A 461,373-nucleotide genomic window follows, 5' to 3' on the forward strand; every position below is an offset into this window, starting at 1 on the left:
AGGCTCCCCTCTCTTACACGTTCGGTGCGGGAGAGGGGCGGGGGTGAGGGGGCAAATTCACGCTCGGGCGAGCGTAGCGATAACTTTCAAACCCTACAGGCTTACCGTCTGGCCTGAGCGGGCACTCTCGTAAATCGCACAGATCACTTCGACGCTGCGGCGGCCTTCGATACCGTTGATCAATGGCTCGCGGTCGGCTTCGATCGCCTCCAAAAAATCGTTGAAGACTTCGGTGTGGCCGTGATGGCCAATCGAGGCGGGGTCAGCGGCACCGCCTCCCGTTTGCGTTTGGCCCACCATGGATTCCCGGATCGTGACGTCTGCGGCGGTCTCCTCAGCGAACGTCCACTGCTTGATGTCTTCTTCCTCGAGCACGGCGCTGCCCTTGCTACCGGTGATTTCAACCCGCTTCAGGGCCCCGGGAAACGCGGTCGTTGTCGCTTCGATGACTCCCAAGGCTCCGCTTTGGAACTGCAGGTTGGCGACGACAATATCTTCGACTTCGATACGTTCGTGCGTCATCGTGCCCATCATCGCCGAAACGCACTTGACCGGTCCCATCAGCCACAACAGTAAATCGACGCTATGAATCGCCTGATTCATCAGCGCCCCACCACCATCGAGGGCCCATGTGCCACGCCATGCTCCACTGTCGTAGTACTCCTGGCTGCGGAACCATTTGACGTAGGTGTCACCCAAGGTGATTTTGCCAAAGCGTCCCTCGTCAACGGCAGCCTTCATCAACTGCGACGAGCGGTGGAAACGGCTCTGGAATGTGACGGCCAATTTCACGTTGGCCTGCTGGCATGCCGCGATGATCTGGTCACATTTTTCGGGAGTCACCTCCAGTGGTTTTTCAACAATCACGTGTTTGCCCGCCTTGGCCGCCGCCAGAGCCGGTTCCAAATGCGCGCCGCTGGGAGTACAGATCGCGACCGCACCGATCTCGGGATTCGCCAGCATCTCGTCGAGCGAGCCGTAGGCGGTACAGTGATGTTCTTCCGCGAACTGTTGCGCTCGCTCGCTGCTGCGGTTATAGCAACCGACGAGTTTGCCATTGGCTGAGTCAGCGATCGCTTTGGCATGAAAGTTGGAGATCATGCCCACGCCGACAATGCCGATTCCGATAGTCATGTCATTTCTATTGGGATAAGGGAGGTAAAAAGCTGAACTAGCCGAATTTTGTCGATCAGGATACGTTTTCAACTAGCCCACCGCCACCGCCGCTTCTCACCCCAGACTGCCTGCCGTGCCTCCCGCCGCCAAAACACCGTCGAAATCGACACGGAAAGCGAAAAAAACATCGCTCAAGACAGCGAAAATCCAGCTTCGGTCGCTACATGATGTACCCGCCGTCCTCGACGCGGCCGCTGGCATCGGTCCCGCAGTCGGGCTTTCACGCCGTGACACACCGCTGGCGTTTTCAGGGGTTTGGGGCGGCATCCGTGGGCTGCTCGCGGCCACCCTGACACGGCACACCCCGCATGTGTTGGTATTGCTGCCCCAAGCGGTCGATGCCGACATCGTCGCTGGGGATGTGCGCGCATTTGGCGTCAAAGACGTCGTGGCACTGCCGCTCTCGGCCGGAGACGGCACCGGATCGTCGATCCGGGATGCTGACTATGCCGCCCGATTGCAAGTCCTGCAGGCCTTGCGGGCACGCGACAACGATTCCCCCGAACCACTCGTTGTGACCGCCTACATCGGTGCGGCGATCCAACGCGTGCCATCGGTCGATCGACTCACCCGCGCGACGCGAAAACTCAGCGTGGGCGACGAAGTCGATCCAGCCGAAATTCGCCGTTGGCTCGCTGAAGCCGGTTTCGCAGCGACCACGGCCGTCCACTTACCCGGCGAGTTTGCGAGTCGCGGCGGACTCCTCGATATCCACTCTCCTGACCAGACCACGCCGATTCGGATCGAATGGTTTGGCGACGAGATCGAGTCCATCCGCCGCTTCGACGCCGCGACACAGCGGAGCAACGAAACACTCGATAGCGTCGAACTCGCTGCGATCGGTGCCGATGGTGTCTCGGCGGGCGAGATTATCGAGGATTTGTTCGAAGCGGAGTTCGACGAGGATGCGGAAGTCGAGCAATCGCAGCAAACCGGCGGGGAGGCTGACTTTCCCGAACGCGATGACACCGTCGGCGCCGAAGCGACCGTGGTCGATTATCTGCCCAGCGACACCGTGGTACTGGTCGTCGATCCCGCCGAATGTCGCGTGACGAGTGAAGCATTGTTGGCGCGGGTTGCCCGCACGGATCGCTTTGTCAACATGGAGGAATTGCTGAGCGAACTTCATGGTCACCGCGTGGTGATCGGGAGCCAATTTGTCGAAGGCGCCGTCGATGATCAAATCGATCTCCAGACCGCGGGCGCGGATAGTTTTGCGGCTTCGCTCGACGAAACCAAATCCCGCGTCGACAGCGTCGCGGCGGGGCACGAGGTCGTCGTCGTCGGCGACACGCCCGCCGATGGGCAGCGGTTGACCGAACTGCTCGCCGATACCGATGCGGCGAGGTCCGGGCGATTGCACATGACCGTCGCACCCCTCAGCGGTGGGTTTCGCTTGGTGTCCGCAGAGGTCTTGGTGCTGACCGGAGCGGAACTGTTTCACCGCAGTCCCGTGCGGCGGGTCAGTTCCCGCGTTCGCGGCAAACCAATCGATAGTTTCCTGCAACTGACCCCTGGCGATCTCGTCATCCATCTCTCTCATGGCATCGGTCTGTATCGTGGCCTGAACTCCATCGAGAAGAACGGTCAACACCAAGAACACCTCACCATCGAGTTTGACGGGGGCACGAAAATCCATGTGCCGGCGACCCGGATTCAGCTCATTCAGCGGTACGTAGGTGGCACGAAACATCGCCCGCGACTGGCGAAGGTCGGTGGGGTTTCGTGGACCAACCAACGCCGCGCCGCCGAGTCGGCCGTCACCGACATGGCCGACGAACTGCTCGAACTGCAAGCCCGGCGGGCCACCCGGCGGGGGATCGCATTCGACTCTGATAACGAATGGCAGCGTCAATTTGATGCGAGTTTCCCGTACCTCGAAACGCCTGATCAACTCACCGCGATTGAAGCCATCAAAACGGATATGGAATCGCATCAGCCCATGGATCGCCTGATCTGCGGTGACGTGGGTTTTGGCAAAACCGAAGTTGCGATGCGGGCAGCATTCAAAGCAGTCACGTCGGGCTATCAAGTTGCCGTGCTCGTTCCGACGACCGTGCTCGCTGAGCAACACTTTCATTCCTTCTGCGACCGGATGGCCGAGTTCCCCGTCGAAATTCGCAAGCTTTCACGTTTCTGCACCGCTGCCGATCAGCGGCAATCGATCAAAGATATCCGTCGAGGCAAGGTGGATATTGTCATCGGCACCCACCGCGTCGCCAGCAAAGACGTCGAATTCAATAACCTCGGCCTCGTGGTTGTCGACGAGGAACAGCGGTTCGGTGTCGCGGTCAAAGAGCGACTGAAAACTCGCCACACCAATGTCGATGTGCTCACCCTCTCGGCAACGCCCATCCCCCGCACTCTCCACATGGCCTTGGTCGGTGCACGCGACATCAGCAATCTGGAGACTCCGCCAGCCGAACGCATGCCCGTCGAAACTAAAGTCACCCGTTGGGATCCCAAACAAATGCGATCGGCGATCGTGAGGGAGCTGAACCGGGGTGGGCAAATGTACTTTGTCCACAACCGGATCGGTGATATGCACGAACTCGCTTCCAAAATCAACGAGGTCGTCCCCGAAATTCGTATTGGGATCGGACACGGACAAATGGGCGAAGGTGAGCTCGAACAGATCATGATCGATTTCATTGATCACAAATTCGACATGCTGCTCGCGACAACGATCATCGAAAGTGGTCTGGATATTCCCAACGCCAACACCATGTTCATTGACGAAGGCAATCGATACGGGCTCAGTGACCTGCACCAACTCCGCGGCCGCGTCGGACGCTACAAGCATCAAGCCTATTGCTATCTGCTCGTCTCGCCGACAAAACATCTCACCCCCGAAGCGAGCAAACGACTTCGCGCCATTGAGGAGTACTCGCAAATGGGGGCGGGGTTCGCGATCTCCATGCGAGATTTGGAAATCCGCGGGGCCGGGAATCTGCTCGGTAGTCAACAGAGCGGCCACATCGCGGCAGTGGGATACGAATTGTATTGCCAACTGCTCGAAGACGCCGTTCGGCAAGCCAAAAAACTGCCACCCAAACTATCCGCCGACGTCGACATTGACTTGCCCATCGAAGCCTACTTGCCCGATGACTATGTCCCGGACCTGCGGCATAAGATCGACTTGTATCGCCGGATGACACGCATCAATCACGCTGCCGAAATCGCTCAGTTCCGCGAGGAGTTGATCGATCGTTTTGGACCGATTCCCGATGCCGCGTCGCGGATGACCCAGCTCTGCGAACTGCGGCTCGATGCAGCCGCCTGGGGGATCCAATCGATTTCCCAAAACGACCGCTTCATCGTGCTGCAATATGCCAACAAACGGCGGGTCGAAGAGCTCGTGGCCAATGCCTCGGTTCCGGTGCGAATCGTTGACTCCAGCAAGGCCTACATCCCCACAAAAGGCTTTGACATGAGCCACCCCACCGGCGAAGCTTGGCTGCAGCTCGCCCGTGCGGCACTGTGGATCGGCTGAAGTTTTCCGATCGGGGGATTGTCTGGTCCGAAATGGATTGCCCCCCATTGGAACGCTCGGGACAATGGTCCCAAACGACGCTCGTTCACCAGGGCAATCGACAGACGCCCCACTGGCCGCAATTCTCATCGACCCCCACTTCGATCGCTGACAGGGCGTCGCCGAATTTCTCCTTCGTATGTTTGCGGACCCGCTCGGCAATCACGCGTGCAATCTCTTCGGCAGTTGTGTTCACGACCGGCAAAATAATGGCGTCTTCGTTAGGGAACACCCAACGCCGATCGCGAAACCGCACCGTCGTTTCCTTGTCATCCTCCGTCACGAGGATCTCACGATGGTCCCGAGGCAGAATCACATGGTGATCCAGAGCCTGGGTCTCTTTCAAAACCGCATCGCGTAGAGCGATGAAATCGACCACATAACGGTTCTCGTCGAGAGGTCCCTCAACGATCACGCGAACGGCATAGTTATGGCCATGGATGCGTTCGCAGATATCACCCGCAAACGTGATGAAATGCGCCGCTGAAAAAACGAACTGCTCTTTGGTCAAATCGACGCGAAAGCAAGGGTCGGACATGGAAATCGATCTGCAAGAGGAGGAAAGGGATCGCGAATGGTTGCTGCGCGACGAACTGTGACGCCAAAATCGGTTTCGTTCCAAGCCTTCAGTCGCGGAGTGATGCTAGGAGGTCGCCCGGGACGCCCGTCCAGCGATGACGCAAACCAACCGGTGCGCAGTCGCGAATCGACGGCAGCACACATGAACATTGTACCGACAACTCCGCGGTGACAAGGTCGGTGCGATCGTCTTCTGATTGCCGTTCATCTTGGAGTCACGAACCCGTCGACGTTCCGTCAATAGCGGACTCGATCTCTCGGAGGCGCTGCTTGGGCTGGGATCATCCCGCCGATAAGGCGCCCGTGGTGCGGTCAATACGCGCGGTTCCTTTTCGGTGCCAGCACATCGCCGCCACCATTTCTCGCTATACTGGACAGTCCCGCCTACTTTATCCCACCAGAGCCGAATGACCGATTCATGATGCTCCGTCGCCATTACATCTTCGTCGTGGCCTGCGGCATTGCGTTCTACGCGTCGATTGCCCGTGCCGAAGATGGAGCGACCACCGCTGCGTTTCTGCAGAGCTATTGCCTGGAATGCCATGCTGCCGAACAACGCAGCGGCGATGTTCGGCTGGATCAGCTCGCTTGGCCGGTAACGAGTGAGAATCAGGATCTGTGGGAGGAGGTGATCCACAACCTCCAGCGTGGTGACATGCCGCCCGAGGATGCCGAGCAGCCGACCGCGAACGAGCGACAGGCGTTACTCGCAAAGGTCATTGCGGATTTCGAACAGCTTGCTGCTCAATCCAACGCCACTTCGGATCCGCTGCTGCGTCTGACGAACAATCAAATCGCACACAGTCTTCAGGATGTACTCCAAACGCACGAGCATCTTGCGGATCAACTGATCGGCGACCCGGTCGATAAGCATGGCTTTTCCCGCCAGAGCGAACTCGATCTTTCGGGGGCCTACCTGCAGCTTTATGCCAATGCGCTCGAACCGATTATCGCGCGGGCGATGCCCGACATCACGCCGACCCGGCCGGATGTGTTTCGGATCACTGACAACGACTGGGAAAAGTGCCACTGGGCGGGCGACAACTATCTGTATAAGGGGCTGCGGAAGTTATACGAAGGGCCGAACTGGATCGGGGATGATTTCGAGATCCCGATACCACCCAAACACGAATTTCGCATGTTCCTGCGAGAAAATCGAGGCAAGGGGAGATTCCGGATCAAGGTAACGTTACGCAATGAACCGCCCGGAAACGGCCAGCCACGCACGCCGCAGGAGATCGGTGTGTACGTCGATCAGTCGGGGGCACACAACTACAAACTGGTCGAGCCGATTGTGGTACCGGCCCGAGCAGGCGTTCAGCAGTTTGAAGTGTTCGGCACGCTCGAAGATCATCTCGGCATGAATCCAGACCCCATCGTGCCTGATGATCGAAGCCCGAGCTACTGGTTGAAATTCCGCACACTCACGATTGTGAATCACAACGAGTTGGAAGGCTTTCCATTGCCCGCCCGGCTCGGATGGACCGAACCGATTTATCTGGTGCGACCCGATGAACAGTGGATGAAGGCGTTTGGTGAAATTCCCGGTCTCATCCCGTCGGCTAACGGCAACAACGGCACGCACGGCAACGAAGCCACGGGCCCGGCCATTTATGCGGAGGCGATGAAAACCCATGGGCATGTGGTGATCGAAAAGGTGGAGTTTGAAACTCCGTATACCGAAAGCTGGCCTCCTCCCGCCGTTCAGCGTTTCCTCACCGAGGGACAGCTGGCGCGGCGAGAGATACCCAGCAAATTGAAGCGTTTCGCGGCACAGGCTTGGCGTGGGCCGCTGTCCGATGCCGACGCAACCTATGTCGACAAGGTGTGGGCGGCCGAGCTTGCCGCCGCCCGCACTGATCTCGAAGCCTTGCGAAGCTCCGTGCTGACGATCCTGTGCGATCCACGGTTTCTGTACCTGCGTCAAACGAATCACTACGACCTGACCGCCCGCTTGTCTTACTTTTTGTGGAATGGTCCACCGGATGCGCAGTTGACCGAGTTGGCCGGCGAACTTGACGAACTTGATGACGCCACGCTTGAGCATCAGGTCGACCGGCTGCTCGCTGATGAACGCGCCCGACGTTTCATCGAAGATTTTGTGGCGCAGTGGATCGACTTCACGCGGTTCGATCAGATTGCGGTCGATCCGAATTATTACCCGTCATTCAAAGATCGTGGCCTGCGAATTAGGGAGTACATGAAGCAGGAATCCGTTGAATTCTTCGCTCACGTTCTCCATCAGGATTTGAGTTGTCTGAGTTTTCTCGAATCGGATTTCGTGATGGTGAATGAAACGCTGGCCGAGCATTACGGGATCGCGGATGTCTTCACACAACGTTTTGTGCCTGTTGACGCGCCCGATGACCGAGGCGGTGGCGTGTTGGCTCAGGCGGCTGTCTTGCTGGCCCAGTCCAATGGACAGGATGCCCATTCGGTCAACCGTGGTGTGTGGATACGTGCACGGTTGCTGGGGGATCCGCCGTCTGATCCGCCGCCTGATATCCCTTTGCTACCGGAACCATCGAGCGATCCCGCCGATGGCCCCGTGTCGGTCAAGCAGAGATTGGATTTGCACCTCGCCACCGGCACCACCTGTTACGACTGCCACAAAGATATCGACCCATGGGGCATTGCCGCCGAAGGCTTTGATGTGGTGGGCTTGCCGCGAACGACCATTCAGAATGCTGGCCCCGTGGTCAAAAAAGTGGTGATTGACCAGCACGAAATTGACGGTCTGCTGCCCTTGAAGGCATTCCTGCTCGAGCACCGCCACGAGCAATTTGCCGATGGTTTGACACGACATCTGCTTTCCTATGCCCTCGGCAGACCGCTGACGTTTCGTGATCAGCAGTCGGTACTGGAGCTGCAGGCAGAGTTCAGAGACAGCGGATACAACATGCGGCACCTGATCAAAGCGATCGTCACCTCTAATGCTTTTAGACAAAGTTCATAGCTCATGGCTAACAGAATTGATATGCATCGGCGCAACTTTCTACGCGGCGCCGGTGGCGTGGCACTGAGTTTGCCGATGTTCGAATGCACGGCACACGCGGCCGAATCCGAGATACCCAAACGATTTCTGGCGTTGTACGTCGGCCACGGCTTTGCATTGCACGGGGATTGGGGGTGGTACCCGACTCTGATCGAGGGCCAAATGCACTTTGGCAAGTCGATGCAGGCGTTCAATGCGTTTGCCGAGCGTTCAACCGTCCTCCAGGGACTCGAGCATCCTCAGTGCGTGAGTGCCGGCGGCCACAGCACAGCCGATTCGTTCCTGACGGGCAGCAACCCTGCCGCGGCGGTGAAAAGCCCCTCGCTTGATCAAATCGCCGCGATGAAACACGGGCACAAAACGCGTTACCCCAGCCTGGTGCTGGGCAACGAAGGCGGCTTGGGCGGCGAAGGGAAGTCGAACACGCTTTCGTACAATCAGTTCGGCCGCGGGATTCCGTCCACAAACAACCTGCGCGGGTTGTACGACGCAATGTTCAACTCCGATCCGAACCTGCAACAAACCCAGCACCAACGATTGAGCAAAGATCAACGCCGGGTTGATCGTGTTTTGGAATCGTACCGGGAACTTAAGCAACGACTCGGCAGCCAGGATTCACAAAAACTAAGCACATCTGGGTAAGTATTTCGGTATAACTGGCAAGCTTTTTGCACCCATGTTGAGTTGGGAATCCTTTCTGATTTGCTAGCAAATGCTCGATGGTCGAGATTATGCGAAGCATCATGTTTCTCCCTGTTTCACGAACCGGGAGATTCAAATGGCACGCCCCTCTACAAAATTCGCACAAATTGGCTCAGTCGAGCAAAAACAGCAACTGACGGAAATGTGGAAAAGTCATCATTGCCACTATACGCGAGTTCGTGCGCACGCAATCTTACTCAGCGACCAACAGTACGAAATAAGTTCCCTTGTCGATATCTTTGGCGTGGATCGAGATTCGGTATCCAGTTGGATTGACAGATTTTCAGAAGGCGGCCCCGACGCACTTGAAGACTCCGAGCATCCCGGTGCGCCGCCGATACTCAACGCCTCAGAGCAGCAAACTCTCCGGCGACTACTTCGAAAATACCCGAATCGACCAGCCAAGGTGCTGAAAGAGCTGAAAGAAAAAACCGGCAAGGAAATCAAGCGACCCACTCTGCGAGAATACGCGAGGCGGTTTCGGCTGAGTTGGAAACGTTATCGTCGAAGTTTGCGGCAAAAACGGGATGAAAAGAAATTTCAATTGGCCAAGGAAGAGCTAGCCGAGTTTCTCGAAGAACCGGATTTGAACGTTGTTTACTTTGACGAGGCGGGTTTCTCGCTCAAAGGAGTTGTTCCCTACGGATGGCAACCGATCGGTCGACGCTACGAAATACCCGTAACCGGGGCACACGGCAGCAACGTTCAAGCGATTGGGTTTCAGGGTCAAGACGGTGAAACCCACACCTATCTCCACAAAGGCTACGTGAACAGCGAAATGGTGATTGCAATTTTCGATGATTATTGCCAAACAATCGACGGTCCAACTGTTGTGGTCCTTGACAATGCCTCAGTCCACACGAGCGGAGCATTTCAAACTCGCATGGAAGACTGGGCAGAGAAAGGACTCTACATCTACCATCTGCCGCCATACAGTCCAGAGCTGAATGCAATTGAAATGCTTTGGAAAAAACTCAAGTACCAACTGCTCCCCGCTGGCGCCTGGGAGCGCTTCAGTACACTGCTAAACACACTTACGAAAACACTCAATGAGTTTGGAGAAGTGTCGTATATGCCTACGCTTTTTAATTATGCCGAATAAATTCACCCGACGTGCTTAGAACACTACATGCACGCGTTGCGGGATGTGGAAAAAGATATCCAACGCCTGGAGCTTTGGATGCACAAGCCCAAACCACAGGTGGCAACCGATGAGCTCACGCTCGACGCAACCGTGCAGGATCCGGAGACGTTTATCCGCACCATGTACAGTCTGATCTACCTAGCCTTTAAAACCGATTCGACGCGGTTTGCTAGCTACATGCTGCAAAGCATGAACAGCAGCGCGTGGGATAATGTCCCGATCCAAATGGGCCTCGGCGGCACCCACCATATCCTCGCCCACAATGCGGCAGGCGGTGCAGAGCAATCCATACCGCTGGGGAAATACGATAAATTCCAGGGCGATCTGTTGGCCGAATTTGTCCAGAAACTGGCCGATACTGCCGAACCCGGTGGCAGCATGCTCGACAACACAATCGTGATGTACGGCACCAGCAACAGTCAAACCCACGTCAATAGCGACTATCCCATGTTGTTAGTCGGTGGCGAGAATCTCGGCCTTCGCCACGGAACCTTTCACCAGCTCGGCGGTACCACACCGCCTCTATCCAACCTGTATCTAACGCTCCTCAATGCCCTGGACGTGCCTGTCACACAATTCTCCGACAGCAGCGGAACGCTAGCAGAAATCTTGGCTTAAGATCCTGGCTGTCGATTGAAAGACGTTGGCTCTTCTCGGACTGAACTGGCACGCAGCCGATTGCCCCAACCGCTCGAAGAAACGCTGTGTCCCTCGTACCGTATTGAAGAATTCAACGCAGAGTCGGTGAGCCGCAAGGACGCAGAGAAAACCCATCACGCCCGCTCCCTCCTCCCTCTTCTCTGCGTCTCCCCGCCTCTCGCGTCTCTGCGTCAAGTTTCTTCACCAACACCACTCAACGCACTCCCCATCGAGATTCCGCCCAGCCAGCGACGAGAGACGCGCGATTCCAACCGCTCGAAGAAACGCTGTGCCCCTCGGTAACGCTGATCGGTGCTGTGTTTTTTTCAGCTGGATGAGCCGCGTTAGTCGTTGTCGCTCGATGAAGGTGGCGAAGCATGAAACACGGCTTGGTACTCACGCAGATGTTCATCGACGTCTCGCGAGAGCATTCGGCCGTTAAAATGGCCTCCAAGGACGCTGGCGTAGTAGATCGGCAGCGACATGGGTGGGATAAAACCGCCCAATGAGCTTCCCAAATAGGTTCCGTAGGCCGGGTACAAAATCCGATTGGCTTCGATAATCGCGGCCCGGTCGCCGCGCGAGTACAGGTAATCCATCACGTCTCGAGAAGCGACGGTTTCGTGAAAAATCGGCATCCACAGATAAATGATGCCGTACGTTCCCGGGTACGTTCGTCTGGAAAAATCCTTGGCGTGGGCGAGTTCGTGCAAGGCGATTGCGGGCACGTCGCTGTATAGGTGAACGGTCTGGGTGAAGGGGTTGTAGTGATCGCCGCCGAACACCCGTCCTGGTATGACCGCTTCCCCGCCCACCGATAACAGGCCAAGCGTGTAGCGGTACGGCCACGCAACGGACGTGTTTTTGCGCAGTCGCGTGAAATCTTTGTGCGGCGCGTATTGATTCAAACGGACTTGGACGTGTGCCAATTCGTTGGCTTGCATGTAGTCCGTAGCCGCTTCGATGGTGGGTTCGGAGATCCGATGTTGATCGATCCGGCGGTCCCACAGCAGCAGTTTGCTGGGGATGCCGATCACCCATCCCACGCCGTCGAGCAATCGGTGCGGACGCCCGATCTCAAGGGGACTCTCGTCCGTTTGGAATAGTTCGGCGGGAATATCACGCGGTTGAATCGGGATTGGCCGCGGGGATAGGAGGTGACAACCGGTTGACCAGGGCAAGCCGAGCAGGATCACGATCAAAAAGGGCAAGTGGCGATTCATCACGATTAGAAATCCTTCCAGAGACCGAATGTCATTCCGGCCAGCCACATCGAATCGACGTCACCAGGATGTCCCCACGTATCGCGGGCCTGGGCCACACCCGTGGCCACGATCCCGCGCGCACCGACTTGCAAATATGTGCGCTCGAAGATCGGCCATAACACGTCCGCGTTGACTTCCGAGACGGTTGCCAACTTAAAGGATTGTTGGGAAAACTGGGCTGAGGATCCGTCCACGCGGTACCCCTGTTGGTCGACGTGATTGCCGCCGAAACCACCGGCGAGTCCCGCGGAAAAGATGAGTCGGCGCCATTCCCACCAACCCGTCGTCGAGAGGTCCAACGTGATGATGTCATTTTGGGCGGCGGCGATTGTGTCGGTCGACGCATGGTCGATCTGGTCGGCCAAACGACTGTATCGGACACCGATCGTGGAGTAACTCCGGCCACTTAACAGGACCTCGTTCACGCCGAGACCGAATCGCGAAGTGAGAAAGTTTCCTTCGTTCGAATAGACCTCGCCCGGGCGAAATTCTGTTTTCCCCTCACCACTCACGCTGAGGACCGAGAAATCGAAGACCTTGCCTTCTTGCGTCCCCGCCCCATGAATTTGGCGAGTCAGGGCGATTCGGAATCCTGAATTGAGGTCCGACTCGACGGTCGAAACTCGCTGAGTCCCGGAGTCGTTCCAGTGAAGGTCAATGGCGTCATCACGAGTAATCAGTACGGTCTGCAACACGCCTGTCCAAGTCGGACTGATGGACGTGGGCTCCCCAGCATCGCGCTGCTGCCAATTTTCCAGCACGTCTTGGTCGTCGAAGTCGAACGATTCGATCATGCCTTCGATCTCGTCCTCGGCGATTAATGTCGGGAGCGTTGCGTCGCTCACTCCCGCGGCCAAGAGTAGCAGTGCAACGGACAACCCGATCCGCGTGATTCCGCGAAAAATAGATGCGATCAAAACGAGAAACCGATCCAATCTTTAAACGCAGCGGCGGCGAAGGGCGATCGTGTGTGGTTGCGAAGACATTTGCTCGATTCCCACCTCGCACCCGGACCAACCGAGTCCTAACAAAATGAACGCGACCAGGAATAGAGTGAAAACCGCAACCCCGCCGAACGGGTGCATGACAGGGTTTGCGGCTGGGATTGGGGTCGGCTTGAATTTGGATATGAATTACACTTTGCGGCGTGCAGCCGGGAAGGCTGGGAGCTTTAGAGAACACTTTTCGAGGGAATCGCCATGGAATCGGCATCAGCCACACCCACCGCCCAACAAATCGCTGACCTCGTCATGCAGCGGCTCATCGATGGTGGCGGGATTCCCGATCTCGCCAACGCCAACTTGATGACGATCGAGCAACGGACCATCGAGGAAGTCGACCGGGTCACGCAAATCGTCATGAGCGAACTGCTCGCCAAGCAGTCTCGAGAGGCCGATCCGGTGACCGCCTGTCCCAAATGCGGTATGGAAATGACACCGAAAAAGGCTCAGCATCGCTCGCTGCAAAGTAGACGAGGCCAAGTGAAATTCAAAACCGACGTATCTCATTGCGAGGCTTGCCGCCTCGATTTTTTTCCCTCAGATGAGAACATTGCAGTGTGACATCGACATCGAGCAAACGCCCGCAGTCCTACAGAAAGTTACCATCGCCGCAGCGAGAGACCGTTCCTATGCGGTGGCCAGTCGCAACCTGCGAGACCTCGCTGAACTGACCATCTCTTCCAAGCAATGTCAGCGGATCGCCATTCGCATCGGCAACGAACGACTCGGCGAACAGCAACAAAGCATTGATCGCTACACCGCCGCGAGCATCCCCGAGCAACAGCACGGCCAAAGCCACGATGCACCAGCAAATGATTGGAGCGGACGTGCCGCAGTGATACAGGGTGACGGCGGTCGTGCTCAGATTCGCGATTCGCTTTGGGGGCAGGACAAACCGAGCGACAAAAAGCACCGTTGGTGGCGAGAGACTCAGGCCGGCGTGCTGCAAACGTATCAGTCCAGGCCATCGGACGTGGACCCTCACCCCGAGGTCCCAGAATGTTTGAAAGATCCGCTGTGGATTATTCCCAAAGTGAATGAAATCCATCGCAGCAGCGGTTCATCAAGTGATTCAGGCGAACCTGAGAGTGAGCCATCGCGTGACAGCCAGCCGTCATCAAAGCAATCAGCTTCGGCAGAACCAGCCAGCCAAAACAGCAAGTCGTCACGCAAGGATCACAAGCGTTGGAGCGGCGGTGATCCGTTGGTACAAACGATCGTTGCGACCCGACTGGGATATGATCATCTCGGGTTGGCGTTGGCGGCCGAGGCGTATCGGCGTGGTTTTAACAAAGCCAAAATCAAAGCCTTCATGGGCGACGGCTTGAAAGTGAACTGGTCGCTGTGGTCGAGTCACTTCTCGCACTACACGCCGATCGTCGACATCATGCACGCCTTGGCTTACGTCTACGGCGGTGCGATCGCATCCTGCGGGCGGATCGAAGATGGCTGGCAGTTGTATATCCAGTGGCTCGAGTGGACGTGGAGCGGTGATGTCGATCGAGTCATCACGGCGATGCAACAGCAAGCTGCCGGTCACGAAGATGTTCCCGAAGACCTGCGTCGGGCCATCACCTACCTGAGCAACAACGCGTCGCGGATGCAGTATGCTCGTTATCGGCGTGCGGGACTTCCAGTGACCACCTCGCCCGTGGAATCGGCTCAGAAGCAAATCAACGAGCGGATCAAAGGGACGGAAAAGTTTTGGCGAGACGATTCGCTTGAGCCACTACTGCAGCTCAAAGCGGACGACCTGAGCGAAACGCACGACCGAGACGCCTTCTGGCATCGTCGAGGCCAGCGAAACGACGGCTTCCGCCATCGCAAGACCAAAACCAAAGTTACCTAACAAACCCTGTCATGCACCCCGCCGAACGGGGTGCATGACCGGGTTTGCAGCTTGGATTGGGGGCGGCTTGAAACCTTGGATGATTTACACTTTGAGCATGCAACCGGGAGGTCTGGGAGCTTTGGGTGACACATTAAAGGGAAATTGCCATGGAATCGGCACCGAATCGACCGACCGCTGAAGAAATCGCCGACATGGTCGTACAGCGTCTTGTTGAGGGTGGCGGGATCCCCGATCTCGCCAATGCCAACATGATGACGATCGAAGAGCAGACGATCAAGGAAGTTGACCGGGTCACTCAAATCGTCATGAGCGAACTGCTGGCCCAGCAATCTCAAGAGGCTGAGCCGGTGACCGCCTGCCCCAAATGCGGCAAGGCAATGACGCCCAAAAAGGCCCAGCATCGCTCGCTGCAAAGCAGACGAGGCCAAGTGAAATTCAAAACCGATGTATCTCACTGCGAGGCTTGCCGCCTCGATTTTTTTCCCTCAGATGAAAACGTTGCAGTGTGACATCGACATCGAGCAAACGCCTGCGGTTCTGCAAAAGGTCACCATCGCCGCAGCGAGAGACCGATCCTATGCCGTGGCCAGTCGCAACCTACAGGACCTCGCCGCACTGACGATCTCTGCCAAGCAATGTCAGCGGATCGCCATTCGCATCGGCAACGAACGACTCGACGAACAACAACAAGCCATCGACCGCTACACCGCCGCGAGCATCCCCGAGCAACAACACGGCCAAAGCGACGATGCACCGGCGAACGGTTGGAGCGGACGTGCCGCGGTGATTCAGGGCGACGGCGGTCGCGCTCAGATTCGCGATTCGTTTTGGGGAGAGGAAAAGCCGAGTGACAAAAAGCACCGTTGGTGGCGAGAGACTCAGGCCGGTGTGTTGCAAACCTATCAGTCCAAACCATCAGAAGTTGATCCTCACCCCGAAGTGCCCGAGTGTTTGAAAGACCCGCTGTGGATCATCCCAAAAGTCAATGAAATCCACCGAAGTAGCGGTTCATCGAGTGACACCGATCGTGAAGCGTCACCGAGCAACCAGACATCGCAGAGGCAATCAACTTCGACAGATTCACACCTCCCCAACAGCAAGTCGTCCCGCAAAGATCACCGGCGTTGGAGCGGCGGTGATCCGCTGGTGCAAACGATCGTTGCGACCCGGCAGGGCTACGACCGTCTTGGCTTGGCGCTTGCCGCCGAAGCCCATCGGCGTGGCTTCAACAAAGCGAAAGTCAAAGCGTTCATGGGCGACGGTTTGAAAGTGAACTGGTCGTTGTGGGCGACTCACTTCTCGCACTACACGCCGATCGTCGACATCATGCACGCGTTGGCTTACGTCTACGGCGGGGCGATTGCATCGTGCGGCCGGATCGAAGACGGCTGGCAGTTGTATGTCCAGTGGCTGCAGTGGACATGGAGCGGTGACGTCGCTCGGGTGATCACCGCGATGAAGGAGCATGCAGCGGATCACGAAGAGGTTCCCGAAGACTTGCGTCGGGCGATCACGTACCTGAGCAACAATGCCTCGCGGATGAAGTATGCGGAGTATCGGCGTGCCGGACTTCCAGTAACCACGTCGCCGGTGGAATCGGCTCAGAAACAAATCAACGAGCGGATCAAGGGCACCGAAAAGTTCTGGCGAGATGAGTCACTCGAGCCGCTGCTGCAGCTCAAGGCGGATGACCTGAGCGAAACGCACGACCGAGACGCCTTCTGGCATCGTCGAGGCCAGCGAAACGATGGCTTCCGCCATCGCCGCAGCAAGACCAAAACCAAACTTACCTAACAAACCCTGTCATGCACCCCGCCGAACGCCGAACGCCGAACTTTCAATTTCGCAAAGGCCACACGAAATCACTTCGCGGCACGAAAGCGGCCACCCAGATTTCGTCCGAGCGGCACCCCAAAAGATGGGGATGCGAGTGAGGCGATTGTGACACTTCGAATGAGCGGACACCCTGAGCGTTCTCGGAGTGACGACCGCCGCGAAGCAGCTCGCCTTGAACATGGATTTGAGGTCAGGCTCGAAGCGAGCTGACCCCAAATCCTAAATAGTTGTGCAGCCGTCAGGGAGCGGTGATAGGCCGACCAGCGCGAGACATCGCGAACATCGCACCGGCAATCATTCCCAAAGCCGCAGGAAGGTAGAGCGCCGATCTAAGTTCAGCCTCGGTAATCGCCCAGTCGTGCCACAATAGAATCGCAATCATGCACACCGCGTTCAAGGCAAGAGCTACGCCAAACGCAGCAACCCAAAGGAGCGCGATCCACGCCGGCCCAGATCGACCAACGCGTCGAGCCCGTCGAAAGATTGCGACGCTGAGAAAGAGCAGAACGAACAAACCAATGGGCATAGGCCGCACAACGGAAGGTTTTGCCGACGCCGTTCTCAACCGAAGAGAACGACATTGATCAACGAAAGATTCTACCAACACGAACGCCCGTCGCCAAACAGCGAAGGCGATCGCGGGCTGGCAGCTGAGGGAAGATGACCAAAGCGAATAACCGTTGCCCACCGAAAGATTCTCCAACGACGACAGCTGCGATCTTGCGTAAACACCATGTTAGCCGCCCCGTGCAGTGCCGAAGAGTCGGGATTCAAGGTGGGGAGGAAGTTGCTGGCGTTGCCATTGCCGTTCCGCGTCAACGTTTTCAACGGCTTTCAGCGCATAGGCGGCGGCGTGTTTGGCGTGGTCGGCCACATGAGCAGTTGCGGCAGCGTGGCCCGCCGCGCGTGCTGCGAATGTTGCGGCTTGATTCGCAGTGTCCCTTGCAGCCGCATGAGCGGAGAAGGCAGCAGTTCTCGCGTCGGTCATGCGAAGGTCGCCTCGTACCCAATCGCGTGCAGCGGCAATTGCAGCGACAGGGCGAAAATCGTCAGGTTCCGATGCGGAGAAGACGTTGAGGATGTGTTCAGCGCAGTCGGCAGCCCAGAGAGCGAGAAGTTGGTGGTCGGAAAGATTGTCGCGGCTCATTCGACTAGGGGCGGCTAACGGAAGGTGTTTACGACACCGTTCGTGACCGGAGCGAGAAGACGTGGCAAACCGAGAGATTGTACCATTGCGGCCCTGGTTCGCCAATAATCGAAGGCGTGCCCGAAGGGCCTCAGCGGCAACACCATGCTGGCGGTCGCGGTCCATCAGGAAAACGCCTTGGAGGATCGACCAAATGTCAACCGTTCCCGTTGAATTACCAGATCATTTGAAGTCGTATGTGGATCAAAATGCTGAACAAGGCGGTTTCGCCAGTGCAGGCGAATACATTGTGGCGCTGGTTGCAGCAGCGAGCGAAAAGCACGGCGAAATTGAGCAGGCCTTGATGGCCGGGATCGCAAGCGGCCCGGCAGAGCCTTGGACAGAGGACGAATGGCAAGCGATCAAGAACCGAGTTGATTCAAAAGCATCGAGTAAGTGAGCGACGTAAAGCCGATCATCCGGCGTCTGAAGGCAGCGGAGGACGTCGAGCACCACGCGATGTACATACGAGAGGGACGCCCAGATGTTTTTCGGAGAGGCACCCGGATTGATTGCATCGCAGAGAGTTCAAATTTTCGCTAAGGAACGAGCGTAAAATTACTGTCTGAAATTGTGGTCGAACGCTCCGCGGTCGATGATTCCGACCGCGGAGCGTTCGGCCACTTATTTTCCGTTCGTTCCAAAGCATCACGTGAACAACAAGTGGCGAATTCTCCCGCAGCTAGTGCCGCCAGACGGTGGGATCCCACGCTCTGGCGAGCGTAGCTACGTCCGTTTTTCTTCACGCGATGCTAAGTGCTCTTTCAGTTGACGCCGCACAAGCGTCGGCACGGCGAATGAAACCCTACCTCCTCCGCCGTCCGAAGGGCTACCGATAGTCAAAGTAGGGTGTTGTGTCATTCGGGCGATTGCCGTACCAATGCCATTGAGCAAAGTCCAAGATCGAATTCCAATCTTCCTGGAGGAGATCATGGTCGCCGGCACGGAAGCAGAGCGAATTGCGGTCTTTCGCGCCTAGCAGGTCGAAGGCTGGCTGAGCGGCCTTGCTCGTGGCACGATTTCCGTCGGGGTTCGCCCACTGGTCATCGATTGCTTCGGTGCAAATGAGTGCTCGTGGAGCAACGAGAGCTTTTAGGAAATGTTGATCGAAGGGCAGCCGTGATTCGTGACCAGCGAATTGACGCAGCCGGGGGTGAAACCAATAGCCGAATCGATCTGGACGAGTGATCAATTCCAGGGTCTCGACATGCTTTCCCTGAATTCGAAAGCATCCCGCGCCACCGGCGCCAGAGCCGTTGGCTGCCACGAGGCTAAATCGCTCATCGAGCGCACCGGCCAACAGTGCCATTTTACCTCCTCGAGAATGGCCAACGATGCCGATGCGCGTCAAGTCAACATCATCGCGTGATTCGAGATAGTCCACGACACGCATGGCCCCCCAGGACCAAACGGCAAGGGTCGCCCAGTCGTATCCGGGGTAGGCCGCCTGTGCAGGACCGACCACGCTGGCTTCGTCCGGATCGAGATCTTCTCGTGCGAATTCCACAAACATGAACTCGCGTCCCACGACCAGCGGAACCTCTTCGGTATGTCCGAGTGCATGCTCTTCGCGAATGATCACAGGGAGTGGTTTATCCGTGTCGGGGCGATAGACAGCAATCCGAAACCGCACTTCCTCATGCTCCATCACCGAAAGAGTAATGCGTTCCTCGGTAATGTTGCTCTGCGGGATGGTCGAAATGCTGGTCGTCTCGGCAATCATGCCAGCAGGCCGTGGGGGCGAATGACCGTATGCATAGTACTCAAGCATCGCTTGCAGCTCGGTGCGCCGCCGCTGCCAATCTTGCTTCGTTGTCACAGGTTGTCCGTCCGCGAATTTCAGCAATTCAGGCAGCGATTCAACGATCGGAAGCCCCGGGAATAAACCCGGTTCCGCGTGGGGTTCCTCCGCACGCAGAGGAACGGACATCGCCAGTAGCGAGATCCATGACACAACGAGGGGGAGCAGAAAAGTTCGAGAGTTCATGCAATATACTTTTGATATTCAATCACAACGGGATGCTGCGGGACAGCGGGATACTGAGAGACAGAGTACTGCAACGAGGGAGACATTCGCGAACACTCACAGCTCCCCCAAACGATGCATCCTCTGCACGAATCGTATTCATCGCAGCTAGGCAATTACGAGTGGAAAATGCAGTGTGTCCCTCTACCATTTCTCTCAACGCCGAGAAGGACCACCATATTTCGCAGTGCATGAATGACAAATCAGTCTTCAAGCGTTGCATTTGCGAGTGCCTTCCCTGTCTGTTGAAAGACGAGGACGACGTCAGCGTCACGAAGCTGTCGCCCCAGCTGATTTACCGACTCCAAATACTTCTCCGCCGTCTCGGTATCTCCATTTTTCTGAGACTCGGTTGCTTTGTCGACGACCACCCACGCAAGCCCTTTGATATCTTCGACGCGGGCGATGAACAGCGTTTGAAGGCGTAATTTCTCGGAACGATTCAGTTCCTGAAATTCGGCTTCCGATAGTTGGAATTCTTCCAGCGAAGTCGATTCGATCCAATTGGCGGGAGCTTTGTGGACGAAGGTCTGAACTGCGGCTTCTGTATCGCCGGCCTCTGCAAGGACAAGAACGTCCCCCAATGGGCCAGCGCCGGCCGGATCGGCTTCAGCAGCGGTGGTTGCTGGGGATTGCGATTGCTCGCACCCTGAGCATACGGCGATTCCCATAAAGCTCACTAGCATGAGCAGGGCGGCGGATGTCCGGGGCGATGACTTAAGTAGAGACATTTTCGGTACTCCAAAACGAGTGATTGTGGGCGGCAAAGGGTGCTCTCTACATCGATGGCAGATAAACGGCGAGGCGTGGGCGCGCATCTTTTTGTCCATCCGGGGCCGATCGTGGGTATGTCCAGCAAAATGGATTTTGGAGGCATGGCGGTGGCTGCCGACATCAGCGATGTCGTCGCAGAACAAGGGCTGACCGCGGATGTCGCCAGCCCAAGGCATCTTTCGGCTTATCTGCGACCGGGACAGTCCTCGGCAAATTGCTTTCCTGCAGGGCTTGCGTCCGCTGCCCCCTCGGCGCAACGATCCAACCGCTGCGACATCCGCATCATAAAGATTTCGGCCGCCACCGCCATGCCTTGAAAATCCCATGCCCCTCGCTCACCAATACGAAACCCAGAGAAAAAACCCGAGATGTGCTCTGTCCCTCAGTCATCTGTCCCCGTCGCGATTTCGCCCAGCCAGCGACGAGCGACACGCTATTTAAACCGCTCGAAGAAGTGCTGTGTCCCTCGTACCGTCTTGTGCTGGCCATGCGATAGGACGGGCTCGTTTTCAGTTGGCTGGGGGGCCAGGGTTATTGCAAGGACGATGTAGCCGGAGAATCCCGCGATGCCAAAAAGAATCGGCAGCACGACAAAGGCAAATGGCGCAAATGCGGAAAGACGAGATTCGGCAGGTATCGACGGGGCGCTCTCGAGCGTGAGGTCGTCAGGTGGTCGATACGGATCGGGTTCAGGCATGATCTTCAGTCGAGGAACGTTCGACATGATCCCGGGCGCGAACGCGTCGCCACTTGCAAGCGGCGACGCCGCATCCCCCGGCCCGTGTCATTGATCGCTGCTTGGGTGCTGGTCGATGACTGGCTCAAGGACGCTGACAACGGGTGCATTGTCGACGCGGGACGCACCCCAAGCCATTGGTTCAATACTCCGCGCCGTCCAGAGGAAACCGGTGAAGCCCATGCTAAGCAATACAGCATGTGAATAAACGGACGTCCAGCGGCTACGGCTGCGAGCGAGACGAAAGACGACGAAAACATCCAAGGCAATGATCAGCAATACAAGAGGCGTGTACGCGGCAATGTAATTCGACATCAACGCAATCCGGTGAAACTCGGGTGTGAGCTTGGCTCCCACGGTCTTATAGAAGTCTTGGAACGAGAAATTTAACTGCACGAGTATCAGGTAAAGCATGCCAAAGGCGAGCAAGTGAACGATGGAGAGCGAACCTGCGCCAAGCAAACTTCCGTTGCGCTTCGTTCTGACGTCGGGCTGGTCATGCATGTCATTCATCCAAATACGAAGTGCGGGTGAGAACGGAGATTAGATCAGGTCGGGCAACGAGGGCGATGTGCGACTCGCAAACAATCGAAAAAACGGCCACCGCCGCGCCATCACCTTCGCATGGGCTATCCGCGACATTTGCGAACAACGGACATCAGATGGCATGCCCACAGACTCAGCACACCGCCAGCGAAAGCGAAAGGGTCATTGAAAAACGGTAATGATCCAAAACGGTCAGCCACGGCACCCGTTGAATCAACAACATTGAGCAGATGCGGTAAACAAAGTAGGCCTAGACCTGCGATCAGCATCGAAACCAGATGTCGAACAAGTAGCGCTCGATTGAATTCCACGGTGGAACTCTCCGTGCTGTTGCTTCTCGCTGGGTGATAGGGATTCAGGTCTACATCCTCATTCGAATAACGTTGGCCATCGACAAACCGCGACGAGCGACCCAGCCCTCGCCCAAACGCAGGATGCCATGTGCAGTGCGCCCCCCATGGACACGACCTTGTGGGGTGAGAGTTCCCTGTCCTTTGTTTCGGTTTCTTCCACGCGGCAGTATACCAAATGCAATCCAACAGACAGTCCGTTCGAGTTGGGGGCAACTGCGGCGAGGTGGCAGGCCGTGGAGAAGAAACCGGTGGAGATGATCGTTAAAACAGCAGTAACCACGTCGCTGGACGTCCTTTCGCCAACACTTCCCCGCTTACGAACCGAAACCTCATGCTGGTAGTAGGGCCAGAGCAGCCTGTCAAGCAAACCGCTGCCAGCAGTAAGATCCGCTCATCGGATCCGATGGTGAAGTCAAACCGCTCGAAGAAGTGCTGTGTCCCTCGTGCCGCGCGAAGAAGTGCTGTGTCCCTCGTACCGTAGCTCGAAGAAGTGCTGTGTCCCTCGTGCCGTATTGAAGAATTCAACGCAGAGTCGGTGAGCCGCAAGGACGCAGAGAAAACCCATCACGTCCGCTCCCCCTCCCTCTTCTCTGCGTCTCCCCGTCTCTCGCGTCTCTGCGTCAAGTTTCTTCACCAACCCCTCCCCATCGAGATTCCGCCCAGCCAGCGACGAGCGACGCGCGATTTGAACCGCTCGAAGAAGTGCTATGTCCCTCGTTAGGTCTCTCCGTAGGTCTGTTCGCTGGCACGGTCATCGAGCCCCAGGTGACTTGGGTGTTCACTGCGGACGATGTCGTTGCGTTGCTCCGCGACCACCTGCGGCGCAAGACGCCAGTTTGGCACCGGCTCATGGCCGATGGGGGCTCATGGCCGATGGGTGGCCCTCTTTTCGGCTTTGTATTGTGTACGTTAATATGCAGATTCTGTCAGGATCTTGAGACACACCATACTTACCGAGGAGCCAACCCATGAAGGCTGATTGGAATCCCAGAACGGAACTCGCCGCGCGTGACCAGGTATCGGTCTATGATGAGATGCGGCAGCGATGCCCGGTAGCGCACAGCGACCTGCTGGGTTGGTCGGTCTTTCGGCATGCTGATATCAAACGCATCCTGAACGACCACGAATCCTTCAGCAACGTGGTGTCGCAACATTTAACGGTTCCCGATGGGATGGACCCGCCGGAGCATCGCGTGTATCGCGATGCCATCGAGCCCTACTTTGCACCGGAGCGCGTCGAGCGATTTGGGCCGGTCTGTCGTCGCATCGCAGACGAGTTGATCGACCGTGCGTTCGTTGATGGTCGTGAAGTCGAAGTCGTTGACGAATTGGCAGCCTTATTCGCGGCCCGTGTCCAGTGTGCGTTTCTGGGATGGCCCGAAGGTCTATCGCCCCGTCTCATCGAATGGGTTGAGAACAATCAGCACGCCATCGGTGAATCCAATCGAACCGCGATGTCGCAACTGGCTCGCCAGTTCGAAGCCATTGTCGACGAACAGGTCGACCAACGAGTCCTGTCTGGTTCGGATGCCCATTCGGACGTCACGACATTGTTGATGAATGAGCGCGTCTTCGGACGCAAACTCAGCAGCGAAGAGCTGGCGAGTATCCTGCGGAACTGGACCGTTGGCGAGATTGGCACGATCTCCGCTTCCATTGGAATCCTGTTGCACCATCTCGCTCAAGATCCAAAGCTACAGGCCCAGCTGCGTAGCGACGTTGCGTTATTGCCAGCCGGCATTGATGATATCTTGCGGATCCACAATCCACTCGTTTCCAATCGCCGCGTCACGAAATGCCCAGTGCGAATCGGCGACCGCGATCTCGACACGGGCGAGAGGCTCACCCTGCACTGGATCTCGGCGAACCGCGATGAAGAGGCGTTCGATCATGCCAACGAAATCCACATCGATCGGGATCCAGCGAACAACCTACTCTACGGCGACGGCATTCACGCTTGCCCCGGTGCTGGTTTAGCGAGCCTGGAATTGCGTGTGTTCTTGGAATCTCTCTTTGAAAAGACCACGTGGATCGCGGCCCAGGCGGACTCGCCCGCTGTCCCCGCGTCCTATCCCGCCAGCGGATTCTCGTCACTGGTGATACGGCAAGTTCCGCAACCCCATCCTTCGTGAGCGGTCGATGCGTTTGGCAACCGATCGACGAAACAGCTATGGACATGCAATCCGCATAGGGGCGTATGGTCTGGCAGCCGGATACGTCTCATCTTGGATCCGCGTGGACCCTATCTGGATGCTATCGCAGTCCGTCGAACAGGCTCGAACCGATACGAACCATGGTTGCGCCTTCGGCAATCGCGGCGGTATAGTCACCGCTCATGCCCATCGAAAGTTCAGGTAGAGCAAGATTCGTCTGGTCGACCAGGGAATCGCGGAGTTCACGTAATCGCGAGAATTGAGGTCGGGCTTGTTGTGGGTCCGTGCCCCAGCCCGCCATGGCCATCAAGCCCACGATGCGCACGCCGTGGGGCTGTGACGAGTCATCTCTGGCGGCTAAGAAACGTGTTACTAGACCGAGCAACTCCGATGGTGGTAATCCTGTTTTGGCGGTGTCACCGCTGACGTTGACTTCCATCAATACATCAATATTCGCGGACTGCCGCTGTGCTTCGGCACTGACTTCGTCGAGCAATCGTTCGCTGTCGATCGAGTGCACCAGCGGCTTCACGGTGAGCAGACGGCGTACTTTGTTGCGTTGCAGATGGCCGATTTGGTGCCAGCGAATGTCCGCGGCGACGTCGGGCCGATGCTCAGCAAACCATCTGTTTTTTTGATCGAGTGCTTGCGGGCGGTTCTCGCCCAGATCGCGGCAGCCGGCGTCGACGAGCCAACTGGTAATCTCGGCATCCACGTATTTGGCGACACCCACGATGCGAACCTCGCTGGCACTGCGTCGAGCGGCTTCGGCAGCCTCGGCCACCTCTCGGCAGACGCGGTGCCAGTTATCCGCAATGCGCTGTTGCGCGTCCGTTGATGGGCAGGGTAGTTGCGTCGTGTCGATGGGATCCGTCATAGCCAATTATTCTCCTTCATCGACAGTCACGAGTTCTTCCATCCCACCGTCACCGGGATGGAAGCGCGCGGCGAAGAAATCAGCGATCAAATGTTTGCCTAAAATTGAGCGTGGTCCTCGACCGGACATGGAACGGTACAAGAACCAGTGCTCGCTGCCAACCTGGACGCGGAACGCGGCAGCGATCTGGCGTGGGATGATGGCGAGGTCCTCTGCGACGGTGAGTTGTCGCCAGGTGCGTTTCCGGCGGAAGCGACGACATTGGAAGTCCAACCACAGGGGAGAGTAAACGGCACCCGTGCCCGTGGTCGTGACGACCAGATGTTGATCTTCGGAAAGAAAAACATGGCAGTCAGACGGTCCGACTTTCCACTCGCTCGACGCCAGCGGCATCACCAGCGCGCGAGCTTTCTTGCCATCGCTTAAAACCAACTCGCGGGTTTCGGAATCCTCGACCACGTCGATCCCCGCCGCCAGGGGCAAGCGGCTGACACAGCGAATCTCGCGCCCGTCAATAACACGGCGTTTGCCGCCGTGCTGGTCGGCTCGCGCCGACGGCAGGACCGCATCGGACACCATCACGCAGCGGTCGTCGCGGACCAGCATCCATTGACGCTGCAGGACCACGCCGCCGCTGTAGGCTTGTTCCAGTTCAATCAGGTGCACATCGTCATCGGAGTATTCACAGGTGCACTCCCAACTGCCCGTGGGTTGTTGGAGTTCGCCCTCAACGTGGATCATCGTTTGATGGGTGCCCTTGAGCAGCGACCGGCGCCCGGCGGTGACTTCCACCTCGATATCCGCGCCCGAATAGTTGAGGAAGGTTCGTCCGCGCCGGACGTCCCATTCTGGCAACATGGCAACGACACCACTGGTTTCGCTGTGCCACATCGCTTCGGGCAGTGACACCTCCCACGCCAAACGGCCGCCAGAGTGACTCTGGCCGAGCGCGGCCGCCATCGCCGGTGCGAGCGTTTCGGGATCAAAGTCGCTCGCCGCCCGCATCAATCCATGCAGGTCCGGCGGCAACGCTTTTTCCTTCGCCGGGGATGACACGGACCTACGACCGTGAGCCTGTGAATCACACCGGCACGCGGCGGCATCAGCAACCGAAAAGGCCTGGGTCCCATCGTGTCGCGCCAGCACCGCCATCCAGGTCGCGAACTCAGCGGCAATCTCCCGTTCTCGTTTCGTCAATTTCCGGTTGGATGGTTTCCCGACCACGCCAATCATCCGCTGACAACGGACGAGGGAGGCCACGATCAGCCGCAGCTCGTGGGGGCGGACCAGCGACCGATCGATCGATTCGCCCTCGCCCTGCAGGAATGCTGATACGGCCTCGCGAGCGGCTAATGCGATCGCGGCGCAGGACGGCAGTGGAGCAAGTCGCCACGCCAGCGTCAGGCCAAGTTCACCGGCGAGCAGCAGGTGCAGCGGTGAGGTGGCATCGGATCGCAGGGATGCGTCGGCGCGGAGTTGCAGCAATTGCTCGCCGCACTGCCACCATGTTTCTGCGGGCAGGATCTCAGTGAGGGCCGGCATGGCTGCGGCCCACAACACCGCTTCGCTGGCCTCGATGCCGGTCATGGTGTCGCTGAAAACAGTGTCGATGAGTTGCCCAGCCCCGTCGGCGAGCCGTTCTCGCTCGGCGTCCGTCATTTTGCCGGTTGAGCTACCCGGATCGAGTGCCGCCAGTCGCGCAAGTTGCCGTTGCAGGTCCGTGGCTGGTCCCTGCATCGCGGTCGCTATCGCCCAGCGATAGATCGCAGCGCCACGAGTCTCGTCACCGAAGACACTCGCGGCCGATTGACTCGATAATGCGTCGCTGGTCAGCCCCCGCTTTAACGCGTCCCAGTGGGAAATGTCCAACGGCACGCCGAAATCGGGTTTGCTGGCGCCGTGTTTCGGGGCCGCAGGGGCTGATTTTTGCGTCTGTTTGCGTTTCTTGGGCGACGTGGGAGTCAATGTCATGGACCGATGGGCGGACAACAGGGATACTAGGGTGGTCAAGCAGTTTAACCGCCCGCCGATGGGAACCGAAGATGCAGAATTCAGATTTCACCAGACCTTCAATGTCTCGCCGCACTCCGATCGGTTCTCTCGTGATCTACACATGCATGTTGGTCGCGGCGGGGTGTCAGCAGCAGCCGAGTTCGCCCACGACGACGCCTGAGCCGAAACCGGCAGCGGTGGCGCGGGAGCAAAACGCCGACTCACCGGCAACCGAGACAGCGGCATCGGAGACAGCGGCATCGGAGACAGCGGCGAGTGACGCGACCCATGCGCCCGCCACGGCGACCGATTCGATTGACGGTAACAACACCGTACCACAGGAAAAACTGCGTCTAAAACCACCGCCAGCGACCGCGGAAAACGCAGGAACCCCGCCGCTTGCCCCCGTTGACGGCGGTTCTGAAACCGCAGGGCAAGCCACCGCGTCGCCGGATGAGGCCGAGGCGATGAGCGATGACGGCGTCGACGATTACGAGATCGATCCAGAGATTCTCGCTCATATCCAGGCTCAAGAGCGTGCGATACGGAAAATCGCGGACACCTATGCGGCACCTCCCGGCGCCAAACAGCTCGGTAAGCAGGCCGATCTGTGGATCGACATGAAAGCCAAACGAGTCTATATCGATGGCTATGTTGCGATGCGGCGGGGACCGCTCGAGATGTTTGCCTGTCCGGTTGGAACCAAAGAACACGAATCCGTGGTCGCCGTCTTCGCCAAGAGCAGCGAAGTCCACGCGGCGTTGCTGGCGATCGGTGCCCAGAGTGGCACGCCCGTACGATGGAACCCAGACTTCCTCCCTCCGACGGGGCAAACCATCACCGTGTGGGCGACGTGGCGCAGCCCCGAGCGGTCGACAGCACCGGAACCGGCCGACGACTCCGATCCCTCATCCGCCGCGGCAGAGTCGTCATCCGAGGCGGCAGAGTCCTCGTCCGAGCCGGCAGAGTCCTCGTCCGAGGCGACGGAATTCGTACCGGGTGACGAGTTCCATGTCGTTGACGCACGCAAGTGGGTTCGCAACATGAAAACCAAAGCCGAGCTGGCTGAACCGTGGGTCTTCGCCGGCAGCACGTTTTGGTCGGATCCCGAGGACAACATCGAGCACTATTCGGCGGATGCCGGTGACATGATCTGTGTCTCCAACTTCAGCTCGGCGATGCTCGACGTGCCTTTCAATAGCAGCGCCGACGCTGGCAATCTGTTGTTCGAACCCTTCAGTGAGAACATTCCCGAGCGTGGCACGCCGGTGCGATTGGTGCTCGTGCCGCAACCGATCCCGAGCGACACGCCGGCGCCGCCACTGCCTGTCGATCCAACAACGCCTCCTGATCAAGGCATGTTACCGATCGCCGGGAACGCTCAGGGCGACGCTTCGGATACCAACGAATGAGCGACACGGACCCGCAAACAAAGACGCCCGTGGATTACCGTGTCTTGCTCGTGGGGGCGGGTGTGGTCGGTCGTGCGATCGCCGTCGATCACCTGCGTGCGGGCGTGCCCGTGTGGCTTGCCGATCGCGAAGAGGAGGTGCTGCGTGAAAGCTGTGATCGTGTGCTGCAGCAGTGCGACAGCGTCGCGGATTCCGCCTCGCCCTGGGGAGTCCGCTTGCCCTTGCCCGTGGTGCATCTGAGCCCGTCGAATTTGAGCGACGGTCCAGCAAATACCCGACTTTCGGCAGCGGTACCGCGCTGGCTATTGATCGAGTCGATCGCCGAGCGGTTGGATGTCAAACAAGCCTTCTTTGCCGATGCGGAGAACTGGTTCGAGCGTGCGGCCGTGATGACGACGAATACCTCGACGCTCTCGATTGCATCGATCGCGGCCCAAATGCGTTGCCCGGAGCGTTTGTGCGGTTTGCACTTTTTCATGCCGGTCGTTGATCGCCCGGCCGCGGAGGTGATCCCGCACATGGCCAGCGTCCCTCTAGGGACAGATCCCGGGGGCAGCTCTGCGGACGTGATCGACGCCTGCCGCAGTCACGCTTTGGCGCTCAACAAAACACCCCTGCTGGTACGCGATGCTCCGGGCTTTGTCGTCAATCGTCTGCTGGCTCCCTACCTCAACCTGGCAATGGATCTGCTCTGTGGCGGTGTGTCTGCGGAGACCATTGAGCGGGCGGCACGGCAGTATGGGATGCCTCTTTCGCCGCTCGAGCTCGTTGATCTGATCGGTCCACGGACCGCGTTCGACGGCGGACGCGTCGTTTGGAGTGCGTTTCCAACTCGCATGGATCCCTCGCCTTTGCTGCCGGCGATGATCAAGTCCAAATTGTCCGGAGTTGCCGCTGGCGAAGGGTTCTATCAGTACGACGCAGGCGGAAATCGCCTTACAGAAAATCTGGCCGCTGGCGCGATGGACCTGGCGAGAAAATATCAACACGACGACTTTGCGAGTTTCCCCACCTCTCCGGAGCAGCAGACGAGTCTCGTCGCCGATCTGTTTGCCGCGGTGTTGCGACTCGAAGCGATCGCGATCGAGCGCGACGGTGTGGCCGATTCAGCAACGATTACGGCGGCCATGCGAGGTGGTTTACGATGGCAGGGCGACGATGTGGCCGCCGGGCCAACAACCTGCTTGAGCGTCGAGCGGGCCATCCAACTGGCAGACCAGTTTCCGAAAATCAAATCGATTCAACCTGAGAGCTAGTTCATGCAAGAATTTTGTACGAAGTTCATCGTCCACTGCCTGCTCGGTATCGCGGTCGCGATGTGGACAGCACCGATTCACGCCGCCGACGGCCGTGAACACGACGCGGCCGCCGAGGGGACGACGGCGAAGACAGGATCGGTGATGGAGTTACCTCTGGATGGTTGCGATGGTCGTGAGCTCTCGGTGCGCCGTTTCGACCCCGTGCCACAACTGAAGGTCAAGTCAACGCTGCTGACGCAGGCGAAGTTCCCGGTCGTGGATGTTCATACGCATCTTTTCTACCGGCTGCGTCAAAGCGAGCAGGCCCTCGAGGACTTCGTGGGCGAAATGGATCGCAATCACATTGCCGTCTGTGTTTCACTCGACGGCAAACTCGGCAGCCAACTCGACGAGCATTTAAAACAGCTTTGGAAACACCACCGTGATCGTTTTGTCGTCTTCGCCAACGTTGACTGGCAGGGCGACGGGGATGCCGATGCCCCCGCCACCTGGGCGTGTCAACGCCCCGGATTTGCCGAGCGAACCGCCGACCAACTCCGCGCCGCGGTGGCACAAGGCGTGTCGGGATTGAAACTGTTCAAACGCTTCGGACTGGGCTATCGCAACCCGGACGGATCACTGATTGAGATCGACGATGCCCGCTGGGATCCGATCTGGGCCGCCTGCGGGGAACTGGGCATCCCAATTATCATTCACACCAGCGATCCGGCGGCGTTTTTCGAGCCCATCGATGCAGCCAATGAACGCTGGGAAGAACTGTCGCGGCATCCGGACTGGAGCTTTTACGGTGATGAGTATCCCTCACGCGAAGAGCTTCTCAACGCTCGCAACCGCATCATCGCCCGGCATCCCAAGACACAGTTCATCGGTGCTCATATCGCCAACAACGCCGAGGACTTGGCCACCGTATCAAAATGGCTGGACGAATATCCGAATCTGTGGATTGAGCCCGCCTCACGGATCAGCGAATTGGGCCGGCAACCCTACACCTCGCGAGACTTCTTCATCCGCTACGCCGATCGTATTTTGTTCGGTACCGATGGGCCGTGGCCAGCAGAGCGACTGCATTACTACTGGCGTTTCTTGGAGACGCGAGACGAGTATTTTCCGTACAGCGAGAAATCGCCGCCGCCTCAAGGGCTGTGGCAGATCTACGGGATCGATTTACCCGACGAGGTCTTGAAAAAAGTCTATCACGAAAACGCCGCCCGCCTGATTCCAGGTGTCGCCGAGCGGGTGGAGAAGTGGCATCCGGCTCAACGGTGAGGGCACACGTTTCGCTGTTGACCAGCGGCCTCCCTCCCCGAACGGTGGAGCAGCCGTCGCATCACGGCAGGGGCGTCAGATCCAGGTTTGGGAACCAAGTCAAATGTCGTCGCCAATCCGCAGGCAATTCGCTGTCGTCAGGCCGCCGCAACGATCGCTCCGCGACGATCGGAGTCCGGTGCTCCGCAACGTTCCTTAGTCACGGTTGTCGTAGCTTTCTTGCTTGACATGCATCAGCAGCCCGATCTGGTACTTCAGTGCCGGCCGGACGCGATCGTTGACGCTGACCCGCTGCGACTGATCGGCGGGGCCGACGACGCCATGATTCAATTCCAAATCGATCTGGGCGATCGGAAACCGTTGCAGCGTCGGGTCGGAGAATTCCAGACGGACGCACTCGACGTCGTCAGTGGCTTTGCAAAACGCTTCCACTCCGCTGCTCGTTTCGGTTGACCAGTCGTAGTGCCGCGAGTCGAGGAGTGCCTTGCGCAGGTGCCCCAGCCCAGGAAACGCGGTCAGCTCGACGGGCTCGAAGTCGCTGCCCTCGCGGGGCAACAGCATCACATGGTCGCCGAGTTGGAGCGCCTTGATGGTCGGTGCTCCCCAAAAACGAGTGGTTTCGCCCAGTCGCGTTCGCCGCGCGTGGATGCTGGCAAAGGTAAAGATCGTCGCTCCGATTAAAATCGCGACCACCGCCACCCAGGCTCTCCGACCAAAATGAGCCCGCGGATCGTTGTACTTGTCCGCATGTGGATCGGGCTGGGATGGGTCGGGCGGAGACAAGGCATCCGCGGGCGTGGACGTCGTGGCGGGCGAGGGGGATGTCTCGGACAAGTTGGCTTCCGGCTGAGGAGAGGTTGGGGGCGACGGGATCGACCAGTTCGAGGCAGGTCGCTCGATCGGTAGGATCGAGGTTAGGATATGCGAAGATTCACTTCGTTCCTCTCGTTTTAGCATACTCGCCGTGTCTATCCCTCCCCGCTCTGAATCCGCTCATCCCGAAACACGCCCATCCGGCAGCACCTCCACGGACGCCGCCACCGAGATCACCGTCGAATTGGGACAGCGGAGCTATCCGATTTCGATCCAAAGTGGGGCGACATCCCGGCCGGACGAAACCGGTTTTGCCCTTCGCCTGCAGAAAGCACTGGGCGACTGCACCCACGTGATTTTGATCCAGGACGCGTCGATTGCCGCATCGGCGGGTCAATCGATCGCTCAGTCGCTGCCGATCAGCGGCATGCGGCTGAGCATCATCGAAGTGGCATCGGGTGAGACCAGCAAATCGACCGACCGACTCGCGGAACTTTGGGGCGAGTTGCTCGCCTGTGGGGCGGATCGTCGCAGCGTCGTGATTGCGGTCGGCGGCGGTGTGATCGGTGACTTGGCCGGCTTCGCCGCCGCCACATTCACCCGCGGGCTGCGCTTCGTCCAAGTTCCCACGACTCTGTTAGCAATGGTCGACAGCAGCGTGGGCGGCAAAACCGGGATCAACTTGCCCGGCGGTAAAAACATGGTCGGTGCGTTTTGGCAGCCGCATCTGGTGTGGATCGATACCGATTTCCTCAGCACGCTGCCGGCGCGCGAGTACGTCAGCGGGTTGGCCGAGGTGATCAAGTACGGAGTGATCGAAGACGCTGAGTTCTTCGAGTTTTTGGAATCCAACATCACTGCGATCGTCCAGCGCGATCCCGAGCCGACGCGGCATGCGATCGCGAGCAGCTGTCAATCGAAAGCGCGGGTGGTCGCCGATGATGAGCGTGAAACGACGGGGCGGCGGGCGATCTTGAACTACGGCCATACCTTCGCTCATGCGATCGAAGCGACCGCGGGCTACGGGGCGATGTTGCACGGGGAAGCGGTGGCCATTGGGATGCAGATGGCCGCGAGTCTCAGTATCGATCTCGGTCTCTGTGACCGCGAACTACTGACCCGGCAAACCGCACTGCTGGAGGCGGCTGAACTGCCGCGAAGTTGGCCTGACGCCGATCCGGCAAAGATGATTCCGGTCATGGCTCACGACAAAAAAGTCGCCCACGGCAAACTACGCTTCGTACTGCCCAAATCGATCGGCAGTGTCCAGCTCGTCGGTGACGTGCCACAGGATAAAGTCGTCGCTGCGATTGAGGCTTGGAACTGACCGATTTGCTTCGTTCTCTGAACTCACTACCGCGTGAACTTGGAGTATAGTAATGCTCCTTGGAGACGACGATCAATAAACACATTACGAGCCATCTGAATGACCCACAGACTCCACCGGCGATCAAGCCTACTCGCGATTGGATGCACGACCTGCCTGCTGTTTTCCGGCTGCTCGGAGAACCCGGCTGACGCCCTCCGTTCGGATGCCCCAGCGGCGGCCGCCAATCCCGATAGAGCCCCTCTTGTCGAACAAATTTTAACGGCAGCCGAACGCGATGAACTGACGCCGGACGATGTTCTGCAAACGTTAAAGGAGGGCAATCAACGATTTGTCGAGGGAACGCTGACCAGCCGAGATCACTCCCAACAGGTGCGTCAAGCAGCGCTCGGCCAATTCCCCAAGGCTGTCATCCTCTCCTGCCTCGATTCTCGCATTCCCGTTGAGGATGCGTTCGACCGCGGAATTGGCGACGTGTTCGTGGCACGGGTCGCTGGCAACTTCGAGAACACCGATATTCTCGGCAGCATGGAGTTTGGATGTAAGGTGTCCGGCTCCAAGCTCATCTTGGTCCTCGGCCATGAACATTGCGGGGCCATCAAAGGCGCGATCGATAACGTCGAACTCGGTAACATCACATCAATGCTCAAGAACATCTCGCCCGCGGTTGACCACTTTGCAGACTATGAAGGCGAGAAAACGAGCGAGAACGACGAGTTCGTACACATGGTTGCCGAGCAGAATGTGCTCATGACGATCGCGGGCATTCGAGAAAAGAGCCCCATCTTGGCTGAGATGGAATCCAACGGTGAAATCAAGATTGTGGGCGGAATCTACAACATGGACACCGGAACGGTCACGTTCATGGACGAGTGAGATGGACCGCCGGATGAGCCTGTATTTCTCTGTGGTGCAAATCGTCGGATTACAATGATCGCTCGGTCACGCCTCGATTTGTATCCTGAGGGGGTGCAAGCGGTTGGTCGATGCACCGCTGAGAGTCCCCTCCTTTCCTCTCCTTTCCCACAGCATGAGCTGCAATCATGAGACTTGCGAACGTTCTTTCAACCGGTTTATTAGTGACCCTCTTGCTGGCGGTCGGCGCCCGCTCGGCAATGGCGCAGGACACCGCGGTGACTCCCGCAATCGATCCCACCAAGGTGCCCGCTGGGATCAATGCGACGTTTCAGGACCCCGACCTGGACGTCGACGCGTGGCTGGCACGTTTCGAAGTTGAGAGCCGTGAAGTGTACGGTGCCCGCAAAGAAGTGCTGGCCGCGTGCGGCGTCAAACCGGGGGAGCGGATTGCCGACATCGGCGCAGGAACTGGCTTCTACAGCAGCTTGTTCGCTCGCACCACCGGTTGGGACGGCTGGGTGTATAGCGTCGACGTGGCGCCCAAGTTCCTGCAGCACATCGCCGCTCGGGCGACCGCCGATGGCGTCGAGAATCTGACACCGGTATTGGGAACGGACGTTTCGATCCGCCTGCCACCGGCGTCAGTCGACCTCGTATTCATCTGCGACACCTATCACCACTTCGAGCACTATGGCGAAATGTTGGCATCGATCAAGCGTGCCCTCAAACCGGGCGGGCGATTGGTCCTGATCGATTTCCATCGCATCCCCGGTGTGTCCCGTGAATTCCTGCTCGGCCACGTGCGTGCCGGCCAAGACGTCTTCCGCAGTGAAGTCGAAGCGGCCGGGCTGCAATTCATCGACGAAGTCAAAATCGACTCGTTCGAAGAGAACTACCTGCTGAGGTTTCGCAAACCCGAGTAACGCGAGTTAGTTGGCTTGCAATTTCTTGAGTTCGTCGAGTAGGCGGCCGGGGCTGCCCATGGCGTTGTAACCGCCATCGACGTGAAGGACTTCGCCGGTGATACCGGTGCTGTCATCGCTGAGTAGAAACGCACCCGTTCGCCCGACTTCTTCATGGGTCACGTTGCGGCCCAAGGGCGCCATGTGCTCGTACATTTTCAGCATATCTTCCACGCCTGCGGCGCGACCGGCGAGTGTCCGAATCGGGCCTGCCGAGAGGGCGTTGACGCGGACGTTGCGGGCGCCCATGTCGAAGGCGAGGTAGCGCATCGAGGCTTCCAGGGCGGCCTTGCAGACACCCATGACGTTGTACCCGGGGACACACTTTTCGCCACCGTAGTAGGTCATCGTCAGCACGGATCCACCGGGGGCGAGAATCGGCTCGGCCGCTGCGGTGACGGCCATCAGCGAGAACACGCTGGCTTCCATCGCGATCTTGAAACCATTGCGGGACGTGTGCAGCGTTTCCCGGCCCAGATCGTCGCGGTCGGCGAACGCGATCGAGTGCAGCAAGAAGTCAATCTTGCCAAATTTTTCCTTGGTGTGTTCCATGACGCTGCGGATATCGTCATCATTGTTGGCGTCCATCGGCAACAGGAACTCCGCACCTTCGTATTGGTCGGTGAGCTTGGCAACGCGGCGTCGATTTTTTTTCTTTTCGTCGTCTGGGCGGTCGGGCAAATGCGTGAATCCACACTTTCCGCCGCCCGCGAGAATTTGTTGAGCGATGGCCCAGGCGATCGAGTGATCGTTAGCGACACCGACAATAAGTCCTTTTTTTCCTTCAAATTGCATTTCCATCACCTTTTTGCGGCTAGATTGGGTCGAATTTTGCTGTGGGGGTGAACCATCATCGCCGGATGCGTGCGTACTCACAAGGCATCCTTGACTCTCCAACATGGAAAACGATGTGATCGGCGGCTCAACTCCACGCTCGACAGCTCATGGGGGCAGTTTGATACCCGAATCAACGCAGATGGAGAATCCGCGAGGAGTGGCTCCGACGTCTCACTCTGGGCCCACGGATCGATCGCCAGCTCGCCCGCTATCGGACCAGGCGATTGTTCACGAAATCATGCAGGAACTGCTCGGGTGGGTCCGGATGCCCTCTGCTTCTGCCCGCGGTGTCGGTGATCGCGTGGGGGCACGACCCGGCGGGGGACGAATGGATGGTCCACCAATGAGCGGTCCACCAATGAGCGGTCCACCAATGAGCGGGCCACCAATGGATGGGCTCAGTCGCACGGGCCCCGCTGCGGCGATTCGCTGCGGCGTCGTCTCGCAAAATGGTGGCGATTGGGTCACCGATTTCTGGATCGGCCAGGAGTGGCCATCGGCGCAGACGCTCGCCAGCGAGGCGATCGATCGCGGCGAGATGGTGGTCGATCGCGAGTTCTCAGCGGTTGCTCTGAACGGGCATTCATGGGGCCACGGGCATTCATGGGGCCACGACGACGTGTCGCTGGAGATGCCGAATATGGCATTGCTATTGTCGATTGGAACCGAGCCGGTGCCCGCAAAATGGCTCGCTGATTTAGCGCGAGTTTTCGGCCAGTGGTTCGTGCTGCGCCGCGACCGCCGCGACCATACGCGTCGATTGTGGCAATTGAGCAAAATGCTGCAAGCGGCGGCACTGTGGCAACAGGTCGATGACGATATGGCGTTGCTGGAATCGATCGCTCGCTGTGCCTGCGAAGTGCTCCTGTGCGAGCGGGCCACGATCTTCCTATGGGACAAAGCACAGCGTCGATTGATCGGTCGACCCGCGATCGGGATCGAGGGCGGGGTGCTCGAGGTCGATGACAGTGCGGGCATCGTTGGCGAGGTATTGCAATCGGGCAGTCCGCGTTGGTGGGCGGCCGGCGGCGACGACGAAGGGCGAGTGAATCGGCGCGTGGACCACGCTCAGAGCTTCCAGACGCGTTCCTTGGTGGCGGTGCCCATGTTCAATTCGCGAGATCAGATCGTGGGCGTGTTCGAGGGGATCAATGCGAGTCTCGATGGGGATCGCGGCTCAGCTTTTGACGTCGCGGACGCGAACACACTGTCAGAATTGGCGCGGCATGCGGTCGTTGCCATTGACTCGCAGCGAACGCGTGTCGAGCTGACCCGCACCCGGGACCGTTTGGTCACGCAGGCCGCCGAGTCAAATCCATTGATTGGCAATCATGAGTTGATCGTTGAGCTGCGAAAGCAAGTGGCGAAGGTGGCTGCGACCGAGTTGAGCGTCATGGTATTGGGGCAAAACGGCACCGGCAAAGAAGTGCTGGCGCAGCAGATCCACTATCAGAGTGAGCGGCGAAACGGCCCTTTTGTCGCGGTGAACTGTGCGGCACTCGTCGAATCATTGCTCGAAAGTGAACTGTTTGGTCACGAAAAGGGGGCCTACACCGATGCGTCGGGGACGCGGCAGGGCAAGTTTGAACTGGCTCACGGAGGCACGCTGTTCTTGGACGAGATCGGCGACATGAGCTTGGGCGGGCAAGCGAAGCTATTGCGCGTGCTCGAAGACCGCGTGGTGGTCCGTGTGGGTGGCTCGCAAGCGATACCCGTCGATACTCGCGTGATCGCGGCGACCAATCAACCGCTGCAGGAATTAATCGCGGCGAAGCGGTTTCGCGAAGACCTATTTTTCCGGCTCAGTGTCGTCTCCTTGACGCTGCCGCCGCTGGCGGGGCGGGGACCTGATGTGATTTTGCTGGCGGAACATTTTCTGACCCATTTTTGTCGCAAAATTGGACGGGCAGTTCCGACGCTCGATGACTCCGCATGCCGTACCCTGCTGGCTCACCCATGGCCGGGCAATGTCCGAGAACTGCGCAACACGATCGAACGGGTGTGTTACCTGAGCTCCGGTGACACGGTGGGCGAAGCGGATCTGATGCTGCGCGCAATCGCAGGGCCGCGTGGGAACGATGTCCCGACGCCAGGAGGCAACGCCGTCGTGGATTTGAACGAGGCCACCCGTGAGTTTCAGATCGCTCATATTGAATCGCTCATTGCCGATTGCGACGGCAACATGACGAAAGCAGCGCGGCGAATGGGGCTGCATCGCTCGAATCTCTATCGCAAAATGCGGCAGCTGGGAATGTCGACGTCGGAGTAAAAACGGCTCATCCGACGGCAGGGGGCGCGGCAGTACGGTGGACGTTTTTTGAAGGCATCGCTCGGGTATCCAATCTGTTTTCAACGAAGCGTCCGTGCCGAAGGAAGGTTCGGCAGCGACTGGCAACACCATTGGGGTATCATCGACCGGGATATCCCTTGCCCAGCCCGCACCTCTGCAGAGCTTCGCTCCGTTTTTCCTGGCAGGCCCCATCTAATTTCCCGGCAAGCCCCGACTAATTTCCTGGCAGGCCCCATCTAATCCTGTCAATCCAATCCCACCAATAAATCATTGGACACTTGAGGCGATCCTCCAAAACCTCCGGCGCACGCTTCCGTCGGATGATCCGTAAAAAATGAGGCGCCGAGCCTCCCCGAGGCTCGGGAAAGTGCTGTGGGTTCGCCTTTCCGAGCGGCCCGGGCGAGTGGGAGGCTGCCTGAATTGCTCTCTAGCGTATCTGGCAAGGGACACCGGGTTTCGCGTAACCTAGTGGCATGAACAAACCTAACCATTCGGCCGACGGATATGCCGCTCGGCCTCGCATCGAAACCATTGGCTCGCTCCGCTGTCTCGTCATCGACGGATCGGAGGAACCTCGCATTCCCGTGATCCTATGCCACGGCTATGGTGCTCCCGGTGATGACCTCGCCTCGTTGACGCCGCACTTAATTGAGTGGATCGGGCGAGATTCCGCCAAGCTGCAATTTGTCTATCCCGAGGCCCCCCACGATTTATCCGATGTGGGGATGCCGGAGGGCCGTGCCTGGTGGCAGCTCAACATGGGCATGCTGCAGGAGTTATTGCAAACAGACCGATTCGCCGAGTTGCACGACGAAGTGCCGCCGGGGCTCGACGAGGCTCGCGAAACCTTGCAGGCAACGGTCTCGGAGGTGTTGAGCCATTTCCCCGAGGGGACGCCGTATGTGCTCGGCGGGTTTTCGCAGGGGGCGATGCTGACGATGGATCTGGCGCTGCGCGGCGAAGTACGGCCTCCCAGCATCCTCGTTCAGTTCTCGGGAACGTTGATTTGTGAATCGCTGTGGAAGGCCAATTTATCGCGTTTGGCGGAGACACACGTCCTGCAATCACATGGGCGGATCGACCCGATTTTGCCATTCTCCAGTGCCGAGGCGCTGCGGGATCTGCTGCGTGGCGGTGAGGTGTCGGTTGAGTTCATGGCGTTCCAGGGACCGCACACCATCGAGACCGATACGCTGTTCCGGTTGGTCGAACGCCTCCGATTGTTGGCGGTATCGATCGAGTAATGGGTTTTCTCAGCGCGACATTGCTGTTGGGGACGTTGGCGGCGGGGGTTCCCGTCGCCTTGCATTTGTTGGTCCGTCAACCGCCCCGCCGCGTCGTTTTCCCGGCGGTCTCGTTTCTAAGGCAACGCCTGACGACCCAGAGCAGTCGGCTGCGTGTTCGTCGTTGGTGGTTGTTGGCGCTGCGGGTGCTCGCGCTGGTGGCGTTTGCGATTGTGTTGGCGCGGCCGCACATCAACGCGGCGACGTCATCGCAATGGCTCACGATCGGAATGCTATTTCTGGCTGCCGTTGGGTTGCTGGTGATGGCGTCGGGAGCGCTTTCACGCGGGCTGGCCCGATCGTTCGCCTGGACGCTCCTCGTCGCAGCCATTTTGCTGGGGTGCATCGGCGGGATCGTGGCAATTCGCGCCATCGCAAGCGGCGCGGGGCCACGGATCGAAGGCAGTGGTCCGATGGCGATCGCGATCGTGATCGACAATTCGCCTTCGTCGGCATGGCGAACGGGTGACGAGTTCGCCAATCCGGACGAACGCGGCGACGGGACCGATTTGGACGCAACCGATTTGGACGCGACGGATTCGGGCTTGAGTGAGGAGCTCCGCGAGCAGCAGGGGTTGGACCTTGCCGGCACAAGATTAGCCGTCGCCTTGATTCGTGCGGGTGAATTAATTGAAAGCCTGCCAGGGGGCAGCCGCGTCGCGATCGTCGACCGATCCGCCTCACCGGCGGGGTTCTCGCTCGACCCCAGGGCTGCCCTCGCACGGCTCGATCGCATCACGCCGCACGCGGTGCCCGAACCGATCGCCGAGCGGATTGCCGCGGCGGTCGAGCTCGTTCGCACCAGTGACCTACCGCATCGACAGGTCGTCGTGGTCTCCGATATGTCCGCAGCGAGTTGGGACGAGAACGTGCCCACGTCCACTGAGCGTTCGCCCGTGGCGGCCGACCAGCACGACGATGTGCCGATCAGCATCCTGAATGTTCACGAGCGGACAGCGTTTGATCGTCGCGGCGACCCGGCCAGCGGTGCGGCCGCGACCGCATCCTCGGCGAGTACGGCATCATCGATCAACCCCTGGATCTCTCCACCGCAAGTTGCCGAGGTCGCTCCCTCGCCCGGCTCCGCGATCCCCATTCGCTTCGATGTCGGCGTTTGGGCTGCCGGGGAAACGGCGGCGTCAGGCGACGCAGCCGGTTCCGGTGCAGCTTCTGGTGCACCGTCCGGTTTCGCCGCAACGGTGCAACTCAGTCTCTACGAGCGAGATCCGTCACTGCCGGTTGTCCGAGATGGTCGAATCGTGCTGCCGATGCTGCGAACGGTTGACCGGGCATCGGTCGAACTGGGCAATGCGACAGGCAAGGAGGTCTCACTGACACTACCGCCGTTGCCTCGCGGCACGCATCACGCGGTCGTCGAGCTGATCGGGCGTGATCGTTTCGAGTGGGACAACTTGCGTTTCGTGACCATCGAACTGCCCGCACCCCCGCATGTGCTGATGGTGGGCGATAATCGCGACGAAACATCGGTCGTGGCCGCCGCCATGACCGCCCCGCATGCGCCCAGCGATCCATCGGCGAGCTACCGCATTGAAACCGTGAACTATCGAGATCTCGTCGCTGTCGATTGGAAGCGATTCGACTTGATCGTGTTGATCGACCCACCGTTGCGTTTCAATGCGCCGGAGCAAACGATCGTCGGGGCCGCGGGCGGGATCACCACGGCAATGTGGAACGATATCGCCGGAGTGGTATCGCGGGGCGGTGGGTTGGTCGTCAGTCTCGGGCCCGCAACCGAGGTGCTCGGCGTGGGCAGCCGCAGCGATGACCTCCGCGCGGAAGTGTCGCCTACCGATGCACTGATCCCTCCCATCGTGCGTTCATGGCGAGTGCCGTCGCCGGGAACCTTTTGGCAGGTGACGGCGACTTCCCATCCAGTTTTTTCCTCGTTAATGCGACCGACCTCCCTACCGAATTGGAGTGATTTTCGTATTCGCCGGTACTGGCAGGTGAATGACGACGCCGCTGGCAAGACGGCTGCGGGCGGATCGGCGGCGTCTGTCGCGATGCCCGCGTGGGAGGTGATCGCGAGGTACGCGGGCAGTCCCGGCGCCGCAGCTGGCGGACATCCTGCCGTGCTCACACGACGTTTCGAGAATGGCCGGATCGCACTGACCACAACGCCGTTGCCAGCCCTGGGGCCCAACACGCGATCCTGGAACGATTTGTTTGGTGCGGCCGATGCATGGCCCGCGTTCATGACCGTACGCGGCATCGCCGCTTGGGCGGCGGGACTTGACCACGGCGAGACCACCATCCTCGCGGGACAAACCGCTCTGCTGCACGTGGACCAGAGCGTTGATGTTGACGTCGCTTCGACGAGCGGGGCAGCGATAAACGGCACGGCCGAGGACGCTCCGATGGTCGAGCTCTACGTACCGGGACAATCGAGCGGGCGGGCGATCGCGATTGAAGACTCGAGCGTGTTGATCGATGAGACCTCGATGCCCGGCACCTATTTTTTGCGGGGACCAGAACTGTGGAGCGGGCTGTCCGTGAATTTGCCGACGATTTGGTCCCAAGACGAAACCACGAAACTGAGTATCCTGCAACAGTGGTTCGGAGATGAGGGCTGGTCGATTGCCAACGATCTCAACGAGCTCTCTCTCCAAGCCGGTGGCCGGGCCGGAGCGGCTGTGTCGTTGCATGGGCCGCTGATGTTGTTGGCCGTGTTGGTCTTTTTGGCCGAACAGGTACTGAGCAATCGTTTTTATGGTTCGTTGCACGCTCCGGAGGCCGGGTGATGCATCTGAGCTATGACCCGATTTACGATTCAGGCGTCACGGGGCTGGTACTAACGGTGCTCGTCATCTCGCTGCTATTCTGGATCATGCCGACGGGGGTGCCACGACGCAAGCGGCGTGTGCTGATCGCCCTCCGTGCCGTCGCCGCGGCAACGTTGGTGCTGGTGATGCTGCGGCCATCGTGGGTCCGAACGGACAATCGCCCGGACGTCGCAACATTGGCAATTGCGATCGATGCGTCTCGCAGCATGACACTCGCGTCGGGGGATCAATCAGCCGGGAACCCGAGTGCCGCTCTGAATGCGCCCGGCGGGATCGGAGGTGCCGAGAATCGTTGGCAGCAACAACGTCGTGCACTCGATGAATTGGCCAGCGGGCTTTCGTCGCTCGATGACAACCTCAATGTGGCACTCTATCGCTTCGATACCGGGAGTGAACGGATCGGTAGCGGACCGGTTGGTCAAATGTCGGGGGTACTGGATTCACTGCGGGGCATCCAACCGGACGGTAGACTGACGAATTTGTCGTCGCCGTTGGAGTCGGCCGTTGCGACATCGCGATCGACACCCCTGGCGGGGATTGTTTTGGTCAGCGACGGCACCCACACAATACGGGGCGAAAGCGGTCAGATGATCGATCCCATGTTATCAGCGAAATGGGTCGCTGCGATCGGGGTCCCGTTGTGGACCGTGGCGTTGGGGCCACCCTCGGTGAGTAACCGGAGCCGAGATGTGGCTGTCAGCTCCCTGCCGGATACGTATCGCATGTTCACGGGCAACGAAACCGAGATCACATTCGACCTTCAAACGCGTGGCTACGAGGGCACACCGATCGAATTGACGGTGGTGTGGGTTAGCGACTCAGGCGCCCAGTCGACTGCGGCGACACGAACGATCACTCCCGATCAGGATATGTACCGCGAGCCGGTCAAGGTGCCCGTCATTGCACCGGAGCCAGGACAATATCGGTTGATTGTCGGCGTCCGATCGCCTGCCGGCGAGACCGATACAACGAACGATCAACAGCTCTCGTTTGTGGACGTGCGCGCCGGTGGCGGTCGGGTGTTGTATTTGGAAGGCACACCACGTTTAGAGCAACGGTATCTGCGTCGGGCGCTGCGGCGGTTCCCAGATTTGGAGCTCACCTATCGCTGGATTCCACGGGACACGTCATCGCGTTGGCCAATCGATTTGAATGATGATTGGCAGCCCGGCCAATTTGATGTGATCATTCTCGGTGATCTGCACTCGGCCGCGTTGGGCGACAAACAACTCGACCGTCTCGCCGATCTGGTGGCCGAGGGGACGGCACTGCTCACGCTCGGAGGCGAACGGGCATACGGCCCCGGCGGATACGCTGGCACTTCGCTGGCGAAGGTATTGCCCGTGCAAATGGACGAGGGATCGTCTCAGCCGCCCGGGGGGACACTTCGCGAGCCCGCTCGAGCACTGAGTCCTCGCGGTGAAGAGGTGTTGCTGCCCGGCCAATTGGCGGGCCCGGTGCCCCTTCAAATCGCGACCCCGCATCCGATCACCAGCATCAACGCGGACGCATCGAAAACGGACAGCGAGGAATGGGCAAACCTGCCCGCTATGCCTGGTGCGAACCAGTTCGCGGGCGTGAAGGTGGCCCCCGGTGTGCAGGTTTTACTCGACAACGGTACAGCCGTGCCGATGATGGTCGTCGGTGAATACGGGCAGGGACGAGTCGCCTCGCTGGCATTTGACTCCACATGGATTTGGTGGACGAGCGGGGCCAGTGAGTTCCATCGTCGGTTCTGGCGTCAACTCGTGCTGTGGTTGCTCTCACGGGAGGAGTCGACTGAGGGTGAGCTCGAATTGGCGATGACGCGGCGGCGAATGAGCACGTCGGAGAACAGCATTTTTACGGCCGCGCGTGTCGGCGGCGATGCCGCGACGGCGGAGTCGGCAACCTGGACCGCCGAAGTTATTTCAGACTCGGGAGAGGCCCGCCCCATCAATGTTTCCGTCACGAAGAGAAGCCTGGGGGAAGGGACACGCACCGAGGTGACCGGTGAAATCAAGGGGATTGCCTCGAACGCCCGCGGCGAGGACCACGCCGACGGATTGTCGCCGGGGATCTACCGGCTGCGCGTGCAGCTGAACGATGCAGGTGGCGAGGCAACGACGGCTGAGCTGCCGTTTCAGGTGATTGACGATACTCGAGAGCTGGCCGCTCGGAACACCGATCACGCGTTGCTGGACCGGTTGGCGTCGATGACCGAGGCATCGGGGGGCGCGTCGTTCCGCGCCGATCAAATGGAGGAATTGGTCGAGCGAATCGCGACTCAGCGGCGCCGCGCCGAACGAGTCGTTATCCAAAAGTGGCGGCTCGGCGACAGCACGCTCAGCGGTTGGATCGTGTTTATCGTGTTTGCGGGTTGTCTCTGCGGTGAATGGACATTGCGGCGGCGGTGGGGGCTGGCGTAGCGGCGTGTTGAACAAATGAGCCGAGTCGCGTGAGCGGCCGGGTAACACGCGGCACCCGATGCCAAACGGCATTCGGCTCAGATCAACACGCCGATTCGCGATCGATTCAATGGTATCTTTCGTGCCGCAGGCCGAAGAACAAATGAGCCGAGTCGCGTAAGCGGCCGGGTACCACGCGGCACCCGATGCCTTACGGCATTCGTCTGATATCAACACGCCGATTCGCGATCGATTCAATGTTATCGTTCGTGCTGCAGGCCGAAGAACGAATGAGCCGAGTCGCGTAAGCGGCCGGGTAACACGCGGCACCCGATGCCTTACGGCATTCGTCTGATATCAACACACCGGTTCGCGACCGATTCAATGGTATCTTGCGTGCCGCAGGCCGAAGAACGAATGAGCCGAGTCGCGTAAGCGGCCGGGTAACACGCGGCACCCGATGCCAAACGGCATTCGTCTGATATCGACACACCGGTTCGCGACCGATTCAATGTTATCGTTCGTGCCGCAGGCCAAAGAACGAATGAGCCGAGTCGCGTGAGCGGCCGGGTAACACGCGGCACCCGATGCCTTACGGCATTCGTCTGATATCAACACGCCGATTCGCGACCGATTCAATGGTATCGTTCGTGCCGCAGGCCGAAGAACGAATGAGCCGAGTCGCGTAAGCGGCCGGGTAACACGCGGCACCCGATGCCAAACGGCATTCGTCTGATATCGACACACCGGTTCGCGACCGATTCAATGTTATCGTTCGTGCCGCAGGCCAAAGAACGAATGAGCCGAGTCGCGTGAGCGGCCGGGTAACACGCGGCACCCGATGCCTTACGGCATTCGGCTCAGATCGACACGCCGGTTCGCGATCGATTCAATGGTATCTTTCGTGCTGCAGGCCGAAGAACGAATGAGCCGAGTCGCGTGAGCGGCCGGGTAACACGCGGCACCCGATGCCTTACGGCATTCGGCTCAGATCAACGTGCCGGTTCGCGACCGATTCAATGGTATCGTTCGTGCCGCAGGCCAAAGAACGAATGAGCCGAGTCGCGTGAGCGGCCGGGTAACACGCGGCACCCGATGCCTGACGGCATTCGTCTGATATCGACACGCCGGTTCGCGCTCGATTCAATGTTATCGTTCGTGCTGCACGCCGAAGAACAAATGAGCCGAGTCGCGTAAGCGGCCGGGTACCACGCGGCACCCGATGCCTGACGGCATTCGTCTGATATCGACACGCCGGTTCGCGATCGATTCAATGTTATCGTTCGTGCCGCAGGCCGAAGAACAAATGAGCCGAGTCGCGTAAGCGGCCGGGTAACACGCGGCACCCGATGCCTGACGGCATTCGGCTCAAATCAACACGCCGGTTCGCGATCCATTCAATGGTATCGTTCGTGCTGCAGGCCGAAGAACGAATGAGCCGAGTCGCGTGAGCGGCCGGGTAACACGCGGCACCCGATGCCTTACGGCATTCGGCTCAGTATCGCCGGTCGACCGGCGACTCGATCGACAGCCCGCAAACGGCCTATTCTCTGAGCGATGACACCGTCCCTGATCATCAACGTCGGTGTGGCCGACCCGAGCGGGGCACGCGATCGAGGCTCGGGAGTAAAGTGGCGATTCGAGTCCTGGTTAAGCCGAAAACGGCTACACTGTAGGCATTCTCCTGCTTCATGCTCCTGACGGTTAGTTAATGGACGCGAACCGACCGGCCTCCTCGATGTCCGATCAGGCGTCGACGCAACCCCTGATCGTCGGCATTGGAGGAGGCCCCGATTGCTGGCAGTTAGCCGCTCAACTCGCTGACGATCTCGCGGCAGAAGTGTCCTATGCCGGTTCGCCTGCTGAGGCCCCCGCGATTGTGTTCGCGATGAATCGTGACCGCACGTGCTCTTTGAAATGCGATACCGATCCCGCCGCGTCGATGCCTCTGCAACACATCAACCCGCCGGACTGCACCCTGGTGAAGTGGCGGGAGCTATCGGGTGGTGAGGAGATAACCATCGAAGCTGGGCACGTTTATGTGCCGGCAACCGGCTTTGCGCTGGAGATACGTCAGGGCAGGCTCGCGGCGATCGAACTTGCCGCCGTTGGGCGGGCGGCTCCCATCGACCATCTCTTGACGAGTTTGGCAACGTCGCAAAACCAGCATGCCATCGCGGTTGTCCTGGCGGGAACCGGGGCCGAGGGCACCGTCGGGCTGCGTGCCGTTCGTGACGCTGGAGGCATGACCATTGCTCAGAGTGCCCACACCATCGACGAGCGTGCGATGCCCCGCTCGGCCGCCGCGCTCGGGTGCGTCGATCATGTCTTGCCACCGGAGGAAATCGCAGCCGAAATCTGGAACCACGTGCTCCATCTGCTCGAGCAGCACGAAACCGAAACCGCCGCTCGCCGCTACCAACAAGACCTGTTTCGTTCAATTCACATCAAACAGCGACTTTACCAACAGCGGGCGACGGCCTTGGACCGCTCACGCCGCGGTGTGCAAACTTCGGCGGCCCAGGTAATTGAACAATTGGAATCCGAGCTGCAACGCACCCGCGCGGCTCTCGAACGCACCGTTGAAAAACTCGAAACGTCCAACGAGGAATTGAAGTCGTCCAATGACGAACTGCTCTCGATGAACGTGGAAATGCAGTCTGCCAATAGGGAACTCGAAACGTCCAAAGAGGAATTACGAACCAGCAACGAGATGCTCGTACGTAGTCACAACGACATTCAGTACCTGCAGAGAAGCACGCATATCGCGACGATCTTTCTCGATAACGAACTGCGCATCCGCAGCTTCACGCCCGCGGTAACGGCAATTTATGATTTGAACGATTCCGATATCGGACGACCGCTCTCCATTTTTGCGTCTGAAATCGACCCGCTGCCCGCCTTGTCGCTGCCCGACGATCTTGCCGATGATGCGGTGATCGAAGACACCCTCACGTCCACGTCGGGGCAGGTCTACATTCGCAGCATCATTCCCTATCACTCGCCGAGTGGTGACCATGATGGGATCGTGGTGACGTTCGTCAACGTGACCGCTCTGGCGGACGCTAAGTCTCGGTTGGAGCTCGCCCTGAGTGCCGGCGGCATGGCCGCGTGGGAGTGGACCCCTCATGCCACCTTCTGGACCTCGGAAGTCTATGAGTTGCTGGGGATCAGCAGCGACTCTCGTCCCGACGTCGATCTGTTTTTCGCATGCGTGCATCGCGACGACATCGAAAAAGTGAAGACGACGTGGCAGCAGGCAATCCATGAATCAAACGAATACGATTGCGAGTTTCGCGTCGTTCGTCCAGACGGCGAAATTCGCTGGCTGAAGGGGGTCGGTGAAGTGGTCCGAGACGGCGCGGGGAAGCTCATTCGCATGCACGGCCTGAATTGGGATTCTACGGAAGAACAGTTGCAAGCCATCGGACTTCGTGAAAGTGAGCGTCTGGCGACAGAAGCGAGTAAATCCAAGAGTGAATTTCTGGCGAATATGAGCCACGAAATTCGTACACCGATGACGGCGATCTTGGGCTATGCCGATCTGTTGCAGGAATTCATGGACAATGATGAAGCCAAGCAGTATCTGCAGACGATCCGTCGCAATGGTGCTTACCTGCTCGATATCGTCAACGATATTCTCGATCTGTCAAAGATCGAAGCTGGAAAACTGGACATCGAATCCGAACGATTTGACCCCTGCCAGGTTATCGAGGATGTCCGAGGGATCATGGAGGTCCGCGCTGCCGAACGGGGCCTCGAACTGTCCGTCGAGTACGACGGCAAACTCCCCACCACGATTACTTCGGACGCGATACGACTCAAGCAAATTCTGATTAACCTGGTCGGCAATGCCGTTAAATTTACCAGCGAAGGGCGCGTGAAAATTCGCGTGCGTCTCGATGCGTGTCAGCCCGTGTTGCATGTGGAAGTCGACGACACGGGGATCGGCATGACGCTGCACCAACAGAGGTGCCTGTTCCAACCCTTCTCGCAGGGTGACGCGACCGTCAGTCGCACGTTCGGTGGCACCGGCTTGGGGCTGGCCATTAGTCAACGTTTGGCCGCCATGCTCGGCGGCGAAATCCGCGTCAGCAGCACGGTGGGCGTGGGCAGTACCTTCTTTGTCAGTATCGCAACGGGCGACCTCGCCAATGTCCAACAGACGGAATACCCCCGCGAAACGCCGGCTCAATCGCTTGCTGAGCCTGCAGACGCGGGCGAACCAACACGATTGAACGGTCTCGTTCTCGTCGTCGACGACCGGCGCGACATTCGATTTCTCAGCAAACGACTGCTCACCGCAGCAGGTGCGAGCGTCGACGAATGTGAGGATGGTCAAATCGCGGTCAATTACTTCCGTGACTGCTTGCGAAGCGGCAAACATCCCGATTTGATTTTGCTCGACATGCAAATGCCCAACCTCGACGGCTACGAAACCGCGCGGCAAATCCGGAAACTCGGCTACCTCGGCCCCATTATCGCACTCACCGCCGATGCGATGCAGGGCGATATGAACGAGTGCCTCGAAGCCGGCTGCAACGATTACCTCAGCAAACCCATCGACGCGACGAGATTGCTAGAAATGGTCAAACGCTTCCAATGACCCGTCACCAAGCGATTTCAAATCATCCGTCTCCGGACACATTCCAATCACTCGTCGCTAACACTTCCAATCACTCGTCACCAACCGTAGCCACCGTCGCCAGACGGTGGAATCCACGTTCTGGCGAACGTGGTTACGGTCGATCTTTCGACTACTTAACGGGCAGGTCGAAGTCGCCTGTCAAGTCACGGTAGATGCAGTGAATGTGATTCGCAGGGTTGCCAGAGGGGTCCGACTGCGTGTTGTTAAACTCGATTAAAAATCGTTTACCGGTGATGCGGTACGCGTGGCCGATCCCAGGTTTCGTCGCTCCTGCCCATGCAAATCGCACTTGATCCCAACCATCGGATTGGATTTGGTCACGTCGTGCCGCGGCGACTTCCTCGGCGACCACGTTCACATGGGTCAACACGAGGTCGCGCATGACTGCTTGCTGGGCAGGCTCCAACTTTCCGAATTCGATACCCTGAGCAGGCCCCGGTGTGGGTTGGGCTTCGCCTGCAAATCGGATATCCGCGGGCGCGTCTTCCGCGAACATGGCGACTTCTTTCTGCTCATCGCTGAGAGACTGGATCAATTTGAAGCCCAGTTGCTCCTCGCGACTCAGTACCGCCGTGCCCTTGCCCAATGTCACGTTGGTTTTAGCCATGATGACCGCTGGGTTGGCTCCCAGAAACTGGGGGGTGCTGTCGAGCATCTGGCTACCGCGGCAAACAAAATTGAGCGACAGGTGGTGCCCTTCAAAACTCAACCCCCAGCGATTGGCTTCACTGTCGTCACCGGACGCGTCCGCCTTGCCTGGGGTCCCAAACAGCGTGACGAAATATTTCTGTGGATTGCGTTCGTTGCCACCCTTGCCCTTCTCGAGTTCGTTGAGCACTTCTTCGAGCAACATGATTTCGTTGGCCTTGCGATATCCAGCTTCGCTGAGCGCCGCTCGTACCAACCTCAGTGCGGCGGTGCGCTGCGCGTCGTTCATGTTCTCCAGCTTCAAGCCCTTGCGGGTATCCTTGGGGATAAAGTGCCAGCCGACTCGCGTGGGCGAGTCAAATTCCTGCATGGTTGCTTGTCGTTGAGCTGGATCGAGCGTTTCGAGGTAGGCGTTGGCGTAGGTCTGCATCTGCTTCGCAGGCGACTGGCCAAGGTCCAGCCCCGTGGCGGCCAGGGCGAGCAATCCCACGGTAGCGAGACCGGCGCGACGCGAGTGCGACACCAATGTTTTTGAAAGGCGGGGCGAATTCATAGGGCGGGGCTTCTTTGCAAGGAAGGGGGGGGGAATGGGGATGGAACGCGACAGTATAGCGTCACGCACTTCGCGCCGCCAACTGTTGCAATCCTTGGCGGTCAGTCGAGTCCGGAGACCGTCGCGGAGCTCTCGTCTTTTTCTGCTTGCATCGCTGCTCCCGGCCCGAGGTGATCTTCGACGATTGGTTCGCGGCCCTTCCGCGGGCTACCGGTAACCTCATTGAGCCACTGCCAAACTTGGTCGCGGTCTTTGCTGGGTTTGAGGAGCCAGCGATCGGTGTGAGCAGACTTGGCGGTTTCGTTTGGGAAACGGCCTAGGATCTCTTGGGTGTCGATATTGGCAAACCGGAATTGGCGTGAGTCTGAAAGAACAGACCGAACGAACTGCTCTGTCGTTGGATCATTGCCGTTTTGACTGACCCAGTAGGGACGGTTGCCCAATCTCGCCATGCGTTGCTCGGCGTGGTGCCGGTAGGTGTCCAGCGGCGACCCCCACGGGGTTCTCCATTCCTTCACTCCGTCGAAATGATCATGCGTGATAAAGGCAGTCCACAGTGAGGCGATTTCATCATCGTGCAGTCCCAGATAGTTGACGCCGATCGCACCTCGCGAGAATCCGCAGAGCAGGACAGCATCGGGCTGGGCACCAAATTGTTTGATGATTCGGGGGACATTCTGCTTCGCGTACTCAACGGTTGCTTTCTCGTCGCCCCACCACGTCACCTCGTTCGCTGTACCCGTGGAATTGATGTAGGGCAGCGAGACCCAGATGTACTGTCCGCCGGATAGGCCGTACCCCAATGCGGCATCCTCCGGCCTACCCGTTGAACCACTCTTTGGGAAATAATTGCCCGTGTACTCAAAGATGATGGGGCACGTGCTGTCGGGTTTCCAGTGCGGCGGAAGGAAAACCGTGTGCCTCACGTCGGTCCCAACGTACTCTGGGGCCGTCATTGCCACCCGCTTGCCCGCCGCCGGTGGACCTTCCGAGAGAGCCGGTATGGTCAACGCCTCCAACGAGGACGCCCGTTTCGAAAAATCCTCAGCCATCACGAGCCAGGACGTTCCGACGAGGAGTGCGAACGTCGCGGTCGCTAGGGAACGAGGGATCAGGGGTGTCGAAGACATGGGAAATCCAGGGGATAGAACACGTTCATTTTGGCTCATCCGACGGCAGGGTGCGCGGGAGTCCAGTGGACGGTTTTTTGAAGGCATCGCTCCAGTATCCAATCTGTTTTCAAAGATACCATTGGGGTGCCATCGACCGGGATATCCCTTGCCCAGCCCGCACCTCTGCAGAGCTTCGCTCCGTTTTTCCCGGCAGGCCCCATCTCATTTCCCGGCAGGCCCCGTCTCATTATCCCAGCAGGCCCAGTCTAACGCTGTCAATCCAATCCCACCAATGAATCATTGGACACTTGAGGCGATCCTCCAAAACCTCCGGCGCACGCTTCCGTCGGATGATCCTTCCTTTTGATTGGCAGTTTTTCTCGCTGTCGTCGAGCACCTTGCCAGTTCCGGTGCGGTGGACCTCGAGCAAAAGGAGGGCCATTTCTTCGACGAAGCACCCGCGTTCCCGTCATCGAGCAAAACGTCGCGGGACCGCGCCCCCATCGGGCCGCGAGATCGGCGGTAACCCCATGGGGCGATGCCCGCGTGGGGCGGTGCCCGCATGCATGGTTGAGCAAAAAATCTAACTCGCCGGTGACTGGGGGACATGCCAGGGTGCGATGTTGGTTAAGATGAATCGCTCAAAAATGCCGCCCGTTTCCTGCGACGCCGTTTCGACGGCCGCGGCACGCGAATGCAGCGGATGAAAATCCAATTCCAAAACCTAAACAGATAGAAAAACGATAATGGATCGTCGCAAATTTGTCATCTTGGCATCGGGGCTCACTGCGACTGCCTTGGCGGCTCAGCCGGATGCAGACCAACGTCCACTGACCGTTGCGGTCATTGGCAGCACGGGGCGCGGCGATTATGGCCATGGTTTGGACACCGTGTGGCAACGGCTACCTGGGACATCGATTGTCGCGGTCGCCGATGACAACGAGGCTGGCAGAACGAAAGAACTAGCGAAGCTGAAACTGCCAGCAGCAGCGGGATACGCCGACTATCGCGAGATGCTGCGAAAGGTCCAACCCGATATCGTCGCGGTGTGTCCGCGACACGCGGATCAACACCGAGACATGATCTTGGCCGCCGTCGAGTCTGGCGTGAAAGGGATCTACGTTGAAAAGCCGTTCGTCCGAACTCCTGCCGAAGCCGATGAGGTGATTGCTGCCTGTCGGACTCATCATACGCGAATCGCGGTCGCCCACCGCAATCGATACCATCCCACCTTGGAGGTCGTTGCGGGGCTATTGCGTGACGGTCGTATTGGCCGGTTGCTTGAAATTCGTGGACGGGGAAAAGGAGACGGCCGCGGCGGTTGTGAAGATCTTTGGGTTCTCGGCTCACACGTGTTGAACATGATCACCATGCTTGCCGGTCCACCCCGCTCATGTTCGGCGGTGCTGCTTCAAGACGGCCGGCCAGTGACCAGCGCAGACATTCGCCCCGGTGGTGAGGGGCTGGGGCCGATGGTGGGAAATGAACTGCACGCGAGGTATCTGCTCGACAGCGGAGTGGTCGCGTTTTTTGATTCGGTCGCCAATGATGGAACACAGAATCAAGGATTCGGCCTGCGCCTGATCGGGAGTGAAGGCACGATCGCCATCTATGCCGATCGCAATCCGCTGGCATTTTTGCTGCCGGGCAATCCCTTTGCCTCGATCGATCCGCCGCTTGGCTGGCTGCCGATCACCAGTGGCGGCGTTGGTGTCAGCGAGCCTGACCCCGCGGGGATCCGTCGAGTGGAACATCACGACGTCGCCGCGGAAGATTTGGTCGACGCGGTCAGGAACAATCGGGAGCCCTTGTGTAACGCCGCCGAGGCGTCACTGACCGTGGAGATGATTTGTGCCGTGTTTGAATCGCATCGTCAGGGCGGCCAGGCAGTCGCGTTTCCTCTCGTTCGCCGCCAGCACCCCTTGCTGAACGAGTAGTTCGCGGAACCCACGCGATCCGATGTCGCCCATACGCGAGTCATAGCCGGCCCTCCGGATTCACGACCTCCACTTCAACCGCAGAAAACAGACGTAGCCACACTCGCCAGAGCGTGGGGGGCCACTGTTTGGAGATAGTGGCGAGGCGACAGTGGCGAGGCGACAGTGGCGAGGCGACAGTGGCGAGGCGACAATGACGACGGGGAAATTCGGGCTCATCCGACGGCAGGGTGCGCGGGAGTACCGTGGAAGGTTTTTGTAAGGCATCGCTCGGGTATCCAATCTGTTTTCAAAGACACCGTTGGCGAACCATCGACCGGGATATCCCTTGCCCAGCCCGCACCTCTGCAGAGCTTCGCTCCGTTTTTCCTGGCAGGCCCCAGTCTAGTTTCCCGGCAGGCCCAGTTTAATTTCCTGGCAGGCCCAGTCGAACGCTGGCAATTCAATCCCACCAATCAATCATTGGACACTTGAGGCGATCCTCCAAAACCTCCGGCGCACGCTTCCGTCGGATGATCCAGTATTTCTTGCCTGTCCCTATTCTACCGATAAGCCTAGTTATTTTTTGGCGAGGTATTGCTCAAACCACGCGACCATCGCTTGAGTCGCCTGCTCTGCGTCGTTGCCTGCGAATCCGTGACCCGCTTCGGGAAACTCGATTATTTTGGTCGATACTTTCGCTTTCTCGAACGCGGAATGGATGTTGCGGCTGTGGAAAATGGGTACCAAGTCATCCTTTACTCCGGCAAGTAGAAGCGTCGGAGCATCGTCGGACGTGACGTGCAGGAGGGGAGAATCTTTCGCGGCATCGTCACGATTGATGACCAGTGCCGGAAATCGGTCGTAGGCGGCCAACCGGTCCGGCGCGTCGGTCGCCATCACTCGCAGGTCTGTCGGAGCGACATAAGCCACAACCGCTTGGACTCGATCGCTGGTTCGCGCCACGGGGTCTTTCGCGTCGGCGTCGCCTTCGTCCGAAGCTGTTCCCAGCATCAACGATAAATGTCCACCGGCACTCATACCAAACACTCCGATACGATTTGGGTCGATGTGAAAACGATCGGCGTTCGCGCGGATGAACCGCACGCTTCGCTGAACATCCGCGACCGCTTCCGCAATCGAAAACTTGGGGCTGCTGCCGTGGCGAACAGCGAATACAGTGAACCCTTTGTCGGTTAGCGGGCGAAGCATGTGTTGCGTTTGCTCCGGCGGCGTCCAGTTGGAAAACCAACCGCCACTGACCATGAACAATACCGCCGCGCCGTTGGATTCGGCTGTCGGCGTGAACACGTCAAAAGTTGTCGCCAATCCGAACTTGTGCCCGTAAACGACATCGGGCGTGATGGTCACGTCCTCCGCGGTGACAACGTTGCACAGCGAGAGCGAACAGGCTACAGAAAGAATGAAATGACGCATTGATCGATGGATTCTGATAGGAGGGGTGAAATTTTCCAGTGACGGCCGACCGCTGTATTGTAGCAGTCGCCCGAAACGCATTGGCTGTACCTCCTCGCTTCTAAACCTCGGAATCCGCGTCACGAAAAACAACGACCTTGCCGCGATCCACGCCCGCCTCGATTCGTCGGTGAGCTTCGGCGAGATCGCACAGTGGATAGCGACGGTCGATCGTCACTCGGAGTTGGCCGGCCTGATGCAACCGAATCAGTTCCCGCAACAGGAAAAGAAGAAGAAAAGAGGAAAAGAGAGCCACCCACTTTGAAAAGAGGGCCACTCACTTTTAAGCTCGTTCAGTTTCGCCGCCGTGGGCACGGCGGGGGTGCCGTCAGGGTTGCGACGTGCGGGGAACAGTCGCAGCCAACGCTGGGCGACCTCCTCGTCCGACCACGCCGCGACGACGTCCGGGCGACTTCTTAAGACGAGGTGCAGGTGATTACTCATGATCGAAAACGTCAGGCAATCGATACCGAACGCCGATGCGAGGAGCTCCATTCGGTCGCGAATCCAGCCCCTGCGGTGCTCGAAACACTCTCCCGCAACGGGATCGGTCCCACAGGGCCACGCCTTGCGGACGCATCTCTCGATACAGTGGAGGATCTGAATCTCATTGGGATCGATCACTTCCCCCGCGAGCTTGCCTGGGCATCTTCATCACCTCCGTCAGCGTCACGGTTTTGAGCAGCGAAACCATCGGCAATGGTACGCAAGCCGCGATCGAAGGCAACTATTCCTTGCCTGTCCCTCTTCTCTCCTAATCTCTTCCTCTTCTCTTCCCGACGCGTTGAAGCTTGCACAATGGCGGTCTCTGAGACCCCTTGGTCATTTGGTGGGTGCGACAACCGTACCGGATCCACCCCCGATCGCGCTGCCCCAAATCCTGGAAATCAAACGTGAAAATGACTCGCCACGCCACGCTATTTCGGATTGCTTTGGCATGGGTGCTCGGTTCTTCCATGCTAAACGGCTCGTTGCTGGCGGCCAGCGACGTGACTTGGCCCGGCTTTCTCGGCCCGCAACGCGACGGTTGGGTCGATCACTTTCAGCCGCCCGCTGAGTGGCCGAAATCGCTAACCAAGCTGTGGCAGGTGGATGTTGGCACGGGATACGGGTCTCCGTTGGTGACCGATGATCGCGTATATCAGCACACTCGCCAGGGAAATGACGAAGTATTGCAGTGCCTGGAACTGGCCACGGGGAAGGAGATTTGGAAGCAGACTCATGCGGTTCCTTTCCAAGCCTCGTCGGGTGGCGAGCGGCATGGGGATGGCCCGAAGTCATCGGCCATCATCGCCGACGGCCGAATCTTCACCCTGAGCAGCCTTGGTGAGATTTCCGCCTGGGACGCGGAGTCGGGCGACCTGCTGTGGCGTCGTGACTACCGGCAACGCTTCCCCAAGAATCACCCTAACTGGGGCGCCTCCACTTCGCCCATTATTGACGGTGATCGCGTGGTCGCTCACTTTGGCAATGACGACAAAGGAGCGTTGATTGCGTTGGACGTGAAAACGGGCGACGAAATTTGGAGCCAGGGCAACGATGGCGCTTCCTATTCGTCGCCGTTGGTTGTCGAAATTCATGGGGTCCGCCAGATCGTTGATTGGAACCATCGTGCCCTCGTGGGCGTGGACTGTGAATCGGGCGTGGCGCTGTGGGAGTTCCCCCTTCCGCAATACACCAGCAACCAAAACATGCCGACGCCCACGTTGCACAACGGGCGGATTCTATTGGGCGGCGAGAATCGAGGCATCTATGGCCTGGAACCAGAGCTAAAGGACGGCAAGTGGTCGGTGAAGGAACGCTGGTTCCAAAAGGACGTCGCCTTGGACATGAGCACCGCCGTGATCAACGGAGACCTGCTGTTTGGGTTCTCGCACTACAAGAAGGGGCAACTGTTCTGCCTGGACACCGCGACCGGTGAAGTGCTATGGCTGGGGCCGGGACGAACTGGAGATAACGTGGCGTTCCTGTCGATCCCGGACCACGTTGTCGCCTTGCTGGACAATGGGCAACTGCAGGTGATCAAGGCCACCGAGGAAGCTCTTGAAGAAGTCGCCAGCTACCAGGTCGGCGATAGCCCCACATGGGCACCGCCAGTGCTGTTGAAGAACGGTCTCCTGATCAAGGATCAGACAAGCTTAACGCTGTGGTCGTTCGAGTAGCACAGCCCTTCGGGAGAAAAGAAAGTCACCCACTTTTCGACCCGGGCTGCAGCTTGTTTTGGGCCGATTTGGCTTCCATCCGATCTTCGCTGAGTGCCACCACCGATCATCCGGGCTGATTCGGATCCGATTCTCCAGTATCGGCGCAGCAACGACCCCGGATGGAATCAAAGTGAGATGTTTTCCGAGCGGGTCAGGCCGAAGATATCCCGAGTGGGTTGTCACCGGCACAACTCCAACCTTGACCGCGACGGCCGGCTTCCTCGGCGAGGTGTGCGGGGCTACCCGCTGCTCGCTCGGGCACCCGACCAAATCAGTGCACGACGTCGCACCAGGCATGGGCATCCAAGCCCATGCGTGTGAGGATTGGTTGCAAGTGCGAGGGGATCGCATCTTTATCAACTACATCAGCGTCACGGTTTTGAGCAGCGGAACGATCGGTAATGGTACGCAAGCCACGACCGAAGGCAACTGTGTATTGCCTGTCCCTAATCTAGCTACGCTCGCAGATCCTCGGCGAAAACTGAACGCCTCATGAGGCCCGGCATTGCCATACCGCTGATGATCCCGCTGGACAGACGGATGAACTTACGTCGAATGAGTGAACTGCTCTCGCTTGGTGAGTTCATGCTTGACCTCTTGGTTTGAAAACGACGTGCATCTCTCCCGGCAATCATACCATGCACGCTGCGAAGTTTCCCCAACGGACAACATCTACGTTTAACGATTCTGTTGTCGAAAGTGACCCGGTGGCATGCCTTCCAACTTGCGAAAGAACACGCACATGTATTCGTCGTGATCGAAGCCGGTCCGCCTCGCTATTTCGGACAACGAGAGATCTGTTTCACTCAACAACTCTTTGATTCGTTCGAGCTTCAGGCGAGTCAGTTCTTCGTGCGGTGACCGGCCAAGGATCTTCGTGAATCGACTTTCCAAAACTCGTCGCGACAACGGCACGCGCCGGACGACATCCGCCACATTGATTCCCTCCAGCGCGTGTTCGCGAATGAATCGCAAGGCGACAACGATGTCCGGATCGTCGATGGCCAGAATATCGGTGGAATGCCGGGTTTGAATTCCCAGCGGGGCAACGAGGATGGGGGCAGAATCAATCTGTTCGCCATTCATCATGCGGTCCAGCAATGCCGCTGCCTCGAAGCCCGTCCGTTGCGTATTGCAAATGACACTGGATAAGGGCGGATCGGCAAGTTCACAAAGAAGCTGGTCGTTGTCGACTCCCAGCACCGCGATTTCTTCCGGCACTGCGATACCCAGTTCCCGGCAGACTTCAAGCACCTTCTGGGCTTGAATATCGTAACAGGCGAAGATCCCGATCGGGCGCGGCAGCCCTATTAGCCACTTTGCCAAGCCTCGTTTCTCACGGTTCCACGAATACTTCGGATCATTGCGAGAAAGGGAATCATAAACGTTGGCAGCGGCTCCGGCCGACTCAATGAGCAATCGGAACTTGTCTCGCCGCCAGTTCGACCAGTTGAATCCCGGATCGCCACAATAGGCCAGGTTCCGAAAGCCTCGATCGAGCAGATGCTTGACACCGAGTTCGGCAATGGCATCGTCGTCGGTTTCCACCCACGGAATATCCGGCAGGTGCCGAGCCGCACTCACATCAACGACCGGCAACTTCGTCTTTCGCAACGCGGCAGCAATTTCGTCAGTTTCGATTCTCGCGATGATGCCGTCACCTTTCCACCTTCCAAGCCATTGAGGTGGCCTGCCGCCTCGTTCCTGTTCGGGCAAAAAGATGGACCATCGCTCATGATGACGAACGTACCGCGTGATTCCCTCCAGCACACCGCGAGAGTACGAATTCGAGGTTTCAATCAGCAGAGCTACGCTTCGTCGTGGCATCGGGGAAAATACTCAGTCATTGAATCTTTCGCAGCAAACAGTATCGCAATGCAGCGGCATCGTTGCTTAGGAAAGGTCGTGAAATATCTCAATTATTGTGCGCAAAATGTCATAGCGGAACAACTGCGAGATGAGACAATAGCCAAAATCGGAGTGTTCTCCGCCCCGAGTCCGCGCGGTCGATTTTGGCCGCGCTCTCGAATCTGTTCCCCAGCGTGTTGCGAGCCAGTGTGTTTCAAGCGCCCACGCGAATGAAAGGAAGAATGCTGTGAGTCGTACTGTCAATGCCGCCATGATTGGTTTGGGCTTCGGCTCAGAGTTTATTCCGATCTACAAATCGCATCCCAACGCAGATGTCACCGCGATCTGTCGTCGCAACGAAGCGGAACTGAACAAGTCCGGCGACCAGTTTGGCATCGAGAAGCGATACACCGAATACGATCAGGTGCTGGCGGATCCCGACATCGATTTCGTCCACATCAACAGTCCCATTCCGGATCACGCGTGGATGTCACTGAAGGCACTGGATGCGGGTAAGCACGTGATGTGTACGGTCCCCATGGCAACGACGATCGACGACTGCCGCCAGATCGTCCAGAAAGTCAAAGAAACCGGTCTGAAGTACATGATGGCGGAGACGGTTGTCTACAGCCGCGAATATCTGTTTATCAAAGATATGTATGAGAAAGGTGAACTTGGGAAGATCCAGCACTTGGCAGCGTCTCATCCGCAGGACATGGACGGTTGGCCCAGCTACTGGGAAGAAATGATCCCGATGCATTATGCGACGCACGTCGTGAGCCCCTGTCTGGGGCTGGTGGATGGTTTGGCGGAATACGTGAGCTGTTTCGGATCGGGCCAGGTTCGCGACGATATTGCGAAGAAGTCCGGCAATACGTTCGCGCTTCAGTCAGCTCACATCAAGATTAAGGACTCTGATTTGACGGCACACATCTGGCGGTGCTTGTACGACGTCGCGCGGCAGTACCGCGAGAGTTTCGATGTCTATGGCACGAAGAAGAGTTTTGAATGGACGCTGGTGGAAAACGAACCACACGTGATGCACACGGCGAAGAAGCCGGAACCTGAGATTGCGGAGAAGATTGACGTTCCGGATTTCGCTCACCTGCTGCCCCAGGAGATTCAGAGATTCACATTGCCTGCCGAAATACACGATGCGGAGCACCTGTCGTTTCTGCAAGGTGGTGGTCACGGTGGTTCGCACCCGCACTTGGTCCATGAATTCATTTCCGCTTTGCTGGAAGATCGCGATCCGCGGCCCAATGCCGTCACCAGTGCAAACTGGACGTGCGTCGGAATTTGCGCACACGAGTCTGCCACCAAGGGAGGCGAGATCGTTCGTCTGCCGGACTTCACTCTTGGCTAATCTTTTGATCTACAGCGCCAACGATAACAAATACAATCCAACACGTGAGAATAATAATGAAACCCACTCCCCCGCTCAGCTCAAGTCTCCGGCTCATCTGCCTGTTCCTAATGTGTCTTTCAGTATCGGCTGCTTCGACAGAGGCCGCCGACCTGAACCTGCTGTTCATCGGCGACAATGGGCCTCATCAACCTGCACGTCGGTTTCAGGAACTCGCACCTGCGTTAGAGCAACGTGGGATCGAAATGAAATACACCGACCGGATGGATGACGTTAATCCGGAGACGCTTGCCAAGTTCGACGGAGTGGTGCTTTACGCCAACATCGACCGCATCGATGAAGCACCGGCCAAAGCGTTGCTTGACTACGTTGCTGGAGGCAAGGGGTTTGTTCCGTTGCACTGCGCGACATTCTGTTGGCGAAACAACAAAGACATCGTTGCCTTGATGGGCGGACAGTTTCAGCGACACGGCGGCCAGGTGTTTACAACCGAAATTGCTGCCGAGGATCATCCGATCATGAAGGGCTACGGCAGCTTTACCAGTTGGGATGAAACCTACATCCATCACCTGCACAACGAAAAAGACCGAAAGGTGTTGGAGTATCGAGTCGAAGGCGAGCAGGCTGACGGCAACGAACGGGAGCCATGGACATGGGTGCGGACGCATGGCAAAGGGCGCGTGTTCTACACGGCTTGGGGGCACGATCAGCGAACCTTTAACCAGCCCGGTTTTCATAACCTCGTCGAACGTGGCATTCGCTGGGCCTGCGGCGACGATCCGGGCAACGTGACAGCATTCCGTGAATCGCAGGCGTTTGTGACACCCAAGATGACGCCCCTTCGCACCGACGTTGCCGAGTTTGAATATACCGATGTCGGCCCCAAGATTCCGAACTACACACCGAGTCGACAGTGGGGCACGCAGGGCGCGCCGAAAACGTTGATGCAGAACCCACTGTCGCCAGAAGAATCGATGAAGCATTTCGTCACTCCCGAAGGCATGACCGTTCAGCGATATGCGGACGAACGCGATTTTAAGTCCAAACCGATTGCGATGAACTGGGACGAACGTGGGCGATTGTGGATATGCGAGACAGTCGACTATCCAAACGAGCTTGGCAAGGACCGCGACCGCATCCGGATTTGCGAAGACACTGATGGCGACCATGTTGCCGACAAGTTCACCGTCTTTGCCGAAGGACTGAGTATCCCGACCGCCATTGTGATCGTTCGTGGCGGTGCGGTGGTTCAGAATGCGACCGAGACGCTGTATCTGAAAGACACTGACGGCGACGACGTAGCTGACCAGAGGACCACGCTAATCACCGGCTGGGCCGCCGGAGACACGCATGGCGGAGTCAGCAACTTTCGTTACGGACTGGACAACTGGATCTGGGGCATGCAGGGCTATAACAACAGTGCTCCCGAATTTGGCGGCAAACAGTCACAGCGTTTTCGACAGGGCTTCTTTCGTTTTAAGCTCTCGCAAAGCGATCCGCCGACAGTCACCGATCTGGAGTTCGTCCGATCCAGCAACAACAACACATGGGGACTGGGAATCAGCGAAGAAGGGCTGATCTTCGGATCGACGGCGAACGGCAACCCGAGCATGTTCGTTCCCATCCCAAATCGATACTACGAGAGTGTTCGAGGTTGGTCACCGTCCACGCTGGGCAGCATCGCTGACTCGGCAAGGTTTGAGCCAATCACCGAGAACGTTCGCCAGGTGGATCATCACGGTGCCTACACGGCCGGTGCCGGGCACGCGTTGTACACGGCTCGTACGTTTCCTCAGCAATGGTGGAACAGGACGGCGTTCGTATGCGGGCCAACGGGACACCTTGTGGGAACGTTTGTGCTGAGTCGCGATGGAGCGGACTACAAATCAATCAGTCCGCTCAATCTACTGGCCAGCGATGACCAGTGGAGTGCTCCGGTGATGGCCGAAGTTGGACCGGACGGAGCCGTTTGGGTGATCGACTGGTACAACTACATTGTCCAACACAATCCAACACCCAATGGATTTGAAACGGGAAAAGGTGCTGCGTACGAAAGTGATTTGCGTGACAAAACGCACGGTCGCATCTACCGAGTGGTTCCGACCGATGATGGAACCGCCAAGCTTCACGACTTCGCAAGTCTGGCTGACGCGTCGAATCAACAACTTGTGAAGCAACTGACGCATCCTTCATTGGTGTGGCGATTGCAGTCGCAACGATTGCTGATCGAACGCGGTGCGGACGACGTGTTGGAGGGTCTGCTGGCGTTGGTGGCTGATGAATCGGTGGATGAGATCGGGCTCAACGCTGGCGCGATCCATGCGCTTCACACGATGGACGGCTTGGGATATCTCAAGCTGGATGTGAAATACAAAGCAGCGGGTTATGTCACTGGTGGTCTCCAAACGGCGTTGACACACACATCGCCCGGAGTGCGTCGAAATGCGATCGCTGTGTTGCCGCATAACGAAGCCGGGTTGGCATTGTTGATGCAGCATCGCGGGTTGTTCCGCGACAGCGATGCTCAGGTAAAATTGCAAGCGATTTTGACGCTGGCCGACATGCCAGCCTCGGCCGAGGCTGGTGGGTTGGTTGCTGAATTGGCTTCGGCAGAGACCGACAAGGTTTTGGTCGACGCGTTGACATCGGCAGCGGCCAGCCATGCCGTTTCTTACCTGCAGCAGGTTACTTCGAAACAGGGCAAACCCTCCGACGCAGTGCTTCGCATCACTCGTCAAGTTACCGAACACCTCGCCCGAGCCAAACCGGACGCAGACAGTTTGCAGAGGATCATCTCCAATTTGGCTGGTGCAAACCCCGAACTGTCGACGCCCATTCTGGACGGATTGACCGGTGGCTTGCCATCGGACTATGGGAAGGAATCGACCGCGTCGCTTGACGCGGCGTTTGTCAAAACATTTGAAAACGGCGACAGCACACTCAAGGGTAAATTGCTGCGGCTCGCATCGCGCGTAGGCACAGACGCTCTGAGCAAGTACGCCGATGAGATTGTGGAATCGTTGGTTGCGATCATCGAAAATCCCGATGCGAGCGCCGATCAGCGTGGCTCGGCAGCCCGGGACCTTGTCGGGTTCCGTGCGACCGACGAGGACGCCGTCGCAACGATCATCGATCAATTGACTCCGCAGACGCCGCCGGGCGTTGCGGAAATGATGCTGGAGGCGTTGCCATTGAGCGAGTCCGGTTCCGCTGGCGAAGTGATTGTTGAAGCTCTGCCCACGATGACACCCAATATAAAGTCGGCCGCGATCAGTGTCATGCTGGGCAAGCCGGCTTGGGCCAAGTCGCTACTCGCTGCGGTCGAAGAAAAACAGTTTGACTTGAACGAGTTGTCTCTGGAACAGAAACAATCACTGCGATCATTTCCTGATCGATCCTTGCGGGCTCAGGCCGAGAAACTGTTGGCGAGGGGAGGCGGATTGCCTGACGCCGATCGCGAAAAAGTACTTCAGTCTCTGATGCACGTGACGGAGAGGACGGGTGACGTCGACGCAGGACGGGAAGTTTTCAAGAAGGTCTGCGCGGCCTGTCATAAGCACGGCGAGATGGGGCATAAAATCGGCCCCGATCTGACGGGCATGGCCGTCCATCCAAAACAGGAATTGTTGACACACATCATCGATCCGTCTCGCAACGTCGAAGGCAACTTTCGTCTCTACAACGTGCTGACACTCGACGGAATGGTCATCAACGGAATGTTGGCTGGCGAGACTCGCACTTCGATCACGATTGTCGATTCGCAGGCAAAAGAAATCAATGTTGCTCGTGAGGACATCGACGAGCTGATCGCTTCTCGAAAGTCGGTGATGCCCGAGGGATTTGAAAAGCAGATTAACGAACAGCAACTGACAGACCTGCTGGAATTCCTGACTTCAGGCGGCCAGTACATCCCGCTGCCGCTCGAGAAGATAGCCACTGCGATCAGCACCAAAGGGTTGTTCCACGAAGGAGACGATGGTCCGGACCGCATGATGTTCCCTGACTGGGGACCGAAGCTCTTCAACGGTATTCCATTCGTACTGACCGATCCGCAAGGAAAATCCCAGCCGAACATCATCCTTTTGCACGGACCAAACGGTTCGCTGCCTCCACAGATGCCCAAGTCGGTTTCAATGCCGTGTGGCACGTCTGCGGCGGCCATTCATTTGCTCAGTGGGGTGGGTGGCTGGAGCCATCCGTTCAATAGCGACAAGTCCGTTTCGATGATCGTTCGCCTGACGTACGACGACGGAAAAACGGAAGATCATGAATTGCTCAATGCGGTTCACTTCGCAGACTACATTCGCCGAGTCGACGTGCCGATGAGCGAGTTCGCCTACATGCTGGGCCAACAACAGATTCGATATTTGAACGTCAAGCCAAAGCGTGCGGACAAGATTCAGACCATCGAGTTCGTCAAAGGGGACGACAATAGTGCTCCAATGGTGATGGCCGTGACTGTCGAAAGACTCGCCGGTGACAAGTCAGCGGCACACGACGCAAGTGATGATTCCGTTTCAAATGAGGCAAGTCCCAGCCAGCCACCGCAGCGACGTCGTGGCGGTTTTGGCGGGCTAATCGAACTCGGTCCGGACGATGTCGCAATTTTCGGCGTACCACCGGAAGGATTCAAATCGGAACGTGATGTGCCTCACGGTAAACTCGAAATGGTCGAGTATGAATCGAAAACCGTTGGCACAACACGCAAGATGAATGTCTACACTCCGCCGGGATACACAGCGGACAAGAAGTATCCGGTGCTCTATCTCCTGCATGGGATCGGTGGCGACGAAACGGAGTGGCAACGATTCGCGTCGCCGAACTTGATTCTTGATAATTTGATCGCTGATGGCAAAGCCGTACCGATGATCGTCGTGATGCCCAACGGTCGAGCACAAAAGAACGATCGGGCGGAAGGCAATGTCATGGCAAGTGCGCCGGCATTCGCGGTCTTCGAGAAGGACTTGCTTAACGACGTAATCCCCGCGATCGAATCGAAGTACTCGGTCGACGCCAACCGTGAAAAGCGTGCCATCGCCGGACTCTCGATGGGCGGCGGCCAATCGTTCAACTTCGGACTCGGGAATCTCGACACATTCGCTTGGGTCGGTCCATTCTCTGCCGCACCCAACACCAAGCCGGCGGACCAGTTAATCCCCGACGTCAACGCGGCGAAGGCGAAACTGAAGCTGCTATGGATTTCCTGCGGTAACAAGGACGGACTGATCCGCATCAGCCAGAACGTCCGTCAGTTTTTGAAGAAGAATGAGATCGAACACGTCTGGCACGTCGACGGGCACGGTCACGATCCGCAGCATTGGAGCAGTAGCTTGTACTGGTTCGCGCAAAGCGTTTTTCAGGAGGGTGCTAAGAGACAGGGGAACGCCAAGGAAGCAACAAACGCGTCAAGCGACAAGCAATCCGGCGCTGCTCCGGCAGACATCATTGACGACTTCCAACCGGCGACAACCAACCAGTCGGGCAAGCAATTCCCGCAAGTGAATTCGCAAGGCCGCGTCAAGTTCCGAATCGTCGCGCCGGATGCTAAAAGCGTTGGTGTGACGTTCCGAGACAGCAGTGAATTCATCAAGGACGAGGACGGTGCGTGGGTTGGTTACACTCGACCACTAGACGAAGGATTCCACTACTACGAGCTGATCATCGACGGCGCGAAGGTTCCAGACCCCAACAGCAAATACTTTTTTGGTGCGATGCGATGGGGCAGCGGCGTGGAAGTGCCGGCCAAGGACAAGGATTTTTACGCGGTCAAGAAAGTCCCGCACGGCCAACTGCGAGAGGTCCTCTTCTACTCTGAAAGCACCAACACGGAGCGCCATGCATTCGTCTACACTCCGCCGGGATACGACAGCGATCAGGCAAAACGCTATCCCGTCCTTTATCTGCAGCACGGCTGGGGCGAGAACGAGTACGGCTGGAGTGTCCAAGGACACGCCGGTCTGATCATGGACAACCTGCTTGCCGACGGTAAGGCCAAGCCGTTCATCATCGTGATGACTTATGGCATGACCAATGATGTACGGCCGGGCGGAATCGGAGGCTTCGACATCAAACATTTTGAAACGGTGCTGGTCGACGAACTGATCCCGTACGTCGATTCCAGCTTCCGTACAGTGACCGACCAACCCAACCGAGCCATGGCCGGTCTTTCCATGGGCGGCATGGAAACCAAAGCAATTACGCTCCAAAATCTCGACAAGTTTTCGCACATCGGTCTGTTCAGTGGCGGTTCGATCTCCATGGACGACGTCAACGACACGGATGGCTTCAAGAAAAACGTCAAGCTGGTCTTTGTAAGCTACGGCAGCAAGGAAGTCGGCGGCGGACGGCGGCCCAGACGCGGCGGCGATCCCGAAGCGAACGCAAAAGCACTCAAGGAAGCAGGCATCAACAGCCACTACTATCTTTCACCCGAGACGGCACATGAATGGCAAACCTGGCGTCGCAGTTTGCACGAGATGGCACCGCTGTTGTTTGCATCCGACGATACTGCTGAGTGATCCAGAAACCATCCAACCAGAAATGTGCTCATGAGAAATCTCGCAAAGCTGTCCATATGCAGCGTGGTTGCAGTGTTGACGTTTGTATTGCCCGCGTCGGGGAAAAAAAGAGGGCCACCCATGAATGGCACAGTCATATACGCAACTACTTCGTCTCAAAGGAGTTGTCTCCGTTGGCAAGTCGGGCTTTGAGCTCTCCTCGCGGTTGCATCATGAGATTGTAGTTCTTTTGTCGCTTCTTCAGGACTCGGGGTTCAAACCTTCCAGGACGATTGCCAACTAGGCAATTTGAAATCTGTTTCAATCGGCTCAAGCAGTAGCCAAGTACTTTTTCGATCGCCATCAGTCCACTGGCCATCATGTCCCACGCTGAAAGTACGAACTGGCAAGTGCTCACGAAACTGATGCGTCTTGGATTGACGTTATTCAATGCAGCACTACAAGCGGCGGTCGTTCGGATAGCGTTGTACGCCAGGATCGTCGTCCAGAATTCGCGACGAACCATTTCTGGTGATTTGCAACGCAAGTGATGTAAGTTCAGATGCGTTTTGATACTGCGAATATCGAGCTCCGAGTTCCAGCGATAACCGAACAGTTCGGCAATGTCATCGATCGTCACCTCCTGCTTAACTTGTTCGCAGTTATACAGAGTTGTGACAATCACGAACGGGTCTTGTTTTCGACCGGGTTCGTCAATGATATAGCGAATCTCTCGAAGGACGATTTCCAGTGGCATCGTGTCATACATCTCTGGGCTCATCCAAGCAGGCCGTTTCGGGCGCGTCCATGTGACAAGATGGTCATTTTTCCCCAATCGCTTGCCAGTTCGAAAGTCAGTGCGTCTGGCTTGATGCTTGCGGAAGCAGACGTCGACTCCACGGGCTATCAACAACGCGATCATCCAATAGTTGCCGTAGAATCTGTCGGCAACGGCGATATCTCTACATTCGAAGCAGTCAAGTAGTTGGCGTAGAAGCGCAGTCTCACCGGTTGCCTTGCCCTTGTATTTTCCGATGGCAACATCAATGACACAGGCGGGTGCCAATGAGAGGACAACGACGATGCGAGCGATCGGAAATCCAATCCCTGGTTTCTGCGCTGTGTTCTGGGAATATGCAATTTGATTTTTTATCGTGTCGGGCATCATGAACGTGGAGCCGTCAATCAGCTTGGCATGACGTCCCTTGAAAAGATGCTTTGAATCGACTTGCACCTCCGCTTCGATGGCGACGTCAGAAGCCAACTCATGGAGTGCAGTTTCAGGAAGCTTGGCTCGTGCTCGACAGTAATCGCGGGTATCGGGATCAGCCTCATCGTCCCCAGCGATTTGCAGAAAGCTGAGGATCCGAGATACGGCGGACTGGCATGCGGCCTCTTTTCCATCTCGTAGAACTTGGCCCATGAACGCCCATAATACGATGGCCGTGGTGTAGGTGCGTCCAAAGGTTCCGCCGTGCCGAGCAAAGACTCGTGCGATCCGGTCCTGCGTGAGGATTTGCGAAAACGGAAGTTCGGGCTGTAAAAGAAACCCAGCAACAGCGTTGCCCAAGTTGAAGCTGCGACGAGGTGCGCTGTTCGGTATAACGGACATAGAAAACCCTCCCTGGTCTCGCGTAGCAGCATTGACCAGAGAGGGCATTCACATCATCGAGGCCGAGAGCGCATCGAAGCAAGATCAACGCCCAGGCGACCTGTAAAATTTACGAAAAAACGCAGATTGCCAATAGACGAACTGCGCAAGTTCACTGCACAAAATTCAAATGACTGTGCCATTCGGGCCACCCACTTTTCAGTCCGGGCTGCGGCTTGTTTTTTGGCCGATTTAGCTACGATCAGGTCCCCGCAGAGTGCCACCACCGAGCATCGGGCTGATTCTGATCCGATTCTCCAATATCGGCGCAGCAGCGACCCCGGAGGGAATCAAAGTGGAAGGTTTTCCGAAGACGGTCAGGCCGAAGATATCCCGAGTGGGTTGTCACGGGCGCAGAGCCAACCTTGACCGCGACGGCTGGCTTCCTCGGCGAGGTGTTCTGGGCTACCCGCTGCTCGCTTGAACACTCGCCCAAATCGGCTCACAACGTCGCACCAAGCATGGGTATCCAAGCCCATACGTGTGAGGATCGGCTGCAAGTGCGAGGGGATCGCACCGACCTTGTCACTGCGGAGCTGACGGCCCGTCCAGTCCAGCAATTCCAGATAGCTCGCCAACGAGACACTTAGGAAACCTTTCAGGCTGCCTCGTCTGCCCGAATCATCCAGGTGCGGCCCGACGGGATCGCTCTGCTCGTCAATCTCGATCGGACTCATCCAGCCACTGTGCTGGCGACCGCGGCTTCGCTCCCAGTCGTGGGTGCTTTCGCGGGTCCGATCGGAACATTGAGTCAAGTCGTCAATCCGATCCTTGGCTCCAGTGTACTTGCTCGATTCAGGCGTTTCCGCCATGGCGGCGCGAATCGGGTTGAGGTCCACGTAGGCCGCACACGCCAATAAACTCGTTTCATCGAGGAGCACCTGTGCCCGAAAACGCCCTTCCCAGAACCATCCCTCGCAACGCGATGGAAATCGGGATTGGCCGATCTGACCAAATCGGGATAATTGACTTTTCCGCACTCAAATCGCTCGTTTGCTGGCTGGAGCGGTACCACCGCAAACAAATCACGGAAGGTCTCCCATGCGCCCCGACGGAAAACCCGCCGCTGTCCCCCCCCCGCGCCTATCGTTGCCATCGATAGTGAAAGCGGTTCCTCTCGATCGCGTGTGGGAGCATGCGATCGACCCGCAGACCAAACATCGAATTCTGCAACTTCTGTCGCAAGCAGCGGCCAAGTCATCACTGAAGTCGCCCCGCGGCGAGGAGGACAGTGATGAATAATTTTGCAATTAGCGCGAAGGCAGTTCTCGAAGCGAGCCCAAGGAACTTCCTTCATCCGAAAGTGACGGCGGAGCATCTCGAGCTTGATGCGGCCGTGTATGTCAGACAGTCCACCTGTGCCCAAAACTACGAGATCATCAGGAATCAACCGCACGTCAGTACGCGATGAAAGATCGTGTCATTGCACTGGGCTGGGAGCCCGACAAAGTGATGGTCATTGATGACGATCTTGGTCTCAGCGGAAGCGGCAGCGCCCAGCGAGAAGGTTTTCGCCGACTGCTCGAATTAATCACCGATCAAAAAGTCGGTCTTGTCGCGGGACTCGAAATGAGCCGCTTGGCTCGCAACTCAAAGGACTGGAGCGATCTGTTTGAAGTATGTGCGATTTTCAATACGTTGATTGCAGATGAAGATGGTGTCTTTGACCCCCATGATCCGAACGATCGACTTGTCCTGGGCCTCAAGGGAATCATCAGTGAGATGGAACTGCACACCATGAAGGTCCGACTGGAAAGAGGGCGTTTGAGCAAAGCTCAGCGCGGGGAGTTGTTTCACGATGTTCCGGTTGGCTATGTCCTCGACGCGCGTGGAATGCCACAACTCGATCCTGACGAATCCGCACGTCACGTGATGAAAATTTTCTTTGAACAATTTCAAGTGATTGGTGGGTGCATTCCCCTAAAAAGGACGCTGAGGACAAGCGATTTACGGGATTAGGTCGCCAAGGCAGGAGAGTCTTCAATTTTGATGCTCATGTTTTTCGGTTCCCAGTCCCAGCTGTCATGGGCTTCGGTGCGACGGAACTCCGATAGGTCCGACATTGCTTGATCCCATTGATCAGGAACCACTTGGCTGCGTACTTGAAGCATCGACTCGGCATGTTCACTCTTCCAGAACATCGCATTGCTCTTGAGCCGTAGATTGATCACTCGACGGATACCGCTCTCGATCGCACCGCTTCCGCAAGGAAGACCAAGTTGTTTGAAGCGTACATACTTCAAACGCCCCGCTTCGCCGTGACGATGAAGATAAGAAATCTCAGTCGCAAGTGCTACGTTCGGTTTGTCGGTGTCTTGTAGTTCATTTAAGTCGTCAACGACCTGTTGCCATTGGCCGTTTCGAAGCTGGCTGCGGAGGTGACGATACAACGGGTTTCGTTCCTCGACGCTTAGGCCCAATGAAGCCAGTGCCTGCGAAATGTGATGCACTGCATGGCAGCAATCCAAGACTTCATAGGTCGGGACATCCTTCAGTCCGGCAAGCTGGATGATGCGGTCGATACGATCCCAGATCCAGGGAGCACCATCGGCGACGAACGTCACACTGAGGGCTTCCGCCGCACCAAGCCGATGAAGATGCATTGCCACCACCTCGGCGATCGCATCAGGACCAAGCAGCGTCCCGTCGATGGTCGCTTTGGTTTTCTTGACCATCTTGCCGTGCTCGTCATGGATGAAGATCGTCATCAGCTTCGGCTCACGCCAATCCGCCGAAAACGTTCGACGTGGCGTGCTCTTGGACCGTCCCGGTGCGTTGCCAGTCAGCAAGCCGTCTTCATCGGTTGGTTCAATGACAGCGGATTTTGGCTTCATTTCGCCACGAATTTTTATTCTCCCGCCGTCGATTTGCACTGACACGCGTTTGCCCGATAGCTCGCTGGACGCTTTGAGTTGCTTGCTCCGCAACTGTGCAATGCGGTGTCGTCGCAATGCCAACAATCCTGCACCGCACTGATAGGTGATTCGCTTGACTGTCTTGATGTCGATATCAATTCCCTCGCGAGTTAGCTCCTTGTGAGCAAACGCGATCGAAGGACACAACGCCATTTGACGGGCCACCTTGCTTTGCAACCCCGGCGAGACGCCTTTGCCAAATCCGAACTGCGATAAAGTAATGTCTAGCCCGACCCGCGGCGCGTCGTCTTTACGAAAGCGTTTCTTCTTGGGAGCGCAGTACAAGGTGACCGCCCAAACGACCATGCCCCCGAGTAGTTGAACGGCGACGGAGCGCTCGCGACCCTTCTGAAGCGGACGAGAAAATTCTCTCCTGGTTTGTTCAGCCGCCTCCAAAACCTTGCCTTCTTTGATAGTCGCCGCCATCAAACCAGCAACCAGCAAGTCGGCTCCGTGAGCGTACGCCCGATGCACCCTGCGTTCGATGGATTCCAGGTCGCCTGGGCAGTTGATCAGTTGCTGTGTCCATTGAACTGCGTCGACACTGATCTGAGAAGTAAAGCGAAGAATCATTTCTTGATTTGATTCGATCAATTTGCCATGCGATCCATCCACGGTCATTCCCTCCATTAGGTCACCAGCATCCTTGCCACGAGTTAGAATTGATCCATCAAAGCAATCAATTCTAACCTCGGGAAGTCAGGCGAAAACGGGGCAAAGACCAATTCGATTTGCTAGCAAACATGTCCGTAGAATGGGAATGCACCCGTGATTGGTAGCTGTCACGCCTTATTTCATTATTTGTCCGAGCATCACATTCGACTTCCGTTTCGCAACCGACAAGCAGGGGGCACGAACGAGATCGACTGGCGTTTGGCGGCCAAGACGACCGTTTACGAGATGCTCAAACACCCGCTCTACGCTGGCGCGTATGGCTATGGACGTAAAAAAAAGTACGGTCTTAAATCACCACAAAAAACGTCAAAAAAACATCTTCCGCCCGAACAGTGGAAGGTGCTACTGCTTGATCGACATCCTGCTTACATTACATGGCAGCAGTACTGTGATAACCAACAACGTCTGGCCGAAAACGATAGTCGTCCCGACCGCAGTGGTCCGGTTCGCGGTGGCACAGCGTTGTTAGGTGGAATCATCAAGTGCGGCCATTGTGGTCGTCGCTTGTCGGCCAACTATCCGAAGAATTCTCATTCAATGTATGGCTGCTTTCGCCACCGAACGGTCGCCGCTGCCACGCCATGTCACAGCTCGATTCGTTGTGAGATATTGGATAGCTTCGTTGAAAGTAAAATCCTTGAAGCTCTCTCGCCAGCAGGCGTCGAACTGAGCCTGCAAGTGATCGAGAATGAAGAGACGCGGAGGCAACAAATGGAGAAACTGTTTGTTGATCGCGTCGAGCAAGCACGTTATGCAGTTGAGGTTGCTGAGCGAGGCTATCGTCATGTTGATCCGGCCAATCGTTTGGTAGCGGCACAGTTGGAAAACAATTGGGAGCAGTCGCTCATTGAACTGCAAGCCACTGAGCAGGAATTGAACGAGCTACGAGGCCAAGTTTCAACAAAACTCGCACAGGCTCAACGCGATGTGATCCTTCAGTGTTCTCGCGATGTGCATTCACTTTGGAACGAATCGTTAAGCATTGTCGATCGTAAAGAGATCATTCGACTGCTACTACAACAAGTGATCGTAGCGGTCCAGAACAACACTCAGCGTGTCGACGTTCGATTGCAGTGGCGAGGTGGATATGAGAGCGTTTACGAGATGACACGAACGGTCACACTGTATCCGCAGATGGACAACTATCGTGAACTCATGACACGTATGCTTGAGTTGGTTTTGGAAGGGCGTCGAACTCCTGAGGTGGCCAAGATACTTGAGCAAGAAGGCTATCGTTCGCCGCGGCACACCAAGCCGATTTCAGCGTCGATGATCGGTAAGCTGCTAGCGGACGATCCAACAAGTCGTCAGCAACTGACTGCCCCCGAGCCACTTGATGACCAATGGCTTGGTAGCGATCTCGCATCCGCGATTGGAGTCGCTGAGAAAAAATTGAAAGACTGGGTGACGCGTGGTTGGGCGATTGCCGACCAACGACCGTTCGGACGCGTCTGGTTGTTCTGGGCAGACGAGAACGAGGTACAGCGATTGCGTCGGTTATCTGAGCACCAAAGCGGTCAAGGTCGCCCTGCACCACCAGAATCACTTCGGACCCCGCAACGTACTGTCCGAAAGACAAGCTAGAAACTCACGCAGCTACTGCGTAAGCACACGACAAATTCAACTTCTTCCAATTGAGAGTTTCGACGCATGGCACCGCACGTTTCCAAAAGTGGCCGCGAGCCTTGTCCTCGGCGTTGCTGCGGCGAGCAATATGCTCGGCGAGACAGCGCATATACCAACTCACGTCCGACAATCGCTGACGCCGCGAGGCTAGAACCGCCGGCTGATTCAGGATCATGTTCAGTTCCGGTCTCGTCGGCACGGCGGGGCTGCCGTCAGGGATACGACGTTCGGGGAACAGCCGCAGCCAACGCTGGGCGACCTCCTCGTCCGACCACGCCGCGACGACGTCCGGGCGACTTCTTAAAACCAGGTGTAGGTGGTTGCTCATGATCGAAAACGTCAGGCAATCGATCCCGAACGCCGATGCAAGGAATTCCATTCGGTCGCGGATCCAGCCCCTGCGGTGTTCAAAACACTCTCCAGTAACGGGATCGGTTCCACAGAGCCACGCCTTGCGGACGCACCTCTCGATACAGTGGAGGATCTGAACCTCATTCGGATCGATCACTTCCCCACGAGCTTGCCTGGGCATCTTCATCACCTCCGTCAGCGTCACCGTTTTGAGCAGCGGAACCATCGGCAATGGGACGCAAGCCGCGATCGAAGGCAACTATTCATTGCCTGTCCCTATTTGCTTCTCTTTGCTTCTGAGCAACGAGAACTGGATCAAAACCAACCCCGCCTCGGACATCGAACTGCCCCAATCCGAGCAGCGCCTGCCCGCCTCGCACCTGAGCGAAAGCGAAGCGGAATCGCTGATCAACGCCGCCGACGTGGCAACCCCGATCGGCCTGCGCGACCGCAGTATCATGGAAACGTTCTACTCAACCGGAATGCGGCGATCTGAACTCGTGAAGCTGAACTTGGACGACATCGACACGGAGATGCGACTGATCAAGATCCGCCAAGGCAAAGGCCGCAAGGACCGGGGCGTCCCGATCGGCGTCCGCGCCATGCAGTGGCTACAAAAGTACATCGCCGACGTCCGGCCGACGCTGGTGAGCGATTCCAGCGGTGACACGGTGTACCTGACCAGTCGTGGCAACCGGTTCCACAAAGTGACTCTCTCGCAGCTCGTCCGCAACTACATGACAGACATCGGGATCACGCGCAAAGGCAGTTGCCACGCGTTACGTCACGCCACCGCCACGGCGATGCTGGAGCACGGCGCGGACCTCCGCAGCATTCAAACACTGCTGGGTCACGCCAACCTCAACACGACTCAAATCTACACTCACGTGAGCATCCAGCGATTACGAGAAGTCCACGACAAAACCCACCCAGCGAAACCGGACGAAAAACCGTCGCCCAATGGCGATGGGTCCACCGATCCGCCGCAGCAACCAGGGCAAGACTCGGACGCCAAAGATTGACACTTGACCGTTCCGATCGGCTAAAATAGGGCGATGCCAGCCACCGTCTCAAACTATCGTGCTTCTCGCGCACGCCCGCGCGCGGGAGATAAAAACCTCGCCCGGCGATCGAATCGAAAGATTCGTTCGCCTCGCGTCGTTTCAACACACTGCCAACGCAGTAAAACGCGGCATGAAACGCGTCAGCGTTTATGCCAAGGCTCAACAGAGTACGACCGCGGCCAACAATACTCAGTCATCGCTCTGACAAGCGGCGGAGGAACCATCACCGAAAGATACGCCTATGATGCGTATGGGACACCTACGATCACCGATGCCAGCGGCACTGCACGTACGACAAGTGCGGACAACAACCGGTATACGTACACGGGTCGCGAGTTTGACTCGGAGCTTGGTCTCTATCACTTCCGTGCCCGTATGTACGACTCGGTGGCTGGTCGGTTCGTGAGCAATGACCCTATCGGTTTCAATGCGGGTGATGCGAACTTGTATCGGTACGTGGGAAATCGCGTACTGACCCATACTGATCCTACCGGAGAAGAAGGTCGGTGGACGTTCGGCACGTTCTTCGACTGGTTGAGAGGGACCGGGAGCTACGCCGTTCCGGGCACTGAATTCACCAGCGCTGCTGAATGTGCACCTGGGATTGCAGTGATTGCTATAGGAATTGGTCCCGAAAAAGAGTATCGCCAAGCACTGATGTCCGGCGATTCAGCAAGAATTGACAGAGCATACAAGAAATTAATAGAAACCAGACGAAAGCTAAATAACTCGTACGACGGTAATCGGTAGACATTCACCTCGAGCGTACGAAAGCGGCGCGATGGGTTCCCGTAATCCCGGCAATTGTCATATAGATCTATCCGCCCAGGGAAAAAGGCGTAAAACTCCAGGCGTTTCCAGCAAACTGAGGGCACTAAAAAACGTAAGTCGTTGACACAAAACGACTTGCGGCTTGGTGAGGGGGGCAAAACATCGCGCGACGCTAGATAAGTTTGGACCCGTAAAACACAGCGTTTTCTGCTTCACCGGGAATCGCTGGGTAAACGCAAAGATTTATCGCATTTTGTATTCATCGATAAAGGAGCTTCACTATTAACATAAACGAAGATGATTCTAGCGAAGAACAAAAACGGAGACCTCGAAATTTGTCGTGGATTCTGATCAGTTTGGCATCGTTCGTTTTAGGTATCGGTACCGCTCGTTGGTTGGCTTATACTGTCAAGAAAAACGATCTGACAGATGCGAGAATAAGTATTATGATTCCCGCAAAGCTTAAACATTTAGTACCGGAATGGGTTGATTCAGCAGACTCTACTGTAGTCGGCGATATGGTCATTCTCTCAGCCGCCAAGAAGTACGGATGCAATGCATTTTTCTACCCTCGACTCGGTGAGAATTTTCCTCTCGTCTGCGTCCTAGACGAAGATGCAAATGGCTCGCCGGATTCCGTTTCTGTTTATGGACTCAATGGACGTCATGTCGTGGTGAACGATTTGGATGGAAATGGAACGTTGGATTCTTCTGTCTATGTAACTGGTCCAGATGTCGATGCAACGCATTATATGGACGGTAACATGGATGGAGAATACGATCAGCGATTTGGTCCTGGAAAAAGGTTTTCAGTCCGAATCGATGGCAATTGGCGCGACGTCGTTATAGAAAACGGGAAACAATTCGTGAACATAGGAGAGAAATTGACGGAAATCGAAAAGGTGCAGGGTATTTGGGGCAAAAAAAACTCATCAGATTAAAAAAAGTGCCATTCGGAAAATGCCATTCGGAAAATGCCATTCGGGCCAAGCCATTCGGGCCACCCACTTTTCAGCCACCCACTTTTCAGCCAGGCCTGCGGCTTGTATTTCGGCCGATTTAACTACGATCCGGTCCTCGCAGAATGCTGCCACCGAGCATCTGGCTGATTCTGATCCGATTCTCCGATATCGGCGCAGCAGCGACCCCGGAGGGAATCAAAGTGGAAGGTTTTCCGAAGACGGTCAGGCCGAAGATATCCCGAGTGGGGTATTACGGGCGCAGAGCCAACCTTGACCGCGACGGCCGGCTTCCTCGGCGAGGTGTGCGGGGCTACCCGCTGCTCGCTTGAACACCCGCCCAAATCGGCTCACGACGTCGCGCCAGGCATGGGTACCCAAGCTCCATACGTGTGAGGATTGGTTGCAAGTGCGAGGGGATCGCATCTTTATCAACTACATCAGCGTCACGGTTTTGAGCAGCGAAACCATCGGTAATGGTACGCAAGCCACGACCGAAGGCAACTATTTATTGCCTGTCCCTAATCTCCTGATCTCTCTTTTTCCTTATCTTCCGGCTAGACAAGCTGGCCAGATGAGCATTCGGTTCGATTGCGACGATGCCAATTTCAAAACGAGCGTTCTTGACGGACAAGCCGGGCAGGGAGGCTTCTTTGAAAACAGTTTGGATACTGGAGCGATGCCTTCAAAAGACTTCCACTGGACTCCCGCGCACCCTGCCGTCGGATGAGGCTGGAACTCTGGAGCGGCATGGTGACCGTTACTGGCGCTACTGCCAGCGGCTACAATGGGCAGGAAATTCCATCCCCACACAGTGTTCAACATGACACGTTTCCTCTCGTTTTGCTTGGTCCTGAGTTTATCGGTTGTCAGTGCCGTCCATTCATCGGCGGCGGATTCCTCCACCCAAATTCCACTCTGGGTGGATGGTGCCCCAGGGTCCGTCGAGCGTATGGATGAACCGGAAAAGTGGGAGGGTACCAACCTGACCAATGTGCATCATCCATCGATCACGCCTTACTTTCCCGCCGATGGACAGTCCACGGGCACAGCCGTTTTGATCGCCCCTGGTGGCGGCCATCAAAAGCTCTGTCTGGGGCACGAAGGAGATTCGCTGGGGCAGTGGTTTGCGGACCATGGCATTGCCGCTTTCGTACTGCGGTATCGACTCTGCCGCGAACCTGGTTCGCCTTACACGTTGGAAGGTGATGCGATGGATGACACGCGGCGTGCCCTTCGCATGGTGCGGGCCCATGCCAAGGCTTGGAAGATCGATCCGGCTCGAATTGGCATCGTGGGCTTCTCCGCCGGTGGCGAGCTGGCTGCGTATTCAGCCATGAATCCAGAAGACGGAGACCCACAGAGCGACGATCCGATCGAACGGGTCAGCAGTCGACCGGACTTCCAGGGGCTAATCTACCCTGGCAAATCGAGCACGTTCACGGTACAGCCTGGCATGCCGCCGGCGTTCATCGCGTTTGGCTTTCACGACCGTGACGACATCTCGATTGGGATGGCCCAGGTGTACTTGCAGTACAAAGCCGCCAACGTGCCATGCGAAATGCATGTCTACAGCAATGCCCGCCACGGTTTCGGGTTCCACGCCGACTCGACCACCGCGGCGGGTGATTGGCCACAACGCATGTGCGATTGGTTGGTCGACACCAAGTTGCTCGACGAGCAAGCGAAGCGATAGGACGACTTCCCCAGTGACCTCAACGGAAATCAAGGCGAGCTTGCCCGCTCGCCAGACCTCACCCGCTCACCGTGATCGAAAGATCTCGCTCGTCAGGACTTCGGTCACCATTGTTTGCAGTCCGTAGTCATCGGCTTTGACTCGTTCCAGAATGCTGTCGATCTCTTTCTGATCGAGCGGGTCCATGTGTCGTCCGGTCGTGTACGTGAGGAGCTTCTCGATCAAACTGCGAGCGAACACGTCACGACGGCTTTCTAAAAGCACGGCTTTGAAGTCCGGGAAGTCGTGAAACGTTTCGCCGGAGGGGAGACTGCCTGAGGGATCGACCGGGGGCGCTACGTTTTTGAATTTCGGTTTGGGGTATTTCGTCCGCCAGCGACCGATGGGATCAAACGTTTCGAGTGCGAAACCGAGTGGGTCAATGTTCCGGTGACAAACGGCGCATGTTTTGTCCTCACGGTGCTTTTCTAATTTTTCTCGGATCGTCTTGGCGCCGCTCACGTTACTGTCCAGGGCGGGTACCTCGTCAGGCGGCGGGGGAGGAGTGATTCCGAGAATGTTCTCCAGCACCCACACACCACGCGTTACCGGTGACGTATCGACGCCATTGGCGCTGACGGTCAACACACCGGCCATGCCCAGTAGCCCGCCACGTTGGTCGTTTCCAGCCAGGCTGACCCGTTGGAACCCATCGGCCAAACGCAGGCTGTCTTGCTCGGGCAAGCGATAGAGCTTGGCCAATTTCTTATCGACGTAGGTGTAGTCGGCGTCTAAAAAGTTCGTCACCGATCCGTCTTCTTCAAGCAGATTCCGAAAGAACAGACGTGCTTCCTCCTTCATCGACTCCGGCAAATTTTCGGCATAGTACTCCGACGCCGCTTTCCGGGGCGGCGGCAAATTGCCAATGTCTCGCAGGTTCAGCCAGCTATCGAGGAAGCCGTTGACGAATTCGCTCGAGCGATCATCGGCGAGTAGCCGACCAATCTGCGTCATCAATTCGTCCGGGTCGGTCAAGCGACCGGACTCGGCAGCGTCGAACAGGATCTCGTCCGGTGGCGCCGCCCACAGGGCATACGACAGTCGCGACGCAAGATCGAAGGGTGAGAGCTCGCGTTCATCTTCGGGCGTGATCTCGCTCAAGTAAAGGAACGAAGGAGAGCACAGCATCATTTTCAGCGCATCCAAGGCGGCCTGGCGCGGCGTGGCTTTTTCGGATAATCGCGTTTGATAGATCGCCGCGATCCGTGCGCGATCGGAGTCATCGAGGGGGCGCCGGAAAGCTCTTTGGCCAAAGGAATAAAGCTGCTCGAGTGCACGATCCGCCTGAAAACCCTCGGCGCCAAAAACGGCAACTTCCTCTTGGCCTCCGTTGGGTTCGACCAAGGGACCGCGAACTTTTATTTCTCCGATCTTGATATAGGGCAGTGACCCTTCGCGAAGCAGCGAAGTACGGCTGACGCCGACCTTGGGGTTCTCGAATTCATCTTTGTATTTCTTGTTGGTCTCGATCACCGAAGCCCGCGACTCGTAGGGACCGTTGGGGAAAATGAATCGAGGTGTCTGGCCAACCTCCAACCACACGCGGAAGCTCAGCCATTCGGGCTGGTCATCGGGGACGATGACGCTCCCTAGGATGGGTTCGATCGCTTGCGGGTAGTGGATGTGCCCCTTGGTCGCGTCGCCGGGAACGACGGCAAGCTGAAAGGGCTCGGAAAAATCAATGCGAAAGATCTTCGGGTCGTAATGCGTGTCGCGGTTCATCGCTTGGGCATGGACTTCAATATCGTAGAGTCCCGATTCCGGCACGCCCTCCAGAAAATCCTCAATGTGTCCGTAACCGCCTTGCCGCGTATCCGTGTTGGGTTGCTCGTAGAGACAGAGAAACTTAAATTTAAAGACTGTTCTGTGAGCGCCCGTCAATTCTTCGTACTGCTGGAAATTGTCGGTGAAATGCCATGATTTTGGCTCCATCGCAGGTTTCCCCAGACGCGCCTCGACCAGCCGCGAGGCCGCTTGGAAGTATTGGTCCAGCAGGAAGCCCGAGGTCACCAGGGACTCACCGATCGTGTCCATGTGATGGCTGGTGTTGTCCTTGGGGAAATCCGCCGTCAGCCCCAGCGTATCGACGCGGCGGCCGAAGAGGGTGGCCAGGGTATTTTCATATTCGCGGTTGGACAGCCGCCGCATCACCGTGCGGCCACCCGAACTCTCCAACGCGTCGCTGGCCAGTTCGATCTGGTTTCGTAGCTCGCTGACGAACGCCACACGCTCGTCGCCGGTCGGCTGATCGGCATCCTCCGGCGGCATCAGTTTGAGCGTCACCTGGTCGATCATTTCATCGGCCGTGATGAGCTGTTGCTCCGCTGCAATGGGCAGTGAAAACGATTCGAACTCGCGCTCGCCTTCGGCCGTGTCCGTGCTATGGCACTCGATGCAATACTTTCCGACGAAGTCAGGGACCATTGATTCTTGCTGAGGATCAACGTCCGCCGCGGCGACCGTCGACGCTGCCCACAGGCAAATGCCAAAAAACCAAGCGGTGAGCGGGACGGCACCGGTGGGACTCATCGCGTGGAAATTCGAATTGCCCCTCGATCGAATTCTTGGGTTGATCGTCGTGGGCGCGGCCACGATTTCGAAGCGTTCCAACGCGTTGAGGGGACACGTCACCGCGTCCACTGCGCGAAAACCGAGTCCAACTAGAAACGCTTTCAAAGGGGAGGTCCTACAGGGAGGCGTGGTGATCGTGGCTATGAGAACGTACCGGTACTGGTTCCGAATGAATCCTTCTCGACGCCCATCCGTTGAGCGATGTCCACGAACAGGTTGCATAGTGGGACGCTGCCGGAGGCTTTCGAAGCGACGTTCTTGAACTCACCGCGACCGTAACCGCCACCGCCCACGATGATGGGCAAGTCACTGTTGGTGTGCGAGCTACCGTTGCCCATGCCGCTGCCAAAGAGCACGGTGCTGGAGTCGAGTAGCGTTTGCTCGCCATCTTGGATCCCGGCAAGACGTGTTAGGAAATTTCCAAAATGTTCCAACTGATACGACTCGAGAGTAATCAGATTCGCGACGACCTCCTCATCATTTCCGTGATGCGAGAGGCTGTGATAGGACTTGTCAATTCCGAGGTTCTGGGGCAAGAAGCTACCGCCGATTTCGAGGGTGGCGACCCTCGTCGAATCCGTTTGCAATGCCAGAGCGATCAACTCATAGAGCATCGGCAGGTCATCGACCGTGTTGGTGTTGGCAGGTTTTTCGAAAGGTGGTTCCGGTTTGGGTTGATGGGCCCATCGCTGGCGGACCTGAAGCCGTTTTTCCACATCACGAATCGAGCTGAAATACTCGTCTAATTTGGCTTCGTCTTCGCGATTGACGCGTTTGGCAAGCGAACCGGCTTCCTCCAGCATCGAATCAAGAACCGAAGCTTGCAGAGAGTTGTCCTTGACCTGTTGGGCTTGGCGTTCGACCGACTCGGTTACAAAGAGTCGGTCGAACAATTCTGCGGGACCCGTGATGGGCGGTACGCGGACGCCCGACTTGGTCCACGACATTTGGCAGCCTCCATGGATGCCTCCTTCGGAGCCCACGGTCAGCGATGGGAACCGCGTTTGATTGCCGACTTCATCGGCGATGAACTGGTCGATGGTGACGTTGCCGTCGCGTCGGTTTTTCGATTCGTGGTGCAGGACACCCGAGAGGAACGTGTGCACGGCGAAGTGCCCGCCTCGCAGTCCATGGTCGAGTCCACGATAGATCGTGACCTGGTCGCGGTTGGCCGCAAGCGGCTTCAGCAGTGTGGTCTCTTCAAATTCTCGCCCCGTGGTTTCCGGGAAGAAATGCTTCTGCTGAAAGCCGAGCAGGTTGCCGATCGCGACGAAACGCCGCGCACCGACGCCTGCGCCGCGAGTGGCCTGAACAGCCGAGTGACCACCGACCGAATTGGCCATCAGGGAGGGCAACCATGGCAGGGCGAGGGACCCGGCAACGGACTGAATGACGAAACGACGCCGATCAAGATTCATTGGATTTGACATGCCGCTATTCTATCATCTGAGAGGTGGTCAGGTAAAACGCAAAGCCCAGCATTTGACGCTGCAAAGAACGAAATTCCTCGCAAGCACTTATGCGGCTGCCCATTTTTACGGTTAAATCCCTCGTCGATCCACCGATTCTGCGGGCGAGGCAACTTTTTTGCCCCGGTATGGGACACCGACGGGGCGATGGTTGCGACACCGTTGGCGCATCGATCCGAGGGCGCAGTCACTCGCCCTCGTTCATGATGTCACACGGCCGCTTCACGTGCACAGGGCTGCGACAGCTGCGGCCCCGTTCGGCTGGCGAATCCAACCGGCAACATCCGCGTTGGTATCGGCAAAGTCGGGGTCAGCTGCGAGATTATCGAATTCGTCGGGGTGGCTGAGTCCGCCATCGAGTAAATCCGCTTACAATCTGAATCCTTAGATAATCTTCACGCCCCCGCGATGGCGGCACTCGACGCAGCAGTGCAGGTTGACGGCGCCCGACGTGCCGTCGCTGAGCATTGCGAGATCGGTCACTCCCAGGAAAGTTCAAATGAAATTTGTCGTCGTCCTCTTTTCCCTATGTCTAGGCTGCGCTGTCCAGGCTGCCACGATCGAAACAATTGCCGGCACCGGCGTGAAGGGGTTTTCCGGAGACGGTGGTCCTGCGAACCAAGCTCAGCTGAACAATGTGTTTGCGGTGGCGCGGGGGCCTGATCAATTGATCTATCTCTGCGACGTTGACAATCATCGCATCCGGCGGATCCTTGCCGACGGCACGATCGAAACCTTCGCGGGACAACATCAAGGATACGACGGCGATGGCGGTGCGGCCACGCAGGCGTCGCTGAACCAGCCCTACGAATTGGCGTGGGACCGAGCGGGAAACCTGTTTACCGTGGAGCTGGGAAACCACTGTGTCCGCCGCATCGATGCCGCAACAGGCGTCATCACGACCATCGCCGGCGACGGTTCGAGCGGCTTTCGGGGCGATGGAGGGCCGGCCACCGAAGCCCGGTTCAACCGGCCTCATAGCCTGGCCTTTGATGCCCACGGTGATCTCTATGTCTGCGATATCGGGAATCACCGTATTCGACGGATCGATATGTCGACGGGATTGATCCACACGTGGTCCGGCGACGGCCGGAAAGAGACGTCGGTCGATGGGACGTCGATCAAGGGTGCTTCCCTCAACGGACCACGAGCGATGACCTTTGGCCGCGATGGCAAGTGCTACTTAGCACTTCGTGAAGGCAATGCCGTTCTGATGCTCGATCCCAAAGCGAACACGCTCGAGCGAATTGCCGGCACGGGCAAGTCGGGATTCACGGGCAACGGCGGACCCGCGCTCGACGCCACCCTATCAGGCCCCAAGTGCATTAGTCTGGATTCGGCTGGCAACATCTATCTGGCGGATACCGAGTCCCACTCGATTCGAATGATCAACATCACAACAGGCAACATCGACCTGTTGGTCGGGGACGGTGTTCGGGGAGACGGCCCCGAAGGAGCGAACCCGCTGCGATGTCGTCTGGCCCGACCGCACGGAGTGTTTGTCGACAGCGATGGTTCCCTGCTGATCGGTGACAGCGAAACACACCGCGTCCGCCGGTTGTCGGCGATCCCCAATTCCCCCCAATGACCAATTTCTCCCAATGACCAGTCTTCCCCCAATGAACCCATGGCGGGCGGGCTGTTGATGGGATCGAGTTTCAGTCGGCGATGGTGACCGAATGCCGGGAGGCCTCGGGTACCGCGTGGCACCCGACCGGTTGTGCGTCATGGCTCACTCAATCAACAGCCCGCTAGGGCCGAAGCAACTTGCTCAACCACTCGGTTCTTACGCGCCCCCCCCTTTCCTCACTTCTCCCCTGCAACGATCTGATTGCGACTCAGAAAATATGACTCCTACTGAAAATCTCAAAAACTATCGGCACATCGTGTTACTGACGGACGGACACTCGACTCCGTTTCTTGCCAAGACGGCAATCAGCCTGTTGCGTTACCGTGGCAAGGACGTCGCCGCCGTGCTGGACGTGGAACTCGCCGGCCAGGACGCTAGCGAAGTGTTTGGGACGGGCGAGGGAATTCCGATCGTCGACTCCATCGTTCCTGAGGCGGACTCGATTTTCATCGGGATCGCGCCGCCCGGTGGAAAGCTCCCCAAGACTTGGCGTCCCCTACTCAAGCAAGCGATCGAGCGTGGGATCGATGTTGTCTCTGGATTGCACGATTTTCTGGGCGACGACCCGGAGCTTGTCGCGCTCGCCGCCGCATCGGGTAGCCAGTTGATTGATGTTAGGCGAAATACGGAGAAGGCCACGGCGACTGCGGCTCCGTTTCGCGAGGGCTGCTTGCGAATTCACACCGTCGGCCAAGATTGCAGCGTAGGAAAAATGGTGACGACGCTGGAAATTCAACGGGAGTTGATTCGGCGAGATCGCGATGCGCAATTTCTGGCGACCGGACAAACGGGCATCATGATCTCAGGCGAAGGTGTGCCGATCGACTGCGTTGTCGCAGACTTCATTAGCGGTTCGGCTGAAGCATTGGTGCGTCGAAACGAACAGCATGATGTATTACTGATCGAGGGTCAGGGCTGCATTTCGCACCCGAGTTTTTCCGCCGTCACGTTGGGTCTGCTGCATGGGTCGGCTCCGCACGGTCTGATCTACTGCTACGAAGCTGCCCGCGAAGAGGTCAAGGGGCTCGAGAATGTACCGCTGCTGTCGACGAAGCGATTGATTGAGGCCTATGAAATGGCCGGATCGCTGCGTCACCCCTGTAAAGTCATCGGGATCGCGATGAATGGACGCAAGTTGTCGGCCGATGAAGCTGCGGACGAACGGGACCGAGTCTCAGCAGAGTTCGGGCTCCCGGTTTGCGACGTCTATCGCGACGGAGCTGCGCCCTTGGCCGATGCCGTCGAACGCTTGGGCAGGGAGCTGTTCTCATGAAATTGCGATTGCACCGATACCAGCTGCCGCTGGAATTCGAGTTCACAATCTCGCGCGGGTCCATTTGCACGCAGCCATCACTGGTCGTTGAATTGGAACATGAGGGCCAGCGTGGTTTTGGTGAAGTGACGGCCAATTCCTATTACGGTCACACTCTGGATACCATGTCGGCATCCATCATGGCGTGCCGCGACGCCGTCGAAACATTCCGTTTCGGCACGCCAGAACAGTTGTGGCATCTGTTGCAACCGGCGCTGCAAACCGATTTCTTCGCGTTATCGGCCATCGACTTGGCCGCCTACGATCTCTTCGGCAAACTCAACGGGCAGCGAACGCACGAAACGCTGGGACTGGATTGGAATGAAGTCCCCGACTCGAGCTACACGATCGGCATCGACTCGCCCGAGAAGATGATCGCCAAGCTGGAGTCTCGACCCAACTGGCGGATTTACAAAATCAAACTCGGTTCCAAGCACGATGTCGAAATCATTCGTGCATTGAGGGAAACGACAACCGCGATCTTGCGTGTGGATGCCAATTGTGGCTGGACAGTGGACGAAACCATTTCCAACTCGCATATTTTGAAGGACCTCGGAGTTGAGTTCATTGAACAACCTCTCCCAGCGGAGTCACCGGAGTCGCAACATCGGCGGGTATTTCAGGAATCGGCACTCCCGATCATCGCCGACGAAAATTGCCTGGTCGAGACGGACGTCGCCAAGTGTGCGGGACTGTTCCACGGCGTCAACGTCAAACTCTGCAAGTGCGGTGGTTTGACCCCAGGGCTCCGAATGCTGCGCAAGTCCCGTGAGCTGGGCATGCAGACAATGGTTGGCTGCATGGTGGAAAGCTCCGTCGGCATCTCCGGCGCGGCACAGTTACTGCCTTTGCTCGATTATGCGGATCTCGACGGGGCCGCGCTCCTGGCCGAAGACATCGCAACGGGAGTCGTCGTTGATGATACCGGCCAGATCACATTGTCGCAGATCTTCGGCAGCGGCGTCGAGCTGAACGAAAACACGGCCGGGTGAAATCACACTCAGCCTGGCGGGCCGTTTGGATCGTCCCAGGAGAGGAGGCTGGGCACGCTTGAGCGTGTCTTCGTCGCCTGGCCAGCGTGAAGTGTTAGCGTCCTGCGAGCGAGTTCAATTGCTCAACCAAGGGACCTCCCGACAGCTGTGGGTCTTGGGAGTCCTCCCCGTATTTCAGCATCGCTTTAGCAAGCCTCGCGACCACGGCGAGGTTCTCGCTGGATTCGCAGTGGTTTTTCAGTTCGTCTGGATCCGTTTGCAAATCAAACAGCCATGGCACGTCGGCCACTGAGACGACCAGTTTGTATCGGTCGGTGACTGCCGCCACCCAGCCCCGCGAGTTCGACGCTGAACGCAGAAACGTGACGTCGTCCCACTCCGAACTGGGCTTCCCCGTCAGCAGGCCCGATGCATCGCGGCCCTCGACCTCCTCGGGCGCCGTCTTGCCGAGCAGCGAGAGGATCGTCGGTGTGAAGTCGACGGTACCAAGTGCCTGATCGACCTGAGTTCCCGCGGGGATGATCCCGGGCGCGGCAATGATCATCGGAACTTTGGCACTGCCCTCGAACGCGTTTCCTTTGTTCAGCCGTCCATGCTCGTAACACAAATCGCCATGGTCCGAGGTGAACACGATAATCGTGCGATCGATTAGGTTGAGCTCGGTCAGGGTCGCTAGGATTTCTGCAACATTGTCATCGATCAGGCGAACCATGCCGAAGTATCGTGCCATGCTGCCGACATTATTGTTGCCACTGGCAGCGGCCCATTTTGGATTCTGTTTCGACATCGAGAATGTCATCGGCGCACGGATCGCTCGATCCATATACATCTCGTCGTAGGGTGCACGAACCGTGTTGGGTCCGTGAGGGTCAGGCAGGCTCAGGTGGTAGCAAAACGGTTCATCGGCGTGTTCGCGAATGAAGTCCATCGCCCGGTCGGCCAACCAATCGGTTGAAAACGTTTTCTCGTCCGCACCATCCAAGTTGTAGTTGGGTTGTCCTTTTAGATTCGTTGCAGCAACACGAGGGCCATCCGCAGTCAACTCAAACTTCTTCCAATGCCCGCGATTGAACATGTATCGATTATCCGAAAACCCAAATTGGCGTTGGGGTGCCCATTGCGGTTTGCCGGGCCCGTCCAAGTGCCACTTGCCTGCATAGCCGGTTGCGTATCCATCGCGGCGGAGCACCTCTGCAAACGTCACCACGTCATTGTTGAGCGGTCGATCATTCTGATAGCTGCCCGTGTTCTGAGGATAGCGACCGGAAAAAAAGGCGGCCCGTGAGGGCGTGCAGACGGGGCTGGTGGCGTAAAATGAGGTGCAGATGACGCCGCGTGCCGCAATGGAGTCGATCGCGGGCGTCTCGACAATTGCATCCTCACCCCAAATCAATGCTTGGTCCTTGGGCAAGGTTTCTCGATAGCATCCGAGCGTGCGGAAATTGTGCTCGTCGGTTTGAATGATCAGCAGATTGGGAGACGCCGCGTGGGCGGCGACCGAACCGACGACAAAGAGGAGCATTAAGATGCGAGTCATGACTCATCCCAAAAGAAGCATTGGTATCAACCTCAACGGTGCGCCGGGCATGAGCACACGGTTAGCGGCACGGGATCAATAACTGGCGTAGTGGATCTTGTTAAGACGCAACCGACATTAGGTAGCTTTGCTGCGGGCGACTTTTTTTGGTGGTGCAAAAGTTTTTAGCCGGGGGTCTCTGGAGGCCCTGGTTTGACTGTCGAGGAGTCGCAGGCTCTACATGAACCGTCGTCCTAGTCGCCTATTGCCCCTGTTTTTCCTAGTTAATGGCCAATTGGAGCGAATTCTTTCGCTGGCGGCGCATTGCCACCGCTCGAAGCAGATTCCAACCGGCCAGCTTCAGTAGGATCGAAAGCTTCACCGCATTGTGGCCGCGAACGCGGAGCCGACCCAAGCCCATCATTCGCTTGAGGCAACCGTTGGTCCCTTCGATACCCGACCGCCAACGGTACCTATCGCGGAACTCGTCGCTCTGCTCGTGGCGACGACGCGCGTCGGCTCGAACCGCACTGCCGGTAAATTGAATGCGGCCGGTCGGCTGCTCGGTGTCCCGATTGCGTTGAACGCGGCAGTGTGCAAGCAGCGGGCAGTGCTGGCACTTCTCGGGATCCATCTGTGCGAAAGTGTAGTCGCCTTTGGCGTTGTAGTTGGTCGACTCGGGAGCGTGACCAGCCGGGCAAGACTCCAGTTCACCGGCGCAGTTGAGCTTGAATTGGTCGTAGCCGATTTCATCAGCATCGTACTTCTTCGAGCCTGGCACCGGAGCGACCAATTCGACGCCTTCTTGCTTAGCCGACTCGACGTTGGCGTCGCCACCGTAAGCGGTATCAGCCAGCAGTTCGTCTGGCATGGCGTCCCGCTTTTTCAAGTCCTCCAACACCGGCGAGACCGCATCGGCGTCGTTGTCCGCAGCGGTTTCGACTTTGGCCGAAGTAATCAAGTTCGGCTCGCCGTCTTCGTTGAACGTCTCGGCGATTTGAACCTGGTATCCGGCTCCTTTGTGACCGCTGTAGGTCGCGTCGGGATCCGACGGATTGACGATCACATGGCCGCCGGTTTTCTTGCGAACTTCGACGAATTCTTCCCGAAGTTCGCACTGCTGGTTAAAGATCGTTTGCAGTTGTTTGAAGGAGTCCCAGTCGCAGATCGGCTTGGTTTCGGTTAATTCATTGAGGATTAAGCAGAGGTCTTCGGCGGCTTGCTGCAACGCAATTTTCCGCTGTTCGGTAGTGCGTGCGTCGCCAAAGATTCGGCTGTCGGATTGCTTGCGGTAGCGGGCCAAAAGCTCGTCGTCAAATCGGTCGATCAGCCTAGCCGAACCAGACTGAGCGTCGTGCTTTTCGACTTTCTTGAAGAACCGCCGCAGGGCCACGCCGATCATTTGGGCGCGTCCCAGGGTAGCCATGTCGCTGAGCACATGGGTGGAATCGAGACGCTGCTTTTTGACTTTGACTTCCATGCTTTGCAGCAGGGTGTCGGTAACGCCTGCGAAGATCTCCTCACTGATCTTCTCGTTGCTTTGCATTCGAGCGATGTAGCGTTCAATGGTTCGCTGAGTGACTTCGGTGCTTGGCTCCAAGTTCAGTGCGTACTGGATGTCGGTTCGGAACAGCAGTGCTTCGTGGGCCTGGGGGACAGTCCAACCTTGAAAGTCACGGATCCAAAGGAGCGCGATGATCGCGTGCAACTCAAAGGTTGGTCGTCCTTGATCGTCACTGAGATGCTCACCGACGAGGCCGATGGGCATCTGCTCCAAGAGCACGTCGCGAAGGAGGCCCTGCCATCCGTTGTCAATCATCTTTCGCCCCATGGGGCCGATGACGCCCTCGAACGGGTCGAAAAGTCTTTGCTGCGTAGGTAGTTCGATGGTTTTCACTGACTAACCGACCACTCGAAGAAAAAAGCTAAATCCATACAGCAAAAGGTAACGCATCTCGCCCACGAAAGAAGCCGGTAGCATGAGACTTTTGTCGGGCGCGTCTGTTAAAGATCCATCCAGAACAGGATCTTTAACAAGATCCACTACGGTAAACCCGTCACTTATTGTTCCTGGTGTCCTTACCGTGTCGTCTAACAACACGAACACACGACTTCGACATGATAGCCGATGCAACGAAACTTCGCTGAGCGGTTGGCTGTTGGGCGATAGGTGCAGGCCGAACAGCCGCGATAAAATACGGATCATCCGACGGAAGCATGCGTCGGAGGTTTGGGAGTACTGTCTCAAGTATCCCATGATTGATTGGTGGGATTGGATGGACAGCGTTCGACGGGGCCCGCTGGGGAATTTGACGGGGCCCGCTGGGAAAAACGGAGCGAAGCTCTGCAGAGGTGCGGGCTTGGCAAGGGATGTCCCGGTCGATGGTACGCCAATGGTGTTGCCGGTCCCTGCCGAACATTCGTTCGGCAGGGACGCTTCGTTGATGACAGATTGGATACTGCAGCGATCCTTAAAAAAACTTCCACTGTACTCCCACGCACCCTTGCGTCGGATGAGCCGGAAATAGGCTGGCCGAGCACGTGGCTGCGTTCCTCGCGTATACTGATGGCCGCGGAGTGGCTAACGCGTTGGCCGCGTGTTACGCTTGAAAAATGCGTCCCCGCACGCTTGAGTTTACCGTGGCCGCTTGCCAAGGAGCACTTATGATTTCCAGACGCCAATTGATGGGAACGACTGCGATAGTCGCTGCCGGAGGACTGATTGCCATGGCAGAAGAGAACCAAACGATGAATCGTCCCGTTGTGATCTCCACGTGGCGGCATGGCCTCGCGGCCAATGAAGCCGCCTGGGAGATTCTTTCGAAAGGCGGCCGAGCCCTCGACGCTGTCGAAGCCGGGGTTCGCGAGAGCGAGTCGGACCCGAACGTGTCGAGCGTTGGCTTCGGTGGCCTTCCCGATGCATCGGGCGAAGTCACTCTTGACGCGTGCATCATGGATGAGAACGGCGACTGTGGATCGGTCGCGTATCTGAAAGATATCGAGAACCCGATTTCGGTCGCTCGCATGGTGATGGAAAAGACACCCCACGTCATGATGGTCGGTGAAGGGGCGAAGGCATTCGCACTGGCCAATGGGATGAAGGAAAAGGAACTCCTCACCGCCGAAGCCGCGGCCGAGTGGGAAAAATGGAAAGCCAAGCATCCCGAGGCTATCAAGCACTGGGAAATCAATGTCGAAAATCACGACACGATCGGAATGGTTGCGATTGACGCAGCCGGGAACTTGTCCGGTGCCTGCACTACCAGCGGTCTGGCGTGGAAGCTACCGGGGCGCGTCGGTGATTCACCGATCATTGGTGCAGGGCTCTATGTGGACAACGAGGTCGGCGCCGCGAGTGCGACCGGTGTCGGCGAAGCGGTCATTCGAGCGGTCGGTAGCTTCTTAGTCGTCGAGCTCATGCGGCAAGGTCACTCGCCGCAAGAAGCCTGTCGGCTGGCGACCGAGCGTGTCATCGAGAAGAATCCGAAGTGGCAAGAACTCCAGGTCGGCTTTATCGCGATCGATAAACTTGGCCGAGTCGGTGGCTACTGCATTCAGCCCGGATTCGACTATGCCGTCTACGACCAGCAAACCGGAAATCACATGGTGACGGCGCCGAGCCGCGTTCCCGCGAAATAGATTCTGTTGAATGAATGAGCCGAATGCCGTAAGGCATCGGGTAGCACGCGGCACCCGATGCCTTACGGCATTCGGCTCAGTCAACGTGCCGATTCGCGATCGATTCAATGGGATCGTTCGTGCTGCAGGCCGAAGAACGAATGAGCCGAGTCGCGTGAGCGGCCGGGTAACACGTGGCACCCGATGCCTTACGGCATTCGGGTCAGATCGACACACCGGTTCGTGATCGATTCAATGGGATCTTTCGAGCTGCAGGTGGAAGAATGAATGAGCCGAGTCGCGTAAGCGGCCGGGTAACACGCGGCACCCGATGCCTTACGGCATTCGGCTCAGATCGACACGTCGATTCGCGATCGATTCAATGGGATCTTTCGTGTTGCAGGCCGAAGAACAAATGAGCCGAGTCGCATAAGCGGCCGGGTGGCGCGTGTTACCCGATGCCTTACGGCATTCGGCTCAGATCGACACGCCGGTTCGCGATCGATTCAATGGTATCTTTCGTGCTGCAGGCCGAAGAACGAATGAGCCGAGTCGCGTGAGCGGCCGGGTAACACGCGGCACCCGATGCCTTACGGCATTCGGCTCAGATCGACACGCCGGTTCGCGATCGATTCAATGGTATCGTTCGTGCTGCAGGCCGAAGAATGAATGAGCCGAGTCGCGTGAGCGGCCGGGTGGCGCGTGGCACCCGATGCCTTACGGGATTCGGCTCAGGGCGACACGCCGGTTCGTGATCGATTCAATGGAATCTTTCGAGCCGCAGGCCGAAGAATGAATGAGCCGAGTCGCGTGAGCGGCCGGGTGGCGCGTGGCACCCGATGCCTTACGGCATTCGGCTCAGGGCGACACGCCGGTTCGTGATCGATTCAATGGAATCTTTCGAGCCGCAGGCCGAAGAATGAATGAGCCGAGTCGCGTGAGCGGCCGGGTGGCGCGTGGCACCCGATGCCTTACGGCATTCGGCTCAGGGCGACACGCCGGTTCGTGATCGATTCAATGGTATCTTTCGTGTTGCAGGCCGAAGAATGAATGAGCCGAGTCGCGTGAGCGGCCGGGTGGCGCGTGGCACCCGATGCCTTACGGCATTCGGCTCAGATCGACGTGTCGGTTCGCGATCGATTCAATGGGATCTTTCGTGCTGCAGGCCGAAGAATGAATGAGCCGAGTCGCGTGAGCGGCCGGGTAACACGCGGCACCCGATGCCTTACGGCATTCGTCTGATATCAACACGCCGATTCGCGATCGATTCAATGTTATCGTTCGTGCTGCAGGCCGAAGAACGAATGAGCCGAGTCGCGTAAGCGGCCGGGTAACACGCGGCACCCGATGCCTTACGGCATTCGGCTCAGGGCGACACGCCGGTTCGTGATCGATTCAATGGTATCTTTCGTGTTGCAGGCCGAAGAACAAATGAGCCGAGTCGCGTGAGCGGCCGGGTAACACGCGGCACCCGATGCCTTACGGCATTCGGCGCAGATCAACACGCCGGTTCGTGATCGATTCAATGGTATCGTTCGTGTTGCAGGCCGAAGAATGAATGAGCCGAGTCGCGTGAGCGGCCGGGTGGCGCGTGTTACCCGATGCCTTACGGCATTCGGCTCAGATCGACACGCCGGTTCGCGATCGATTCAATGGGATCGTTCGTGTCGCAGGTCGAAGAACGAATGAGCCGAGTCGTGTAAGCGGCCGGGTAACACGCGGCACCCGATGCCTTACGGCATTCGGGTCAGATCGACACGTCGATTCGCGATCGATTCAATGGTATCTTGCGTGTCGCAGGTCGAAGAACGAATGAGCCGAGTCGCGTGAGCGGCCGGGTGGCGCGTGTTACCCGATGCCTTACGGCATTCGGCTCAGGGCGACACGCCCGTTCGTGATCGATTCAATGGTATCTTTCGTGCTGCAGGCTGAAGAATGAATGAGCCGAGTCGCGTGAGCGGCCGGGTGGCGCGTGTTACCCGATGCCTTACGGCATTCGGCTCAGGGCGACACGCCCGTTCGTGATCGATTCAATGGTATCTTTCGTGCCGCAGGTCGAAGAACGAATGAGCCGAGTCGCGTAAGCGGCCGGGTAACACGCGGCACCCGATGCCTTACGGGATTCGGCTCAGGGCGACACGCCGGTTCGTGATCGATTCAATGGTATCTTTCGTGTTGCAGGCCGAAGAATGAATGAGCCGAGTCGCGTGAGCGGCCGGGTGGCGCGTGTTACCCGATGCCTTACGGGATTCGGCTCAGGGCGACACGCCGGTTCGTGATCGATTCAATGGGATCGTTCGTGTCGCAGGTCGAAGAACGAATGAGCCGAGTCGCGTGAGCGGCCGGGTAACACGCGGCACCCGATGCCTTACGGCATTCGGGTAAAATCGACACGCCGGTTCGTGATCGATTCAACGGTATCGTTCGTGTTGCAGGCCGAAGAACGAATGAGCCGAGTCGCGTGAGCGGCCGGGTAACACGCGGCACCCGATGCCTGACGGCATTCGGGTAAAATCGACACGCCGGTTCGTGATCGATTCAATGGTATCTTTCGTGCTGCAGGCCGAAGAATGAATGAGCCGAGTCGCGTGAGCGGCCGGGTGGCGCGTGGCACCCGATGCCTTACGGCATTCGGCTCAGATCGACACGCTGATTCAACCGCATCACACTTCCATCCCATCGCCATGTCCGTTCTCCTTGAAATCTGTATCGATTCCTACGCCTCTGCGGCGGCTGCGAAGCTTGGCGGAGCAGATCGTCTGGAAGTCTGCAGCTCGCTGGCCGCCGGTGGAACGACCCCGAGTTTTGGCTTGGTCGAACAATGTGTCGCCGGACTGGAACTGCCTGTCATGATGATGGTGCGACCACACGATGGTGGATTTGTGTATGACGACGATCACATCGACACCATGCTTCGGGACATCGAAGTCGCTAAATCGATCGGCGTCCAGGGCGTTGTCTTCGGAGCATTGACGGCCCAACGCACACTCGATCATGAAACCTGTCGTCGATTGATTGACGCCGCCGAATCCTTAGAAACAACCTATCATCGAGCGTTCGACCTCGTGCCGGACCCGCTCGCAGTATTGCGCGACCTCGAAGATCTTGGATTCACGCGAGTGCTCACGTCGGGACAAAAGACAACGGCCTTGGCGGGAGCCGGGTTGATCCGTGAGCTAACCGAGCACGCGGTTTCGCTCAAAGTGCTGGCAGGAGCAGGTATCAATGCGGACAATGCGCGGCAGGTGGTCGAGCTGACGGGTGTGCGGGAAATTCATGCCAGCGCCAGCGTTCAGGGCAAGGACGAGCAAGCCCACGGAGAGATCTCCTTTGGATCGCAGCGCCGAATCACCAGCGTAGACAACGTCCGCGCTATCAAAGAGGCGATTGCGAAGGATGAAGCCGCTGTACTGGGAAACTCGGAAACGATACGACGACACTGACGACGGAGTGTGGACCAACAATGAGGACTCATCGGTTTAGCCTCGAAGCCGACATGACGCCTCCGAGCCGGCGGTAGCCACTCGTGCTGGTAAGGAATCAGCACCGGTCTCATCGAAACGGGCAAATGGATTGAGCAGCAACGCCGGTAGCAGGATGAGATCACCGACCAGGGCGGCTGATAACAATGCGACCATCATCCAGGCGAACCGTGCCGTCGGCATGAAGCTGCTGAAGGCGAAGATCGCGAGGCCGGCTCCGCAAATTAAGGTGGTTTGGATCATCGCTCGGCCACAATGTTGATAGGCCGCGAGGACGGCTTGCTCGCGAGTGTCGCCTGCATCGATCCGACGGCTGTAGTCATTCAGAAAGTGAAGCGTGTCGTCGACGGCGATCCCCATCGCGACACTGGCGGTCATGATCGAGCCGATGTCGATCGGAAAGTCCATCCAACCCAAGATGCCAAACAACGCGAGCGAAGGAAAAACGTTCGGTACCATTGCGACGACACCGCGCACGAATCCGACTTGCACGATGGTCATCACGATGGCAATCAGCCCAAACGCGGACAGGAAACTGGCAAACAAATCGTGCAACAACTGTCGCTGAATTTCGTGAACAAGCGACATCAGGCCAGAGAGTTCGATCGTTGCTCGATGTGCATGGGCTGACCGCGCGACTTCGGCTTCCACCACCCTGCGTAACTCGGCGAGAATCTTTCCGTAGTCGTGATCTCCCAGGGCACTCATGTGTGCGGTCATTCGCCAACGTTGAATGCGGCCCGATTCCTGGAGATAGCCAGCCTCAGCAACGGCGTCTTTCACCGAGGCAAGATACTGCTCGGCGAAGTCACCTTCGAGCGGAAACGGTGATGGCGGCATCAAGTCGCGGCACGACGTGACGGCCTCAACCTCGGCATCGGCAACCAAACTCGACTTGACCCGATCGAGCATCCCCAGCCGGTCCATCGCAGAAGACTCATCCAAATCGTCGAACTGAACGATCACCTCGATGGGCACCAACGGGCCGACGTTTTCTTCCATCCAAGAATAGTCCCCGATCAGACGTGACTCCTTTCCGAAAAGTGTTTCGATACGAACCGACGCCTGCAACTTCGCGACACCCAGACCCAGGGCGATCATGGTCGCGACGCCAACGACACAAATCAATCCGGCGTGTCGTTGCTCAATCGCGAGCAGCGTTTTCCAGACACGGGAGGGTTCGCGTCTGTGGGACGACGGTTTTTTGATCGGTTTCCAACGGATGATGCCCGGTATCAATGTCAGCAGGACGCCGAGCGTCGCAACGACTCCGAACGCTGCAAAAATCCCGAATTCGCGGACCGCCGCCAGACCACTGACGGCTAGCGATCCGAGCCCGATCGCGGTCGTTGCACTCGACAGAACGCAGGGCAACCAACCGATTCGCAGTGCGTTTCGGATCGCGTTGTCCGATGACTCATCGGCACTGTCGAAATAGTAGTTGATCAGGTGAATACCCCCTGCGATCGCGAGCACTTGGATGAGCGGAGGCAACACAATCAACAATGCGGTCATGGTGCCACCGCAGTAGTGCATCACTGCCAAAGCGATTGCTTGGCAAACGCACGAGACGCCGAAAACGAGCAACGCTGCGTAGAGCGAATCGAGGCACAGCAAGCACACACAGAAAACGATGATTGATGACAGCGGCGCAAAACGGCTCATCGTCGTCTGACTTGCCAGGTCGACTTCATGTCCATCGATGATCGGTCCGGCGAGGTGCTGGGCAGCATAGTCTGCACCCGCGTACTTCCACGCGGCCGCACGTATCAATGGCACCAATCGTCCGCGTTGTCGCAGGCCCCGTTCATGGAAGCCGATCACGACGGCAGTGGTGTGACCGTCCGGGCCGAGAAGTGCGCGACTGATTTTGCGGGTGGCCTCGGAAACCGACAGCGACATCGGTGGCGATGTCATTTGCCGGAGCACTTCACGCCCGGACGTCACGCGATGGAACAGCCAATCGTCGCCGTCAAAGAAGCTCGGTGAATGCCTAAGCGAGTGCGTGAATGTGTCCAGACGGGGATCGTCCACTCGGCAACCCGGCCAACTAATCACGACCACATCCCCGCCACCAAAATCCTCCACAAACCGATCGTAGTCCCGGCGTGGTGCAAAATCGGTATCGACCCAATCGAGTGGCGAGTTCGCAGAGCTTTCCAACGCCGATATTGCACCCCACGCGATCCACGGTGAAAGCAACAGAAGGTAGATACAGATCAGGCGGAAGCGACGTCGAGAGTGCCGATCCGGGGCGACGGTGCCGATCACGCTGCGACCCGTGTGCCCGGGGTGGATTCACAGGGCACCGTCTTCTTCCCCAGCGGTCCGTGCGCGATCAGTGGATAACCTGCAACCTGACTTTCGTATTGCTTGTACGGCTCGCCGATAAACCGTTCGAGACGACGATCTTTTAGGAAGCTGCCATAGAAAATATAGGCCGTCCAGATCGCCGTCAGCACAGCGTGATCGAGCGTCATTCGCGGAGTGAACCAGACCAAGCCGAGGAAACTCAAATAGACAGGATGACGAATGAGTTTGTAGGCGCCACGCGGTCGAAACTCACGACGCGGTGCCTTTTGCCGGCGAAGCCAGTAGTAGAACGGCGTCCATCCATTTTGATAGCCGAGACCGGTTAGCGCCAGCGAGTAGAACAACGCGCCCCAGGAGAGATAGAAACAAGCTCGGATGATCGCTGCGGTCGTTCCGGTTGTGACCCAGAGAACCGTCTCGCTACTTCGCCATCCGAAGAACAGCATCAGCAGGCTGACGCACGTGACGATGCAAAACGTGCTGTCATAAAACGCCTGGGGGATCCATGTCGTCAAGGTTTTACGTGTTTTCGGAACCAGCATCAGGCTATGCGAAATCGCAAACAAGATCGCGAGGCCGCAGTCTCGTAGTACCCATTGGCTGTGCGATTGACTGATCGCTCCATCACGCATGAACCAGAACAGGTACCACACCGTGATCACGAACAGAATCTGGTTGCCGAATCCATAGGCGATGCCCGCGACGCGGGGGAAACGCGACTCGCAGGTATTGGGCTCGGCCGCCTTGACGTTGACAGCTGGCAGTTTGAACGACGCATCCATACGACGGTTTCTCAATCTAAGGAACGAGCGGGAAATGACTGTCTGATCTGGTGGCCGAACGCTCCGCGGTCGACCATTCCGACCGCGGAGCGTTCGGCCACTTATTTTTCGCTCGTTTTTAAGTAGTGGTGAGCGGTTTTTCGGCGACGATCGCTCCGTACTGCATCGCGCCGCTGCGGTAGGCGTTCAACAGCGCATCGAAACCGTCGATAAAATCAACTTGTTCCCGATCGAGTCGTTTGGCGATGTGCCGAACCCCGGTTCGCTGAACGCGTTGTTTGCAAATCTCCCAGGTCTTCGCGACTCGGTCGGTCCAGTCGACATTGTGTCGAATCGTCAAGCCTTGGTCGGTCATCCAACCAGCGTAGTCGTCGCGTGTCGCCAACGAGGGGCACACAAATCGCTCGCAAACTTCCTCACACTGGGCGCGATGGTCCGACCGACTGGTATCTTCGCCCTCGAACCAAACGCAAATCGCCATGCGTCCGCCAGGCCGAAGCCACTCCGTGGCACGCTGAAAAAACTTGGGTTTGTCAAAGAGGTGTTCGGTGCACTCGACGCTCCAAACGATGTCAAACGATTCGGCATCGAACTCGACCGTTTCCGCGTCGTGTGTCATGAATCGAGTCTGCGAGCTGACTCGATTCAGAAGAGACGACATCGATGCCCATCGAGCCTGCACGGGACTGAGTGTCACGCCCGTCGCCTGGACACCACGCAGTTTGGCGAGCCGAATCGATGAGCCACCCATCCCACAGCCAATGTCAACCAATTGTTGCCCCGACCTAATTTCCGCAAGGTCTGCGAGCGTGTCGGTCAACTGACGCTGAGCTACCGACGCCGATTCGTCACCACTCCACAGCCCGTGGTGGATGTGTGGTCCCCACAGCAAGCGATAGAACAGCGTGCCGAGTTGGTAGTGACTGCGAATCGAGCTTTTTTCAACTCCGTCGACTGTGATCATGATAGGGGGACTCGATGCGTGCGTGAGATGTGTTGATGGTTACTGGCGAGTTGGGATGTCACTCAAGGCGACGTTTGGGGTCGGAGCAACAAACAAATTGCCATAGATTTTCAGTTCGTCGGCAACACCGATCGCCCCGAATGCTTTCGAGTATGGCGTGATGCCGAAGCTGGTTTGCTTGATCGTGAAGTTGCCACGAACATGTAACCATCCCCGATCCTGTTCCACTTCCACCCGAACCGTCAGTGGACGCGTCGTTCCATGGAGCGTGAATTGCCCATCGAGTTGGTAGACGGGTAACCCCTTGCTGCTGCTCTGGCCCGTGGCTTTCGCGGACGCCACTTCAAAGGTCGCGGTTGGATACTGGTCGACGTTCAAGACCGCTGAGCCTTTCATGTTCGCGTTGACTGCCGAGCGAGTGTCCGCGGCCGTCGTGCCAGTCAAACCGACAAACTTGCGAGCGTTCGGCGTATCGGCGTCGAACGATTTCATGTCGAAGACGAGTCGACCGGCGTCCTCGGTCGCCCCCAGCACGAGGGTGCTCGCGGACAGTTTCGCCTCCACGCCATGTTGATGTCCGAGGCCGGTCTTTTCGACAAAGACGAAAACGCGACTGGCCTCCGTTTGAACGTCCCCTGGCTGAAACGAGTGATCATTCGCCGTGGTTTGCTGAGCGAAACCAGGGAGTGGCGCATTGACGCACACGACGGCGAGAGATGCGAAAAGAATCGTGAAACGACGCATGCCAGAGTCCGTTCGGATTGGTTGGATCGGGTTGGGAACAACACGGTCATCACTCTGTATCAGAATCAAATAACATCGTCTACGGTAGTTTTCGTAGTTCGTGACTGCACCGCCCGGTACTGCCCGATCGGATGCCGTCTTTACGGAACGGGGCGAGGCATCATCATGCGCAATTCTGAGCCTGATTTCGGCGTCGTCAGACACCTGCTTTCGCAAGTGGTATGATGGTTGGCGGAAACCCACTCACGCGAGCGACTGCCGCTAACGAATCTAGGAAAGTAACTGAAATGCCAAAGATCCCTCGTCGTCATGGTGACACCCCGTCACTGTTTTTATTCGCCTGGTTGTCGGTATTCATGTGGCAGGGAAGCACGGCCTGCGCCGAGCGGATTTTGAGCGTTTCCCCAGCCGGACCGCTGCATTCGATCGCCGAGGCACGCGACGAGATTCGCAAAGGCCCGGGTGATGAAGCCGTCCGGGTGGTGGTCGCCGAGGGCGTTTATCCAATCACCACGGCGATCGTCTTTACGCCCGAAGATTCTGGAACGGCGGCAGCACCGGTGATCTACGAAGCGGCGACGGGCGCACGTCCGGTCATCTCAGGTGGGAAAGTGATCGACGGCTTCGAAGTGCAGCCGGATGGAACCTGGACCGCGAATGTGGACCCGCAGTGGCAGTTCGAACAGCTGTGGGTGAACGGTCGCCGAGCCATTCGAGCCCGCGAGCCGGATGCGTTTTTCTACTACCTGCGCAGGTCACGGGAAACGATGGAAAAAACGGACGGGCCCAAACGCGGGCCCGTCGCTCGTCAGACGCTCTACGCTGCCCCCGATGATCTCTCGACACTGCGTGACCTGCCCGCCGCCGAACGCAAAAGTGCCCAGATCCTGTTGTTTCACAAGTGGGACAACACCAGGAAGTTCCTCGATGATATCGATGTCGAGGCCGGCAAACTCTTCATCTCAGGGAGGCAGATGAAAACGTGGAACCCGCTGACCCGAAACACCGCTTACGTGCTCGAGAATTATCGCACGGCGATGGACGAACCGGGCGAATGGTTCCTCGACGAGGGCGGCGTACTGCACTACCTCCCGCGACCCGGTGAGCGGCCTGAAACGACAATCGTGACCGCACCGGTCGCCGACAGACTGATCGAAATCGCCGGTGATCCCGCGGCCGGGAAACTGGTTGAGCACCTGACGTTTCGCGGCTTCGCATTTGAGCATACCGGTTGGCAAACACCGCCGGAAGGTTTTGAACCCACGCAAGCGGCGGCTTCGATTGAGGCTGCGGTGCAGGTCGACGGCGCCCGCGACATCACTTTTGACGATTGCGAAATCGGCCATGTTGCTTCTTATGGCGTGTGGTTTCGAAAAGGCTGCCGCGATTGCGAGGTCACCCATTGCGATCTTCATGATCTCGGGGCGGGGGGGATCCGCGTCGGCGAAATGGGGATCGCCGCCCAAGAAAATGAGCGAACGAGCCACGTCACGATCGACAATAACTTCATCCGGCACGGTGGTCGTATTTTTCCGTGCGCCGTGGGCGTTTGGATCGGACACTCCGGTGACAATGTCGTGACCCACAACGAGATCGCCGATCTCTACTACACCGGCGTCTCGGTCGGCTGGCGGTGGGGGTATGCGGAGAGTCTCGCGGCCCGAAACCGTATCGAGTTCAACCACATCCACCATCTCGGCTTGGGATGGCTCAGCGACATGGGCGGCGTCTACACGCTCGGGCCGTCCGCCGGCACCAGCGTCAGTCACAACGTGATTCACGATATCTTGGCATGGGGCTACGGCGGATGGGGACTCTACAACGATGAAGGCAGCACTGGCATCGTGATGGAAAACAATCTTGTCTACCGCACCAAGTCCGGCGGATATCACCAGCATTACGGTCGCGAAAATATCATTCGCAATAACATCCTGGCCTATTCCCGTGAGTACCAAATCAGACGGACCCGTGTCGAAGACCATCTGTCATTCACGCTGGAGAGAAACATCGTCGTGTGGGATACCGGCGAGCTCTTCCACGGCTCGTGGGCGGACGACAACGTGAAGCTCGATCACAACCTCTATTGGCATCGCAACGGAGAACCGATTGACTTCGGCGGAATGACCTTCGCGGAGTGGCAGGCGACTGGCAAAGACGCGGGGTCGATTGTGGCCGATCCGCTGTTCGTCGACGCGGCGCACGATGACTTTCGACTCCAGAAAGACTCGCCTGCCTGGAAGATCGGCTTCGTGCCCTTCGATTCCTCGAAAGCGGGCGTGTATGGCGATCGGCAATGGGTCGCAAAAGCCGAGCGGCTGAAGTTTCCCGAAATGAAACAGCCTCCACCGACGCCCGTGCTGGCCTTTCTCGAGGACTTCGAAGCCGGTGAGATGCCCGTCGCCAGTTCGATCAGTCAGGACGCGGACCGACCCGGCATCGAGGTTGTGGAAACGGACGACGCACGCTCGGGCAAGTATGCGTTGCGGATGACCGATGCGTCGGACTTGTCACGTTCCTATTTCCCGATGTTCGTCGTTTCTCCCGCGCATGCGGAAGGCGTTAGCCGCTGTACCTTCGCGATCAAATTCGGAGCCGGGGCTGTGTTTCAACACGAGTGGCGAGACCGTTCGCAGCCGTATCGTGTGGGGCCGTCACTGTGGATCGAAAATGGTAGACTGCGCGCGGCCAATCGTGAGCTACTCACCCTGCCAGAAGACCAATGGATTGAGATCGAAGTCACGGCCCCGCTCGGCGACGCCGCCGGAGCATGGGACCTCGTCGTGACACTCCCTGAGGCCGAACCGCAGCGGTTTGCGAACCTGCCCAACGGAAGCCCCGAATGGCGTACGCTCGACTGGCTCGGTTTTGTCAGTCAGGCGGATGCCGACTCGGTCGTCTGGATTGATGATCTCGATCTGCACACGAACACGCCAACGTCCCTCGCCCACCCATGAACGTTGTCCCCACACCTCTTGAACTTCACCCGTGAAATCACCCTTGATGCGATCCGATTTGTTGAGTCTCAGCAGCCCAACGGCGCTTGTCCTGTTACCGTTGTTGGCAATCACATTCCTCGGCGTTGCCAGGGATAAGCAGTGCGTTGCTGATGAATACGTACCGGGGCACTGGGATCCAGCATTGGCGGGCGATGAAGTGCTCGAGCGGTTAGTCAACGTCACAGCCCCACAGGTAAAAGGGGCGCATGATGCGGAGTTGGTCATTGTCGATCGGCACGCATACATTGTGGCCGAAGTGAATGACGTCAAATCCGGTGAGAGCGCCGGTCGGCCAGAGATCTACAGTGCGATGTCCATCGTCAATCTCGATACGCTGGCAGTGGAGGCGGTCATCCCGCTGGCTCGTAGCGGGCAAGTCTTCGAGAATCACACGCTGCCTGCTGGCGCGTGTTTTGTACCGCGTATTCTGCAAAAAGATCCGACAACGCTGCGGTGCTATTTCGCCAGCGAGCATCCGGGGGCACGGCAGTCACAGACCTGGTTCCGCGACTTTGACCTGACGACACGTGAATTCGCTCCGATGATTCACAAAGCGAAGCTGAAAACGGCAGCGGGTACCTTCGACATGCAACCGCAGTACTTTCACGCCGATGCCGTCGCGCAGGGGTTTGCGAAACCGGCCAGAGACTTCGGTCTCTATCTTTTCGATTCGTTCAAAGAGTTTGATGGACAGACGTATGTCGCGATCAATAACTTTCCGGGCAAGCAGAACGCGTTGGCGTTGGTACACGATGACCTCGCGACCTTCGAAATCATGGGCCACTACAACGATCCCCCATCAGCCCAATTGAGTGAGTCGGCGGTGAACCGACTACCCGATGGCACGTGGATGGCAATCTGCCGCAATGACGCCGGTAATTATCACTTCACCACCAGCGAAGATGGAAAGCATTGGAGCAGCGGTGCCGAGCTCCCGGTGGTTACCAAGGGCGGGAACTCGAAGCCGACATTCGACAAGTTCGGTGATGTTTACTATCTGGGCTGGCAAGAAGCCACACGCATCCATGGCGTGAGCCGCAGCGTCTTCAACATCGACGTTTCGCGTGATGGCAAAACGTGGCAGCGGAAATATCGCTTTGAGACGCCGCATTCGTTTCAGTATCCCGCCTTCTGCGAACACGACGGTGAAATCTGGTTGTGTGTGACGCAGGGCGACACATCGCCCACGCGAAAGGAACGCATCACGTTCGGGAAATTGGAAGCCGTTGGTGAGTTCGCCTCGCAAGCGGGCCGGGAACGTAAACCGATCCCTGTGCCGATCGAACCACCGGCCGTGCTGAAACCGGGCGTGAAACTGTTCACGGACCGAGAGTACACGCTCACCGAAGCTCCCGACTTCTTGATCGGTCGCGACTTCCTGCGAACCAGCATCGAAGGCTATGAAGTGGAATGCACGAAGGCGGGCGAAGTATTCGTCATGTCTCTCAGCACCGCCATCCCGGCCAATCAAAGCGACTCATTGCGGCAACATGGCTTCGAGAAAGTCGACACGCCTGAGTTTCAGCTCTTTCCCGGCGAGATCAACCGCGTTCTCACCTGGCGAAAACACCTTCAAAAAGGTGAGCGACTTCGATTTCGGAAGCTGGCGTTTTTAGTTTCCGCCGCAGGAACACAGGTTAAAATCGCGAGTCCCTAGCCCGCGTCAGCGGACGGAACAGGGCCCCGCATCCCTTGATTCGACGATGAAGCACCCGTTGCTCGTTTTGACATTCGCCGGCTCGTCTCAGGGCGACTGCTGCCGATCAAGCGTGGCGAAACGATCGGCCTGCGACGGGAACCGCTCCACCGACGGCGAAGAAACGTGGTGGGGCAAAATCAAAGCTCAAGGTACTGATTAGCCGACCGCTGGCTCACGCACAAAGGAGTGCCCTAGATTGAGACTGCCTTTGCCCCCCGTTGGAGTGGATCTTGGTATCATGGACAAATCAAATGTCCGACGCACGCACTCTCATTGAGGACAGCAAGATGCCAGTGATTGGAACTCAGCAGTCTCCGATTCGAATTGATACTTGGCAGTCAAATCGAGTCCGCCATCCCAAGCGGATCTTAAAGATTTGTTATCAGTCCTGCCAGAATGCACGGGGGCATTTTGACAATCCAGGTACGGGGCACGGCAATTTAGTCCTGCACGCTCCGTATCCGGAGATCAAGTTTGGTGGAGTTCCGTATTGCCTTCGTAAGGTGCATATTCATTTGGGTTCTGAGCACCGACTCGATTCGGACGCCCCGAGTGATTTCGAGGTTCACTTGCTCCATCTGCCCAAGGGCAGTGATGACGATACCGATGCCAAAGTAGTCATTGGAATTCTGTACAAGCACGATCCTGACAGCCCGACGAAGGGCCTCGAGCGGCTCATCCATGAGCTGTCGAGTTTTGAAGTGACGAGGAGTTCACCGAAACAGGGTGACGGCGACGGCAGCGTTGCGACGCCCGATGGGGTTCAGATCCCGCTCTTGGAATTGTTTCCTGAATTGTGCGAGGGAGATGTGGACGTTCAAAACTGGTTTCACTACCAAGGTTCGTTGACGAGCGAGCCCTTCTCAGAAGATGTTGCCTGGTTCGTGATGAAATCGGAAAGCAAGATCAACAAGACCAAGATCGGTGAAGTCGAAAAATTTGCAGAGCAGCACGCACGCCCTGTTTTTCCTCTCAATCGTCGGTTCATCTTGCGTAGCTTTGATTAGGAAAAAGAGTCCCCACGCACGAAAAAAGCACGCTTCAATCGGATGAGCCTTAATAGTCGTAGGCGTCCAGTTCGCCTTGATCTCGGGTGCCCAGGGCTCCCCACAAACCGAACGGGCTGGGGCTGCCGGGGGCGAGTTCATCTTGACCCTTTTCGGTGACCGTGGCTTCGCGATAGCCACATTCGATGGAGTCGGTCATGAACTTGATTGCTCCATCGCCCATCGCGACGTGGCATCCGCCCTGGTGCCGACTGCTGAAGGTCAGCGTGCCGATGGTTGTGGAATCGCCACCGAAGCAGAGTTCACCGTTGGGGGGAAGCGTCGTGTTGCAGCCGGTCATGAGGGCTTGCGAGTCGGCCCAGCGATACCCACGACCTTGGTAGCTATGAGGTGACAGATGAGTATTCTGAATACCCTGCCAAAACATCGGCCGCGCCCGATCCGTTTGGTCACGGCACACCTCGACATCATCAAGCACGCCGGGCGACCAGCCATTGTTGATCGAGGGCGTTGTGCGTTTGTCTTTGTCGCCCAAATCGGTGCTGATTTCACCGAGCATGATCGTGCTGGATAGGCCGTCGGTGACGTCGCTGAATGAGGTCACCGCCCGGGGCACAAACATGCCCCGGCCGGTCGCTCGCATGAGTGTCTCACCACTGGGCGTCCACTTCGCTGCTTCGTATCGCCACAATCCTTCATCCAAGCCTTCGATCGCGTCACCGAGGCACGCGGCATAGTTGGTGCGGCCCAAGGCTGGCATCCCTAGGCCTGGATCTGAGGGACAACGGTAGGTTACGACCTCGTTCGCCCACGGTTCATACAGGGCCAGTGAGGGTGCCGGCCCCATGGGCGGATAGACGTGAGTCGGCTCTTCGCTAGCATCACTTCCGGAGGTCGCGTACTCGTCAACGCCATACATCGCATCGGGATCAGCCCCACTGCCGATGCCCGGTGGCTGCCCCACGTAATCGTTGCTGATCGCTTCCCACATCGGCGTCAGCCCCATGTACGGTGTGATCGACACCAGAAAGCTCAGGCGGAATTGGTTGGTGTTGGTCGGGTCGTTGGCGTTGCTGAATGTGCCCGTGCCATGTAGCGGTAGGTTTCCGAACGCATCATGGTACTGGGCCACACCTAGCGAGATCTGCTTGAAATTATTGCTGCAGCTCATCCGCCGCGCCGCTTCACGCGCCGCTTGGACGGCGGGCAACAGCAACGCTACCAAAATTCCGATGATGCCCATGACAACGAGCAACTCCAGCAGCGTGAATCCGTTATGATGTCGAAGTCGTTGCATGATGTTTCTGTGATTCAGGTGGTTGTCTGTGACGTAGCTTGAGACCATTGTCCCGAGCGCGCAATCCAGTCATGTCGAGTAGGTCGAAGCAGCCTACGACTCGTCCTTGAGCACCGGCAGGATGCCGATGGCTACGATTCAGTTTAACGCTCCCCAGCGTCGAGCGGGCCGATGACGCAAACTTTTCGGAAAGAGTCATGCCGGTTTCACTTTCTCCCAACCGACCGTCGCCCACCGATGTGACCTATGCGTCGACAATGGTGAAAGATTGCTTGACGGTGGCGATCCGGTGCGGCGCCAGCGACGTGCATCTGCAACCCAGACGGCTGAATTGGGATGTCTCGTTTCGCATCAATGGCGTTTTGCAGCACGTCGATTCGTTCCCACGCAGTGACCAGAGCGATCCGGTGTCGCGGCTGATGGCATTGGCGGGATTGCCGTCCTATCGTGGTGGTGTGCCGCAGGAGGGGCCGCTGAGGTGGCAATGCGATGATGGTGAAACACGGGAAATGCGTTTGGGCATTTTTCCGACCGTGCATGGGAACCGCGCAGCGATCCGAATCATGGACGATCGCCAGTCCATCCGTCAGCTCGATCAACTCGGCTTCGATGCCGAAACGCAATCGCAACTGCAATCTGTTTGTGATTCGCGGGATGGTTGGTTGTTGGTGGCGGGGCCGGCGGGCAGCGGCAAGACCACGACCTTGTACGCCTGCCTTTCGCAAATCGCCGCGGGCGAGTTTTGCCGCAGTGTGTTAACGATCGAAGATCCGATTGAATCGGTGATCGATTCGATCAGTCAAAGTCAATTGGAACCCGCCAGTGGTTTGACGTTGGCGGCGGCGATGCGGGCAGCGGTACGTCAGGATGCGGAGGTGTTGTTGGTCAGCGAGATCCGCGATATCGAGACCGCCGAGGCCGTCTTGGCGGCGTCGATGACCGGGCATCTCTGTTTTTCATCAATCCATGCGGGATCTCTCGGCGCGACGCTGCGTCGGTTGGTGCAAATGCAGCTGCCGACGTTCGCCATTCAGAGCGGGTTGCGTGGTATCCTGTGTCAACGTTTGTTGCGGCGAACGTGCGGCGCCTGTGCCGGATCATCGCAAACACACCGTGAGACTCCATGCGATACCTGTCACGGCACCGGCTATGATGGACGAATTCCAATCGCTCAGATGGTCACGTTCGACGGTTCGGCGGCCGGTGCGGCGGTTCTCGATGCATTGGTTCACTCACTTCCCGCTGCGGAGATTGATAGAATCGCTTCCCAATCAGGCGTCGCATCTCTGCCGGATCAGGCACAACGACTGGTCGCAGCAGGGCAAACCGATGCGGCCGAGGTGTTTCGCGTGCTGAGAGGATCTTCATGAACTCGTTGAACACAACCACTGCGGCGATGGATGACGAATCGTTGGCGATGCTGCTCGATGAAGTCTCAGCGATCGCCGCGTCGGGACGCTCATTGACGCTTGGGTTGGCGGATCTCGATGATGCGGCGTTGGGCAAGATCAGCCGTGCCGCACGCGTCGTCCGGGAGCGTATGGAACAGGGGCAACCCGCCAGCGTGGCGATTGCCTCGCTGTCGCAAACGTACCAGGCACCGATTCGCGGCGCGATGCAATTGATGGCCCGCACCGGATCGACGCGACCTCTGCGCGAGACGGTTCGATTGATCCGCGAAGCGAACGAACGACGCCAACAAATCGGGCTGGCGGTGATCAATCCACTGCTGAGCATCGTGGTCGCGGCCACGGTCGTGTTCCTGGTCATCCCGTGGGTATTGGTGTCGCTCGCCGAAGCCGAGCTGATCAAGACGGCGTTTTCGCCCACGGCGATTGAGATCTCGCAATCATTCGTACAACATTTTTTGCTGGCCACGGCAATCACGATCGCGGTCGTCGGAATCATGGCCGCCTTGCTATACGGGTGGCAGCGACGGTTGGACCGCCGCGGCGACACCGCTGGCGACCAAGCCATCTTTTGTCGCTGGTTAGCGATGCAGATTAGTGATCTCGGAAACTCTCAAGCGGAATCCGGCCAGGCGATTGAGGCGGCTGCCGAAGTCGTGGGACCTCGATTCGCAGAGGCCTGGGCACCTGCCATCGCAAACATTCGCGGCGGCGCCCAAACCGACGGGGCGATGTCATTGCCTGAGTCGGTGACGGAACCGGTTCGCCGGTGTCTTGTCGATCTGGTGGCGGCTCGACGTGATCGCCAATCCCTTGCCGATGACCTGCAACAATTGAGCGAACTGTATGCGAGCGAGTCGCGTGGCCGCCGTGCATGGTGGATCGAAACCATTCCGAAATGGGGAGCCGCAATGGTGATGTTCACGGTGATCCTGATCTTAATCCAAGCCATCCTGGCGCCACTGTTCGATGTGATCCGTGAGGTGGGGACATGAGTCAAGGTGATGCAGACGTCGACGACGATCGTCGGGGCCGGGCTTCCGGGCTGGATGCCGAGACCGTGAACGGGCCATGGAGCATCGGACAATCGGCAGAGTTTCAGCTCTGGCAGCGAGGTCGCGACGCCACTCGTCGCCGACTCAGCGGAGCGGTCACATCCGGGTTCCTATACTTGATCGCGGCGCTCGCGGTCGGAGCGCTCTTGATCATGGCGGTTGCCGCCGTGGCAGGCGGGGCCATTGTGATGGATAGCTGGTGGAGCTCCGACGAAATCGACCTGAGTTGGATGACCCACCTCGTGTGGGGCTATGGTGGCCTCGCCGTGGCCGCGATGATTGTCTATCCGCTGATACTGTTGCTGATCCATGGCAAGCTGCCGCCCCTAGGGGCTCGACTGATGCGAACGCTACCGGGCGTCGGAGCGACCATGTGCACGGTTGAGATGGGCGAGTTTTGCCAGGCGATGTATCAGTCGGTGGCTCAATCGCAACCTTTCGAGCAAGCGTTTCGACACGCGTCGCAAAACGTTCGGGACGCGGATCTGCGGCGCTGGACGGCCCGTTCGGCGGATCGCGTCGCGGCGGGGCAATCACTCGCCAACGTATTGCGGTCCTCACCGATTCGCGACCAACCGTTGCCTGCGATTATTGCGTTCGTGCAGAGCGACATTTCGCAAGCGGATGCCCTGCGCGTCTGGCATCACGCGGCGGAGGAATGCCATCTGCAAGCCCAGCGGCGGGTGAAACGAACAACGCAGGCGATCTCGGTGTCCTGCATGCTGGCCGCCGTCTTCTTGGCGGCATTCGGAATGCTGTTGGCAGCCACGATCACCAATATGGTGTTGCAGGGTTGGACGACCATGCTCTCCCCGCGAAACTCTGTGTTGCAGTGGGTATCCGACTTGGGGGCATCTGAGTTAGTTTTCATCCCGATTACCGTCGGCATTCTGTTGCTGGCGGGGACTCTGCATGCGATCGTGGGAAACTCACTCGAATACGCGGTGAGACCATCGCGGCGGGTGTTCATCGTGATTCTGAGGGCCATCGAATGGTCGCTATGGATAGCGGGTCTGCTCGCGTTGGTCATCGGGTTGCCGCATCCGATCACCGTCGTCCTGGCGGTGATGATCATCGGGCCACTGATGATTGCCGGTAGGTGGCGATATCGCGAAGAGGTCGAATCACTCAATTCTTGGTTGCGACTGGCGGTGGGGACGACGGTGTCGATCCCGGCGCTCGTTGAAGCCATGGCGGGCGGATTTCGAGGGCGATTGTCTGGGCAAATGCGAGCGTTCACCGCTCGTATGAATCGCGGTGAATCGATCGTCGATGCGGCCCGTCGCGCGCACCTACCCGTGGACGCCGATGCGCTCGCAGCGATCACGGCAGCCGCTGCCAGTGAGCGTGAGGCGGATCAGCGGCCCCGTGATTTATCGAGACACTCGCTCGCCCATGATGGGGCAAGGTCTCGCGGCGAGAACACCTCCGAATCATCGGCGCTCGTGTCGGAGCAGTTTGTTTACGTCGTCGCCACGGTCTTGTTAGCGTGGTTGATCAGCAAGGCGGTTCGTTCGTTCACGTTGCCGCTGTTCACTAAAATACTAGACGAGTTTTCATCGACCAGCCGTTTGGTGGGCTGGGGGCTGGACGTCACCGTCACGATCGGCAATGTCGTGGTGGTCGTGTTGGTGATCTGGTTGCTGGCGGCATTTCTTATTCGGCGGTTGCCGTTGTGGACGGTGCGCTGGGTGCCCTGGTTCGGCAATCTCGCAATCGATCGCTGGCGGTGTGGCGTTCTGCAAACAATCGCCCATGGCGTGCGCAGCCAACAATCGGCCAGCGATATTCTGCAGTTCGCGCCCGCGACGACGCGTGTGCGTTGGATTCGGCGGCGCTGTGCGATCGCGAAAGAATCGATCGACAATGGCACGTCCCTCGCGGCATCGTTGCGGCGCGCCAAACTCGTCTCTGCTCGTGAGCAAGCCTGGCTGAGCAGTGCCGAAAAGAATGGCGTGTTGGCCGAGACGATCGAGCAAATCGTCGACAACATCCGCCGCCGCCAAACGTTATTATGGAACGTCCGCAAGGCGTGGCTCGTGCCGCTCGCGACGGTGGGCGTTGGCGTCTATGTGCTCGTTCACGGTGTCGTGGTCTTCCGATTCTTAAGCATATTGACTGGTTACATGTCGTGAGAATTCGAAATCATCACCGACACCGTCGAGCCTTCACGTTGGTCGAAACGCTCATCGCGTTTGCGTTCCTTGCCGTTGCGACGGGAATCTCGCTGGAGATGCATCAGTCGCGGTTGAGTTTCGACCGCACCGCAATGCAGCGTTTGACCGACCAACTCGCGATCGAGAATATCGCCGAGCAACTCGCCGCCGTCGAAAATTCGGAACTCACCGACACGGCCAATCGGCTCGGGCAGGAGTCCGGCGCTGACGTCAGCGTCGACCCCTTCGAGTCGGGATCGACAACGGGATGGCATGTGGAAATTTCAATGGCGTCTAAAAGTGGAACGGTGGTCCATCACCTGTGGCGACTGGACGCTGACTCATGAAACGTTATCGTCGTTATCGAGCCTGCAGGCCGTGGATCGTGGGAACCGTGAAAGCCGTGGGGCGTTATACGGTCCGCTGCGCAGCCAGACACTCGCCGGTGAGAAACGGGGCGGCAAGACACTCTTTGGCAGGACACTGTTCTGGTCGCGGAGCGATCAGCGACAATCGCCGCTGCGGGTTCACCTTGATCGAGTTGCTGTTGGTGCTTTCGATGGTGGGTTCACTGCTCGGCGGCACGATCGGGTTGCTGTCGCTGACGCAGACGAGTAACCAGCAGGGCCAAGAAAACCTTTTGCATCGGCAAGAGATACGTCGCTTCGCCGACGATGTTCGCCGCGATATGCGCGCATCCACCCATGCTGAAATCAAGGAGAGGCAGCTTGTCCTGACGGTCGAGTCCCCGGAGTCGGAGATCGTCTATCGAGCGGAAGATGGATCGCTCATCCGGCGCAAGACCACACCCACAGACCCGTCCGCCCCGTCGCAGGACCAATACCGAATTGATACCGACGCGACGATTGCAATCGAGTGGCTAGCGGAAGACTCGCAAGTCCAATGGACGATCACGTCGGCCGACCGTCCAAAAAGTCCCGTCCGAATCATTGCATCGATGAGGCCGTCGCGATGAATCCCAAGTCACATAAGCAGCTTGCCTGCAATCATTCCAATCAGCGATGGCGACTTCATCGCAAACAGCGATGTCGACTTCATCGCAAACAGCGATGTCGACTTCATCGCAAACAGGTGCACGCCGGTTCGGTGTCGTTGATACTCGTGTTGGTCCTGGCGATGGTGGTTGGCACCTTCGCGGTATCGCTGAGTGGCCGGGCGGCGCAGCAGCGTCGCGCGATGCAACACCATCAATCGATCGTCGTTCTCGAGTCCGCTATCCATGCGGCGGAGCAAGCGGATTTCTCCGGTGACGCGAAACTGAGGCTGCCACTCGACGCCGCCGCCCAGCAGTGGATCGTGGTCGAGCGTGTCTCGCAAGCAAATGGCGAACCGCACCAGTACCAAGCAACCCATTACAAGAATGATGAACCCGGCCTATCGATACGACGTGTTGGCCGCATCCATGACGAACTGCCTTAAGCATCGCGTGAACAACAAGTGACGAATTCTCCCACTCTCACACTCTCAACTGCCATGTCCACTCATCGACACGCCTTCACGCTCGTTGAACTCTTGGTCGTGATCGCGATCATTGGGGTGCTCGTCGGAATGGCGGCTCCTGCGGTGCAATCGATGCGGGAATCGTCCCGCCGCGCGATGTGCCAGTCACGACTTAGTGCGATCGGGTTGGCGATTCAGGGCTACGACGATCGCTGGCAGCACTTTCCCGTCGGTACCATGGATGAGACGGGCCCCATCGAGAGCGTTGCCAAAGGAAATCACAACAATTGGCTCGGGCGTTTGCTCGATCTGATGGACCAACCCGTGATCGCCTCCCACATCGATCGAAATGTGAGCGTTTACGACAAGGTCAACGCACCGGCATTGACCTTGCGGTATCCGGGCGTGCAATGTCCCTCAGCGACTCAGGAGCCCGACAACGCCAGTAGTTACGTGGGGCTGCATCATCCCACTGAAAAACAGATCGCTGAGACGGATCTGGGCGTGTTTATTTTGAACAAGCCGATCAGTCGCGACGACATCACCGATGGTTTGTCCAATACGGCGTTCGTTTCGGAGAAAATGTCTTGGCCGGATGATCTCGGTTGGCTCAGCGGCACGCGTGCAACGTTGCGTAACGTCGGTGGCGGGATTCGCAGTTCGGTCGACGCCTTCCACTCACCCGGACCAGCGGTGGTCGGCTCGATCGGCAGTCGTCATCCCGGCGGAGTGCACGTCCTATTTGGTTCAGGTGAAATTCGGTTTCAAACCGTTCAAACCGATGAGCGTATCTTGAAACAGATTGTCAACCGTCAAGACGGCCAGTTGCCGTTGGAGTTTCAATCGCTTGAGTCGCTGCGTCGCATGAGCGTCGAGTAATGACTTCATCGTTTGATCGCGACCATGTCGACGCACGCCTATTGGCGTGGCTCGCGGTGTGGTCGCTCACGCTGAGCGTAGCCGTGGCGGCGATGTTAAGTGGGGCTTCCAGTATGCCCGACGAAGCGCAGGTGCCCTTGGGGATTGCGATGGGCGGTTTGGTGGCTACGTGGATCTCGATTGGAACCTGGGCCGTGCTCATCGACCTACCTGCGCAGCCTGAATTGGAAAATACAGATCTCGTTCATCAGCAGAATCGGGGGCTACGCATCGCAGTGTTGTTGGCGTGGGTCGCCAACATGATCGTTTTTGGAATCATCACACGGCAAGAATTCGGGGTCGTCGCCCACCTGCTGTTGGTCGTTGCGATTGGGGTGATGGGCCCGTTGATCACATGGCAGTGGACGCGTCAGAGGATTCACCGCGCGCACGCGTCGCCGAACATACGCCGTAGCATTGGCCATCTGCTGGGGATCGCGGTGACGATTGCCCTGGGCAGCGCGGCATTGAAATTCGGCGATCGATTCGGTGGATTCACGAGTTTAGCGATCGTCGTGACCCTTTCGATCGCGTTTTTGTGGCTCGTGATGCTGGCCATCATGCTGAGTCGATGGTGGGGGTTGATGCTCGTCACGCTCCCGATTTTCGCGATTGAGTTGCTCGCCGTCGGGATGATGGTTCGCGTTCCCAGTCGGGTTGCGCAGGCCGAATCCACTCGTTTGTTCGCTCTGATGTGCGGTTTCTACTTCTTCGCACTCTTGTTCCTGCTGCTAATGCGATCGAGCGGCCATCGCTGGCTCGCTGCGCGGCGTTAAGGTTCAATCCTGCTTCGAAAAAAGAAAAGTGAAATGAGGGCCGCCAACTTCCTCGGCGAGGCGTTCGGGGCTGCACGCTTGAACACCTGCCTCGATCGGATGACGATGTCGCACCCGGGGATGGGGACCCCAGTCGGTGCGTGTCAGGATCGGCGGCACAAGCGAGGGGATCGCTCTGCACGTCCATTTCGGTCGGTGTCAACTGATCGCAAATGTAGGAATCATTGGGAAGCCTATCCCACTTCGGCTCGCGGCGCTACAATGGGGCATTTTCACGTGTCAGGCAGCCAGCGATGCCGATTATCGAAGTCAACGATCTGACGAAGCATTACCGTGTCTACCAGAAACAGGAAGGGCTTGGCGGTAGCATCCGAGGATTATTTCACCGTGAATATCGGGACGTCCACGCCGTCAAGGGAATCGATCTTACCGTTGAGCAGGGTGAGTTTGTCGCTTTTCTCGGCCCTAATGGAGCTGGGAAAACGACGACGCTGAAACTGCTCTCTGGGGTGATCCAGCCCACCAGCGGCACCGCGACGGTGATGGGATACGTTCCTTGGCTGCGGCAAAACGAATATCGTCGCCGATTTGCGCTCGTCATGGGTCAGAAGAATCAACTTTGGTGGGACCTGCCGGCACGCGAGTCCTACCGACTGCACCAACACATCTACGGCGTCGACCCCACTGAATTCTCGAGCCGATTGGATGAACTGAGCGATCTACTCGATGTCACACGCTTGCTCGATCAACCCGTGCGGGAGCTATCCCTCGGGGAACGCATGAAGATGGAATTGATCGCCGCGTTGCTGCACAACCCGGAAGTCTTGTTTCTCGACGAGCCCACGATCGGACTCGATGTCATCGCCCAGCACAACATTCAAAAATTCCTGCGGTACTACCAAGAAAAACGTCAGATCACGATCCTGCTGACGAGCCATTACATGAAAGACATCGCGGCGCTCTGCCGCCGCGTCGTCGTGATCGCACGGGGAACGATCCAGTACGACGGGTCGCTCTCGGGAATCGTTGATAAATTCAGCGGGGACAAGCTCGTGACGCTGCAGTTCGCCGCTTCGGAATCACTCACCTTACCGAAGACGCTCGGCAGCATCGTCAACGAGAATTGGCCCAAAATCCAGTACCGGGTACCTCGCGGCGACGTGCCGCGATTGCTCGCTGAAACGCTACGCGATCACGCGATCGAAGATATCGTTGTCGAAGACCCGCCGCTCGAAGATGTCATCGCGGATCTGTTTCGCGAATCGATGCAGCGTGAAGAAACCGAATCCAATACGAAAACCAAAACCACCTCCACTAGCTCTGTATGATCACACTCGAAAATATCTCGATCGGATTTCGCGGCCCACAATTGCTCGATGACGTCACCGTGCGAATCGGGCGCGGCGATCGAATTGGTTTGCTCGGCCGCAACGGTGCGGGCAAAACCACCCTGTTGAAAATTCTCGCCGGCGACATCACGCCCGATCACGGCAACGTCGTCGCGGACGCGGGCGTCAGTTTGCGTGTGGCGCGTTTGACGCAGGACGTGCCCGCAGACATTCAGGGCAGCGTGCAGGAACTGATGTTCGCCAAGGCCGAAGACATTCCCGGTCTCGCTGGTTCCCTCGGCCCCGCTGACAAAACCACGAGAGACGACTGGGAGATCGAGCAACTCATTGAGGAAACCCTGTCACGGATGGCCTTGTCCGGGGACGCGCTTTTTGAGTCGCTCTCCAGCGGTATGAAACGACGCGTTCTGCTCGCCCGTACCATCGCCGCGAAGCCGGATTTGTTGCTGCTGGACGAACCGACCAACCACCTTGATATCCATTCGATCTTGTGGTTAGAGAAGTTTCTAGGCAGCTGGCCTGGAACGCTGATGTTCATCACTCACGATCGTTCGTTTCTGCAATCGCTGGCCAGCCGGATCTGGGAAGTCGATCGAGGCCGACTGTTTGATTGGACCTGCGATTACCCCACGTTTCTCAAACGCAAAGCCGATGCGCTCGATGCCGAAGAGAAACAAAATGCTCTGTTTGACAAACGCCTCGCTGAGGAAGAAGTGTGGATTCGGCAAGGCATCAAAGCACGGCGTACCCGAAACGAGGGACGTGTCCGTGCGCTCAAGGCGATGCGAGAGCAGCGTGGTGAGCGTCGCTCCACCGAAGCGACCGCGAAACTGAACTTGCAAAGCGCCTCACGCGGGGGGGCACTCGTTGCCAAGCTCGAGAACGTGTCATTCGCATATGGTGAGGCTCCGATCGTGAACGATTTCAGCACGCTGGTGATGCGTGGTGACAAGATCGGGATCATCGGTCCCAACGGGGCTGGCAAGACGACGCTACTGAAATTGATTCTCGGCGGACTCGAACCGACCGAGGGCGACATCAAACTCGGCACGAATCTCAAAATCGCGTACTTCGACCAACTCCGTGATACGCTCGATCCGGAACTAACCGTGACGGAGAATGTCGGTGGCGGCAGCGACAAAGTCGTCGTGGGCGATAAAACCAAACACATCGTCGGCTACCTGCAAGACTATTTGTTCACTCCCGAGCGTGCTCGCACACCGGTAAAGTATCTGTCGGGCGGTGAACGCAACCGGGCCTTGCTCGCCAAGCTGATGACTCAGCCCGCCAACGTCATCGTGCTCGACGAACCGACCAACGACCTCGATGCCGAGACGTTGGAAATGCTCGAAGAACAGCTGGCGGCTTTCGATGGCACTTTATTGATGGTCAGCCACGACCGTACATTTCTCAACAACGTTGTGACCAGCACCATTGTGTTTGAACACGACGAAGCACCGGGGACGGTTCGAGAGTACAACGGTGGCTACGACGAGTGGGAAGCTGCCAAGTCGAATCGCGAGCGGGAGACGCCGGCGCGGGTGTCGAAAGCCAAGATCAAGTCACCGTCCGGTGGCGGTGGGAAGACCGCTGCGGACGCAAAGGCATCGAGTCCGGCGCCCCAGCGATTGAACTACAACGAGCAACGCGAACTGAAATCGCTACCGGCGAAGATCGAGGCGCTCGAAACCAAGATTGAACAATTGCACAGTGAAATGGCGGAGCCCGCTTTTTATCAATCCGGCGGAGAAAAAATTGCCGCGACCTCGAAGGTGCTCCACCAGGCCGAAGCCGAACTGGAGGCCGCATTCGCGCGTTGGGAAGCATTCGAAGCTCGTGCGGCGGCGACTTCATGACGACCCGTACGACCAAGAACGCGACGTCGACCTCGTGGTATGACCATCCGCAATACTTCGACATGGTGTTTCGAGACGAGACCGCGGACGAGGTTGCCTTCTTCCAGGAAGTGTTTGAAAAGTACCTGAAGCGTCCTGCCAAACGGCTCTATGAACCGGGGTGCGGTAGCGGCCGATTGGTTGCTGCGATGGCGGCGAAGGGCTTCGACGTCACTGCGGTGGACAACAATGCGGCCATGCTCGCATACCTGCGGCGGCGATTGTCGCGACGCAATCTCGATGCCGAGTTGGTACTCGGTGACATGACAACGCACGTTTGTCGGCCGCTCGTCGATGCTGCGTTTTGTACGTTCAATACGTTTCGACACCTGACAGATGCAAGTTCCGCCGAGCGGCATCTGCGAAGTGTTGCGGCATCGCTACGACGAGGTGGTGTCTATATCCTTGGTTTTCATTGCATCCCGATGGACGCAGATCCCGACTGCACCGAGCGATGGAAAGCCGCCCACGCGGGGGCCCAAGTCAGTGTGACCCTCCGCGTGATCGACTTCCAACGTCGGCGCCGGCTCGAAACGCTGCGGGTTTCGATCAAAGCAACCAAGCCGAGCGGAACTGTCGAGCGAATTCGCAGTGAGTTCGCGCTGCGACTGTACACCCCAACGCAAGCCCGGACGTTGCTCGCGAGTGTTGCCGATGTATTTGAAGTGGCAGGTATTTACGATTTTGATTGTGACATCGATCAAGAACGAACGATCGACGAAGACCTCACGGACGCCGTGTTTGTGCTGAAAAAAAAATGACCGTCACTGCTTGAGTGGTTCCTGCAGTTCCCTTCGAACGTGTTGGCCACACCAGGGCATAATCGTTTATCATTTAAGACACCCCTCGCTACTTTTCTCCTTTTTGAAACCGAGTTCAAACGATGGATCGCTCGATGAAAAAACTTTTTCTCGCCGCCTCTTTGCCATTGGCATTGTCGCTCGTCGTTGGCTGTGGCGGTAGCGCTCCGTCCGAGACGCCGCCTGCGGAAAATCCTGAGTCGCAGGGTCTCGACGAAGTTGCACCGGCAGGGCAAGCGACACCGCCCCATGAGGAGATGCCTGACGAGCCGGTCAACCCAGGCATGATGTTGCCTGATGACGTGCCGCTGCCCGACCCTGCGCAGCTCAATGAGCCCAGCAAGACGAATGGTGACAAACCGAAGGGAATGGAGTTGCCCGATGATCTACAGCCCACCCCGACGAGCTCCACGGGTGTGCGAGACCGCTCCGTGATGTTGGTGGGCACGGAATCGAAAAAAGAGAAATCGCCAGAGGCCAAACCGGATATTCACTTAGCACCGTGGACTGAAATTGATGCTGTGACTAAGAAAACGGGAAGCGTGACCGTGGTCGATTTCTGGTCGTTGGCCTGCGTGCCCTGCCTGAAGGAGTATCCGCATCTCGTCGCACTGCAAAAGAAGTATCCTGATCGCGTGCGTGCCATCGGCGTGAATGTTGATTTCTATGGGGGGAAAAAGTATCCGGCAAAGTCGTACCAACCGCGAGTAACGATGTTCTTGCAGGCCGTTGGCGCAACCTTTCCCAACTATATTTCTCAAACACCAAGCGAAGAGGTGTTCCAGAGTGTTAAAATCAACGCACTCCCCGCCGTTTTGGTGTTTGATGAGCAGGGTTCGATCGTCGAGCGATTTACCGATGCAAGCCACTCAGGCGGATTCACCTACGAAGACGACATCGTCCCCGCCGTCGAGAAGTTGCTCGCTCAATAGCCTGCCGGCGGCACCGGAGTGCCACGGCAACCTGATACGCCCCCCTTTTGAATCTACCCGACCACATCCTTTGACGAGATATTTCATGAGCGTCGAAATGCAGCTCGCTCGGATCATTATCTCCGAGCTCACCGATAACCAAGTCATCTATTTGAAGGAGGTCGACGGAGACCGCCAGTTCCCTATCATGATCGGCATCTTCGAGGCCACCAATATCCAACGACGTGTCAAGCAGGAGTACATTCCCCCACGCCCGTTGACCCACGATCTGATCGTTGCCGTTGCCGAATCGCTCGATGCGGTGATCGAAAGCATCGTCATCAGCGACCTGAGCGAGCACACCTATTTCGCACAGCTCAATCTGCGCACCTCGTCAGGCGAGATCATCGAAGTGGACGCACGGCCGAGCGATGCGATCGCCGTTGCGGTGACCTATGATCCCCCGCTACCGATTTATGTTGCCGAAGAAGTGCTCGCGAGCGCCACCGGTACCGCCGCGGGAGGCGATGTCGAGGAACCTCCCGAGTTCTAAAAACCCTGCCCAAAACCGCGAGCGAACGCAGCCCTCCCGCTGCGATTTCTCAGCCCAGACCGATGGAACGGTCTGGCGACAATACTCACCCTCTGCCCCTTTTGAACTCCTTTTGAATTCCTTTTCTGACATACCGTCGATGCGGACGTGGTGCCGCGACCGTTGCTCTGACTCGCAAACCATCGGTTTTGTGCCGACCATGGGTGCGCTGCATGAGGGGCATCTTTCCTTGGTGCGGCAGGCCAGAGACCAATGCGATGTTTGTGTCGTGAGCATCTTTGTCAATCCAACCCAGTTTGGAGCCAACGAGGATCTCAGCCGCTATCCGCGACCGCTCGAGCATGACCTCGAACTGCTTGCCGGTGTAGGCGCTGACGCGGTATTCCTGCCAACGAACGCCTGCATGTATCCGGTTGGCTTCGGCAGCTTTGTGATGCCGCCGCCGGTCGGTTTGCCGCTCGAGGGACAATCGCGGCCGGAACACTTTCGCGGCGTCACAACCGTGGTCCTGAAACTGCTGCAAATTATTCCAGCGGATGCAGCGTTTTTTGGACAGAAGGACTATCAGCAACTGCGGGTCATCCAAGACATGGTACGTGACCTGAATGTCCCGACCGAAATTGTGTCGTGTCCTATCGTTCGCGATGATGATGGGCTGGCACTGAGCAGCCGCAATCGATACCTCAGCGATGAGCAACGGGAGATCGCATTGTCGCTGCCAAGGGCACTCGACCGCGCCGCCGATGTGGTGGCATCGGGCGAGACCAACGTTGCGACGATCGAGCAGATGATGTTGGACGCTTTGGCGGATTGTGACAGCATTGAATACGCCGTCGTGGCCGATACGGAGTCCTTGCAACCCATGAGAACACTGGAAGAACCGGCCGTGGCGTTAGTCGCCGCCCGAGTGGGCAACACGCGTTTGATTGACAACCGAATTCTATGAAACAGCGATCCTTCTACGACCGTCTCTACGCAGGCTCCGTGTTCTATCCCACGCTTGCCTGGAACGTGATGCTGGGACGCGTGTTGAAGACGCGTAACTGGTGGGATTTTATCGACGATCATGTGATTGTCGGTGCTCGTCCATTCACCCGTGACGTCGAATCGCTCGCATCTCTTGGCGTCCGGGCCGTCGTCAATACCTGCGAAGAGTACACCGGGCCGATTGAGGAGTATGGCCGATTGGGGATCGTTCAGCTGCACATCCCCACCATCGATTTCACGCATCCGACGATCGAGAACGTGCGCCGCGCCGTCGACTTCATCGACGAGCATGTGCAGTTAGGTGAGGTGGTTTATATCCACTGTAAAGCGGGCCGCGCGCGGAGTGCGACCGTTGCGATCTGTTGGTTGATCGAACACCGCCAGATGACTCCCGCCGACGCACAGGCACTCCTGTTGAGCAAGCGTCCGCACATCAACCCACGATTGACCGAGCGTGCGGTCGTCAACGAGTTTGTCGCCAGCCTGGCCACCGAGTCTGGCCACCGAGTCTGAACATTGCCGCGACGTGCAGAAATAATCCAGAGGGTATGTTAGGGGAATGGATCTTGTGAAAGATCCTGCTGCCTGAGGGTTTGACGAGGCCGTCGATGGAACCAACTTTGCTGACACCGGCGTACGCCGAGTGCCGCAGGGGATTCGGCGCGCCGTGGCCGGTCGAGCTTCGACTCAATCCACAGCCTGTCACGCGTCTCAATACCGTCGACTCGGATTTCCAGCCAACCCCCACGCTCTGGCGAGCATCGCGAAAACTTCTGAGGGGCGGCTATCTCGGGGCTGTGCAATGGTAACGGGTGTGGCGTAAAACCAGATCATTTTCGGAGAGTATTTTGAGTGGATTGCCGATTGATGAGGTGTTGCCGCGGGTGCTTGCAGCGGTCTCGCATGGCAATCCGGTTGTCTTGAAAGCACCGCCGGGAGCTGGCAAAACAACGGGGGTACCGCTGGCCCTTCTCGCTGCTGGCTTACTCGATGAGCAACAGATCTGGGTCGTCCAGCCCCGGCGATTGGCGGCCCGTAGCGTGGCCGAGTTTCTATCACGATCACTTAGCGAGCCGGTCGGGAAAACGATCGGGTATCACGTCCGGCTGGACCGGAAGGAATCTGCCGCGACCCGGGTGCTGCTCCTGACAACCGGCATGTTCCTCAGGCGGATGCAGTCCGATCCGCTGCTCGAGCAAGCCGGCTGTGTGATTCTCGATGAGTTCCATGAACGCAGTATCGATCTTGATTTGTCGCTCGCGTTAACGCAGCGATTGCGAACCGAGTTACGGGACGACTTGCGGTTGATCGTGATGTCAGCCACCCTCGATCCGCAACCCATCGCGGACTACCTCGGCGCTGACGCGGTGTCGGTGTCATGCCTGGGGCGCAGCTATCCCGTGGCCATTACGCACCATGACGCGATCTCCCATCAGCGACTCGAGAACGTCGTTGCGCCGGTGGTCGCCCAAGCGGTCGAGCAAACCGATGGGCACGTGCTGGTGTTCCTTCCGGGTTTGGCGGATATCCACCGGGTCCGTAGCGCGTTGGCGTCCTTCCCGCTCGGCGATGACGTATCCGTTGTGACACTACATGGGTCCTTGTCGCCCAAGCAGCAGGACGAGGCCATTCGTGGTGGCGACAAGCGATTTCGCAAGATCATTCTCTCGACGAACATCGCGGAAACGTCTGTCACCGTCGACGGTGTGACCGCCGTTGTCGATTCAGGTTTGGCGAAGATACCGATACTCGATTCGAGATTGGGGCTGACCCGATTGCAGACCGAGCCGATCTCCAATGCGTCGGCCGATCAACGTGCTGGTCGAGCAGGGAGGACGGGACCAGGGATTGCCCACCGGATGTGGTCGGCGGTCGCTCATCGCACGCGGGAGGCCTACGATCGCCCTGAGATCCTGCGTGGCGATTTGTGTGCGACTGCGCTGACACTGGCGAGCCTCGGTGAGCAGGCAGACGATTCCATTGATTGGTTGACACCGCCCCCGGAGCATTCATTGCAGGCGGCCAAGCAGCGGTTGCAATTGCTCGGCGCCATCGACCGGGAGGGACGCGTCACCGCGTTGGGGCAGAGGATCGCCGCTCTGCCTCTTGACCCACGGATTGCCCGCTTTGCACTTAGTGCACAACAGCATCTTCCATCATCCCAGGTCGCGGTGGCCGCTGCGCTGTTGAGCGAACCGAATCCAATGGATCGAGAATCGCCCGCGTTCGATAAACTTTCTCTTGCCGAGAAAACACTCTGGATCACGAATCGTCCGAAATCCGTTCGCGGTACATTTCGCAGAGTTACCCAACAGATCGAACGAGCCATGGGGACGCAACGGCAGCATTCCAGCGACCAGCAACTGGCCCTCGATCCAGCGATCTCACGTGCCCTGTTGGCCGCATACCCTGACCGGGTTGTCATGCGCCGCGGCAACGATCCCGATCGCGGTGTCATGGTCGGACGCCGCGGCGTGATAGGATTGTTAGCAGTCACCCATCTGGATCGTTCCGCCGAATTTCTGCTTGGCTATGACGTCGACGGGGGTTCGACGCAGTCGCGGGTGCGTGGGGCGGTCGCGATCGAGCCGTCGTGGCTGTCGCCCGAACATCTCGAACGAGGCGTTGAGGTGGATTTTGATGCCACCCGTGAAGCTGTTATTTGCCGCGAAGTGCGGCGGTACGTCGATCTCGTTTTGAGTGAAACGCCGATCGCATGCAAGGATAGCGAAGCGACTGCGAAGCGTCTCTATGAAGAGGCCTGTCAGCATCCTGAGCGTGTCGTTCCAGGCACCGCCTCGGCAGACGAAAACAATTTCGCTGCATGCCTGAACCGCATCGAACTGACCTTTGCACATGAACGAGAAAGTGAATCAAGTGATGCCCTGGCACGCGAGACGCTTTGGAAGCACGTCTGCCGAGAACTTTGTCACGGCCGCCGCTCATTTGCTGAGCTGAGGCGGGCGCCCTGGAAGGATTACTTGATTGGGCAGATCGGCTATGATCGCTGGCAGCGAGTGCAGTCGGACGCGCCGACTCACCTGATGCTTCCGAGCGGCAATCGGGTGAAGATCGGCTATGCCGAAGGACGCCCCCCCTGGATCGAAGCCAAAATCCAAGAGTGTTTTGGATGGCAGAGCACGCCCCGTATCCTTGGTGGACGTGTCGCCGTCCAGATGCACTTGCTCGGCCCCAATCGCCGGCCCCAGCAGATCACGGAAGATTTGGCGAGTTTTTGGAGGAATACCTACGGTGAGATCCGCAAAGAGTTGCGGCGGCGTTACCCGAAACACCATTGGCCTGAAGACCCCACTACCGCCCAAGCGACCCACAATGGATTGAAGCCACGCAAGTAGTCGGCATCTCTCCGAGATGCTGTGAATCCGTTCATCTCTCGTCGATCACGTGTTTTCTGTTCGTGCGATCGGGACGCCCGCATCCATGATCCGCACGATGAAATGGTTCCCCGCGTTGCCCTTTGGGGACTCAAGCATGGCCCATACAATCATCCGTAATCAAATCGACGTCCCGAGACTCGGCTACTCATTCACTCGACGCCCATCGCCCAATCATTACTCCGCCCAATCATTCCCATGCCCAATCAACTTGCTCATTCGCTCAGCCCCTACTTGATCCAACACCAAGACAATCCGGTTGACTGGATGCAGTGGGGTGAGGAAGCGTTCGCGGTCGCGCGGGATCGCGACGTGCCCATCTTCCTGTCGGTCGGCTATGCGGCATGTCATTGGTGTCACGTGATGGCACATGAGAGTTTTGAACACGAGGAGGTGGGGGCGTATTTGAACCAACACTTCGTCTGCATCAAAGTCGACCGGGAAGAACGCCCGGACATCGACCAGATTTACATGAATGCGGTGCAGTTGATGACCGGTCGAGGAGGTTGGCCGATGAGCGTGTTTCTCGACCATGATGGACGACCTTTTTACGCGGGCACCTACTGGCCGTTGACGCCTCGTGGAGGAATGCCAGGGTTTCCGCAAGTGCTCGATGCCTTGGTGGATGCGTGGACGCATCGTCGCGACAGCATCGCCTCCCATGCCGAAGAGATCACTGCGGCGCTGCAACAACTCGCGATCGGCACGGGAGCGACTGCGGACCAGGTTCCCGGCAGTGACCGGATTGGCGTGGCCGTCGAGCAGTTGCTCAAAACCGTTGATCAGACCTGGGGCGGATTCGGCAGCGCACCCAAATTTCCTCATGCAACCGATTTGGAGCTGATGTTGCGGGTTGGATTGCGGACCGGCGACACACGGCTGATCGAAGCGGTCGAACTCACGCTCGACAAAATGGCGGCCGGTGGCATCCGTGATCATATCGGCGGCGGCTTCTCACGATACAGCGTCGACGGTCATTGGCTGGTCCCCCATTTTGAAAAGATGCTCTACGACAATGCCCTCCTCGCGATCGTTTATACACGCGCGATGCAGGTCACCGGGCAGACGCGGCACGGCGAAGTGGCCGCCGAAATTTTGAACTACATTCAACGAGACATGATTGATCCCGCGGGTGGGGTTCACTGCAGCGAGGATGCCGATAGCGAAGGCGTCGAAGGCAAGTTCTACGTGTGGGATCCGGCTGAGGTGATCGAGGTGCTCGGGGAGGAGCCTGGCAAGCGGTTTTGCCAGGTGTACGACATTACCGAGCGTGGCAATTTCGAGGGGCACTCGATTGCGAATCTGCCGCGATCGATTTCGGACTGGGCTGACGAGGGTTCCATCCCGCTCGAACAGCTTCAGAGTGAACTCAAGGAGAGTCGCGAAAAACTGCGAATCCATCGCGAACAACGCGTCAAACCGCAGCGTGATGACAAAATCGTTGTCGCGTGGAACGCATTGGCGATTCGAGCTTTCGCGATTGCGAGTGTTGTGATGGGCCGCGACGATTACTTGGAAACGGCCACGCGAGCGGCGAGTTTTATTCTCGATTCGATGCGAAATGACGCAGGGAAACTGCTGCACGTGTATCGCGGTGGCATCGCCCACGGAGCCGCCTTCGTCGACGATCACGCCCTCCTCGCTGAAGCGTTCATCGATCTGTATGAAGCGACGGCCGATGACAGTTGGCTGCACCAGGCGGTGGGGCTGGCCGATGAGTTGGTCGAGCGATTCATGGACGCCGATGATGGCGGTTGCTACTACACCGCGAGCGACGTGGGCGAATTGATCACTCGCAACAAGGACTGGCACGATGGATCGCTCGTCAGCGGCAACGCGGCGGCGGCGATGGTGTGGTTGAAACTGTCTCGACTGACCGGACGTACCCTCTTTCGCGATGCGGCGAACGATGTCCTCCGCGCCGGTGAAACGGTGATCCGTACCCAGTCGCGAGCCTGTGCGGCGTTGATCAGCGTGCTCGATGAATGGCATCACGATCAAGGGGAATTGGTGATCGCCCCCAATCAAGTCGCAAACGTCACGAGCATCGCTCGGCAACAGATGACCATGTACCAACCCGGCCTGAGTATCGCCTGGGCTCTGCCCGGCGTCTCAACGGCAGCGTCGCCGCTGACGGACGAATTGCTTGCCGGCAAGGTCCCGATGGGCGATTCCTGTACACTGTATCGGTGCCGCAATTTTCATTGTGAGTCACCCTTGATTGACCCGTGACTCACGTCCAACTCGATTTTTTAAAGACTGGAAACTGCTATGATCCCGAAAAGCTATGAGAAGATGCACGCTGAATTTCCTGAATTCATGCAGGCATATGAAGCGATGGGGAAAGCCGCCCGTGAAGCAGGTCCGCTCTCCGATCGAGAGGTGGCCCTGGTGAAACTCGCGATCTCGATCACTGCGGGGCTCGAGGGTGGCGCGCACTCGCACACCCGCAAGGCGCTCAAGGCTGGATGCAGTGGCGATGATCTGCGGCACGTCGCGTTGCTAACCGCGCCGACGATCGGATTTCCCACCATGATGCGTGCCAAGAGCTGGGTCGAAGACGTCGTGCAGAAGTAAACCGGACGTGACAAGTAGGCGTCCCGCCCGGTGCCAATAAATCATTGGATACTTGGGACATGCCTCCAAATCCTCCGCCGCACGCTTCCGTCGGATGATCCGTGTTTTTTCGGTTGACTGAGGTGGGGCGATGCCCACTCGGTTTCACTGAAAAACTCACGCTTCGGTGCTGCTCACGTAACGAGGGGGGCACCTCGCCCGTTGGCATCAACTTTCGATCGGTTCATCGACGGGGTCTTCCAAGACCTGGTCGATGATGGGTTCTTCTTCCCCGGGTGGCAAATCGACTTCTTCGACATCGTTGGAATCCTCGCTTTGCTCAAGGGATGTCATGATTGGTCTTGTGAGGTATGGCGAAGGCCAGCCACCCCCGAGGGATCGATAGATTGCCACAACGCTTTGGGCAACGTCGCCTTTGGCCGCTGCGGCGGCGACTTCCTGCTGGGTCTTGGTATTCTGGACACTAAACACGCGGTTGAAGTCAATTTCCTCGCCTTCGAGAAACTGCATGTTGATCAGTTCGTTGGTTTTGTCCGCCGCTTCAGCAGCCTCCAGTTGTAATCGGAATCGCTCTTGGTTCTTTAGGAACTGCACGATGGCGTTCTCGGCTTCGAGGTTGGCGTTGAGAGCCGTTTGTCGATAGGCCGCCAGGAGTTCTTGGAATCGAGCATCCTGGAACTCGATCCTTCCGAGAAGGCGCCCGTAGTTCAGGACATTCCAGTCGAAATTCGGCCCGACTGATCCAAAGCCCGAACCACCGCTGAACAGGTCCTGGAACTGATTCGAGCTCCTGCCAACCGTTCCCGTAAGGGTGATATGCGGATAGAGGTCGGACTCAGCCACACCGATCAATGCACTCTGTGATGCGAGCAACCGCTCTGCGCGACGGACGTCGGGTCGTTGCAGTAACGTTGCGGCCGGAATGCCCAATGCCATCTCGGACTTCACGTCGGGGATACTGCCTTCGCCTAGCATGTCCAAGATATCTTCGGGGGGCATGCCAAGAAGAATACACAACAGGTTCTGCGATTGTCGGAGCGAAGTCTCGACCTGCGGGACGAGGGCCTCCGTTTGAACGAGGCTCGATTTCGCCTGCTGTACATCGACTTCGCTCGACTCGCCGTTTTCAAAGCGAATCGCCGTTAGCTCATACGTCTTCCGCTGATTTTCGACGTTCAGCTTGATGAGTTTCAATCGTGTCTGCAGAGTGCGGATATCGATATAGGTTGCCGCGACGTCGGCCACCAGCGTGACGACCACGTCCCCGTAGTCAAAAACGGCTGCATCGAGGTCAGCATCCGCCGATTCGATCGCACGACGGTACCGTCCCCAGAAGTCAATCTCCCATGCCAACCCGAACGACCCTCTCCAGAGGCTGAAATGTCGATCACTGCCCGCGCCCGTGCGAAGATTGTGCGAGTAGTCGGCCGACAGCGATTGCTGTTGCGGGAAAAAACCGCCCACGACAATCTGGCGCAGTGCCCTCGCTTGCGTGATTCTCGCCCCGGCTTGCCGAACCGTCAGGTTCTGCGTGTAGCCCTCGGTGACCAGTTGGTTCAAAACCGGGTCGTTGAAAGAGGTCGCCCACCATGCAATCGCATCGACAGGGTCACTGATCACCCGTTTGTCGTTGGCATCGATCCAGTCTCGCGCTACCGGAGCAAATGGTTTGTGATAATTGGGCCCCACCTTGAAGCCATTGGCGACCCAGTCTCGCGGACTGGTGCATCCCGAGCCAACCACGGCGATACACGCCAGCACCAGCGCCAGGCTTAGCCGGTATTGACGGATTGCGATGATCGCAAAGGGTCTCGGTGTACGTCGCATCATAGTTCTCGGAAATCAGGAGAAGGCCTCGCCTCCCCTACCGTCGGTAGATCCAATGGATTTGGTACAATCAATCCCTCCCTCCCTGAACAGCTTAACCCCAGCCCGCCGACGGCGGCGTCAAAGTCGCCTCAATCGAAACAACCGTTTCGTTCGGACAAGCAACCAGTCGTTAAACCCCACCTGACTGCGGGCGATCGTCCACTGAGGACGTAAAAAGTTGCAAAGTAGACTGCCATCGTTCAACGCCGATTGGTTCTACGAAGCGATCAACGATCAATTTAGGGATGCATTTCTCCCCGATTCGATCCCCTACCAATGACGAAGTAACGCGGTTTCCAAATATGACAACGCCCTCAACGAGTCCTTTCTTTCTGGCCGGAGTCTTGCTGCGATTGGCCATCCCGTGCGGCATTCTTGCCGCCGGCTGGATCGGCTTCCAACTCCTCGCTGATCAAGTTGAGCGGCCCACCCGGCCCGAACCGAAGAAGGTCTTGCTTCGCTCTCGGATTGAAGAAATGCCTGTGGTTGACTACCCGGTAGTGGTCAAGACGAACGCTGTCGTGCAGGCACACAACCGAATCACGTTGACGGCGCAGGTTGCAGGCAGGGTGACCCATACCAGTACTTCATTTGAAGTTGGAGCGTATTTCGAGGCCGGAGAGGTGCTCGTCGAGATCGATCCAAGCGACTATCAAACGGCGCTTGCCATCGCCGAGTCGGAACTCGCTGCTGCCAAATCAACACTTAAACTCGCGATCATTGTCGAGGAACGTAAGCTGAGGCTGGTCGAATCGAATGCTGTTCCTCAGGGAGAAGTCGAAACGGCTTCGGCGAGCAGAGAGCAGGCCGAGGCCAACGTTGCCTTGGGCGAGACAAGGGTCGAACAAGCGAAGCTAAATCTTCGGAGAACCAAGTTTGTGGCCCCCTTCGATGGCCGCGTCGTGTCAAAACAGATTGGCGTCGGGCAATTGGCAGGGCAGAATGCTCCGTTGGGGGAGGTCTTTGCCATCGACTACGTCGAAGTCCGACTGCCCCTCTCCGGTGAGCAGCGGGACTTTCTGGATTTGCCCGAGTTCGCCAATGATCCCCCTCTCGCAGTGCAGCTCCAAGATGGCATTCAGCAATCCAACGATTTTGTCTGGATGGGCAAAATTATTCGGACCGAAGGCGTGCTCGATGCGAACTCTCGCGATCTGTTTGCGATTGCCCGAGTCGATGATCCCTTTGGCCGAAAATCAGGCCAACCACCGCTGCGGATCGGTCAACCTGTCATCGCCTCGATCGAAGGCAAGGTACTTCGCGATGTCATCGCTTTGCCACGAGGAGCGGTCCGCGAATTGGATCAGGTGGTTTTGGTCGACCGAGTGGAGCAAACGCTGTTACCCCTCCAGGTCAAGACGCTCTGGTCCGACGCCGAGAGAGTGATCGTCCCCTCGTCAGCGATCCCCGAGGGGATGTGGTTGGCAACGACTCCCATGCCCTTCACCCCCAAGGGGGCCAAGATCGAAATCATTCCACCCGCAAATGCGGCAATGACGATAGCCGATTCCACAACCATCGAGTCTGACAATAATGCCACCAATTGACGATTACCTATGATTCGCTGGTTTACTACAAATGGGATCGCCGCAAACTTTTTGATGCTTGCGATACTGATCGCAGGCATCTACACGGCCTTCTATAAAATTCCGCTGGAGGTCTCCCCGGAACGGACCATGGAGTCCGTGCGCATCGAGATGACGTACCGCGGAGGAACCGCCAAGGACGTCGAGCAAGCGATCCTGATCCCAATCGAAGAATCGCTAGAGGGGGTCGAGGGAGTTCGCGATATTGTTTCCGAAGGCCGTCAGGGCAGCGGCCGGATTTCGGTCGAAGCCGAACCGGGGACAGACCTCCGTACGCTAATGGACGATGTTTCGGCGCGTATCGACACGATCACAACCTTTCCCGATGAAACGGAACGGCCCCAGATCTCGATTCCCGATTCGTCGAATTGGTGGGAAGTGCTGAGTATCGCTGTTACCGGGCATCTGAGCCCGCACGAGTTGCGCGAGCTTGCACGCACGGTTCAGGAAGATGTTATCGCTCTACCCGGCGTCAGCCGCGCGCAAGTGCAGGGCGACCGTGAGTACGAAATCAGCGTGGAAGTGGATACCACCAAGCTCTTAGCGTATGACTTGAGCTTGCAGGATCTGACGGATGCCATTCAACAGTTTTCGATCGATCTGCCGGCCGGTTCGATCAATAGCGACAGTGGCACCTTTATTATTCGGACTCGTGGTCAGGCATACTCTGAACAAGAGTTCAAAAATGTCCCTATCCACGCCGCCAATGGCTCCGAGGTGACCTTGGGGGAAGTGGCAACGGTTACGGATGGATTCGAAGAAGGGGAGAAGATTGTTGAGTTCAACGGTAGGCCAGCCTTGTTCGTCGAGGTCATGCGTACGGGAAATGAAAACGCGATCGATATTTCGGACAAAGTCCATGAGTACGTGCGCAATGTGCGAAGCCGATTTCCCGAGGGAATCGAACTGTTCATCTGGGACGACGAGTCGGTCGAAATCCGAGGTCGTCTGACCACCCTCATTGAATCGATGTTCCAGGGCAGTCTGCTGGTGATGTTGCTGCTGGGGCTCTTCCTCCGCCCCGGCCTTGCATTCTGGATCGTTGCTGGAATCCCCGTCGGTTTTGCCGGTGGCGTGATGCTGATGCCCTGGTTTGGAGTCACTGCCAACGTCATGAGCCTGTTCGGGTTCATCATCGTGGTCGGGATCGTTGTCGACGATGCGATTGTCACCGGCGAGAATGTCTATTTGAAAATGAAGGAGGGACTGCCGCCTCTCGAAGCGGCAATCCAAGGAACCCAAGAGGTGGCGATTCCGGTCACATTCGGCGCTTTAACGACGATGGTTGCGTTCATCCCGTTAATGTTCTTTGAAGGAAGTTGGGGGGATTTCGCGTCTCAGGTGCCGCCGATTGTGGCACCCGTCCTTGTCTTCTCTCTGATTGAATCGAAGTTCATTCTTCCAGCCCATCTCAAGCACTTGCGATTGGTTCCTCATAACAATCCCATCTCACGGGTTCAAACGTCGATCGCCAACGGTTTGGAGTGGTTCATCGAACGGGTCTATCAGCCCTGCCTCGCGTTTTCGGTACGCCATCGTGCGTCGGTGTTGGCAATGTTTGCCTCAGCGATGCTGTTGATGGTTGGTTATTGCCTGAGCGGTCGGATCGAGTTTATCGCTTATCCCTCAGTCGAGCAGCAGCGAATCAGCGCAGAGCTCGATATGCCGAACGATACCTCGCTTGAAACAACCGCTCAGTATATTGATAAGATCGAAGCGGCATTGCAGCAAGTTCGTAAAGAGTTCATCGATCCAGGAACCGGTGAGTCGCTCGTGCGGAATATCTCCAAACTCGTCGGCGCCAGCCGAATTCACCGAGATTTTGACAAGTCGCGGGGCGCGATTACTTTCGAGGTCTTAGCTCCGTCTCTTCGCAGCGCTGCAGGCCCACGCAATAGTGACATTGCCGCGAGATGGAACGAACTGATTGGACCGATTCCCGAGGCAACCGAGTTCCGCATTCGTTCCGAATCGAGCATTAACCGAGATCGAAATACTGACAACGGAAATTTGAACATCGAGCTACGTGGTCCGATCTCACCTGAGAAGGCCAAGGTCGCACGTCAGATCAAGACGCTCTTAGAAGAGTACAAAGAGTTCAGCTCCGCATGGGCGAATATCAACTATGGGCAAGACGAATTGGAGCTGCGACTCAAGCCCATCGCGGCCGAAGTCGATCTGACGCAGCAACTCCTCGCGCAGCAGGTTCGCCAGTCCTTCTTCGGGGAGGAGGCTCAGCGATTGCAGCGCGGAATTGATAGCATCCGCGTCATGGTCAGGCTGCCTCTCGAGCAACGCGAGACACTGCACACTCTCGAGCGAATGCGAGTTCGTACGCCTCGCGGAGCGGACGTTCCTCTTTCAACGGTTGCCGAAATCGCCTTCACCAAGGCCCCTTCATCCGTCGAACGGAAGAACGGCGCCGAAATCCTTCGCTGTGGCGCTCAACCGGTTGACCAAACCGTCGACCTGTTGAGTATTTCCAGGGAGCTCTCACCGAAAATTAAAGAGTTGTGCCAGCAGAATGATCTCAGCTTCGAGTACATTGGTTACGTTGCCGAGGCGGAAGATGCCAAGCGAAAGACCATCATTAGCTCGTGCCTCTTGGCGTTTGTCCTCTATGGATTGCTCGCAATCGCCCTGAAGTCATTGGGGCAGCCATTCTTCGTCTTGTTGGCAGTCCCGTTCGCTATTATCGGCGCTCTGCTGGGTCATATCGCGATGGACATTACTCCATCCTATCTTTCGATATTTGGAATGCTGGCCCTCGCGGGCGTCGCGGTCAACGACACGCTCGTCATGGTCGACTATGTCAATCATCGCATCGCCGAAGGGGCCACCCTCCGCGAAGCGGCGTTTCAGGCCGGTGTCAGGCGTTTTCGCCCGATCATGCTGACGTCAGTCACCACGTTTGTGGGCCTGGTGCCCTTGCTAACAGACAAGTCGTTACAGGCTCAATTCTTGATTCCGATGGCGGCGTCGCTCGCCTTTGGTGTGATGTTCGCCACGCTTGTGACCTTGTTCTTAATTCCTTGTGCTCTGCTTGCCGCCGATGACGTCGGAAGGGCGCTGGCAGCGATCAAACGTTGGTATTGCCGGCCATTCCTCGCTGGCAATCGTACGGTTGAGGACGATTCCCAGTAGAGCCGGTCCGACACCGATTGACCGTCGCATCAAAACCTATTTGAGAATCGCCCCGCACGAGTTCGCAAAACGCGGCGTGCCAGCATGCGGCCCGCTGGCACGGGTGATACGGGTGATACGGGTGACGGTCGAGCGAGCTCCCTGCATGTGCTGATGGCATGAAAACACCCGGTTCAGTGGCAGGCTGAACCGGGTGACGATGCGTGAATTCCAAGCCGCGAGCGGGTCGCTACGCGGCCTCAGTCCGTAGCAGGCTTCTTGGCAAACCGCCTCAGAACCACGTAGAACACTGGGGTTAAGAACAAGCCAAAGATCGTCACGCCCAGCATGCCGGCGAATACAGCGGTACCGAGAACACGACGCATCTCGAAACCGGCACCCGTGGCAATCAGCAGTGGGACCACCCCAAGGATGAACGAGAACGCCGTCATCAAAATGGGGCGTAAACGCATCCGACAGGCATCGACCGCAGCGGTAAAGCGATCTTTGCCTTTGTCTTCTTCCGCTTTGGCGAACTCGACAATCAGAATCGCGTTCTTGCACGCCAGCCCGATCAGGACGATGAATCCAATCTGCGTCAGAATGTTGTTGTCCATTCCTCGGAACCAAATTCCGACAATCGCAAACAGCAGGCACAAGGGGACGATAAGCACGATTGCCAGTGGTAGCAACCAGCTCTCGTATTGGGCCGCCAGAGCGAGGAACACAAACAGAACCGCGAGCGGGAACAGGTACACGATCGTGTTCCCGGCCTGTCGCTCTTGGTACGCCAGCTCCGTCCATTCGTACCCGAACCCGGGTGGCAGCGTCGTCGCCGCGAGATTTTCCATCGTCGTCAGTGACTGGCCCGTACTGAATCCGGGCGTTGTACTACCATTGATGTCAGCGGCTGGATAGAGATTGAACCGTACCAATCGATCGGGACCCGCGATCCGATCCACCTCGACAACCGAACCCAGTGAAACCGTGGCTCCATTCGCACTGCGGGTGCGCAGCTTCAGAATGTCGCTCGGCTCGTCACGGAACTCGGGCTCTGCCTGGGCGACGACCCGGTAGGTCCGGCCGAGCAGGTTGAAATCATTGACGTAGACCGACCCCAGGTAGACCTGCAACGCTTCGAAGACGTTGCTGACCGGCACATCGAGCATTTCAGCCTTGGTGCGATCAACCTCCGCGTAGACTTGCGGGACGCTCATGCGAAAGTTGGTGAAAACCTGGGCGACTCCCGGTTCTTGATTGCCCTTGGCGACCATGTCCTCGGCAACTTGATTGAGTACCGCCGGTCCTGCGCCACTGCGGTCCTGAACATACATCTTGAAACCGCCACCGCGGCCGATTCCCCGCACCGGCGGTGGCGGAATGATGAACACTTCCGCCTCGTTGATCGAGGACACCTCTCGTCGCATGTCGGCGACGATGTTGGCAACACCGCGGTCGCGAGCGGCACGTTCTTTTGCGTCTTGGAGTGGCAAAAATGCAACAGCCGCGTTGGGGCTGATCGTGAAGGTCGAACCCGACAGGCCGACGATGCCGACCGAGTGAGCAACGCCATCGATTTTTTGGCCGATCGCTGCCACCCGTTTGGTGACGGCTTGGGTACGCGCCAGCGACGCTCCATCGGGCAAACGAATCGCGACAATCACATACCCCTGGTCCTGTTCGGGAATGAATCCGGTGGGCACCAACGAGAAACTGAATCCCGTCGCCACCAGGAGACCGACATACATCAATAGGATGAGCGCCGAAACACGCACCAGACGCGAGACGATTCCCGCGTACAGGTTGCTGGTCGCATCGAAACTGCGGTTGAACAAGCGAAAGAACCAACCAAACAGAAAATCAAAGACACGACCCGAGCGGCTTAACTTCGTACCGCGGGGTTGCAGCAGGAGAGCACACAACGCGGGCGTCAATGTCAAGGACACAAATGTCGAGATGGCCGTGGATATCGATATCGTCAATGCGAACTGCTGATAGAACTTTCCGCTGATACTCGGGACGAAAATGGTCGGCACGAACACCGCTATCAAAACAAGCGTGGTTGCGATCAGGGCCGAACCGACTTCGTCCATCGCTTTGTGGGCTGCTTCGCGTGGCGAAAGACCTTCGGCGATCAATCGCTCGACGTTCTCGACCACGACGATTGCATCGTCGACGACAATCCCAATGGCCAAGACCAGACCAAAGAGTGAAAGCGTATTGAGCGTCACGCCGAGCAACTGCATGATGGCAAACGTTCCGATCAAAGAGATCGGAATGGCGACAACCGGAATGATGGTCGGACGCCAGTGGTGCAGGAACATGAACACCGTCAGCACAACGAATGCGGTCGTGACGAGCAGTGTGAAGAAAACCTCTGCGATCGACTCTTCGACAAAATCAGTCGGGTTGTACGCGATCTCATAGCCGATGCCTTCCGGGAAGGTCTTGCTCATTTCCTTCATCGTCTGCTTGATCTCGGCGGCAGTATCCACGGCGTTGGTCCCCGGTCGCTGGTAAACCAGCACGGCGATGGCAGGCTTGCCATCGAGGTAACTCAACCGCGAATAGTCCTGGGCACCGAGTTCGACGCGGGCAACGTCACTCAAGCGAGTGACGCGTCCATTCTCCCCTCGCTTGACGATGATATCGCCGAACTCATCGGTTTCGATCAATCGGCCCTGTGTGGTCACATTGAGCTGAAAGTCACTGCCTGTATCGATTGGAGGTTGCCCGATCACACCGGCAGCAACCTGGGCGTTTTGGCCGCGAATTGCCGCGATCACATCACCTGCTGTCAGGTCAACGTGGGCCATCTTCTCAATGTCCAGCCAAATCCGCATGGCGTATTCGTTTCCGCCGGCAATTCGGATTTCGCCGACCCCGTCGAGCCGCATCAGGGCATCACGCACCCGCAAAAAAGCGTAGTTGCTGATGTAGAGTGTGTCGCGACTCTCATCGGGTGAGTTCAAGTGAACCACCATCAGCATGTCAGGAATTTGTTTGGTCGTCGTGACCCCGATCTGACGCACCTGGTCGGGCAATTTCGACAGTGCCACGGCCACTCGGTTTTGGACGAGGACCTGAGCATCGTCGAGATCCGTCCCCAGTTCGAAGGTGACGGTCAGCTGCATCGTGCCATCGGCGCTCGAAGACGATTCCATGTACAGCATGTCGTCAACGCCGTTCATCTCCTGTTCGATCGGTGTGGCGACCGTATCGGCAATCACCTGAGGCGTCGCACCGGGGTAGCTGGCGCGAACGAGGATCGTCGGTGGAGCAACGTTGGGGTACTGTGAAACCGGTAGCGACACATAGGTGATGCCGCCGACCAACACAATTAAAAACGACAGAACCGTCGCGAAGATGGGACGTTCAATAAAGAAGTGAGGGAATTTCATTTACTTCGCTCCCTTGCTTTCATCCGACGGGATAATCCAATCCGCCTCAGACACGGGCTCGTATTCGTCAGGCAACCCATCCTCGAGTACTTCGATGGTCTTCTCCTCCACCCGTACTTTCGCGCCTGGCGATGCCTTGAGTAATCCCTCGATGACGAGCGATTCGTTTCCCGAGAGTCCGTCACGAACGACACGCAGGCCATGGACGAGCGGTCCCACTTCGACCGGTCGGCGCTCCACGACCCCCTCGTCGACCAAATAGACAAACTGCGACGCTTGATCGGTACCGATTGCGGAATCTGGAATCAGCACGGCTTCATAGGGCGCACTTCCAGGGATACGAATTCGCGCGAACATGCCCGGCAGCAGTACTTGGTTCTTGTTGGTGAAAATGCCACGGGCGCGCATCGTGGCCGTCGCTGGGTCAAAGCGGTTGTCGACGAAATCCATGTGCCCCTGATGCGGGAAACCTTGCTCATCGACCAAGCCGAGATAGACGGGGTTCTTCACGTCCCGCGAGCTCCCACGCTTGCCCGATGCCGCCAAGCGGATGTACTTCAGTACTTCCTGCTCGTTGGCGTCAAAGACACAATAGATCGGCTCCACCGAGGTGATCGTGGTCAGCAGCGTCGCGGTCGCCGAGGTGCCACCGGAGACGAGGTTTCCCTGGTCGACAAAATTGCTGCTAATGCGGCCGCTAATCGGGGCGGTGATCTTGGAGTACGTGACGTTCAGCTTCGCCGCTTCGAGCCCCGCGTTGGCGGACTCTATGGTCGCCTCGGCTGCATCGATCATCGCCTTGGCGGAATTGACTTTCGCGCGACTTGCTGCTTGATCGGCATTGGCTTGATCGAATTCAGCCTCACGTTGGTCCACTTCGTCTTGACTCGTCGCGTCCCGGCTCATCAAGGTGCGGGCCCGCTTCAGACGTGTGTCGGTGAGCTTGACGGCCGCATCGGTTTGCAACTGCTGAGCCTCGGCTTCCGCAACACCAGCTTGGGCCTGCAAGAGCTGAGCGTTGGCTTGGCTCATCGCTGCCTCCATCGATTTCAACTCGGCCTCAAAGGGCCGCGGATCAATCACAAAAAGCAGGTCACCTTCTTCGACCGTTTCTCCTTCGTCAAAGTGGATCGACTGCAGATAGCCACCCACCCGACTGCGAACTTCGACGTACGAGATCGGTTCGAGACGACCCGAATAGGAATCCCATTCCACGATTTTTTTGACCACGGGCGTGGCGACCGTGACCTGCGGTAACGGCGGTGGCGCGGCGTCCTGGGGAGCCGAGCGATTGCAACCGGCCATGGCCAGCATTCCCAATACCACCAGCGACGCCCCATGGGGGAAACCCCCGCGTTTGGATCGGTTTCTCGTAATTTCTGCAACTCTCATCGAAGGTCTTCTGTTAATCGGTAAAATCCAAGATAGCTATTCTCGCGATAATTATTTTATCCATCAAATACTTGTCGGTCAATAACAGATCGGTATGATATCGATTATGAAGCTGCAAGACGAACTCAAGCGTCCGATTCCCTACGCGTCAATCCAACAGGAAGCGTTGCTCAATCTGCTGCGCGCCGGCGACCAAATTGAGAACCGGCTGGCGAGACTGCTCCGCGAGCACGATCTGAGCTTGTCGCGATTCAATGTCCTGCGAAGTCTGGCGATGGCTGACCGCCCATTGACCTGTGGCGAAATTGGTGACCGTATGATCCAGATTGTGCCGGCGATCACGTCGCTCGTGGATCACCTGGAGAAGCATGCGTTGGTCGAGCGGCGGCGCTGCATGGCGGATCGCCGCGTGGTTTATGTGTCGATCACGAACAAGGGGCGAAAGCTTTCAGAATCCATCACGCCCTCGCTGCTGACTCTCGAGAAGAGTTTACTGAAAAAACTCACGGCTGCAGAGCTCAAACTGCTGGTCGGATTGCTAGAGAAAACTCGCGAGTCTTTAGCGGCGAGCGACTGCTGAGATGACAAGGGCGGTACATACCAGTTCGGCGGATGAATCCCCGCCCACGAACACCAGCGAGCCATCAGGGGTTTCCGCGGAGCGGGTGATCACTGAACTCGCCCGTTATCTGCACGCGAGCGGATCGCCCGCTTACGAGCTGGATCAGCGAATGGAGGACGTTGCCACGTTCCTAAATCGGCCCGCCACCTTTTTCTCGACCCCCACATCCCTCTTCATCACGTTTGACCATGAAGAGGGCCGGACCCGCTTGCTTCGCGTCTATCCCTGCGACACCAACCTCGGGCGATATGCCGGACTCTATGCGACGCAGCGAGCGATCGAATTGGAAGGTCTTACTGCAGCTCAGGCCTGGGAGCGAATCCAGACGCTGGAATCGACAACGAACGCCTACAGCCAACCGCTCCAGCTACTCGCCTATGGTGCTGCGGCGGCCTGCTTCGGCGTGCTCGTCGGTGGCACGCTCACGGTCGTTGCGTCTGCGGGCATGATTGGATTGCTCACCGGCGGACTGTTAATCGGTTTGAGCCAGCACAAGTATCCGGCTCACCTGATCAACATCATCGCCGCTTTCGCCGCCTGCATCATCGCCAGCCTCGTGCAGACCCGCTTCTCAAGTGGCAGCGTGGAGTTGACAACGCTCGCCTCGCTGATCGTGCTGGTCCCCGGGCTTCAGCTGACGATCAGCATCAACGAGCTGGCCACGCAGAACCTGGCCTCCGGTTCAGCGAGATTTGCCGGAGCGATGACGTCGCTCTTGACGCTCGTTTTCGGGGTCTACATGGGGCACGCACTGATTCATTCGCTGATGGCGATCCCGGCATCCACGCCCGCTCAGGCGCCGGCGACCATGATTTCAATGGCTTCCATTTTACCGCTTGGATTGTCGCTGGCCGTTCTGTTTCAGGCGCGCTACCGAGACATCGCATGGGTACTGACCTCCGCGCTCATGGGATACGGTTCGCTCCGCCTGGCGGGTGTGTGGCTGCAACCGTTTGCGGCCGTGTGGGCAGCCGCAGTCATCGCGGGCGTCTGCAGTCACCTGATTTCTCGCTGGCGGCACATCCCCCCTGCGATCACGCTCATGCCGGCATTGATCTTGCTTGTACCTGGCAGTCTGGGGTTCTTCGGGCTGTCGGCGATCCTCATGCACAACGATGTCCCCGGTGGTCTCCGGATCGCGTCAACGATGATGCTGACGACCGTGTCAATCGTTGCCGGCCTACTGACCACTGATGTGATCGCCCCGCTCTTGACGGGACGTGCTGCGGGTCCTCCCAGCCATTCGTCTCCGCCCGCCTGAGCGGATGCTCCCCGTCGATACTCCCGACGGGCGGAGCTGCTCGTCGACAATGGCGTACGCCTTCACGAACGCCACTGAACCACTTAGAATCCCGCCTGCATATGGATCGAATACGTTTTGACAACCTACACCTAGTGGATGCGAGATATGAGTGGTGATTGTGACTTTGGCCTGATCGGTTTGGCTGTGATGGGCGAGAACTTGGCCCTTAACGTGGAGAGCCGCGGCTACAAGGTGGCCGTTTACAATCGAACGACCAGCAAAGTCGACGAGTTGTTGGCCGGTCGAGCGAAGGGCAAGAACTTTGTCGGTGCCCATAACTTGAAAGATTTCGTTGCCGCAGTCGCCCGTCCGCGAAAATTGATGATGCTCGTCAAAGCGGGGCCTGCCGTCGACGCGATCATCGATCAACTGATCCCGCTGTGTGATGAAGGCGACATTATCATCGACGGTGGCAATACCTATTACACCGATACCGAAGAGCGTACGAAACGCGTCGAAGCGGCTGGGATGCTGTATGTGGGTACGGGCGTTTCAGGCGGCGAAGAGGGCGCACTGAAGGGGCCGAGCCTGATGCCGGGCGGCACCAAGGCAGCCTGGCCTGAAATCAAAGACATGTTCCAGGCAATCGCGGCGAAGGTCGGTCCCAACGAAGACATTCCCTGCTGCGAGTGGGTCGGTCCTCGCGGTGCCGGTCACTATGTCAAAATGGTCCATAACGGCATCGAATACGGCGATATGCAGCTGATCTGCGAAGCCTATCAATTGCTGCACGAACTCGGCGGCTTGTCCAATGACGAGCTCTACGATGTGTTTGCCAAGTGGAACGAAGGCGAGCTGCAGAGCTACCTGATCGAGATCACGCGAGACATCTTCAGCGCCAAGGACGATCAAGGCGGTGACGGCTATCTCGTCGATCAAATTCTCGACGTGGCCGGCGCCAAGGGAACCGGCAAATGGATGAGCCAACTGGCTCTTGACCTCGGTGTCCCCAGCACGCTGGTAACGACGGCCGTATTCGCACGTGGCTTATCCGCACAGAAAGACGCTCGCGTTCGCGCCAGCAAGAAGCTCAATGGCCCCTCGGCGTCACAGAACCCGGAGATGTCGGCGCTCGCTAAGAACCTGGTTGGCGACAAGCAGACGTTTATCGATGCGGTTGAAAATGCTTTGTACGCGTCGAAGATCGTCAGCTACGCCCAAGGCTTTGTGCAGCTGCAAGCCGCTTCGCGGGAACACGACTGGGGGCTCGACTATGGTCAATGCGCTCTGCTGTGGCGTGGCGGATGTATCATTCGGGCTAAATTCCTTGATCGCATCAAGGAAGCATTTGGCGAACAGCCCGATATTGAAAACCTGATGCTCTACCCGTTCTTTGAAGAGGCTATTGAGAACGCTCAGGCCGGATGGCGAGCAGTCGTTTCAGCCGCTTCGCTGCTCGGCATCCCCGTCCCCGCCTTCAGTGCAGCACTGAACTACTACGACGGCTATCGTCTGGAAAGACTGCCGGCCAACCTCTTGCAGGCTCAGCGGGACTACTTCGGCGCCCACACCTACCAACGCGTCGACCGCGACGGGGCGTTCCACAGCGAATGGCTCGACCTCCGCAAACCCGTCTGAGCGGATCGCCGTTCCGGGGATCCCGAATCGTAGGGCCTCTTCCACAGGAGGCGACTCCGCCCATCGACTGGGGTGCGAGCCCTGCGTATCGGGCGGCAGATTAGCAGCGACGCTCGACCGAGCGTCGACGTTGGCGGCGATTGCCCATCGCCTGACAGCGGTGGCTACAAGAGAATGCCCGGCAAAAGTATGCCAGGCAGCGTTGCTTCATCGCTAGGATGCGATTGCCTGATCGAGGGTACCCTGATTGCTAGGGTGCTTCGCGGGGGATCGTCGAAAGCCTTGTGTCCGAACGCAGTGCCCTTGATCGAGCCGGGTAACATCCCTACGGCTTGGGGCTGCCCTTGATGAACTTTGCCATCGCTGCAGGCAAGGGGGAGTCCAATTTCAGCTCTTCGCCGGTGACGGGATGCACGAAGGTCAGTGAGCTGGCGTGCAGGGCAATCCGTCTGCGAATCCAGCGTTGGTGTTGCGACAGGTCAGGTCGGTAATGCAAATCGCCCAGCACCGGATGCAGGGCATGGGCAAACTGCACTCGGATTTGATTTCGCTTGCCCGTTTGCAACATCACCTCGACCAGCGTTGTATCGCCCAGGTCCTGCAGAACACGATAGTGGGTAATCGCCTCTTCGGAATCCTTGAACGGAGTCGTGACGTAGCGGTCGAGGTTATTGCCTGTCGCCAAGTGATCGCAAAAAGTGCCTTCCTGTTCCGGCAGTTTTCCCGCCACGATCGCGTTGTAGATGCGGCGTGGTTTCTGCAGCTTGAACTGCTCAATCAGTAGCTGGGCGATCGGCGCGTGCTTGCCAAAAATCAGCAGACCGCTGACCTCCCGGTCCAGCCGGTGAACTAAGCACGCTTCCCGTTCGGTGCGTGAATGGCTGAGGTAGATCGAAACTCGCTCGACGAGTGTGTTGGGATCACCACGATCCGTTGGCACGGTGAGCGTCCCAGCGGCCTTGTCGACGACAATCAGATGTTCGTCTTCGTAGGTAATGGTGAAGGTGCGATCGTCCCAGCGTTTGATTTTCTTTTCACGGTATCGCTGCGTGGGATCGTAGGAAACCGAAATCAAGTCGCCCGGCTCAAGCTGCGTGCCGGGATCGACGCATGCTTGCCCGTTGAGGGTCACGCAGCCGCGATCAAACATACCTCGCGATTGGCTGTGCGACGTCTCGCAGAGTTCCCGCACGAGTGCATCGGCACGGCCGCAGGAAGCCTCTGTCACGGTTTGGGAAACGACTTGGAGCGACATGAAAATCCGAGATGTAAATCGCAAATGGAGCGGCGTCAGTATGCCGACAAAGGGTTTTGGCGTGGTTATACCCGAAATGGACGGCGTGCATAATCAGCAAAGTTGCTGTAATGTCGGCGCGATGGACAGGCGAGCCGTATGCGAGCCAGCACAACGAGAGCTCTTGGGTTGATGGACGAAGCGTTGGAAAACATTTGGGGCCGCAACGCTTCGCACTCCGGCCCGATGGAGTTCTGGCTTTGTAGTCGAGCGGTTCTTCATGTCCGCTTTTGTGCGGCTAGCGCAACTGCCCACGCAGCGTTTGCGGGGCGAAAAATTAGCATTGTTTTGCGTTCAGTTCTCAGCGACGAAACAGTCCATATTTTGCGATGCAGTAGAGGGCCGATATGCCGTCCTTCCAAGTGATCTTCTTGCCTTCATCGTACCATCGATGTTGATACCGAATGGAGCGTTCGGCGAAGCGGAGTCCGCGCCGGGCCCAACGCGCTGTCAATTCGATTTCGATGCCAAAGCGATCCTCTTTCAAGTCGGGCAAGATCGCTTGGAACGCTTCACGCGATGACATTTTATAGCATGTCTCGACGTCGCTGAGTCGGGGACCAATCGCGATACTCGCCAGTAGTGTGATGAATCCATTGACGGCCTGGTGCCACCATGGTGAGACTTGGCGATCACTGTGCCCGTAACGCGTTCCGTAAACGACGTCGGCAGAATTTTCGATGAGTGGTTGTAGCAGCCCGCGAATGTCATCGGGATCGTACTCGCTATCCGCATCTTGGATCACGATCACGTCACCCGTCGCCGCGGCTATCCCGCTGCGGATCGCAGCGCCCTTGCCACGATTCTGTGGATGACAAATCAGCAGCACGTCACTGGCGTCGCTGCAGGACACGAGGAGGTCCGAGGAGCCATCGTTCGAACCGTCGTCGACAAGAATGATTTGCAGCGGTAAACCCGTGCGACGAAGACGTTGGAGCACATCGCCCACCGTCGCGCATTCATTGTAAACCGGCACGATCACGCTGAGCACAAAGCCTTCAGGCAAAGCGAAAATCGCCAGCCGACGACACGCGTTTGGACCAAGAAAACGCTGCATTTTCTCGACATATTCCGCCGTGAACCAGCACTCACTCGGAACAGCGGCAGCGGTATCTTTCGGAAGCAGATTGGCATTCGTAGAGGGGACTTCATTCATGGCGCGCAGGGCTGGCGGGAGGATCGCCCCAGATCACTTTCAGACGAGTTTTGCACAAAAAAATCTTATCCCAAACATACCGTATTTTTCACACTCAAACGCACTCTTTCTAAAAATCTATGGAACATCACCCCACTTTGTTGTTGACTTTTCCGGCGGCTAACGACAAATTCTTGAGGGCTTCACCAAACGGGTTTTGCAAACGCCAACGAGGAAGTCGGTCGCACCGATCGGCATCTTCTGCCTGCACTTATCTTGCGATTCCCACGCTATTCCCAACGGAGTGTCGACGATGCATTTTGATCGAGTAAACAACACACAGTGCATGGTTCACTCACCTCGAAAGACTTCGTTTCACCCTCACGCAGCAATTTCTTCGCAGCGATATTCCCTTTGGGCATCGAGTCGCTGAGCTCCAAGTCGTCAGCTAACGCATCGGATAGCGTTGGCTCATGGTACGTCACAATGGATGTGCACGAGTCATCGGGAGATGGTAACAGAAGGACGCCACCACCGAACGCTTGCGTTCGAGACACGGATCGTCACTCCCCTTTTTTTTAGTCGATTTCTAACGGTTTGCAGTTTTTAAAACTGGTTGACAATTTAGGTTGTCTTGCAGGCTTGGAGTCCAGTGCGTCTCATGGAAGAAATGCATTGGAGGTTCATTCTGAAATCGACAAAGCGAGCGCCAGGGACACATGAAGTGAAACTGGCTCGCTCTTTTTTACGCAACATAGAAAAGATCCGAGGGACATAGCATCTTCTCCATTGCGGCAAGTATCAAATTTTGCTTGTCCGCTCGATGGCGAAGTTGAAGTCCACGACAAAGTGCTGTGTCCCTCAGGGGCGTCCCTGTGCCGTTTCAGATAGTGGGCTGGACCGCCTGTCGTCGAGAGGAATTCAACGCAGAGTCGGGGAGACGCAAGGACGCAGAGAAAACCGATCACACTGCCTCTGACCTGCGTTCTTCTCTGCGTCTCCCCGACTCTCGCGTCTCTGCGTTCAGTTTCTTCAGCAACGCCGATAGTCGAAGTCCCCGGCTAGAGTTCGCCGGACCACCAGGCTCAGCGCCCCGTATCGTCGAGAGGAACTCAACGCAGAGTCGGGGAGACGCAAGGACGCAGAGAAAACCGATCACTGCCTCTGACCCGCGGTCTTGTCTGCGTCTCCCCGCCTCTCGCGTCTCTGCGTCAATTTCTTCAGCAACGCCGATAGTCGAAGTCCCCGGCTAGAGTTCGCCGGACCACAAGGCTCAGTGCCCTGTATCGTCGAGAGGAATTCAACGCAGAGTCGGGGAGACGCAAGGGCGCAGAGAAAACCGATCACTGCCTCTGCCCCACGCTCATCTCTGCGGCTCCCCGAGTTTCGCGTCTCTGCGTTCAGTTTCCTTCGCGATTTCGAAGCCAGGGGGGGCAGCACGTCGATGTCAAGCTCTGTCCCTCATCCTTTTAAGTGGCTGGCTGTGGAGCGTTCGGCCACTAATGCAGCGAGCCCGGACGAGTGTCCGGGCTGTCGCATGTCACCGCTGTGCGGTTATCGAGCAAAAGATGTTGCTCTTATCGGACTCGTTGCATGACGGTGTCGAGCGTTTTTCGCAGCGCCGAGCCACTGGCGCGAATGCCCTGTACCTCTTTGGGCCACAGGTCAATTTCCATGGTGGCCTGCACGCCAGTTCTGCCCAGCACGGTGGGGACGCTCAGAGCGACGTCACGGATGCCATAGCAACCGTTCTGCACGCTACTGACCGGCAACACGGCTTGCGAATCGAGCACGATCGCATCGACACAATCGCGGATCGCAATGCCGACGGCGAAGCCTGCTCCGCCCTTGCGCTTGATCACTTCAGCACCACTGCCGCGTGTACGAGTGAATAGCTCACCTGTCATCGCTGGCGTCCATCCTGGGTATTTTTCCAGTGGGAGTCCGGCGATGGTCGCGCTGCTCCAGATCGGTACCATCGACTCGCCATGCTCGCCGAGGATTAACGCCTTGGTCTGTGTTGGCGGGGCCTGCAGTTGCTCTGCGATCAGCGAGCAGAAACGAATCGTATCAAGCTGTGTCCCCAATCCAACGACCTGACCGATGGGAAGGTCGAGCTTGTCAGCGGCCACGTAGGTGAGGATGTCGACGGGGTTGCTGACGACGAGCACGATCGCGGTTGGTTTTGGACCAGCGGCTTTGACGTCACGCAGGATCTGCATGAACAAGTCGGTGTTTCGATTGATCAAATCCAAGCGGGATTCGTCCGGTTTGCGCCGCAGTCCTGCGGTGATGCAAATGATGTCGCTGCTCGGAATGTGCTCGTAACCGCCGCCGGCGAACGTTTGGTTGGCGACACTCGTCGAACCGTGGCGCAGGTCCAATGCGTGCCCCACGGCGAGTTCTTCGTTGACATCGAGTAGTGCGATCTCGTTAACCAAACCGCCACACTGCAATGCGTATGCGGCGCACGAGCCAACGAGTCCACCGCCGCCAATGATTGAAATTTTCATAGTTAGAAATCTTTGTAAATAGCTATTAGCAGCTAACTGCTAGCACTTTGTCTGAATGAGTGTTGGAGTGGAACTCCGCGGGGGGCGACGCTGCGAAGCATTTTTATCAACCATCGGATGGGATCATGGTCCCGTCTGAGGTCTCGTTTCGGTTCGCTCTCGGCAAATTGCTCGCTCGGGACAAACGTCCCGAGCGACGGAACGGGAAGCTATCGTCCCATCTGGCGAATGACTTCGTCAGTGATCGCTTTGATGAGTTGAGCTTCGTCGACACCTGCCGGTAGCGCGGGCTTCGCATTGTTGCTGGCGTCACTGGACGACTTGATTGGTGGTGGCGGTGCGAAGGCGCGACGCTCGACACCGGTGTCCGCCCACGACTCGCGGAAGATATCGTTGGCGCAGATATCGCAGTCCTTGTAGTCGGGTGTATTGCGTGGATCGGCGTAGCCCCACTTCTGTTTCAGATCGAGCAGCTCACGCGATTTTTCCTCGTTGAGGTAGGACACGTTGCCGAGCTGTTTGGCGAGCAGTAGCATCCGGCAGTAGGCGTCGAGAATCTCAGTCCACCAGTACGCTTGCTCGACCGTTTCGCCGTACGAGACGGTGCCGTGATTGGCGAGGATCATCACGTTGGTTTTGTTAACGTAGGGGATGATCGTGTCAGCGAAGGATTGACCGCCGGGAGTTTCGTACTTGGTGATCGGCACGTCACCGAGAAAGACTTCCACTTCCGGCAGAATGCACTGCGGGATCGGCTCGCGAGCGATCGCAAACGCGGTCGCGTGAGGCGGATGGCAGTGCACCACGCTGCGGATGTCATCGCGTTGCTTGTAGATTTCCAAGTGCAGGAGCGCTTCGCTGGATCGTTTCTTGCGTCCGGAGAGCTGCTTGCCGGTCATGTCAACGAGCGAGATGTCGTCGGGCTTGAGGAACCCTTTGCAATGCAACGTGGGTGTGCACAAGACTTCATTTTCGCTGACGCGGACGGTGATGTTGCCATCGTTGGCGGCGGCGAACTGCCGGTTGTAAATCCGGCTGCCGATGTCACACATGTCTTGTTTGATCTTGTGAATATTTTCCATGATGTTGCTTTTGGAGTTGGGAAGGAAATGACCGGCGAAGAGTCAAAAGGTTAGTTTGGAGATTGAATATCGATATGGTCTAAAATCGCGACGATCGAAGCGTCGATCGGTTTGACGTCCAGTTGGAACGGTGCTGCGGCTTCGGGACCCTCAGCGAGCGCGACAAGGTCACCTTCGCCACATCCACAAAGGTCCCAGGCGATGATCAAATCATTGCCTGGCACAGGGGTATCTGACATCGCAGCATCAAGGTCTTCGATCCGCTCGACGACTTCCACGCATCGCAGCGTCGCGGCGTGCATCATGGGATGCATGCGACTGAGCGTGGCATTGCCGAGCACGCGGGCGATCTTCATGACAAACCTCCCGCCATCGTGATACGGGGATTTGCAGCGACTGCCTTCGATGCGGGTTTCGCAATCGCAGCGATTGCCGTCGCGATCGCCACCACGTGCAGATGAGCGATGTCCAGCACAAACGTGTTCGGACTGAGTTCGGCCATGAACCGGTGCACGTCGTCGACACGGTTGATCGACACGACACAGCGATCGGTTCCGGTTCGATGATGCGCCGTCGTCGCAGGCCGGCTCGACAAGATGACTTCGAGTGACGACTGATTGCATAGTCGAACGCCACGGCTGCGCAGTTGTTTCTTCACTGCCGCAAACAAGTGCTCGGCCACGGCACCATCGCGTTGCAGGTTGATGGCGCGGGTGCCGGGCTGAGGTTTGGCTTGATTGCCATCTGCATCTTGACGGGCGTCCGATTGAGTAACCACGATGCCACGCTGCCGCAGTTCGTCGCGGGCCGCTGGCGTGATCACGGCACGACTGGAAAGGAGCACGTGCTTGATCGACGCGTCGATTGCGTTGACTTCCGCGAGCGAGCAAACGCCCACGTCGAATTTGAGCGTGGTCGTCGCAGAGGGCTGGTCGCGAGTGTCTGCGCCGCCCGTGTCTGCGCCGGGGGTCACCGAATCGCTGGGGATCCTGTCGCGGCTCGCCGGTTCTTGTCGCAGTTGCATCAGCACACGACGGACGATCGCCTCGATATCAACCGAGGCGTCCGATAGCGCTGAGTTCGCTGGGGGAGAAACGACTTGAGACACGGGGGAAGCTTGCAACCTAGAAAGAGATAAATAGAAAACTGGAATTCAAGAATGAGGCACGTCAATCAATGATTCCGGACACGCTCCAGCGAGCGGGACAGTAATCACTGCCAGTGATGTCGCTCATCGCACTCCCGTCACTGGTAATCATGACCTGGTCGCCAACCCGGCAACCAAGCGGATCGATTATCAGCAGTGGCGGCCCGTCAGGGCCGTCATCGAGCAGCAGCGGTTGAGCGATCACGAGCCGATGACCAACAAGGGATTTGTCTTTGACGGTAGCCCGAGCATGGCCGAGGACTTTGGCAGTTTGCATTTGGGTTTAGACCACCCGCAATTCGTCGACCATGCTGCAGCGGCGTTCCCGCGTGAATGTATTCGGGCTGGTCACGCCTTCACCTGTGGGCCCGGCGATCGAGAACGAAAGATATCCTTCGCCACCCAAACCGAGACTCGCCATGCACGGTCCGTTCTTAACGTACAGCGTTGTGTCGAGCTCACGGCCCATTTTCGTCATGTTGCGAACGTTGCGCGAATGGATGATTGCGGTGTGCCGGAATCCATGTTCATAGTGCTTCGCCATCGCGATGGCGTGCTCAACATCTCGAGCTCGCACGAACGGCACGAAGGGCATCATTTGCTCGACGGTGACGAACGGGTGGTGTTCGTCGGTCTCGCCAAAGACGAGTTCGCAACCGGCCGGTGGATTGGCTCCCGCAGCACGTGCCAGCACACTGGCGTCTTGGCCGATGAATTCTTTGGCTGCCGCGTCGTGTTGATCGTCGCCGACTTTGGTGATCGCTTGAGAGGTGAGCTTGGCGATCTGTGCGCCATCGAGCTGCATCGCTCCCGCCCGTCGCATCGCCGCCATCATCTCATCGAAGACGCTCTCAACAACAAAGACTTCTTTTTCGGAGATGCACAGCAGATTGTTGTCATACGAGGCACCTTGAATAATACAGCGAGCAGCGTTGTCGAGGTCGGCTGTTTCATCGACGACAACCGGCGGGTTGCCTGGCCCGGCAACAATCGCACGCTTGCCGCTGCGAAGTGCAGCCCGTCCGACCGCAGGTCCGCCCGTCACGCAGATCAAAGCGATGTCACGGTGAGCGAAGAGGGCGTCGGCGGTTTCCAGGGTCGGTTCGGCAATCACGCAGATCAGATTGTCGATGCCGACTTCGGCCGCGATCGCCTCGTTGAAACGACGCACGCCTTCGGCAGCAACCTTTTTGCCCGAGGGGTGAGGGTTCACGACGACCGCGTTGCCACCCGCGATCATGCTGACGGCGTTGCCGGTGATCGTGGGCAAGCTATGGGTGACGGGAGTGATCGCGGCAATCACGCCAAAGGGAGCGCGTTCGATCACCGCGAGTCCATGATCGCCGCTGAATGCCTTCGTCTCGAGAAACTCGGTGCCCGGCGACAGTTCGCCGAGCGTACGCAGCTTCTCAATTTTATGCTCAGGCCGACCGATGCCTGTTTCCCGCATTTCCATCAAGCCGAGCTCTTCGCACTGATCAATGCTGATCCGCCGAATGATATCGATGACTTGCTTTCGCTCCGCCATCGTGCGTTGACGCAGCTGTTCATGAGCAGACTTCGCAGCGGCAACGGCTTCGTTGACATCGGTGAAAATGCCATTGTGTCCGGCACCAGGCGGTACGTTGCGGCTCAGTGGTTCGGAAGCTCCGGTGGGCATCGGACCGACCTCGGCGAGTACCGCGGAGACGACATTGCGGATCAGGGTTTCGTCAAATTGCATGATATTTATGCTTCCTTTGTTCTGTCAAAGACAGATTTTTTTTCGATGTGAACGCTGTCGACAATGCCAATAATGACCGCGTCGATGGGAAGTGTTTTGGTTTCTGGCGTCAGACGCGCCGAACTGCCTTGGCAAACCAAGACGAGATCCCCTTCGCCAGACCCGAGCGTGTCGACCGTGATGAAGGTTCGGCCGGTCGTGACCAGCGACGCACGCGTGTCCGCATCGAGCCGGTACGGCTCGACGATCAGCAATTTGTGACCTTTCATCGACGCCACCTTTTGTGTCGCGACGATCGATCCGGTAACGCGGGCTAGGAACATATGTGAGTGGGACAGTGGGAGAGGAGGAGAGTGGGTTCGGAGCTAGTCGCTAGTGGCCGATCGCTAGTTTGGCTCGCTTGGCGACGATCCATTCTTCGTTGGTGGGGATGACCCAAATCTGGACTCGGCTGGAGTCACTGCTCAGACGATCTTCGCCCCCGCTTTGCTTGGCATGCTCGCGGTGGTTCTGGTTGCGTGAGCTATCCAGTTCGATGCCAAAGAACTCTAGGTTCTTGCAAACGGCTTCGCGGACAACTTCCGAGTTTTCGCCGATTCCGCCCGTGAACACGATTGCATCAAGACCGCCCATAGCGACCATCATGCCACCCAGGTGCCGACGGATTTCTTCGACAAACACGGACAACGCCAGTTGAGACTTGGCGTCACCCTCGGCCGCCCCCGCTTCGATATCACGGAGGTCACTGCCACGGCCGCTGAGACCCTTAAGGCCTCCTTCGCTAGCCAAGAGCGTCAACAACTCCTCGAGTGATTTGCCGGTGCGTTCGATCAACAGTGGCAAGGCGAACGGATCGAAGTCACCGACCCGGTTGTTTTGAGGGAGACCCGTCTGAGGAGTCATGCCCATCGTTGTCATCACACTCTGACCGTTTTGGATGGCGGTCAAAGAACTGCTGCCACCGAGGTGACAGGAGATGATGCGCGCGTCGTTGCGGCCAAGCAATTTGGCAGCCCGTTCCGCGATAAAGCGATGGCTGGCGCCATGAAATCCCCACTTTTGAACCTGGTAGTCCTCACGCCATCCCGGCGGTATCGCGTACAAGCGACGGGCCTCGGGAATGGTGTCGTGGAACTCTGTTTCAAAAGCGGCGACCAAAGGCAGTTCGGGGAACCGGTCTCGCAACAATTTCATCGCTGCGATGTAGGGCGGATTATGCGCCGGTGCAGCCGCATTCATCTCCGCCATCGCGGCGAGCAAGTCATTATCGACCAAGAACGTACCGCTCTTGCGTCCACCATGAACCGCTTTGAAACCGATGGCGGCAACCTCCGATGCGTCGCTCACGCAACCATGCTGCGGATCCGTCAACTGATCCAGGCAAGCCTGCACGGCGATGCCATGGTCGGGAACCGGCATCTCCGACACGTTGTGATAGTCACCGATGGTGACCTCGCAACGACTCGTCGAGGCGTCGCCGATCCGTTCGACCGCGCCGCGTGCGAGCACGCGTGCATCGGGACAAACATCAGGCGAATTCAAATCACCACTGACGTCGAGCAGTTTGTATTTGAAACTGGTCGAACCCAGATTCGCAACGAGGATGAGCATGGGAAATCTTCCTTGAGAGACAGAGGTCGGGCCGCGATAGGTTCAGCTGAAGTAAGCGTCCATCAGGCCGTCAGCAGGACGTGCGATGATGTGGCTGCTGACGAGTTCGCCGGCCTGTGCGGCCGCAGCAGCACCTGCTTCGACGGCTGCGCGAACGCTGCCGACGTCGCCGCTGACGACGCTCGTGACTAGCCCGCCACCGAGGTCGACACGCTTGACAATTTGCACGTTGGCCGCCTTGGCCATCGCGTCGGTCGCTTCAATGAGGGGAAGCAGACCTTTGGTTTCGATCAAACCGATTGCATCGTTCATAGTTGAGAGTTCAGTGTATGAGGGTTCAGGATTCAGAGTGGAATGTGAGTTCAGGGGGTCGAGAGACGCCCAAACCTACTTCTTCGCGGCCGGGGCAGCGGGGAGCTTCATGACCTTTTCGAGGTCGCCGTGAGGTCGCGGAATGACCTGCACACTGACCACTTCGCCGATCCGGCCCGCTGCTGCGGCACCTGCATCGGTCGCCGCTTTGACTGCAGCCACGTCGCCGGTGACGAAGACGGCGGCGAGACCCGCGCCGACTTTGTCCCAGCCGAGGAACTGCACATTGGCAGCCTTCATCATCGCGTCGGACGCTTCGACCAGGGCAACGAACCCTTTGGTCTCGATCATGCCGAGCGCTTCTTTAATTTTTGCCATCGAATCAAACCCTGTTAGAGAGAGTGGGAGTTGGGAGAGTGAGAGTTGGAAGAGTTAGCGAACGAGTCGCTAACCGCGTTTTCAATGCCCGCAGGCACATGGTTGGGGCATCGGTTGGAGGTATACCTCGCTGGCCGCGTCCAGATTGCATGCATTGCCTTCGTCGGTATCAATGTGAACTTCGAGCTTGGCGGCCTTGTCAGCACGCACAAGAACATCGTCGAACGTCACGCCGCAGTCGTTGCTCTTGATGACGAGCTGCATCATGTCACCGTTGGCGACACCGAAGTGCGCCGCATCGTGATCGTTCATGTGGACGTGACGCGCTGCGCGGATCACGCCGTGATCGAGTTGCACCGAACCCTTCGGACCGACCAAGACACAACCCGGTGTGCCTTCGATCTTGCCGCTGTGACGCACGGGAGCGTCAATGCCCAGCGAAATCGAATCGGTAAACGCCAGCTCGAGCTGACTGAAGGGACGTGTTGGCCCAAGCACACGGACGTTCGGCAACATCCGACGCCGTGGACCGATGACCATCACCGTCTGCTTGGCCGCATAAAATCCGTCTTGATAGAGATCCTTGTCAGGCTCCAGCACACTGCCGCGGCCGAACAGAATCTCAACGTGTTCATCCGTTAGGTGGCAGTGCCGTGCGGAAATGCTGACGCGAAGATTCGGTTTGCCATCAACCCATCCCAGTGGCGAACCGGTTGGAATCGGTCCAGCGTTATTGGGCGCGGGCGCACCGTGCGACTGGGCTTGGCGAATAGCGCTGCGGACGAGCGCTTCGATCTGCGTTCGATCGACTGTCATGCTCATAAGGAGTTGGCCGAACCGGCTTGGTTAGAGGGGATAGATGGGGATTGCGGTGCCAGCGGCGGGCAGGCGGATGATGACCGCGCCGCAGTTGTCTCTTTTGTTTCGTTCGCGTTCGCTGGAGCTAACACTAGTTCGGCGAGGCAGGAATCAAATACTTTGATCCAGCGATTATCCAATTCGCTGTCGGTAACCACCCTGCCCACATCATCCAATCCGCATATTTGGGACAAGCTGACCTTGCCGAACTTACTGCTGTCAGCCAACACGATCGTCTGATCGGCTGCCGCCAACATGGCCCGTTCGCTCTCGACCAACATCATGTCGCTGTTGAAAAATCCGCGTTCAGTCACCCCTGCGACCGACAGGAACGTCTTGGCCACATTGATGTCTGCCAGCATCGCGTCGGCCATCGGACCGATCGTCACCGAAGTCCGGCGACGCACACAGCCACCGATCATGATCAGATCGATCGAGTCACTGGTGGACAGCAAATGCGCGACGGGCAATGAGTTCGTCACCACCTGCAGCGGTCGATGGACGATCAATCGTGCTAATTCGTACACCGTGCTGCCACCGTCGAGCAGAATGGTGTCGCCGTCGTCAATCAACTCAGCGGCCGCGCGGCCGATCGCCTGCTTGCGGGGCCAGCCGTCGTCGCGATGGTCGCGGAAGGTGGTAATCGTTTCCGATTGCCCCGTCCAATACACACCGCCGTGCGTCCGACGCGCCTCACCAGCATCTTCGAGAGTTTCCAAATCGCGGCGGACCGTCGACTCACTGACCCCGAGCATCGACGTCAATTCGCCCAACGCCGCAAACCCTTGGGTGCGGACGTGGTCACGAAGTCGTTCCCGTCGAGTGTTAGTGGACAAATCTTTTCTTTCACGCGGTGATAGAAATCATTCAATGAGAGAAAGTATTCCCGCATTCATGGTGATATTCAAGCAGGTAACACTTGGAAAACCGGATTTTAGTTAAAATAAGCGGGATAGGAAGTGTGTGCGCTGCGGTCGCAGTGTTTCGATCGGGCTTTTCTTTCAACGTGACTTCGCGCCGCCGCGGAAGTCGTCGCGGGGGGCGTGGCTCAAACAGTCTTCTGAACGCATGTGCACATTTGTGCGGCATCCTGAGCGGCGATAGGATTTCATGGCCCGCTACCCCCCCCCCGTAGAACAGTTCGGGTACAATCTGGATTCGGAAAGATTCTATTCTTTGGCCAGACGTTGACCTTCCTCACGGTCGTGACTCACTATTCCAATTGCACAATCCAATGACGAATCGAGATTTTTTTAGTCATTCCCGCTTATTCAAAACGGGTGCTCGCAAGGGCCGGAAACACCCACGGCGCAGGAATCGCGTTTGCCGGTACGAGGCTCTCGAGAGTCGCCGCATGCTCGCTGCGGCGATCTGGCATAACGTGCTGCATTCACCCAACGTCAATGCGGACGCTGGAGTCACTGCGCTCGATGCGTTGACGGTGATCAATGAACTGAACAATCGAGTCTATAGCGATCCAGACAGCGCGGGATTGGTGACGGATTTGCCTGATGCGCAGCGCCCTCCGTACTACGACGTGAACTGTGACGGGAGTGTCACGGCGCTGGATGCCCTGTTGGTCATCAACACACTCAATGATATCGATTTCTATCCAGGATTCGAGTTTGATTCGACCCCCAATGACGCTGCCCAGGGATTTGAGGGGAGTTATGAGGCATACGGATGCCACGTCAAGCTGTCCGAAGGCACCTCGCTGCGTACGGAACTGACCAGTCACGTCGTCCTGCCGGCGGAAAACTCCGGTGTGCGACTGCAGTTTGATACGCCAGAGTTTGACACCTCGTCGACCGACTCGATGCAGGATTCATTCGAAGTCACGGTGACGGACCTGGAGGGCAATCGTGTCACACAACCCTATGCGTTTGGCCGCACGGCATCATTGAATTGGTCCGAGGGTTCCGGAATCGCTGCCGGGGCGGCGGCGGTCGTGGACGATGGCTCGGTATCGTCAGGGACGACGCATGAGGTCGTGATCAATTTGGCGCACCTCGCTGCCGGTACAGAGGTGATCGTCACGGCGCGACTCGTTAACAACGATGGAGACGATGTTTCGTCGATCGTGGTCCGCGACATCAAACCGATTACGGGGCTCGAGCTGCCGCCGTTGGACTATGAAGGAGAGCCCATCGACGCCGTCGGCGATCGACAGCCCCTGGTTCTGGACAATCTCGAAGACGTTTCCTCGAGCATGCAGGCCGAGTATGGGCGGACATCGTATACGTCCGACCGATCGCAAGTGATCAGCGACCTGGTCGTGACCAACCACGGCAACCAAGCGGTGACGGGGCAAATGATCGTGGTGCTGGATCAATTTTCGAGCGTCGAAACGTACGTGATGCACCCCGATGGGTTGCTGCCCGATGGACGACCGTATTTTGACATGACCAGCTACATCGATGGAGCTCTCGCGGCGGGGGCATCGACACGCTCGAGAGAGATTCGGTTCACGAACCCCGGCGAGCAGCGATTTCAGTATCGATTGACCACCCTGGGTGATCTCAATGTCGCACCGAGCGGGTTTGACACGACGCCCGACGACAAGATCGAAGCGGGCCGTACGTATCGATACGCCGCAAACGCGATCGACGAGGATGGCCAGTCGTTAACGTACAGCGTGGTGTCGGGGCCCTCATCACTGACCATCGATCCGGATAGCGGAGAGCTCAACTGGGATACAGCCCTCGAGGATATCGGCAGGCATTCGGTGAGCTTGCGCGCGACCGATCCGTTTGGCCTGTACGTCGATCAGTCGTTTGCGATCGAGGTGCTCGGGGCCCTACAAAACCGTCCACCCAATTTCACCACGGACCCGGTCACCGACGCGATTGCATCGAGCGGATTTGAAATCACGACCGTGGCCACCGGGGAGAATCCATCGGGGGCTGCCGTCATCAGCGGCTTCCAGGGCCCCCGATTGGTCACGACGAATGCTGGAGACCAAACGCTTTCAATCCTGTCGGGTCAGAACAATGACCGCTTCGATGACCGAACGACGATCTCAACGGGAGAACCACGGCCGACTGATTTACCTTTCGATGTTGGCTATAGCGTCGATTTAGGGCTACCGCAGTTTGTTTCATCCTATGACGCCAACGACGTGGTGGGAATGGACCAGTCGGACTTTAACGGTGACGGAATTCTCGACCTCGTGGCGATGACCTATCGGTACGAGTGGACTCAAGGCAAAATCAGAACACTCGAAATCGTTGCGATGTTGGGCGATGGCGATGGCGGCTTCGGCGCGCCGAACGTGATCGCCTCGCTGGTTCCTCCGAGTTCCAATGGTGCTCGCAATCTCATTGCGAGCGACCTCAATGGCGACGGATTTGTCGATGTCGTAGCGGTGGAACGCAGATCATCCACGTTAGTGACCATTCTGGGCAACGGCGACGGCACGTTTGCACCGCATACAGAGACAACCTACGACAAAAATATCAGTGATTTTCGCATTGCGGATATTGACGAGGACGGCATCGTCGACCTTGTCGGGCGTACAGCAGCACTTGGTTTTGGTGCGAGCTATGAACTGATGTGGATGCGTGGTTTGGGCGAGGCGACCTTTGCCGCACCCACGATGATTGCGGCCGCTGGATCGGGGTCAAACTGCTGCTATTTAGACTCCGTACGAGCAGCCGACGTGGCGGACCTGAACCACGACGGGCATATCGACATTGCCATCGCAGGCTCCAATACCAATATCCAAATCTATCACGGTGACGGCGAGGGCAACTTTGCATTGGCCGCTGAAATGGATCCCCCAGGATCCGCATTCACATACGATCCCGACTGGCTGCGAATCGCAGACTTTACGGGCGATGGGAACCTCGATATTGCGTATGTCCACGTCGTCGACGCACAGCTCAATCTGTTCGTCGGCGACGGCGACGGCATCCATTTCACTCATCAAGAGGGGGCCTCTTTCCATCGGAATAGTAGCAACGACGCCGGTAGCGACGACCCTGTCGACATCGACGGCGATGGCGATCTCGACTTGATTTTTGGCACTACCGGTGGTGATTCCATCGCGACTCAAATCTTGCTCAATGACGGGAGTGGCCAATTCACTCGAACCGACTATGCCATGTTCAATTTTGGCGGTTCGTTTTCCGGGAATCACGATATCGCACGCGGGGGAATGTTCGGTGACTACAACCGCGATGGAGTGATCGACTATTCGTACTTCACTAGCGGCGATGATTTCAATGGTGTCGGCATTCGTCTGGGGACTCGACCGGGTGAGTTTGGCGCGACGCGCACGATTCCTTGGACCGACGATTTCAAAGACAGTGAAGTCCACCCTGGCGACTTTGATGGTGATGGTGATTTGGACCTGCTTTCGCTACGGTCTTCGCAAATGTTCCTCGGCAACGGCGATGGAACCTTTGCGGATCCGTTTCCTGCGTTCGGAGTTTCTCGAGCGGGTGCGTTTGGATCGATCGCCGACTTTAATCTCGACGGACTGCCGGACGTGGTTGCCACCCGCGCCAACACTTATGGGTCTCGTTATTTCGTCGCACTCGCCAATGGCGATGGAACCTTTGAAATCAGTGATGACCAGCTCGTTGAGTCCAGCTTCTATGGATACTCGGCGACACGAATCGCCGATTTCAACAACGATGGCTATCCTGACTTTATTGCCAAGACCAGCGTTGAACGCCAAATCGATGTCCATTTGAATGATCCCGAAAACCCAGGAACGTTTCAGCGGACTTTTCGCACAACGGTCGATGGCCAAGGTGTCAATGTCTCGAACTGGGATCAGTCATTCGCGACGGCCGACTTTACGGGTGACGGAATCCTCGATATCGCCCTGGCCGACCAGCTTGCCGGTGAGCCCATGAAGTTGGTCGTGTTTGCGGGCGATGGTGCGGGCAATTTTGAATTTGCTGCTGAGACGTTTGCCTTTGAAGATGCCTTTTGGGGCGGTCTCGGCGTTCGGTATTACTCCCCTGGTGACTTTGCCACTGCAGATCTCGACGAGGATGGCCGCGCCGATCTGGTATCGTTCACGACCTATGGCCCGCGGATTCTTCTCGGTCTTGGCGACGGGGCGTTCCTGCCTACCGACTTCTACTCGAACAGGGGAACGGACCAGCGAGGTCGCGATAGCTACCTGATCGATTTTGACCAAGACGGCCATATCGACATGGTGGAAACGGGCGCGGGCAGTACAACGATCGTCATCCACCGTGGCTTGGGGGACGGGACCTTCGAGGAGCCGACTGAGGTGGGGATGATGGGATCTGCCTCGCAAGCTGCCTTTGGGGACCTGGACCATGACGGCCATCTCGATTTGACGTTTGTGGTGGAGGGGGCAGGTAATTACAACGCAAACGACACGGCAATCTTCGCTGGCGTTCGTGATGGTCTCGTCGACCTGCTATCGGTCGATCTTAACGGCGACGGCAACGAAGAAGTCCTGGCGATCAATGAAGCCAATGATCGACTGAAATGGTTTGTGGGCGATTCGCTTGGCAATCTCTCACGTCAACCGGATCTGTTCACGGGACGGGCGCCCCAGGCAGTCGCGGCCGCGGATCTTGATGGCGATGGCCTGCTGGAGATGGTCACCGCGAATCGTGCGAGCCGATCGATTTCCGTCTTCAGCGGTAACGTCGACCAAGGCTATCAGGCAACCGAATACGCGGTCGGTGACGCACCAATCGATATTGCTACGGCCGATCTCAACGGTGATGACCTTGAGGATCTCGTCGTTCTGGACGAAGGCGAACAAGCCCTCTGGGTTTTCCTGAGTGATGGGACCGGCGTGCTGACCACACCGCTACCAATTGCTCTGGGCGATCGTCCTGGCCGAGTGGTTCTTGGCGACGTCGATGGAGATCAGAGTGTCGATGCGGTCGTCACCCTGCCCGATTCCAATCGGCTGATGATTCTCGGCAAGATTGGCTCCGCATCGGTGGCGTCACCGGTCTATGTTTCTCTATCGAGTTCGCCTGCGGACGTGTCAATCGTCGATCTGAATTCCGATGGTAACGTTGATCTTGCTGCCGTCTTGCCCGGCGAGAATGTCTTGAGCATTCTCTATGGGCGGGGCAATCACCAATTCGCCAAACCTCAAGACGTCGCCGTCGGTGACTCGCCGACTCGCGTTGCTCTAACGGATGCCGACGAAGACGGGCGTACCGATCTCGTCGTGACCAATTTTGGTGACGATACCCTGAGTGTGATTTACAACCGATTCGATCCCAACGAAGTCTACCGGTACGATTCCGACGCGATTGATCCGGATGATGACACGTTGATCTACGCGATTGTCGATGGTCCCGGTGGCCTGATTATGGATGGTGAAACGGGTGAGCTGCTATGGGCTGCTTCGCCGGACCAGGTCGGTGTTCACGACGTGACGATCAGTGCGGATGATGGGCGTGGAGGCGTTGCGACGCAGTCATTCAAAATCGATGTCGTGCCAGCACGTGACAACGCAGCACCACTGATCGCGACCGAACCCGTCGCCAAAATCGGCGCCGGTGAAACGTTCGATTATCCTGCCGCGGCGATCGATGGGGATCGCGATGCATTGCGTTATCGACTGATCGATGCACCTGCGGGGGCCACAATCGACCCGACCAGCGGACACGTGCAGTGGGATGCACGTCCCGATCAAGCGATGGTGTTGGGAATGCATGGTCAACCGGGCAACATCGTCGCTCCTGTTGATCCGTCACTCAAACCAGACAGTATCACCGTTGAAGGCTGGTACAACCTACACACGCTGCCGCGATTCCAATTGCTGATGGGTGATGAGGGACGCAACGGACTCGCTTACGACGTCACTGTCGTTGAAACGAATCAGTTGTTGCGCGTCACTCTATCGTTTGATAACAGTGCTGACCGCATCAGGTTCGAGGTTCCTGTCTCGCCCGTCACTGGGCGCTGGTATCATGTCGCTCTTACGTATGAGGCCGCAACCGGTACGGCCACGCTCTATGTCGACGGCGTCGCGGTTGGTTCGGGGACGACCCCCAATCCACAACCGTTAGCCTTCAACGAGAACGCCGACACGCAGATCGGTGGTCGATCAACATCGGCCACCCATGCAAAAATCGACAATTATCGAATTTGGAATGTCGCTCGCACTCCGCAGCAGATTCGAGAAGGGCTGGGACGACAATATGAGAACGAACCTCATTTGGTACTGGACTACCGTTTTGATCTGCCGAACACGCAAACGGTTCGCGACTATTCGGGCGCGGGGAACCACGGCTACCGCGTCGCGGCGGACGCCGCCCCCACGTTGACGTCGGGGCTTGCTGACGCCGGTCTGCACTCGTTCACGATTGGTGTTGACGATGGTCGCGGGGGATTCGATACGCAGTCATTCGAGATAGAAATCGTGCCGGAACTTCGCGGCAGTATCGTGGGGCATCTATTCAATGACCTCGATGGTGACGGCGTTCAAAACGACGTCGGCGTTGAAGACGCCCCGGTCGAACGGTCACTGAATGGGTGGCAGCTTTACATCGACACCAACGCCAACGGGTATCCCGATCCGAGTGAAGTATCCGCCACAACGGATGCCGATGGTAACTATCGCTTGGACGGCCTCCTGCCGGGAAGCTATCCGCTACGAATTTTACCGGTTGCTGGCTACGAAACTCCAACGGGCAGCGATGTATCCGTTTCAGCGAGCGCAGAGACTGCGTTTGATTTGGCAATCGAACAATTGTCGTTGAGCCATATTCGCGGCAAGCTCCGCACGCAAGACGACGCCGCAATCGCATACTGGAGCGTGTACGCGGACTTAGATCAGAATGGTCAGCGAGACGCTGGCGAGCCGGTGGCACTGACGGATTCAAACGGTGACTACGCGCTGACGGGTTTAGCGGCCGGTGATTATACGCTCCGGCCTGATTTGCCAGCCGGTTGGTCCGACACCCAGGGCCGAGATGGCTTGTCGATCACTTTGGCGACCGACGAAATCTTGGCGGATAACGATTTTGTGCTCGCACCGACGAACACCTCCGTCACCGCGGGTGTTCACTTTGTTACGACCCCGCCAAGTGCGGTCGAAGCCCGACAGACGTACCGCTATGCGTCGGTCGCTAAGAGCATTTCAGCTGGCGCCATTTCCTACGATCTATCGCTCGGCCCCGACGGCATGACAGTCGATCCGGCGAGCGGGCTGGTCGCTTGGCGGCCATCGATCGATCAAGTCGGCGATCATACTGTGGTCCTAAGAGCCACCTCTGAATCGGGGTCGATCTCCCTGCATGACTTCGTCATCGGCGTCGCCCCGCCCAACACACCGCCTGTCGTGACGAGTGTCCCGCCATCGACCGCGTATGCGGATCTCGCCTACGTTCATGATGTGGTCGCTCAAGACGCTCAATCGGCAAGTCTCAGCTTCTTTCTAGAAACGGCGCCAGCAGGTGCCACGATCGATGAGTCCTCCGGGCGAGTGACCTGGAATCCCACCGCAGCGGATATCGGGGATGTTGATTTCGGGGTTGAAGTGGTTGATCAAGACGGCGGGATGGCATCTGTCGCGTGGACGGTCACCGTTCAGTCCAGTTCGCCCACGGCGTTTCCAATCACGCTCGATTTACCGCGAAACACCTCGGTGGTGGATCAAGGCTACCTCAGCCAAATTCGTGGCACGGATGCTCTCGGTCGGCCCGTCATGTGGTCGTTAACCAACGGCCCCAACGGCTTGACGATCCAGTCCGACGGGGCGTTGGTCTGGACACCGACAGCGGCACAGTTCGGTCAACAAACCATCGAAGTATCTGCAATCACTGCCGACGCGGAGCCCCAAGCCGTAACGTTTTCGATCCAGGTTACTGGAGCGGACGCGAACTCCGCACCGTTGATCATATCGGTTCCAATTACCGCAACCGTCGTGGGTCAGGAGTACCGATATGACATGGATGTCATCGACCCAGATCGTGACATGCTATCGTTCTCGCTGCTCGCAGCCCCGGCTGGGATGAGTATTCATCCGTCGCTCGGCACCCTGCGCTGGGTCCCAGATGTCGACCAGTTAGGTGAAACCGAAGTGACGATCGAGGTTTCGGATCCAGCGGGTAAAACGACGCTGCAAACTTTCCGATTGACCGCTACCCGGTTTGGCGGTCCGCCGCGGTTTGAGTCCTTCCCGCCGACAGAAGCTGCCGTCGGTACCGCATACCTCTATAAAGCCAAAGCACGCGACGCCGAGGGCGATCCGCTCGTCCACACTTTGCTGACCGCGCCAGTGGGCATGACCATCAATCAAGTAACGGGTGAAATTAGCTGGACACCGACCGCCGATCAAATGGGCCGGCATGATGTCGTGGTCCAAATCGCCGATGGCGTTGGTGGTGCTGTGACACAAGCGTTTGCGATCCGTGTCGCAGATGGAGTGCCCAATCTGCCCCCGACGATTACCAGCGATTCACCACGCTTCGGCGCCGTCGGGACCGCCTACCACTATCAGCTTCTCGCTACCGATCCTGAGTCGACCCCGATTGTCTATTCGCTTCGCCAAGGGCCCGATGGGATGACGGTCGATGGGGCCACCGGCAATGTCGTGTGGACACCTGCGACTGATCAAGTCGGCAAGCATGTGGTCACGCTCCTCGCCACTGACTCAGGTGGTGCCGCGGCGATTGAATCGTTCGAGTTCGATGTGCTTGCCGAAAACCAAACGCCACTGCTTTCAGGCTCGCCACCCGTCAACGTCGCCGCTGGCGAAGTGCTTCGCTACAACGTGTTAGCAAGCGATGCGGATCTGGATCGCTTGACGTTCGAACTCACCGATGCACCCGATGGCGCGACGATCGATACGTTCGGCCGGATCACATGGGCAACGTCAGTGGCATTGATCGGGTTGCATGACTTTGCTGTGAAGGTGACTGATCCGCGTGGTGGTGAAGCGACTCAAGCCTTTGCGCTTGAGGTGATTGAGGACCTGATCGCTCCGAAACTGAGTTTGATCGAGAACCTCGGTGATGGAAGCCGCAACATCTTGCCTTGGCAGGGGCCTTTTACCGTCTTCGTGCGTGCGATTGACAATGTCGAGATCGCTTCGTTGACCTTGCAGGCCAATGGAAAGACCATTCCGCTCGATGCCGCGGGAACGGCGACGTTTACCTTCGAGGAGTGGGCGTTTGCGACGATCACTGCGACCGCGACGGCGATCGACACCAACGGCAACATCACGCAAAAGACAATCGAGTTTGACTACGACTTCCCAGAAGGCTGGAGCGGTGCTGGCACAGAAGACATTCCGACGGCGATCATCACCAGTCCCGCGGATACCAATGCCGTCACGGGCATGGTTAGTATTGTCGGAACGGCATCGCACGCTGACTTTGCGGCGTACAAGCTATCGTACCGGCACGTCAATGAGACCTCATTTACAGAGTTCCTAGAAAGCACAACGCCCGTCACCAATGGGGAGCTCGGTGTTTGGGACACGACCCTTTTGCTAAACGACGAATACGTCATACGCCTCGAAGTCGCTACCAATGCTGGCGTCGTCAACGTCGTTGAACATCACATCGGACTGGCGGGAGAGCTCAAACTAGGCAACTTCCGACTATCGTTCACCGACATGGTGATTCCCGTCGCCGGCATCCCGATCGAGATCACACGCATCTATGACACGTTGCAAGCTGATCGAGAGGGCGACTTTGGTTACGGATGGCGACTGGAGTATCGCGACACGGATTTGCGAGTCGGCTTACCCAAGAGCGGGCTGGAAGACATCGGCATCTACAGTCCGATGCGCCCCGGCGTGAAGGTCTACCTGAACGTGCCCGGCCAAGGCCGCCAAGGATTCACGTTCAACCCTGAAATCCGTGTCCTCCCCGGTTTTGGCGGCAACAATCTGGTGCTCGCCCGACCGCGGTTCACCCCCGACCCCGGCGTGACCAGTACCCTGTCGACCGGCACGAGCGGCTACTTGCAAGTCAACGAACAGGGCGAACTATTCGCCCCAGGTGGCATACCTTACAACCCAGCCAGTCCCGACTTTGGAGGGGCATATGTGCTGACGACGCGTGATCAGGTGACCTATCGGATCGATGGTGCAACTGGCAAGCTAAATTCTGCAATAGATCGCAATGGCAATTCGCTGCGATTTACTGGAAGTGGTATCGAATCGAGTTTGGGCCCGGTAGCTTTAATTTCGAGGGACCGGCAACAAAGAATAACGTCAATCTCAGATTCGCTTGGCGGCATGATCGTGTATTCATACCTGGGAGATCAGCTTGTAGCGGTCCGTGACCGCAATGGTGAGGCCGTATCCATCGGTTACGATTCTCAGTCACCGCCACTCTTGGACGAGATTGTGGATCAATTTGGAACGCCAGTTTTGTCATCCAAGTATGACGAAAATGGAAGACTAACCGGTGTAGTCGATGCTGATGGCAATGCATCAACAGCCTTGTTCGACCCATCGCAGAAATCCTCTGAGATCACTGATGCTCTTGGCAACAAGCGAACCCTAGTATTTAACGATTTTGGAAAAATCACTAGCGCAACGGACCCAATGGGGAATGTCCGTCAGTATCGATACGACTCCAATGGGAACTTACGTGGGCTTACCGAATCGGATGGTGCAACGAACCAATTTGAGTATGACCAAGCAGGAAACTTGGTTACGCTTGTCGATGCGCTTGGTGGACGGACTTACCAACGTTTCGAAGATGGACAAATCACTGAACGCACAAATCGGCTCGGGTTCTCCGAAAAGTTTGCCTACGATGAATCTGGGAATTTGACCTCACATATAGACTACCGAGGACAAGAGACATCTTGGACCTACGACCAACATGGCAATTTGCAACGAATTATAGGCCCAGACGGCAACTGGACGGAACTTCAGTATTCGCCGGCTGGTCGGCTTATCATGTCAAGCAATGCGGTTGGACAGCAACTTGAGATCATGCGAGACGCGAACGGTCGGATTACAAAGTCCTCCATCTCACATCCGGTAACCGTTCACGGCCTTCGGCCCTGAACGCATCGAGATTTCAGGATTTCTGCAGTGAAATTGCTATCGGTCGATTTGGCGACACCGGCTAGAATGCTGAGATCATGGATGGAAAAGCAAGCAACCAGTGCCAAGAGTGCGTCCAATTAGCTGCCAGAATAGCTGAGCTAGAGAAGCAGCTTGCCGCGATCCAAGATCAACTTGCCAAGGCAAGCAAAAACTCGGCGACATCGTCCAAGCCACCTTCGAGCGATATCACCAACCCACCACCCAAACGAAAAAAGCCAGGCCGCCCTCCCAAACGAAAACGGGGCGGACAACTCGGCCATCAACGCCACGAGCGGAAATCCTTTCTGGATGAGCAAGTCGATCTCATCCTTGAGTATCGCTACGACGAGTGTCCCTGCTGTGGTGGTTCGCTATGCGAAGGCGACCTTGATTACAAGACGCTCCAGAGCGTGGAGCTGATCGATAAACCAATCACGATCACCGAGCACCGACGGGTCGGCCAAACCTGCCAAGACTGCGGAAAAACGCATCACTGTGCCTTGCCCGATGACATTCAACGGGCTGGATTGGTAGGGCCGAAGATGACCGCTCTGATCGGTTGGCTCAAAGGCGTTTGCCACATGTCAATTACGAAGATCAGAAAGTATTTCCGTGATATCGTCGGCGTGACGCTCAGTCGTGGCTTGATTCAAAAGCTCGTCGGCAAGGTCAGCCAGAGCATCGCCGATCCCTATCAAGAATTGCTGGACGCGATCTCCCAGCAGAGCCATCTCAATGTGGATGAGACGGGTCACAAAGACGACGGCAATAAACTCTGGACCTGGTGCTTTCGTGCCTACCTGTTTACCGTTTTTAGGATTTCTCCGAGTCGCGGCAGCAAGGTGTTGCTGGAAACGCTGGGAGCCGAATTCGATGGCACGATCGGTTGCGACTACTTCTCGGCATACCACAAATACATGCGACTTGATAAGAACGTCAAGCTGCAGTTCTGCATCGCTCACCTGATTCGCGACATCAAGTTTCTGTGCAGCCACCCTGAGCACGCCAACCAGGTTTACGGGCAGCGGTTGCGTGAAGACTTTCGCAAGCTTTTCAAGACGATTGCTCGCCGCGATGAGTTCGCCAGCGAAACAACGTTTCGCCAGTCGCTCGAACGCATCCGCAATGAGATCGTTTGGAATGCGACTGGCGAACAACCCGATACACAACACGCCGCCAACATGGCAAAGCGTTTCTACGATCACTTCGAAGACTACTTTCGCTTCATCAGTGACCCGCAGATCGGCCCGACCAACAATCTGGCCGAGCAGGCGATTCGGTTTGTGGCGATTCATCGCCGGATGACGCAAGGAACGCGTGGCGAGAATGGTCAAGCTTGGTTTGAACGGATCTGCACCGTGGTGGTAACCTGCGAGCAGCAAGGTCGCAGCGTGTTTGAATTTCTGGTTGAGTCGGTGAGCCAGTTTCTTCGGGGCGAGCCGTCGCCGAGTCTACTGCCAGCCTCCTGTGATAGTTCGTAGCCTCACTCTGCTGTAGTTTCAGCGGTGGAGATCCAGAATGGTGGATTTTCGGAGGATTGGCTCCTGCGTCCAATGGGCAAAAAGGGCTCAACCGATCGAAGTGCGTGCATCGACGGCAGCCCGCCGGATTGAAAAAATCATTGGACACTTCAGAGATGCCTGAGAAAACCTTCCACTCACGACCACGAGCGTTTAAGGTGGATGGAAATCACGAACATCACATCAATACAATTGTCACGACATATAGATCCATCGCAGCAGAGATGTCAGTGAGCTTGACAGGACAGTCCGTTGACTGAGCACGATGCATCGCTTCGGATCATCAGACACTACTCGTTCATGGCCGTAGGCCGTGAACGGTTACCACATCCGACGTCGCAAGAAATCGCGGAGACAACTTACTCCTACGATGCGAGTGGTCGACTGTTGGTCGAAACGGATCCGATTGGAGGCCAGAACATTGCGACTTTCGACCGATCCGGAAATCCGGTGAGTGTCGAAAATTCATTGCACGAAGTTAGGACAACCGAATACTCATCGACCGGGAGACTTAATTCTTCCACGAACTCAGATGGAGTTGCAACAGGCCTGACTTACGACGCGGTGGGCCGTACGACTTCCCTGAGTTACGCAGATGGGAGTGCTTACCATTATGAATACGATGCACTTGGTCGTCTGATTGGTTTGATGGAGCTGTTACCTGACGATAGTACACGTAGGCTCTGGACGAGGACTTACGACTCGGTCGGCCGGATACTCAGTCAAACCGATTTTGGCGAGGGGACAACGACCTATCAGTACGATCCTCTAGGAAGGCGAGTGGCGATAATTGATCCGTACGGAAACAAACTGTCGTTCGAGTTTGACGCGGAAAACAGGGTAACAAAACAGACGACTCCGCTCGGGAAGTCGACCGAATTTACCTACGATGCAAGCGGGAACCTGATTCAAAAGTCATTCGCCGATGGGAGTCAAGTCACAATGACCCTTGATAGTAGCGGACGGCCAATCCAAGCGATCGATGAGCTTGGAGTGATGACGCGGTACGGCTACGACCCTGCCGGAAATCTAACGCGGGTGGTTGAGCCAAATGGAATCGTTACTAAATACGAATATACCCAAGCTGATCGCCTCGCCTCCATCACAGATGCAGGCGGGAATGTTACTGAATTTAGATATGATGCGGCGGGGAACCGAACATTGGTCATGTATCCCGATGGCAATTCAGAGGCCACCGAATACGATTCGGAGTCGAGGCTCGTACGTTTCATTAACGAAGCAGGCGAATCAACCGTATACGTCAGGGATAACCTAGGCATCACTAACGAAGTCAGGTACTTCGATGGTGCGACGCAAAATTTCACGTATGATGACCGTGGCCGCCTGCGCGAGCAGCGGGATGCGAATGGAACAACAACTTTTCAATACAGCCCAGCAGGCGAGCTAGCCTCTCGAACCGATTCGCTCGGGAATCGCGTTGACTACACCTACACCGCAACCGGGCAGGTTGCGAGTGTCATAGCGGATGGTTATGAAATCGCTTACGACTATGACCTCCTCGGTCGGATTATTGCCATGAGCGACCAAGACGGTTTGACGACGCGCTACGAGTACGACGCGGACGGCAATTTTATCACGACGCAGTTTCCCAACGGTATAACCGAGCGTCGTGAGTATGACCTTCGAAATCGGCTCGTCGAGATTGTCCAGTCAAAGGCGGACGAGACGCTTGCCTCCTATCGCTACGATCTTGACGCACTTGGGAGGATCGTCGGTGTCACGGAACTGGACGGAACATATACCTCTTTTGCCTACAGCGAACGTCGTGAATTGGTTGAGGAGCGTACCGTAGCTTCCAATGGAGATATCGTACTTTGGCAGACCTACGACTACGATAAGCTCGGGAATCGCGTGCGAAAGAGTGATCTCGTCGAAAACGTCACAGAAATCAGTACATTTGATGTTCGCGGTCGCCTTCTTTCACGGTCAGATGGTGCTGAGCAAATTGACTATGAATACGACGCGTCCGGGCGAGTGGTCAAAGAGACAGCCTCGGGTGGTCGAACTGTCGAAACTAGTTGGAATAGTTATGGCCGTATGCAGAAAGTAAGTATTACCGACGGCAGCACAAGTTTTGAGATTACCTACGTCTTTGATATTGATGGGAATTTGATCTCGCGAAGCGAAAATGGTTCCGTTGAAACCATTGTCTACGATACTAACAAGGAGCACGACACTGTCTTGCTGCAATATGATCATGACGGAATCGTCTCGAACCACTATGGATTTGCAAACAGCATTGGGTTTATTGCTGGCCCGACTGAGTCTCACCACCTCCTGTCTGACGGCCAGGGAAATGTACGGATGCGCACTGATCAGACAGGGAATGTCGTTGCGACACACTCATACGATGCATACGGGGTGCTGCTCGAACCCCAGGTCGAAAATTCCCTTGAACTGCAATTTAACGAGGAGTTGCGGGATACCGTCCTTGCGATCGATTTCCTTCGGGCCAGAGTATACGTACCGTCGACAGGCACATTCAATAGCCAGGATCCCTTTGAAGGCTTGACAGCTACTCCAATTTCTCAGAACGCATATGCGTTTGTCGGCAACGACCCCGTCAACGTTGACGATCCAAGTGGTGAGTACAACCTGTTGGGAGTTGTAGTTGCCGCGGGGTTAGTCACCACTATTGCGACTGTGGCAGTATTTTACGTCGTAGAAGCTCGTGCTCAGGCGGTCGTGGATGCACAATTGACGCCTTCAGCCACGGCGGCATTTGAGGTGGCCGTGAGACTGTCGGCGAATATTCTCGATGGTGGTCACTACGAGGGCTTTGTCCCTCGTAGAAGTCGGGTGGGTCACTTTATCCGTGCTCACCAAGAAATATGGGCCGAAATTGCTGCTGCAGCAAATCCTGGGACTATCGAATTCGGTTCATTTGTCAATGCCAGTTCTACCTACAGCGGTCTAACTGCGGCCCAGGTTGGAACAAACGAAAACCCGCCTCTGGCCATTGAAAAGTCAGCGAATAGTGACAAGAACTACGGACTGCTAGTAAGCAGCAGCTTTCGATCCATCGATCCCGCGCAAGCTGAGACACTAGAGAATGTCAACGCGTCGGCTGATAAGGTTGGCCTGGTGGTCACAGCCTTTGCAAAGGCAATCGGCTATGACGAATATCCCAAATCGGGAGTACTCGAATTCCAAGAAATCAGCGGTGCGACGAGAATTAAGGTTTCCAAATTGAATGAATTTGGGAAGCACGCGGCGAAAGCCTTTTGATACGGCGAGATCAGGCTCCATAGGGGTGCATCCGGCCCCATAAGCGATTCCTCGCTCGACTCATGTCAAGCATCGCAAAGGGCCATATCACTTTCTCAAGCAGCTTGATTTCACCCACCCGAAGGGAGTCCCTCGTTTTGACGCTTGTGGTAGTTTCCCTGGAGATGCGAGGTGCGTGATTTCTCGAAGGGCGCGGTGTGAGATCTTTGATCCCGATGAGGTGGTAGGGATGCTCACGACGGGCGGAGCCGTCGGTCGACAATGGATGGCAACGGGTTTTTGTCACCGGTGATCACAGACGAGCAGTCCGAGTGGGTGGGACTGTGTGCGAGTGAATTCGGGAAACGCGGTAGCGACCAAGGCTTCTTGGCAGGTTCTTCTCGGAATTGAGTGGCAGGGGTGCCGGATGTTGGATTTTTCAGGCATTGACTCCTGCGTCCCATGAGCAAAAAAGGAAGTCCCCGACGGGAGCATTCCCGTCGAGGACTTTTCGCACCATTGGCGCGTTATCGACCGAGATATCCCTTTGCAGGTTGCGTCCACGCCATTCGTGCCCGCGTCCGTATTTCCCGGCACAATTCAGTGTGTCGCCTAACCTTTCGCGAGGCAAAGAAATCATTGGACGCAGGAGTCAATGCCTTGAAAATCCACCACGCTGTGTAGCCACCCAGCAATCAAATCGCGATTTCAGTGCCACTCAATTCCGAGAAGAACCGAATAAGACAACGGAAGGGTGTAGTCCCACCGACGCGCGGTTTCGTGGCGTTTTTGTTCTTTTGACATTCTCGCAACGACGATACAAATGGGTCAAACCCCACCAAAGCGGCAGTCGTAAATGAGCTGAAGGATGATGAAGCCATTGGTAACCCGGGTGGACGCCACCAGAGCTCGGATGACGCGTCAAGAACTCGGCAATTGGGAAGAGGCTGAGACCTTCTACTCAGACAACAACAGTCACAGCTCAAACTTGAGGCTTGGACACGGACCTGCAAAGTGTTGGCCCCGCCTGAGTCTCTGAATTGGACTCGTACTGATGCCGTCTGGTGGGCGGTTCTCCATCGACTTGCCTTTTCCGCTCCGCCCAGGTTTCTGATGAGGGTGACCAAACGTGTCACTTGCATCGCTAAAGTGTGCATTCTTCAATGGTATGCGTTAGTATAGCGAAACACTTCCTTTGGTGACCGATGAAAACCTCTTTAGCCGATGACAGACCGATGCCGAATGTTTTGCTTGCCAAGAGTGTTGAGAACTTCACGCATTCGAATTCGCAACACGCCAAGCTGCAACAGCACCTTGCGGACGTCTTCGACTCCGCACGCAGCCTGGTCAACAAGAGTGGTTTCGATCAATTGAGTGCGTTTGGCCTGGAGCCTTGCCAGTGGCAAGAGCGTTTTCGTCAAACCGTACTTTTATCAGCCGCAATCCACGATTTAGGAAAAGCCAACGATCATTTTCAACGCATGATCGCGGGGGAATTGCTGCATCAGCCCATCCGCCACGAATGGATTTCGGTTTGGCTGGCCGAACAACCCGCTGTGAAAGCTTGGCTGCTGCCTGCGGTCAATGATTGCGAGCGATGCTGGCACGTCGCCATGGCGGCTATCGCAGGGCATCATCCGAAGCATGAGAGGAGTTCTCCGCCGGCTGAAGATTTCAAAAGTGAATCTATTGACGTGTTCGTTGATCATCATGACTTTCATTTGTGTTTACGACAAATTCAATCGCAGTTTTTTCTTGCCGAACCCCCTTTGCTGGTTCCGTCGATTGTTCACGGTGGCGCACGAGATCATGATCGACCGAAGCTCTTCTGTGCGATGACCCAGCGTCTATCCGATTACCATTTCAGAGAATTCGACTCGGATGTATGCTGGAGGCGTTTTTGTGCGTGTGTGAAAGCATGCCTTGTCGCCAGCGACGTCGCAGGATCGGCATTGTGGGAACACCTCGACACGGAATCAGAGCGACAAATCTGGATCGCTGAAACACTGAACCGACGCCCCTCGCCAGGGCAACTCGAATCCATTGCAATCAATCGCCTGGACGGTCATCCACCGCGAGAGTTCCAAACAGAAATCGCTGGTTCCGATGCAAGCGTCACGCTTGTCGAGGCAGGATGTGGCAGCGGCAAAACCGTTGCTGCTTACATGTGGGCTGGCCAGCAACATCCCGGGCGACGTCTTTGGTTTTGCTATCCGACAACTGGCACTGCTACGGCAGGCTTTCAAAGCTATCTATTGGAAGCGGAAACAAATGACTCATCTAGGTGTTACCGACCGAATTGCGGTCGCACTTTTTGCCGAATTGTGACTGTAGGGATTTGAAGCCCGAAATGGTCCTTTTGCCGAATTGTTGAGAATTCTGGAGAGCGTGTTTCGGGGCTGTGCGATAGGAGCGACCGAGTCGAGGCTCGAACCTGTTGTGCTCGAACCTGTTGTGCTCGAACCTGTTGTGCTCGGAGCCGTGTGTGCTCGGAGCCGTGTGTGCTCAGCGCATTAAAAAAGTGCGATCGCTTGGGCAAAGCGGTCGCACTGATTGAAAGAGCTTTGGCTGGGGGCCGATGCGATTGACTGATTAGGCCGAAGACTTTCTTTGGCCGAGGTCGCTTTGGTATTGCACAAGCCAGTTGCTCAGGATGTCGACCGCCGGCAAGAAGTCGTGGCCCTGCGTCATCATCAGATCGATGTTGTTGTAGTTCTGGCCGCAGCTAAAACAATGAGCGAGATTGTTCTTCGGGTTCACGGTCGCTCGAAGTTCTTTGCACGATGGGCATTGGAAACGGAAGTAGCCGTCGCTTTGTTTCGCTATCGGACCGTGCTGGCCGAGCCGAACGATCGTCAGTTTCATCGGTAGATCGTTGCGGATCGCGCGGAGTAAGTCGTTCGTCATCTTCATAACAGAAGCCTGGAGTTAGAGGGAGGGGAGGGAGCATTTTTGGGTCTTAAAAATCTGTTAGGTCGACTTCGTTTTGCCAGTGCGGTTGAAGCAACACGCGATTGACCAAGTCGATATCGATCGTCGTTCCAGCGGCGGCTCGGACCGCTTCGAGCATCGACGCTAAGCACAGGTTGCGGCACTTGCGCAACACTCCATCGGCAGAGCGGATAATCAACTCCGTTGCTCCAGCAGTGAACGTGCTGTGCGCTAGACCGATCGAATCGAGTTCACGTTCGATAAACGCGCGCATCACATCGTCGTGCAACCGCTTGGTGATCACCGAATACGTCACCCGGCTTTTCAAATCCAGGTTGACCGCCAAGTCCAGATCGGCGAGCAACTCCGGCTGGCCGACCAGAATCAGGTTGTGATTCTTCGGGAAATCTTCCAAGAGGAGTCGTAGTCGGCGAAGGTTATCCATCGCCATCAGATGGGCATCGTCGATCACCGTGACGAGCATCTTGCCACTGCGATTGAGGCTGAAGGCTTGCTGGATCAGCTTGCGTTCGCACTTGAACGCCGAGCTTTCAAACTCAATCCGAAACGCTTCACAGAGGATTTTTACTGTATTGGTATAGGTGTGCAGTGTGCGTGCAACCGTGGCGACCAAGTACTCTTTCTCGGGAAGTCGTTTGAGCGATTCTTTGATCACGGATTTGCCGGTGCCGGGTCTGCCGACGACCAGACATAGGCCGCCTTGTTGGCTGTGGACTCGGAGCGTGTCATGGATTTCCTGCTGATGTTGTAGTAGTTGGATGTCGCGTAGCGCGAAGGGATTTTCGGACAAGCCGAAGTAAGAACGGATCATGGTGAGGTGGACTTTTGGAAAAAGAAGGAGTTGGATCACGGTGGATTGGCTGCCGGGCATTTATGAGTCTTTATGGCGTTTCATGCCGTTGGCGACGGCATCGAGCAACCGGGCCTTGCCGATGCGTCGATCGTTTTCGTAGACGACGACCACACCTTGGTGATGTCGCTCATGCCGCAGCGTGACCTTCTTGCCACGCAAGTCGATCGGAGTTTCGTAACGCTCGCCTTGGAAGCTGAACGTGTTGTCCTTTTTGACACTGCGAGTCGCCTCGGCGTAGAACAACTCGTCGGTATCCTCCGATGGCGAGAGAAATCGGATCCGAGAAAGATCCACACCAAAGCGATCAATCGGCTTCATACCGAGGGTCGTGTGTACAGTGGCGTTGTAGTCGTGTTCGACCCAGTGAGTGAACTGTTTGTTGAGAGCGTCGATCGAGGAGAGGTCGAGTTTGCGGATTAGAAATTGATCACGCACGCGACGAAAGAAGCGTTCGATTTTCCCTTTCGCGGCGGCGTCTCGAACGGCGGTGTGACGAAGGATGCAGCCCACGCGGGCGCAGATCAGCGTGATCTCTTGGCTGCAGTAGATCGAGCCGTTGTCAACGTATAGCTGTTCGGGCAAGCCTCGTTTGTAGAAGGCCGAGCGAAGCGCCTTGATCATCGAATCGGTGTTCTCTTCGAAGAAGAATTCGCCATGACAGAGCACACGACTGGCGTCATCGATCAGGCCAATCAGCTTGGCTTGCCGGCCACCGATGTGCGGTCCGAACATGGTATCGGCCTGCCAAAGTTGGTTGGCGTACTGCATGCTGAAGGCGAGTCGGCGTCGATTTTCGCCTGGATCGTCCTTGAGTAATTCGTACTCACGGACGAAGCGGCAGAACGTGGTCAGAGCGATCTGGCTAGCGTGCAGGAGTCCCTTTTCAATGCAGAACCGATAGACGGCTGACTTGGTGGGCGTCCTCTTGTGCCCCGTTTTCGCAGATACAAAGTGCGGCAGCGCGGTGTTGATCGCTTCGAGAACTTCTTCGGGCGTGACCTTGCGTGGCTTGCCTTTGTCGGCTCGCGGTGAAGCATTCATGCCGGTGATGCCGTCGTTTTTGTAGCGGTAGTACCACGTTTGGATGGTCCGCCAGGTGAACTGGTGTGGGTCTCCTTGGTCGTCCAGGAACGTCATCGCCGCGACGTTGTGGATTCTCTCGTGACGTGTTTTTCCGGGGGCGACTTCGATCGCTCCGAGGACTTTCATTTTGACGTAGATCGATGGTCGTTTCATGGACCGCTCCGCTGGTTTTTGACTTTTGATTGAACGAAATCGATTCATGAAATCGATTCGCAGGCGAGTCTAAGTGCGGTCGGCGGTGGATCTATCGTCGGGTTGTGTTGTCGAGCAGAAAAAAGAATTTCGCAAGCGTGAGCTACGATGGCAAATCGACCATCCGAGGCAGACGATGCTGGCCAGGATCGACAGGTTGCCGTGTGATCACGGACCGAATCGGCCTGCTGAGGTGCGGCCGCAGCGTGTCAGATGAAGAAGGTCTGCAGTGTGAGCTGGAAGGCGGCGATGGGATTGAGCGTGTGGCCAGCGAAGGCTTTGATCAGATGAGCGAGTGTGCTCTCAGCGGGCGTGTTGCTGGGCTGTGAGCTATCGATTTTTGGCGGCAGGCACATGGTCGACAGTGCGGTCCGAATCGCGGATTGTGCATCTTGCAATCGTTTCCAAATTCGATAGGGTGCCGAATCGCTCATGCTGCTATTGAGCTTTTTGAATGCCTTGCGTTTGTTGCCGGTCGCGGCGGCCTGGTTGAGGAATGCCCAGAGTTGCTCTGCACTGAGAAAGAGTCGTTTGACTTTGTCAGCAATCCACACGCTGAAGGTGCGTCCACATCCGGCGGCTTGATTTCGGTTGCTACAGAAGACCCTTCGTGCCCGGATAGATTTGTGGCGGAAGTTGTTCTCGTCGTATCCGCGCAAGGACCCATGGCGATTGAGCGCACCGACTTTCTTGCAGTGGGGGCACTGGGTGAGCTTGAGCTCCAGCAGGAACTCATCACGTTCTGCTTGAGAGCGGAAGATTCTGGCTCGCACGGGCGCTGGCTTTTGAACTTGAAGTAGAAAAGTCCAGCAGGATAGTTGGTCGAGTCAGGGATTCGAATGATCGCGAACCGACTGCCTGAAAAGTGAGTCGGGGGGCGAGGGGAGAGGCGGGGTACGATTTAGTTGAAGGGGGCGGGTTGCGAGGCGCGGGGGGCAAGGCTCTGGTCTGCGGGCGGCGGGCTGCTGCCTACCGAATTACCGGTGTAAGAACAGTCCGTGACTACGACAACAATTCGGCAGGAAAAGACCGTAAAATGCGATCAGAGCGAGGTCGGTAACATCTAGGCAATCAGCCGTTGATGGAGCGGATCTGTTCCATAGCCGCCAGCAATACGACAAGCTTCAGATGCTGGGAACGCGAGAGCAGGACAAGGACATAGATGATGAATCAGTTCGCGTCGAATCCCTCAAGGCCTGGGACACAAAAATAGTTGCTTGCACCGTTGATTCGCTGCTCCTGATTTTGCAGAACCAACGACGCGGCCTGTATTCCTGGCCTGCAATTTCGCAGTCCGCGATCGTGTTTGACGAAGTACATTCCTACGACGATGTCTTGTTCGGGAATCTGCTGACCTTCCTTCGTGAGCTGCCTGGCATTCCAGTGCTCTTGATGACAGCAAGTCTACCAATTTCTCGACGGGAGGCCATTGAAAAAATTGCTAAACGATCGAAGCGGAGCTATCGCTGTGTCGCTGGACCAAGTGACTTGGAGCAATTGCCTCGATACATTCGCCACGAGCAAGAAACATCGTTGACTCGCGATGATGCGCTGGAGTTGTTACGCGACGAATTCGATTCGGGTGGACGCGTTCTCTGGATCAGCAACACAGTTGAACGAACGCGAAAGCTCGGCATGGAATTGGCCGATTGCAACGTGAGCGTATACCACAGCCGATTCATTTACAAAGATAGAGTTGACCGACACAACGAAGTGTCAGCAATATTCGATTCGCAACATGCTGGATGTGCAGCAACCAGTCAAGTAGCCGAAATGTCACTTGATCTGAAGCATGCCACCTTGCTGATCACCGAACTCGCTCCGATTCCCGCACTGATCCAAAGACTCGGTCGACTTAACCGAGCAATCCACCCTGGGCAGCCCGCAGACAAACGTCCGCCTCGACCATTCGTCGTGCTCGAACCCGTACGTGACGACGGTGAGTTTTCATCAGCACCATACGAGGAGAATGAGCTCGAACTGGCGAGGGTATGGCTGAGTAGTCTGGGATCAGAACCGATCTCACAGTCGCAACTGGTTGACGCATGGCGAGCCATTGACAAACCGCGCAAGATTAAAGCCGAAACAAGCGGATGGCTCGGTGGTGGAATGGAAACTCCTGTCGACACAATCCGCAGTGCGAGCTACGGCGTTACCGTGATCCGCGAACCCAATTTGCGGGAGGCAAAACGAGATCGCTCGGTTGTCGCATACACGCTGCCAATGAACTACCCCGTCTCAGACAACTGGAAACTTCCACGTGTCCGATTCGGAGGCTTCCCCGTCGCATCCGAGACCGCAATCGATTATTGCTCCAAAACAGGTGCAGTCTGGAGTACGTTTGTGATCTTTTAATCGCCAAAGGCGTTATCGAATTTTCGATTCTCTCGAAACTTGGCAACCGAAGTGTAGGTGCTCAACGCTGGACTGCGGTGCTATTTCCCAAATAGTACGCTTTGGATCCGAATCAGGCAATACTACAATTCGTTTACCAAGTCTCAGAATTAGCGTGAATCTTTTTTCAGGAAATGCCTCTGTAAAGGTATAGGAGAAAAACATGACTAACGAAACCATCACAGTTTCCGAGGCGTTTGAATGTGTGTTGAATGTCGTTGACGGGTTCGATCAGAAACTCGCCGTAGCAGGTGATTCTTGCGCGGAATACGCATTGGTACGTTGCCAGTCTCTAATCTGCGCAGAGCGATTGGCGGCCCTAACGAGTCCGCGTGCATATCTTGCCAGGTCCGCCCGGCGGGTTTGCATTCGATACTTTCGCCGCAAACGCAAGATCAAACTTGTCTTGCAGCCGAATGGAACCGCAGACAACACGATAAACATCGAACAGGATCCATGCCAAATCGTTTGGGACGCGTTAGCTTCCCTTCACGATGAACTTACTGATCGCGAGCGAATATGTGCGGAAAGTCTTGCGATGGGTGTTTCCAAGAAACGAATCGCCGAACGCCTGGGCGTCAGTTCGTCGTCCGTGAGCAAGCTAACGAAACAGGTCCAACTAAAAATCAAACAAAGGATCACAGACGGTAATGCAATCTATTGAACTCTCGTTTCCCGCTATGGGGCAAACTCCCATCCCGGCGGATCATGGCTATGCGTTGTTGGGAGCGGTCACCCAGTTGGTACCGTCAGTTCACGGTGGCATTGGGTTTGCGTTGGCTCCCATCGATGGTCGCCAAGTTGGCGGGCGACAGATGGCGTTGACGCGGTCAAGCCGCCTCGTGGTTCGCACTACTGTGGATCGTGTCGGCGAGTTTCTTCCGCTCGCTGGTAAACAAATCACGCTTGTGGGGCGTTCCATCACTCTCGGCGTTCCCACAGTGCAGCAGCTCGTACCCGCTTCACGATTGCGTGCAAGGTTGGTGACGATCAAAGGATTTTTCGAGCCGAAAAATTTCACGCTGGCTGTGCAGCGGCAGCTCGACAAACTCGAAATCATAGACGCTGGGATAAGTGTGGGTCGGCAACGAACCATTCGTGTCAAACAAAACGAAATCCTCGGATTTGAGACGACGTTATCCAACCTCGACGATACGTCTTCTCTTAAATTACTCACCGAAGGCATCGGTGGTCGGCGGCACATGGGGTGTGGCGTATTCGTTCCTTGCCAGGAGATCAGTGATGGCCAAGACAGCTAAAGCGGAAGCAACAGCTCCAAATTGTTTGGAAGTGAGTCTGTTTAATCCGGAGATGGATCTGTTGCTCCGAGCCGGGATCGGTGGATTGGCAACGACACTGCGGTGGATCGAACGTTCGATTCAGGGTGGGCAGTACGACGAAGATGAAATTCCCGAGCCCTGGATCAATGAAAAAGTTCCGTGGGAATTGAGTTCGGATAAAATCGTATTTCGATTCGCTGACCCAGAAAACGTAGGCGACGTTTTCAAACCGATTTTCCAAATTGCCTTTGGATTGAACGAGCGGACCATCGACCTTCCAACGACTTACATCGGTAAGCAACGAACAGCGGTACGAATCAACCTTCAACGTGGCTTGATGCTGACATTCTTGCAGCACGGAAAAACGCGTACTGGAGAAAAAAGAGATTCAGAACTCAACTTGGAGATCGACGGGAAACCATTTCAGTTCAGCACACGATGCCTTGACTGGTACAAGCATCAAGACGGTTACAAAGATTTAGTCGATAGAAAGACGGGAGCACTTTCGCAAAAGAACGCCGAGCTTCCTGGGACACTCTATCCCGGTGCTGCGGTGCGACACAATGGATTCGCGGGACAAACGAAGTACGAGGGCAGCGTGGCTCAACTACTAGCTGCGTATTTTGCACCGATAGGAACGTTGGCTTTGCCAATTAATCGAGGATCTGCCGTATTGCTTGTGCCCGACGTTCAAGACTTGCTGTTATTCGCGGATAACCGACGTAACATCACTCCGCTTACCTACCGCGATTGTCTCATTGGAGGTAGCGGGGACGCCGTCTTGCAACTCTATGCTCGGATGCGCGTCGATGATACTCAACAGAGACTGGCGGTGGCGTCCGTTACCGCATTCGTGTTCAGACCAACCGCGTGGGCCAGCCAACAAAAATCTCGTGTCGCTGCTGAGCGAATCGAACCGCTGGACGCTCGGCGACTCGAGATTTTTCGTTGCGCCGAAGACTGCTTTGCACCTCGGAAAGCATCTCGAAAAGTCGTCGAGAAAACGGGCAAAGGTAAAACGGCCGAAACGACTGAGCGTGAAGAATACTTTTGGAGCGATAGTATCGTGCGGCCATTGATCGCCGATAATTTGGCTCATCGTCGTGATTGGTTCACTGGATTTACAAAACTGTTTGGCGCCCGCGATCCGGCAAATGGTAAACCTTTTCGTGATCGCTTGCCTTTCGAAAGAACAGGATTGATAAAGATGATCAAAGCAGACGTCTGGGACAAGCCTGGACAGATTGCGCTCATTGGTGCCGTGCATCACGCACTTCGTGGACGCTACGGACAAATTGCCAGCGAAACCGCAAATCAAAAAGCCGCGATGCAGAACCGGTTTCGCGGTGAGTACGATCGCTGGCGTTTAGCGTTCTCGGGTGCAAAAACAGCCGACCAGTTTCGTCACTCGATTTGCGATCTGTTCAGTCGCGTGCCAGCCAATAAAGAACTGCAAGCGAACTGGACCGACATACTGCCGTGGCTAAACGAATCAGGCTGGCAGCATGCACGTGATCTTGCGCTGCTCGCATTGGCGAGCTACCAGGGCAAGGGGGACAAGGAACTCGACGCCGCAGCTGAATCTCTCAACGAGAAAAATTCGCCGTCTGCCTAAAGGCTAACTCAGTCACAAAATTTCAAATCAATCTTTCAAAGAAGCTATCTAATGACCATACACATTTTCGCCAATATCGTCACCGATTATGGAACTGCGGCGAACAACCGCGGTGAAACCGAAGGCAACACAACGACACTTCAAAAACTGATTTGGAAAGGCGCTGTTCACACCACCGTCAGCGCGGAAGCGATCCGTTTTGAAACAAGAAAACACCTCGCCGAGCTGGAGTCCAGAGGGACCAACCGAACTTGGAATGAGGACACACGAACCAACGACTGGCAGAAACCTGGATTCGATGGTTGGGCCAAAAAAGGAGGTGACACGTTCATCGACGATGATCTGCTCGGTTACATGTCGGCGGAAGCCGCCAAGGAAGAGGGGCAAGCTGGCTCGGCGAAGGTTCGACGCGCCGTTTTGGAGGTCACTCGCGCGGTCAGCCTGACGCCATGGCCAGGCGATACGACCTTTAACGCTGCTTCGCCTGGCGCGACGCCTTCCGCTGCTAAAAAGGGCAACAATCCAGTCCCGTATGGAGCTGAAATTCACGCAACTCGCTATCAATACGGGATCGCAATGACGCCCGACCGCTTACGAGAACGCAATCGCGCCGCCAAGGCGATTCAAGCCATCGCCAACCTACGAACCGTTGCTGGAAACCACGGTCGATTCTTATTCGACTTCTCTCCTGCGGCCGTTGTATTTCGCGTAACCGAAGATCCCGCACCGCGTTTGCTTTATTGCTTTGGAACTCCCGATGCTGGACGTACACTTTCTGCAGACGAACTCGTACGTCGTGTGCGGTCGGGCGACATTGACGCAAGTGAGCTGATTGTGGGTGGTGAATTGGCGACGACCGATTCAGGCAAAGCCCTTAAGGAACTTGGGGTCGATTTGAAAGACGGTATCAAAGCAGCCACGCAAGCCGTTTGCGAACGCATCACAGCGGTGTTGGCATGATTGGGCTGTACGTAACCGTGCCGATCGCATCGTTTCGTCGCGGTGCGGCTCGTGAGTACTGGGAAACGCTTCCCTTGCCATCGCCGTCGACGGTTTACGGCTTCTTGCTATCGATGGTTGGCGAAGTTTGTCGAGAACGTCATGTCGGTGCACGCTGTACAGCGGGAGTGATCGGTCGTCCCTACGAAAGCACCGTACTGCGGAAACTATGGCGGATTAAAGATAAGAAACTCGGCTTGGGAAACGGTGCCAACGTGCGACCAGACTACCAGGAACTGTTGTCTGATGTTCGCCTAGTAATTTGGCTGGACTCTAGCGAGGAAGAACAGTCACGCGAAGAAACGTTGGAGCAACGTGTGGCCGCGTCCTTAACATCTGATGGTCGTCATCGCATCTCGCGATTCGGCGGTTTGAGCTTAGGGGAAAGTACCCATATGGTGAACGAAATATTGCCTATCGAGCGTGTGCCTGAGATGGTGGACGAGTCCGTGCGTCTGTTCTTGCTAGAAAAAAGTGGCAACTTCACGCTGCCAGTTTGGGTTGATCACGTAGGTTCGTCCGGTACGCGGAACGCATTGGGGCGATTGATCGAAGCTGGATTCGACCCGCCCGAACGCTCACGCCTACCTCAAATCCTGAAAGCCAGAGTACTTGCAACGAAATGAGCGATCCATCTGAAGCGACCAACTCGCATTTCTACCCCGACGAGCCGCCGATTCGGGTGATGGCGCTGCATGCACTTTTGTATTGCGAGCGGTTGTTTTATTTGGAGGAAGTCGAAGAGCTGAGGGAGGCGGACGATCGTGTTTATGCCGGTCGGCGGCTGCACGAAGAACGCGTCCCGAAACTCGATGACGATACTCGCGAACTCCGATCTTTCGAAGTCTCTTCCGATGAACTGGGGTTGTTCGGGAAGATTGATGCAGCCCGTGTCCGTGACCGTGGCTGGGTCGCTTACGAACATAAAAAAGGTCGCTGCAAACGAGCGGCTGATAAAACGCCGATGGCTTGGCCGAGCGATCGACTGCAGGTCGCCGCCTATGCGATGCTACTCGAAGATCAACAGGGGAAACCGGTCTTGGAAGGACGCGTTCGCTACCATCAGGACAACGTCACGGTGCGGATCGAGATCGACGAAGCGCTGCGCGGCGAAGTACTCGCGTCGATCGAGTTGGCGAGAAGACTGCGGCGGAGCAACGATCGACCGCCAGTGACGGATAACGAAAAACGGTGTCGTCGATGCAGTTTGCGTGTCATCTGTTTGCCCGAGGAAGAGCGTCTGGCAACGAATAGTGATGACGGCCATTCACCAGCTACGCTGTTTCCTTCGCGGCGAGACAAGCGAACCTTGCACGTCACGACGGTTCCTGCGACAGTCAAACGAAGCAGTCGACAACTGGTGATCGAGACGGATGAAGGCAAGCGAAAGGTTCCGATCGAGCAGGTCGACGCCGTCATACTTTATGGCGGGGCGCAGATCACGTCCCAAGCCATCCAGACTTGCGCTTACGAAGGTGTCGCCGTCCAGTGGGTCACCGCTGGCGGGCGAGTCATCGGCATGATCGAAACTCCAGCAAGAATTCGGCAGCGCATCCGTCAATTCAAAGCCCTCACCGATGCGGAAACTTGCCTCCAATTGGCAAAGTTAACAACGGTTGCCAAAATCCAGTTCCAACTGCAATATCTGCTTCGGGGTACACGCGGTAGTGAGTTGGCGCGAACAAACGCTGCGAAAAACATCGATATGATGCGCCTCGCAGTCTCGCGGGCTGAGAAATCCGCGTCGCTGGACTCGTTGCGTGGCGAGGAGGGGATTGCTGCGAAGCATTACTTCGGTTCGTTCAATGAACTGTTGAGTGATCGCGTTCCTGAATCGTTGCGAATGAACGGACGAACCAAGCATCCGCCTCGGGACCGGCTGAACTGTTTGCTCTCATTCGGGTATGGGATGATTTTCGCGCTTGTTCAACGAACGATTCTTTCGGTCGGGATGGAACCTGCATTCGGTTACTTTCATCAACCGCGTACGACGGCTCCACCATTGGTACTCGACGTGATGGAGCTATTTCGAACGCTGGTATGGGAAATGCCGCTGGTGGGCAGCCTGAACCGTGGTCAGTGGGATGCAGACGCCGATTTCGAACTGCGGCCAGGCCATGTCTGGTTGTCCGATGCAGGACGAAAGAAGGCCATCACGCTCTTTGAAAGCAGGCTTACCGAGTCCTACCGACACCCTCACACCGAACAATCTTTAGAATACGGGCGCATGGTGGAGCTGGAAGTACGGCTATTGGAGAAAGAATGGACCGGGGCACCTGGCTCATTTGCAAAACTTCGCATTCGTTAAAGCTCTCGAACTGAAACGGACCGTCATGGCCGGCCAACCTCACTGGAATCTTATCGCATACGACGTTCGCGACGCCAAGCGGTTGCGTCGAGTCGCCAAGACGCTCGAGGGGTACGGTGAACGGGTACAGTTCAGCCTGTTTCGGGTCCGGCTGACCAGAGATGCGCTTGAGAAATTGCGATGGGAACTGGCTGAGATGATGGCACCCGAAGACGATTTGCTAGTGATTCCACTGTGTGAGGGGTGTGCGAGCAAAGTCGCCGAACACTCGCGTGGTGATCGCGGAGACTGGGCAGACCCGCCGCCCAGTTTCGAAATTCTTTAAAAACCGGCTCTGAACGGGCAAAAATCCATTGCATGGATGTCTCCGTGGCGGAACGACCACAGCTACAATAGACGCTTGCTCTTTGGTAATTTGGTCGTTTAGCGTAGTTAAAACGATACGATGACTCGTCTTTGGTGCATGAATCGTCAATTCACTGCAAAAATCGTTGGAAAAATGCAAAGCTTGTTCAAATGGAGGACCATGAATCGGGTGGACGTAATTTCCATTGCGATTGCCCATGAAAACGCCACCGTTAATATGTTGCCAACAAATAGTTTACAGCGAGTGCTGTGATCGATCCGTTTACGCCGTCAGGCGTTGAGCACAACGAAGGAACTCAAACAGGCAAGGGAGCTTGGCATGTGATCGATCCGTTTACGCCGTCAGGCGTTGAGCACACTATTGCTGCTGCGTTGTCGGTCAACCAGACCGGTTGTGATCGATCCGTTTACGCCGTCAGGCGTTGAGCACCTGGACATCATGCGAGACTTTGGCGATAAGACCAGTGATCGATCCGTTTACGCCGTCAGGCGTTGAGCACCAGTAATGGTATCGGTTGGCCTGCTGAACCTCGGCGGTGATCGATCCGTTTACGCCGTCAGGCGTTGAGCACCGATTGCCGAGCAGAAGCCGACGATCAAGCTAGAGGTGATCGATCCGTTTACGCCGTCAGGCGTTGAGCACATCCGCTGGTGTTTCTTGATAAGGACAGCGACGAGTGATCGATCCGTTTACGCCGTCAGGCGTTGAGCACGTGAAGACCCGGAGGCGTGCGAGAGTGTCACCCTGTGTGATCGATCCGTTTACGCCGTCAGGCGTTGAGCACCGATACGACGGCGGTATCCTCCGCACGCCCGATGGGGTGATCGATCCGTTTACGCCGTCAGGCGTTGAGCACGTTTCGGCGAGGGGGGCGTCGATGCGGATCTCGAGGAGTGATCGATCCGTTTACGCCGTCAGGCGTTGAGCACATTGGCACGAGCTCCTTAATCAATGCGACGATCAATGTGATCGATCCGTTTACGCCGTCAGGCGTTGAGCACTAATTCTCAAGGTCATTTCTGAGTAGCATTTTTGCCGTGATCGATCCGTTTACGCCGTCAGGCGTTGAGCACTCGATCGTGTGTGGATGGCCGGTCTTGTTCTGCAGGTGATCGATCCGTTTACGCCGTCAGGCGTTGAGCACGCATTAGGACCGAGCATCAGCGCACCTCCCACACGAGTGATCGATCCGTTTACGCCGTCAGGCGTTGAGCACGAAGTTCCTGCAGGAGGGCGACGTCCTCAACGGATGCGTGATCGATCCGTTTACGCCGTCAGGCGTTGAGCACCTCTACCACGCCTGCGAACTGGGCGAGTCACTGGGGTGATCGATCCGTTTACGCCGTCAGGCGTTGAGCACTTCGCTCCCACGGGTCGAGCTGCACGCTCGAAGCGTGATCGATCCGTTTACGCCGTCAGGCGTTGAGCACATCTTGGTCCCGTTCACCAGAGTCGTCGAGCCAAGGTGATCGATCCGTTTACGCCGTCAGGCGTTGAGCACCGATGCAACACGGTTCTGCCAGAGTGGCCTGAGATGTGATCGATCCGTTTACGCCGTCAGGCGTTGAGCACTTATCGCATATTTGTTGATCGCCGCCAGCGTTGTCGTGATCGATCCGTTTACGCCGTCAGGCGTTGAGCACAAATGCCCTACAGCAAATGCTCCGATGAGGATCAAGTGATCGATCCGTTTACGCCGTCAGGCGTTGAGCACAATCGTTCATGATCTTTATTTGCTCCAGCGTCTGTGTGATCGATCCGTTTACGCCGTCAGGCGTTGAGCACTGAGTGACGGAACCGACGGCCGGCCTCGGCGGTGTGATCGATCCGTTTACGCCGTCAGGCGTTGAGCACGTTCTCCTCATCGTCATGGTGTGGAAAATACCGCGTGATCGATCCGTTTACGCCGTCAGGCGTTGAGCACTGAATTTACAGGGACGCGTGATCCTGGCCGCGCTGAGTGATCGATCCGTTTACGCCGTCAGGCGTTGAGCACTATTCGTGTCGATGTCCACCCGTCGCGCCGCCGTCGGTGATCGATCCGTTTACGCCGTCAGGCGTTGAGCACATTGCAAGGTTGTCAATCAGACAAACACCAACGTGTGATCGATCCGTTTACGCCGTCAGGCGTTGAGCACTTGGAGGCGTTGTTGAGGGCGGACACAAGTCCCAAAGTGATCGATCCGTTTACGCCGTCAGGCGTTGAGCACCGGCCCACGCGGCCGTCACCCAAGCATGGAGCGACTGTGATCGATCCGTTTACGCCGTCAGGCGTTGAGCACGTCTCGATACCGCCAGCGTGCAGCAGTTCGACCAGTGATCGATCCGTTTACGCCGTCAGGCGTTGAGCACCAGAGTTGGTTAAGCAAACTGCAAGCACGGGGCAAGTGATCGATCCGTTTACGCCGTCAGGCGTTGAGCACAGGACAAACTGCGGGGCACCGACCACGTTGAGGGGTGATCGATCCGTTTACGCCGTCAGGCGTTGAGCACTACTCGCGAGCAGAATCGAAGCTGCCTGAATGTGGGTGATCGATCCGTTTACGCCGTCAGGCGTTGAGCACTTCTGGATCAGTTTCGCGGGTTCAGTGACAAACGGTGATCGATCCGTTTACGCCGTCAGGCGTTGAGCACTTGGCCAATTCGCCGACCTGGTTGCCGGTAGCGGGTGATCGATCCGTTTACGCCGTCAGGCGTTGAGCACACATTCGCCGTAATGGTGACGGCTCCGGCCGTCGTGTGATCGATCCGTTTACGCCGTCAGGCGTTGAGCACCACCTTCCTTGAGGAACTTGTTGAAGGTCGCTTCGGTGATCGATCCGTTTACGCCGTCAGGCGTTGAGCACATTGCGGCTTCCTCAAGATCGCTGATGCGGGCCCGGTGATCGATCCGTTTACGCCGTCAGGCGTTGAGCACCGTTTGACCATCAACAGGCTGACGTCGGCAACACTGTGATCGATCCGTTTACGCCGTCAGGCGTTGAGCACTTGTTCGTGACAATCCCCTGAGTGACTGAAGACGGTGATCGATCCGTTTACGCCGTCAGGCGTTGAGCACTTGTCCGGTCGGATTCGCGAAACCGCAACATGATAAGTGATCGATCCGTTTACGCCGTCAGGCGTTGAGCACTCTGAATCCAGGATCGACTTCGCGTAACGCTGGAGTGATCGATCCGTTTACGCCGTCAGGCGTTGAGCACAACTGGAGGTGACGTATCGGGTGAACGGACGCAAGTGATCGATCCGTTTACGCCGTCAGGCGTTGAGCACTTCATCCCTTTGACGATTGTCGACTTGCCACGACTAGTGATCGATCCGTTTACGCCGTCAGGCGTTGAGCACAAGAACTCATCGAACGAGCCAGCGTCCGGGACGTGCTGTGATCGATCCGTTTACGCCGTCAGGCGTTGAGCACATTCCACACGGTTGCCGCGTGTCTTCCATCACCACGTGATCGATCCGTTTACGCCGTCAGGCGTTGAGCACCGTCCGCTGGAACTCCGCGTCACTCACCACAAACGTGATCGATCCGTTTACGCCGTCAGGCGTTGAGCACTTTCGGCACACTGCCACCCATTCAAGAATCATTGCGTGATCGATCCGTTTACGCCGTCAGGCGTTGAGCACCTTCCGCTCCAGTGATCGATCTGGTTCGCCTTCCAGTGATCGATCCGTTTACGCCGTCAGGCGTTGAGCACAATGCACAACAGTGCGACGGCTTCCACCACAAGAGGTGATCGATCCGTTTACGCCGTCAGGCGTTGAGCACCACCGTGCAACGGGCCAAGACGCCTGCCGGGAATGTGATCGATCCGTTTACGCCGTCAGGCGTTGAGCACTCCGTCAGGAATGCATTCTGGACGCTCTCAAGCACGTGATCGATCCGTTTACGCCGTCAGGCGTTGAGCACTTATTTCCGCCGATTGCGGCGCACGCTACCGTGCAAGTGATCGATCCGTTTACGCCGTCAGGCGTTGAGCACGACACTACGGCGGTTGCCGAGTCCACGACGAAGCGTGATCGATCCGTTTACGCCGTCAGGCGTTGAGCACGATCCCATTACGCGAATGCTTGACGAACGATCCGATTGTGATCGATCCGTTTACGCCGTCAGGCGTTGAGCACTGACGCTCTGACACGATTGAGTCCTCTGCCCCCTCGTGATCGATCCGTTTACGCCGTCAGGCGTTGAGCACTGGCTCACTGGTGATGGGTCGATGAACCACATGCTGTGATCGATCCGTTTACGCCGTCAGGCGTTGAGCACGAATACACTGAACCACTTAGCGAAGACTATCGCCCGGTGATCGATCCGTTTACGCCGTCAGGCGTTGAGCACCGACTTGTACAGTCGCGAGCGTTGATCACGCCGCCAGTGATCGATCCGTTTACGCCGTCAGGCGTTGAGCACTAGCTGAACTGTTAAGGATCGAGTTGGACGACATGTGATCGATCCGTTTACGCCGTCAGGCGTTGAGCACTATGAAGCGATGGGCATCAACAACAAATAGCCCCGGTGATCGATCCGTTTACGCCGTCAGGCGTTGAGCACATGGAGGTGCATGATGAGCACCAACGATACAACGCGTGATCGATCCGTTTACGCCGTCAGGCGTTGAGCACTATTGTTGTTTTTGCTGTTTGCTTTCCGTTCCCCCTGTGATCGATCCGTTTACGCCGTCAGGCGTTGAGCACGCAACCGGTGGTTCGCCTACTTCACGTGACGCCAGTGATCGATCCGTTTACGCCGTCAGGCGTTGAGCACTTCGGCAGCGCCCATCGATAAACGCATCCCAGTCAAGTGATCGATCCGTTTACGCCGTCAGGCGTTGGGAGAAGACAAATGGGTCAAGCCCGAATGCCGCGTGTTTAAGCGTAAGTCCTTCACGCCGCTGACCTTCGGGCGACGTGGCGTGGTCGCTTCATCGTTGGGTACGGCTTCGGTCTTCTTTTAATTTCACGTGGATGAATTGTCGGTTTCCGATCGCCTATCGGGTGATCGGTGATCGACTGCAGTAGCGTTTCTTCGAGAGCATCAATGCGTGGGTTTTCAATTTGCAACTTGTCCGCAAATGCGATCAGAGCGAGGTTGGTAACAGTTGTTCGGCAGTGGACGTAGGCCGGTTCTACCGGCCATATGCGCTGGTTTTGGGTTTGGAGTGGTCGATGAGGCTGAGGTGCGAGGCGGTTGTTCGGCAGGGTCCGGCAGTGGACGTAGGGCCGGTTCTACCGGCCATATGCGCTGGTTTTGGGTTTGGAGTGGTCGATGAGGCCGAGGTGCGAGGTGATTGTTCGGTGGGGCCGGCAGTGGACGTAGGGCCGGTTCTACCGGCCATATGCGCTGGTTTTGGGTTTGGAGTGGTCGATGAGGCTGAGGTGCGAAGTGGTTGTTCGGTAGGGTCCGGCAGTGGACGTAGGGCCGGTTCTACCGGCCATATGCGTTGGTTTTGGGTTTGGGGTGGTCGATGAGGCTGAGGTGCGAGGCGGTTGTTCGGCAGTGGACGTAGGGCCGGTTCTACCGGCCATATGCGCTGGTTTTGGGTTTGGAGTGGTCGATGAGGCCGAGGTGCGAGGCGGTTGTTCGGTAGGGTCCGGCAGTGGACGGCCGGTAGAACCGGCCCTACGTGCTATCGATGGAATTGCCGTCGCGTTTTTTGCCCAATGGTTGAGCACGACGGGCCGGTTCCACCTCCCATATGCGTTGGTTTTGGGTTTGGGGTGAGCGATGAGGCTGAGGTGCGAGGTGGTTGTTCGGTAGGGTCCGGCAGTGGACGGCCGGTGGAACCGGCCCTACGTGTTATCGATCAAATTGCCATGGCGTGTTTTGCCGAATGGTTGAGCGTGTAGGGCCGGTTCTACCGGCCATATGCGCTGGTTTTCGGTTTGGGCGATCGATGAGGCTGAGGTGTGAGGTGGTTGTTCGGTAGGGATCCGGCAGTGGACGGCCGGTAGAACCGGCCCTACGTGTTATCGATGGAATTTTGCCGTCGCGTGTTTTGCCGCATGGTTGAGCACGACGGGCCGGTTCTACCGGCCATATGCGTTGGTTTTGGGTTTGGAGTGGGCGATGAGGCTGAGGTGTGAGGCGGTTGTTCGGCAGGGTCCGGCAGTGGACGACGGGCCGGTTCTACCGGCCATCTGCGCTGGTTTTGGGTTTGGAGTGGTCGATGAGGCCGAGGTGCGAGGCGGTTGTTCGGTAGTGGACGTAGGGCCGGTTCTACCGGCCATATGCGTTGGTTTTCGGTTTGGGGTGGTCGATGAGGTTGAGGTGCGAGGTGGTTGTTCGGTGGGGCCGGCAGTGGACGTAGGGCCGGTTCTACCGGCCATCTGCGTTGGTTTTGGGTTTGGGGTGAGCGATGAGGCTGAGGTGTGAGGCGGTTGTTCGGTAGGGATCCGGCAGTGGACGGCCGGTAGAACCGGCCCGACGCCCTGGTCATCGCGAACGTGTGGATCTATTTTCAGTCCGTATGCCGGCGATATCTAGTGTGTTGCGCCACCTTGGCGGCCCAAGTCCGTGAGGTGCTGCACGACCCCGCCGTCCTCCCCACTTTCGGGATCGTTGCAGGGCTCATGTTACGGTTGGCGTACAAGCAGTGGCAGCGGGCCGAGTTTGCATGTTTGTGGGCGGGGATGCGTATCTCGGCCGCCGAGTTGTTCGACTTTGGTGCCGTGCTTGATAGCCGCTCGGGACAATGGTCCCAAGCTACGGGGGCAACTGCGTCAGGTCGTCCGGGCCAGGCGGAGGACGAGTTGTTCGAGCATGAAACGGTCACGGCCGTCGGCGCTGTGGGTGCCCTTGAGCCGCAGGTCGGCATCGAGCAGCCAGCCCAGGAGTTGGAGAGCACGCGGCCGGCCCATTGTTTTGAGCTGTTTTTTGGCGGATTGAATCTCGCTGGGGCGGCGAATTCCGGCACTGGCCAATATGTCTTCAAACTGCCAAGGCCGGCCGCTGCGTTCACGCTGCTCGATCAGGGTCGTCGCCATGCCGAGACGCCGTAGCGACCAGGAAATCTGTGGCAATAATGCAATTGCTTTCTGGCCACCGGTGAACAAATTGTCGAGCTGCCGGAGGGCTTCGGCAGCATCCCCGCTGGCGATCGCATCGGTAATTTGCCAGACCGTTTTCCCCTGCCAGCCCGCCACGATATCACGAACCAAAGGCTCGTCGATCTTGCCACCGACGTCGACGTAGAGTGCCAGTTTCGCGATTTCCGTGTCAAGCATGCCGGTTTCGTCTCCGAGCATTTCGACAAGTGCATCGGCAGCGCCTACCGCCAACTTCACCTGATGCCGGGCGGCAATATGTCCCGTCAAAAACTTGCGCCGCGTCGCCGCAGTGACACCTTGCTTGGTATCGGTGGCATTTCCACAAGCAACGAGTAGGTGATTTTTATCTGCCGCTTTATACAGACGCGTGTTGCTCGCCAGAGAATCCAGTTCGAGCACAAAGCGGGTGCTGTCACCGGGCGCGGCTACGTATTTTTCGAGTTCCGTTCGATGCGCGGAAACAAACTTGTCCGCCGATCGCACGACGATCGTGCGTTTGTCACCGGCGTCAAAGTCGAACAGAGATGCGGTCGCGAGGTCATCGCGTAGATCCGACCAGCGCGTGGTATCACCGTCAAACTGCGTCCAATCCCCATCGCCAACGAGCGTTTCGATCGCCCAGCGGCGAAGCGTCGCATCGTTGCCAAAGATAACGGCCAGGGCATCCCCGGCCGTTGTCGGCGTCGTGCCGGCAACGTATTCGAAGGCGTGTTGTTTTGGCATCCGTTCTTACAGACCGCGTTCTTCGGCAAAAGAGTAAATTCGGTATTCAAACTGATCTCGAACTTCGCTCTCGACACGCAGTCCACCGCTTTCATCAAACATCAAGACCCAACCTGGTTCTGTCAACTCGTCGTTCTCTTCGACGACGCTGAGGGGGCGTCCACCATTGATATCAATGATCGTTGTTCCCGAGAGAACCTCAGCATCCTCGACCTTCTTGATCTCCAAGTTGATCGGATCGATCAGATCGGCAACGCCTTTGTAGCTCATCGTTGAACCTTCGGTCAGGTCCTTTAACCAAACGGGCATCGGCGCGGCGTATTGGATATTGTGGTTTTCGTTGACCATGTTGGCCTTCGGGGGCGACTTGTAGTAGTCGACGGTCTTGCCTGCAATTTGAAATTCTCGCGGCTTGCTTCCCTCAACCTCACCAGCGAACACTCTGTTCAACCCAGGTAGGGATGCCGGCGGACTCGGTTCGCTCCATTCGCTCCACAGTTGGAATTCTCGTTTCTTGTTCTTCTCCGCATTGCTCATCAAGCCTTGAACGCGGGCATAAACGTCCGCAGACAGTGTCGAACTCTTGGGTTGGTGCCCGGGGTTGGCGGGGAAGTTCGGGTCTTGAACGGCATAGCGAAGTCGATAAACGTATTGGCGTCCCGGCATCGGGCTGTTTTTTGCCCCGCGGCGAGCGAAGTCGTAGAACCGCATGATTTTGTATTCGACTGGGTTCTTATCGACAGTGCTCAGACCATAGGCAACACCCATGCCCATCTGCATCCCCATGTCGGAATCCATGCCCATCGAGCCATAACCCATCGATTCGTACATCCCCATATCACCACCCATTCCGCCCATGCCTCCGGCAAGGCTACCTGGGTTAGCCAATTCCATGTCTTCGGCACTCACTTCGCTGGCACTGACTTGTTCTTCAGCGAATTTTTTCCGATCGATTTCTTCGCGTGACACCATGGGAATCAGGGGGTGGAGAGCGAACTTGCCATAGTCACTGAGCAGGATCGGCGGGATGTATCCGGTAATATTCAGATCCCGGTAGTCCATCGGAACAATTTCGGGTGCGAATCCCGCCCAGACAAATGCGGCTCGTTTGAGATCGCTCTCACGGTCGCCGACCTTTACCCAATCTGCGTCGACCAGGTCCCCGACCGCTTTGGTCGTCACGTCGGCTCTTTCGATTTCGTAGTTGAAGTACAGCGGTTGGTCGCGTTGGGGTTCATACCCTTCCGACGCGGCCAGCGCGGCTGAGTAGGATTCGGCAATCTCCTTGTGCGGGATCACTGCGGTGCCAGCGATGAACCAGGCACTCTGAGGTACCGGCTTCTTGGTCCCAGTGGTCTGTGAAGTGGAACTCGATGCGGAGTAACCACGGTTGTAGGTGGGGTCGAGGGTCCGGCCTGCGCCTCTCATGGTCGAGGGACCCATCATGCCGCCCTCCATGCCCATCATGCCGCCGTCCATGCCCATCATGCCACCGTCCATGCCCATCATGCCGCCATCCATTCCCATCATGCCGCCGTCCATGCCCATCATGCCGCCGTCCATGCCCATTTCATCCATCCCCATCATGCCGCGTCCTCGTCGTCGCGGGGGGGGACGTCGAACGGCTTTCTTTTCAATTTTCTCGAGCTTTTCGGCTGGCTCGAGCGTGCTTGCGCTATAGTTACCGCTCGTCGACAAAACCGCATAGGACTCAATGTGCCCGCTGGTGATCAGCGCGCGTGGTGCCAACAGCACTGGATCTTTGCGTCGAATCGAATCGCTAATGTTTTGGGGCACCCACAGATGCTTCGGAACGTAATCCGCGAACGGAATCGGTTCGTTCTTCTTCTTCAACTCCGCCGCGATGTCAAAGATCGGTCGACGTTCGGGGAGAATCTTTTCGGAATGGTCGTCGTCGATTTGCGCGCGCACCTGCTGGGCATCGGTGGCGAGTCTGTCGGGCGCATGCTCCTCTCGCATGTCAGGCAAGCTTAAGCCGCTGTAGACCATCCATGCCGACGCCGCCACGACCAATGCAACGACCATTTTTTCGGCGTGGTGGGTGAAGAAATTTTTGATCTTATCGGCGTCCATGAGTTTTTCCGTGGAACAGAAGCGAGAGGAGAAGAGAGGAGCGGGCGAGGAGAAGAGAGAGGGGGGAAGTCACTGCGGTCGAGAGTCACGAGGCGGTCGTTGACACATTGCCAGCGCCGCCGCCTCAATTCGTTATACCGGATCAGGCACCGGGTTGCCAGCATTTTCCGGGGCCGCTGGGGCCGCCGCCGGGGCTGGAGCCGGAGCCGCCGCCGGAGTTGGAGCCGCAGGCGTGTCAGCGGCCGCTCCCGCCGGTGGGCTGGTGTCGGGTGTGTCTGCTGCGGGGGCGGGAGCCGGAGGTGGCAGAGTCCCATCGGCGGCTGCTGCTGCGGCGGCAGCCTTTTCGCCTTCGACTTTCTCAGCCATCGTTTCGCCGTCAATGATGGTTTCGGCGGTGATCTGTTCCACGCCGAGTTTGTCCTTTTGCGGAGGATTGTAGACGTGAATCAGTCCATAAACCTCGACGTTGACGTCCAGCGGGAACTGGTCGGTCCCTGTGGTTCCATAACCACCACCGCCCATGCCGCCCATGGTGTCCATCCCGCCGCCCATGCTGTCCATGCCGCCGCCCATACCCATGCCCATGCCGCCGCCGCCGCTCATGCCGCCATCCATCCCTCCAGCAGCCGATGCGCTCGGTGCCTCCCCGTTTCCAAAAATTCGGGTTTGGACGACCTCGACCATCAGTGGGGCGCTACCGCAGGCGGCCAACAGGTCAGCGACCGCCCGCTGGTCGATCCGGACCGACATCATCACTGGCACGCGTTTGGCGACTTTCAGAGGTGCATCATCGGGGACGTCACTTTCGAAGGCGCCTCGCAATTCCGATCCCGTGATCGGCTCATGGTCGGGTGTGACGTAGCGGTTGTCAGCAGGGTCGATTTCCTCGACGTCCATGCCGTCCATCCCCATCATGCCGCTGTCCATGCCGCCGTCCATGCCCATCATGCCGCCTTCCATATCCATCATGCCACTGTCCATGCCCATCATGCCGTCCATGCCCATCGCACCGCCGGCCGAGGGCGATGCGAGCACGCCTTCGGAGAACCTGACCATGCGGCCCATCGATAACTGCTTGATTTCACGGATTTTGGCTTCGAACGGCTGTTTGGCATCGCCATTGACGGTCGCGATGATGGCCAGCAATTGGCGGAGGATCCACAGACTTTCTTGCGAGTAATAGACCTCAAGGGTGCTCGGACGCCGGCCCTGCCAAGGAAACAATTCGGTAATCAGTTTTTGCTGGGCCGTCGATGACCAGCGAACCAGAGGCCCCTTGGTAACACCGGTGATGCTGATGTCACGAGGGCCCGCCCCCATGCCCATGCCCATGCCCATATCGCCCATGCTCCCTTCCATATCATATCCGCCGCCCATACCACCCATGCCGCCCATACCGCCGGCTGCTGCTGATTGGCTATCAAACTTTGCTGTCCATTCAGCATCAGCGATCTTGGCGATCTTCGGCAGTGTCTTGTCGATGTACATTCGGTACTGCTGCAAGAGGAACGGCTCCAGCTTTTGATCGTCCGGCGTGGGGAACTCGACGTATAGTTCGATCGGGATTTTTTCGCGGTACTCGTCCTTGAGTTCGTCCGTCAGATCTTCGGGCCACACCAAGATGTCTTTCTGCTTTTCATAGACGTTCGTCCAGGCCTCGAGGACTTGTTCCTCGCGCGTATCGATCATCTCCTCCATTTTCGCGTGCGAGATCGGATTGGGGTGTACGTCAAGTTCGCCCTGCACGCTGCGGACCTTCGCGATATCAGCGCGAATCTTCGACGCCCGGGATTCACTCTCGGCCACCAGTTCCCCGGTGACCGTAAACCAGACGCCCACAGATCCCAGCAGGATCAAGGCAACGGCAATCCAAAAGCCGTACTGCTTGAAGAATTCAATCGCGGGTTTGAGCTGATCCATGGTGACAACAGAAGAAGAGAGAGAAGGGAGATCGGAGACGAGGGAGAGTAATAAGTGGCCGAACGCTTCGCGGTCGGAAGGGTCGATCGCGGAGCGTTCGACTACAAAATCAGACGGTAACTTTCCGCTCGATCCTCAGGGTGTCGTTTCGAGGTCACTGTTGGCAGCGGCTTCTTCGGCAGCGATTGCGGCCGCTTCGGCGGCGGCTTCTTCGGCGGCCATCTTCAGTTCCAGGCGTTCGCTCAGTGGCACCGGCTTCCAGACGACTTGGAAGATGAAGTCCAACCGGAGTTCTTCCAGCGTTGGCGGTTCATAGATGATGGTTTTGCCGTCCGGGCCCGTCATCTCATCGCCCGGCTCGACACCGATCGGCGGCTTGATTTGCGCGGCCATGCTATTGGGATCGAAATCGGGATTTTTGACGCGCGTCAACGTAGGTTGGTTCACGTTCACTTGCAACGGATAGCTGAAACCCATTTGTTGAGGTGTGAACGTTAGCTTTTCCCCATTGGGCGAGGTCAATGAAATCTCTTTCTCAAGGAAATTGGTGGTCAGAGTCCGGCGGACGTGGTTGGCACCTTCAAAACCCATCCGTTCAGCGCTGTTGTAGTAATGGTAGCCCTTGAGCTGGATCACCCATCCCGCCTCGGTCGGCCCTTCATCGGGCGCCGCGGGCGTATCGCTCGCGGCGGCATCGGCTGCTGCGACACTCCCGTCGGCGGCGGGGACGCCCGGTAGTTTGCGTTTCATTTGCCGCGTCCAGTCATTCATTTCCTCTTGGTACCGTTTGGCGACATCTTCGGTGTACCACTCGGTGAGATCGTCGAAGTGTTTGCTATCGATCGACGTGACATAGATATCCTTGCGATCCTGCAGCGGCTTCTCGCGTGGAGAAGGCATTTTACCGTCGGGGTACTCTTCACGAGGAATCATCAGGTTGACCGCTTCGAAGACCTCCAACCACAGCAATCGCTCGTCATTATTGCCCGTGATTTCCTTGCCGAGTTGGTTAAGGAACATCAACCGGCTTTCCAAGTCAGCGTCTTTGGACTTCTCACCGGTGCTGTAGGTCGACATTTGAGCGACGGCACCGGTTGCCGACTTCCAGATGTCGTCGGTGGTCGTGGCCCAGGATCGCTGGGTCATGAAATATTGGACCGTGGCCCCTAATAACAGCGCGCTCAAGCCCACCAGTGCCCATGGTTTTTTGGCACGAATCATTCGCTGTGTCAGGATTTCTCGCGGCACAAGCGACGTGTGGACTTGGGCCATTCCAAGTCCCTGCAGGCACAGTCCGTAGCACACCGCGAAGGTCGGCGCATTATCTCGGAACGTGGGGATGGACAGGACATCATCACCACTGAGGCGATTGAATCGATCGAGAATGTGGACTTCGTAGCCCAGGTTTTTACCCAGATAAGCAGCCAATCCGGGCATTTTGACGGTGTTGCCGGTGACCAATAGCTCGGTGATGTTGGCCTTCTTGTCGATGCCGCGGAAAAATCCAATGGACCGCTGCACTTCGGTGACGAGATCATTGAAAACCGGCCGCATCGTTTGGAAGATCAGTTTTGGATCGACCGCTTCGCGCGCATTGCGTTTGAGATGCTCGGCTTTGGCGAACGTCAGCTTCAAATCTTTCGTCAGCTGGCGGGTGAAGTGATTGCCCCCGATGGGCATGCTGCGCTGCCAGATCCGAAATCCGTTGGTAATGATCAGGTCGCTCGAATCGGTACCGATCGACAGGATGACCGTCGAAGTCGGTGGATCGTCAATATCAAACTCTTCGGTTTCCAGACGCTCCTGCATGCGATCAAACGCGATCGCGTTGTAGATCGCGATCGGGGCGAGCTGGACGAGTTCGACCTGCGCATCGGCGTCGTCAAAGGGAGCGAGCTGGCGATAGGCCTGCTCGCGTTTCATCGCAAAGAGCCCGACTTCACTTTCGAGTGCGTAGCCTTCTTCGACCTGGGCACCGGGCATCATCTGGTAGTCCCAGATCACATCCGACAATTCGAAGGGGATCTGTTGTTTGGCCTCGTAGCGAACAATGTCCGAGATTTTTTTGACGTCCACCGGCGGTGGCTTGAAAAATTTCGACAAACCGCTCTGGCCCGGCACGCTCATGCAGACGTGATCGCGAGCCGTTTCATTTCGTTCGAACAGCTCCGTCAGCGCATCGGCGATCAACTCATCCGGATTGGCATCCGGTTGACTGAGGATTTTCGGATATTCGATGAAATCGAACTGGTCAGCGATAATTTCATCGCCTTTTTTGATGCAGTGAAGCGCTTTGAGGGCACTTTGACCGATTTCGATTCCCCAAACGCCGGCGGAGCCTGCCATAGATGTCTTTCGAGAGAAGTTGAGGTGGAGAAAAGGAAACGTAGTTATTACGTTTGAAATAGCGAATAGTTTCCGCTGCCAGGGAGGTGCCAGCGGGGAGGAATTCCGATTAGTATCACATTTTCCTCCTTCTACGTCAAATTTTAGTCGCTCATGCCGCCTTTTGCTGAGTGCTGCGTCATAATTCCGTGCAGCACGATCGAAGATTTCCCTTCCCAACTCGATTCTGCCGGTGCGCGAAGTCTGTTGGGCGGTCTCACGGCCGCCTGGCACCCTCGTCTGATCGCAGTGACTCGGCGTACGCCGAGCTGGCATCGCAGCGACGAGGCACCGCCACCGATCCGTGTGCCCATCGCGGCGGAGCCCCCAGACGCGGCGGGTCCCCCAGACGCGGCGGGGCCCCCCAGCGGGGTGCCGTCGTCGGAACATCCCGCTGAAAATGCGGCTGCGGAATCGACCGCCGGTGATGCTGTGGCGGGCACGTCCACGGGTGACACCGATCCCGCCGTGACCACGCCGCCTGCATCGCCGAGCCCGCTGCGGCGTCTGCTGATCATTCCCGAGGTATGCGTCTCGACATTGCCTGCAGAGGTTCGCGAAGGCATCGACCGCGATGCGGTCTCGCTGCATGACTTGCCGACTCCACAAGATCCTGCGTTTAACGCTGCCTGTGAGGTGCGCGTTCGCGTTTCGAGTCGCAGCGATGCCCTGGAGAAATTGGTCGGGGCGATCGGAATGTTCTCCGCAGCGGACGACCCATCGGCATGGTCCCGCGAAAACTCGCTGGGGACCTCGGGTACCGAGTCGAACCATGGCATGGATGAACGGGACTTTTTTGCGTTGGGCTACATGTGGTGGCAAACGCAGATTCTCACGCGGCGACTGCGCTACACCAGCAATCTTGATCAAGTCTATTTCGAAACCCGACTCGTTGCCGCCGCGGAAGAGTATGTCGCTGGCAACGTCCAGGCAGCGACAGACGCGTTGCACGATTGTTACGACGCGCTGGCCGAAGAACGCGATCATTATTTCTCATCCGATCCAGCCATTGTCGACCTCACGCTGCTGACCCCCAATACCTTGGACAGCTGGATCGACGGTCTTTCACGTCGTTCGCCGAGCATGGACGGCGATGCCGTTGCGACCGGGCGGACGGGACTCGCGACACCGGAGAATATTCTGGTCGATGAATCCGTTGCTGCTGCGATCTTGGCAGGTGACGATGATCGTCGCGAGCGGTTTCGCGCGTGCTTGAAATTTGCGGAGGACGGAGCCTCGCATGAACCCATTGGCTGGTGCGGTGGTGGTCCGGCGAGTGATTTCGCGTTTGATGCAAGCTCCATCGCAACGTCCGAGCGGCGGATCGCTGAATCGGTCAAAACGGTGCAAGCCTGCGGCGCCGCACCGCTGACGGTCTACGCGCGGTTGGGGGGAGGTGTCGCGGGTGAATGGGTTCCCGCGATCGCCGCCGCTGGTTTTGGCGGAATCATCCCCATCGATTTCCTCGGCGGTCGTGGTTACGACGATGAATCGAAGGTGTTGTTGGGCGAGGGGGAGTACGAAATCGAAGCGTTAACGGCCAAGCCGATTGATGCTAACGATGAAAAATCATTCCTCACCCTGTCCGCTTCGTTGGGCGAGGCGATTGATCGAGGTGAGATTGCCACGGCCCTGATGGCCCATTGGCCGGGTGGTGGCTGCGATAGTTTTCATGACGTACGGCGGGCCGCTTCGTGGTCATTGTGCCTGGGTAAGTTCTGGCGTATCGATGAGTATTTCACGGACGGCGAGCGGCCCTTTCATCATGGTGCGTCGCCCCACACGGCGCCCGCTCCGGTGCAGACGGTGGGTGATTTGTTCGAGCGTCGCGTCCGACTGGCCGCTGACCTGCAATTCCAACTCGACCAGAATTTACGCGGCTTCGCGGCGTTGCTGGCCCCGTCAACCTTCGTGACCAAGTCATCGATGACATCGATCTCGGGGGAGACTGCCGGGGGTGTCGAGTCTGAATGGTCTCAGCAGATTGCGACCTCACTGGGATTTGCCGTCGCTGCGGCGCCCGGTGGCGCTGCGGTGGCCCCTGAGAACATTTTGTTACTGCATCCTGCCCATCCCGCTGCGCGGACGAGCCAGACTGTCGCGGGCAAGGTCTCGGCAAAAACCGCTCCGATCTTTCATGCCGAGTCCTCGGGTGCGACGACGCAACTGGTCGCCGATGTGCCCGCCTGGGGATTTGCTCTGGTTGGCGCTGCGGCAACGAAGCAAGCTGGCGACGATGCAAACTCACCCTCGACGGTGCAAAACGTCATGCGGTGGTTTTCGGGCGGTGCTCGCAAAATGATTGAAGGCAATCAGTTCAGCAACGAGTTCATGGAGGTGACCATCGATCGACGCCACGGCGGCATCGATGCGGTGTATAGCGGACCGGGACGCGGCAACCGTTTTTCGATGCGCCTGCTGCTCTCGCCGCGTTCGAAAATCGACCCCGAAAGTAAAACGGACGCGACCGCATCTCAGTGGCAAACCGTTTGCACGCGATTGGAAACGATCGAGGACACACGTCATCGAGCGGTGATCGGCCTGGCCGGCGAATTTCGACTCGGTCCCGAGGAGTCTAGCGACGCGGACTCTCCCACGACTGACTCGACCCATCGCCGCCCGGTCAAGTGGCAGGCTCAATACTGTCTCCAACGGGGCAGTCGACGGCTGCTCTATCGGGTCCGGTTCGATACCGACGTCGCCCCTGAGACGTCGATCGCCGACGCGTGGAAATCGAGCCCCGTTTTGAGAATGGCGATGGCCGAAACCGCTCCCGTCGTCAGGTCGATCTCACGCGAGAAATTGATCCGTACGAGCGCTCGTTCGTTCACGTCTTCGCTCGGGTTTGTCATTGACGAAGAATCACGCAGCACGCTGATCGCCTGCCAGGGACCGGCGGTACATCGCCGTTGTGGTGATCGGTTTTTCGATACGCTGGTGGCTGCGGAACGACCCCGTTCGGCTGGTCGACAGGGACCGGCGGAGCGGCCGGGCGACAATGCGAACCTGTTCGGACCGGCGGACCGGCCGGACGACAATGGGGAGTGGACGCCTTGGGAGTCGTTTTCGTTGGGGTTCGATGTCCGGCAGTCGGTCGCCTCGGCTAAGTCGTTTGCCTTGGGTGACCGTGTCTGCGCTGTACCGGTAAAGATGGTTGCCAGCGGTTCCCCGTCGCGGCCGGCCGCCGCGCCGACGCAGCGAGGCTGGTTGATGCATCCCTCGCCGATATCGCTCGATGTGCAGGTGGTCAGTGTGGGCCGTGTGACCGGGATCGACGACGGACCGGACTGCATGGCGCTGCATTTGCGGATCATCCAAACCGCCGGCCGGTCGGTCGCAGCAAGTCTCCGGTTCTGCCGCGATTTGCATTCGGCGTACGAGGTCTCGTCGCTCTCACGCCCATTTGAAAACGGTCCGACGCCTGGGGAAATGTCCCTCTCGCAACTCCAGGAAATTTCCAATCCCGAGTCGATGGCGTGCCAGGGAGATCGGGTTTCTTGGTCGCAACGCAGCCATGGTGTGGTTCACATCATCGTGTTGTTCCCACTTAACAATCCAGCATGAGTTCACCCCTGCCCGCCGATTTGGTGTTCCGTGAAGCGGCTTTGCTGAGCGAGTTGGTCAACGAGTCCCAGTGGCGTGCTGCCGCCTCCGAGGTCAAGCAAGACCGTAAGGAAGCGGGGGCACCACCGATCTTATCGGAACAGGATCGCAAGGATGTGTGTGGTGAGATCGCAACGGTCTTGATCCGCGATCAAGTGATCACGCCCTATCAGGCAACTCAATTGCGGGCGGGCCGCACGAAGTTAACGCTCGGTCCCTATGTGGTGACGGAGTTCCTTGGCAAAGGTGGGATGGGGCAAGTCTATGGTGGCGTCCATGAAATCATGGGGCGTCGCTGTGCGATCAAGGTGCTGCCGTTGGACAAGTCCGACGATCTGGCGCGGGAGAGCTTCCAGCGTGAGATTCGTTTGCAGGCGTCGTTGGATTGTCCCTACCTCGTCCGTGCGTTCGATGCCGGCCGGGAAGGCAGTGTGCATTTCCTCGTCACCGAGTACGTGCCGGGGACCGACCTGCGGCGATTGGTCAAAGAAAGTGGGCGGTTGTCGGTACAGCAAGCCGCGTCCATCGTCGCGCAGGCCGCCGCGGGGTTGGCCTACGCTCACGAATCCGGATTAATTCATCGCGATGTCAAGCCAGCGAATATTCTGGTGACGCCGGACGGGCATGCGAAGGTTGCTGACGTGGGATTGGCGGCACTGATTTCGAGCCCAGACGACGATCCACGAGCGGGGAAAGTCGTCGGGACCGCTGACTATCTCGCACCCGAACAAATCCGCACGCCGCATCAAGTCGGACCGCAGTGCGATATTTATTCACTCGGCTGCACGCTGTACTACGCGATCACGGGCAAGGTGCCATTTCCCGGGGGGGATTCGCGAAGCAAGTGCAAGCGTCATCTCACCCAAGCGCCTTGGGATCCGCGCCGGTTCGCCCCGGAGTTGTCGGACTCGTTTGTCGAGATCATCGCGGACATGATGGAGAAGGACGTCGACAAACGGGTTCAATCCGCCAACGAAGTCGTGCGTCGGCTGAGCCCTTGGGCATCAATGCAACCCGATGAAGGCGAATCCTGGCTGGCTGAACGTGGAATCGAATTGGCCGATGAACCGGAGCACGCGGCCCCCTCGGCCGTCGTGGGGCCGGCACCGCATCGTTTGGGGGACGATCTCTCGTGGAAGACTGCGACGGGTGAAACGGGCGGTGCCAGCATGAGCAATCCTGATGTGCTTCTGGAAGAATACCCTGCGTCATCGGGCGCGTTGTCGAGTATCACGAGTGATCCAGCGCCGCCGGTACCCGATCAAAACGGCGACCAGGAACATCATCTCCAGGGACGATCGGTGCCCCCCGTGCCACCACCACCGGCCGCTCGCGAGCAGCCGATGGTAACACGCACGACATTGTGGGTTGCCGTTCTGTTTGCGATCTTACTCAGCGGCGTTGCTGGCTTTGTACTGGGGATGTTTTTGCAGGTATGATGGGATGATGTTTCCGTTTCACACCCCCTCCCTCACCATCGGTTTTTATGACCATGACCATCGACCGTCGAAGTTTGTTTCAAACCACCGCCGCTTCCATTCTTGCCGGAGCGGCGAGCCAATTCGCCGGGCCAGCCTCTGCCGCGGCCGCTGATTCGAGCGAGACACCACTCGCTAACGGAGCGACAGTACTGTTCCAGGGTGATTCGATCACCGATGCGGGACGCGATCGCTCCCGCGGCGGTGCCAACGATCCGCGGGCGCTCGGTAACGGCTATCCGATGTTGATCGCCGCCGGTCTGCTGCGAGATCACGCCGCCCAAAATTTAAAAATCTACAACCGTGGTATTAGCGGCCACAAGGTACCGGACCTCGCGGCGCGGTGGGAGAAAGATTGCGTCGACCTGAAACCGGACGTGCTGAGCATCCTGGTCGGCGTGAACGATATTTGGCACAAACTCAACGGGAAATACGACGGCACCGTGGCGATTTATGAGTCTGGTTTCAAGGCTCTGTTGGAAGAAACGCAGGCCAAACTTCCAGGCGTTCGGATCGCCATTTGCGAACCCTTTGTGCTGCGCTGCGGCGCGGTCACTGACAAGTGGTTCCCTGAGTTCACCGAGCGGCGTGAAGTGGCTCATAAGGTCACACAGGAGTTATCGCTCGAGTGGGTGCCCTTTCAAGAGATGTTTGATGAAGCGATCAAGATCGCACCCCCAAACTATTGGGCCGGCGACGGCGTCCACCCCACCCTGGCCGGCCACGCCCTGATGGCCGAAACCTGGCGTCAAACGCTCGGACTGTGAAACCAGGTCTGGGCCAGTGCTTGCCTCAGCGCATGCGCCCACGCAGCAGAACGGTACCGGCCGAAACGCGATTTTCGTCATCATTGAACTGGTGATGCTCCTCTCGTATTTCAGGGTTCGCTGAGCGTTTGAGCACATTCGATCAAGTCTTTCCGGTGCACCGTGTGGGTCTGGTTTACCGTGTGGGTATCGCCCCATGCGGGTATCGCCCCGCAGCGGCGACGCGAAACGCGGGCCCATTGGGCCGCTGTTGAGTGAGTGATGCCGAAGTTGATACCCACTGGAAATCCCACCCCCGGGAACGAACGTTTTCCTGCGTTCGGGGGAGCACCCGCTGACCCGTTGTCTCCGGCCCACTCATCTGCCAAGCAGGCGGATGTGATGGGGGTTGCACTTCGGGGTGATTTTGTTCACTGCACCAAGGTTTTCGGGGGCGCCTTCCGGACAACCCTCACGACCGAACTCTGTTGGGGTGCAGGGGATTCGGTTCGCAGCGGTTTGTCTTGATATCCAACATGTACCGCGTCGATGGGCCATACAGGCTGGTCGACTTAAACACATGGAGGTGTATCGGATGACAGCATTATTGAAGACCGGTGTTTCAAACCGACGGACCAAGCGTTCTTTGCTGCTGGCCGCCCTGGGGCTGACCACCACACTGAGTTTCGCGACGGGATGCACATCGGTGCGCCCGCATGGCGTGTTTTCTGATCCGACGCCGGTGGAGGTTGACGCGAGTACCAGCGATGTCAAATCGTCGCCGTCACCCGCACCTCCGCCAGAAAGCGTGTCGCCAGCCCCGCCAACGCCCGCGGTCAATCCGGTTGGGTATACCGATGAGGTCGTGATCGCTCCCTTGGATGCGCCGGCTGGTGGGTTGGTCGAGTCCGACCAAAACGGCGAGGCCACCACACCGGACGAAATGCTCACCTCGTTCAGCGATTTAATTGCGTTGAATTCGGATCTAGCGACGATCGGTGCGGGGACCACGGGGGCCACGGGGACCATGGGGGCCATGGGGGCCATGGGGGCCGATGGCGGCGATGCTTCGCTGGAGCCGGTCGAGGGACTCTCGCTCGAAGCGATTGAGTCCATTGCGCTCTCAAACAATCCGACCATCGCCGAGCTCGTAGCCACGACGCAAAAAGCAGCCGGTTTCAAGACTCAGGTCGGTCTGCGAGTGAATCCCACCATCGGCTATAACGGCAATCAGATCGCCGACCAGAAGACCGATCAGCACACCGTGTTTATCTCTCAAACGATCATCACCGCGGATAAGTTGCAGCTCAACCGCAACGTGCTCAACGAGGCGTTGCGGACCCAGTTACTCCGGCTCGAGGCTCAAAAGTACCGAGTGGCGACGGATATTCGCATCACGTTCTACACTGCCCTTGCCGCTCAGCGGCGTCTCAACCTGATTCGAGATTTCCAATCTGTCGCCGACAAAGGATTGGAACTTGCGGAATTGCGTAAGAAAGGTCAGGAGGGGTCGCAACTCGATGTGGTGCAGGCAGAGGTGCAGAAGAACGAAATTGACCTATTACTGCAGCAGGTAGAGATTCGTTACCACGCTGCGTGGCGAGAGCTCGCGGCGCTGGCCGGACGCCCCGATTTGCAACCCGTTCCCTTGGTCGGCAAATTGCCAACGAGCGCCGCGGATTTGGACTGGCAGGAGGTGGCAGCGATGATGGTCGTCTCCAGTCCCGAGTATCGGGCCGCCCAAGCCAAAGTCTCTCAGGCGAGAGCCAATATCACCCGCCAAGACGTCCAGAAAATTCCCAACTTGGATATAAATCTCGGTGCCGGATCCGACCAGGCGACCGGGACGGGGTTGATCAACTTCGTCGTCGGGGCACCGATCCCGGTGTTCAACCGGAACCAGGGGAACATGTCCGCGGCACTGGCTGAATATGTCAGGGCGAGCCGAGAAGTGGAGCGGGTTCAAAACTCGATCAGGCAGCGTCTGGCGTTGGTCTCGAGCGACTATGGGTCGTCGCGGGTGGCGGTCGACCGCTATTCCAGACTGATTCTCCCCAATGCTGCTGAGACGCTCAAACTGGCCGAAATCGCGTACAAGGCCGGTGAGACGAGCTTCGTTCAAGTGCTGGTGGCACGGCGGACTTACTTCGATACAAACCTGCAGTATCTCTCCGCCCAAGCTCTTCTGGCCCAGTCCCGGGCCCGTGTCGATGGATATGTGCTGACGGGTGCATTGGACCCCGTAATCGATGGCAGTGGTGATGCAAGTTTGCGTGGCGAAGCACTTAGCCAGCAGTAGGTGCGATGTGTGACTACAATTGAGCACTGCATTGCGAATGCAGTGCTCAGATGCGGGTGTAACTCAGTTGGCAGAGTGACAGCTTCCCAAGCTGTATGTCGAGGGTTCGAATCCCTTCACCCGCTTTTGCGAGACGACGGACTGTTCGTTGTGAGATCACAGCGGCTCTGCGGAGCGTGATTGCGCTTCTCCAATTAGGGACAGAGCACTTCTCACTCGCAATTGCCTGCCTGCGGTGAATGCGGGCTGTGCCGAGGATACGACGGCTAGGGGGCGTGCGAGTTTTTGTGGATGTCTCCGTCGTCAAAGTGCTATGTCCCCTCAGCATCTCTGCCCTATGCGTCTGTGACGTTCGGGTGATCCCGTTTGAATGCTTTCCGTTTCATGGTGCGGTGAGCGATTCTAGAAACGCCAACAAGCTCTGCCGTTCCTCGAACGACGAGTTCAGGAATCGGTCGCGCGTTCCCGCCGCTTCACCATCATGCATGGCGATAGCTTCCAGAAGGGTTTCGGCGCGGCCGTCGTGCCAATAGGGAGCCGAGTCACGCACGCCCCAGAGCGGTGCAGTGCGCCACTCTTGATTGAATTTGGTGGCTTGCAAATTCATCTGTTCTCGGAGTTCGATTTTCGCAATCGCCTGAGTTGGCCTCATCGCGAGGACCGACTTTTGGATCGCCACAGTGTTGTTCTTGGTGTCGGGATTGATCTGTGAATCGATCAACCGAAACGCCTTCTGCGCGGTTGGCTGTGAGGGTGCATAGAAACTGAAGGCGGGGCCGATGACCGTTCCCGCTGAACCTTCAGACACAATGGAACTCACACCACCATAGTATTCGGAGAAAAACCCGGTCGGTCTGGGGGGGATGACTCCGACTTCGCGGGTGACGAGTTCGCGACTGATGACATAGGGTTCGGCGTGGCTAAGGTCAATCGAGTCTGCTCCCATATCGTGTAGCAACAAATCGCTGTAGAGCCCATTGGCTGGCAGCATGTCGCGAACATGGCACACATTGCAACCAACCTGATTGAATAATGCCTCTCCACGATGAACGACTGCGGTAGCCATCGGGTTACTTGGTAGCGATTGTTTCGGCGATGGCAATGCGGCAACAAACTGGTTCAGCATCTGAAGTTGTTCGTCGCTAATATCGTGCGCTTTGTTTTGATAGCCTCGGATCGTCGAGTCCTGTGTCTGCATCCTTCGGCGAGTTTGCAGGCCCATTTCGTTGGCACAGGCCTGGTCGTTGAATTCCATGAGCGTGGCGACGTTCGCCCGCCATCCGAATTTGCCGTATCGACTGGTCGTGCTCAGGGTCGAGGGTCGGCCGCTAATTTCAGGGTGCTGCTGTTGTAACCGCACCTGGCGGTCGAGCAACGTATCGGCAACTTGGTCGATTAAACCGCTACCGAAGAGCGCTGTCGTATTCCGGCTATACAAGCGTGCTGCAATGCGAATATGCAACCCATTGACGTTCTGCTCAAAGAGAATGGGCGTGCTGTTGGCAATGCGGACTTCTGCTGCGTCGGTGGCGCCACCATCGGCGTCGAACACTGCGGACGTCGTTTCGGTAAGGGCGCTACGGAGTCGCTGCAGCGTTTGGCTACCACCATGATGCGGTAGCGTCAACACATTCACCACATTTCCGTCGGCCCCGACAAACCCCGGGTGAAACTGCGATACCAACTTGGTGACTTTTCCCGCGGTCACCCCGCGACCGTACACCTCCAGCGAGTCAATACCGATTGAATTGGCGTTGAACGCCGCTTCACCAGCGCCGCCAATCCCGCCTTGTTGATGGCATGTCGCACAAGATGAAGCATTGAACAACGGCCCGAGACCATCCCCGCCCAGAGCCGGGCTCTGGGGCTCCCACTGGCGTGTGAAGAGTTCTTGACCGCCTGCGAGCATATGAGGCGAAACCGCCCAACCAAGAGCCGGTGTGAAAGCGAGTGCGAGGAACGCGAAATAACAAATTTTCATCTTACTGCCTTTCGAAGCGATGATGATCGTGTTCGCCTGAGGACTGCCCGTACGAATCTACAACGGAGGCGCTGTTGTAGGCATCGAAACCAAAACTTCCACATCGCGAGGACGCCCCACAAACCGGTTCCTTCATACGGGCTGTGGTTGCCATTGCCGCGCCCGACATGAGCACCAGACCATAGCGAGAAGCAGGGAGTTGCATTCAATCGCACCGAAACGAAGAGGAGGAAACGCATCGACGAACAACGCTCCCACCCCCCGTTGTACCCGATCAAACCGTCGCAAACAAATAAAATAAAGCGAATTGGTGACCACGCGAATTACGGTCCAAGTGCAGTGAGGCTTCTTGGCTGCCCGTGGCAGCAGCGTGGGGCGAATTGATCATGCCGTACTTCGTCGTCGCGCCCCGCTCCCTTGTGCCCCCCACGACGGGGTTGAAGTGCAAAGAGGAGCCCCCGCTTTATGCACCGACTTCCGTTTATCCCAGCTGACGCAGGCCGGCCATTCGCCGCTCCCCACGCTCGCATCCCAGTCCTCCAGGGCGCCCCAGCCTTCTAGATCGCCTCAGTCTTCCAGGGTGCCTCAGCGACGAAATCGCGGTGCGTCCCTTACTCACTCCCTTTCTGCTTTTCACACGGAGCGGCGCTGCAATCGTTACTAAGTGTTGGAATTTTTAATCGTTAATTGATTGCCTGCATGGTCTCCCCCGCATACACTGAAACGCAGTCCCTCGTAAAAGGGGTGTCATGGTAGTTGTCGGGAAGGGTGTGTGTCGGTGATGATCCTCTTCTCTCATTCTCAAAACAGATCATCGCGAACAACGGAGATGCGTGGTTATTATGCGTACCAACAGTCAACACCCGGTTCTGGGCTGCCTTAGAGGCATGCTGCAATTTCCCAACGGAAGCGTTAAGCGACCCCGACTCCTTGTCATGGCGATGGCAGTCTTTATTGCTGCAGGGGTGACAACTCCGCGTCACGTTCACTCGGCGGAGTTGGTTTACATGAACCAAGGGCCGACGTGGACCACTGTCTCCCGCGCCGATTTCTACACGCGAGATCAAGGCTCCCAGCTGATCCCCTACGCCTGGCTGATGGCGCTGACGCAGGCAGATGGGCAACCCTTTCTTGCCGATGCCCTCGGACGTTACGGCTATTTGCCCAACCCAGGTAATCCTGATGGCTTACCGGTCGGCTTTACGAGAAGCGGTCGATATGCGGGCTTGAACTGCGCTGCGTGTCACACTCGGCAGATCAGTGTGAATGGTCAGGAGTATCGGATTGATGGCGGACCGGCGATTGTTGACGCACAGGGTCTGTTCAGCGGACTCGACGCCGCCGTCAAACGCGTGTTGGCGTCGGATGCCGGTTTCCTCATGTTTGCCAAGAAGGTTCTCGGACCGCCCGATCCGACGGCCGATGAGGTCGTTCATTTAAAGGAGGAGGTGCAGGCCTGGTTTTTACGATACGACACGCTGATGACGCATGCCTTGCCGGCCGAGTCGTGGGGACCGGGCCGAATGGATGCGGTCGGCATGATTTTCAATCGGCTGACCGGTCTCGACATCGGTCCACCACCGAGCCACCTTCTGGCGGATAACATCCGGCCGGCGGATGCACCCGTGCGGTACCCTTTCCTCTGGAATGCCGCGGTTCAGGATAAAACGCAGTGGCCGGGATTTGCCGACAACGGCAGCGATATCCTGGGGCTCGCCCGCAACCTCGGCGAGGTTTACGGAGTGTTCGCGGAGTTTTATCCACAGGATGACTTCTTCAAACTTTCCGGCGTGAATTTCCTCCAATATAATTCCGCGAATTTCGATGGTCTCCGCAGGCTGGAGGACTTGATTAAGAACATTGGACCACCGAAATATCGCTGGCCGATCGACGAGCATCTCAAGGTACAGGGCAAGCAAATTTTCGATCGACCCACCGTTCAGGGCGGCTGCATTGAGTGTCACGGCCAGCAGCCGGGCAAGACACGGTTCTTCAATAACAAGACCTGGGCAACACCGCTGATGGATGTCGGCACCGATTCACGAGAGTACGAAATACTGGGCTGGACGGCGACTTCAGGCGTGCTGGAAGGAAAAAACATTCCGTTCCTTACGGAGAAACTGAAGCCGACCGACGCTTCGTTCAAAATTCTGGCCTTTTCCGTACTAGGCTCAATCATCCAGCATGAATCCAATGGGATTCTGCTGATGCAACAGGAACAACTCGCTAACGATGCGAACGAAGATACGAAATCGCAAATTAAAATCCGTGTCGACAAAGAACGCGACAACTTCAAACTACCGCCGCAATTGCAAGATCTGAAAGGGGCGTTTATCGATCCGTCGAAGGACGAATCAAAGTTGAGGGCAACACAGTTGCCGACAAACCTGGTGACAACGAGCGAATTCGTCTACGAGTCGCGAGTGTTGGAGGGGATCTGGGCAACCGCGCCCTATCTGCACAATGGTTCTGTGCCAACCCTCGCAGATCTCTTGGAGCCTGCGGCGAATCGTCCGACGAAGTTCAAAATTGGACCCAACTACGACATCGATAAGGTGGGCTTGGCAAAGAATCAAACCAAGTTTGGCAATCAGATTCTGAACTCGGATCCCAACGATCGGAATTCAGGCAACTCGAACTGTGGTCATGAATTCGGGACGAACCTGACACCGCTCGAGAAAAAAGAGTTACTCGAGTATCTGAAGACGCTGTGAGCCCTCAGTAACATTTCGGTCCGTGTTCGTTGGAGACGCCGTCTTACGATGCTGAGCCGAATGCCGTGAGGCATCGGGTAACGCGAGGCACCCGGTCGCTCATGCGACTCGGCTCAAGAAATCAACCGCCCGTTAGCGACGGTTCTCGCATTGAATCGGGGCTAACGGGCCAAGCGGCTAACGGGGGTATGAAGAATGAATTCCCCAACTTTGCTTAGGAATTGTGGTCGCACGCTCCGCGGTCGACCATTCCGACCGCGGAGCGTGCGGCCACTTATTTTCGGCTCGTTCCTTCAGTCGAAGGACTTCGATCTTTTTGACGCTCACGCGAAAAAGATGGTTAAAACGCGAGGCTGGCTCCGAAAATTACCGCATGCAAGTCCGGGTTGACTGTGTATGTGCGGTCATAACTCAGCTTTTCTTCCCCGAAGTTGCTGTATCGGTATTCGCTTCTGAGACGCCAACGCTGGGAAACAGCGTACTCAACACCTCCACCGAACGTTCCACCCGTCAGTGTTTTTTCGTCGCCGAAATTGAGGCCCGACGCGACGACTCGAGTGAATCCATCGTAGTCGGCGAACGCAAATCCAGCGGTACCAAAGAGCAATACTCGGTCAAATGCGAAGCCAAATCGTCCGCGAACCGAAGCATTCCAGTCAGATGAGGCTCCGCAGACAAATGCGGGATTAAAGCAAGGCGATGTGGCATCGAGATCAGTCAAGGTGTAGTCCATCTCGATCCCATAGACGGCTTTTCCTTTCTGACGATTGATCCCACCGTGAACACCGCCCGAAAATCCGTCGGAATCCTTTTGAATGTGGTTTATCGCATCGGAGTTCGGGTCGAAGAACGACCACCCTCCTTGCAGACCCACGTAGGCACCGGACCAGTCGTAGTCACAGTCACAGTAGTCCCGTCCATCAGCATCGCAACTGGAATCACATTTCGAGGCACCAAAAAAGAGTGGTTGTTGCGCATGCCCAAAATTTGACATCGCAGAGACACTCAGAAGTAGTCCGCCGAGAGCAGCAAGACATTTTGAGAATGAGTTTTGATGAAGCTGTACCAGCATCTTATTCTTCCGTTGAATGAGGATTGTCGATCCGTTAACGTGAACCAGACGACTGGACCGGTACGATCCGGTGAGTTTCTCCGCAGTCGCGTAGACAATTCGCCCTGCTCACACCTCACTAGTTTCGCGAAAATAGGTGTGCGAATCTAGGATTTCGTGTGGTCGCGTCCTAACCCAAATAATCATCCGCACCCAGATATCCAGCAAAAAGCGGGTAGAGTGAACCGTTGGTCTTCCATTCATGCCCCGCAGAATGCGGCCACTGAGGAGCATCTGGGGTTGTCATCCGAGTTTCCAATCGTCGGCCCAGGAGCGGCCGCCGATGGAATCGAAACGGGGTATTTTCGGAGGGGGGCAGGCCGAAGATCGCCCGCGTGGGTTGGCCACGGGCACAATGCCCACCTTGCCCGCGACGGGCCGGTTTCCGCGGCGAGATGTTCGGGGCTGCCTGCCTGCTCACTAAATTGCCGTTGCCCAAACTGACCGTGGCTTGGGAGGCCGGCAACATCGTGGTAAGTTGCCACGGCAACCGATTTCACGTTTCTTCCCAAAGTGACCTTATGTCGATCGACACCTATGCCATCTGCCCCTGCGGCAGCGGTAAAAAAATCAAATTCTGCAAATGCAAGGATTCCGTGCATGAACTCGATCGGGTTTTGACCATGATCGAGGGCGGTCAACTCGTGCCAGCCCTGGATCGATTGGCTTCGATTCTCGAGCAACACCCTGATGCGGCTTGGGCGCTTGCGGTCCGTGGGCGCTTGCTGATGGATCTGCGCGAATACAGTGGGCTGACGGAGAATGCCGAGCGTTTTTTGCGGCTACAGCCCGCCAACCCGCTCGCTCTGACGCAGAGCGCCGCGGCGGCGATGTTTTCCCAGGATCTCGGCAAAGCGACCGAGTTGATGCTCGAAGCGCTGACCGAGAGTGGGCAAAATGTGGATTCGTACGTGCTCGACGTCGCTTCCTTGTTGGCGTACGGATTGGCGGGCAACGGGATTTTGCTGACGGCCCGAATTTACGCGACCTTGGCGTTTGTGTCGGTGGGTTACGAGGGGTCAAAAATCGCCGCCAATGTGTTGGAGCAAATCAATCGCGACCCGGCGGTCAATCTGTTGGCGAAGGTCATGCCCGAGCCGCTCCCACGACCCGACGATGTCGATTGGGCGGAGCGTTTCGACGAGGCCAAGTTGCTCTTGGCGAACAACAAGATTGCCCTTGCGCAGAACAAACTCGAGTCGCTGCAGCGGGTCGCTCCTTCGCAGCCCGCGGTGCTGTCGGGGTTGCTGACCTGTGCACTCTGGCGAGGCGATTACGAGCAGCAGATTGCTTTACTGGAGAAACTGTCGCAGTGTGAAACACTGTCGGCCGATGAGCGTGCTCGCTACCTCGCCACATCGTTCGTCGTGGGTCCCGATTCTGAACCCGTCTCGGTTGAGAAACGCTCGCTCAAAGCCGACATCGAATCGCTTGATGAAGCGACCATGGCATTGTCGTCCCATGCGAGATTTGCAGATTTACCGGCCGAGTTCCTACAGCAGCTCAAGGGTGACAGTGAAATCGGGCCACGGGGGGCGTTCCAGTTACTCGATCGCGATCCCCCACCGGCCGCCGCTGGCATTCCTAGCGATCTGAACGACGTTCCTGAATCCATCGGCCTGGTGACGCTGTATGGTCGTGAGACGGATCGTGCGGCGCGTGTCGTGGTTGTTGGTGTGTCCGCTCGATTTGAACAAATCGCTCGTGAACAGCTCGGGCTCGCCCTGCCGGGACTGCATTTCGAATCGGAGCGTGAGGGCACCTTGCCGCTGCATTATGAGGCCATGATCCAACCGGGAGGACTGACGATTACGGATGCTGAGGCATTTGACCGATTGCAGCAGGAGCTGTTCCAGGCCCGTGCGGTAGCAAAACTTTCCGAGACAGCCATCCCGCTGCTGGGTGATCAGTCGCTCAAGGATTCGGCAGATGACGATTCGAAGTGGTTGCAGCGGGCGGCGTTGATCCGCTACATCGAAGGCGAAGACGCCTTGATCTCGCGTGACGAAAATCTGATCGAGCGGCTGTGTGAGATTGGTAATCGCCCCGCCCCCGAGTGCCTTCAGCCCAGCGGGGACGACGTCGAAAATATTCCCGCTTACGATTTGAATCGGATTGATCCGTCGGGCGTGGACACTGAAAACCTGATCTACTTGATCCAGCGTGCGCAGCAGGTCTCGGCGGCCAAGATTGGACGTCGCGCCTCGCGTCGGTTGCTCGAGATCGACTTGTCAGAACAGGGAGAGATCGCGGGTGCCAAATTGGTAGCGTATTCGTTCCTGATGCAATCAGCCACGAATTCCAAGGAGGCAATCGAAAACTTGGAGGCCGCCAAGGCATACGCGAAGACGCAGTCAATCTCGACCGCTTCGTTGTTGCTGGCCGAAGTGCCGCTTCGGCTGCGGGCTGGGGATAGTGAGAAGTTTCAGGAATGTGTTCAGACCATTGCTCGGGAGCATGGGCAGGACCCCGAGGTGATGGGGCGCCTGCAGCAACTCTTGATGCAGTTCGGCTTGATCCGCCCAGACGGTTCGCCGGCTCAAGCTCCACGCGGGGCATCACCGCAGGGCGATGGCGGTGGGTTGTGGACACCAGGTGGCGGAAGTGCTCCTCCGGCCGCGCCCGCTGGCGGAGAATCCCAGCCAGCGGCTGCTCCGAGCAAGCTGTGGGTTCCCGGGATGGACTGATCGTCGCGAGACGATCCTCAGCGACTTGGCTGGCTGAGCGGTTGGCCGTTGGGTTTACGAACCCAACGGCGTCCACGGAAACCGTTTGCAAGGTGAGCGGACGGTACTCACCGCGGCCATGAAACGTGCAAAACGGTGGGCAGGGGCTGCGGCTCTTCCGGTCGAAGCCCTTCCAATTTTGGGCCCTTCCGATTTAGGCCCGCTCGTCGGGGTGCTTACCAGCGGACTTCCATTTGACCGACAATCCGGGCGGCGAGGTCCTCGATCGCCTGTTGCATCGCCGTGTCAACAGATTGACCGGCTTCGGGGACAAAACGTTCATTCTGAGTGAACAGAATCGCTAGGTCATCGGTGGGCACGATGGAGTTATTGAATAGCAATTGTCCCTGCCGATTGGTCCACGAGGCGCGGACTTGGACGCCGCCATCGAGCGCACGCGGATAATCCTCGTGCGTCTCGCTGAGCACCGTTTTCGCCTCACTGATGATCTCGCACTTCAGCGTGGTGTCAGCCGACGGGTCCGCTGTGACTTTATAGGGTGTCCGCAGTTCGATTTCGCGAATCAATGCTTCGGTCAGTTGCAGGCCCAGGTTATGTCGTACCGTGGCGTCACGAACGACCGGAACGTGGACCGTGCGAATTCCTGGCGGAAACAAGGCTGCATCCCCAAAACGGTAAGGCGCGCAGCCCGTCAGGGGGCAAAGGGCGAGCAGCATTAGCAAACCTGCCCAGATCGGTGGAGGGACAGCCATGATTTTCACCGGAGCATCGTCTCTTTATTGTCGCCCTGCTGGGATTGGAATTTCGTGATCAACGGTGGCGATCGCTCGCTGTCTGGAAAAACCGCTTTGAGCCAGGTCAGCCGTTCGGGCGGCAGCGGTGGCAGGTCGGCGATGCGTTCGAGATGCTCGCGAGCTTGATCGGCCAGCGGCGTGCTCGGATAGTCGTCAAGGATGTTTTGGAAGTACTTCGACGCAGCCCGGTTCTCCCCGCGTTTTTCGCGGTATCGGGCACGTTCGAACAAGTGTTCGGCACGACGGTAGGCAACTTCCGCGGAGGCTCGCGCGATCATCTCGGAGATCTCTTCGTCCTGCATCTTCTCAGGGAACCGTTGGCGAGTCTGGGTGATGAGTTTCTCGGCTTCTTCGAGGACCAATCCGCTGTAGTGAGGTCCACCGTAAATTTCGAGTTTCGCGCGAATACCCAACAGGTGAGCGACAAAGAAATGGTCGCTGTCAGGAAACGTGTCCCGCAGGTCGTTTAGGAATTCGTCCGCCATCTCGTAGTCACCCTGTCGGATGTACTCGGCTGCGGCGGCCATGGTGGCGTCATCCGCGAGTCGCCCGGTCGGGTCGTCATAGCGAATTTGGTCGAGCACTCGGATCGCATGCCCCTCGGTGTCCAGGCGCGGACGGGTGGGGTCGAATAGATTGATCGACCACCAGCTGCGGGGATGCGCCTTGTCGGTATCGATCCAGTACTGCGTAATTTCAAAGAGGCGTGAGGCCACGCGATCGCTGTGTCGGTTCCGCGGGAAGTCTTTTTGGAGCTTTTGATAGACATCCGTCGCGTCGGGCAATTGGTCAGCGAAAAATAGGCTTTCGGCTTGCATGAACAGCGCATCTTGGGCGAGTGCCGAATCGGGTTCGGCTTCTGCAGCTCGTTCGAAAGATTTGGCGGCTTTGGCAAACTCCGCTTTTTCATCTCCCTCATTTTCGCCATCACGGGCGATCGAGCTTGCCTCCAGGGCAGCAGCACGAAAAATCGTGTCCGCTGTCTGATAGAACTCGCGCGCTCGGACCGGATCGGGCTGCTCTCGACCGGTGAGGAAACGGGCCATACGATCGGCCCGCTTCTTCGATGATTCCCAAAACGAGTCGTTTGTTTCTTGCGGGTCGCTGATTTCTTGAGCGTACAGTGACAGCGGGGCGCAACCGACACTCACCACCACGACTAGAACCGCGATGAGTGGGGACCGTGGCGGTGTCCGGCTATATGGGTAGGGTGCAGGCCTGCACCGAAATCCGTGGCGGTGACGCCAAGCTAGGACTCGCGATGGTTTCGAAATGCGGAGGTGCTTCTGATCGGGCATCAATATTCCATCATGATTATCGGATCGCTGTGGTGCCTGAGCGGCCCCGTTAGCGAATCGTCGTGGGCAGGTAGGGTTGCATCCGAAGTGACCGGCCCAACAACGCCTGCATATATCGACTGATTAAACCACGCAGTTCGGGATACGAAGTTTCGGACACTCGTGGCAACAGCGAACTGAGCGGAAAAACGTGTTCTCTTTCGCCGATCCCAATTTTTAGTTCGGAGTCAGCGATATTGGCCGGCGTTTGAAGTAGTTCGGCGAGCGTTCCTACCGCTGGTTTGCTCAATAGCACGAGCGACGCTTGGCGAGGTCGACAGTTCGTGCACACCACCCCGCCGCCTTCGATGGAGAACGCGACATGACGTGTCTCAGCCGACCCGGACGCTTCACTCAGTTTCAGGCCGCAGACACAGCAAACCGCTGTTGTGGGGGCATGCCCCAGTAACCGCAGGCACTGGCAATCGAACGCCAGCAAGGTTTCAGCGACGGGGCCGTTGCCATCAATCAGAGCGAGCGCTGAGAGCGTCAAGTCAAAAACAGCTTCGTGGCGCTCGGCATCGTCGAGCCACCATCGCAGCGTCTCGGCAAGGTAGTAGCCTGCGTAGGTGCGACTGAGCGATCGTTCGCCACCACGAAAGCGTCGTCGAAGTTTTGATTCCGTCAACAGATCAAGCGTGTCGCCCGGTTTCGCAATCAGCGTCACCCGGCACACCGAGAGTAGGTCGAGAGAGCCTTCGAAGGGACCCTTGAGCCGGCGGGCTCCTTTGGCGAGTGCCGAAATTCGCCCCAGATCGCGTGTCAGCAGCGTCACAACGAGACTCGTCTCGCTGAAATCCACCAATCGCAATACGACTGCCGTGGTCGAATGATGGCGTGTTGAAATGGCATTCAAAGATCGTCGTCGTCGCTCGAGTCGGCGGTTGCGGACTCACCACGACTGCCCAGAGACGCGAGTAGTTCACTCATTTCCGCGGCAGCATGCGAATCGCCTTGCCGACGCGCCTCCTCGATCCCGTCCCGCAGCAATGTGCGAGACTCGTTGATTCGGTCCAGATCGACTAACTGCTGAGCCGCCATGAAAAATGCGGGGACGTAGGGCGTTGCGTCCCGAGTCAGCTCTCCCAAGCGTTCCAAACTCTCGGCATGGTTGCCCTCACTGCGATGCTCCATCGCTAATGAGTATCGCAAGAACGTGTCGTTGGGGTCGTCCAGGAGCATCGCTTCGATTTTTTCGCGTCGGGACATATGTTTACAGCGAGTGGAGAGAGGTGAGGTGAGGTGAGGGGGAGTGGCGGCTCAACGGAAGCATTTATCGTCACTTTGAGAAGCTGTCACAACCAGGTTTTCCGGAGAAATCGATACAAGCGGCAAAATTCATTCAGAATGGGCGAGTCGTCTGACCGATACCACGATGGAACCATCCTTTCGTGTCTCGAGGCGAGAATCCAATGACCCGCAATTTTCCGTTTCCTCAATTGAATTCGCAGCGCCGATCCAGCCGCTTCGCCAATTTGTTGGCTGCCACCGTCGTTTCGAGTTCTTTAGGTCTGTTCAGCAGCCAACCGGTCGCTGCCCAGTCTCACGATCATTCCCAGGAAATTCGGCAGGTCGCGGGCAGCGGACGTTCCGGTGGCATCTTTAGCGGTTTGTTTAGCCGCGGCTCGGATGACGATGGTCACAGCGATGAACCCTATCGCAAAGCCACGCCCGTACCGAGCGATCGCGAGGTGAATTGGAACGGGATTCCGTTCCATAACCCCAACGAGAGCCACACCGCGTCGACACCGCAGGCACCGATTCGTGATCCCGGCGCCAGCAATCGTCGGGCGCAGTCCGCTCAAGCTCCACGCCCGATGTCGAGCGCGGCGACCACCACGCGATCGGCGGTCCCGACGCGATCGGCGGTCCCGACGCCACCCTCGGTTGCCACCTCGACACCTCGCCGAATAACGACGAAAGTTGAATCGGGGGCGACCGCGCACATCAGCAGCAGTGGACGTCCCGAACCACTGTCGGTCACCCAGAGCAGTCGTCGACCGCCGACTCTGCAGCCCAAATCGGTCACCGCGAGTCTTGAAAGCACATCGCCCGCATTGGTAGCCAAACCGAATACGGCCTCCGTCGCCGTGGATGTCAAACCCGTGGAGTTGGTGCCCAAGGTCAGCCGCAAGCTGATCCGCAGTGCAACCCCGGCGGTCATTGCGAAACAGGAAGACGCACCGGCTGAGGAAGCCGTCGCCGCCAACGAATCGAGGTCCTCGCGCCGTGACGTCGCGATGGCGGAAGAATCACCGCGGAAACTTGAGACGCCCAACGCTGCTGCACCACATGTGGCACGGCGAGAAATTCCGTCAGCATCGCTGGCATCCCCGACGCCGATCAGCGACGCGAGCGACGAAGATCAGTCGCTCGCAGCCGCACCGACCGCACCGCCACAGGTTGCCGAGTCCAACCCAGCATCGTCGAAGGCACAGACGCGAGACCTGCCAGAGGCGGTTGCCTCGGCCAACCCAACTGCCACGCTCGGTACACCGACGCTGGCCCATGCAGCACCCGGGGCGGCCGATTCAAGTGTCAGCCGCATGACCACCGTGGGCCCGAACGGAAGCGACGAAGCGACGGCCGGATCGTTGGCCGCTACAGGTGACGTGGGGGTTGCCCTGCATCCGATCAGCGATCGATTGCCTGTCGATGAACCTAGTAACCCGCACAGCGGCGCGAGTGTTCAGCCGGCCCCGCAGTTCGTTGTTCAGGGCGACGCATTTGGACCACGCGCCCAAACTGCCGCCGGCACGACGCAGCCCAACTATCACAGCACCGGATTCGGTCACAACGAAATGGGTGAGGTTCCGTTCGCCGACGAAGCTGAGGTTTCGGACACCAACGATCATGCCGAGGCACCGGCCACTGCCGCGGCGCATCCCAACACGATGCGAACCACGGCGCCGTCCACCATGCCGCATGGTTCGAGCGTCCCCACACCTGCTCACAACGTCGCCGCGAACTCGAATACCTCCGCGACTGAATTGCCGGGGATCCGAGTCGTCACGGCAGGCCCACGTCAAGTATCGATTCGACAAACCCATACCTATGAAATTCGTGTCGAGAACCGCGGTTCGATCGACGCCGAAGGCTTGGTCGTTCGCGCTCACATTCCTGACTGGGCGGACGTCGTCAGCCAACAAGCCTCGCGAGGTGACGTTGCCGCCACGACCGAAGATCAAGTTCGCAATCTGAACTGGCGGATCGAACGGCTCGATGCCGGGCAGAGTGAAACGATGAGCGTTCGTCTGAAAGCGGCTCGCTCGGGGACTCATGATCTCGATGTCGACTGGACTCTGGCTCCGCAAAAGCGAGTCGTTCAGGTCACCGTCCAGGAGCCTCAACTCGCATTGACGATTGATGGCCCCGATGAAGTCATCTTTGGTGAATCGAAGACCTATCAAATCCGTGTGTTGAACTCGGGCGATGGAGTTGCTCCCGCGGTCGTCTTCACGCTGAGCCCGGACTCCAGCTCGCCGCAGAGCCAGCGGATTGGGGATATTCCGGCCGGAAAAGAGGCTCAGTTCGAAGTGGAATTGACCGCTCAGGACCTGGGTGAATTGAAAATCCACGGACTTGCCATTGGCGATTTCGAACTCAAAGCGGAAGCCGGCAAGACCGTCCGGGTTCTCGCCGCCGATCTCGAAGCTGTGTTGACAGGTCCCGAGGTGAAATACCAAGACACCGAGGCCGTCTACCAATTGGAACTGACCAACCAGGGGTCCGCCGCCAGCGAGAACGTTGTCGCGACCCTGCAGCTGCCCGTCGGTATCACCTATCTCGGTGGCCTGGAGGGAGCCACGATGATCGACAACCAATTGCGTTGGAAGATCGCTTCGCTGACCCCTGGTGCGGTTCGCAAGTACCAATTCCAGTGCAGCATGGATTCGACGGGATCCCATCAATTTGCATTTGACTGCAAGGGCAGCGCCGCGGGTCAAACCAGCGTCAGCCTCGGCACGAGTGTCGAAGCGATCGCCGACCTCGTGCTGTCGATCGTCGATCCGTCGGCACCGGCACCCGTCGGTGAAGACGTGACTTATGAAATCGTGATCCGCAACCGCGGCAGCAAACCGGCTGTCGATGTCCAGGCCATCGCCCAGTTCAGCAACGGGATCGAACCCAAGCAGATCACTGGCCACGCAGGCAAGGTCGTCACCGGTCAGGTCCTCGTCGAGCCCATCGCATTGATCGAGGGTGGTCAGGAAGTCCGCATGACGATCGTCGCTCGTGCCGAAACGGGTGGCCATCACCGGTTCCGGACTGAGGTTCGCAGCGGAGATACCGTGCTGGTTGCCGAAGAGGCGACCCACTACCTGGCTCCCAAGACACAGCGAATCACACGCCGCAGCGGTGCCCACGCAGAGGAACCAGCCCCGCCTGTGCGTTGAGGTGTTGCAGCCGACCACAGCATCGGGTCACCCGGCGGCTTCGCCCGTCGGGTGACCCTCTCGCGGAAAAAACGCGGGTAGGACGAACTCAACAGCCCGCTAGCGGCCGAGCGGTTGATCGAGGCAAACGCTTTACCAGACCCTCTTCGTGGTGGTGGGGCGAGCCGAGTGACCATGTCTTTTCGCTCTCCGAGCAGGCCACGATCTCGTATTGGTTGGAACGCTTTCCGGCCGCGTTGAATGCATCAACGTGCCACGCCAGAGCAGTGTAAGATAGGTGATCGAGAAATCGACTTCACCACTGAGCTTACCTATCTGGAACGAATTGATGCGTTATTGGGCTATCTTGCTGTGCCTCACTGCATGGACAGTATCGAACGCCACCGCCAGCGACCGGCCGCCCAACGTGGTTGTCATTTTTATGGATGACATGGGCTACGAAGATATCGGACCCTTTGGCGTGCAGGGGATCGAAACGCCCCATCTCGACGCGATGGCAAAGAATGGTCGCCGCTTCACCGACTTCGTCGTTTCATCTGCGGTTTGTTCGGCGTCACGCGCTGCCTTGATGACGGGGTGTTATCACCGCCGCGTCGGAATTTCGGGGGCGTTGGGACCTCAGTCTCGCATCGGCATCGATGCCAACGAAGTCACGTTGGCAGAGGTGTGCAAACAAAAGAATTATGCGACGGCGATCTTTGGCAAATGGCATTTGGGGCACCATCGGAAATTTCTGCCCCTGCAGCATGGCTTCGATGAGTATTTCGGGCTTCCGTACAGCAACGATATGTGGCCGTACCACCCCAACGTGCTGCATCTGCCGATGGCCGAGCGACTCAAACGGTGGCCGGATTTGCCTTTGATGGAAGGCAACGAAGTCATCAATCCCAAGGTGACCCCCGAGGACCAGACCCAGCTGACGACCGAGTACACCGAACATGCGGTCGACTTCATCCATCGCAACAAAGAGAACCCGTTCTTCCTGTATGTGCCGCACAGCATGGTGCACGTTCCCTTGTACGTCTCCGACAAATTCAAGGGCAAGAGTTCTCGCGGCATCTTCGGTGATGTGGTGATGGAAGTGGATTGGTCGGTGGGACAAATCAATGCGGCACTGAGAGACGAGGGCTTGGATTCCAATACCTTGGTAATCTTTACTTCCGATAATGGCCCGTGGCTGTCCTATGGAGATCATGTCGGCACGACCAAGCTGCGTGAAGGGAAAGGCACGATGTTCGAAGGGGGGTACCGTGAACCGACATTGATGCAGTGGACCGGAAAGATTCCTGCGGGGACGACCTGCGATCAACTTGCTTCGACCATCGATATCCTGCCGACAGTGGCCGCATTGATCGGTGCCGAATTGCCCGCTCATCGCATCGACGGCAAGGACATTCGTCCGCTGATGTTCGGCCAGCCCGGGGCGAAGTCCCCGCATGAATCGTTCTACTGCTACTATGGCGGGGGGGAGCTGCAAGCGATTCGCAATGCTCGTTGGAAACTGCATTTCCCCCATTCCTATCGCACGCTTGCGGGTCGGCCGGGCGGCACCGGCGGCATTCCCACCCACTATGAAACCGGGAAGATCGGTCTCGCTCTATTTGATCTCGAGAACGACGTCTGCGAGACAACGAATGTGATCGACGAATACCCCGACGTGGTCGCGATGTTACAAAAGCAGGCCGAGGCAGCTCGCGCCGATCTGGGTGACCGGATCACCGGTCGCCCGGGACCAGGGATCCGGCCAGCGGGTCAAATGTAGCGTGTCGCCGCCCCCGGAATAAAAGTCGTGGCAACCGCACGGATCGCCCGACGCCGCGAGATCAAAAGCTCCGTTGGCGATCAACTCAACCGTCCTCTCCCTCACTTCCGCTGTCCCATGCTTCTCCCCCTCGCCGAATTGAGACTCACGACCGGTGTGAAGGAGGATTTTCAGTGGCTGAGCCAATTGCCATGGTTGCTGTTGGTGATGTTGAGCGTGCCGCTGGTGATCGCTGCGATTGGTACTCGGATTTTTCCGACGCGGTTGTGGGCTGGCCTGCTCGCCGTCCCGATCGTGTGCAGTGTGTTGGTCGTGTTCTCGGCCGATTGGATGGTGGTGGTGGCCTTGGTCGATGGATTGATTTTCATCGTGACGGCGATTGATTTTATCTTGCTTTGGCGGGGTAGCGGTGGGGGCTCCTGTACAGGCATTGAGGTCAGTCGCGAAATCGAGCGAGCCGGTTCGCTACACGTTCCCATGGACAGCACGCTGTGCATTCGCAATCGCACCTCGATGCGTTTGGTCGGCGAGTTTTGTGACGATCTTCCCGAGCATTTCACGGCTGAACCTGCGGTGCATCGCCTGGATTTACCGCCTGGTATCGAAACGAAGGCGGTGGGCCGACTGACCGCTCATCGGCGTGGGGCGTTTGAACTGGAGAAATGCTATCTGAAGATCAACAGTCCGCTGCGGCTTTGGCAGCGGCAGGTGACGCTCGCGGTCCCTGACCGGGTGAACATTTACCCGGACATGAAACAGCTTGCCGACTATGCTTTGCTCGCCCGCACCAACCGGCTCAGTCTGATTGGTGTGCGGCGAACGCGGCGGATTGGCCAAGACAGTGATTTCGAGCGGCTCCGCGACTACACGCGTGACGACAACTACCGGCACATCGATTGGCGGAGCACCGCGCGGCGAAACAAACTTACCGTGCGGCAATTCCAGAGTGATCAAAGCCAACGGCTGATCTTCATGCTCGACTGCGGACGCATGATGACCAATCATCGCGATGGGTACTCGTTACTCGATCACGCCCTCAATGCCGCGCTCATGATGGCATATGTGGCGCTGCAACAGGGCGATGCGGTGGGGATGATTTGTTTCAGTGACCGGATCCATGCGTACATCCCACCCCGCGGTGGCGCCAGTCAGATGAACCGTCTGTTGCAAGCAGGGTTTGATCAGTTCCCACGGATGGTTGAGTCGCGGTATGACCTCGCGTTTTTGCACTTGAGTTCGCGCTGCCCACGCCGCTCGCTCGTTACACTGATCACCAACGTGGTCGACGAAGTCAATGCGGAGGTGGTCGTCGACTACCTTTCCAATCTGACAGGGACCCACTTACCGCTGGGCGTATTGCTACGCGACCGCGAGATGTTCGAAGCCGCTGACGCACCTCATCAAGCCGCGACGGCCGCGATGGCCGCGACGCCTGCGGGTGAGAGTCCGCCGCCGGAGGACGAATCGATCGACGAATTCACGATGTACCGCGCCGCAGCGGCGGCGGACATTTTGGTTTGGCGTGAGGAGGTTTTGACGGGGCTGCGACATCGCGGCGTACTCGTTGTCGATGCCTTCCCCGACGAGTTGACCGCCCCGCTGGTCAACCAATATCTCGAGGTCAAAGCCAAGCATTTGTTGTGAGGGGCTGGATGGGAGCGTCCGGCGCGGATTCGGGGGAGGGGCGATCGGCCCCCGCCATGTTCCTCGCCCACGGGGACCGAAGCCGCAGGTGGTTGCAGGGCGCCGTCGGGGGGGCGCGGCAACGAAACGGCATGTGGTTCCAAGATGGACTCGCCCCGCGGCGGCACTCTCCCCTATACTCCCCGATGGAAGCACCCAGGTGTTTTCGCCGACACCCCTGACAACCTACTGACACCCGTCCCTTCCATTTTCTTTCGTGAAATGATGAGTTCGACCGCCACCTCGCCCGCCTCAGCGGAAACTGCTTGCGATTCTCGCCCTTCGATCCGGGTCTACAATACCCTCAGCAAGACGAAAGAGCCGTTTTCGCCGCTGCGTCCGCCGCGTGTGGGCATGTATTTGTGCGGTCCGACCGTCTATGCCGAATCCCATATCGGCCACATGGTCGGCCCGGTCATTTTTGACACGATCAAGCGGTTTCTTACTTATTGCGGCTACGAAGTCACGTTTGTCGTCAACATCACCGATGTGGACGACAAACTGATCAAGAAGAGCCAGGAACGCGGGATCCCGATGAGCCAAATCGCCGTCGAAATGACGGCGGACTATCTCGCCAACCTAAAAGAGCTCGGCGTCAACCAGATCAACCATCTGCCTCGGGCGACCGACCACATGGACCAGATCATTGCGTTCATCGGTTCGCTCGAAGAGAAGGGATTCGCATACGCGGTCGATGGCGACGTATTTTTCGATGTCACCAAAGACGCTGGGTATGGCCAATTGTCCAACCGTAGTGTGGACGCCCAGCAGGGTGAGGGCGGTGGCGCGGCGGCCAAAAAACGCAATCCCGGCGACTTTGCCTTGTGGAAATCCGCTCGTCCGGGCGAGCCGAGTTGGGAGAGCCCATGGGGCGACGGACGACCGGGCTGGCACATCGAATGCTCGGCGATGAGCCACGAGATTCTGGGTGAAACGTTTGACATCCACGGCGGTGGCCTGGACCTGATGTTCCCGCACCACGAAAACGAACGGGCTCAGAGCACCTGCCGCCACGATGCGCCGATGGTCAAATACTGGATGCACAATGGATTGATGCGGGCGGGAGAAAAAGGAAAAATCGGCGGCAAGGGAGATCGTGAAAACGCCGCAGCCGAAGCCACCGAGTCCGTCGAGGATGCCGCTTCGGGGAAAATCAGCCGCAGCAAGGGTGCCGGCGGATTGGCCGAACTGATTCGCACCCAGACCGGCGAGCGGATTCGATTCTTTCTGCTGCGAACCCACTACCGTAGTACGATCATCTACAACGAAGAAACGCTGGCCGAAGCTGGTACTTCGCTGGAAGCGTTCTACCGTTTCTTTGATCGTTTTGCCGAGATCTCGGGTCAATCGTTTTACGAGCTCGATGCACCGAAGCTGCGTACTCAAGGCGAATTCGATCCCGGTGAAGACGAATTGCTACGCGAGATTCACGCGATCCGCAACAAATTTCTTGCCGCGATGGATGATGACTTCAATACGGGCCTGGCCATCAGTGTTCTGTTTGACTCCTTGCGAACACTTAACCGCTACATCGATTCTGAGAAACTCGCCGCCAGCAGTGACGCGGGGTCACCCGCTGTCATCCGGCTCGTGCGTGCCACCACCGTGATTGCTGAATTATCTCGCGTGCTCGGATTGTTCGTACGCCCGCCGATCGCCGCAGGTGGTGATGACTCGGCGACGGAATTGCTCGACGGCGTCGTACGCTTGCTGATTGAGCTACGCAAGGAAGCCCGCGAGCGAAAAGATTACGCCACCGGCGATGCCATCCGTGATCGCTTGACCGCGCTGGGCGTGGCACTTTTGGACAAGAAAGAGGGAACGTCGTGGGAACGCAGCTCGTAACGGATCGCCCTGGTGCGTATCAATGTATTTTGGGGATCGATCCCGGGCTCAATACGACAGGGTACGCCGTGATCTGTCGCGACGGTGGCAGCTTGCGGCTCGTCGAGGCGGGCGTTGTCCGCAGCCGCGCCCGCGACACGCTACCGATGCGTTTGAAGGAGCTCAGTGACGGGGTCCGTGAAGTCATCGCGGCGCATCCGATTGACGCCATGGCGCTCGAGCAATTGTTCTCGCACTATGAGCGTCCCCGCACGGCAATCTTAATGGGACACGCCCGCGGTGTGATCTGCCTCGCGGCGGGCGAAGCGGATCTGGCAACCTGTCACTACGAACCGACCCGCGTGAAGAAAGTCATGACCGGTAATGGTCGCGCCTCGAAGACGCAGATGCAGCTCGCCGTCAAATTACAGCTCGGTCTCGAATCGGTACCCGAACCCAATGACGTTGCCGACGCCATGGCGATTGCCTTGACGGGACACTATCTAGCAGGCAACCCGCTAGCGGCCTGTTGATTTTGTCTGGCAACCGTGAGCCGAATGCCGGCAAGGCATTCGGTAAGCACGCCCGGGGAGATCATGCGCTAACATGCGGCATCACACGCTCCGCCGTGTGTTCCACGGCCCGCTCCGAACCGACTATGATGCTCGAAACAGGGTAACTACCTGCGCCAGCAACGCATCGCAGACCGCTTCGACTTCTTCTCCAACATCACGCCGCATCATGCTGAAGCACACATCCATCAGACTCTCGCTATTGATTACGACCCTTTTCGCGTTGATGAGCGCAAAGACGCACGCGGAGGAACTTACCATTGGACTGATTGGCGACTCGACCGTCGCGACGACGTACGGTTGGGGGCCCGCATTGGCAGATCGGCTCCGTGAGAAAGCACTGGTTGTCAACGCGGCCAAGAACGGTGCGACGCTGCAATCGTTATCCAACAAATTGGACGACTTGTTGAAACAAGAACCGGACTATGTGTTGATACAATTTGGGCACAACGACCAAAAGAGATACGGGCCAGACGTCTATCGCGATCGACTGACATCGTATGTCGAGAGGGTGAAGGACGCCGGTGCCAAGGCGATCGTTCTGAGTTCGGTGACCCGCCGCAATTTTGGTCGGGACGGAAAAATTGAACCACGAGAAAGCGGCCTGAAAGCCAATCTTGGCGCCTACGCAAAGGCTGCGCAGGAGGTGGCGCAGGCACAAAAGGTCATCTTCATTGATCTCAACGCGATCAGTGTCGAGCATCACAACCGGATCGGCCCCGAGGCGACTGCCGCGTATAACTTTAGCGAAACCGACACCACTCACTTCAGTCCTCAGGGTGCGGCGGCGATCGCGGATTTGATTCTTCAGGAGCTGAAAACGAAGGCACCCGAGATCGCCCATCTCGCCAACGGTGACGCTGTCAAACAATAGGCCCCGCCGCGTCGGAGCGGATTTCGTGTTCGTATCGCTCCACGATTCGATCGAGAAAAACGCACTGGTCCTCGGCCCAGTGTTCAGCGGAGAAAATTTCGACTTCGTTCCAGCCGTGGAAACCGGCCGCCTCGACTTCGTTCCGGAGGCCTTTGAGATCGATGCATCCATCGCCCATGAGCGCACGGTCGGTTAGCAGATCTCGCGTGGGAACTCGCCAATCACATAAATGAAATCCGAAGATCCGGTTCGCGCGACCGAGCAGTTGAATCTCGCGACTCAAGTCAGGATCCCACCAGACGTGGTAGACGTCGACTGCCACACCAACGAGCGGATGATTCAGCGACTCGCAAATCACTCGCGCTTCGGCGATGCGATTGATGCAGCTTTTGTCGGCAGCGTACATCGGGTGCAGCGGCTCGATGGCAAGTTTCACGTTGGCGTTTTGTGCGTCGGCGAGCAAAGCTTCGATTCCGTCGGCAACCCAGTCGCGTTGGCGAGCGAGTGATTCGCCTGGTTGCGCGCCGACGACGAGCACTAACATTTCGGCATCGAGGGCAGCGGCGGTCTCGATCAAGCGGCGATTGTTGTCGATTCGACTTTGTCGTTCGGGGCGATCGGTAGCGCAGAAAAATCCGCCCCGAACGAGAGCGGGAACCTTCAGACCGGCGTCGTCAATGATTCGTTTCGCCTGAGCTGTGGTGAGACCCTCGAGCGCCTCCACCCAGACACTGATTCCAGCGATGCCACGCTCGGCATACGCCGCAGCCGCAGCGGCAAGCGACAACGGTTTCGTTGTCTGGGTATGCACGGCTAAACGGCTCAGTGGTTTTGTATCTGTCATCGCGTTGGGTTAGTTTTCGACGGTGATCCACTTCTGTTCACGCGAGGAGGCTTCGCCTGCATTGGCCAGGGCCACGCCGGCCGCTCCGCTGCGCAGTGTCCACGGGAATGCATCACCCGCCACCACGTGTCGCAGGAACAGCTCCCACTGGATTTTGAACGCATTGTCGTAGTGTGTCGAGTCAGGCAGTTGTTGCCAACTCTCGTAGAAATTGATGGGTTGTGGGATATCGGGGTTCCAAACCGGGCGGGGCGTCGCCGCCAGGCTTTGAATCCAACATTCACGCAGTCCTGCAACCGCAGATCCTGTGGTGCCGTCGACTTGCACTGTTAATAAATCATCGCGTCGGACCCGTGTTGCCCATGAGCTGTTGAATTGGCACGTGACTCCATTTTCGAGCAAGAACAACGCATATGCTGAATCGTCTGCCGTGCACGGGTAAGGCTTGCCGGACTCATCGATACGCGTGGGGAGATCCGTGGTCGCATGCGCGAGTACTCGCCTCACGGGGCCGAAGAGATCGTTAATCAGGTATTGCCAATGGCAGAACATATCAATCATCATCCCTCCGCCGTCTTCGCTGCGGTAGTTCCACGACGGGCGCTGGGGTGGTTGATTGGGCTCGTCTCCGGTGAAAACCCAGTATCCGAAATCGCCTCGCACACTCAGGATGTCGCCGAAGAATCCTTGATCGCGAAGCATTCGTAGTTTGCGAATCCCCGGCAACCAGAGTTTATCTTGCACCACGCCATTTTTAACGCCGGCCGCTTCGCACTCATCGGCGAGTTGGAAGGCCTCTTTGGCATCGATCGCAATCGGTTTTTCGCAATAGATGGCTTTTTGATTCGCAATCGCTTTGCGAATGATGGAAGCCCGCATTTGGGTACTCGAACTATCGAAAACGATATCCGTTGCCTGATCGGAAATGACGGAATCCACATCCGTCGACCAGGGTACCGACTCCCCGATCTCTTGCTGGCCGATGGTTTCGGCTAATTGACGCAGACGCGACTCGTTTCGCCCGAGCAGAATTGGTTTGATGCGGACGGTCTGTCCGTCGGCCATCATCACACCATCTTGCCGCATGATGGCCAGAATCGAGCGAATGTAATGTTGATTCGTGCCCATACGCCCGGTCACACCGTGCATGGCAATGGTGAGTGTTTTCATGAGTCTGGATTGCTGGTGAAGGGGCGTGGAACCTCATCGTCGCGCGAGCGGAAACTCAATTGCTCTTGGTCGGGCGGAAGCTGTGAGCCCATGAGAGGAACGATTTGACTTGGCGTGTTTGGACCCAGACCCGGCCCGTGCCTGAGAACTGGCACACGAGTCCCTCGCCGCCGAAGAAGAACGATTTGATTTTGCCAGCCGTCCGCAGGCCCGGCAGCACGGTGACGCGGTACTGCAGCGATTCTTCGAAGGCGACGATGTACCCCGTGTCCACGATGAAGCCCTCCGTGACGTCGATCGGGATGATGGCTCCGTAGGAATTGAAGAAAATATCACCGGTGCCGGTCGCTTTGAGTAGCACGAGTCCCTCACCGCTGAAAAAACCTTTCGCTCCCTGCCACTTTCCAGAAACTTCGACACCTTCACTGTTGAGCATGTAGGCGCCGCGTTGCAGGTACAGGGTATTGCCTTCGAGGCGATGGTAGGCCACGTCGCCTGCTGCACCGCCCGCGAACAGTACCTCACCGGGCCCCTGCTGGGCTGTGAATGTGTTGATGATCAAGCTTTCGCCACCGAGCAGGCGGCCGAGTGTTTTGCCCATTCCGCCTTTGAAACCGGCTTCCAAGTGCATGGAAGGCGTCATCGAAACCATCGCAGATGGTTCGGCGAACACTTTGCGTCCTTGCGGTATTTGCACACTGACGATGGAGAAATCAGGCCGTTGGCTGATTTCGTATTGCATGTGACTGGTGGTCCCCCGCAAGGTTTGAGATGCCTCACCCCGACCGCGGCCACCCGCAGATTTTTCGACAGGACCCCCTGAAAACGCGGCCGGTGGCCGGACCGGTGGCAAACCGGTGGCAGCGACTCGAGCCGCGCCCGTTGGAGCTGGTTTTGCAACAGGCTGCGGCCGTGGCGTGGGCGGTGGTTGGATCGCTGCACCGGGGGCAGCAGGTTGTCGCGCGCTCGCCCGCGGCAGGGATGCGTCCTCGCTTGGCGATGGTGAGGGGACCGCCATGATGTGGCCACACTCCTTGCACTTGGCGCGTTTGCCAGCGAATTTGTCGTCCAAGCGGTAGCGTTTTTGGCAGTTGGGACAGGCGATACTGATCATGGTGCTTTATCGTGCCTTGAGTTTAGGGCCGAGCAACTTGCCGAAGCTGGGGGGATTATGGCTTTGGCAATAAAGCTTGCCTTGGCCGCTGAATTTGCATACCAGACCCTCGCCGCCCAGAATGCTGCCCACGAGGCTGGTGCCCGCTTTGCCGATGCGGAACTGCAGCGTGTCGTCAAACGCGACGATGTGGCCGGTATCGACGACGTACTCGCCGTTAACATTCACTTCGTAGATCGAACCGAAGCTATTGAGGAACAGGTCACCGCTGCCACTACACTTCACCCAAAACATCCCCTCGCCGCTGAACAAAGCTTTACCGAAACCCTGCCAGGTCGCGTCGATCTCGATGCCGACGGCCGATGCCAACCAACTCGACCCCTGCACGATCAGAGTGCTGCCGGCGAGTGGGTAATGCATGATATCCCCCAACAACCCAGGGCCAATCATCAGCGTTTGGTTCGCATCGGTAGCGGTGAAATGGTTGAGAAAGAAGTTCTCGCCGGCGAACATGCGTTTGAGACCTTTGGCGAGACCACCGCCACCGCCACCTTTATTCCGCGAGGTCGTCTCGACGTTAAAGCCGCTGGTCATCGCGATCATCGCGCCGACCTCGCAGGTGATCGATTCGCCGGCCTGCATGGTCAATTTGGCAATGGACATCGCCGGTTGGGCGAGCAGTTGATGTTGCATGATGAATCAATAGAGATGCGAATTGGTCCACGCAGCGAGACCGTCAAACGATCGCGACTGCATGTAGATGCGACCAGGACCGGACACACGTGTGACCAAACCCTCGCCGCTGAAGAAACTCGAGAAGAGGCCGCCGGCCATGGCGATTTGAATACCGATGGTCGGTTCGTAGGCGACGAGGTGCCCGGTGTCGACAATATAGTCGCCATCGATCTCTCGTTGAAAAATACCGCCATAGGCACCAAACCAAATTCGACCCTTGCCACTGACCTTGAGCCGAAATAATCCCTCGCGGGCAATGAACATCCGGAAACCCGCCCAACCCAAACTCAGCTTCACGCCCGGTTCGCAGGCGATGAATGCGCCCGGTTGCAGGAACATGGTATTGCCATTGAGTTCGAGACACTGGATATCGCCCGGGAACGGTTGGGTGAGCACAATGTCGCCACCGCTCTGTGTTGAAAACGTGTTGACGAACATCGACTCGCTACCGAAGATCCGTTTCAGCACACCGTTGAGAAAACCGCCACTCCACTGGGTTTTCATTTCGATCGAAGCGCTCATGCTGGCCATCGCATCAGCCTCAGCGATGATCTCTTCGCCCGGTTCCAGATGCACCCGGATATTGGCGAATGCGGGACGGTCATGAATTTCGGCTTGCATCATTTGTCCTGCGGTTGGTCGGCGGGAAGGTTGTGAAGATGAGTGTGCACATCCGCCCAGTCGATATCGAGGGGGCGATATTCTTGAGGAGGCAATTCTGCAATCTGAGCATCGACTTGGGCTATTCTAGACGCCTCATCCGGGTGCGTGCTCACCCACGTGAAAATTCCCGGCAGGTCGGCATGTTCTTTTCCCATGATCGCAAAGAACTGCGGCATCCCCGCGGGATCAATGGCCGCTTTTTGTAGCATTCGCACGCCCTCGCGGTCGGCCTCGTTTTCGTGTTCACGCGAGTAGTGATTGACCGACGCGGTGTGAAAAAGATCAACACCCGCTCCCATCAATCCGCTGACGTCACCGATCAAGAGGGTTAATCCAGCCCAGATACCGAGCGATTGACCGACTCGCTGCAGACCGTGTCGCATGGTCACGTGTGACATTTCATGGGCCAACACCGCAGCAACCTGTTCGGGATTCTCGGCATTTTCGATCAATCCCGTATAGATGACGATGTTGCCTCCCGGCAATGCAAAGGCGTTGATCGTGGGTGAATCGACGACCTGGACATTGAATTTCAAGCCTTGGATAGCCGCGTGGGGCGCCAATCGATCAACGATGGTTTGCATCGCTCCGACGACGACTTTGTCCTTCACGGGAGGCCCTTCGAGATCCATCGACTTCATCGCCGCGTTGCCAATCTGCTCATCGACACTCGTGGGGAGCGCCAGCACGGCGGCTTTCGCGGCACGACGGATGCCGAAGAATCCTCCGACAATCAACAACGCCATCGCCAGCAGGAACGCCGACGCATAGAACAGGCTGCGCCGAGACTCGCTGCGGCGTTGCCGGTGGGAGATTGCCAACTGTTCATCGAGTGTGCCGGCAGACGCCAGCGATAGGTCGCGGCGAAACTTGGAATCGTCCGAGTAGATCGTGAGCGAGCGATCGGGATTGCGACAAAAAATCATCCGGCCATGGTAGCCACCCATTTCGACTTGGCACTCGCGGTAGGGAATCACAAACGATTCGCCTGTGGGGCAGCGGATCGCAATCCCCGCGGGGACGAGTTCGACCTCCCCCCCGGCGCGCCCGTCGGGGAGAGAATCGCTGAAAACACCTCCTGAATAGGTGGCTTGCATGGTTACCATCTCAATTCGAACGGGGGGGTTGCGGCATGCTGTCACGACGGGGAGATATATTAACGCAACGGGCTGATGTGGTGTGGCGTTTGCACTATAATTTAGCTGGGTGCGGCACGTCGCTCACCCCATCATCACCTGTGAAAGGATGACCAAATGCAGATTCAAACTCACACAGACAACCATATCCGAGGCGGCGAAGCGCTTTACGCTCACGTTCAGGAATCCGTCGGGAGCGCGTTGGAGCGTTACGAGCAGCGGATCACACGGGTCGAGGTTTTTCTGGCGGAGGAGCATGCACCCGACAAGCACGTTGGGGATAATGAAGATCGCGACAAACGGTGTGTGATGGAAGCTCGATTACGTGGTCTGAAACCGATTTCGGTGCGTCACCATAGCACCACGGTTCGGGATGCGTTCGAGGGCGCCGCTGAAAAACTGCGGCATTTGGTCGAGAAAACGATCGGTCGATTGGATCAACGCCGCGACACCGTGACGATCGATGCGGAAATTGACGACGATGCCGAAATTGATGTCGATGTCGATGTCGATGTCGAGTCGGTGCGTTGAGCGACGCGTCGTTCGAACGGTTCGATGCCACTCCGATCGATGGAATGATCGGCCGTCAAATAGGGAATCTCTAACTTGATACCGAAGCAGGTTTCCTGATGAGTTGGGCTAGCACGATCAATCCGACTTCCTCCGTGCAGCATTTGCCGCCGGAGACGGGGGTTGGCGTGCTGCCCGTGGCAGCCAATGTTTCCGAGACGAGTCGGCTGCGACGCGTTTTCTCGCTACTCACCGAGACGGCATGGAATCTTTGGTGCTTGGGGTGGCTGATTGTTTTGTTAGCCGTGGTGACGGCGATCCCGTTGCTGCAGCTCGCCGTGCTGGGTTACTTATTGTTCATTGCGGGACGATTGGCGGGCGGCGGAACGCTGCGGCATAGTCTGCCTGGATTGGCATCGGCGGGAAAGATCGGCGTGATCGCTGCTTCTCTGGGGATCGCGTCATTGCCGATCCGGATGCTCGTCCATTGGGAGTCGGTTGTGGCGATCATCGAACCCACTTCGCGAACGGCGACAACGCTTCGTGTGCTGGCGATTTTCGTGTCCATGCTGGCAACCATCTACCTGTGGTGGGCCTGGGTTCGCGGCGGTCAGTTGCGGCATTTTCTTTGGCCCCAGCCGAAGCGGTTCCTGCGCGAAGCATGGCGTCCGACGACCTGGTCCACCGCGACCGATCGCAGTTGGGATTTTGTGGTTTCGTTGCGGTTGCCGATGCTGTTTTGGCTCGGCACGCGCGGCGCAGTGGGAACGCTGATTTGGTTGTTCCCGGCGGTGGTGATCATGGGCGTCACGCGCGATGGGCAACGGGCTGCCGCAGGCGTCGTAGGCGTGATGGCCTTGCTCACGCTCGGGTATGTGCTGCTGACACTGCCGATGCTGCAGGCTCACTTTGCCGCCGAGAACCGCTGGCGGGCGATATTTCAATGGCGACGCGTGCGGCGTGACCTCCAGTACGCTCCTTGGAGCTACGCGGGAGCGATGTTTCTGACCCTCGTGCTGCTTCCGCTGCCGCTGTATCTGCTCAAGATCGAAGCGACGCCGCAGGAAATTGCATGGTTGCCCTGTTTGATTTTTGTGGCGTTCATGTTGCCAGCACGCATTGCGACGGGCTTGGCGTTGCGACGATGTCGACGCCTGCGAACCGCCGCGGAGGCCGGCCACGAAACAGGCCGCAGTCGCACGCAACGAATCTGGGCCGTCACCTCGCGATGGACGGTTCGTTTGCTGATCGCACCCGCGATCGTCCTGGTTTATCTTGTCGTGCTCGCCGGGAGTCAATACACGAGTTGGGACGGCGTGGACACTTGGGTTCGCCAACACGCGTTGCTCGTCCCCGTGCCTTTTGTGGGGTTGTAGCTGGGCAGTGCGACGTTGGTCATCCGCTGCCACTTGGGTCGATCACGAGACGCGTCAGCGGCCGGAGATGGTGCCGTTCCCCGGCAGTCGGCCCCTCGACTCATCAAGGAACGAGCGGAAAACAAGTGGCCGAACGCTCCGCGGTCGGAATGATCGACCGCGGAGCGTTCGACCACGATTTCAGGCAGTAATTCTCCGCTCGTTCCTAAATATGAGCTTCAAATCGCTGGCGGATGACCTGGCGTCGCGGCGTTTTCTTGGCGGTTAACTCGCCGCTTGCCCGTGAGAGTGGCGGGTTGAGCTGTTCGCATCGAAACGGTGTGTTGGGCGGCAGCAGCGGTTGGATCGTCGAGGCAACTGCATCGTGATCGAGCATCTCGATCTGCAACGCCACAATGAGTTCTTGATTAACGGACAAAATGAGCGCGTATTCACATGCATGTCGCCGCAGGATCTCCTGCTCAATCGTAAAAGGATGCAGCTTGAATCCGTTCTCCAAGACGATCACGTCATCGACACGTCCAAGAATCCGCAGTTGCCCGTCATGCTGACGTTCCACCAGATCGCCTGTATCGAGCCACCCGTCACGATCGATCTTTGCCGCCGTCGCTTCGGGATCATCGAGATACCCCAGCATCACGAGGGGCCCGCGGACGAACAGGCGTCGATCTTCGATTCGGACTTCGCATGCGTTAATGGGCGGGCCGACCAAGCCCTCAGCGGTTCTACCGGGCGAGGAGCTGCAGATGACGGGCGACGTCTCGGTGCACCCATAACCCTGGATGACTTCGACACCGCATCGCCGCAGCCTCGCAAATAACTCGGGGGCCATCGCTGCGCCGCCGCATCCGAGTACGCGTAGCCGATCGAGAGTGTGATCGGCTGCCTCCAGACGCGTGGCGATTTCTCGAGCCACGACAGGGACACAATTGATCATGGTCGGTCGGTTGGCAATGTCGATCTGATCGAGCGCATGTTTGCCATAGTCGAGTGTCCATGAGCAGCCCGAGAGCAGCCACGTCCCCATGTCACAGGTTCTCGCGTATGCGTGAGCGATTGACAACAGTGTCAATCGCACGTCCCCGTGACGCTGGGGTACCCTTCGCAGCTTCGACTTCGCATTGGTGGTGAGATTGTGCTGTGACAACATCACGCCCCGAGGTTGGGCCGTTGTGCCACTGGTCCATAGCACCAGACTCGGCCGATGAATGTCGACACGACTTGCCCAACCGTCGAGCTGGTCCATTGAGGCATCGAAATCGTCATGGAATGGGGGCGCATTCAGACTGGCCGTCTCCCACGGAACACCACCGCTGCGTTGGATGATTTCCTGTCGCACGCCGGCCGGCAGTCTCGCGTCCACCGGGATTTCGATGGCACCGGCGGCGATGCATCCGAGAGCAATCGAGACGTCCGCGGGCGCATTGCGGCTCTCGTAGACGATGCGGATGCCCTCAGCTGTGGGATGGCTGGTCTCGTGCGGGGGCGATTGGTTTGCGAGCCACTCGATCTGTTGACGTGTGCGGTTCACTTCCACGACGAGCTGTGCCCACGTCCGATCAGGTTGGCCGGGAGCACGCAAGGCCACCGCCTCCGGCTGGTTTCGTGCGTTGTGCAAAAACGCATCGAGTAGGTGCCGGCTCATCGAATCTGTTTGCTCAGCTCATACAAAAAGATCGCCCCAGCAACGCCCACATTCAGGCTGTCGGTCGTCTCGTGCATTGGCAGCGTCGTGCGGATACGGCACAGGTCCTGCACGGCTTGGTCGAGTCCGCTCGCTTCATTGCCAACGACCAAGACGGTGCCATGGCCGGCGAGTTGCCCACCGAGCGTGTCGATTGCGAGCGCATCGCGGTCGAGCGTCGTCGCGGCGAACTGGATATGGTCCGCCTGCAACTGTGCAATCTGTTCCAGGGGCTGGTCGAAATGATAGAACCGATGATGAAACACCGATGCCATGCTGACTCGAATGACCCGACGGGCATAGGGCGTGATCGTTTTCGGGCCGATCAAGATATCGTGGACGCCGAGAGCTGCCGCCGACCGCAACAGACTGCCCACGTTCTCGGGATCGCTGATGCCGATCAAGGCGAGCGCCAGCCGGGGCCGCCGTTGGGCCAATTGCTCACACCCGAGCATGGTGGGGCATTCTCCGTGCGCCAGCACACCACGATGGAAATCGTAGCCGGCAATCTGTTCGCCAATTCGAGGGGCCACCACAAACGCGGGCGTCGACGCAGGGATCAGAGCGGCGTATCGGTGTTCTTGACCGGCGTGAAGGAGTAGCGATCGTAACGATAATTCGCTTTGGAGAAGCCGTCGCACCACGAGCGAGCCCTCGGCAATGAATCCATCGAGGGGGTCGCTCATCCGGACATTGCGATAGGCGTCTAAACGCGGGTCCTGGGGGTCGGTGACTTCAATAAACACGACGGCTAGTAGTGATTGGACGGAGGGACGGCCAACGAACGAATTTCGTTGCTGGTCAGAAGTTGTAACGCTTGTGCTGGTTGCGCCCAACGGGTCCTGCCGGGAAGTCCGGTTTTACACGTTGTTCATTCATTCGTGGTGTGAGTCCCGCCGATTAAAACGGCTGTCGGGAAAACTCGGCATGTGCTTTTTGATTCACATGACACGGCAAGGAAGACGCATCATAATGGCAAATCCAATCTGGGACTGGTGGTTCGGTGACGTTCCACAGGGCTTCATGGCTGTCAACCGCTCGCCATCCCGACACACTGTCCGCCGTCGGTTTCTCGTTTTTCTAGCGGCCATCGGTGCGACGCACGGCGTCAACGCGACGTGGGTATGGGCCGACGACGGATCCCTCAAAGTCAAATCGCAACAGGTCACCGTCGGTTGGTCTGCGACCACCCCGTTTGCGATGATGATTGCAACGCAGGGGCCAGGGACCGATTCCGATCCGTCCGCTTCGCCTGACAAAGCAGCGTCTGACAAAGCAGCGTCTGACTCGGGTGCCGATCTCAGTCTCGAGACTGAGCTCAATTCGGACGTGGAAGAGTTTCTCTCTGAAGATGAGAAACGCAAAGAACGTTTGCGCCAGTTGCTCGATGATGACAGCGGCGATGACGGCTTGTTATCTCGTTCGGCAGCCTCGGCGGAGTTGAAAAAGATTCCCGAGGAAGATGATGCGACGTCACCCAAGGCGAACGAAGTCGACCCGGCCGTCAAAGACAACGAGAGTGTGTTGGCCAAGCCGTTTATCAAACGACGATATCCTGAAGTCGAACAGGGACGCTTCGTGCTGCCGCCGCTGTTGGCCGTTTCGACGGATCAAAAACCGATCGGCAATGGTCGCATTCCTGAAACGGTCAGTGCGGGTGACGAACTCAATATGATTGCCATGCCCGAAGACGGTTATGAGCGGGCTCTGTTGGCTGGTGAGGCATCTTGGCCGGAGTTAATCCGCCCCTGGGCGGCACCCAATACATTTTCGCATCCGTTGTACTTCGAGGATCGGATGCTCGAACGCCATGGTCATGAGCGTTGGGGGTACTTCCAGCCTCTCGCCTCGGGCACGCGGTTCTTTGCCACCATGCCCATGCTGCCCTACCTCGCGACGGTGCAGCCACCGTGTGAGGAGATCTACAGCAAAGGTTACTACCGTGTCGGATCACCTACGCCGAAGTTTTTTCAACGTCCACCACTGGAACGTCGAGCGATTATCGTCGAGGCCGCTGTTGTGTCGGGCACGTTTATCGCGTTGCCGTAGTCGACCGTTCGGTCGGAATCAAGTTGGAACAGAGAATACCGGGCCGAACAGCCTGTCGTAATTTGTCACCCGCTCGCTCGAGATACTGCCCGACATGGATGTCGAGTGTCTCGAGTTGCAGTGGCCTCACCGAAGTCAATGTTTTTGAAAGATTGAGCTAGCCATGGATCGGCATCCCAACGACGACCGCCTCAGCGATACGAGCACGGGCCGGACTGCGAAATTATCAAGCGACCGAACGGGCGTTAGGCAATCGACCCACGCTCGCACACGTCGCCGGCGCTTGGCAGCGATTGTCTGTGGGTGTGTGGCATCGATCGCCACGGTGGGGTGCAACCTCGCACAGAAAATCCCCGATGGCCCGCACGATACCGTGATGTCGTACCACGACAACTCGGCATTGAAAATTGAATATCCGGAGGTCCAGGAGTGTGCGACGCCACAGACTGAGGCCGCAGAGGTCACGACCATGCCGCATTCGCTGCAGGATCCCTCGCACCTGCCGGCTGTTGAGATCACGTTGCAAGACGCAATTCGAACGGCACTGGCCAACAGCCCCGTGCTGCGCTCGATCGGTGGCACGATCATCACCAGCCCGGCAGCGATGACGACGGTTTATGATCCCAGCCTTGCTCACGCCAGTCCTCAGCTTGGTATTGAAGCGGCACTGTCTGCCTTCGACGCCCAGTACTCCCAGTCGCTGTTCTGGAATAAGGTTGACGCGCCGCGTAACCTCAATCCCGCGGCGATCGGTGGCGTCGGCAACCTCTTCCCGACGTATACCAACCAGACGCTCGGAACCTACAACAACGAGATCAAGAAGAAGACGGCGACCGGGGCCACTTTTGCGTTACGTAACAATGTGACCTACACCCGTACCGACGACCCCAGTCGCCGCAGCCAATTGTTCCCCAGTGCCTTCTCCGGATTCATGGAAGCCGAGTATCGGCAACCGTTGATGAAAGGGGCCGGGGCTACCTACAATCGCATCGTTGGCAACAGTCCCATCGCCGGTACCTACAACGGTGTGTTGATCGCACGGGTGAACGAAGATGTCGCGCTTGCCGATTTTGAGGCGGCGGTGATTACGATGGTTGCCGAGGTCGAGCAGGAATACTGGGAGTTGGCGGCCGCCTACCGCGTTCTCGAAGCGAGTGTGAAGGGGCGCGAGTCAGCACTTCAAACCTACCAATACCAACAAGTCCGTTTGGAAGTCGGTGCTGGGCGTAGCGACGAAGAGGCTCAAGCCCGTTCGCAGTACTACGAATTCGAAGCTCAGGTCCAATCAGCATTGGCCGGCGAAGTGGGGCTGTATCAGGTCGAACAACGATTGCGTTACCTGATTGGTATGCCCGCCACCGATGGTACCTTGCTCAAACCAACCACGCCGCCACTCGACGCCAAAGTCGTTTTTGATTGGCAGAGTGCGCTGGGCCAAGCACTCGTACGGCGCGTCGAAGTTCGCCGCCAAAAATACAACGTCAAACGACGGGAGCTCGAACTCGTCGCCGCTCGACTGAACCGACGTCCGCAAGCTGACTTTGTCGGTACGTATCGCTGGGTCGGGTTGGGCAATCACTTGATCGGGAACAGTTCGGGGGCGCCCTATGATCAGAACCTGGTCAGCTCCATCACCAGTGGGCAGTACCAACAATGGGGTGCCGGGGTCGAGTTTTCGGCGCCCATCGGTCTGCGTGCGGCGAGCAACGCGGTCGCTCACGCCAACCTTAACCTCCAGCGGGAACGGTCCCTGCTCAATGAAACCGAATTGCGGATCAGTCACGACCTGTCGTCTTCAGCTCGATCCATTGATCTGACCTACCAACTGGTCGAAACCAACTACAACCGCTACCTCGCTGACCTTCGCCAGGTCGACGTGCTGCGAAGAAGGTACATCGACGGCACCGACAATATTAACTTTCTGTTGCAGGCCCAACGCCGCGTCGTGCTCTCGGAAACCGACTTCTATCGCTCGATCTCGAACTACAACCTCGCCATCCGCGACTTCCATATGCAAAAAGGATCTCTTCTCGCCTACGCCGAAATCGGTTTGGCAGAAGGTGCCTGGTGCCCTGGTGCGGATGAAGACGCTTACGAACTCGGACGGTACCTGGAACCTAGCTGTCATCCGGAGGATATCTGCGTGCCCCGGCCGATCAGCTCGGGACCATTCAATCCATCGGCAACTCAACCGGGCGTAAGTGCCAGTGAGTTCTCCAACGGTTCCATGATCGATGTGGGCATCAGCTCGCCAGGGGATGCGGAATCCGCATCGCCGGTGTCACCGGCAGGGAAGTAACGCTTGCTCTTGCAGGACTGCAAGAGCGAGGCATGACGGTAAGTACCTGTGCCGAAGTTTTCGTATGGAGTTAGCCGATGGACGCTAGCCCCGGGGTTCTATCAAAGAACTTATGCGTATGTGCTTACTCTTCGTTGCGATAATACGTTCGTTGCGATTTAGGCAGGGGATCAAAGGCGAGTTGGTCAACGAGGATCCCTTGCGATTTGGCCATGCGGAGCGTCGCCACGGCATCTCCGTAGACACCGCCGACCTCGGTGATGCCGCGCAGCAAGCCGGCGACGGTCGCGTCGACTTCGGCGAACCGATCGGGTTTGCCGGGGCGGAAGCGGCTGATCCGCAATCGTGCGTTGTCCGCGTCGCCGGTCCTTCGCTCGGCAACTTCCAATGGCCGAATGACAATGCCACCGGATCCGACCATCGACGCCGAGCTCGACAGGGGAGATAGCTTGCCCAATAGCACGATCTCGGGTTTCCGGTTGAGCGACACGACGACAGCAGGCGACGCGGTGGACTTGATCTCGTACATGCGAAACTGTCCATGGAGATTTTCACCACCCAGGAGGGCGCGGCCGTCTTTGCGGTCGCGTAGCACGGTCATCACGCCGTAGCGAGTCTCGAGGCTGGCTTCGTCCAGTAGTCCTTTCAACGCGGCGACGGCGGATGTTTGGTCGATTCCCCGCAACGCGTCTAACGCGGGAGCGCGGAATGCTGGCTCGCTACGGATCGCGTCGATCAGTGGCTGGATCGCTTCCACTCGATCGAGGTAGGCCAGCGCCTCGGCGGCATAGAAGCGTAGCTCGGGATTTTCGAGTGAGGTTGCGTCGATCAGTGTGGGTACGGCGCTCTCGCCAATCGCTTCGAGTTGCAGGGCCGCGTCGGCTGCGGTTGCCGGGGAGCGCAGTTCACTCGCCAACTCAACCAGACGACCCTGTGTGCTGCTCGATTCCGCCGCGACGGTGATCGACCGCACCACAGCCATCATCCGTTCCTCGTGGTTGCGGTAGCGGGGGTGCACATCGAGTTCGATGTAGTCATCTTCGGTCGGTTTCGCGATCCCGCGGCGGGTGGAACCGTCAAAGAAGTAAAAGCGGCGATTGATGGCGCTGGCGAGAGCCTTGGAGACCTCAACGTGTTGGTACTGTGGGCGGACGACCAATCCGAGTTTCCGATCGTTTTGCACCACGCCACCGGAGAGGACACGACCGGTGACTTGCAGCGTCTGGTCAGCGGTTCCATCGTAGTCGCCGCGGGTCAGCATCGGGCCAGTCGCCACGGCGAGAACGTCGCTGCTGCGGACGGCATTTTGCAGCATTTGCTGGTGGCGCATGCGTGTGTCGAGCAGCCACCCGCCGTGGAGGTCGGTCGCCTCGGTTTTCGGGGGCGTCAGGATTTGTAAATCGATGGAATCCCCGCGGCGTGCCCCCGGGCGAATGGAACCACGAACTTGAACGAGCGCGTTATCGTCGCGTTCCAAGTATTCGTTCGGATCCGAAATCGCATTGATTTTCATCTCCTCGAGCAACCGATCCCGGAAACCCGAAGGCATCGCGGGGCCTCCCGTGCCGGGCAATTGGTTTACGACGGCGACGCCATCGACGCTAATGGCCTGCATACCGTTCGGAATCGCGGCCTCGCGAATCAGATTGGGCAGTTCAGGAACGTGGAGCAATTTTTGTAAATGCTCCGCGTCATCATTCGAATTTCGCCCGAGCCAGCTTGCGCAGCCGACCGGCACGACGACCCAAACAGCCAGCAAAACTGTATAGAAAAGGCGGTATTGCGAGCGATTCATGGCTGGATTGTGGTGGCGGGGAGGAACAGAACGGCATTTAACAGGCACGCACCCATGATTTGGTAAAAACGCAGAGCTAGCGAATTTCCGTCTGCGAACACAAGATCAAGCTGGCGAAATCCCTCTTGGAAACCGTGCCCCCGGCATCACAAACCAGTCCAGTGGGTTAAACTGCGTTGACTCTTTGGCTAACTTTTGTCCTCGATCGAGACTGTCTGAATGAACCAACCCCCTGTCAGTGAATCCGACGTGGGCTTGCTACATGCCGCCCGCGAGCGGGTTTTGGCCCAGCTCGGCAAGATCATTGTTGGTCAAGAACATGTGATTGACGAGATTTTGATCTGTCTGTTCAGCCGCGGACATGTGTTGCTCGAGGGGGTCCCGGGATTGGCGAAAACGCTGATGATCAGCACCCTGGCCAAAACGCTCGATCTTTCGTTCAGCCGGATTCAGTTCACTCCCGACCTGATGCCCGCCGACGTGACGGGTACCGAAATCATCGAAGAGGACCGCGCATCGGGCCACCGTGAATTGCGTTTCATGCCGGGACCTCTGTTCGCCAATATTGTCTTGGCGGATGAAATTAACCGGACGCCGCCCAAAACCCAGGCATCGCTGCTTGAAGCGATGCAAGAGCGGCAGGTCACTGCGGGGCGCGAGCGGCATGTGCTCGATGATCCGTTTTTTGTGCTGGCGACCCAGAACCCGATCGAGCAGGAAGGCACCTATCCGTTGCCGGAGGCGCAGCAAGACCGGTTCATGTTCAAAATTTTCGTCGACTACCCCAGTTTCGACGAGGAATTCGAAGTCGCTCGCCGCACGACGGGCATCGCGACCGCGGTCGCCGAGCCGGTGCTGACGTCCGAGGAAATTCTGCGGTTGCAACACCTCGTTCGCCAGGTGCCGGTCAGCGATCATGTGATCCGTTATGCACTGTCACTCGTTCGTCAGACACGCGTTGGCGGAGCGGGCGTGCCCGATTTCGTCGACGACCTCGTCGGCTGGGGGGCGGGGCCGCGCGCGGTCCAGTTCTTGATTTTGGGTGGTAAGGCCCGAGCGCTGCTGCAGGGGCGCCATCACGTGCAGGTCGAAGACATTTCCTCGCTCGCCGGTCCAGTCCTGCGCCACCGGATGGTGGTAAACTTCACAGCCGAGAGCGAAGGCATCACGAGCGATGACGTGATTGAGCGAATCATCGGAGCGACTCCTACGACCGAAGACGAATTGTCACGTGATGCCCGATTCCAAAAAATATTTGCGACCTGAAGTCACTGCCCGTATTCGCCGATTGGAACTGACGGCCCGCCGGGTCGTCGAAGGGTTTCTCTCGGGGATGCATCGCAGTCCGTACTTCGGCCAGTCGATCGAGTTTCTGCAGCACCGACCCTATGTGGCCGGTGATGAGATGCGGCACATCGATTGGAAAGTGTATGCGCGTCAGGATCGCTTGACGATCAAGCAGTACGAGGAGGAAACGAATCTCCGTTTGCACCTACTGGTCGACTGCAGCGGCAGCATGGGGTACGGCGAAGGCGAGCGGAATAAATTTCAGTACGCCGCTTCGGTTGCCGCCTCGCTCGCCTATCTCGCCCTGCGGCAAAAAGATGCTGTGGGACTATTCACATTCGACACCCAAATCCGCGACAGCATTCCGGCGCGCAGTAATCAGCATCAGCTGCATCGGATGTTGCGGTCGCTGGCGTCCTCGACCACCGATGGTGAGACGGAGTTGCCCAAGGTCACCCGCCAAGTCGCCGCGGCGATCCCACGGGGTGGTTTGGTGTGCGTGATCTCAGACCTGCTCGGTGTCGAGTCGCTCACCGAAGGCCTGCGATTGCTGCGTGCCCAAGGCCATGACGTGGCCCTGTTTCAAGTCTTGCATGATGACGAAGTGGACTTTGAGTTCACCGGTGCGACCCGTTTCGAAGGTCTGGAAGACCCCATGTTTTTGAATTGCAATCCTGCCGCACTGCGCCAGGGGTATCTCGAAGCCCTCGATCAATTTCTGGAGCAGGTGCGTCGAACATGCGGCCGATTGAAGATCGACGCGATGCAGGTCCGCACCTCCGACCCGCTCGACGCCGTCCTCGCCAAATTCCTATCAGCAAGACAAAGGAAATAGAAGAAAGAAGGTTTATCCTGGAGAAATTTAAGCAATTCGCCATGTGTGAACGCCGCGCCACCCGCGGTCATGAGCATTCGCCCATGACACGACCCCGAATGGAGACTCTGCGCGGGTGCCGACGAACTGCGACCTCTTCAGGGTCGATTGACCTGTGCTCCCCATTTCCGGTGGTTGTTCGCTTCGCTCGACCACCGGCCAATTGCTGTAACGCCTTCAGCATCAATCGATTTGTGTATAAGTAACGGACTCCCTCGCCCTCTAACTCCTCGTTCATCCTTGTTTCTGTATCCCGCTCTTGCCGCAGGTTTCCTTTTTGTCGGTGTTCCGCTACTGGTTCACTTGATCAATCTGCTGCGCCATCGTCGAACGCAGTGGGCGGCGATGGATTTTTTGATGGCCAGTTATCGCAAGCAGCGTCGCTGGATCGTGTTGCGTCAACTCTTGCTCCTGCTGACTCGATTGGCGGTCGCGGCGTTATTGATCGCGGTGTTGGCGGGATTGATTGGCGGCAAACGTTTTATCGGGGCGATCGGAGGACAGACGACGCACCATGTGATCGTGCTCGACGACAGCTACTCGATGCGGCAGCGTGTCGGTGGTGGTGCGGGACAGGGCGAACTGACGGGTGAGTCTGGGCCTGATACGACGGCCTATGACCGTGCATTGGGAGCGATCAGTACTTTGGTTCGGCGGCTCAGTGCGGACGAGGGTGTGCATCAACTGACAGTGATGCGGGCGAGTCGCGCCGCAGTGCTCAGCAATTCGAAAACCGGGACCGCCGATGCGGCCGCTGACATCGCTGCGCAAACGGTCACTCACGACGCTCGTCAGATCGAACGATTGATGAGCACCCGGGCATCGACCTTGAGAACCGACCTGGTGCCCGCGATCGACTTGGCGGGCGATCTGCTCGATGCCAATCCTTCGGACGAGCGGCGTCTGTATGTGATCAGCGATTTCTCGCGGCGTGATTGGCAGTCGCCACGCCGTTTGGCCGCCTCGTTGCAGAAGGCGGAGAAGGGCGGTGCGGAAATCCGCATGATCGACTGCGTTGAGAACGCGGAGGCCGTCTCGCCGCGGAACCTTGCGATCACCGATCTGGCTCCCGAACCCGATGTGTGGGTCGCGGGCGTGCCGGTGATGGTGAACGTGACGGTGAAGAACTACTCGGATACCGAAGTCAAGAACGTGGCTCTGTCCGCCGCGGTGATCACCTATGGCGACGACGTGAACGTTGCCGATCCGACCTCCTCGCTCAGCGGTGAAATACAGAGTTTGCCGGCGATCATGATCGAGTCCATTCCCGCTGGCCAGCAACTGACCAAGTCATTCCAGATCTACATCGATCGCCAGGGAACCCATGTGGTCCGCGTCGGTTTGCCCGACGACGCTTTGGCGATCGACAACACCCGCGTCTGCACGATCCCATTGGCGGACGCCCAACGTGTGTTAATCATTGACGGGAACGCTGATGGGCTCGGTGCGTACCATGTTTCCTCCGTATTGGACCCCGGCAGCCAGGTTCGCATTGGCGCGATTCCGGAAGTTCGCCCGGCCGCCATGCTCCGTGACGCTTCCTTGGAAACGTTGCAGCGATATCGAGCGATCTATTTGATTGACCTCCCCGAAATCAGCGATCGACTCGCTCAAACTCTCCAGCAATACGTGCGCGATGGTGGTGGTTTGGCGTGGTTCCTCGGTTCGGATGTCTCCCGTGAGAACTACAACCGTGTGCTGACAGGAAACGATCGCCGTCTGTTGCCCTTTCAGCTTGATCGCGTGCAATCCAGCGGGGAGGCGTCCCCGGCAGCGAGTGATGGAGTGGTTCCCGGTGAATCCAATCGCGGTGGGGTGGTGTTCGGCAAAGACGGCGACCTTCTGGGCCCGATTTCTCGAGCCGGCAACGCTGTCTTTGGCCTCGTCAACATGCAGCGTGCATGGGTTCCGGTGGCGGGTGTTCCGGTGGAAGATGGGGCGTTGGATGTACCTGACTCTGCACCGGAGGGCATTCGGGCATCCGATCCCTTGGCATTGGACGGGGGTGTCGGCGAGCCCAGTGCGTCCGAGGCGACGGATTCCCTCGATACTCGCGTTTTGCTGGCCCGTTCGGATGGTCAACCCATCGCGGTACGGCATGGTCTCGGCCGCGGTCGAATCGTGACCGTCATGTCAGGGTTGGATGGGGCGTGGAATAACTGGCCGGGCGATCCGAGCTTCGTCGTGTTCTTGTTGCAAACCAATGCGATGTTGTTCAGCGGTGCGGCGCCTCCGACGTCGCGACTGGTCGACGAGCCCGCCGTCCTGCCGGTGCCCGGTGACACCTATCTTCCGACGGCATTGTTGTTATTGCCGGCCGATGAACCGCCGCGTTTGTCAATCGAGTTGGAAGCCGACGATCAGTCACCATTGATCGAAGTGTCGCCGGCGGAGATGTTGATCGCCGATGAGGCGGGGCTGGACGATTTCCTGATGCCGGGGGTCGACGAGTGGCAGCGGACGGCCGTCGACGGGCGGACCAGCGTGTTGCCGATGGCTTCGGTGTTGCGGCTGGGCGAAAGTGATTTGGCGGCGATGCCGCAGGCTGAGATCCTTCGCGACCTACCCGGATTGGGGATTGAGTTTATCTCCACCTCGCAATGGGAAAATGATTCCAACGTGGGTGGCATGTCCACGTTTCTGCTGCTGCTGTTGGCGCTCCTGGCGATCTTGCTGGCTGTCGAACAAGCCCTGGCTGCTTGGGCTTCCTATCATGTCAAACCATCCGCCGGTGAGGCGAGCGGCCACAGTTTCCTCCGCCGGGCATCGGCGCTGAACGATCCAAATTCTGCGAGTGAATCGCGGCCCCATACGCGCTCCCGGCATCGCAGGGTCAAACCGTCCACTGCGCCTCAGGACACAGACACCGTGGGGGTGACACGATGATTGTTTATGAATTTGCTCGCGCCGCGGCGATCGATGGATGGTGGGTGTGGGCGTCGCTGGTCGTGGCAATCGTCGCGGCCCTGGCGATCTGTATGTTTTACTATCGTCGCGACGTCGCCGAGTTGGTACGCCCGGTGCGTTGGACCCTCGTGGGATTGCGTTTAGTCGCGGTGCTGGCGCTCGTCTTTCTGTTTTTTGATTTGGTCCGCCGTACCGAACGGAGCGTCACGCGGCCGAGCGAGGTCGTGATCTTGGTGGATACCAGCCAATCGATGTCGCTGCCGGCGGATGATCGACCGGATTCGACGTCGCGTACCCAGGCAGCCGTTGATCTGGTCGCGAAGTCCGACCTGGTCGACACCTTAAACAAGGATCATCGCACGAGCGTCTATGCGGTGGGAGGAGCGGGAGGGCCACGATTGATTTCGACATCTTCGACCGTCGAAGCGGACGCCGAATCGGAAGCCAACGTGAGTTCGCAAGCGAGTCAGCGGAGTTCGCCGTCTGGTACTGCCGGCGGCATTTCGACGAGTCCGTTTGCGTTGTTCGGATCCTTTTGTTTGGCGATCTTTGCGATCGCAAGTGTGCTGGCGTTGGCCACGGGGGCCACCGCTTCGCTGCGGCCGGCTCGGTCGAATCCGGACGGCGACAACCAATCCGCCAAGGGCTCCAACCGCAGCGAAACGGTGGGGTGGATGTTGTGGGTGGCCGCGATCACGATGGTGATCGGCATCATTTCGCTGGGTAGCGTTTACACTGTCCGTACGGATCAGTCGTTTCAATCCGTTGTCGGACTTTCGGCACCGAGTTCCTCCGAGGCATCCGAGGGATCCGAGGGTGCCGAGGGTGCCGACGGTGAGGAGCGGGAATCCGATCGCGGCGCGGATCCGCTTATCCCGTCGGACGATGACACGCAGGGGGAGGACCAGGACTCTCTGCGGGCTCCCGAAGCGATTTCGATTGATTGGGAATCGCAACTCGCCGCGAGCGATCCGTTGAGCCCGATTGGTGATGCACTGCGTTCCATTTTGGTTGACCACGACGCGACGACTTTGGCGGGGGTGGTACTGATCACTGACGGGCAGAACAATGGTCCCACCCCGCTCGCGTCGGCCCGCACGATGGCCCGCCGCGACGAGGTAGCGTTGTACCCCGTTGGCTTGGGCAGCAGTCAGCCGCCGACAAACGTGCGCGTCGTCGACTTGGAAGTACCCCGGCGCGTCTATCCGGGCGACAAGTTCGTTGTCGCGGCGGTGTTGCAGGCGACGGGCAAATCCGCACTCGACGTCGATGTCGAACTGATCGACGCCTTGGACAATAACGACGATCAGGATGCCGCGGACGCCGGTGGAGGAGATCAGGCGGCGACGAGTCTGCCGGGTGGGCAGGTGCTCGAAAGCCGGCATGTCCGCCTGGAACCGGACGCCACCCTGACGGACATTCGCTTTGAGATCGAGCCGCAAACGGTCGGTCGCCGGCGGCTTGCCGTACGCATCGTTGCGCCTCCGGATGACCACAACCGCATCGACGACATGCAAACGGCACGTTACGAAGTCGTTGCTCGGAAATTGAAGGTGCTCGCGATTGCCGGGGGGCCGACCCGTGAATATCGCTTTGTTCGCAACCTGTTTTTTCGCGACGAATCGGTTCAACTCGATGTCTGGCTGCAAACGGGACGGCCGGGCATGAGCCAAGACGCTGACGAATTGTTGACCGCGTTTCCTGAGACCGCCGAGGAACTGTTCGAGTACGACGCGGTGGTGATGTTCGATCCCGATTGGTCAGCGATCGGGTCGGCATCGCTCGACCTGCTCGATCGTTTCCTGAGCCAGCAAGCGGGCGGCATGGTGTTGGTGGCCGGTCCGGTCTACCACCCCAAGATCACGGCCGATCGAAGTGACGCCAGAACGAATCAAATCCGTGGTTTCTTTCCCGTTAATCTCGCCACACGGGGGCCCTTGTTAGGAGGAGGACGTCAAGGCGGCCGCAATGCCTGGCCACTGCAGTTCACTCCCGAAGCGGCTACTGCGGAATTTTTGTGGATTGCCGACACGCCTCAGCAGAGTTTTGAAATTTGGCAGCAGGTCGGTAGCGTTTATGACTTTGTGGGCGTCAAAAGTGCCAAGCCCGGGGCGAAGGTCTATGCGTATTTCTCGGATCCCACGACTGAGATTAGTGGGAATCTACCGATCTATTTTGCGAGCCAATTCTATGGTGCGGGGCGGGTCTACTTTCAAGGCAGTGGCGAGATGTGGCGGTTGCGGGCGGCTGGCGACCAGTATTTCGACAGCTACTACACCAAACTGATTCGCTGGGTGAGTGAAGGGCGATTGCTTCGTGACAGTAAGCGGGGCATGTTGTTGGCTGACGCCACCCGCGCGATGGTTGGCCAGACCGTGACGCTGCGAGCCGTGCTCGTGGACGACCAATATCAACCTCTCAACGAACCCTTTGTGACGGCCAAGTTGCTATCCCCGGACGGTCGATTCCGCGATCTACGTTTGACACCCGCTGCCGATTCGCCTCGCGGCGGTACGTACACGGGCAATTTCGTCGCAACGAAGAGTGGTGGTTATGAGATTCAGTTGACCGTGGGTGACGCTCTCGACGAAGAGGTTTTGCGGCAGAGTGTGCAGGTGCGATTGCCGACCAGCGAGCTGGAGCGTCCGAGGCGTGCCGACGACGAATTGATTCAGTTGGCCGCCGCGACGCAGGGCATTTATTTCCCCGTCAATGGTAGTGAGAGCCCCGCGACTCTGGCGGCTAAACTCGCCTCCGAAATGGTCGCCCAGCCGCAGGTTACCGTGCTCGCCGGGACACCCGATCTGCTCTTTGGAGAACGCCGCAACGCAGTCTTGATGTGGTTGATTGCGTCGGTGCTCACGTTTGAATGGGTGACGCGTCGACTGCACCGTTTGGCATAAGTAGTTTTTAGTTTTTCAATCCTCATGACTGAACCGACAATGCATCCGCAACTGCAAACACTGTTATCGCGACTGCGACATCGAGTGCGTCGGTACATCGTGTGGGATTCACTCTTGGCGGTCGTCGCGGCGATACTCGCAGCGTTTTGGATCGCGTTCTTGATTGATTATTTACCGGTGCGAATCGGTGGCAGTGAGATGCCGCGATCGGCCAGAGCGGTGGTCTTGATCACGACGCTGGCGGTGGCCGCTGTCCTGTTGTGGCGTTTCTTGATCTCACCGCTGCGGCGAAAACTGCCGGATGATTCGCTCGCGTTGTTGATTGAACGCCAGCACCCAGAGCTTGGTGGTCGATTCGTGACGGCGGTGCAGTTGGGTGAGACGCCACGCGAAGGCGATGCACATAGTGCGACGTTCATGAAGGCGGTCTTCCTGGAAGCTGAGCGGCAAGTCCCGCATGTGGACCTGAGCCGAGTCTTCCGTACCGAGCCGATTCGACAGAAGCTGATGTTCGTCGTGCCGCTGCTGCTCGCCATGGTGGTCATGGCGGTCGCCAGCCCGAGCACGTTTGCCCGCGCGGTCAGTCGGTTGACGCTGTGGTCCGATTCACCTTGGCCGCGCCGCGCCGCACTGGAAATGGTTGGTGTCGAAGTGCCCATCATCGCCGCGACCGAGAACGATGACGGCGCGACGAAGTTGGTGGAGTTCGATAATCGAGTCGTGCGTCTGGCGCGAGGGAGTCATGCGACGCTGCGAATTCGGGCGGCCGGCGAGGAGCATGGGCACGAAGTTCCCGCATTGTGTACCGTTTCCTACGTCGATGAGGAGGGCAAACGAGGGCAGAGCAATCTGCGCCGTGTCGGTCGCGTCGTCGATGGATACCAGTCATTCGTTTTGGATGGGCCGCCCTTGGCCTCGCTCGCCGGGTCGGTCTCGCTAACGATCCGCGGGCTCGACGACCGACTCAGTGATTTCCGTATCGAAGCGGTCGATCCGCCAGCGATCGCCGACATGCGGATGCAAGTTCGATATCCCGATTACCTGCGAGTGTTCTCGGTCGATGATCAGTACGACCAGCAGCTCGACTACCAAGCGGGCGTGCGGATTCGGGAGGGCAGTTCGTTGACCCTGGTGGGGCGAACCAGTTCACCTATTGGCGAGGTGGACGTGGTCGTCTCGGGGGATGATTTTGAGGCTAGGCGGCAAACATCGGGGAGGTCGGGGGAAGCCGCGTCGACGCCAGAGGAAACGCCTGTGGGCGAAACGCCAGAGGGCGAAGCACCAGAGGGCGAAATGCAGGCTGCCGATGAGGTGCCGGTGACGATCGCTGATGATGCGATGAGTTTTACTTTGCAGCTCGACGATCTTCGCAGTGCCACCTCCATTCGCATCGTGCCCCGTGACGCCGAGGGCATCTCCGCCCAGGCAGCCTATCGTTATTTCATCGGTGTTGTGCGTGACGAACCGCCTGTGACGACCATGAAGCTATCGGGGATCGGAAGTTCGATCACCCCGATTGCGATCCTACCCATCACCGCCAATGCCACAGACGACTATGGTGTCGACGAGATGACGGTGACGATGAGGGTCCGAAGTCAACTTGAGTTGGAGACCGATAGCGAGTTGCCGTCGGTGCCCTCGGTACCGGGTGAGCAAGAGCATTTGCTCACACCCGAACTCGATCGGGCGGGCCAGGCTGAGTTCGCGATTGATCTGCGTGAACTCGTCGATCAAGAAGTACTTCAGACCATCGTGCCGGGCGCGACGGTGACGATCGGCACGACCGCTCAAGACCGTTTCGACCTGGGTGCCGAGCATGTGACGCAGGGGGAAATCGTCCGGCTGCAAGTCGTCACGCCAGAAACGTTGCTGGCGACGTTGGAGCGTCGGGAACTCGAATTTCGTTCGCGTCTCGAGCAAGCCATCGACGAGACTCGCCGGCTGCGGCAGAGCCTGACTGCGATCGAAGGCGAAGCGACCAAGGTGATCGAAAAGCTGACCGCCGACGCCCCTCCCACGACACCCGCAGAAGAGGCGACTGTCCCTGCGGCGAACAGCGAGGACTCTGACGCGGCGAAACAACCCAACGACGTCGAACGGGAAGATTTTCGCTCCCGCCAGCGGGTCCAGTTGCGAATCCGCCAGGCTGGTTTGCAGGCGTCGAAGTCGACCGAGGAACTGGCTGGAATCGTCGCCGGTCTGGACGATTTAGTACTCGAAATGATCAATAATCGGATTGACTCAGTCGACCGTCGCGAGCGTCTCGAACAAGGCGTTCGGATGCCTCTCAGCGCCGTGGTGGAGGAACCTTTCCCTCGTTTAGGGCGTCAAATTGTCGAATTGGAACGGGTTTTGATGTCGACAGCCGATCCTGTGGGAGGCGAAAATGCGGACGTGGCCACGGTCGCCCAAATGGAGCAATCGGTGCGTGACGCAGTCGCGACGAACGACGAAATCTTGTTGCAACTATCCGCGGTCCTGGAAAAAATGCTGGACTTGGAGAGTTTCAATGAGATATTAGACTTGATGCGAGGATTAATCGAGGACCAAGAAAGTTTGTTGGACGAAACTGAGGACGAACAGAAGAATCGCGTCTTGGATCTGTTCAAATAGCATGTACGTAGGCTTCCAGCGGGTGCCTGCAGTTACCGCGGCAGCCCCTGCGTCGGTTAAGATTTCACCGTCACATTCCTGATCATAGCATCCCTATGCACGTCATTGAATCGACACGACGAATCCCCGCTTCCTTCGGCAGCCGCCTGGGGGTCAGGGTCGCGATCTTTCTGTGCATTTCGTCGATCTGTGTGATGGCTCCGCCTACACGGGCTCAAGACGCGAGCGCCGTGAACGAGACGGGCGATCCGTTGGTGGCCAAGCAATCGAGCGTCGCCGCACGGTACGCTCGCCTCGAGGAGCTGTTGCTGCGATTGGCAGACGTCGAGGGTCGCGAGAATCCCGAGCGAGCAGCGTTGTTGAAGCGAGTCGCTCGCCAGTCACGTGAGCGATTTGTGCTCGAAAAGATGCGTGGAGCCAGTACTCTGATCGCGAGTGGCCAGCTCTCCAAAGCCCTCGAAGATCAAAAATCGGCGACCGGCGAGCTGGAAAGTCTGCTCAAATTGCTGCTCAGCGAAGACCGCAGCTCTCGCATCCGCGATGAGAAAAAACGCATTGCCGAAATGATCAAGCAGTTACGGCTGAGCGAGCGAAACGAGCGCAGCGTGCGGGCTCGCACCGAGAACGGGGTGGCGATCGATGAGGTGTTGAAGGAACAAGAGGAGATCTCCAAGCGTGCCGAAGCGCTCAGTGAGGAGTTTCGTGAGGACGACCCTCCCGAGTCGGACGACCCTCCCGAGTCGGACGACCCTCCCGAGTCGGATGCACCTCCCGAGTCGGACGATCCCCCGGAATCGGACGATCCCGAAGAGTCCAGCGACTCCCAAGAGGCCAGTGAACCCAAATCACCGAAAGAGCCAGGTGATTCCAAGCAGGCCAGTGACCCTACTCAATCGGCAGAGTCCAACGAGCCGTCCGAGTCGAAGGAGTCGTCCGAGTCGAAGGAGGCTTCTGAGCAGAAGAACCCTTCCGAGCCGCCCGAAGGCGGCCAATCGCCTGACAAAAACGATTCGAGTGACCAGGACGATGCGGAGCAAAGCCAAACGCCGCAGCAGCCCAAGTCGCCTGAGCAGGAGGCTCAAGACCAGTTGCAAAAGGCCATTGCTCGGATGCAGAAGGCACAGGAGAAACTCGCACAAAACGATCGTGGCGAAGCGACCCAGGAGCAGCGTCAAGCCGAAGAGGAACTGCGTAAAGCGATCGACAAACTCGAGAAAATCCTGCGACAACTGCGTGAGGAAGAGATCCAACGCGAACTCGCCAAGCTCGAAGCACGTCTTAGGAAGATGGCGGCGATGCAGTCCGCCGTGCTCGACGAGACCGAACAGCTGGCCAAGACACCGCAGTCACAACGGGACCGAACCACGGATTTAAAATCAGGCGACCTCGCCTTTGAAGAACAGAAAATCACGCTCGAGGCCGACCGTGCGATGCTGCTGCTCCGCGAGGAGGGGTCGAGTGTCGCGTTTCCCGAAGTGATCCAGCAGCTGCGAGATGACACCAAACGAGTCACGACCCGGCTGGGGCAGAGTAAGATTGATGGGGTCACCCAAGGTATCCAAGGCGATATTTTAGCCGCTTTGGAAGAAATGATCGCTGCCCTTTCGAAGGCGCAGCGAGATCATGAGAAGAAGCAGCAACAGGAGCAGCAGCAAGGACAACCAGGCAGTCAGGGGTCCGAGGAAGAACCGCTCGTCCAGGTCCTGGCCGAGCTGAAGTTGCTGCGGACGATGCAGACCCGGATCCACGGCACAACGGACCGATACGGGGATCTGCTACAACAGAACGAGGCGGGCGAGGACCGTTCCGACGGCGAAGACGTGTTGCCGTTGTTACGAGAACTCGCGCAGAGACAGGATCGGTTGTACCAAATCACCCGTGATCTGGTCACCAAACGGAACCAATGACCTCGTTTGCCGGAAAGAGAATTCAATGCGAACTATGATGAAAACCGATCGGCCAATTCATAATCAACCCATTCTCGCGTCGTGGTTGAAACAGCTTGGGTTCGCCGCCTTGGCGGGCAGCGTTTTTCTCGCGGGAGGTAGCGACCCGAATCATCTCATGGCGGCGACGTCTTCTCCACTCGGACCCGTTGGGAGGCAAGTGGTGGCAGAGAAACCGAGTGCAGAACCACCGGAGGCCGATGAGCTGCCGGCGAACCCAGATTTGCCACCGGAGTCGTTGATCCCTGAACACGAAGCCACCCCGTTGGATGACCAGCGTTTGAGTCCATCGACGAATTCAGTCGATGATGGAGCGTTGCAGAAGAATGCCGATTGGCAACCGCTCGACGCGACGGCCATGTCGGAGCTGCTTCGCCGCTCCCTCGATACGATCGGCGCCCCTCCTGAGCAGGTTGGCCGTTCTGCTCAACAGTTCCTCACCGATGTGCGGCAAGACAATCGTGAGCCGCTGACGGCGTGGGTTCAAGCCGTTGCCCTGCAGATCAATGCAGTCAGCGAAATGGTGACGCGCGCGCAGGATCGGTTGCTCGAACTGCCGCCCCGTCTCGACCCGAGCGGCCCGGATTACGCGAGCATGGAATCGCTGCCCCCTGAAATGCGTGCGGCGTTGCGGACATGGATCGGTCGGGAACTGGTCCGCGCCCGGTACTATGACGAAGCCTTGCCTATCTTTGCGGAAGTCGATCCCGCAAACTCACCGGATGCCGCGTCGCTGCTGTTTTATCGCGCCGTGTGTTATCACTCGCTGTTGAAAACCAAAGAAGCTCTGGCTGATTTGCGGACGCTGTTGCAGCACAAAGACGAGATTCCGGTTCGGTACTCACGAATCGCCGAGATGATGATCGCTGATATTCAACCGCTCAAAGAGGATTCGCTCGATGAGATTTCGCGGCTGATGACTGACGTGACGCGGCGATTGGATTTGGGGCGTGCCGACGAGGCGACCCAACAACGCGAGCAAGTGATTATCGACAAACTCACCAAGCTGATCGATAAGGTTGAAGAACAGCAGCAGCAACAACAGCAACAGCAGCAGCAACAACAAAGCGGCCAGCAGGGCGGCAGCCCGAGCGGCGGCCAATCGCAACCGATGCAAGACAGCCAAATCGCCGGTGCCAGCGGCCAGGGCGATGTCGACCGCAAGGACAACAGCGATAAGAATGGCTGGGGTAATCTGCCGCCTGCGGAACGCCAAGAGTCACTCCAACAGATCAGCCGCGATCTCCCCACGCACTACCGCGAAGCGATCGAAGCTTACTTCCGCAAACTGGCTACCCAGCAAAAGTAGTCGCGCCCTGGTAGGGCGGGCAGCGAGCCTGTTATCTGAGTGCCTGAGTCTCTCGGAGACTCGGGTGAGCGTTGCCGATGCGTGCCCCGGAGAGACTCGGCAATGATCGACAGTGCCCTCAGTTTCCTTGGTTTTCGGAGATCTGTTCCCATGCATCGTTGCCTATTCACCCTCCTCTGTGTTTGCGTCATCGCACCCATTGCAGCCTTGGCAGACGAGCCGCTGACGCTCGAAGGGATGCCGCCAGTCGTGGTCAAAACCAGCCCGGTGGCAGGCGACCCGGCGGTGAGCCCCGACGTTAAGGAAATTAAAGTCGTCTTTAGCAAAGACATGAAGGACGCCTCATGGTCGTGGTCGACGGTGACCAAGGATTCATTCCCGACCCTCGCTGGCAAACCCAAATACATCGACAAACGGACCTGCGTGCTACCGGTCAAGTTGCAACCCGAAACGACTTATGGTCTGTGGCTCAACAGTAGCAAATTCGGTGGATTTCAAGACGCCAACGGCAAGTCGGCTGTTCCCTACCTGCTCGTTTTTCGGACGTCGCGATAAGGGGAAGGGCTCATGCAATGGGACATGATGGGCCTTTCACACCGCCGCATTTTCTTGCCGCCCGGTCCGTCGTCGGTTATGCTCATGCCATGATCACTCAACTAAATCGACTTGCGTTGGCACTGTCACTTGCCATGATGACCAGTTCCCTACCGGCGGCCGACGACTTGGTGCTGAACCTACGTAGCGGTGGCGCGGTGGGTTCCGAACCCAAAGTGGAACAAGTGGCTTGGGAACCCACTCGCACTGCGTTGATCATCTGCGATATGTGGGATGACCATTGGTGCAAGTCTGCGTCACGGCGCGTTAATGAAATGGCCCCGGCACTCAACGCGACCATCAATACGGCCCGGCAGCAGGGCGTCTTCATCATTCACGCACCGAGCAGCGTGGTCGATTTTTACGATGGTACCCCGCAGCGAGAATTGGCTCGCGCAGCATCATTCGCCGAGCCGCCCATCGAGCTATCGACTGCGGTTCGGTGGGGGACCGCGTGGTGTTGGACGGATGCGAAGCTCGAAGGGGTGTTGCCCATCGATGACTCGGACATGGGCTGCAGTTGTGCGGGGGAAAAATGCGAAATCCGCGAGGCTTGGAGTCGGCAGAACAAGTTGATTGAGATTGCCGATGGTGATGCCATCACGGATAACGGTCAGGAAGCATTTAATCTTCTTGCCGAACGAAATATCGACAACGTCATCTTGTGTGGTGTCCACCTCAATATGTGTGTGCTGGGACGTCCCGTTGGCATCCGGCAGATGGTCAAGCTAGGGAAGCAGGTCGCTTTGATGCGTGATCTGACGGACACCATGTACAATCCCGAGCGTCCGCCCGGCGTCGATCACTTCACCGGCACCGATCTAGTCGTTCGCCACGTGGAAAAGTTCTGGTGCCCGACTTTTGTTAGTCAAGACATTAGCGGCAAACCAGCATTTAAGTTCGCGGGGGATCAGCGACCGAACGAGCAGAGTCGTTAGGGACGAGCAAAAATTTACTGTCTGAAATTGTGGCCGAACGCTCCGCGGTCGACTATTCCGGCCGCAGAGCGTTCGGCCACTTATTTTCCGCTCGATCGCTCGATCCTTCGTCGAGATTTGGATTGACAGCGATCACCACGATTTGCGATGGTTGCCTGAAAAGTTTATCACTCTGCGCAATCGCAAAACTCTGTGGTTTAACCAATGTTCAAGAAAAGACACCCGAAGGCTGGTTCGCGGCCAGGGACTTTGGTCATTTGCCCAGACGCTGCGCCAGTAGAACTTCGTGTGACCTACGTCAACGGCCAAGAGCGTTCGGCCTACTTGTGTCCATCTGTCGACGAACTTCCCAACCATCATAAAGCGGGGGCCATGGTATGGGTCGATGTTCATGGACTCGGTGATGGTTCGGTACTCAAGCAAATCGCCCAACGCTTTCGGATCTCACCGCTGGCGATGGAGAATCTCGTTAATGTCCCGCAGCGCCCCAAATCAGAACTGTTTGACGACCACCAACTCGTGATCTCGCATTGTTTGGTCGTCAGTGATCACAACAAAGCATCGCTTGGTCAGATTGGAATGATCCTGGGAAGGAACTACTTGTTGACGTTCCATCAGGATTGCGATCATGTGTTGGCCCCGATTCACGACCGCATTGAGAATCCCAAAGGCCGGATGAGAAGTCGTGGCCCTGACTATCTTCTCTATGCCATTCTCGACTCGTGCGTCGACGGTTGCTACCCGTTTCTGGAGGGGCTCGGGGAAACAATCGAATCGTTGGAACAAGCAGCACTGGGCAATCCACTCCCAGAACTCCTCTCCCAAATCCACACCGCCAAGAACCTGCTGGCCCGAATCCGACGCAGCATCTGGCCTCAACGTGAAATGGTGCTCGGTCTGTTGACGGGCGATAGTCCGTTTATTGCTGAAGACACGCGAACCTACCTTCACAATACCGCCGATCACTGCAATCAACTTACCGATGTCGTCGACATGTACCGCGAGTCGACGACGGGGCTCGTCAACACTTACATGTCATCGGTGGCCCACCGTAGTAACGAGGTGATGAAAGTATTGACGCTGCTGACCAGCGTGTTTGTTCCGCCTACATTTCTTGCGGGCGTGTATGGCATGAATTTCAGTGAGATGCCGGAGCTCAAGATTCCGCTCGCGTATCCGATCGCGTTGGGTCTAATGATGTTGATGGTCTGCGGGACGATCTTCTACTTTTATCGTCGTGGATGGCTGAGTAGTGCGTCGATTGCTCCGAAACCAATGCCAGCGGCACCACCAATTCAGTCAACCGCTGCGATGAAGGCGGCACAGAGCATTGTCATGGAGGCCGAATTCGACCAACCCTATCAGCGAGCGGCGTAGCGTCGCGGGCTAAGCAGGCTTGGGGAATTGATTCTGCATCACCCCATGGGCACTTCGGAAACGGTTGTTCCCGCCATTGAATGGCAGACAGCCGATTACCCCGGCCGATCCAACGTGGTGGATCTTGAAAGGCACGTTCACCTGCGTCCAGTCATTTGCGAGGACAACCTTTGGAAAAGGCCTTCGCGGGCGTGCTCACCGGCCGTCCAATAGAGCGACGCGATCGGCAGCACGCGACTGTTCGTCGAGCTGCTCAGCGGGTTCATCTAAATGCAGTTTCAGGATGCGGAGTACTTCGGCGACCGTTTCGGGGTGGCTTTGCAAACGTCGATGGGTGGTCGGCACGATCCGCTCGCTATCGGCACCTTGATGGCGAGCACTCACGACCGGCACCACACCGTCGGCAGGGCCACCCACTCGCATTTTATGGCCGTTTCCAATGACCGAATGCAGACGCACTTGGGGGGCAACGGGCAATCCTTTCATCGCCTGAAGAGTTGGGTCCTCAGGCTCGAGCATCTGAATGCTCGTGGGAATATGCTTTGAATAGAACGGGGTGATCGCCTCCTGATTGCGCGCCAGGAATGCGTGGTACTCGTCCGAGAAATCATGGGAGCGCGTTACGAGATGCGACGCAAGTTGCCCGATCCACTCATCTGCAATAGGCGAACCGCCGTGGGGGGTGCCAATAAAGATTGCTCGCTCCACAGACGGAGAAGGCTCAAAGAAGAACAGCTGAGAGAGGTAGTCGCGTGTCTGCTGGTCCGCCTGCAACGAATCAATCGGCCGATTGGCAAACGACTCCCAAAGCGATGTTCCACTGTTGGTGACCTGAAGTTTGGTGAGCAGGCCACCCATGCTGTGACCGATGACAACGCTGCGATGTAATGCGGGATCACTGGTTGTTTCCGTAAAGGACTCGATCGCATCACTGCACTCGCGTCGCAACTCGGCGGCTGAGCGAAGAAACGGACGGCCTGTTGGATAGCCGAACACCCAGATCTGGTAGCGTGAATTGACCCAGTCGGTCGTGCGCAGTTCGTTGATCAATCCGTTCCAAGTCAGCGGATCAGAAGCCAATCCGTGCACGAAAACGAGTGGGATTTTGCCCGCCTGGTAAGGCTCAAGCATTACCAGCTGGCCGCTCCGCTGCATGCGATCGGGATGCATGAAGCCTTCGTATTTCAGATGGGGTGTGTTGTTGCTCAACCAAGCAATCGGCGCAGACAGATCGGCTGCCAAGGGCGTACCGCCTCCCTGATCTTTCGCCAGTTCGGAGTGAACGAGTGGGTTGAAAACCTCCAGGACTTCATTCGGCGTAGCTCCTGTCGATTCCCGCTCGTCATCGATCGGCAGGTCGCGAAGGATCGCGGTGGCCGCAAAGGGCAATTGCGGAATCATGAAACGCTCTTGCTCATCACGTTCCCGCAGCACCACCAGCGGAACGCCCCAACCTGAACGCCGGTGTTTTTGGGTCAAATGTTTATCCTGATACTCATCAACTGGCATCCAGCGATTGAAGTCATCCGGTTTCCAGGCGAAACCGTGGTAAACGATCGGGATCGAGACTTCGCCGTCGTCTGTGGTCAAACGAATGCCCTCGAGGGGGTCGATTTGTCCGAATTGTTGCGCCGATTCGATCAATTCACGCAGGCTTTCGTGATACATCTCCGCGGCGAGGTTGCGCTGCGTGTCATCGGCACTCGATGTGTCGGTTGCCATTTTCCAGGCCAGACGATTGGCGGCGAGAAAATACGCAGTGCAACGAGGGTCCGAATCAGCACGCAACGTCTGCGCTTCGATGGACGCTTCTCGAATCAATTCGATCGGATCACGCGAACCGAGTGCCTCAGCAGAGATATCTGCTAGCGTGACAGCCCCGGACGAGGGGACCGTGTCTTCCAGGGATCGCTCGGAAAGCCAGGAAGATCGGCACCCGAGCAGCAACAGCAAGACGCTGGTAGCCCAAAGGCAGGCAGGTACAGGCATGCGTCGCCCTCGGTTTTCGATACGGTTCGAGTCGATTTCGGAATGGACAACCATGTCTTCTCTGCTCAGAACGCTCCTTCATCGCGATCGACCCAGCGATTGCAAGTGCCAGCCAGACAAATCGGGCGCTGAAGGAATGCGCGAGATCCGTGGACGATGGAGGGTAGAGAAATCCCGGAAGTGAAGAAAGATGAATTTGGTGGCTCATCGTTTCGTCGTTCACGAAGGACGCGAGCAACCGGCGCAAGCGGCTCCGATGTTTGCACCCTATGCTGCACCGGATTGAAGCGACGCCCAACGGGGCCGCCGTCAGACGGGCTTTTTTGGCGGCGGGCAGGAGCTCTTCAAAACAGGAACAGCTGGGGAGGCGGCGATGTCGGTGGTCAATCGCTCTCGTTCCACCGATCTGCGGCCGGAGAAATCATCCCGAGCTGGTCTCAATCTGATTGACACGAAATGCTGGCGTGGCAACGGGTGCTTCCGCCACATGCTGATCCCAATGGAGCAATTTCGCTTGGTCTCTTGGATTGCCACGACGTTCAATCCGTTGACGCCGCACTTCATCGTCGCACGTGAGAAACCAGATTGTTGGATCGACACCGAATCGATCGCGAAGCTGATCCGGCCAGCGGGCGTTTTCGAGTTCCCGCGTGAACGGACCCACGATCACCACGCTGATGTGATTCAAATTGTCGGTGGCGGTTTGAAACAGGCACTCGTAAACCGCGTCGCGGAAGAGCCGTTTGTACTCAGGGCTATCGCGGTCAGTCGGCTCCAACCCTGCGGCCACCAAGCCCGCCCGCACAACCGGCTCGGTTACCGTGTCACTGTCGAGTAAAGCTCCCGCCAGCTTGGTTGCCAAGTCTTTGCCAAATGTGCTTTTGCCCACCCCGGCTGCCCCCGTAACGATGTGAACTTCAGCCATGGCTATTGGGCAGTCGCGTTCTCGTGCACGTATTTCGGGTCACCGGCGTCGACGGGCATTTTGCTGTTCCAGTCCATCACCTCGGCCACGAGTCGTTTGGTGATGTTGGGATGTCCGGTGGCGACGTTGGTTGATTCGCCCGGGTCCGATTCGATGTTGTACAGTTTTTTGTGGGTGCCGTCGAAATCGCAGAGCAGTTTCCAGTCGCCATCACGTACCGCCAAATCGGGCAGGTTCTTGAATTGAAAATTCTTGTTGTGCTCGGGGGGGCGGCGGAAGAAGAGCGGTTTCTGATGCGACTGATCTGATTCTCCAATCAGAACGGGGGCCAGATCTTCGCCATCAAGCTCGTCGCCTGCTGGTGGGGCGACACCTGCCAAATCCAACAGAGAGGGTGCCAGATCGATGGCCGAGAACACGGACGTGTCATTGACGGTTCCCTGCGCATCCTTCGCCATGAAGCCGGGGCCCCACACGATCAGGGGCGATCGAACGCCGCCTTCGTAGAGCGTTACTTTGTTTCCTTTCAGCGGACCTGCGGAGCCAGCACCCGGCTCGGGGCCGTTATCCGAACAGATCAGAATCAGGGTGTTGTCGCGGAGTGTTTCATCATTCTTGATACGTTGGAACAGACGTTCCAGTTGCGTATCCATTTCTTCGAGAACGGATAAATAGAGACCTCGTTTACCGTCCTTCCAACCTTCGATCGAAGGAAAGAAGGGACTGTGGACATCGTCTGGCCAGAGATTGACATAGAAGGGTTCATCAGCGGCTTGCGCTTGATCAATGAACTCAATGGCTTTGTCGGTGAATCCGCCTGTGATTTTAGACCGCAGCACCCAGGTGACGGGTTCGCCCAGACGCTGAGCATCCTCCCAGATTCGCCCTTTCTGGACCCCACCATCCTGTGTCGGTGTTTCGGTCAGGGGCAGGAGTTTCGGGCCCATCCCTTCAAAATTGGTCAGTGACGTGTCGAAGCCGTAAGCGGAGATCGGCGGGGCGTCATCGACATCGCGTTGGCCGCCCATATGCCATTTGCCACAGTGGGCGGTCGCGTAACCGGCTTGCTGTAGCGAGCGGGCCAACATCGGAGCTTCGGGGGACAGCCAGTTTGCGACGCCCCGCTTCTCATTGCTTTTGCGATGGTTCAAAAATGACGTGATCCGGTGTCGTTGTGGGTACTGTCCCGTCGAGATCGCGACTCGAGACGGTGAGCAAATCGGTGAGTTCACGTAGAACTGCTCGAAGCGAATTCCTTCGGCCGCCATCGCATCAATGTGCGGAGTGGATGCTTCCGTGTTCCCAAAGCAGGAGAAGTCACCCCAGCCCATGTCGTCGATGAACACTAAGACAATGTTGGGCCGTTCCGAAGCGAACGTTTGGCTCGAAAAGACGATGCACAGCAGCATCGCGACGATTGTGGATCTTGGGTTCATCATGGTGGAAATTGCGTTTTCTGTCGAAGTGATTTCGAGATATTGCGTTGTGTTCGTCTAGGTTACGCGATTATCTCGTCAACGATTCGGCCATGGACATCGGTGAGACGAAAATCTCGGCCGGCGTAGGGATAGGTGAGCCGTTTGTGGTCGTAACCGAGCAAACGCAATATTGTCGCGTGGAGGTCATGAACATGCACGCGGTTTTCGACGGCTTTGAAACCAAGTTCATCCGTCGCCCCGACCGTCGTCCCGGCTGCGACACCGCCACCGGCCATCCAGATGGTGAATCCGTAGTGGTTGTGGTCGCGCCCGTTCATTTTGCCTTGATTGGCCCCGTCCTTGGGCAGTTCCACGACGGGAGTGCGGCCGAATTCACCGCCCCAGATCACGAGCGTGTCCTCGAGTAACCCAGTCCGTTTGAGGTCGCTCAGCAAGGCCGCGATCGCTTGATCGACCTGGCCGGCGACATTGCGGTGGGCGACATGGATATCGTCGTGCGAGTCCCATGGTTGGCCCGCACCCGTGTAAAGCTGAACAAAACGCACATCACGTTCAACCAAACGCCGGGCGATCAGAGCACCGCGAGCGAATTCTCCGTCACCATACATGTCCAAGGTTTGTTTCGATTCTCGCGAGACATCGAATGCTTCGGACGCTTCGCTCTGCATGCGGTAGGCCAGTTCGAAGGATTCGATGCGAGAGTCCAGTCGTGGGTCCTCCGCCCGTTTAGCGGCGTGATCGCGGTTCCACTTCATCAATAAATCGAGTTGTTCGCGTTGGTCCGAGGGTGCGACGGCGCGTCCACGAATGTTCTCAATCAAACGTTCGACCGATGCGTGACGCGGGTCGACGTGCGTCCCTTGGTACTTGCCCGGCAAGAATCCGTTTTGCCAGTTTTGGGATTCTTTGATGGGATAGCCGCCCGGACACATGGCCACGAAAGCGGGCAAGTTTTCGTTCGCCGATCCCAGCCCGTAGGTCACCCACGATCCCAAGGCGGGACGGATCAACCGGGCTTCGCCACAGTTCATCAGCAGCAGCGAAGGTTCGTGATTAGGGACGTCGGCGTGCATGGAGTGGATCACGCACATATCGTCCGCATGTGCGGCCGTGCGTTGAAACAACTCACTGACGGGTAACCCGCGTTCACCATACTTCTCAAAGGCAAATGGCGAACGCATCACGTTACCGGTAGGCCGTTCCGTTTTCAGATCGCCGAGACCCGCGGTCTTGCCATCGAATTGCTCGAGCGCCGGTTTATGATCGAATGTATCAACGTGGCTCGGGCCGCCATTCATGAACAAATGAATGACTCGCTTCGCGGTCGCCGGAAAATGCGTGGGCACGTTGCCCGTGAATCCTTCGGCGGCAGCGCCCGCAACGGCATCACCTCGAAGTAGGCCGCCCAGGGCAATCGCGCCGAGCCCGATGCCGGATTGTCGCAGTGCTTCGCGTCGGTTGAATGAAATTGTCATAGCGATTTAGTCGACAAAGAAGAATTCGTTGCTGAGAAATAGGACTTGGGCTAGCTGTTCAAACCGATCCAGCGAATCAACGCTAGCAGGTGTATACGGACCGCTGAAATCGTCGGTTGAACTGAAGTAGATCGTCTCCGTGGGACTCTTCAGTGACATCTTCGTTTGCCATTGGAAACCATCGAAACTCAGTCCTTGGCCGCTGTGGACGATCAAGTCAACGATATCGCCTTGAACGACATCGTGAGTGATGGAGTCATAATTACGAGTGCCCGACGGGACCAATTCTTGCCACAGGGTTTTGCCGTTTACCTGGACCGTCGCAATGATTCCATCATCCTTGTCGCTGCGGCGAGCGACCGTGCCACCGAGTGTTAATTCGCCGTCGGAGGGACTGGTCCACCGCCGGACCGTGATGCCGGCATCACCCTTGGCAGGGTGCCCACCATCGCGAGTCAACGACGCGTACGACATGACCCCTGGGCTGGGAAAGGTATCTTCGAACTGCCACTGACCCTTTTTGAAAACGGGAAAGGGCGTGAACGCGGTCACCTGGTCATCGGCCCAGGTCGCGGTGCCGTACTGCCAAGTACTACGGGGATCGATCGCATTGGGGTTTTCTGCGGTCGGCTGGGAAACAAATGCGACAGCGTCGTCGAGTTCGCTCGCTGTGGGCTGGCGTCCGAGGATCTGTTCGAAGAGTGCCTCGATGATGGGAGCGTCCGAGGCTTTACCGGCTTGGTTTCGCCTCGCAAATTGGACTGCAAGTCGAGCGGCCTGACTGACCTGCGGATGATTCAGTAGGAACAGCGGTTGTTGAGGGACCGTCGTGTAGTATCGTCCTGGTGAATGCATGTCAGGGCTGGCGAAATCGAACGTGCGGAACAATCCGGGTAAGTTTTGCCGATCGATGCGTGCATAGAGCGTGCGTCTCGGGGTGAGTTTCGCCTGCGTGATTTCAACCGACGGCCCACCGATACGATTATCGAGATAGCCGCAGCCGACCAGCATGCCGTCTCGCATGGACTCGAAATCGAGCCGACTGCGACGCGCGTGGGTCCAGAGTGAGTTGTCGGGATCGCTCACCATGGCTTGCTCACTGGCAACGGCGGATTGGCGATAGATTCGCGTGTGGACAATACGGCGAACGAGTCGTTTTAGACTCCAGTCGGTCGAGAAATCTGCGGCCAATTCGTCGAGTACGCTTTGGAGCGGCGGCGGCGCTGTGCGGTAACCGAAATCGCTTGGCGAATCCACCAACGGTTGGCCGAGCAACTGACCCCACACCCGATTGACCATCACCCGCGCGGTCAGTGGATTGGCGGGATCCGTGATTTTCTGGGCGAGTTCAAGCCGTCCGCTGCCGTTGGAAAAGAGGTCCGTGTCCGCCTCGCGAAACGCCGTCAGATAACGACGTGGCGCCACGTCTCCCTTGCGCGATCGATCACCGCGAACGAAGACGCGGGTATCACGTACCTTGGGTCGATCCACCAACATCAGTGGACTTGCCGCCGCCTCGAGATCGGCGGGCGGGACACTGTTCTCGAGCACATTGTAGAGTGAGTAGTAGTCGATCGTGGGGATGGGATCAAACTTGTGATCGTGGCAGCGAGCACAGGTGACCGTCAGCCCCAAGAGCCCCCGGGTGACAACATCGATACGGTCGTCGATGGTGTCGTCGTGTCTCAAGAAATGCCTCCCGACCGTGAGGAAGCCCATCGCATCGGCATCGTGACTGCCCGGTTGCGAGGTTTGGTCGCCCGCAATTTGGTGACGGATCATTTCATCGTAGGGCATGTCCGCGTTAAACGCCGCAATCAACCAATCGCGGTAGCGATACGCATATTTCAAATTTCGGTCCTTGCCACCGACTGCATACCCGATCGTGTCAGCATAGCGGGCGACGTCGAGCCAATGACGAGTGAAACGCTCAGCGAATCGCGGGTCGGCCAGCATCCGGTCGACTCGACGCGTGTAGGCATCTGGACGAGAGTCGGATTCAAAGCTGGTGATCTGCTCAGTCGTCGCCGGCAACCCATGCAAATCATCACTCAGTCTCCGCTGCAAGGTTGAGCGATCGGCCAGCGGCGCGGGAGTGAGATTTTTTGTCAGCGCTTGGCGGCGGGCGACCTCGTCGATCAGGTCACTGTCCGCTACTTCGGCATCCGATTGTGGCGAATTGGGCAGCGACTCAATGTCCTGACGACTGAGTCGCTGTGGCGGTATAAACGCCCAGTGCGAAGCTGGATCGCGTTCCAGGGGGCTGGACTTTGCCTCTCGGTCGGCCGCCATTGCTTCGTTGCGTGGATCGGCGGCGCCGCCCGCAATCCAAGTCCGCAGCTGATCGATTTGCTCCTCAGGAAGCTTGCCCTCGGGGGGCATTTGCAGATCCGCATCCGTATACATCACCGCCTTGATCAACAGGCTCGCATTCGCATCGCCCACGACGATTGACGGGCCGCTGGAGCCTCCGCGTCTCATCTCCCCTGCAGTATCGAGCCGGAGATCCCCCATCGATTCGCCCGCTGACTGCGAGTGGCACTCATAGCAGTGCTCGATGAGCAAGGGGCGCACGTGGGTTTCGAAATAGGCCTCGTCAACGACGGCGTTCTCCGCCCACGTCGAAGACGAGGTCAGGGCGAAGACAATGACGGCAGCGCGTCCGAGAAGTCCGGATAGCATGAGAGGTGGGAGGTGGGAGGTGGGAGGTGGGATTGAAGTTGGACCGGTCCAACCGGGGCCGCATTCGCGTCGACTGGGTTCCCGGGCCGATTGGGGGGAGGGAATCGCCTTCGGGGCGGAGAACCGAGCCAACTTTTCAATATATCAACAATGAGCGACACCATTGTAACAATTCTTCCCGATCGACGCTTTTAGCGGTTTGGACCGGGCAGCCGAGGCGGCCGAGCGTCGCCGACCAGGAAGGCAATTCACCAGCCGAACCGGTCGTCATCAGCACCCGCAATAAACGCATCGGGCCGTCGCGGCGGAGTCGGATCGCGGGTGGCTGAGTATTGGCGGCGATGGCCAATCCATGATAGATATTGTCCGTCGACAGTGACGCCGCCAGCGCCATCGCGTCCGCTGGGTTGCCAGCTTTCGCGTCGGCGGTCGACATCACGCCCATGCTAAGGATCGAAACCGCGTTGGCATCGGCTCCCGATTGCTTGATCGCAGGCAGCGTCAACTTGCTGATCGCGTCGATCTCGGCGAGTTGCCAGCGCTGTTCGTCTTCACTGGCGATCAACAAAATGGCAACGCGGTACTGTTTCGCCAGTGCTTTCCATTGCTTCATCTGCTCGGGCAAATCACGCTGGGCGGGCGACAACAAACAGACGGCCAGAGCAACCGGCGCCAACGCATCGGTCGTGGCTTCGTCCTGACCTCTGAGGACGGGGTGCCATAGCAGGGCATTGTTGGCGATGTCGGGCAGCCGCACCCGCGTCGAGACCCAGTTTGACTCTGCAGGGGCGTTATCGCCGGTCAGTTTGGCGGCCTGTTGTGGGAGCCCGAGTCGGTCGAGCGATCCGGCCCATGGGGCCGGGGCGATTTCCTCGCGTAGTGTCTCGGGAGCCTTCCCTTCGGCTGTTCGTTCCAACTCGATCGTCAGCGGAGTTTCGGGATCCGCCGACCACATTCGTTGACGCAATACTTCGGCGTCGTCCAACCCCGTCCCATCAAGTGATTTCAGCTCGTCACCAATTTTGAGGATGCCATCGGCGGGCGACCCCGGCAGCACGGAGGTGACACGCAGGTCCGAAGAGGTGATCCCGAGATACTGTGGCCGCAGCGGTTCGATGGTCGCTGCGAGCGTGGCTGTCGTGGTGTGAGTTTGGCCGTCCCGTTCGTACTCAATGGAAACTTCTTCACCGGCATCGAAACGGCCCAGAGCCAACTGCACTTCTTGGCGACGACGGACCACTCGCCCACCCACGCGGACCAATCGATCACCGGACTGCAGTCCCGCTCGATCCGCCGGTGAGCGTTTGCGAACCGTGGCAAGCGTGGTGCCGGGGCCGTAGGGATCATCGCCACCAACGACCAAACCGAGCAGGCCCGAGCGGATCGTTTCGCCAGCCCGGAGGGCGGCAAGCTTCGCTGCGATCACGTCGCCGGGAACCGCAAACGCGACGCCTGAGTCATACCACTCCGTCGGGTCTTCGGCGCCGCTTTCGCCTACCGCGGGGATCAATACGCCGGCCAGGTCGCCATGCAGATCGACGAGCGGCCCACCATAGAAAACGGGTGAAATTCTCGCATCACTCTGGATGGCCGTGCCACCCAAGCGATCGACCGCAGACAAAACACCGGTACTGATCCGCGGTACCCCGGATTCGCCATAACGGGCGATGGCGATCATCGTCGATCCGATCGCTGGGGCGGGATAGGCGTCGGCCGCGGAATCGGGTTCCGCTCTCTCCAGTGCAATGGGATGTAGCACCGTTTGCTTGGGGTCAATTTTCAGCAATACCAACTCGCGGTGCTTATCCTCCCCGACCACCCGCGCAGGCAATCGCTCGCCACTGCCGAGTATGACGATGATGCTCGCCGATGGACTGCGAGTGATCCACGACGACGCCAGCACATATCCCTCGGCGTCGATCACCAGACCCGAGGTCGGTGCGTCTTGCCGGACTTCGCCGTCGGATTGCAACGCACCGATCACCTCGACGCTGACGACCGATGGCAGGATTTCATCCGTGATGCGGCGAATCTGCGAGGTGAGAGCGGATTGGTAGTCGGCTAGGTTGGATTGCGTCGCCTCTCGGGCTGCATCATCAGCACCGAGACGACCGGGATTCGCACCGGCCAGCACTAGGCTGGCCAGCAACAACAGCAGAAATCGAATTCGTAAAATCATGGGCGGATAGTCAGTTCGAGAATCTCGTTTTCACGTTGCACGGTAAGCATCACATCATCGCGGCGATCGATTCGTCGGAGTTGTTCGCGAAAGGCGCGTTGATGGGGAACCCGCCGGCCGTTGACCAGCAGGATTAAATCATCGGGGCGCAGATGAGCGAGCAATGCGGGCGAGTTCGCGGCCACCGTATCGACGTACACAGGGGTTGTTTCCAGCACATCGGGGACGAGGCGGAACCCCAATGTGGCTTCGTTGTGAGATTTCTCACGCGCCAGCAACGGGTCCTGTTCGATGGGTGCCAAGGTCTTCCGCCCCGCGATGATATCCCCGATCGGGGCACGCAATACGTCTGATGGGATCGCGTAGTTGAGCCACACACCGGTGCGGCGATCTCGCAGTTCTTTGCCGAGCATGCCTACCAGGCGACCTTGTAAATCCACCAGCGCTCCGCCAGCGGCACCCGGATTGTTGGCGACCAAGTCCAGCAGCCAGACCTCGCCGCGATACGCGGTCGCAAACGTACCACGCCGTGCGTCGAGCTTGCTGCGCGCCGCGATTCGGCCCAGCATGACGCTCTCGGGCTCATTGCCGGTGGCAATATTGAAAAGGTTGCTCAGGGCCAACACAGGATCCCCCCAACGAGCGATCGGTTGATCCGGCTCGCCTGCCGGGACCTCAAAAAAAGGTAAGTCCGATGCGTCCAGTTTCAACACCGCGAGCTCGAGCGAGGGCTCGAAGCCGACGACTTTGCTCTCGAAGCGTCGTCCATCGTTGAGGACCACGATGGGGTCCACGTCGAGCACACTGCTCCACGCCGTCGCGACGTGACCGACCGACGAGACAATGAAACCACTTTGGTAAGCATCCAAACCACCCACGCCGCCCGCACCGTAGATTTTCACGACGCGGTCCTGGACTTGAGAACTCGCGCGGGCGAGCGACGGCTGCGCATGAGCTTGGGATGCCAGGAGCAACACGGTCGCGAGTAAAAATAGACTCACTCTCGAACCGATCTGGGCTACCAATCGTCTGCCGGCTGCGTGTTTCGGGGCGAGGGCAGAGTGGACGAGTTGGCGACATCGGCGACATCGGCGGCATTGGCGCCGGATGACTTGGCGGTGTTTACTCGGTTTCATCATCTCCACCCTCCCCGGTTGATTGATCTGACCTTGGTTCGTCGGCAGCCGTCCACGCGTCGATTCGCAGCGTCACGGAGGGCTCGACTCCGTACCGTAACTGCAGCACACGCGGCACTTCTGCCGTGCCGGACGCGACATCGCGATCGTCGTTGGTCGCGAATTCGCCGGCATCGGCGAGGTTCATCCCGTTCGTTTCGAGCACCCACGCGGGCGGATCGATCCACAGCTCGGCGGGGTCTCCGTCACGATCGGCAAACGACTCGATCACTTCCAAGCGACCGGAGGTCGGATGTTGGAAATACCGAGACTCCAGCCCGCCGTGGATGCCGACGGTGCCTTCGCGAAGTGGCGGTTGACCCAGCAGCGGTGCGGTTCCCCAGGCGTAGGTCTCGCCGAAACGATCCGGGCCTGTGCGCAACATCCGCTGCAGGCTCTGCAGAGCGGTGAGGAGGCCACCAGCGTTCCCGCGATCGACCGCCTGAACAAATTCGTCGGGGCGGCTGAGTCGCGTCCGCTGTTCGCCGAGCGTCAGCTCGCAAGTGTCCGCACCAACCATCATGGTGAACGGAATCGGATTCGGTTCGCCCGCAATCTCGGCATTGCCTGTGACTTTCCAGCCACTCTCGCCGGTGGGCAGTCCCGCAAACTGGCTGCGCAACCGCTCGATGAACTTGGTCTGGAGCTGTTGATTGTAAAAGTAGTTGGCGAAGCCTTGGCGTTCCTCGATCCGGCTGGCCGCGTCGGCGGGGATCGGTTCACCACCAGCATCCTTCATGACGTCCTCGGTGTCGGGGACCTCGGGCGTCGGATCAGGACCATCGCCTGCGGGCGGTTGGCCGTCGGGAGATCCCTCTGGCTGCTCTGATTGCTTGGGAGGTGCGGGCGGCGGTGGCGGCAGCGCCGACTTCATCTTTTCGAGCAACTCGTCGCCACGATGCACATTGGCCAGTCGCACGAGCGTGTGCACGACTTCGCCGTCTTGACGATAGGTCAACGGCACTCGCCACTGGGCGGGGAAAGTCGCGAGCAGATTTTGCACATCGTTAGCGGTTTGTACGACATGGTTGTCAATATCTAGTATTTCGTCACCGTATCGTAGACCGCGCCGGAACGCATCGCTGGACTGCAGGATGTTGGTTACCCGCACACTACCGTCATCATCGGTGCCCACCGTGGCACCGAGCGTCGCATGATCGAGAATCCGACCGCTGTGTAGCGACCCAAGAAAATTCTGGGCTTGGTCACCTGAAATCGCGTAGCCCACGCCCACGTTGACCCGCCCGCGTTTCTCGAAAGAACATCGCCCAATGATGCCAATTAAATCTCCGCTTGCATCGTAGAGTGGGCCACCTGAGTTACCCGGATTGATCGAGGCATCGGTCTGGAAACAGTTGCCATATTCCAACAGGGTGCCGGACGGATACTGATATCGCCGCGTGCCGCTGATGATGCCCGCCGAGACGGTCGGCTGCAGATTCGTTGCCAGCAGAAACGGGTTCCCGATGGCGTAGCAGGCATCGCCCACTTGCACCTCGCGGCTGGGCACAAATTCAGCTGTCGGGAAATCGTCCCGGCCCAATAACTGGATCAACGCCAGGTCGCCGACAGGATCGATGCCGACGGTCACCGCATCATAGACATTGCCGTCGCTGAGCCCGCATCGCATGTAGGTGCCCGCTGGGCTGGTCACGTGAAAGTTGGTCAAGGCAAACCCATCTTTGGAGATCAACACCGCCGATCCGCCGCCCGCACCGCCCGGCACAAACACACAAACCGTCGACGCCATTGCCTGCTCGACGGCTTCGATCCGCTGATTTTCGATTTGCCACAGCAGTTCGGTGTCCTCCGCCTGGGTCAGGCCGCTGACCGAGACGCTGATCGAACAGACGCAGAGGAGGACCATCGCCCTCAAGGGGCTGCGAGTTCGGTGATCGATGCCTTTCATTTCAACAGCCTTCCCGAGAACCACTCGACACTACCGCCAAGGGTAGCCCCAACGGGTTTAGCCCCAGCGGGGGTGGCCCCGCCGGGCGTGGACGATTCGTTAGATTGAGACATGCGTGATGCTCGAAGCGTGAGTTGGCGAGCCCCGGAAATGGGAAGTTCCAATCCGAGCGACTCGCGATTTTGCAGTGTGGCCGTCCACTGCACCTCCCCGTCGACGAGTACGTCAAGTTGGAGTGCAGTGAACTCGCTGACATCACGACTACGTCGGGCCGCGACAATGAGTTTTTGATAGCCGTCCGGAATTCGTAGCGTGATCTTTCCGGGAGCCTGGATATGGATCACACCGCCGTCGGACCGTGGCGCAAACCACTCGCCCAAGTCAGGCGTCGTTCCGGACCCAGGCGTCCCCTGCCCATTGTTACCGAATGTGGACGTCGCCACCTCAACGTCCGACAACGCCAGAATCCCACCGGCGAAATTGATTTGTTGCACCTGGTCAAGCGGCACGTCATGCTCGATTCCACCTGACAGACGAAGGTTGATGTGGTCGCTACCGGCCGGCATGCTGATCGATTCAGCCGCCCATTCCGACCCCGAGGTGTCGAGTACTCGGAGGTCGCTCGCCCCGCTCTCAGGAGATGCATTCGAAAATAAGATGCCCTCGAGTTTGGCCAGCGGGGCGTCGATGGCATTGCCACGCATTTCAAATTTCACCGCGTCGCGACTGATCCCCAGCACCGTTCCATCAACGGAATCGAGCGATTTCTCATTGCGACGAATCACTAACCGGTCGGCGCGGCGGGCTTCTTCCAACCACCCCAACCAAGTCGGGTCGGTAGCTGGAGTGCCGCTCCGGAATCGGACCCAGAGGAGTTGTCGGGCGGGTAGGGTGAGCGACGATTGGCGGGCCACGGCGATCTGCACCGAATCATCTTCCCAGGTAATCCCTGAGATACTCAGCAGCGATCCACCAGAGAGTTGGGCGTGCATCGGTAGCGGTCGCTCGGCGTCGTGGGCGAAGCTGATCTGCGAAAGATCCTCCAGGGCCAGGACCGACGTCTCCGATTGGCTGTTGAAGTGAAGTCCGGCCGCGTCGATTTGAACAAGATCACCCTGGATGACGTTGCCGTCGGCAGTGGTGATCGAAATCTCCGCAGCGCTCGCCTCGCTGACAATCAGGCTACCCCAGAGCAAGGCGGCCACGTAGAGCCAGCTCAAGCCGGGCACGAGCAAACGCGAGGGTCGTATCGAGGGGCAGTCCATGGGCTTCCTTGGTGTGGAACTCTTGTTACGCAAGCAAATCATAACCCGCCCGCATGCTGGGATGCGGAACGCTGCCCGCCATCATAACTCTCCGAGCCCGCAGACTCGACCCGCCGCTCGGGACGTGTTGATTTCATGAGCCGAGCTGCGTGAGCGGCCGGGTGGCTCGTGTCACCCGATGCCTTACGGCATTCGGCTCATCGTTGCTGGTCGAAATTCGCCTCAATCAACAGGCCGCTCGGGGCGTGTTGATTTGGTGAGCCGAGCCGCGTGAGCGGCCGGGTGGCTCGTGTCACCCGATGCCTTACGGCATTCGGCTCATCGTTGCTGGTCGAAATTCGCCTCAATCAACAGGCCGCTCGGGGCGTGTTGATTTGGTGAGCCGAGCCGCGTGAGCGGCCGGGTGGCTCGTGTCACCCGATGCCTTACGGCATTTGGCTCATCATTGCTGGTCGAAATTCGCCTCAATCAACAGGCCGCTCGGGGCGTGTTGATTTGGTGAGCCGAGCCGCGTGAGCGGCCGGGTGGCTCGTGTCACCCGATGCCTTACGGCATTCGGCTCATCATTGCTGGTCGAAATTCGCCTCAATCAACAGGCCGCTCGGGGCGTGTTGATTTGGTGAGCCGAGCCGCGTGAGCGGCCGGGTGGCTCGTGTCACCCGATGCCTTACGGCATTCGGCTCATCATTGCTGGTCGAAATTCGCCTCAATCAACAGGCCGCTCGGGGCGTGTTGATTTGGTGAGCCGAGCCGCGTGAGCGGCCGGGTGGCTCGTGTCACCCGATGCCTTACGGCATTCGGCTCACCGTTGCTGGTCGAAATTCGCCTCAATCAACAGGCCGCTCGGGGCGTGTTGATTTGGTGAGCCGAGCCGCGTGAGCGGCCGGGTGGCTCGTGTCACCCGATGCCTTACGGCATTCGGCCCATCGTTGCTGGTCGAAATTCGCCTCAATCAACAGGCCGCTCGGGGCGTGTTGATTTGGTGAGCCGAGCCGCGTGAGCGGCCGGGTGGCTCGTGTCACCCGATGCCTTACGGCATTCGGCTCATCATTGCTGGTCGAACTTCGCCTCAATCAACAGGCCGCTCGGGGCGTGTTGGTTTGGTGAGCCGAGCCGCGTGAGCGGCCGGGTGGCTCGTGTCACCCGATGCCTTACGGCATTCGGCTCATCGTTGCTGGTCGAAATTCGCCTCAATCAACAGGCCGCTCGGGGCGTGTTGATTTGGTGAGCCGAGTCGCGTGAGCGGCTGGGTGGCTCGTGTCACCCGATGCCTTGCGGCATTTGGTTCATCGTTGCTGGTCGAAATTCGCCTCAATCAACAGGCCGCTCGGGGCGTGTTGATTTGGTGAGCCGAGCCGCGTGAGCGGCCGGGTGGCTCGTGTCACCCGATGCCTTACGGCATTTGGCCCATCGTTGCTGGTCGAAATTCGCCTCAATCAACAGGCCGCTCGGGGCGTGTTGATTTGGTGAGCCGAGCCGCGTGAGCGGCCGGGTGGCTCGTGTCACCCGATGCCTTACGGCATTCGGCTCATCATTGCTGGTCGAAATTCGCCTCAATCAACAGGCCGCTCGGGGCGTGTTGATTTGGTGAGCCGAGCCGCGTGAGCGGCCGGGTGGCTCGTGTCACCCGATGCCTTACGGCATTCGGCTCATCGTTGCTGGTCGAACTTCGCCTCAATCAACAGGCCGTTAAATCCCCGCCAGACTGTCCAGCTCGCCGGATTGACGGACTTTGCGAAAACGTACGTCAGCGGTGCGAAAGAAAGAGAAAGTCGCCGTAAATGCGAATAAAAGTCTGGATTGCCACCTAAGAGGCGGCGAGGATGTGTTATCTTGAACCCATCGAGCTGTTGCAGAACAGGCGTTCGCCTCGCCAAGGGCGACATCCAATCACCAGTGCGGAAGTTCTTTCGTTGAACGGTGTCGGCATTTCCCGGCGGGTTGGAACGTTGCTCTCGCGGCTCGATGGGCACCCGATTTCTACGGCGTTTGGCTAGCTATACGTGGGGCGGGTGCTGGGAATCATTGAATGACGCGAACGATTTAGCCACTTATCAAGACGCTCGCAATTTCACACGGGGACCCTGATTTGGACGCCCTGTGAACCCACTCGTGGTCTTGCTTCTCTTAGTTGGAGATTCCATCCCTCTAAGATTTCGAGACTTGCCAGTCGTGACGACCGCTACTACACTGCTTCAGGCAGCTTGAGATGCGGCTGCGGGATTTTTGGTAGCATTAACTGGCTCCTAAGGTTTAGAATCTTCCTGAGTAAACGGATTGCTGCTCCCGAGAGCGGCCACAAGGAGAGATCTCAATTATGTCGATCAATTTCACACAGTCCTGCCCCACGTGCGGCCGGCGCATTGACGTCCGCGCTTCGTTATTGGGGTGTACGGTAGCATGCCAGCATTGCGGGGCTGAGTTCACTGCGAATGCCAATGGAGGCAGCGCATCGGGCAGAGGCGAGGGCGACGATTTGCTCGCTCGCGTCGAAAAGGCCCTGCGCCGGGCGGAAGCAGCGACGGCCGTGCAGGCAGAGGTTTAATAGCCGGCACCGAACGCATCGCGGGAAATCACGACCATCGCCCGCCATCGCTTCGCGATTTTGGGAACCGGCGGTTGCGACGCAAAAGCTTTCGAATGACGCACCGCATCAACCCCAAGCTTGCTACCATCCCAGCACACGAGTGCTCCGCCTCAATCACGCGTTCACCGGAAACCGACGAGGTCATCGACATGCTTCGCCGGTTCCTCTTTTGCTCACTGCTGGTTCTGGGCGTCGCGAGTCCTGCGGTCGTTGCCCACGCCCAGCCGCCCACCGCCAAAACCCTGCGACTCTCGAGTGATTCGGCGACGAATAGCCAGCTCACAGCCATTCGCGGCGATCTCATTGCCGCGATCACGCAGGGTGCCCGCCCCGATGAAATGACCGCTCTGATTCAGCGGCAACGGCTGGTCGATCAAAAGCTCTTGGTTGATCTGGCGGGGATCCGAGACGAACTCGTCACCATTCAAAAAAGTAAATTCGATCGCGATGCACAGCAACGGCGATCCGAACTTCGGCGTCAAGAAAGTTTGCTATGGCTGACGCGAGTGGAGTTGGCCTCATTGCTGTCGGAAATGTTCGCCGAGGGCTCCGCCGATGGTGTGGCGCTTTCGGAACAGGCGATTCGTCTGATCGGCGAAGCGCTCGCAAAGTTCCCGGACGACAGTGAACTGCACAGCGAGTTGACGCGGTTACTGTCCGAAGCCCAGCTTCGCGCCGGGAGCCCAGACGCGGCCATCCGGACGATGCAGCAAGCATCAGCACACCAAAACCCATCGGGCGATGGGCAATCGACCCGGGATCGCACCGAACCAGCCAGCGCACCCTTGGTGATCAAGACATCCCATGACCTCGCCTTCGTGATCCGGATCGACATCGCCAAGCAACGTTGGGACGCAGCGGCGACCAAGCTCCAGCAGTATTTCGGTGACCAGCCCGCTGCGGCGCCACGCAGCCCCGCGATGGATTTGGCTCGCCTGCAATATCTCATCAGCCGCCCGGATCATTCGTCGGACTTGGGCGAAGTTGGCCAGTGGCTCGATGCGATCCAAACACGCGGTGGCGCCACTGCTCGTCGCAACGCTGAAACCCTGCTTGCCAGGGGCCGTGTTTTGAAAGAGTCACCGGACGTGGCGGCAGGCAACCGCGGCGATCGGGCTGAAACGCCTGTTGATCCCCGGGTGCTTCGTGCTGATGCCCGGTACTACCTGCGTATTGGCAAGACGCTACCCGCGGCAATCACCTTTGCCCGCTCGGCGGTCGAAGATACAGATGCGGCGCGCAGCATCGAATCGGCCATCGAGTCAGCGGCGATCCTGCAAAGTATCTCCAAGGAAGCCGCTGCGGCGGAACTTCTGAGGCGAATCGCCCTTGCACATCGACCGCACCGATTGTCGTCGGTGCTGATGTTGCAGGCCGCCGCACTGCGTAACGCGATCGACTCAGAGGGGGCGTCCGCCGGTGGTCCCACCGCCCGTGAATTGTTGGTCGAACTCGTCAACGATTGGCCGACGTCCGAGGCGGCTCAAACGGCACGCACAACGCTCATTGAATCAGCCGTTGCGGGAGGCGATGTCGTAGCGGCAGCGGTGTTCGCGACGGAAGTTCCCGCCGAGCAATGGACTCTGGAGAATGCGACTCGCTGTCGCCGACTCTGGCAACGGGCGATTGCGGGACCGGAGCCCTTGAAACCACCCTGTCACTGGGATGAGGAAGATTGCCGTCGCGATCACGATGCTGAACGCGCAGAAAGGCTCAGCGTCATGCGCAGCACTTTCGCCGCGGCGGCTGCACATCCACTCGCGGAGCAGACCGGGATGGCGTGCTCCGTGTTGCTGGACTCGTGTGTCGAAGCGTCGAGCCGCGAGCGGTTGGAAGCAATCGGGAAAACCGCATCCGATCCGTTTTGGGCGTCGCTTGCCCGACGCCGGCTCGGGTACAAGAATCAAATCGGTGCACCGGAGAATGTTGCACCAAGTGATGAGGATCTACGCCGCGTGGTGATGTGGAGGCTGAATCAAGATCTATTGGAAAATCCAACGCTGCACGATGAGATCGCAGCCTATTTGTTGACACTGATCGATCATTCCGAAACCGAGGTCGCCCCGCGACTGCGAATCGCCTGGTTGATGTGGAATGGGCAAACGGATCGAGGCGATCGAGCATTGCGTGCGGCGTTGACGACATCGGGCCACCCTGCCGACGTGCTGGCGGCCGCCGCGTCGGCATTGGCGGATTCCTCCCAACCCACTGAACTGAGTCAGGCAGCGAGTCTCTGGCAGGAACTCGCCGATGGCATCCCAGCATCGCATCGATCGCATCAACAGGCGAAGGTAGAAAGCATTTCCTGTTTATGGCGATCAGGGAATCGCGGTGACGCCCGCGCCGCGGCGGAGCTGATGTTGTTGACCAACCCGCCTGAGGATCCGGGGTTGAGCAAGCGGCTGAGGGAATGGGCCAGGTGACGCGGTTGTGAAGCTGGCGGCGGGGCGGGACGCTTCGAAACTCGCCGAGCGATGGCCGTTTGTTGGTCACACCGGTTCGCAAAATTATTCCGGTTGCTGATTCGTTATATGGTTTCCCACGGATCTCCCTTGGAATCGGGGCGAACGCCGATTGACGTGATGCGGAGTGAATGTCCCGGGCGGTGCGACAGCCACACGAACGCTGCGATCGCTGCCGCCGCTCCACGGCTTTGTGGTATCCTATTATTCTGGAACCAGGGGCTTGAGCGGCTGGCTGAATGCTGCCGTGCCTCCAGCACTGATAAAGGCCACACAGGAATCCGATCTTATGAATGAGCAAGCTCACACGTCGTCTCAATCACGATGGGTTGCTATCCCGTGTCGAACGGTATTCGCGGCGTTGTTCTGCTGTGTTGCCGGTCCCGCTGCAGCAACCGCGGCCGACACGGTCACCAACGCGGCGAGTTCGGCTCACACGTCCGCCGATGTTTCCCATTGGCTCGATGAACGAATCACGCCGGTGTTGCAGCTTTACACTTGGCTGCATGCTCACCCGGAAGTCTCGTTTGAAGAAGAGAAAACAGCCGCAAAGCTCGCGGGGCTGTGGCGAGACGCGGGATTCGATGTGACGGAAAACGTCGGCGGTTTCGGCATCGTGGGCGTGCTCAAAAATGGCGATGGACCGACTGTGATGTTGCGAACGGACTTGGATGCATTGCCCGTCACAGAGCAAACACCGGTCGCCTACGCGTCAAAACAGACGGTGACACGAGAGGACGGCAGCAGCACGGGGGTGATGCACGCATGCGGGCATGACATCCACATGACCAACCTGACCACGGTATTGCAGTGGCTGGCCGAGCACCGGGAGACGTGGTCGGGAACACTCTTAGCGATTGGACAACCCGCCGAAGAACATGGTGCGGGTGCCAAAGCAATGCTCGAGGATGGATTATTCGAGCGATTTCCTCGCCCCGATTACGCCCTGGCCATGCACGTCGGAAGTGATACCGCGACGGGGCAGATCAGTTTGCGTCCAGGATTCTCGCAAGCCAACGTCGATAGCGTTGACATCACGATGAAGGGGCGTGGCGGTCATGGCTCGGCGCCCCACACCACGATCGATCCGATCGTGCAAGCCGCTGAGTTGGTGATGTCGTTGCAGATGATTGTCAGCCGTGAGATTGCCCCGATTGAACCCGCGGTCATTACGGTCGGCTCGATTCACGGTGGCACCAAGCACAATGTGATTGGCAACGATTGCACATTGCAGTTGACCGTGCGCAGCTACAGTCCGGAAATTCGTGAACAGCTCCTGGCGGCGATCCGGCGCCGGGCATTCGGCATCGCTGCAACGTACGCGGCGCCCGAGCCGGAGGTGATCTTTAGCGACGGGACACCCTCGCTGAAAAACGACCGCGATCTGGAGGCTCGAATGCGACCGATCTTCGGTACCCAGCTCGGGGCTGAGAATGTGCTCGAGGGCCAGCCGTCCATGGGCGGCGAAGATTTCAGTCGCTACGGGATCGCGGGCGTGCCGATCCTGATGTACCAAGTCGGTTCGGTCAGCCAGGCGAGGCTCGATCGATTCGAAAAACTCGGGATTCCTCCGGCTTCCCTGCATTCGGCCGTCTACTACCCGGACGCCGAGGAAACACTCCGTGTATCGGTTCCCGCGATGACTTCAGCGGTCTTGGAACTGATGCCCTCAAAACCCACAAATTCATCGAACTGAGTATACTGGGCGATTTCGATGGTGGCTCGCCGCGGCAACTGCAACTACATGGGAAGGTAGAAATCAATGGGAGTTCGTTTTGCTTGTCATGCATGTGGCAGGCGATTGAACGTCAAGTCGGAGCTAGCTGGACGGCGGGGGATTTGCCCGGCGTGCTCAGTTCGTTTTCGCATACCCGAACACGATTCCCAAACGTCGACGCCGGTCGATGCGAGCGGAGTCCCGAGCCCCGAGCGTGAATCGGCCGCGGCAACATCGCCGGCTCACACACCGCAGGGTGCACGTCCCCGTGATACTGCCGCTGGCTCGGCAACCCCCGCGAGCGCCACTGCGTCGCCGCGGTCGTCTCAAACTCCGCACACCAATGCAGGATCTCGGCAACGCAGTCAGGATGAAGTCCTCGGTGGGACGTCGGCGGCATGGTACGTACGTCCTACCAGCGGCGGACAGTTTGGGCCCGCCGATGGTCCCACACTCGGCCAATGGATCAGCGAAGGCCGGGTGGCGGATTCCGCGATGCTGTGGCGGGATGGATGGCCAGAGTGGCGCATTGCCCGCAGTGTGTTACCACAGCACCAGAACGGCGATCAGCCGCGCGCCGAGCGACCCGCCCCATCCGCACCCGTCGTTCCAGCGGCCCCGGTCGCCAAGGTCAAAGAAATCCCTGCCGCCGCGGCACCTGCCGCAGCCCCCGTTGCCGATCCAGACGCTCCGCTGCGAACGGGAGGTAAGATACTCGACACCAACAAAAAGCGGGTCTCTCGCAAGCGTGTCACGACCAGCGTGTTGTTAGCGTTGGTGTTCCTCTTGCTGCTGTGCGCTTTGATTTACGTGTTGATCTGGTCCTAGCTGGACAATTACCGCTGCCGCGTACAAAATACGCGGATGAAATCTGAACCGAATGTTTTTTCGCCCGCTCGCTTGCACGAGCGGGCCCTGGCTCTCTTTGCCCAATCGCGGCTCGGCGCCTCCGATCTCCGCTGCTCGGTGAGTGACATTGAGGGGGCCAGCGTGCTGGATTGCGGTGTGCACGAAACCGGATCGCTACACGCCGGGCTCGTTCTGGCCCGGTTATGCTTGGGCGATCATGCCGAGGTCAGTTTGGTGCCTGCCGAGCCGGACATGATCACTGATTCGGCGGTGATGGTTGCGGCGGACCACCCCATCGCCGCTTGCCTGGGCGGTCAGTATGCGGGCTGGCCGCTTGCCGTCGAGAAGTTCTTTGCGATGGCCAGCGGTCCGATGCGGATGCTCCGCGGCCGTGAAGAAATGTTGCAACACTTGAACTTGATCACACCGGCCGATTCACACACGCACGCGGTCGGCGTGCTCGAATCAGATCGTCTGCCTGATTCGGATGTCATTGCTGCGATCGCGACCGCCTGCGGCGTGCCCGCGACACGTATCTGTCTCGGGGTCGCCCCGGTGACGTCGATCGCCGGATGCGTGCAAGTCGTCGCGAGGAGCATCGAAACGGCTCTGCACAAACTTCATGCCCTTGATTTTGACGTGACCACCGTCGCTTCAGCGACCGGTTTCGCACCCTTGCCACCGGGTGCAAAACCCGGCGATACCGTCGGCGGCATTGGCCGCACCAACGATGCGATGCTCTATGGTGCCAAGGTCACGTTGTGGATTGATGCTCCCGATGAACAAATTGATGCGGTAGCGACGAAGATCCCCAGCGCATCGTCATCGGACTACGGGCAACCATTCGCAAAAATTTTCAAACAATACGATTACGACTTTTATAAAGTCGACCCGATGTTGTTCAGCCCTGCCGTGGTTACGATCCATTCCCTCGCGAGCGGCCGAACCTGGCGAAGCGGTCGGCTTGCACCGGAGATTTTGCAGGCATCGTTCGGGATGGATTCTTGATCTGGGGACAGCACGGGTGAACGGCCCACGCATTCTCGTACTCGGTGGACGGCCGGTACATCGGGCTGACGCTGCGCCCTTAGGTTGGCATCTGGGCGAACTGCAATCGGCCGCGACGCAGTCGAATGTCGATCTCATTTTCGCCGATTATGAATCGTTAACTGCGCGAATCGACAACGGCGGCGCACGATCGACCGTTGTGGGTGACTCCATTGATGGTGCCCCATGCAACGCCTGGCAGCTCGACGGAGTGGATGCCATTTTCACACGCACGATGCCTCCTGGCTCGTTGGAACAGGTTATCTTTCGTCTGGCGGCTCTGCATGACGAGTACGGTCGACGAGTCCGGTGCGACCGAGCCCATAGCATCGTCAATCCACCCGCCTCACTCGAACTTGCCATCGACAAGTATGCCACGCTCGCGCGGGTCGCACGAATGGGGATCCCCACGCCTGCGACCATCGTTGCCCAGTCTCGGTCGGATGCGATGCGAGCGTTTGAGCAGCTCGGAGGCGACGTCGTCGTCAAACCGATCTTCGGTGGTGAAGGCCGTGGCGTGATGCGAATTCGAGACGCAGAGTTGGCCTGGACGGTCTTCTCAACGCTACAGCAACTCGGGGCCATCTTTTATGTGCAACAGTTTGTTGCGCCCGGCGGGTGCGATGTTCGCTTGCTCGTCATAGGACCCCATGTTCACGCGATCCGACGGACCTGCCAAGATGGTTTCCGAACGAACGTGCGCGCCGGGGGAAGAGCCGAAGCGATCGAATTGCGCAGCGAGTGGGGAGATCTGGCGCGTCGTGTCTGCAGCGAATTTGGATTGACCCTCGCCGCCATCGATTTGCTCGAAACCTCCGGCGGCCATGACTACCGGTTAGTGGAAATCAATGCGATTCCCGGCTGGAAGGGAGCCCAGGGCGTCCTTCCGATTAACTTGGCTGAACAAATCATTTCCGTCTTGAAAGACACTGCTTTATGAATTCCGCCTCAGATGGTTGCGAACGTCACGACGATCGTGAACGGGCAACCCAAATTCCGCCATCGGTATCGTGTCGTGATGGGAGCATGTCCGATTTGACAAAGGGGAACGTTGCGGATCGGTTGACCGACATCGCCCAACAATTGCCGGGGGCGATCGCGATTGCCGAACCATCGGGGCCACCTAAGAAATCAGGTCAGGATCGCGACTACGCACTGACGACGTTCAAGACGCTTGACCAACGGAGTACTGAGATTGCCCGCGGGCTGACCGCCTGGGGAATTGAGCCCGGCATGCGGCTGATCAGCCTGGTGCCGTTTGGTGCCCAGTTCATTGAATTGGTGTTTGCAATGATGAAGTCGGGGGTCTCGGTGGTGCTGATTGATCCCGGCATGGACCGCAAACACCTCGTCAATTGCTTGCAAGACGTCAATCCTGATGGGTTTATCGGCATCCCCAAAGCCCAAGCCATTCGGACGCTACTGCGTCATCGCTTCCCCTCGGCACGTTGGAACGTGACCGTGGGGCGACGCTATTTTTGGGGTGGCAAAACGCTCTCGCAGATCCTGGAAATGGGGCGGCGTGAGGCGACTCCGCTCGCGGAGGTCACGAGCGATGACGAGGCCGCGGTCATCTTTACCACCGGCAGCACAGGATGCCCCAAGGGTGCGTCGTACACGCACGGTACTTTCCATGCCCAGATTGATCGAATCGCCAGCCGATACAACATCCAGCGAGGCTCTCGCGATCTGGCGTGTTTCCCACTGTTCGGTTTGTTTGATGCCGTGATGGGGGTGACCACCATCATCCCGGACATGGACCCAACGCGGCCGGCCGATGTGGACCCAACCAAGCTGATCGCCGCGGCGCGGCAATGGGAGGTGGACCAAGCGTTTGGTTCACCAGCACTGTGGAAAACGGTGACGCGGTGGTGCGAGGCCAATGCGGTGGGGCGCCCCTTCCCGACCCTTCGCCGAGTGTTGTCAGCTGGCGCGCCCGTGCCAGCGTCGACGCTCAGCAGCCTCCGCCGATTTGTCCATGAGGACGCCGATATCGAAACACCCTACGGTGCCACGGAAGCGCTGCCGATCGCATCGATCGAGTCGCGACAAGTCATCACGGAAACCGGCCCCGCAGCGAATAAGGGGAAGGGCGTGTGTGTCGGTACTCGGTTCGACGGTGTCGAATGGAAGGTTATCGAGATCACGGACGATGAAATCCGCTACTTTTCGGATATCACCACCATGCCACGCGGCAAAATCGGCGAGTTGCTCGTCAGTGGACCGATGGTCACGCGTAAGTATGTGACGCGCACGGATCAAAACGCGATGCACAAGGTGTACGACGGTGACACGGTGTGGCACCGCATGGGCGACGTCGGCTATCTCGATTCGCAGGATCGGTTTTGGTTTTGCGGCCGCAAGGCACATCGCGTGATCGCTACCGATCGGACATTTTTCACGGTGCCATGCGAGGCCATTTTTAACCTCCAGGACGATGTCGAAAAGTGTGCGCTGGTAGGACGCGGCATCGCCGGTCAGCAAACCCCGGTGATCGTGGTCCAACCGGTCGACCTATCGGTTGCCAACGACCCACCGCGACGCGATGCGCTGATTGCACGTTTGCGCGAGGCAGCGGCCTGCAACCCACTCACACACCGGATCAGCGAATTCGTGATCCGTGCTACGCCCTTGCCCGTCGACATCCGTCACAACAGCAAGATCTTTCGAGAGAAACTCGCTGCGGAAGTCAACGCATCGAATCAAAAGTAGCTACCGTCGCCAGAGCGTGGAATCCACGTTCTGGCGAACTGAGCTACTCGAGTGATTCATTCACGGTCATTTACTTCGCGTGCACGTAAACCCGCAGGCGTTTGCTCGCATAGGTGTCCGCGTTTCCGGTGAACGTCCAATCTCGCGTTTCGCCCGGGCTGTTGCCGATACCGATGTCCGCTTTCGGTCCCGCGTTCCATTTGTTGATCGCAAAGAGTGTTTGCTTGGCACCGAAATGGTGGACTTGCATGCTTCCATAACCATTGACGGGGGCGCTCGGCTCGTCACCAAAATCATAGACGCTGCTGCTTGCTCCGGGCACGTTGCCATCGTTGGTGACGGCGTAGTTGTGGGGCCAGAACTCGATATTGCCTTTCGCGATGCCGGTGCCGGTTTGGATACCGCCGACGGTTGTGAAAATATCGAGCGACTCAACAGGCTGTTGGAAATGGGCGCCGGAGGCCTCCGTTGGGATGCCAATCTTGTGCACGTCATCCGTGAACGCAGCCATCGAAACAAAGATCGCTTGGTCGCTGCCGTCTTGGCGGGTTAGTTCAACGAGGTAACCAATCCGATCAAAACCCTTGATCTCCTTGCTGTTGTCAACGTCGTAGTCGATGTCGGTGCCCAGTCCGGTGAGATCGAGGTCGTAAACGAGTTGGTAGCCATCGCCGATCGGGAGGGTATCCACAAATTCGGGCATTTTCCCGCCACGCATGGCTCCCACAGGCAGTCCGGTTCCGCCCATTAGATTGGGCTCGGCGGTTTTGTTCCAAGCAAATCGGAACGCGACGGGGTGTTGGACTTTGTCCGATTTCAAGATCACGGTGTCACCGTCGATTTCCGCAGCCGCAGGTTGGAAGCCTCCTGAACCGGCCCCGATGACTTCGAAATCCGTGGGTGCTTTGCCGTCTCGCGTCTTCAGTCCACCGCCGGCGTTGGAAAAGACAACCTTCAATTGATCGCCTGCGGTTTCGAGCGACTTCATTTCGGGACTGTTAGCAACGATGTCGCTGCGCCCATAATCGTTTTTGAGAGCCAACCGAGCCAAGCGTCGCCCGACTTCTTGTTTGGCAGGTGGATGGATGTTGTCGATCGTGGCGATATCGTTGATCACAACCATGCCGGTGTTGGGCACTTCGTCCTCCACGGCAGCTTGAGCTTCCCAGAATCGCGGCAGAATCTCAACGTCTTCATTGCCATATTGATAGGGTGCGATTTGGACGTAATAGAACGGGAAATCACCTTGTTTCCAAAGCTCACGCCAACCGCCAATCAACGCTTTCTTCTTTTCGAGGTACAGCATGCCCTCGTTATGATTGGATTCGCCCTGATACCAGATTGCGCCGCGGATGGGGAAACCGAGAATTGGGTGGATCATGCCGTTGTAGAGCATCGTCGGATCTTGATGCTTGCTGAAGGGAATGAGTTCAGCTGGATACGCGGGGCTGGGCGAAAGCAAAGCGTTTGTTTTTAACGAGGCTTTCGCCGTTTCAACCCAATCGCTCGTGGCGTCGATGTGTGCACCCAATCGCTGCTCGTAGGCATCGGTTCCGGGTGTGCGTGTGATGATGGATTGGTAAATATCCTGGAGTGCGGGGATCTGCTCGAACCCGACCGGTGGGGTCCATGGTTCGACTCGCGTCCCACCCCACGATGAGTTGACCAAACCGATGGGCACGTTGAGTTCTTGATGCAGATGCCGGGCCATGAAGTAGCCGCAGGCAGTGAAATTTGCCACGGTCTCGGGTGAGCAAACCCGCCAATCTGCGGGGACATCATCCAGCGGCAGAAAACGAGACGTTTTTGGAATGGCGATATGCCGGATGAGTGGATAGTTGGCCGATGCGATTTCTTGCTCGGCATCGGTGCAGCGTCCGACGGTCCATTCCATGTTGGACTGTCCCGAGCAGAGCCAGACTTCGCCGATCAGGATGTCACTCACTTCAATGGTGTTTTTGCCTTTGACCGCGAGCGATTGTGGCTCGGCGTTGGCATCCATGGCTGGTAATTCCACCTGCCAGCGACCCATTTCGTCGGCCTGCGTGGTAGCGGCTGCGTCACCGAAGCGAACTTCAACCGCTTCACCCTGTTCGGCCCAGCCCCAGATGCGGATTTCCTGTTTTTGCTGCAGCACCATATGGTCGCTGAATACGGACGGTAGCCGAACGTCGGCGTGCGTCGTCGCGGCAGCAACGACGAGGCCGATCGCGATCGACATCAGAGTCAAATGAAATTGAAAACGACGCAGGGGCATGATTTACTCGGTGGGCACGGGGAAGGGGAGCGATCGGCCTACCGACGATGGTGAGGCAGCGCTGCGAAATTGCCACGGTATCTTACCTGAAATCATGGAGTGATATGTGCCGCTGGCGCGGTGCGATTCTGTAATTCACTTGCCGTCGCTCGGGGCGATGGTCCCACGCGACGCCTGTGGCTTACTGAACACGGTTGTTATCATGCTGCGGCTGCATTCTGGCTTCACTCCCTCGATTTTGTTTTAGCATGGCTGATAAAAAAGTTGTCATTCTCGGAGGTGGGTTCGCGGGCATTAACGCTGCCAAAAAGCTCGGCGGCGATCCGTGCTGCCACGTGACGATGATCGATCGCGGTAATCATCACCTCTTTCAGCCGCTGCTGTATCAGGTCGCCATGGCGGGGTTGAATCCATCGGATATCGCCTCACCCATCCGCTCGATGCTGCGGCGTTACGACAATATCTTCACGCTCATGGCCGAAGCCGAGACGATCGATGTGGAGCGTCGCGTTGTCACGACCGATTTCGGTGAGCACGAATACGACTATCTCATCGTGGCCTGTGGGGCGACCCACGATTATTTCGGACATGACGAATGGGAAGAGTTCGCACCCGGACTCAAAACGATCCCTCAAGCAACTGAGATTCGCCGCCGCGTGTTGACGGCATTCGAGGCCGCCGAGCGCACCGATGGTTTGGAGGATCAGACCCATTGGATGACGTTTGTCGTGGTCGGTGGCGGTCCGACCGGAGTTGAACTGGCCGGTGCGATTGCGGAAATGGCGCATAACACGCTGAAGAAAGACTTCAAGACGATTGATGCCACGCATGCCAAGGTTGTTTTGGTGCAGGGCGGCGAGCGAATCCTCGAGCAATTTCCCCCGTCCCTATCCGACTACAGCAAGGAGGCGCTCGAGTCGTTGGGCGTCGACGTGCGACTGCATAGTCGGGTGACCAATATCACCGCTGAAGGGGTGCAGGTTGGCGACGAGTTCATTGCCGCGAGGACCGTGATTTGGGCGGCGGGCGTGAAGGCAAACCCGATCGGCAAATCGCTCGGTGCGGAAACGGATCGGGAAGGGCAAGTCGTCGTGGGAAGCGACCTGAGCATCGCCGGTCACCCGGAGGTGTTCGTGATCGGTGACCTCGCGTGTGCGAAGGATGAAGACGGCAAGTCGTTGCCGGGCGTTGCACCGGTGGCGATTCAGCAGGGAGAGTACGTCGGCAAGCTGATCCGCCGCGAGGCCGCAGGTAAGGAGGCGACACCACGCCGCCCGTTCCACTACCATGACAAAGGGAAGGTCGCGACGATCGGTCGTGGGCGCGCCGTCATGCAGAGCGGACGTTTTCAGCTCACGGGGACGATTGCCTGGCTGGGTTGGCTGTTTATCCACATTCTCTATCTGAGTGGATTTCGCAATCGAATATTTGTGTTCTTTTCGTGGGCGTGGTCTTACGTGACCTTTGCTCGAGGTGCGCGTTTGATTGTTCCGAAACGTTGGAAAAACAATCTGGACTAGGCCGCTTCGCCGATCCAGCTTTGTAGCACATTGGCGGCCAGGGCGGGGTCTCGCTCAACCAGCTCGATAAGCTCGGCCCGGAGGGAATGGTCATTGAAATGCCTCTGCTCGGCGGCACTGACGGACGCCTCGAGGGGACGCTCGTCCAGCCCGGGGGAGGCGGGCGACTCGAGTCCTAAATCATGTGCGATGCTGGCCGATCGGGACCCGCCGATCCACGACTGGATCGCACCGCGAACAATCAATAACGCCATCGCTGCGAGTGACAGCATGGCGATCGTTTGCCAGGAATCGGCCAGCCATGTCAGCGCGGCGTGCCCGGACGCAGAGGCATCCACGACTTGCGTCGGAAGGTCCGGGTAATCCCAGACCTCGACGAGCGGCGTGGAATCTTTGACGGCTGCGACGTCGGGTAGCAGCGGCAGCACCGCGGACTGGATCGCCAGTTTCGTGGAGTCGCGAAGCTGTTGAAGTTTCTCGTCCGTTAGCACATCGAGACCGGCTGCGTTCTTGCCCCGATTGTTTTGTAATAAATTCTGCTGGTGGACTTGGCGGTAATAGCTCGACGGCAGACCGATCGAGACGCGGATGCGTTTGACGGCAAAGGCCGCGGTCCGCGTGGTCTCGTACTCTTGCCCGGCGATTTGATCGGTTGAGGTTTCATCAACTTGAGTTGTCGATGATTGCGTGGGGGGGGCAATTTTGACGGATCGATTGCTCGTGATCAATGCGCTGAGTTGGGCACCCATTCCGCTGGCTGGTTCATGGCGTGAAGACTCAATTTCGTACTTGCGACGAGTCTGAGTTAACTTGGTCGGTTGGCTGTCATACTTCACACTCGCTTTTTCGACACCCATGTTGGGATCAATATCCGCAAACGTTTTGACGCGGATTTCGCCGTACCCCGCGAGCTGGGAGCGGATCTTTTGTTCGTAGTAGGCTTCCTCTTCTCGTCGCTTCCTCGACAGTGGATCGTCGTTGTCGTATTGACCTGGCATCGACGAGGCGTTCGCGTCGGTGACTTCGACATCATCGATGGACATGCCCGCGAACGAGGCGCGGATCATATTCCTGATCATCTCGATACGGGCCCGCGAGAGCGGCTCGAGTCCTTCGGGTTGCACGAAAACGCTTGCAGATTGATTGCGTCCACGGCCCAATCCGATGCGTTCGCCTTCGTCATAGGTGACGTTTGCAGAGCGAACGTCCGGGAACTTGGCGATGTCGTCGCTGAGGGTTCGTTGCTTGGCATGACTGACGCGGGTCGAACGCTGTTCGCTAGATTCGAATGGCGTCGATGAGTCGATCGCCGCTTGGATGTGCGAACGGAGCGATGTCGGTAGCGCAGCGGATGATTCGAGTGCTTCTAAAAATTCGCTGCGTTGGGCGGTGGGGATCAGCATCCGCCGGCCATCGCGTTTCCAACCCGTCAGGTGAGCGATACCGAACGCCATCTCCGCAGCGTCGAGGTCGTTGTCGTCGAGCTGTTTGCCGCCGAGCAGGTATTCCGTCTGCACCGAACTGCTCCCCCGGATGAGAAAGCCGAATGCGATCACCATCGCGGTGACGAGCAAGATCGCGATGACTCGCGAGTGCACCGGCATCGCCGCGAAGACGTTGCGAAACTGTTCGAGGGCTTTGGGGAGCATGGGCATCGGTTAGATTTGGATCTGCTGAACTTCGCGGTAGGCGTCCATCAACTTATTGCGAATTTCCATCAGCAGTTGGAATGCCAAATCCGCTTTTTGTGCTGCCGTCAACACTTCGGTTTCACTGGTGTTGGCGCGCTGCACCTGCGTCATCGCATGGTCGCGCGTTTGCATGGCGTCGACATCCTCAAGATGATGCGTCAATGCATCGGTAAGACGCTCAACCAGGGGACTCTTCGTGTGTTCGGATGAGCGGCCTGGGGTGGCGTGAGCAAGATCGAGCGAGAAGCCAGGTGACTCTCTCGCGGCCCCTGACCGGGACCGTGACCCAACCGCCGAGCTGGCCCCTGAATGTGCCCCTGCACTGGGCAGCGTTCCAGGACGCGCCCGAACGAACGACGGCAGGGGTGGCGGGGCGATCGGTGGCAGACGCAGCGGAGCGGACATGGCCGTCTCAGGCGGCCCGCCGCAGTGATTGCCGGTAGCGTGGCAAGCGAGCCGTGACCGCGGCGCCGCCTTGCGGGCAGTTCTGCCACACCAGCTCGGCGGCCAGAGCCGCGGCACTCATGGGCAATTTGCAGGCTCGCGTCTCAACGGCGCTGCCGGTGTCGGCGATCTCAAGCTCCACGCCTGTGGTGGTTTCACACGCCGTGATGGTCAATTCGCCACCCGTCGGCATCTCGACGAGCGCTTGCCGAACGAGACTGTCGATGAGTTGGCTCAGCGAGGAAGAATCGAAGTTCACCCGGAGATTCATGTCGATGTCGACTTCGAGACAAATCGGGGCGGGGTGTCTCATCAAAAGGTTCGCAGCGACCGATTCGACTACAATTGCAAAGGGCTGGTTGGCATCATTGCCGGTCAATAGATATGACATGGTAGGATTCCGTTTCCTCCGAGAACGACTGGTCCCCAGATCGTGTTCGCGAGCTGGCATTTCAACGCGTCTTTGCGTTGTGACTTGGCTGTTAGCATTCTTTCAGCATACAACGCAACCCCGATTCGCCCGCACTCTTTCGACTTTGATGACCGCACCACCAGCCAATCGGGTCCCACGCCGCCAATTTGCCGAGCGGGGCGTCGGTATTTTAGCGGTCGGTTTGGCCAGTATTTCTGCCCTGTGCGGTTGCCGTTCCCGCATGACGCCGGACCCGATCGGCCGCTATCGCATCTCCGGACCCTCGATGAATCCAACCCTCTGGGGCCGATCTCGATCTTTGGATTGTCAGTCCTGCGGTGTGACGATTCGCGTCGACGACAGCGTGCTGGAAAGGGCGATCGAGTCGGTTGCGGCGAAGACCGCTCACTCTTCCTCGCTGGTGTGCTGGCACTGCGGCAATCCTATCGCGAATCCATCACTCCGCGCAGCGATGCAATCGCCCGCATCACCTCCCGATCTTATCGACGTCGCTGTCTGTGCGACCGGTGACCTCGACGGGGGGGACATTCTACTGATTCGGAAAAACGGTCGGCACGTCAAGCGATTGTTGGCAAAACCGGGGCAGACCGTCTCGGTTGATGATTCCGGCCGGTTGCTTGTCGAAGGCGGGCGTCCCTCATTTTCCTCACCGCCCCGCGTCGCCGTCGACCGGGATCGACTCCGCACGTCCTCACGCTGGCGCGGTATGGGTGAGACGTCCGGTTGGCAGCGGCGTCCCGACCGGATCTGGACCGCCCGTGGTGACACCGACTGGCTTGTCTACGAGCATCAGCGTGTTTATCGCGGGGCGGGCCCTGGACGAGTTCTCGACGATTATCCTGGGAATTTGGGCATCCAACGCTCACTGTTTCCCGCTGACGTTTTGAGCATCCAATTTGAATGGGAGGCATCACCACGCCCGCCGCACGCTGATATTGAGTGTGAATTTGCGTTTTGGACTGATCGCGGGATCGAGGTGCAATGGCAAACCGTCACGCTCGGCCGTGGGATCCCAGTGCAGGCAACTGCCGGGCGCACGCTGCCGACGGACCCGCAGTGGAGGGAACAAACCGCACGTTTGGTAGTGCCCCCTGATTTGCTCTCGCCGCAACGTCCGATTGGAGTGCGGTTCTCTACTTCCCACGATGGGTCGGTGGAGGTCCGCAATTTGAGTGTGAACCGTGACGTGCTCTACCGCACCAATCCCACGGCACCGCCATCGGGCAAATCCGATAAATACCTACCACCGAAATTCCCGTTGCATCTCGGCGATGATGAGTGGTTCGTGGTCGGCGATAACGTCCCCCTGTCAATTGATAGTCGGTACTGGGGTCCCGTCAGGACGGCAGAGATCCTCGGGCGTGTCGACGCCATCGATAAGGCGTTGTCGAGCGGCGTGGAATCACGAACCGCGAATGACACGCTGGGGAACTGCGAATCGCTCAAAGAGGCGTCGGCGCTGCACCGGGCAACCTGAGACGACCAACGACTTTTCGCTCGAGCATTTGTGCGTGACTGGTTCGCCCGTCGTTTCAGTGCAGCGAACACGCGTTCAATCAAATTCCGTTTGCGCAGGCTGCTAGGCGGAGGCGTGAACGACGGCTTCGTCAATCGCTTGCCGCAGTTCGCCACAAAACTTACCAACGACATCCGCTGCGGCGGGTGCGGGATCGCGGCCGGCCAATTGGGCCTCGCGAGTTGCCTCGGCCATCCGTCGCACGATGGCTGAGCCGACAATCAAGCCGTCGGCGACGGGCGCCAGCTGGGCGGCGGTTTCGGGACTACTGATGCCGAATCCAATGCAGATTGGAAGTTCCGTCTGCTCGCGAAGCCAGGACACGTTGTCGGCGAGGTTCGCGGCGACAACGGCTCGCTCACCGGTGATTCCCGTGACGGAGACGTAGTACAAGAATCCGGTGGTCAAATCGGCAATCCGTCGCTGGCGATCACGCGTCGTCGTCGGGGTCACCAGCTGGATCAGATCGAAGTCGGCAGCCCGGCAGATTTGACTTAGGGGTGCGGCCTCCTCCACGAGTAGGTCCGGAACGATCGCACCGCTATAGCCTGCCTGTTTGGCTTGCTCAACATATTTTGCCAACCCGATCCGGTAGATAATCGAATAGCTGACCATGGTGACGCGGGGCATTGTGACGGCCTCGGGTTGTTTTTCCAGGAGATCGTGCCCTAAATCAAAGACGCTCTGCAGGCGAAACCCAGCATCGAGGGCGCGTTGATAGGAGGCTTGGATGACCGGGCCATCGGCAATGGGGTCGCTGTAGGGCACCCCGACTTCGCATAAATCGGCACCCGCATTCTGGGCGGCCCGGATGACCGCCGCCGTCGTCGCGATGCTGGGATCTCCAGCGGTGACGAAGGGCATCAACGCTTTACGATTTTTTTGGGCGAGCGAGGCAAACAAGCGTTTCAGTTCGGACATGCCGTGGACCTGGGCGTCAAAGTGGTTGAGGAAACGGCCCCAAGCGTAGATTCTCAGCAGCGGTTGGGCAACATCTCAATGCCCGAACCCCGCCGAATTGGTCAATGGGGGCCATCGATCGAATGAGCCCAGACGTCTCAGCGGTCCAGAGCGATGCCTCAAGAAAAACTTTCACTGTGCTCCAGCGCACCCTTCCATTCCCGCGCACTCTTCCGTCGGATGAGCCAAGAATAGCCCGTTATTGCAATCCAGCGTCCTGCATCAGCATCTGCAGGTCGGCCCAGGCCGCACGCTTGGCGTCGGGATTTCGCAACAAATAGGCCGGATGGTAAATTGCGAGCACCTTGCTGTCATGATATTGGTGAAAGGTTTGCCGCAGCCGACCGATCGATAATTTTGACTGCAACAGTGCCTGGGAACTGACCGCACCGAGACAGACGATGTATTCGGGACGGAGCAATTGCAATTGCGCCTCGAAATACTCACGGCAGTTGGCGACTTCATCGGGTGCCGGGTTGCGGTTGCCCGGCGGTCGGCATTTGACGGTGTTGAGCAGATAGACGTCCTCGCGTTTCAAGTGAATCGCCTCGATCATCTTGGTCAGCAGCTGCCCAGCGGCTCCCACGAACGGTCGACCGCTTTTGTCTTCCTCGGCACCGGGGGCTTCACCGAAAAAGACGAACCTCGGCTGCGGGCTGCCCTCGCCAAATACGGTTTGCGTCCGGCAACTCGCCAGTGCCTTGCAGCGGGTGCACCCGGCTACGCTCTGGGCGAGAGACCCCAACGAGGCAACGATCTCGGCCACCGGCAGCGGGGCGCCGGCGTAGGGAGCTGAGCTGACGACGGTGGACGCCACCGGCGTGAGACGTGTCTGAGCGGGTGCCGGCCGGGCGGGCGGGCTGCTCTGACTCGTCGAGGCAGTGGGTCCCGGGGCCGTTGTGGTCGTTCCTGCTGGCGTCGCAACCTCAGCTGCAGACGGCGTTGACGGTGCAAATTCGGCCGACAGAGCATCTTCCCACTGCGTCACCGAATCGGCAGCGGCATTCGGCACAAAACGCAGGCCGCTGCGCTGCAAATGGGCGAGCAATTCACCACTCGCAGCGAGAATCTCGCCGGCAGACTGAAACGGGCTCAAAAAAACGTCTTTGTCAGGGCCGTCGGCGGAGGGGGGAGCATTCAAATCGCTGATCAAAATCGAGTTTTCGTCATGTTCACGCCACCATGGCATTCTGAAATCGCATGCCAGAGTCTACCATGGCGGGTCCGTGCAGAACAATTGTCCCAATTCGTTCTCGCGGTCGGTTCTCCATTCAGCCCCCAGCCTTCTTCCGCTCATCGATTTTTCGGCCCCAAAATGCCTGTTCCCCAAGTTGCCATCGTCGGCCGACCCAATGTCGGCAAAAGCAGTCTATTCAATTGGCTGGCCCGCCGTCGGTTGGCGATCGTCGACGATTACGAGGGTGTGACACGCGACCGTATGACGACGCTGATCGAAACCGACGAACGGTACTTTGAGTTGGTCGACACGGGCGGCATGGGGGGCGTGGATGTCGACGACTTGACGACCGATGTCAAACGTCAAATCGAGCTGGCGATCGCCTCCGCCGATGTGATTGTGGTCGTCGTCGACATTCAAACGGGGATCATGCCGTTGGATATCGAAGTGGTCGAGCGGCTCCGTGGTGTCGAACGACCCGTTATTTTGGTTGCCAACAAAGCCGACCAGGACCATCAGGAGATCCATGCCGAGGAATTCCGCACGTTGGGCCGGGGCATGTTAGTTTGCGTCAGCACGCTGCAGAACCGTGGTCGGGATGATCTGTTGGATGCAATCGTTGATCGTTTGCCGCCCGAAGATCAAACGATCCGCCCCGAATCGGCAATGAAACTGACGATTGTAGGTCGCCGTAATGTCGGCAAGAGTACCTTCGTCAACACGCTCGCCGAGTCCGATCGGATGATCGTCAGCGAAGTGGCGGGCACAACGCGTGATAGCGTCGACGTGAACTTTGAGATCGATGGTCAAACGTTCACGGCCATCGACACGCCCGGACTGCGTAAACGTAAGAGTGTGCGAACGGACTTGGAGTGGTACTCCTCGCACCGTGCCGCTCGGAGTGTTCGCCGCGCCGACGTGGTGTTGATGTTCTTCGACGCCACTGAGAAAACGAGCAAGGTGGACAAGCAGCTCGTCGGGTACGTGATCGAGCATCACAAACCGGTGATCTTTGTCGTCAACAAGTGGGATCTCTACGCCGGTCAAGTCGCGACCGAAAAATGGGTTCGCTATCTGCGGCATCAGTTCACCACATTGTCTTATGCGCCGATCGCGTTCATCACCGGGCAATCGGGGAAGAACGTCAAGACGTTGCTCAATCACGCTTCGATGCTATACAAGCAAGCGAAAACGCGAGTGACCACGGGCGAACTCAACCGGGTCGTGCGAGCCGCGATGGAAGTCCACGCACCGGCGCTTTATCAAAACCGCCGGCCCAAGATCTTCTATGCCACGCAGGTCTCGACCGAGCCGCCGACGATCGTGTTGATGTGTACCGACCCCAACGCGTTCACGCATGATTACCAACGTTACTTGCTGACCTGGTTCCGCGACCATCTACCCTTTGGTGAAGTGCCGATCAAGCTTTACTTTCAAAAGCGGACCCGTGGGGAAGAAACCAAGCAGGAAGGCCGTTCGAAGTCACGCTGAGGATCGTTGGGATCGCCACGCTCGGCCGCGAGCGTGGCGTTTCATTTGCTCATCGTCTCGCGACGGTGGCAACGAAAGAATGCACCGTAACGGATATTCCTGTCGAAAGGGCTCAACCGGTCGCCTGGAATGTGCCGATGAAACGGAGTGTCGCTCGTTACCGAGCACTCTCCAAACGTCCAACGGGAAATTCACGTGATTCGTCGATTCATTCTGCTGTCCGTCGCCTGCGGCGTGATCGCTATTTCTGCTGCTACGGCTAGCAACGCATCGGCTCAGATGCCCGTCCCCGGAATGGTGGGCGGTGCAGGAGCCATGGGTGGTCCAGGCGCCGGTTACGGCAACCAGCAAGCATTTGGCCAAGCCTGGGGTGGCTCGGCAGCGAACGTCGATTGGAACAGGTTCTACCACTACCCCTATGTGTACTACCCCCAAAACTTCTGGGGTCAAGAATATTTCAAGAGCAGTGACAGTCTGTACCACCGCTATCCTACCGAGATGAAAATCCCGGTCTATAATAAGCAGTGGCACAATTACTATCCCAGTAATCGCCGGTTCCACCGCGGCCATCACTTCATCCTCGACACGTTCTAAGCATTTCCCGCAAGGCTTCATTCGCTCTGAACTCACCGACTCGCCCCGTTGCCGTCGCAGGTTCACCGCGTCGAGGGCGCGCGGGCACACTACCGCGTCTACTCGAGTCCACGGCCGCTTGCGTGTGGTTGATTGACTCTTCCGGGCAGATCGTCTACCTCTCGCCCGCCATGCGATCATGGTTGAGAGTCGAGGAGGAACTGCCTGAACCGATCGCTGATCTGTTGACGCTCGATCGTGCATTGCTGATCGCGGGCGGCCAATTTCGCGGCCATCTGACCCGCCGCTTGCATCTTCCGCCAGTGACCGAGGTTGGCGATGATGCGGACAACCGTGTTACGGACGCCGGCAGCCGTGTCGCGGTCGCGCACTTCGTTGCACTGGAGTCGTGGCCTTCGGGGGCCTCCGACGCAGTGGGATCCAACATGATTCTGGGTTGTCTCGGCGACTTCCTCGCCGACATCGAGATTCCATGGGAAGATTGGTTTGGCGACCAAGGGGTGCGAGAGAGTGCGAAGTTGGATGAGGAACTCGCTCGATTTCGGGAGCACTCTCAGCGGCGAGCTCACCTCTTAATGGCCGGTACCAGTTCGCCGGCGCGGCGGCTGCGTGCGCGCGTGGAACTGGCCTGTCAGATTCGCTGCCATGTCGGCTTGATCGGACCCGCCGGCTGTGGTGCTGGTGAAATTGCGTCGCTGATTCATCATGTGTCCGCACCTGACGAAGCTCTCGTTTGTTTGGATGCGTCGTTGATGGATGCGGAGCTTCTCGAAGTCTACGCGGCACCCGTCATCGCGGAACTTCGCGAACACACCGACACCACCGGGACACTGTATCTCGATCGCCTTGATGAGATGCCGGCCGATGCTCAGAGGCGATTGATTGAGTGGTTGCAGATGTGGCCACAGCGGCTGCGTTTGATGGGGGTGCTGCGTGACGATGCCCCCGCCGAAAGCGAAGCGGTGCCACTCGACGACGTCCTCCTCGACGCGATGGCGGTTTTTTCCATCCCGTTTCCGAAGCTCCTCTCGCGCCAGGATGATCTTGAACTGATTGCAGCGGGAATGGTCCGCTCAGCAAGGTTTTCGCGTGACGTCATGGAATTGATCCAGTCCTACCCATGGCCGGGTGAATGGGATGAGTTCGCCGCTGCGATGCAGTTTGCCGGAGAAATGGTGAGTGGAGAACGGATCGGACGCGAGCACCTGCCCTTGGCAATTCGCTCGTTTCGTACCCCGCAACGCGGCTCCAGCCAGGTGACCGCCCATGAAAATGAGATCATCATCACCCCCTCGCAACCCTCGCCGCGAGATTTTCAGATCGATTCACTCGACGAAACACTGAACCGATACGAATCGGAATTGATCGCCCAAGCCCTGGCGGCAGCCGAAGGAAATAAAGCCGAGGCCGCGAGGCGACTTGGGATCAGCCGCTCACGCCTGTTGCGCAAACTCGCCGGAGACGCTTCGTCATGATATCGCCGCGAACGGACCCCGGTCCCGATCGGTCGGTGTGGTGGGTTGGCCGCGACGCGTTGCCGTGGCGTGAAGCGTTTATTCAATGGCTCGATGCCGCCGCCTCGCCACGCCGCCCTCAGCCGACCTGGCGAATCCACCTCGTCGACCATCCTGCCCTCACGCTTCCGAGGCTCGCCACGCGTTGGTCGGAACCGCAAGACTCCATCACCGCGATGGTTGTATGGGCAATTCCCGCAGCTGGGATTACCGATTTGGTCCACCGCATCGATCAGGTTCGCCGCAATCGCCCGGGGTACTCTCACATCACCGCGGGGCTGGCTTCTCCCGTGGAGCGAATGCGTTTGAGCGAAATCGGAGTCTCGGCGCATGTGCAACACCCTCGCCACTGGAGCGTCTGCCGGCGGTTATTCGACCGCTGGCAAGGTGACGGTCGCGTCGGGCTGCATACCGATCCGACGCAGCAATAGCAGGGTGGAGTCCTCACTTCCCTGCAATCTCGCCGACAGGGGTTGGTTGACCCGTTCGGATCTTGCCGCGTCATCGATCGATCCGAGCAAGCATGACATTCTCATGCTAGAGAATCCTTGCCATGCGTGCTCCCGTCCTTGGGCATGCTGGCAGTGAATTGAGCGCGGGCGATCCGTCGCGGCAACGGACAACACCTCAGGAGCGAGAGTTGTCGGGAGAGACGGCCCCGCCAGAGGCCTACAACTCAAGCCCGTCCTCGGGCGGCGCCTGTTCGGGCGGCACCAGGTCGTCTAGCAAGGGTTCGAGTTCGTCCATCGGTAACTCCAGTTCGCCGACGGGAGTGGTCGTTTCGAGGACATCGTCGAGAGCGTTGGACTGTTTCAGGAGTTCGCGGAACCCCGGCGGTTCCAGATCACGATTGGTTTCAGCCGCTGGACTTCGATCGCGGCGGGGGCCCACCGTGAGGACTTCCCATGGTTTGGGATAGAAGTAGTGCTGCTCGACGCGTTTAGGAGGACAGTGCTGGAGGGACATCGCTCCCTTGATACCATTGTCGTCGTAGAGCCCCAGTTCTTCGGAGCGGTTGAACGACATCGCCCCCTGACTCGAGGGGGCAATCTTCGCCACAATTTTGCCGCTGATATAACTGGGGCGGTTGTACTTGCGGCGGTACGACTCCGGCAAACGATTCCCGATCGGGCCGATCACATCGATGCGTCGCGAGCCTTCAAAACGAGACCACGGCCAGGGTCCCTCCCAGGGTACATACCAGGGTGAACCGGCTTCGAGAGACGAGGTCGTCACGAGAACCGCTAAAACGGCCCACGCAAAACCGCCATTCGGGATTCGAATCATCCTTAATCGCATTTCTGTCTTACCTGCATCTATCGTGGTTAAATTGATTTTCGCGATGAGGCGAATCGCCTGTCCGAGAAACCTGGGGCGACGGCGCCCGCCGCCTGTTGAATCAATCGACTTTGGTCACGATTCTCGAATTGGTGTTCCTTGTCGCTCGGTTCGCCGAGCGACAAGGGTAGCATCGGTCTGTTCGGTCCAGGCGTCTCAAGAAAACTAATCGATCAAGTCGCGAGAGTCGCTATCATCGCCCATCTCATTCCGGTTAGGGGGACCTTGAGGGGTTGTGCCGACCCGGTGTCAGTCGATCGCCAGTGAGGACTCGATTAAGGAGCCCATTTCGTGTCCCGCGCAGCCCGCGTGCTCGTAATACAGTTTTTCACTATGGTGATTGCCAACCATTTGAGCGCAATCGAATGCCCGGACGGGGAGCGCGGTCCCATCATAGCGCGGGGCAAAACAGCGTGGTCCCGTGTACCCCAGTGCGTGGCCGCCTGGTTCTCGCGAGACGAGTTTAAAGAACCGGAGCGCAATATCGCGACGGTTGTAGAGCAGCACCAAACGGTTCATGTTCAGACTTGCCAGACCATGTTGCCCATGCGGCATCATCCAGGTTGTGTCCACGGCGGGGGCCAGCAAACCAACATCAATGTTCGCGCCCGTGATGGGTGGTTCCCCGATGGTGCGGCAACCCAAGGTACCACCAGCCAAGGCGTGCAGGGCACCGGAAACAATCCGCCCGCCGAAACTGAAGCCGATCAACCCAGTAGGCTGAGATCGCAGGTGATGTTCACGCAGCATCCACGCCACGTAGAGTCCCTGGGAATCCGTCCGTTGTGCTTTTTCGCGTGCGTCCGCCAGCAACACCGCACTGGCATCGCTCGGCCAACTCCAGATCACCCAATCGAAGGGCTGGTCCCCATGTCGATTGCGGGCGACCTGTCGGTAGACGTACAGCCCTTGAGTGATTGCCTTTCGGGCATCTCGGCGATTTCCGTGAATGTAGATAATTCGCGGGCGGGTTGAATCCATTGAGGAGAGGTATTCGTCCAAACTCGACGCCTTCCGATGACCGCAGGGGTCGAGTCGCTCAATGCGAAAATCGGGCTGACACAGATTCATGCAGCGCGTGTGATGGGAGATCGATCGGGTGTTGACCAACCAGATTCGATCACTGCGTAAATTCTTTGACAGTGACGGTGGCAGCGCCGGCGAGGTCGTGGCTTGATCGGAAGGGCTTCGATTGTCTTGAGCCTCTTCGGATGGATCGATCGAAGCGGCCGTCCAGGCACTCGGTGTTGCCAATGGCTCTGCCGGCAATTTCGATGCGCCCCAGAGCACAGCCACCACGGCCCATCCGAAAACGAGGCGGCGACAGTGGAGACTGGGGGTATTGAGGAGGCCCGTGGCACTTGTAGGCGCACCGGTTTTATACGCCGGCGAACGGAAGGTTGCTGCGTCGTTTCGGTGCGGAGGGTGCATCATAGCCGAGACCAGACGTTCCATTAAAAAAGTAAAGCAAGCACGAATGAATGAACGGAGCTCTTTGTTTATCGGCGAATTCGCCGCTAGGAGCATCGCTGTTGCCCCTGAACAACCAATTGTTGCTGAAAAAAAACAATGTTGCGTTTGCACAACACGAAACTCGACCTAGTTTTCAGTGGTCTCCCATCGGAAGCCAACGTTTACACCTGCTTTGCTTATGAAGGAAACTTTGATGACTATCCGGTCTCTCACACTTGTTACGCTCGTGATGGTCATGGGCAGCAGTTCTGGTTGCTGTGGAATGAAGAACTTTCTATTCGGACGAGGAGCCCAATGCGGATTGTGCAACCGAGCTCGCGCTATCGGTACCGCAATCAATCCGCTCGCGGCGGCTCCCGCCCCCGCACAGACGGCACCCGGCGCAGCGGGGTGTCGCATCCCACGTTGCGGATTGTTTGGTCGCAACCAAGCCCCCAACTATGCTCCTGCTTATGCACCACCGACTGCCTACGCACCGGCACCGACATGTGCACCGGTCTATGCACCAAACAACGGCCCCAACTATGGCAATTGCCAAAGTGGCGCAGCTGGTTCCGGGTACGCCGCGCCCAACTATGCCCAAGGCGGATGTGTTGACCAGGGCTACAGCGCAGCGATGCCCGGCGATTGTGCTTGTGGATCATCCTGCGGCGGCAGTTGTGGATCGTCCTACAACGGCGGTGCCGTTGATCCCTACCTCGGCAGCGGAGCGGTCAACGGTGGCTACCAAAATGGCGGCGGCATGCAGGGCGATGGATTCCAAGCCCGCAGCTACGGTGCCCGCCGATTTGATGACCAAGGTGACCTCATCATCAGTGAAGAGCCAGGTCCATCGGGGATTTAAGTATCTCAACGAGGGCATGTGCTTGTGCTTGCCGTGAGAAATCGGGATGATAGTTTTTCGTTTCTCGCAAAAATAACGCTCCTTGGCCAGTCTGCCTGTGATGTTCCCGCTTCGTCGAACGCCGAAAGAGCCGGAGATTGATTGGCCCGCGTTGTTGGGACTGTTGGAAGATGATGATCGCCGCGCGGCCATCGCGCGACTGGCTCCTGTGCCGGGACGTGAAAGTTACCTGATGGCGTTACGGCGAATGCAATCGCCGGTTGTCACCGAAACGCTGGCAGCAGGACGCCGCCTCGACACGGCCTCGCGTTTGGTGGATCGACCGACGATCGCTGTAGCGGGGATGCTCAATAGCGGGAAAACCAGTCTCGTCAGTTCGTTTCTCAGCCCAGCCGGCCAGTTGCGAACGCTGCGTGGCACGAGTAACCGAGAAGGCACGCACCGATTTGTGCTGTGGCTGCCCGAGTCATGGCGTTCGGACGTCGAGCTCTGGAGTCTGTTGGTATCACGAATTGGTGATTCGCTGGGACAGCCGCCCGAGAACCTAGCAGAAGACCCCATCGCTGCGGCGGCACAATATAACAATCGGGCCGGCGACGAAGCTCAACTCGCTGTCGCATTGCTGGCGACCGATCCAGGTCTGGATGAGGTCGGCGTCGGTTTACTGGATTGTCCCGACATTGTCTCTGATGAGGAACTCGGGCTGGGGTCGCCCGCCCGCCGTAAGGAACTGCTCGGCCGCGCCGCCACGCTCTGCTCGGCATTCTTGATTGTCACCGATGCGGCATCCTCACGCGATACGACCCTGGCCGACTTGACTCGGATCGCATCGGACCTGATGCCAGGCGTCCCGCGAATGTTGGCAGTGAATAAAGTTCGGCCCCGGCAAACCCCCGATCAAATCTATGAGACGTTCTCGCCGCTGTGCAAGAACAATGGTATTTCAACGATCTACGCCGCCTACGATTTTGATGTTCCCGGCAGCCGTCCGTTCATTCCACAACAAGACGATCGATCAGAAGGCGGCCGCAGTGCTTCATCGCGGGACACGGTCGGTGGCGGATCGCTCGCTGATCCGGCGTTAGATGGTACCGAGCCACTGCCGGTTTTTTTTGAAGTCGCATCGAATCCGGATGACAACCCGCCGGCACCCATCGACGACGAACGCTTCTTACTCTCGTTGCCACAAAAGCTGGATCGTGGGGTTTTATTTTCACAGTTGCATCGCGCCTTGCGTATCAATCTGGAGAAAATCGTTTGGGACAAGGGACTCGAGTCGATTCGAGAGAACGCCGAAGCCTCGTTCGCCAAAACGCAGCAGTGCCAACGGGTCTTGTTAGATGCGTCTTTAGAATTCTTTGCCAATCGGAAAATGGGTGGCGAGGTCGTTGAGCTGCGCATGCATCAGAGTGAACGGATTCTGCGCCAGTTATCCGAATCATTCGCAGCGACTGCGCCGTGGTACGCCAGGTGGGGCGTGCGATTGAATGCCACGATTCGAAATTTTGTTGGTGGTGCGGGTGACTTGCTTCGTTCCTTGACGCCATCCGCGCTCAGCCAGCGAGCGGCTGATGACATTAAGGGCCGATTCCGAAGCGGTGAATACGGTGGTTTGATCGACCCCGAAGGCCTGCGGGCTGAAATTGGTCGCCAGGGGGGGACGGTGGTCCTGTCGCATTACCGCGACCAGCGTGATGAGCACGCATCCGGTCGACGCCTCTCCGATGCAGAACGACTCCCGCACGATCCGCTGGGCTCACCGGCGGCAGCGGACCGCTGGGATGAAAACGCCCGCGACGACGATGCGTTGTTGTTGGCGCCGATCGAACGTGCGGTAACGCGGTTTGAGCAAGACGATTTTACCACCCTCGATCCGCGCCGGCTCGATGATGCGATCCGCCAAATGTGGACTGAGATTCCGATGCACAAAAAGCTAGCGCATGGTCTGACGCCATTGGCGACGATCCTCGCGGCGTTTGGTGCAGCACTGATGGTTCCGATTGACTTCGGGCACAGTTTCGTACTCGCCGCGTCCATCCCTGAATTGCTCGCCGCAGCCGGTTTGGGGGCCTTGGCAGCGATGTGGGCGGGCAACCAAGGAGCACGTGAAGTTGGCCAACAAGCCGCCCGGCAACAGCTCGCCGACTTCCTCGCCGTCCTGTGCGACGAACTCGGCATTGCTCGTCCCGATCCGCCGATGAAAGTCCGGGTCGCTGGAAGTGACGTCACGCTCCCGCCCTCACGCATCAGCCGCAGTGAAACGAGCGGACCGAGTATGCCGGTGTACCGCGTCCGCGATGAGTTTGTCAGCGAACTACGCAAATTTATTCCTCGATCCGCCAAGGCGAAAAAATGAACGACTCTGCGGAGCCATTCAGGTCCTACGAGATGCGCGACGGTGACGTGGGTGATCCCTTCGTACGCCGGGTGGGCCGAGCGGCCCAAGGTGTGCTCGGTGGCAGCGCCGCCGGACGCGAGATCGCGGAATTGTGCGGCGCTCACGAAGAGGCTCGCGCTGCGGTTCTCGCCGACCGGGCCGACAACGCGACCGTCGTTGCCGTCGTGGGGGCGACCGGCCAAGGCAAATCGTGGATCACCCGACAACTGCTCCTGGAACCGACCATCGCCGCGGCCATTCGCAGCGGCAACCAACTCGATGACGCAACCGAGAAATTGACCTGGATCGGGCCTCGGCCACCCTCGGATCTGGATTCGCGCCACGAACGATATTTGGCTTGCGAAGCTGCCAAGATGCAGTCCATCGGGACGCCCTACTTGATCGTTGATGCGCCCGGCGCGACCGATGACCGACGAGCGATCGCGGGCGTGGCCGAACGAGCCCTCTCGTTAGCTTCGGTGCTGCTACTCGTCGTGCGACGGGACCAGCTCCGCAGCCAACGCGTCACCGGGCTCGCTTCGGCGTCGGAGGGGACGATCGTGATTCCCGTCGTCAATATGGTCGATGGCGCCGTCGGATCGCCGATGCAGCAAAAAATGGGCGACCTAGCCAGCACCGATGATCTGACGGCGGACATTGAGACACTCGTTTCACGACTGCGCTCGATCGCACCCCAAAGTCACATTGCCCCAGCGGTCAGTGTTTGCGATTTCGAAATCGACCCGCGCGGCGAAGCAGCGATCGGCCGTGAGGCCGCTCAGCAAATCGCGGCGGCGATCAGGACGTCCCTCGACGAGTCGGGAAGTGGCGATCATCGCCGCCACACTCGCTTGGCGGCGCTCGATGCACGTTTTACTGCTGCAGTCGCATCGGTGCTGACAACGGAACTGCCCGAACTGACCACAGCGGTCGATCGACTCGACGCGGAGGCTCGCAAACTACCCACTCAAATTGCGAGCACCCTGCTCGGAGGTGACACCCCATTGCGGGCGGCCATTCGCAGCCGGTTGCGATTGTCACTCCTGGCCGATACGGCGGCGATCTGGTTTCCCTATCGGACGGTTCTGTCGGTTCTCAATGTGACTCACGGGGCATGGGACCGAGTGCTGCTATCGTTTTCGGGCTCCATTCCCTCGCTCGTCGGGGCTGTTTATACGAGTGTTCAGAATGTTCGCGGCGGGCGTGAGACCGCTCATGATTTACGAAACGGATTGCGGCAGCGAGCCTCCGCCGCCGTTTCTGATCGCCTCGGTCCGATGGCGGCTCGGTTTCGACATCAGCTACGTGGCCTCGACGCATCGCCCGCGGGGATCGCCAATCAATCGAGTCTCGACGACCAGCCGCTGGCGATGCTCGCGGGCATCGACGCGTTGCAGGAAGGCTCCCAAACCGCATTCGATGAGAACATTGAGAAGGGCAGAGTGTCGGGGGGCGTCGCCTTTTTCAGTGGCTTGGTGGGGACACTGATTTTTTGGGCATTGATGGCCGGACCGCTGGTGGCACTGTATCGCGGGTATCTCGATGCTAGTTTTCTCGCCATCGGATCCCCTGCAGAAAACACTCAGGTACATCATTGGCTCGACCGATTTCCACACCCCAGCGCCGCGATGATATTGACGAGCCTGTTTTTGTCTCTGTTGCCCATGGCGATTTTTGCCATGATCATGTTGTCGTTATGCCAATCCCGACGGCGCGTCGACCACATCGCTCGAACGATTCGTGATCAACACGATACCATGATTGCCAAACTGCAACGCGAGGGCGTGCTGCGGTTGAGATGGAGCGATCCCGTTCTGGCCGATGCCGAATTCTTGCTCTCCATTGGACGCTCGACGACGGATGCCAAGACTCTGCCGCCCATGATCGACTCAGGAGCTCAGCAAACGACATGATTGGAGTCGAAATCTTAAACGCAGCCTTTTTGCTGGCGCAGACCGATCCGACCACTCCGCCGCCGGCCGGTGCATCGGCCTGGGAGATTATCAGTAGTGGCGGTTGGCCGGGATTGGTGATTCTGCTCGTGCTGATATCGCTTAGTATTGCGGCGGTGTATTTGGTTATCGACCAAGTCATCTCGCTGCGGCGGGTTGATTTCATTCCCGATGGATTAGCGGCCGAGGTCGCCTCGGCGCTGCGGGAGTCACGCTGGTCTGATGCCGAATCCGCTTTGCAACGGCATCCCAGTGTGCTGGCCGGGGTGGTGTCGTTGGCGCTCGCCAATCGAGAATTCGGATGGTCGGAAATGGAGAGATCTGTCGAGGACGCACTTCTCGAGCAATCCGCCCGCATGCACCGCCGGATCGACTATCTGTCGATGATCGCGAATCTGTCACCGATGGTGGGGCTATTGGGGACGGTGACGGGGATGATTTTCGCGTTTCGGCAGGTCGCCGCAAGTCGCGGTGCTGCAGGAGCCGGTGATCTCGCCGAAGGAATCTACCAAGCCCTCGTGACCACGGTCGGTGGTCTCATCGTGGCCATCCCCGCGCTGGCGGCATCGGGAATCTTGCGTGCTCGAGTGGATGAACTTTTGTCCGAGGTCACCCGTCATGCCGAAGCTGCCCTGGCGCCACTGCGACGGCGAACGTCCCCCGGCAATCCCACGACCGGATCACCCGGCCGCATCCTGCCGGTCGCTCCCGCCCAAATGCAGGGCACCAAGATTCGTCCCGCTGCCTCCATCGCCAGTCCGCCGCCCGCCCTGCGGACGGACCCGAAACCCGATGCACCCCGAAATCATCCCCGGAAATCAACGTGAACGGCACACCACTCTTCATCAATCGAATTCTTGCTCCGCTCGTCGTCGCCGCTGTGCTCACGCTGGCATCCGGGGTGCCTCTCCACGCCCAGACGGCTGTGGCGACGCCACCGACTCACCCGCCAACCAACCCCCACGCCCCCACAGTGGAGCCGCCACCAGCCGGATTCCCCGAGCTGATCACGCCGACGGAGGATCCCGCCGCCGCCAAGAAAATCGAGGAGGCGCTGCAGGGTGGCCCGTCGGTCACAAATCCAGGTGGCATGCTCGGGGAGGTGATCGGCATCATTCAAAAGCAAGGAAGCGTCTTGGATGGATCGAGTCTCGATCCTCGCTTCGCGGATCCGGAACCCACCGAACGCGGGCGTGACGCGGTCGCTTCAACCGAAACCGCTCTCTCCTCCGTACAGGCTGCGGAGGCCTTGTTGCGGACCGCTCGCATCCTTGAGTCGCACGCCCAGCGAGTGGGGCAAAAGGGTGACGCTCGGCCGCGCGATACGCATCCCGACCTGCTCCCCGTCTCCGAACTCGTCCGTTATATGCGACTCGAAGCCACCCGTTTGCTCGCCACTGAATTCCCTCAAGCGATCGAGAAATGAACCTTTGGATACCATGAACATTAAGTGACGGGTTTACCGTAGAGGATCTTGTTAAAGATCCTGTTCTGGATGGATCTTTAACAAGATCCACTACGCCAGTTATTGATCCCGCGTTCCTTTGCGAATGAACTTAGGATCGCAAGAACAAGTATTGTCACGGTCGCGATTCCTGCCATTCTTACGCGTTTTCCTCAGTCGATCTTGCTTGGTCGCTTCCAATCATTCCCAGAAATCCTTTGTTGTCAGCAAACATACTTATTTCATTGCTTCGCCGCCCCGGGATACTCGCGTGCATCGTTGTCTGCGTTTTGATCGCCGGCGGCGTCCTGGCGGACTTTTATCGCGGACTTCCTGAGGATGCGGAGGCGACCTATATCGGACGTGATACGTGCGTGGAATGCCATCAACCGGAGGTAAACGCCTTTCACGGTTCACACCATGATCTCGCCATGGATCGTGCGACCGACGAAAGCGTCCTCGGTGATTTCAATGACGTGACTTTCGAGCACGATGGCATCACCAGTCGCATGTATCGTGATGGAGAAAAATTCATGATCCATACCGAAGGGCCAACGGGCGATATGGAGGATTTTGAAATTAAGTTTGTTTTCGGGGTCGATCCGCTGCAGCAATACATGGTGGAGTTCGATCGCGATCAGGACGCACGCGAAGATGAGATCGGTCGGGTTCAAGTTTTACGGATCAGTTGGGACGTGGAACGCAAACGATGGTTCTACCTGCGTCCACCGGATGTGAGTGAAAAGTTGGCTCCCGGGGATCCGCTGCACTGGACCGGTATTGCCCAGCGTTGGCAAACCATGTGCGCCGAGTGCCACAGCACGAATCTGCAGCGAAATTTCGACGTCGCGACACAGCGTTACCATACGACGTTTTCCGAAATCGACGTCAGCTGCGAGTCATGCCATGGCCCCGCGAGCCTGCACGTTGAGCTGGCGCAACGCAAGTCGCTCTTTTGGGATCGTCAGCGCGGCTACGCACTGGCCAATCTCAAGACGGTGGATACCAAACCGCAACTGGAGACCTGTGCGCCCTGTCACAGTCGGCGCGGAGTGCTCGACGCCCTCGCCAAGCCCGGTGATGAGTACACCGACCACTACAGCCTGGAACTTCTGCGGCCGGATACCTATCACGATGATGGGCAGATCAAGGACGAGGTGTATGTCTACGGATCGTTCTTGCAGAGCAAGATGTATCACAAAGGAATTCGCTGTACCGATTGTCATGACCCGCATTCGCTGCAGCTCAAACATCCTGGTAACGAGACATGCACGTCCTGCCACCAGCATGCGGCGGGAAAGTATGACGTGCCCTCGCATCATCATCATGCCATCGGCAGCGAGGGTGCCAAGTGTGTGAATTGTCACATGCCGCATACGACCTACATGGCCATTGACGCCCGTCGCGATCACAGTTTGCGAGTTCCGCGACCGGATCTCTCCGTCCAATTGGGGACCCCCAACGCCTGCAGCAGTTGCCATGTCGAAGACCAACGCAAATTATTGCCGCCGCCGGTCAGCGAAAAGCTGAAACTCTATCAAGATTGGTTGCAGGCAGCCGAACAGGGTGACGAAGCTGTCGCCGCTGCCATCGACATTACCAATCAGTGGTGCGACGACGCGTGTGAGAAATGGTACGGCGAGGATCGTTTGCAACCGCCGCATTTCGCAGAGGTTCTGGTGGGCTTGCGGTCAGGCGACCCCGCGACGGTCAAGGCGGCATTGAGATTGATCGCAGGCTCTGGTTCGCCAGCGACCGAGTCGTTGACGCCCCTGCTCGCGCGGGCGACTGCCCTCGAAGAATTGGCGCAAAGCGGGCATCGAGACGCCGCGAACGCAGCCCAACGCTTGATTGATGAAAACACCGAAACACCGGGTGCGGTGGAGCCGCTGTTGTTAGCGACCGCGGCGCGGGCGATCGGCATGTTAGGGTCCAGCGGAGCGGTCTCGCCCGCAAACGTCGTGAAAATTTTATTACCGCTGAGCAAGGATCCCTCGCGGCTCGTCCGCAGTGAAGCAGCCCGGGGAATTCTCACGGCGGGTGCCTATTCCCACGTGACGGGCACCAAGCGTCGCGAGCTCGACAGGGTGCTCGCAGACGTCCAGTCTGAATTGATGGTCGCCGATGATCGCGCCGGCGCGCACATGGGATGGGCCATGCTGAGCGAGCAGCGCGGGCGATGGGCCGACGCGATTCGCTCCTATAATAATGCCATTCGAGTGCAACCAGAGTCCACCGGCGCCCGTAGTAACCTTGCATCGCTGCTCGATCGGTTGTTGCCGCAGGCGGCACAGGATCCCGCTGCCTCAGAAGCCTTGACCATTGTCGGGGGCACCGCGGGGTTGGCGGGCGTTGAAAGCGAAATCGAGCGATTAAGACGCGATGAGTTGCCGCTACTGGCTCGTGACGCGGATCTGGCCCCCAATCTCCCTGACGTACAGTATCGCTATGGTTTAGCTCTCTATCTGTCTGGCGACTCCCGTGGTGCGGAGAAGTATCTACAGCGTGCGGTCGAATTAGCACCTGACGTAGAAGTTTTTGCCGTCGCTCTTAAGGCGCTCCGGCAACAACTCAATTCGCCTTAACCTCGCCCTGGATCACGTTCTCGTGGATCCGAAGCCTCTATTCATTCTCCTTTTCTCCTGCTCCTAAAATATTATCATGCTTCACGCAATCATCATGGCTGGCGGCAGCGGCACGCGGTTCTGGCCAGCCTCGCGGCGTGCGAAGCCAAAACAATTGTTGTCACTCGCCGGAACTCGCTCCATGCTGCAGAGCACCTGCGATCGCCTCAGTGACATCACGACCGCCGATCGCACCTTCGTCGTGACCTCCATGGAACTGGTCCAGCCGGTCTTGGAACAATTGCCGGAACTGCCGACTGGGAATGTCGTCGGCGAACCGAGTCGCCGTGATACAGCTCCCTGTGTGGGGTTAGCGGCCGTCCTGGTCAGTGCGATCGACCCCGACGCGGTGATGTTGGTATGCCCCTCGGATCACGTGATCGAGCAGCAGGAACAATTTACCGAAGCGATTCATCGAGCCGAAGCGGTCTTGGAAGAGCATCCCGGTGCGATTGTTACCTTTGGAATTCGACCGACGTATCCAGCCGAATCGTTTGGATATATCCAAGAGGGTGAAAAAATTACGGGGCATGATGCGCATGCCGTTCAGCGGTTTCGCGAAAAACCGGATGCGACCACGGCCCGTGAGTACGTCGACGCGGGGACGTTCCTTTGGAACAGTGGGATTTTTGTGTGGCGTGCTCAAACCATTCTCGATGCACTCGAGCAACATGAGCCGGAAATGCATGCCCGACTACAGACCATTGCTGCGGCGATTGGCAGCGAGGATTATGAGGCGACCCTCCAACGTGAATTTCAAGCCATGGTAGGAAAGTCAATTGATTATGCCGTGCTGGAACGACACCGCGAAGTGATCGTGATCGCCGCCCCCTTTGACTGGGACGATGTCGGAAGTTGGCAGGCCGTATCCCGACTGCATCCCCATGACACCGACGGGAACGCTGCGGTCGGTTCGCACCTCAGCATCGATTCAGGAAATTGCATTATCCACGCCAGTCCCGGTCACACCATTGTCACCATCGACACGCAAGATCTCATTGTCGTGCAAACCCCTGATGCCACGCTCGTCGCGCCCCGATCGAGCGAAGAGCGAGTGCGTGAAGTCGTTGCCGAACTCGACCGCCGTCAAATGACTCAGTTGATGTAGGTGACATAATCGCTAATTGCGATACACTTGAAGGTTCCCATGCACCGGGCGGGTTTCGCGCGGTGCAAATATTACGACCAAAATTGATACCAAAGCACGTTCGAATTGTCTGATCACCCCCCCGAAAATCCGGCTTCGCCTGACGATTCTCAATCGCAACAGCAAGCCGCTGCTAAAAAATATGCTCCGCGAAGCAATCCGATGGAGACGCCCAGCCGCGCCATCCGACCCTTTGGACTCGATGACGCTAGGAAACTAGCGACCGAGGCCGCGCGGGTTGCGTTGGAGAACAATGGTCGCAATGTCATGGTGCTCGACATCAGTGGCCAATCCGCCGAATTTGACTTTTTTGTCATTTCGACCGGCACCAGTCGCCGTCAACTGCACGCCATTAGTGAACAGATCGACGATGCCCTCGAAAAGGGACTCGGCGACCATCGCATGGGCATTGAGGGCTACCAAGAAAGCAATTGGATCGTGCTTGATTACGGCAGCCTCGTCGTGCATCTATTCGATGAGGAAACGCGTGAGTACTACGATCTCGAATCGTTATGGGCTGACGGCACCGTGGTGCCACTTGCCGACCTTGGTTTGACGCCTAACGAGTGAGAACGGATTACCTATGAATTTGTCTGCATTGCTTCGTGCGCGCTTCGAAACCGCATTAGCCACCCTTACGGATGTCCCAGCGTCCTACGCGGCCATGATCCGCGTCGCCGCGGATCCCAAATTTGGCGACTATCAATCCAACGCTTGCATGTCGCTGGGCAAGCAAGTGGGGAAACCGCCGCGCGAAGTCGCGGCGTTGCTTGTCGATCGACTCGACCTGAGCTCGTTCTGCGAAACACCTGAAATCGCGGGCCCCGGTTTCATTAACCTCCGCATCCGTGATGATTTTCTCTCGCACACGCTCTTTGGGATGCTTCATCACGAGCGTGCAGGCGTTGATCTGACCGCGAATCGCGAAAAAATCCTGATTGATTACTCCAGTCCGAACGTGGCAAAACCCATGCACGTCGGGCATATTCGCAGCACCGTGATCGGCGCTGCGCTGGCGGAAATGTTCCGGTTTGTCGGGCACGATGTGATCACCGACAATCATCTCGGCGACTGGGGCACCCAATTTGGCATCATCATTTATGGATACAAACATTTTGGTGATGCGGATGTGGTGGCGGCCAATCCGGTTCCAGAACTGGCGAACTTGTATCGCTTAACGAATCAGTTGATCGAATACCACAAAGCCAAAAACTCGCTCGTGGGTCTGGCGACCAAACTCAGCGACGCTCAGGCCCATGCGGCAACCGAGGCGGCTGCGTCGGATGCCCTGGCCGGCGACGCCCAAACCACTCCCAAGGAAGCCAAGAAGGCAGCGAAATCGGCCCAAGCCGCTGCCCGGCGAGTCGACTCCGTCGCTGCGGAAATCAAAGCGGTTCAGGCGAAGGTGAACGCCGTCGACGAAGACCCGAAACTAGCCTTGATCGCTAGGGAACACGCCGATGTGCCCGCGGCCGTGCTTCGCGAGACGGCGAAGTTACACGAGGGTGACGCCGAAAACCGAGCCTTGTGGGAGAGGTTTCTGCCACACTGCAAAGATGAGATTAACCGCGTCTATGACCGCCTAGGGGTTACATTCGACCACACCCTTGGTGAGAGTTTTTATCACGATCGGCTGCCCAACGTGGTCGCCACCCTCGACAAACTGGGGCTCACCACACAGAGCGACGGCGCGATTTGTGTGTTTTTGGACGGCTTTGAAAGCCCGATGATTATCCAAAAACGCGATGGAGCCTACCTGTATGCGACCACGGACCTCGCCACGTTGCAGTACCGGCAAGAAGTCTTTGCACCGGACCGAATTCTCTATGTGGTCGACTCTCGCCAAAGCGAGCATTTCGAGAAATTCTTTGCCATGGCCGAGCCGTTGGGAATGAAAAATATTGAACTCGTGCATGTTCAATTTGGAACGGTATTGGGCACCGATGGCCGGCCCATGAAGACCCGCAGTGGGTCGTTGATTGGTCTCGAAGGACTGCTCAATGATGCCGTCTCGCGAGCAAAAGAAGTCGCCTGCAATCCCGACCGACTTGCGACCATGAATCCACCCATGTTGGAAGAGGAGCAGAATCGGATCGCCGAAACGGTGGGGATTGGTGCGATCAAATATGCTGACCTCTCGCACCATCGGGCAACCGATTATCGCTTCGATGTCGACAAAATGGTCGCCCTGGAGGGCAATACTGCGACCTACATGCAGTATTCCTACTCGCGTACCCAAAGTATTTTGCGACGTGTCGCAGCGGAACAGAAGATCGACGATATCGAATCGTGGTTGGTCGAAAATACAGTCGCGGATCAAGTGCAACTCAGTGATCCGGCCGAGCGGGCGTTGGCAATCGCCTTGCTGCGATTTGAGGAAGCACTCGAGAGTGCCATTTCCGGCTATGCACCCAACCAGCTATGCGATTACTTGTATGAAACGGCCAAAATCTACAGCACGTTTAACGATGCCTGTCGTGTCTTGGGAAATACCGACCCGGTTGTCTTGAGAACGCGATTGACGCTGGTGGTTTTGACCGGACGGGTCATCAAACAAGGTTTGCAATTACTTGGAATTGGTGTCAGCGAACGGATGTGATGTTAAAGACTCGCCTTTTAGGTAATTGACAAAACCTATCCTTTGCCTATTTTATCTACAGTGTTTCCCATACTTGAGGTTCGGTACTACCACGCATGATTGCTGGCGTAATACCACCTCGCACACGAACGATAGAAAGACATCATGGCCAAGAAGAAATCAACCGGCGTCAACAAGTCGCAAGCGATCCGTGACTACTGTGCTGAAAACCCAACTGCCAAGCCGCTCGAGGTCGCCGAGGCAATGAAGGCACAAGGCATTGAGGTCAATGCTCAATTCGTCAGTACCGTCAAATCGAATTCCAAGAAGTCGAAAAAGACCGGTCGCCGCGGCCGCCCAGCTGGCGCTTCTGCCAAAGCATCCGTGCCAGCGAAGAAAGTCGGTCGCCCAGCAGCGTCCAAGGCAAGCGCTAAGAGCGGCGAAGTTTCGCTGGATTCTTTGATCAGCGCCAAAAAGTTGGTCGAAGAAATGGGTGGTGCCGAAAACGCACGCAACGCCATCACCGTTCTCGAACAGTTGATGGACTGAGTGAGCGCGAATGGATATCAAGAGTAGCTACGTTCGCCAGAACGTGGATTTCACCGTCTGGCGACACGAGCTACATTTGATTCGACGCGTTTTCTTGCCTCGCTGTCACTGAGTGTGACAGAGGCACGGTAGTATTTAGTCACGGGCAAGGCCTCTAAGGTTTGCCCCATTTCCCTACAACGCCCAGTGCGTTTCTGTGATTAGTCGGCGGTCGAGCGACGCGAGCACCGCCGGGCATGTTCACCAGCTGACTGTCGCGATCCATTTGGGATCGAAAGACGATCGGTCCTTCCACAGGGCCGAGGTGTCCCGACGTTGGAGGTTAAGGATCGAGCGGGAAGTAAGAGTCGCCTTTCGCTCCGCGGAAGTCGCCAGGGACGCTACTTTGGCAGAGCGAGAGAACTTTGGCAGAGCGAGAGACGACACCCAAAGACCGCTCGATCCTAAATCGTCACGACATTCACACACTCGAGCAACGTCGCATGCAGTCTCGTTTTCAACCATGCGAGGCTGACGTCGAGCGTTTGTGCATAGGCGACGTCGAACCTGGGACGCATCGCCGCGACCTGCACACCGAGTATGAGGCCACCTGCCACCAACACGCCGCCGCTATTGCCGGGACCAAATGGCGAGCTGCTGGTTGGTTCGCCTGAGGCTGGTTGGTAGGCGACGATGTGCTGTAGTCGTCCCAGCGTTGGGATTGCGAGCGTGGGATAGAATGCTTGCCACTCCCAGGGGACAACGGTGGCGTCACCGACAAAGTTGCCTGCGGCTCCCCGTCCGGACCAGTCGCTAAGATTCTCGGCGGCCACGATCGCGAGCGGTGGGAGTCCAATCTCCGGAATGAATCCACTCAACCAGAGGCGATCCCAACCCGTTTCCACGAGGGCGATATCGGGGCCGCCCGGGATGCGACCGCGTGCGGCGACGCGAGACCGGATCGCATCAGGCCCATCTCCGCACGCTGCCACGCGGTGTACCGCCGCTCGCGTTCGGCTGGCGCGATCGCCATGTCCGGCGAACAAGTGCGAAACCGTCAGCAATCCCCAACGCCACCTCGGATCATCGGGCTGATGTTCATCAGGACGTGGCGGTTTGGGGTCGACGGACGTCCAACGCACCACCACCGACGTCGTCGCTCGCCTATCCGCCGTGGAGATGGCAACTCCCGTCGGGACAACTTCACCGGTTTGTCGAATTTGGGTGGGCAGGTTGAGTTGCCGGTACGTTTCTGTCGACCGGTCGAACAGCCGCACCGGCTCGATCGGCTCAATGCGCTTCAGCGGCGAAACATGCTTCCGTTTTCTCGCGACATCAAATCTTGCGAGGATGCTCGTTTCGCGGGGACTGCCGGGCTGGGCTGGTGAAAACCCGACGGCACGGATATTTCCCGCGTCGCGACTGGCCACTCGCCGCATCAACGTCTGTTGGAGACGTCGCAGGCAATCCAGTGACAAGGGTGACGGAGCCTGGTTCACATTGCGCCTTGATGTTCGATCTGCACCACCATGGCCTCAGGATTTGGGAACCGCTCGGTCAGCCAATCCGTGATCGCTTCGCGGATCGGTGTCGCCGGGACGTCCAGCGGTATTTCGACGCGAACATGGATGTGATCTCCCACTGTCGTGGCGTGAACGGCCTCGACGTTCTGTCCCAAGCTGGCGAGATGCCCACGCAGGCGTGTTTCGATTCCGATCGGATCAAACTCGCCCGCCGGAGGTTCAATCTCGCTGGGCGGCGACGCGGTCGCCTCTGGAGAATCGTGGTCATCGGTCGCGTGTGCGGAGACGGCCGGTGTGATTGCCATCACGTCGAGCGGCTGAAACACCATTTCTCCATTGGCAAACGTCAGTCCATAGAGTGAACCGGCCGGGTGCTGGCCACAGGCACCGGGATCTTGGCATGCAGCATGCGAGTGACCGTTCATTTCAATCGGGCAACCCGCAAAGGGCATGAATCCCAGGTACCGAAATCCGTAGAGTCGCTTGACGTCGCAGGGGTCACGCCCGACGACGGATTCGTAGAAACCGATCGGGACGTTGCGTGCGGGCACGGTGAACGCGACACTTTCGGCAGCGCGCTGGCCAGCGGACGTCGGGACCAATCCGCTCGCAGCGCGGAGCAAACTGCCGACCGCTTCGACGTTCTCATCCGTTTGGCTGTCGAGTTCCTGGCTGATTTCAGTCAGATTCCAACCGTCCTCCAGTTTGATGCCGACGTCGGCAATCCCACATCCGCTGCGGACGCTGATGGAATACTCTTCACTGAAGTCGGGTAGATAGACCAGTGAGATGCGTACCAGTCCCGGGGTGATGGTCGACTCTGTTTTGCTGACTGCGATCTCTGCCGGTTCGATCTTCAGGTACGGCTTGGGGCGATAGTAGCGAATGCCGCGATCACAATCGTCGGGATTTTTGCGAACGATCACCTTGGGCGTGCATCCCGTTGCCCCCACGACCAACGCGAAAAATAGCAAGCAAATCCGTATGGATTGAGTCTGTTGAGTGACCACGGTTACGTCCGGCGACGAGTGCAATGATTTTTATCGGTGTATCGGTCATGCCGATCACTCCTAGCCAGTCCCCTCTCCAGGGGATGGGTTAGGTCGTTTGTAGAAGGTTTGCCGCTTGGCCGTGATCGCCGCGTCGTACCCGGGAGCGAGCACGGGGAGGCCTGAAGAATCGATTGATTGCGGTTACAATTGGTGGATGGTCTATTTGATTATTTTCTCCTAGATGCCTCACAGTGCCGCATGCTCCGTTTTCTTTCTCTCTGTCTTTTCTTCGCGACGGGCAGCGTGGTTGCTCAAGAGATTCCTCAGGCCGCAGGCGCCCCGCCAGCGCTGTCAGTCGAGGAGCAGCAGATCCATCAGTTCTTCGCGGAGTTCGAAGTCGCGACGCGTGCCGAATCGGCCGCCGAGCAAGTCCAACTGTTCGACTTTGACGAACTCACACGAGATATCGTGGACCAATCTGGGGTCGCGTTGCCGGCGGGACTGCAGACGCAGTTGGCGACTGTCATGCGGGCCCAAATCAAGCAGCAGTTTGAATTCCTTGACGCGTCATGGACACGGCATCGCATCGTGCGGATCGAGTTTTCGGAAGACAAATCGGTCGCCGATGTATTCGTTCGAAGTTGGTCAGTGGAATTAGGAACCGCTCGCGAGTCCTACCTGCTCAAGAAAATCGATGACCAGTGGCGGATCTGCGACGTCAGTCAGCTATCGATTGGCGTCTCCATGGTCGAGCTCTCCGCGCTCGGACTCCGTGACACCATGCAGAGCAACATCGCCCATGAGCTCGTTCACGCGATGCAGGAGATTACGCGGTGCGCGACCGAGTGTGCCCAGGGGAATGTCTATGCCGCGATGGATCATATCGACGCGATTTTGGGGTACCCGATGCCCGAAAGCATGCAGTCATTGCGTTGGACCCTGTCGGCGATCATTCATGGGGCAATCGATCCGGAGAAAACGATCGAATCCCTCGAGAAGGCCGATGCCTTTGGAGAATCCACGGTGTTGGCGGATTATTTACGCGGGGAAGCCTACTCAGAACTCGGTAGGTTCGACGTGGCCATCGAACACTTCCGCGCCTACGTGAATCGCTTCGGCGCTGACGCCGACGCGTATTACTCGCTGGGCTATGCCCTCGAACAGCTCGACCGAACCGACGAGGCCATCGACGCCTACAAAGCGGCGCTCGCCGACACACCCGAATCGATCGACAACGTCAGCGCCTTGGCCTTGGCGTTGCCGGCAGCACGGAAGGAGGAGTTTGTCGGTTTCTATCGCAACTTGCCCAATCCGATCGACTCGTTCGAGCAACTCGGCGAGGCCTTTGTCTATGCCTCCGACGCCCCCGGCCTACAAACGTTGATGGAATCGACGACGGCGATCGATCCAGAGGCGATGTATCTCGACTACTATCACGCGATGCTCGAGCAGCTCCGCGGCAATCACCTCGTCGCATTCGACGCGTTGGCGGAGAGTCTCTCGAGCATGGATGCCGATGCCGAAGCCCGCACGTGGTACGAATACGCGTTGTGCGACGTCGCACGACGGTGCCACCGGATCGACGAAGCCTACGCAATCTGCGCGGACAAAGCCCAAGCGATCGAAGCTCTCGCGGACCCCACCGACCGGCAGGGCGAACCGCTTCGGGATGCCCCGCCCAGTGAGGTGATCGTTGCGATTTTGGAAGCATACCTGCACGAACACGAGAGTGATTTTGATGCGTTGATGCTCGTCGGCAGATCCTATGCGGGACGGGAGGAATACGACGCCGCGCGAGAATGTTTCAACAGAGCGATGGCAGCGACAGACGATCCAGACGAACGAATCGAGGCGCTCGAGGAATGCGTGTACTGTTACGTATCGATGGACCGACCGCTCGATGCCTATCTAGATTTAGAACCCAAAGGCGAGGTCGTCGATGTACTCGACTACGCCCTCGATGACCGGGACGCGCTGGAGGAGATCGTTGAACGACTTCGCGTTGACGAACCGGACTCGCTGAGATTCCTGTGGGCGAGTCTTCGAGAGATGCTCGATCGTGGAGATTTCCAATCCGGACTCGATCGCGTCGACCGTGTTCTTTCGGAAGCGGAATTCACGGACGATGTCGATTTTGAGCGAACGTCCCTACAGATTTATCGTGCGCGCTACCTGATCGGCCTGAAACGATACGATGATGCCATCCTCGCTGCGTACGCCACGGATGAGGATTCCCGAGACTTTGTTCGTGCCTTGGTCTACGCCGCCAAGGGTGACCGGAGGCAATTCCATACCGCATATCAACGATGCCTCGCCGCGAAAGGCATGTATGGGACAGAATCGTTTGCGGCAGCGCCCGAAGTCCCCGCTGGTTGGTTGCCGGATTCATCGCAGCAATCCGGTGACGAGCCGCCGGTGCCGTTTTCACCCTACACACAAGTCCGGCGTGTGGTGTTGCTGCTCAACCAGGCATGCCCGGTCGACGCGAGCCGCGTCATTGAGGCATCACGCGAGATCGGCGAACCCTTGTACGCGATCGACCGCCGGCAAATGACCGCCGAGGAGGACGACTATGTGTTTCAGGCCAGCGACCATAGCGTGATCGTGGCGACCCATCGTTGCCGGTATTTCATCCAGACGGGAAACGGCCCATATCTCCACGATGCGGAACGCCTCGCAGCAGAGCTCGGTTCGGATGAGGAGCTCAATGAGTTGATCGGCCAACATTCCGCGTGGATCGCGATCGATATTTTTCAATGGCCGCAAGCCATGGATGAAGACGAGACCTGTGAGATCCCGCATTCCGGCTCGAAGCGTCTTGCTGAGTTCGCCCGCCAGCTGGCGGGCGATCGAGCGACCGTCGCCATTCATTCCGACAGACAATTCGCCACTCCATGTGATGATGAATTTTTTGTAAAACTCGCCAGCGAGATGCCCCTTTCTGCATTTCCAGAACGCACCGAGTGAATCGACGTACCAAATGTCCACAATTTCTCGCTCGATTTGACCAGTCGGCGGCTCCCGCTCCATGGCAGAAAAATCGTTAGAAGTTTCACAGCCGGAATCACACGCTCGGGAACGAGTCGGTTATGATGTTTCACGCGGTCGTTATGACCGTCGACCCCTGGGGTTCATTCCTTTGCGGTGGCCGCTCATTTACTTGCCAAATGCGGTCTCCAACGGATGATGATCTCACTGCCTGAGCACTCCCGACCCGTCCCGCGTGGTCGTGGGTGTGGCAGTCCGTATCCAAGACGGATCGGTCGCTGGCCAGACGAACTGGCATGTGATTCGCATGAGAAAATCAACCTCACCGCGACCCAGCTTCCAGGAAACGTCGCATTGGAACGGAGAACCAAATCATGAACAGAACGACTCACAACGTAAATCGTTTTACTCAGTTTGCTCGCACTCGCCATCTCAACCTGATTGTGGCGGCAGCGATCGCAATCCTTGGCTCCGCCGCGATACCCGCCTCAGTCGTGAGCGAAGCGTCGGCCGACGAGGGGCACGTGATTTCGTTCGACTTGCCGCCGACCGCCGTCGCGGTGCCGATCTCCGAACATCGGCCAGGTGATCTGTTGACCAGTCATGACGGCGAACCGGTTGAGATCACGCTGCGGCTTTCATCGTTGGTCAGTGGCGGTGCGATGCCGCAGATCGATCGTTGGATGGTTCGCTGCGTGCCCCGGCAAACGTCTTGGAGCGTCATCAACTACTCACCGCGAACGGAAACGGCGAGTGAGTATGCGAGCCCCATCCAGGTCAAGACATCCGACGAGCAGTCGCAGTCCTTTGGCGTCGCGGCGGATGTCACTCAAGGCAGTTTAGCGAGAGGCCATGCCGGCATCGATGCCGGTACGAAGCAATCTCAGGGCATGCAGTATGATCGCGTCGCACCGCTGCACGCGGTCACCGCGGCAGGCACGATCGAGCGTGGCCGTGGCGTTTACTACAAACTTCGTTGGACCTCGACCCAGGTGCTCGAGGGCGAAAAAGAATTCAAGGTTACCTTTGATGTGCCCGCCGGCTTTCGCACCGGCCTCGTCGACGTCTCTGTCGTCGCGATGGGCCGTCCGAGTAAGCAGAGTTCCGTGACGAATGTGATCTCGCACATCCCTCTGCTCGGTGAGGACGTCGGTGGCATTCGAGCACTCGGTGAAGCGAGGTTCGTGGTCGCCGTCCATGCCGAAGGTGACCCTGTCGCGTGGCGGGCCGTTCGGGCCATGACCGACGCCGAAAATGAGCTGCGACGCGAGGCCGCGAACGTCCGCGCCGAGTCGCCGTCGCGATCACTCTCCACCATGATCCGCCACGTCGCGGCCAAACTCGATGTGGAGTCCGTTGATCTCCATAGTGACTGGCCCGAACGATTGATCTTTAACAATGCCGATCCATACACCGACCCGATCATCAGTAAACTTCCCACTCACCTGCGGGTCATGGTGCTGGACTATTGCGACGCTCGCCGCACCGTGGTGAATCTGCGAACCCGGACGGCGGACGAAAATACGAACCCCTTCGAACTCAACGAATTAGTCCGGGCATCGATCGCCGGTCACGGCCGACAGTAGGACGCGGCCATCGTCCCGTCCGAGGCCTCCAGTCACCGCCTCCACACCGCACCGCACCACACCGCCGCCACTTCACCGCACCGTCGTCGAAATGGCTCGCTCGGGGCATCGATTCCGAGCCACGCATTGCACCCCTCCTTCACCCCGACCACACATCATGCGTCCGATCGTCCAGATTTCACTCGACCTCACCAATATCGACGAAGCCATTGAAACGGCGCAGCTTGCCATGCGTGCGGGCGTCGATTGGTTGGAAGCGGGCACCCCGTTGATCCTCGCAGAGGGCTTGCACGGCGTTCGTGCCCTCCGGGCGGCATTCCCCGATACGCCCATTGTCGCCGATTTGAAAACCATGGATGGCGGCTACCTCGAGGCTGAGATGATGGCGAAAGCCGGCGCGACCCACGTCGTCGTGATGGCTCGCGCCCACGAGGAAACGATTCGCTGCGTCGTCAAAGCCGGTGCTGACTTCGGTTGCCAGGTCATGGGCGACAACATGGTTTGCGAAGACATGGTCGCCGGGGCGAAATGGTTGGAAGACCTCGGCTGTGACTTTGTCATCCACCATATTGGATACGATGAACGACGTGGCATCGCCGCTCGTGGGATTCCAATGCCCAGCCCACTCGATCAGTTGCGAGATGTCGTCGGCGCCGTGAAGATACCTGTACAGGCTGTCGGTGGCCTGTCGCTCGAGCAAGCCATTGCGTGCCCTAGCTATGGTGCACCCTTGGTCGTCTTGGGCGCTCCCCTGACGATTGATGCCGACGCATTCCGGACAGCTGATGGCGATCTTGAGAGTTCGCTGCGAATGATCTGCGATGCGGTTCATGCCCAAGATTGCCCCACCCGAGACGAAATATGAAATCCGCGGCCGTTGTTAACTTTGCGCCCGAGCAGGGCAGTGTCGAAATTCGCGAAATCGAAAGGCCCGTGACGGGCCGCGACGATGTCCTCCTCGAGGTCGCCAATGTCGGTGTCTGTGGCAGCGATCTGCATCAATGGACTGCGGACCATTCGTGGCCCGTCAACTATCCTGTCGTTCTCGGCCACGAGTTCGGTGGCCACATTGTCGAACTCGGTGCAGACGTTGAGGGGTGGAAAGAGGGCGATCGCGTCGTCAGTGAGACCGCCGCGATCATCGATTCATCCAATCCGATGTCGCGCCGCGGTCTGTATAACCTCGACCCCACTCGCAAAGGATTCGGATATGGTGTCGACGGCGCGATGACGAAATATGTCCGTGTGCCATCACGAATTCTGCACGCGGTCCCCACTGCCCTGCCCTTCGAACACGCTTGCCTGACCGAGCCCTGCTGCGTGGCCTACAATGCCGTCGTCCGCAACGCGAGAATCGAGCCTGGCGACCGGGTCGTGGTGTTGGGGCCGGGCACCATCGGGATCCTGTGTGCGGCGATGGCTCGGCTCTGTGGAGCCGAAGTCGCCCTGGTTGGATTGGAAGCGGATCGGCAGCGATTGCAGATTGCCCAAGACAGTTACGGCTGCGAAGTCGTTGTGGGTGACCCGAGTGATTGGGCGCGGCAGCGCGACGGACTTGGCTGTGACGGTGTCATCGACGCCGCCGGCGTGAGCGCGACGCTCCAGATCGCGATCGATGTCGTGCGTCCCGCCGGATGGATCAGTAAGGTCGGCTGGGGACGTCAGCCACTCGGATTCAGCCTCGATCCGCTGGTGCAGAAAAATGTGACTCTGCAAGGCAGCTTCAGTCATCACTGGGCCATTTGGGAACGTGTTCTCGCTCTGCTCACAAGCGGTCAGCTCAATGTCGCCCCGATCATTGGCGGCGTCTGGCCGATCGACCAATGGCACGATGCCTTTGAAAAAATGCATCGAGGCGAAGTCGTCAAATCCATCCTCAAACCCGTTTGACCCATGCCCCAACTCGCTGCCTTTCCCAAAGCCTACATGCAAGCCCTCTGCAAAGACGGGTCGATGACGGTGGCCCAGTGGATCGAACTCGCTGCCACGCTCGATATCGATGGTTTGGAGTTCTACGCGGGCTTTCTCGAACTCGCTGACGAAGCGAATTGGGTTTCCTTTCGCCAGCAAACCGAAGACGCTGGCATGGTGATCCCCATGCTCTGTTGCTCACCGGATTTCACGCATCCCGATGCGGCGTTTCGCGATGCGGAGATTGCCAAGCAGAAACATTGGATCGAGATGACCGCCGTTCTTGGTGGCAGCTATTGCCGTGTCCTCAGTGGGCAACGCCGCCCGGAACTCACCACCGACGAGGGCGTCAAGCTCGCTGCCGATAGCATCAAGGCCTGTCTGCCATACGCGAAACAGCACGGTGTGACCCTCATCTTAGAGAACCACTACAAGGACGATTTCTGGGAATACCCCGAGTTCGCCCAAGCGATGGACGTGTTTTGCGATCTCGTCGACGCGATTGATGATCCGAACTTCGGTGTCAACTACGACCCCAGCAACGCGTTTTTAGCGGGCGATGACCCGATCGAGTTGCTCAAACGAGTCTCCGACCGGGTGGTCACGATGCACGCCAGCGATCGATACTTGTTGACTGGAACAATTGAGGATTTGCGAGCCGAGGAAGGTGGGGCGGTCGGCTATGCCAAGCGACTCTCTCACGGCGAGATCGGCAAGGGGCTCAATGATTACGACGCGATCTTTGAAGAACTCGCGAGCAAAGGATTCGATAGCTGGATCAGTATCGAAGACGGTGTGGATGGGATTGACCAGTTGCGCCGAAGCGTTGAGTTTTTGAAGAAAAAAATTGCGTTGCATTGGCCGTCCAACGCCGGTTAACGAACCACCTGCCAAACCGTTATCGACAGATTGAGACGCGTGAGCAACGCGTGATCAATAACTGGCGTAGTGGATCTTGTTAAGACGCGCCCGACAAAAGTCTCATGCTACCGGCTTCTTTCGTGGGCGAGATGCGTTACCTTTTGCTGTATGGATTTAGCTTTTTTCTTCGAGTGGTCGGTTAGTCAGTGAAAACCATCGAACTACCTACGCAGCAAAGACTTTTCGACCCGTTCGAGGGCGTCATCGGCCCCATGGGGCGAAAGATGATTGACAACGGATGGCAGGGCCTCCTTCGCGACGTGCTCTTGGAGCAGATGCCCATCGGCCTCGTCGGTGAGCATCTCAGTGACGATCAAGGACGACCAACCTTTGAGTTGCACGCGATCATCGCGCTCCTTTGGATCCGTGACTTTCAAGGTTGGACTGTCCCCCAGGCCCACGAAGCACTGCTGTTCCGAACCGACATCCAGTACGCACTGAACTTGGAGCCAAGCACCGAAGTCACTCAGCGAACCATTGAACGCTACATCGCTCGAATGCAAAGCAACGAGAAGATCAGTGAGGAGATCTTCGCAGGCGTTACCGACACCCTGCTGCAAAGCATGGAAGTCAAAGTCAAAAAGCAGCGTCTCGATTCCACCCATGTGCTCAGCGACATGGCTACCCTGGGACGCGCCCAAATGATCGGCGTGGCCCTGCGGCGGTTCTTCAAGAAAGTCGAAAAGCACGACGCTCAGTCTGGTTCGGCTAGGCTGATCGACCGATTTGACGACGAGCTTTTGGCCCGCTACCGCAAGCAATCCGACAGCCGAATCTTTGGCGACGCACGCACTACCGAACAGCGGAAAATTGCGTTGCAGCAAGCCGCCGAAGACCTCTGCTTAATCCTCAATGAATTAACCGAAACCAAGCCGATCTGCGACTGGGACTCCTTCAAACAACTGCAAACGATCTTTAACCAGCAGTGCGAACTTCGGGAAGAATTCGTCGAAGTTCGCAAGAAAACCGGCGGCCATGTGATCGTCAATCCGTCGGATCCCGACGCGACCTACAGCGGTCACAAAGGAGCCGGATACCAGGTTCAAATCGCCGAGACGTTCAACGAAGACGGCGAGCCGAACTTGATTACTTCGGCCAAAGTCGAAACCGCTGCGGACAACGACGCCGATGCGGTCTCGCCGGTGTTGGAGGACTTGAAAAAGCGGGACGCCATGCCAGACGAACTGCTGGCTGATACCGCTTACGGTGGCGACGCCAACGTCGAGTCGGCTAAGCAAGAAGGCGTCGAATTGGTCGCTCCGGTGCCAGGCTCGAAGAAGTACGATGCTGATGAAATCGGCTACGACCAATTCAAGCTCAACTGCGCCGGTGAACTGGAGTCTTGCCCGGCTGGTCACGCTCCCGAGTCGACCAACTACAACGCCAAAGGCGACTACACTTTCGCACAGATGGATCCCGAGAAGTGCCAGCACTGCCCGCTGCTTGCACACTGCCGCGTTCAACGCAATCGGGACACCGAGCAGCCGACCGGCCGCATTCAATTTACCGGCAGTGCGGTTCGAGCCGACGCGCGTCGTCGCCACGAGCAGAGCGACGAGTTCCGCGATAGGTACCGTTGGCGGTCGGGTATCGAAGGGACCAACGGTTGCCTCAAGCGAATGATGGGCTTGGGTCGGCTCCGCGTTCGCGGCCACAATGCGGTGAAGCTTTCGATCCTACTGAAGCTGGCCGGTTGGAATCTGCTTCGAGCGGTGGCAATGCGCCGCCAGAGAACGAATTCGCTCCAATTGGCCACTAACTAGGAGAAACAGGGGCAATAGGCGACTAGGACGACGGTTCATGTAGAGCCTGCGACTCCTCGACAGTCAAACCAGGGCCTCCAGAGAGGCCTCGGCTAAAAACTTTTGCACCACCAAAAAAAGTCGCCCGCAGCAAAGCTACCTAATGTCGGTTGCGTCTGTTAAAGATCCATCCAGAACAGGATCTTTAACAGACGCGCCCGACAAAAGTCTCATGCTACCGGCTTCTTTCGTGGGCGAGATGCGTTACCTTTTGCTGTCTGGATTTAGCTTTTTTCTTCGAGTGGTCGGTTAGTCAGTGAAAACCATCGAACTACCTACGCAGCAAAGACTTTTCGACCCGTTCGAGGGCGTCATCGGCCCCATGGGGCGAAAGATGATTGACAACGGATGGCAGGGCCTCCTTCGCGACGTGCTCTTGGAGCAGATGCCCATCGGCCTCGTCGGTGAGCATCTCAGTGACGATCAAGGACGACCAACCTTTGAGTTGCACGCGATCATCGCGCTCCTCTGGATCCGTGACTTTCAAGGTTGGACTGTCCCCCAGGCCCACGAAGCACTGCTGTTCCGAACCGACATCCAGTACGCACTGAACTTGGAGCCAAGCACCGAAGTCACTCAGCGAACCATTGAACGCTACATCGCTCGAATGCAAAGCAACGAGAAGATCAGTGAGGAGATCTTCGCAGGCGTTACCGACACCCTGCTGCAAAGCATGGAAGTCAAAGTCAAAAAACAGCGTCTCGATTCCACCCATGTGCTCAGCGACATGGCCACCCTGGGACGCGCCCAAATGATCGGCGTGGCCCTGCGGCGGTTCTTCAAGAAAGTCGAAAAGCACGACGCTCAGTCTGGTTCGGCTAGGCTGATCGACCGATTTGACGACGAGCTTTTGGCCCGCTACCGCAAGCAATCCGACAGCCGAATCTTTGGCGACGCACGCACTACCGAACAGCGGAAAATTGCGTTGCAGCAAGCCGCCGAAGACCTCTGCTTAATCCTCAATGAATTAACCGAAACCAAACCGATCTGCGACTGGGACTCCTTCAAACAACTGCAAACGATCTTTAACCAGCAGTGCGAACTTCGGGAAGAATTCGTCGAAGTTCGCAAGAAAACCGGCGGCCATGTGATCGTCAATCCGTCGGATCCCGACGCGACCTACAGCGGTCACAAAGGAGCCGGATACCAGGTTCAAATCGCCGAGACGTTCAACGAAGACGGCGAGCCGAACTTGATTACTTCGGCCAAAGTCGAAACCGCTGCGGACAACGACGCCGATGCGGTCTCGCCGGTGTTGGAGGACTTGAAAAAGCGGGATGTCATGCCAGACGAACTGCTGGCTGATACCGCTTACGGTGGCGACGCCAACGTCGAGTCGGCTAAGCAAGAAGGCGTCGAATTGGTCGCTCCGGTGCCAGGCTCGAAGAAGTACGATGCTGATGAAATCGGCTACGACCAATTCAAGCTCAACTGCGCCGGTGAACTGGAGTCTTGCCCGGCTGGTCACGCTCCCGAGTCGACCAACTACAACGCCAAAGGCGACTACACTTTCGCACAGATGGATCCCGAGAAGTGCCAGCACTGCCCGCTGCTTGCACACTGCCGCGTTCAACGCAATCGGGACACCGAGCAGCCGACCGGCCGCATTCAATTTACCGGCAGTGCGGTTCGAGCCGACGCGCGTCGTCGCCACGAGCAGAGCGACGAGTTCCGCGATAGGTACCGTTGGCGGTCGGGTATCGAAGGGACCAACGGTTGCCTCAAGCGAATGATGGGCTTGGGTCGGCTCCGCGTTCGCGGCCACAATGCGGTGAAGCTTTCGATCCTACTGAAGCTGGCCGGTTGGAATCTGCTTCGAGCGGTGGCAATGCGCCGCCAGCGAAAGAATTCGCTCCAATTGGCCATTAACTAGGAAAAACAGGGGCAATAGGCGACTAGGACGACGGTTCATGTAGAGCCTGCGACTCCTCGACAGTCAAACCAGGGCCTCCAGAGAGGCCCCAGCTAAAAAATTTTGCACCACCAAAAAAAGTCGCCCGCAGCAAAGCCACCTAATGTCGGTTCCGTCTTAACAAGATCCACTACGGTAAACCCGTCACTTATTGTTCTTGGTATCCTGAGCGTCCGGGGGCCGCGTGTTCCCCGACGCCTTACAGTGTGCGGCTCAAGAGTGATGGCCGAATTGGATTCCAGGAACAGACCGCCTGCGACGATTTTCGACGGAAGTTGCGGGAAGATCAGAGGACGATGGTGTTTTGGAACATGAAGCCCGTGCTCGATTTCAAAAAAGGCAACCCGTGCGATACTTCCGTTCATATGCTTTCCTCATCTTCATCGCTGTCGTGTTTGGCGAGTCTTGGTTGCCCGCAGCAGAACCGGCACCCCGTACTCAGGGGGACGCTGACGCTGCGGCGAGTGACCCCTCGTCGTCGGCGGCGGCACGAGGGTTTGAATTCTTAGTCAACAAGGCTTACCTGCCCAGCGATTTTGATCAGGAAGTGTTCGACAACCTGTGGCAGAGTTGGCCCAAAGCACTCCGTGACCTGGCTGCGGACGCGTCCCTCGGCGAGCGACGGGCGATGGCGTTTGAACGGTATGGATTGACGCCACGCCCGGGCCGAGATCCTAATCAGGGCATCGGCGAAGCGCTCGATCCAGCCGGCCCGGGGAAACCGCTGCAGTATGTCGTTGAAGAAAATGGCGACTGGACAATGAACTGCTTTTCCTGTCACGGGGGAACGGTTTATGGGCAACCGACTCCCGGGGCTCCCAATAATCGATACGCGCTGCAAACCTTGACCGAGGAAGTCCGCAGCACCAAGTTTCGGCTGGGCAAAACACTTGGGCGGATGGAACTCGGGTCACTCGTTATCCCGCTGGGAACGACCAACGGCACAACCAACGCAGTGGTGTTCGGCATGGGGCTGATGAACTATCGCGACGACCAGCTCAATCTGGTGGACCGACCACCGGTCGCGTTCACACATCACGACATGGACGCACCGCCTTGGTGGCATTTCTATCGACGACCGTACATCTACATTGACGGGTTTGCTCCGAAAGGTCATCGCGGCTTGATGCAGTTCATGCTCGTGCCCGAAAACAAAGCCAGCTTCTTTGCCGACCATGAGCATGAATTTCGAGATGTCTATGCCTACCTGTCGTCACTGCGGGCACCGAAGTATCCCGGGCCAGTCGATCGATCTCTGGCGACTCGGGGCGCGAAACTGTTTGAAAACAACTGTGCCGAGTGTCATGGGATATATGGTCACGCCACGGACGCGGAATCAATCGCGGCGTATCCGAATCACATGGTTGCTATCGAGGAAATTGGCACCGATCCGGTTCGACATAGCGCGCTGACGGTGGCGGGCCGCGAACACTACTCTCGGAGCTGGTTTGCCGAGGCGCCCGAAGCCGAGGAACGCCGCACGCTAACGGCTCCCGCTGGATATGTGGCGCCGCCGCTCGATGGTGTCTGGGCGAGTGCTCCGTACTTGCACAACGGCAGTGTCCCCACGCTTTGGCATGTTCTGCATCCCGCGCAGCGGCCGACCGTGTGGCGACGGGTTAACGATGCGATCGACGAAACCAAGGTGGGCCTATCCATCGAGACCGTGGGCCGGGTTCCCCTCGAGGCGCCGGATGTGGCGATTCGCAGGAGTTACTTCGATACGCGGCGATTTGGCAAGTCGGCATCGGGCCACGATTACCCCGATCAACTCAACGAGTCCGAAAAGCGGGCAGTGCTGGAGTATCTTAAAACGCTCTAGCGGTCAGTTCAGTGTACTGCGAGGAAGGAATCTCGCGGCATGATCCAGTGTCTTGGCCCGAACATCGCCGAAAGGGACCCGTTCCTCTTGGAACCTGACCATGCGACAATAGGCAGTTCAGGCGGAGTTTTTTGCTCGCGTCTGGCGTCATTCATCGTTTCTAGAGAAAACCCGTGTCCAATTTATCGCCCGCCGGCCAACAGCTTGTTCAAACGCTGGCCCAACGCCATGCGGTTTCGCCTGAGGCCGTCACTCACATGTTGATCGCTGTGCAAAACGGCAACGGCACGATGGCTCAGTTCAACCATCCCGAATTCGGCGGTGCGGGCCAGTGGATGCGGGGCGGCATGACCATGGTCAGCGATTTGTTCAATTACCAATTGAAATCTCGCGTTGACAATCTCTGTAGCGATATCTCCAACGAGCTTGCCAACCATCAAACCACGCCCCTGTTCGGTTCCTTTCAATCACAATCTCAGGGTGGCTCCAGCCAACAGACGCAAGCATCGGGTAGTCTGGGCGGATCGAATTCGCTGTTCGTGCCTGATCCGCAACAAAACTGGTGGCCGCAGGATTTAGGGGCGCCCAACGCGGTGGGAAGCCAAAACAATATCCGTTACGCCTACTTTGCCAACGCGCGTCGATTGGCCGTTTCCACAGGCGGCGATATCTGGGTCTACGACACCGGGGATCACCAGATCGGTGGATTCTCACAGCAGCAGGGTATCGGGGGCTCGATTACATTCAGTAGCCAGTTCGGCACCGTAAATTTGTCCACTTTGCCAGTCGTGATGCGAAACGGTGCCCGCGTGGAAGCTGTCCAACAACCTGTCGCCAGTCCCTCGATTGCCGAGCCCGAAGCGATGCCGCTGGCAGAACCTCACTCTCAAAACCCAGACTCGCCGGCGCAGTGGGACAGGACATCCACGGCTGCCTCGCCAGATCAACACGCCATTCTCGCAACGCTGGAAAAACTCGGCGGACTGCACGACAAGGGGTATCTGAGCGATGAAGAGTTTCAGGCCAAAAAATCGGAACTGCTATCTCGACTGTAGGCACAGGATCGACGATGAATCAGATTTATCTGCCGCAATCCAAACTCGGCCTAGTGAATCGATACGGGTGATGCCTTAGACTGCCGCTCATGAACAAAAGACTCACGAAAATCAGCAAGTACCTGACCTTCATTTTGCGGCATGAACCGCACTCGATCGGCCTCCAGCTTGACGGTGAGGGCTACGTGGCGCTTGACGAATTGATCCAGAAAGCCAACGCATCCGGTAAAACGATTACGGCTGAACAGGTTCAGCAAGTCGTGGCGGGTCACGATCCACCCATGTTTGCCCTCAGCGACGACGGGGGTCGCATCCGTGTCGTGGAGCGGCTGGCGCAGCCGTCTAGGCCTCAAAGAAAACGGTCACCCTGGGCGGGGCAGAGATGACGAAGGCGATTTCTCGAATGTGACCTGGATTTTTCCCCGTCACCGTTTGTCGCACAGCTTCTTTAGTTTTGCCAGGATGACGTCACCGGCGAAGCAACCTCCTTCATAGCACAGCTCCTTCCCACCGCCGCCGCCGGCGAAGCGAGGTTGATGGGCGTTTTGCTGCGGCCAGCCCGGTCCGTTGGTTGAACCCGTGACATAGAGGTTGCCGCTTTTGTCGAAGAAACATGCTCGACCATAGTCATAACTTTCACCACCCAGGTAACTGCTGAACTTCAAGTGAGAGAAGTCCGCAGAGAGGACGGACACCGTCGCGTCGTGTTGATTCGATCGCTGCGATTGCAGTGCTGTGGCGGTGATGGGGAAGTCGTCGGAAGATGTTTTGCCCGCGAAGAAGACGTCGCCCGTTTCACTGATGCCGATGCCATCGGGTTCCTCTTCTCCGCTGCCGCCAACGTAGGTGCTGGCGAGTAACGCTCCCGTCGTGGTCGAGAATTTCGCGACGGCAACATCGTTGTGACCTCCCGCCAGCTTGCTCTGAAATACGCCCTTGGTGACCGGCAGGTCGTTACTGGTGGTCAGTGTGCACAGATAGGCGTTTCCATGTTGGTCAACGCCCATGTTGTGGGTACTGTTGCCTTCTTCGATTCCGCTGCCGCCGAAGTAAGTGCCAAACAATAACTTTGAACCATCCGAGCTCAATTTGGCAATGAATGCGTCCCCCTCGCCGTTGTATGAACGGTCATGGGCTTGGTCGGTCGTCGGCACGTCGTCGGAATGTGTCGTGAAATTTAGGTAGACGTTCTTTTGGTCGTCGATGCGAATGCCACAGTTGGGCGTTTCGCTTCCCGAGCCTCCAAACCACGTTGCCCACAGGACTCGACTGCCGTTGCCAGCGATTTTTATGGCGCCAATTTCTACGTCGCCCGCAGGGGTCGGTTGGTAGGCGTTGGAAAACCACGCCTCTGGCGGTAGAGGGCCTTCCGCGGTGTAGTGCAGCGCGAGGTAGATATCACCATCGGCATCAATGGAAAGGTCGCGGCACAGTTGACCGACGCCAACATAGGCAGCCCACTCGATCGCCGAGCCATCGGGATGTAGTTTCGCTATAAATCCGTTCTGCTGTCCGTAGATGCCGTTGTCGGTCCCCTTAAATTCCGACTGGAACGCTCCGGCTGTGACAGGAAAGCCTGGCCCTGCACGCCCACTGATGTAGACGTAGCCTGCCGAGTCGACTTCTACCGCATACGCGCGGTCATAGTTCGGGCCACCCAGAAGCGTTGACCAGATCAGTCGCCCGCTGGCATCAAACTTACTGACAAAGGCATCGCAGTAACCGCCGCTGCCAATTTGGCTTCCCGATTGATTGTGTTGGCGTTGACATGCGCCGTCAGTTGTCGGGAAATCACGGGATTGGGTTCCGCCTACGATATAGACGCTCCCGTCGTCATCGACGAACACGTCTCGGGCATGTTCCCAGTCCGAGCCGCCTAGAAACGTGGAAAAGGCAAGTTCGTAGTTGTCAGCCGTCGCCGCGTCGGGTCCGTAAAACGCGAGAAAGGTGAATGCGAAGCACGACGTATAGAAAGCGATTCGTTGCATAGCCGCTCAGTAATCGCCGATGACGTTATGGTCGTTCTTGCGACTGAGATTTGAGAAGATTTCGGGGGACACCGATTCGCTGAGAGTTCGTGTCGAACCGTCTGCTAAGACAATCGTGACGAGCCCGAGATGGAAGCTGTAGGGAGAGGCTTCATTATCGACATTGATGAATCGTTCGCAGGTATCGCAGCCCTTGGCTGTCCCGTCCTGTGACCAATTGTAGATTCCGACGCCGTTGTTTCCGGCCCATGGACCATAACTGTAAAACTGAGCGTTGGACGGCGGAGGTTGTTGCCTCCCCTGATTCCAGTGGCTCGGTTTTCCCGCCATCTCAAAAAGTAGGATCGTTTGGCTGGTCCCGTCCAGGATATCGGCGAAACGACTACCCTTTTCATTCAGAATGCCACAGTCGGAATCCCACACGTGGACCTTGCCGCCCGACGGGGACGCTTGCACATAATGTAACCCCCGGACACCCTGGTAGGCGGAGGCGATGGCGGTGATGTCTGGAAGTGCACTGACGTCCGTTGTCCAACCAACATTCCAGCCTGCATAAATCGGCATGGCGCCATCACCGGGTGCCGATGGACAACTGAATAACGGAACTGGCTGATTGACGGCCGGTTGGTTGGCAACGTCATCGAAACCATAGTTTTGATTATAGGTGTCTTGAAGATTCGATCCTTCCATATAAGGCAGGATCATCGCCAAGAATCCAGTCACCACCTTGGTTGGATTGCCCGTTGAGCCCGTCCCATCATAGACGAGTCGGCCCGGAGGCAAGGTGTTCATGGAACCGTGGTAATTGTGGCACGCCAGACCAACCTGCCGCAAATGATTGCTGCACTGCATCCGCCGTGCTGCTTCTCTGGCTGCCTGCACTGCAGGTAACAGCAGCCCGACCAAAACACCAATAATCGCAATCACGACCAGCAGTTCAACCAGCGTAAACGCGTTGTGATTTGATGGTTTTCGGTTCCTACAGTGCATGGAAGTTCTCCGCGCTAGAAAGTTGTCAACAGAAGTTGTCGCGTTCCTGGCTGGCGGAGGTGAAAGCGGTCAGAGCCGACGATCCCAAGCTGGCTTGGCTGCATTTAATGCGAACTGGTCTCAATAGTAATTCGGTGGTGCCCCGTTCGGCAACCCCCTAGGGCACGAGAAATTTGCTGTATCTACTCTCGCCAGAGCGTGGAATCCACGTTCTGGCGAACGTAGCGACTCGGGTTATTCATTCACGGTCGCAATCGCAACCAGGCAACCCGTTCGCAAAAGATGCGTCACAGTTTGGTCGTGGCGTAGAAGTGCATCATCCCGTAATACATCGCGGCCGCGGTGATCACGCTTAGCGAGAGGACGGCCCCGCCTAGCAACCGGGTGCGTTTGATTTGCCACCACATGAGCAGTCCCGTGACGCCCCAGGTGACCATCGCGATGGCCATCGCATCGATGAAAAGTGACCAGATTCTGCGGCCATTCCAATGCGGTGGTTGGCCATGGGAGGTGTGCAGTCGTACCAGGAAAGCGCGCGGAGAGTATCCGTCGGCCCCTGTGTATTGGGTGACGTCCACGTGACCATCGCGAAGGACGTAGGTCACCCGGACGGGAGTCCCGTCGACCGTGGCCAGGAAATTCAATTTGCACCAACCCAGGGGCTCAAGCTTGCCGGTGGATTCAATGCCTGCTCGGTCCAGCACCGCAGGGACGGTTTGTCGGGCGAGTTCGAAGGGGGCGGGGTGGATGGTGACGCGTTTGAGTTCATTTAAGACCGGCTCGAGTGGTTCTCGGTTTTCCGGGAGCGTGGCCACCCACGCCGACTTGTCGACGGGGTTTAGGTGGACGGCGTGCCGGGTGCCCTCATGATTTAGCTCGAAGCCAATATCGTTGGTGAATTCGGGGGCTTGGTCTGGATCCAATTCGATGGTGGAGTCCGGGGCGGCTTGGCGCATTGCGACCAAGACCTGGTCGGCCAATTCGGATCCGTCAGGGAAATTTGCCCATGCAGGATCGGTCAGCTCGCTCGCGTCCATCTGCTGTATGGTCGCTTCGGGGAATAGCCCGAAGTGGTTGAGCATCGCTCCTGTCGCGCCGTAAAGAAACACCCAAGGGAGGAGAAACAGGCCAACATACAGGTGTGTGCGACGCAGGGCCATCAAGATTTTACTGCGTGTTTTACGCGGCCATCGACTCGTCGAACGCTGGTCAGTGGTGTCCGTTTTCATTCGCTTATCGCTGGGGGGTGCTTGAGCATTGCAGTGCGCAGGAAACCAGGGGGGCTGCGTGCAAAGGGTTGCCGGCGGTCACATCCCACGGGAAATGGATGTCTGGAATCGAGGCTTCCTGCGAAGGGGCCCCGAAACGATTCTGCAAGCGATTGGAGTATGCATGCCTCGATAGGCCTGTCAATGTGCAGCCCCCATTTCCTGCCCAGTGACATCGCCGCATTTCTCGCATGCCGGCAGGAGAGTGTGCCGGACACCGCCGCATTTCTCACATGTTTTGAATAGCGTTGTCTCGCAGCATGGGCATGTGTAGGGCTCGTCGGCGATTGGGCCCGTCGCCCACGCTGCGGCCAGTGACCGCTTCTTCAAGCTACGCCTTGTCCAGGATGCGAACCTCAGCGGGCCGCGATGGATCGGGTAGTCACAGATCGGACAAAGGAAACTGGCGTACGCTTCACGATATTGGCGAATCAACCAATCACTGCTCGGGTGAGCCAAGAGCCTCAACAGCCTTAACAGCACTCCGATGGCAATCGCGAGTGAGAGCACGATGAGGATGTAACGGAAGTAGGTCGACGGGAAGTGTTCGTGCATCACGAGGATCACTCGCAACGCGACCGCACCACTGAGTGCGTAGACAAGCATCGCATAGGTGCCACCTGACTGACGCACAAACATCCATCCGCAGATCAGCAGAAGTGGGATGAGCATGCCAAGTTTGTAGGCGGCGAGTTTCCATTGGTGGCTTGCGTGGAGCCGCTCAAACTTCTCCTTGATTGGGCGGCTCGCCCTGGTGATCTCGCTCGCGTTGGTGCGCTGCTTTTCCGACACTGCGTTTTGTTGGTCATTGAGCGTCGCCAACTCCGAGTTCAGAACCTGCATCTGGCTTTGATTGGCGAGGAATAGTTGCAGGCTATCGGTCAGTGCCTGCTGTTGGTCCGGGCTCAGCGTCGTTGCGTTCTCGTCGGCGTTTCGTTTGAGCTGCAGTAACTGGTTAATTGTCTGTTGTGAGTCGCTCGTGGTTTGGCCGGTTAATCGACGCCGTTGTTCGGTCGACGCGATTTGTTGCTTCAAGTCCACTGATTGAGCCGCAAGTGCCTGTCGCTCATCCTGTAGTGTTTTCGGCAGCTCTCCATCGAGCATTTGGCTGTAATTGGGCCCCCGTACACGATCGATATCGCGAAGGATGTAGCCCAACAACCAAAACGCGAGCACTCCCACTAAGATGCTAAACCCAAAAATCATCAAGCGAAGCGCAAACGAACCGTGGTGTTTCTTGGTCTTCATGATCTCGCCTGAAATAGATTGGAGGTTGTCGCGGCGTGAGGAAGCAAATGATCGACCCGCTAGATGGCAAGAGCCCACGTTTCAAAGAATCTTCGCGACCAAATCAGTTTTGCACACAGTTTGGCAGAATTTCTTAGGAATTGGAATGGAAGCAGCCGACGCGACTGGGAAAGCGGAGAACACGTATGGGGGTTCGGCAAGGGTCGGGCGATTGGGCCCCATTCTCATTTTTCCTTTCACGTCGCGGAATTCCATGTGCCCATCGGGTAGGAAGGCGACAGCATGATCCGGTGTACTGTCTGGATCTATTCGTAAACGGAACTCGCTTTTCCATGCTCGAGCAGCAGCGTCACATCGCTGCCGCCGAGATGCCGCAACGCGACGACTCGAGCGGGCAACTTGCGACTGTGTTGAAGTTGGGGGTAGACTCGGCGATTTGAGGGGTCCGTCGAAGCGATTGATTCCGCATGCGTTGTCGCCGGGGTGGCGATCGCGCTCGTCACAGTTCAATGCCTGATTGAGCCGTATGTCTGGCGACCAGCCCAACCCGCAACGTTGAGCAGTTTCAACGTCTGACATGCCCATCGATCGCACCTCGCTATTTGGCCAAAGTCGCTCGACTCGGCGAAAGCAACTTCAAATGCCCACGCCAAAAATGCCCACTCTAAAATGCATCGTTGAGCAAAACGACACGACCTGGGGCCGTGTCTTTGATCTCACGATCCAGTTTCTGATCGTCCTCTCGCTGATCACGTTCTCAATCGAGACGCTTCCCGATCTTGTGCCGCCCGTCCGAAACGTTCTCCGCTGCGCTGAGATTTTTACGGTGCTCGTCTTCACAGCCGAGTACCTGATGCGTCTCTACGTCGCAGATCGAAAACTGGCGTTCATTTTCAGTTTCTACGGGTTGATTGATCTTCTGTCGATTTTGCCGTTCTACGTTTCCGCCGGCGTCGACCTCCGATCCGTCCGTGCCTTCCGGCTGTTTCGCCTCTTTCGGCTGCTAAAACTCGTCCGATACAATCGCGCCATTCGACGATTCCACAGGGCTTTACTCATCGCCAAAGAAGAGATCATTCTGTTCGGTCTTGTCGCCTCGTTACTATTATTTCTTTCTGCTGTCGGAATCTACTACTTCGAGAACGAAGCCCAACCGGAAGTGTTTTGTTCTGTATTTCACAGCCTGTGGTGGTCGGTGTGCACGCTGACAACTGTCGGATATGGCGATGTCTATCCGGTTACTATTGGCGGAAAGGTGTTTACGTTTTTTGTGCTCGCAACCGGTCTCGGCATCATTTCCGTACCCGCAGGGCTAGTGGCATCGGCACTTTCAAGAGCTCGTGAGATGGAGGGGAATGACCCCGTCGCGTCACGTCTCGCACTCCAAGACATCGGGCAGGAAGAGCCGAATGGGACGCCGCAGTAGAGTGTCCTGTTCTTCATGACCCCGGCACCAGCAAAGACCCGGCACCGGAAAAGACCCGGCACCGGAAAAGACCCCGGGGGTCTTTTCTGTCGTCGCACGTGAATCATCTGGGCTCGGGGCGGTCGATGCCGCGATTCATGGAATCGCAACAATTGTGAGATAGGCACCGAAAATGACGAGATGAATCCCGCCCTGCAGAACCGTTGTGCGGCCCGTTGCCAGCGATATGGTGGCCATGAAAAGCGAGAGGACAAGCAGGACGATATGCTCGGCGGCCAGTCCCAGCACAAGCGTCTCGCCTCTTGCCAAGGTCAGCATGGCAACCACCGGGATCGTCAGGCAAATCGAGGCGAGAGCAGAACCCAATGCCAGGTTCAGACTGGTTTGGAGTCGATTTGCTCGAGCGGCTCGTACTGCCGCAGTGCCCTCAGGCAGTAGTACCACCAACGCAATCGCCACACCCACCAAGTCGTGCGGTAAACCGGATCGATCAATAGCAACCTCCAGCGGGTGGGCAAGACCCTCGGCCAACAGCACGACACCGAGCAGCGAGATTGGCAGCATGCCCAACGCAACCAGGAACCCTTTTGGGGACGGCGGAGCATGGCTTTCATCGCCTCCATCATCACTGAAGTCGTCGCGGTGGCTGACCATTTGCGTGAACAGGAACAAGGCATAAAGCGCGAACGATACCACCGCCACAAATATTAACTGCGCCGGTGCATAGATTGGCCCCGGCCTTGCCACGGTGAAATTGGGGAGGACAAGCGCCAGCACCGTGACCGTGCCCAGTACTCCCAGGGCGGCCGTTGCTGATCGCGCCTGGAATCCTTGCGCGTGGTACCGTACCCCGCCGATTAAGAGGCACAGTCCAACGATCCCGTTGAGCACGATCATGATGGCCGCGAATACGGTATCTCTTGCGACGGTGCTTTCGCCTGACGGGGACTGCAATAATACGCAAACAATAAGCGCGACTTCGATGATCGTAACGGCGAGGGCAAGCAGCACGGAACCGAAAGGCTGGCCAATCTTCTGCGCAACGACTTCCGCGAAATGCACAGCAGCAAAGACCGTTGCAAACAGAAAGATGACAGCAAGTGGAAGCACGATCAGCGGTAGGCCGCCCGCCCACAGGATCTTTTCGGCGGCAACGAGACCGATCGCGGCCGCCGATGCCCATAGAGTCCAGGACGGAATTTCGGGGTGGTTCCCGACTTGATCTTTCTCGGATGGAATGCGATTTTCCATACATCTCTTTCTTGGCTTCGAAGGGGGATCTAATTTCCGGGTTTTCTCGACGCTGGAGAACTTCCCCGTCAGACCGACAGCGGCGAACGACGTGTTGTTATACGATTGGTCCGGAGGGTCGCATGGCAACGGCAACCGTATCGGCTTGGCTCAACGGGCCCGGAAGTTACCCCGCCGCGCGAGCGGAAAAGACCCCGGAATGGGATCTTGCCCGGAACGGGGCTCTATTTCGCACGCAAGCTGACCAGGTACTGGCCTCCCGTGGTCGCGATTTCAGTGTGCAGATCCAAGTCGGGGGCGAGGCGCGAGAGCCGATCGATGAGCCAGGTGGCGACGGCGTCCGCGTCTTTACGGGTGGGGCAGCGAGCCATGGCTTCGCGGCCACCCTTTCGCTGGAGTCGCTCGGCGGCTGCGATGATGGGGGCAGGGTCGGCGACAATCAAGTGTTCGGGCCAGGGCACGACGGGATCGTTGGCGCCTTTGCCCGTGTTGCAGCTCTTGTGGGCCAAACGCTCGGGCGGCAAGTTTCCCTTGTCCTGCTTCTTTTTCTTCGCCCGGGCTTTGGAAATGCACGTGTCCACACTGGCTCCGCGTGGGTCATTGGGTGACATGTCGGGGTCGACGGGCTCGTCACACAGCCAGCATCGCCAACCATCGGCCTCGCCCACGTCTTGAAGTTGTCCCATCCGATTTGATTCCTGGATTCGTTGAGGGGTGCCTGGATCGTCGGATCCTGTGAATTCAGCCCGTCTTGGCTGGGGCCTTCGCAACATATCCAGGCTCGGAGCATCAAGCTACCAGGGTGCGACCAGCCCGTGATTGGCCCCGGCACAGGGAGTTCGTGCCGTTTTGACGCATTTACTTCACCGGCCCGGCGGAGGAGACGGGGGAAATACAAGCCTAACGCGTGATGGGCTGCCGAATGAATGAGCTGAGTTGCCGACGCGGCCCGGCTGGTGAAATCAACACGCCGCTAGGATGGGTAAACCACTGCTCAGAATGGACTTAGGGATTTGAGGGAGGTCTCTGGATGAGGGGACGCACCCGAGACGGCGACCATCGGGGGCCTCTTTGCCACATTTGCAGCGTCGTGCTACCTTACGGCTGGGACGCGGCGTTACTTCAGGGACGCTGTTCCTCGGTTCATCACCCCTCCTTTCCTGCGGAAGCCTCGAGCTTCTGAAGCGGTAGTATCTTGAAAGTCCCTCAGCGCATCAAACCACTTATCGAAGACGGACTCGTCGATAAAGTCCTGGGCTCACTCATGAGCGGCAAAGAGGCCCAGGTCTTCCTGGTTCGTTGCGGCGACGAGACTCGCTGTGCCAAGGTGTACAAGGATGTGGCCAAACGTAGTTTCAAGAATGCGGTGCAGTACCAGGAAGGCCGGAAAATCCGGAACAGCCGCCGCCAGCGGGCGATCGATAAACGTTCAAAATTTGGCCGAGATCAACAGGAAGACGTTTGGCAGCGGGCCGAAGTGGACGCGTTGTACAAACTCGCCGATGCGGGGGTGCGGGTCCCCAAGGCATACGGTTTCTTCGACGGCGTGCTGTTGATGGAGCTAATCACCGATGGGGACGGCGGCGTCGCACCGCGACTCAATGATATCACCATGTCGGCCGAGCAAGCCGTCAAAGATCACGCCACCGTCATGATCTATGTGCTGCGTATGCTCTGTGTCGGATTGGTGCACGGCGATCTCTCGGAATTCAATGTCCTGCAAGATGAAACAGGCCCCGTGATCATCGACTTCCCACAAGTCGTGAACGCTTCGGGAAACAACAATGCGAAGGCGATGTTGCAGCGTGACGTTCGAAATATCACGCAATACTACGCGCAGTATGCTCCGCAGCTCGCTGAATCTCACTACGCCGAAGAGATGTGGGAACTGCATGAAAAGAGTGAACTGGACCCCGATCTGAAACTGACCGGCAAGTTCAAATTCTCAACCAAGGCCGCCGACGTCAATTCGGTCCTGCACATGATCGACATTGCTTACGAAGAAGCACAGGACCGGCAGGACCGAATGGAAAACGGCTGAGACAGTCGGTTTTTTGCGAAGTGGAGCCGACCTTCGGCTCACGGTTGTCGGTCGAACTTCGACAGCATCAACAGCCCGCCAACGCTATTGGGTTGCCCGTCCTGACTGCAGCAAGTGAAGCGGTTCGGCGCGGCCAATTTTCATTGCGGGCCACAATCCGGCGAGCAGGCACAGGCCGATCGTCATGGCAAAACCAAACGCCAACTGGGGCCACGGGATCATGAACACGGGCGGTCCGGCAAACCAGCCGCCGAATTGTGCCATTCCAACTCCGCACCATCCCGCAATCAAGCCGAAGAGGAGACTCAGTACGCATGCGGCAATCGCGATCAACAAGGTTTCGGTGATCACGAGTCGCACCAACTGGCTCCGTGTCACCCCCACCGCACGCATCACACCGAATTCCCATGTCCGGGAGCGGACGGATGCGATAACGGTATTGGCGACGGCCAGCGACATGATCACCAGGGTTACGAGGGGCAGGTAACTCATCCCCCAGATCATGTCGTCGGCTCTCAGGTGAATCGCCTTGCGCACGGTCTCCGTCGCCGTCATCCGCGCGAAGGGACGGTACGCTTTCACGGTTCCCATGGTGTCAGCAGTGAATGACTCGCCCGCATGACGCTGGGCAATGGATTGGAACTTTGCTTCGACGGTAGCGAGGTCCGTATCCGGCTTCAGATCCAACCAAAAGAACTCACTACGTCGCAGATGAAAATCGTCACGCACGCGTGGGCGGCTCGCAAAGATGAGTGTTCCCGTCCGCACAAAATGCCTTCGCACGCCTGAGAATTTAGTGACCCATTGCCAGCCTGGCAGCGAGACGATGCCGGCGATCTGATAGCTCACACGTTCACGCTCGGCATTGGGGGGAATCATCGTGATCGTGTCACCGATGCCCCGCCCCGTCGCCATCGAAAAGTCTTCTGAGACAACGCATGCATTGCCACTCGCCAACGCGTCACATACCGACTCCGGATTCCCGGAAACAAATTTTACGGCCAGCATGCGATCTTCGCCGCCGAACGCGATCAGTGGGTCGAGCCCGCAGATCACGCCGTTGTCCCCGAACTTGAGTCGGCTGGGCGGATCATCCTGTCCCCAATCAAACTTGGCTTGCTCAACAGCCAACGGCATCACTTTGTCCGCTTGGACCTCGTCGACCTGCGCGATCAATAATTCGTCCTGTTCATCCAGACCCACGGGATGGAATGCGACGAGTGCGTCGGGTAACCAGTCACCGGGGGTGAACGGCTGCAACATGGAATAACCCCAGGTCTGGGTGGAGGCATAGAGGCCTAAGCCAACCGAGAGTGCCAGCGTGGCGCTGACGGAACGCCACAGATTGTTCGATAATTGCGTTTTCATCATGCGACGATCCAATCGCAGCAGCCCCGTCAGAACGGGGGCCAAGACACGTTCGCAGATCACCACGATGGCAGGCGCCAATAGGATCATGCCCAGTAGAAGGATCGGATAGGTGACGAACGAATAGCACCACTTTCGCCACTCATCGGACATGGGGAGTACAAACACAGAGAGCGGAGTTGCCGCCGACAGGAGCAGACCGACGACCCCCAACACCGCCCACCAACCCCACCGCGGCGCAGCGACTCGCGTCGACATGGCGTCGAGCGGCTCGATCCGCATCGCTCGCCAAGCCGGCAGGATGGCGGCCCCGAGAGCTCCGAGTAGCACGGTGATCCCGGTAAGCACAACGCAGACCCAGCCGAGTACCGCACCGGAGCTGAACAAGCCCGGAAGCACCTGGCTGCCGACGACCACCAGCAGCCACCCGGCAATCAATCCGCCCATCCATCCGATCAACGCCAACACGACGCTCTCGATGGCAATGATGCCAGCGACTTGCCCCCGCGTCAGGGCGACCGCCCGCATCATTGCGAGCTCGCGTGCCCGTTCGCTGACCCCCATGCTGAGAGTGGAAAAAATGATGAAGATCGCAGCGAGGGAAGCCATTCCTGTCGCCGCCCAGGCTTGTGATTGTTGCCCGGAAACAGAGCGACTTGATTCCATTCCACCACGCACCGCTGCGAAATCAATGAGCTGCAGCGGCGGTTGACTCGATGCCAAGGGTGCCTGCCATACCTCGCGAAAATGATCGATCGAGACGGTGTCGCGAATCGCGACCTGCAGCACCTGCGGCTGGGACGGGTACCCATTGATTCTGGCTGCCAGAGCTGGGCGTACATAGATCGCGTTCGTCGCCACGCCTTGCACGAATCCACTGGGAAGCCCGATCTGATTGGCTTCCGCCTTGGGAACGAGCGAGCCATCACTGTTTGAATTGGTGGCCGCACGCTCCGCCGTCGACAATTCCGAGCCTGGAGCGTTCGGCGACTTTCTATTCCCGTGTTCCTGACGCGGTTGATCCACCCGTTTCGATTCGCCAGCACCGCGTCGGCCACGGCCGGCGCTGCCGAGGGACGGTGCTTCAGGTGCTTGCTCTACCAACCCGATGACTTTGAGTTGTAGTTGATTGGCCAGCGAGGTGACCAGCAACTCATCGCCGACAGCGATCCCCATGTCGCCGGCAACATCCACACCGACGACCACCGACGGCATCTCCGGGGCATCGCCGAGCCACTCGCCGCTGACGATCTCGTAGGGCGAAGCGATCGCGGGAGTACTGACGAGGGTGGGGCCAACGGGAGGGGCACCATTGACCGGTGGGCGGTTCCCAACCAGCAAACCCAATGAGGAGTCCGCTTCATCGGGATCGGTGTCTCGTCGCACCCGTGTCACCGAGACACGGGAATTGCTGATCGGGTTGATCTCTAAAACGCCCGGATCGTGTTGCAGACGATCAATCAGTGATTGCTCGATCGTCGGCGTCGGCGTTCCGGGAGGGCCGCCTTTCGCAATGATCAACGCATCGTACCGGCCGAGGTACCTGCCTGCATTCTCATCAAACTGTGACACCAAGGCATCGTATCCACTGACCACCCACACGACAGCACAGGTGGACGCGACCACTCCGAGTGTGGTGATGACGGCACGCCCCGGATGCAAACGCATCTGGGATAACACAAGAGTGGTCAGAAATCGGAGGCTGGTCATGGAGTCGATGCTTCTCGTGATGTTATCAAACAAGGTCAATTCATGACGCGCCGGTGAGTCGATGATCGCCGGCAAGTGAGTCACTTACGGCGCGGCAAATGCAATCCACGGGCCAATCGTTTGTCCGTCGTCGACGACTGAGCGAATCGACAGTGGCGGGACGCTCCGAGGCCGCAGTGGTTAACCGGGAAACGTTCGCCGATGAAATCCAAGGGAGATTTTCGGCTCGCTCGGTGCGCTCGTATCCGCGGCCGACAAACGACGTGATTTCCATCGGTCACGGCGAAATTGTCGCCGCCGGTGATTGCCTAAGATGTCTGGCCGCGAACCCCTTTAGGAAACGTTTGCTCAGGAACACTCTCGTCCCCACGCTGCCACTCCATGTTGATCAAATCCCCGCTCTCTCAATCCTCCCCCAGTAGCGAAGGGTCGAAGGGGCGGAGGAGCTGGGAACGAAGGGGGCGGCAATGACGGGGCTAGGAATGAGGCGGGCCAGGAATGGGACCATGCGGACTCCTGCCCAGCCTGATGTTCTTGGCGACGGACTCACGTGAATCGTCCTTTGACGTCACCGTGGGATCTTGGATCGATGTTGCTGACGACAGCGCGTTGCAGGTCGGGGCGGCGTGATGATGTTGCCCAGCGGCGCGGATTGAAGGTTGACGATACCCTCATCGTTGAGTTGCCTCGGCCGAACGCCGAGGGGGATTCGGAACTCGCGCTGCGGGTGATCGGGACCGTTAACGCCCCGCGTTGCCGGGGGCCGAAGCCGCGGGGATTCCGATGTTGACACCCAGTACAGGGGACGCCTTTACCTCGATTTCGGTCGCCGAACGAATCGCGAGCCGAGCTCATCGTATCAGTTTGATGGGCAGACTACGAAACGTTGGCCCAGCATTTTGGCCTCGATACGGCTTCGCATGTTTGGTTTTCGTACGAGAATGGCGTGGCCAATGTGCCCGAGATCGAGATCACGGCGCTGTCGCTCATGGCATCGATCGAATCAGCAGATGCTCGCGTTGGGAGTGAGCACACGATGAGCGCTCGAGTGGTCCCGGTCCCAGGGATACGTGATCAAATCCATGACGCGGCGTTGGCTGTGGGTGATCCGTTACGTACCGCTGGTCGCCCTGCTGATCGCTTGTCTGGGCGTATGGAACGTCATGCTGGCATCGGTCCGCGCCCGCCGCTGGTCATCCCCTGGATGCCTATTCTCGCAGCCTTTGCACTGGTGTTACTGCTGGGCGTTTGGATTGCCGCCTGGCCAGCCGTATCGATCGGCAGAACCCGCCCCATGGATCTCCTGCAATCAAGTAGCGACATGATGTAGCGACCGGTCATGAGCCGAGTGCCGTCAGGCGTCGAGTCATGCCGCCAACCGGGGCCCTCGAACCCGAGGTGTTTGTTGTTGAACGCTCCGCGGTCGACTGTTCCGACTGCAAATGTCTTCGGCTCACACGAACCTTGGACCCGAGAAAGAAGACGTCAAGCCCGGACGGAATTTTGGCCAATCACGGCGTCTGTTCCGCCTTCGTCGTTATTCCAACAACAGGGATTCTTCCTCGCCGATGGGCATCTAAAAGTTAATTCAGGACAGCGAACGATCGCAATAGAGGGCGTTTTGTTGGGATCGCGAGGTTCGCCGGCGGCGTGCTGAGTGCGGTCTTTGGGAGAGTGGCACGATCTATGCAAACCGATCTATGCATAACCAGGATCTGCGCACCCGCGAATGGGGTTTTGCCAACGAGCGATTGATGTCGTCAAAGTTCGACCGGCAAGGGTGAGCCAACTGCTGAAACGCATCGGGTAGCGCGAACCACCCAGTCGCCTACATGACTCGGTTCATTCAATCGACACGCCGCGAACGCGTCCCATGCTCCCAACGGTGCTCGCAGAGCATGCCCCGCATTGTCATTCCACCCACATCCTCCCAGCCTCAATATCCATGAACGAAATCAACCCGTCACCCATCGCCGTTGTCAAGCAGGTCTCGAAAGTTTACCGGCCAGGAGATCGAACGGTGAATGCGTTGCAGGACGTGGACCTGACGATCGACACGGGCGAGTTTGTAGCGGTGATGGGGGCGAGTGGTTCGGGTAAGAGCACGCTGCTGCACTTAATGAGTGGATTGACTCGCCCGTCATTGGGAAGCATCACGGTTGAGGGACAAAATCTCGCAACGCTTTCAGACCGCGGGCTGACCCACTTTCGACGTCGCCGCGTGGGCTTGGTCTTCCAAGCCTTCAATCTGGTTCCGTCGCTCAACGCCTACGACAATATCATGTTTCCACTCTACGCCGCCGGCCTCCCGGACAACGGCGATGAACCACTTCAGGAACTGGCTCGGCAACTGGGAATCGAAGATCGATTAACGCATCGACCGGACTCCCTCAGCGGCGGCGAGCAGCAGCGTGTGGCGATCGCGAGGTCGCTGATCTCCAACCCCGCGATCGTGTTTGCCGACGAGCCGACGGGCAGTTTGGACTCGGTCACCGGGCAATCGATTTGCGAGTTGCTGCGGCATTTGTGCGACTCCCAACGCCGCACGATTGTCATGGTGACCCATGAGCCGAGCGTGGCCGCATGGGCCGACCGCGTGGTGGTCTTGAAAGATGGTCGGATTTTGGAGCAGTTCGCGACATCGGAGCACGCCGACCCGCAATCACTCGCTGCCTACTACCAACAGGTCGTCGGCAGCCCAGAACAACCGCTCGCCGAGTCGCTGGCGTGAGAGTGGACGTGCCGGACGTGCCGCGTTGACGGGGCGAGAGTTGTAAACAGCCGGGTGCTCGCAATGCCCGGCGCCTTCCTGGACCAACAACGCGTCTTTCTCGGCAGTGCCTTTCTCGGGTTTGCCATTCTCGGCAATGCCTTTTTGGCAACGCCCTTTTTTGAAAAAAATTCGCTTCACCCCCTTGATCCCAAACAGGCTGCCGAGCATGATTTTGAGACTGATTCGCAGTAGCATCTGCTGCTGCCGCCTTAGCAAGCCACAGACGCTCTTAAGTCTGCTAGCCAGCCACGCCTTTCATGCACCTGAGAACGTGACGGTCACCATTGACCGCCACTCCAAAATCTCAGTCCTGCGTCCTGCCTTCCCGTGTGCCTCTAGCCTGAGACTTGATATGCCGTTTTCTGAATTCGCTGCTCCCCGGTCTGCTGCGTACCGCCCTCCCACAGGGCGTCCGCGCACCCGGGCCGCTTTCACACTCGTCGAGCTCTTGGTCGTGATTGCGATCATCGGGGTGCTTGTCGGGTTGTTACTCCCGGCCGTCCAGTCTGCTCGCGAAGCAGCCCGTGCGATGCAGTGCGGAAACAACCTCAAGCAGGTTGGGCTGGGGTTGCATAACTACGCTTCGACGTACAACGGCGCCTTCCCGAACAACGGATATTCCTGGCCCGGCGGATACCCGAGTGACTATTCACCCTTTGCCAAAATCCTGCCATTTCTGGAACAGGCACAGCTCCAGGACCTCATTGATTTCGATATCTACATGGGGCACCCTGCGTTGGCCGACCTGCCCGTTGGGCTGCAGGAAGCGGCTGGGACGCGAGTGGCGACGTACGAATGCCCCAGCGATGTCAATGCGACTCTCCACAGTCTGACCATGCCATCAGGTGCCAGCATTCAGATCGCCGGTACCAGCTACGCGATGAACCAAGGCAGTGGTCTCGATGGTGTCTTTCATCCGGGCAACGGTGTTCCATCGGACGGTCTTTGCTGGGTCGGTGCGAAGGTTGGTTTCCGTGACATTTTGGATGGCACGAGCAACACGATCGTATTTGCAGAAACCATCATCGGCTCCGGTTTGGACGTGGCCAGCCCCACGCCGGCGATGGATGTGCGTGGGTACCGGGCGAAAGCCAACACAGGGATCAACGCGACTGTCGCGGAGTCAGCGGATGTGGGTGGATTCAGTGGCGTCCAGGGCTACATCGCTGGTTGGGGTGGCGACCGCAATCACTACTGGTTGCGAGGCAGCGTGCCCAGCGGCCCGATCATCAACGGTAGGCTGACGCCGAACAGCCCCGTTCCCGACATGGTCTACGGTTCTTCGAAGATCACTGCGGCGCGGAGCTACCACACCGGATTCGCGAAGATCGCCATGGCCGACGGCAGTGTTCGCAATGTCACCGACTCGATCGACCGAGATGTCTGGCACGCCAGCTGGACGAAGCGTGGTGGCGAAGTGAAAACGGTCAGTTCGGAATAGTTCCACATACGTCTCTCGACAACCACGCCATGTCTCCCAAAACCGCGACCGAAATCCCACACCGCAACTATCGTTTGCGGACGATCATTGCGTGGCATTGGATCAGTTCAGCGATTAGTCTTGTCGGCATGATGTTATTCGCCTTAACGGGAATCACACTCAACCATGCCTCTCAGATTAAGTCGGAGGTCGTCACCGAGACGCGGTCCGCCGAGTTGCCACCGGATCTGCTCGAGCTCGTCAATGCATCCTCGTTGGACGGTCTCGAGCCGCTACCAGACGAGCTTTCCAATTGGCTCAGTGAGCAGTTGATGAAGCCGATTGGTCGCCGGGCGGCCGAGTGGTCGGAGGATGAAATCTATCTCTCGATGCCCGGTCCCGGCAGTGATGCATGGTTGGCAATCGATCGAGAGACAGGTGAGATAGAGTTTGAACAGACTCAACGAGGATGGATCTCCTATTTCAATGACCTGCACAAGGGACGCAATACCGGAGCGGCGTGGAAGTGGGTATTGGACCTGTTTGCGATCGCAACACTCGTGTTTTGTGTGACTGGATTGTTGTTGCTAATCGAACACGCTCGACGTCGAAGCCTCACTTGGCCACTGGTCGGCCTCGGATTGGTCGCACCCTGGTTGGTGGCGATTTTGCTGATTCACTAGATAGACCTACCGAAGGAAAGAAACTTAGTTATGAACAAGATACTCATGACCATCCCGCTGCTTTTCGTCTTGGCGGGCGTGGCTTGGGCTGATGAGCCGGCCGCTGACTTTGAAGTCTCGATCGAGATCCCCCGCATCAACGTGTCGGAATACCATCGTCCCTACGTGGCGGTGTGGATTCAGGACGAGGACCGCAAGGCGGTCGCGAACCTGAACGTTTGGTACCAGATGACCGAAACGCAAGAAGGCGCGGGCACCAAATGGCTGCCGGACTTGCGTCAATGGTGGCGTCGCTCAGGCCGTAGCTTGGAGATGCCCGTCGACGGTGTTTCCTCAGCAACGCGTCCAGCGGGAAAGCACAAACTCTCCGTTGCGAGCAGCGATCCTCGGTTGGCAAAACTGCCGCCGGGTCAGTACACCCTCGTCGTCGAGGCCTCACGTGAGGTCGGCGGTCGTGAACTGCTGTCTCTCCCGTTCACCTGGCCCTCGGAAAAACGTCAAGTCGGACAGACCGAAGGCGAGAGCGAACTCGGGAAAATCAGTCTGACCGTTCAGGCATCCGAGTAAACGCTTCGCAGTGTTTTTTGTTTCACCGCGTGGGCCTCGCCCCACGCGTTCACGATTGGTCTCGTGCCCCGCAGGGCACGCGGCCGAACGAGGTTTGACTCGATGATTTGTACGCAGGAATTTAGGAACGAGCGGAAAATCGGTGGCCGAACGCTCCGCGGTCGGAAGGGTCGACCGCGGAGCGTTCGACCACCATTTCAGACAGTCATTTTCCGCTCGTTCCCTTAGCCGCTGCGGCGAGTTCCTCAGTGCATGCCTCAATCCCTTTCTCCAATCCCTCCCTCCCAGGAAACACCTCTGATGAAACGATTTTTTCTATCAACCCTGTTGCTCGTGGCTCTTCTCCCGGCAACGAGTTTCGCTCACAAAGTCTGGTTGCGCCCCTCACAAACAGTTTTGTCCGGGCCCGAGCCGTGGGTGACCGTCGACGCTGCTGTCTCCAACGACCTGTTTTATTTCAACCACTTTCCACTCAAACTCGATGGCCTGGAAATCGTCGCACCGAGCGGCAGCCACGTCACCGCTGAAAATCAATCGGTGGGCAAGTACCGCAGCGTTTTTGACTTGCCATTAACCGAACAGGGCACCTATCGAATTGCCATCGTGAATCGTGGCGTGTTTGCGGGCTGGGAAGAGGACGGGGAACGAAAGCGATTTCGTGGGACGCCTGAGATGCTAGCCGCAGCGATTCCAGCGGCTGCCGAGAACGTGCAGGTCACTGAAAGCATTGGCAGGATTGAAACGTTCGTCACCAATGGCGCCCCTTCGCTCGATTCGATTCAGCCGACCGGCGAAGGGGTCGAGTTGGTTCCACTGACACACCCCAACGATCTGTATGCGGGCGAGACAACGAAGTTTCGGCTGGTCGTCAACGGAGAGCCCGTCGAAGGCATGGAGGTCACGATCATCCGGGGCGAGACACGCTATCGGAACGCTCAAGACGAGGTCCAATTGACCACCGATGCCAAGGGCGAGTTCTCTGTTGAGTGGGATGAACCAGGCATGTACTGGCTCGAAACCAGTACGGAAGACCAAAAAACCTCGGTTCCGCAAGCGAACACTCGTCGTCTGAGCTACGCCGCAACCCTCGAAGTCTTACCGCAGTAGATCTTCGATGTTCCATTGTTGCACATCGCTAACATCGACCCGGACAGCGAGCGTGATCGCCGGGGCAGTCTTAATCACCGCGGCATTGCTATGCCTGTGGTGGACGCCCGGCGATTGGTGGATCGCTTCTCCGCTGCGGTCACGCTGGTACTTGGCCGCCGGCGTGCTCGCGAGCTTCCTAGCCCTCCTCGGCTGGGCATGGCGATCTGGCGCGAAAGCATCGAGGCTCGATCAAGTCAACTTACTTCAACTCGACGCTGAGGAAGAGTACGTCCTGGTCATCTACGCCAGCGAAACCGGGTTTGCCGAGTCCTTGGCGCACCATACCCGCGATCGACTGCAAGACTCCGGCAGGCGTGTCGAGCTCGCCCCGATCGACGCCATCACCACTGAGAATCTGGTTGATGCGAAACGGGCTTTGTTCATCGCTAGCACCGCCGGCCAAGGCGATCCGCCAGAACATGCCATGGAGTTCTTCGAGTCGGTAATGCAACAGGCAGCGAACTTGAACTCATTGCATTTTGGCGTTTTGGCGTTGGGCGATCGAAGCTACGACGAATTCTGCGAGTTCGGCCATCAGCTTTCCAGGTGGCTGCGCACCTGTGGCGCTCAATCACTGTTCGATGTCATTGAAGTCGACGACGGTGACGAGGTCGCACTTGAGCATTGGGAGAGCCGCATCGAATCGATTTCCGAAACCCATTGGGGCCGGAAATAGTGGGCTCATCCGACGGCAGGGGACGCGGGAGTACAGTGGAAGGTTTTTTTAAGGCAACGCTCCAGTATCCAATCTGTTTTCAACGAAGCGTCCGCGCCGAACGAATGTTCGGCAGGGACTGGCAAGACCATTGGCGTACCATCGACCGGGAGATCCCGTGCCGAGCCCGCACCTGTGCAGAGCTTCGCTCCGATTTTCCCGGCAGGCCCCGTCTCATTTCTCGGCAGGCCCCGTCTCATTTCCCGGCGATCAGCCGAACGCTGTCAATCCAATCCCACAAATAAATTATGGGACACTTGAGACATGCCGCCCAAACCGTCCGGCAACAATTGCGGACGTCCAGCTCCACCGACCGCGGAATTGGGTGGGCGGAACCAACACCGCGCGATAATATGTGTTCTTTCCGATTCTTGCGGCCTGAACACTGTAAACCACAGCATGATGAAAACCATTCAAATCAAAGCGGTGTTGGCCGGCGGCATCTGCCATCTCATGCTCCTGTGGCACGGCGTGTTGGTCGCGGCACCACCTGAGGTTGGCAGCGGGCCCCCACTGCCGCCCCCGGTCACCAACCGCACCGATCTGTCTCTGGCGCGAATTTACCACGGTCCCGATTTCAACCTGCAGCAGCAGTCGATGCAGTGGGACAACCGCGGTGACGTGCTATGGTCGATGCGAGCCAACGATGAGGGGCATCCCGAGATCATCCGTAGGTCGGTTCCCGAGGGCAAAGCAACCGTCGCTATTTCAGCGGATCAATTTCGCCTTCCCAGCGGCGAGCGAATTTCGATCGACGAGTACCAATGGTCTCCCGATCACCAGTATTTGCTCGTGTTCACCAACACCGTACGGGTCTGGAGATCGCACACCCGCGGAGACTACTGGCTGCTCGATCTGATTTCAAAATCGTGGCGGAAAATCGGTGGGAAAGACGTTGCGAATCAGTCGCTAATGTTTGCCAAGTTCTCCCCCCAGGGCGATCGAATTGCCTATGTTCGCGATCGCAATCTGTACTGCGAGACCACCGCGAGCGGCGATGTCCAAGAGATTGCGGCGAGCGACCAAGCGGAACTCATCCACGGCACATTCGATTGGGTCTACGAAGAAGAGCTGAAACTCACACGCGGGTTTGAAATCAGTCCAGACGGCAGCAAGATTGCGTTTTGGCAGTTGGATGAATCGGACGTCCCCATGCACTCACTGATCGACAATACGTCGGAGCGATATCCGATCGTCAAACGCTATGCGTACCCCAAAGTCGGCCAAACCAATCCAGCGGCGAGAATCGGTGTTTTCGATTTCGCGACGAAACAAACGATGTGGCTACGGATTGCCGGGGATCCCCGCCAGTACTATCTCGCGGGGATGCAATGGTTGCCGGCCGATGCGATCGGTGCCAACGAACGATTGGTCGTCCAGCAACTCAATCGCCGCCAGAACGAGAATCGTCTTTGGTTGTGCGATGCGTCCACGGGCGACTGCGTTGCCTTGTTCAACGACACCAGTCCGGGGTGGGTCATGCACCAAGCGAACATGCTTTTCTTGCCGGTACAAGAAACCGATTCGGGTGACGGCGTGCTGCGAGAGACCACGGACCTGCTCTGGTTGAGCGAACGCAGCGGATGGAGACATCTGTATCGGATCGCAATCATGCCATGGCTGTTGACCAGCCCGGTGGATACGAGCGAAGAACTAGGCGCAGATGGGACCCATCGTGGCGTTGCATTCGAGCCGATCACGGAGGGACCTTGGGACGTGATCGATCTCACCGCCCTTAGCCAGACGACAGGCACGGTGTACTTTACCGCTTCGCCAGACAACCCGGCCACTCGCGGGCTCTACACCTGTGCCAGTAATCGCGAAGTGCCCGAGGCTCAACCGCAGCGGGTTTCACCGCAGAGCGATGGAACGTTCCAGTACCAGGTAAGCGACTCCGCAGTCTATGCACTGGAGAGCTGGTCAGCGTTCTCGGTACCTCCGGTCAAACGACTGGTGCGACTGGATCCCTATGAGCGAATGGAAATATTGGAGGACAACGCAACCGTCGAGACCGCTCTCGCTGCGCTGCGTCCGGTCGACCATCAGTTTCTCTCTCTGCAGATCGATGAAGCAACATCGCTTGATGCGTGGATCATGCTTCCCAAGTCCAACGGTGCAGCGGAGTCTGATGAGCTGAATCATTCGCTCCCGCTCATCGTGCACGTCTATGGTGAACCGGCGGGCCAAACCGTTCGTGATGCGTATGGAGGCCGTAGCTATCTATGGCACCGCTACCTGACTCAGCTCGGATTTGCTGTCGCGAGTATCGATAATCGCGGCGCCGCGTCGCCACGCGGACGAGAATTCCGCCAGGTTATCCATGGCAAGTTGGGGGTCTTGCCGCCTGCCGACCAAGCCGCGGGAGTCGGCGATTTACTGAAACGCTTTCCCCGGCTCGATCCCAATCGCGTCGGCGTGTGGGGATGGAGCGGTGGCGGATCGACAACCTTGCACAGTGTCTTCCGCTATCCGGAGCTCTATGCCGCCGGGATCGCTGTCGCCCCGGTCTCCGATCAACTCGATTATGACACGATCTATCAAGAGCGTTACATGGGATTGGTTGAGGACGACCGCCAGAAATTCGTTGACGGATCGCCACTGACCTATGCCGAGGGGCTCGACGACCCGCTGTTGATCATTCATGGCACGGGTGATGACAACGTCCACTTCGCCTCGACCCAACGACTAATCAATCGGCTGGTGGCCCTTGGCAAGCAGTTTCAAATGATGGCGTATCCCGGTCGCACGCACGCGATTTCCGAAGGTGAGGGAACCGTCATGCATCTGCATCAGCTGATGACCGATTTTTGGGTCAACACGCTCCATCCCCAATAGCGAGCAGGCTGGGTGTCAAAGACTTGACGCTTCTGCGATAATTTTCGAAGCGTTCGAGCACTTTTTCAGACACTGATTTTCGGCTCGTTCCTGACTTCATCTTGGAAACTCTTACCCAGCGCTAAAAGATCCATGCAGATTTGCAAATTCGTCGATGCAGCAGGGCGACCCCGTGTCGCACTGGTGGAGGACACTGAACTCGTCCCGCTGCAGTTGACGCCGGACCTAGCAACGCTAGCGGATATTCTCGCTGCCGAGCGACCGATCGCGGCGGCCGATTCGCTGGGCCGCGACGAACCGATCGCGATTGATCGGCAAACCGCCTGGTTGCCGCCGATTGATCAGCAAGAAGTCTGGGCGGCGGGGGTCACTTATCGGCGCAGTCAAACCGCCCGGATGGAGGAGTCCGCGGCCGCCGCGTCTTGTTACGACCGGGTCTACCAAGCCGATCGTCCTGAGCTGTTCTTCAAGGCCACGCCGAGTCGTGTCAGTGGTCACCAGCAGCCACTGCGAATTCGTCAAGATGCGACCTGGAACGTGCCCGAACCGGAAATCACACTGGTGCTCTCGCCCCAGTTGCGGATTGTCGGCCTAACGATCGGTAACGACATGAGCTCTCGAGACATCGAAGGCGAGAATCCGCTGTACCTTCCGCAGGCAAAGTGTTACGACCAATGCGCTGGGTTGGGGCCGTGGATTCGTTTGTACGACGAACTGCCGCCGGTCGACCAAATCACCGTCGACCTGAAAATTCGACGTGGCGATGCCGTCGTCTTTGAACAATCCACCAGCGCCGCTGAGATGGCTCGCCGGTTCGATGATTTGGTCAGCTGGTTGGGGCGAGACAACACATTCGCAGCGGGCGCGTTCTTGATGACCGGGACTGGAATCGTTCCGGGTAACGACTTCACGCTGCATCCCGGCGATGTCGTCGATGTCACGATCGCTGGCATCGGTACGCTTTCGAACCCGATTGTGCAAACCACATCATCCCCCACTCCCTGAACCGACGGAACTGACGTGGCACGCAACGAACAGCTCATCCGTCAACACAAGTTGCTGCAACTGCTCGAAGAATCACGCTTCGGTCGGACGGTCAATGAATTGAAATCAGACTTGGTCTCCGACCTTGGCCTGACGACACTGCATGGCCGGACGGTGCGGCGTGACATGGAGGCGTTGCAGGCGGCCGGGTATGACATTCAAAATGAGATGGTCGAGCGCGGCAAGGTTTATCGGCTTGGCCGCAACCATACCGCCGTGCACGAGATCGCGTTCTCGGCGACCGAGTTGATCGCACTTTCGATCGGCCGCGAATTACTGACGCCGCTGATGGGAACGCAGTATTGGCAGGGCATCGAGACGTTCTGGAACAAGGTTCAAGAAGCGATTCCAGAAGGCGTTTATGAGCACTATCAGCGTTACCGCAAAGTGCTCTATGTCTCGGGAACGCCCTCGAAGACCTATGCCGCGCAAGCTGGCATGCTCAAGACCATCACCCGGAGTATTCTCGAACATCGTGTTGTCGAGATCGAGTACAAGTCCGTCGGCCGCCCCGCCACTCGCCGGCGAATCGAACCCTACGCCCTCGCGGTTCATCAAAGCAGCATCTATGTCGTCGCCGCGGCGCCCGAGGTCACGGATGCAGCGGAGAGGTTGCGCAACTGGAAACTCGATCGTTTCCAGCACGCGCAAGTAACGGACGACTATTTCAAACCTGATTCGAAAGTAGACCTGGGCAAATTCTTAAGCAAGAGCATCGGCATTTTCTCGGGCGAAAATTCAACGCCAGTACAAATCCGGCTCGGTGCTCGATCGGCCTCCTACTTGAAGGAAGATCCCTGGCATCCCGATCAAATATTGCAGCCCATCGAGTCGGGGAAGGATCCTTCCACGGACCCGAGTCCCGACAGGGATCAGACGGACGAGTCCGAGCTGACTACTGAGTTCCTCTTAACGGTCCCCGCCTCACACCCGCGAGAGCTGTTACCCAAGGTACTCGCCCTGGGTGCGGACGCGGAAGTCCTGTCGCCACCGGAGTATCGGGAGGCAGTCGCCTCAGCCATTGCGACCCTGGCGAAGCGATATGCTCGATAATTCCCTCGGGTCCGGCGCGTATTATGACATGGATGACTACGCCAGCTTCATGCGCCGGCTGGCCGTGCAACTGATCGACTCACTCGTCATCCTGGCGATTGGTTTCGCACTTGCAGGAATGATCTTCTTCATCTCGTGGAGCGTCGGTTCGACCGACGATCCGATCTGGCTTTTCTTCCTCTCCTGGGCGGCGATTGCCTGGCTCTACCTCGTGCCGCTCAAACGCTCACGTTTCCGCACGGTTGCCTATCAACTCCTCGGACTCAGAATTGTCACAACACGCGGGGAACGCCCTTCGCTGTTGATCATGACTTTTCGGATGATGATGTGGCTGTTTGGACCGTTCAACTTCTTGATCGACCTCGCTTGGCTGGGTGCGGACACCGAGGGCCAATCGTTGCGAGACTGCTTTGCGGGCACCTACGTTGTCCGCAACGGGGCGACTCCGATTGGATACGCACCGATGCACTTGACCCGATACAATGGAGCTGGACTGACTCTCGCTTATCCGCGTGTCTGCCGCCCGACACCCCACGCTCTGGACGACAGCAAAAACGACACCTGCTGAATTACAGGGGACTTGCGCAAACGGAGATAGATGAAGCGATCGAATCACGTGGTCGCCCGACCGCGAGTGGGTTTCAGATGGATCGCGCGATCGGAATGGTTCTCGGTTGTGCGTTCGCGACTGCTCGCGAAATGTTACCTTGATTGCCCAGTGCCTGATTACCCAGTGCCCTGACCGGCTTGTTCCCTCGGGTGTCGCACGTCAGCTCGCAGTCACCCCTGTCCGGGACGCACTGGGATCCGGGGCCGTTTCCATAGCGGACATGAGTTCGTCGAGTTGGTAGGCCACCGATTCGGCCGCGGGCGACTGCAGCATATGGGCATGATCGCCGGGGACTTCGCGAACAAACGTTTCACGCGTGACCTCCCGCCATCCCAGCAACGGGTCATCAAACAGGTTATTGGTTTTGCCTTGATCGCGTGGGCGGAACAGATGGACGTCGCCGGCAAAAGGCTCGGCGACATACTCATGGACCGCCTTGACGTTGGCTTGGAAGACTCCGAACACGTGAGCGGCGTTGGGGGCGTTCTTGGTCGCGACAATATCGTTCAATTCATCCGGGACGATCCCGGCCTGCGAAGCTCGATCGACGAAGAATTGCAGTTGGTCACCCGGGCTCTTTTGGCGGATCTGCTCTAGATCTAGATTCATGGCGCCGGGAAACAAAGCTGATAGCAGGGGCAAAAAATCCTCTTCGCGAAATTCGCTATCCGGTGATAGCAGCCCGGAATCGAGCAACGCGACAACCCCGACGGGTGTGCCTCGCAATTCAAGTTGCCGGGCGACTTCGAAAGCGATGTTGCCGCCCAGAGACCAGCCCGCCACATGGACGGTACCTGTGGGCTGGACTTCACGGATCACACGCGCGTAGTGAGCGGCCATTTCCGCGAGTGTTTCATGCGGTGGCTGATTGCCGTCGATCCCATGGGCTTGCACACCATAAACGGGTCTTCCGGCGGCAAGGTGCTCGACCATCTCCAGGTAACAGAACACCGTCCCGCCCGCCGGATGGATACAAAACAAGGGAGCAAGCGATTCACGGGGCTCGCTCTGCTGCACATGCTCGCCCGCTCGCAGCGGTATCAGCGTCGATCCCATCGTCGCCAACTCATCTTGATCGATTAACTCAGATAGATGATCAATCGTGGCATTTTGGAACAACGCCACAAGCGGCAAGCGTTTGCCCAGCAACCGTTCGACTTCGCTCGTCATCCGCACGGCCAACATGGAATGCCCGCCGAGATCGAAAAAGTTGTCTTGGATGCCGATGGGACGCGTGTCGAGCAGTTCTTCCCAAATGCTCACGAGGGTTTGCTGAGTCGGTGTCCCGGGGGCTTCGAAGTGACCTGCCCAGGCGGGCCGTCCCGCAGGCCGCGGCAGCGCCGCGCGATCGATCTTGCCATTGATGGTCCGCGGCAGTTCATCGAGTACAACGAATGCGGAGGGGATCATGTATGCCGGCAATCGTGTGGTCAGTTCATCACGAAGATGCTGAGTAAAGCGGCGTGAGGACTCCGTGCCGATCGGGTCGTTGGCGAAAGAGCGGAAATCATCAGGACTCGTATCCGGCCGGGACAAAGGCATCTTGCCCGTGTCGGGATCGCTGGTGGGCAGGACGGCTAGGCCATGGTTTAATTCCACGCTGCCAACGATCACATCAAACGCGGCAGGATCCGCTTCATTCCAAGTCGCGATGGCGTCGCTCATCTCAGCGATGACATCGTTGGGTTCGTGTTGCGATTGCGTTTGAGCGAATCTGTCGAGACGCGTTTTCACTTCCGCGACGGTCGTCGTTGGCGGCATGGATTCGATCAAATCGGACAGATGACAGTCCGCTGCCACCCGTTGGTTCGCGAACCCGGTAAAGCGGGTCGGCTGCGTGTGAGGATCGATGGGGAGTGCGAGGGGGCGTTCGACATCGCAGAGAACACGTTCCACCGCCGGTGGTTGCTCGGTGGCGTCGGTCTGCAGAATGACGTCGTAGCGGAATCGACCGAGTTCGTTCGTCTCAGCAGCGTCCTTGAGCAATACAGTGGCTGCTGTGATTCGTGGGTGCCAATCGAGCAGACGCTCGAACATGCGTGGATCGAGCAACAGTTCTTCTTCGTGCTCCATCCTGGCCGCGATCCGATGTTGGAGTTCTTCCAACGAAAGCGAGTCATCGGAGTGAAGCAATTCAATCGATGCGGCCATCGCAGGTTGCAAACGCAGATTGCGCAGGTCACCCAAGAAAACCTTGCCGCCCGGTGCGAGGTGTTCGAGTACGCCGTTGAGTACCCGAAACAGGTAGTCGATACTGGGGAAATACTGAACGACGGAGTTCAAGACGATGCAGTCGAATGTCTTGCCGGCCAGATGCTCAAATTGGTCCGCGTCGGCTTGGTGCAGAGCGACTTTCTCGCTGAGTTCTGGCCGGCGGGCGAGTTCCCCACGGATGTTCTCGAGCGAGGATTCCAATAGATCCGAGCCGACGTAGCTTTCGCAATGCTCGGCGATTCGCAATAGCAGCAAACCGGTTCCGCAGCCAATTTCCAGAACACTGCGGGGTTGCAGATCACGGATTCGCGAAACGGTTGCGTCTGTCCACTGCCGCATCTCGTCGGCAGGAATCGGTCGGCCTGTATAGGTGCTCACCCATCCGGCGATATTGAACGATGCGTCGAGCACCGGGGGCGCGAGACGATGAGTTTGTTCGAAGAGGCTCCGCCACTGGGTCACATGATCGGACTGCAGTTTCGCCGAGTGCGAGTCATTCACACCGCCCGCCTGAGGCACGACATAGGCCACCAGCTGTGAATGCTCGGTATCATTTCGTTCGATGACCACGGCTTGCCGGACTTCATCAAGCGTTTCGAGCGTCGCGGCGATTTCGCCTGGCTCGACACGAAACCCCCGCAAACTGACTTGATCATCCGCCCGGCCGACAAATTCAACGACGCCGCTGGACAACCAACGCCCGAGATCGCCGGTGCGATACATGCGGGCACCGGGATCGCTGGCAAAGGGATCGTTTAGGAAAACGGCGGCGGTCTGTTCAGGCTGGTTCAGGTATCCCCGCCCCACGCCGCGACCGCCGATGTAGATCTCGCCTTTGGCGCCAATGGGCAGCGGTTGGCGATGCTCATCGAGGATGTACATACGCATGTTGTGCATCGGGCCGCCGATGGGCGGTTTTTCACCTGACCAGTCTTGATGCAGCGGCATCATCGAGCAGCCAACCGAGACTTCCGTCGGGCCGTAGCCATTGAAAAGACGTCGGCCACCGGTGATCCAGCGACGAGCGAGTTCCCCACTCAGTTTATCACCCGCCGACGCGACGGTACGCAGATCGGGAAGTTTGTTGGGATCGAGCATCGAGAGCAATGCGGGTGGGAACTTGCCCACACTAACGCGTTGCTGATGAAGGAGATCCGTCAGCGCCTCGGGCACCAAGAGGGTCGCCTGATCAACGACCACGCTCGTGCCACCTGAACCGAGCGAGTAGAACATTTCGGATACCGCACCGTCAAAGGAGGGCGAAAATCCGAAACTGAATCGATCGTCAGAACACAGCCCCATGCGATCAATCTGCGCACGAATGAAATTGACGATGCCGCGATGTTCAATCTCAACTCCTTTCGCACGTCCCGTTGAACCGGAGGTGAAGATGACGTATGCCCGATGACTCGGTTCAATGCACGGGAAAACGGGATCGGCGGGCGACTCACCCCGTGTGGCAATCCAGTCTGCGTCTACCACCGCAACGGCCGACGTGTCGGTGACGATGTGCTCGATGCGGGCGGCGGGCAACGCGGGATCGACGGGCACGAACGTGCCACCTGCTTTCAGTGTTCCCAAGACCGCTGCGAACAAGTCCACTGATCGCGGGAGCGTGATCACAACGGCGGATTCACTCACGACACCCCCGGCAAGCAGATGTCCGGCAAACCAGTCCGCTCGCGCCATCAATTCCTGATACGTGACGGTTTGAGCGCCATCAATCACCGCGTCTTTCTCGGGGAAGTTTACCGCTTGCGCCGCGACCAGGTCATGCAGCAGATGCGGCGTGGAATAGTCCTTCGATGTCGTGTTGAACGTATCGACGACTTGTTCAAACTGGTTGCACGAGAGCATCGGCAACCGATCGATCTGCGTTTCGGGGGCCTCGGTCGCCGCGACCAAGAGCGTGCGGAAAGAGTCGATCAGGCGTTCGATCGTCTCGCGATCGAACAGCGTCGACCGATATTCAACATGGCCGATCAACTGTCGAGATTCTTCCCACAGAAAAAAGGTCAGGTCGTACTTGGCGGTGCCATTGTCGACGAGTATCGGTGAGACCTCCAGGCTGCCTTTTTCGCTGATATCGCGGGGCAGATTTTGCATCACAAGGGCCGATTGAAAAATTGGCGAGAAACTGCGGTCACGCGTCGGCGCGAGTTCCTCGACGAGTCGTTCAAACGGCACGTCCGCATGTTCATGGGCCTCCGTCGTTCGCTGATGTACCTGTCTCACGAGATCGGCGAACGAGGGATCGTCATCCAAGCGAATACGAAGGGCCAGCGTGTTGACAAAGAATCCGATCAGCGGCTCAATTTCAGGATGCACTCGCCCGGCCGATGCGGTACCGAGCACGAGATCGTCGCTGCGCGAGAATCGGCCGAGTAAGACCGCTTCGGCCGCCACCAAAACGACGAAGGGAGTCGTGTGGAAGCGGGCGGCGAATTCATTGATCGCCGTTGTTAAATCGACCGAGAGTTCAAACTCGACCGTTGCACCGGTAAAATCCTGGATCGCCGGCCGGGCTCGGTCCGTCGGCAAATCGAGCACCGCGGGGGCACCGGCGAGTGCCGAACGCCAATATTCCATTTGGGATTCGATGCGTTCACTCGACATCCGCTCATGCTGCCAATGGGCAAAGTCAGCATACTGGATCGACAGCGGCGGCAGCGTTGGTGAGTTCGGCGCATCGTCCGCAAGATCGGTTCGGGCGACTTCATAGACCAGCGTGAGCTCGCGGAGCATCACAATCATCGACCATCCGTCCGAGATGATGTGATGCATGACAAGCAGAATCACGTGTTCGTCGTCACCGATCCGATACACGTTCACACGCAACAGAGGACCGTGTTCGAGATCAAACGGCGATCGCCCCGCCACACGCATGCGGCGTTTCAGCTCGGCTTCCGCGTCAGGGCTGGCGGAAACGTCAAACCAAGCACAGCGAACAGGCATCTCGGCATGGATTGTTCGCTGCGGCTCGCCGTCGATGAGATGATAGGTCGTGCGCAGCGACTCATGCCGCGCGACCAATTGATCGACGGCCTGCTGCAACGCTTCGCGATCGAGGGGACCGCGAAGTCGCGCCGCGAGCGGCATGTTGTAGAACGGATCATCCTTGGCGATCTGGTCGACAAACCACAGTCGGCGCTCGGCGTCGGAAAGTTGTTCGTCGCATCCGGCTGGACGCGGCGAAATGTGGGAGCTCCGAGTACCGGCCCGCTCAAGCAGCATTTTTTCGAGCAATGCCCGTTTGGCCGGCGATAGCGAGGCTAGCCGTTTCTGGATATCGGACATGCGTTTCCTGTCGATTGAATGGGCGTGGGCATCGTCGCTGCCGCGTTGGAACTCATCGAGCTGCAGGTGGCAGGATCAGGCATCTCGGCGGGAGTTGGCGAACCCAATGCCAGTTGATCGTTTAGAAAGCAGAGCAATTGATCGCGATGGGTTCGTTGATAGTCAGTCGGGTCCGTTTGACCGATGAAGTCGATCGCCCGGATCAATGGACGCTCACCGGGATGTTCTCCGACGCGCCAGTCATTCTCGAGTGACTCGGAAATATGATGCTCGGCAATCAATCGACCGCGGCACATGCGGCGAATTCGTGGATGCAGGTACGCATCGTCGTACCCTTTCGCTGCGTCAGGCACGCGGTGCTTGTTAAAGATGTCGCCGTCGAATTCGCCATACTCCATCGTGATGATGTAGTAGTGTGGATTCGCAGCGAGCTCGCTATCGTGGATGTAGTCGACCGCCAACGTTGAGTGGTACTTGGCTTCGCCGCTCTCATCGTCCACTACCAGACAATCACCCAGGAAGCCCGGTTGGTGCATCAGTCCCGCCGCCGAACTCACCCGCGCGGTGATCTTGTTGGCGATCTCTTCTGCCCTTGCGGGAAAGGTGTCCGCCGGCAACGGTTCACCCATGAAACGCTCGGCAATGATGTTGAACAATGCTGCCGTATTGAACCGGAAACCGTGCAAGACGCTCGACATGGTCTTCTTGAGATCACGGATTTGAGTGATCGTTCCCGCATAGAAGACGCCGGGCAGGTTGGTCGATTCCCAGGCACTCGTCATCGCCGGCAAGCGATCTTCACAACCCATCGCGGGGCGACAATCGTCGGCAAAGAACGTGGGGTCCCAACGGAAACCGGTACAACACAAAACGCGATCGTATGCGAGTGAGGCCCGCTGCCCTTCGGCGTGCGAGAATGTGATCTCCACGTGAAATTCACCATCGACCTTCTTAATGCTGTCGACCGTTGCATCGAGTACCGAGTTCTGGCCTTTGAGTATGTAGGTATCGAGAAAACTATTATTGATCGCTCGAAGGTGACCAAAAAAGTGTGTTTGCCAAGCCATCTTGATCGGGCTGGGGCTGCATAGATGCGTCACCCGGGTCGCGGCAATCAGGTGATCGGCAGTCTCAAATGCTGAATTCCCTTTACCTAAAATCAGCACGCGTTGGCCTGCATAGTCGTCTGGATCCAACGACATGTCCGTGTAGTTTTCCGTCAGCTCGATGCCGGGGATTTCGGGGATATAGGGCTTCTGCACACCGATAGCCACCACCAAACAGCGGACGTGATACGTCGTGCCATGATGATCGCGCAGAACATAACCCTCGTCACCATTGCTGGCCTTCTCAACCGATTCGACGCGTGTATTAAACTGGATATCAATGTCGAAACGCTCGGCGAAGTCACGGGTGTAGCGTGCGTAGTCCACTGTGCTGGGGAAATACTCTTTCGAGTATTTTGTGAACGCCATCTCGTCGTCATCGCATAGCAATGAGTTCCAGTCGTACCGGAGTTGCGAGGGGCGATCGGTGTAACCGGTATGGACCTTGTTGATCGAGAGCAACTTGCCGTGCCGGGGATACTTTTCCAAAAAAGTACCCGGGCGATCGTTGGCCTCGAGGATCAAGTAATCGTAGCCAGCCTTTTTTAGGAAATAGCCTAGCTGTACGCCGGCGGGCCCTGCACCAATGACGAGGAAGTCGATTTCGCGTTCTTGATTTTGTGTGATCATGATGGAGTCGTTTCGTCGAGAGCCCGGATGACTTCGTCGTCCGTAAGTGCGTCGAGATGGCCGAGCAAGTTGCTGACGTCGTCAGCTTCGGTTTCGGCTTGGTAAAGGACAATGGCCTCAGCCAGAGCAGCGATCGTGGGTCGTGAGTAAACTTCTCGCAGCGGTAGCTGCACATCAAAGCGTTGCCGCAATCGAGCGAACAATTGGGCCGCCATTAATGAATTGCCGCCCATGTCGAAAAAGTGATCATGGCGTCCGACCGCCTTGCTACCGAGCACCTCGCACCAGAGCTCGGCCAGGGCGACTTCCAATGGCGTTTGCGGAGGTGTGTGGATGCTCGTGGGGCATACCAGTGATTCGCTGGGCAGTGACTTGTAGTCGGTTTTGCCCGCGGGAGTTTGTGGGAGACTGTCCAACCACTCAATCGTCGCGGGGATCATGTAGTCGGGCAAGGCACGCGTCAGTTGCGTCAAGGTGCGATCAGCATTTCCCATTCCGCAGCAGAATGCGACCACTCGGCTGCCACCGGGAACGTCGGCATCGAGCAGTGTCACGGCGGCGCGATCGACGCCGTCACACTGTTGCAGCACAGATTCAATTTCATCGAGTTCGATGCGGAAACCACGCAGCTTGATCTGACGATCATTCCTGGCGAGGAACTCGAGGTCACCATCGGGCCGTCGACAAACATGGTCACCCGTATTGTAAAAACGCGTGCCTTGATCATCAAAGAAGCGTTGGTTCGTTTGCTCGCTGTCACGCCAATACCCGCGTGCCACGCCCACACCACCAATTTGCAGTTCCCCCGCGACACCTATCGGAGCGAGTTGTCCGTGTCCGTCGACCACGCGGCAGATCGTGCCCGCGATGGGATGGCCGATCGTGATGTCGTCGGCTGAATCAATCCGCCGAATCATCGACCACACCGTTGTTTCAGTGGGGCCATAGACATTCCACAACTCACAGCCTGTCGCGAGAAGATCGCTAGCGAGGTCGGGCAGCAACGGTTCGCCCCCGCACAGTAAACGGGTCGCCGGTGCCGGTTGCCAACCAGCGGATAACAGCATCCGAAATGCGGATGGTGTCGATTGGATCACGGTCGGTCGTGATTGCTTGATCGCCTCGATCACCGATTCCGGATCGTCTCCAATGCGATGGCTCGTCATGCAAACATGACCGCCGCACCACAGTGGTAGAAAGATTTCAAGCACCGAGATGTCAAACGACGTCGTCGTCACCGCGAGCATCGAATCGGTCGCCGAAAAACCAGGCTCCTCCGCAAAGGATGCGAATAAATTGGAGAGGCTGCGATGAGTGATCTCAACCCCTTTGGGCTTGCCGGTCGAGCCGGAGGTGTGGATCACGTACGCCAGGTCGGATGAGTCGATTCGGGAGTGCGACGCGGTGACGCTATGGGACCGTTCGGACGCCTGGATCGACGCTTCATAACGGGGTTGGTCCATCACCATTGCGGGCTCGGCATCAGCAAGAATCTGATCACGCCGTCCAACGGGCAGATCGAGATCAACGGGCACATAGGCAGCACGGGCCTTCCAAATCCCCAAAATAGCAACGATGGCGTCCACCGATCGAGGCATCTCGAGTGCAACCCGTGATTGCGCGCTGACGTCTGCGCGAATCAACGCGTCGGCAATCAGGTCGCTAAGCTCGTTGACATCATGGTAGGTGAGAACCCGTTGGTCGTCACGACACGCGACTGCATTGGGCTGCTGGTTGGCGTGCTCACGCAGTCGATCGATCACCGACACATCGGAGTCAAGATCCAGCGTCTTGCCTCGTTGGGCAGCTTGAATGCTCAGTCGCTCGGCGTCGGAAATGGTGCTTAGGGACGTGGCGAGACTTTTCAACGAGTTGTCGCTGATCGCGCCGGGATCAAAGCAAGGCGGCGCGGATTGATTCTCGACATGGGGTGTTGTCGCGGTGCCAGCGAGCTGGTGCAGGACACCCTGGATCGACGCGAGAAGACGCCCGCTGAACTCAGGCGAGATCTGTTCGCCAACAACGAGCGTCAGCTCGGTATGGGAACCGGGTTGGATGATCAAGGACACGTCGTAGGCAGTGACGGCCGAATAGTCCGGACGGATGGCAGTGACTTGGGCGTCACCGATATTTGCAATCGCCGATAGCGGCGGCTGGTACAAGAACATCACCTGCGATAGCGGCATCCGCAATGTGTCGCGAGTGCCACCGATCGCGGTCACCACTTCTTGAAACGGCACATCTGCGTGTTCGAGATCAGACAGCAGTTCTGTCCGCGTCTGCAACAACGTTTCTGCAATCGTTTGCTCGAGGTCGATTTGGGCGCGATAGATGATTGGATTGACAAAGCAGCCCACGATGGGGTGAAGCTCAGCGGACGGGCGATTCGATGTCGGGATCGTGATGCCGAAATCGTCGCTACCGCTATAGCGTGCCAGCACGAACTGAAACGCCGTCAGATACACCATCGACGGTGTCATCTGATGCGCCGTGGCCAACTGCTCAATCTGCTTCGTCACCGAGTCCGAGATGGAAGCCGAGATCGACGCGTCACCCGTCGGCGACGAAGCGGAACGCATTGCTTTTTCACGAGCACTCAGTTGGGGCAAGTTCAGTTCGGTCGGCATGCCCGCCAGTCGTTCGGTCCAGTAGCTCAGCGGCGATTGATTGAGCGTGCGGTGCTGCGTCCCGGTATCCCATGCTGCATAGTCAACGTAGCGCAGTGCAGCATCGGCATGGGGCTCACGCCCACGGTCCAGCTCTCGACTTGCATCGTCTGCGAAATCACTTTGCAGCTCGCCCAGCAAAATCTGCAAGCTACCGGCGTCACAGATGAGGTGATGCAGCACGAGATCAATTCGGCTGCCGCCCGCAGGGGTGCGGGTTGCCGCGACCCGCATCAGCGGCGCGTCGTTCAAGTCCAGCGGCGCGGTCACGAACGCGTTCCATGCTGCTGGAAACTCGTTCACATCGAGTGCGCTGCGATCGAAGGATTCGACCTCGACTCTCGCGACATCAGCAATCGTCTGCCAAACGTGTTGGTCGTCTTGGACGAAGCGGGCCCGCAGCATGGGATGCCGAGCGAGCATGCGGTCACACGCTGATTGGAGTCGCGCCACGTCAATCGGCCGATCCAGATGGATGCTGACCGGCACATGGATGAATGCGTTGGTTTGCCCCAGTTGGTCGAGCAACCAAAATCGTTGCTGCGCCGACGAGAGCGGGTGCCTGCCACTCAGCGCGGTCCCCGATGGAGGAATCGTGGGCGACGGCTGCGCGTCGGGGCCATACGAATCCACAATCGCTGAAAAATCCTTGAGCTTGGGACTGCGAAACAATGCCGACATCGGAATGGACGTTGACCACTGCTGACTGACTTCCATGAGCATGTCTGCAATCAACAGCGACTCGCCCCCGAGATGAAAGAAATCATCGTCGCGACTGATCTTTTCGACGTCGAGAATGCGACACCAGATGCTGGCAATCTGATTCTCCGTAGGCGTCGCGGGGGCTTCGAAATGCGAGATCGTCGATGTCTGCAACGCACCGGATTCCCAGCGTGCGATTTCAATCAGCTCCCCGTCCTGAAACATCTGTTTCGTGTCGGTCCGACGCAGCTTGCCGCTGGACGTTTTTGGCAACGACCCGCTCCGGACGAGTACGACAGCATGCGGTGTGACTTGGGCCTGCCCGGCAATTGCCGCAACGACGACTGGAAGCAATTCCGGGGCAGGAAACTTCTTAGGACGCCAGAGCTCTTGGATCACCACCAGTTCTTCACTGTCACCAATGTCGATACTCAGTGCCGTGCCTGTATCCGGTTTAAACGCTTCGCTGGTCGCCTGGACAATCTGCTCGATGTCATGCGGGTAGAAATTACGACCGGCAACGATGATCAACTCTTTGAGCCGGCCCGTCACGATCAATTCGCCATCAACCCGTGCTGCTAAGTCGCCCGTACGTAGATACTTCGCCGACGCGTCCACCGCGAGCGTATGCGATTGCTCGGACGCCATGGCGAGCTGGGCGTGAAAGGTATATTCCGTCGCAACGGGATCACGCCAATATCCCGAGGCCACCGAACCACCCCGTACCCAAATCTCACCGATCCGGCCATCGGGAAGCGCTTGGCGTGTCTGTGGATCAACGATTTCGTAGTGCATCCCGGCGACGGGAGTGCCGGAGCTGACCAGTTCCAGCGAGTGCCGCGAGCCCGCAGCCGTCCCGTTATGATTGTCGATCGACGGCTCCGCCAATTGGGATTCCGCCGACACCCGTTGAATCTCACCGAGCTGCAATGCTTGAGCATCAACATGAAACGTCTGATAGGGTTGCCCCAATCGTGACCCGGTCGCCATCACCGTGGTTTCGGCCATGCCAAAGGCGGGACAGAATGAGGTCGACTCGAAGCCATATCTCGCGAATTTTTCTTCGAACCGGCGGAGCGTCGATGCACGTACCGGCTCGGCTCCCGCAATGGCTACCTTCCACGAGCTCAAATCGAGTCCATCGCAGTCCGCGTGATCAATCCGTCGCACACAGAGCTCGTAGCCGAAGTTCGGGGCACCGTTGCTCGAGCCGTTGTAGTAGTCAATGCAGCGCAGCCACTGCAGCGGGTTTCGCACGAAATCCGTGGGTGAGATGATGACGGTTTCCACCCCCCGGTAGATCGGGATTAGAATCCCGCCGATCAATCCCATGTCATGATAGGGCGGTACCCACTGCACACTGCGAGCACCCTCGAAATGGATATGTTCGATGACCGCGGCCAAATTACTCAGCAGCGTGCGGTGCGTGAGCACGACACCACGCGGGTTCCCTGTCGATCCCGACGTGTATTGCAGCAAGGCGATGTCGTCTGGTTTGGGCAGTCGGCCGTCCCAGTGATCAGCGACGGTCGCGTCAATTTCATCCACCGCAATGGCAGCATCATCGGGCAGCTGCCAAAGCGAGCTGAGGGAATCGCCAATGGTCGCCCGGTCGCTCAACAGAATACTGGCGTTGGCGTTCTCAATGATCGCTTGGAGACGCGGTAGGGTGTGCTGCAAACGCAGCATTTGGGGTGGATAGATCGGCACCGCAATGGCCCGTGCGTACAAGCAGCCAAACAGGGAAGCGGCATAATCTGCACCTGGATCGAGCACCACGAGCACCGGTTTGCCGACGCCACCACGGCTCTGGATCTCCGCCGCAATCGCGCGGGCACGTCCGTCGAGCTCGGCAAAACTCAGCCGATCATGCTCACCGGGCTCGCCAATCACATGCGTGAACGCCGGCGTGTGGGCTACCTTGCCCCGCGCATAGCAGCGACAATAGTGAACGAGTGTCGACAGATCCGTGGATCCGTTGGTACTCGGTGTCCAGATGTCCGAGACTTGCGTTGGCGATTCGATTCCAGTTTCGTAGTCCACGAGCCAATTATCTGAAAATGGGGCCTTTAGGTGCGACCAACCCCCATTGGTTAGCCGTCAGTATCGCAAGCGTCTGCGCACGGTTTACCCAGACCTCCTAATCTAGCTCACGAAATTGCGCGCGAGCTGGGGAAACCCGGTTGCGAATGCAGACTCGACCGTGAGGATTGCGCAGACGAGCGGTTATGCAAGTTTTAAGGGCTTGATGGCGATTATTGAGACTTGTCCGGCGGCACCGTGCGATGACCGCCAGCACCGATGGGCACGTGACGTGGCCCGATGGGCGCGTGGTTCGAGCGCGTTTTGCTCCTTGACTGTTGCGCGGGTGCATATTCGTTGGGGGGCTTGTCTGTCGCGGGGGTGTGGTGTTCCCCTCTTATGGCATTGGCGACGTGGGATTGACTGGGCTGGACAGGGGACCGGGAAAGTTGATACAGCCCGAATTGGTTGCGGCTTCCGCCGCAGGAATGTCCCAGAATCGGCTGGCTCGAATAAATGCCAACCCAATCAATAGAGTGGCCTCTGTCGAGGCACGCGCGTGCCCGTGGAGTCGCAGATGAGTACTTGGATTGGAAGTTCGTTCATATCCGTCTTCATGCTGTTCATGGGTGGGATTCTGATCGGACATTTGTTGTGGTACCGCGATCGCAGCAGCGATCTGAAAGCGGTCAAGAACGCGGAGACGAAGTACAACCGCGCCAAGGCGGCAGCGCGCAATCGCAAACGCAAATTCATTCTCTTGTCGCGGGATGCGAAGGCCTTTGAGCTGACGTCGACCCAACACCGCAGCGAAGCCGATTCCCTGCGTCAAACCCTCGCCACGCATACTCAGCGGGCCGACTCGCTACAAACCGAAATCGGGAAACTCCAGGCCGAACGGAGTCGGTTCGAACTTGCCTGCCGTGACGCTCAGCAGCAGCGGGATGCCGCGCAAGGCCAAGCTGAGTCCGCCAACGCGGAGCGGGGCAAATTGCAGGAGAGCTTGCAAGACGTCGAAGCGAAGTTGAAGCAGGCATCGACAACCATCCAAGAGCACAAGGCAGCGGAGCAGACCGCGTGCTCCGAACTCAACAAAGAACGCGAGCGTGGCGGCGAACTCGCCACCCAAAATGAGAGTCTCCAGCAGGATACTCGCGACCTGCGTACCCAGCTGGAAGCTGCTGAGCAGCTTCGCCAACAACTCGTTGGTGAACGTGATCGACACCAAGAAGCAGGCGCCAAGCTTGCTGGGGATCAGGAACAGCTCCGCAGCGAGCACGAGCAGCTCGTCGAGAAATGCAATCGAATCACCAGCGAGCGTGATGAGATCAAAATCCAAGGTGAACAACTCGCCACCGAGATCGAACAGCTGCGCAGCCGCTGCGACGAACTCGTTTTGCTTCGCGACGAAGTGAATCAACAACGCGAGGAAGCCATCGGTCAGCGTGACCAATTTTCTGATCAATGCCAGGAAATCACGCGTCAGCACGATCAACTGGTGACCGAGCATGCACAACTTGCTGTCCACAGCGATCGAGTCACCGTAGAGCGTGACGAGCTCATCAAACAACGCGAACACCTCCTCAGCCACCATGACGGCATCGATACCCAACGAGATCAACTCTCCTCGGAACTGGCAACGATCACCGAACAGCACACGCAGCTGGTCACCGAGCACGGCGAGCTGACCAGCCAGCGAGATCAACTCATCAGCGAACAGGCGGAGATGGCCAGTCAGCGAGACCAGCTCACCTTGGAACTCGCCACGATCACCGAACAGCACACGCAGTTGGTTACCGAGCACGGCGAGCTAACCAGCCAACGAGATCAACTGGTCAGCGAACAGGCGGACATCGCTAGTCAGCGAGACCAGCTCACCTTGGAACTCGCGGCGATCACCGAACAGCACACGCAGCTGGTCACCGAGCACGGCGAGCTAACCAGCCAGCGAGATCAACTCATCAGCGAACAGGCGGACATCGCCAGTCAGCGAGACCAGCTCACCTTGGAACTCGCGGCGATCACTGAACAGCACACGCAGTTGGTCACCGAGCACGGCGAGCTAACCAGCCAGCGAGATCAACTCATCAGCGAACAGGCGGAGATGGCTAGTCAGCGAGACCAGCTCACCTTGGAACTCGCGGCGATCACTGAACAGCACACGCAGTTGGTCACCGAGCACGGCGAGCTGACCAGCCAACGAGATCAACTTGTTAGCGAACAAGCGGAGATCGCTAGTCAGCGAGACCAGCTCACCTTGGAACTGGTAACGATCACCGAGCAGCACACGCAGCTGGTCACCGAGCACGGCGAGCTGACCAGCCAACGAGATCAACTGGCTAGCGAACAGGCCGAGATCGCTAGTCAGCGAGACCAGCTCACCTTGGAACTGGCCACGATCACCGAACAGCACACGCAGTTGGTCACCGAGCACGGCGAGTTGACTAGCCAGCGGGATCAACTGGCTAGCGAACAAGCGGAGATCGCTAGTCAGCGAGACCAGCTCACCTTGGAACTCGCAACGATCACCGAGCAGCACACGCAGCTGGTCACCGAGCATGGCGAGCTAACCAGCCAACGAGATCGACTCGCTAGCGAACACGCCAACGTCTTTGTGCAGGCTGGCCAGAACGATGATAAGTACGGCCAACTGCAGCAGGAATACGGCGTACTGCGTGATCAGCACGCGGCCGCTATCGCAGCGAATCGGGAACAAGCGAGCCAGTTTGAATCGCATCAAGCCGAGATCGCGCGGCTCGAAAAATCACTCAATGAGTCCACCGTTCAGGTGCAAACGCTGCAGAGCGAGCATGACGAATTACTGGAACAACTCGACGAACGAACCTCGCGTATCCAGACGGCCATCGATGGGCGGGTGACTGCTGAGACTGCGATGAGCGAGATGGAGGCGAGAACGGAATCGTTGCTCGCTGAAGTCGCCGAGGCAAGCGAACTTCGCGCGGGATACGAAGCGAGTCTCGCCGAACTTCGGCTCAGCGGAAACGAGCTGCAGATGCAGTCCCAAGAACTCCGCGATACGATCGGCCGCAAAGACCAGCGCATCGTCGCGTTGGAAGAACAGATCAACGAGCAACGCGAAGCGATCGATCGACACCGGGCCGAAGCCGAGCGACTCGGCGCGGACGGTCCCGAACTGGAGAAACTCAAAGCGGTCGTCCAAGAAAAATCGGTCGCATTGGCACAAACCGAAAGTGAACTCCAGTCCAACCGAGATCTGGCTGCGACACTGCGCCGCGAAATCGAGAATCGGGATGATCAAATATCTTCGTTGAGCGTCGAGCATCAGCAGATTCGCACGCAGCTCGCGAACCAAACCGACGTTAGCGATCGCCTTGAACGCGAGCTGCGAAACGCCGTCGAGCAGTTCGAAGCGGCCAAGACGTATCAGTCGCAAGCCGCTGAGTTTCGATCGAAGGCCGTGGCGATGCAACTCCGCGGCGAGGACCTGCAGAAACAGCTCCAGAGTGTCTCGATGGAACTCGAATCGAGCCTCGATGCCAACGCCGCGATGCAGCACCGCCTACGTCAAATCGAAGGCCAATTGCACGAAAACGCGATCGCGATGCGAGATCTTCGTCGCAAGCGTGCGAACGTGCCCGCGCTCAGTGCGAACCCCTCAAACGAGCAGAACAAAGCGGCATGACCCTGAAACGTCGCCGTATGACCTTTCCAGGCAAACATTGAGATCGGTCTGCGGAGCGGAGCGATTGGCTCCGGTAGTCGGGACAGCTGAAGGATTTCGAGGTTGGGCAACCGACGCTATCCGGTTGACGCTACCGCGCCCCCAAGATCACCTCGCCCTCGCCCCACTGCACGTTGAAATTGCCTGACTCGGCGACGAGCTGGGCAAGCTCTGCAAGCGTCTTTTTCTTGGCATCAAGCGTGATGAGTTTTTCACCGGCCGCTTCGGATCCGTTTTCGAGACGGAAGGTTTTTCCCGCGGCTTGGGCGAGCTGCCGTAAGACCTCAGCGGCGGGTTTGTCAATTAATTGCAAATCGAAAACCGGGGCGGACTCATTGCCCGCCATGGCTGCTCGCGAGGATTTACCGGCTGCGGTGGTCCAGTAGATCTCGATCGCTCGTCGATGGTTCTCCGCACTCGTGTTGATCAGTAACTGCTGATTCGAAACACGGATCGACGCGCGGGGGCGAGTGTTGGCCAGGGCTGTGCGAATGGGAAGTGCCGCGTCACCTGCGGGATAGGCCAGCAGAAATGGTTTTGCGGGAGAGACCGCGGACCAATCCTGCACGCCCTCGGGGGACGAGGCCGAATCACCGAGATCATCCGTGCTGAGCAAAGCGGCCCGCGTGTCGGCCAGCGTTTGCAAGGGCGTGCCGGGTCTGAGGGCACACTGGAACTGGGCCAACAAGAGTTCGACCGCCAGCGTCCGATCGACTCCGATCAGAGTCCCCGAGGCCCAGATGTCATGTGGCACCCACGCCGGCACCGGGTGGGACAAGGTGCCGTCTGCGGCCACCACGGACGCCCAATCCGTCACCACATTGCCACTCGGTGAGCTCGCCGGGGCAGCGAGCATTAACGTCAAGACCTCCGCGGCCGTGCTGCCCGTCGGCCACTGGATGGAAATCAGGTCGTCCGACGCCGATTCACGCGCCGTTAAGTAGCTAATCGTTGCGTCGACCCACTCGGGACGTCCCACAATCAACACACCCGGCAGCGGAAATACGGCTAGCTCGTTCCCCGCGGCGACTTTCAAAATCACTTTCGCCGCCGGGGTGGCCGCTTCGGTCAGGCTCACGCGGGCCTCTCGATCAACCTGGCGGTCAAACCAAAGTGACCTGATCGGTGACAATTGCCCACCACGGGCAACCTGCCTCCCGCGAGCCTTGGGGAGCAGTTGCGGTAGTAGCTCACCGATCGTCTGTTCGGATACACTTAGGGTGATTCCCGTGCCCACCAGTGATTCTCCCGCCAGAACGCTGTTTCGGGGCGGTTGTCCGACTGCCGTTTTTGGCGAAATCAGTGCCCAAACCGCAATCAACGTGATTGCGGTTTGCGAAAATCGAGACGGGGGCTGTTCACATTCTTTTTTCATTTGTTGTCTTGCCTGCCAGCCTGATCAGTCTAACATCGAAGAGTCAAACGGGGGAGATTCTGAAGCCGAATCTTTTGGTTTGACAACGCTGTTGGATGCCTGCATCGAATATTTTGCCCCCCTTGGAAACCAACATGACGACCCCTCGTGTTCACACCACCCGTTTAGCGGATGCCTACCGACGCTATTTGCGGTCAGCCGATTCGTGTCGGTTTGCTCATGAGGTCGATGAATCCTACACCGCCGCAACGTTGAATGCGTTGTTAAGTCGCGGTCAGGTTGAGCAACGCCGTGCCGCAGCGATGGCCCTCGGGATGCTGGGGGATCGTTGCAGTGTCGACGCACTCGGACGGGCAATTTCCGATTCCGATCGGGGTGTGCGGTTAGTTGCAGATGACGCATTTCGAGCCGTTTTGGTTCGCGACGCGGCCCCGCTGCATCACCAACAACTGCTCCGTGTGATGCATCTCAACGATGGTGGGGAGTATGCTGCGGCACTCTCGCCCGCGATGATTCTGATCGACCAAGCACCGACGTATGCAGAAGCCCACCACCAATTGGCCGTTTGTTGGCACGGGCTGGAGGATTATTCGCGGGCGCAGCAGGCCTATCAGATCTGCCTCTGGCATTGCCGGTTTCACTATCTGGCATGGCAGAGTCTCGCAAAGATCCGCTATTTAAATGGTCATCTAGAGAAGTCGTTGCAGGCACTCGATTACTGTTTGGCGATTAACCCGGATCTTGAAACCGCTCGCATGCAGCGTGGTCAAATCCGCCGCCGACTCCGCCAAAGCGACGTTTGAACGCTGAGACCTGAGAATACGCATTGAATACGGACGAATTTCTTGTTGGTGGTTTGGCGCTCGCCTTTTCGATGATTGCCACCGCGATCGCAATCGGACCTTGGATCGCCCCCTACCAAATCCGCTCGGTAAAGTACGTACGAGACCGGTTTGGTAAATCCACCGCACGCGCCCTCTGGCTAGCTGTCGCGATCGTTACGGGCTGCAGCGGGATGGCAATCCTCAACGGTGTCCGTCCCGACTACGCCACCCCGAGTGTCCATCACGACGCTCCGCGATAACGTTCTTCGCATCAATTTTCGCAGCGATTTCACGACCTTTGCGGCGTGTTTTCCGCTATTCGAGAGGGGTCGTCGGTGCCATCCCGAATCAGCCACTAATCGGGTGGATGGTTTTGCCGATGCGCCTGCCTAGTATTTCGGCATTCACTCATGACGATGTCTTGAGTGTTCTTATATCCCCTCATTTCGTCGATTTCTGATTGACCTGAAAGGTTCTTCTACTTAGATGTTTCGTTTTTTTGTTGTTGTGCTGGGTAGTTTCCTCGCATCGGTTACGGCCTCGGCAGGCGTTCTGAATGATTTCAATCTGATTGCATTCGGTGATGTGACCGGGACCAGCGAGGCCGAGGGTCGCACACTCGTTTTCGGAGATGTTAAAGGCAATTCCAAAGGCTTCGCAATCAAGCCGGAAGGCATTGCCAATGCCGCCACGACGACGGGTGTGCTAACAAGCGATGGGTTGATCGTTGGGGGGCAGGTTATGGGTAGCATTCACGTCAACAATGGCGGCGTGCAGATCGGCGGTGACAAAAGAGATGCCACCATCAACAATGCCCAATACGTTCATTATGACAAAGTAGGCGTGCAGCAGATCCTCAGCGAAGCTGCGGCTGAAATCGCTCGAACGACCGCGTATTTCGATCATTTGACAGCTAACAGCGTGGCGGACCTGTCCGACCTCAATACCGCCAAATTCATCAGCAATCCAGTTGACGGCGTGTCGGTGTTCGACGTCGATTCATCACTGTTCTCTCGCAATGGGATGATGGATCTCGTCAATGGCTCCAACCCGGCCCTGGATCCAGCCGCAGACCTGTACTTGTTCCGCGTTTCAGGCACCAATATCTCGGCGGGGTCGGCATTCAACGTATTCAACAACGAATTCGGCCTGGATTCATTTCAACAACGAATCGTTTGGTATTTCCCCGATGCGTTGAGCCTGAGCTTTCAGAATGGATTGGGCGGGGCTGTGATCGCGCCACTCGCCAACATCACTCTCAAATCGCCTCTGGAAGGTACGGTCGTTGGCAATAACATCGATCTGCAGGGAGAAATCCATCTTCCGTCGTTGATTCTGCCGTCAACACCCACACTCGTCGTCACGCCCACCGGGCCCACCCATACCGTCCCCGAACCCGCCACGATCGCCTCGGTGGGGCTGATCTTGTGTGGCGCTCTCATCGGGCGTCGGCGTCGCAAAGCGAAGCTCGCCTGAGTCGCCGGGTCTTGTAGGGACTCGCGGAAAATATGTGGCCGACCGCTCCGCGGCCGGGAGGGGCGACCGCAGAACGCTCGACCATAATTTCAGACAGTCATTTCCCGCCCGTTCCTTTGGAAACCCGTGTCCTGGGGCTTGGTCACAAACGGATCCCGACGTGGGTACAGTTGAGGGGATCCCTCGTTCTGGTTGGGGCGGGGTGGTTTGCGGTGGCATTGTTACCGCGTAGCGTCGGTCGGGGGCCACATTGAATGGTTGCCGCAATTTGGCCAGAATGGACTGCCCCATTTCTTGACCAGACGCGACCTGCTCTTTAGGCGTAGTGACCATGCCAGCACCGATTCAGGTGAAATGTCCCCATTGCAGCGCCACGTTGCGGTTCACACCGACAGGTGAAGTCTCGACGCTGAAGTGCCCCAAGTGCCAGCAACAGATGCGGATTAAGACGCCCGGTGGTGCCAGGCCGAGTCCCGCGGGCACCGGACAGCGGTCCACGAGACCCGTTCCGTCCACGAGCCCGCCGAGCGTTCCCGCACCGTCTCCGGACTTGGATTGGAATGATATCGCCTCGCCGCCACCGCCGGGCCCTGTGCCGAGCTTTCAAGCCAATCCAGCCAATCGCTCATCATCACCCGGACATTTTCCTTACCCGGGAGGCCCCGCGGGAAATAAACGCAAGCTCGGTGGCGGACTGGTCAAGCCGATACTGATTGGCTGTGGTGCCTTTGCCGGCTTGGGGGTGCTCGGCGTAGGTGGATTGATTGCCGCCCTGTTTTACCTGGGCACGACGGCTGAATCAAAGTCCACGATCGCGCTGTCGGGATATTCCGTCGACGCACCTGGGAAAGTGATGCCAGAGTCCCGGGCGGGGGCCGCGGTCAGCGTGGGCATCCATCATCGCCGCACCAATAGCGAGTTCGGCATTTCCGTCAAGTCTGTCGCCGTTCCGGGGCAAAACTTTGAGCTCGAGACGCTGCTCAGACTCATGCAACAGCAGGGCACCATTGTCGGTCCGGAAAGCCCGGTATCCCGTGCTGGGCTCAATGGCTACCACTTGACCATGCGACAACCCAATGGACTGAAGGCTCAGGTAGAGATGTACAAGATCAACGGCCAGGACATCTTGCTGCTGACCTATCTTTCCGGCAAAGTCAAACACGATGCTGGAAAGGGCAAGCTCGATCGCGATCCGGAAACGATCCAAAAGCTGGATGATCCGGATGCGTTTTTCCGTTCCTTTCGGAAGGGTTAGGCGTTGCGACCTTTGCGGCGTCGCTCGTTTTCCTTCAGACCAATCTTTCGCAGGCGAATGGACAGCGGGGTGACTTCGACGAGTTCATCATCCTCGATGTATTCGAGGGCCGCTTCGAGCGACATGTCGCGTGCTGGCTTGAGGATCACGTTTTCATCGCTACCGCTGGCCCGCATGTTCGTGAGTTTCTTTTCCCGCGAAGGATTGACGACCATGTCGCCCTCACGCGCGTTCTCGCCCACAATCATGCCTTCGTAAACTTCAACGCCCGCTGGGACCAACAGTTCGCTGCGGTCTTGGAGAGCGAAGAGTGCAAATGGCATCGTTTTGCCACCGGTCATGGACACTAAAACACCGTTGGCCCGGCGAGGGACATCGCCCTCGACGAGTCGGTAGCTCTCGAAGTTGTGGTGAATAATCGCGGTGCCACGGGTCGCATTGAGCAGTTTGGTCCGGAGACCGATCAGACCCCGCGATGGGACATTGAACTTCAACAGGCTGTACTCGCCGCGTTGTTTCATTTCTTCGAGTTGCCCGCGGCGGTGTCCGACGAGTTCCATGACGGGGCCCATTGCATCGGTAGGCACTTCGACACGGAGTGTTTCGAACGGTTCGTGCTTTTTGCCGTCGATTTCTTTGAACACGACGCGAGGTTTGCCGACACTCAGTTCAAATCCTTCGCGACGCATGGTCTCGATCAGGATTGCGAGGTGCAACACACCGCGGCCGGCAACGGCATAGGCTTCGGTGCCTTCGATCATGTTGACTCGCAAGGCAACGTTGCGTTCGAGTTCTTTTTCGAGTCGATTCTTGATCTGCCGCGTGGTCACGTACTTTCCTTCGCGGCCTGCCATGGGCGACGAATTGACGCTGAAGACCATTTCCAGGGTAGGTTCGTCGACCTTCAAACGCGGCAGTGGATTGTTGGCGTCGATCGCAGTGAGCGTGTCGCCGATTTCGACGTCGTCGAGTCCCTCGATGGCGACAATGTCACCGGCCGATGCGGATTCAGCCGTCACCCGTCCGAGATTATTGAACAGGTACAGTGCCGATGGCTTGACTCGGCGTTTGGTCGGCTGTCCGTCGGCACCGAGACAGTGCAGGTCGAAGGATTGGCCCGCGCTGATGGTGCCGGCGTTGATGCGACCGACGGCAATCCGGCCGACGTATTCGCTCCAATCGAGCGTGGTCACCATCATCTGGAAATCGGAGTCCGGATCGATCGTGGGGCCAGGAATGTGGTCAACGAATAAATCCAGCAGCGGCAGCATGTTCTCCGTGCGGACGGTGTGATCCGTCGTTGCATAGCCTTCTTTGGCGCTCGTGTACACGAAGCCCACGTCGTCGAGTTGTTCTTCGCCACCAAGTTCCGCGAGCAGCTCGAGGGCTTCGTCGAGGGCCTCATGCGGCCGTCCATCGGGCCGGTCGACTTTGTTGACGACCACAATCGGCTTGCAGCCCGCTTGCAGGGCCTTTTCGAGCACGAAGCGGGTTTGGGGCATGGGCCCTTCGGCAGCATCGACGAGCACCACACAGCCGTCGGCCATTTTGACGACCCGCTCGACTTCGCCACCGAAGTCCGCGTGACCCGGCGTGTCGATGAGGTTGATTTTGATGCCGCGATACGGGATCGCAATGTTCTTGGCCAAAATCGTGATCCCACGCTCTCTTTCGAGGTCGTTCGAATCGAGGATTCGTTCACCCTGCAACTCGGTGTCGCGGTACTGACCGCTCTGACGCAGCAGACAATCCACCAAGGTCGTTTTGCCATGGTCGACGTGGGCGATAATCACTATGTTGCGAATGTCTTCACGCGTGGACGAAGCGGTCGTGGAAACGGGCTGATTCAAAGCGGCAGAGGCTGACAAGAGAGGAGCTTTCGGTCGGAACGATGGTCGGGCGGGGGCATGATGTTAGGTATGCTTTCGCTAGTTCTAATAGCCCTGTGGAACTATCACTAGGCGAAATGGCGCGAACGGCGATCATCACCGCCCTAAGTCCGGCTAACGAGCACCTGGGCACTTTCGTGCATTTGTGGCATGCCGATCACCACCGTCGGGGCAACCCAAAACGCGCGATGTCTCGTGCGAAATTGGCTTTCTCGCCCTGCCCACGCACCGGATCCACCCGCTCGTGAGGCGGTTCGGCGGTGGTGTGTGGTACCCGATGCCTCACGGCATTCGGCTCAATATTGTGGCGAAGTTGTTGGCTGGTTGGGGTTTTATGAGCCGAGTCGCGTAAGCGGCCGGGTGGCTGTTTTTTTCCGTGAGCCGACGTCGCGTGAGGTGGCCGGTGGTGTGTGTTACCCGATGCCTTACGGCATTCGGCTCAATATTGTGTGTCGAAATTGTTGGCTGGGTTGGGGTTTTATGAGCCGAGTCGCGTAAGCGGCCGGGTGGCTGTTTTTCCCCTGAGCCGACGTCGCGTAAGGCGGCCCGGTGGTGTGTGTTACCCGATGCCTCACGGCATTCGGCTCAATTGCGTGCCGAAATTGTTGGCTGGGTGGGGATTTATGAGCCGAGCCGCGTAAGCGGCCGGGTGGCTGTTTCTTCCCGCGAACCGACGTCGCGTGAGGTGGCCGGGTGGTGTGTGTTACCCGATGCCTCACGGCATTCGGCTCAGTAGTGCGTGGCGAAATTGTTGGCTGGGTGGGGTTTTATGAGCCGAGCCGCGTAAGCGGCCGGGTGGCTGTTTTTCCGCGAACCGACGCGGCGTGAGGTGGCCGGGTGGTGTGTGGTACCCGATGCCTCACGGCATTCGGCTCAATCGTGCGTGTCGAAATTGTTGGCTGGGTGGGGTTTTATGAGCCGAGTCGCGTGAGCGGCCGGGTGGCTGTTTTTCCGCGAACCGACGCGGTGGTGTGTGTCACCCGATGCCTCACGGCACTCGCCGTCGTGATCAGTTCGCCGGATCTGCGACTGATAGCATCAGCGTCGGTGCCTTAGCCGCATCACCCTCTTTGCTGACAAAACGCACCGCCGTGCCGTCCAAATTTCCGCCTGAAACAACGAAGCTAACCGTGTTCCCGGACGCTTTGCGGATAAATGCTGCCAGTTCGGGCGAGCTGAAGAATATCACCTGGGAGTGGGCGTGATCTGGTTCGTCACTGCTCCACTGAGCCAGCAAGGGCAGCGATTCGAGTCCCTCACGGGAGATCGAATTGTCCCACAAAATCGCCTTGCGTTCATCGTCCTCCACCCACGCATCGGCGCCCTTGGCGTCATAGCCGTACAACTTCAGGGTGGTGTCGTGGAGTTTCTCATGGCCAGGCAGCGACAGGATCATACCCAATCGGGCCTGCCGGACATCGGAATGCATGACTCCCTTGGCCTGCAGGTCAAATCGCAAATGAACATGCTGCTTCTCTTGCCCATCGCCTTTGCGTTTTTGAATGAGCAGAATCGGTTTGGTGGCCAGGGACGTCTCGAATCCCTCACGCACGGTAGAATCTGCCCCGATTCCAGCGGTGGTGTTGACGTTGACAAGCTTGGTCGGCTCGGCCGCTGGTTCCTCAGGCTCGTCGGGTTGATCTGGCTCGCCGGGTTGCTCCCGTTCCACCGCAAGCGGCTCCGGGGAGGTTTCGCTCCCCGGAGCCGGCTTGGGCATCACGTCCGCTGCGATCGCCGTGTTGGGCTCGCTCGGTGATGATGACGGTGCCGGCGACAGCGGTGATGGTGTCGGCCGGGGCGACGGGGTGTTCCGATTGTTTTTGTTTTGCGGGGTTTTGCTCTCCGGCGCCGACGCGTTGACTGGCGAGAGAGTCTCCTGGGGCGCCGGTGTGGATGCAGGCGGGGGCGAGCTGGACGCCGGTGATTGTGACGGGGACGGCGGCGGCAACACGGTGACGGTGTTTTCGCGTTGCCCCGGCAGGATTATCCAGACGGCCCCGAGCACGAGCAGGAGGGTCACTAAAATCCCCGCCCCCATCCACACGATTGGACTGACGGGTTGGGATTCAGACGCCGGTGCCGGTTTCGCTCGGCCACCGGTTGAGCTGGGCGTGCCCGCCGGCCTGGACGCGCCCACCGGTTTGGACGCGCCCGGTTTGGCGGTGACCGCTGGGAACACGCCCGACTTGGTGCCCGCGGGATAACGCGGGCCGGGTTGGGGTGTCTTGGAACCAGGGAACGCGGTCGTGGGTGCAGCCGGGATGGCCAGATCGTCGAAAGCGGTCAAGTCAAACGACTCCGTTTTCGCTTCCTCTTGTTTGCTGACGACTTCTTTCAAGCTCAATTGGAGCTTGCTCAGCGAGACTGCCGTCTCCGATTTCGCTTCGCATTCTCGCGCCACGACGTCGAGCTGTTTCTCCAAAGCGAGCGCATTGGCGGGGCGATCAACAGGTTCTTTGGCGAGTAGCTGGTGAATCAGGTCGGCGAGCGGCTGTGGGATGGAAGGATTGAGTTCGCGCAGCGGTTTGGGTGTCCCCGTCAGCAAGGCCACCAGCTGTTGGGGAATCGCAGGCTGGGAAGTCGGCAGCCGGCCGGTACACATTTCATACAGCACCACGCCGAGGCTGTATAAATCGCTGCGATCATCGAGTGGGTCACTGCGCGCCTGCTCCGGCGTGAGGTAGCCGGGCGTGCCACAGACGGAACCGACACCTGAGGCGTCTGCATCGGGCGTGGTGGCCAAGGCGAGACCAAAGTCCAGGATTTTGATGCGGCCCGTCCCCTCTTCGACCCAAATGTTGGCGGGTTTGATATCGCGGTGGACGATGCCCTTGGCATGTGCGGCGCCGAGACCACGAGCGATCTGACGTGCGTACTCGATGACTTGCTCGTAATCGCAATTCTCTTTCTTGGCATTAATCCCCTCGAGCGTGACGCCGCGGAGCATCTCCATCGCCATGAAGGGCGTGCCTTCGTGCATGCCGACTTCGAAAATCACGACGACGTTGTCGTGATGCACGGCGGCCATCGCACGGGCTTCCTGGAGAAAACGGTCGCGACTGTTGGGGGTCGATGCGACCTTCTTGTTCATGACCTTGAGCGCCACGGGACGCTCCAGAACCGTGTCGATGGCCCGGAAGACGTACCCCATTCCGCCACGGCCGAGCTCACCCTGAATCCGGTACGAACCGAGCATCCCCAAATCACCTTCTTGGGTGGGGGCGTCGAGAAATTCGTAGCTGGAGGCAGTCTTGGGCATAAGCACTAGGATACTGCAGAATGAGGGCGAAATGTGCAACAAGGCTTCCGCGTTCGGCAAGATTCTTGCGCTCTCCCAATTCTACGGGTTGTCGCATTGACTGTGAATATCGCGGTGTGAGACACCTTCGTCGGCACGCGGTCGCCGTTACTCAGTCGGAGACCCATCGGCGAATGGAACCGCTCGAGAATCGCGGCATCGGCGGCGGCGTTCGCTGCGCCCGTGATCGCGCGCCGAATTCACAAAGCATTCGCAACCTGGTCGCCGCCTATCGTCGAAATTCAAACTTCTCACGGAAACAATCGGCTAATTTCCCGGCAGGCCCAGTCGAACGCAGTCAATCCAATCCCACAAATAAATCATTGGATCCTTGAGACATGCCTCCCAAAACCTCCGGCGCACGCTTCCGTCAGATGATCCGTTCTTCCGCTATAATCGGTGGTGACCTTTGACGGTGCCACCGCGGTCACAGGCGACTCCGCAGGCACCCGACGTTCCCATGACGCCACTAAGAAGTAACGTTGATGCGAAATCGTCGAAGCTGGATTGCGAGTGTTCTGACCATCATCGTGGGGCTGGGATGGGCGGTCGAACATCGCACCGTTCTCGCGGACGATCCACCGCAACGGGACGAAACGGCCCCCCAGGGCGTTCCGCGAGACCTGGACATCATCGACTGCCACACTCATTTTTATGATCCCAGTCGACCCGAGGGAGTGCCCTGGCCAGCCAAAGGGTCTTCGTTGTACCGGACGGTGCTGCCCCAACATTTCCGCAGCCTCCAACAATATCGCCCGGTGACGGGCACGGTCATCGTGGAGGCGAGTTCGCGTTTGGAAGACAATGCGTGGTTGCTCGATCTGTCAGCAACCGACCCGTTTGTGGTGGGCATTGTCGGTCGGCTGCAACCGGGGACCCCTGATTTTCGCGAGCAGCTCCAACGGTTTTCAGCGAACCCGTTGTTTCGCGGAATCCGTGTCTCGGTGGGGCTGCTCAATGAACTACTCGAACGCAACCAATCCGACGGCGACGCGCTCAGTGACCTGGCTCTTCTCGCCGAGCTTGATTTGGCACTCGATGTCAATGGCGGCCCCGAGACGCCCGCTACGATCGCGAGGATCGCCGAAAAAATTCCCAGTTTGCGCATCGTCCTGAACCACATTAGCAATGTCGCGGTCACCTCGGCGGCGCCCCCGGAGGCTTGGAAACAAGCCATCCAGGCCGCCGCAGCACATCCCAATGTCTTTTGCAAAGTATCCGGGTTGGTGGAAAGCGCGTCGCATCACAGTGGTCGGTCGGCACCCGACGAGCTGGAGTTCTACCGCCCCTATCTGGACGTTGTGTGGAACGCGTTTGGCGACGACCGGGTGATCTACGCGAGCAACTGGCCGGTTTCCGACCGTGGTGCCGACTACGAAACGGTGCAGCGGCTCGTGTTCGAATACGCAGCGGAACGCGGCGTCGATGCCACTCGAAAGTTCGCTTCACAGAACTCGCAGCGGGCATACCAGTGGATCGAACGTCCCGGTCGCCGAGGTGGCGCGAGTGACTAGCAAACGCTCGCCCCTACGCCGCGAAATTACTTGATTCGAGCACCGATTGTTTGCCATCCGCACGGCCGATTTTGATGTTGGACCGCGACGCTGTGTCTTCCGGCGAAGCGTTCAATGCATCGATGCGGTGTCTCTGGGCATCGCGAGGTGGTGCGCCGAGAGCTGGTGACGCAGTTCACAACGGGCTCGATAGAGTCGGCTGCGGACGGTCCCGAGCCGGATTTTCAAGTTGGCAGAGATGGTGAGGTAGTCGAGACCTTCGAACTCACGCATCACAAGGATCGCTCTGTCTTTCGCACTGAGTCGTTCCAACGCTTGCCGGACTTGGCTGCAATCCTCACCTTGCTGTGCGACCGCATCCGGTGAATCACGTTGTTCGGTCATCACCGGCGGGATCGTGTTGACGATTAAGTCGAGCGATACGATGGTGTCCTGGCGTCGGAAGTAGTTCCGCCGTTGGTTCAGTGCGATGCGATAAAGCCAAGTATAGAAATTGCTGTCCTGGCGGAACGAACGCAGGTGCGCGAACGCTTTGGTGAAGGCGTCCTGGACAATGTCCTCGACCGTGACGGGGCATCGGACATGATTTTGCATGGCACACACCAAGCGAGGGTGGTAGCGTTGCACGAGGCTGGCGAAACCTCGCTCGTCGCCCTGCAGGGCGGAATGGATCAATTCAAGATCGCTAGCGATTTCCTTATCTTGGAGCGAAATGACACGATTGGAATGCATGAAATGCGGCTGGGAGTTAGAATTCGGAAAGGATTACGGATGTGTCTCGCTGGGATACGCGACGCATCGAGCGACGATCCGCAGTCTTTTTTTGAAAAAAGTTTGATCCTCGAAAGGTGGAGCCCGAATGTCGGACGACGAGGTCGATATTGACGAGGTCGATATCAACGAAGCGATTGCCCTGACCGCCGATGGGCAACATGAAGCCACCGATCGACTGATGCCGCTCGTCTATGAGCAACTTCGCCGGCTCGCGGGGAGCATGCTGAACCACGAAACGCCCGGCAATACGCTCCAGCCGACGGCGCTGGTGCATGAGGCGTTTTTGCGGATGGCCGATCAACACAGCGTCGATTGGCGCGGCAAATCCCATTTCTTTGCGATCGGAGCGAAGATGATGCGGCGCATTTTGGTCGATCATGCCCGCGGCAAGAAACGCCACAAGCGAGGGGGCGACATGCCGCGGATCCCGCTGTCCGACGACCTTTGTGTGACTCAGAACAGTGACGAAGACGTGCTGGCCATCGAGGACGCATTGACGAAACTGGCGAAATTCGACCCCCGGCAAGCCCAGATCGTTGAGCTGCGTTTCTTCGGCGGATTGACCGTGGAGGAGGTGGCCGAAGTGCTGAACGTTTCCAAACGGACGATCGAAGCGGAATGGACGATGCTGCGAGCTTGGCTGCGACGCGAACTCGAGAGCGAGACCAGGGCGTGAATGCGGCTCGATACGCTCGAGTGAAAGCGAACTTCGCGCTCGCCATTGAACAACCCGCAGCGGAACGTGACGCGTTTGCTCGCCAGCACTGCGGGGACGACGCCGTGGTACTCGCGGAAGTCCTGTCTCTGCTTGCGAATCATTTCGACAAGACCGTTTTGGGCAAGTCTCCTGGCATGGCTTTGCCGCAACCCGTCGTCGTCCGCCCGGACGAGAAAGTCGATTCGCTGCTCGTCCTCAATGACGTCTGGGGCGATAATCGCCAGATCTTGCGGCGTCGCTTGATCGTGATCGCGGGCGCGTTGTCCGTGCTCATCGCGTTGTCAATGCTGCGGCTTCTGACGTATCAAAACGCTGCGCTGGGGCACGGCGTGCGAATCGCCGCACTCACCGCATGCTTAGGCTGTGCTTGGATACTCGCGCGCAAGCCTGGCCTGTCGCTCGCACAGCTTCGCGGCATCGAGTTGCTTGTGATGGCCAACGTGATCCTGTTGCTCAGTGTCCTCTACGTTCGGCTGATGCTCGACGCGGCGATTCGGCAAGACGCATTGGATCTCATCAGTATCAATAACTGGAACTACTTTGTATGGGCACAGCTGATTTTCATCTACGGCGTCTTCATGCCGAACACATGGCAGCGCGCCGCCCTCGTTCTCCTTCCACTCGCCGGTATGCCGTGGGTGGTTCTCTCGCTGGCGATGTGGATTGAACCGTCCGTCGGTGCGCTGCTGGCCCAAGATGATTTTGGACAACCGCTGCCAGCGCCACTCGTCGCAGCCGGAATCGCGATCTACGCCGCAAATCTGATCCACGGCACCCGCTTGGCCACGTTCAATGCACGGCGACTGGCGCAATACGAACTCAAACAGTTGATTGGTGAGGGCGGGATGGGACGCGTCTTTGAGGCCGAGCACCTGCTCCTGAAGCGACCTTGCGCTATCAAACTCATCCAACCCGAACAGTCGTCGGCGGAAGACTCGTTGCAGATATTCGAACGGGAAGTCCGGGCAACCGCACGGCTGACCCATCCGCACACGATCGAAATCTTTGACTATGGCCAGACCCGCGATGGTTTGTTTTTTTACGCCATGGAACTGCTGCCCGGAATGAACCTGTACGATCTGGTGAGGCGATACGGCCCGCTACCGCCCGCACGTGTGATGCACTTCCTCATCCAAGTCAGTGAAGCTTTGATGGAGGCACACGAGGTGGGGTTGATTCACCGCGACATCAAGCCGGCGAACATCTTCGCATCTCAACGCGGTGGGATCGATGATTTTACCAAGCTGCTTGACTTTGGTTTGGTTCGCGAGACGCGATTAGCACTGCCCCGCGACGCGTCGTCGAATATGATTGCGGGAACGCCCGAATACATGTCACCCGAGCAAGTCGTGACGCCCAAAACAATCGACCAACGGACGGACATCTATTCGCTCGGTGCCGTCGGCTACTTTCTATTGACGAACCGCCCACCATTCGTCGCCGATTCGCCGATCGCGACCATGCAGGCGCACGTCAACGAAACGCTCGCGGCACCGTCGCGTCACCAGGGGGGAATTCCGGAGGACTTGGAACAAGTCCTCGTTGAGTGCTTGGAAAAGGACGTTGAATCCAGAATTCCCACCGCGGCTGCCTTGCGGGATCGGCTGTTCCAATGCAGAGACGCCAAGGCATGGACGCAAGCCGACGCAAAACTCTGGTGGACTTCACGTTGACGCAACCGCATTGCCGCCCGCGAGTCTCCCCCCGACTCGTCCAGCGCCGCTCTCAGCACCTCAGTGGAAGCTCGTTCGTTTCATCACGCGGACCTCGCCCCGAGGACGGCCGAGGACCGCCCCAGATCAAGGCCAGCAAATGATGTCGACGTTTCTCGACGCGTAGCGTTGGAGGGGCCCGAGCGAAAGTGCTGGATACACCCCGGGGCTGAGCGAGTTCTCGGTTTCGTGCTCGATTCGCTCGATCAGATAGTTACGTGAAAAGCGATCGACCAAATGACGCAGAGAATGGTCGGTGACCGTCAATGCGAAATAAGTGTTCAGCTGCAGGTGGCGGTGAGTGAGCGTGATACGACGGGACCGCATCCATGAACGCACTCGATAACTGCGAGGATGTTCCACTGACTCATCACGATAGGGCGATAGCAACGCGATGTGGGCAACGCTGACATAATCCACGGGAGGTTCGGGCAACAGCGTTCCCGAGAAATAGATCTGATCGAATTTTCTCCGCTGCCACGCGACGGCCGGGGCCAATTGATCCTCGTCGATCCAAACCAACGCGACGTCCCCCGGCGTGGCAGATTGTGTCAACGCGAGAGTGAATTCGGCTGCATTCTCCACCAAGTGATTAATGGGCGGTGCACCTTGCTCTCGCAGTCGCGAAGTCGTGTAGCGTAATGCTTGCTCACCCACCGTGTCGATGATCGCAAATTGATGGATCGCGGGAGTCCGTTGCGAGCGTGCACTCGTCGATATGATTTCTTTGCAAAATGCATCCGCTTCCGCTCGCAATCCAGCATGCAGATACAGTGTGTAGCCGCCATCGGCATCGGCTGCGGGAAGCGGTGTGTTAGGGAACAGGCAGGGAAGTCGATAATGGTCACAGAACCGGTGGATCGGCTGCCAGGATTGATTCGAGAACCCGGAGAGCAATGCAAATACGGGTTGCGCACGCTGATAGCGTGAGAGCTGTTCGCCGTAGGTATAGGGTTCACCCGACAGGTGCCAGTCATGAACCTGCCACTGGCGATAGGATGTGACGAAGTCGTCTTTGTAGTTTGGTGAGTTTCCCACGTGCAGTTGGTAGCGAGCAACCTCACGGTTGTGGTCCGATATGTAGGCGTCGATGACGCGCCGTACCGCTGATCTCGCCGCCGGTTCGACGCCGTCGGTCGTCACGAACGCAAAGTGGATGGTGGTCGCGTCGACGCCCGGATCCTGTTCACGAGCGAGCCAACGCAGGTAGGCAACTAGTGATGTCATTGTCTCATCATCGAGATCGTAACGAGGCATTAGCGGGTCGAGCACGCGGCCCGTTGGATCGATGCCCTCGCGAATGGCATGCGACAATGACTGCTCGTCGTAGGCGGGTCTCTCATGTGGCATCCGAGGCCCTGCTCGTTCCACGTCCGTTTGCGGTTCTTGGTAGAGCGAACGGAATTGACGGGCGCGTTGATAGGTCGTGGTTGAAAATAATTCGCCCGCCGTGATCGATGGCGTCAGTTTGCCCGGTTCCTCGTTCCCATATCCGCTTCGACGATGACATTTGGCACACGCAACGATCATGCCGGAGAGCTGGACGTCACCCATGACGGTTGCCGAGATTGGCGAACTATCACGTCCCACGCCCATGTGGTAAACCGATTCGCCGAGTGCCAAGTTGTCCTGAGCCGTGGCCACCGCTGACGAAAAATAGACGGCCAATGCAACCGCGAGTACTGATCGAGCCATGGCAATTCGATTAGGGAGTTGCATCGGTTAACGACTCCGGGGCCGCCAGCAGCAGTTTGACTTCGTTGGACAACTGAGTGGCCGAGACGAGTCCAGTTAAACGAATCCATCGATCGCTGTGGGCGGGTCTGAGAAAGGTCAGAGCTTCATGTTGCGACTTGTTAGGTACGTAAGCAGAGAACGCTTTTTGAATCTCACCAATCGCCTTGGGATCACCCGATAGAAACAGCCATCCGTCGGCCGCATTGAGGTCTCGGGCATACCTAGCTAGCCGATCAGGGGTATCGAAGTCGGGGTCAATGGAGATGGTGACATAAGAAATATGGTGTGCCTGATTCTCCAGCGATTTCTGTGTTGCCGCCATCGTGCCACTCGCAACAGGGCAAATGGTCGAACACGAGGTAAAACCGAATTGCATGACGATGACTTGATCGGGTGGGAATGCATCGGCGAGCGTCAGAGTTCGACTTGTCTGATCACGTATGCTAACGTTGGGCAGTTCATGTGCCGCGACGCTCTTGGAAACAGATTTGTTCGCCGGTTGACAACAACAGGGCGGCTCGCCGGACAGTGCATTCGATCCCGATTCCTGCGCTGGGACCCAACGGCAAACAAGCGAGAGTCCGATGACCACGAGCGGGATGACAGCCATGCGTTGGGTGGCATTCATGTTTCAACTTTCTCAAAAAAAGTATTCAGTGAACCGAGTAAATGGCGACGTCGTGGTGTAACGGATCAAATTGATAGAAACGTAGCCGAGTTGACGGTTCGTAGTTGAAACGGAACCAACATTTATGAACGCCGAGCCGAACACCATCAGGTTGTTCGCTGTCGTACTTTGGCTCTCCCGCCTTTGATAAACCAGTCGCTTCGGTACCCTCCTCGACCATATCGTGAAATATTTTGTTGACACGTTTTTGTTTCACGGCAGGAGGGATACCCACGGTGCCACCCATGGCGTTGAATCGCCAGTGATTTCGGCCGAACGTAAATAGGCTGCCTTGTCCGCCGAGCGGCAGGGAGGATTTGAATTGGTTTTCCCAGCCCCGCAGGCCACCGAAATCGGGATTGGCGTATCCGTGAACGAAGTAGTCGCCATTCCAGACCGTCAGGCGGAGTTGGGCTGGTTTGCCATCGTCATTCTGGTGATCACGCTGCAGCCATTTTTCAAACCGCAGGCCGCCTGCTTCCATCTCCCCGTAGAGTGTGTTGTTGACAAACAGGAGTGTCATGTCGGAGTCGGGATCGGGCTGGAGACCACTCGGTAGGTGATTGCGGTCTTTCCAATCCAAGTACGCGTCGCGGGCGTCAATGACCGAGTACAGGCAGTCAACGAAATCCGAGTCTTCGGCTTGGAGTGCTTCCTCCATGCTATGGAAGGCACGCCACATTCGTTTTGCAGGTGAGAAGTCCCCGAGTTTGAGCATCGGGCCTTCATGGGGATCGTAGTCCTCGTCATCGACACTTGATTTTGGTGGATGGGCAAAGGGCGCCTTGGCGAGCTGCGTGAATTGTTGCCGCAGTGACGTCCGCACCCGCTGTTCATGGTCCGCTTCGGATTCGGTATCCACGATACTGCCATCGCTGGCGAGATAGCTGCGGCGAGGTTCATTGATCATTTCTTCGTCGAGGTAGCGTTCCACCCATAGACTCACGTGTCGGTGCGGATGATCCTCGTTGAGTTCGTAGTCGATGCCATCGAATACCATGCGTTCATGATCGTCGATCCGCAGCCGGAAGAATCGAGGCGGCGGCGCAGGAAGTTGAGGTGTGGGCGCCGCTGTCATGCAATCGACAAAGGATTGGTCCAACCGCATCGCACCATACTGTTTGATGAATTCGTCGCCTCGCGGCGGCACCCGCTTGTGCATGTTTTCGACCGCTTGTGCCCGTGGAGCGTGCTTGCGCCAGCCCCAAGTGTAGTGCACATTCTGGTACTGGGTCGGCGCCATTTTGATTTTCAGATGCGTTCGTGTGCCTTCGGCCAATGGGAAGAAGGTGCCGTCCATGCCGACGTGGGGAGGACCAAACCGCATGTGTCGATTGGAACCATCAATGTTCATTTTTCCCCACACAGCCTCGCGGCTAAATCGCGGATCATGATTCTGTGTGCGATTGTGATAAGTGAGGTTCGAGTAAGGATATGGGCCCGGTTGTTGGCTCACCTGCTCGGGGTAGTCGAAGTAAAATGCTGCAGGTGAAAAATCGTCCTCGCCCCGATTGAGAATGTCGACGGTAAACGTGACCGTCCATGGGATATCACGCGGTATAGGCGGCGGATTGGCGGTTAAGTCCGCAACATGATGCTCTTGATAAAAGACATCTTGCGATGGTTGTGAGTCGATTGCGGATTTTTGCCGGCGATACTCTTTCCAGTGCTCGACGGTCAACTTAGGATCCGTGGAACTGTACCAACGGACGCCCACTTCGCCGTTTTCATTCTGGACACGTAGCGGGATGTCATCCCAGCCGAAATCGTAGAACATCGTGTCTGACTCGATCCGTCCGTCGTACCAAATCTGGTGAACGTCGACATTTCCGGCGACGATCTTACCGTGTTGGTCATAGATGGGCTGGACACGCTTGGCGCGGCGATGACCGCTATGATGGAGCAACGCAAATCCACGATAGGAGCGATTGCTGGGGATGCGCGAAGACCGCATGACAATCTCATCGTCACCGTTGCGACCGTGCCGAACCGAGCCCGCATTGCCCTCGAGAATATCGATGGCCCATTCGGCGCGATGCAGTAATTGCATGCGGTGTTTCTTGATCGCGTCGAGATGCCCGGCTTCGGTTTCCTCAAATAGTTCTTTGATGGTGATGCGATCGAGCCCTTCCCAAAGGCTGCGGACAGGCCGACCGGTCAGCACTTCATACAAATCGTCGAGAATGAATCGCAGATCGTCGGTGGGCGAAGCATGCGTTGGCAATCTCGAGACGACCGGGTCGCCATCATGCAAGTTATAGGGATGGTCGGGGGTTGAGGGCAACGTGTTGACCATCTCGTTGTTCATCCGATCACGCATGTTTTGGTACACCGTCGGCAGCATGTTCGTGCCCGGTGGATTCTTCAAGGGATTCATCTCGGGAAAGATGCCTGGTGGCGAATCGATGATCGTGAACATCGTTCGTCCCGAACCGCCCTTGCCGAACTCGGGCAAGGTAGAAAAGAGTCGATTGGCATCGAAGGACTTCGGTTTCTCGTCACCCGCTTTGGCGGCTAAGTCAGATGATTGTGGCGACCGCAGTTGCCCGTTCCCGGCAGACTCGTCCGCCTTCGGAGACAGCGGTGTTGCCTCCGTCGTGGTGTCGTCCACGTAAAAGTCACGCGGGTGGACTTGGGATCGGATCGATCGTTGCGAGGGGGCAACACTCTCGTTCGCGCTAAAAGTCAGCTGATTCAGGGCGGACGCTCTTGTTGTGTTCGCGTTTTCATTCTGTAATGGGTCAATCAAACAGAATCGGTAGTGCAGCGGCCTCGCCGGACGTGGTTGCACGCCCGGATGGTCGCCATAGGATTGCCGATCCGTGCGGATCGTATTCCCCGAGGCATCTGTCTGAGTGACCCAATGCTCCACATCAACGTGTAGCGTGGGGTACGTACGAAGGTAGCGTTTCTGTTTGTCAGCGGTGACGTCATTGGCGTCGCGACGGTCCATATATTCCGGATGCGTTTGCAGTGCGGGAATCGGTGGAAAGGGCAAGTCGATCGTGACGTCGCCCGCCCGCGATGGCGTGAGCGACAGGACAGGGTATTCGGCGGCATTTTGATAGCTGTCGAACAAATGGGACGGGAAGTCTATCTTCGGTTGACTGGTCGCCTGGCGTGCATCCGCTAACGCGTTCCGTTCTCGTTCGGTGAGTTGAGATTCATTGACGGCCCTGGGACCCTGCAGTGAAACGGCGAGGATCTGACCACGCAATTCACCCTTGGGATATGTCTTGGTGTGTGCCTGGACGTAGGTGCGTTCGGATAGAAGGTAAAGTTTCATATTCGCATCTACACGAAACATTCCGCTAAAGATGAATTTGTCGCCGTCTTTCTCGAAGGCCAGATTCCGTTGAATCGGCCCCGAAACGCCTACGCGACCGAAGTGAATATGGATCGGACTGGGGGTATTTCCCTCCGCATCGGTGTCGCCACGAACCTCCAGTTCACTCGAGAGTCCCTCGAGGGTTCCTTTCACCTCCAACTGGTTCGTGGCGGGGTCCCACCTGCAACCAAACGTTCCATGGGCATTGCTATTCACGCTTTGGTCGTCCGGCAACACGACTTGCTCGGGTTCGAGCAGCAAGAGCATTCGCATCGCTTGCGCTTCCGAGTCCGACTGAGGTTGCCCAAGGGTGATGGGGGCATCCATGACTAGGCAATACAAGACGCCCATCAATAGAGATGCTGACTGTTTACCAAGCCGACGCGAGGAACCTGCCGAGGAAAGTCGATCGTAGTTCATGACAAAATTCCGTTCACATGGATGCAGATTTGGATAGCACTGAAAAAGCAATGGGCTTAGGTTTTGACGATGGTTGCTGGGCCGCCACGTTTGATCGGCTGTCCTAACGTTGTGACTGGTGGATCAATCCACGCGAGTCGCTCGACGATTTGCGCAGGATCGGTTTTCGTTGGAACCGATCCCCACAGTCCAGCCTGGTCGTTGCCATAGCGCAGTAGACCGATTGAACAATCGGGCGCGCCGTGATGTCCGTGTTCAAAGTGCTCGGCGTTGAGGTCTCCCGGGGACGCTCCAGCGTGATGGAAGAACACTCGCTGAATCGCTGTGATGTCCGATGGTTGGCCGGTCACAAACGTCCAACCGGGCCGCGCGTGATGCCGTTCAGCAAACTCCGCAATTGGACCCGGGGCATCCCGCCCGGGATCCGTCGTGATGGAGATCATCGAAACGCTGGCCCCCAATCGATCACCGAGTAACTGCTGCACGCTGATGAGATTACGAGTCACCGGGTAGTGCGGATGGGAGGCCAAACTAAAGAAATGAATGATGACCGTTCGATCCTTCACGAGATCGTCATAGAACAAATGTCGATGACCCGCATGTGTGACCACGGGCACATTGGGAACGAAGCGGCGTCGGGTCGAGACCTGGCCTGGCAACCAAGCGATTGCCGAATCATCGGTCGTGGTGGGTGAGGGGCTCATCATGCGGTGTCCTGTGTAGTCGATGAAATAGGTTCCGATGCGTTAACGGCTCAGCGGTCCATCACTATCGTTTTCATGCGCTGTAGCGTGTCCGGGGGTCGGTTGGACATGGGGTTGCCGCAGCAATTCCTGCGAGTAGAACCGTTCGGCCTGTTTAGGCGTGTCGAAGCCATGACCGGGCGGCACGATATCCCACCGAATCATCATGGCATGGTCTTCGTGGACAACGTTGTGACAGTGCATCACATGCTTGCCCAGGAAATCTTTCCACCGCATGAATACCGTCACTTCCCAATCGGGCAGCAGTAGTGCGACATCGCGGCGGGGGCCGCCCATGAACCGCCCATCACCTTTCACGTTGTCCTGGTTGCCGCGTAAATCCAACTTGGCGATGCCAAGAATTTCAAATAGGACAACGAGCACGCGGAAGTCATGGGCGGAGTGAACTCGAACTTGATCAAACGCCAGCGATTCATTGAGGAAACTGTCAATGTCGTCACGCAACTGGTCGCTCCCAAAATACGCCAGGATTCTCATGGCAAACTCGCCGGCGATGTGTTTGATTTGCATTTCATCATGAATGCCGTCGACCCGGGTTTTGAACCGCAGTTTCGCCTCCAGTTCGTTTCGAGGTTTGGGCTCACCCTCGTTCTTACCGACCCACGGGATTGGGGCGTTTTCTTGGCCCGGACCTCGGCTCTGTTTCATCGCTGCCGCTTGTGCTTGCCATTGCTTTCCGTCCTGGCGAAATTGCTGGAGGAACTGTCGTCGTTCGGGGCCTTCGGCCGGCAGGTAGTTGTTGCGAGGTGCGAAGTACTTGGTTCGCTGCAGTACTTCAGACTCCTGTGCAGTGTATTGGTACTGGGGAACCCCGTTGATCTCCAGGATAATGAACTCGGTGAAGTGACTGTGGATAGGATGCGCCCACGTATTGCCTACGTTACGCATCGTCCAGATTTCGGCGGTGTCTTGTTCGATGCCCGCATCAATGCGGTTGGGATCGTAGGTCATCCCGTTGATGGTCCACAGACCGCCATCGAAATCAAATTCCCATAACCGTTCACGCCTCACTTCGGTCAAATCAACGGGGGGAAACGCTCGCATCGTGAGCGGCAACGTGCTCTTGTCTGGTGATTTTAGCGGTTGGTCGACGACAAATTTGACCAGGCCCAAATCGCGAAAGAACCATTCCGTGCCATGCTGGTCGGCAGGTTCGTCATGCCGATCGTGGTAGTAGATGTCTCGTTTGAATTCACGGCCCGAGGGACCTTGGCCATGAGGTTGGTCGAGCACGTTGACCAAGTACAGTGATTGAAATTTGAACTCCGAAAAGTCGATGATGATATCGTTTCGCTGAGCGACGCCCATATACAAACTGCGTGCCAGCAGTGGGCTCGGTTGAAAGTTTCCATCGCCCGCGATCACGATCAGCGGGATTTCGCCAACGAGATCGTTCGGCGAACCATCCGGCTTCGCTTCGGTATGCAGCACTAATTCATAAAACCGTGAGGGGCCGCCGTTGAGGATGCGGAAACGGTACTTGCGTGGTTCGACGTGCATGACCGGTTGGATGATGCGGTTGACCGTCAAACGATCGCCGAGGATCCCGTCGGTATTGAAACCGTCAAAGACGAGTTGTGGTGATTCGTCGTACACCGCGCCGTCGGCATGGGCGAGCCATTGGGCCCGCGCTTCGGCCGGCGTCTGGGGCACCGGGTTGGGCAATGCAAATAGCAGATCATGCAGCACCATGGGTACGTCATATTCGCCTGCTGGGAATCCCCAACCCTGGCCTTCAATTCCAATGTCCTGCAATTTTGCGGCGGGTATGGCGTCGCCGCCCTCGTCGGCTTTTTCATCGAAGATCGTATAGAAACCATCCAATCCGGCATACACGTTCGATGCGGTGAAATCCATTCGGTGATCGTGATACCACAGCGTGCTCAGTTTTTCATTGGGGTCATACCCGGAGGCGAAATTACCGTAGTGGTGATCCCAGTACTCGCCGGGGTTGATCCAATCGTTGGGATGGCCATCACTCTCTGAGGCGGTGTGGGCGTTGTGCAGATGCGTAGTTGTCGACGGCAACGCGAACTTGATACGACGACGCTTAGCACGATTTACCGAATCGTTGACGATTTCAGGTAACGCATTGATGCGCCTGACCATCACCGATTCATCGTAGCGGACACGGTAGGTCGGTCCCGGAGAACTCGCTTCGAGATGCAGTGTTTTTCCGGCCAGCTTTCCGGTGGCGGGACGTTGCCAATCCGCGCTGCGCTGCAACGGCAAGAAGGTGCAGTCATCGTAACGCCCATGGTTTCCATGGGCTTGCTTATTTGCCCGGTGGTCACAGAAGGCTGCAAACCCCCAGTTGTAACTGTCGTCGAGATACTGGCCGTGAAATCGCCACGCAAATTCGACTTCCCACATCGCATAGAAATTGACCGGTTTGAAATCAAAGAAACGCTGGTGGGCAAACGGATCGGGAAGATCACCGAGATCGATACTGATCTGTGCCAGTGCATCAGCGGTCTCGACGAAACGCTTCCAAAAACCAGCCAACCATGCCAAGTCCAGCTCTGAAGTCTGTTGCAACTGGCGTTTCGTTAATCGTGACTGGACTCGTTGGATATCCGTCGACGCGAGATGGGCCGGACAAAGCGGTACATTGCTTATCGGCGTTGGGCTCTCCGCCCCAGTAACCGCGAACCGCAACGGATACTCAGCGGGTTCGAAGGAAAAGATCGGTTCGGCGATGCAGGGACAAAAGAACCGTGTTTGGAACGGCAGTACTGCGGGGCTGGGGGCGCTGTCGAGCGACGGTGTGCCCTGGGGAGGTGTCAGGAACTTCAGTCGACTGGCCATCTCCGCTCGCACCGATTCGTCTAATGATTCGCCCGCCGAGGCCATCGCACCGCCGGTTGCCGACAATCCGGTGGCGATTCCGTGTTTGAGAAAAGTCCTGCGGTCGCTCATGGTTCGTGCCCTTGCTCGAGAAATCGGTACCTCCTGAAATATAGAAGAGACCGAAATGCGAGCTACGGAAACCAACCGGATTGCTACGGGCAGTCAACTAATTCCCACACGACCCCTTCGCCCGTCCCGTCGCCCCGGAAACGCACGATTGAGGTCTGCTGTTTCCGATTGAGGCATTTAATCGTATCGCTCAATCGTCGCTTGGGGTTCTGGTCGGGATGCGGTGGCAAGGGATCATCGATCCGCGAAGACCATCCTTCCTCTTCGAACGCAGACAACACCGCCTCTTGATTCTGAGCGCACCATTTGAAGTGCTTTACTAATGTTCCGTTGAAACGCAGCAGGCGCCGATCTGCATCCCAGTGTGGATGGGACGCCAGTGGAATCTCCGATCGCGGGGCAAACGGTTCTTCATGGGACAACTTCAGACTCGCGTAAATTCCCCCGCGAGCAACGCACGAGTTTGGCGTCGGATCCCACAATGTGGCATAGCCGCAGACCTCGTTCGCCACGCGCATTCCCGCTCCGGTCAACACAAAACAGGTGCCGTCGGGAAAGGTCAAATCTCCCGTCGGTCGAAACGCCCGCCCGTCATCCGTCTCGCTGGTCACCTCGCGTCGATGCTCGACGAGATTGCTCCGCACCATCCAGCGAAAATCATTGAGACTCAATTCCAGGTCGATCAACACGTCGAGTTCAACAGCGAACTCCCAGTGGTCAGCACGCGTTTGATCGGCATATTGTCTTGCCTCGAGCAAACAGGCCAAAGCAGGCCGAATGCGTGGTGGCAACTCGCCGAACTTCGTTGGCTGGGTAGACGGCAACATAGGTGGGCTCCGATTCCAATGGTGCGAGTGAGGTAGCACACGCGACATGGCCAGGGCGTCGGCGGGTGGCGTGCGTACCACCCATGCTAACGCCCCCACTGGACGAATTCAAGCGTTTGAGACATCCAGCCCGGCGCGAGAATATCGGGGTGGGTTCAGCTCAGGCGAGTGGAGCGGTCAGGCGGCCAGGGGGTGCCTGAGCGCGAGACCGTGGGGCGCGAGACCGTGGGGCCGTGACCGCGAGACCGTGGTCACTGCGCCTTCGATCGCGTGCCGGTGCTGCTGAAGATGATTGCTTGCCCGTCCATCAGTGGCCGGGCGGCGGTGGCGAAGCCGCGTTGGTAGAGGTGCTCTTTGAGTTTGCGGAGTTCCCCAAAACTGTCGGAATAGACCCATACCGTAATCGTCGTCGTGTTGGGGTCGCGTCCGGCCAATTCGACGTCGAGGAAGCTGCGGTTTCTGAGTACTTCGTTAATCGGTTGCCCTGCTGTTTCGGTGAGCGGCTCAAAGGCAACGGCGCCGAGGCGTGCGGTCATCGCCATCCCTGTCCGGCCGTCCTGGGTGATCCGCCCGATCGTTCGTTCGATGACGTAGTTGGCCACGTAGTCGCGAACGGGCCCGACCGTGGCGGCTGAATTGCCCGGCTTTCGAGTCATCCGCTGCACGTCTTGCTTGATCTCATCCATCAGATTTTCGACGGGCACGACAGACAAACGGCCCGCCTTCAGACGCAGGTCAATCTCGTCGCCGAAGACGGTCTTGGCCATCGGCGTGGGCAGATGTTCGACAGCGACAAGGGGCGCTTCTTCGTTGGCCAAACGATCTTTGGTGCCCGCGAGCGTGGCAATTTCGGATTCCGCCTCGTGAATTTCACGCTGCAGTTTGGCACTGCGCACCTTCGATTGATCGAGTTTGGACTGGGCCTCCTCCCACGCCGATTCTGCGATGGCCTGGAGGTCGAGCATTTGACCTCGGGCCGCACTGAGCTGAGCGATCTGGGCATCGTAGCGAAGGAGTTTCTCTTCCAACTCCAACGATTCCCGCTGGGCCGATGCAGCCCGCATCGCCATCTGACCGAGTTGATCGAGTTGGCTGCGTGAGGCAACCTCCACGGCTGAGTCATCGGCATCGAGACTCTGCTCCGTTTCCGATTCGGTGCGCATCATCTCGGTGATGTGATGGGTTTGCGTGCCCAGAATAACGACGAGGATAATCAGAATGCCAACGAGGTTGGCAACGATATCCAAAAACGCGTCGTGACCGAGTTCAATCGTGCTGCGGCGACGTCCACTCATGGCGATCTCCTTACAACTTCCACACCACTGTTCTGCATCAACTTCTCGAGTTCTCGAAAACGCTGTTCCGCATGCGGCCCAACGCTGACTTCCAGACGTGGTTTCCAATAGCCACCCTGCATCGTGGCCCCCCAGTTCGCAACGCGGTCACGGATCGCCGTGGCGAGCTGGATGGTCGGTTGATAGACCCCATTCTCGCCAAACGGGAACGTTTGCACCACGCGTCCTTGCTCGACGAGTTCGTACCGGTCGTGCTGGCATCGCATCGCGATGGGGCGAACGAACTCGGTCCCGCCCATCCCGCGGAACGCGTCTGGCAATGCCCAGTCCTCGCCGTCGGGACGGACTGTATTCTGAGCGACTTGCGGCGCGGAGGGTGCGGCGGAGGACGCGTCGGATGGTTGATTGGATCCCGATGCTGAGCCACTCTGCGGTGATCCTGCATGCCCCGCATCGCTTAACGCCATGGCAACCGCATTGGAACTGGCGGTGCCGCTGGCGGATGCCGGTTGCTGGGGCATGCCGGCTTGGCTCGGTTTCATCGTGGCCGCAGCGGTCGCGGAGGTCCCCGTCGGTGAGTCCCCACCGTCAATCTTAGCTTGCCCGTTGGCCCCTTCGCCGCCGGTTCCTCCGGGTTGGCCTCCGTCGGGGCCTCCTGGATTGCCGTTCTCAGCAAGCGACGTATTCTGCAGTGAGTCTGGATCCGTCGCCGAGCCACCGGAACCGCTCGAATTGTTGGACGGATCGGTGCCCGCAGGTGATCTCCCCTCTAGGAAATCATTCAGCGCATCGGATTGCGACTGTACCCCCGGGGCCGCCCCATAGCCGGTATTGCGGGAACCGGGTGGTTCGGAATAGGCGCCCGCAGCGAACCGTTGATCGCGTGCCATTGAAAATCCATTCGATTGAGCCTGTCGATCGAGATCGCGTGCCGACAGTGTGGGCAGCGCACGTGGTGGCCGCGCCGCGGCGCCGTTGCCGCCCGCATTCCCACCCGTCATCTCACTGGCCCCGGTGTTCCCGCCACGGCCCGGTCCGGAGGTATTGGATGTCAGTGCATCCTGAGCCGTCCCCGACCCGAAGCCTTCTCCGCCCCCGCTACCATTTCCCCGTCCTCGTCCGCCACCACCGGCTCCGCCACCCGCAAAACTGTAATTACGCGCCGCGGCCTCTTCGACCGCGGTTTCCATTTCTGCTCGCAGGACTTGATCGCCGCCGGGGAATGCTAAATCCACCTCGCCCGGCACGAGTTCGTATCCGTATTGATCGTCCCAATCCTTCATCAGCGCACTGGCGACACGGTACATATAGATTCCATTGGGGCGAACGATTAACAGCGGGTACGGTGGCGCTTTATCGCCGTACTGCTGAACCGCAAAGCGGCGTGCGACACGGAGGGCGGACCCGAGCGGATTGCTCAGTGGGCTGTCCGATTCGGTGGCCGCGAGCGCCTGCGCCTTGCTGATCCGCACGCCTTCGGGCATGACTTGCAAACCATCGGCATCGCAGATCACATAGACCGGGCGGCGTTGGGTGCCATTGGGGCCGCGGTGCGGAACGATTACCACGCGTGGCTTGCTGCCCCGCTCGCTCGACTCCAGTTCTTTGATATCGGCCCGCAGCTTGTCGGCTTCCGCTCGCATCAGCACCAGGGTTTGCTCATCCGTCTTGCTGTCCTTGGCAGGGCTGTCGGTCGACGCCATGGCCGTCTCGACTTCGGTATTGAGCGCCGCAAGTTTCTCTTTGATTTTTCGCATGTGAGATTCAACTTGCGTGATCTCATCACGTTTTCGCTCGAGGTCAGCGGTTTGCTGATCGCGATAAGAAACCAGCTCGCTGACCCGGAATTGTTCCTGTTGGATCATCCGTTCGGCGGCCGCCGCGGTCAATTGCGAGGGCGCCTCAGGACGGCTCGACGCAGCTGCGAGCGCTGCAGCATCGGGTGTTGCTGCGGCTGCGATTTTGTTTTCCAGTTCATGTTCGGCCTCGGCGACCGCTGCTTCCTTGGCGTCTTGAGCAACCAGCGCAAGCAACAGGATGAGCGTACCGAGCGTGCAAATCAGCACTGCCAAGAACGGGAAAAGCGACGGCGAAAGTCCGGCGCGGCGGCGACTCATGCGGCTCGTCCTAGCGAGGAATCAACAACCGCAGCGGCGCGGACACGTTCTTTCAGCGGAGCAGGTGGATTCTGCGACGCGGCGGGGTCACTGGACGACAGTAGTCGTGTGGACAGCACGTCGACCGCCCGGGCGAGCGTCGTCATCGCTTGAACGACCGCCGGATCAATCGTCTCGGCAGCGGCGGGGCGCGTCACGGCACCGCGGTCGGTGACCACCATTTTTAAGGCGTCACGCAGCGACGAATCCTGTTCGCTCTGCCGCGATGCCAGGGTGGTCATGGCCTCGGTATGCGTTAACAGCGTGCGGCGATGGGTGTGTACTTCCGAGGTCGTTTCCTGCATCGCCGCTCGCCACGCGGTGGTTTGTTCTCGCAGTGCGTCGCTGACCAAGTTGGCCGCGATGTCGAGGCGACCGATCGACGCGTCAATGCGATCGGCGTGGTGGGTCAGTGCGGGCTTCATGGCCGACTGCAGCAGTTGACGGAACTGCTCGGTACCCTCGGTTTGTTGGCTCCGCCAAGCTTGCTGGGCTTCCTGGATCGTATCGGCCCACAGTTTGGCTTGCGTGGACAGCGACTCGGCCACGGCCGTTTCAATCCCGCTGCACAGCCGCGTGATCATGACGGTTTGATCGTCGGCGGGGTCATCGTTGGGCAAACCGATCGCAACCAGGTTCCGTACCCGCTCGTCAATGTCCACGAGCAGGCTCTGCAGCCCGCGCTCGACAGGAAACTGTAAAAAGATCGCGACCACGGACAATACCAAACCCAGAGCGGTGGTATCGAACGCCACGTACAAACCGCTCTTGAGTCGATCGACCGCGGCGGTCCCGTCGGAAAAATCCAGCCCGCCGAGCGTCTGAGTGATCCCAATGACCGTGCCGAGAAAGCCCAGCATGGGAATCGCCCACACAATAATACGTATTAATCCGAGCGAGTCGTGGGCGGCATCCGCATCACGAACCGACAGCTCCCGCAGATCCTCGGGTAATTCGCCGGTCGTTGCCCGATGACTTTGGCGGGTGAGCACTTCGTCGAGACGGCGAACGACGGCGCTATTGCGAGTGCTCGCAGGCAGTCGGCTGAGTCCCACACGCCACAATCTCGCAGCATGCCCAGCGTCATTTTCACTCCGCCAACGCTGCGAGGGCGTTTGCGAGGAGTCATCATCGGCCGTTGGCGGTAACAGATCATCATCGCGGAGCAACTGCAACGAACGCTGCTGGGAAGCCGTCTCTAATGACATCAGTGCCAGAATCGCGATCGCTACCGCAAATAGCGTCGTCGCCGCTACCGATACGGGGTGCCCGAGGAAATACCGGTTCAACGGCTCCCAATCGATCACAAACAAAACCGCATAGAATACTGCACATCCGCCGAGTCCAGCCGCCATGGGCGTTAGTTTGCGGATCAATTTCATTCCCGGCGAGGGCGAAAGCGTCGAGGACGGTTGTTTTTTGGGAGGCTGAGTCATGGGACTGCGTTTCCGCGTGGGAGTGGTGAGCCGCCGAGCAGCGACATTTCTGGGAGGCTCAACCGTGAAATCACAGGCGAGCTGGCGCGACCATATCATGCCGGACGTACGAATCACCAGATCGACCGCTACAACCGCTCAACTTTACCTAAACGAAAAAATTCGGGTTTGCGGTGAGGTTGGCCAGGCCGGTATCAAGGAACAGTCGATCCGAAAGCACTCGCTCGGAGGGCGACAGGTCGATTGCAGGGTGGACGTCCGCCCGACGCAGTCAGCCCTTGCCAGCCAGAGACGCTCGAAGGGTGGGTTAAGTTTCCGTAGTTAGTCCCTAAGGGTCGTTGGTCGCGCATCGTGAGCGGTTCAGCAGCGAAGAGAATGGGCGTTGGGCTCCGGGCCCAACGGCTACTGGATTGATGTTTCCCTTCGCCGGGGGATCGAGAAGGCATGTCCAGCCATGCTAAAGAACGTAAAAGGCCGCCCGCAGCAAATGGCGGCGAGACGCGGCCGAAGCAACCTCGACCTGTATTTCACCCAACCAAAATCGAATTAGATACTCGGATTTCTCCATGAATCTCTTCCATCATCGCATCAAACTGTTACGAATCGTCCCGGGCCTCTTGCCACTCATCATCGGTATCGTGATTGGTTTGGCCTGGGCCTCGGATCAACCGGCGGCGGTGACTGCCCAATCACCCCCACCGAGCCCGTCGGCGCTGCCCGAAATGTTTCCCGCCGCAGCGTCTTCCATGGCCGCCGAACCCATCACGGATGGCAGTGGCCCCCTGGCGGAAGGGGTGGCGGTCCCGCCGGGATTTAGTGACCAGGTGGGCGAACGGGTGACCGTTGTGGAAGCTCGGGGTGGGCGTGACGTTGCCGGTTCGGGCGGATTGATCGGATTTTCCCACGTTGACAGTGAGGGAAGTCAGGTAATTACCATCGTAGATGCGGAAAAACGTTGGATGGCGGTGTATCATATTGATCTACAGGGCACGATCCGACTGGCCAGCAGTCGCGAAATTGCCGCCGACTTCACACTCCAGCTCAACGCCACGGCACCGTTGCCGGATCAAATCCGCCGCCTGCAAGGAATCCCGCCGCGATCTAACTGATCGCGGTGACGTCCTGCCGGCATTGGCGATCGATTCGGATGAGTCGCACGTAGGGATGAATGGAGTGGATCACACTCACTTTTCCTAACGCCCACTTCCGAATCTCCCGCGCTGCCATGGCCAATTATCTCTCGCTCGAAGAAGCTGCGAAAAAACTCGGTATCCCCACACAGAAATTGATCGACCTGAGGTCTCAAGGGCAGGTCCGTGGGTTCCGCGATGGCACAAGTTGGAAGTTTCCAGAAAACGAAATCGATCGGTTGAAGGATGATTTGCCGAACCTATCGGGTCTCGGATCGTCAATTGGCAGCGGCACGGGGTCTGGATCGCGAGGCGGCGGCCCGCTGACGAGCGATGACAGCGCGTTATCGCTCGGCGGTGTGATCGGCGACGATGACGCCGGCAGCAGCCTCGAACTCGGCAGCGAATCGTCCCACGGCGGCGATAGCGATGTGAACTTGGTCCCCGGGGACGCCTCCGATGGCAGCGACGTGCTCGTCATCCCGAGTGCCGGTGGGTCAGGGATTCTCGATCTCGATGGGCTCGACATTGCCGGATCAGCGATCTCCCATAATAGCGGCGAGCTGAATCTTGGATCGGGCAAGGGTGACGCGACATCGGCGGCTCAGTCCCAACAACCCGCCACCGCATCGGAAGACAGCGACGAGTTCAACCTCGGCAGCGTCCTGGATCTGGAGGAAGACATCGTCCCAGGCAGTGACCAGGACCTCGATCTTCGGCTGGATGACCAGGACGAGCGCGCCAGTGACTTGGAACTGCTCGGGGGCGTCGACCAGGGCGGCAAGACCGCACAACCCAGCGGTCGGGTCAGTGGCGACGTGCTCAGCGAGTTGGACCTGCTCGGCGGCGACTCCGTGGGCAGCGGCGTGCTCGGTGGCGATAGCGAAAATCTCATGTTGGGCCCCCTCAGCGGTCTGTCCGATACCGGCTCGGGCGTCGACGATGCATTGGCCGACGACGATCTGATGATCGCGGACGACGATGACGATCTGATCATCAGCGGCGAGGGCAACGACATTTCGATGGCTGGCGACAGCGGCATCGACCTGATGAGCCCCTCGGACAGCGGCCTGTCGCTCGAGAGTGAACCCTTGGACCTGGCCAGTAGCAGCGTCTCGTCGCTCGACTTGGGCGCCGAACTGACCGAGGGCAGCGGTTCGGGCGTCGGTAGCAGCGGTTACGGCTCAGGCTTAATTCCTGCCGACGATAGTGGATCGGATATCGATTTCCCTGCCGACGAGGAATTCCAACTGTCACCCTCGGGCATCCAGCTCGATAAGTCCGACGAGAGTGAATCGCAAGAAATTGACGTCGAGAATTCCGATTCCTTCGCCGGTGACTTCGACGAACCCGCCTTTGAAGAAGCCAGTGCGTTCGAGGAAGTCGACGCGTTCGAAGAGGGGCCCGCGGCGGTCGACGACGCTGGTGGATTTGACGACCACGACGCTGATGTCATCGATGAAGACGGGGCGACGCCCGCGGCGGGAGCCCCGGTCGGTGCCGCCACCGGATTCGAGATCCCCTTCACACTCCTGCAAACCGTCGGACTGCTGCTGATCCTGCTCGTGATGAGCCTCGGCGGCATGCTGATGACGGATCTGATCCGCAACATGTGGAGCTATTCCGAGCCCGCCGCCCCCGTCAGCTCGCTCACCGACTGGCTGATCGACGTTGCCGGTTGGGGCAAGTAAGCCAAACGTTCCCCAGCAGCCAGTCCGTTTTCATGAGGGTTTTATGAGCCGAGCCGCGTAAGCGGCCGGGTGGCTGTTTTTCTTTTTTCTCCCTGGGGCCGACGTCGCGTGAGCCGGCCGGGTGGTGTGTGGCACCCGATGCCTCACGGCATTCGGCTCAATGTTGTGGGTCTTGCTTCAACCACGAAATACACGAATGACACGAAATAGACCAGCACTGAATTTTCGTGTCATTCGTGTCATTCGTGGTTCAAAATCCACGCTGGATACACGGTCCGCTCGCATGTCTCTGGCACTGAACCGTTCTGTGGCACCCGATGCCTCACGGCATTCGGTTTAATTTTGCGGGTCTTGATTTGACCACGAAATACACGAATGACACGAATAGACCACCGCTGAATTTTCGTGTCATTCGTGTCATTCGTGGTCCAAAATCCACGCTGGATCCACGGTCCGCTCGCATGTCTCTGGCACTGAACCGCACTGTGGCACCCGATGCCTCACGGCATTCGGCTCAATGTCGCGGGGCGAAATTCGGCTGAATGAACGGGCGAGGGCGGGCCCCTCTTTTTCAGCTTTCACGGTATGGGAATTGTTTTGCGGTCGTCCCACTGCCCCTTCGCAATGGGCACTGGTAAATTGAAAAACTGAAATTTGCCCCCCACGACTCTTTTTCACCCTTCCCCGCGCATGCCCCACTTCATCGATCTCGGCATCAACGTCGACCACGTCGCCACCGTCCGCCAGGCACGCCGCACGACCGAGCCAGACCCCATTGTGGCCGCGGCGCTCGCCGAACAAGGCGGTGCCGATGGCATCACGTTTCACTTGCGCGAAGACCGCCGGCACATCCAAGATCGTGATGTGGAGCTGTTCATGCAGACCGTCCGCGTCCGCACAAACTTTGAACTCGCCTGTGCTGACGAAGTGCTCGCGATCTGCTGCCGCTTAAAACCGGACTGGGCACTGCTCGTTCCAGAGAGCCGCGAAGAGGTCACCACCGAAGGCGGATTGGATGTGGCGGGTGATCGCGGCCGGATTCGCGATGCGGTCAAGCGAATTGCCGATACCGGCATCCAAACCAGCCTGTTCCTGGACCCCGATCCCGCGCAGATCGAAGCTGCCGCCGCGCTCGGCGTCGATGCCGTCGAGCTGCACACGGGCCCATACGCGGTTGCCGCGGACCGATGCGATCTGTCCTCCCGCGATCAAACGATGATCGAACTCGAACGACTCTGCACTGTTGGTCATCAAGTCACCTCCCAGGGCATGCGGCTGCATGCCGGCCATGGACTGACGTATGCCAACGTTCGCCCCGTCGCAGCCATCGAAGGCATGCGAGAACTCAATATCGGGCACAGTGTCGTCAGCCGCGCCGTGATGGTGGGCATGAAGGAAGCCGTTGCTGAGATGCGTCGATTGCTCGACAGCGTCTCACTCCTGCACCTCCACAAATGAAATCCCGAACGATTGCAGCATCAACAGGTACAACAAGTAGAGTACCGGGACCAGCAGCAGCACCAACACCGTCGAGAGCATCAAACCAAAGGCCAAGCTCGCCGCCATCGGAATGAGCAGCTGTGCCTGGAATGATTTCTCAAAGAGCAGCGGTAACAGGCCGGCAATCGTCGTCAGACTGGTCAACATGATCGGGCGGAAGCGACGCTCACCGGCCTGCAGGAGCGACTCCAAGGGAGATTCGCCCGCCCGCACGCGGGAGTTGATGAAGTCGATCAGGACGATCGAATCGTTCACCACCACGCCCGCCAGTGCGACGAGGCCGAACATGCTGAAGAGCGTCAACGGCAACCCCAGCAGCCCGTGTCCCCACACGGCACCGATCATGCCGAAGGGCACAATCGCCAGGATCAACAGCGGTTGGGCATAGCTGCGGAATTGCAGCACCAGTAGCACGAACATGCATAAAATCGCGACCGCGAAGCCGACGATCAGGCTACCCACCGACTCACGGCTCTGCTCCTGCTGCCCCTCCCACCGGATCGACACGTTGGGGTACATGCGTGCGAACTCAGGCAGATAATCCTTCTTCAGCTCGTTGATGATCAGATCCGCGTTGGCAGTGGTCTCGTCCAAATCCGCTGAGATCATGATGCTACGCTGCTGGTCGACGCGGTTGATCTCCGAGAAACCACGCTGCAAATCAATCTCGGCGAGTTCACCGATCGGCCGCAGGATGCCGGACTTGTCGCTGACCTGTATCTCGCGAAAGTTCACCAGCGACGCTCGCTGCTCTTGCGGATAACGAACCATCAGCTTGACCTCGTGCCGCCCACGCTGCAGTCGCATGACTTCGGCGCCGTAGTACGTGTTGCGGACGGTCAGCCCCAGGTCCGTGGGCGTGACCCCGGTCGACAGGGCACTGTCTTTGACGCGGAATTGAAACTCCCACTTGCCGGGCGTGTTGTCATCGGAGATATCGTACACGCCGGCAAACTTCGCGACCCGGTCCTTCATCGTCTCGGTGGCGGCGAGAAGTTCGTCAACGTGATCACTCGTGGCCAGTAACTTGAACTCGATCGGTTTGCCGCCGGGGCCTGTGCCCACGCTGCCGAAGGTGATCTTCTCGATGCCGGGAATCTCGCCGACTTCGTGCCGCCAGCGATTGATCAGCTCTTCGCTGCCAATATTACGGATTTCCGGACCATGCAACTCCGCGAAAATCTGTCCGGAATTGCTGCCCGAGCCCCCCTGCCCGCCCATCGGACCCTGCGTGTTGGTAATCGTACCGACCTCGCGATAGGCTAATCGCACGGGGCCCAGGTAGGTGCCTTCGTCGACCGGATAGATCTCCTCGAGAGGGCGTTTCTCCGTCGCAGACCGCTGGGCGGCAATCTCATCGTTGACCCGGGCCAACGCCTCTTCCATCCTCCGCGTCGCGCGGTTGGTCGCCGACGCAGGCGTCCCATTGGGGAACACCACCGTCGCCTGCAAATAGTTGTTGTCGGTCTTGGGGAACAACACGCTCTTGACGATGCCGCCCCGAACCATCCCGAAGGTGCCGACTAACATGCCGACGGCAACGGCGATCGGTAGCACGGGGTTCCGCAAGCAGAAATGCAACGTGGGCACGTAGATATTCTTGGCAAACCACTCCATCGCGTCACTGGCGTGTCGGTTGCACCAGAACAGCAGCAGCGTGAAGGGGCGTAGCGGATAGGCGATGATCCCCAGAAATCGAAAGAACCCGTTGTGGGAATGAGCCAGGTGGCAGGGCAGCACAAACGTGCTCTCCCACAACGAGATCACCAGCATCGCGATCACCGCGAACGGGATCACGGCCATGAACTTGCCCATCACTCCCGATACGAAAAACATCGGGGCGAACGCCAGCACCGTCGTTGCGATCGAGGCCGCCACACTCGGTAACACCTCCGTCGCACCATCGACGGCTGCATCCATCAACGACTTGCCCATCTGACGGTGCGCGTAAATGTTCTCGCCGATCACGATCGCATCATCGACCACAATCCCCAACGCGATCAAGAACGAGAACAGTGACAACATGTTCAGAGTTTGGCCGCCGTAGACCAGCGCCGCACCGGCCCCCATGATCGAGATGGGGATCCCCAGGGCGACCCAGAACGCTAGACGTACTTCCAGGAAAAACGCTAACACGAGAAATACGAGCGTCAGCCCTTGGGCGCCATTGCGCATCAACAACGAGATCCGGTCGCGGACGTCCACACTCGTATCGCCCCACAGCACCAGACGGTACCCCGGCGGCAGATCCGCGGTCGCAGCGTACTCACGCACATCATCGACCAACGCCAGCAAATCCTCGCTCTTGGTACGCTGCACATTGACGACCATCGCAGGCTCGCCGTTGATCTCGCCCGTCGCGGTAACGTCCTCAAACTCGTCGCGAACGACACCGAGGTCCGCCACCGTCAACACCACGCCACCGGGCTGCGTGATCAAGGGCAGTTTTTCGATCTCCGAACCGATGCGGCCTTTGTTCTTCGCACGCAACAGGATCTCTTGGCCACTCGATTTCAACTGGCCGCCGGGCAACTCGATATTGCGGGAGCGGATGATGGCGGCGACCTGGTCCAGGGTCAGCCCATAGGAACGCAGCGTCTCCTCGGGAATTTCAACATCGATCTGATAAGGACGCGTCCCCATCAGCTCCGCGACGGTCACGCTGGGCAGCAACAACATTTCTGAACGAATTCGCTCGGCCACCTCGCGCAGAGCGAGTTCCCCATAATGGGTCCGATCCTCCGGTCCGATGATGCCGACCCGGATGGCCGTTTCGCGAAACGTGATCTGCTCAACGCTCGCGTCTTCCGCCAGATCAGGGAAACTGGGGATCCGGTCGACCTCACGATCAATCTCCGCCATCACCTTCTGCACGTCATCGACGTCGCTGCGAAGTTCCGCCAGCACATAGCCGCTGCCCTCCATCGCAATCGATGTCACCTTCTTGATGCCGTTGATCGAACGAATCGCCTCTTCGATTTTTTGACAAATCGCCTCTTCGGTATCCTGCGGTGTGGCTCCCGGATAGGGAACCTTGATCATCACCACCTCAAGCTCGAATTCGGGGAACACCTCACGCCGCATCGACCAAAACGAAGCCGCACCGATCACGATCAACGCCAACATCACAACGTTCATTCCGGGCGCGTTGTGAATCGCCCAGCCAATTAAGCGTTTCATTATTTATTGGCCTCCATGCTGTCGGCACTTGCGACCGCGTCCGCACTTGCGACCGCGTCGGCAGTGGCGACCGCGTCGGCGGGAGCCCGCACGGGGAAGGCGTCCGTGCGGATGCTGCCCATCGGTGAGACGACCACAAAGGCCCCATCGTGCAGCCCCGTGTCGGCAACCTCACAGATCCAAACTTTCCCCGCATCCGGTTCATTCTCATCTCCGACGGCAACGTCCTCCCCAGCACTGAATTCGGCGGTAGGGACGAATTCATCGACCGGTCGGATCCCACGCAGAACCCGCAACTCGCCCGCCACCCAGGAACTCGGATCGAAACCCGCCATCGGATCCATGGAATCCGGGGCGGATGATGCTGGGCGATCGACTGCACCTTGATCTTGAACAGGTTCCTCGGTCACGTCGGCAGCCATTTCGCCGTCGGTGGGCATTTCGCCGTCGGTGGGCGTCTCAGCCGCCTGCTTGCTCGTTGTTTCATCGGCCGGTAATAGCGAGGTCTCCAGCACACTGGGGTCGGCGACGAACTGCCAAACCCGGTTGCCGGGCTTGAGGGCCTCGCTCGGCAACACGACCAGCTCCACAGCCGGGTCGAGCTCCAACCTCAACGACACAAACATGCCGCGAACGAGTGTCGTCGGTCCCGCCACGTCACCGGGATTGTCTTGGGAGTTGAGGACTTTGCCGTCACGGATGACCTGGAACGCTTGCGGTTGATCGACCACGATCCGCACCGGAACCGTCCGGGTCCGCTCATCCAATCCGATCCCGTCGTAGCCACTCAGCTTGCCCTTCCACTGATAGACGAGGCCCTCACGGCCGGACACGATATACCGCACCAACACGGGCGTGGGAGGCAATTGGTAGCCGCGATCCTGATTCGGGGCCGGTTCCTGTAGCGGGGCCAGAGCATCAGCGGCGTTTCGTTTCGCATCGCGATGGGCCCCTTTTTGATTGAGTACCCAGTACAGTTGGTCGACCCGCAGTTTGGACGCGACCTCGACTTTCGAGGTGTCCTCCATCGTCACGACAGGACTGCCTCGGGACACAAACGTATTGATTTCCGCCTGCTCGCTGACGATGACGCCGTCCATCGGAGCGATGATCTCGGTCCGCTGCAGATTGATCTTGGCCGCATCGAGCTGCAACGCGGCCAGCCGCTCGGAGGACTCCAAGCGGGTGCGTTTTTTCTTGGCGAGGTCGATCTGGTTCTGATAGAGCAGCAATTGTTGTTCAGCGGTGAGTACCGCCCTTCGCGCTTCATCGAGTTCCCCCTGGCTAGCGTATTGCTTCGGCAGCGCCTCCCGCCGTTGAACCTCCCGCTGCTGCAGTGCGATATCCGCCCTCGCTAATTCGATCGAACGGTTCGTGTTGATGATCTCCTGATCGACTTCGCCGAGCGACTCGTACGCCTGCTGCTGCTGACGCTGCAACCGTTTGACCTCGAGGTCATAGTCGGTGGGGTCGATTTTCATCAATACGTGTCCCTTGGTCACGTATTTTCCCGCTTCGCACAACGGTGACTTCTCGACGATTCGGCCGGCAACCTCCGTCGCCAGACTCGCCTCGCGATAGGGCACCACCGTACCATCGGCGCTCAGATGCAGCTTCTCGCCCGTGCTCGCGAGCGATCGGACGGGCACCACATCAACCGCCGGCAGAGCAAACAGACGCCCCACGGGCGTGTCATCGATCGGTGGCCGGGCCGGCGATTCCACATTGCCGAGATACCACACTAATGTGCCGGCGGCAGCCAACAGCAGCACGGGCAGGAGGAGATTGAACAGCATCCATTTCGGTAGATTCTGGCTGGGATGAACCGGCAGTTCAGTGGCCGGATCCCCGTCCGCGGCGCCCGACAGCGCCCCCGCCGATCCGTCACCGCCCTGGTGATCGGCGTCCGCGGAAGTAGGCGGATGGGACGCTCGATCGGCCGCAGACCGCGACTTCACGTCCTCGCTGTACGGGTTCTCAACCGGTTTACCGCTTGGTTTGAGTTGTGTTGATTCAATGCTCATGACGACCGTTGCTTTCGAGGTAGATTCGTCGATCATTTGTTGAGGAAGAAGGGTTTTCCAGGCGATCAAGTTCCTGGAGGATGTCAGAACGCCCACAGACAGCGAGGGTCGATGCGGTGATGTGCCGGCATAAGGACTCCGGGTCATAATGCTTCGCCAACGTCTCCGGTGCAATCATTTGCTCGAGCACCGGCCCCCCAATGCGATAATGCAGGCACTGGCCGACGACACCCAACGCGATCTGTGTGACGAGCGTGTCGTCGAATGCGGTTGGGCCGCTGCCGAGAACGGGCGTGTTCGAGGCGCCTTCCCGCAAGGGCTGTATCAAATGTTCAATCGTCTGGTACAAGGCATCGAGGATCGGCTTGAAGTACTCTTGCACCAGTACCTCGAGGACTGCGGTGGGGGCCTGCATCTCACGCATCATCAGCATCGCTTCGAAACCACGCTCGTCGCCAGCGAGCATGCGTGAGAGCAGTGTCAGGACGATTCGTCGGAGCGTTTCCTGCGGCGGTGCGTCGCCGATCGCAGGGGCCGGAAACTCTCGCTGGCGTGTTTCCCGAATGTCGTCAATGACGGCCCGGTACAGACCCATCTTGTCGCCAAAATAATAGCTGACAGCGGCCACGTTCACACCCGCTTCCTTCGCAATCTCACGCACCGTCGCCCGGTCGAACCCCCGCTGAGCGAAGACCGGCACGGCCGCGGCGATCAAGCGATCTGCCGGTTCGCCGGCCTCATCACCCCCGTCCGCCGACGGCGCCAGCCCTGGGGGCGGGATCGACTTGGGATCAGCTGAACTGGACATCAAAATAAAAACTCAGGAAAAGGAGTGCCGCCACGCTCTGGCGAACGCAGCTGCCGTCGATCTTTCACAACCGCCGTCGCCAGACGGAGGAGAAGTCGTCGCCATCATGACTGAAGCCTGCAAAAAGTAAAACACCTGTTTAAAACAATTGTTTTAATCATGAGCCGAATGCCGCCAGGCATCGGGTGCCACAGTGCGGTTCAGTGCCAGAGACATGCGAGCGGACCGTGGATTCAGCGGGAATTTTGAACCACGAATGACACGAATGACACGAAAACTCAGTGCTGGTCTATTTCGTGGTTAAATGCAAGACCCACCCCATTGAACCGAATGCCGTAAGGCATCGGGTGACACACACCACCAGCCCGCTCACCCGATATCGGCCCCCGGAAAAACAGCCACCCGGCCGCTCACGCGACGTCGGCTCACAAACCCCACCCCAACAACTTCGCCCCCCAAAATTGAGCCGAATGCCGTAAGGCATCGGGTACCACAGGACGGTTCAGTGCCAGAGACATGCGAGCGGACCGTGGATTCAGCGGGAATTTTGAACCACGAATGACACGAATGACACGAATGACACGAGAATTCAGCGGTGGTCTATTCGTGTCATTCGTGTATTTCGTGGTCAAATCAAGACCCACCCCATTGAGCCGAATGCCGTAAGGCATCGGGTGCCACACACCACCGGCCACCTCACGCCGCATCAGCCCCAGGCGAAAAAACAGCCACCCGGCCGCTCACGCGGCTCGGCTCATCAAACCCTCGCTGGCTCGTTCTGCGATTTAATTGAATTTCGACCATCAATTTCGACCCTAAGGCCGTATGGGATTGGTGCACACACGGCGCCCGTCCGCCCGCTCGCTTCGGTTCGTTCAAGCAACGAGTCCGCGATGGCGGCGAGGGGCAAGGTGTGTGTCGTTTTCGCTTCCCGCGGAACAAAAACGCCATCCCAGATAGCAGAATCCGCCCCGGACAGGGAACCCGCCCACGCTGGCGTCGACGGCTCGGCAGACCAATGGTTGTAACGTGCTAAAGCCCGCCGCGAAGCCGTTGGACGTGTCCTGTTCTTGAGTAAAATTCAGCGGTTTGGGTGAATTATCGTCCCCCCAGTTGGTTTGTAAGGGCTGGGAAGTTTCCGCAACAAGAAAGTCGCAAGATACGATGGTGACAACTGCCTACGATCCTCGTTCAAGTGGTCAGACCGAAGGCACCCTTTCCCCACTGGCCATCGGTTGCGCCTCCCAAACCGCTGAGATGAGTTCATTGACCGAGTCACCGGAAGACCGCCAACCCTCAGGGCCGCCTCGCGGCTCATTACGCATCGCCGCGACCGCGATACTGGTGTCGTGCACCGTGTTTGCGGGTGTCGTGCACGGATATCTCGACGGGCGCTGGAGCGCCAGCGAAGATCTTCACGCGGTGGGTAGCAAACTTGCTGACCTGCCGGATCAAGTCGGCGACTGGCGATTAACGGAGACTTCGGAACTGGATGCGGGGGCGGCTGGGTTGCTGCGTTGCTTCGGTTCCACTGTCCGCTTGTATAAAAACGAGAAAACCGGTGCTGTGGTGAACGTCGCCGTACTGTTTGGCCCCCGCGGGCCGATTGCGGTGCATACCCCCGAAATCTGCTACACCTCAGTGGGCACCCGGCAAGTCGGCGAGCGCGAAACGGAACGAATTGGCCAGGCCGGCAAAGAAGACACGCTCTGGTCGGTGCAATTCTCGAGGGATCCGTCACCCGATCCCAGCCTCGACGTGTGGTACGGCTGGAGCGACGGTGGCCCGTGGGAGGCTCGTGACCAGCCCCGCTTCTGGCTGACCGAGAATCTCTACAAAATTCAAGTCGCCGGACCCCTTGGCGATGAAAAAAACAGGCCTGTCGAAGATTTTATCGACGCCTTTCTTCCTGCAACCCACCCGCTGATGGGTTCATATTGACCCCCATCGCGTTCTGACGGCAGCAAATATTTTTATTATTTGGCAGGGGCATCCCCTTGTCACCGTCACCACCCATGTTAGCATGTTGGTGACCCCCCGAAAAGTACTAGAGAGAGGATATTCTTTATGCATGACAATTCGATGGACGCAGCGACAGATCCAACTCACCAGGCCGCTCATGGAGGGCAGTCTACGTCGCAGAGGAATCACAGCATGCGCCGTAGTGTTGCGCTGCAGCATTCAGGCTGCGAGGCCGGGGCACTTTCCGCATCCGTGTACCCGACTCGCATTGACGCGTCTCACAGCGTTGAAGAGTCTGAGGTTCTGGATCGCCAAGTGTTCTTTGAGCGAAAGTATTGGTTCGATCGGTGCGTCGGTGGTTTACTGCTCGTGCTTTTCTCGCCTGTCATCATCGCCTTGTACTTGGTCGTGCGAGCGACCTCGCAGGGCCCGGGGTTTTACAAGCAGGAGCGGGTTGGCCTGAACGGCCAGACATTTGATATCTTCAAGCTTCGCTCGATGGTTCAGAACGCCGAGAAGCCAGGCCAGCCGCAGTGGGCGGTCAAGGGTGACTCGCGTGTCAACCTCGTCGGTCGGGTGTTGCGGAAGTTGCATCTCGACGAACTGCCTCAGCTCTACAACGTTTGTCGAGGCGACATGTCCCTGGTCGGTCCGCGTCCGGAGCGACCACTCATTTGCGAGGACCTCGCCAAGCAAATTAAGGGCTACTACGCCCGCACGGCCGTCAAGCCAGGTGTGACGGGACTCGCCCAGATCAACTTGCCACCCGACGAGAGCATTGACGATGTGCGCCGCAAGCAGATTTTGGATTTGCATTATATTGAGAATGCGAATCTCTGGTTTGATATCCGCATGATCGCCGCGACCGCACTGAGAATGGTCGGTTTGAAAGGCCACATCGTGACGCGTTTGATGTTTTTGGATCGGACATACCTCACCAAAGACGTCTGTCTGACCTGTGGTTTGGAGTATTCACCATCGATCAGGCAGGCCCGGCCCTTCGTTCGCTCCGACGTGCCGTCGAACACGCACAACCCCCTGCAGTCTGCGGTCGCCTACTCAGTAGCCACCCCTGGCGACGAAGGTTCGCGACTCACGTTCCCGAATCATCCTCGCTAACCCCTTAATCCGAATGCCGCAAAACATCGGGAACCACGTCCCCCCCCCCTCAATCCGAATGCCGCAAAACATCCGGAACCACGCACTGCACCCACCCCGCACATCGTGATCCCCCTGTTAACCCGAATGCCGTCAGGCATCGTTTACCACACACCACCCGGCCGCTCACGCGGCTCGGCTCAATCAATCAAAACACCCGCCGCCCTGTGATATCGACCCCACGCCGGCGGGCGGCCCATGCCACTACCCCTTCGGACGCCAGCGACTTGCTAACACTCAATACGGTTGCCAGTGATCCGATCTGCCATGCGATGAGTGTCGATGTTGAGGACTATTACCAAGTGTCCGCGTTCGAGCATCGTGTTTCTAGAAAAGACTGGGACAAGCACGAGAGTCGGGTGGAAGCCAGCACGGATCGAATGCTATCGCTATTCGACCAGTGTTCTGTCCGCGGCACGTTCTTCATCCTCGGCTGGGTTGCTGAGCGGTTCCCGGCACTGGTGCGTCGGATCGCCGAGGCCGGCCATGAGATCGCCTCGCACGGGTACTGGCACCGGCTGGTTTATGAGCTGACGCCCGAGCAATTTGCCGCCGACATCACCGCGTCGGTCGACGCGATCTACAACGCGTGTGGCGTACGAACGACCGCGTACCGCGCCCCCAGTTTTTCGATTGTCGAGCGATCACTTTGGGCGTTGGATATTCTCGTCGAGCAAGGCTTTACGACCGACAGCAGCATTTTTCCTATCTCCGGCCACGACCGGTACGGCATGCCCGGTGCTAAGAAAGAGATCCACACGATCAGTACGCCGCACGGTGACCTGCAGGAATTCCCGCCGACCGCATCGAAGGTTTCCGGCGTCACCGTCCCCATCGGCGGCGGCTACTTTCGCCTCATCCCCCGCCGGCTCACCTCCGCGGCGATCGCAAGTATCGAGACCGCCGCCCGGCCCGCGATGTTCTACACCCACCCCTGGGAAATCGACCCGCAACAACCACGCATCAACGGCATCGGCGCCAAATCGCGTTTTCGCCATTACGTGGGTCTCGCCCGCACCGAAGCCAAGCTCCGTCAGTTGCTTCAGTCGCACCCCTTCGGAACCATGCAAGCCGCGATTCAAAGTGCCTCGCCTTTGCGTGAACGAAAAGCGATTCAACCGCCCCTCACCACCGCTTCACCGGAGATGAGTTAGGGGATGAGGGACCGACCAATGCAATCGCCCCCAGGTTCCACGCTCGTAGCTACGCTCGCCAGAGCCTGGCCACTCCCTCCCGTTTCCACGATCGTAAGCACATGCGCATGAGTTCTGAGATAGGCCCCCGAGATTAGCCGATCGGGCGTTAGCCCCGGTTCTCGAAACGCTCCGCGTTTCACGCGGTAACCGGGGCTAGCGCCGATCGGCTAATTCCATGCGAAAACTTCTGCACAGGAGCTTAGGAACGAGCGGGAAATAAGTGGCCGAACGCTCCGCGGTCGGAATGGTCGACCGCGGAGCGTTCGGCCACAATCTCAGGCAGTCGTTTCCCGTTCGTCCCTTAGCGACGCTCGCCGGAGCATCGACGTTGCCACCGAAAACAATTTCCCGCCACCCGACAACGAAACCTACAAAACAAACACCCGCGATCCATACATTTTAACAATTTATCTACAATGATTTCTCCTATCCTCCTCCGCCTTACCTACCGCCCACCCTGGGCACCGCTAAGATAGGCACAGGAACGAGCGGAAAGTAAGTGGCCGAACGCTCCGCGGTCGGAATGGGCGACCGCGGAGCGTTCGGGCGCAATCCGACCAATGTAGCGACGCTCGCCAGGGCGTAGGCGGATCGCGTTGACGCGATCCCAACAGAACAAATCAATCAAGGCGTTGCTTCCTCCGGTGCAACCTGCTCCGAAGATAACGCCGACATAGCCCATTCAACTCCACATTGGTTTCAGCACCAAGCTGTCACCCAAGCGGACGAAGTCCGCGCGTTTGGGCGGGCGCCGCTGAAACTACGGCGGTTAGACGAGCGTCTGGTGAGAGATAGGCCGCCGCGATGTCTAATCGCCACCGCTGGCGATGAAGTACTCGCCGCATCGATCCGGCTAAATAATGTCAACAAAAACAACGATCATTCGCGGTGTCGCCGTCGGCTGGATTGCCCACTTTATTGGGCTGGCGGTCACGTTCGTTACCACGCCAATCGTCATTCATGGACTGGGGGATGCCCGCTATGGGATCTGGTCCATTGTGATGGCGCTTACCGGATACTACGGTTTGGCCGATCTCGGGCTGGGCAAAGCAACCGCAAAATATGTTGCTCAGTACGAGGCGCTGGGGGATCGTGATACGGTCCGTCGTATCATTGCCACAACAGTTCGCACTTACCTTCGATTGTCGTCGGCGCTCGTTGTCATTGCATTGATATTTGCCTGGTTCTTCCCGTTACTGTTTAAGACGGGCGGCATCGCTCCTGGCACGGTCCGCATCGTTGTGTTTCTGATCGGTGCACGTGTTGCCATGCAGTTGATGGGATCGACCTATCGCGCCCTCCTCATCGGCCACAAACGTTTTGACATCACCAATTCGCTTGCCATTGCGGCGCAGGTATCCACTGCGGTGTGCATTGTGCTGATCATTCGCAACGGCGGCGGGCTCGCGGAGATGGCGGTGGCGATTTTTTTAACTGGGCTCGTCATTGAAATGCTGACATGGCGTATCTCTGTGCGGTTGCTGAAACTGCCGAAGTTTTCATTTCGCGACGCGGATAGCGAAACGCGAAACATGATGCTGGGGTTTGGCCTGTTGACGGTGGTTGCTAACTCAGCCCAGCAGCTCTCCCGTAATTCGGGAGTGATCATTGGCGGCATTATTGTCGGCCCAGCCGCGGTAGCGTATTTTTCGGTTGCCCAGACGCTAGCGGGGAAATTCCTCGTACTGGGCAAGCCCATCGGCCAAGCCGCCATGCCGACGGCTAGCCAACTTCAGGCGGAGAAGCGTTCGGCCAAGCTTGCTGAATTGACCGAGCAGGTGCTTTGTATCTTGCTCGCGCTGGCGTTTGCGTTCGTGATCGTCATTTGGGCATTCGGGTACCAGTTTGTTGGCAACTGGATAAGTGAGGAGTTTGCACAACGCAGCTATCTCATGTTCTGTATTTTGATTTTCGCGTTGGTAGCGAGCCTGCCAGGCAGCAGTATGCTGCAAATCCTCCAGGGGCTGGGGCAAGTCCGTTTTGCTGCGATGATGACCATTGCCGAAGCAGTGTCGGTTCTGGCGATTTCAATCCCACTGACCTATTTCTATGGGATGGTTGGCATGTCGGTCGCCCTGCTCATCACGACGCTCACCTTCAGCGGCGTCGTCCAGGGTTGGTACCTACTAAAGGTTACCGGTATTTCTGGATTCGAATTATTGAAACGATGCATCGTTCCGGCGTTTCTATCGAGCCTGCCGGCAGCGACTGTCGCAGTCTTGCTTGCCACGACCCTGCCCTCCGATGGGATCTGGAAAGTGATCGCACAAATGGGCGTTGTGATGGTGGTTGCCCTGGTGTCGATCTTTCTTATCTGCCTTCCTGCCGAAACACGGAGGGCAGCTATCGCTGCTGCAGCCGGTGGCAAGCTGGCGAGTTACGTGCGTGGGTCCCGTAGCAAAGAAACCGCCAAACTGCAATGACATCAGCTCCCAGTGCGAATCCGCCGCATGGCGTCGCGTCGAGCGTACGGTATTCAAGACGCGCCCTTGGCGTGAACAGGGCGCCGGATTGTTTTGAAGTCGTGGAGCGACGACAATACGTGGCCTGTCTGATCAGTGCTGCGGATTGCTCAGTCGTTTTTGATCCTATGGGGTTCGCACCAGGCAGTGGGTGTTTTGATCGTAGTAAGCACCTTTCGAATCATCGGCAGCTAATGCACGCGATCCCTGGAAGCGTCACAGCCGCATTTGCATATCTGAACAACCATCCATCCTTATGAAGCTGCTTTTAACATTGGCTCCCGGTCTCGACTACGCAGCCCATGGCGACATTGTGGTGTTCGACTGGGGCAAGCGTGAGATCGTCGACTCGTTTCGGTATGAGCACCGCTACTATGATGAGACTCACAAAGGATTTGCGGGGGCGACGTGGCATGAGGGCCGTTTGTTCGTTTCCACGGAAGTTGAGCTGTTGGAGTTGGATCCCGCACCGCTGCGGTTGAGGTCACACCGCAGCTTTGAATTTCTAAACGACGCTCACGATATCGCGGTTTCGGAAGATCGAATTTGGGTTTGCAATTCAGGTCTTGATACGCTCGAAGAGTTCGACCTGGATTGGAATCTCGTCAAGACGCATGACCTCGTACGGGACTTTGGTCGTCAGCCTCGCTACGTTTTCAAGCTCATGATGCAGGACTTGAAGCGATCTTGGGCGAGATTCCGTGGGTCCTATTTCTACTACTCTTATCTCAACAAGCGAGCTCCGTTTCGCAATGTGATGAAGCTCGCACGGTCATCGATTTACCGCCAGAGTGGGAAGGATTTGCGGTACACGGATTTTCGGCCTCATTATCTGCATCCTAACCACGCTGAATGCGTCGGCGATGACGTATGGGTTTCGCTGTTTAGTAGTGGGCAGATCGTCAGCCTGAAGACCAAGAAGGTGCTCGCCGAGGATCTCGGTCGGCCGCACGACGGAACCATTTGTGGTGACCGGTTCTACATCACTGATTGCAAAAATCGCCGGGTGATCGCTTACGATTTCAATCCGGGCACGAATACGCTCGGCGAACGAATCGTGGAAAAAGTGCTGCCGATCGATACCTGCGATGGCTTTGTCCGTGGTCTCGCTCGTGTCGAAGGAAAATTATTCGTCGGTTTGACCGCAAAGCGGGGCACCTCGGAATCGCAGCGGTTTGCTCGTGTTGTTCAGCTTTGTCCCGACACGCTCGCCCCAATCGACCAATGGCAGGTCCCCAGTGAATATGGAAACGCCATTTTTAGCATCTTAGATGCCACTCCGTACTACTCGTCGGAAAACTAGCTCAGCCATGCCAATTGCCGCGTACCTATCGAATCTCGGTGAAGCGAAACTTCGTGAGAAGCTTGATTTGCTGGTAGATGCAAATTCCTTGCCCAATGTCGACCAACGAGTGGAGTCATTCGTTGACGACAATATTTGCATTGTTTCGCTCACGCGTTCGCCTCGGAAAAAACTCTACGTCACGGATGAGTATGTCGTGGTCGTTCAAGGCGACGTTATCAATGTGACTGGATTGCCTGAGTTGCTTGAACGGTACCAGCAGCATGGTAGTGGTTTTGTTAGATCGCTGAACGGGAACTTTAATGTTGTCATTTACGATCGTTCGAAACATGTCGTGACGGTGGTCAACTGCAAAGCGTCATTGCATAACTTTTTCTACCAGCAATTAGAGAACGAATGCATTCTTTCGTCCAACATCCGGTCAATCGTTCGGACTTCGTCGCAGGGGCCATCGCTCAATTCGCTCAGCCTTTATAAATTCCTGTCGTTTAATTACGTCTTTGGTGACGAGACGTTGGTGAGCGGAATCAAGCGACTGCCGTTGGGAAGCATCGCCGTGGCTTCCGCTAGCAGGCTGTCGCTCAGCTCCTATTGGAGACCGGTCTTCGGGAATTTTATCGATAAGAATCCTGATGGAATCGCCTCTGAATTCAATGAGAAAATGATCGAAGCGACGCGAATTCGCTTTGAGTACTACAAGGATGTGACTGTCTTTTTATCCGGGGGACGTGACAGTCGCTTGATCGCGGCCGCTGCGGAGCGAGCGGGCTTCCATCCTGAAACGGTTACGTACGGCATACCCGGTTCAGCGGATTTGGAGTATGGCGGTGAGATGGCCGCGAGACTGGGTTTACCAAACCATCAGTACGCTAGAGAGGGAGGTGTCTATAAGTATTCTGAGCACCTTTCGCTGTTAGTCTGGCTCAATGAAGCCCATTCGCCAATCAAGCCATTGACGTCAACTCAATTGCATCCGTTTCTAATTGAAAACGGTGTGCAGAACTATTCCCATGGTTCAACCTTTCCACTGCTGTCGTCCGCTTTCATCCCGCCCTATGCGTTCTACCCGATCAGTGACGATCGTAAAATTGCGATCGCGCTGAATCGCTTGGGGAGCTCACATCTCGCTCCAGCATTGCTATCCGCAGATTTTGAAAGCGAGCACGGTGCCAAACTAAAGAGCGAATTTTTCGACGGTTTTCGAAACACGAAGGGCGGGCACTTCGCGGATCGATTTTTAAGCTGGTTCTATTTTAACCGAGAATCGCGGCTCAGCTTCAACACGGTCGGTGTCAATGGCTACTACTTCAATGCTGTTCACTTTTTCTTAGATAGTGATCTGCTGGATTTCTATTTCCGCGTCCCTCTAAGGGCGAGATTCGAGCAACTCTATCAGAAGAAAGCATGTCTCACCCTGAATCCCAAAATCGCGGACGTTCCTAATCAAGAAACGGGACGCCGGATGTCGGGGAGTTTGGCGGTTGGCGTCTTTGACCGCGTCAACGAAAAACTGCTTCGAGGCTCTCGTTGGCGAAAGCGGGTTTCCCATAAAGATTCACGCAGAGATGTCGCGGACGACCCTGAGTTGCGCACGTATTTACTAGACAAGGTGAGCAGTAGTGATTTTCTGCCCGGAGTATTCGATGCTGCGGTCGTCGGCTCCATGGTGGAAGGCCACTTTAGTGGACGACGGGACTACACGAGTAAGTTACTCAATGTCGCGGCACTTGCCCGCTTTGAAGATATGTACTTGAAGGATCGCTGTGCGAGTTTTCCAGAGGATGCAGCTAAGATCCTGCGAAGTATCCCTTACGCACCGCTTAGTGATGGCGGACAGGATACGCGGGCAATTGTTTAGCATTCGACAATGTCGAATAGTAGAGTTGGTGGTATGGGCCGTTTAGACGCCAAGCACATCGGCAGATAAGCTTCGAGGGAACCCCATATGGAGCGAGTCACTTCAAGGCTCGTGAATTTAGGTGTCTCCGAGAGACACTGCGACGTGGGTTCAGCGAATTATTGGTATCGGGATTTGCTTAGCCATGGTGACTACCACGAAATGGCGACTATCGCCGACATGGCTGAGTTTTAGAGAAGTTTGAGAGAACGTTCGATGACAGGAGATCCGCACAGGAGCACGATACCGACATCGGGAACGGATCAAGCGTGTCATAAGATCAATGTCGCGTACGTCGTCAATAGCTTTTCCATGGGTGGCTTGGAGCGTTCGATTGCTAGGCTCGTTAATGGCCTCGATCGGGAGCGGTTTGAACCCGTTGTGATTTGCCTCAGTAATGAAGGGGCCGCAGCGAGTTGGATCGACGATGCGTCCACTCCTGTCGTAACGCTGGGTAAAAAATCCGGGAATGACTTTGGTGTCGTTCGGCGTCTCGCAGATGCCTTGTCGGCGAGGTCGATCGATCTGGTTCATTCCCATAATTGGGGTACGCTCATCGAGTCAACACTTGCCCGGCGCAAAGCTAATGTGCCCATTCATGTGCATGCCGAGCGTGGCACGGTGGGAGGATCCATCGTGGGCAAAGGGTTCCGGCAATACTTACGTGGCCGTGCAATGCGCTGGGCCATGAACCGGGCCGACGCGGTAATCTCCAATGCCGTCTCGGTGGGAGGACGAGTCGAGGCACGCTGCGGTTATCCCGCCGCGAGAATTCGGGTTATTCCGAATGGTGTGGAGTCGCTCCATATGGAAGATGGCGTGACGGTGCGTGCTGCAGTGCGTGCCGAACTGGGGATTGACGATCGCACGACCCTGATAGGCAGCATCGGGAGGCTGAATTCAGTCAAGGCGTTTGAATTAGCGATCGAAGCGATTTCCCTGTTGCGAGTGACCCCTACGGCTCATCTCGTATTGGTCGGTGACGGTGGGGAGCTATCGTCCCTCCAGGATCGGGCAGTGACCTGGCATGTCGTTGACCGTGTTCATTTTGCCGGCAAGCAGAACGACATTGGTCGCTGGCTCGCGGCGATGGATATTTACGTCAATACCAGCCTGAGTGAAGGTATGAGCCAGTCGATCGTTGAGGCGATGTCGGTCGGTCTGCCTTTGGTCGTGACAGATGTCGGCGATAATGGTTTGTTGGCGGACGGACCGCCGAAGTGCGGGATCGTATTCGATTCTGGATCAGCCGCCCAAATGGCGGTCGCGCTGCACGAGCTCATCATGAACCCGTCGCATCGCAGCGAGTTGGGCCGCAATTCGGTCCAGAATTATCAAGAGCAATATGCGTTTCAGAGAATGATTGACGACTATCAGTCATTTTATGATGAGCTGATGACTCAGGGGCAACATCGTCCATGTCGATGATGCTGCTGATCTGGTTGGCTGCGTTTTCTGCGGTGACGGTGCTGTCACTGCGGCGTCCAGTCTGGGGTGTGGCCGCTTACATGCTAACGTTTTACGCATGCCCTCCCTTTTGGTGGTGGGGGGCGCCGGTGGCGGGTTTTCGTTGGAGTCTTTACGGTGGACTCATTTTGCTGATCTCGGTGGTCATCACGAAAATGACTTCGCCGAAGGTGCCTGTCGAAACTCCTCCCCTCGTGCGACGCATGCGGCTCATCGCCATTCTGATTCTGGTCAACGCAACGGCGGTGCATGTGGCGCTGGCTGGTAACGCGGAGGTCAGCATGGAGGTTTATACGCTGTTGGCAAAGTTCGTGCTCTTGTTTTTTCTCATCGATGCCTCGATTCAGAGCCGGCAAGACATGCAGCTCGTAATGATGGTGGTGCTCTTAGGCGCAGCCTATATTGGGTACGAAGCGACCATCAACGAGCGTGGCAAAATTATCGGAGGACGGCTTGAGGGGGTGGGAGCGCCGGGAGCACGGCAGGCTAACGAGCTCGCTTCACTCTTGGTTTCCACGCTACCGTTTTACGCCAGTTTCCTCCTTGGTGGCAAGAATTTCACCAAGGCAATGGCGTTTTGCACTGCGCCGTTGACGCTGAATGTGATTATTCTTTGCAACAGCCGCGGAGGCTTTTTGGCGGCGATCGCCTCTGCCTTTACTTTCTTAGCAGCGGCGTCGGGTCGATTGCGGCGGAAAGCGATTGTTGGCATCGGTCTTGGTGCGTTTGCTGCGTTCATGCTGATTGGTGACGCGGCGATCATCGAACGATTTCAGTCGACGTTTGCGGAAGGTGACGAGCGGGATGCGTCGGCCGCATCTCGGCTCGACTATTGGAAAGCCGGTCTCCGAATGTTGGCCGATCATCCGGTAGGCGCTGGCGGTGCTGGCTTTCATTCTGTCTATGGGATGGGCTACATTGAGCAAATTACTGGTACTGATTACGAAGCGCGTTCGGTCCACAATGGTTATATCAATGAGGCCTGCGACTGGGGAATCCAGGGGTTGATTCTTCGACTTTCATTTTTTGGAACGGCAATCGTCATGCTGGTTCAGTCGATCCGCCGATCCGTTCTAGAAAATCACCATCAAGATGCGTTGACCGGGGTTGCCCTGGTATCAGGGATTGTAGCCTTCTTAGTTTCTGCAATGTTCGGTGACTTTATCGATAATGAATGGGGCTATTGGCTGCTGGCGTTTGCCACGGCGCATGTGCGAGTTGTTGCTGGTCCTGTGGAGGATGGCGTATTCCTAGGCATCCCGAGCACCGACTCGGATTGCGTTGAACCCTCGGCAAATGCTGAAAACTCGGCATTTCCGATGCCCACGCCCGGTTGTTAAGATCGGGCGTTCAGTCTGCAAAAGCTGCCGGGATCGTTGCTTTTGCGGACCGAAAGACGACATCGAATCGCCGCTTGGCTCTAAAACTAATCCAATGCCTTCCATCAATTACGATCGAGTAGCTTAGCAAAATATGTGCGGTATCTGTGGCATTTTTCATCTCCGAGAAAACGATCGCGTCGATGCTGCGCAGGTGGATCGGATGTGCGCGAGTATCGTGCACCGAGGTCCCGACGAAATGGGCGTGCACGTCGAAGGACCGATAGGTCTGGGCATGCGCCGGCTCAGCATCATCGATATCGAAGGCGGCAGCCAACCGTTCTTCAGTGACGATCGATCGGTCGTGGTGGTTCAAAACGGCGAGATTTATAATTTCCTGACGCTGCGAGAGCGGCTACGCACGCTCGGGCATCGATTTGAGACCGACAGTGACACGGAAGTGATCCTGCATGCCTACGAGCAGTATGGCCTCGATTTCGTCCATGAAATCAACGGTATGTTCGCGATTGCCATCTGGGATGTAAAGGAACAGCGTCTCGTCCTCGTTCGCGACCGACTCGGTGTCAAGCCACTCTATTACAGCGAAGAGAAACAGTCGCTGAGGTTTGGATCCGAGATCAAAGCCATTTTAGCTGCCGGGCAAACCTCGACCGAACTCGACGCGCAAGCGGTCTACAATTATTTTGTTCTGGGGTATATCCCGGCGCCCCGGAGTGTTTATGCGTCAGTCCGTAAGTTGCCACCGGGCAGCATGCTGGTGGCCACCAAAACGCAAACCGATGTCACACGGTATTGGTCACCGACTCCTACATCCGTCTTCCAGGGATCCAAGTCGGACGCGGTTGACGAACTGCGGCATCTCTTTGACGACGCGGTCGGCATCCGCATGATCAGCGACGTTCCGATCGGTGCATTTTTAAGTGGAGGGCTCGATTCGAGTATTGTTGTGGCGAAGATGGCTGAGCAGTCATCGCGTCCGGTGAAGACGTTTTTTATCGATTTCGACCATCAAGAGCACAGCGAACGGGAATTCGCACGCGCCGTTGCGAAGCGGTTTCAAACCGAACACCATGAGTTTACGGTCGACCCCGAGACGCTTCTGTCGATGCTCGATGCGATCACGGCGCAATTTGACGAGCCGTTTGGCGACTCATCCTCGATCCCAACCTACTGCGTCTCAAAGCTGACCCGCGAGCACGTGACGGTAGCTTTGGCTGGCGACGGCGGTGATGAGAGCTTTGGCGGCTATCGATCCTATCGGCGGATCCTCGCCAGGCGGGAACTGGCACGAGCCCGGATGCTACTTTCGCCCGCATGCCGAGCTGCCTATTCCGCGATGCCGAGGACAGCGAGAGGTCGTCGTGCTCTCAGGGCGTTTGGGATGTCCAACATGGAGGCATTTCGTGGTGGGATGACGGAGTTGGAAGTTCAGGAAACTTGCTGTGACGATTTTCTCTCTCGCGTCGACGCATCCCTAAGCGAAGACGTTGACGAACCGTCTTCGGGTGCGATGAGCGAGGACCCACTCACACCGTATTCGCAATTTGATTTAACCTGGTACTTACCCGACGACATCCTTACCAAGGTGGACCGCATGTCGATGGCAAACTCGCTGGAGGTTCGGGCTCCATTTCTCGATTACCGAATTGTTGAGCTAGCCGCCCGTTTGCCAACTCAGTGGAAGATTCAAGGCCGCGAGACGAAGCACATTTTGAAAGCGGCATTTGCTGACGATTTGCCTGCGGCGGTGACCACACAGCGAAAACACGGCTTTTCGATACCCCTGAGTCACTGGCTACGAACTGACCTGAGGGCATCGCTCGAAGAGGCCATTTGCGACCGTAAGTTCGTCAGCGAATACTTTCGCGAGGGGATGCTCCGGCGAATGGCGGATGAGCATTACGCTCAGAAGCGAGATTGGTCCTCGGCACTGTGGCGCATCCTCGTTTTCTACCGGTGGAAAAACCAGTCAAAACCTGGACAACTTTCGTGACACATACCAAAGACTTGACGCACCAGATTGACGAGCGAGTGTTTCCAAGCACCAACCACGTACAACGTGAATTTCGAAATGGGCGATGGGTGTACGTGAAGCAATATCAAACGGACGAATGGGATGCCACCGCCGAGGTTATTGCGGATAGAGTCAAATTTGAAATGCGTACGCTCAGCCGTATCTCAGAGCGGACCGATTGGCATCGCCGACTCGGAAAGATGGAAGTACTCAACGCTGACCCTGAACACGGGACGATCGTGACCGTAGAAGTCCCTGGATCGACGTTGACTCAATGGACCGTTGGATACCACGCCATTCAGAAACGCACACTTTTGAATGTTTTTTACCAATCGGGACGGTGGCTGAAAACATTCCAGACGCTTGCGATCACCGACGCGGATTGTCGACCCATTGGAGAAAAAAATCCTAGCGATGCTAGCGACTACTTGCGTATTCGGATCAACGAATTGATGCAGCGTGGGTATCGAGGTATCTCCGATTCCCAGTGGGATTTAGTTCTCGGCACCGTACAAAATCTTCAAAAGCAAATTAGCGAAAGTGATTTGGGGCTGGTCATGTGTCACAACGACTACTCGCCCGGTAATATCATCACCGATGGATACCATGTGACGCCGATCGATTATCAAATGACCGCGCCCGGTAGTCCGTTGTTGGATGTCGTCTATTTTCTTCATCGTTTAGAAATGTGTCGTCTTTACCGCCCTTGGTTGCGACGGCCCTGGGCACAGTGGCAAAACGCATTCATCGCGGGATATGGACGGCCGAATCTCACTGAGACGCCCCTCTACAAGGCACTGCTAATTCGTATGTACGTGCTGCGTCTGCTGACGTACGCCAAACCAAAGAAACCCGGCATCAAAGAATCACTGCACTGCAAGTGGCTGATGACGGCCATTCGTCACAAACTTCTTCGAGAACTGAAGTCCTGAATATGAATGATCATAGCGAAAATGAAGATTCGAAGCTGCTGGAAACGCGTCCAGCGACTGCGTTGGACGCGGCTCAGGAGCGGCGTAATCAGGGCTGGAGCGAGCGTGCCGGCCTCTACAACGATAACTGGAAAGATGCGGGGCCCGAAGCAAAACTCTACCGAGAGTTGGAAGCAAGCATTTTGATTGATCACGTCGGTGCCGGCCCGGGCAAGGAGTTGCTCGACGTGTGCTGTGGCACAGGACGCAACACGATCGCGTTGGCGGAAACGGGTGCCAAGGTGTGGGGCGTCGATGGGGCTCCGGGAATGATCGAAACGGCCCGCGCCAACGCGAGTGAAGCAGGGTTGGACATTTCGTTCGCCCAGGGCGACGCGCGAGCACTGCCTTTCGAGGATGAACAGTTCGATGGTGTCGTTGGGACCCGCTTCATGTACATGGTCGAGGGCGCGGATAAACGCAAGGTGGTTTCCGAGTTCGCACGCGTCGTCCGCCCGGGTGGCAAGATCGCGTTGCATTTCAACAACGGACTGTGGGGCACCAAAAACGAATTGGCGGAAATCGTCCGAGGCAAGAAGCCACGTTTCCGTGATCGCTACCTGTGGCCCGGGCAAGCGTCGTCATTGTTTGAAGGTCTGCAAGTCGATGGCGTCGTGGGCATCAAACTCTTCCGGTTGGGGTTGCTCAGCCGCGTGATCGGGAAAACCGCTGCATTGAAATCGAACGCGATCCTGCGATATCCAGGCATGAGCTACATGAGCGCCTACATGTTGGTATTGGCGACGAAAAAGTGATGTCGGAGAATTGGGCCTTGGCTCGGGCCGTTCAAGTATTGGGGGTGGAGGGATTTTGTTTTCTCTCTTTGATCCCGCGGAAATTGTCAGACAGTAGCCGGTGGTCGAACCCAGCGAATACCACTGGCAAGTGGGTATCAAATAGCAGCCGGCCCCGAGGGGTGGCACGCACCGAGTTTCTGCGACAACCTTTGGAGTCGGCGGCACAATGTGGTTCGGATTCCGGGGATGGCGTTACGCTTGTCCCCGGCAACTTTCAGATAAGTCTTTGAGAGGCCGGTTTAAAAGTGGTGCATTTTAGGAACGCCTGCGTGACACAGCACGTCTCACCGAGTAGCACTGTGAAGCAACTTCTTTACGGTGATTTTCGACCGTCTGGCGACGGTAGCTACCAAACATCTTCGCCGTTCACGGTTGCAGATCGATGATACTTTCATGACAAATCGGCTCTCTTCTACGATTTCAAAACTCCGCAAATTGCGGCGGATGCCGTTTACGGAAATGGCAAGCCGTCTCGGTGATGCGCGCCGCCTCCGCTGTGAACGTCGGGTATGGCGGCGTGGCGAGGTGGCACCGCTGTTCACGCAGGCATCGTTGTTTGATGGACCTGACATCCTCTCCGCCTGCCGGGAATTGGTTCCTGGTTGTCAGTCGTCGGAATTCGCAGACGCTCAGCGGTTGAATCCTACTCGCTGCTCGCGGATGAAGGGCGATGCCGTGCGGATTGCCAACGAGATTAACTCGGCCCGATGGAGCATGTTGGGACATGACTTCGATCTGCGCGGTGAAGTCGATTGGCACCAGGATCCCAGAAGTGAGTTTCAGTGGGATCGTGCGTTCTACGGGGATCTCACTTTTGCAGGGCGTGATGTCAAGTACGTTTGGGAATTGGGCCGGCACCAATATCTCGCCGATCTATCACGCGGTGGGCTGATGAGTGAAAATGACCTGCAATCAGTGCGTGCCGAGACACTGCTGCTCGATTGGATCGCGAACAACCCGTTGTACGAAGGCGTTCACTGGACGAGTGCGTTGGAAGTTGCCATGCGGGCAATTTCGTGGGTATGGACCCTGTCCGCATTGAGCGATCGACTGGATTCCTGCGAAGATTCAATGCGGATGATCGCTAATAGTCTGGCCGATCATGCGACGTATCTCGAACATCACTTTTCGTACTTTTCGAGTCCGTTCAACCATTTGATTGGCGAAGCGACGGGGTTGTATCTGATCGGCTGCGTGCTGCGTCAACATGAACGCAGTGGTCAGTGGCGTCGGTTGGCTCGCCGAGTTCTCAACGAGCATGGGCCCCGGCAGTTCTACGCCGATGGCGTCGGCGTCGAACAAGCGATGGGGTATCAGTTCTACACGTTGGGATTCCTCAGCCTGTCCATCATGGCGGCTCGGAATGAATCGGATCCGCTCCCGGAATTGGAGCAAGTAGCCCACGACGGTTTTCAAGCTGCGGCGGCGTTCCGGAAACCGGATGGTCGGTGGCCGCCGTTTGGTGATCTGGATTCGGCCCGTGCCATGCCGGTCTACCATCGTGACTATTGGCAATTTGGATCGTTGTGTTCCCTCGCCGCGGTGATGTTTAACGACCCGCAACTCGCATTCGATGACGAACCGGGCGAGGAGCTTTATTGGCTGCTTGGCAACGATGGTTGGCGGCAATGGGATGAACTATCGAAAATCGCTTCGGTCGAGAATGCCGTTGCTCGACAACATGTCATGTCGGATTCCGGTTATGTGATCGCCGCGGACAAGGACGACTGGATGTTGTTTGATGCGGGGCCGATCGCAGGAGGCTTGCATGCGGACTCGACGCCGTCGGTTGCCCACGGTCACGCCGATACGTTGCAAGTGCTGTACTGGATGAATGGTAGCGACGTCCTGAGTGATTCCGGCATGCCATTTTACGTAGGTGCCGCCGGTTACGCGGACTACTTTCGCAGTCCTGCAGCGCACAATACCCTCGAGGTGTCCGGCGCAGCCTTGGCGAAAGTTGCGGGACAGTTGGCGTGGTCCAATGTTGCCACCAAGCCATCCTTGTCAGCGAGATTGAACGATCGCGTCTGGCTCGCCCGGGGCAGGATCACGACCGATGACGTCGTCATCGGTCGGTACGTCCTGGCAATACCGGGTAGCGGCATGTGGGTGACCGATTGCATCGAATCGAAAACGAAGCGAGACGTTTCCTGGTATTGGCAACTTGGTGCGAAAAATTTCCAGGTTTCGCAGGATGAGTCGCTTCGCTTTGATGGCGAGCAAGGTTTCACGGTCCAGATGTGGTCGGAGGCCGCGTTGAAAGACTGGGAATTGTCCGCTGCCAATCTCGCCTCCCCTGTCGGTTGGGAGGCAACCGGTTATGGTGTCCGGCACCCCGGCAGCCGTTTGCGGCTCAGTATCCCATGTGAAGGACAATTGCTAATGACAACGTATATCGGGCGAACCGCGTCACCCTGCCGACTGGATCGAGTCTCCGTCGGTGGTCAGCTGGTGACGTGCGCTCACGATGACGTACGCTCGGACGCAATCGATACTGCTGACGCGGAGATCGCGTGGACGGTTTCGACTGCGGATGGACGGCGAGACTACCTCGCAGGTGTTGCCCCGAACAAACTGGATCGGCTGCCAAATAGCCGCGTCGTATCAGGCGAAGGCGATTGGCCCGTGTTCTGCGTTGATGTAGCAGCAAATGGGAAAGCGGGCAGCGATGAGACGTGTATCGTGAAGGGAAGTGCTTCGTGAACGATGCTAAACCCGAAACGCACAGCGAGGAAGTGTCCTCTGCGAAGCGGCGCGTGGTGGTGATGAGCGGCGGCAGCTTTCCATCTAAAAATCAGCCCGTGCACGGTGTGTTTGTCAAGGAACGCGTTAAATTCGTGGCGCAGTCAGGCGTCGATACTCGTGTCGTGGCACCGGTCCCCTATTTCCCACCGATCAAGCGTTTTAAACGCTGGTACCCATGGTCTCAAGTTCCGCGACATGAAATAGTCGATGGGCTTGAGGTCATCCGCCCGCGATATTTGTTGTTGCCGAAGGTGGGCGGCTATTATCATCCCCGGCTAATGTACGGTGCCGCGTGCCGCGCGATGCAGCGGTTAAAACCGGAGTTCGATTTTGACTTGATCGACGCCCACTTTGCGTACCCCAATGGGGTTGCTGCGGTTCGTTTGGGTAAGCGATTCGACAAACCGGTAGTCATCACGGGCCGGGGGGAGGATATCGCCCGGTTTCCTGATCTGCCGGTGATTGGTCCACAAGTTCGCCGAGCAATTTGCGAAGCGACACGTTTGATTGCCGTTAGTCAGGAGATCGCGGATCGGATGGCGTCCTTCGGTGCGAAGCCCGCTCACATCACCGTTATCGCCAACGGTGTCGACACGCAGAAATTTTGTCCGGTTCCCATGGCCGAAGCGCGTCGGAAGCTCAAACTTCCAAGCGACAGACGATTGATTCTCGCCTGTGGTTACCGACTAGAGTTAAAAGGGTTCCATTTACTGGTCGACGCTTTACCCGCGATCCGTGAGCGGTTTCCTGATGCAATGGTTGCGATCGTTGGTGGCCAAGCACGTTGGGCTGCGGACTTTCTTCCGACAATCAACGAACGAATTCTTGCAAACCAATTGGAAGACCACGTTCTGATCGCGGGCAATCGTCCGCAAGACGAACTGAGGTATTGGTACAGCGCGGCCGATGTGTTGAGCATCAACTCTTCGCGTGAAGGCTCACCAAACGTTCTGATGGAGGCACTCGCATGTGGGCTGCCCGCGGTGGCGACGCCCGTGGGCGGAATTCCGCCGCTGTTAGCGGAAGATCCGGCACTGGGGCGTGTCCTCGCGGAACGATCGTCCGAGGCGGCAGCGGCTGGTCTTATCGAAACACTCTCAGAGACGCCGGATCGCGCGAAGATTCGCGCACACATCAAACAGAAGAGCTGGCACAAAACGGCGGCGAGCGTCCGCGATGTATTTGAGCAGGCAATTGAAGACCACCAACGAACGAAAAAGGGCTGAGAATTGAAACAGATCTTCATGCAAAAAAATGCGCTTCGGCGAGCTGCGGTTCAGACTGAAGAAGTGCCGATTCCTCGCTGCACGGATAACACGGTGCTGATCGCCAATCGTCACTCACTGATTAGCGCTGGTACCGAAACCGCAGCGGTTGGCAGCACCAAGGGCGACATGATTAAGAAAGCCCTCAAGGATCCTGATATCCGTCAGAGTGTCGTCGATATGTTGGTGCAAGATGGGGTGAGTAAAACGAAAGATCGTGTTCAATTTGAAATGACAAAGTGGACACCATTGGGTTACAGCGGTGCCGGTATTGCCATTGAAGTTGGCAGTCAGATAGACGGAATTGCACCTGGAGATCTCGTTGCCTATGGAGGCGAACACCATGCCGAATACATTCGCGCCCCCAAGAATCTGTGTGTTCGTGTCCCTGATGGCGTGACAACGCGCGAAGCCGCATTCGTTACCGTGGGCAGCATCGCCATGCAAGCCGTCCGTCGCGCGGAGATACAGGTAGGCGATACCGTAGCGGTCATTGGGCTCGGTCTGGTCGGTCAGTTGGTTACGCAACTGCTCAACGCCTCAGGCGCACGCGTTTTTGGCAGCGACGTGATGGAGTCACGTCTGCAGCTCGGCAAAAAATCAGGATTGGAAGATGCGGTACACGCTAGCCAAGATTTTGTGGACTTGGTTCTTAGGCGAACTGGTGGTGTTGGAGTCGACCGTGTTATCGTCTGTGCGGGAAATACGACCCGAGATATTCTGCAACAGGCAGTTTCCATGTCTCGTGAACGGGGGAGATTGGTGATTGTCGGTGGCGGTACGCTGGATGCACCACGCGATGAGTTCTACATGAAGGAACTCGACCTCCTAATCAGTCGTTCCTACGGACCGGGGCGATACGACAAACGCTATGAAGAGCAAGGGAATGACTATCCGATCAGCTATGTACGTTGGACAGAGAATCGGAACATGCAAGAGTTTGTGCGTCTGATTCAAGTTGGCAAGCTGGACATGAAGCCACTGATCACGCACGAATTTGGCGTCGCGGAGGCCGAGCAAGGCTATGACTTATTGATGAATGATCCGAACAGTTGTTTGGGTATCTTGCTTGAGTACGACGCGTCGACCCAGCCGCACCGACGCCCCGTTCCCCTCACTATCCCACCGGTTGTGCCAGCGGCAGCTTCTCGTCCACAACTAGGGGTAATCGGCTGTGGTGCTTTTGCTCAACAATTTCATCTACCCAATCTCAGAAAAAGCGATCGGATCTCATTTCACACTTTGACAGCATCGACTGCTCAGAGTGCCAAGGAAATGGGGCTGCGATTCGGTGCAGCAAATTGCTCCACCGATACTCAGCAGATGCTCAGCGATCCTGATATTGACGGGGTGATGGTGTTCACGCGTGACAAGTCACATGCGTCGCTTTGTGCCGATGCATTGAGAGCGGACAAGCACGTGTTCTGCGAAAAACCCTTGGCCACGACGCTCGAGGAATGCGAGATATTGACCGCTGTCGCTGAGCAGAGCGAGCGTGTGTGCATGACCGGATTCAATCGGCGATTCTCGCCCATGCTGCAGAAGATGCATGAAGTTGTATCACCGCTGCCAGGACCAAAAATGATGCACTTTCGTGTGAATGCTGGTTCGATACCTAGTGACAATTGGGTCTATGATACTGCATATAGCGAAGGACGTATCATTGGCGAGGCGTGCCACTTTGTTGACTTGTTTCGTTGGTTCACAGGTTGTGAAGCAATTAAAGTTTCCGCTTTTGGGATCGGCGAGTGCCCGACATCACAGCGGGTCGAAAATCTTTCGATTGCAATTGAGTTTTCTGATGGATCACTCGGTAATCTGCTCTATACCGCCGTTGGGTCAAAACTAACGGGGAAGGAACGTATGGAAGTCTTCTGCGACGGTACGTCTGCTGTGATGGAGGACTATCGCCAGCTAACCGTACGTGGAGTGTCACGCATCGATGAAAAGGTACGCCGCCCCGACAAGGGCCACGACCTTGAGTTCAAACACTTTGTCGATGTTGTGACTGGCAAAAAGAAACCTCAAATCACTTACATTGATGGAATCGAAGCGACTCGAATCTGCGTCGCAATCTTAGATAGCGTTCGCTCTGGGCATCCCACCTCAGTGTAAACGACGTCCACAACAGAATTACATTATCGATAGCAGAATTGGCCCACTCCCTCATTCCTCCCCCTCAGAATCGGTTCGCTAGTGGTGGCTTTCCACAAAAGCGAAGAGAAGCTCTCATGAAGATTCTACATGTACTCAATCATTCGGTGCCACAGACAGACGGTTACTGTGTGCGAAGCCAAAATATCGTGCGTTATCAAGCATTGATGGGATGGACGCCATCGATTGTAACGTCCTGTCGCCACGTGCCATTTGCAAACGGCCTAATCGAAGAAATCGAAGGGATCACGTATTACCGTACCTCCGAAAAGCCCGGTCGCATTCCTGTTTTGCGTGATCTTCAATCCGTTCGGTTCATGTCAGAAAAGGTTTTTCAAGTGGCAGCGGCGGAAAAGCCAGATATTATCCATGCCCACTCCCCGTGCCTCTGGGGGCGATCAGCACAGATTGCTGCAAGGCGCTTGGGAATACCATTTGTGTATGAGGTGCGTGGCATTTGGGAAGAAGGATTGATTGACCAAGGACGCTGCACGCGGTGGTCGCCGAAATACCAAGTCAGTCGAAAATTGGAAACAATTGTCGCTAGCACTGCAGATGCGTTGGTCGTTATCTCTGATACGCTGCGTGCCGAATTCATTAAACGAGGCGTCAATTCTGATCGGATTTTTGTGGTGCCAAATGGAGTGAGTCCACTTCAGTTTCCTCCAATACCTCGCAATGAATGTCTCTCTCATTCGCTTGGTCTTCAAGACAACTTATGCTTTGGCTACATCGGTTCACTATATCCCTGGGAAGGAGTCGATTGCATGGTTAGGGCAATGCCGAAAGTCAGAGCAGCGATCCCAAATTCGCTGCTCGTCATCGTCGGACAGGGCGAGGAAACGGAGCGATTGCGGACCCTCGTCGATGAGTTAGGGTGTGGGGAGTACGTCAAGTTGGTAGGGCATGTACCGCACTCGAGAGTCTCTGACTACTACTCAATCACAGATATACTAGTGTATCCGCGTCGACGTACTCGGCAAACTGAACTCGTTACACCGCTCAAACCCCTCGAAGCGTTGTGCATGAAGAAGGCGATTATCGCTTCCGATGTTGGAGGAATTCGAGAACTACTAGGTGAGTCAGGAACTTACTTCCGAGCCGACGATCCAGACGATCTTGCCGAGGTTTGTATTGCACTTGGGCGTGATTCTGCAGAGCGGGAACGATTATCGATCGACGGGCATGACTACGTGGTCAAAATGCGTGATTGGCAAGACGTCATTCGAAGCTACCAAACAGTTTACGGGCAGGTTGTAGACACAAGTCTACGGAGTGGGCGGGAGCCGATCTTCTGAGCGACATCATTTCGTCGTGAACCAACATCGGGTTGATTCCGGGGAGGCTGCGTAAACGTGGAGTTTACGGGGAATCGCCGAGCAACCTTTGCGTAAGAAAACGTTCAATCGAGTGGAATTACATGTGCGGAATTGCCGGAATAATCTATCGAAATAGCCAGCCAGCGTCAGAAGACGTCTCGAGAGCTATGTGCCGACAGATCGTCCACCGTGGACCTGATGATGAAGGGCATTATGTCGACGGCAGTCTTGCGATGGGAATGCGCCGACTTGCGGTTATCGATCTTTTCTGCGGCAAGCAACCGATTTTCAACGAAGATGGATCGATAACTGTCGTCTTCAATGGTGAAATATTTAACTATCGGGAACTTCGCGACGAGCTGGAATCACTTGGTCATCATTTCGCGACGCAGACTGATACAGAAGTATTGGTCCACGGATACGAAGCCTGGGGGAGCGCATTACCTGAACGACTTAACGGGATGTTCGCCTTTAGCCTTTGGGATGCGAGCAAGAAAAGGTTGGTGTTGGCACGCGATCACGTTGGGATTAAACCCTTGTATCTTTACCAGGACCAAGAAAAATTCGCTTGGGCGTCGGAGATCAAGTCTATCCTGGCAATTCCTGGATTTCAGCGACAAGTTGACGAACTCGCAATGTTCGACTTTTTACGCTTTGGCTATGTTCCTGCGCCACGAACGATGTTCAAAGGAATCTGCAAAGTAGACCCTGCAACCGTTCTAGTTATTGAAGACGGGCAAATCAAGTCATCGCGTTATTGGGACGCCCTTTACCAGATCGCGGATACGAACCATCGCGACATTAGGAGCTATCAGGAAGAATTGCACGAGCTTATTAAAGATTCCGTACAGAGACAACTGATGAGCGACGTTCCGCTCGGCGCATTTTTGTCTGGCGGACTCGATTCGTCATCGATTGTTGCGACAATGAGTGAATTAGGCGTTGGTCACATCGCTACCTACGCCATCGGTTTTGGCGCCGAAGATGCATATCACAGTGAACTTGTTAAGGCGAAGGCGGTTGCAAAGCAGTTTGACACCGAGCATCACGAGATTATGGTTGAGCCTGACATCGCTGAAATGATGAAACCGCTCATTTGGCATCTGGATGAACCGTTCACGGACACATCCTTTTTGGTGACCTACATGGTCAGCAAACTCGCGAGAGAAACCGTGACGGTCATCCTTTCTGGCATGGGAGGAGATGAGATATTTGCGGGCTATCGGAGGTATTTGGGATCGGATTTCCAACGATACGTCAACCTCATTCCCGGACCGGTTCGTCGACACGTATTGCAGCCGGCACTAAATCGATTGCCTGTTGATCGCGGTTCGAAAATTAAATCTCTATTTCGATACGCAAGGAGATTTGTCGATCAGGCTGATCTCCCAGAAGCCGAGCGATACCAAGGCTATGTCAGTGTTTTCAACGAGTCTCAGCGAAGCCAACTAATGACTCCTGAATTTGCAGACAGAGAAGAACATCATAATGCTGAACATGTCGCAGAGTTCTACAACGCCGCACCAACGACAGTTCCGCTGAATCGAATGCTATACGCGGACTTGCACACAAGCTTAGTCGATAGCTTGCTGACGTTTACTGATAAGATGACGATGGCTGTTTCGCTGGAAGCACGTGTGCCTCTACTGGACCGCCGGATAATTGAATTTGCAAACACTATTCCACCAAGCATGAAACTAAAGGGCGCTTCAGGAATGAAGCGTGTGCTGAAGGAGGCAATGCGAGATCGACTACCAAAGTCCATCATCGAGCAGAGGAAACAGGGGTTCGGCACTCCGGTCAGTCGCTGGTTACGGGGCAGTCTACGCCCCATGGTGGAAGATTTACTGTCTCCACAACGAATTGAGGCAAGGGGTTATTTCCGCTACGATGCAATCCGGCAGTTGATTGACGAGCATTTGCACCAACGTGAGGATAACTCTGAGCACTTGATGGCATTGATAACACTGGAATTGTGGCACCAAGTCTTTATAGATCAAACCGCATGAGACTATCACCAAAGTTTCCGCCTGTTTTGTTCGGTGGCGTGCTACACCTCTGGCATTCTACGTGGGTGGCTATTGCAGCAGGTGTTCCGTGTCGCTAACACTATCGGCGATTTTCGCTGTGTCCTCGGGACTTTTCGTTTTTGCGCACTGTGGATATGCGCCGTTCGTTTTCTTGCTCTCTCGCCTGAAAAAGCCGCTGCAGGCCGGTTCGGCGCTTCCTTCCGCATCGCTTATTGTTAGCGCGTACAATGAAGTAGGAGTAATTCGCGAGAAACTCGAGAATGCTCTCGCTCTTGACTACCCACCCGACCTTCTTGAAATTATCGTAATATCTGATGCTTCGGATGACGGTACTGACGAGGTCGTTAGTCAGTACGTTGGCAAGAACGTGCGACTCTGTCGACAAGAGGAACGTTTGGGTAAATCCGCCGGTTTGACTCAGTATTGTCCAGAAGCTCAAGGTGACATTCTCGTTTTTACCGATGCCAACTCAATGTTTCATCCCGGTGCAATCAAAAAACTTTTACGGCACTTTGACGACGTCAAGGTGGGTTTCAGTGTTGGAGCGCAACGCTATGACAATACCGCTGCAGGAGCGTCCGCAGAAAGTGAAAATGTGTACTGGAATCTTGAACTGCTATTAAAGCAGTGGGAGAGTCGCCTTAGCAGCGTCGTTGGAGGAGACGGAGCGATTTATGCGTTGCGTAAGGAACTATTTGAGCCATTGGCGGCCGTGGACATTAACGACTTCTTACTTCCCCTCAAAGTTGTCGCCAAAGGATATCGCGGAGTCTTTGATCCGGAAGCGATATGTTACGAGGACACCGCGCCGGATTTCCGGGGGGAGTTCCGACGGAAATACCGGATTGTCAATCGCAGTCTGCGAGCGGTGTTGAAGGTGCCCCAGGCTTTCAATCCATTTCGTGTGGGGTGGTTTTCCTTTCAACTCATCTCACATAAAGTCCTGCGGTGGTTCAGTCCTTTGTTCTTAATGGTGATGCTCGTGTCGAACGCGTGCTTGGCCGTGTCGGAGTGGACGACGCAGGGGGCTCCCGGACCGTTCGGAGTGATGTTAGGGTTGCAGTTTTGCGGCTATCTCGCTGCGGCTCTCTACCTGGTTCCGCCACTGCGATCGATTCGCGTGATCTACATTGCCTATTACTTTTTCCTGATTAATTGCGCAGCCGCCGTGGGGATTGGATTGTTGCTGACTGGACGCACGATTGGAGTGTGGAAGCCGCAGCGATAATGCTTGAAACGCTCTTCTTCTTATCGGCGCTCTTGCTCGTTTACGCGTATGCCCTCTATCCGGCGGCGAGCGTATTGCGTCCCCTGCCAAGATCGAACACGCGATCCGATCAACTGTTACCGATCTCCGTACTCGTTCCGGCGCATAACGAAGCCTCGGTGATCTCGGCGAAAATCGAGAATTTTCGACAACTCGACTATCCTCCTACATTGATTGAGTTGGTGGTTGCTGACGATGGCAGCACCGACGGCACGGCGGATCTCGTCGCTACGCAGTGCGACGGACGCATCCGTCTGATCGGTAACAGCGGGCGTGGTGGCAAAGCGGCCGCGATGAATCGCCTGGTCGCCGCGGCGCAGCATCCCGTTTTACTGTTCACCGACGCCAACGTCATGCTGCATCCTTCCGCAGTGCGGAGGATGGTTGATCATTTTGACAGCGAGGATGTCGGGGCCGTCACTGGCGAAGTTTGCTTGGAAGGCAGCGACGATGCATTTCGCCCCGGTGAGTCACTGTATTATTCGTTGGAGCGGCGGATTCAGGGTGCGGAATCACGCATCGGAAGCGTGATGGGGGTCGATGGCGGCATGTACGTCATGCAGGCCTCGCTATTTGAATCATTGCCCGTCGATACCATCCTGGATGACTTCTTGGCGTCGATGAACGTGCTGCGATCGGGTCGGCGAATCGTCTATGAGAGCGCCGCAAAGGCAACGGAGAGCGGCACGCCGACGGCGCGACAAGAATTTTCACGCCGCGTTCGGATCGCCGCTGGCGCGGTCCAGTTACTTAGACGAGGTTACGTGCCGCGATGGAACCAGCCCATGCTATGGTTCCAGTTCTTCTCACACAAATTATTGCGTTGGTTCTCGCCGGTGTTGTTTGTGGTGCTCTTGGTTAGCAATATCGCATTGTTAACTCGGCACGTGTGGTATGCCATTCCACTGGCAGTTCAATTATTCGGCTATGTCGCACTAATTGCCGTCTACTCGATACCGAGCTTGCGCCGATCGCAGCTCGGAGGTGTGCTGTATTATTTCGGCATCAGCCAGTGGGGGATTGCAGTGGGGTTGGTTCGTGGGATTTTAAATCGACAGCCGCCTCAATGGGAAAAAGGACAACGGGTGGAAGACCGGAAGAATGGGGAGAGACCCGTATGAGTTTTCGTGCTATCCCGGTAATATTGAAGGGGCATCCTGCAGACGAGTGCGCGGAGTGCAGCGAAAGTTTTTTGCAGGCAGAGCGTTCGCATCCAGTGATCTTTCCAGGATGAGTCCTCGACGAACGGATGTTCGCCGGGGACCGGCAACGCCATTGGTGTACCTTCGACCGGGATATCCCTTGCCCAGTTGCACTTCTGCAGAGCTTGACTTCGTTTCGCCTGACAGTCACATTCTAGCCTTGTCAATTCGGAACGAGCGGAGAGACAGTGGCCGAACGCTCCGCGGTCGGAATGATCGACCGCGGAGCGTTCGACCACAATCTCAGACAGTCGTTCCCCGCTCGTTCCTTAGCTACCACGAACAAATCATTGGATACGTGAGGCATGCGTAAAAACCTCCGGTGCAGGCTTCGGTCAGATGAATCAGTGAAGGAGCATTCGGCGAGTCAATTCTCACCGAGGGTTTACCGCAGCTTTTGCAGGTACGAATGATGTCGCCCTCCGGGCTGCTGCTCTACGTGTGGAACCGAACACCTGTGGCTCATGCCGTCGGCGGTTCCTATCTCGCCCTCTCGGCTGAGGGAGGTTTCCGATGAAGCATATTGCGGTAATCGGCATGGGATATGTCGGCTGCGTCACGGCCACCTGTCTCGCCCGGGACGGGCACACCGTGGTGGGAGTCGAGCGAGATCGCGGCAAAGTGGCTGCGATCAATGCTGGGCAGTCGCCCGTGCGTGAACCTGGGTTGGGCGAACTGCTCGCCCAACAGGTGAGTGCTGGCCGATTATCCGCAACGACGGACGTCGCCGCAGCGGTACGCCGAGCCAGTCTAGTAATGATTGCAGTCGGTACCCCATCGAATACCGACGGTAGTGTTGACGCTGCTCACGTGCAGCGTGTGGTCGAGGAAGTGGGCGCGGTACTGCGAGGCACGCAGCACGTATCAACCCTCATCGTTCGCTCGACTTTACTGCCTGGGATACTGGAGGCGTGCCTGGCTCCCGCCTTGGAAAGCAGAGCCGGCGAACCGCTGGGACAGCGAATTTTTCTCTGCAACCATCCCGAGTTCCTTCGCGAGACGACCGCCATTTCGGACTACGATCATCCACCATTCATCATCGTGGGGTCGACCGATTCCGATGTCGCGCGGTCGGTATTGGAGTTGTATCGAGACATCGCTGCCGAACACATCATCACCGACACCCGCTCCGCGGCAATGATCAAGTACACTTGTAATGCGTTCCACGCGGTCAAGGTCGCCTTTGCCAACGAGATTGGTACGCTCGCCAAGTCACTTCACGCGGACGGACAGGAAGTCATGCGGATCGCGTGCCGGGATACTCAGTTAAATATTTCGCCGGCCTATTTGCGTCCTGGGTTCGCATTTGGAGGTTCTTGTTTGCCCAAAGACGTTCGGGCCCTGGTGAGATATGCGGAACGCGAGGCGATTCATACGGGGCTGCTGGGTTCGATTTTGCCGTCCAACCAAGCTCACATCGAGCGTGCGCTGGCCATGATTGCGCAGTCGGGTGCACGACGAATTGGCATTGTCGGGTTGAGTTTTAAAGCGGGGACGGATGATCTACGGGAGAGCCCACAAGTCAAACTTGCCGAGACACTGTTGGGTCGAGGCTACGACCTACTGATTTTCGATCCCGACGTGCGAGTGGAGGGGTTGGTGGGAGCGAACCTCAGTTTTATCGATCACCATCTGCCGCATTTGGCGAAACTGCTGATTGAAGATGAGCAGCAGCTATTCCACCACTCGGAGCTGCTAATTCTTGCTACTGGTGTCGCTGATAAAATTGCGTGGGCGGGCTCGGGTTGCACGATGATCGATTTACGCAAAGATTTGGTCGTGCCTTCGTGCGATGGATATCGCGGGACGTCGTAAGCCGGGGCTGCTCGATCTTGGGTGCCGACCCTCGCTTTCGGCATCGTCTTTTTATTCTGAATCACGAAACGAGAAGGCAAGTGAATGTGCCACCAACTGAAACACCACTCTAGTCAAACACACGCATGACAAGTCTCGTTGTATCGATTGATACCGAAGAGGAAGGGTTGTGGGGGGGCGGCTATTTGACGCATCCGACAACTAAAAATCTAAAGGGCCTGCCTCGCTTCCAACAGTTCTGCGAGGATCGAGGAGTCATTCCGACCTATCTGATCGATGCGCCGGTTGTGCAAGATGACTGGGCTGTTGAACAATTGCAACAATGGCAGGAGACTGAGATGTGCGAGGTTGGTTCGCACTGTCATCCATGGTGCAATCCGCCACTGGACGGGCTGCCCATTGATCCTCGTTCGACGTTCATGTGTAATTTGGACGCGCAGTCACAACGTCGAAAACTCGAATGGTTGACTGACGAGATCGAGTTCCGGGTCGGCCGGCGTCCAACTTCGTTTCGTGCTGGGCGCTACGGTCTGGACAGCGTCGGTGCCAATGTGCTGGCTGACCTCGGGTACATTGTGGACTCCAGCGTACTGCCGTTTCGGAGTTACGCGGGCGAGGGAGGTCCCGACTTCCGAGATGCGCCACTGCATCCATATCGTATCAGTCGGTCCAACCTCCTGGAATTTGAACCCGCTGGCCGCCTGATAGAAATCCCCGTGACGTCAGGGTTCACTCGATCGGGTTTTCAATCTCGCGATCGTTGGCGGCGCTGGCTCATTGAGACACCGCTGCGAAAGTTGCGTCTAGCCGGAATCGCCGATCGATTGGACGTGCTCCGCTCGGTTAAACTCAGTCCTGAGCAATCGACCGTTCGCGATGCCAAGCGTCTTGTCGATGCGTCAATCCGGGAAGGTGCCACAACGTTGGTGCTGATGTTCCATAGCAGTTCGCTACTACCCGGGTTTTCACCCTACGTGAAGTCATCAGCCGACCTCGAGGCATTTTATGCATGGCTGGGCGAGGTGTTTGCTCATTGTCTGGAAAGACGAGATTGCCAATCCATTTCTCTTACGAATATGGCGAACGGCGTGGAGGCAAGTGGTACCTGAGGTGAATCGCCTATCCGAGTAGCTACAATCGTGAGCAGGTGGATACCACCGTCTGGGGACGGTAGCTACGTTCGCGAGAACGTGGATCGCACCATCCAAGCGACGGTAGCTACTTTTGCTGCGAAGCGTATGATTGTCATGCTGTCAGACCAATCCATTTCGTTTCGAGCCGATATCGACAAGCCATGAATACGATGCACATCACCCAAGATGATGTCAACCAATTTGCCCAGTGGTCAGGCGATTGCAATCCGATACACGTCAATCCGGACGCGGCCAAGAAGTCATCGTTCGGGGGCACGATCGCTCACGGCGCGCTGACGACGATCGAGGCCCTCCGCTGCCTCCCCACTGAAATCGCTCACGGTCGCGTAATCGAGGGGCTCGATATCGAGTTTCGCGGCGAGGTCCGGCCGGGCCGGAACTACCCGGTCGAGTGCTCGGAGGGAAACGAGACGTCGACGGTCGTGACGGTCACCGACGGGCAGACGACGCGCATGACGGTGACGGTCTCATGGACGAATGGGCCCACGGTACCGGCGACTGCCGCGGTGGTTGCCTGGATTGATGCGGCGCTGCAAGCGGGCGATCCCAGTTCTGGGGACGACGCTCCCGTGGCCTGGCAGCCCCACGATTTCGAGGCGGGGGCGTGTCACTACGGTCGACATCGATTTGGCCACCACTCCGCGGCCGATTCGTCGCTGACCACCACCCAGGAAAAAGTACTCGGGCTAGGTAGCTTCATCGTCGGCATGAAAGCCCCTGGGCTGTCCTCGCTGTTCACGCGTCTGAGCATTGACTTTGCTGCGGCTGCCGCTGAGGATTGTGGCGATGAGGTGGCGTATCGGTTGACGTTCCAGGACTATGAACCGCATTTTCGTTTGCTCGAAACGGAGTTGGAGATCGCCTCGGTCAGCGGCGAGTTGATTGCCACGGCTCGGGTCCAGAGTTACGTCCGGTTTCCGCAGGCGGATCCGGACCCCGCCGGATACGTCGGTGAGTTGACACCGCCAGCGCGTGAACTGGCGGGCAAAGTGGCGTTGGTGTGTGGCGCCAGCCGTGGTTTGGGGGCCGAATTGGCCGCGGCCTTGGGGGCGGCGAAGTGCAAGGTCTATCTGGCCTGCCGGCATCCCAACGACACGACGCGGGCACTCGTCGAGCGGATCGATGCCCTGGGTGGCACGGCCGTGATCGTCGCTGGCGACGTTGGTGACGCCCAGTGGTGCGAGCGCACCAAGTCCGAAATTCTCGCCGCGGACGGTCGCCTCGATCTGCTGTTTTTGAACGCTTGCGCGGCACCTCGCTTCGGTGGTGTCGCAGGCGATACCGAGGCGGACTCGTTTTCCTACATCGCCGAAAATCTCGCCCTGTCGAAGATTCCGCTGGCGAGTTTCCTGTCATCCATTGCGGATGTCTCCGGAACGGTTGTGGCGATTTCGTCCTCGTTTGTGGATGAGTGCCCGGCGGGATTCGCTGACTACATCGGCGTGAAGATGGCCGTGGAAGGGCTCGTCAAGACGGCCGCTCGGGAGCATCCGAAGACACATTTCCTGATCGCTCGACCCCCGAAACTGCGCACCAGTTGGAACGATACGCCGACCAGTGCGATGGGGGCGATCCCCACAGCGGTCGCCGCGGCCCGCATCATCAACACCCTCGCGAGTCCCGATGATCGCACGCCTGTGGAGGTGCTCGATTCGTTTCCCTTCACCGAACCGGCGATCCGGCAGGTCACTGCTCAACCGGATCAAAGCGTCGTGCTCTGCTCGACGTTCACGCTCGATCCCATTGGCAATGGCTTGCAGCGTTGGTCGGCCGAATTGGATCTGCACCTCGGTATCGAGTTCGCGCCCTATGCGCAGGTGCTCCAACAGTGCCTCGATCCTGTTAGTCTCATGTCGCGCAGCTCCGACGGGGCCGTGATCCTGCTCCGCGTCAGCGATTGGTTGCGCGAGTGGAATTTGGATGACGCGGACGTAGGCGACGTGGAACGCCGGTTACGTGCGGCTGCCCAGGAGCACATCGACGCCATCAAAACACACCGATCCTTCGCCGCCGGTCCGACCTTGCTGCTGATCTGCCCGGGGACCGTTAGCGACTACCTGCCTGAGTCGCTGCTGTACGAAATCGAACATCAGCTGCGAGATTCGCTGCGTGAGATACCGGGGTTGACCTTGATCGAGACGCGTGATTGCCACGCCCTCTTTGAGATCGATGGCACGCAAAATATTTTCGACGAGTTGCGCGACGAGATTGCCCACATCCCCTATCAGGACGCCTATTACTTCTTCCTCTCGGCACTGATCGCTCGCTTCGTCCATCGCCAGAACGCACCGACCAAGAAAGTCGTGGTGCTGGACTGCGATAACACCCTGTGGGGCGGCGTCGTTGGGGAAGTTGGTCCAGCAGGGGTGCAGTTGGAGGATGTGCATCACGCATTGCACCGGCGACTGCTGCAATTGGCCGATAGCGGCATGCTGTTGTGTTTGTGCAGCAAGAACGAAGAGCATGATGTCTGGTCCGTATTTGACCAGCGTTCTGATTTTGGAATCCCGCGCGAGCAAATCGTGGCGGCCGCCGTGAATTGGTTACCTAAGAGCCAGAACATCCAAGCCTTGGCGTCGCGTCTGAATCTCGGTTTGGATAGTTTTATCTTCCTCGACGATAACCCGGTGGAGTGCGCCGAGGTGCGCAGCGGGTGTCCGAGTGTGCTGACGATCCAGTGGCCGACGGACGCCGCATCGGCCACCAAGCTACTGGATCATTTTTGGGAGCTGGAGGCCCGGGGCGCGACCGCGGAAGACAAACGGCGGACGCAGTTATACCGCGAGGAGTTCTCTCGCCAGGACTCGTTGCAGAGTGCGGGGAATTTCCAAGAGTTCATCGATTCGCTCGATCTGAACATCGATATTCAAACGCTATCGGATGCGGACCTGGCGCGCGCCTCGCAACTCACCCTGCGCACCAATCAATTCAACTTCACCACCCTGCGGCGCAGTGAAGCCGAATTGCAGGCGTTGATGGCCGACCCGAACGTTGTCTGTCAAACGGTGCGGGTGCGCGATCGGTTTGGCGACTATGGGTTGGTCGGGTTCTTGATCGGGACCGCGCAGGATGATGCTCTGCTCGTCGACACGTTCCTGTTGAGTTGCCGTGTGCTGGGGCGGGGCGTCGAGCACCACATGGCAGCCAACTTCGGCAAAATCGCCTGCGACCGGGGTCTCGCGTCGGTGAATTGGCGGCATGTTCCGACCGATCGAAACACACCCGCTCGATCCTTTCTGGGGCTCGTCGCCGACGCGCAACCGCCCGAGGATGCCGGGGGTGTTTGGGAATGCTGCACGGATGCGGAGAAGCTTTCCAGTTTCCACTTTCAAGCCGCACAGGCAGACGCCCCCACGGCCGATCCCAAACCGGACGCGTCACCCACCGCCAAGCAATCGCCGACACTTTCGACCCGGGATCGAGAGCGTCAAATTGAACGCATCGCCCAATCGCTTGCTACCTACGGACAGTTGGAGATTGCCTGCGGTGGCGAGCTCACCACCGCTGAGGCCACCCCCGCGAATCTCGACGAGATTGTCGAGCAGGTCACCACCACATTCGCCAAGGCTCTCCGGCGGTCCACTGGCGAGATCGCTCACATCGACCGGCTGGAGGCCCTCGGCTGTGATTCGCTGCGGATTGTGGAGATCACGGTTGCGTTGAGTAAACAGTATCCTTGGCTACCCAAAACGCTGTTATTTGAGCACCGCAGCGTTTCCGAAATCATCGCCGCGATTACCGAGGTCGCGTCCGGTCAGGCCACACGCCAGCTCGCGGGCAGGCCCGCGCTCCATGAACCTCGCCCAAGTGCTGCGGAGATCGGCGACATCGCCATTGTTGGGATCGGAGTTCGGTGTGCCGGTGCTGATTCGGCCGCGGAGCTCTGGTCGATGCTGACCGAGGGACGCAGTGCGGTCGTACGCGTACCGGTCCGTCGCGATTCGTCCGTGGGCACGCTGCAGGATGAACGCGATCATTTTGCGGGATTGGTGGCGGGTGCCGCTAACTTTGACGCTGAATTTTTTGGCGTGTCGCCGCGTGAAGCGGAGTACATGGATCCGCAGTTGCGAATCGTGCTGGAGAACGCTTGGCATGCGTTGGAGGATGCAGGCGGTCTGGGCGATCAATTTGATGTGGCAACGGGTGTCTTCGTCGGGGTGATGTATTCCAGCTACGGTCGGTTTGCCAATGCCGTCGCGACCCAGACGGGGAGCCTCTATCGCTGTTGGGAAGGATTCAGTTTGGCCAACCGCCTGTCGCAGGTGTTGGGGGCCAGCGGGCCGAGTCTGTCGATCGATACGGCGTGTTCGTCCTCGGCGACGGCGTTGCACTACGCGTGCCGGTCGCTCGCCGATGGCGATTGCTCGACCGCCGTGGTCAGCGGCGTGAATTTGATCGTCGACCCGAACCGGCTGGTCCAGCTCGGCCGGCTCGGCATTTTGTCGCCTTCGGGTCGCTGCGTGCCCTTCGGTGACGATGCCGATGGAACCGTGATGGGGGAAGGTGCCGTTTCCGTGGTGTTGCGGCCACTCGCTGAGGCCCAGCGCCGCGGCGATCGAGTTTATGCGGTGATCAAGGGCACGGGGATTAGCTCGGGTGCCGGTTCGGTCGGATTCACCGCTCCCAACCCGACTGCCCAAGCGATCGCAACGCGGCGAGCCATTGTCGCTGCAGGTGTCGATCCGCGCACCATCGGTTACATCGAAACGCATGGCACAGGCACGGAGTTGGGGGATCCGATCGAGGTCCGCGGCCTGGAAATGGCTTATTGCGACCCACGGCTACGGCATCCCGACCTGCAGGTCCGCCATCAGTGCACGATTGGATCGATCAAGCCCAACATTGGCCATATCGAGGCGGGTGCGGGGTTGATGGGTTTGATCAAGGCGGCCTTGCAGTTGCATCATCGGACGCTGGTGCCGAGTTTGACCTCGGAGGCCCCCAACCCTCAGATTCCCTTCCCTGAGCTACCATTCGACATTCAGCGGCAACGATCCCCATGGGCGTCACTCGAGGCGACTCGAGCAGGGCTCAAAATGGAGCTACCGCGACGAGCGGGGGTGAACTCATTTGGCGTCGGAGGCTCGAATGTGCATGTGATTTTGGAGGAGTGCGATTCGCCCACGGCACGCGAGGAAGCTGATGTCGAACGCGGTGCGCACCTCCTCACCCTGTCAGCGAAGTCCGCGGCCGGGCTGCGGCGGCAAGCCCCCGCGTGGCGGGCGCCGCTGACGATGCTCGATTCCCGGGCGGTTGGCGATGCCTGCTATAGCGCGAACGTCGGCCGCCAACATCATCGCACCCGCGCGGCCGTGGTGATCTCCCCCGAGCACGATGTGTCGGGGCAACTCCAACGTATCGCCGCTGGGTTGCCGGTTCCCGATCGCATGTCGTCCCCTGCCGACGACGTGATTGCGAGCCCCCGCATCGCGTTTCTGTTTACGGGACAGGGCGCTCAATATCCGACGATGATGCAAAATCTGTATCAACAGAGCCCAGTGTTTCGTGCCGCTTTTGACGAGTGCGCCGAAGGACTCGATACGCATCTGACGAAACCGCTGCATGAGGTCGTTTTTTCCGGCAGTATCGCGGATCGCGACCACGCCATTGATCGAACCGAATTCACGCAGCCGGCATTGTTCACGATTCAATACTCGCTATGGCAGCTATGGAAATCGTGGGGCATCGAGGCGGATGTCATGCTCGGACATAGTATCGGAGAGGTGGCGGCGTACTGTGCGGCGGGTGGTTGCTCGCTGCAGGACGCGTTGCAGTTGGTGGCCGCGCGAGGCCGACTGATGCAATCGTTGCCCGCTGGCGGTGCGATGGCGTCGGTCGGGTTGGACTACGACCAGGCGCAGCAGGCAATCGCTGGGAAAGGCCACCTGATCTCGATCGCAGCGATCAACGGGCCCACGCAAACGGTGATTTCGGGCGCCGTCGATGCGGTCAACCAAACCGTTGAGGAGCTTAACGCGAACGGGGTCAAGACGACGCGTTTATCGGTTTCGCATGCATTCCATTCCGCCCTGATGGAGCCGATGTTGGACGAGTTTGAGGGCGTGCTGCGCGGGCTCACCCTGGGGACACCGCAGACGTCGATGGTCAGCTCGGCGACCGGCAGGATCATCACCGATGAGATGGCCACGCCGGACTACTGGTTGGATCAAGCACGCAACCCGGTGCGGTTTGTCGAGTCGATGGACACCCTTAACGCGCAGAACGTTACCCATTACATCGAACTGGGGCCTCACCCGGTGATGTTGGGCATGGGACGTGGGTGTTTACCCGCTTCCGACGCGGCGTGGCTGCCGAGTGCCCGGCGTGGGGCCGACGACGGGTCGATCATCCTGGAAAGCCTCGGCCGTTTGTACGTCGACGGAGTGGATGTTGATTGGGCGGCCTTCGATGCGCCCTACTCGCGACACCGTGCCACGATACCGGGTTATCAATTCGATCCACAGCGGATGTGGCTCGAAGAGCTCGAAAACGAGCATGCAGGCGATGTTCTCGGCATGGTTTCGCAGCGTGAAACGGCGCCCGCGAGGACCCCAGAGAGCTTGACCTACCAGCTCGATTGGCAATCGCTGCCACGGACGTTTTCACCTCGCGATGCTGATCTCGGCACGTGGTTGGTCCTGGCCGATGATGCCGCCGCCGCCCATGAGGTCGCCGCCGCGCTGGCGACCCTCGGTGTGCGCTGCGTGAGGGCCGTCGTGGCCGTCCCTCATCAAGATGATTCGTCAGATCACGGGGCCCACGCTCCCGAGGTGAATGACGCGGCAGAACTGGTCGTCTGCTCATCGCAGGCAGAGTTGTCTGCGTTGATCCATGAATATCGTGAGACGTTGCAGCGGATCGTCTATGTGGATTCGTCACCAACGGGCGATCCTGACGCGAAACCGGATCCGTACCAACGCAGCGCTCACTGCGTGTTTCAGCTCTCGCAAGCCATTGCGGCAGCCGACGACGCTCAGCTTCCGCCGCGTAGTTTTTGGGTGGTCAGTCGCCATGCGATCTCCGTCGACACGGCCGATGCCGCTGCGATCCGGCTCAGTTCGTCGCCCCTGTGGGGATTCTCGCGGGTGGCCGTCCTCGAATACAGCTCGTGGTGGGGCGGGATTGTCGATCTCGATGGGCAGGGGGGGATGGCACACATCGATCGCTTGGTCGACGAGATACGAGACCCCTGCGACGATGACCAGATTGCGTGGCGGGCTGAGCAGCGGTTCGTGCCGCGACTCCGTCATCGCCCAGCGACTCCGAATGTGCCCCATGGCGAGGTGAATTCAATCTCCACGCTCGAGCATGGGATCGTGCTGGTGACCGGAGGTCTCGGCGGTATCGGACTGCAAATGGCAGACTGGCTTGCCGATCAAGACGCGAAAAGTTTGCTGCTATGCAGTCGCTCGGGGACCCTCTCGGCGGCAGCGGAAACGACGATCGAGCGTCTTCGTCAACGCGGTGTGCAGGTAACGGTTGTCGCGGCCGACGTTTCAACACCCGCGGGAATCGATGCCTGCCGTGCGGCAATTTCCGAGCAACCTCTGATCGGGATCGTGCATGCCGCGGGGGTCGACCTGCGGCGGCCCATCGCCGAAACCTGCTATGCGGATGTGGAACGTCTGTTGGCGGCGAAGGTGAACGGGGCGTGGCTGTTACAGGAAGCCTTTGCAGAGCAGCCCTTGCAGTTCTTTGTATGCGTGTCCTCGATTGCCGCCGTTTGGGGTTCCGCCGATCGAAGTTTGTATGCCGCGGGAAATTCATTTCTCGATGCGTTTGCCCACTATCGTCGCAGCAGCGGCCAGCCCGCTCTGTCAGTCGATTTCGGACCATGGCAGGGTGCGGGCATGGCCGATGAAGCCGCGCTCGCCGAGTTGGCCCGAATCGGAAATTTCGGGTTGGATGCTAACGCTGCCTTGCAGCAGGTCTCCGATCTCCTCGCCCAGAACGCGATCCAGGCTGTCGTCGCCGACGTCGACTGGACTCGCTTTCGACCGATTTTCGAATCACGCCGCCCCAAACCACTGCTGTCTGAATTGGGGCACCTAACGAGATCGAGTGACGATGCCGAAAAGGTGCCGACCGGTTCGGGCTATCCCTGGGTTGCGCGACTGGAGGGGTTGCCGGAAGACGAGCGAAACCTCCAGCTAGCCGACCTGCTGAAAACAGAAGTCGCACGCTTGCTGCGTATCAAGGATCCGCAGTCGATCGCACTCGATGGCCCGTTGTTCGATCTCGGCATGGATTCGTTGACGTCGGCGGAGCTCGTGATCGGGTTACGCAAACAAACGGGAGTCAGTAGCTCGACGCATCTACTGGCAAATCCAACGATCCGAGCCATTGCCACGACCTTGATGGGTGCGATCCGGTTTGCAGATACCTCGAATACCGATTCGACGGCACGACCGGGGACCACGAACCGCGCCGAGGGCCGCGAAACGTGGATCTCACAACTAGCGGGCACCGACGAGGATCGGACTGAAAGCTTGGTCGCACTTCTTGCGCAAGAGCTCTCCCGCACGTTGGGACGGAAATCGAGCAGTGATCTTTCGGCAACCCAGCCGCTTACCGATCTGGGGCTCGATTCGCTCGGGGCGGTCGAGTTCGCCAATCGGATTCGAGATCGACTGCAACTCACCCAAGCACCTCGCGTGCTCGATTTTCCCCATCTGCGCGCCCTAGCCGCGCATCTCGTCCAGGGCATCCCCGCAGCGGCAGTATCCGAGATCATTGGTTACAGCGCGGCCGTCGAACCCGCGTTGTCCGACTTCCTCACCCAGGCATTCCCCGATCGTCGTCGGGACCTCGTCATGCCGCGTTGGAAATGGATGTTTCTCGAATCCGCCCAACGATTGGGTGTGGATCCGCAAGTATGGTTGTTCCAAGACGGCGACAAAATCGTCGGACATCATGGCGCCCAACTCGTTCGATTCCAGATCCGCGGTAAACAGTCCACCACGGCTTGGTTAATTGAAACGATGGTGCTGGAGTCACACCGCGACCGTGGGGTCGGAACCCGGCTGGTGATTCAGTCGTTGGAGGATATGCCCTTCAACCTCTCGTTGGGGCAAACCGAAAACATGCGTGCGATCCTCGAAAATCTAGGCTGGAAACGAGTCGCGCCGCTACAGACCTATTTGCTGGCGATCAATCCAGGGCGGGTTCTCAAAGGGAAACTACACCCGGCCGCGATTCCTGCGGCCTCCGCTTGGATGCGCCTGCGCGGCAAGGCGCGTCGAATGCTCAGTCCTGCGTCATCTGCACCCGCGACGGTTCGTCAGATCGATCGCTTCGATGGACGCCATGACCGGTTGTGGGAGAAGGTTTCGGGGTGTTATGGATGTGCGACCGTACGTGACGCGTCGTTCTTAAACTGGAAGTACGTTGATCAGCCGGGACAGTCCTTTAGGCGTCTGGAAATCCTAGTCGACGGTGAACTCGTCGCCTGTGTCGTTCTCTTAATCGCGGAACCCGCACCTCCTTACCACTATCGCCGCGCATTCATCGTCGACCTGATCGTGTCAACCCATCTTCGTCAACTGCAGACCACGATTCACAAGACGGTGGAGTACTGCCAATCGATCGGCGTCGACGCAATCACCATGCACGTGATCAACGAGCAGATTGAACAGACGCTGGAATCCTACGGATTCTTGAAGCGGCCATCGACACGGCAGTTACTCGTTGCGATGGATGAAGCGGTGGATCAGCAGAAGTTGCTAGAGCCATCCCAATGGCTGATCACCCAAGGCGATTCCGACATCGATCGGCCGTGACGGTAAACGTTTGCTCAACCACGAAATACACGAAAGCAAATACTGTCGCTCGGCTCTCCGGGCCGAAAGCGTTAAACCTGTTTTGAAAATTCTCTTTCTCCAAAAACGCCCCCTGTTCCCCGCGAATACTGGCGGCAAAATTCGCACGCTCAATGTGGTTCAACATCTGGCGAAGTGGCATCAGTTGACATACCTGTGCAATGTGCTGAACGAGGAAGAGCCGTATCTCGATCAGATGCGAGATCTGGGAGTTGACATGATTGCGATTCCCTGGAAGGAAGCGGCTCGAGACTCGTGGCAATTTTATGCCGGATTGGTTGGTAATCTGTTTTCGCGATACCCGTTCAGCGTCAATAAAGATTTCGACCGACGAATTCGTGGGCAAGTGAAAGAAATCTTAGCGGACCAAGATTACGATCTTCTGATTTGCGATTTCATCCAGATGGCGCGCAACGTTGAAGGTTTCGATAGCGTCCCTCGATTGCTGTTCCAGCATAACGTCGAGGCAATGATTTACCGGAGGTTGGCTGACAACGAAGTGAACAGGGCCAAACGCTGGTTCATCCGTAGTCAACAGAGGAAGATGGAAGCGTTCGAAGCTCGCGAGGGGCGAACATTCGACCGTGTCGTCGCTGTTAGCCACCAAGACAAGCAGGCATTTGCGGATGAATATGGATGGCAACACGTGGATGTAATCGATACCGCAGTTGATACGGACTATTTTTATCCGCTGGATCAGCCGAAGGTTGATGGACGACTCGTCTTTGTCGGCTCGATGGATTGGCTGCCGAATCAAGAGGGGATATTGCGATTTGTAAAAGAGATTTTGCCTCAAATCCAAACGCGACATCCGGGTGTGACGCTGGAGATCGTAGGCCGGAACCCATCGGGCGCGATCAAGCGATTGGAACGTTGCACCGGAGTCAGCGTGAGCGGCACGGTCGACGATGTACGCCCCTACCTATCAAGGGCGCAGCTCTGTATCGTTCCGCTTTACTCAGGTGGCGGAACGAGGCTGAAAATTTTCGAAGCGATGGCATCCGGGACGGCCGTGGTCAGCACGACGCTCGGTGCTGATGGACTGAACATCACCGACGGGGAACACTGGCTCCGTGCCGATTCCAGTGTGGCGTTCTCAGACGCGGTTTGCCGGTTGTTAGAAGATCCACTTGACAGAACACGCATCACGCATGCTGCATTGACGCATGTACGCGAACACTTCAGCAGCGAAGCGATAGCAAGGCAGTTTGAAACGATCTGCCAGTCGCTCAGCAGCAAACGATGATTTAACCAAGTTGCTGCGTTTGCCAGAGAGTGGATTCCACCGTCGGGCGTCGGGCGTCGGGCGTCGGGCGTCGGGTGGCATCTTTCAATCGATAGGCACCAGGCTCCATCGTTACCTATCAATCAGTACTGGAAATGCAATTTGCATCGCAACATCGGTGCCGTTGGCTTGTCCGGCAATTCTTCAATACGATGTCAATGTCATGAGAACTCTTTTATATATGGTGTTTGCATTTCCTGTTCTCTTTATCTACTTTCACCCCATTTATTTGCTGATTTCGCATGATCTGCTGTGGGTGAAATTCACCGGCGAAAAGGCTCCCGCAAGTCTGTTGTCTCGCCGATTCGCGACTGACCCCGCGTTTCGAAACCAGCTGTACTATCGTCTCAAGTCGAGTGGTGGATTTCTAAAGATTTTCGGCTACTGCTTGCAATCTTGCTATGGAGGGTACGAGTCCTTTCAGATTATGACCAAAGACATTGGTGGAGGACTGCGCATTCAACACGGTTTCTCAACTATTATCAACGCGCAATCTATCGGCGAAAATTGCTCGATCAATCAGAATGTCACCATTGGAAGCAACGGACCCGATAGTAAACCTGTTATTGGCAACTATGTTATGATTCGTACGGGAGCTGTCGTTGTCGGAAAAGTCCATGTTGGCGACGGTGCAATCGTGGGCGCCAACGCCGTCGTGACCAAGGACGTACCATCGCACACGACCGTAGGCGGTGTGCCAGCCCGAGTCATCAAAGAAGCGGGCACATTCGATTTTTTGGCCCTTTACGGAATTCACATTTCGCATCCAAGCGATTAGCGGCATATGAGCTGGACAGAGCAAATTTGCCTGTTTTCCTAAACCGCGACTTAACGGCCTGTTGATTTAGTCGATTTTCGACCTGCAATGAGCCGAATGCCGTAAGGCATCGGGTAACACGCGCCACCCGGCCGCTCACGCGACTCGGCTCATCCAATCAACATCCGGTATGCGAGAAACCGAATCCCTCTGTGACCGGTCACTTGGTTTCGTCCAAGTTGGCCCCGCAATGAGCCGAATGCCGTAAGGCATCGGGTAACGCGTGCCACCCGGCCGCTCACGCGACTCGGCTCATTCAATCAACATCCGGTATGCGAGAAACCGAATCCCTCTGTGACCGGTCACTTGGTTTCGTCCAAGTTGGCCCCGCAATGAGCCGAATGCCGTAAGGCATCGGGTAACGCGTGCCACCCGGTCGCTCACGCGACTCGGCTCATTCAATCAACATCCGGTATGCGAGAAACCGAATCCCTCTGTAATCGGTCACTTGGTTTCGTCCAAGTTGGACCCGCAATGAGCCGAATGCCGTAAGGCATTGGGTAACGCGTGCCACCCGGCC

At 57.8% G+C, this 461,373-nt stretch carries 307 protein-coding genes, 1 tRNA gene and 1 CRISPR repeat array; of the genes, 185 read left to right on the forward strand and 123 right to left on the reverse strand.

From position 1 onward, the window contains the following. Positions 1 to 93 precede the first annotated feature (93 nt). Positions 94 to 1,134, reverse strand: coding sequence for a Gfo/Idh/MocA family protein (locus SH410x_RS08775; RefSeq protein ID WP_473676139.1), 1,041 nt, complete (start codon positions 1,132 to 1,134; stop codon positions 94 to 96). A 115-nt stretch (positions 1,135 to 1,249) separates the two neighbouring features. Here SH410x_RS08775 and mfd point away from each other — a divergent pair, with 115 nt between their 5' ends. After that, positions 1,250 to 4,669: a transcription-repair coupling factor gene (gene mfd / locus SH410x_RS08780; protein ID WP_473676140.1), complete on the forward strand. Its 3,420-nt coding sequence runs from the start codon at positions 1,250 to 1,252 to the stop codon at positions 4,667 to 4,669. 85 nt (positions 4,670 to 4,754) lie between these two features. Here the strand turns inward: mfd and SH410x_RS08785 are convergent, their stop codons facing one another. Beyond that, on the reverse strand, positions 4,755 to 5,246 hold the full coding sequence (locus SH410x_RS08785) for a 6-pyruvoyl trahydropterin synthase family protein (protein ID WP_473676141.1): 492 nt from the start codon (positions 5,244 to 5,246) through the stop codon (positions 4,755 to 4,757). A gap of 459 nt (positions 5,247 to 5,705) precedes the next feature. Here SH410x_RS08785 and SH410x_RS08790 point away from each other — a divergent pair, with 459 nt between their 5' ends. The 4 genes from SH410x_RS08790 to SH410x_RS08805 all read left to right on the forward strand — a co-directional run bounded on the left by SH410x_RS08790 (position 5,706) and on the right by SH410x_RS08805 (position 10,746). Continuing rightward, entirely contained in the window at positions 5,706 to 8,243 is a 2,538-nt protein-coding gene (locus SH410x_RS08790; protein ID WP_473676142.1) for a DUF1592 domain-containing protein, read from the forward strand. A 3-nt stretch (positions 8,244 to 8,246) separates the two neighbouring features. Beyond that, positions 8,247 to 8,924 carry a DUF1552 domain-containing protein gene (locus SH410x_RS08795; protein WP_473676143.1) on the forward strand — a complete coding sequence of 226 codons (678 nt, stop codon included), beginning with the start codon at positions 8,247 to 8,249 and terminating at the stop codon, positions 8,922 to 8,924. Positions 8,925 to 8,994: 70 nt separating this feature from the next. Next, on the forward strand, positions 8,995 to 10,086 hold the full coding sequence (locus SH410x_RS08800) for an IS630 family transposase (RefSeq protein WP_473668492.1): 1,092 nt from the start codon (positions 8,995 to 8,997) through the stop codon (positions 10,084 to 10,086). A gap of 27 nt (positions 10,087 to 10,113) precedes the next feature. Further along, positions 10,114 to 10,746, forward strand: a complete 633-nt coding sequence (locus SH410x_RS08805; protein WP_473676144.1) for a DUF1552 domain-containing protein — start codon at positions 10,114 to 10,116, stop codon at positions 10,744 to 10,746. Positions 10,747 to 11,111: 365 nt separating this feature from the next. On the opposite strand, the gene SH410x_RS08810 is transcribed toward SH410x_RS08805, so the two are convergent. Next, positions 11,112 to 11,990 (reverse strand): hypothetical protein, encoded by an 879-nt coding sequence (locus SH410x_RS08810; RefSeq protein ID WP_473676145.1) that lies wholly within the window; start codon positions 11,988 to 11,990, stop codon positions 11,112 to 11,114. Positions 11,991 to 11,995: 5 nt separating this feature from the next. Next, entirely contained in the window at positions 11,996 to 12,949 is a 954-nt protein-coding gene (locus SH410x_RS08815; RefSeq protein WP_473676146.1) for a hypothetical protein, read from the reverse strand. 282 nt (positions 12,950 to 13,231) lie between these two features. On the opposite strand from SH410x_RS08815, the gene SH410x_RS08820 reads away from it, so the two are divergent. From SH410x_RS08820 to SH410x_RS08835, 4 genes are all read left to right on the forward strand, one after another. Next, on the forward strand, positions 13,232 to 13,594 hold the full coding sequence (locus tag SH410x_RS08820) for a hypothetical protein (RefSeq protein WP_473670265.1): 363 nt from the start codon (positions 13,232 to 13,234) through the stop codon (positions 13,592 to 13,594). Then, the gene (locus SH410x_RS08825; protein ID WP_473670264.1) at positions 13,575 to 14,882 is read left to right on the forward strand and encodes a hypothetical protein; all 1,308 of its coding nucleotides are present in this window, start codon (positions 13,575 to 13,577) and stop codon (positions 14,880 to 14,882) included. The genes SH410x_RS08820 and SH410x_RS08825 overlap by 20 nt, the downstream gene beginning before the upstream one ends. 149 nt (positions 14,883 to 15,031) lie before the next feature. After that, positions 15,032 to 15,394, forward strand: coding sequence for a hypothetical protein (locus SH410x_RS08830; protein ID WP_473670050.1), 363 nt, complete (start codon positions 15,032 to 15,034; stop codon positions 15,392 to 15,394). After that, positions 15,375 to 16,679: a hypothetical protein gene (locus SH410x_RS08835; RefSeq protein WP_473670052.1), complete on the forward strand. Its 1,305-nt coding sequence runs from the start codon at positions 15,375 to 15,377 to the stop codon at positions 16,677 to 16,679. The genes SH410x_RS08830 and SH410x_RS08835 overlap by 20 nt, the downstream gene beginning before the upstream one ends. Before the next feature lie 778 nt (positions 16,680 to 17,457). Here the strand turns inward: SH410x_RS08835 and SH410x_RS08840 are convergent. After that, on the reverse strand, positions 17,458 to 17,868 hold the full coding sequence (locus SH410x_RS08840) for a putative immunity protein (protein WP_473676147.1): 411 nt from the start codon (positions 17,866 to 17,868) through the stop codon (positions 17,458 to 17,460). A 193-nt stretch (positions 17,869 to 18,061) separates the two neighbouring features. On the opposite strand from SH410x_RS08840, the gene SH410x_RS08845 reads away from it, so the two are divergent. Beyond that, positions 18,062 to 18,307: a ribbon-helix-helix domain-containing protein gene (locus SH410x_RS08845; protein ID WP_473676148.1), complete on the forward strand. Its 246-nt coding sequence runs from the start codon at positions 18,062 to 18,064 to the stop codon at positions 18,305 to 18,307. A 429-nt stretch (positions 18,308 to 18,736) separates the two neighbouring features. Here the strand turns inward: SH410x_RS08845 and SH410x_RS08850 are convergent, their stop codons facing one another. Both SH410x_RS08850 and SH410x_RS08855 read right to left on the reverse strand, forming a co-directional pair. Continuing rightward, positions 18,737 to 19,894 (reverse strand): glucuronyl esterase domain-containing protein, encoded by a 1,158-nt coding sequence (locus tag SH410x_RS08850; RefSeq protein WP_473676149.1) that lies wholly within the window; start codon positions 19,892 to 19,894, stop codon positions 18,737 to 18,739. A 242-nt stretch (positions 19,895 to 20,136) separates the two neighbouring features. After that, on the reverse strand, positions 20,137 to 20,763 hold the full coding sequence (locus SH410x_RS08855) for a hypothetical protein (RefSeq protein WP_473676150.1): 627 nt from the start codon (positions 20,761 to 20,763) through the stop codon (positions 20,137 to 20,139). Positions 20,764 to 20,781: 18 nt separating this feature from the next. Between SH410x_RS08855 and SH410x_RS08860 the strand changes: the two genes are divergently transcribed. Beyond that, positions 20,782 to 21,024: a hypothetical protein gene (locus tag SH410x_RS08860; RefSeq protein WP_473676151.1), complete on the forward strand. Its 243-nt coding sequence runs from the start codon at positions 20,782 to 20,784 to the stop codon at positions 21,022 to 21,024. Positions 21,025 to 21,140: 116 nt separating this feature from the next. Here the strand turns inward: SH410x_RS08860 and SH410x_RS08865 are convergent, their stop codons facing one another. From SH410x_RS08865 to SH410x_RS08875, 3 genes are all read right to left on the reverse strand, one after another. Further along, complete coding sequence (locus tag SH410x_RS08865) at positions 21,141 to 21,404, reverse strand: hypothetical protein (RefSeq protein ID WP_473676152.1); 264 nt, start codon at positions 21,402 to 21,404, stop codon at positions 21,141 to 21,143. An 87-nt stretch (positions 21,405 to 21,491) separates the two neighbouring features. Continuing rightward, complete coding sequence (locus SH410x_RS08870) at positions 21,492 to 21,947, reverse strand: hypothetical protein (RefSeq protein WP_473676153.1); 456 nt, start codon at positions 21,945 to 21,947, stop codon at positions 21,492 to 21,494. 1,112 nt (positions 21,948 to 23,059) lie between these two features. Next, a complete protein-coding gene (locus tag SH410x_RS08875; RefSeq protein WP_473676154.1) occupies positions 23,060 to 23,185 on the reverse strand; it encodes a hypothetical protein in 126 nt (41 codons plus the stop codon). A gap of 125 nt (positions 23,186 to 23,310) precedes the next feature. Here SH410x_RS08875 and SH410x_RS08880 point away from each other — a divergent pair, with 125 nt between their 5' ends. Continuing rightward, positions 23,311 to 24,474 carry a cytochrome P450 gene (locus SH410x_RS08880; protein WP_473676155.1) on the forward strand — a complete coding sequence of 388 codons (1,164 nt, stop codon included), beginning with the start codon at positions 23,311 to 23,313 and terminating at the stop codon, positions 24,472 to 24,474. 121 nt (positions 24,475 to 24,595) lie between these two features. Here SH410x_RS08880 and SH410x_RS08885 read toward each other — a convergent pair whose 3' ends face one another. Continuing rightward, on the reverse strand, positions 24,596 to 25,372 hold the full coding sequence (locus SH410x_RS08885) for a YggS family pyridoxal phosphate-dependent enzyme (RefSeq protein WP_473676156.1): 777 nt from the start codon (positions 25,370 to 25,372) through the stop codon (positions 24,596 to 24,598). 6 nt (positions 25,373 to 25,378) lie between these two features. Then, on the reverse strand, positions 25,379 to 27,343 hold the full coding sequence (locus SH410x_RS08890; RefSeq protein ID WP_473676157.1) for a hypothetical protein: 1,965 nt from the start codon (positions 27,341 to 27,343) through the stop codon (positions 25,379 to 25,381). Between the two features lie 101 nt (positions 27,344 to 27,444). Here SH410x_RS08890 and SH410x_RS08895 point away from each other — a divergent pair, with 101 nt between their 5' ends. The 3 genes from SH410x_RS08895 to SH410x_RS08905 all read left to right on the forward strand — a co-directional run bounded on the left by SH410x_RS08895 (position 27,445) and on the right by SH410x_RS08905 (position 31,301). Beyond that, the gene (locus tag SH410x_RS08895) at positions 27,445 to 28,776 is read left to right on the forward strand and encodes a YdjY domain-containing protein (RefSeq protein WP_473676158.1); all 1,332 of its coding nucleotides are present in this window, start codon (positions 27,445 to 27,447) and stop codon (positions 28,774 to 28,776) included. Then, on the forward strand, positions 28,773 to 30,032 hold the full coding sequence (locus SH410x_RS08900) for a 3-hydroxyacyl-CoA dehydrogenase family protein (protein WP_473676159.1): 1,260 nt from the start codon (positions 28,773 to 28,775) through the stop codon (positions 30,030 to 30,032). The genes SH410x_RS08895 and SH410x_RS08900 overlap by 4 nt, the downstream gene beginning before the upstream one ends. 144 nt (positions 30,033 to 30,176) lie before the next feature. After that, on the forward strand, positions 30,177 to 31,301 hold the full coding sequence (locus SH410x_RS08905) for an amidohydrolase family protein (RefSeq protein WP_473677276.1): 1,125 nt from the start codon (positions 30,177 to 30,179) through the stop codon (positions 31,299 to 31,301). Positions 31,302 to 31,496: 195 nt separating this feature from the next. Here SH410x_RS08905 and SH410x_RS08910 read toward each other — a convergent pair whose 3' ends face one another. Continuing rightward, on the reverse strand, positions 31,497 to 32,135 hold the full coding sequence (locus SH410x_RS08910; RefSeq protein ID WP_473676160.1) for a hypothetical protein: 639 nt from the start codon (positions 32,133 to 32,135) through the stop codon (positions 31,497 to 31,499). 136 nt (positions 32,136 to 32,271) lie between these two features. Here SH410x_RS08910 and aroB point away from each other — a divergent pair, with 136 nt between their 5' ends. The 3 genes from aroB to SH410x_RS08925 all read left to right on the forward strand — a co-directional run bounded on the left by aroB (position 32,272) and on the right by SH410x_RS08925 (position 35,222). Further along, positions 32,272 to 33,441, forward strand: coding sequence for a 3-dehydroquinate synthase (gene aroB / locus SH410x_RS08915; protein ID WP_473677277.1), 1,170 nt, complete (start codon positions 32,272 to 32,274; stop codon positions 33,439 to 33,441). A 99-nt stretch (positions 33,442 to 33,540) separates the two neighbouring features. After that, positions 33,541 to 34,317, forward strand: a complete 777-nt coding sequence (locus tag SH410x_RS08920) for a carbonic anhydrase family protein (protein WP_473676161.1) — start codon at positions 33,541 to 33,543, stop codon at positions 34,315 to 34,317. 167 nt (positions 34,318 to 34,484) lie between these two features. Next, positions 34,485 to 35,222, forward strand: a complete 738-nt coding sequence (locus SH410x_RS08925; RefSeq protein WP_473676162.1) for a class I SAM-dependent methyltransferase — start codon at positions 34,485 to 34,487, stop codon at positions 35,220 to 35,222. 6 nt (positions 35,223 to 35,228) lie between these two features. Here SH410x_RS08925 and SH410x_RS08930 read toward each other — a convergent pair whose 3' ends face one another. Continuing rightward, on the reverse strand, positions 35,229 to 36,056 hold the full coding sequence (locus SH410x_RS08930; RefSeq protein ID WP_473677278.1) for an enoyl-ACP reductase FabI: 828 nt from the start codon (positions 36,054 to 36,056) through the stop codon (positions 35,229 to 35,231). Between the two features lie 400 nt (positions 36,057 to 36,456). Between SH410x_RS08930 and SH410x_RS08935 the strand changes: the two genes are divergently transcribed. From SH410x_RS08935 to SH410x_RS08955, 5 genes are all read left to right on the forward strand, one after another. Further along, positions 36,457 to 38,367 carry a sigma-54 interaction domain-containing protein gene (locus SH410x_RS08935; protein WP_473676163.1) on the forward strand — a complete coding sequence of 637 codons (1,911 nt, stop codon included), beginning with the start codon at positions 36,457 to 36,459 and terminating at the stop codon, positions 38,365 to 38,367. Positions 38,368 to 38,861: 494 nt separating this feature from the next. Beyond that, positions 38,862 to 39,632, forward strand: a complete 771-nt coding sequence (locus tag SH410x_RS08940) for an alpha/beta hydrolase (RefSeq protein ID WP_473676164.1) — start codon at positions 38,862 to 38,864, stop codon at positions 39,630 to 39,632. Then, positions 39,632 to 42,433, forward strand: a complete 2,802-nt coding sequence (locus tag SH410x_RS08945; RefSeq protein ID WP_473676165.1) for a BatA domain-containing protein — start codon at positions 39,632 to 39,634, stop codon at positions 42,431 to 42,433. Before SH410x_RS08940 ends, SH410x_RS08945 begins: the two co-directional genes overlap by 1 nt. After that, positions 42,433 to 44,883, forward strand: a complete 2,451-nt coding sequence (locus SH410x_RS08950; RefSeq protein ID WP_473676166.1) for a VWA domain-containing protein — start codon at positions 42,433 to 42,435, stop codon at positions 44,881 to 44,883. The genes SH410x_RS08945 and SH410x_RS08950 overlap by 1 nt, the downstream gene beginning before the upstream one ends. Positions 44,884 to 46,573: 1,690 nt before the next feature. Beyond that, complete coding sequence (locus tag SH410x_RS08955; RefSeq protein ID WP_473676167.1) at positions 46,574 to 49,468, forward strand: response regulator; 2,895 nt, start codon at positions 46,574 to 46,576, stop codon at positions 49,466 to 49,468. 151 nt (positions 49,469 to 49,619) lie between these two features. On the opposite strand, the gene SH410x_RS08960 is transcribed toward SH410x_RS08955, so the two are convergent. The 3 genes from SH410x_RS08960 to SH410x_RS08970 form a co-directional block, all read right to left on the reverse strand. Further along, positions 49,620 to 50,711, reverse strand: a complete 1,092-nt coding sequence (locus SH410x_RS08960) for a DUF3500 domain-containing protein (protein WP_473676168.1) — start codon at positions 50,709 to 50,711, stop codon at positions 49,620 to 49,622. Between the two features lie 101 nt (positions 50,712 to 50,812). Then, positions 50,813 to 51,841, reverse strand: coding sequence for a hypothetical protein (locus SH410x_RS08965; protein ID WP_473676169.1), 1,029 nt, complete (start codon positions 51,839 to 51,841; stop codon positions 50,813 to 50,815). Positions 51,842 to 52,406: 565 nt separating this feature from the next. Continuing rightward, positions 52,407 to 52,544, reverse strand: a complete 138-nt coding sequence (locus SH410x_RS08970; RefSeq protein WP_473676170.1) for a hypothetical protein — start codon at positions 52,542 to 52,544, stop codon at positions 52,407 to 52,409. Positions 52,545 to 52,569: 25 nt separating this feature from the next. Between SH410x_RS08970 and SH410x_RS08975 the strand changes: the two genes are divergently transcribed. Then, positions 52,570 to 53,760, forward strand: coding sequence for a Gfo/Idh/MocA family protein (locus tag SH410x_RS08975; protein ID WP_473676171.1), 1,191 nt, complete (start codon positions 52,570 to 52,572; stop codon positions 53,758 to 53,760). A gap of 558 nt (positions 53,761 to 54,318) precedes the next feature. On the opposite strand, the gene SH410x_RS08980 is transcribed toward SH410x_RS08975, so the two are convergent. The 3 genes from SH410x_RS08980 to SH410x_RS08990 form a co-directional block, all read right to left on the reverse strand. Next, entirely contained in the window at positions 54,319 to 55,176 is an 858-nt protein-coding gene (locus SH410x_RS08980) for an alpha/beta hydrolase family protein (protein ID WP_473676172.1), read from the reverse strand. Between the two features lie 100 nt (positions 55,177 to 55,276). Further along, positions 55,277 to 55,435 carry a zinc-binding dehydrogenase gene (locus tag SH410x_RS08985; RefSeq protein WP_473676173.1) on the reverse strand — a complete coding sequence of 53 codons (159 nt, stop codon included), beginning with the start codon at positions 55,433 to 55,435 and terminating at the stop codon, positions 55,277 to 55,279. Continuing rightward, entirely contained in the window at positions 55,423 to 55,839 is a 417-nt protein-coding gene (locus SH410x_RS08990; RefSeq protein WP_473676174.1) for a hypothetical protein, read from the reverse strand. Before SH410x_RS08990 ends, SH410x_RS08985 begins: the two co-directional genes overlap by 13 nt. 275 nt (positions 55,840 to 56,114) lie before the next feature. Between SH410x_RS08990 and SH410x_RS08995 the strand changes: the two genes are divergently transcribed. Continuing rightward, positions 56,115 to 57,377: a PQQ-binding-like beta-propeller repeat protein gene (locus SH410x_RS08995; RefSeq protein WP_473677279.1), complete on the forward strand. Its 1,263-nt coding sequence runs from the start codon at positions 56,115 to 56,117 to the stop codon at positions 57,375 to 57,377. A 720-nt stretch (positions 57,378 to 58,097) separates the two neighbouring features. On the opposite strand, the gene SH410x_RS09000 is transcribed toward SH410x_RS08995, so the two are convergent. Beyond that, complete coding sequence (locus tag SH410x_RS09000; RefSeq protein ID WP_473676175.1) at positions 58,098 to 59,246, reverse strand: XylR family transcriptional regulator; 1,149 nt, start codon at positions 59,244 to 59,246, stop codon at positions 58,098 to 58,100. 292 nt (positions 59,247 to 59,538) lie between these two features. Between SH410x_RS09000 and SH410x_RS09005 the strand changes: the two genes are divergently transcribed. After that, positions 59,539 to 60,633 (forward strand): Gfo/Idh/MocA family protein, encoded by a 1,095-nt coding sequence (locus SH410x_RS09005; RefSeq protein ID WP_473677280.1) that lies wholly within the window; start codon positions 59,539 to 59,541, stop codon positions 60,631 to 60,633. Between the two features lie 56 nt (positions 60,634 to 60,689). After that, positions 60,690 to 67,151, forward strand: coding sequence for a PVC-type heme-binding CxxCH protein (locus SH410x_RS09010; protein WP_473676176.1), 6,462 nt, complete (start codon positions 60,690 to 60,692; stop codon positions 67,149 to 67,151). Positions 67,152 to 67,296: 145 nt separating this feature from the next. Here SH410x_RS09010 and SH410x_RS09015 read toward each other — a convergent pair whose 3' ends face one another. Next, the gene (locus SH410x_RS09015; protein ID WP_473676177.1) at positions 67,297 to 68,742 is read right to left on the reverse strand and encodes an IS4 family transposase; all 1,446 of its coding nucleotides are present in this window, start codon (positions 68,740 to 68,742) and stop codon (positions 67,297 to 67,299) included. A gap of 356 nt (positions 68,743 to 69,098) precedes the next feature. Continuing rightward, positions 69,099 to 69,761 (reverse strand): hypothetical protein, encoded by a 663-nt coding sequence (locus SH410x_RS09020; protein WP_473676178.1) that lies wholly within the window; start codon positions 69,759 to 69,761, stop codon positions 69,099 to 69,101. Between the two features lie 121 nt (positions 69,762 to 69,882). On the opposite strand from SH410x_RS09020, the gene SH410x_RS09025 reads away from it, so the two are divergent. Further along, positions 69,883 to 70,023 (forward strand): hypothetical protein, encoded by a 141-nt coding sequence (locus SH410x_RS09025; RefSeq protein WP_473676179.1) that lies wholly within the window; start codon positions 69,883 to 69,885, stop codon positions 70,021 to 70,023. Positions 70,024 to 70,137: 114 nt separating this feature from the next. After that, complete coding sequence (locus tag SH410x_RS09030) at positions 70,138 to 70,740, forward strand: recombinase family protein (RefSeq protein ID WP_473677281.1); 603 nt, start codon at positions 70,138 to 70,140, stop codon at positions 70,738 to 70,740. Here the strand turns inward: SH410x_RS09030 and SH410x_RS09035 are convergent. Continuing rightward, the gene (locus SH410x_RS09035; protein ID WP_473676180.1) at positions 70,737 to 72,311 is read right to left on the reverse strand and encodes a hypothetical protein; all 1,575 of its coding nucleotides are present in this window, start codon (positions 72,309 to 72,311) and stop codon (positions 70,737 to 70,739) included. The genes SH410x_RS09030 and SH410x_RS09035 overlap by 4 nt on opposite strands. A gap of 153 nt (positions 72,312 to 72,464) precedes the next feature. Between SH410x_RS09035 and SH410x_RS09040 the strand changes: the two genes are divergently transcribed. Then, on the forward strand, positions 72,465 to 73,955 hold the full coding sequence (locus SH410x_RS09040; RefSeq protein ID WP_473676181.1) for a recombinase family protein: 1,491 nt from the start codon (positions 72,465 to 72,467) through the stop codon (positions 73,953 to 73,955). A gap of 4 nt (positions 73,956 to 73,959) precedes the next feature. Here SH410x_RS09040 and SH410x_RS09045 read toward each other — a convergent pair whose 3' ends face one another. Beyond that, entirely contained in the window at positions 73,960 to 74,574 is a 615-nt protein-coding gene (locus tag SH410x_RS09045; RefSeq protein WP_473676182.1) for a transposase, read from the reverse strand. Between SH410x_RS09045 and SH410x_RS09050 the strand changes: the two genes are divergently transcribed. The 5 genes from SH410x_RS09050 (at position 74,558) to SH410x_RS09070 (ending at position 78,838) form a co-directional block, all read left to right on the forward strand. Then, positions 74,558 to 75,370 (forward strand): tyrosine-type recombinase/integrase, encoded by an 813-nt coding sequence (locus SH410x_RS09050; protein ID WP_473676183.1) that lies wholly within the window; start codon positions 74,558 to 74,560, stop codon positions 75,368 to 75,370. The two genes, SH410x_RS09045 and SH410x_RS09050, sit on opposite strands and share 17 nt — an antisense overlap. 33 nt (positions 75,371 to 75,403) lie before the next feature. Further along, complete coding sequence (locus tag SH410x_RS09055; RefSeq protein WP_473676184.1) at positions 75,404 to 76,162, forward strand: RHS repeat-associated core domain-containing protein; 759 nt, start codon at positions 75,404 to 75,406, stop codon at positions 76,160 to 76,162. Positions 76,163 to 76,539: 377 nt separating this feature from the next. Beyond that, positions 76,540 to 77,124 (forward strand): hypothetical protein, encoded by a 585-nt coding sequence (locus SH410x_RS09060; protein ID WP_473676185.1) that lies wholly within the window; start codon positions 76,540 to 76,542, stop codon positions 77,122 to 77,124. 346 nt (positions 77,125 to 77,470) lie between these two features. Next, complete coding sequence (locus tag SH410x_RS09065; RefSeq protein ID WP_473676186.1) at positions 77,471 to 77,872, forward strand: hypothetical protein; 402 nt, start codon at positions 77,471 to 77,473, stop codon at positions 77,870 to 77,872. A 93-nt stretch (positions 77,873 to 77,965) separates the two neighbouring features. Further along, positions 77,966 to 78,838 carry an alpha/beta hydrolase gene (locus SH410x_RS09070; RefSeq protein WP_473676187.1) on the forward strand — a complete coding sequence of 291 codons (873 nt, stop codon included), beginning with the start codon at positions 77,966 to 77,968 and terminating at the stop codon, positions 78,836 to 78,838. 66 nt (positions 78,839 to 78,904) lie between these two features. On the opposite strand, the gene SH410x_RS09075 is transcribed toward SH410x_RS09070, so the two are convergent. After that, positions 78,905 to 81,406 carry a DUF1592 domain-containing protein gene (locus tag SH410x_RS09075; RefSeq protein ID WP_473676188.1) on the reverse strand — a complete coding sequence of 834 codons (2,502 nt, stop codon included), beginning with the start codon at positions 81,404 to 81,406 and terminating at the stop codon, positions 78,905 to 78,907. Positions 81,407 to 81,588: 182 nt separating this feature from the next. Beyond that, a complete protein-coding gene (locus SH410x_RS09080; protein WP_473676189.1) occupies positions 81,589 to 82,878 on the reverse strand; it encodes a DUF1552 domain-containing protein in 1,290 nt (429 codons plus the stop codon). Between the two features lie 538 nt (positions 82,879 to 83,416). On the opposite strand from SH410x_RS09080, the gene SH410x_RS09085 reads away from it, so the two are divergent. From SH410x_RS09085 to SH410x_RS09095, 3 genes are all read left to right on the forward strand, one after another. After that, positions 83,417 to 84,505: an NHL repeat-containing protein gene (locus SH410x_RS09085; RefSeq protein ID WP_473676190.1), complete on the forward strand. Its 1,089-nt coding sequence runs from the start codon at positions 83,417 to 83,419 to the stop codon at positions 84,503 to 84,505. Between the two features lie 259 nt (positions 84,506 to 84,764). After that, complete coding sequence (locus SH410x_RS09090) at positions 84,765 to 85,820, forward strand: N-acetyltransferase DgcN family protein (RefSeq protein ID WP_473676191.1); 1,056 nt, start codon at positions 84,765 to 84,767, stop codon at positions 85,818 to 85,820. After that, a complete protein-coding gene (locus tag SH410x_RS09095) occupies positions 85,817 to 86,851 on the forward strand; it encodes a dipeptide epimerase (protein WP_473676192.1) in 1,035 nt (344 codons plus the stop codon). The genes SH410x_RS09090 and SH410x_RS09095 overlap by 4 nt, the downstream gene beginning before the upstream one ends. A 94-nt stretch (positions 86,852 to 86,945) precedes the next feature. Here the strand turns inward: SH410x_RS09095 and SH410x_RS09100 are convergent, their stop codons facing one another. Both SH410x_RS09100 and SH410x_RS09105 read right to left on the reverse strand, forming a co-directional pair. Then, positions 86,946 to 88,388 carry a sulfatase family protein gene (locus tag SH410x_RS09100; RefSeq protein WP_473676193.1) on the reverse strand — a complete coding sequence of 481 codons (1,443 nt, stop codon included), beginning with the start codon at positions 88,386 to 88,388 and terminating at the stop codon, positions 86,946 to 86,948. Positions 88,389 to 88,647: 259 nt separating this feature from the next. Next, on the reverse strand, positions 88,648 to 90,264 hold the full coding sequence (locus SH410x_RS09105) for a transposase (protein ID WP_473669436.1): 1,617 nt from the start codon (positions 90,262 to 90,264) through the stop codon (positions 88,648 to 88,650). 767 nt (positions 90,265 to 91,031) lie between these two features. Between SH410x_RS09105 and SH410x_RS09110 the strand changes: the two genes are divergently transcribed. Then, a complete protein-coding gene (locus SH410x_RS09110) occupies positions 91,032 to 92,006 on the forward strand; it encodes a glycosylasparaginase (protein ID WP_473676194.1) in 975 nt (324 codons plus the stop codon). Between the two features lie 2,663 nt (positions 92,007 to 94,669). Continuing rightward, complete coding sequence (locus tag SH410x_RS09115) at positions 94,670 to 95,428, forward strand: copper homeostasis protein CutC (RefSeq protein ID WP_473676195.1); 759 nt, start codon at positions 94,670 to 94,672, stop codon at positions 95,426 to 95,428. 36 nt (positions 95,429 to 95,464) lie between these two features. On the opposite strand, the gene SH410x_RS09120 is transcribed toward SH410x_RS09115, so the two are convergent. The 4 genes from SH410x_RS09120 to SH410x_RS09135 form a co-directional block, all read right to left on the reverse strand. Then, entirely contained in the window at positions 95,465 to 97,630 is a 2,166-nt protein-coding gene (locus tag SH410x_RS09120; protein WP_473676196.1) for an efflux RND transporter permease subunit, read from the reverse strand. Positions 97,631 to 97,734: 104 nt separating this feature from the next. Then, positions 97,735 to 98,562, reverse strand: coding sequence for a methyltransferase family protein (locus tag SH410x_RS09125; protein WP_473676197.1), 828 nt, complete (start codon positions 98,560 to 98,562; stop codon positions 97,735 to 97,737). Positions 98,563 to 98,680: 118 nt separating this feature from the next. Beyond that, positions 98,681 to 99,526 (reverse strand): class I SAM-dependent methyltransferase, encoded by an 846-nt coding sequence (locus tag SH410x_RS09130; RefSeq protein WP_473676198.1) that lies wholly within the window; start codon positions 99,524 to 99,526, stop codon positions 98,681 to 98,683. Positions 99,527 to 99,565: 39 nt separating this feature from the next. Then, a complete protein-coding gene (locus SH410x_RS09135; protein ID WP_473676199.1) occupies positions 99,566 to 100,270 on the reverse strand; it encodes a YceI family protein in 705 nt (234 codons plus the stop codon). Between the two features lie 287 nt (positions 100,271 to 100,557). On the opposite strand from SH410x_RS09135, the gene SH410x_RS09140 reads away from it, so the two are divergent. The 3 genes from SH410x_RS09140 (at position 100,558) to SH410x_RS09150 (ending at position 105,972) form a co-directional block, all read left to right on the forward strand. Continuing rightward, on the forward strand, positions 100,558 to 103,224 hold the full coding sequence (locus SH410x_RS09140; RefSeq protein WP_473676200.1) for a right-handed parallel beta-helix repeat-containing protein: 2,667 nt from the start codon (positions 100,558 to 100,560) through the stop codon (positions 103,222 to 103,224). Positions 103,225 to 103,255: 31 nt separating this feature from the next. Next, on the forward strand, positions 103,256 to 104,923 hold the full coding sequence (locus SH410x_RS09145; protein WP_473676201.1) for a sialidase family protein: 1,668 nt from the start codon (positions 103,256 to 103,258) through the stop codon (positions 104,921 to 104,923). Between the two features lie 293 nt (positions 104,924 to 105,216). Next, positions 105,217 to 105,972, forward strand: a complete 756-nt coding sequence (locus SH410x_RS09150) for a carbonic anhydrase family protein (protein WP_473676202.1) — start codon at positions 105,217 to 105,219, stop codon at positions 105,970 to 105,972. Between the two features lie 49 nt (positions 105,973 to 106,021). Here the strand turns inward: SH410x_RS09150 and SH410x_RS09155 are convergent, their stop codons facing one another. Further along, a complete protein-coding gene (locus SH410x_RS09155; protein ID WP_473676203.1) occupies positions 106,022 to 107,269 on the reverse strand; it encodes a DUF1559 family PulG-like putative transporter in 1,248 nt (415 codons plus the stop codon). Positions 107,270 to 107,466: 197 nt separating this feature from the next. Here SH410x_RS09155 and SH410x_RS09160 point away from each other — a divergent pair, with 197 nt between their 5' ends. The 18 genes from SH410x_RS09160 (at position 107,467) to SH410x_RS09245 (ending at position 127,511) form a co-directional block, all read left to right on the forward strand. Next, a complete protein-coding gene (locus SH410x_RS09160) occupies positions 107,467 to 108,639 on the forward strand; it encodes a GspE/PulE family protein (RefSeq protein WP_473676204.1) in 1,173 nt (390 codons plus the stop codon). Beyond that, a complete protein-coding gene (locus tag SH410x_RS09165; RefSeq protein ID WP_473676205.1) occupies positions 108,636 to 109,673 on the forward strand; it encodes a type II secretion system F family protein in 1,038 nt (345 codons plus the stop codon). The genes SH410x_RS09160 and SH410x_RS09165 overlap by 4 nt, the downstream gene beginning before the upstream one ends. Continuing rightward, entirely contained in the window at positions 109,670 to 111,868 is a 2,199-nt protein-coding gene (locus SH410x_RS09170) for a type II secretion system F family protein (protein ID WP_473676206.1), read from the forward strand. The genes SH410x_RS09165 and SH410x_RS09170 overlap by 4 nt, the downstream gene beginning before the upstream one ends. Continuing rightward, positions 111,865 to 112,236 (forward strand): type IV pilus modification PilV family protein, encoded by a 372-nt coding sequence (locus SH410x_RS09175; RefSeq protein WP_473676207.1) that lies wholly within the window; start codon positions 111,865 to 111,867, stop codon positions 112,234 to 112,236. Before SH410x_RS09170 ends, SH410x_RS09175 begins: the two co-directional genes overlap by 4 nt. Further along, positions 112,233 to 112,865 (forward strand): prepilin-type N-terminal cleavage/methylation domain-containing protein, encoded by a 633-nt coding sequence (locus SH410x_RS09180; protein ID WP_473676208.1) that lies wholly within the window; start codon positions 112,233 to 112,235, stop codon positions 112,863 to 112,865. The genes SH410x_RS09175 and SH410x_RS09180 overlap by 4 nt, the downstream gene beginning before the upstream one ends. Continuing rightward, positions 112,862 to 113,329 carry a hypothetical protein gene (locus tag SH410x_RS09185; protein WP_473676209.1) on the forward strand — a complete coding sequence of 156 codons (468 nt, stop codon included), beginning with the start codon at positions 112,862 to 112,864 and terminating at the stop codon, positions 113,327 to 113,329. Before SH410x_RS09180 ends, SH410x_RS09185 begins: the two co-directional genes overlap by 4 nt. 54 nt (positions 113,330 to 113,383) lie before the next feature. Beyond that, positions 113,384 to 114,229 carry a DUF1559 family PulG-like putative transporter gene (locus tag SH410x_RS09190; protein ID WP_473676210.1) on the forward strand — a complete coding sequence of 282 codons (846 nt, stop codon included), beginning with the start codon at positions 113,384 to 113,386 and terminating at the stop codon, positions 114,227 to 114,229. Beyond that, entirely contained in the window at positions 114,229 to 115,044 is an 816-nt protein-coding gene (locus tag SH410x_RS09195) for a hypothetical protein (protein ID WP_473676211.1), read from the forward strand. The genes SH410x_RS09190 and SH410x_RS09195 overlap by 1 nt, the downstream gene beginning before the upstream one ends. 293 nt (positions 115,045 to 115,337) lie before the next feature. After that, positions 115,338 to 116,372: an ABC transporter ATP-binding protein gene (locus tag SH410x_RS09200; RefSeq protein WP_473676212.1), complete on the forward strand. Its 1,035-nt coding sequence runs from the start codon at positions 115,338 to 115,340 to the stop codon at positions 116,370 to 116,372. Next, positions 116,369 to 118,249 carry an ATP-binding cassette domain-containing protein gene (locus tag SH410x_RS09205; protein WP_473676213.1) on the forward strand — a complete coding sequence of 627 codons (1,881 nt, stop codon included), beginning with the start codon at positions 116,369 to 116,371 and terminating at the stop codon, positions 118,247 to 118,249. Before SH410x_RS09200 ends, SH410x_RS09205 begins: the two co-directional genes overlap by 4 nt. Continuing rightward, complete coding sequence (locus SH410x_RS09210; RefSeq protein WP_473676214.1) at positions 118,246 to 119,049, forward strand: class I SAM-dependent methyltransferase; 804 nt, start codon at positions 118,246 to 118,248, stop codon at positions 119,047 to 119,049. Before SH410x_RS09205 ends, SH410x_RS09210 begins: the two co-directional genes overlap by 4 nt. 134 nt (positions 119,050 to 119,183) lie before the next feature. Next, entirely contained in the window at positions 119,184 to 120,020 is an 837-nt protein-coding gene (locus SH410x_RS09215) for a TlpA family protein disulfide reductase (RefSeq protein WP_473676215.1), read from the forward strand. 85 nt (positions 120,021 to 120,105) lie between these two features. Continuing rightward, positions 120,106 to 120,552, forward strand: coding sequence for a bifunctional nuclease family protein (locus SH410x_RS09220; RefSeq protein WP_473676216.1), 447 nt, complete (start codon positions 120,106 to 120,108; stop codon positions 120,550 to 120,552). Positions 120,553 to 120,664: 112 nt separating this feature from the next. Continuing rightward, positions 120,665 to 121,498, forward strand: coding sequence for a pantoate--beta-alanine ligase (panC, locus tag SH410x_RS09225; protein ID WP_473676217.1), 834 nt, complete (start codon positions 120,665 to 120,667; stop codon positions 121,496 to 121,498). After that, a complete protein-coding gene (locus SH410x_RS09230) occupies positions 121,495 to 122,052 on the forward strand; it encodes a phosphatidylglycerophosphatase and protein-tyrosine phosphatase 1 family protein (RefSeq protein ID WP_473676218.1) in 558 nt (185 codons plus the stop codon). The genes panC and SH410x_RS09230 overlap by 4 nt, the downstream gene beginning before the upstream one ends. A 335-nt stretch (positions 122,053 to 122,387) precedes the next feature. Continuing rightward, the gene (gene hrpB, locus SH410x_RS09235) at positions 122,388 to 124,895 is read left to right on the forward strand and encodes an ATP-dependent helicase HrpB (RefSeq protein WP_473676219.1); all 2,508 of its coding nucleotides are present in this window, start codon (positions 122,388 to 122,390) and stop codon (positions 124,893 to 124,895) included. Positions 124,896 to 125,132: 237 nt separating this feature from the next. Then, a complete protein-coding gene (locus tag SH410x_RS09240; protein ID WP_473676220.1) occupies positions 125,133 to 127,166 on the forward strand; it encodes a thioredoxin domain-containing protein in 2,034 nt (677 codons plus the stop codon). A 39-nt stretch (positions 127,167 to 127,205) separates the two neighbouring features. Then, on the forward strand, positions 127,206 to 127,511 hold the full coding sequence (locus SH410x_RS09245; protein ID WP_473676221.1) for a carboxymuconolactone decarboxylase family protein: 306 nt from the start codon (positions 127,206 to 127,208) through the stop codon (positions 127,509 to 127,511). A 207-nt stretch (positions 127,512 to 127,718) separates the two neighbouring features. Here SH410x_RS09245 and SH410x_RS09250 read toward each other — a convergent pair whose 3' ends face one another. Further along, positions 127,719 to 129,338, reverse strand: a complete 1,620-nt coding sequence (locus SH410x_RS09250) for an efflux transporter outer membrane subunit (protein WP_473676222.1) — start codon at positions 129,336 to 129,338, stop codon at positions 127,719 to 127,721. A 344-nt stretch (positions 129,339 to 129,682) separates the two neighbouring features. Here SH410x_RS09250 and SH410x_RS09255 point away from each other — a divergent pair, with 344 nt between their 5' ends. Then, complete coding sequence (locus tag SH410x_RS09255) at positions 129,683 to 130,927, forward strand: efflux RND transporter periplasmic adaptor subunit (RefSeq protein ID WP_473676223.1); 1,245 nt, start codon at positions 129,683 to 129,685, stop codon at positions 130,925 to 130,927. A 9-nt stretch (positions 130,928 to 130,936) separates the two neighbouring features. After that, positions 130,937 to 134,110, forward strand: coding sequence for an efflux RND transporter permease subunit (locus SH410x_RS09260; protein ID WP_473676224.1), 3,174 nt, complete (start codon positions 130,937 to 130,939; stop codon positions 134,108 to 134,110). Positions 134,111 to 134,349: 239 nt separating this feature from the next. On the opposite strand, the gene SH410x_RS09265 is transcribed toward SH410x_RS09260, so the two are convergent. Together SH410x_RS09265 and SH410x_RS09270 are read right to left on the reverse strand one after the other, a co-directional pair. Further along, positions 134,350 to 137,490 carry an efflux RND transporter permease subunit gene (locus SH410x_RS09265; protein WP_473676225.1) on the reverse strand — a complete coding sequence of 1,047 codons (3,141 nt, stop codon included), beginning with the start codon at positions 137,488 to 137,490 and terminating at the stop codon, positions 134,350 to 134,352. Beyond that, a complete protein-coding gene (locus SH410x_RS09270; RefSeq protein WP_473676226.1) occupies positions 137,491 to 138,882 on the reverse strand; it encodes an efflux RND transporter periplasmic adaptor subunit in 1,392 nt (463 codons plus the stop codon). 94 nt (positions 138,883 to 138,976) lie between these two features. On the opposite strand from SH410x_RS09270, the gene SH410x_RS09275 reads away from it, so the two are divergent. The 3 genes from SH410x_RS09275 to gnd all read left to right on the forward strand — a co-directional run bounded on the left by SH410x_RS09275 (position 138,977) and on the right by gnd (position 142,385). Continuing rightward, positions 138,977 to 139,462, forward strand: a complete 486-nt coding sequence (locus SH410x_RS09275; RefSeq protein ID WP_473676227.1) for a MarR family winged helix-turn-helix transcriptional regulator — start codon at positions 138,977 to 138,979, stop codon at positions 139,460 to 139,462. Between the two features lies 1 nt (position 139,463). Further along, entirely contained in the window at positions 139,464 to 140,765 is a 1,302-nt protein-coding gene (locus SH410x_RS09280) for a threonine/serine exporter family protein (protein ID WP_473676228.1), read from the forward strand. 147 nt (positions 140,766 to 140,912) lie between these two features. Then, positions 140,913 to 142,385 carry a decarboxylating NADP(+)-dependent phosphogluconate dehydrogenase gene (gnd, locus tag SH410x_RS09285; RefSeq protein WP_473676229.1) on the forward strand — a complete coding sequence of 491 codons (1,473 nt, stop codon included), beginning with the start codon at positions 140,913 to 140,915 and terminating at the stop codon, positions 142,383 to 142,385. 325 nt (positions 142,386 to 142,710) lie between these two features. Here the strand turns inward: gnd and SH410x_RS09290 are convergent, their stop codons facing one another. The 15 genes from SH410x_RS09290 to SH410x_RS09360 form a co-directional block, all read right to left on the reverse strand. After that, complete coding sequence (locus SH410x_RS09290; protein WP_473676230.1) at positions 142,711 to 143,640, reverse strand: RluA family pseudouridine synthase; 930 nt, start codon at positions 143,638 to 143,640, stop codon at positions 142,711 to 142,713. A gap of 340 nt (positions 143,641 to 143,980) precedes the next feature. Next, positions 143,981 to 144,835: a glycosyltransferase family 2 protein gene (locus tag SH410x_RS09295; RefSeq protein ID WP_473676231.1), complete on the reverse strand. Its 855-nt coding sequence runs from the start codon at positions 144,833 to 144,835 to the stop codon at positions 143,981 to 143,983. A 269-nt stretch (positions 144,836 to 145,104) separates the two neighbouring features. Further along, the gene (locus SH410x_RS09300; RefSeq protein ID WP_473676232.1) at positions 145,105 to 145,371 is read right to left on the reverse strand and encodes a hypothetical protein; all 267 of its coding nucleotides are present in this window, start codon (positions 145,369 to 145,371) and stop codon (positions 145,105 to 145,107) included. Positions 145,372 to 146,391: 1,020 nt separating this feature from the next. After that, entirely contained in the window at positions 146,392 to 147,327 is a 936-nt protein-coding gene (locus SH410x_RS09305; protein WP_473676233.1) for a lactate/malate dehydrogenase family protein, read from the reverse strand. 209 nt (positions 147,328 to 147,536) lie between these two features. Continuing rightward, complete coding sequence (locus SH410x_RS09310) at positions 147,537 to 148,409, reverse strand: class II aldolase/adducin family protein (protein WP_473676234.1); 873 nt, start codon at positions 148,407 to 148,409, stop codon at positions 147,537 to 147,539. A gap of 50 nt (positions 148,410 to 148,459) precedes the next feature. Beyond that, positions 148,460 to 148,765, reverse strand: a complete 306-nt coding sequence (locus tag SH410x_RS09315) for a EutN/CcmL family microcompartment protein (protein WP_473676235.1) — start codon at positions 148,763 to 148,765, stop codon at positions 148,460 to 148,462. Beyond that, on the reverse strand, positions 148,762 to 149,532 hold the full coding sequence (locus SH410x_RS09320; RefSeq protein WP_473676236.1) for a hypothetical protein: 771 nt from the start codon (positions 149,530 to 149,532) through the stop codon (positions 148,762 to 148,764). Before SH410x_RS09320 ends, SH410x_RS09315 begins: the two co-directional genes overlap by 4 nt. A 46-nt stretch (positions 149,533 to 149,578) precedes the next feature. Next, the gene (locus SH410x_RS09325) at positions 149,579 to 149,833 is read right to left on the reverse strand and encodes a EutN/CcmL family microcompartment protein (protein WP_473676237.1); all 255 of its coding nucleotides are present in this window, start codon (positions 149,831 to 149,833) and stop codon (positions 149,579 to 149,581) included. A 6-nt stretch (positions 149,834 to 149,839) separates the two neighbouring features. Beyond that, positions 149,840 to 151,279, reverse strand: a complete 1,440-nt coding sequence (locus SH410x_RS09330; protein ID WP_473676238.1) for an aldehyde dehydrogenase family protein — start codon at positions 151,277 to 151,279, stop codon at positions 149,840 to 149,842. A gap of 5 nt (positions 151,280 to 151,284) precedes the next feature. Beyond that, complete coding sequence (locus SH410x_RS09335) at positions 151,285 to 151,602, reverse strand: EutN/CcmL family microcompartment protein (protein ID WP_473676239.1); 318 nt, start codon at positions 151,600 to 151,602, stop codon at positions 151,285 to 151,287. Positions 151,603 to 151,651: 49 nt separating this feature from the next. Further along, the gene (locus SH410x_RS09340) at positions 151,652 to 152,890 is read right to left on the reverse strand and encodes an acetate/propionate family kinase (protein ID WP_473676240.1); all 1,239 of its coding nucleotides are present in this window, start codon (positions 152,888 to 152,890) and stop codon (positions 151,652 to 151,654) included. A 42-nt stretch (positions 152,891 to 152,932) separates the two neighbouring features. Further along, entirely contained in the window at positions 152,933 to 153,202 is a 270-nt protein-coding gene (locus SH410x_RS09345) for a BMC domain-containing protein (protein WP_473676241.1), read from the reverse strand. Between the two features lie 75 nt (positions 153,203 to 153,277). Next, the gene (locus SH410x_RS09350) at positions 153,278 to 153,580 is read right to left on the reverse strand and encodes a BMC domain-containing protein (RefSeq protein ID WP_473676242.1); all 303 of its coding nucleotides are present in this window, start codon (positions 153,578 to 153,580) and stop codon (positions 153,278 to 153,280) included. A gap of 81 nt (positions 153,581 to 153,661) precedes the next feature. Then, positions 153,662 to 154,402: a phosphate propanoyltransferase gene (pduL, locus tag SH410x_RS09355; RefSeq protein ID WP_473676243.1), complete on the reverse strand. Its 741-nt coding sequence runs from the start codon at positions 154,400 to 154,402 to the stop codon at positions 153,662 to 153,664. Beyond that, entirely contained in the window at positions 154,399 to 155,274 is an 876-nt protein-coding gene (locus SH410x_RS09360; RefSeq protein ID WP_473676244.1) for a DeoR/GlpR family DNA-binding transcription regulator, read from the reverse strand. The genes pduL and SH410x_RS09360 overlap by 4 nt, the downstream gene beginning before the upstream one ends. Before the next feature lie 518 nt (positions 155,275 to 155,792). Between SH410x_RS09360 and SH410x_RS09365 the strand changes: the two genes are divergently transcribed. From SH410x_RS09365 to SH410x_RS09380, 4 genes are all read left to right on the forward strand, one after another. Continuing rightward, positions 155,793 to 166,424, forward strand: coding sequence for an FG-GAP-like repeat-containing protein (locus tag SH410x_RS09365; RefSeq protein ID WP_473676245.1), 10,632 nt, complete (start codon positions 155,793 to 155,795; stop codon positions 166,422 to 166,424). A gap of 77 nt (positions 166,425 to 166,501) precedes the next feature. Beyond that, entirely contained in the window at positions 166,502 to 167,926 is a 1,425-nt protein-coding gene (tnpC, locus tag SH410x_RS09370) for an IS66 family transposase (RefSeq protein WP_473669496.1), read from the forward strand. A gap of 291 nt (positions 167,927 to 168,217) precedes the next feature. After that, a complete protein-coding gene (locus SH410x_RS09375) occupies positions 168,218 to 171,214 on the forward strand; it encodes an RHS repeat-associated core domain-containing protein (protein WP_473676246.1) in 2,997 nt (998 codons plus the stop codon). Between the two features lie 1,184 nt (positions 171,215 to 172,398). Continuing rightward, positions 172,399 to 173,535, forward strand: coding sequence for a CRISPR-associated endonuclease Cas3'' (locus SH410x_RS09380; RefSeq protein WP_473676247.1), 1,137 nt, complete (start codon positions 172,399 to 172,401; stop codon positions 173,533 to 173,535). A gap of 250 nt (positions 173,536 to 173,785) precedes the next feature. On the opposite strand, the gene SH410x_RS09385 is transcribed toward SH410x_RS09380, so the two are convergent. From SH410x_RS09385 to SH410x_RS09400, 4 genes are all read right to left on the reverse strand, one after another. Continuing rightward, complete coding sequence (locus SH410x_RS09385; RefSeq protein ID WP_473670643.1) at positions 173,786 to 174,106, reverse strand: hypothetical protein; 321 nt, start codon at positions 174,104 to 174,106, stop codon at positions 173,786 to 173,788. A gap of 46 nt (positions 174,107 to 174,152) precedes the next feature. Further along, positions 174,153 to 174,956 (reverse strand): AAA family ATPase, encoded by an 804-nt coding sequence (locus tag SH410x_RS09390; RefSeq protein ID WP_473670642.1) that lies wholly within the window; start codon positions 174,954 to 174,956, stop codon positions 174,153 to 174,155. Positions 174,957 to 175,016: 60 nt separating this feature from the next. Beyond that, positions 175,017 to 176,234, reverse strand: coding sequence for a DDE-type integrase/transposase/recombinase (locus SH410x_RS09395; protein ID WP_473670640.1), 1,218 nt, complete (start codon positions 176,232 to 176,234; stop codon positions 175,017 to 175,019). Positions 176,235 to 176,482: 248 nt separating this feature from the next. After that, positions 176,483 to 177,046, reverse strand: a complete 564-nt coding sequence (locus tag SH410x_RS09400; protein WP_473670638.1) for a hypothetical protein — start codon at positions 177,044 to 177,046, stop codon at positions 176,483 to 176,485. Positions 177,047 to 177,401: 355 nt separating this feature from the next. Between SH410x_RS09400 and cas3 the strand changes: the two genes are divergently transcribed. The 8 genes from cas3 to cas2 all read left to right on the forward strand — a co-directional run bounded on the left by cas3 (position 177,402) and on the right by cas2 (position 185,194). Then, positions 177,402 to 178,628 (forward strand): CRISPR-associated helicase Cas3', encoded by a 1,227-nt coding sequence (gene cas3 / locus SH410x_RS09405; protein ID WP_473676248.1) that lies wholly within the window; start codon positions 177,402 to 177,404, stop codon positions 178,626 to 178,628. A 202-nt stretch (positions 178,629 to 178,830) separates the two neighbouring features. After that, on the forward strand, positions 178,831 to 179,331 hold the full coding sequence (locus SH410x_RS09410) for a LuxR C-terminal-related transcriptional regulator (RefSeq protein ID WP_473676249.1): 501 nt from the start codon (positions 178,831 to 178,833) through the stop codon (positions 179,329 to 179,331). Continuing rightward, entirely contained in the window at positions 179,318 to 179,926 is a 609-nt protein-coding gene (cas6, locus tag SH410x_RS09415) for a type I-MYXAN CRISPR-associated protein Cas6/Cmx6 (protein WP_473676250.1), read from the forward strand. The genes SH410x_RS09410 and cas6 overlap by 14 nt, the downstream gene beginning before the upstream one ends. After that, complete coding sequence (gene cas8a1 / locus SH410x_RS09420; protein ID WP_473676251.1) at positions 179,910 to 181,562, forward strand: type I-MYXAN CRISPR-associated Cas8a1/Cmx1; 1,653 nt, start codon at positions 179,910 to 179,912, stop codon at positions 181,560 to 181,562. The genes cas6 and cas8a1 overlap by 17 nt, the downstream gene beginning before the upstream one ends. A gap of 51 nt (positions 181,563 to 181,613) precedes the next feature. After that, the gene (gene cas7i, locus SH410x_RS09425) at positions 181,614 to 182,522 is read left to right on the forward strand and encodes a type I-B CRISPR-associated protein Cas7/Cst2/DevR (RefSeq protein ID WP_473676252.1); all 909 of its coding nucleotides are present in this window, start codon (positions 181,614 to 181,616) and stop codon (positions 182,520 to 182,522) included. After that, entirely contained in the window at positions 182,492 to 183,187 is a 696-nt protein-coding gene (cas5, locus tag SH410x_RS09430; protein WP_473676253.1) for a type I-MYXAN CRISPR-associated protein Cas5/Cmx5/DevS, read from the forward strand. The genes cas7i and cas5 overlap by 31 nt, the downstream gene beginning before the upstream one ends. After that, positions 183,184 to 184,869 carry a type I-MYXAN CRISPR-associated endonuclease Cas1 gene (gene cas1, locus SH410x_RS09435; RefSeq protein WP_473676254.1) on the forward strand — a complete coding sequence of 562 codons (1,686 nt, stop codon included), beginning with the start codon at positions 183,184 to 183,186 and terminating at the stop codon, positions 184,867 to 184,869. Before cas5 ends, cas1 begins: the two co-directional genes overlap by 4 nt. 25 nt (positions 184,870 to 184,894) lie before the next feature. Continuing rightward, positions 184,895 to 185,194, forward strand: a complete 300-nt coding sequence (cas2, locus tag SH410x_RS09440) for a CRISPR-associated endonuclease Cas2 (protein WP_473676255.1) — start codon at positions 184,895 to 184,897, stop codon at positions 185,192 to 185,194. Between the two features lie 290 nt (positions 185,195 to 185,484). After that, positions 185,485 to 190,073: direct repeats of the CRISPR family, unit length 36 nt; unit sequence GTGATCGATCCGTTTACGCCGTCAGGCGTTGAGCAC. A gap of 1,883 nt (positions 190,074 to 191,956) precedes the next feature. Here cas2 and holA read toward each other — a convergent pair. The 4 genes from holA to pilM all read right to left on the reverse strand — a co-directional run bounded on the left by holA (position 191,957) and on the right by pilM (position 199,366). Next, the gene (gene holA / locus SH410x_RS09445) at positions 191,957 to 193,006 is read right to left on the reverse strand and encodes a DNA polymerase III subunit delta (protein ID WP_473676256.1); all 1,050 of its coding nucleotides are present in this window, start codon (positions 193,004 to 193,006) and stop codon (positions 191,957 to 191,959) included. A 6-nt stretch (positions 193,007 to 193,012) separates the two neighbouring features. Then, complete coding sequence (locus SH410x_RS09450; protein WP_473676257.1) at positions 193,013 to 195,100, reverse strand: hypothetical protein; 2,088 nt, start codon at positions 195,098 to 195,100, stop codon at positions 193,013 to 193,015. Positions 195,101 to 195,232: 132 nt separating this feature from the next. Beyond that, positions 195,233 to 197,020: a hypothetical protein gene (locus tag SH410x_RS09455; protein ID WP_473676258.1), complete on the reverse strand. Its 1,788-nt coding sequence runs from the start codon at positions 197,018 to 197,020 to the stop codon at positions 195,233 to 195,235. Between the two features lie 135 nt (positions 197,021 to 197,155). Next, positions 197,156 to 199,366, reverse strand: coding sequence for a type IV pilus assembly protein PilM (gene pilM, locus SH410x_RS09460; RefSeq protein WP_473676259.1), 2,211 nt, complete (start codon positions 199,364 to 199,366; stop codon positions 197,156 to 197,158). Positions 199,367 to 199,654: 288 nt separating this feature from the next. Here pilM and SH410x_RS09465 point away from each other — a divergent pair, with 288 nt between their 5' ends. The 5 genes from SH410x_RS09465 (at position 199,655) to SH410x_RS09485 (ending at position 207,656) form a co-directional block, all read left to right on the forward strand. Then, complete coding sequence (locus tag SH410x_RS09465) at positions 199,655 to 202,969, forward strand: hypothetical protein (protein ID WP_473676260.1); 3,315 nt, start codon at positions 199,655 to 199,657, stop codon at positions 202,967 to 202,969. After that, entirely contained in the window at positions 202,966 to 204,447 is a 1,482-nt protein-coding gene (locus SH410x_RS09470) for a serine/threonine-protein kinase (RefSeq protein WP_473676261.1), read from the forward strand. Before SH410x_RS09465 ends, SH410x_RS09470 begins: the two co-directional genes overlap by 4 nt. Positions 204,448 to 204,494: 47 nt before the next feature. Next, a complete protein-coding gene (locus SH410x_RS09475; protein ID WP_473676262.1) occupies positions 204,495 to 205,253 on the forward strand; it encodes an SGNH/GDSL hydrolase family protein in 759 nt (252 codons plus the stop codon). A 574-nt stretch (positions 205,254 to 205,827) separates the two neighbouring features. Next, a complete protein-coding gene (locus tag SH410x_RS09480; protein ID WP_473676263.1) occupies positions 205,828 to 207,531 on the forward strand; it encodes a TolC family protein in 1,704 nt (567 codons plus the stop codon). A gap of 52 nt (positions 207,532 to 207,583) precedes the next feature. Next, positions 207,584 to 207,656, forward strand: a tRNA-Gly gene (locus SH410x_RS09485). Between the two features lie 257 nt (positions 207,657 to 207,913). Here SH410x_RS09485 and SH410x_RS09490 read toward each other — a convergent pair. Next, positions 207,914 to 209,512, reverse strand: a complete 1,599-nt coding sequence (locus tag SH410x_RS09490; protein WP_473676264.1) for a di-heme oxidoredictase family protein — start codon at positions 209,510 to 209,512, stop codon at positions 207,914 to 207,916. A gap of 935 nt (positions 209,513 to 210,447) precedes the next feature. On the opposite strand from SH410x_RS09490, the gene SH410x_RS09495 reads away from it, so the two are divergent. Continuing rightward, the gene (locus SH410x_RS09495; RefSeq protein ID WP_473676265.1) at positions 210,448 to 212,226 is read left to right on the forward strand and encodes a di-heme-cytochrome C peroxidase; all 1,779 of its coding nucleotides are present in this window, start codon (positions 210,448 to 210,450) and stop codon (positions 212,224 to 212,226) included. A 340-nt stretch (positions 212,227 to 212,566) separates the two neighbouring features. Here SH410x_RS09495 and SH410x_RS09500 read toward each other — a convergent pair whose 3' ends face one another. Continuing rightward, entirely contained in the window at positions 212,567 to 213,220 is a 654-nt protein-coding gene (locus SH410x_RS09500) for an outer membrane protein (RefSeq protein WP_473676266.1), read from the reverse strand. A 638-nt stretch (positions 213,221 to 213,858) separates the two neighbouring features. Here SH410x_RS09500 and SH410x_RS09505 point away from each other — a divergent pair. Beyond that, on the forward strand, positions 213,859 to 216,024 hold the full coding sequence (locus tag SH410x_RS09505) for a tetratricopeptide repeat protein (RefSeq protein ID WP_473676267.1): 2,166 nt from the start codon (positions 213,859 to 213,861) through the stop codon (positions 216,022 to 216,024). Positions 216,025 to 216,239: 215 nt separating this feature from the next. Here SH410x_RS09505 and lptE read toward each other — a convergent pair whose 3' ends face one another. The 4 genes from lptE to SH410x_RS09525 all read right to left on the reverse strand — a co-directional run bounded on the left by lptE (position 216,240) and on the right by SH410x_RS09525 (position 219,364). Further along, a complete protein-coding gene (lptE, locus tag SH410x_RS09510; protein WP_473676268.1) occupies positions 216,240 to 216,776 on the reverse strand; it encodes an LPS assembly lipoprotein LptE in 537 nt (178 codons plus the stop codon). A 5-nt stretch (positions 216,777 to 216,781) separates the two neighbouring features. Next, positions 216,782 to 217,864, reverse strand: a complete 1,083-nt coding sequence (locus SH410x_RS09515; protein WP_473676269.1) for a tetratricopeptide repeat protein — start codon at positions 217,862 to 217,864, stop codon at positions 216,782 to 216,784. A 301-nt stretch (positions 217,865 to 218,165) separates the two neighbouring features. Continuing rightward, entirely contained in the window at positions 218,166 to 219,011 is an 846-nt protein-coding gene (gene recO, locus SH410x_RS09520) for a DNA repair protein RecO (protein WP_473676270.1), read from the reverse strand. Then, complete coding sequence (locus tag SH410x_RS09525) at positions 219,008 to 219,364, reverse strand: hypothetical protein (RefSeq protein ID WP_473676271.1); 357 nt, start codon at positions 219,362 to 219,364, stop codon at positions 219,008 to 219,010. Before SH410x_RS09525 ends, recO begins: the two co-directional genes overlap by 4 nt. 203 nt (positions 219,365 to 219,567) lie before the next feature. On the opposite strand from SH410x_RS09525, the gene SH410x_RS09530 reads away from it, so the two are divergent. The 6 genes from SH410x_RS09530 (at position 219,568) to SH410x_RS09555 (ending at position 229,267) form a co-directional block, all read left to right on the forward strand. Beyond that, positions 219,568 to 222,552 carry a COG1361 family protein gene (locus tag SH410x_RS09530; protein ID WP_473676272.1) on the forward strand — a complete coding sequence of 995 codons (2,985 nt, stop codon included), beginning with the start codon at positions 219,568 to 219,570 and terminating at the stop codon, positions 222,550 to 222,552. 328 nt (positions 222,553 to 222,880) lie between these two features. After that, complete coding sequence (locus SH410x_RS09535) at positions 222,881 to 224,314, forward strand: sulfatase family protein (RefSeq protein WP_473676273.1); 1,434 nt, start codon at positions 222,881 to 222,883, stop codon at positions 224,312 to 224,314. A 117-nt stretch (positions 224,315 to 224,431) separates the two neighbouring features. After that, complete coding sequence (locus SH410x_RS09540) at positions 224,432 to 225,958, forward strand: DUF58 domain-containing protein (RefSeq protein ID WP_473676274.1); 1,527 nt, start codon at positions 224,432 to 224,434, stop codon at positions 225,956 to 225,958. Between the two features lie 264 nt (positions 225,959 to 226,222). Next, positions 226,223 to 227,842, forward strand: coding sequence for a cysteine--tRNA ligase (gene cysS, locus SH410x_RS09545; protein ID WP_473677282.1), 1,620 nt, complete (start codon positions 226,223 to 226,225; stop codon positions 227,840 to 227,842). After that, positions 227,824 to 228,354 carry a crossover junction endodeoxyribonuclease RuvC gene (gene ruvC, locus SH410x_RS09550; RefSeq protein WP_473676275.1) on the forward strand — a complete coding sequence of 177 codons (531 nt, stop codon included), beginning with the start codon at positions 227,824 to 227,826 and terminating at the stop codon, positions 228,352 to 228,354. Before cysS ends, ruvC begins: the two co-directional genes overlap by 19 nt. Positions 228,355 to 228,595: 241 nt before the next feature. Continuing rightward, entirely contained in the window at positions 228,596 to 229,267 is a 672-nt protein-coding gene (locus tag SH410x_RS09555; RefSeq protein WP_473676276.1) for a rhamnogalacturonan acetylesterase, read from the forward strand. Here SH410x_RS09555 and SH410x_RS09560 read toward each other — a convergent pair. From SH410x_RS09560 to SH410x_RS09585, 6 genes are read right to left on the reverse strand one after another with little or no spacing between them, the layout of a single operon-like run. After that, positions 229,257 to 230,111 (reverse strand): sugar phosphate isomerase/epimerase family protein, encoded by an 855-nt coding sequence (locus tag SH410x_RS09560; RefSeq protein ID WP_473676277.1) that lies wholly within the window; start codon positions 230,109 to 230,111, stop codon positions 229,257 to 229,259. The two genes, SH410x_RS09555 and SH410x_RS09560, sit on opposite strands and share 11 nt — an antisense overlap. A 9-nt stretch (positions 230,112 to 230,120) precedes the next feature. After that, positions 230,121 to 231,281, reverse strand: coding sequence for a Gfo/Idh/MocA family protein (locus SH410x_RS09565; RefSeq protein ID WP_473676278.1), 1,161 nt, complete (start codon positions 231,279 to 231,281; stop codon positions 230,121 to 230,123). A 55-nt stretch (positions 231,282 to 231,336) separates the two neighbouring features. Continuing rightward, entirely contained in the window at positions 231,337 to 232,395 is a 1,059-nt protein-coding gene (locus SH410x_RS09570; protein WP_473676279.1) for a TIGR00266 family protein, read from the reverse strand. Between the two features lie 6 nt (positions 232,396 to 232,401). After that, entirely contained in the window at positions 232,402 to 233,088 is a 687-nt protein-coding gene (locus SH410x_RS09575) for a TIGR00266 family protein (protein WP_473676280.1), read from the reverse strand. A gap of 6 nt (positions 233,089 to 233,094) precedes the next feature. After that, positions 233,095 to 233,751, reverse strand: coding sequence for a TIGR00266 family protein (locus SH410x_RS09580; RefSeq protein WP_473676281.1), 657 nt, complete (start codon positions 233,749 to 233,751; stop codon positions 233,095 to 233,097). Further along, positions 233,751 to 234,890: a M48 family metallopeptidase gene (locus SH410x_RS09585; RefSeq protein ID WP_473676282.1), complete on the reverse strand. Its 1,140-nt coding sequence runs from the start codon at positions 234,888 to 234,890 to the stop codon at positions 233,751 to 233,753. The genes SH410x_RS09580 and SH410x_RS09585 overlap by 1 nt, the downstream gene beginning before the upstream one ends. Positions 234,891 to 235,046: 156 nt before the next feature. On the opposite strand from SH410x_RS09585, the gene SH410x_RS09590 reads away from it, so the two are divergent. Both SH410x_RS09590 and SH410x_RS09595 read left to right on the forward strand, forming a co-directional pair. Next, positions 235,047 to 235,460, forward strand: a complete 414-nt coding sequence (locus SH410x_RS09590) for an HPF/RaiA family ribosome-associated protein (protein ID WP_473676283.1) — start codon at positions 235,047 to 235,049, stop codon at positions 235,458 to 235,460. A 98-nt stretch (positions 235,461 to 235,558) separates the two neighbouring features. After that, on the forward strand, positions 235,559 to 236,815 hold the full coding sequence (locus tag SH410x_RS09595; RefSeq protein ID WP_473676284.1) for a DUF4013 domain-containing protein: 1,257 nt from the start codon (positions 235,559 to 235,561) through the stop codon (positions 236,813 to 236,815). A gap of 205 nt (positions 236,816 to 237,020) precedes the next feature. Here the strand turns inward: SH410x_RS09595 and SH410x_RS09600 are convergent, their stop codons facing one another. After that, positions 237,021 to 238,460: a class I adenylate-forming enzyme family protein gene (locus SH410x_RS09600; protein WP_473676285.1), complete on the reverse strand. Its 1,440-nt coding sequence runs from the start codon at positions 238,458 to 238,460 to the stop codon at positions 237,021 to 237,023. Beyond that, positions 238,457 to 239,245: a TrmH family RNA methyltransferase gene (locus tag SH410x_RS09605; RefSeq protein WP_473676286.1), complete on the reverse strand. Its 789-nt coding sequence runs from the start codon at positions 239,243 to 239,245 to the stop codon at positions 238,457 to 238,459. Before SH410x_RS09605 ends, SH410x_RS09600 begins: the two co-directional genes overlap by 4 nt. A 226-nt stretch (positions 239,246 to 239,471) precedes the next feature. Here SH410x_RS09605 and SH410x_RS09610 point away from each other — a divergent pair, with 226 nt between their 5' ends. After that, a complete protein-coding gene (locus tag SH410x_RS09610) occupies positions 239,472 to 240,548 on the forward strand; it encodes a hypothetical protein (RefSeq protein ID WP_473676287.1) in 1,077 nt (358 codons plus the stop codon). 163 nt (positions 240,549 to 240,711) lie between these two features. Continuing rightward, positions 240,712 to 242,847 (forward strand): TolC family protein, encoded by a 2,136-nt coding sequence (locus SH410x_RS09615; protein ID WP_473676288.1) that lies wholly within the window; start codon positions 240,712 to 240,714, stop codon positions 242,845 to 242,847. A gap of 124 nt (positions 242,848 to 242,971) precedes the next feature. On the opposite strand, the gene SH410x_RS09620 is transcribed toward SH410x_RS09615, so the two are convergent. Then, complete coding sequence (locus SH410x_RS09620) at positions 242,972 to 244,642, reverse strand: HEAT repeat domain-containing protein (RefSeq protein WP_473676289.1); 1,671 nt, start codon at positions 244,640 to 244,642, stop codon at positions 242,972 to 242,974. Positions 244,643 to 244,861: 219 nt separating this feature from the next. On the opposite strand from SH410x_RS09620, the gene SH410x_RS09625 reads away from it, so the two are divergent. From SH410x_RS09625 to corA, 10 genes are all read left to right on the forward strand, one after another. Continuing rightward, positions 244,862 to 245,908, forward strand: a complete 1,047-nt coding sequence (locus tag SH410x_RS09625; RefSeq protein WP_473676290.1) for an AAA family ATPase — start codon at positions 244,862 to 244,864, stop codon at positions 245,906 to 245,908. After that, positions 245,898 to 246,764 (forward strand): DUF58 domain-containing protein, encoded by an 867-nt coding sequence (locus tag SH410x_RS09630; RefSeq protein ID WP_473677283.1) that lies wholly within the window; start codon positions 245,898 to 245,900, stop codon positions 246,762 to 246,764. Before SH410x_RS09625 ends, SH410x_RS09630 begins: the two co-directional genes overlap by 11 nt. A gap of 279 nt (positions 246,765 to 247,043) precedes the next feature. Then, a complete protein-coding gene (locus SH410x_RS09635) occupies positions 247,044 to 249,689 on the forward strand; it encodes a BatA domain-containing protein (RefSeq protein ID WP_473676291.1) in 2,646 nt (881 codons plus the stop codon). After that, positions 249,686 to 252,613, forward strand: a complete 2,928-nt coding sequence (locus SH410x_RS09640) for a VWA domain-containing protein (protein ID WP_473676292.1) — start codon at positions 249,686 to 249,688, stop codon at positions 252,611 to 252,613. Before SH410x_RS09635 ends, SH410x_RS09640 begins: the two co-directional genes overlap by 4 nt. Positions 252,614 to 252,637: 24 nt before the next feature. Continuing rightward, entirely contained in the window at positions 252,638 to 255,226 is a 2,589-nt protein-coding gene (locus tag SH410x_RS09645; protein WP_473676293.1) for a polyketide synthase, read from the forward strand. Positions 255,227 to 255,321: 95 nt separating this feature from the next. Continuing rightward, the gene (locus SH410x_RS09650; protein ID WP_473676294.1) at positions 255,322 to 257,133 is read left to right on the forward strand and encodes an ICP22 family protein; all 1,812 of its coding nucleotides are present in this window, start codon (positions 255,322 to 255,324) and stop codon (positions 257,131 to 257,133) included. Positions 257,134 to 257,158: 25 nt separating this feature from the next. Further along, the gene (locus SH410x_RS09655; RefSeq protein ID WP_473676295.1) at positions 257,159 to 258,481 is read left to right on the forward strand and encodes a tetratricopeptide repeat protein; all 1,323 of its coding nucleotides are present in this window, start codon (positions 257,159 to 257,161) and stop codon (positions 258,479 to 258,481) included. Positions 258,482 to 258,631: 150 nt separating this feature from the next. Further along, positions 258,632 to 259,036 carry an Ig-like domain-containing domain gene (locus SH410x_RS09660; RefSeq protein ID WP_473676296.1) on the forward strand — a complete coding sequence of 135 codons (405 nt, stop codon included), beginning with the start codon at positions 258,632 to 258,634 and terminating at the stop codon, positions 259,034 to 259,036. Between the two features lie 89 nt (positions 259,037 to 259,125). Continuing rightward, a complete protein-coding gene (locus SH410x_RS09665; RefSeq protein ID WP_473676297.1) occupies positions 259,126 to 260,013 on the forward strand; it encodes a cysteine hydrolase family protein in 888 nt (295 codons plus the stop codon). Between the two features lie 204 nt (positions 260,014 to 260,217). Then, a complete protein-coding gene (gene corA, locus SH410x_RS09670) occupies positions 260,218 to 261,390 on the forward strand; it encodes a magnesium/cobalt transporter CorA (RefSeq protein WP_473676298.1) in 1,173 nt (390 codons plus the stop codon). A 195-nt stretch (positions 261,391 to 261,585) separates the two neighbouring features. Here corA and SH410x_RS09675 read toward each other — a convergent pair whose 3' ends face one another. The 9 genes from SH410x_RS09675 to SH410x_RS09715 all read right to left on the reverse strand — a co-directional run bounded on the left by SH410x_RS09675 (position 261,586) and on the right by SH410x_RS09715 (position 276,428). Beyond that, complete coding sequence (locus SH410x_RS09675) at positions 261,586 to 263,379, reverse strand: esterase/lipase family protein (RefSeq protein ID WP_473676299.1); 1,794 nt, start codon at positions 263,377 to 263,379, stop codon at positions 261,586 to 261,588. A gap of 421 nt (positions 263,380 to 263,800) precedes the next feature. Continuing rightward, positions 263,801 to 264,304 (reverse strand): P-loop nucleotide/nucleoside kinase family protein, encoded by a 504-nt coding sequence (locus SH410x_RS09680; protein ID WP_473676300.1) that lies wholly within the window; start codon positions 264,302 to 264,304, stop codon positions 263,801 to 263,803. Between the two features lie 2 nt (positions 264,305 to 264,306). After that, on the reverse strand, positions 264,307 to 265,740 hold the full coding sequence (locus tag SH410x_RS09685) for a sulfatase-like hydrolase/transferase (protein WP_473676301.1): 1,434 nt from the start codon (positions 265,738 to 265,740) through the stop codon (positions 264,307 to 264,309). A gap of 62 nt (positions 265,741 to 265,802) precedes the next feature. Beyond that, the gene (locus SH410x_RS09690; protein WP_473676302.1) at positions 265,803 to 267,218 is read right to left on the reverse strand and encodes a DUF1501 domain-containing protein; all 1,416 of its coding nucleotides are present in this window, start codon (positions 267,216 to 267,218) and stop codon (positions 265,803 to 265,805) included. Positions 267,219 to 267,224: 6 nt separating this feature from the next. After that, positions 267,225 to 269,900 carry a PSD1 and planctomycete cytochrome C domain-containing protein gene (locus tag SH410x_RS09695; RefSeq protein ID WP_473676303.1) on the reverse strand — a complete coding sequence of 892 codons (2,676 nt, stop codon included), beginning with the start codon at positions 269,898 to 269,900 and terminating at the stop codon, positions 267,225 to 267,227. A 136-nt stretch (positions 269,901 to 270,036) separates the two neighbouring features. After that, positions 270,037 to 272,079, reverse strand: a complete 2,043-nt coding sequence (locus tag SH410x_RS09700; protein WP_473676304.1) for a S1C family serine protease — start codon at positions 272,077 to 272,079, stop codon at positions 270,037 to 270,039. Beyond that, on the reverse strand, positions 272,076 to 273,056 hold the full coding sequence (locus SH410x_RS09705; protein ID WP_473676305.1) for a S1C family serine protease: 981 nt from the start codon (positions 273,054 to 273,056) through the stop codon (positions 272,076 to 272,078). Before SH410x_RS09705 ends, SH410x_RS09700 begins: the two co-directional genes overlap by 4 nt. Positions 273,057 to 273,201: 145 nt before the next feature. Next, positions 273,202 to 275,163, reverse strand: coding sequence for a S1C family serine protease (locus tag SH410x_RS09710; RefSeq protein WP_473676306.1), 1,962 nt, complete (start codon positions 275,161 to 275,163; stop codon positions 273,202 to 273,204). Next, the gene (locus tag SH410x_RS09715; RefSeq protein WP_473676307.1) at positions 275,160 to 276,428 is read right to left on the reverse strand and encodes a glycosyl hydrolase family 98; all 1,269 of its coding nucleotides are present in this window, start codon (positions 276,426 to 276,428) and stop codon (positions 275,160 to 275,162) included. The genes SH410x_RS09710 and SH410x_RS09715 overlap by 4 nt, the downstream gene beginning before the upstream one ends. A gap of 2,317 nt (positions 276,429 to 278,745) precedes the next feature. Between SH410x_RS09715 and SH410x_RS09720 the strand changes: the two genes are divergently transcribed. From SH410x_RS09720 to SH410x_RS09750, 7 genes are all read left to right on the forward strand, one after another. Continuing rightward, positions 278,746 to 278,973, forward strand: coding sequence for a response regulator (locus SH410x_RS09720; protein ID WP_473676308.1), 228 nt, complete (start codon positions 278,746 to 278,748; stop codon positions 278,971 to 278,973). Between the two features lie 95 nt (positions 278,974 to 279,068). After that, a complete protein-coding gene (locus SH410x_RS09725) occupies positions 279,069 to 281,438 on the forward strand; it encodes a tetratricopeptide repeat protein (RefSeq protein ID WP_473676309.1) in 2,370 nt (789 codons plus the stop codon). 328 nt (positions 281,439 to 281,766) lie between these two features. Then, on the forward strand, positions 281,767 to 283,173 hold the full coding sequence (locus tag SH410x_RS09730) for a M20 metallopeptidase family protein (RefSeq protein WP_473676310.1): 1,407 nt from the start codon (positions 281,767 to 281,769) through the stop codon (positions 283,171 to 283,173). 66 nt (positions 283,174 to 283,239) lie between these two features. Continuing rightward, positions 283,240 to 284,022, forward strand: a complete 783-nt coding sequence (locus tag SH410x_RS09735) for a DUF4339 domain-containing protein (RefSeq protein ID WP_473676311.1) — start codon at positions 283,240 to 283,242, stop codon at positions 284,020 to 284,022. 36 nt (positions 284,023 to 284,058) lie between these two features. After that, complete coding sequence (gene mch / locus SH410x_RS09740) at positions 284,059 to 285,051, forward strand: methenyltetrahydromethanopterin cyclohydrolase (RefSeq protein ID WP_473676312.1); 993 nt, start codon at positions 284,059 to 284,061, stop codon at positions 285,049 to 285,051. 16 nt (positions 285,052 to 285,067) lie between these two features. Beyond that, complete coding sequence (locus tag SH410x_RS09745; protein WP_473676313.1) at positions 285,068 to 286,030, forward strand: ATP-grasp domain-containing protein; 963 nt, start codon at positions 285,068 to 285,070, stop codon at positions 286,028 to 286,030. 86 nt (positions 286,031 to 286,116) lie between these two features. Continuing rightward, positions 286,117 to 287,802: a fatty acid CoA ligase family protein gene (locus SH410x_RS09750; RefSeq protein ID WP_473676314.1), complete on the forward strand. Its 1,686-nt coding sequence runs from the start codon at positions 286,117 to 286,119 to the stop codon at positions 287,800 to 287,802. Positions 287,803 to 287,872: 70 nt separating this feature from the next. Here the strand turns inward: SH410x_RS09750 and SH410x_RS09755 are convergent, their stop codons facing one another. After that, the gene (locus SH410x_RS09755) at positions 287,873 to 290,059 is read right to left on the reverse strand and encodes a sialate O-acetylesterase (protein ID WP_473676315.1); all 2,187 of its coding nucleotides are present in this window, start codon (positions 290,057 to 290,059) and stop codon (positions 287,873 to 287,875) included. Between the two features lie 248 nt (positions 290,060 to 290,307). On the opposite strand from SH410x_RS09755, the gene SH410x_RS09760 reads away from it, so the two are divergent. Next, entirely contained in the window at positions 290,308 to 291,579 is a 1,272-nt protein-coding gene (locus tag SH410x_RS09760) for an NAD(P)/FAD-dependent oxidoreductase (RefSeq protein ID WP_473676316.1), read from the forward strand. Here SH410x_RS09760 and SH410x_RS09765 read toward each other — a convergent pair. The 3 genes from SH410x_RS09765 to SH410x_RS09775 are packed head-to-tail and all read right to left on the reverse strand — an operon-like array spanning position 291,576 to position 294,105. Then, positions 291,576 to 293,234, reverse strand: coding sequence for a beta-cystathionase (locus SH410x_RS09765; RefSeq protein ID WP_473676317.1), 1,659 nt, complete (start codon positions 293,232 to 293,234; stop codon positions 291,576 to 291,578). The two genes, SH410x_RS09760 and SH410x_RS09765, sit on opposite strands and share 4 nt — an antisense overlap. A 3-nt stretch (positions 293,235 to 293,237) precedes the next feature. Next, on the reverse strand, positions 293,238 to 293,675 hold the full coding sequence (gene fliE, locus SH410x_RS09770; RefSeq protein WP_473676318.1) for a flagellar hook-basal body complex protein FliE: 438 nt from the start codon (positions 293,673 to 293,675) through the stop codon (positions 293,238 to 293,240). A 7-nt stretch (positions 293,676 to 293,682) separates the two neighbouring features. Continuing rightward, the gene (locus tag SH410x_RS09775; RefSeq protein WP_473676319.1) at positions 293,683 to 294,105 is read right to left on the reverse strand and encodes an ATP-binding protein; all 423 of its coding nucleotides are present in this window, start codon (positions 294,103 to 294,105) and stop codon (positions 293,683 to 293,685) included. Between the two features lie 148 nt (positions 294,106 to 294,253). Here SH410x_RS09775 and SH410x_RS09780 point away from each other — a divergent pair, with 148 nt between their 5' ends. Beyond that, positions 294,254 to 295,624 (forward strand): S26 family signal peptidase, encoded by a 1,371-nt coding sequence (locus SH410x_RS09780; protein WP_473676320.1) that lies wholly within the window; start codon positions 294,254 to 294,256, stop codon positions 295,622 to 295,624. A gap of 102 nt (positions 295,625 to 295,726) precedes the next feature. On the opposite strand, the gene trpA is transcribed toward SH410x_RS09780, so the two are convergent. Then, the gene (gene trpA / locus SH410x_RS09785) at positions 295,727 to 296,584 is read right to left on the reverse strand and encodes a tryptophan synthase subunit alpha (RefSeq protein ID WP_473676321.1); all 858 of its coding nucleotides are present in this window, start codon (positions 296,582 to 296,584) and stop codon (positions 295,727 to 295,729) included. A 238-nt stretch (positions 296,585 to 296,822) separates the two neighbouring features. Continuing rightward, entirely contained in the window at positions 296,823 to 297,812 is a 990-nt protein-coding gene (locus tag SH410x_RS09790) for a uracil-DNA glycosylase (RefSeq protein ID WP_473676322.1), read from the reverse strand. A gap of 126 nt (positions 297,813 to 297,938) precedes the next feature. Between SH410x_RS09790 and der the strand changes: the two genes are divergently transcribed. The 4 genes from der to SH410x_RS09810 all read left to right on the forward strand — a co-directional run bounded on the left by der (position 297,939) and on the right by SH410x_RS09810 (position 301,830). Further along, positions 297,939 to 299,291, forward strand: a complete 1,353-nt coding sequence (gene der / locus SH410x_RS09795) for a ribosome biogenesis GTPase Der (protein WP_473676323.1) — start codon at positions 297,939 to 297,941, stop codon at positions 299,289 to 299,291. 195 nt (positions 299,292 to 299,486) lie between these two features. Beyond that, complete coding sequence (locus SH410x_RS09800; RefSeq protein ID WP_473676324.1) at positions 299,487 to 299,885, forward strand: calmodulin-binding protein; 399 nt, start codon at positions 299,487 to 299,489, stop codon at positions 299,883 to 299,885. A gap of 170 nt (positions 299,886 to 300,055) precedes the next feature. After that, entirely contained in the window at positions 300,056 to 301,360 is a 1,305-nt protein-coding gene (locus SH410x_RS09805; RefSeq protein WP_473676325.1) for a helix-turn-helix domain-containing protein, read from the forward strand. Beyond that, entirely contained in the window at positions 301,357 to 301,830 is a 474-nt protein-coding gene (locus SH410x_RS09810) for a hypothetical protein (protein WP_473676326.1), read from the forward strand. Before SH410x_RS09805 ends, SH410x_RS09810 begins: the two co-directional genes overlap by 4 nt. Before the next feature lie 238 nt (positions 301,831 to 302,068). Here the strand turns inward: SH410x_RS09810 and SH410x_RS09815 are convergent, their stop codons facing one another. Then, a complete protein-coding gene (locus tag SH410x_RS09815; protein ID WP_473676327.1) occupies positions 302,069 to 302,686 on the reverse strand; it encodes a hypothetical protein in 618 nt (205 codons plus the stop codon). A gap of 300 nt (positions 302,687 to 302,986) precedes the next feature. Further along, the gene (locus tag SH410x_RS09820) at positions 302,987 to 304,033 is read right to left on the reverse strand and encodes a hypothetical protein (RefSeq protein ID WP_473676328.1); all 1,047 of its coding nucleotides are present in this window, start codon (positions 304,031 to 304,033) and stop codon (positions 302,987 to 302,989) included. A 370-nt stretch (positions 304,034 to 304,403) separates the two neighbouring features. Here SH410x_RS09820 and SH410x_RS09825 point away from each other — a divergent pair, with 370 nt between their 5' ends. The 10 genes from SH410x_RS09825 to SH410x_RS09870 all read left to right on the forward strand — a co-directional run bounded on the left by SH410x_RS09825 (position 304,404) and on the right by SH410x_RS09870 (position 317,725). After that, the gene (locus tag SH410x_RS09825) at positions 304,404 to 305,054 is read left to right on the forward strand and encodes a hypothetical protein (protein WP_473676329.1); all 651 of its coding nucleotides are present in this window, start codon (positions 304,404 to 304,406) and stop codon (positions 305,052 to 305,054) included. 100 nt (positions 305,055 to 305,154) lie between these two features. Beyond that, on the forward strand, positions 305,155 to 307,410 hold the full coding sequence (locus tag SH410x_RS09830) for a hypothetical protein (protein ID WP_473677284.1): 2,256 nt from the start codon (positions 305,155 to 305,157) through the stop codon (positions 307,408 to 307,410). Further along, positions 307,407 to 309,344 carry a hypothetical protein gene (locus SH410x_RS09835; RefSeq protein WP_473676330.1) on the forward strand — a complete coding sequence of 646 codons (1,938 nt, stop codon included), beginning with the start codon at positions 307,407 to 307,409 and terminating at the stop codon, positions 309,342 to 309,344. The genes SH410x_RS09830 and SH410x_RS09835 overlap by 4 nt, the downstream gene beginning before the upstream one ends. After that, positions 309,341 to 310,210 carry a MotA/TolQ/ExbB proton channel family protein gene (locus tag SH410x_RS09840; protein WP_473676331.1) on the forward strand — a complete coding sequence of 290 codons (870 nt, stop codon included), beginning with the start codon at positions 309,341 to 309,343 and terminating at the stop codon, positions 310,208 to 310,210. The genes SH410x_RS09835 and SH410x_RS09840 overlap by 4 nt, the downstream gene beginning before the upstream one ends. After that, positions 310,207 to 310,809 carry a hypothetical protein gene (locus SH410x_RS09845; protein WP_473676332.1) on the forward strand — a complete coding sequence of 201 codons (603 nt, stop codon included), beginning with the start codon at positions 310,207 to 310,209 and terminating at the stop codon, positions 310,807 to 310,809. The genes SH410x_RS09840 and SH410x_RS09845 overlap by 4 nt, the downstream gene beginning before the upstream one ends. A 251-nt stretch (positions 310,810 to 311,060) precedes the next feature. Continuing rightward, the gene (locus tag SH410x_RS09850; protein WP_473677285.1) at positions 311,061 to 313,412 is read left to right on the forward strand and encodes a multiheme c-type cytochrome; all 2,352 of its coding nucleotides are present in this window, start codon (positions 311,061 to 311,063) and stop codon (positions 313,410 to 313,412) included. Positions 313,413 to 313,488: 76 nt separating this feature from the next. Further along, positions 313,489 to 314,559 (forward strand): mannose-1-phosphate guanylyltransferase, encoded by a 1,071-nt coding sequence (locus tag SH410x_RS09855; RefSeq protein WP_473676333.1) that lies wholly within the window; start codon positions 313,489 to 313,491, stop codon positions 314,557 to 314,559. Positions 314,560 to 314,664: 105 nt separating this feature from the next. Next, on the forward strand, positions 314,665 to 315,168 hold the full coding sequence (rsfS, locus tag SH410x_RS09860; RefSeq protein ID WP_473676334.1) for a ribosome silencing factor: 504 nt from the start codon (positions 314,665 to 314,667) through the stop codon (positions 315,166 to 315,168). A 13-nt stretch (positions 315,169 to 315,181) separates the two neighbouring features. Then, entirely contained in the window at positions 315,182 to 317,197 is a 2,016-nt protein-coding gene (gene argS / locus SH410x_RS09865) for an arginine--tRNA ligase (RefSeq protein WP_473676335.1), read from the forward strand. A gap of 144 nt (positions 317,198 to 317,341) precedes the next feature. Continuing rightward, positions 317,342 to 317,725, forward strand: a complete 384-nt coding sequence (locus SH410x_RS09870; protein WP_473676336.1) for a hypothetical protein — start codon at positions 317,342 to 317,344, stop codon at positions 317,723 to 317,725. A 443-nt stretch (positions 317,726 to 318,168) separates the two neighbouring features. On the opposite strand, the gene SH410x_RS09875 is transcribed toward SH410x_RS09870, so the two are convergent. Both SH410x_RS09875 and SH410x_RS09880 read right to left on the reverse strand, forming a co-directional pair. Beyond that, entirely contained in the window at positions 318,169 to 319,203 is a 1,035-nt protein-coding gene (locus tag SH410x_RS09875) for a hypothetical protein (RefSeq protein WP_473676337.1), read from the reverse strand. Continuing rightward, on the reverse strand, positions 319,200 to 320,261 hold the full coding sequence (locus SH410x_RS09880) for a hypothetical protein (RefSeq protein ID WP_473676338.1): 1,062 nt from the start codon (positions 320,259 to 320,261) through the stop codon (positions 319,200 to 319,202). The genes SH410x_RS09875 and SH410x_RS09880 overlap by 4 nt, the downstream gene beginning before the upstream one ends. Positions 320,262 to 320,477: 216 nt before the next feature. On the opposite strand from SH410x_RS09880, the gene SH410x_RS09885 reads away from it, so the two are divergent. The 10 genes from SH410x_RS09885 (at position 320,478) to SH410x_RS09930 (ending at position 334,602) form a co-directional block, all read left to right on the forward strand. Beyond that, positions 320,478 to 323,186, forward strand: a complete 2,709-nt coding sequence (locus SH410x_RS09885) for a tetratricopeptide repeat protein (protein WP_473676339.1) — start codon at positions 320,478 to 320,480, stop codon at positions 323,184 to 323,186. A 395-nt stretch (positions 323,187 to 323,581) separates the two neighbouring features. Next, positions 323,582 to 324,793: a hypothetical protein gene (locus tag SH410x_RS09890; RefSeq protein WP_473676340.1), complete on the forward strand. Its 1,212-nt coding sequence runs from the start codon at positions 323,582 to 323,584 to the stop codon at positions 324,791 to 324,793. 157 nt (positions 324,794 to 324,950) lie between these two features. Continuing rightward, positions 324,951 to 325,658, forward strand: a complete 708-nt coding sequence (locus SH410x_RS09895; protein WP_473676341.1) for an orotidine 5'-phosphate decarboxylase / HUMPS family protein — start codon at positions 324,951 to 324,953, stop codon at positions 325,656 to 325,658. Further along, the gene (locus SH410x_RS09900; protein WP_473676342.1) at positions 325,655 to 326,683 is read left to right on the forward strand and encodes a zinc-binding dehydrogenase; all 1,029 of its coding nucleotides are present in this window, start codon (positions 325,655 to 325,657) and stop codon (positions 326,681 to 326,683) included. Before SH410x_RS09895 ends, SH410x_RS09900 begins: the two co-directional genes overlap by 4 nt. A gap of 3 nt (positions 326,684 to 326,686) precedes the next feature. Beyond that, positions 326,687 to 327,583 carry a sugar phosphate isomerase/epimerase family protein gene (locus SH410x_RS09905; protein WP_473676343.1) on the forward strand — a complete coding sequence of 299 codons (897 nt, stop codon included), beginning with the start codon at positions 326,687 to 326,689 and terminating at the stop codon, positions 327,581 to 327,583. 188 nt (positions 327,584 to 327,771) lie between these two features. Continuing rightward, positions 327,772 to 329,388 (forward strand): transposase, encoded by a 1,617-nt coding sequence (locus tag SH410x_RS09910; protein WP_473676344.1) that lies wholly within the window; start codon positions 327,772 to 327,774, stop codon positions 329,386 to 329,388. Between the two features lie 295 nt (positions 329,389 to 329,683). Then, positions 329,684 to 331,300, forward strand: a complete 1,617-nt coding sequence (locus SH410x_RS09915) for a transposase (RefSeq protein ID WP_473668332.1) — start codon at positions 329,684 to 329,686, stop codon at positions 331,298 to 331,300. A 385-nt stretch (positions 331,301 to 331,685) separates the two neighbouring features. Next, positions 331,686 to 333,161, forward strand: coding sequence for a c-type cytochrome (locus tag SH410x_RS09920; protein WP_473676345.1), 1,476 nt, complete (start codon positions 331,686 to 331,688; stop codon positions 333,159 to 333,161). 173 nt (positions 333,162 to 333,334) lie between these two features. After that, positions 333,335 to 334,216 (forward strand): SHOCT domain-containing protein, encoded by an 882-nt coding sequence (locus SH410x_RS09925; RefSeq protein WP_473676346.1) that lies wholly within the window; start codon positions 333,335 to 333,337, stop codon positions 334,214 to 334,216. Between the two features lie 89 nt (positions 334,217 to 334,305). Continuing rightward, positions 334,306 to 334,602, forward strand: a complete 297-nt coding sequence (locus tag SH410x_RS09930; protein ID WP_473676347.1) for an RNA 2'-phosphotransferase — start codon at positions 334,306 to 334,308, stop codon at positions 334,600 to 334,602. A 39-nt stretch (positions 334,603 to 334,641) separates the two neighbouring features. Here SH410x_RS09930 and SH410x_RS09935 read toward each other — a convergent pair whose 3' ends face one another. The 5 genes from SH410x_RS09935 to SH410x_RS09955 form a co-directional block, all read right to left on the reverse strand. Then, the gene (locus SH410x_RS09935) at positions 334,642 to 336,204 is read right to left on the reverse strand and encodes an SBBP repeat-containing protein (protein ID WP_473676348.1); all 1,563 of its coding nucleotides are present in this window, start codon (positions 336,202 to 336,204) and stop codon (positions 334,642 to 334,644) included. Positions 336,205 to 336,210: 6 nt separating this feature from the next. Then, entirely contained in the window at positions 336,211 to 337,194 is a 984-nt protein-coding gene (locus SH410x_RS09940) for a DUF1559 family PulG-like putative transporter (RefSeq protein ID WP_473676349.1), read from the reverse strand. A gap of 287 nt (positions 337,195 to 337,481) precedes the next feature. After that, positions 337,482 to 338,423: a PepSY domain-containing protein gene (locus SH410x_RS09945; RefSeq protein WP_473676350.1), complete on the reverse strand. Its 942-nt coding sequence runs from the start codon at positions 338,421 to 338,423 to the stop codon at positions 337,482 to 337,484. A 180-nt stretch (positions 338,424 to 338,603) separates the two neighbouring features. After that, complete coding sequence (locus SH410x_RS09950; protein WP_473676351.1) at positions 338,604 to 339,710, reverse strand: hypothetical protein; 1,107 nt, start codon at positions 339,708 to 339,710, stop codon at positions 338,604 to 338,606. 305 nt (positions 339,711 to 340,015) lie between these two features. Next, complete coding sequence (locus SH410x_RS09955) at positions 340,016 to 340,213, reverse strand: hypothetical protein (RefSeq protein ID WP_473676352.1); 198 nt, start codon at positions 340,211 to 340,213, stop codon at positions 340,016 to 340,018. 152 nt (positions 340,214 to 340,365) lie between these two features. Between SH410x_RS09955 and SH410x_RS09960 the strand changes: the two genes are divergently transcribed. Beyond that, on the forward strand, positions 340,366 to 341,136 hold the full coding sequence (locus tag SH410x_RS09960; protein ID WP_473676353.1) for an ion transporter: 771 nt from the start codon (positions 340,366 to 340,368) through the stop codon (positions 341,134 to 341,136). 135 nt (positions 341,137 to 341,271) lie between these two features. On the opposite strand, the gene SH410x_RS09965 is transcribed toward SH410x_RS09960, so the two are convergent. Together SH410x_RS09965 and SH410x_RS09970 are read right to left on the reverse strand one after the other, a co-directional pair. Beyond that, entirely contained in the window at positions 341,272 to 342,246 is a 975-nt protein-coding gene (locus SH410x_RS09965) for a calcium:cation antiporter (RefSeq protein WP_473676354.1), read from the reverse strand. Positions 342,247 to 342,611: 365 nt separating this feature from the next. Then, a complete protein-coding gene (locus SH410x_RS09970; protein WP_473676355.1) occupies positions 342,612 to 343,073 on the reverse strand; it encodes a hypothetical protein in 462 nt (153 codons plus the stop codon). Between the two features lie 509 nt (positions 343,074 to 343,582). Between SH410x_RS09970 and SH410x_RS09975 the strand changes: the two genes are divergently transcribed. Continuing rightward, positions 343,583 to 344,428: a PA4780 family RIO1-like protein kinase gene (locus tag SH410x_RS09975; protein ID WP_473676356.1), complete on the forward strand. Its 846-nt coding sequence runs from the start codon at positions 343,583 to 343,585 to the stop codon at positions 344,426 to 344,428. An 84-nt stretch (positions 344,429 to 344,512) separates the two neighbouring features. Here the strand turns inward: SH410x_RS09975 and SH410x_RS09980 are convergent, their stop codons facing one another. Then, positions 344,513 to 347,506, reverse strand: a complete 2,994-nt coding sequence (locus SH410x_RS09980; RefSeq protein ID WP_473676357.1) for an FtsX-like permease family protein — start codon at positions 347,504 to 347,506, stop codon at positions 344,513 to 344,515. Positions 347,507 to 348,452: 946 nt separating this feature from the next. On the opposite strand from SH410x_RS09980, the gene SH410x_RS09985 reads away from it, so the two are divergent. Further along, positions 348,453 to 348,836 carry a hypothetical protein gene (locus tag SH410x_RS09985; protein ID WP_473676358.1) on the forward strand — a complete coding sequence of 128 codons (384 nt, stop codon included), beginning with the start codon at positions 348,453 to 348,455 and terminating at the stop codon, positions 348,834 to 348,836. A gap of 615 nt (positions 348,837 to 349,451) precedes the next feature. Then, positions 349,452 to 350,237 (forward strand): ABC transporter ATP-binding protein, encoded by a 786-nt coding sequence (locus SH410x_RS09990; protein ID WP_473676359.1) that lies wholly within the window; start codon positions 349,452 to 349,454, stop codon positions 350,235 to 350,237. Here the strand turns inward: SH410x_RS09990 and SH410x_RS09995 are convergent. Continuing rightward, positions 350,169 to 350,474 (reverse strand): hypothetical protein, encoded by a 306-nt coding sequence (locus SH410x_RS09995; protein WP_473676360.1) that lies wholly within the window; start codon positions 350,472 to 350,474, stop codon positions 350,169 to 350,171. The two genes, SH410x_RS09990 and SH410x_RS09995, sit on opposite strands and share 69 nt — an antisense overlap. A 157-nt stretch (positions 350,475 to 350,631) precedes the next feature. On the opposite strand from SH410x_RS09995, the gene SH410x_RS10000 reads away from it, so the two are divergent. From SH410x_RS10000 to SH410x_RS10040, 9 genes are all read left to right on the forward strand, one after another. Continuing rightward, the gene (locus SH410x_RS10000) at positions 350,632 to 351,720 is read left to right on the forward strand and encodes a DUF1559 family PulG-like putative transporter (protein ID WP_473676361.1); all 1,089 of its coding nucleotides are present in this window, start codon (positions 350,632 to 350,634) and stop codon (positions 351,718 to 351,720) included. A 29-nt stretch (positions 351,721 to 351,749) separates the two neighbouring features. Continuing rightward, a complete protein-coding gene (locus SH410x_RS10005) occupies positions 351,750 to 352,382 on the forward strand; it encodes a PepSY-associated TM helix domain-containing protein (RefSeq protein ID WP_473676362.1) in 633 nt (210 codons plus the stop codon). A 30-nt stretch (positions 352,383 to 352,412) separates the two neighbouring features. Further along, complete coding sequence (locus tag SH410x_RS10010) at positions 352,413 to 352,949, forward strand: DUF2271 domain-containing protein (protein ID WP_473676363.1); 537 nt, start codon at positions 352,413 to 352,415, stop codon at positions 352,947 to 352,949. Between the two features lie 300 nt (positions 352,950 to 353,249). After that, positions 353,250 to 354,056 carry a DUF4198 domain-containing protein gene (locus SH410x_RS10015; protein WP_473676364.1) on the forward strand — a complete coding sequence of 269 codons (807 nt, stop codon included), beginning with the start codon at positions 353,250 to 353,252 and terminating at the stop codon, positions 354,054 to 354,056. Between the two features lie 7 nt (positions 354,057 to 354,063). Beyond that, on the forward strand, positions 354,064 to 354,774 hold the full coding sequence (locus SH410x_RS10020) for a flavodoxin domain-containing protein (RefSeq protein WP_473676365.1): 711 nt from the start codon (positions 354,064 to 354,066) through the stop codon (positions 354,772 to 354,774). A gap of 438 nt (positions 354,775 to 355,212) precedes the next feature. Beyond that, positions 355,213 to 357,648 carry a S9 family peptidase gene (locus SH410x_RS10025; protein ID WP_473676366.1) on the forward strand — a complete coding sequence of 812 codons (2,436 nt, stop codon included), beginning with the start codon at positions 355,213 to 355,215 and terminating at the stop codon, positions 357,646 to 357,648. A 132-nt stretch (positions 357,649 to 357,780) separates the two neighbouring features. Further along, on the forward strand, positions 357,781 to 358,653 hold the full coding sequence (locus SH410x_RS10030) for a fumarylacetoacetate hydrolase family protein (RefSeq protein WP_473676367.1): 873 nt from the start codon (positions 357,781 to 357,783) through the stop codon (positions 358,651 to 358,653). Positions 358,654 to 358,668: 15 nt separating this feature from the next. Beyond that, positions 358,669 to 359,745 (forward strand): helix-turn-helix transcriptional regulator, encoded by a 1,077-nt coding sequence (locus SH410x_RS10035; RefSeq protein WP_473676368.1) that lies wholly within the window; start codon positions 358,669 to 358,671, stop codon positions 359,743 to 359,745. Continuing rightward, positions 359,735 to 360,313, forward strand: coding sequence for an RDD family protein (locus SH410x_RS10040; RefSeq protein ID WP_473676369.1), 579 nt, complete (start codon positions 359,735 to 359,737; stop codon positions 360,311 to 360,313). The genes SH410x_RS10035 and SH410x_RS10040 overlap by 11 nt, the downstream gene beginning before the upstream one ends. Before the next feature lie 201 nt (positions 360,314 to 360,514). Here SH410x_RS10040 and SH410x_RS10045 read toward each other — a convergent pair whose 3' ends face one another. From SH410x_RS10045 to SH410x_RS10055, 3 genes are read right to left on the reverse strand one after another with little or no spacing between them, the layout of a single operon-like run. Continuing rightward, the gene (locus tag SH410x_RS10045; RefSeq protein WP_473676370.1) at positions 360,515 to 365,866 is read right to left on the reverse strand and encodes an amino acid adenylation domain-containing protein; all 5,352 of its coding nucleotides are present in this window, start codon (positions 365,864 to 365,866) and stop codon (positions 360,515 to 360,517) included. Further along, a complete protein-coding gene (locus SH410x_RS10050) occupies positions 365,842 to 367,602 on the reverse strand; it encodes an NAD(P)-binding domain-containing protein (RefSeq protein ID WP_473676371.1) in 1,761 nt (586 codons plus the stop codon). The genes SH410x_RS10045 and SH410x_RS10050 overlap by 25 nt, the downstream gene beginning before the upstream one ends. After that, entirely contained in the window at positions 367,599 to 373,013 is a 5,415-nt protein-coding gene (locus SH410x_RS10055) for an amino acid adenylation domain-containing protein (protein ID WP_473676372.1), read from the reverse strand. Before SH410x_RS10055 ends, SH410x_RS10050 begins: the two co-directional genes overlap by 4 nt. 556 nt (positions 373,014 to 373,569) lie before the next feature. On the opposite strand from SH410x_RS10055, the gene SH410x_RS10060 reads away from it, so the two are divergent. Further along, a complete protein-coding gene (locus SH410x_RS10060; RefSeq protein ID WP_473676373.1) occupies positions 373,570 to 376,656 on the forward strand; it encodes a coiled-coil domain-containing protein in 3,087 nt (1,028 codons plus the stop codon). 130 nt (positions 376,657 to 376,786) lie between these two features. On the opposite strand, the gene SH410x_RS10065 is transcribed toward SH410x_RS10060, so the two are convergent. Further along, the gene (locus SH410x_RS10065; protein WP_473676374.1) at positions 376,787 to 378,070 is read right to left on the reverse strand and encodes a hypothetical protein; all 1,284 of its coding nucleotides are present in this window, start codon (positions 378,068 to 378,070) and stop codon (positions 376,787 to 376,789) included. A 134-nt stretch (positions 378,071 to 378,204) separates the two neighbouring features. Between SH410x_RS10065 and SH410x_RS10070 the strand changes: the two genes are divergently transcribed. From SH410x_RS10070 to SH410x_RS10085, 4 genes are all read left to right on the forward strand, one after another. Next, positions 378,205 to 378,873, forward strand: a complete 669-nt coding sequence (locus tag SH410x_RS10070; protein ID WP_473676375.1) for a tetratricopeptide repeat protein — start codon at positions 378,205 to 378,207, stop codon at positions 378,871 to 378,873. A gap of 23 nt (positions 378,874 to 378,896) precedes the next feature. Next, the gene (locus tag SH410x_RS10075) at positions 378,897 to 379,154 is read left to right on the forward strand and encodes a hypothetical protein (RefSeq protein WP_473676376.1); all 258 of its coding nucleotides are present in this window, start codon (positions 378,897 to 378,899) and stop codon (positions 379,152 to 379,154) included. 226 nt (positions 379,155 to 379,380) lie between these two features. Then, positions 379,381 to 380,370, forward strand: coding sequence for a collagen-binding domain-containing protein (locus SH410x_RS10080; RefSeq protein WP_473676377.1), 990 nt, complete (start codon positions 379,381 to 379,383; stop codon positions 380,368 to 380,370). A gap of 331 nt (positions 380,371 to 380,701) precedes the next feature. Beyond that, positions 380,702 to 381,625, forward strand: coding sequence for a hypothetical protein (locus SH410x_RS10085; RefSeq protein WP_473676378.1), 924 nt, complete (start codon positions 380,702 to 380,704; stop codon positions 381,623 to 381,625). On the opposite strand, the gene typA is transcribed toward SH410x_RS10085, so the two are convergent. Then, positions 381,622 to 383,493: a translational GTPase TypA gene (gene typA, locus SH410x_RS10090; RefSeq protein WP_473676379.1), complete on the reverse strand. Its 1,872-nt coding sequence runs from the start codon at positions 383,491 to 383,493 to the stop codon at positions 381,622 to 381,624. The two genes, SH410x_RS10085 and typA, sit on opposite strands and share 4 nt — an antisense overlap. Positions 383,494 to 384,523: 1,030 nt before the next feature. Beyond that, on the reverse strand, positions 384,524 to 386,773 hold the full coding sequence (locus tag SH410x_RS10095) for a serine/threonine-protein kinase (RefSeq protein WP_473676380.1): 2,250 nt from the start codon (positions 386,771 to 386,773) through the stop codon (positions 384,524 to 384,526). Positions 386,774 to 387,297: 524 nt separating this feature from the next. Here SH410x_RS10095 and SH410x_RS10100 point away from each other — a divergent pair. After that, positions 387,298 to 388,326, forward strand: coding sequence for an amidohydrolase family protein (locus SH410x_RS10100; RefSeq protein ID WP_473676381.1), 1,029 nt, complete (start codon positions 387,298 to 387,300; stop codon positions 388,324 to 388,326). 111 nt (positions 388,327 to 388,437) lie between these two features. Here the strand turns inward: SH410x_RS10100 and SH410x_RS10105 are convergent, their stop codons facing one another. Continuing rightward, the gene (locus SH410x_RS10105) at positions 388,438 to 389,058 is read right to left on the reverse strand and encodes an RNA polymerase sigma factor (protein ID WP_473676382.1); all 621 of its coding nucleotides are present in this window, start codon (positions 389,056 to 389,058) and stop codon (positions 388,438 to 388,440) included. A 127-nt stretch (positions 389,059 to 389,185) separates the two neighbouring features. On the opposite strand from SH410x_RS10105, the gene SH410x_RS10110 reads away from it, so the two are divergent. Together SH410x_RS10110 and SH410x_RS10115 are read left to right on the forward strand one after the other, a co-directional pair. Continuing rightward, positions 389,186 to 389,776, forward strand: coding sequence for a sigma-70 family RNA polymerase sigma factor (locus SH410x_RS10110; RefSeq protein WP_473676383.1), 591 nt, complete (start codon positions 389,186 to 389,188; stop codon positions 389,774 to 389,776). Beyond that, on the forward strand, positions 389,719 to 391,491 hold the full coding sequence (locus tag SH410x_RS10115) for a serine/threonine-protein kinase (protein ID WP_473676384.1): 1,773 nt from the start codon (positions 389,719 to 389,721) through the stop codon (positions 391,489 to 391,491). Before SH410x_RS10110 ends, SH410x_RS10115 begins: the two co-directional genes overlap by 58 nt. 126 nt (positions 391,492 to 391,617) lie before the next feature. Here SH410x_RS10115 and SH410x_RS10120 read toward each other — a convergent pair whose 3' ends face one another. From SH410x_RS10120 to SH410x_RS10160, 9 genes are all read right to left on the reverse strand, one after another. After that, positions 391,618 to 393,225 carry a hypothetical protein gene (locus SH410x_RS10120; protein WP_473676385.1) on the reverse strand — a complete coding sequence of 536 codons (1,608 nt, stop codon included), beginning with the start codon at positions 393,223 to 393,225 and terminating at the stop codon, positions 391,618 to 391,620. 10 nt (positions 393,226 to 393,235) lie between these two features. Beyond that, complete coding sequence (locus SH410x_RS10125) at positions 393,236 to 393,895, reverse strand: SCO family protein (protein ID WP_473676386.1); 660 nt, start codon at positions 393,893 to 393,895, stop codon at positions 393,236 to 393,238. Positions 393,896 to 393,920: 25 nt separating this feature from the next. After that, complete coding sequence (locus SH410x_RS10130) at positions 393,921 to 397,682, reverse strand: CHRD domain-containing protein (protein ID WP_473676387.1); 3,762 nt, start codon at positions 397,680 to 397,682, stop codon at positions 393,921 to 393,923. Between the two features lie 56 nt (positions 397,683 to 397,738). Continuing rightward, on the reverse strand, positions 397,739 to 398,386 hold the full coding sequence (locus SH410x_RS10135; RefSeq protein ID WP_473676388.1) for an SCO family protein: 648 nt from the start codon (positions 398,384 to 398,386) through the stop codon (positions 397,739 to 397,741). A gap of 42 nt (positions 398,387 to 398,428) precedes the next feature. After that, positions 398,429 to 401,365, reverse strand: coding sequence for a multicopper oxidase domain-containing protein (locus SH410x_RS10140; protein ID WP_473676389.1), 2,937 nt, complete (start codon positions 401,363 to 401,365; stop codon positions 398,429 to 398,431). 83 nt (positions 401,366 to 401,448) lie between these two features. After that, complete coding sequence (locus tag SH410x_RS10145) at positions 401,449 to 402,192, reverse strand: hypothetical protein (RefSeq protein ID WP_473676390.1); 744 nt, start codon at positions 402,190 to 402,192, stop codon at positions 401,449 to 401,451. Positions 402,193 to 402,443: 251 nt separating this feature from the next. Further along, positions 402,444 to 403,487: a coiled-coil domain-containing protein gene (locus SH410x_RS10150; RefSeq protein ID WP_473676391.1), complete on the reverse strand. Its 1,044-nt coding sequence runs from the start codon at positions 403,485 to 403,487 to the stop codon at positions 402,444 to 402,446. Continuing rightward, a complete protein-coding gene (locus tag SH410x_RS10155) occupies positions 403,484 to 405,604 on the reverse strand; it encodes a hypothetical protein (protein WP_473676392.1) in 2,121 nt (706 codons plus the stop codon). The genes SH410x_RS10150 and SH410x_RS10155 overlap by 4 nt, the downstream gene beginning before the upstream one ends. Then, positions 405,601 to 407,079 (reverse strand): MotA/TolQ/ExbB proton channel family protein, encoded by a 1,479-nt coding sequence (locus SH410x_RS10160; protein WP_473676393.1) that lies wholly within the window; start codon positions 407,077 to 407,079, stop codon positions 405,601 to 405,603. The genes SH410x_RS10155 and SH410x_RS10160 overlap by 4 nt, the downstream gene beginning before the upstream one ends. Before the next feature lie 566 nt (positions 407,080 to 407,645). Between SH410x_RS10160 and SH410x_RS10165 the strand changes: the two genes are divergently transcribed. The 3 genes from SH410x_RS10165 (at position 407,646) to SH410x_RS10175 (ending at position 411,358) form a co-directional block, all read left to right on the forward strand. Beyond that, positions 407,646 to 408,188: a hypothetical protein gene (locus SH410x_RS10165; RefSeq protein ID WP_473676394.1), complete on the forward strand. Its 543-nt coding sequence runs from the start codon at positions 407,646 to 407,648 to the stop codon at positions 408,186 to 408,188. 116 nt (positions 408,189 to 408,304) lie between these two features. Further along, positions 408,305 to 409,900, forward strand: coding sequence for a helix-turn-helix domain-containing protein (locus tag SH410x_RS10170; protein ID WP_473676395.1), 1,596 nt, complete (start codon positions 408,305 to 408,307; stop codon positions 409,898 to 409,900). A gap of 690 nt (positions 409,901 to 410,590) precedes the next feature. Next, the gene (locus SH410x_RS10175) at positions 410,591 to 411,358 is read left to right on the forward strand and encodes a pyridoxine 5'-phosphate synthase (protein WP_473676396.1); all 768 of its coding nucleotides are present in this window, start codon (positions 410,591 to 410,593) and stop codon (positions 411,356 to 411,358) included. On the opposite strand, the gene SH410x_RS10180 is transcribed toward SH410x_RS10175, so the two are convergent. Genes SH410x_RS10180 through SH410x_RS10190 form a run of 3 tightly spaced genes read right to left on the reverse strand, consistent with a single transcriptional unit; the run spans position 411,335 to position 417,412 of the window. Then, a complete protein-coding gene (locus SH410x_RS10180) occupies positions 411,335 to 414,580 on the reverse strand; it encodes an efflux RND transporter permease subunit (protein WP_473676397.1) in 3,246 nt (1,081 codons plus the stop codon). The genes SH410x_RS10175 and SH410x_RS10180 overlap by 24 nt on opposite strands. Next, complete coding sequence (locus tag SH410x_RS10185) at positions 414,580 to 416,604, reverse strand: HlyD family secretion protein (RefSeq protein ID WP_473676398.1); 2,025 nt, start codon at positions 416,602 to 416,604, stop codon at positions 414,580 to 414,582. Before SH410x_RS10185 ends, SH410x_RS10180 begins: the two co-directional genes overlap by 1 nt. After that, positions 416,594 to 417,412 carry a TetR/AcrR family transcriptional regulator gene (locus SH410x_RS10190; protein ID WP_473676399.1) on the reverse strand — a complete coding sequence of 273 codons (819 nt, stop codon included), beginning with the start codon at positions 417,410 to 417,412 and terminating at the stop codon, positions 416,594 to 416,596. Before SH410x_RS10190 ends, SH410x_RS10185 begins: the two co-directional genes overlap by 11 nt. A 1,257-nt stretch (positions 417,413 to 418,669) precedes the next feature. On the opposite strand from SH410x_RS10190, the gene SH410x_RS10195 reads away from it, so the two are divergent. The 3 genes from SH410x_RS10195 to SH410x_RS10205 all read left to right on the forward strand — a co-directional run bounded on the left by SH410x_RS10195 (position 418,670) and on the right by SH410x_RS10205 (position 421,686). Continuing rightward, positions 418,670 to 419,353 carry an exosortase-associated EpsI family protein gene (locus SH410x_RS10195; RefSeq protein ID WP_473676400.1) on the forward strand — a complete coding sequence of 228 codons (684 nt, stop codon included), beginning with the start codon at positions 418,670 to 418,672 and terminating at the stop codon, positions 419,351 to 419,353. Between the two features lie 213 nt (positions 419,354 to 419,566). Then, complete coding sequence (locus tag SH410x_RS10200; protein ID WP_473676401.1) at positions 419,567 to 420,493, forward strand: sugar transferase; 927 nt, start codon at positions 419,567 to 419,569, stop codon at positions 420,491 to 420,493. A gap of 206 nt (positions 420,494 to 420,699) precedes the next feature. Beyond that, entirely contained in the window at positions 420,700 to 421,686 is a 987-nt protein-coding gene (locus SH410x_RS10205; RefSeq protein WP_473676402.1) for an XrtA system polysaccharide deacetylase, read from the forward strand. 487 nt (positions 421,687 to 422,173) lie between these two features. Here SH410x_RS10205 and SH410x_RS10210 read toward each other — a convergent pair whose 3' ends face one another. After that, a complete protein-coding gene (locus SH410x_RS10210; protein WP_473676403.1) occupies positions 422,174 to 422,356 on the reverse strand; it encodes a hypothetical protein in 183 nt (60 codons plus the stop codon). A 232-nt stretch (positions 422,357 to 422,588) separates the two neighbouring features. Here SH410x_RS10210 and SH410x_RS10215 point away from each other — a divergent pair, with 232 nt between their 5' ends. The 20 genes from SH410x_RS10215 (at position 422,589) to SH410x_RS10310 (ending at position 460,814) form a co-directional block, all read left to right on the forward strand. After that, complete coding sequence (locus tag SH410x_RS10215; RefSeq protein WP_473676404.1) at positions 422,589 to 424,151, forward strand: oligosaccharide flippase family protein; 1,563 nt, start codon at positions 422,589 to 422,591, stop codon at positions 424,149 to 424,151. A gap of 295 nt (positions 424,152 to 424,446) precedes the next feature. Then, positions 424,447 to 425,493 (forward strand): hypothetical protein, encoded by a 1,047-nt coding sequence (locus SH410x_RS10220; protein WP_473676405.1) that lies wholly within the window; start codon positions 424,447 to 424,449, stop codon positions 425,491 to 425,493. A gap of 7 nt (positions 425,494 to 425,500) precedes the next feature. Next, on the forward strand, positions 425,501 to 427,351 hold the full coding sequence (locus SH410x_RS10225; protein ID WP_473676406.1) for an asparagine synthase-related protein: 1,851 nt from the start codon (positions 425,501 to 425,503) through the stop codon (positions 427,349 to 427,351). 255 nt (positions 427,352 to 427,606) lie between these two features. Then, positions 427,607 to 428,818 (forward strand): glycosyltransferase, encoded by a 1,212-nt coding sequence (locus SH410x_RS10230; RefSeq protein ID WP_473676407.1) that lies wholly within the window; start codon positions 427,607 to 427,609, stop codon positions 428,816 to 428,818. A gap of 242 nt (positions 428,819 to 429,060) precedes the next feature. After that, positions 429,061 to 430,197, forward strand: coding sequence for an O-antigen ligase family protein (locus tag SH410x_RS10235; RefSeq protein ID WP_473676408.1), 1,137 nt, complete (start codon positions 429,061 to 429,063; stop codon positions 430,195 to 430,197). A gap of 133 nt (positions 430,198 to 430,330) precedes the next feature. After that, positions 430,331 to 432,190, forward strand: a complete 1,860-nt coding sequence (gene asnB, locus SH410x_RS10240) for an asparagine synthase (glutamine-hydrolyzing) (RefSeq protein ID WP_473676409.1) — start codon at positions 430,331 to 430,333, stop codon at positions 432,188 to 432,190. Then, positions 432,187 to 433,143 carry a phosphotransferase family protein gene (locus SH410x_RS10245; protein ID WP_473676410.1) on the forward strand — a complete coding sequence of 319 codons (957 nt, stop codon included), beginning with the start codon at positions 432,187 to 432,189 and terminating at the stop codon, positions 433,141 to 433,143. Before asnB (SH410x_RS10240) ends, SH410x_RS10245 begins: the two co-directional genes overlap by 4 nt. 2 nt (positions 433,144 to 433,145) lie before the next feature. Next, entirely contained in the window at positions 433,146 to 433,937 is a 792-nt protein-coding gene (locus SH410x_RS10250) for a class I SAM-dependent methyltransferase (RefSeq protein WP_473676411.1), read from the forward strand. A gap of 501 nt (positions 433,938 to 434,438) precedes the next feature. Then, positions 434,439 to 436,685 (forward strand): heparinase II/III domain-containing protein, encoded by a 2,247-nt coding sequence (locus SH410x_RS10255; protein ID WP_473676412.1) that lies wholly within the window; start codon positions 434,439 to 434,441, stop codon positions 436,683 to 436,685. Then, positions 436,682 to 437,953 carry a glycosyltransferase gene (locus tag SH410x_RS10260; protein ID WP_473676413.1) on the forward strand — a complete coding sequence of 424 codons (1,272 nt, stop codon included), beginning with the start codon at positions 436,682 to 436,684 and terminating at the stop codon, positions 437,951 to 437,953. The genes SH410x_RS10255 and SH410x_RS10260 overlap by 4 nt, the downstream gene beginning before the upstream one ends. An 18-nt stretch (positions 437,954 to 437,971) precedes the next feature. Further along, complete coding sequence (locus SH410x_RS10265; protein WP_473676414.1) at positions 437,972 to 440,107, forward strand: bi-domain-containing oxidoreductase; 2,136 nt, start codon at positions 437,972 to 437,974, stop codon at positions 440,105 to 440,107. 116 nt (positions 440,108 to 440,223) lie between these two features. Then, on the forward strand, positions 440,224 to 441,444 hold the full coding sequence (locus SH410x_RS10270) for a glycosyltransferase (RefSeq protein ID WP_473676415.1): 1,221 nt from the start codon (positions 440,224 to 440,226) through the stop codon (positions 441,442 to 441,444). 122 nt (positions 441,445 to 441,566) lie between these two features. Continuing rightward, positions 441,567 to 443,474: an asparagine synthase (glutamine-hydrolyzing) gene (gene asnB / locus SH410x_RS10275; protein ID WP_473676416.1), complete on the forward strand. Its 1,908-nt coding sequence runs from the start codon at positions 441,567 to 441,569 to the stop codon at positions 443,472 to 443,474. Between the two features lie 88 nt (positions 443,475 to 443,562). Next, a complete protein-coding gene (locus SH410x_RS10280) occupies positions 443,563 to 444,723 on the forward strand; it encodes a glycosyltransferase family 2 protein (RefSeq protein ID WP_473676417.1) in 1,161 nt (386 codons plus the stop codon). After that, complete coding sequence (locus SH410x_RS10285; RefSeq protein ID WP_473676418.1) at positions 444,723 to 445,883, forward strand: glycosyltransferase family 2 protein; 1,161 nt, start codon at positions 444,723 to 444,725, stop codon at positions 445,881 to 445,883. The genes SH410x_RS10280 and SH410x_RS10285 overlap by 1 nt, the downstream gene beginning before the upstream one ends. Positions 445,884 to 446,477: 594 nt before the next feature. Continuing rightward, the gene (locus tag SH410x_RS10290) at positions 446,478 to 447,779 is read left to right on the forward strand and encodes a nucleotide sugar dehydrogenase (protein ID WP_473676419.1); all 1,302 of its coding nucleotides are present in this window, start codon (positions 446,478 to 446,480) and stop codon (positions 447,777 to 447,779) included. 125 nt (positions 447,780 to 447,904) lie between these two features. Then, positions 447,905 to 448,888 (forward strand): polysaccharide deacetylase family protein, encoded by a 984-nt coding sequence (locus SH410x_RS10295; RefSeq protein WP_473676420.1) that lies wholly within the window; start codon positions 447,905 to 447,907, stop codon positions 448,886 to 448,888. Positions 448,889 to 449,073: 185 nt separating this feature from the next. Continuing rightward, positions 449,074 to 458,712: an SDR family NAD(P)-dependent oxidoreductase gene (locus SH410x_RS10300; protein ID WP_473676421.1), complete on the forward strand. Its 9,639-nt coding sequence runs from the start codon at positions 449,074 to 449,076 to the stop codon at positions 458,710 to 458,712. A gap of 82 nt (positions 458,713 to 458,794) precedes the next feature. Continuing rightward, positions 458,795 to 459,997 carry a glycosyltransferase gene (locus tag SH410x_RS10305; protein WP_473676422.1) on the forward strand — a complete coding sequence of 401 codons (1,203 nt, stop codon included), beginning with the start codon at positions 458,795 to 458,797 and terminating at the stop codon, positions 459,995 to 459,997. Between the two features lie 466 nt (positions 459,998 to 460,463). Then, positions 460,464 to 460,814 (forward strand): serine O-acetyltransferase, encoded by a 351-nt coding sequence (locus tag SH410x_RS10310; protein ID WP_473677286.1) that lies wholly within the window; start codon positions 460,464 to 460,466, stop codon positions 460,812 to 460,814. Positions 460,815 to 461,373 lie beyond the last annotated feature (559 nt).

It is taken from the genome of Rhodopirellula sp. SH410, from assembly GCF_055811895.1.

Bases quoted from the DNA above. Each gene is read 5' to 3' on its own strand.
- SH410x_RS09895 (WP_473676341.1), top strand. From the start codon at position 324,951: ATGCGTCCGATCGTCCAGATTTCACTCGACCTCACCAATATCGACGAA.
- SH410x_RS09600 (WP_473676285.1), bottom strand. From the start codon at position 238,460: ATGAGCCGGCACCTACTCGATGCGTTTTTGCACAACGCACGAAACCAG.
- SH410x_RS09390 (WP_473670642.1), bottom strand. From the start codon at position 174,956: ATGATCCGTTCTTACTTCGGCTTGTCCGAAAATCCCTTCGCGCTACGC.
- SH410x_RS09890 (WP_473676340.1), top strand. From the start codon at position 323,582: ATGAACAGAACGACTCACAACGTAAATCGTTTTACTCAGTTTGCTCGC.
- SH410x_RS09755 (WP_473676315.1), bottom strand. From the start codon at position 290,059: ATGCCCCTGCGTCGTTTTCAATTTCATTTGACTCTGATGTCGATCGCG.
- cas1 (WP_473676254.1), top strand. From the start codon at position 183,184: ATGAGCGATCCATCTGAAGCGACCAACTCGCATTTCTACCCCGACGAG.
- asnB (WP_473676416.1), top strand. From the start codon at position 441,567: ATGTGCGGAATTGCCGGAATAATCTATCGAAATAGCCAGCCAGCGTCA.
- SH410x_RS10220 (WP_473676405.1), top strand. From the start codon at position 424,447: ATGAAGCTGCTTTTAACATTGGCTCCCGGTCTCGACTACGCAGCCCAT.
- SH410x_RS10310 (WP_473677286.1), top strand. From the start codon at position 460,464: ATGACCAAAGACATTGGTGGAGGACTGCGCATTCAACACGGTTTCTCA.
- SH410x_RS09615 (WP_473676288.1), top strand. From the start codon at position 240,712: ATGGATCGGCATCCCAACGACGACCGCCTCAGCGATACGAGCACGGGC.
- asnB (WP_473676409.1), top strand. From the start codon at position 430,331: ATGTGCGGTATCTGTGGCATTTTTCATCTCCGAGAAAACGATCGCGTC.
- SH410x_RS08945 (WP_473676165.1), top strand. From the start codon at position 39,632: ATGGGTTTTCTCAGCGCGACATTGCTGTTGGGGACGTTGGCGGCGGGG.
- SH410x_RS08920 (WP_473676161.1), top strand. From the start codon at position 33,541: ATGACCCACAGACTCCACCGGCGATCAAGCCTACTCGCGATTGGATGC.
- SH410x_RS09045 (WP_473676182.1), bottom strand. From the start codon at position 74,574: ATGGTTCCGCTGCTCAAAACGGTGACGCTGACGGAGGTGATGAAGATG.
- SH410x_RS08965 (WP_473676169.1), bottom strand. From the start codon at position 51,841: ATGTCTTCGACACCCCTGATCCCTCGTTCCCTAGCGACCGCGACGTTC.
- SH410x_RS09805 (WP_473676325.1), top strand. From the start codon at position 300,056: ATGCGATCATGGTTGAGAGTCGAGGAGGAACTGCCTGAACCGATCGCT.
- SH410x_RS09725 (WP_473676309.1), top strand. From the start codon at position 279,069: ATGACGCACCGCATCAACCCCAAGCTTGCTACCATCCCAGCACACGAG.
- SH410x_RS10045 (WP_473676370.1), bottom strand. From the start codon at position 365,866: ATGTCCGATATCCAGAAACGGCTAGCCTCGCTATCGCCGGCCAAACGG.
- SH410x_RS09170 (WP_473676206.1), top strand. From the start codon at position 109,670: ATGAGTCAAGGTGATGCAGACGTCGACGACGATCGTCGGGGCCGGGCT.
- cysS (WP_473677282.1), top strand. From the start codon at position 226,223: ATGAGTTCGACCGCCACCTCGCCCGCCTCAGCGGAAACTGCTTGCGAT.
- SH410x_RS10120 (WP_473676385.1), bottom strand. From the start codon at position 393,225: ATGGCTCGATCAGTACTCGCGGTTGCATTGGCCGTCTATTTTTCGTCA.
- SH410x_RS10085 (WP_473676378.1), top strand. From the start codon at position 380,702: ATGCCAGCACCGATTCAGGTGAAATGTCCCCATTGCAGCGCCACGTTG.
- SH410x_RS09700 (WP_473676304.1), bottom strand. From the start codon at position 272,079: ATGATTTTACGAATTCGATTTCTGCTGTTGTTGCTGGCCAGCCTAGTG.
- SH410x_RS09305 (WP_473676233.1), bottom strand. From the start codon at position 147,327: ATGAAAATTTCAATCATTGGCGGCGGTGGACTCGTTGGCTCGTGCGCC.
- SH410x_RS08820 (WP_473670265.1), top strand. From the start codon at position 13,232: ATGGAATCGGCATCAGCCACACCCACCGCCCAACAAATCGCTGACCTC.
- SH410x_RS09085 (WP_473676190.1), top strand. From the start codon at position 83,417: ATGAAATTTGTCGTCGTCCTCTTTTCCCTATGTCTAGGCTGCGCTGTC.
- SH410x_RS09710 (WP_473676306.1), bottom strand. From the start codon at position 275,163: ATGAAAGGCATCGATCACCGAACTCGCAGCCCCTTGAGGGCGATGGTC.
- SH410x_RS09095 (WP_473676192.1), top strand. From the start codon at position 85,817: ATGAAATTGCGATTGCACCGATACCAGCTGCCGCTGGAATTCGAGTTC.
- SH410x_RS09205 (WP_473676213.1), top strand. From the start codon at position 116,369: ATGATCACACTCGAAAATATCTCGATCGGATTTCGCGGCCCACAATTG.
- SH410x_RS09570 (WP_473676279.1), bottom strand. From the start codon at position 232,395: ATGATCAGTATCGCCTGTCCCAACTGCCAAAAACGCTACCGCTTGGAC.
- SH410x_RS10105 (WP_473676382.1), bottom strand. From the start codon at position 389,058: ATGCATTCCAATCGTGTCATTTCGCTCCAAGATAAGGAAATCGCTAGC.
- SH410x_RS09280 (WP_473676228.1), top strand. From the start codon at position 139,464: ATGACAAGGGCGGTACATACCAGTTCGGCGGATGAATCCCCGCCCACG.
- SH410x_RS08885 (WP_473676156.1), bottom strand. From the start codon at position 25,372: ATGACGGATCCCATCGACACGACGCAACTACCCTGCCCATCAACGGAC.
- SH410x_RS09490 (WP_473676264.1), bottom strand. From the start codon at position 209,512: ATGAAAATTTGTTATTTCGCGTTCCTCGCACTCGCTTTCACACCGGCT.
- SH410x_RS09130 (WP_473676198.1), bottom strand. From the start codon at position 99,526: ATGATCACAGTCGACGGAGTTGAAAAAAGCTCGATTCGCAGTCACTAC.
- SH410x_RS10080 (WP_473676377.1), top strand. From the start codon at position 379,381: ATGTTTCGTTTTTTTGTTGTTGTGCTGGGTAGTTTCCTCGCATCGGTT.
- SH410x_RS09790 (WP_473676322.1), bottom strand. From the start codon at position 297,812: ATGCCATGGTGGCGTGAACATGACGAAAACTCGATTTTGATCAGCGAT.
- SH410x_RS09685 (WP_473676301.1), bottom strand. From the start codon at position 265,740: ATGAACCCAAGATCCACAATCGTCGCGATGCTGCTGTGCATCGTCTTT.
- SH410x_RS10290 (WP_473676419.1), top strand. From the start codon at position 446,478: ATGAAGCATATTGCGGTAATCGGCATGGGATATGTCGGCTGCGTCACG.
- SH410x_RS10215 (WP_473676404.1), top strand. From the start codon at position 422,589: ATGTCAACAAAAACAACGATCATTCGCGGTGTCGCCGTCGGCTGGATT.
- SH410x_RS08900 (WP_473676159.1), top strand. From the start codon at position 28,773: ATGAGCGACACGGACCCGCAAACAAAGACGCCCGTGGATTACCGTGTC.
- SH410x_RS10000 (WP_473676361.1), top strand. From the start codon at position 350,632: ATGCCGTTTTCTGAATTCGCTGCTCCCCGGTCTGCTGCGTACCGCCCT.
- SH410x_RS09270 (WP_473676226.1), bottom strand. From the start codon at position 138,882: ATGAGAGTTGCAGAAATTACGAGAAACCGATCCAAACGCGGGGGTTTC.
- SH410x_RS09590 (WP_473676283.1), top strand. From the start codon at position 235,047: ATGCAGATTCAAACTCACACAGACAACCATATCCGAGGCGGCGAAGCG.
- SH410x_RS08810 (WP_473676145.1), bottom strand. From the start codon at position 11,990: ATGAATCGCCACTTGCCCTTTTTGATCGTGATCCTGCTCGGCTTGCCC.
- SH410x_RS09640 (WP_473676292.1), top strand. From the start codon at position 249,686: ATGATTGTTTATGAATTTGCTCGCGCCGCGGCGATCGATGGATGGTGG.
- SH410x_RS09190 (WP_473676210.1), top strand. From the start codon at position 113,384: ATGTCCACTCATCGACACGCCTTCACGCTCGTTGAACTCTTGGTCGTG.
- SH410x_RS08980 (WP_473676172.1), bottom strand. From the start codon at position 55,176: ATGCGTCATTTCATTCTTTCTGTAGCCTGTTCGCTCTCGCTGTGCAAC.
- mch (WP_473676312.1), top strand. From the start codon at position 284,059: ATGAAATCTGAACCGAATGTTTTTTCGCCCGCTCGCTTGCACGAGCGG.
- SH410x_RS08925 (WP_473676162.1), top strand. From the start codon at position 34,485: ATGAGACTTGCGAACGTTCTTTCAACCGGTTTATTAGTGACCCTCTTG.
- SH410x_RS09650 (WP_473676294.1), top strand. From the start codon at position 255,322: ATGCACGTCATTGAATCGACACGACGAATCCCCGCTTCCTTCGGCAGC.
- SH410x_RS10015 (WP_473676364.1), top strand. From the start codon at position 353,250: ATGAAACGATTTTTTCTATCAACCCTGTTGCTCGTGGCTCTTCTCCCG.
- SH410x_RS09825 (WP_473676329.1), top strand. From the start codon at position 304,404: ATGACTATCCGGTCTCTCACACTTGTTACGCTCGTGATGGTCATGGGC.
- SH410x_RS10180 (WP_473676397.1), bottom strand. From the start codon at position 414,580: ATGAAACGCTTAATTGGCTGGGCGATTCACAACGCGCCCGGAATGAAC.
- SH410x_RS09540 (WP_473676274.1), top strand. From the start codon at position 224,432: ATGCTTCTCCCCCTCGCCGAATTGAGACTCACGACCGGTGTGAAGGAG.
- SH410x_RS08930 (WP_473677278.1), bottom strand. From the start codon at position 36,056: ATGCAATTTGAAGGAAAAAAAGGACTTATTGTCGGTGTCGCTAACGAT.
- SH410x_RS08845 (WP_473676148.1), top strand. From the start codon at position 18,062: ATGTCAACCGTTCCCGTTGAATTACCAGATCATTTGAAGTCGTATGTG.
- SH410x_RS09950 (WP_473676351.1), bottom strand. From the start codon at position 339,710: ATGAAGACCAAGAAACACCACGGTTCGTTTGCGCTTCGCTTGATGATT.
- SH410x_RS09690 (WP_473676302.1), bottom strand. From the start codon at position 267,218: ATGACAATTTCATTCAACCGACGCGAAGCACTGCGACAATCCGGCATC.
- SH410x_RS09505 (WP_473676267.1), top strand. From the start codon at position 213,859: ATGTCGATCGACACCTATGCCATCTGCCCCTGCGGCAGCGGTAAAAAA.
- SH410x_RS09315 (WP_473676235.1), bottom strand. From the start codon at position 148,765: ATGAAGATCGCCCGCGTGCTCGGCAATGCCACGCTCAGTCGCATGCAT.
- SH410x_RS10155 (WP_473676392.1), bottom strand. From the start codon at position 405,604: ATGAGTCGCCGCCGCGCCGGACTTTCGCCGTCGCTTTTCCCGTTCTTG.
- SH410x_RS10185 (WP_473676398.1), bottom strand. From the start codon at position 416,604: ATGAGCATTGAATCAACACAACTCAAACCAAGCGGTAAACCGGTTGAG.
- SH410x_RS09220 (WP_473676216.1), top strand. From the start codon at position 120,106: ATGAGCGTCGAAATGCAGCTCGCTCGGATCATTATCTCCGAGCTCACC.
- SH410x_RS09480 (WP_473676263.1), top strand. From the start codon at position 205,828: ATGACAGCATTATTGAAGACCGGTGTTTCAAACCGACGGACCAAGCGT.
- SH410x_RS08895 (WP_473676158.1), top strand. From the start codon at position 27,445: ATGTCTCGCCGCACTCCGATCGGTTCTCTCGTGATCTACACATGCATG.
- SH410x_RS09885 (WP_473676339.1), top strand. From the start codon at position 320,478: ATGCTCCGTTTTCTTTCTCTCTGTCTTTTCTTCGCGACGGGCAGCGTG.
- fliE (WP_473676318.1), bottom strand. From the start codon at position 293,675: ATGTCCGCTCCGCTGCGTCTGCCACCGATCGCCCCGCCACCCCTGCCG.
- SH410x_RS08890 (WP_473676157.1), bottom strand. From the start codon at position 27,343: ATGACATTGACTCCCACGTCGCCCAAGAAACGCAAACAGACGCAAAAA.
- SH410x_RS09210 (WP_473676214.1), top strand. From the start codon at position 118,246: ATGACGACCCGTACGACCAAGAACGCGACGTCGACCTCGTGGTATGAC.
- SH410x_RS09775 (WP_473676319.1), bottom strand. From the start codon at position 294,105: ATGTCATATCTATTGACCGGCAATGATGCCAACCAGCCCTTTGCAATT.
- SH410x_RS08940 (WP_473676164.1), top strand. From the start codon at position 38,862: ATGAACAAACCTAACCATTCGGCCGACGGATATGCCGCTCGGCCTCGC.
- SH410x_RS09275 (WP_473676227.1), top strand. From the start codon at position 138,977: ATGATATCGATTATGAAGCTGCAAGACGAACTCAAGCGTCCGATTCCC.
- SH410x_RS10060 (WP_473676373.1), top strand. From the start codon at position 373,570: ATGAGTACTTGGATTGGAAGTTCGTTCATATCCGTCTTCATGCTGTTC.
- SH410x_RS09385 (WP_473670643.1), bottom strand. From the start codon at position 174,106: ATGAAGATGACGAACGACTTACTCCGCGCGATCCGCAACGATCTACCG.
- SH410x_RS09055 (WP_473676184.1), top strand. From the start codon at position 75,404: ATGCCAGCCACCGTCTCAAACTATCGTGCTTCTCGCGCACGCCCGCGC.
- lptE (WP_473676268.1), bottom strand. From the start codon at position 216,776: ATGGCTGTCCCTCCACCGATCTGGGCAGGTTTGCTAATGCTGCTCGCC.
- SH410x_RS09090 (WP_473676191.1), top strand. From the start codon at position 84,765: ATGACTCCTACTGAAAATCTCAAAAACTATCGGCACATCGTGTTACTG.
- SH410x_RS08775 (WP_473676139.1), bottom strand. From the start codon at position 1,134: ATGACTATCGGAATCGGCATTGTCGGCGTGGGCATGATCTCCAACTTT.
- SH410x_RS09830 (WP_473677284.1), top strand. From the start codon at position 305,155: ATGTTCCCGCTTCGTCGAACGCCGAAAGAGCCGGAGATTGATTGGCCC.
- SH410x_RS09980 (WP_473676357.1), bottom strand. From the start codon at position 347,506: ATGACCAGCCTCCGATTTCTGACCACTCTTGTGTTATCCCAGATGCGT.
- SH410x_RS10100 (WP_473676381.1), top strand. From the start codon at position 387,298: ATGCGAAATCGTCGAAGCTGGATTGCGAGTGTTCTGACCATCATCGTG.
- SH410x_RS10140 (WP_473676389.1), bottom strand. From the start codon at position 401,365: ATGAGCGACCGCAGGACTTTTCTCAAACACGGAATCGCCACCGGATTG.
- SH410x_RS09760 (WP_473676316.1), top strand. From the start codon at position 290,308: ATGGCTGATAAAAAAGTTGTCATTCTCGGAGGTGGGTTCGCGGGCATT.
- SH410x_RS08960 (WP_473676168.1), bottom strand. From the start codon at position 50,711: ATGAATTCGCCCCGCCTTTCAAAAACATTGGTGTCGCACTCGCGTCGC.
- SH410x_RS09255 (WP_473676223.1), top strand. From the start codon at position 129,683: ATGACAACGCCCTCAACGAGTCCTTTCTTTCTGGCCGGAGTCTTGCTG.
- SH410x_RS08880 (WP_473676155.1), top strand. From the start codon at position 23,311: ATGAAGGCTGATTGGAATCCCAGAACGGAACTCGCCGCGCGTGACCAG.
- SH410x_RS08950 (WP_473676166.1), top strand. From the start codon at position 42,433: ATGCATCTGAGCTATGACCCGATTTACGATTCAGGCGTCACGGGGCTG.
- SH410x_RS10040 (WP_473676369.1), top strand. From the start codon at position 359,735: ATGCTCGATAATTCCCTCGGGTCCGGCGCGTATTATGACATGGATGAC.
- pilM (WP_473676259.1), bottom strand. From the start codon at position 199,366: ATGGCAGGCTCCGCCGGCGTTTGGGGAATCGAAATCGGTCAAAGTGCC.
- SH410x_RS09245 (WP_473676221.1), top strand. From the start codon at position 127,206: ATGATCCCGAAAAGCTATGAGAAGATGCACGCTGAATTTCCTGAATTC.
- holA (WP_473676256.1), bottom strand. From the start codon at position 193,006: ATGCCAAAACAACACGCCTTCGAATACGTTGCCGGCACGACGCCGACA.
- SH410x_RS10265 (WP_473676414.1), top strand. From the start codon at position 437,972: ATGCAAAAAAATGCGCTTCGGCGAGCTGCGGTTCAGACTGAAGAAGTG.
- der (WP_473676323.1), top strand. From the start codon at position 297,939: ATGCCTGTTCCCCAAGTTGCCATCGTCGGCCGACCCAATGTCGGCAAA.
- cas6 (WP_473676250.1), top strand. From the start codon at position 179,318: ATGCAATCTATTGAACTCTCGTTTCCCGCTATGGGGCAAACTCCCATC.
- SH410x_RS08830 (WP_473670050.1), top strand. From the start codon at position 15,032: ATGGAATCGGCACCGAATCGACCGACCGCTGAAGAAATCGCCGACATG.
- SH410x_RS09900 (WP_473676342.1), top strand. From the start codon at position 325,655: ATGAAATCCGCGGCCGTTGTTAACTTTGCGCCCGAGCAGGGCAGTGTC.
- SH410x_RS09180 (WP_473676208.1), top strand. From the start codon at position 112,233: ATGAAACGTTATCGTCGTTATCGAGCCTGCAGGCCGTGGATCGTGGGA.
- SH410x_RS09155 (WP_473676203.1), bottom strand. From the start codon at position 107,269: ATGCAACGACTTCGACATCATAACGGATTCACGCTGCTGGAGTTGCTC.
- SH410x_RS08865 (WP_473676152.1), bottom strand. From the start codon at position 21,404: ATGCCTGAACCCGATCCGTATCGACCACCTGACGACCTCACGCTCGAG.
- SH410x_RS08795 (WP_473676143.1), top strand. From the start codon at position 8,247: ATGGCTAACAGAATTGATATGCATCGGCGCAACTTTCTACGCGGCGCC.
- SH410x_RS09150 (WP_473676202.1), top strand. From the start codon at position 105,217: ATGTCCGACGCACGCACTCTCATTGAGGACAGCAAGATGCCAGTGATT.
- SH410x_RS10010 (WP_473676363.1), top strand. From the start codon at position 352,413: ATGAACAAGATACTCATGACCATCCCGCTGCTTTTCGTCTTGGCGGGC.
- SH410x_RS10150 (WP_473676391.1), bottom strand. From the start codon at position 403,487: ATGAGTGGACGTCGCCGCAGCACGATTGAACTCGGTCACGACGCGTTT.
- SH410x_RS09565 (WP_473676278.1), bottom strand. From the start codon at position 231,281: ATGAAAACACTCACCATTGCCATGCACGGTGTGACCGGGCGTATGGGC.
- SH410x_RS10145 (WP_473676390.1), bottom strand. From the start codon at position 402,192: ATGTTGCCGTCTACCCAGCCAACGAAGTTCGGCGAGTTGCCACCACGC.
- SH410x_RS08790 (WP_473676142.1), top strand. From the start codon at position 5,706: ATGATGCTCCGTCGCCATTACATCTTCGTCGTGGCCTGCGGCATTGCG.
- SH410x_RS09735 (WP_473676311.1), top strand. From the start codon at position 283,240: ATGGGAGTTCGTTTTGCTTGTCATGCATGTGGCAGGCGATTGAACGTC.
- SH410x_RS10095 (WP_473676380.1), bottom strand. From the start codon at position 386,773: ATGCCCAAGACTGCCTCCAGCTACGAATTTCTCGACGCCCCCACCCAA.
- SH410x_RS09015 (WP_473676177.1), bottom strand. From the start codon at position 68,742: ATGTCCGTTATACCGAACAGCGCACCTCGTCGCAGCTTCAACTTGGGC.
- SH410x_RS09960 (WP_473676353.1), top strand. From the start codon at position 340,366: ATGCCCACTCTAAAATGCATCGTTGAGCAAAACGACACGACCTGGGGC.
- SH410x_RS09295 (WP_473676231.1), bottom strand. From the start codon at position 144,835: ATGAATGAAGTCCCCTCTACGAATGCCAATCTGCTTCCGAAAGATACC.
- SH410x_RS10170 (WP_473676395.1), top strand. From the start codon at position 408,305: ATGGCCAATTATCTCTCGCTCGAAGAAGCTGCGAAAAAACTCGGTATC.
- SH410x_RS09250 (WP_473676222.1), bottom strand. From the start codon at position 129,338: ATGCGACGTACACCGAGACCCTTTGCGATCATCGCAATCCGTCAATAC.
- SH410x_RS09185 (WP_473676209.1), top strand. From the start codon at position 112,862: ATGAATCCCAAGTCACATAAGCAGCTTGCCTGCAATCATTCCAATCAG.
- SH410x_RS09325 (WP_473676237.1), bottom strand. From the start codon at position 149,833: ATGCAAACTGCCAAAGTCCTCGGCCATGCTCGGGCTACCGTCAAAGAC.
- SH410x_RS09125 (WP_473676197.1), bottom strand. From the start codon at position 98,562: ATGGATGCGTCGTTCAAACTGCCAGCTGTCAACGTCAAGGCGGCCGAG.
- SH410x_RS10200 (WP_473676401.1), top strand. From the start codon at position 419,567: ATGCGCCGTAGTGTTGCGCTGCAGCATTCAGGCTGCGAGGCCGGGGCA.
- SH410x_RS09695 (WP_473676303.1), bottom strand. From the start codon at position 269,900: ATGCTATCCGGACTTCTCGGACGCGCTGCCGTCATTGTCTTCGCCCTG.
- SH410x_RS09395 (WP_473670640.1), bottom strand. From the start codon at position 176,234: ATGAAACGACCATCGATCTACGTCAAAATGAAAGTCCTCGGAGCGATC.
- SH410x_RS09580 (WP_473676281.1), bottom strand. From the start codon at position 233,751: ATGCAAGCCGAAATTCATGACCGTCCCGCATTCGCCAATATCCGGGTG.
- SH410x_RS10255 (WP_473676412.1), top strand. From the start codon at position 434,439: ATGGCAAGCCGTCTCGGTGATGCGCGCCGCCTCCGCTGTGAACGTCGG.
- SH410x_RS09365 (WP_473676245.1), top strand. From the start codon at position 155,793: ATGCTCGCTGCGGCGATCTGGCATAACGTGCTGCATTCACCCAACGTC.
- gnd (WP_473676229.1), top strand. From the start codon at position 140,913: ATGAGTGGTGATTGTGACTTTGGCCTGATCGGTTTGGCTGTGATGGGC.
- pduL (WP_473676243.1), bottom strand. From the start codon at position 154,402: ATGAGCATGACAGTCGATCGAACGCAGATCGAAGCGCTCGTCCGCAGC.
- SH410x_RS10030 (WP_473676367.1), top strand. From the start codon at position 357,781: ATGCAGATTTGCAAATTCGTCGATGCAGCAGGGCGACCCCGTGTCGCA.
- SH410x_RS09675 (WP_473676299.1), bottom strand. From the start codon at position 263,379: ATGCCTGTACCTGCCTGCCTTTGGGCTACCAGCGTCTTGCTGTTGCTG.
- SH410x_RS09780 (WP_473676320.1), top strand. From the start codon at position 294,254: ATGACCGCACCACCAGCCAATCGGGTCCCACGCCGCCAATTTGCCGAG.
- SH410x_RS09515 (WP_473676269.1), bottom strand. From the start codon at position 217,864: ATGGCCCGTTTCCTCACCGGTCGAGAGCAGCCCGATCCGGTCCGAGCG.
- SH410x_RS08825 (WP_473670264.1), top strand. From the start codon at position 13,575: ATGAGAACATTGCAGTGTGACATCGACATCGAGCAAACGCCCGCAGTC.
- SH410x_RS09135 (WP_473676199.1), bottom strand. From the start codon at position 100,270: ATGCGTCGTTTCACGATTCTTTTCGCATCTCTCGCCGTCGTGTGCGTC.
- SH410x_RS08785 (WP_473676141.1), bottom strand. From the start codon at position 5,246: ATGTCCGACCCTTGCTTTCGCGTCGATTTGACCAAAGAGCAGTTCGTT.
- SH410x_RS09115 (WP_473676195.1), top strand. From the start codon at position 94,670: ATGTCCGTTCTCCTTGAAATCTGTATCGATTCCTACGCCTCTGCGGCG.
- SH410x_RS09165 (WP_473676205.1), top strand. From the start codon at position 108,636: ATGAACTCGTTGAACACAACCACTGCGGCGATGGATGACGAATCGTTG.
- SH410x_RS10160 (WP_473676393.1), bottom strand. From the start codon at position 407,079: ATGACTCAGCCTCCCAAAAAACAACCGTCCTCGACGCTTTCGCCCTCG.
- SH410x_RS09620 (WP_473676289.1), bottom strand. From the start codon at position 244,642: ATGAATCGCTCGCAATACCGCCTTTTCTATACAGTTTTGCTGGCTGTT.
- SH410x_RS10250 (WP_473676411.1), top strand. From the start codon at position 433,146: ATGAATGATCATAGCGAAAATGAAGATTCGAAGCTGCTGGAAACGCGT.
- SH410x_RS10195 (WP_473676400.1), top strand. From the start codon at position 418,670: ATGAGTTCATTGACCGAGTCACCGGAAGACCGCCAACCCTCAGGGCCG.
- SH410x_RS10025 (WP_473676366.1), top strand. From the start codon at position 355,213: ATGATGAAAACCATTCAAATCAAAGCGGTGTTGGCCGGCGGCATCTGC.
- SH410x_RS09495 (WP_473676265.1), top strand. From the start codon at position 210,448: ATGGCGATGGCAGTCTTTATTGCTGCAGGGGTGACAACTCCGCGTCAC.
- SH410x_RS09450 (WP_473676257.1), bottom strand. From the start codon at position 195,100: ATGGACGCCGATAAGATCAAAAATTTCTTCACCCACCACGCCGAAAAA.
- SH410x_RS09720 (WP_473676308.1), top strand. From the start codon at position 278,746: ATGTCGATCAATTTCACACAGTCCTGCCCCACGTGCGGCCGGCGCATT.
- SH410x_RS09530 (WP_473676272.1), top strand. From the start codon at position 219,568: ATGACCCGCAATTTTCCGTTTCCTCAATTGAATTCGCAGCGCCGATCC.
- SH410x_RS09000 (WP_473676175.1), bottom strand. From the start codon at position 59,246: ATGCCACGACGAAGCGTAGCTCTGCTGATTGAAACCTCGAATTCGTAC.
- SH410x_RS09730 (WP_473676310.1), top strand. From the start codon at position 281,767: ATGAATGAGCAAGCTCACACGTCGTCTCAATCACGATGGGTTGCTATC.
- SH410x_RS09715 (WP_473676307.1), bottom strand. From the start codon at position 276,428: ATGGACTGCCCCTCGATACGACCCTCGCGTTTGCTCGTGCCCGGCTTG.
- SH410x_RS09660 (WP_473676296.1), top strand. From the start codon at position 258,632: ATGCATCGTTGCCTATTCACCCTCCTCTGTGTTTGCGTCATCGCACCC.
- SH410x_RS09645 (WP_473676293.1), top strand. From the start codon at position 252,638: ATGACTGAACCGACAATGCATCCGCAACTGCAAACACTGTTATCGCGA.
- SH410x_RS09535 (WP_473676273.1), top strand. From the start codon at position 222,881: ATGCGTTATTGGGCTATCTTGCTGTGCCTCACTGCATGGACAGTATCG.
- SH410x_RS09200 (WP_473676212.1), top strand. From the start codon at position 115,338: ATGCCGATTATCGAAGTCAACGATCTGACGAAGCATTACCGTGTCTAC.
- SH410x_RS09260 (WP_473676224.1), top strand. From the start codon at position 130,937: ATGATTCGCTGGTTTACTACAAATGGGATCGCCGCAAACTTTTTGATG.
- SH410x_RS09100 (WP_473676193.1), bottom strand. From the start codon at position 88,388: ATGACTCGCATCTTAATGCTCCTCTTTGTCGTCGGTTCGGTCGCCGCC.
- SH410x_RS09935 (WP_473676348.1), bottom strand. From the start codon at position 336,204: ATGCAACGAATCGCTTTCTATACGTCGTGCTTCGCATTCACCTTTCTC.
- SH410x_RS10125 (WP_473676386.1), bottom strand. From the start codon at position 393,895: ATGAATGCCACCCAACGCATGGCTGTCATCCCGCTCGTGGTCATCGGA.
- SH410x_RS08800 (WP_473668492.1), top strand. From the start codon at position 8,995: ATGCTCGATGGTCGAGATTATGCGAAGCATCATGTTTCTCCCTGTTTC.
- SH410x_RS09835 (WP_473676330.1), top strand. From the start codon at position 307,407: ATGAACGACTCTGCGGAGCCATTCAGGTCCTACGAGATGCGCGACGGT.
- SH410x_RS10235 (WP_473676408.1), top strand. From the start codon at position 429,061: ATGCGGCTCATCGCCATTCTGATTCTGGTCAACGCAACGGCGGTGCAT.
- SH410x_RS08805 (WP_473676144.1), top strand. From the start codon at position 10,114: ATGCACGCGTTGCGGGATGTGGAAAAAGATATCCAACGCCTGGAGCTT.
- cas7i (WP_473676252.1), top strand. From the start codon at position 181,614: ATGACCATACACATTTTCGCCAATATCGTCACCGATTATGGAACTGCG.
- SH410x_RS08835 (WP_473670052.1), top strand. From the start codon at position 15,375: ATGAAAACGTTGCAGTGTGACATCGACATCGAGCAAACGCCTGCGGTT.
- SH410x_RS09585 (WP_473676282.1), bottom strand. From the start codon at position 234,890: ATGCAAGCCACCTATTCAGGAGGTGTTTTCAGCGATTCTCTCCCCGAC.
- SH410x_RS09350 (WP_473676242.1), bottom strand. From the start codon at position 153,580: ATGGCAAAAATTAAAGAAGCGCTCGGCATGATCGAGACCAAAGGGTTC.
- SH410x_RS09855 (WP_473676333.1), top strand. From the start codon at position 313,489: ATGCTTCACGCAATCATCATGGCTGGCGGCAGCGGCACGCGGTTCTGG.
- SH410x_RS09595 (WP_473676284.1), top strand. From the start codon at position 235,559: ATGAGTTGGGCTAGCACGATCAATCCGACTTCCTCCGTGCAGCATTTG.
- SH410x_RS09330 (WP_473676238.1), bottom strand. From the start codon at position 151,279: ATGCAATTTGACGAAACCCTGATCCGCAATGTCGTCTCCGCGGTACTC.
- SH410x_RS09995 (WP_473676360.1), bottom strand. From the start codon at position 350,474: ATGCTACTGCGAATCAGTCTCAAAATCATGCTCGGCAGCCTGTTTGGG.
- SH410x_RS08870 (WP_473676153.1), bottom strand. From the start codon at position 21,947: ATGCATGACCAGCCCGACGTCAGAACGAAGCGCAACGGAAGTTTGCTT.
- SH410x_RS09575 (WP_473676280.1), bottom strand. From the start codon at position 233,088: ATGCAACATCAACTGCTCGCCCAACCGGCGATGTCCATTGCCAAATTG.
- SH410x_RS09140 (WP_473676200.1), top strand. From the start codon at position 100,558: ATGCCAAAGATCCCTCGTCGTCATGGTGACACCCCGTCACTGTTTTTA.
- SH410x_RS09610 (WP_473676287.1), top strand. From the start codon at position 239,472: ATGGCAAATCCAATCTGGGACTGGTGGTTCGGTGACGTTCCACAGGGC.
- SH410x_RS09310 (WP_473676234.1), bottom strand. From the start codon at position 148,409: ATGGAAAATATTCACAAGATCAAACAAGACATGTGTGACATCGGCAGC.
- SH410x_RS10175 (WP_473676396.1), top strand. From the start codon at position 410,591: ATGCCCCACTTCATCGATCTCGGCATCAACGTCGACCACGTCGCCACC.
- SH410x_RS09290 (WP_473676230.1), bottom strand. From the start codon at position 143,640: ATGTCGCTCCAAGTCGTTTCCCAAACCGTGACAGAGGCTTCCTGCGGC.
- SH410x_RS09005 (WP_473677280.1), top strand. From the start codon at position 59,539: ATGATTGGTTTGGGCTTCGGCTCAGAGTTTATTCCGATCTACAAATCG.
- trpA (WP_473676321.1), bottom strand. From the start codon at position 296,584: ATGTCCGAACTGAAACGCTTGTTTGCCTCGCTCGCCCAAAAAAATCGT.
- SH410x_RS08850 (WP_473676149.1), bottom strand. From the start codon at position 19,894: ATGAACTCTCGAACTTTTCTGCTCCCCCTCGTTGTGTCATGGATCTCG.
- SH410x_RS09765 (WP_473676317.1), bottom strand. From the start codon at position 293,234: ATGCCCATGCTCCCCAAAGCCCTCGAACAGTTTCGCAACGTCTTCGCG.
- SH410x_RS10020 (WP_473676365.1), top strand. From the start codon at position 354,064: ATGTTCCATTGTTGCACATCGCTAACATCGACCCGGACAGCGAGCGTG.
- SH410x_RS09080 (WP_473676189.1), bottom strand. From the start codon at position 82,878: ATGTCAAATCCAATGAATCTTGATCGGCGTCGTTTCGTCATTCAGTCC.
- SH410x_RS09110 (WP_473676194.1), top strand. From the start codon at position 91,032: ATGATTTCCAGACGCCAATTGATGGGAACGACTGCGATAGTCGCTGCC.
- SH410x_RS09625 (WP_473676290.1), top strand. From the start codon at position 244,862: ATGAACCAACCCCCTGTCAGTGAATCCGACGTGGGCTTGCTACATGCC.
- SH410x_RS10005 (WP_473676362.1), top strand. From the start codon at position 351,750: ATGTCTCCCAAAACCGCGACCGAAATCCCACACCGCAACTATCGTTTG.
- SH410x_RS09970 (WP_473676355.1), bottom strand. From the start codon at position 343,073: ATGGGACAACTTCAAGACGTGGGCGAGGCCGATGGTTGGCGATGCTGG.
- SH410x_RS09840 (WP_473676331.1), top strand. From the start codon at position 309,341: ATGATTGGAGTCGAAATCTTAAACGCAGCCTTTTTGCTGGCGCAGACC.
- SH410x_RS09215 (WP_473676215.1), top strand. From the start codon at position 119,184: ATGAAAAAACTTTTTCTCGCCGCCTCTTTGCCATTGGCATTGTCGCTC.
- SH410x_RS09230 (WP_473676218.1), top strand. From the start codon at position 121,495: ATGAAACAGCGATCCTTCTACGACCGTCTCTACGCAGGCTCCGTGTTC.
- SH410x_RS08855 (WP_473676150.1), bottom strand. From the start codon at position 20,763: ATGGACAAAAAGATGCGCGCCCACGCCTCGCCGTTTATCTGCCATCGA.
- SH410x_RS08955 (WP_473676167.1), top strand. From the start codon at position 46,574: ATGGACGCGAACCGACCGGCCTCCTCGATGTCCGATCAGGCGTCGACG.
- SH410x_RS10110 (WP_473676383.1), top strand. From the start codon at position 389,186: ATGTCGGACGACGAGGTCGATATTGACGAGGTCGATATCAACGAAGCG.
- SH410x_RS10165 (WP_473676394.1), top strand. From the start codon at position 407,646: ATGAATCTCTTCCATCATCGCATCAAACTGTTACGAATCGTCCCGGGC.
- tnpC (WP_473669496.1), top strand. From the start codon at position 166,502: ATGGATGGAAAAGCAAGCAACCAGTGCCAAGAGTGCGTCCAATTAGCT.
- SH410x_RS09665 (WP_473676297.1), top strand. From the start codon at position 259,126: ATGATCACTCAACTAAATCGACTTGCGTTGGCACTGTCACTTGCCATG.
- SH410x_RS10300 (WP_473676421.1), top strand. From the start codon at position 449,074: ATGAATACGATGCACATCACCCAAGATGATGTCAACCAATTTGCCCAG.
- SH410x_RS09560 (WP_473676277.1), bottom strand. From the start codon at position 230,111: ATGACAGATACAAAACCACTGAGCCGTTTAGCCGTGCATACCCAGACA.
- SH410x_RS08860 (WP_473676151.1), top strand. From the start codon at position 20,782: ATGTCCAGCAAAATGGATTTTGGAGGCATGGCGGTGGCTGCCGACATC.
- SH410x_RS08840 (WP_473676147.1), bottom strand. From the start codon at position 17,868: ATGAGCCGCGACAATCTTTCCGACCACCAACTTCTCGCTCTCTGGGCT.
- SH410x_RS09750 (WP_473676314.1), top strand. From the start codon at position 286,117: ATGTCCGATTTGACAAAGGGGAACGTTGCGGATCGGTTGACCGACATC.
- SH410x_RS09475 (WP_473676262.1), top strand. From the start codon at position 204,495: ATGACCATGACCATCGACCGTCGAAGTTTGTTTCAAACCACCGCCGCT.
- SH410x_RS09410 (WP_473676249.1), top strand. From the start codon at position 178,831: ATGACTAACGAAACCATCACAGTTTCCGAGGCGTTTGAATGTGTGTTG.
- SH410x_RS09905 (WP_473676343.1), top strand. From the start codon at position 326,687: ATGCCCCAACTCGCTGCCTTTCCCAAAGCCTACATGCAAGCCCTCTGC.
- SH410x_RS09160 (WP_473676204.1), top strand. From the start codon at position 107,467: ATGCCGGTTTCACTTTCTCCCAACCGACCGTCGCCCACCGATGTGACC.
- argS (WP_473676335.1), top strand. From the start codon at position 315,182: ATGAATTTGTCTGCATTGCTTCGTGCGCGCTTCGAAACCGCATTAGCC.
- SH410x_RS10065 (WP_473676374.1), bottom strand. From the start codon at position 378,070: ATGAAAAAAGAATGTGAACAGCCCCCGTCTCGATTTTCGCAAACCGCA.
- SH410x_RS10230 (WP_473676407.1), top strand. From the start codon at position 427,607: ATGACAGGAGATCCGCACAGGAGCACGATACCGACATCGGGAACGGAT.
- SH410x_RS08935 (WP_473676163.1), top strand. From the start codon at position 36,457: ATGAGCGGTCCACCAATGAGCGGGCCACCAATGGATGGGCTCAGTCGC.
- SH410x_RS08995 (WP_473677279.1), top strand. From the start codon at position 56,115: ATGACTCGCCACGCCACGCTATTTCGGATTGCTTTGGCATGGGTGCTC.
- SH410x_RS09525 (WP_473676271.1), bottom strand. From the start codon at position 219,364: ATGTCCCGACGCGAAAAAATCGAAGCGATGCTCCTGGACGACCCCAAC.
- SH410x_RS09990 (WP_473676359.1), top strand. From the start codon at position 349,452: ATGAACGAAATCAACCCGTCACCCATCGCCGTTGTCAAGCAGGTCTCG.
- SH410x_RS09945 (WP_473676350.1), bottom strand. From the start codon at position 338,423: ATGAAAACGGACACCACTGACCAGCGTTCGACGAGTCGATGGCCGCGT.
- cas8a1 (WP_473676251.1), top strand. From the start codon at position 179,910: ATGGCCAAGACAGCTAAAGCGGAAGCAACAGCTCCAAATTGTTTGGAA.
- SH410x_RS09340 (WP_473676240.1), bottom strand. From the start codon at position 152,890: ATGCTCATCCTCGTTGCGAATCTGGGTTCGACCAGTTTCAAATACAAA.
- SH410x_RS10270 (WP_473676415.1), top strand. From the start codon at position 440,224: ATGAAGATTCTACATGTACTCAATCATTCGGTGCCACAGACAGACGGT.
- SH410x_RS09870 (WP_473676336.1), top strand. From the start codon at position 317,342: ATGGCCAAGAAGAAATCAACCGGCGTCAACAAGTCGCAAGCGATCCGT.
- SH410x_RS09455 (WP_473676258.1), bottom strand. From the start codon at position 197,020: ATGGATCAGCTCAAACCCGCGATTGAATTCTTCAAGCAGTACGGCTTT.
- SH410x_RS09680 (WP_473676300.1), bottom strand. From the start codon at position 264,304: ATGGCTGAAGTTCACATCGTTACGGGGGCAGCCGGGGTGGGCAAAAGC.
- SH410x_RS10115 (WP_473676384.1), top strand. From the start codon at position 389,719: ATGGACGATGCTGCGAGCTTGGCTGCGACGCGAACTCGAGAGCGAGAC.
- SH410x_RS09810 (WP_473676326.1), top strand. From the start codon at position 301,357: ATGATATCGCCGCGAACGGACCCCGGTCCCGATCGGTCGGTGTGGTGG.
- SH410x_RS09655 (WP_473676295.1), top strand. From the start codon at position 257,159: ATGCGAACTATGATGAAAACCGATCGGCCAATTCATAATCAACCCATT.
- SH410x_RS09335 (WP_473676239.1), bottom strand. From the start codon at position 151,602: ATGTTCCTAGCCCGCGTTACCGGATCGATCGTCGCGACACAAAAGGTG.
- SH410x_RS09380 (WP_473676247.1), top strand. From the start codon at position 172,399: ATGAAAACCTCTTTAGCCGATGACAGACCGATGCCGAATGTTTTGCTT.
- SH410x_RS10050 (WP_473676371.1), bottom strand. From the start codon at position 367,602: ATGATCACACAAAATCAAGAACGCGAAATCGACTTCCTCGTCATTGGT.
- SH410x_RS09930 (WP_473676347.1), top strand. From the start codon at position 334,306: ATGAACAAAAGACTCACGAAAATCAGCAAGTACCTGACCTTCATTTTG.
- SH410x_RS10130 (WP_473676387.1), bottom strand. From the start codon at position 397,682: ATGAACTACGATCGACTTTCCTCGGCAGGTTCCTCGCGTCGGCTTGGT.
- SH410x_RS09240 (WP_473676220.1), top strand. From the start codon at position 125,133: ATGCCCAATCAACTTGCTCATTCGCTCAGCCCCTACTTGATCCAACAC.
- SH410x_RS08905 (WP_473677276.1), top strand. From the start codon at position 30,177: ATGGAGTTACCTCTGGATGGTTGCGATGGTCGTGAGCTCTCGGTGCGC.
- SH410x_RS09010 (WP_473676176.1), top strand. From the start codon at position 60,690: ATGAAACCCACTCCCCCGCTCAGCTCAAGTCTCCGGCTCATCTGCCTG.
- SH410x_RS10285 (WP_473676418.1), top strand. From the start codon at position 444,723: ATGCTTGAAACGCTCTTCTTCTTATCGGCGCTCTTGCTCGTTTACGCG.
- SH410x_RS09070 (WP_473676187.1), top strand. From the start codon at position 77,966: ATGACACGTTTCCTCTCGTTTTGCTTGGTCCTGAGTTTATCGGTTGTC.
- cas2 (WP_473676255.1), top strand. From the start codon at position 184,895: ATGGCCGGCCAACCTCACTGGAATCTTATCGCATACGACGTTCGCGAC.
- SH410x_RS10135 (WP_473676388.1), bottom strand. From the start codon at position 398,386: ATGAGCCCCTCACCCACCACGACCGATGATTCGGCAATCGCTTGGTTG.
- corA (WP_473676298.1), top strand. From the start codon at position 260,218: ATGTTCAAGAAAAGACACCCGAAGGCTGGTTCGCGGCCAGGGACTTTG.
- SH410x_RS09345 (WP_473676241.1), bottom strand. From the start codon at position 153,202: ATGAACGATGCAATCGGTTTGATCGAAACCAAAGGTCTGCTTCCCCTC.
- SH410x_RS09265 (WP_473676225.1), bottom strand. From the start codon at position 137,490: ATGAAATTCCCTCACTTCTTTATTGAACGTCCCATCTTCGCGACGGTT.
- SH410x_RS09195 (WP_473676211.1), top strand. From the start codon at position 114,229: ATGACTTCATCGTTTGATCGCGACCATGTCGACGCACGCCTATTGGCG.
- SH410x_RS10295 (WP_473676420.1), top strand. From the start codon at position 447,905: ATGACAAGTCTCGTTGTATCGATTGATACCGAAGAGGAAGGGTTGTGG.
- SH410x_RS10070 (WP_473676375.1), top strand. From the start codon at position 378,205: ATGACGACCCCTCGTGTTCACACCACCCGTTTAGCGGATGCCTACCGA.
- SH410x_RS08975 (WP_473676171.1), top strand. From the start codon at position 52,570: ATGGATCGTCGCAAATTTGTCATCTTGGCATCGGGGCTCACTGCGACT.
- SH410x_RS10190 (WP_473676399.1), bottom strand. From the start codon at position 417,412: ATGTCCAGTTCAGCTGATCCCAAGTCGATCCCGCCCCCAGGGCTGGCG.
- SH410x_RS09470 (WP_473676261.1), top strand. From the start codon at position 202,966: ATGAGTTCACCCCTGCCCGCCGATTTGGTGTTCCGTGAAGCGGCTTTG.
- SH410x_RS09500 (WP_473676266.1), bottom strand. From the start codon at position 213,220: ATGTCAAATTTTGGGCATGCGCAACAACCACTCTTTTTTGGTGCCTCG.
- SH410x_RS09940 (WP_473676349.1), bottom strand. From the start codon at position 337,194: ATGCACTGTAGGAACCGAAAACCATCAAATCACAACGCGTTTACGCTG.
- SH410x_RS09815 (WP_473676327.1), bottom strand. From the start codon at position 302,686: ATGATTCGAATCCCGAATGGCGGTTTTGCGTGGGCCGTTTTAGCGGTT.
- SH410x_RS10225 (WP_473676406.1), top strand. From the start codon at position 425,501: ATGCCAATTGCCGCGTACCTATCGAATCTCGGTGAAGCGAAACTTCGT.
- cas3 (WP_473676248.1), top strand. From the start codon at position 177,402: ATGCTGGGAACGCGAGAGCAGGACAAGGACATAGATGATGAATCAGTT.
- SH410x_RS09075 (WP_473676188.1), bottom strand. From the start codon at position 81,406: ATGAGTCCCACCGGTGCCGTCCCGCTCACCGCTTGGTTTTTTGGCATT.